Source organism: Afifella sp. YEN Y35, assembly GCF_047553465.1.
Lineage (GTDB): Bacteria > Pseudomonadota > Alphaproteobacteria > Rhizobiales > Afifellaceae > Afifella > Afifella aestuarii.
In genome coordinates this window covers 170109-625168 of the sequence record NZ_CP180203.1, presented here as the reverse complement: position 1 = coordinate 625168, position 455060 = coordinate 170109, and the positions used below count along the sequence as shown (strand labels likewise).

Genomic DNA, 455060 nt, shown 5'->3' with positions numbered 1-455060 from the left:
GGCCCGGTTCCTCGACCTGCGGCTTCGGCTTGCCGAACACCAATTCCTGGCCGAGCTCGTCCGGCTGCACCGTGTAGATGGCGTTGGTCAGCCAGATGGCGACCAGGATGATCGCGACGACCGCTGCGATCGCGAGATTGCCGCGGCCGCCATTCGGAAACATGCCGCGCAGCTTGTCCTGGCCGCGTCGAATGAGATCTTCAAGATCCGGCTGCTGTGGGCCGGACGGCTGCGGCCCGGACCCCCAAGGTCCGCCACGGTTGCCACCGCCGGGATTACCCCACGGGCCACCACCGTTATTGTTGTTACTCCAGGGCATTTAGCCTCCTCGTTTGACCCCATCCGCGCCTTGCGCGCGGTTATAGGCGAGCCCTGCCCGCCCATCAACGCCCGCCCGTCTGCGGATGCGAACCGCCAATCCGCTGGCCACCGTCATGCTGCTAGGGCGATCGCCGAAACCGATTTGCCATAAAGAGATGCGGGTGCCGCGGGCCACATGGGATAGCGGGAAAGCCAGCGCAAGCGTCGCCGAGGCGATTGCATCATCTGCGTTCCAACAGCCGGTAGATGGCTTCCGCCGTATCGCCCTCATGCGCAGGCAACCGATCACAGGAAATCTCCTGCCACTCGGTGCGCTCAAAAGGCGGAAACGCAACATCTCCCTCGGGTTCTGCCGCGATTTCCGTCCAGTGGAGCAGAGAGGCGTGCGGCAGCGCCTCGGCAAAGATCCCGGCCCCGCCGATCACGCAGATTTCATCGGCGTTGAGCCGTTCCGCCGCATCTCCGGCGAGGGCAAGCGCGTCCTCGAGGGAGCGCGCCGTCGTCGCGCCCGGCGCCTCATAACCTTCCTGGCGGGTGACGACGAGGTTGCTGCGGCCCGGCAGCGGGCCTTTCAGACTCTCCCAGGTCCGCCGCCCCATGATGATGGGCTTGCCCATGGTGACGGCGCGAAAACGCTTCATGTCGCCGCGCACCCGCCAGGGCAGCCCGCCATCTCGTCCGATGATGCCGTTGCGCGCCACCGCAACGACGAGAGAGATTTTGGGCGCCGTCACACTGCCACCTTCGCCGCGATATGCGGATGCGGATCATACCCCTCCAGGCGGAAATCGTCGTAAGTGAAATCGAAGATCGAGCCGACGGCGGGATTGAGGTCCATGCGCGGCAGCGACCGCGGCGTGCGCGACAGCTGCAGCTTCGCCTGCTCCACATGGTTGGCGTAGAGATGCGCGTCGCCAAAGGTGTGGATGAAATCGCCCGGCTCGAGCCCCGTCACCTGCGCCATCATCAAGGTGAGAAGCGCATAGGAGGCGATATTGAAGGGAACGCCCAGAAACACGTCCGCCGAGCGCTGATACAGCTGACAGGAGAGCTTCCCGTCCGCGACGTAGAACTGGAACAGGCAATGACAGGGCGGCAGCGCCATCTGATCGACATCGGCCGGGTTCCAGGCCGTGACGATCATCCGGCGTGAATCAGGATTCGAACGGATCGTCTCAACCACTTGAGATATCTGATCGATCTGGCGCCCATCGGGAGCTGCCCAGGAACGCCATTGCCGGCCGTAGACCGGTCCGAGATCGCCGTTCTCGTCGGCCCATTCGTTCCAGATCCGCACGCCGTTGTCGTTCAGATAGCGGATGTTGGTATCGCCAGCGAGGAACCAGAGAAGTTCGTGGATGATCGACTTCAGATGCAGCTTCTTCGTCGTCAGAAGCGGAAACCCCGCCGCGAGATCGAAGCGCATCTGGTGCCCGAAGACGGAGCGCGTGCCGGTTCCGGTGCGGTCGCCCTTGACGCTGCCCTCATCGAGCACGCGCCGGAGGAGATCGAGATATTGCTGCATCAAAAATACCTAGCGTGATTCTCAGGCCCCGTCCGAGCGTCGATCTTCTACGGGCCGTCACATTGGCTCAGTTCACAAGAGAATTCAGAACATCGGCAGCTGGTCGCCGTCCTTGCGCCGCTTCACCAGCTCTTCGAGCCCGGCAAGGTGGCATTGGACGAGATGCTCGATGGTCGGCCGCACGCTGTCGAGGCGGATGGCGCCGAGACGGCCGGCGGCGGAAAGGATGAGAAGCCCGTGGACGGCCGCCCACAGGCCCCGCGCCGACTGGCTGGCAAGCTTGTCGTCGATGCGCCGGTCATGTGCGCGGATCGCCCGCTCCAGCGTGGCAAAGAGACGGTCGACCGTCGGCTGATTCGGCGGCTCGGCTCCGTCGGCGGGCATTTCCGTCTCGAACACGGCGAGCCAGCGGCGCTCGTTTCGATGGACGAAGTCGGCGTAGCGATCGGCGAAATCGAGCAGCACTTCGCGCGTCGCGCGGCCTTCGACCTTCACCTCCGACATCGTCTCGGCAAGGGCCGCGAAGGTACGGGCATTCACGGCTGCGATGAGCGCGCCGAGATTGTCGAAGACATTGTAGGTGGTGCCGACGGCAACGCCGACTTCGGAGGCCACGCGCCGGGCCGTGACGGCCGACACGCCTTCTTCGCTGACGATGCGCTCCGCCGCGTCGATCATGGCGGACCTGATGTCGGCGCTCCGCCGCCGCGTGCCAGAAACCTCGGCCAAATCCGACCCTCCTACCCTTCCGCTTAGCGCAGTTCGCGAAACGCCGCCACACCGGGTTGAACAATGTTCACATATCAGCTAGAGATGAACAATGTTCATGAACGTTGTTCAAGGATGGAGACGAGGATGATCACACAGACCCTGAAACGGTTCACGCTCGCGGCCGGCCTGGCACTCGGCGTCGTCGCCACAGCCCCGGCCGCCAATGCGGCCGGTCTGATGACGCCGAAGGACGGGACGCCCGCCCTCGATCTGCGCGACCAGGCGGTCGATGTGGTGGTGGAAGGCGGCTATGCCGTCGTCACGGTCGAACAGACCTTTGCCAATCCGAACGCCGAAGACATGGAGGCGATCTATTCCTTCCCGGTTCCGGAACGCGCGGCCGTGTCGGAATTCACCTACTGGATCGACGGCAAGCCGGTGACGGCCGAAGTCCTGGAGAAGGAGGACGCCCGAAAGATCTACGAGGGCGAGAAGGCGGCCGGTCGTGAAACGGCAATCGCCGAGCAGGACGAATACAAAACCTTCGACATGACCGTCTGGCCCGTGCGGGCGGGAAATGACGTCAAGATCCGCCTCGCCTACATCCAGCCGGCGAAGCTCGACACCGGCATCGGCCGCTTCGTCTATCCGCTGGAAGAAGGCGGCGTTGACGACGACAAGCTCGCCTTCTGGACCGCGAACGAAACCGTCACGGGCCGCTTCAGCTTCGATCTCCACCTGCGCACCGACTATACGGTCGAGGCCCTGCGCCTCCCGGCCCATCCGGACGCCGCCATCTCGAAGGATCCGGATGGCAGCTGGCGCGTCCATATCGACAACGCGGCCGCCGCCCCCAAAGCCGGTTCCGAACCCGTCGACGACGACGCTCCAGCCGATGAGGACACGCCTGCCCAGGCGCCGGCACAATCCGGAAAAAGCTTCGAACTCGACACCGACATCGTCGTCTATTGGCGCCAGGCCGAGAACGAGCCGGCCCGCGTCGACATGCTCGCCTACAAGCCGGAGAGCGATGGCCGCGGCACCTTCATGCTGACGCTGACGCCCGGCATGGATTTGAAGCCGATCACCGAAGGCCGCGACTTCATCTTCGTGCTCGATCGCTCCGGCTCCATGGGCGGCAAGATGTCGAGCCTCACGGAAGGCGTCTCGCGCGCCCTCGGTCAGCTCAATCCCGACGACCGCTTCCGCATCCTCTATTTCAATGACAGCGCCCGCGAACTCACCCACGGCTTCATGAATGCCAATGAGGAGAGCATTTCGCAGGCTCTCGAATGGGTGCGGAACGTCGACGCTGAGGGTGGCACCAATCTCTACGACGGCCTCAAGCTCGGCCTCGACGCGGCCGACGCCGACCGCACGAGCGCCCTCGTCCTCGTCACCGACGGCGTCGCCAATGTCGGCCGCACGGAGGTGAAGGATTTTCTCGCTCTGGTGAAAGAGCAGGATGTGCGCCTCTTCACCGCCATCATGGGCAACAGCGCCAACCGCCCGCTGCTTGAGCCGATGACATTGGAATCGGGCGGCTTCGCGAGCGCGGTCTCCAATTCCGACGACATCATCGGCGTGCTCTTGCAGGCGACGGCAAAAGTGACCCACGAGGCGCTTCACGGCGTGAAGCTCGATCTCGACCCGTCCAAAAGCGGCCTCACCATCGACGATCTCCGCCGCAAAGGCATCCGCACCCTCTATCGCGGCGAACAGATGGTCCTCTTCGGCCATTACCGCGGCGCCGGCGAAGCGGAGCTGACGCTCTCCGGCGAGATTTCCGGCAAGCCGGTTTCTTATGAAGCCAGCTTCGCCTTTCCCGACACGGCGAACCTCAACCCGGAGCTGGAGCGGCTTTGGGCCTTTGCCGAAATCGAGCAGGAGCTTCGCAAGCTCGACCTCTTGGGCAGCGACGCCGACGCCAAGCAATCGGTCATCGACACCTCCAAGGAATACGGCATCCTCTCCCCCTTCACCTCCATGCTGGTGGTGCGCGACGAGCGGTTCGAGGAGCTGGCGATCGATCGCAGCAACCGCGACCGGATCGCTGTCGAGGAGACGGCACGCGAGAAGCGCATGAGCGCGCCGGCACCGTCGACCCGGGTCGATACCCAAGCCCCGATGTTCGACGCCCCGCGTCCCTCCCATTCGGGCGGCGGCTCGGGCGGCTCCGGCGCCATTGGCCTGCCGGGCCTCATCCTCGCAATCCTCGTTCTCTGCGGCACGCTCCGCCTGCGCCGGCGGAAGACCGCCTGATGCATGCGCCCGCAAACGCGTTCCACGGCAGGCCTCGCCTGCCGTGGTTCACCCTCGGCCTCGCAGCCCTGACCGCCGCTCTCTATGGCCTCGCCGGCGGCACGCCATCCGGCCTCGTCTATGATCGGGCTGCGATCGAAGCTGGCGAGGTCTGGCGGCTCGTCACCGGCCATCTCGTTCATCTCGACCTGCACCATCTCGGCTACAATCTGGGTGCCCTTCTGGCACTCGGCATCGCCTACGAGCTCGCACCTTTCGGCGGCCCGCGCCGGCTCGCCCTCCACATTTTCGGCGTCGGCGGTCTGGCGGTCACGGTGACCCTCCTCGCCGTCTTCCCCGACACGCTGCGCTATTGCGGCCTCTCGGCCGTCCTCAATACGCTCTATGCGGCGCTCACCCTCGGCCTGTGGAAAGAGACGCGCGAAAAAATCTGGCTTTTCGCACTGGCCGCAAACGTCGCGAAGATCGCGTGGGAGGCGGCCTTCGGCCCGATCTTCTCGGCAGGTCTCGCCTGGCCCCCGCATCTCGGCGCCCATGTGGCGGGACTTCTCGCGGGCTGTCTCGTCGCTCTTTCCGGACCGTCACGGATTTCGGATGAAGATCCTGAATCTCTTTCGCAGCCGGAACCCGCAAACGCCTGAGAAGACTCGACGATCCCAAGGCCGGGCTCAGGACAAATGCTGTCGCGTCTCAGAAGTCGGTGCAGGCAAGCCTTTGAAATTCGGCAGGGACCGCTTATATTGGCTCGCGTCGGCGCAAGCCGACTATGGCGATAAATGGTCTACGGAATAAGCCTATCGGACCCGGGGGCGGTACCCGGCGCCTCCACCATCAACGGCCCAGGGCAGAGTGCCTGGAAAAGCCGGATTCCCTGCAAGGGGCCGCTGTTGATGGGGGCGAAATAGGATCGACGAGGGTGTAAAGGTAGAACTTTCGCTCGGTATGGTACCACCGTTATCGGACCAAAACTTGTAGTTGCGAATGACAACTATGCTGAGGCTCGTCTCGCTGCGTAATGCAGCCTGACTGCTTCGATTCAAGCCCTGGCGGTTAGCCCCGTCAGGCGGGGTCCGGAGGCACCTGGCAACAGAAGCCTCCATTTCGTTTTCCATGCCGTTGCAAATCGGTGTCAGAGGGGCCGAAACGTCCTGGCGCATATTGCCCGTCGCGCGCGGCCAACCTAATTTTGCTCAATGGCAAGCGACCTCATTCGTTACGACATTCTCACTCAGGACGCGCTGAGGCAGGTCATCCGCAAGGTGATCGGCGAGGTGGCGCAAACCGGATTGCCCGGTGAGCACCATTTCTTCGTGACCTTCGAGACCCGTCATCCCGGCGTGCGCATCTCCTCGCGCCTCAGGGCGCAGTACCCCGAAGAGATGACCATCGTCCTCCAGCACCAGTTCTGGGACCTCAACGTCACGGAGACGACCTTCGAGGTCGGCCTCTCCTTCAACGGCGTACCGGAACGTCTTCTCGTCCCCTTCCGCGCGATCAAGGCTTTCGTCGATCCGCATGCGAGCTTCGGCCTGAAGTTCGACGTGCCGGAGACGGAGGGCGAAAATCTCGCCGCCGCGGAGGCTGAGGCGATGCCAGGGCTGCTCCCTGGCGAAGAGGAACAGCCCGGCCTGATGCCGAGCCCTCTTCCGCCGGCGGTCATGGAGCGCAAGGAAGGAAGCGCGGAGACCGCAGAGGCGTCTGCCGAAGGCGAGGATGGCAAAGAGGGCGCCGAAGTCGTCTCTCTCGACGCATTCCGCAAGAAAAACGGCTGAGCGTCCGCGTCTTTTTCTGTTCTCCGTCGGTTGAAAGCCTCTTTCCCGCCTCCGGCTCTTGCCTGCGGCGCCCGCCAATGGGAAAAGGCCGAAAAACTGGCGGACCCGACCATGACAGAGAGCACGCGTACCGAGACCGATTCCTTCGGCCCCCTGGAAGTTCCTTCCGACAAATATTGGGGCGCACAGACCGCGCGCTCGCTCAAGAATTTCGAAATCGGCCATGAGCGGATGCCCAAGCCGCTCATCCGCGCCCTCGGCCTGATCAAGAGCGCGGCCGCGCAGGTCAACAAGGACCTCGGCAACCTCGAGCCCCGCCTCGCCGACGCGATTTCCGCAGCCGGCCAGGAAGTCGCCTCCGGCAAGTTCGACGACAATTTCCCGCTCGTCATCTGGCAGACGGGCTCGGGCACCCAGACCAACATGAATGCCAACGAGGTCATCGCCAACCGCGCGGTCGAGATGCTCGGCGGCACGCTCGGCTCGAAAGATCCGGTCCACCCGAACGATCACGTCAACCGCAGCCAGTCCTCCAACGACACTTTCCCGACGGCGATGCATATCGCCGCGGCGGAAGAGATCGTGCACCACCTCATCCCGGCGGTCGAACATCTGCGCGAGGCTCTGCGCGACCGCAAGCGCGCCTTCGCCGACATCATCAAGATCGGCCGCACGCATACGCAGGACGCCACGCCCGTCACGCTCGGCCAGGAATTCTCCGGTTACGTCGCCCAGCTCGATTACGGTCTGCGCCGTGTGCGCGAAGGCGTCGACTATCTCTTCGAACTCGCCCAGGGCGGGACGGCGGTCGGCACCGGGCTCAACACCAAGCCGGAATTCGCCGAGAAATTCGCAGCCGCTGTCGCCGAATCGACCGGCCTGCCCTTCCGTACCGCGCCCAACAAATTCGAGGCGCTTGCGACCCACGACGCCTATGTTTCGGCCCATGGCGCGATCAACACGCTCGCCGTGTCGCTGTTCAAGATCGCCAACGACATTCGGTTTCTGGGTTCGGGGCCGCGCTCCGGTCTCGGCGAATTGATCCTGCCGGAAAATGAACCGGGCTCCTCGATCATGCCGGGCAAGGTCAATCCGACCCAGTGCGAAGCGATGACCATGGTCTGCGCTCAGGTGATGGGCAACAACACCACGATCGGCATTGCCGGCAGCCAGGGGCATTTCGAGCTCAACGTCTACAAGCCGGTCCTCGCCTACAACATGCTGCAGTCGATCGATCTCCTCGCCGGCGCCTGCCGGTCCTTCGCCGACAAATGCGTCGTGGGCATTCAGGCGAATGAAGAGCGCATTTCGGAATTGATGCAGCGCTCCTTGATGCTGGTGACGGCACTCGCGCCGAAGATCGGCTACGACAACGCCACCAAGGTCGCCAAGACGGCGCACAAGAACGGCACGACCTTGAAGGAAGAGGCCGTCGGCCTCGGCTTCGTCACGCCGGAGGAATTCGACCAGATCGTCCGCCCGGAAAACATGATCGGGCCGCGCTGAGCAGGAGCCTATGGCCGAGATCCTCAATCTGCGCACCGCCCGCAAACGGGCGGCGCGTCAGGCCAAGGAAAAAGACGCTGCGGAAAACCGCCGGCGGCACGGGCTAAGCACGGCCGAACGGCAGAGAGAGCGTGACGAGCTCGCCCAGGAGGCGCATCGTCTGGACGGCCATTTCCGCGGCAGACCGCCTGAGGGCGAGGAGAAACCATGAGGTTGCCATGCAGATGATGTCTCGCCTTCTCGCTTTGTCGCTTCTCGCCACACCGTCGATGGCGCTCGCGCAGGATCAGGCGCCCGGCACCATCCGGCAAATCCCCATGCAGGTGCCGCCTCAGACAGAGCCTTCACCCAGCCAGCAGACACAGCAGCAACCGCAAGCGCAGCCTCAGACCGGAACTCCGGATCAGAGCGGCACACAGGCGCCGACGGCATCAAAGTCCACTGAGCCGAGCGGCGATTCCTATTCCTGGCGCTCGTCTCTCACCGACAGTGGGGCCGCGGCCTTCATCGCCGGCTGCGATCAGTGCGATAACGTGCCGCTCGACATCAGCTGCACGCTTGCGGGCAGCGACATCACCGTTCGCCCGACCATCGCCGTCGAAAGCGCACTCGAAGGCGATCTCGTCGAAGTGGCGTTCGAGGTCGATCGGGATATCTTCCGCCGCGATGGGCGTCTGCATCAGAGCGAGCTCTATGGCGGCTTCGTCCCGGAAGTGACGATCAAGGAGAGCGACCCGCTGCTCTACGCGCTGTCCGTCGGCGACAGCCTCAACGTCGCCGTCGGTCAGCAGCGCCTCGATCTCACCTTGAAGGGATCGGCAGCGGCATTGCGTACGATGCGCTCGGCCTGCACGAAGCCGGCATCGACGCCCGTGCCGCCGTCCTCGGAAGAACCGGCACCCCTGCAACCCGACAGTTCGGTGGAGCCGAACCCGACGATCCGCATCACCCCGCCGCCCCCGCCTGAGGCGCTTCTGCCTCTGCCGGGCTCCGGGAACTGAACGGAGCACGGCCCTGCCCGTCGTCACGATGTGAAAAAGCGCTCCGTCGTCATCGCCGGACATCGCACGAGCGTCAGTCTGGAGGACCCCTTCTGGACCGAGCTCAAGGCGATGGCCACAACGCGCGACATGCCGCTTGCCGCTTTGATCGAGGAGATCGATGCGCGGCGGGAGACCGACAACCTCTCCTCCGCGCTGCGCATTGCCGTTCTCGAAAGTCTTCGCCACCGCCTGGCAGAGGGCGGCTGAAGCTCATTCCGACAGCGACGGCAGGAGATCGAGCGGCGCGCCGCTGCCGCTACGCTCCGGTGTGATCACCGTGGGGGCGTTCGGAACAGGCTCATCCAGAATGCGGCCGAGCCGACGCCCAAACGTTTCCTGATCTGTTTCTGACCCCTGCGGCTGCGGCGTCGAACCTCGCGCTTCGGGCTTTTCCGGGCGATCTTGGGTTCCATCCCCTTGCGTTCCATCCCCTGATGGGGCGTCGGGCCGGCCCGCGTCCGGCCCACCTTGCTGCACGCCGGGAGCCGTCTTCTCGGCCGCCTCTTCGGCTCGCTGAGCCGCCTCCTCCGCCGCCCTTTCTGCAGCCGCCTTCTCGGCGGCCTCCTTCTCTGCAGCAGCCTGGGCCGCCTTCTCGCGCTCCTGGCGCTGTTCCTCTTCGCGCTGGCGCTTCAGCTGCCGCCGCAGCCGCTCGCCTTCGAGGATTTCCGCCTGAAGCTTCTCGACCCGTTCCACCTCCTGTTCGAAGGCGCGCACCGTCAGAAAACCGAGGAAGGGCGTGATGTCGATATGACGGCCCGGATCGGCAAGAGGCCCGGAAAAGACAATCCCGACTTCGGGCTGCGCGCCCGTCACCGCATCCTGGCCGGGATCGACCTTCAAGGACCAGTCGGAGGCGAGCTGCATCCGGTTCAAGTCGATCGAAGCGTTGCCGAGAACGGTCGCGCTTTCGCTCCCTTCCACCTGCAGCGTCGACAACCGCGCCGTCCCGGAGGTGATGGAGAACGAGCCCGTCGCCTCATCGAAGGAAAGCGTCCCGGCATCGAGATGGCCGGAAAACGCGGCCGCAACCGGCTCGCTTTCAAGCTTCAGTCCGGCATCGGCGGCGCGAATGACCGAGCCGAAAGCCTGCGGGTTCAGATACCGCAGAAGACCGTCGCGCAGGGTGAAGGACCCGCTCCCGTTCAAGGCGGAGACCATCCCCGAGAAGGACCGGCCACGCCCCATCACTTCGAGCGACGAGGAAAGCCGCCCCGCGGCAACCGGACGGCCGTCTTCGCGCCAGACGAGCTCGGCGAGAACCGCATCTTTGAGAGACAGCTGCAACGTCAGGGGCTGTGCGCCCTCGCCGCCACCCGCCGACAGAGCCCCGCTGAGCTCGCCGCCGGCAAACGCGCCGGTGAGTTGATCGAGGCGCAGACGTCCCCCATCGTAACTAAGCTTGAAGGCCGGATTGCGCAGAGGCATTGCGAGCCCCGTCGCCGCCTCCTGCGCCTTGACGGCGAGATCGAGAGAAATCCCGCCGGGCAGAGCCGGGGCGAAAGCCTGGGTCGGCCATGTCCCCTCCACATAGGCCGGCGTGATCCCGAATGGCGCGGCCAGGAGAAATGGCAAAGAGACGTTCTGCAGACGAAGATCGCCGCCGATCGCCAGACCACCCTCCGCTCGAGCGGTCAGGACACCGCCGACCGGCTGCCCATCGAAAGACGCATTCTCGAGATCGAGCTCAGCCGTACCGCCCGAGAGCTTGAACGGCCCGCTCGCCGCCAGAGCGTGGCCTTCGCCGATCCCGGGCAGCGCCACACCGGCAAGAAGGAGGGCAGGATCGACATCGTCGGCCGAGAGCGTCAGCGGACCGGCAAGAGAAAGCGTATCGCCACCAAACTCGCCGCGCCCGTCGAAGCCGAAATCGATGCCGGCGATACGTCCCTTCGCCTCGAGATCGCCACCCTCGCCGGCCGATCCATTCATTTTCAGGCTCAACCGGGCCGGGCCACTCCCGGGCAACGGCACGACGTCGAGGCCGAGCTGTGCAAGCAGAGATGCCGAATCCTGCGATTGCACGAGGAGATCGGCCTGCCCGGAAAGCTCATCCGGATCGTTGAAGCCGCCACGCCCATCGGCCGTCAGCGTCAGGCGCGTTCCGGCAAAGTTGCCGGAAAGCTCCAGCGTCTGCGCTCCATCGGTCTCCGCGGTCGCGACCAGACTGGCATCGACCGGCGACAGCGCGTCGGCGCGCGCGACCAGACGTTCCGCAAGCGGGCTCTGCGGCAAAAGCCCCTGCAGGAAAGCCGCCGCGCCTGAAAGGTTCTCAGCCACGATATCGGCCGAAAGCCGGCCCCGCGGCGCCGCGAAGAAGTTCTCGATCCGACCCGAGGCATTGATATCTGCGCCGGCGAGATCGGCGATCGACAAGGTGGCAATATCCAGACTGTCGCCGGTCAAAACCCCTTCCAGATTGACGGAGGCCGCCTCCGCCCCGCCCACAGAAAGATTCTGCGCCGCAAGCGACATCGCCACACGGGCAAAATTGCCCTTGCGCAGGTCGTCACCGGCGAGAAGGCCCGTGACCGCCTCCGCCTCTTCGAGTGCCACATTCTCAGCGCTCAGCGTCACGTCGGCAAACGTTTCTCCCGTGCGCGCGAAACGGCGCATGGAAATCGCCCCGTCGATCGTCCCGTCGTTGATCTCCGCGACCAGATTCTGCGCCGTCTGCCGGCGCTGCGACAGATCGAGATCCGCCTCCACCCGGAACCGGTCGAGGCGCACCGCCTCCCCCGCATCGCCGCGCCACCAGGCGGCAAAGGCCGCAGGACGCTCCGAAGCGATCCGGCCGTGGCCGTGGAAAGTCGGCGTCGCCGTATCGATGTCGCCGCTCACATCGATGCGGGTTGCCCCCGGCAGCACCGCGGACAGGATGTCCACTCTCCAGCCGCTCTCCGTCGGATTTACATCGGTCCCGACCGCCTGAATGACGCTGCCACCGACGACGACGCCCTGGGCATCGAGGGTCAATGTGCCGGGAACCGAGGGCCTCGGCAGATCCGCAAGCCCCGCGACGAGCCTTTCGGCCGCTTTCTCGATAGCGATCGGTTTGCCTGCACCGCCCCCGAGCGCACGATCGAGGTCGATCTGACGCGCATCGAGCGCAATGGCGAAGCGCGGTTCCGGCACGAATGCGAGTTCGCCATGACCGGCCGCCTGAACCGCGTTCGCTTCCGGCCCGTAGGCAAAGGTGAAGTCTTCCGAGACGAGCTTTTCGCTGGTGAGCTCGAACTCGCCCTTCGTCCGCAAAAGCGCGAGCGGCGATTGCGGTTGCTCGGGCGCAGTTTCCGTGTCCGGCTTGAGGCCGGAAAGATCGAAGCTGCCCTTCAAGGCGAGCCCCTCCTCGCCCTCCGTGACGAGATCGCCGGCGACCATCAGCACCAGAGGTTTCGCTGCCGGTGTCAGGCTCGCTTTCAAAGGCATGCGGCCGTCGGCCAGCCGTCCGACCCCGACATCGATGCTATAGGCGTCGCCACCGAGCCGGAAGCCGCCCTGCAAATGCCCGGGCCCTTCGAGCGAGCGCGCCTGCATGAGCGCATTGATCTCGCCGATGCGCCAGGAGGCCCCGCGCCGGCTGTCCCTGAGGTCGACCTCGCCGTTGCGAATGTCCATCTCGTCGAGGGAGATCTGCTCGGGCCCGAAACGCCCGATCCGCATCCGTCCCCCCGTCTGAGCGAGATCGGCGACATCGAGCGACAGGTGTGGCCGATCGAGCTGAACCGAAATGATGTTGATCTCGCCCTTGAGGAGACCGGTGAGCTCCACCTTGGCGCGCAGGCGTCCCAGCGTCAGGATCGGCGCGTCGGAAGGTCCGATGCGCACGTCCGCGAGGCGCAAAGTCGGCGTGGGCAGGATTGAAAGGTCGGCATCGCCACGCACCTTGACCGGCACGCCCAGGCTCGCCGAGGCCTTTTCCTCGAACTCCTGCCGGTAGGCGCTCCAATCAACGAGATACGGCCCGATCAGTGCGGTGAAGAGCACCGCAATGATGGCGAGGCCTATCGCGACATAAAGCCTTCCCAGAACAACTCTCCCTCTCCGCCCGCCTCCGCGACGGTCTCGATCCGGCCTAGAGACGGATGATCTTACCCGGATTCATGATGTTCTGCGGATCGATCGCGCGTTTGACGGCACGCATGACATCGAGAGCGGGGCCGAGTTCCTGCTCCAGATAGGCGCGCTTGCCCTGACCGATCCCGTGCTCACCGGTGCATGTTCCGTCCATCCCGATGGCTCGGGCGCTGATGCGCGCCGAAAGCTGCTGCGCCTTGTCGAGTTCCGCCGGATCGTCCATGTCGATCAGCGCCGAAACATGGAAATTGCCGTCGCCGACATGGCCGACGATGGGCGCGATGAGGCCGAGTTCGGCGATGTCGTCCATCGTTCCACGCACGCAATCGGCAAGTCGTGAAATCGGCACGCAGGCATCCGTTGCGAAGGCCCTCGTCCCCGGACGCAGCGAGATCGCCGCCCAATAGGCGTCGTGTCGCGCCTGCCAGAGCCTGGCTCTGTCCTCCTGGCGCGTCGTCCAGGAAAAATTGCCGCCGCCGAATTCCTCCGCGATGTCGCCGAAGAGCTCCGCCTGCTCCTTCACGCCGGCCGTGGTGCCGTGGAATTCCAGGAAGAGCGTCGGCGCCTCGGGGTAATCGAGCTTGGAATAGGCGTTGCACGCGCGCATCTGCAGCGTATCGAGGAGCTCGATCCGCGCCATGGGGATACCGCTTTGGATGGTGGCGATGACGGTGTTGCAGGCCGATTCCACATCCGGGAAGCTGCACACGCCGGCCGAGATCGCCTCGGGGATTCCCTGCAGCCGCAACGTCAATTCGGTGATGACGCCGAGCGTGCCTTCCGCCCCCACCAGAAGCCGGGTCAGATCATAGCCAGCCGAGGTTTTCTTGGCCCGCTGCGCCGTGCGCACGATCGCGCCATCCGGCATGACCGCCGTGAGGTTGAGGACATTGTCCTTCATGGTACCGTAGCGGACCGCATTGGTGCCGGAAGCGCGCGTCGAGGCCATGCCGCCGAGGCTCGCATCCGCCCCCGGATCGATCGGGAAGAAAAGCCCGGTATCGCGCAGATGCTCGTTCAGCTGCTTGCGCGTGACGCCCGGCTCGACGACGCAGTCGAGATCTTCGGGATGCACGGCAAGGATTCGGTTCATCGCGGAGAGGTCGATCGAGACGCCGCCCGCCGGCGCGTTGAGATGGCCTTCGAGAGACGATCCGGTGCCGAACGGGATGATCGGCACATGATGCTCGGCGCAGACGCGCACCACTTCGGCGACTTCTTCGGCGGAATGCACGAAGACCACGCCGTCGGGGGGCTGATTGGTGATCCACGTCGTGGTGTGGCCGTGCTGCTCACGAACCGCGGCGGAGGTGGAAAAGCGCTCCCCGAAACGCTGTGCGAGAATACCAAGCGCGGTAGCAATACCGTCTTCGTTGCGAGAAAGCGCGTCTGCGATGGCCATATTCGGCTCCCGATGCCGGAGCAAATCCTCAAGCTTGTTGAAAGCATAACAAGTCGCCGCGCTGGCTCTCGGGCGGCGCGACTATCCCCTGCAATGCGAAAAAAGGTGGCTTATGTCCAGGACAATTGAGGCTCCGTTCCAGGCGACGACACAGACCGTCGAGAACGCCTGGATCGATTACAACGGCCATATGAATGTCGCGTATTACGTCCTGCTTTTCGATCGCGGCATCGACGAAGCCTTCGAAGCTCTCGGCCTCGGCCCCGATTACCGGCGGGCCCATGACGCTTCCTTCTTCGCGGTCGAAATGCATGTGCGCTATCTGCGCGAACTGAAAGCCGGCGCGAAAGTTGCCGCGACCTGGCAGCTCCTCTCCGCCGACGACAAGCGGGTGCGCAGTTACATGGAACTCCGTGATGCGGACGAGGGCTTTGTGGCCGCCAAGTCGGAGCACCTGCATCTGCATGTGGATATGACCGCACGGCGGGCGGCCGCTTTCCCGCCGGACATTCGGGCAAAGATCGACGCGACCTTCGAGGCCCACCGAAAACTCCCCTGGCCGGAAAGCGCGGGCGCCACGATCACTCTCGATAAACGCTGATGGATCAGCCCCCTGGGATCGAGGGCTGAATCAATTTGTCAGGCGATCAGGAATAGTGGTTGCGGATGACCGCCCCGGCGATCTCCGGAGAATCGATGATACCGACGACATCCTCCGGACGCGGCACCACCACGCCCGCCCGCACGACGATCGCGAAGGAGCGTGCCCGCCGGTTCATGCGCGTGATGATGGAATTGAGAATGTTGTTTTCCGGCGCGACGACGAAATCGTCGGAGATGATGTCGGCGAGCGTCTGATCGGCTCGGATCGACGGCGCATAGAGAACCGAGCCGAAGCGGGCATACCCGACGATCCGGCCATCTTCGCTCACGACGACATGCCTGCGCTGCCCCTCCTCGCCGACGAGCTTGATCGCATCCCGCACGCTGGTCGCCGCAGGCAGCACGACGAAATTGCGGTTCATCAGATCTCGCGCCTGCTGCACCAGATACATGTTCGTGTGGCGCACCGACGGGATCGGACGGCCGCGATTGCGCAGCTTGATGGTGTAAATGTCGGCCGCAATGAACCAGCGCCGCACGCCGACCGACAGCGCCACCGCCAGGACCAGCGGGACGATGACATTATAGTCGCGCGTCATTTCGAAGATCATGACAATCGCCGTCATCGAGGCCCCGGTCGCACCGCCCACGAGCGCGCCCATGCCGACGACGGCAAACTCCGCCATGTTGAAGCCCTCGCCCGGGAAGAGCCAAGCCCCGAGCGCGCCGACGGCGCCGCCGAGCGTCGCACCGATGAAGAGAGACGGAGAAAAGACGCCGCCGGAGGCGCCCGCGCCGAGGCTGACGCTCGTCGCCACCAGCTTGCCGATCAACAGGGCGACGAGAAGGAAGAGTGTGTAGCTGTAATTGCTCTCGCTCACGATCGACTGGATCGTGGCATAGCCGACGCCGGCCGTATGGTACTGCCCCGTCGTGACGAAAAAGCCGTAGGCGAGCAACCCGATCAGCGTCATGCCGATGATGTTGCGCGTGTAATCGTTGCCCGGCAGCTTCGGAAAGAAATCCTCGCAGAAGGCGAGGAAGCGGATGAACGCCCAGGAGGCGACGCCCGCAAGGAGACCGAGAACGGCAAAGCCGACGAGTTCGGCGAGATTGATCGCGTGCTGGGGATCGACGGCCGAAAGCGGCACGAAGAATGCCGGATCGAGGCCAAGCGCGATACGGCCGATATAGGTTGCCGTCGCCGTCGCCACGACGACCGGCAGAAAGGTGCGCCCGCTCACCTCCGGCAGCAGGAGTTCGACCGCAAACAGCACGCCGCCGAGAGGCGTGTTGAACGTGGCCGCGATGCCGGCACCGGCGCCGGCGGCAAGCATCGTGATCTTCTGCCAGCGCGGCAGCTTCAACGTCCGCGCAATCGTCGAGCCAAAGGACGCACCGATCTGGATGATCGGCCCTTCGCGGCCGACCGAAGCTCCACTGCCGATGGAGATGGCGGAAGCGATCGATTTCACGATCGCCACGACGCCGCGCACATTCCCGTTGTTGTGGTAGACGGCGTACATCACTTCCGGAACGCCGTGACCCTTGGCCTCCGGCGCAAACGTCTTCACCAGAAAGACGACGACGAGGCCGCCGATGACGGGCGCGAGAATAATGAACGGGCCCCAGACGCTCGCCGCCTCGAAATGGTTGGCGTCATAAAAGAAGCTAATACGCCCGTTGAAAGCCAGATTGTGGACGAAGGCGATCATGTAGCGAAAAAGCACTGCGCCAACGGCAGCCACCACACCGATTGAGAACGCGACCACACACAATGCGGGAGCGCTCAAGACGCGTTCCTGGCTCTCTTCTTCCGTACCGGACGCGGAAACTGGCGCTGAATTTGTCGGCTTCGCCTCGGCCGGAGTGTCGGTCACGATCTCGCTTCTTTCTATCTCGGGTGCCGCTTCCGAACGGAGCGTCACACTGAGAAGAACAAGAGGTTAATCTGTCGCGGGCACCGGGAAGCCCTCGTCTCCTGCACCCAAGCAAGCCGCAAGGTCAAGGTTGCGCGCCGGCTTTCTCCCATGCGCCCTCGTTCGCGCCCCCAAAAGCGATCAGCCAACCGAGCAGACCCAGACATCCCTCTCCCTCCCATGCCCGGCACGGCGGAGCGGAAGGGGAAGCGCCCGAAAAACGTTGACCATGTGCCGAAACGGTTCCGTCCGAAGCGATCACATTTTGCGAGCCTTTCGCAACGTTATTTGAACGAACCCTTCAGCCGCCAGGGCATTGCCCTCCCACTACACACACGGGGCGAGCCGCCACCCAGGCGAACCCCCAACAGGGAGAGTGAGAATGTTGAAGAAGCTTTTGGCAACGACGGCCATCTCGGCAATGATGGCGACCGGCGCGATGGCGCAGTCGAATGACACCGACACCACCAACCAGCCGATGGCGGAACAGCCGGCAAGCCAGGACAAGGCGCCTGCTGGCGAGATGGAAGCGCAGCCGAACGACAGCATGAGCGCCCCTGCCGGCGAGACCGCTGAAGCTCCTGCGAAGCCGATGGATTCCTCCGTCTTCCTGACCGAGCAGAGCGAAGACCAGATCCAGGCAAGCAGCTATATCGGCCAGACCGTCTACAATCAGAGCGACGAGGCGGTCGGCGACATCAACGACCTCCTCTTCACGAAGGACGGCGGAGTTGACGGCGCGATCATCGGCGTCGGCGGCTTCCTCGGCATCGGTGAGAAAGATGTCGCCGTCAAGTTCGGTGAAATCGACGTGCAGACCGATGAAGATGGCGACCTGCACCTCGTGATCGACGGCTCGAAGGAGGCGCTTGAAGCCGCTCCGGACTTCGTCGACCTCGACGACCAGAAGGCGCAGGCTGATGCCGCGGCCCAGCAGTCGCAGACTGAGAGCGGCGGCATGGGTACCAGCACCGGCGGTGCCCCGGCGACCGGCGAGCCGGCTCAGTCGAACTAAACCAAAACCCTCTTCGGGTTCGAAAGATGCCGTCCGCACTCTGCGGGCGGCATTTTTTTGGGAGCGCGGTGTTTTTGCGGAGCGTTGCGGCTGACGCTCAAGCTTCGTTCTATTTCTCGCCGGTCGCCTCGGACTTGTCGGTGGCCCTCGTCTCCTCATGCATTTCAGAGGGCTCACTCACCTCTTCGCCTTCAGCAGACTCTTCGTGCTCCGCAGGGGCGTCTTTGCCCATCTCCGCTGCACCGGCTTTCCAATACTGAAAGAGCGGACCTTCCCGCCCATAGATCGGATCGGTGTCGGGAAGCGGCACGCTTGCGGCCTTCTTCCTGGCGTCCTCAAAATCGATCTCTTCGGGCTTGCTGATGTCGCCCTCCTGACCCGGCGGATAAGCGCCGACGACCGAAAAATCCTCCGTTGCCGACAGTCTTTTGTGGCCGACGCCAGCGGGAATGACGACCACGTCGCCCGCATTGAGATCGGTTTCGATACCGTCATCGCCGCCAAGCCCGACGCGTGCCGAGCCGCACACGCACGCCAGCACTTCATGGCCCTTGGTGTGGAAATGCCAGAACGGATAGATCGACCAGACCCAAACGCCCTGCCACATATTCCGCTTCAGGATCGTGTCGGCCGCCCCGGCCATACGGACCGGCTCGTCGAGACCGCCACGATAGACGAGCGTCGGCAGCTTGCTGTTGGGAATGCCGCTCGAAGGTTCAAAATCATAGGATTCGACTGCGACGCTGAGATCGAGATCGTGCGTTGCCATGCGATGTCTCCGCTCTTGGGTTTCTCAACCCCAATGCAGAGGAAGGCAGATCAGTTCGCTAGGCTGTCTTGAGAAGCGCATCTCGGCGCGCCAGGCTGGCGGTCGGCCACACCTCCTCGAGATCGTAATATTCCTCAAACGCCGGGACATCCGCCGGCAATTCGAGCCACGGGACCTTCGAGCGCGTGTAGATGTGAACGTCCGGCACGAGCACATGCGGATTATCGAGCGTTCCGACCCGCAGGAAGCTCAAGATTCCGCGGCGTCCGTAATCGCTCCAGAGCGCAATCTGGCAGTTCGGGCAGCGATAGACGTCATGAGGAAGCCCGCTCGCCGTCGGCAGCGTCACGACGACCGGCTCTGCCTTGAAAAGCTCGATCCGATCGCGCTCGATGAGCGCGTTGAGGACGAAAGCGCTGCCCGTCTCCCGCTGGCAGTCCCGGCAATGACAGCAATGCACGAACATCGGCCGCGATGTCAGCCGGTAACGCACCTCCTTGCAGGAGCATCCCCCTTCAAGTTCCACAGGCATGTCTTTCCCCCCAAGCCCTCAACCTCGCAGGAGGTGGGCCGACGAAGAAGCCCGGAAGTTTCGTCGGCCCCATCCTCACGGTTCGATCATGAGCAAGAGTTGAGGCAAGCAACACGCATTTTTTTGCACAGCCCCCTTGCGACTTGGTCGGCAGACGCAGAGAACGAGACAAGAACAACAGTACAATCCCGCAGCCAGGCCATCGCCTCGCAAGACAGGGATCGTTGCCCTATCTTGGGCTTAAGCGAATCGAAACCTGATGACCCATTCAAACACCGACCGACACGACGATCCCTTGTTCGACCCGCAGACGCCCGCGCCGCGGCCGGGCGGAATCGCGGCCCGCGCCCAGGCGGCGCAGGTCTCCGCTCCGGCGCGCTACCTGCAAGGCCTCAATCCCGAGCAACGCGATGCGGTGGAGACGACGGAAGGCGCGCTTCTCGTGCTCGCCGGCGCCGGCACAGGCAAGACCCGGGTTCTGACGACGCGCATCGCGCACATCCTCGCCTCACGCCGCGCCTTTCCCTCGCAGATCCTCGCGGTCACCTTCACCAACAAGGCCGCGCGCGAGATGAAGGTGCGGATCGGCGCCTTGATCGGCGGCGAACAGACGGAAGGCATGCCGTGGCTCGGCACCTTTCACTCGATCGGCGTCAAGATCCTGCGCCGCCACGGCGAACTCGTCGGCCTGCGCTCCGATTTCACCATCCTCGATACCGACGATCAGATCCGGCTGATGAAGCAGGTGATCCAGGCCGCGGGTCTCGACGACAAGCGCTGGCCCGCGCGCCAGCTCGCCAACCTCATCGATGGCTGGAAGAACCGCGGCTTGTCGCCTGACAAGATTCCGGATTCCGACGCTTACGCTTTTGGCAACGGACGCGGGCGCGAACTCTACACCGCCTATCAGGAGCGTCTGAAGACGCTGAATGCAGTCGATTTCGGCGATCTTCTGACGGAGTGCGTGCGGCTCTTCCGCGAACATCCCGATGTGCTCGAAAGCTTCCAGCAGCGCTTTCGCTACATTCTCGTCGACGAGTATCAGGATACCAACGTCGCACAATATCTCTGGCTGCGCCTCCTCGCCCAGCGTCCGGAAGGCGAGCGCGCCAATATCTGCTGCGTGGGTGACGACGATCAGTCGATTTATGGCTGGCGCGGCGCCGAAGTCGCCAACATCCTGCGCTTCGATCACGATTTCCCCGGCGCCAAGGTGATCCGCCTGGAGCGCAATTACCGTTCGACGGGCCATATCCTCGCCGCCGCGTCATGCCTCATCGCCCAGAACGAGAGCCGTCTCGGCAAGACGCTGTTTCCAGCAACCGACGAGATGGGCGCGCCGGTCATGGTCGCCTCCGGCTGGGATTCCTCAGAAGAGGCCCGCTCGATCGGCGAAGACATCGAAAGGAAACAACGCCAGGGCATCTCTCTCAATGAGATCGCGATCCTGGTGCGGGCATCCTTCCAGATGCGCGAATTCGAAGACCGCTTCGTCACGCTCGGCCTGCCCTATCGTGTCATAGGCGGCCCGCGCTTCTTCGAGCGCATGGAGATCCGCGATGCGCTCGCCTATCTGCGCGTCACGCAAAATCCGGCCGACGGGCTCGCCTTCGAGCGCATCGTCAACACGCCGAAGCGCGGCCTGGGTGCGGCCACCATCCAGCTCATCCACTCTCATGCACGCAGCCGCGACATCCCTCTTCTCGCGGCGGCCGGAGAGCTCGCGGCGACCGAGGAGATCAAGCCGCGCCAGCGCCAGGCTCTCGGCGATCTCGTTCGAAATTTCGCGCGCTGGTCGGAAATGCTGGAGCACACGCCGCATCCGGAACTCGCCGAAATCATCCTGGAGGAATCCGGCTACATCGAAATGTGGCAGCGCGACCGTTCGCCGGAGGCTCCGGGCCGGCTCGAAAACCTCAAGGAACTCGTCAACAATCTCGGTGAATACGATTCCCTCGGCGGCTTCCTGGAACATGTCTCGCTCGTCATGGACACCGAGGGTGGCGAGACGGAAGAAGCCGTCTCCATCATGACGCTGCATTCGGCCAAAGGGCTCGAATTCGACGTCGTCTATCTGCCCGGCTGGGAGGAAGGCCTCTTCCCGCACCAGCGCGCCCTCGACGAGAGCGGCAAGGCCGGCCTCGAAGAGGAACGCCGCCTCGCCTATGTCGGCCTCACGCGCGCCCGCCGCCACGCCACCATCTGGTTCGTCGGCAATCGCCGCGTGCATGGCCTGTGGCAGTCCACCCTGCCCTCGCGCTTCATCGACGATCTGCCGGAAGACCACGTCGAAGTGGCCGAGCCCGCAAGCTACGGCGGCTATGGCGGCGCCGGTCATTATGGGTCGGGCGGCTATGGCGGCTCACGCTTCGAGCGGATGGAGCCTTTCGATTCCGCCTATCGGACGCCGGGATGGCAGCGCGCCAAGTCGAACCGCGATCGCGCCGATCCGAGAAACCGCACCGGCCGCGGCCCGACGACACTCGAAGGAGAGCTCGTTGCGAAGTCGGTGATCGGCGGCAAGAGCCGCTATTCGGTCGGCGAGCGCGTCTTCCACCAGAAATTCGGCTACGGCACCATCCACACGATCGACGGCAACAAGCTCACGATCGACTTCGAAAAATCCGGCCGCAAGCGCGTGGTCGACAGTTTTGTCGAGGCGACCTGAGTAGGCTGGCTCACGCTGCCCGGACACCCTCTGCGCGAGTGACTTTCGACGAAAGTTGCGCAAACGGCGCTTGAAAGCAGCCGCAGCTGCTCTTTAATCCCGCTCTTTCAGCGCAGAGCCGGGTCCATGCACGACATTATCACCGAGATTGCGCTGATCGGCGCCACCGGCATTGCCGCCCAATGGTTCTCCTGGCGTTTCAGCCTGCCGGCGATCGTCGTCCTGTCGCTCGCGGGCCTTCTGATCGGCCCGGGCCTCGGCCTCATCGATCCGGAATCGGATTTCGGCGATTTCCTGCGCCCGATCATCGCGGTCGCCGTCGCCATCATTCTTTTCGAAGGCGGCCTGACGCTGCATTTCCACGAAATCCGCGAAACCTCGATGGGGGTGCGGCGGCTCGTGCTGGTCGGCGGCCCGCTGGCGTTCCTGCTGGGCACACTCGCCGCCCATTTCGTAGGCGATCTCAGCTGGCCGACGGCAACGGTTCTGTCCGGCCTCTTCGTGGTCACGGGTCCGACCGTCATCATGCCGCTGCTGCGCCAGGCCCGGCTTGCCCAGCGGCCAGCATCCCTTCTGCGCTGGGAAGCCATCATCAACGATCCGATCGGCGCCCTGTTTGCGGTCCTGGCCTTCGAAGTCATTCTCATCAACCATCACGAGCAGGCTTTCGCCGAATTCGCCATGTCGATCGGCGCGGCGGCCGTCGTGGCGCTGGCCGGCGCTTATCTTCTCGGCCGCGTTCTCGTCACCGTCTTCTCCCGCGGCTGGGTGCCGGAATACCTGAAAGTCCCGCTCATCCTGGCGGCCGTTCTCGTCGCCTATGCCGCAACCGACCTTCTGGTGGCCGAAGCCGGCCTCGTCGCGGTGACGGTGCTCGGCATCACGCTCGGCAATTCCCGCATTGCAAGCCTCGACGAACTGAAGCGCTTCAAGGAGACGATGACCGTCCTCCTCGTCTCGGGCGTCTTCGTGCTGCTCACGGCAACGCTCACCTGGGCGGATCTCACCGCGCTCAACTGGCGCCTCGCCGCCTTCATCGTCGTTCTGCTTCTCGTCGTCCGGCCGCTCTCCGTGCTCGTGGCGACGATCGGCAGCGGGCTCAAGCTTTCCGAGCGGCTTCTCGTCGGCTGGATCGCCCCGCGCGGTATCGTGGCGGTGGCGGTCGCGGGTCTGTTCGGAACGGAGCTTGCGGCGATCGGCATCGACGATGGCCCGCTAATGGTGCCGATCACCTTCGCCCTCGTCTTCGTCACCGTCGTCGTCCACGGCTTCACACTCCCCTGGGTGGCGCGCCACCTGGGTCTTGCAGCAGACAGGCGCTCGGGAATCCTCGTCGTCGGCGCATCGAACTTCACCAAGGCGCTGACGGCCCGTCTCAAGGAGATGAAGATCCCGACGATGGTGGCCGATCGCAACTGGTCGCGCCTGCGCCTTCTGCGGCAGACGGAGACGCCGACCTATTACGGCGAGATCCTCTCAGAGCCCGCGGAATTCTCCGTCGAGTTCAACCGCTACGACTATCTCATCGCGGCGACCGACAACGATGCCTACAACGCCCTCGTCTGCACGGACTTCGGCCCGCATTTCGGCCGCACCGACGTCTTTCAGATCGGACGTCAGCGCGACGAAGACTCCGGCAGCAAGAAGAACATGGCCGTCACCGTCGGCGGCCGGCCCCTGCTTGCGTCCGGAGCGTCCTACTGGGAGCTCGAGCGGCGCCTGTCGAGCGGCTGGACGATCCAATCGACCCCGCTTACGAAGGAATACACCTTCGAGGATTATCGCAACGAGCGCGGCGACGATCTGGAGATTCTGTTGTATGTCGCAGCCGACGGCAGCCTCTTCTTCGCCGAACAGGCGCAGGAGCGTGCCGCCTCCAATGCCGGGCGCATCCTAGCGATGGTGCCGCCCGAGACAGAAAACCAGGACCGCACGACGGAAAAATCCGTGCGTCGCAAGGTCCAGCGAGAGACAGACAAAGCCAAGACATGACGGCACGTATCAGTTTCACCGGCAGCCGGGAGGAAGCGGAGCTTCTCTCGGATCGGCTCGACGCGGCGTTTGAAGAGGAAGGCGGCGTCGTCGCCTTGAGCGAGGCCGGTCCGAACTGGCAGGTCGAACTCTATCTGGAAGGAGACGAGCTCGGCCCCCTCCAAACGAGGTTGAGCGACGCGCTCGGCGCCGACGCGACGAAGTTCGACATCGAAATCCTGCCGGAGACCGACTGGGTCGCCCAATCCCTGAAAGGGCTCGCGCCCGTCCCTGCCGGGCGTTTCATCGTTCATGGCGCCCATGATCGCGGCGCCGTTCCGGCCGGGCGGACCGGCATCGAGATCGATGCCGGCCAGGCCTTCGGCACCGGTCATCATGCAACGACGCTCGGCTGCCTGGAGACGCTGGACGAACTGGTGAAAGTCCGCCGCTTCGACCGGCCTCTCGACGTCGGCACCGGCACGGGGCTCCTGGCGATCGCGCTCGCGAAACTCTTGCGTGAACCCGTTCTCGCCTCCGACATCGATCCGATCGCCGTCGAGATCGCAGCTGAAAACGCCCATCTCAACGGCGTCGGCCATCTCGTCGAGACGATGACCGCCACAGGGCTCGGCCATCCGAGGATCGCCGCCTGCGCGCCTTACGATCTGATCGTCGCCAATATTCTGGCCGCGCCTCTGATCGCGCTCGCGCCGGCAATGGGACGCGCCAGCGAAGCCGACGGTGTCATCGTGCTCTCCGGCATTCTCAACACACAGGCCTCACGCGTTATGGCGGCCTACCGCAATCAGGGCTTTGCTCTGGAGACACATCGACGCTTCGGCGAGTGGAGCGTGCTCGTCCTGTCTCACCGCATCTGATCGAGTCCGAAGGAATGGCTCGGAACGAAAATCAGAACCGCGACGCGCGGTCGCGCGTCGCCGCAAGGTCGCTTCGGCGATAACCGAGACGTGCAAGCTCGTCATCATCGAGCTTCGAAAGGCAGACGTTGACCGCATGCTGCGCTTCGGCAAGCCGTGCCGCCATCAGACGATCCAGAATACGCCGCCACAGCGCTGGTCTGGCCCGATGTGCGAGATGACCGCTCTGGTCGAAGGTGAGAGACATGATGCACAAGTCCCGGTTGCGCTTTCGGGTGTGAGATACGCCTCGATGCGGCAATCGAAAATGCCGTCAGCCGCATGTCAGCCCCTCGCCTGTCGCAGCTCTGCGGAGAGTGGCGCGTGACGGCGCCCGCTGGTAAGGAAAGCCATGTTTCAAACCTATGACGACAAGAGCGACGCCACCCATTCGGCTGAACGGTTGGCAGCGCTGCGCACCGCTCTCAAAGAGCAGAATCTCGCGGGCTTCATCGTTCCGCGGGCCGACGAGCACCAGAGCGAATATGTGCCGCCCTCCGCCGAGCGGCTGTCCTGGCTGACCGGCTTCACCGGATCGGCCGGCACCGCCATCGTGCTGGCTGACGAGGCGGCGCTCTTCGTCGACGGCCGCTACACCGTTCAGGCGGCCGCACAGGTCGACAAGGCAGCCTTCGAGGTCGTCTTCATCGGCGACAAGAGCCCGACCGACTGGCTCGTCGAAAAGATCAAGGAAGGCGACCGCATCGGCTTCGATCCCTGGCTCACGACGCGAAGCCAGCGCCGCTCGATGGCGGCGAAGCTCGAAAACGCCGGCGCCGAACTCGTCGCCCTCTCGGAGAATCCGATCGATCTCGCCTGGAGAGATCGTCCCGACACGCCGACGGGCGCCGTCCGTCTGCACCCCGACGAGCTCGCCGGACGCAGCGCCGCGGAAAAGATCGCCGAGCAGAAGGAAGCGCTTGCCAAGCGCCGAGCCCAGGCGGTCGTCCTGACCGATCCCTCATCGATCGCCTGGCTGTTCAACATTCGCGGCAGCGACGTTCCGCACACGCCGCTCGCGCTTTCCTTCGCGATCGTCCACCAGGACAAAGCGCCGGATCTCTTCATCGACGGGCGCAAGCTTTCCAATGCCGTGCGTGACGCGCTGGCAGATCTCGCCGGCCTGCACGAGCCGGGCGAATTCGCCGACGCCCTGCGCGCCCTCGGCAAGGGCACGAAGGTTCTTTACGACGCGGCCGGCTCGGCCGAAGCCGTCGCGCTGCTCGTCGAGGAAGGCGGCGCCGAGATCGTCGAAGCCTCCGACCCGATCGCGCTTCCCAAGGCCCGCAAGAACGCCGCCGAAATCGCCGGCAGCCGCGCCGCCCATATCCGCGACGGCGTCGCCGTCACCCGCTTCCTCGCCTGGCTCGATCTTCAGCCGGCCGGCAGCGTGAGCGAGATCGACGCGGCGAAGAAGCTCGAAGAGATCCGCACCGAAACGGCGGAGCTCGACGGCTCCAAGCTCGAAGACGTGTCGTTCGATTCCATCTCCTCGACTGGACCGAACGCGGCGATGAACCATTACCGCGTGACTGAAAAGAGCAACCGCACGCTTGAGGCGGGAGAGCTCTACCTCATCGATTCCGGCGCCCAGTATCGCGACGGCACGACCGACATCACCCGCACCGTGCTCGTGGGCGAAGCGTCATCCGATCGCCTGACACTCTATCGCGACCGCTTCACGCGCGTCCTCAAGGGCCATATCGCGCTTGCCATGGCGAACTTTCCGAAGGACACCTCAGGCGCCCAGCTCGACGTCCTGGCACGCACGCCTCTCTGGCAGGCTGGTCTCGACTTCGATCACGGCACCGGCCATGGCATCGGCTCCTTCCTCGCCGTCCATGAGGGCCCGCAGCGCATCGCCAAGAGCGGCCATGTGGCGCTGGAACCGGGCATGATCGTCTCCAACGAGCCGGGCTATTATCGCCCGGGCGATTTCGGCATCCGCATCGAAAACCTGATCGTGGTGCGCGAGCCAAAAGTTCCGGTCGGCGGCGACAGGCCGATGCTCTCTTTTGAGACGATTTCGTTCGCGCCGATCGACCGCCGCCTGATCTCGCCAGCACTTCTGACGGCCGCCGAGATCGCCTGGCTCGATCTCTATCACGCGCGGGTGCGGGCAAGCCTCTCCTTCTGGCCGCACTACACCGATGCGGAACGCAAGTTCCTGGAGAATTCCTGCCGGCCGATCGTCCGCTAAGCGGCGGCCGGCTTGAACATCGCCTCAGCGGCCTTCGCGCCCTTGCAGGCCGCAACGAACCAGCGTGCCACCTGGCGCGCTGGGACGCTGAGCTCGGTATCGTCGCGCCAGGCGAGATAATAGGCGTAGCCGCTTTCATCGGCCGTGCCGAAAGGCGCCTCCACTCGGCCGTCATCGATCCAGCGATCGATCATCGGCCGGCGTCCAATGCCGAGCCCGACGCCGCCCGCCACCGCCTCGATGATTTGTTCGGTGCCGTCGAAAACCATCGCATTGTCGAGTGAGGGCGGCTCGATCTGACGCGCCTGCGCCCATTCCACCCATTCTTCCTTGTGGAAGGCGTTGACGATGAGGCGGACCGATCGCAGCGCCTCCTGTGGATCGGCGTTCTTCGGCAAAAGGCCGGTCTTGCAGACCGGAAATGTCTGCTCGTTGAAAAGATGCACCGAGGCGATGCCGGGCCAGCTCCCCTTCCCGTGCCGCAGGGCGAGATCGATCTGTTCTCGTTTCAAATCGATGATGCGGTTGGACGGCGCAAGCTGCAGCTTGATCTCCGGCAGCGCCGCCTCGAGCTCCATCAGCCGTGGGATCAGCCACATCGTGACAAGCGAGGTCGGCAGGGTGAGCGTCACGCGCCCACCGGGCCCTGCAAGCCTCTCGGTCGCCCGGCGGATGGCGGCGAAGGCCGGATCGATGTCCTCAAAATAGCTTGCGCCGGCAGCCGTGAGCTGGACCGCATTGCCCCGCCTCTCGAACAGCCGCACCCCGAGATAATCCTCGAGCTTGCGCACCTGATGGCTGATCGCCGATTCCGTCAGCCCGAGAGCGCTCGCGGCGTCACGAAAGCGCCCGCACTGGGCCGCCGCATGGAAGCTTCTCAAAGCGTGCAGGGGCGGCAATGCCGTGAGCCTCGTCTCATCCATAGCGCCTCACATGAATCTCATTCAGGCTGTCATGCATTCTGCGCGTTCGAATAACCGCGCCAGTCCAACTACCTTAGCCTCAGTCGATCGGCACAGCCAGAAGGCAAGGCTGATCAATATTCATGGAGGCAATGAATGAGATTCATCCAGCACCTTCTCCGCGCCCGCCGCAAGAGAAATGCCGCGCACGAGCTTCGGGGCCTCTCGCCCGATCTTCTCAACGATATCGGCATCAATCCGGCCGACGTCGACAAGGTGGCCGCGAAAATGCTGTCGAGCGACCAGCCGGCGCCGTCGCAGCCTCACGCGCTTCTCTTCAAGACGGCCCTGTTCATGCCGATCGACTGGCCGGGTCAGGTGCCGGCGAGGCAGCCGACATGCCGGCCAGCCTGACACGACAAGACAGGCTTTGCGGGCGGCGCAGCACCTCTCCGGACGAAAATCCGGGCCGCGCCGTCCACTGACGCTTTTATCCGCTGGCGCTCCTACTCGCCGATGAGCTTGAACCAGCCATCCTCGTCGATGACTTCGACGCCGAGATCGGCGGCCTTTTTGAGCTTCGAGCCGGCGCCCGGGCCGGCGACCACGAGATCGGTCTTGCCGGAGACGGATCCCGACACCTTGGCACCAAGACGCTCCGCCATCGCTTTGGCCTCGTCGCGGGTCATCTTTTCGAGTGAGCCCGTAAAGACGACCGTCTTGCCGGCGACGGGCGAAGCCGAGGCGACCTTCTCCGCCTCTTCCGGCGTCACCTCGCGCAGGAGCCGCTCGATCTCCTCGAGATTGTGCTCTTCGCCGAAGAACTGCGCGATGGCCTCTGCCACCACCGGCCCGATGCCATCGATGTCGTTGAGCTCCTGCCAGGCCTGACCTTCCTGATCCGTTGCCGCGCGGGCTCCCTCCAGGAAAGCCTCGACGGTGCCGTAATGGCGCGCCAGGCGTTTGGCGTTGGTTTCGCCGACATGGCGAATGCCGAGCGCATAGATGAAGCGGTTGAGCGAAATCTGCCGCCGCTCGTCGATCGCCGCGAAGAGATTGCGCACGCTCGTCTCGCCCCACCCCTCGCGATCCTTGAGCTTCTTGAGTGAGCGCTCGTCACGCGCGGAAAGCGTGAAGATGTCGGAGGGATGCATGATGAGGCCGTCCCGCCAGAACGCCTCGACCTGTTTCGAGCCGAGCCCCTCGATGTCGAAGGCCTCGCGCGAGACGAAATGTTTGAGCCGCTCCACCGCCTGCGCCGGGCAGATGAGCCCGCCCGTACACCGGCGCACGGCATCGGTGCGCCCCGTCTTGGGATCGTGCTCACGCACCGCGTCCGAACCGCATTCCGGACATTGGGTCGGAAACTCGAAAGGCTTAGCGTCTTCCGGTCGCCTCGAAAGGTCGACGTCGAGCACCTGCGGAATGACGTCGCCGGCCCGCTGGATGGTCACCGTATCGCCGACACGGATATCCTTGCCATCACGGATCGTCTCGCCGTCGCGACCGATCCCCTTGATGTAATCTTCGTTGTGCAGCGTCGCGTTCTGAACGACGACCCCGCCGACGGTCACCGGCTTCAGCTTCGCGACGGGCGTCAGCGCCCCGGTGCGCCCGACCTGGATCTCGATGCCCTCCAGAACCGTCGTCGCCTTCTCGGCCGGGAATTTGTGCGCGATCGCCCAGCGTGGCGAGCGCGACACGAAACCGAGACGCTCCTGCAGATCGAGCCGGTTCACCTTGTAGACGACGCCGTCGATGTCGTAGCCGAGCAACGCCCGCTCCGCTTCGATATGACGGTAATGCGCAAGCGCCTCTTCGACATTGGCGCAGAGCTTCATGAACGGGTTGGTCGGCAGCCCCCAGTCGCGAAACACCTCCATCACGCCCCATTGCGTGTCCGCCGGCAGCGCCGTCACCTCGCCCCAGCTATAGGCGAAAAAACGCAAGGGCCGGCTTGCCGTCACCCTGGCATCGAGCTGGCGCAGGGAGCCTGCCGCGCCGTTCCTGGGATTGGCGAAGACGCGGTCGCCCGCCTCCTCCATGCGCTGGTTGAGGGCTTCGAAATCGGCGTGGCTCATATAAACCTCGCCGCGCACTTCCATCACCTCCGGCGCACCCTTCGGCAGCCGCTCGGGAATATCCTCGATGGTGCGGAGATTGGCGGTGACGTCCTCGCCTTCGGTGCCGTCGCCACGCGTTGCGCCGCGCACCAGAACGCCGTTTTCGTAACGCAGAGAAGCCGACAGCCCGTCGATCTTCGGCTCGGCCAGAACCTCGATCGCCTCTTCCGGCTTCATCCCGAGAAACCGCCGGATCCGCGCCGCGAAATCGTGCACGTCCTCATCGTAAAAGGCGTTGTCGAGCGACAGCATCGGCACGCTGTGGCGCACCTTGGCGAAGCGGCCGGAAGGTTTTGCGCCGACTTTTTCGGAAGGAGAATCGCTGCGCTTCAGTTCCGGGAAACGCGCCTCGAGCGCCGCATTGCGCTGCCGGAGGGCATCATAGGCCGCATCGGAAACCGAAGGCGCATCGTCTTCGTAATAGCGCCGGTCATGCTCGGCGATCTCCGCCGCCAGCCGGGCGAGTTCCGCCTGTGCCTCGTCGAGGGTGAGCTTGTCGACAGGCTCGGCGGCAAGCGCCTCTTCGCCTTCGGACGACTTTTTGGAGCGTGATGCCATGCCGTCCTGTCGCGCAAAGCCGCGCCAAGCTCAAGAGGCTTGCGTCTCGCCCACGATGAGCCGTTCGGCCGCCGCCCGCGCCTCGTCGGTAATCGTGGCGCCCGCGAGCATGCGCGCAATCTCCTCGCGCCGATCTTCAGCCTCGACGCGTGTCACGGCCGTCGCCGTCTTGCGCCCTTCGTCGGTCACGCGCTTGGAGATGACGAAATGGCCGTTGGCGCGGGCCGCAACCTGCGGCGCATGCGTGACCGACATCACCTGCACGCGCTCTGAAAGCCGTGCGAGCCGCCGTCCGATCGCCTCGGCCACTGCACCGCCGACGCCCGAATCGATCTCGTCGAAGACGAGCGTCGGAGCGGACCCGCGGTCGGCGAGCGCCACCTTGAGCGCCAGAAGAAAACGGGCAAGCTCGCCCCCGGACGCGACCTTCATCAAGGGCCCGCGCGCCGTACCCGGATTGGTCTGAACCTCGAAGGACACCGTGTCGAAGCCATCCGCACTCCGCCGCGCATCGTCCCGCTGCAAATGCACGTGGAATGACGCGGCCTCGAGTTTGAGAGCAGGCAGTTCGGCGGTCACCGCCTCTTCGAGACCTCGCGCGGCCTCTTCCCGTCGCTCCGACAGAATGCGCGCCGCCGCGACATAACTTTCCTCGGCCTCGCGCACCGCGTTCTGCAGCCGCGCCAGCCGGTCGTGACCGCTTTCGAAATCGTCGAGCTTCGCCGCAAAATCCGCCGCCACGCCCGGAAGCGCGTCGGCCTCGCAGCGATATTTGCGCGCCGCCGCACGAATGGCGAAAAGCCGCTCCTCGACGCGCTCGAGCTCGCCCGCATCATGGCCGAGCTCGGTGACCGCCGCAGCAAGGCCCGAACGCGCATCTTCAAGCCGGTCGAGCGCCTGACCGATCGCTTCCACGATCGCGTCCATCACCTCCGGCATCTCGGCGCTCTTGCGTTCCAGCCGGCGCATGAGAGCGGCCAGATCCGGCACGGGCGAGACGTTGCCGCCCAGGATATCCAGCGCCTCGTTGAGGTCGCCCGCAACCTTCTCCGCCTGCATGAGAAGCCGTCGGCGATCGGCAAGCCGTTCCTCTTCGCCGGGTTCGGCTGACAACGCTTCGAGCTCTTCAACGGCAGCGCGCAGAAAATCGGCTTCGCGCTCGGCCGCCTCGATGGAGGCCTGCAGCTCTTCGGCCTGCCGCTCCGCTTCCCGCAGAACCTGGGCGTGGCCGGCAACTTCCGCCCGATCCCGTTCCAGCCCGCCAAAAGCATCGAGGAGCCTGCGGTGCTCTTCGGGGGCGACCAGCGCGCGTTCGTCGTGCTGGCCGTGAATTTCCACGAGCTGATGGCCGATCTCGCGCAAGAGCGAAACCGACACCGGCTGATCGTTGATGAAGGCGCGGCTGCGCCCGTCGCCCGACTGCAGGCGGCGAAGAACGAGAGGACCGTCGACCTCGATGCCGTTCTCCTCGCACGTCCGGACGACGGCATGCGTCGGAACGAGATCGAAGACGGCCGTCACCTGCCCCTGGTTCGCGCCGGAGCGCACCAGCGCCGCATCGCCGCGCGCGCCGAGAGCGAGCGCCAGCGAATCGAGCAGAATCGATTTGCCCGCGCCGGTCTCCCCCGTCAGGACGCTGAGACCGGCGGCAAAGTCGATCGACAGGCGTTCAATGAGAACGATGTCGCGGATGGTCAGGTTGGCCAGCATGGCCGCCGGAAGCTATCAGGTGGCCTGCCCCGAGCGGAAGGCCCGCGAGATCCAAGATCCCTTGCTTTCCGACGGTTCGACACCCTTGTCCGCCAGAAGCCGGTAGGAATCCTTGTACCAGGGGCTGTCTGGGAAGTTATGCCCAAGCACCGCGGCCGCCGTCTGCGCCTGATCGACGAGACCGAGGGCGAGATAGCACTCGACCAGACGATGCAGCGCCTCTTCGACATGACGGGTGGTCTGATAGGCTTCCACGACCGACTTGAATCGGTTCACCGCAGCCAGATACTCGCCGCGCTCCTGATAGTAGCGCCCGGTCTGCATCTCCTTGCCGGCGAGCTGATCGCGACCGACCTCGATCTTCCGGCGCGCGTCATCGGCATATTCCGAATCGGGATATTTGCTGAGGATCTGCCCGTAAGCGAGGATCGCGCGCTGCGTCATTTCCTGATCGCGCGTCACGTCGGGGATCTGCCGGTAATATGATTCGGCGATGATGTACTGCGCATAGGCCGCATCATCGCTGGCAGGGAACAGCGTCACGAAGCGTTTCGCCTCGGTCACCGCATCCGTGTAATTGCCGCGCTTGTAGTTGAGGTAGGCCGACAGGATCATCGAACGGCGCGCATAATCCGAATAGGGATGCTGCTTGTCGATCTCGGCGAACTTCTCCTTCGCCTTGGTCGTCTCCCCTTCCTTCATTGCTGCGAGGCCCTCGTTGTAGAGGACGTCGGCAGGAATGGTCGGTTCCTCCTCGATGATCTTCGTACGATCGCCGAAATTCGAGCAGGCCCCGAGCGAAGCGCCGATCGAGGCAATGAGGAGACTGGCGGCGACGATGCGCAGCCCGGGCTTGGTAGCTTCAGAGAAAGTCATGCATCCACACGGAGCAAAAGGGCACGGGCTGCCTCCTTATCGAAGATCAGGCCGACTGCAAAGCCGCATGCACACCGCAATCGCAAATGTCGGCCGGCTGCGATGGGCACAGCACGCAAAAATGGCTGCCATATGGTGATGGCGCCATCATCTGGTGACGGCTACGAACGGTCGGGAGCGAAGGCGGGGGCGAAATAGCCGGGCAGGCCTTCCGCCTGCTCGCTGCGACGCGGCGCGGGATCGGAGGAAACAAGCCAGCTCCACGCGGAGCGATCTTCCAGAAGCGCCGCAAGCGCCATGGCGTTGACCTTGTGGCCGCCGCGATAGGAGCGATAATGGCCGATGATCGGCGCTCCGGCGAGAGCGAGATCGCCGACCGCGTCGAGCAGCTTATGGCGAACGAATTCGTCCGGGTAGCGCAGGCCTTCCGGATTGACGACCTTGTCGTCGGCGATCACCACGGCGTTGTCGAGGGAAGAGCCGAGAGCGAGCCCCTTGGCCCAAAAGGCCTCGACGTCCTTCATGTAGCCAAAGGTCCGCGCCCGCGAGATGTCGCGGCGGAAGCTGTTCGCGGTGATGTTGGCCGCATGCTTCTGCCGGCCGATGACCGGGCAGTCGAAATCGATCTCGACGGTGAAGCGACGCCCGCTATAGGGCAGAAACTCGGCCCAGGAGGAGCCGAGGTCGATGCGGACCGGCTTCAACACCTTGATCGCGCGCGCCCGTGCAGGCTGCACCACGATACCGGCCTCGTCGATCGCCTCCACGAAGGCCGCGGCACTTCCGTCCATCATCGGGATTTCGGCGCCATCGACCTCGATCACGAGATTGTCGATCGAAAGTGCGGAAGTCGCGGCCAGAAGATGCTCGACGGTGGCGACCGAAAGTCCGGCTCCGTCGCCCAGGATCGTGCACATCTGCGTGCCGACGACGGAGGAAGACCGCGCGGGAATGGAAACATCCTCGCCCGCCTCGTTGCGGCGAACGAAGACGATACCCGTGTCCGGGTCGGCAGGAGACAGCCGCAACGTGACCGGCTTGCCGCTATGCGTGCCGATGCCCGTAAGTGTCGCATCCCTGCGGAGCGTCTTTTGGGCGCCCTGAGCGGTCTGTGTCATCAAGCCATCTTTCATGTTGTCGTGCCGGTGGCATCGCGAATCGGAGCGGACCGGCCCTCACCCGACGCGCCGGAAGCTAGCAGCAGCGGTCACAGTTTCGCCAATCAAGCTTTCTTACCTTTTGTTACCGACTTGAGATCCGGCGTTACTCGGATTTCCCTCATGAAAACATAAGCTTACAAAAAAAGCGGCCCCGGCGAAAAACGCCGGGGCCGCAAGAGCGTTACAGGCTGTGAGCGCCCATCAGCTGGTCTGGCGCCGCAGGAATGCCGGAATCTCGAGCTGGTCGTCCTCGCTGTGCCCAGCCGCGGCCGGACGGCCATGCGGATCGAGACCACCGCGTGCCGCCTGCTCGACCGCACGCCGCTGCTGCGGCCGGCCGAAGGTTTCGGCGGCCGACGGACGGGCCGGCGCCCGCTCGGGGGCGGCAGCGATCCGCGGCTCGATTTCCATGTCGCGAGCCTGACGCGGAGCCTGGCCTTCCTCGCCCTCGCCGTGCTTGGCGAGACCATGCGTCAGACGCTGCAGGAGGGAACGCGGACGGCGCTCTTCTTCCTCATTGGCGGCACCCCGGCTGGCGTGGATCTGCCGCTGTGCGATGGCCGGAAAATCCTCCACCTTTGGCATCCGCGGCTGCACGCTCTCCGGCCGTTCCGCGGCCTGCGGAACGAAAGCCTCCTGACGGCGCACCGGGGCCTCGCGCGTCTCCATCTCGTCATGCGCATCACGCGGCGCGATCAGGGACGGTTCGGGGCGAAACGGGCCGATTTTGATGCCTTTCTCCTGGCGAACTTCGGCACGCGGCTGCTGGTTCGTGTGCGGCACGGCGGCGGCTGCGGCAGCGACCTGGCGCTCGACCTGCTGCTGGCGCGGAGCAGCGAGTTCACGCTCCAGATCCTCAGCCATCGCCTCCTCGAAAGAAGGGGCCTTCGCCGCCACCTGCTCGGGAGCCTGACGGGCATGACCTGCCGGACCACCGACGCTCTTCAGGCGCTGCTTTAACTCCTGCATGCGCTGCTCGGTGTTCTCCGACTGGCGCTGTTCCTGGTCGATGCCGGTGGCGACGACCGAAACGCGGATGACGCCTTCCAGGCTTTCGTCGAAGGTCGCGCCGAAGATGATGTTGGCATCACCGTCGACCTCTTCGCGAACGCGGCTCGCCGCCTCGTCGACCTCAAACAGCGTCATGTCCTTGCCGCCGGTGATCGAGATCAGAAGACCCTGCGCACCGCGCATGGAGACCTCGTCGAGGAGCGGGTTGGAAATCGCCTTCTCGGCGGCTTCCACGGCGCGCTTGTCGCCAGAGGCCTCGCCGGTGCCCATCATCGCCTTGCCCATCTCGCGCATGACGGAGCGGACGTCGGCGAAGTCGAGGTTGATGAGCCCGTCCTTGACCATCAGGTCGGTGATGCAGGCGACACCGGAATAGAGGACTTCGTCGGCCATGGCGAAGGCGTCCGCGAAGGTCGTCTTCTCGTTGGCGATGCGGAACAGATTCTGGTTCGGGATGACGATCAGCGTATCGACGTGCTGCGTCAGCTCGTTGATGCCGGCCTCGGCGAGGCGCATGCGGCGCTGGCCCTCGAACTGGAACGGCTTCGTGACAACACCGACGGTCAGTATACCGGCATCGCGTGCAGCGCGCGCCACCACCGGTGCGGCGCCGGTGCCGGTGCCACCGCCCATGCCGGCGGTGATGAAGACCATGTGCGCGCCGGTCAGATGGTCGTTGATCTCGTCGATCGTTTCTTCGGCAGCGGCCCGCCCGATCTCCGGCTGCGATCCGGCGCCGAGGCCTTCCGTCACCGCGACGCCCATCTGCACGACGCGGTCGGCGCGTGACATCGTCAGCGCCTGAGCGTCGGTGTTGGCGACGACGAAGTCGACGCCCTGCAGGCCTGCTTCGATCATGTTGTTGACCGCGTTGCAGCCCGCCCCGCCCACACCGAAGACGGTGATCCGGGGCTTCAGTTCGGTAAGATCCGGCATATGCAAATTGATGGCCATCTGTTGTCCTTTCGCCGCTGTCCTCGCGTCGGGCATCTGCCTTGCCCACGCCTATTCTCAATTCCCGCTCGGCCCCGCGCCGCGCGTCAGAAACTCTCCCTGATCCATCGCCCCATGCGGGCGAAGTATCCATCCGTCCCGGTCATCGCGAACTGGCTCGGACGTCTCGTCCGGAACTGCTCGATGCGGGCGACCTGGGGATAGGTGATAAGGCCGAGCGCCGCCGCGAAGGCCGGTCCTTTGACCGCTTCAGGCAACGCATTCGCACCCTGCTGCGGGCGGCCGAGACGCACATTGCGTCCAAGCACCCGCCGCGCCGTTTCCGTCAGTCCGGTGAGCTGGCTCGCCCCGCCGGTCAGAACGACGCGTTTGCCGACGATCTCGGCAAATCCCGATTCGTCGATCATCGTGCGCGCCATTTCGAGGGTTTCCTCGATGCGCGGCCGGATGATGCGCGTCAGCGTCGAGCGTGGCACCGCATTCGGTGCGTCTCGCTCGTCCTCGCCGACAGGCGGGATCGTCAAAATGTCTTTCTCGTCGGAGATCGAAGGCAGCGCCGAGCCGTGACGCGCCTTCAGGCGCTCCGCATCGGCAAGCCGGGTCGAGAGGCCGCGCGCGATATCCATGGTGACGTGGTTGCCGCCGATCGGAACGCTGGCCGCGTGAATGAATTGGCCTTCGTAGAAGATCGACAGGCTGGTGGTGCCGCCACCGAAATCGAGACAGGCGACGCCGAGCTGCGCCTCGTCCTCGACGAGGACCGAAAGCGCCGACGCATAAGGCGTCGCAACCACGGTCTCCACTTCGAGGTGGCAGCGGTTGACGGCGAGTTCGAGGTTCGTCAGCGGCGCTTCGTCGGCGGTGACGACATGCATGTCCACCCCGAGCTCGCTGCCGAGCATGCCGCGCGGATCGGCAATTCCCCTGTGCCCGTCGAGCGCATAGCCGATCGGCAGGGAATGGACGACGACGCGCCCGTCGGCGATGGAATTGGCGCAGCCCGCGCCCAGGACGCGCTGAATATCGATCTCCGACACGCCCGAACTGGACAACTCGACTGTGGCAGAAAACGTATCGCTCTTCAGACGTCCGCTCGACACGTTGACGATGACGGAGCCGATCGTCATGTCGGCCATCCGCTCGGCCTGATCGACGGCGATCCGGATCGACTTTTCCGCCTCTTCCAGATCGACGACGGCACCCGATTTGATGCCGCGCGAGCGCGTCAGCCCGAAGCCGATCACCTCGGCGTGATGCGTGCGGCCCGCCTGATGATCGCCCTCGAGCGGCTTCAGGCGTGCAATGAGGCAGGTGGTCTTCGATGAGCCGACGTCGAGCACGCTCACCACGGCGGTGCGGCGTGGCGACAGCGGCTTGATGCGGGAGCCGGCGTTTTCAGTGATGGCGTTCAAATCTCGCCTCCAGCTTTGGCGAGGCGACGGATCACCGATTCATTCTCCTTGATGACGGTTTCGGCCATATTGTCCGCAAGGCCGATGCGGATGCGGTCCTTGAGGCGCAGATCGATGGTGACGATCTCGCGCGACAGGACGTCGTCCTTGTCCTGCAGGGCCTTCAGGCGATCGATCGCCTCGTCGACCCCGCTCTCGGGCAGCTGAACGGTGATGCCGTTCTTCGTGACGAGATCCCAGCGGCGCTCCGAGACGAGTACGGCCGTGCGCATGCGCTCCGCCAGGAACGGGTGCCGCTGCACCATGGTCATGAACCCGTCGGCACGGCTGTCCGCGCCCTTGCCGACGACGAACGGGAGTGCGGCGAAGCGCACATCCTTGTACGGCCCGATGACCACACCAGCGCGGTCGATGATCGAGATCACCTCGTCGTTCTGCCAGAGCGCGAAGGGCGTGCGCTCGGTGAGCGTGATGTCGAGCCGGTTCGGATAGAATTTGCGGATGTCGGCGTCTTTGACCCAGGGCAGCGCGATGAGGCGCTCGCGCGCGTCGCTCGCGTCAAATCCGAGCAGCGACCCACCACGAATGTCGAGCTGATCGACAACCGCGGATTCGGGCGTCTCGATCTCGCCCCCGATGCGGATCTCCTGAATGCCGAAAAAGGCGGCGGCAACGGTGCGGTCGAGCAGCGTCAGCATGTGACCGCCGGCGATCAGACCGTAAAGAATGGTGGCGCCCAGGAAACCGATCGCGGCGACCTGACCGTAATGGTGCTGCCGGCCGGTCTGCATCTTTTCCACGATGCGACGCAGGCGCGGCGGCACGGCGCGATGCAGGGTATGGCCGAGACCGGCGCTCAACGCGTCGACCCGAGCCCCCTGATCTGCCAGCCACGTCCCTATCGTCGGCACGATGCATCCTCCACAAGCCACGTCACCAGATCCCCGAAACTGCGGCCTGCATGGGCCGCCATGTCCGGGACCAGGGAGGTCGGCGTCATGCCTGGCTGTGTGTTCACTTCCAGCCAGATGAGCTCATCGCTTTCCTCGCAGTACCTGAAGTCGCTGCGAGACACTCCGCGACACCCGATGGCACGATGCGCCTCCAAAGCGAACCTGCGGATATTTTGGTAAACAAATGGTTTAAGATTGGCCGGGAGAATGTGCTTAGAGCCCCCCTGAAGATATTTTGCATCAAAGTCATAGAAGCCGTGGCCCACGGGAACGATGTCGATGACGTCGAAGGCCTCCTCCTCGCCCGGCCGTCCCATAACGGCACAGGTGAGCTCCTTGCCGGCGACATAGTGCTCGACCAGCACCTCCTCGCCATAGGTCCAGGAATCGCCCAGAAGCGATTGCGGCGGATGCGCCTGATCCTCAGGTACGATCGTCACGCCGAAGGACGAGCCTTCGTTGATCGGCTTCACGACATAGGGGGGCGCCATGACGTGTTCGCGCGCCGTTTCCTCGCGAGTGACGACACGCTGTTCCGCGACCGGCACGCCGACATTCGCCACGACGGCCTTCGCCTTGACCTTGTGCATGGCGAGCGCGGAGGCGAGCACACCGGAATGCGTGTAGGGAATCTCGAGGATTTCCAGGAGGCCCTGGATCTTGCCGTCTTCGCCGAAAGGCCCGTGCAGAGCGTTGAAAGCAACGTCCGGACGCAGATCGCTGAGAACTTTTGCGATATCGCGCCCGACATCGACGCGCGTCACCCGATAGCCCCGCTCCTCCAGGGCATCGGCACAGGATTTGCCGGAGGAAAGGCTCACCGATCGCTCCGACGACCAGCCTCCCATCAAGACGGCGATATGGGTGTTGCGGGTCACGGCAGCGCCTCCCTCTGCTCCAACCGACGCGCCTGGCGCTCGGTCCGCATTCGAACGAAGCCGCAATCTCGACCCGAAAGGGTTAGAAATCGTTAACTAAGAGGTGGATCGGCGATTCTTTGAAAGGCGCCCACTCAGGCACCCAGGAACGGCTCGACCTTGCCCGTCTCGCCGAACCGGCCGAGGCGCCGGACCTCCCAGTCGAGCCGCACGCCGGAATGGGCGAGAACCCGCGCCCTCACCGTCTCGCCCAACAATTCAAGGTCATAGGCGCTGGCGTCATCCTCGTTGATGAGGAAGTTGCAATGCATCTCGGAAACGCGCGCCCCGCCGATCTTAAGCCCTCGGCAACCGGCGGCATCGATCAGCTCCCAGGCACGCTGGCCGGGCAAATTCTTGAAGGTCGAACCGCCGGTGCGGGTCTTGATCGGCTGCGCCTCTTCCCGGTGTTTCTGCACCGCATCCATCTCGGCTCGGATCTCGTCCTCGGGCCGTTTCTCGCCCCTGAAGAGCGCTTCGACGAAGATGAGATCCTTGGGCGCGTCGCTGTGGCGGTAGGAATAGCCCATCTCCGCCTGCGTCAGCACATGGCGGTTGCCCTGGCGGTCGAGCGCCACGACCTCGATCAGCCGATCGCAGGTTTCGCCAGCATTGGCGCCCGCATTCATCCTGAGCGCCCCGCCGAGCCCTCCCGGTATCCCATGATAGAACGCGAAGCCGCCGAGGCCCGCATCGAGCGCCGCCTTCGCAAAAAGCTTGTCGGGAAGCGCGGTGCCGACGCGAATGAGATCACCATCGACCTCGATCTTGCCGAGCCCTTTGCCTGAGAGGCGCACGACCACGCCTTCGATCCCGCCATCACGGATGAGGAGATTGGAGCCGAGACCGATCACGGTCACCGGCACCTCTTCGGGCAGAGCTTTCAGAAGAAAGGCGAGATCGTCGGCATCGGCCGGCATGGCGAGAAGATCGGCCGGCCCGCCGGCCCGCAGCCAGACGATCGGCGCGAGCGGCTCGTTCGCCTTCAGCCTGCCGCGGAAGCCTTCGAGCAGGCCCTCGAGTTCCTGAGCGCGCATCACAATCCCTGCCGATCGAGCTTGAGGCTCACGCAGCCTCGTCTCGCGCATTGAGCTCGCCCGGCAGAGCATTGGCCCATTTCGAGATCGAGCCCGCGCCGAGGCACAAGACCATGTCGTCCGGCTTCGCGACATCGGCGATCATGCGGGCAAGCTCGGCTTCGCTCGGAAGCGGTCGCACGTCGCGATGTCCGCCGGCCCGCAACCCGTCGACGAGACTGTCGCGATCGGCTCCTTCGATCGGGTCTTCGCCCGCCGAATAAACGTCCGCCACGATGACGGTATCGGCATCGTTGAAGCAGGCGCAGAACTGATCGAAGAGATTGTGGAGTCGGCTGTAGCGGTGCGGCTGCACGACGGCGATGACGCGGCCGCGGCAGCTCGCGCGGGCAGCCTTCAAGACGGCGGAAATCTCCACCGGATGGTGGCCGTAATCGTCATAGATGGCGACGCCGTTCCAGGTGCCCGTCAGCGTGAAGCGGCGTTTGACACCGCCGAACGAGGCGAGCCCCTTGCGCACATCCGCTTCCGAGACGCCGAGCGCCCGGGCGACTGCGATCGCAGCCGTCGCGTTCGAGACGTTGTGGATGCCCGGCATCGGCAGAACGAGGTCGGAAAGCGTCTCCGTTTCACCCGTCAGCCGGTCGCGCCGCTCGATCGAAAAATGCGATTCACCCGGCACGAAGCTCACCGAGTGGAATCGAACCTCAGCCTGGAGATTGGAGCCATAGGTGATGATGCGCCGGTCTTCGATGCGCTTCACCAGCGCCTGCACCTCGGGATGATCGAGGCACATCACGGCAAAGCCGTAGAAGGGCACGTTCTCCACGAAGGCCATGAAGGCTTCGCGCACCTTTTCGAAGGAGCCGTAATGGTCGAGATGTTCCGGATCGATATTCGTCACGACGGCGACGTCGGCCGGCAGCTTGACGAAGGTGCCGTCGCTCTCGTCCGCCTCCACCACCATCCATTCGCCGTCGCCCATGCGGGCATTGGTGCCGTAGGCGTTGATGATGCCGCCATTGATGACGGTCGGATCGAGACCTCCCGCGTCGAGCAGCGCCGCCACCATGGACGTGGTCGTGGTCTTGCCGTGCGTGCCGCCGATCGCAACCGCGGATTTGAGCCGCATGAGCTCGGCCAGCATCTCCGCCCGGCGGACCACCGGCAGACCCTTGGCGCGGGCTTCCTTCAGCTCGGGATTGTCGCGTTTGATCGCCGAAGACACGACGACGACGGCGGCCTCGCCGAGGTTTTCCGCCGCATGCCCGATCATCACCTTGGCCCCTTTGGCGCGCAGGCGGGCGACATTCGGGCTGTCGGAGACATCGGATCCCTGGACCTGACAACCCTGATTGATCAGCACCTCGGCGATGCCGCTCATGCCGATGCCGCCGATCCCCACGAAATGGATCGGGCCGATGTTGTAAGGCATTTTCATTGGCGATGTCCTCGCGTCAGGCTGACGAGCTCGTCGACCTGATCGGCGAGCCTTTCGGCCGCGTCCGGCCGGCCGGCCTTTTTCGCGGCGGCGGCCGCTGCGGCCAGTTCGTCGGGATGCGCTATCAGCTCCTTCAACCGCGAGGCAAGGCCTTCAGCGGTCAAAGAGCCTTCTTCCATCATCCAGCCGCCGCCGACATCGGCGAGAAGGCGGGCATTCTCCGCCTGGTCCTGGTCGATCGCATGCGGAAAAGGGATGAGGATGGCCGGACGGCCGATAACGGCGAGTTCCGACACCGTCGACGCCCCTGCCCGGCTGATGACGAGATGGCTTGCGCCGATCTTCGCCGGCAGATCCTGAAAGAAGGAGGCAAGTTCCGCCGAGACATCGAGACGGCCGTAGAGAAGCCGCACCGTGTCGAGATCCTCCGGCCGGCATTGCTGCACGATCTGAAGCCTTGCGCGCACCGCTCGCGGCAGAAGCGCGATCGCCTCCGGCACCAGTGACGACAGCGCGCGTGCACCTTGACTGCCGCCGAAGACGAGAAGGCGGAAGCTGTCGTCCTCGCCGGCTGGCTCATAAGCCAACTTGCCGGCGTCGATGACGCTTTCGCGAACGGGATTTCCGGTGAATGCAAGGCGCTTCGCAGAGGCAGCACCTTTCGGATCGGGAAACCCGGTGGCAAGTGCCGCGCCGGCCTTCACCAGCAGCCTGTTGGCACGGCCAAGAACCGCGTTCTGCTCGTGCACGAGGGCGGGCACACGTGCCATACGCGCGGCAAGGAGCGGCGGCACGGTCGGGTAGCCGCCGAAACCGACGCAGATGTCGGCACCAAGCTGCCGCAGCAGTTTTCGCGATTGCAGGACGCCGCGAGAGAGCTTCCACATGGAGGAGACGGCGCGAACCGGATTGCCGGCCGAAAGCGTCGCCGCATCGATGGCGTGGAGTTCGTCGGCCGGCAGGTCGGCCGCGTATTGGCCCGCCCGCTTGTCGGTGACGATCGCGACATCATAGCCGCGCTTTTTCAGCTCGGCCCGCAAAGAGATTGCCGGGAAGAGATGCCCGCCGGTTCCCCCGGCGGCCAGCAAGGCCAGCGGCCTGGTCTTATCGCTCATAATTGCTCAGCAAAGCTCGAATGCGGCATGACGGTCACCTTCCGCTCCGCGCGCTCGCGCGACAGGGCGAGGATGAAGCCCATGACGACGGCGCTCGAAAGCAACGCCGAGCCGCCATAGGAGATGAACGGCAAGGTCATGCCCTTGGCGGGCAGGAGCTGCAGGTTCACGCCCATATTGATGAAGGCCTGCAGGCCGATCTGGATAGAGAGGCCGGCGATCGCCATGCGCTCGAACGGCTGCTTGCGCCGCAGCGCATGCATGAGCCCCCGCATGACGATGAAGCCGAAGATGCAGATGAGGGCGAGGCACAGGATGATGCCGAACTCCTCGGCGATCACCGCGAAGACGAAGTCGGTATGCGAATCCGGCAGGATCCGCTTCATGACACCCTCGCCCGGTCCCGATCCGGACCAGCCGCCGCGCTCGAAGGAGCGCATGGCGATATCGACCTGATAGGTGTCGCCGCCTTCCGGATCGAGGAACCGGTCGATGCGCGAGGTGAAGTGCGGAAACATGAAATAGGCGGCGAAGAGACCAGCCACAGCCGTGCCCGCAAGCCCGCCGACAAGCGGCAGCGAGACACCGGCCAGGAAGAAGACGGCACCCCAGACGGAGAAGATCAGGATGGTCTGACCGAGATCCGGCTCGGCCACGAGCAGCGCCGCCGTGATGATGAGCAGGATGACGGCGAGAAGCTTGCCCGGCACTTCCGGATGTTTGGAGCCTTCCGCGAACAGCCACGCCACGATGACGATGAAGGCGGGCTTCAAGAACTCCGACGGCTGCAACGACATACCCGCGACATAGACCCAGCGCCGCGAGCCCTTCACCTCGTCGCCGATGAAGAGCACGGCGACCATCATCGACAGAGAGACGAGGAGGATGAGAAGCGCGAGCCGCCGCACCTGACGGGGCGTGAGCAGCGAGATGCTGAGAATAATCGCCGTCGCGGTCGGCGCGTACATCGCCTGCCTGAGCGCGAAATGATAGGTCGAGAGGCCGAGGCGTTCCGCAACCGGCGGGCTCGCCGCAAAGGACAGGACGACGCCGGCCGCGAGCAGAAGAAGCACCAGGAAGAGCGTCGTGCGATCGACGGTCCACCACCATTCGGCAATCAGGGAACGATCGCGACGACTGATCATGACGCGGTCTCCGAGAGCGCAGCCTGCTGCGCGGATGCATCGTCCAGGGCGTTGACGGCGGTGACGAAGGCTCGCCCGCGCGCCTCGAAATCGGGGAACTGATCGAAGGAAGCCGCCGCCGGCGACAGCAGGACGACAGGCTCGTCCTCGGGATCGAGCGCCGCATCTTCCGCCGCCATCCGGACGGCGCGTGCGAGCTCTCCGGCGATGACATGCGGGACCCGCGCGGCAAGCGTGGCGGAGAATTCATCCGCCGCCTCGCCGATCAGATAGGCTTTCGCAACGCGCGGGAAGAAACCGGACAAGCCGTGAATGCCGCCCGCCTTCGGGCGTCCGCCGACGATCCAGTAAACGGGCTGAAAGGTCGCCAGAGCGGGCGCGGCCGCATCGGCGTTGGTCGCTTTGGAATCGTCGACGAAAAGCACCTTGCCGCGCCGCCCGACGATCTGCATGCGGTGTTCGAGCCCCGGAAAGCTCGCCATCCCCGCGGTGATCTGAGAGACCGGCACGCCGAGCTCTCGCACCGCCGCATAGGCGCAGGCAGCGTTCTGCCAATTGTGACGTCCGCGCAACGATGGGAACGCCGAAAGATCGAGCCCCTCGCCGTTGCGCGCATCCGTCATCTGCCCGGCTTCGTCGACGCGAATGTCGGCCGCGTCCCGCTCGCGCACCGTGACGCGGGCAAGCCGGGGCGCCTGGGCTCGTTCGGAAAGCGCAACGGCAACCTCTTCCATATCGGTCTCGTCGATACCGAGGACCGCAAGATCGTCACCGCCCATCTTCGCAAAGATCCGCTCCTTGGCGAGACGATAGCCGGCCATATCGCCATGGCGGTCAAGGTGATCGGGCGTCAGATTGAGCCAGACCGCAACGTTGGGCCGAAGGCGGTGGCAGAGATCGAGCTGATAGGACGAGAGCTCCAGGACATAGACAAGCTCTGGGACATGGTCACGCGCTGAAGGCGCTGCGAGATCGAGCGCGGAGCGGCCGATATTGCCCCCCACCTCGACCGCAATTCCGGCCTCGCCGAGGAGATGGCCGATGAGCGCCGTCGTCGTCGACTTGCCGTTCGTGCCGGTGATGGCGACGAAGCGGGCCTGGCCTTCGAGCTCGCGAAACAGAAGCTCTGCGTCGCACAAGATTTCGACGCCTGCGCCCCGGGCCATGCCGACGATCGGATGCGGCTCGGGATGCGTGAGGGGCACGCCCGGGGCGAGCGCCAGAGCGGCAAGCTCTTCCCACGGCCATTCAGTCGGCTCTTGCAGCGTGACACCCTCGCCCGCCGCTTTTGCCCGCGCATCTTCCCGGTTGTCCCAGGCATAGACGCGCGCCCCACCGCTGACAGCGGCCTTGACCGTCGCAAGCCCGCTGCGGGCGAGCCCGAAAACCCCGAGACTTTTTCCTTTGAGATGAGAGAGAGGGATCGACATCGCCGGCCTAGCGGAGTTTCAGCGTGGAGAGGCCGATCAGGGCAAGAACCACGGCGACGATCCAAAACCGGATCACCACCTGCGGCTCGGTCCAGCCGATCTGCTCGAAATGATGGTGAATGGGCGCCATCTTGAAGACGCGCTTGCCCGTGAGCTTGTAAGACGTGACCTGGATGATCACCGACAGCGCTTCCATGACGAAGATGCCGCCGATGATGGCGAGCACGACCTCGTGCTTGGTGGCGACCGCGACCGCGCCGATCATGCCGCCGAGCGCCAGCGAGCCGGTATCGCCCATGAAGATTGCGGCAGGCGGGGCGTTGAACCAGAGAAAACCGAGCCCGGCGCCGATCATCGCGCCGCAGAGAACGGCAAGCTCGCCGGTGCCGGCGACGTAATGGATCTGGAGATAATCGGCAAAGCGGATATTGCCGGCGAGATAGGCGATCAGCCCGAAGGAGGCGGCGGCAATCATCACCGGGACGATGGCGAGCCCGTCGAGACCATCGGTCAGGTTCACGGCATTGCCCGCCCCCACGATCACGAAGGCGCCGAAGACGACGAAGAAGATGCCGAGCTGGATGACGGTCTCCTTCAAGAACGGCAACGTCAGCGCCGTCGCGCTCGCACCCTCGCCCGCACGCATCATCACGTAGACGGCGGCGCCGGCGATCAACGCCTCGAAGGCGAGCCGCGCCCGCCCCGAAAAGCCTTTCGAGGACGCGCCCTTCACCTTGAGATAATCGTCGTAGAAGCCGATCGAACCGAAACCGAGCGTCACCAGAAGCACGCACCAGACATACGGCGAGGAAAGATCCGACCACAGGAGCGCCGAGACGACGACGCCCGTCAGGATCATCAGCCCGCCCATCGTGGGTGTTCCGGCCTTCTTGAAATGCGTTTGCGGTCCGTCGGCCCGAATCGGCTGACCTTTGCCCTGCCGAAAGCGCAGAACCTCGATCATCATCGGACCGAACAGAAAAACGAAGAGCAGCGCCGTCATCGTCGCCGCCCCTGTTCGGAAGGTTATGTAACGGAAGATGTTGAAGACGGAGAAGTCATCCGCGAAGTTCTGCAGATAGGCCAGCATCCGTCTCAGCTCTCTTCTTTTTCGCTTGGATCTCTTGCGGGAAACCGCTCTTTCATTGCCGCAACCACTCTGCCGAGACCGGTGAGCAGGGAGGCTTTCACCATCACCACGTCGCCAGGTCGGATCGCATCGAGAAGAATCGGCTCAATTTCGCCCGCCGTTTCGGCATAGGCTCCCTGCACCCGTTCCGGCAAGTGATTCCAAAGATGATGCATGAGCGGTCCAACCAGAAAGATTTGATCGGCGCGGGCTGTTGCAAGATTATCAACAAGCTCGGCATGAAAAGCCGGCCCATGCTCGCCGAGTTCGCCCATATCGCCGAGAACGGCGATCCGGCGACCGTTCGGACCCGGCTCGGCCGCACCCAGGAGCGCGATCGCCGCACGCATCGACGCCGGATTGGCGTTGTAGCTTTCATCGATGAGGGTGAAGCTTCCCTCGCCGACGCGAAGCTGCGTGCGTGCCCCGCGTCCGACAGGGGCCGCAAACTGCGACAGGGCTTGGCCCGCAGCCGACGGGCTCTCTCCAAGGACCGCAGCCGTTGCAAGAACGGACAGGGAATTGGTCGCCAGATGGCGACCGGGCGCGCCCAGCCGATACTGCACGCTCTCCCCGAAGACATCCGCGGTCACCCGGCTGCCCGAGGCTTCTTCGATGAGACCGACGAGACTGACGTCACAATCGGGATGGCTGCCGAAGCTGACGATCCGCGCGCCCCGCGCCCGGGCCGCTCCGGCCAGACGGTCGAACTGGCCGTTGTCGCGATTGAGGATCGCCGTTCCGCCTTCTTCGAGCCCCTCGAAAATCTCCGCCTTGGCATCGGCGATCGCTTCGACAGTCCCGAAGAACTCGATATGCACGGGTTCGACGGTCGTGACGATCGCAACGTCGGGCCGCACCATCCGCGTCAGCGGCCGGATCTCGCCGGCATGGTTCATGCCGATCTCAAAAATCCCGAAAGCCGCCTTTTCCGGCAGGCGCGCGAGCGTCAGGGGCACGCCCCAATGATTGTTGAAGGATCCGACCGGCGCATGCGTCTCGCCGAGAAGAGAGAAGGCGAGCCGCAACATTTCCTTCGTGCCGGTCTTGCCGACAGAGCCCGTCACCGCGACGATCTTGGCATGCGAGCGCTCGCGTGCGGCGATGCCGAGGCGTTCGAGCGCCTTCAAGGGATCGTCGGGCACGACCACGAAAGGTCCGCCGGAGAGTTCCGCAAGACGATCTTCGGAGACGACCGCGAGCGCGGCACCTTGTTTCAGCGCCGCCTCGGCAAAATCGTGACCGTCGAAGCGATCGCCTTTGATGGCAAAGAAAGCCTCACCAGGACCGACCGAGCGGCTGTCGATGGAGATGCCGGTGATGGCCATGGGCGAGATCGCGCCAGCATCCTCGTCTCCGGCCAAAGCCGGTTGAGGCGCCCCACCTTCCAGCCGCCCTTCTGTGGCGGCCAGGAACTCGGCTATCCGCCACAAAGGGTTCATAAGGGCTGTTCCTTCGCCTCTTGCGGAGTTTCGCTGCCGAGTTCCGCCAGCGCCTTGCGCACCTCCTCCTGATCGGAAAAGGGCAGAACCTGATCGCCGACCGTCTGGCCCGTCTCGTGCCCCTTGCCGGCCACGAGCAGGATGTCGCCGGCTTCGAGACCGGCAATGCCCTGCCGAACGGCCTCGCGCCGGTCGCCGATTTCACGAGCCTTCGGCACCGCGGCCATGATGGCCCGGCGGATTGACGCCGGATCTTCACTGCGCGGATTGTCGTCGGTGACGATGACGCGGTCGGCGGCCTCCCGCGCGGCCTCGCCCATCAGCTCGCGCTTGCCGGGATCGCGATCACCGCCCGCCCCGAAGATGATGACGAGACGGTTCTGCGTATGCGGACGCAGCGCCTGAAGCGCTGCCGTGATCGCGCCCGGCTTGTGTGCGTAATCGACAAAAACCTGCGCCCCGTTCGGATGGCTCCCGACGAGCTCCAGCCGCCCCGGCGCGCCTTGAAGCTCCGGCAGGGCCGCAAGCGCCTGATCGACCGAAAGCCCTGCCCCGATAGCGAGGCATGCGGCCATCAAGGCGTTGGAGACCTGAAACTCCCCGATGAGCGGCAGCGGCACGTAACGTTTCTCGCCGTTCACTTCGAGGAGCAGACGAGCCCCGTCCGGCATGCGCGTGACCGAAAGAAGCCGGAGCGTCTCACCCGCTTTGCCGATCGACAGATAGGAGAGATTGCGACGCCGGGCGATCGCCCTCACCCGCATCGCTTCCTTCTGATCGGCATCGGCCACGGCGGCCGCACCTTCCGGCAGAAGCACCTCGAAGAGCCTGAGCTTGGCGAGAAGGTACTCTTCGAGCGTCTTGTGATAATCGAGATGATCGCGCGACAGATTGGTGAAACCGCCCGCCGCCAGTTGGACGCCGTCGAGCCGCCGCTGGTCGAGGCCATGGCTGGAGGCTTCAAGCGCCAGATGCGTGACGCCCGACTTGGCGAGATCGGCAAGCGTGCGATGCAGATAAACCGGATCCGGCGTCGTGAGGCCGGGCTTCGTCTGGCCGTCCGACGTCACGAGCCCGATCGTCCCGAGGCTCGCCGCCTTCAGCCCCGCATGGGCAAAAATCTGCCGTGTGAAGACGGCGACCGAGGTCTTGCCGCTCGTCCCGGTGATGGCGACCACACGCTCCGGCTGCCGTCCGAAGAAATTGGCGGCCGCGACGGCGAGCGCGCGACGCGGATCGGCGGCACGGATGACGGGCACGCCGGGGTCTTCCGGGAGCCGCTTCGTGCCGGTGAGGATCGCGGCGGCCCCCTTCTTCACCGCATCCGGGATGAAGGAAGCGCCATCGGATTTCGTACCGGGCAGCGCAGCGAAGAGCGTTCCCCGGACCACCTCGCGGCTGTCCGCGGTCAGTCCGGAGATCCACACCTCGGCGGCATCGTCGGCAACGGAAGCTTCGTCGCCGAAGAGCTTGCCGAGCCGGCGCGGTGGGTAGGCCTTGTCGGAAGCCATCGACCTGTCACCTACTCGATGGCTGCGATCGTCGTCGCCAGATCCTCTTCAGGATCGGTGAGGAGCGGCTTGATGCCGAGCATCGGGGCGATCCGGCGGATGATGGCGGCGGTCGTGGGGGCGGCATTCATGCCGGCCGTGGCGGGCAATCCAGGCTTCTCCGGGTTCGGTTCGTCGATGACCACCAGCACGAGATAGCGGGGATCGTCGATCGGAAAAGCCGACAGGAAGGCATTGCGGCGCTTGTCGTTCGCGTATTTGCCGTTCACCACCTTTTCGGCGGTCCCCGTCTTGCCGCCGACGCGGTAGCCCGGAACGGCGGCGCGGCGGCCGGACCCCTTGAGGACGTTGAGCCGCATCAGCTTGCGCATATCGGCGCTCGTCTCAGGCTTGACCACCCGGCGCGAAAGCTCGGCCGCGGTCCGCTCGTCGCGCGGCAGGAACGTCGGCGGAATATAATAGCCGCCGTTCATCAGCGCCGCACCAGCCGCAGCCGTCTGCAGCGGCGACACCGAAATGCCGTGACCGAAGGAAATCGTGACCGAGGAGAGCTTGGTCCACTCCCGCGGCTTCAGCGGCGCACCGGCTTCCGGCAATTCGGTGCGCAACTCGTCGAGGAGCCCGAGCTTGCCCAAAAATTCCTGCTGCATGGGGATGCCGCATGCGAGCGCCATCTTCGCCGTTCCGATGTTCGACGAATAGATGAAGATCTCCGGCACGCTCAAAGCCCGGTGCTTGCCGTGGAAATCGTGAATGGTGAAGCCCGAGATACGCAGCGGCTTGCTCGCGTCGAACGTGTCGTTCAGATGCACCAGCCCTGAATCGAGGGCCATGGCCGTCGTAAACGTCTTGAAGGTCGAGCCCATCTCGTAGACGCCGACGGTGGCGCGGTTGAGCCGGTCCTTGTCGAGAGCCTGGGCCGGGATATTCGGATCGAAGTCGGGCAGCGAGCTCATGCCGACGACTTCGCCGGTCTTCACGTCGAGCACGATGCCGATGGCGGCTTTGGCGGTGTACTTGTCCATCGCCGTCTCGAGCTCGCTGCGGACCGCATGCTGGACACGCAGATCGATGGAGAGCTTGACCGGTTCGAGGCCGTGTTCGGTCGCAAAGCCCGCCTGATGCAGATCGGCAAGGCCGCTGTCGTCGATATACTTTTCGATGCCAGCAATACCCTGATTGTCGACGTTGACCGCACCCAGAATGTGGGAAACGGTCGGGCCGCCAGGGTAGAAACGGCGATTTTCAGAAACGAAGCCGATGCCCGGCAGGCCGAGCTCGTGCACACGCCGGCGCTGATCCGGTGTGATCTCGCGCTTCAGCCAAAGAAAGCCCGCATTGGTGGCGAGATCGCGCCGCAGCCGCTCGCGATCGAAGTCCGGAAAAACCAGCGACAATTGCTCGGCCGCCTCGTCGGCATCGACGATGCGGCGCGGCTCCGCGTACAGCGACGCCGTCTTGATGTCGGTGGCGAGTATCTCGCCGTTCTCGTCGACGATGTCGGGCCGCGCGGCCGCAACCGCGCTTGCAGCACCGGCGGTGCGCATATCATCGCCGTTGGCGGCGAGACCCAGATGCACGAGCCGCCCGGCGAGTACCGCATAGAGCACACCGAACGCGGCCATCGCGAAAACGACGCGCCAGCGCAGACGCTCATTGTCGCCGGCTCGGGTGATCGACGGCTGGCGTGGGCGCGAAGCGAGATGCCTCCAGCTGCTCTCCCGCCATGAATTGTCCGGCTTGAAGGCTTCGGTCGTGACGCTCACTGGAGTTTCTCCACAAGGTCGCCGGCGAGGCCGGTCAGGAGGTCACGGTCCTGCTCGCTCGGAGCGATGCTTCGCATGGGTATCTGCCTTGGATCAGCAAGTTGCGCCGGCTCGACGGGTGCGAGGTCGAGAGCTTCGGCATGCCGCGAGACGAGTTCCTCGACACGTTCCGGCTGGTTGAGGACGCTCCATTCGGCGCGCAGGAGCGACAGGCTTTCCTTCTCCTGATCGACCCGCCGCTGCAGCTCCGCGACCTCTTTGGCGACGCCCTCAGCCTGGTACTTCAGATTGAAAACGGAAAAGGCCGCGATGAGCGCCGCGGCGATAGCGACGATGTTGAGAACACGCATCATGCGAAGGCCTCCGGCCCGGCGACACCGACAAGACGCGGCACGCCGAGGCGCGTGATATCGAGAGGGTGAGCGGGAGCCGCGGTGCGTTCGGCCGCACGCAGAACCGCGGAGCGAGCCCGGGGATTGCGCGCGGTCTCCGCATCATCGGCCTTGAGGCCGCGATTGAGCGCCTTGAAGCTCGGCGCCGGGCCGACATTCAGCGGCTGATGGCGCGAACCGCGCAGCTCCTCGCTGCGCAGACGCAGGAAGCGCTTGACGATGCGATCCTCGAGCGAATGGAAGGCGACGACGACCAGCCGCCCGCCCTCGCCCAGAACCTGCTCCGCTGCCGCAAGCGCTTCAACGAGCTCGTCGAGCTCACGGTTGACGAAGATGCGCAGCGCCTGAAAGGTGCGCGTCGCGGGATGGATATGGGCACCGGGAGCCCGGCCTCCGGCCGCCTTCTCGACGATGGCGGCGAGCGTCGCGGTGCGCGTAATCGGCTCGTCCTCGCGGGCCGCGGCGATCGCGCGGGCAATGCGCCCGGCGCGGCGCTCCTCACCGAGATGGCCGATGATGCGCTGAAGATCGCCGATCGAGGCACGGTTGACGACGTCGGCGGCAGACGCACCGTCCGCGCCCATGCGCATGTCGAGCGGGCCGTCGAAACGAAATGAAAAGCCGCGCTCGGCCTGATCGAGCTGCATGGAGGACACGCCGATATCGAGAACGACGCCATCGGCTGGCGTGAAATCGTTGTCTTCAGCGATCGCCTCGATCTCGGAGAAACGGCCTTCGATGAGACGCAGGCGCGCCCCGTATTCGTCCAGAAGAGCCGCACCGCCGGCGATCGCACTCGGATCGCGATCGATCGCCAGAACCGCGCCGCCCGCCTCGAGGATGGCGCGGCTGTAGCCGCCGGCGCCGAATGTTCCGTCGATGTAGCGCCCCTCGGCGCGCACATTGAGAGCCTCCATGACCGGCTCGAGCATCACCGGGACATGCGGGGAATTGTTCGGCAGGCTTTCCGACCCGCCCATCACGCGTCGCCCTCGGACGGCCGCTTGCCGTCGAGCGAACGGATGATGCTGCGCAGTCTGGAGCGGGCGACCTGACGGCGCGCCTGGAACTTCTCCTGCTCCCAGATCTGAAATTTGAGGCCGAGGCCGGCAAATACGGCCGCATCCTTGATGCCAGCGAACTCGATGAATTCCTCGGGAAGCATGATGCGACCGTCCTGATCGATCTTCAGGAGACGGCTGTCGGCATAGAAGGCCGTGGAAAGGGTCTCGTAATCCTCCGAGAACGTCTCGAAGGCTTGCAGGCGCTTGCTGATCTCGTCCTGAAGACGAGCGCCGCCGCAATCGATCGCGTCCTGGTCGAGTGAGGGATAACAAAACAGCCCTTCCGTCCCTTCCCGCGCAAGCACCGCACGGAACTGGGCAGGCACCGACACCCGGCCCTTCGCATCGAGCCGGTTGGTGAAGGTTGCCACGAACCCGTCCATACGCCTGCACACCCCATAGCGGTCATCGAGCCGCCCACCCCGGCAAGGTCACGGCATTCCGCAAACACGAAAGACGAAGCGCGCCGAGAACCCCACGCACATCATCCCTACCGATCCATTCCGGGTATCCATGGGATAGCATGGGATACCATGGTTTGCAATGGAATCTGGCGGGCCGGAGCACCGTTCTGATGGTCTGAAAGAGATGCGCTCACAAGGTAAACAGGCGGTAAGCGGAACCTTCCGCGATTGCCTAAACCCTTTGCCGGCAAGGATTTCCGGCAGCATGAAAGAGACGCACAGAGAGAGGCCGAGGCCGGAACGCAAAGCTCCCTGCGACCGTTACAGGACGAGTGGGCAAGGGATCGGCCGCCGGCCGATCGGGTGCCGGCCTGGCGGCCCGAGGCAGCGCGACGTTCGCGTCGCGCTGCCTTGCCCGCTCACTATCGGGCGCTCAGGCTCGCGGCGGGCGATCGAGGCTCGAGGCGCCACGCCAGGCCTGGAGAAGCGCTGAGGAATTCGCTTATTCTTGCCTGGACACTTTCGCCCCGCTAGGGACACAAAAGCGGTTCCGACGCCGCTGACAGTTCGCTTCACCACCTCAGCAGGACATCCATGAGCATCTGGTCGCGTCTGTCCGACTTCCTCGACCGCACGGGCGCGGCGATCGCCGGCCTGCGCGACGTGCTGCTGCAGCTCTCGGGAAGCGAAAGGCGCAAGGAGATCGCCTTCACGATCGCGATGATCGCCCTGTCTGCGAAAATGGCGAAGGCTGACGGCATCGTCTCCTTCGAGGAGATCGAGACCTTCGAAAGGCTCTTCACCGTCCCGCCCGCAGACGAGAAGAACGTCGCCCGCATCTATCGTCTGGCAAGCGCCGACATTGCGGGTTTCGAGGCCTACGCGCAGGACGCCGCCCGTCTCCTGCAGGACGATCCGGCGATGCTGGAAGACATTCTCGATGCCCTCTTCGCCATCGCCAAGGCGGACGGCGCCGTGCATCAGCGCGAGCTCTCTTATCTGGAGCGGGTCGCAGCCATCTTCGGTTTCGAAGGCCGTGATTTCGAGCGCATCCGGGCCCGCCATGTGCATATGGGCGAGGCCGATCCCTGGCTGGTTCTCGGCGCGGATCCCTCGTGGGACGAAAAACAGTTGCGAGATCGCTACCGCCAGCTCGTCCGAGAGAACCATCCCGATCGCTTGATCGCACGCAACGTACCCGAAGAATTCATCGCGATCGCCAATGACAGGCTGGCCGCGATCAACGCGGCCTGGGAGGAGATCGGCCGCGGACGCTCCTTCGCCTCGCGAGGCTCGGCCTCCGATCAATGAGCAACAGTCCCCTCGCCGAGTGGCAGCCATCGCCCAATTTCAACTCTCGGAACGGCGAGCCGATCGATCTCCTTCTCCTGCATTATACAGGTATGGAGCATGAGAACGCGGCACTCACTCGGCTGTGCGACCCCGCCGCGCAAGTCTCCTGCCACTATCTCGTTCGCACGGACGGCACGCGCCTCCAGCTCGTCGACGAGAAAGATCGCGCCTGGCACGCCGGCCGCGCCTCATGGAACGGCGCGTGCGATATCAATGCCCGCTCGATCGGCATCGAGATCGCCAATTGGGGCCATGCGGCACTCGAAGACGGCAAGCCCTTGCCGCCGTTCGGCGCTCGACAGATCGACAGCGTCATCGCCCTGTGCCGGGATATCCTGAAACGCCACAAAATCCCGGCCCGACGCGTTCTGGGCCATTCCGACGTCGCACCCGAGCGCAAGCTCGATCCGGGCGAACTCTTTCCCTGGCACCAGCTTGCGAAGGCGGGGATCGGCCATTTCGTGCCGCCGGAGCCCGCCTCCTCCGAACCGCTCTTCGCTCTCGGCGCTGAAGGCGAGCACGTCGCCGACCTCCAGAGCCTCCTCGCTCTCTATGGCTACGGGGTTACCGTCAGCGGCGTTTATGACGAGCACACCCAGACGATCGTGGCCGCCTTCCAGAGGCACTTCCGCCCCGAGCGCATCGACGGCATCGTCGATCGTTCGACGCTCCAGACACTGCGCAAGCTCCTCGCCACGATCGACGAAGCTTAGTCGGTTCAGGGACTTGCCCGCCGCTGCGTCACATGTCGTGTTCCATCAAATGACCTTGGAACCCGCACATTGTGGCCATCTGGGCTTTTTACCCGCCCCGCCCGGAAGAGACCGGCAAAGGGGTCAAAGTTGAAGAGAACGATTGCAGCGGTCCTGCTAGGCACCGCTTTCATCCAGCCTGCTTTCGCAGATGATGCCTCCAAAGATCTGATCATCGGCGCACAGCGGCAGGCCGCATCCGAAACCACAACCGAAAAGAGCGACACCGCCACGCAGAAGACCGCGCGTACGCCACGGGCCAGCTCAGGCGACAGCTCGAAAGCCTTCATCATCGCCCGTGCGCACGACGCGGCACCCAAAAGCACCGGCAGCACGGACGCCGTCGCGCGCACCGAGAAAACGGCCGAAGCGAAGAAGGACATGGCCGGCAAGACCGCAAAACCTGCGAACGATCTGCATGCGCTCGTCGCCAAGGCAGCCGCAAAGCATGGCGTGCCGGTGGAACTCGCAAGCGCCGTGGTGATGGTGGAAAGCCGCTTCAATCCGCGCGCCACCGGCAGCGCCGGCGAGATCGGCCTCATGCAGATCAAGCCGGCGACGGCCCGCGGCCTCGGCTATACCGGTTCGATCCAGGCGCTCTACGATCCGGAAACGAACCTCGAATGGGGCATGCGCTATCTCGCCCGCGCCTATGAACTCGGCGGCGGCACGACCTGCGGCACGCTTCTGCGCTACAACGCCGGCCATTACGCAACACGCATGACCTCCGGCGCAGCAGCCTATTGCGGTCGCGTCAAGACGGCCTTGGCCTCCGCCGGACCAACCGTCTGATTTTTTAGCGGGAAGTATGCCAGCCGGCCTGTAAGCCGGGTTCTGTACGGCCGCGGTCTCCCACGACGTGACGACCATTCATCTGGAGCGCCGGTTACCCGGCGCTTCTCGCGACCTACCCGAGCGGCTGGCCTGAAAACCGGCCTGGACGCAAGCGCCCGAAGACGTTCGTCCCTGCCGCCCCTTCTCGGTCTTGCTCCCGACGGGGCTTGCCGTGCCGTCCGCATCGCTGCGTCCGCGGTGGGCTCTTACCCCACCCTTTCACCCTCACCTCTCGGCCGAAGCGGAGAGGCAGACTGCTCTCTGTGGCGCTTTCCCTGAGGTTCGTCTGCGCTTTGCAGCGCAGCTTCCCTCGCCGGGCGTTACCCGGCGTCGTGTTTCCATGGAGCCCGGACTTTCCTCTCCGCCGCCCTTTCGAGACTTGGCGAAGCGGCCGTCCGGCCGGCTGGCGCGCGACAGGTGGCATTGGCGGAAGGCGGCGTCAATGCCGCCGGAGTGACTACAATGACACGGCTGACCGCGCCGCCTGATCGTAATGGCCGGAGAGCGCCCTGAGCAGCGCGGCGAGCCGGCTCATCTCCGCTTCGTCGAGGCCGAGCGATTTCACCGCCTCCACGAGCAGCGTCTCACGGATTTCGCGGTAGCGCAGGCACGCCGCCTCGCCTTCGCGCGTGACGGCGACCGCCTTCTCCTTGCCGCGCCGGCTGGAGGAGACGAGACCGAGCCGCTCGAGCTTCTTCAGCGTGTAGGTGACGGTGTGCGTGTCCTCGATGTTGAGAACGAGGCAGATGTCGGCGACCGTCTTCATCCGTGCGCGATGCGCGACCGTGTGAAGAACGAGAACGTCGAGCGCCGACAATCCGTCCACACCGGCGGCGGCCATGCCACGCACCATCCAGCGCGAAAAGGCGTTGTTCGCCATTTCCAGAGCGAACTCGACTTCCGACAGCGCGGGCATCTCCCCTTCCGCGAGATGCGCGGCCGAGACGATCGGGCCGATCTCCGTGGTTCGTTTAGGGGTCGCCGCCATGGATCACCTTGCGAGCATGGTGCGCGGCAGAAAGAGCGCGATATCCGGGAATGCCGCGATCAGCGCCACCGCCACCACCATGATGAGAAAGAACGGGAGCGCCATCACCGCCACCTTGAAGATGTTGTGCCCCGTAATGCCCTGCAGAACGAAGAGATTGAAACCGACCGGCGGCGTGATCTGGCTCATTTCCACGACAAGAACGAGATAGATGCCGAACCAGATGAGGTCGAAGCCCGCCGCTTCCACGATCGGCAGGATGACGGAGGTCGTCAGCACCACCACCGAAATGCCGTCGAGAAAACAGCCGAGCACGATAAAGAGGAGCGTCAGCGCCGCCAGAAGTGCGGCGGGCGACAAATCCATCGCGCCGATCGCCGAGGCGAGCTCCCGCGGGATGCCCGTAAATCCCATCGCGACCGTCAGCACCGCCGCCCCCACGAGAATGAAGGCGATCATGCAGGAGGTGCGCGTGGCGCTCATCAGCGCTTCGGCAAAGCTTGCCCTCGTCAATGTGCCCGTCACCCAGGAGAGCAGAAGCGCCAGCATGACGCCGATCGCAGCCGCCTCCGTCGGTGCGGCAAGCCCCGCATAGATCGAACCGATGACGCCGACGATGAGAAGAACGACCGGCAAAAGCCGGCGCGCCGCCGAAAACTTCTGCCGCATGCTCGTCGAGGGATCGGCCTCCGGCATGCCAGACCGGCGCACGAGCGACCAGACGACGACATAGCCCATGAAGAGACAGGCGAGCATCGCGCCGGGCAGGATGCCGGCGATGAAGAGGCGCGCGATCGATTGCTCCGTCGCCGCACCATAGACGATGAGGATGATCGAGGGCGGAATCAAAAGCCCGAGCGTGCCGGAGCCCGCCAGCGTCCCGATCGCCATCTTCTCGTCGTAGCCGCGCCCCCGCAGCTCCGGCAGCGACATGCGCCCGATCATGGCCGTGGTGGCGGCCGAGGAGCCCGAGACGGCGGCAAAGATGGCGCAGCCGACGATATTGACGTGCAGAAGCCGCCCCGGAATGCGCCGCATGAAGGGCGAGATGCCGGCGAACATGTCCTCCGACAGGCGCGTGCGGAACAAGATCTCACCCATCCAGATGAACATCGGCAGCGCCGTCAGATCCCAGGAATTCGACGCACCCCAGGCCGCCGTCGCCGTCACGGCGCCGGCCGGCACGTTGGTCATCAGAAGAATGGCGACGAGCGCCACGCCGAGAAGCGACAGCGCCACCCAGAGGCCGAGAGCGAGCGCCCCCAAAAGCCCGAAGGCAAGAAGCGCGGAGATTGTGCCGAGACCCATCACTCGCGTCCTTCCACCAGATCCTCGCCTTCATGCTGGGCGAAGACCGGAACCTGTCCGCGAACGAGCACGAGGAGATCGTCGAGGAGCGCGATCGTCAGGATGACGAGGCCTGCCGCCATCGTGGTCTGCGGGATCCACAGCGGGATCGGAATGATGCCGAAAGACACCTCCCCGAACCGATAGGATTCAAGCACGAGGTTCACCCCCTGAAAGGCGAGGAAGCCGGAGAGCGCCGTGCCCGCCAAGAGGACGAGAGCATTGAGCGGCCGCTGCGCCGCCTCCGGCACCGACTGCAGGAGAAGATTGACGCGGATATGCACGCCATGGCGCAGCGTCGAGGCGAGCGCCAGAAAGGATGCCGCCACCAACAGGAAGCCGCAGATTTCCGCCAGCGACGGGATGAGAAAGCCATAAACGGGATAGCCAAAAAGCTGCAGCGCCTTGTCGGCGACGCGCCCGAGCACCTGAACGGAAACAAGCACCGCAATGGCGACGATCGCGGCAGCCGCGGCAACCCCGGAGGCGGCATAGAGCATGTCGAGCGCCTTGCGCATCGTTGTCCTCCGCTCGAATGAAAACGGCCGGCTCAGATTTGGGCCGGCCGTGTTGCCTCACATGCTCTTGTAGTTATCGAGCACGGCCTTGCCGGACGCACCAGCTTCCTCGGCCCATTCCGAGGCCATCGTCTCGCCGATCTTCTTCAGGCCGCTCATCAGCTCGTCGGTCGGCTCTTCGACCGTCATGCCGTTGTCCTTGAGCTCCTGGGTCTTTTCCTCGGTCTCCGTCTTGGAGGCTTCCCAGCCGCGCGTCTCCGCGGCGGCAGCGGCTTCCATCACCGCCTTCTGATCTTCCTCCGAGAGGCTCTGGAAAGCCCGCTTGTTCACGAAGACCATGTTCTTCGGCAGCCAGGCCTGCGTGTTCGTATAGATTTTGACGTAATCCCAGGCCTTGGAATTGGCGCCCGTCGAGGGAGACGTGACCATGGCCTCCACGCGTCCGGTGGAGAAGGCGGTCGGCAGATCGGGCACTTCGACCTGCGTCGGCACTGCGCCTGCAAGCTGGGCGAGCCGCTCTGTTGCCGCGTTGTAGGCACGCATCTTCAGGCCGGCGAGATCTTCGACCTTCGTCACTTCCTTGGTGGTGTAAAGCCCCTGCGGCGGCCACGGCACGGAATAGAGAAGCGTCAGGCCCTGCTGATCGAGCACCTTTTCGAGCTCCGGCTTCTGCGCGTCGTAGAGCTTCTTGGCGTCGTCATAGCTCGTCGCCACAAAGGGCGCGGAATCGAGCCCGAAAATCGGATCTTCGTTGGACAGGCGCGAGACGAGCACCTCGCCGATCGGCACCAGCCCCTTGCGCACCGCATCCTTGATCTCCGGATGCTTGAACAGCGATCCGGCCGAATGGACGGTGATGGTGAGATCGCCGTCCGTCGCCTCTTTCACATCCTCGGCGAACTTGGCGATGTTCTGCGTGTGGAAATTGCTGTCGCCATAAGGCGTCGGCATGTCCCAGGCGGTCTGCGCCTGGGCACCCGTAACCGCTAAGCCATTGGCGACGAAGCCGGCGAGCGCGAGCGCCCCCAGAAATGTCTTGTACATCGATGCTCTCCCTCTTGGTTTTTCGCGAGAGCCCGAGCCGGCGTCCCGCAGCTGTGCCGAGACTGTTCGCACCCCGACGATTTGTCAACGTTGTGTTGACGTTTTCTTCCCGACATGCTTCCGATAGCCAATCGAGCGACGGGAGAGACGATCGTGGCACAATCGGAAGCCGGCGGGAAATGGGACTTCTGGATCGATAGGGGCGGCACCTTCACGGATGTCGTGGCCCGCAATCCCGCGGGCGCACTCTCCGCGATGAAGCTCCTGTCGGAAAATCCCGGCGCCTATGACGATGCGGCGATCGAGGCGATCCGCCGCTTTCTCGAGGTTCCGGCTGGCGAGAAAATGCCGTCGGAGAAGATCGGCGCGGTCAAGATGGGCACGACGGTCGCCACCAATGCGCTTCTGGAGCGCAAGGGCGAGCGCACGGCCCTTTTGATCACCCGAGGTTTCCGCGACGCGCTTCGCATCGGCTACCAGGCGCGCCCCGATATCTTTGCGAAGAAGATCGTCCTGCCGGACCTCCTCTATGATCGCGTCGAAGAAATCGACGAGCGCGTGCGCGCCGACGGCACGGTCGAGGCGGCGCCTGATGAAGCCGCGATCCGCAAAACGCTTCAGGCCTTGAAGGACGATCGCTTCGACGCACTCGCGATCGTCTTCATGCATGCCTGGAAATACCCCGAGCACGAGGCCGCCGTGGCGGAGATCGCCCGCGACATGGGCTTCACCCAGGTTTCCGTCAGCCACGAAACCTCACCGCTCGTCAAACTCGTCGGCCGTGGCGATACGACGGTGGTCGACGCCTATCTCTCGCCGATCCTCGCTCGCTACATCGCCCGCGTCGCCCGCGATCTCGGCATCAAGGAAACGGCGGACCCGGCCGAGCCACACGATCCCGATGCGCCCCGTCTCATGTTCATGATGTCCTCGGGTGGGTTGACGGCGGCGGAACTTTTCGCCGGCAAGGACGCGATCCTGTCAGGCCCCGCCGCCGGCGTCGTCGGCGCCACCGAAACCGCGAAGATGGCCGGGCTCGACAAGATCATCGGCTTCGACATGGGCGGCACCTCCACGGACGTCTCGCATTTTGCGGGCGACCTCGAACGCGCCTTCGAGACGGAGGTGGCGGGGGTCAGGATGCGCGCCCCGATGATGCGCATCCACACGGTGGCAGCTGGCGGTGGCTCGATCCTCTCTTACGCCTCGGGCCGCTTTCAGGTCGGCCCCGCCTCGGCCGGCGCCGATCCCGGACCGGCCGCCTACCGCCGCGGCGGTCCCCTCACCGTCACCGACGCCAACATCATGGCCGGCAAAATCCGGGCGGAGAATTTCCCGGCGATTTTTGGCCCGAACCAGGACGAGCCGCTCGACATTGAGGCGGTCGAAAAGGGCTTCGAAGCGCTTGCGGGTGAGATCGGACCAGACGAGAACGGCAGGCACCGCACACCTGAGGAGATTGCCGACGGATTTTTGAAAATCGCCGTCGAAAACATGGCGAACGCCATCAAAAAAATCTCCGTCGAGCGCGGCCACGACGTCACCCATTACGCGCTTTCCTGCTTCGGCGGGGCCGGTGGCCAGCACGCCTGCCAGATCGCCGACAGGCTCGGCATGCAGAAGGTGCATATTCACCCGCTTTCGGGCGTCCTCTCCGCCTACGGCATGGGGCTCGCCGATGTGCGCGCCAACAAGAGCCGCGCCACGGTCCTGCCGCTCGCAGCGGATTCTGAATCAGAACTTCAACGCGTTGAATCAGAACTTGAGGAAGAGGCCCGCCAAGAACTTCAAGACCAGGCGATAAGCGATTCAGAGATCACGATTATCGCCAAGGCGCATCTGCGCTACGAGGGCACCGATACGCCGATCCCGGTGCCTTTCGGCAAGGCAGCTGAAATGCGATCCGCCTTCGAAGACGCCCACCGCGCCCAGTTCGGCTTCATCTACGACGACAAGCCCTTGATCGCCGAACAGGTCGAGGTGGAAGCCGTCGGCGGCGGCGCCGACATCGACGAGCCGGAAACGGACACGATCTCCGAGGACGTGCGGCCGCAAGCCACCACCCGATTCTTTTCGGCCGGCGCCTGGCACGAGGCTGCGATCGCGCAGCGCGCCGAGCTCTCCCCCGGCGCCCGCCTCAAGGGCCCGGCGCTCATCATCGAGGACCATCAGACGATCGTCATCGAGCCCGGCTGGTCGGCGGAGATCACGGCGAAGAACCATGTCATCCTGACGCGCACGGAGGCGATGGCGCGCGACCACGCGATCGGCACCAGGGCCGATCCGGTGCTTCTCGAGATCTTCAACAACCTCTTCATGTCGATTGCCGAGCAGATGGGCGTGACGCTTCAGAACACCGCCTATTCGGTGAACATCAAGGAACGGCTCGATTTCTCCTGCGCCGTCTTCGGGCCGAACGGCACGCTCGTCGCCAACGCCCCGCACATGCCGGTGCATCTGGGCTCCATGGACCGCTCGGTGGAAACGGTGCGCGAGAAGAACCCGGACATTCGCCCCGGCGACGTCTACGCCCTCAACGCCCCCTACAACGGCGGCACGCATCTTCCCGACATCACCGTCGTCACGCCGGTCTTCGAGATCGACGACGAGACAGCGGGTCCGAGCACTCGGGATGCCGCAGACACCATTCCTCTCCCCGCCGGGGAGAGGGTGGCGCCTCCGACGAAGGAAGAGACGTCGGGTGAGGGGTCCGACTCAGCTCCCGTCACCCGGCCTGCCCTTCGCGCAGACGACGGCGAGTCCGAAAGAAAGCCGCGCATCCTCTTCTGGGTCGCCTCACGCGGCCACCATGCCGATGTCGGAGGCGTGGCGCCGGGCTCGATGACGCCGCGGGCGACCAACGTCGACGAGGAAGGCGTTCTGATCGACAATTTCAAACTCGTCGATCGGGGCCGGTTCCGCGAGGACGCACTCCGCGAGCTTTTGACCGACCATGCCTATCCCTGCCGCAACCCGGACCAGAACGTCGCCGACCTGAAGGCGCAGATCGCCGCCAACGAAAAGGGCGTCGCGGAGATGCGCAAGATGGTGGCGGAGTTTGGCCTCGATGTCGTGCAGGCCTATATGCGCCATGTCCGCGACAATGCGGCCGAAAGCGTCCGCCGCGTCATCGAGAGCCTGAAGGATTCGGAATTTTCCGTCGAAACCGACCAGGGCGCCGTGATCAAGGTGGCGATCACGGTCGACAAGGAGAACCGTTCCGCCAAGGTCGATTTCACCGGCACGTCGGCGGCGAAAGAGAACAACTTCAACGCCCCTGCCCCGGTGACGCGCGCCGCCGTGCTTTACGCCTTCCGCGTCATGGTGGAGGCCGACATCCCGATGAATGCCGGCTGCCTGGAGCCGATCGAAATCGTTCTCCCGAAAGGGTCGATGCTGTCGCCGGAATATCCGCGCGCCGTCGTCGCCGGCAATGTCGAGACGAGCCAGCAGGTGACGAACGCCCTCTTCGGCGCCCTCGGCGCCATGGCCGCCTCCGAAGGGACCATGAACAACCTCACCTTTGGCAACGCCACCTACCAGTATTACGAGACGATCTGTTCGGGCTCACCGGCCGGCACGATGAACGACGGCACCGGCTTCGACGGCACGGATGGCGTCCATGTGCACATGACCAATTCGCGCCTCACCGATCCGGAAGTTCTTGAGATGCGCTATCCGGTGCTGCTGGAGGATTTTCATATCCGCCGCGGATCGGGCGGCCACGGCGCGTTTTCGGCCGGATCAGGCACGCGCCGCACCATCCGCTTCCTGGAAGAAATGGACTGCGCCATCCTTTCCTCCCACCGAAAAGTTCCCCCACACGGGCTCAAAGGCGGCGCGGCCGGGCAAGTCGGTAAAACCGAAATCCGACGCCTCGATGGAAGCCTCGAAGAGCTCGAAGGCGCCGATCAGACGGTTCTGAAAGCCGGCGAAGCGGTGATCGTCACGACGCCGACCGGCGGGGGATTTGGGGCAGCCTGACGCTCATACACGGACGGCGCGGAACACCTCCGCGCCGTCTTGAGAGAAAACCTTGCGACCTGCTCAGCTGCCGCCGCCATCGCCACCACCCGGCGCAGGCGCCTGGATGTCGACGTTCACGTCTGGCCCACCGCCGCCGCCACCCGTGAAGAGGTTCACGCCGCCGAGTGCCAGGAAGAGGATGACGACAAGGACGAGAAGCGCCCCGACGATGAAGGCGAGAAAGGTGTTGCCGCCTGAGCTTTCAGCCATTTCGTTCTCCGTCTTATGTTCCGTGCCACAATGCGGGGCGCACAGGGTTCGTTCCCGCCGCCAGGCGCCTCCTCCCCACGCAGGATCGGCGTTGATCGACCCGCGCCTCGACCGTCCTCATGTCCAGAAGATGCAGCCGATCGCCGGGTACCGTCTTCGCAGCCGGCAATCGCTCCCTATATCCCTCTTCAAACAGGGAGATCTCTCATGACCGACACCGCCGCCCAGACCGATGGCCAGCATGTTTCGCAATCCGGCTATGATCTGACGCCGATCCGCGGCGCCGAACGCGACAAGCTCGCCGAAAAGCTGACGCCGGAAGAGCGTCACATCATGCTCGACCACGGCACGGAGACGCCCTTCTGCGGCGGTCTTCTCACCAACAAGGAAGACGGCGTCTACATCTGCAAGCTCTGCAGCCTGCCGCTCTTCCGCTCGGTGACGAAATTCGAATCCGGCACCGGCTGGCCGAGCTTCTACGAGCCCTTCGATCCGGAACATGTGCGCGAGATCGAGGACAATTCCCACGGCATGCGCCGCATCGAGACGCGCTGCGCCCGCTGCGACAGCCATCTCGGTCACGTCTTCCCCGACGGCCCGCGCCCGACGGGTCTGCGCTATTGCATGAATTCGGCCGCGCTCGAATTCGAGACGGAATGACCGGCGCGCCTGCGAGCTGACACGGCACGATGTCGAAGACGCTGATCCTCATCGGGCTCGCCCTCGTCGCGGCGGGCCTTCTCTGGCCGCTCCTTTCGAGGTTCGGCCTCTTCCGCCTGCCCGGCGACATCGCGGTGGAGCGGGAGAATGTCTCGTTCTATTTTCCGATCACCACGATGGTGATCGTGAGCCTCGTCCTCTCGCTCATCCTGTGGTTCTTCAACAGGTAGGCCGGCAAAGAGCGGAAAAGGCCGCGTTCAACGCGGCCGAAAACCTGCCTTGCGCTCAACCAAAAGCTGCCTCATCCTGCGCTTCGGTCGAGGCTGTGCCGGGGGAGGCAGATCTCATGCGAACCGCCATTCTTGGGCTGATGTTGGCTGTCATCGCGCCCGCAGCAGCCGAAGCGCAGGTCCCCGCCTTGGAGACGGATGGCACCGTCGTCTACACCACCACCAACCGACAGACGCGGCTCGGCGAGGGACGCCGTCTCACCGCCCTCGTCCAGAAGGGCATCATCAAGGACAAGAGAGAGGCGAGCCCGCTGCATCTGAGCGCGCAGGATTGTGTGGGAACGCTCTATACGGCCGAAGGCGAGACGCCGTTTGGCGCCGGGATCTGCACGACCATCGACCACGACCGCGATCTCTGGTGGCTCTCCTGGACCTCGGACGGAGAACGCGGCGGCGAATGGGTCGCCATCGACGGCACCGGCAAATATCGAGGCCTGAGCGGCGGCGGCACCATCCGTGTCATTCTCAACATGAAGGATCGGACGGCGCTCGAATATACCGGCTCGCTCACCCTGAAGCCGCGGCCGCGCCGGCCCTCTAGCGCTGCAGAGACGTCGTCTCCACCTCCCGATACGGATAATGACGAACGACAGCATTGAAATAGGCGCCCGCCGACTGCGCCTCCGTGAGCCCGGCGAAGACGGCTTTCGGGACATGGTCGTAGCGGTAAATGCGGCCCGTCTGGAAAGCGATGAAAAGCGCTTTCTCCGCCGGCACGTAGAGCGCCTGCTTCAAGGCCTCCGATTGAAAGACATGCTCCAGAACCTCCATGCGAGCACGTATCTAGGCTCGGCCCCGCGGCCGGCGAGACGGAGGAAGCGGCGAAGCGTCCGCTGAAGAATGCCGATCTGCGGTTTAACAGGCGCAAGGTGCCAAGAAACTCTTCGGAGGCCCTCATGTCCTCGTCCCTGCATCACTCGGCCTGCGCTCTCGCGATGCTCTTGTCTCTTGCCCCACCGGCCTTGGCGGCGGGAGATGCGCAGGAGGGACAGGCGATTGCCCAGAAATGGTGTGCCGCCTGCCACGTCGTCATGGAGACGCAGACGAGCGCCACGCCCGCCGCACCGAGCTTCGCCGCAATCGGAGAGAAATATCGCGGCAAGGGCCTCGCGGCGCTTGCCGCCTTCCTCGCCGACCCGCATCCGGTGATGCCGGATATGAGCCTGACGCGACAGGAGATCCGCGACCTCACCGCCTATATCGAAGCGCTTCGCGGCTGAGGCCTGGCCGAACGCGGCAGTCGGAATCGAAACGGGCCGCATGCGGCGGCCCGTCCATGGAAAAGTCTTCGATCCCCGAAACCGGGGCTCCGCCTCAATTGAGGGCGGTCAGATCCGTCGCCGTCGGCGCGCCATCGCGCATCTCGACGTCGAAGAAGACGATCTGGTCGGGCTGAAGCGTCGCCAGCCCGGCGCGCTCCAGCGCGGTGCGGTGAACAAAAATGTCGGCGCCCTCATCGGGGCGGATAAAGCCGAAGCCTCGGCGGGTGTCGAACCAGACAACGTTGCCTGTGTGCATAATTCGGGTGTCCTTTGACTCACTTTCGCGCCGCGCTCCGCGGCTGCGTTCAGCGATGTGATGGATTGATTGGGAATATGCGCCGCCCGGCTTTCGCGGGGCTTGTGGCGCGGGCGCCCATGAAGTCGCCCTGGATGACGCGGATATGGAGGCCGAAGAGGGCCGTTTCAAGGCCGTGTCCGACCAAAGAAATCGGCTTCCGCGGTCTTGGGCGTTGAAATCCGCCCTTGAACCAGTCTCAGCGCGCGGCTGGAATGTCGGCCGTCTGGGCCCACGGCTTCAAATCGATGATCGGCGTACCATCGAGACAATCGAGGGCGTCGACGACGATGATCCCCCTCTCCTGGTCCATCTCGACAATCGAGACGAGCGACAACCCGATCGGATTGGGCCTCACGGGCGAGCGCAAAGAGAAGACGCCGGCCGGCCTTTCGCGATGCTTCGGCGCCTGGACGATGAGATCACGTCGTGCCCCGTCCATCCACATGAGCACGAAAACCACCTGACCCGGTCGATAATCGGCAAGGCCTGGCCGGTAGGGCTCGTCGATCTGCAGCGAAAAGCCGAGACCCGCTTCGGCCTCCGCTCGCTCGCGCGCCTGACGGATGTTGCGCGGGCATTCGCCGGGTCCAACCCACGGCGTCTTGGCATGACCGATATAGACGAGACCCGCGTCAGGCGTTCGCTCGCCCGGATCGAAGGCGAGTGCGATCTCCCCCTCCCGCGTCGGGTTTTCCCACGAACGGGCCCTGGCATCCGATTTTTCCTGTTGCGAGCCGGAGCCCACCGTCCCGGGATCGTTCCTGTCGTCCGCCATGCGCCTCTCCTTTCGAAGGAGTTAGGCAAAGGTCGCGACGCGGTTCAAGCGTGAGAGCGTCGCAAGCACGAGGCTGCGAGACGGCGGCTGCGGGACGATCGGCCCCGGCAGGCAGACGAACGCCGACCGTTGCACGACGCTCCAAAAAGATATAATGCTATCTTTATATCTTTTTGAAAGAGGTCTCGATGGGCCTGACGAAACTTGCGCGCGCCGCCCAGGCGCTTGCCGATGAAACCCGGCTCCGCCTTGTGGCGCTGCTTGCCGAGGGCGAGCGCCCCGTCAAGGAGCTCGTGGAAATCCTCGGCCAGTCGCAGCCACGCATCTCCCGGCATCTGAAGATCTTGACGGAAGCCGACATCATTCGCCGGCTGCCGGAAGGCGCGCATGTCTATTACCGGCTGGCCTCCGACGGCGAAGCGGCGGCGTTGGCGCGGGCGGCCCTGACCGCCATGCAGGCCGATCCCTTGCGCAACGAGACGGATTTGCGCCGCGATCGCGACAGGCTGGAGCTCATCCGCCGCCGCAACCAGGAAACGGCAGAACTCTATTTCGCGCGCCATGCCGAGGAATGGGATCGGCTGCGTTCCCTGCACGTGCCCGAAAAGGAGGTCGAGGCGGCAATCCGCGCCGCGCTGAGCGGCCACCATCCCCGTTCTCTCCTCGACATCGGCACCGGCACCGGCCGCATGCTCGAACTCCTTGCCGATTGCGCCGAGCGGCTGACGGGCATCGATCGCTCGCCGCAGATGCTGGCGCTTGCACGGACGAGCCTGGAACGCGCGGGCCTCTCGCATGTGCGGCTGCGCAGCGGCGATGCGCTCAATCTTCCCCTGCCGCGCGCGTCCTTTGACGTCGTCGTCATCCATCAGGTTCTGCATTTTCTGGAAGATCCGCGGGCGGCACTTTCGGAGGCGGCTCGGGTTCTGGCCCCGGGCGGGATGCTGCTCGTCGTCGACTTCGCGCCCCATCATCTGGAGTTCCTGCGCCAGAACCACGCGCATCTGAGGCTCGGCTTCTCCGACGAGCAGCTCACGCAATGGCTGTCGGCCACCGCCCTCGAGCAATTCTCCATCCAGCACCTCGCCCCCAAGTCCCCGGCGAGGGAGGACGAGCATTTGACGGTCACCATCGCGACAGCCTTCAAGGCCGAAGCCGACGAAGACGCGGAACCCCTCCAGGAAGGAGCGCTCGCATGACGCCTGCAGCCCACCACACCGCCGGACCGAAGAGGCTCGAGCTCTCATTCGAGTTCTTTCCGCCCAAGAAGCCCGAGCAATTCGCCGCCTTCAAAGACACGGCAGAGCGGCTCAAAGCCTTTGCGCCGGATTTCGTCTCCGTCACCTATGGTGCCGGCGGCACGTCGAAGGACCGCTCTTTCGCGGCGGTGGAGATACTGACGCAGGAAGTCGGCCTGCCGACGGCCGCGCATCTCACCTGCGTCTCCGCCGCCTGCTCCGCTACGAACGAGGCGATCGCGACCTTTCAGACCTTCGGCGTCAGGCATTTCGTAGCCCTGCGCGGCGACCCGCCCGAGGGGCCCGGGACGCCCTATGCCCCGCATCCGGAGGGCTACACCGATACGGCCGACTTGATCCGCGGCCTTCGCCGCATCGACGATTTCGAGATCTCCGTCAGCGCCTATCCGGAGCGCCATCCAGAAAGCCCCGACTGGGACACCGAAATCGACATCCTGAAGCGCAAGGTCGATGCCGGCGCGACCCGTGCCCTGACGCAGTTCTTCTACGACAATGACGATTTTGAACGGTATGTGGAGAAGGTTGCGGCCGCCGGCATCACGATTCCGATCGTGCCGGGCATCCTGCCTGTGCACCGCTTCGCCGCCGTACATTCCTTTGCCGGCCGCTGCGGCGCGCGCATCCCGGCGCATCTTCTGCCGCTATCGGAGCTTTCAGGCGAGGCGCATTTCGAAGCCGCGGCCGACCTCGCCGCGCGCCAGATCGACGATCTCGCACAGCGCGGCGTCTCCGGCTTTCATATCTACACGATGAACCAGCACCGCCTCGTCTCGGCGGTCTTGAAAGCGGCAGGAGTTTTCGAAGGGGAAAGGACATGCTGCGCGGCATGAGCGCGCCGCGCAGCCGAAGAAGAGTTGAACGTCGCCGATATCACACCGCGCCCAGCACGATCGCGCAGATAAAGACAAAGGCAGATATCAAGGCGATCATGTTGATTGATTTCGCCAGGTTCATGGCATCCTCCCGCATCTTTTACGTCTAAAGTCTAACCCCAAACATTGCTGACAGGAATGTTTTTCGTCATTGCGACGCATTGTTCTCTTCATGCGGCAAGTCGCCGCAGTCAGATTCTCTCCGAAATACCAGCGGTTTAGGCATGCTGCGGCGCGACAATCCCGCTAAGCCGGCATAGATTTTTTTTGTTTCCGCGCTCCTCCGAGGGCCTAAACAGACGCTTTCCGACACTGTTTTCGCATCTGGATATGAACTTAGAAGTATTATAGAATACCGTTTTTGCGGAGGACGCGACCTTGCCCCATCTGTTTCGCTTCCTGTTCGTGCACGTCGCGCTTGGCGCTCTCGTCGGCTGGTTGTTCCTGGCGATTCTACTGGGCTTCGACACCGGCGGTTTGTGGACGCTGATCTCTCACTCATCCACGCCCCTTCTGCCGCTCGCCCTTCTGGCGGCTTTCTTTGCCCTCACCTTCGGCGGCGCGGTGACCGCAAGCGGCGTCCTTCTGTCGGCGGAGGAAGGTGACGAGCCGCCCATCGGCCCGAAACGGCGCCGGCGCCGGCGCCGGCGCCTGATGGCGCTCCCGTCTCTGTCTCCGCGCCCGGCCCCGCGTCCAGCCGTGGCCGTCGCCGGCGCACGGCGCAGACCCCGCATCCACGATATGGACGAGCTGCACCGGGGCTGATCGAAAAACCTGCGCCGAGACGGGAAAGACGACGCGGATAATATGCCGCCGGGTCTTCGCCCGGCCGCCCTGTCCTGCTAAACACCGCCAACGGCGATTCCTGAAGACGACGGGGCCAAAACGATCAAAACCTTCACCGACGCACGCGAGGCTGCGCTGGAGATGCGGCCGGATGTTCCGGTCTATTGTTTCCATCCACAGGTCCTCGCCGAGGACGTTGCGCATTTTGCGCAGGCGTTCCCTGGCAAGACGGCCTATGCCGTCAAAACCAACGGCGAGCCCTTCGTTCTCAAGGCCATCGCCGATGCCGGCGTGAAAACCTTCGACGTCGCCAGTCCCGCCGAATTTGCGGCCGCGCGCGAAGCCTCGCCCAACGCCGAACTCCTCTACATGCACCCGGTGAAGGCGCAGTCGGATATCCGCCTGGCGCTCGAAAGCTACGGCATCCGCACCCTTTCTCTCGACCACGAGGACGAGGTGGCCAAAATCCTGCGGATCGTGCGGGCGCTCGATTTCGATCCGGCAGATCTGACCTTGTTCGTGCGTCTGCAGACCAAGGGTTCGGCCACCTACGAATTGTCGAAAAAGTTCGGCGCCACCCCCGCCCATGCGGTGGAACTTTTGCAGCGCATCGCCGGCATCGGCTTCAAGCCGGCCCTTTGTTTCCATGTCGGCAGCCAGATCGAAGACCCGGAAATCTACGAGCGCGCGCTGGGCTCCGCAGATTGGGTGCGCGCCCGCTCCGGTGTCGAGCTGACGGCCCTCGATGTCGGCGGCGGATTTCCGGCACCCTACGGCTACGATCCGCGCCGCAAGAAGCGCATCATGCCGGACCGCGACGAGATCATGGCGCGGCTTCGAAAAGATCTGACGGAATGGGGTTTTGCCGACCTGCCGCTCATTGCCGAGCCGGGTCGCGTCATCGTCGCCCGCTCCATTTCGCTGATCGTCCGCGTGCTCCTGAAAAAGGGCAAACGCATCTACATCAACGACGGCATCTGGGCGTCGCTCTCAGATTCCTGGACGGGCAAGATCACCCTTCCCGCGCGCTTCATTCCCGATCCGGCCCGCAAGCGCCGCTCCGGCAATCCGCACGAAATCGTGCCGTTCAAGGTTTGCGGCGCCACTTGCGACAGCGTCGACATTCTCTCGCGCCCGTTCTGGCTGCCGGAGACGGTCGATACCGGCGACTGGATCGAGATCGGCCATATCGGCGCCTATTCCCTGTCGCTTCGAAGCCGCTTCAACGGCTTTTATCCCGACACGGTCGTCGAGGTGGAAACCCCCTTCGACGAAGGCGACAAGCCGGAAGGCTTTGCCGCGATCGAGACCATGGCCGACTGAGCTCCTCCGGCCTTTCAGACCGATTTCAGCTTTGGGGCGGATATCTTCATTGTCCGCGGTCCGGGCGATCGCGATGAGCATCTCGATGACCTCCAGCGTCAGCGAGCGCAACGAAAGGTGCGACAAAGGCATGGGTGGACAGGTCCATCCAGAGAGCATCCTCGGCCGCTGCCGGGTTTTCGGCCAAGGCCTGGCGCATGCGCCCGAGCGCTTCCACTGCCTCGACGAATTCCCCGCGCTCCTCGTTATCGTCGCGCTTCATGTCGACCCAGAAGAAACCTTCTGAGAACAAGAAAAGAGCGCCGGCGAGGTGGACGGCCGGCGAAAGACCTTCGATATCGCGGATCCGACGGTAGAAGCGCTTATCCAGACGTATCTCGTCAGTTCCATCCCACTGAGCGCGGACAAGGTCATCGGCGACCTGAAGCAACAATTGACGGTAGAGGTTCCTTGTTTCTTGGTCAGGCAAGCAGTTCTCCAGCGCCGCCCTGTCGGGAATGAAAAAACGATTGGTCAACGACCAGATCAAGCTCATAGCCCCATCATCGAAGGCTCGGGTGGCCAACGACTGCAATGCGACGAGTGGCAGGAAGGGGCGCCGCACCTGTTTGTTGGCCTCGCGAAAGGCTTTGAGGCGCTGGAACTCTTCCCTCGAAAAGAGCGGCGAAAGATCCTGATCCACCAGCATGTCGTCGATCCGGTCATAGCCGCAGGCCAGGGCCAGATAGACGGCCTTCAATGCCGACTGAAGGTCGCCCGCAGCGACATAGGCGCAGGCTGCATGATGGAAGACATAGGGGTTCCACCAGGCATCTGCCGCGACACGCTCATAAAGCTCCACGATGTCGTCGCCGCGGCCGAGGGTCCAGCAAGCGTAGAAATACTTCACCATCAGCCACCAGAAGCGATCGTCGAAAGGCCGTTCGGCGAGAAACGCTTCCGTGTTTCTGGCAAACCAGCCGGCCCCGAACTCGGCGATCAATTGAAGTTGAGCCGGATCGGGATCGTCCTTGGGACAGATCGCCTCGAATTCGTACAGCTCTCTTGTGAGAGGCGGCAGCAGCGCCTTTTCATCAGCCTCCTTCAACGCATCCCACAGCGCTTCCGGGTCATCCGTCCGCTGCCACTCCGGTTCTTTGAACGCGCTTATCACGTCATGAATGATGAGGGCGCCATCCCGGTCGACAAGCCATCCAAGGCTATGCTCGCGCATCCCTCTTTGCCGGACGCGTTCGAGCCGGACCACCTCGACGCTGCCTGGATCGACTGGTAGGGGCTTCCCGCCGAGATAGACCGCCCGTTCGCCGATCAGCAAAGCGTCGCGCGTATAGTAGAGCCGGGTGTCGACATGCCCTTCCTTGCCGACATCGTCCAGCACGGTTCCCTCGATCGTGTACCAGCGGCGCTTGTCGCGCGCGTAGCCGCCACCGACATATTCGAAGCTTTCAGGATCCGCGCCCGAAATCACCTCGCCCGTGGGCGTGTAGACCTGTCGATCATCGCGATAGAGGCATCGCTCCATTTCGGGCTCGGTCGGGATGGCCCGAAACGAAGCGGGATCGGTCTCGATCAGGCGACGGCCGACCACCGCATGGCGCGCATCCTTGGCACCCCACGACGTCTGTTCGGCCGTAAAGGCATCGAACCCCGGCAGCGGCCATAGCCTGCCGGTGTCGTAATGCGTCGTGAAGTGTCCGTTGTAATGGAAACCTTCAAACAGGCGCACCGGCCTCAAAAGCGTCGCCTGAGGCAGGCGCTCCCTGGCGATCTCACGACGCCGCGTCTCGATCAGCGTGCGAACTCTCCTGCGAATGCGCGCGTCGAGAACGGTACTTCGCCCAATCGCCTCTTGATAGGGCTGCTCGTAGGGCCTGGAGCCGAACATGTATTTGTTCAGCAGGGCGTCGAAGCGCTTTTTCTCGTCCTCGTCGAGCCCGTCGTCATCCCGACGCGCACCGCCCTTCTTTGTGAGCGTGAAGGCCGCATCGATCGGATCCGTCAGGAAGTTCATCGCTCCTGCCGAGATTAGCAGCCGGCCGCTTGCGCCTTCTGGCATGAAGTCCGCGATCTTCAAGAAGGCGTCGAAGTAAGGCCGTGCCATGATCTCTTCGCCCGTGTCGCCCCAATTGTAGATGAAGGCGAGGAAAGCCGCCGCCTCACTCTTCAGATAGCGCAGGATGAGCCAGTCTTCGCTCCGATCGACGATGATGCTGGCTGCAGGCTCGGCAAAGACTGGGGCTATGGTTTTCAGGAAGCGGTCGAAAGCATCCTTTTCGAGCGGGACATGAGCGGCGAGCAACGACGGTTCGGTCATGGGCGACAGCTTCCGATATACCCCTGAGTGAGCGCCTGGTTGTAACTTGCTCACCCATCCTTGCTGGTAATCCTATTAGCGTGACGTCGACTGCGCCGAGCGCTCCCAATAATCCCGGATCGCCTTTTCCAATTGATGCTTCACGTAATTCACGTGAAGGCGTGCGCCCCATAGGCTGAGATCCTCTGGATAGGCTGAAATGCTGGCAAATCCGACGATGCGATCCTTGTTCACGGTCACGAGGGCGCTCGCCGCGCTTGCGCGTGGGAAATCCTTGATCGTCACCTTAAACGTGTAATAGCCGGTGAACTCGGTGAGATCACCGAAATCGGCGTAGCGGCCGCCCGCAAGAGGCTTCAGACCGGGCTCGCGGCCGGGCAGCATATTGGTAAGCAGGACCTCCACGAGAACCGATGCGAGCCGTCCTCCGTCCTCGACCCCGTGCGGCACCCTCCCCTCAGCAAGACGAAACGAAAATGGCATGACCCCGGTATTTTCCAGCGGATCGGCATCATCGACGAGGAAACGGATATCGCCTTTGCCGTCCAGGGCGGGCGCGGAGAGATTGAGGTCGCGCCAATGCGCCGGAAAAACGATCTCCAGCGTATCGATCTCACCACTCTCTGCGGGGGCATCGAGGCGCACCGTCTTGGCATCTTGAAGGGCGGGATCTTCAGCCGCCGGCTCCACAAATGAAATGGAGCCGACAAAGGTGGCAATCTCCGTCTCAAAACTCGACCAGTCGTCTTCCTCCGCCTCTGCGCGAACAATCAGAAGCGCCTTTCCTCGCCGAAAGACGGAGATGCGCATTCTTAAGCCCGGTTCTGTCGCTTCGCTCGTTCCGAGCGCCTCGCCGAAGACAGCGCTATGCGAAACCGCATCACCGTTGGAAGGAGCCCAGACCGCGGCAAGCAACCGGGCGTAATCGATACCAAGCCCAACCCTTTTCAGGTCAATCTCTGCAGCATAGACGTGGATCTCAGCCCGCCTCTCGTCAGAATGCCGGCCAGCCAGCACCTCGCGGAAGGCGGGGAAGATTTCTGCGGCCTTGAAGTCGTCTCGTCCCACATTGAGACGCTCCCATTCGAAGCCCTCGGGAGATGCCGATCGGAAGGCAAGCGCGGGAAAGCCATCTGGCTCGAAGGTGAGTTCGTCCACTGGGCGTTCAAGCAAAGAAAAGCCCGGCTTTTCCCGAGCAGCGCCGGAAGAAGCTCCCACCAAGGCAAACGCCAAGGCGACAAGAAAGAGCCCGACAAAGCGGCGAAGCGGACAGAGTGATTTGCTCCATCCTGCCACTTTTTTCTCCGCCTTCCGCACCTGACGGCTGCTCTCTTTCAACAGGAAACCCACAACCGATTCACAGCTCTTATACAATCTGCCCACAACCCGCATGCGAACTCTTACGCGAGCATGAGCTTGTCGTCGTCGAGCTGCTTTCCGATCGCGCGTCCGAACAGGCTCGAGAGATCCTGAACGGTGAGTTTCGCCCGCTCCTCTTCGGTGAAGTCGAGGACGATGCGGCCGGAATCCATCATGATGGTGCGGTGGCCGACGGCCAGCGCATCGCGCATCGAATGCGTCACCATCAACGTCGTGAGCTTGCGCGTCTCGGCGATCTCTGTGGAAAGCGCCAGGACTTTCGCGGCAGCCCCCGGATCGAGCGCGGCCGTATGCTCGTCGAGAACGAGGATCTTCATCGGCAGAAGCGTTGCCATCAACAGGCTGATCGCCTGGCGTTGCCCACCCGACAAAGTGCCGACCGGCTGCGTCATGCGGTCTTCCAGCCCGATCTCGAGCTTCGCCACCTGGTCGGCGAGCCATTTGCGGTTCTGCCGCGTGCCGAGTGCGCCCTTGAGGCCCCGACTTTTGCCGCGCGCCGCCGCGAGAGCGAGGTTCTCCTCGATCGACAGGGACGAGCAGGTGCCGAGCCGCGGCTCCTGAAAGACCCGGCCGACATGCATCGCCCGCCGGTGCGGAGACCAGGCCGTTACGTCCTCGCCATCGAGATGCACGCTGCCGCGTTCGGGCTTCACCGTGCCGACGACGACCGACAGAAGCGTCGATTTGCCGGCGCCGTTCGAGCCGATGACGGTGACGAACTCGCCATCCGCGATCTTGAGGTTGATGTCGCTGAGCGCCCTCACCTCTGTCGGCGTGCCGGCGTTGAAGGTGACGTGGATGTTATTCAACGACAGCATCAGCCGGCCCTCTTGGCGGCGGCCGCACGGCGCGGCGTCATGCCGGCCCTGCGTCGGTTTCTTTGCGCGCGCCCCTTGGACAGGACGACCGCAATCGCAACGACGATCGCCGTCACGAGATTGAGGTCCTGCGGCTGAATGCCGATGAAGCCGGCACTGAGCGACAGGGCGATGAAGAGACGATAGACGAGCGCTCCGACGATGCAGCCGAGCGTGGCGACGAAGACCATGCGCCGGCCGAGGATCGCCTCGCCAATGATGAGGGCGGCAAGGCCGGTCACGATCGTGCCGATACCCATGGAGACATCCGCCACGCCCTGAAGCTGCGCGAACAAGGCGCCGGCGAGCGCGACGAGGCCGTTGCTGATCGCCATGCCGACGAGCGCCATGCGCCCGACCGCAATCCCCTGCGCCTCCGCCATGGCCGGATTCTCACCGGACGCGCGCAGGGCGAGCCCCAGCTCGGTCTTCAAGAACCAGTCGACGAGGAACTTCGCCGCAAAGGCCACGATCGCAATCAGGACCGTGTTCGTCCAAAGCCCGAAATCGAACCAGGATTGCGCCACGTCGAACACCGTATCGACGTTGTAGAGGGGCACGTTCGGCCCGCCCATGATCCTGAGATTGATGGAGAAAAGCGCCACCATCGTCAGAATGCCGGACAGAAGGTTCATGATGCCGAAGCGCACGTTGAGAAGCGCTGTGACGAGCCCTGCCCCCCAGCCCGCGACGATCGCAAGCCCGGTTGCAAGAAACGGATCGACACCGGAGGCGAGAGCGGCGGCCGCAACCGCCGCTCCGAGCGGAAAACTGCCGTCGACCGTCAAATCGGGAAAGTCGAGCACGCGGAACGAGAGAAACACCCCGAGCGCGACGAGCGAAAAAAGAAGTCCCGATTCAAGGGCGCCAGCGAAGGCGAAAAGGCTCATAATTAGCGAACGACCTTCTTCGCCTTGGCCAAAACGTCGTCCGGAATGGTGACGCCCATTTTCTCGGCCGAGGTGGCGTTGAGATAAAGATCCTGGCTGTCGGAAACGGCCACCGGGATATCGGCCGGCGACTTGCCGTCGAGGATATCGGCCGCCATGTCGCCGGACAGGACGCCCATCTTGTAATAGTCGAAGCCGAGGGCTGCGATGGCGCCGCGATTGACGGAATCGACGTCGGAGGCAAACACCGGCAGACCGGCGCGTTCGCCGACCGTGACGACACCTTCAAGCACCGAGACGACGGTGTTGTCGACCGGAAGAAGCACGACGTCCGCCCGCCCGACCAGGCTGCGTGCCGCATCGGCGACGAGCGTCGACTGCGCTGCAGGCGCCTCGACCAGCGTCATGCCGAAAGGCTCGACCGCGGTCTTCAGATCTTCCACCTGTTTGGCCGCATTGGCCTCGCCAGGATTGTAGATGACACCGAGTTTCGTGGCGTCGGGCATCAGCTCTTTGATGAGCTCGAGCATCGGCTCGTAGGGCTGCTGGTCGCTCGTGCCGGTGACGAGACCGCCCGGCTTCTCGCGGCTTTCCACAAGGCCAGCACCGACCGGATCGGTGACGGCGGCGAAGATCACCGGGGTGTTCTTGAGCGCGTGTTTGACGGCCTGTGCGGAAGGCGTGGAAATGCCGACGGCGAGATCGGGTTCAAGCCCGGCGAATTCGGAGGCGATCTGGGCCTGCGTCGCCATATTGCCCTGAGCCGAGCGCGAAACGATTTTGAGGTTTTCACCTTCCTTGTAGCCGCGTTCCGCGAGACCTTCGATCATCCCATTGCGGACGGCGTCGAGCGCCGGATGCTCGACGATATAGGTGATGGCGACGGTCTTCGTGTCCTGCGCCTTGGATTCCTCGAAGGTCGCGGCGCTGGCAATGCCGAGTGCGAGCGCGGCCAAAGCGAAAGCTTTGAGGGTCTGCATATGAACGCCTTTCGAGATTGAGAGAACGGAAATCTGCCTCATGGCCCCGTGGCAGATCCGATGCCGGCAGATAAGCCGCCGCCCCCCAAGGCGGGCACATCGAACGTCCTGCCAAAGAGTTCGATTTTCAAGATTTTACGCAATAGCACGGCAGAAGCTGCGATCAACGCCTTCCGCGACCAAAGCCTGCGGTTGTTCGTCCGATCGTGGATTATGCGGACGCGTCTGTCATTGAGCCGTGGCGGCCGCAGCATATCGGGCCGGCGGGCACAGAAAGCGCTTGGTCACCCGTATTGCTGTGACCTACGCCCATCAGAGAGTTCTCGGCGCATCAATGAGGCTTGGCAGCTCGCAAAAAAATCAAAGATACACGTCGTCGGACAGATAGCCGTTGCCGCCGATGACGGCCTTGATGTCGGCAAGGCTCCGGTCATCGGGACGCAGATCGACGGCGAGTGGCTACTCCGCGTTCTCCGCTGCCTGGCGGTAAACGTTGCCATCACGGAAGGGACGCGGCAAAGCCACGACCTTGTCGGCAAGAAGCGCGCCACCCACCATCCAGATGTGCTGCCCGTCATCGGGCGCCCGGTAAAAGAGCGCATCGCGACCGATGATCACGAGCTTTCCGGCCGTGCCGTAGCCATCCGGGCGCACGCTTTTAAAAGACCTCTCGGAATAATACGCCGCATCCCAGCGCGGATGCGGCTCATATTGTCCGGAGGATTGAGGCGTCTCTCGAACGACAGCGCATTTCGTCATCCGCATGAAGCCGAGAAGAAAGCGATCGAGATCCTCTTCGGTTGCAACGCCCTCTGGCCCGCTTCCGTAATCTTCGGCGCGCTCGGCCCGACACACGACGCTGTGCTTGCAGGCACCCTTCCAGTAATCGACCGAGACGACCTGCGCCTTCTGCAGGGGCGTAAACTTCCCCGTGAGCCGCACGATCACGAACTGACCGGGTTCCACGGCGTATTGGCAATTGACGGGATAGGCCTTGCCGCCCTCTGAAAAGCGCACCTGCGCGACCCGGTATTCTGGCAATTGGCGCCCCCCAAAATAACTCTCTCGGCCAAACGGCCTCGTTCGCGCATCGCTGCAGAGGTCGTTTAGCCGTGAGGTCGTGAAGGGTTTGTTTCGCCGCGACAGATCGCGGGCCGGCACCGCGACAGAAAAGCTCAGCGAATCTTGGCGAGCAGCTCTTCCGTCGGCCAGGCATCGGCCGGCAGGCCGAGACGCAGCTGTTCAGAGCGCACGGCGTCACGCGTCATCGCGCCCAGAATGCCATCGACCTTGCCGACCTGATAACCCTTGTCGAGAAGCGCCTGCTGCAACTGCTTCATCTGCGCACCCGACAAACCACTGGACGCATTGCCCATATCGGCACGCGGAGCTCCATCCAGGCGCGTGGCGAGATAGGCCGCCGTCGTGGCGTAGACGAGCGACTGATTCCATTCCAGGAAGACATGGAAGTTCGGATAGGCGAGGAAGGCCGGCCCGTTGCGTCCCATCGGCAGGACGAGAGAGGCGGGCAAAGAACCGCCCGGCAGATTGCCGGAGCGCGCCTTCACGCCCCAGGATTCCCACTTGCTCACCGGGATTTTGTTGTAGAGCCCGGCCTCCGCCCAGGGCAGATCGGCCGGAATCACGACCTCTTGCAGCCATGGCTCGTTCGCACGCCAGCCGAGGCGGTTCAGGAAATTGCCCGCGGTCGCGAGCACGTCGGGAACGCTCTTCTTCAGGTTCACATGCCCGTCGCCGTCGAAGTCGACGCCGGAAGCGAGATAATCGGAAGGAAGGATCTGTGTCTGGCCGAGCTCGCCCGCCCAGGCACCCTTCATCTCCGAGCGTGCGAGATCGCCGCGATCGAGGAGCTTCAAGGCGGCGATGAGCTGCGGCCTGAAAAGCTCCGGCCGCCGGCAATCATGCGCGAGGGTCGCGAGCGCGTTGAGCGTATCGAAATCGCCCTGATTGGCGCCGAAATCCGTCTCCAGCGCCCAGAACGCCGAGATCACCGGCCCCGGGACGCCATATTTCTGCTCGATGCGCGAGAAGGTCGAGGCATATTTGTTGAGAAGCGAGCGGCCGTTCTTCAGCCGGTAATCGTTGACCATACGGCCCGCGAACTCGGCAAACGTCTGTGTGAACACGCCCTGCGCGCGATCGCGCGAAATGACCCGCCGATCGAATTGCACACCGGAAAGGGCGGAGAGGCCCCGATCGGAGACGCCGGCTGCGGCCGCCTCCTGCTTCACTCCGTTGAGCCAGGTCGAAAAATCGCCGCCGCATTGCTGAGCGGCAGCCGGCGTCGCAAGGACGAGACCGAAAACGGCCGCCGTCCATACACATTTCGCGCGCATGAGATCTCCTAGTGATTCCCGCGCCCCGCATTCTGGCGCGGCCCCCAAACGATTCAAGAAGTGGGCCTTTTCAAGAAGCGGAGCGCGGATCGGTCAAAACTTTCGCTCAGGCAGATTCCGTCTCGGCGGAGAGGGTCGGATAGTCCGTATATCCGTGCTCGTCGCCGCCATAGAAGGTCGCCTGATCCGGCTCCGCGAGCGGGGCATTCCGCTTGAGCCGCTCCACGAGGTCGGGATTGGAGATGAACGGCCGTCCGAAAGCCACGAGGTCGGCCTTCCCCTCGTCGACGGCTGAGATCGCGAGTTCGCGCGTATAGCCGTTGTTGCCGATATAGAGGCCGGCAAAATCCCGCTTCAACGTGGTGACGTCGAACTGTCCGTCCGGCTGGCGGGCACCGCGCGTCTCGCCTTCGATGACGTGCAGATAGACGAGCCGCCTTTCGGAGAGTTCACGCACATAGGCGCGGAAGAGCATCTCCGGATCGGAATCGGCGATGTCGTTCGCGGGACTGACCGGCGAAATCCGGATGCCGACCCGCTCCGGCCCCCACACATCGACGACGGCATCGACCACCTGCAGCGGGAAACGCATGCGGTTGTCGAGCGAACCGCCATAGGTGTCATGGCGCTTGTTGGTCTTGTCGCGCAAGAACTGGTCGAGCAGATAGCCGTTGGCGGAATGGATCTCCACGCCGTCGAAACCGGCACGCTGAGCGTTCGCGGCCGCCTTGCGGTAATCCTCGACGATGCCCGGCAGCTCATCGGCGCTGAGCGCCCGCGGCTCCACGGCGTCCTTGAAACCCTCCTCCGTGAAAGCCTTAACGTTCGGCTTCACCGGAGACGGTGCGACCGGCAGCTGACCGTTCGGCTGCAGATCGGGATGCGAGATGCGCCCGACATGCCACAATTGCAGGACGATCTTGCCGCCCGCGTCGTGCACGGCGTCGGTGACCGCACGCCAGCGCTCCACCTGCAGGTCGGAATGGATGCCGGGCGTCCAGGCATAACCTTTGCCCTGCTGCGTGATCTGCGTCGCTTCCGCGATGATCAGGCCGGCCGAGGCACGCTGGCGGTAATATTCCACATGCCAGTCCCGCGGCGCATCGTTCTCGTCGGCGCGGCTGCGCGTCAACGGCGCCATGACGATGCGGTTGGCAAGCGGTACGGGACCGAGATCGATCGGCTGAAAGAGCTTCGACAATGTCTCAGACATAAACTTCCCTTCTCAAAACGGCGGGCGGGTGTCGTTGCGCATCTAACTAGGTGCGGTGCAAAATCTCGCCAGTCATGACGGCCGCGCAAAATCGCCTACTCGCCAGGCCGGCATCAACAAAGGCCGCAAGGTTTCGGTTCGGTCAAGTTGCCGTGTAGTGGCGCAGCCGGCGTTGCGGCACATGCAACTCCCGCTACACTCATTCAGATGAAGGCTTGATGGGAGAGAGGGCCATGCCGCCGCCTTCGCCACTCCGCCGGCTGCGGATGAGGGGACGCGCCTCCCCTGCCATCAGCCGCCCAGTCGCCCGCTCGATTGCCCACACAATCGGTGCCGCCATCATTGCCCTTGCAGCTTCGATCGGCCCCTTTGGCACAGCGGGAAACGCCGCGCCCTTGCCCGTTCAGGAGCGGACGGAACGTCAGACACCGAGCCGCTGCCTCGCGATCGCAGAAGCCGCCCCACCTACGCTCTATGCGAGCTATCGCCGCCTCGACGCGCCCGCACGGCACCTCATCCAGGGCAAGCCCTTCGCCTTAAGACCGCCCGAGCAGGGCGAGGTGACGATCCGCTTCGTCGGCCACGCCACCTTTCTCATCGAAAGCCCAGAGGGCGTGACGATCGCCACCGATTACGACGGCTGGGCCGGCGGCGTGACGCCGGACGTCGTCACCATGAACCACGCCCATTCCTCGCATTACACCGACCAGCCCGATCCGGCGATCGCCCATGTCCTGCGCGGCTGGAACCCGCAAGGCGGCGAAGCCCACCACAACCTCACCGTCGGCGATGTCCTCATCCGCAACGTGCCGACCGACATTCGCAGCTTCGGCGGGCGCGAGACGGCCGGCAATTCCATCTTCATCTTCGAGATTGCGGGCCTTTGCATCGGCCATCTCGGCCACCTCCACCATGTGCTGGCGCCCGAAGATCTCGGCGTCATCGGCCAGCTCGACGTTGTCATGGTGGCGGTCGACGGCTCCTACACGATGAGCCAGGACGCGGTCGTGGAAACGCTGAAAGTTCTGAAGTCGCGCCTCATCCTGCCCATGCATTATTTCGGCATGGGCACGCTGCAGCGCTTCCTCTCCCGCCTCGGCGAGGATTTTGCCGTCGAGATCAATCCGAGCGCAGAAACCACGGTCTCGGTCGCCACCCTGCCGCTCGACCCGAAAGTGCTGGTTCTGCCGGGCCACTGACACCGCCGCCGTCAAAACCGTCTCGGCCCTTGCCTCCCCCTCCTCCGGCGCGACCACTTGCCGAGGGACGCAGCAGCTGCAATTGCTGGCAAACGGACAAGATGGCGCAAAAATCGGAAAAACTCAGTCTCGTCGAGGTGACCGCTCTCGGCATCGGCGGCATGATCGGTGGCGGCATCTTCGCCGTTCTCGGCCTGGCGATGGCGACGGCCGGCCACGCGGTTGCGCTAACCCTCGCAGGTGGCGGCGCGATCGCGCTTCTGACCGGCCTCTCCTACGCCCGTCTCGGCCTCACCTTTCGCGATGACGGCGGCAGCTTCACCTATATCGAGAAGGCGTTCGCCGCGCCTGCGATCGCCGGCGTCGCGGGCTGGCTGCTGGTGGCTGGCTATGTCGGCACGCTCGCCCTCTATGCGAGCGCCTTCGGCGAATATGGCGCAAGCCTTCTGCCCAAGACCATCGATCCGGCCTGGGCGCCGGGTGCCTTGGGCGCCTTCGTCCTCGGGCTCTTCCTCGCCATCAATCTCGTCGGCGCCAAAATCTCCGGCGGCGTCGAGCTCGGCGTCGTCGCGATCAAGCTCGCCATTCTGGCGCTGTTTGCCGCCGTCGCCATGGGCGGCATCAAGGCCGACCATTTCGTGCCGGTCTTCAATCTCGGCGTGACCGCGCCGATCGCCGCGATCGCGCTCATTTTCGTCGCCTATGAAGGCTTCGAACTCATTCCGAACGCCGTCGATGAAATGGCAAACCCGGAGCGAAACCTGCCGCGGGCGATCGTGATCGCGATCCTCGTCACCGCCGCGATCTATGTCGTCGTCGCGATCGCGGCTCTCGGCAATCTGACGCCTCAGGAGATCCAGAAGGATCAGGAATACGTGCTCGCCGTCGCTGCCCGCCCGACACTCGGCGCGGCGGGCTTCACGCTGATCGGCATCGCCGCCCTCCTTTCCACCGCCTCGGCCATCAACGCCACACTCTTCGGTGCGGCGCGCCTCGCCATGGTGATGGCCCGCGAACATGCCCTGCCGAAAATCTTCTCCATGCGCGAGCGCACCCGCCCGGTGCCCTTCGTTTCCCTGATCGTCCTGACGGTGCTTGCGATCGCCTTCACGCTCGCCGCACCGCTGCAGGTCATCTCCACCTTTGCGAGTGCCACCTTCCTGGTGATCTTCACGGCGGTGAACCTCGCCGCGTTCCGCCTCGCACGGCGGATCAAGATATCCCTGCTCCTGCCGCTCACAGGCAGCGTGCTCGCCGCGGCGAGCTTCGCCGTCCTGATGTGGCACACCTGGCAGGAGGACAAGGTGAGCCTCGCCTGGCTCGCCGGGGCTTACGGGACCGCGATCCTCGTGGAAGCGGCCCTCATCTGGCGCCGCGGCCCTCGCCGGCACACGGGCTTGCCGGTCGAGACAAAAGCCTGACCGAAAGCCTCAAAAAGCAAGGGCGCCGAAGCGCCCCAAAAGCTAAGAGCCACAGTCATTCAGTGCTTTTGAGGAGGCCACAAATATACCCTGCAGCGCGGCCGTCTAAGAGCCGCCTCGACCGGCCGCAGCTTAAGAACATCTTGAACTGCTTCATGCAGCATCGAGCCCATGAAGATGGGTTTCGAAGAGCGACAGTCTGCCTATTCGAGCGGCTCGCAGAGCGCACGGGCATGGACCGAACAGTGGGTAGGAACCTGGTTGTTCTGCCCGAACTGCGGAAATCCAAAAATCAACCAACTTCCGCCGAACCTGCCTGTCGCGGACTTCTACTGCCCTCAATGCAGCGAGCAATACGAGCTTAAGAGCCAGAAGTCGGCCTTTGGCAGGAAAGTTGTTGACGGAGCCTTTCGGACTATGAAGGAGCGCCTCGCATCGCTCACCAATCCGAGTCTTATCCTACTAAATTATGATCCGAACGAGCGGGCAGTAAAGAATGTCTACGCTGTCCCCAAACATTTCTTCGTCATTGACGTGATCGAAGAACGCAAGCCCTTGGGATCGACTGCGCGGCGGGCAGGCTGGATCGGTTGCAACATCTTGCTAAACGAGATTCCCGAAGCGGGAAAGATATCCATCGTCCGCGACGGCGCAGCGGTATCCAAGGATGTAGTACTCCGCCAGTGGGAGCAGACACGCTTTCTCCGGAATTCGTCGGAAGAAACGCGAGGATGGCTTCTAGAAGTCATGAAGTGCGTTGAAAAATTAGGGAAAGAAGAATTCACGCTAGGTGAAATGTATTCGTTTGATGTTCACCTGAGTCGGATCTACCCTCATAATCAAAACATAAGGCCAAAAATTCGACAACAGTTACAAGTGCTGCGCGATAGCGGCTATCTGGAATTCCTCGGAGCTGGCCGATATCGTATCGTGACGGTCTGATGCTTCGTTTGAAGGCAAGCAGGAGGGCATCAAGCATGGCCTGGTTCCACAACTACTACAAGTGCCACCAGTGCGGAGAAAAATGGACGGATGACTGGTCCGCGATGTGCGATGACGATTGCCCAGCATGCGGAGCTCGACACATTTCCCCTTATATCAGTGATGACCTCACGGAGATCATAGCGCAAAGGAAAGGTGGATTTGTAGTACTTCAGTCAAATGATAAAGCTGAGAACCGGCCGGATTACCGGCCGGTCAAGGTATTTTCTACAATCGAAGAAGCGGCATTCAAAAAGTGACGGCCAGCAGACTGTGCGTACTCGCCCTCACCGCGTCAGCGGCTTGTATTTGATCCGCCGCGGGTTCTCGACGGCGTCGGTGCCGAGGCGCCGCTTCTTGTCCTCTTCGTAAGCCTCGAAGTTGCCTTCGAACCATTCGACATGGCTGTCGCCTTCGAAGGAGAGGATGTGCGTCGCGAGCCGGTCGAGGAACATGCGATCGTGGCTGATGACGACGGCGCAGCCGGCGAAATCTTCGAGCGCCTCTTCAAGCGCCGCGAGCGTCTCCGTATCGAGATCGTTGGTCGGTTCGTCGAGCAGCAGAATGTTGGCGCCCGATTTCAGCATCTTCGCGAGATGCACACGGTTGCGCTCACCGCCGGAGAGCTTGCCGACCGGCTTCTGCTGATCGCCGCCCTTGAAGTTGAAGGCGCCGACATAGGCGCGCGAATTCATCTCGCGCTTGCCGAGCTGGATCACCTCCGCCCCGCCGGAAATCTCCTGCCAGACGGTCGAATTCGGGTCCATGTCGTCCCGGCTCTGATCGACATAGCCGAGGATGGCCGTATCGCCGAGACGGATCTCGCCCGCATCCGGCGTCTCCTGCCCCGTCAGCATGCGGAAAAGCGTCGTCTTACCGGCACCGTTCGGGCCGATGACGCCGACGATGCCACCCGGCGGCAGCTTGAAGGAGAGGTCTTCCATCAACAGCTGATCGCCGAAGCCCTTCGTCAGGCCCTCCGCCTCGATGGCGACGTCGCCAAGCCGCGGGCCCGGCGGAATAACAATTTGCGCATCGCGGCTTGCCATGCGTTCCTGATTCGCTTTCAGAAGCTCGTCATAGGCCTTGATGCGGGCCTTGGACTTTGCCTGACGCGCCTGCGGCGAGCGGCCCATCCATTCGCGCTCGCGGGCGATGACCTTCTGACGCGCCTCGTCCTCGCGCTGCTCCTGCTGCATGCGCTTCGACTTGGAATCGAGATAGGCAGTGTAATTGCCCTCGTACGGAATGCCGCGGCCGCGATCGAGCTCGAGAATCCAGCCCGTGACATTGTCGAGGAAGTAGCGGTCGTGGGTGACGATCAGGACGGCGCCCGGATACTGCTCCAGATGCTTTTCGAGCCACGCCACCGTCTCCGCGTCGAGATGGTTCGTCGGCTCGTCGAGGAGGAGAAGGTCGGGTTCTTCCAGAAGCAGCTTGCACAGCGCCACACGGCGGCGTTCACCGCCGGACAGGACGTTCACGTCCGCGTCGCCCGGCGGGCAGCGCAGCGCCTCCATGGCCATGTCGACCTTTGAATCGAGATCCCAGAGATTGGCGCTATCGATCTGATCTTGCAGCTTTGCCGCCTCTTCCGCCGTCTCGTCGGTATAGTTCATCATGAGCTCGTTGTAGCGTTCGAGAATCGCCTGCTTGGCGGCGACCCCTTCCATCACGTTGCCCTTGACGTCTTTGGCCGGGTTGAGCTGCGGCTCCTGCGGCAGGTAGCCGACGCGTGCGCCGTCGGCCGCCCAGGCTTCGCCGGTGAACTCCTTGTCGAGCCCGGCCATGATGCGCAGGAGGCTCGATTTACCCGAGCCGTTCGGGCCGAGGACACCGATCTTGGCGTCCGGGTAGAAGGACAGATGGATGTTGTCCAAAACCTTCTTGCCGCCGGAATAGGCCTTGGACAGGCCGGACATATGATAAATGAACTGGCGCGCCATGGTCGCCGATCTCCGTTGTCTTCGAGATGCGAGGGAATTTCAGCCCACATAAGCGAGGCGGCGGCCGGGAGCAATGGCGTCGCAGTTGGCGCCCGCGCCCCATCTCTGCCACATCTTCTTCCTATCGACCCGCCAGAGACCTTGCTTCGAAGCCTTTCACCGCGCGCATAACCATGCTGCAACGCCAAAAAAAGCATGTTTCCGTGGCAACCGAGTGCTATGAGGCGCGTTAGGAACGCGGGCGCTCGGCCCGCGTCTTTTCCGACAATATGAGTTGAGTATGGACAGGCGGGCCTTCCTCGTTGCTTCTCTGGCAGCCGCGGCATCAAGTGCGAGCGGCAATGCATTCGCCCAGAGAGGCGCTTCATCAGACAACCCCGAGAATCCGGCACCCGATATCGCCGCACCTCCCCCAAGCAACAACGCATTTACCTGGGATGGTCTGAAGTCGCAGGCGCGCGCGCTCGCCGAGCGCCCGTTCAAAGAGGCTGACGACGATCTGCCGGCCCAATATGCCGATCTCAACTATGCGCAGTTCCGCGAGATCGAATACCGGCGCGAAGCCCGCCTTTGGCGCGACGAAGGCCTCGCCTTCCAGCTGGACTTTCTCCATCGCGGGGCGCTGTTCAAAGAGCGGGTCAACATCTTCATCGTCGAGAACGGCGAGGCGCACCAGGTGGCCTACGACCCGGCGATGTACAATTTCCGCCAGGCGCCACAGCCGCCCGAAGGTGTCGATATCGGCTTCTCCGGCTTTCGCGTCCACAACCCGATCAACAGCCCGAATGTGTGGGACGAATTCCTCGTCTTCCAGGGCGCGACCTACTTCCGCGCGGTCGGCCAGGGCCAGTATTACGGGCTGTCCGCGCGCGGCCTCGCGCTCAAGACCGGCGATCCGGAAGGCGAGGAGTTTCCCCGTTTCACCACCTTCTGGATCGAGAAGCCTGAGGCTGGCGAAGAAGTTCTGAACATCTATGCCCTCCTCGACAGCGTCTCGACGACGGGGGCCTATCGCTTTGTCGTGCGTCCGGGCCGCGACACGGTGATCGAGGTCACGGGCGAGCTCTTTCCGCGCCAGCCTCTGCACCATATCGGCCTGGCGCCGCTCACCTCGATGTTCCTCTTCGGCCCGCTCAACCGCACGGGCTTCAACGATTACCGCCCGCAGGTCCACGACAGCGACGGTCTGCAGATGCTGACCGGCAACAACGAGTGGATCTGGCGGCCGCTCGCGAACTATCCGACGCTGCAATCCTCGTCGTTCATGGATCCCGCCCCGCGCGGCTTCGGCCTCGTCCAGCGCGCCCGCGATTTCCAGGATTTTCAGGATCTGGAAGCCCGTTACGAGCGCCGCCCGAGCGTCTGGATCGAGCCGATCGGCACCTGGGCCAACGGCCAGGTGGAGCTTCTGGAGATCCCGACCGACAAGGAAATCCACGACAATATCGTCACTTTCTGGCGACCATCCTACGATGTGAGCCCCGGCGCGCCCTATTCCTTCGCCTACCGCATGCGCTGGACCGACCGGCCGAAAGCTCCCGCCGGTTCGCTTTATGCCGCCGACAGCCGCGCCGGGCGGAACTTTCACGATACGAGCAACCTTTACGTCATCGATTTCATTCCCGAAGAGGGCACTCTTCCGGCCTTTGACGGCCTGTCGTTGGAGGTCTCCGCCAATCACGGCGCCATCAAGGGGCAGGTTTTGCAGCCGAACCCGCTTGTTGGCGGTGTCAGAGCGACGTTCCTCTTTGAGCCGGAGGATCAGTTGACGGAATTCCGCGTGCGTCTCGTCGCCAATGGCGAGCCCGCCAGCGAAACCTGGCTCTACCGTTGGGTCCCCCAATGAGCGACCAGAAGCACGACCATCCTGACGAACGTGTCTTGAGGCCCTTCGGGCCGATGCCGCCGCAGCATCCGCTGGCGATGCCGCATCAAGACTTTTCGAAGGAGCCGGTCGATGCTCTGCCGCGCAACAATCCGGCCGCGGCGCGTTATGCGCGGCTGATCGCGATCCTGACGGCGGGCGGCCTCATCTATTACGGCGTGCACGAGATGATCGCCGTCGTCTCGGCAGGCGGCATCACGATCCTGGAAGGGATCATGACGATCCTCTTCGCGATTACCTATTCCTGGATCGCGATGTCGACGAGCTTTGCTGTCGCCGGCCTTCTCGCCCCGCGCCCGCTGCCGACGCCGCCCGTTCCGAAGCATCCGCTGAAGAGCCGAACGGCGATCGTCATGCCGGTCTATAACGAAGATGCCGACATGGTCGCCGCCAGCCTTCAGGCGATGGCCGAGGACATCGCGCGCGCCGGCCAGGCACACGCCTTCGAAATCGTCGTCTTGTCGGATTCCAATCGCGCCGAATCCCTGGTGCGTGAGACGCTGGCCATGCACCGCCTCACCGATGCGCTCGCCGGCACCCTGCCGGTCTGGTATCGCAGGCGGGCGATCAATTCGGCCAAGAAGGCCGGCAACATCGAGCAGTTCGTCGCCAATTGGGGTGGACGCTACGACTTCATGCTCGTCCTCGATGCCGACAGCCTGATGCGGGCGGACACCGTGCTGCGCATGGTGGCGCGCATGGAAGAGGATCCCAATCTCGCCCTCTTCCAGAGCGTGCCGCGGCTCTTCGACGGAAACTCGTTCTTCGCGCGGATGCAGCAGTTTGCCGGTGCGGTCTATGGCCCGGTCGTCGCCGGCGGAATGGCAGCCTGGCAGGGCTCCGACGGCAATTACTGGGGCCACAATGCGATCATCCGCACGCGCGCTTTCGCCAAGGCTTGCGGCCTCCCGCCCCTGCCGGGCGACCCGCCCTTCGGTGGCCATATCCTGAGCCACGATTTCGTCGAGGCGGCGCTTTTGCGCCGTGCCGGCTACAAGGTGGAGATGGCGACGGACCTCGTGGATTCGTGGGAGGAGAGCCCGCCGTCTCTGTTGGCGACGGCCGTGCGCGACCGGCGCTGGGCGCAGGGCAATCTGCAACACTCCAAGGTGATCGGCGCCAAGGGCCTTGCCGGTCCCTCGCGTCTGCACTTCTTCATCGGCATCATGAGCTACCTCTCCTCGCCCTTGTGGCTGCTCCTGATCCTCGTCGGTCTGGTTCTCGCCGTGCAGGCGAAGCTCGTCACGCCGGTCTATTTCGGCGACGACCATCAGCTCTTCCCGAACTGGCCGGTCTTCGATTCAGAGCGCATGTTGACGCTCTTCGTCTTCACGCTCGTGATTTTGTTCATTCCAAAAATCTTCGGCACGCTGCGCGTGATTTTCTCCAGGCGCCTGCGGCGCGCCCATGGCGGCGCTGTGGCCGTCACGCTCAGCATGCTCCTCGAAATCGTCGCCTCCACCCTTTACGCCCCGATCATGATGCTCCTGCAGAGCCGGCATGTCTGGGACATCCTGCGGCGCAAGGATTCCGGCTGGGCACCGCAAAGCCGCAAGGGCGGCAGCGCCGAGGCCTGGTCGGCACTCTGGGGGACACACCGCACCCACGTTCTCTTCGGCATTTTCCTCACCGCCGTCGCCATCTTCGTCTCGCCCGCCATCCTTGCCTGGCTGTCGCCGATCGTCATCGGTCTCGTCTTCTCGCCGCTTCTGTCGCGTTGGAGCGCCAGCGAGGAGATCGGCAACGCCCTGCGCGGCATGAAGCTTCTCCTCATTCCGGAAGAGGTCGAGCGGCCCGCGATCGCGTGCGCGCGCGATGAAATTCTCACCGAACGGCCCGAGCTCGGCGATGATCCGCTGGCGGCAGTCGCGCAATCGTCCGATCTGCGTCAGGCCTATTTCGCATGGCTGACGCCCCCGGCCCCCAAGGACCGCGGTCAGGTCGACCGCTTCCTCCTGAGCGCCGCCAAGAAGATCTCGGATGCCACAAATCTGTCCGAAGCGCTTGCCTGGCTCGACCCGCAAGAGCGTCTCGCCGTCGCCGCGCATCCGTCAGAGATGGAGCGGCTGGCAAAGCTCGCAGCGGCAAGCCGCTCCCGCGAAGAAGCAGCAGCCTGACCCCATCCTGATACCGGACTATGCCATGAAGGCGCCTTCCGTGCCGGGCCACACCGGCCCTGCCGATCTCCGCAATTGCAGATCGCGCGCGCGGTCGTGATGGAGTTTCTGCACGCCAACCAGGCCGTCGTCGCTCTGGCGATCCTGGCGCTGATGTTCGTCTTCTTCATGTGGGAGCGTTTCTCTCCGGAAGTCGTCGCAACGCTCGGTGCCGCCGCGTTTCTCGCGCTCGGCATTCTCGACACGAACACGGTGTTGAGCGTTTTCGCCAATCCGGCTCCGATCACCATCGGCGCGATGTTCGTCTTGTCCGGTGCGCTCGTTCGCACCGGCGCGCTCGATGCCATGTCCCGCTTCATTCTGAGCCGGGCGACGCGGCGACCCGTTTACGCGATCGTCGGCGTTCTGGGCGCGACGATCGCCGCCTCCGCCTTTCTGAACAACACGCCGGTGGTGATGGTGCTCATCCCGGTCGTGATGGGCCTCGCCCGCTCGGTCGGGTCGCTTCCCTCCAAGCTTCTCATCCCCCTGTCCTATGCCGCCATTCTCGGCGGCACATGCACGCTCATCGGCACCTCCACCAACATTCTGGTCGACGGTGTGGCGCGCGATCTGGGGCTCGAGCCTTTCACCATCTTTTCGCTCGCTCCGGTCGGGCTCGTCGTCGCCGCCGTCGGCAGCTTCTATCTCTTCGTGACGCAACGGTTTCTGCCGGAACGTCCAACCTTCGGCGACGTCATGGGCGCGCAGGAGGGTGCGGCCTTCATCAGCGATTTCAGCATCCCAGAAGATTCGGCACTGATCGGGCGGACGCTCGGCGACGTCGCAAGCCTCAACGAGCCTGGCGTGGCCTTGCTCGCGATCCGGCGCGGCGGCCGGGTCCTGCGCCGCAATTTGCAGAAGGAACCGTTGCAGGCGGGTGACCGGGTCGCCGTCAGCGCCTCCCTCAGCGAACTTCTCGGCATTCGCCAGACCTCCGGCATTCGCATGGGAACGAGCGAGCCGCCACAGCCGGACGAAGAAGGCAAGCCGCCGGAACTCGTCGAGGCGCTAATTTCACCCGATTCCCAATATGCCGGCCTGCGCATTCCCGATCTCGCCTTGCGCAGCCGCTATGGCGTATCGGCTCTCGCCGTCAGCCGTCACCGCCACTGGCTCGGCCACAATCTCAATGCGGTCGCCCTTCAGCCGGGCGATGCCCTGCTTCTGGAAGGCAATACGAAGGGTCTTGCGGAGCTCGTCAGGGAAGGCGGCATCTTCAACATCGATCAGCCGGAGGCCCGCCCCTATCGGCGCACCAAGGCGCCGGTGGCCGGGCTCGTCCTTGCCGTCGTGGTCGCGGCCGCGGCTTTCGATCTGATGCCGATCGCCGGCCTCGCCATCCTCGGCGTCGCGGCGGTCCTCCTCAGCCGCTGCATCGACCCCGATGAAGCCTTTGGCGCCATCGACGGGCGCATTCTCATCCTCATTTTCGGCATGCTCGCGGTCGGCGAAGGCATCGACAGATCGGGTGCCATCAAACTGATCATCGACACCACGCTGCCCTATCTTCAGGTGCTGCCGCCGATCGTCCTGTTGGCGGCAGTCTATGCGCTGACCTCCGTCCTGACCGAGATGGTGACGAACAACGCCGTGGCGGTCGTCATCACCCCCATCGCTGTGGGGCTCGCGGCGCAGCTCGGGCTCGATCCTCGCCCGTTTGCGGTGGCCGTCATGTTCGGCGCGAGTGCGAGTTTCGCCACGCCGATCGGCTATCAGACGAACACGCTCGTCTATGTGGCGGGTGGCTATCGCTTCACGGATTTCGTCAAGATCGGCCTGCCGATGAACATCATCGTCGGCCTGGCGAGCATCTTCACCATTCCGCTGATCTGGCCGCTCGAAGGCTGATCGGCGGGTCTGAAAGCACGTGAAGGCTCGGGAGGGGCCTCAGGCGACCCCCGCCCGCAGAAGATCGAGCATATGCACGATGCCGATCGGGCGGCCCTCGTCGACGACGAAGAGCACGTTGATCTTCTTGCCTTCCATCTCGCGCATGGCGGTGGCGAGAAGCGCATCCGCGGCAACCGTCTTCGGCGTGCGCGTCATCACGTCATCGACCTTCTTGTCGACGAGCCGGTCGGCCATGTGGCGGCGGATATCACCGTCGGTGATGATGCCCACGAGCTTGCCCGCCCCATCGACGACGCCCACCGTCCCGAACCCCTTTTCGGTGATGGTCAGGATCGCATCGCCCATGCCGGAGCCGAGGCCGCATAGGGGCAGGCTCGCCTCGCCATGCATGATCTCCGCGACCTGGCGCAATTGCGCCCCGATCTGCCCGCCCGGATGAAAGACCTTGAAATCCTGCGCTCCGAACGAGCGCGCCTCCAGGAGCGCCATGGCGATCGCATCGCCCACGGCAAGCTGAATGAGCGTGGACGTCGTCGGCGCGAGCCCGTGCGGACAGGCCTCCGTCACCTTCGGCAGGACGATCGGGATCGTGGCCGCCTTCGCAAGCGTCGAATGTCCGCCCGAGGTGAGCGCGATCAAAGGAACGGAGAAGCGTTCGGAATAGGCGAGAAGGCTCGCGAATTCCGTGGTCTCTCCCGACCAGGAGAGGCCCAGGATCGCATCTTCGCGCGTGATCATGCCGAGATCGCCGTGGCTTGCCTCGGTCGGATGCACGAAATAGGCCGGCGTTCCGGTCGAGGCGAGCGTCGCCGCGATCTTGCGACCGATATGGCCGCTCTTGCCGATGCCGGCCACCATGACACGGCCTTTGAGAGACAAGATCAAACGCACGGCGCTTTCGATCTGGTCGCCGAGCGGCCCCTCGGAAATCTGGTTCTGCACCTCGCCGAGACCTGCGGCAGCGATCTCGATCGTCTTCTTGATCGAGGCATCGAGCGCGTCGTGGGAGGTGGCTGCGAGCTTCAACATAGGTACTCCGCCGATCCTTTTCGTCGCTCTATTGCGCGGCATTGAGCGGGTCAATGGCAAGGGTGTGCAGAGCGGCCCTGCAGACCGCGGCAACCGCCGCGCACCGAGGCTACCTCAACTGCCATGCGATCAGCATCCCGGTTGAAAGGTTTCGCGTGATCCACCCTGTTGCGGGCCATCCCTTTCGTCCACGCAGCGACGTCCGGTACCGCTTGCGACATCAGCCCGGACGAAAACCCGTCTCCGACGAAAATTGGATTGCGGAGGCCGCCCAAGGGCGTATGCAGGGCCCTTTCACCAGCCGCGTTCCATGACCACACCCGCCGACAAGCGCATTCCCGTCGATTTCGCCGAGCCGAGTTTCGCCGAATTGTTCACGCCGAAGCTCATCACCGTTCTGCGTGAAGGTTACGGGCTGACGGCGTTCAAGAGCGACCTCGTCGCCGGCCTCACGGTTGCGATCGTCGCCCTGCCGCTCTCAATGGCGATTGCGATCGCCTGCGGCGTCACCCCGGACCGCGGACTCTATACGGCGATCGTCGGCGGCTTCCTCATTTCGATGCTCGGCGGCAGCCGCTTTCAGATCGGCGGCCCGGCCGGGGCCTTCATCGTTCTCGTCGCAACCACCGTGCAGCAGCACGGCATCGACGGGCTCCTGCTCGCCACGCTCATTTCCGGCATCTTTCTCGTCATCGCCGGTTTTCTGCGCCTTGGCACCTACATCAAATTCATTCCCTACCCGGTCACCGTCGGGTTCACGGCCGGCATCGGCATCATCATCTTCACGAGCCAGCTGAAGGATTTCCTGGGCCTCACCCTCTCCGGTCCGGAGCCCGGGCCGATCCTCGACAAGCTCGAAGTGCTCGCAGCCGCGGTACCGACGGCAAGCCCCGCAGCCCTCCTTCTCGCGGTCGTGACGGTGGCCATCATCGTTCTGGCGAAGCGCTGGCGGCCCGGCTGGCCCGGAATGCTCATGGCGGTGGTCATCGCATCGCTTCTGGCGCTCGCCATCGGCCTTCCCGTCGAGACGATCGGCAGCCGCTTCGGCGGCATTCCGCGCACGCTTCCGATGCCGTCCCTGCCATCGCTGTCTCTTGAGAAAATCCAGGCCGTGCTGCCGAGCGCGCTTGCCTTCGCGCTTCTCGGAGCGATCGAATCCCTTCTTTCCGCGGTCGTCGCCGATGGCATGACCGGGCGCCGCCACCGCTCCAATTGCGAGCTGGCCGCGCAGGGCACGGCCAATATCTTCGCAGCCCTCTTCGGCGGCGTGCCGGCGACCGGCACGATCGCCCGCACGGCCACCAATGTCCGCGCCGGCGCGCGCGGTCCGATCGCCGGCATGGCGCATTCGGTCTTTTTGCTTCTCTTCATGCTGCTGGCCGCCCCGCTCGCGGCCTATATTCCGCTGCCGGCCCTTGCCGGTGTGCTCGTCGTCGTCGCTTGGAACATGATCGAGAAGCACGCTTTCGCGGCCTTGATCAGATCCTCCCGGGGCGACGCCCTCGTTCTGCTGGCGACGTTTCTTCTCACCGTCTTCCGCGATCTCACCGAAGGCATCGTGGTCGGCTTCGCGCTCGGCGCCATGCTGTTCATCAACCGCATGGCCAAGACGATCACGGTGGAATATCAGACGCCGCTCATCGATCCGGATGTGGCGGACAGCTCTCGCGAACGCGTTCCCTACGATCCGAGCCTCGTCACCGATCCCGACATCGTCGTCTACCGCATCTCGGGCGCCTTCTTCTTCGGCGCGGCATCGACCGTCGGCGCCGTCCTCGACCGCATCGCCGATCAGCGCAAGGCGCTCATCCTCGATTTTTCGGCCGTGCCCGTGCTCGATTCGACGGCTGCCAACACCATTGCCGGCGCAGCACGCAAAGCGCATCAGGCGGGTGTCGAACTCTTCATCACGGGCACCTCTCCGGCAATCCGGCGCACACTTTTCACCCACGGCGTTCGACCGCCGCAGACACGCTTCGGACGCACACCGGAAAGCGCCGTTCGCCACCTGCAAGCACGAAGCGCCGACAGCAGCAAAGATGCCGGCGAGACAGCGGGAAGCGATCCCCGGCCATAGAGCGGCACAGCCGGCTTCACACTTCGTTTACCTTGAAGCGCACGAGTTTTGATCACTCCAGCTTCAGGCAACGTTCCCGCAAGAACACGTTGCCTGCAAAACTCCATCCTTCCGGATCGTGCCCTTCATGCCCGCCCTTTCACGATCAGACGACTATGCCGAGCGCAGCGACCGCGAAGACGCCGAACTGGCTTTGAGCGTCCTCGACAACATTCCCTGCGCGCTCGCGGTCTTCGACCGTGGCGGTCGACTGACGATGACCAATCACGCCTTCGACAGAAGCTTTCCGCACAATTGTGAAAGGATCCGCCTCGAAGCCTCTGCCCTCCTGGCGTCGGGCGAAAGCCGCTCCTTCGAGGCCGACGATGGCCGCACTTTTGTTTTGGAGCGCAAGCCGCTCCCCGATGGCTGGCTCGTCATCGCTCAGGATACGTCGGAACGCATGGCCGAGATCGCCAAGGCGGCCAAAGTCGCTCGGACCGACCCGATCACGGGCCTCGGAAACGGTCTTGCCATGCGCGAAGCTCTCACGGCCGAGCTGTCATCGAGCGCGGTAGCATCGGGTGAGCAGAACTTTGGCACGGCCGCCGTCATCGCCATCGACCTGGAACGCTTCAAGGCGATCAACGAATCCCTGGGCCAGTCTTTCGGCGATGCGCTTCTCAGCCTGTTGGCGGAGCGCCTCCAATCGGCGCTCGGCGAGGATGACCTTGCCGCCCGGCTCGGAGGTGACGAGTTCGTGGTGCTGCAGCGAAAGGTGGCGCAACCGGCCTCGGCCCACAGACTGGCCAAGCGTCTGGTCGATCTCCTCGGTCGCTCCTATCTCATCAACGGACATCTGATCGACATCGACGTCAGCATCGGCATTGCGCTTCTGCCGACCGACGGCAGCTCCGCCGACGACGTTCTGAAAAACGCCCATCTTGCCCTGCGCCGCAGTCGCAGCACGGGAAGCCGGAGCTATTGCTTCTTCGAGCCGGAGATGGATCGGCAGATGAAAGCCCGCCGCGAGCTTGAGACCGACCTGCGCCGCGCGCTCGGCCTGCGTCAGTTCTCGCTCGTTTATCAGCCGCAGCGCGATCTCGCCTCGGGCCGCACCAGCGGTTTCGAGGCTCTCTTGCGCTGGAACCACCCGACGCGTGGCCCCGTATCGCCATCGGAATTCATCCCGATTGCCGAGGAATTGCGGCTGATCGTCCCGATCGGAGAATGGGTCCTGCGCACAGCCTGCCACGAAGCCGCCGGCTGGCAGGAGCCGCTCACCGTCGCCGTCAATGTCTCGGCCATCCAGATCGGCATGCCCAATTTTGCCGATACCCTCAAACAAGCCCTTCATTCCTCGGGGCTTCCCGCCAGCCGCCTGGAGCTGGAAATCACCGAAAGCGCCCTCATCGCCGACCATTCGGCGGCTTTGGAAACCCTGCATCTCGCCCGCAAGATGGGCGTGCGCGTCTCCATGGATGATTTCGGCACGGGCTATTCGTCCCTGTCCTATCTGCGCAGTTTTCCGTTCGACAAGATCAAGATCGACCAGTCTTTCGTCCGCGCCGACCCACACGACTCGAACTGCACCGCAATCGTCAGCGCAATTGCAGCGCTCGGGCGAAGCCTCGGCATGATGACTCTTGCAGAAGGTGTGGAATCGCAGGAACAATGGCGGCGGATCATGGCCTCCGGTTGCACGGCGGCGCAGGGTTTCCTCGTCAGCTATCCGCTGCCTCCCGAGAGCATCGGAGATTTCCTGGCGGAGGAAGCAAGGCGAAACTGCACCATGCGGGCCGATCGACCTGAAGGAAGCGCCGGTTGAGCTGAATGCGAATGACCCCAGACACTCGGGACCTTTATCGTCTCGTCTATTACAGCCGCAATCGCATTGAAGGCCCCGACGATGTCGTGAGCCGAGAAATCGCGGCGATTCTGGAGATCTCGCAACTCAACAACACTGCAGACGAGATCACGGGAGCCCTGATCTTCAACTCCGGAATTTTTGCGCAGGTGCTGGAAGGGCGAAGAGACGTCCTGGAACAGGGGTTCGAACGCATCCAGCGCGATCCCCGCCATAGCGACGTGCACGTGCTCTTCTTCTTTCCCGTGCCCGAACGCGCCTTTCCGAACTGGTCGATGGCTTTTATCGGCCGGTCTCGCAGAGGTCAGAACCTCTTTGCACATCTCGGGGACAAGACCGGCTTTGAGGAAGCGCGTATGCAGGGCGAGCGACTCTTTTCCATCATGCGCGAAATCGCGATCGACGAAGAACTGATCGAGGCCTGACGCCGCCAGGCGTCTCGAAAAGACAAGCGAACCCGCCTTCCATGCATCTCACCGACCATCGCCTGAGAGATCGCCTCGGCCTCAAATGGCCGATCATTCAGGCGCCGATGGCCGGCGTCTCCACGCCCGCGATGGCGGCGGCCGTCTCGAATGCTGGAGGCCTCGGCTCGCTCGGCATCGGCGCGACCGACACGGCTACGGCACGGACGATGATCGCCGAAACCCGCGCCGCCACCCGCGCACCCTTCAACGTCAACGTCTTCTGCCACCGGCCTGCACGAGCCGATCCGGCGCGCGAAAGCGCCTGGCTCGACCGTCTGCGACCGGAATTCAGCCGCTTCGGCGCCGAACCGCCGCAGGCGCTGCGCGAGGTCTATCGGAGCTTTGCCGCAAATCCCGACCTTCTCGCCATGCTCGTGGAGGAGCGCCCCGCGGTCGTCAGTTTTCATTTCGGCCTGCCCCCGGCGGAATTCATCGCCGCGCTGAAAGACGCCGGCATCGTGCTCTTCGCCTCCGCCACCTCTCTGTCGGAGGCGCAATCCGCCGTGGACGCCGGCATCGACGTGATCGTGGCCCAGGGCTACGAGGCGGGCGGCCATCGCGGCATCTTCGATGCGGACGGTGCAGACGAATGCCTGCCGACATCCGTCCTCACACGCCTGCTTGCCGAGAGGCTCGATATTCCCGTCGTGGCGGCCGGCGGCATCATGGACGGGGCAGGCATCCGCGCGGTCCTGGATCTGGGCGCCGCGGCGGCTCAGCTCGGCACCGCCTTCATCGCCTGCCCGGAATCATCCGCCGACGCGGCCTATCGCGCAGCGCTTCTGAGCGACAAGGCCCATCACACCATCATGACACGCGCCATTTCGGGCCGCCCCGCGCGCTCCATGGCGAACGGCTTCACGACGCTTGGCGAGAGCGTCGCGCCCGGCGATATCCCCGATTATCCGATCGCCTACGACGCCGGAAAGGCGCTCAATGCCGCCGCCAAGAAAGCCGGAGAGACGGGCTTCGGCCCACATTGGGCCGGCCAGGGCGCGCCGCTTGCCCGCGCTCTCCCGGTCTCCGACTTGATGGCCGACCTCATCCGCGACCTGGACGGCTGAGCGCGAGAGCCTCGCCAAGGCGCCTCGCAGGCGCGATCGACGTCACGGATACGCGCGGGTCTTGAAATAGCCCGCAATGCCGCACTCTACTCAAAGACTTGTCACCCCGCCGATTCCCTTTCGCGTCCTCTCCTCAAGGCGCGGCCAAGGCCGAACCCATCATGCCGCAGCGCCCCCGCCCGTTCCGATTTCCCCGCCTGGCGGGGTGGCCGCCCTCGGCGCAATGGCTGACGCTCCTCGCCATCTCGCTTCTCCTTGCGGTCGGCCTGGAGAGCCTCGATCTTGCCGCCGGCGTTTTGATGGGGGCGATGGCCGGCGCCATTCTCCTGGCCGCCGCCGGGGCCGATCTCGCCGTGCCGCGCACGGCCTTCTACCTCGCGCAAGGCGCCATCGGATGCCTGATCGCCACCAGCATCACGCCCCCGCTTCTGCGCGAGATGCTCTTCAACTGGCCGGTCTTTCTGATAACCCTCATTGCCGTCGTTGGTGCGAGCGTCGCGCTCGGTGCGGCGCTGACATGGTTCCGGATCCTTCCCGGCACCACGGCGATCTGGGGCGCCTTTCCAGGAGCCGCGACAGCCATGGTGCTGATGGCCGATGCCTATGGCGCCGATTCCCGCCTCGTCGCCTTCATGCAATATCTGCGGGTCGTCTGCGTCGTGGTCGTGGCGTCTCTGGTGGCGGAAATCTGGGTGCCGCAGGCGGCTGAAGCTGCGCTTGCCGGAAAAGTCTGGTTCCCCACAATCCACTGGCTGACTTTTGGCGAAACCCTCGCCCTGGCTGTCGTCAGCGCGGGCCTCGCGCTCGCCTTCAACATTCCCGCGGGCGGCCTCATCCTGTCGATGCTCTTCGGCGTCCTCCTGCAGGATTTCGGCCTTCTTCAGATCGAGCTGCCGCCCTGGCTTCTTGCCATCAGCTATTTTCTCGTCGGCTGGGGGATCGGCCTGCGCTTTACGCGGCCTCTGCTGCTCTACGCGCTGCGCGCCCTTCCCTGGCTGATCGCGGCCATCGTGGCACTCATCACGTTGTGCGGGCTCTTCGCTCTTGTGCTGTCCTTGGCGACCGGCATCGATCCCCTGACGGCCTATCTCGCCACCAGCCCGGGCGGCGCCGATTCCGTCGCCATCATCGCGGCCTCGACCGACGTCGACATGCCCTTCGTCATGGCCATGCAGATCGCCCGCTTCATCGCGGTCTTGCTGGTCGGTCCAAGTCTCGCGCGGCTGATCGCCGAGCGCATCGACAAAAGGGGAAAGGCGGCACCGCCTGTGGCCTAAAAAGGAAGGCCGCGGAGATTGCTCTCCGCGGCCAAAGGGCTCTTCGGGGGGCGTGAAGAGCCTTATCGGGCTGAAATCTTCGGCCTGCTCCATCGATCGATCAGGCATTCGGGTCTTAGCCTGGCTCGCCTTCCTGAAGCTTGCACATTTTAACTGTTCTTATGAACCCAGATCGCCATAATGTCCAATGCTTAATCCAAGAACGCCGATTAGATTTCCCTATCGATGATCACCCTTCGCCAACTGCGCTATCTGCAAGCACTTTCAGAGACGGAACACTTCGGCCGGGCCGCCGGGCGCGTCGGCGTCACGCAGCCGGCGCTGTCGGCGCAGATCCGCGAGCTCGAAGAACAGCTCGGCCTCGACCTCGTCGAAAGATTGTCCTCCGGCGCGCGTCTGACGGGCTTCGGGAAGGAGGTCGTGGAGCGTGCCGCTTCCGTCCTCGCAGAGGTGCGCGCCATCGAGGGCCTGTCTGAGCGCTATCGCGGTCCGCTCTCGGGTGAGATGCGCCTCGGCATCATCCCGTCCGTCGGTCCTTATCTTCTGCCGCGCCTTCTCCCCTTCATGAAAGAGAACCTGCCGGAGCTGAAACTCCGCCTGCGCGAGACGATCACCGAAACCTTGATGCGCGAGCTTCTCGACGACCGCCTCGACTGCATCATCATCAGCCTTCCGACCGGCGAGCCGCGGCTCGAAGCAGCGCCCCTCTTCAACGATCCCTTCTATCTCGCCGTCGCCGCCGACAGCCCTCTCGGGAGAAAGCAGGCCGCCGATATGGCCGCGCTCGAAGATGTGGAGATGATCCTGCTCGAGGAAGGCCATTGCCTGCGCGATCAGATCCTCTCCTTCTGCCGCATTCCGCCGGATACGGAGCAGCTCAGCGTCACCAATCTTGCGACCATCATCGAACTCGTCGAAACGGGCGGCGGCGTGTCGCTGTTGCCCGCCCTCTTCACCTCGTCGAACGGGCTCGAAAGCCGCCGCGTTCGCCTGCTTCCCTTCGCCGAGCCGGCACCGAAGCGCCAGATCGGATTGGCCTGGCGGGCGAGCCATCCGGGCGCGGCACAGTTTCGCGAGCTTGCCGCACAGATCGCCGGATGGCATGCGGGCTTGAGCGCAAGCGCCGCTTCGGCCACCGGTTGAGCGGAACGCGCGGCAAGGCTATAGAGCCGCTTCCTTTCTCCTTTTTCGAACCCCGCAAGGACATGCACCGATGGCGCTAGAACGCACCTTTTCGATCATCAAACCCGATGCCACCGCCCGCAATCTCACTGGCGCGATCAACGCCATGATCGAGGCCGCCGGCCTCAGGATCGTCGCGCAGAAGCGCGTGAAGATGACCCGCGAGCAGGCCGAGACCTTCTACGCCGTGCACAAAGAGCGCCCGTTCTTCGGCGAGCTCGTCGATTTCATGATTTCGGGCCCGGTCGTCGTCCAGGTTCTCGAAGGCGAAGGCGCGATCGCCAAGTACCGTGAGGTCATGGGCGCCACCAATCCGGAGAACGCCGCCGAAGGCACCATCCGCAAGGCGCATGCGAAGTCCGTCGGCGAGAATTCGGTGCACGGCTCCGACGCGCCGGAGACGGCCGCTGTCGAGATCGCCCAGTTCTTCGCCGGCAACGAGATCGTCGGCTGACGCCAGACCGCTCTCCAGAACGGCAAAGGGCGAGGCCGCGGCCTCGCCCTTTTTGTTTGCGGCCGGAGCGCGCGAGGGCGCTCCCCTCTTCTCCCCGTTGGGGAGAAGGTGGCGCCGAAGGCGCCGGATGAGGGGTGGTCTGTCCATCAAGCGTACGGGACTTGGGCTCTCTCACCCCTCACCCGCCGCTTCGCGGCGACCTCTCCCCAGCGGGGAGAGGAATGGAGCCTGCCGACAGGAGCACCCATCAGATACGGTCGCCCTGCCCGTTGAGAGAGGCTCGGCAAGCCCCCGCGAACAGGCATAGCAACCCCGGAAATCGGCCTCAGCCGGTCGCCTAAGCGCCCTTCGCGAGCGCCTGCTCCAGATCGGCGATGATGTCCTCGACATCCTCGATGCCGACGGAGATCCGCACCGTATCGGAGCCCGCACCCGCCGCGCGAAGCTGCTCTTCGGTGAGCTGGCTGTGCGTGGTCGAGGCCGGATGGATGATGAGCGAGCGCGTGTCGCCGATATTGGCGAGATGCGAGAAGAGCTTCACGCTTTCCACGAGCTTCACGCCCGCATCGTAGCCGCCTTCGAGACCGAAGGTGAGGACCGCACCCGCCCCTTTCGGCGCGTATGTCTTCTGCAGATTGTGATAGCGGTCGCCCGGCAGGCCGGCATAGGAGACCCAGGACACCTCCGGCCGACCCGACAGCCATTCCGCCACCTTGAGCGCGTTGTCGCAATGGCGCTGCATCCGGAGCGGCAGCGTCTCGATGCCGGTCAAAATCAGGAAGGCGTTGAAGGGCGACAGCGCCGGTCCGAGATCGCGGAGGCCGAGCACGCGGCAGGCGATGGCGAAGGCGAAATTGCCGAACGTCTCGTGCAGCACGAGGCCGTGATATTCCGGCCGCGGTTCCGACAGCATCGGATAGCGGCCTTCGCGCGACCAGTTGAAGGACCCGGCATCGACGATCACGCCGCCCATGGAATTGCCGTGGCCGCCCATGAACTTCGTCAGCGAATGCACGACGATGTCGGCGCCATGCTCGATCGGCCGGCAGAGATACGGGCTCGCCAGCGTGTTGTCGACGACGAGCGGCACGCCGGCCCGCTTGGCGATCGCCGAGATCGCCGCGATGTCGGTGACGACGCCGCCCGGATTGGCGATCGATTCGATGAAGATCGCCTTCGTGCGCGGCGTGATCGCCTCTTCAAAACTCTGCAGATTGTCGGTGTCGGCCCATTTCACCTTCCAGCCGAAATTCTGAAAGGAGAAGCCGAACTGGTTGATGGAGCCGCCATAGAGCTTCTTGGCCGCGACGATCTCGTCGCCCGGCTGCATCAGCGTGTGCATGACGAGCATCTGCGCGGCATGGCCGGAGGCGACGGCAAGCGCGGCCGTGCCGCCCTCGAGCGCGGCGACGCGCTCCTCCAGCACCGCCGTCGTCGGATTCGTGATGCGGGTGTAGATGTTACCGAAAGCCTTCAACCCGAAGAGGTTGGCGGCCTGCTCGGCGTCATCGAAGACATAGGAGGTCGTCTGGTAGATCGGCGTCGTACGCGCATGCGTGGTGGGATCCGGCTGCGCTCCGGCGTGAATGGAGAGTGTGTGAAAGCCGGGCGTGCGGTCTTCGGACATGATCTTCCCCGTTTCGTTCTCGTTGATTGCGGTCGGCCGATTTAGCGGCAAGCGAGGCGCGGAGCAAAGGACGGATTTTCTGTGAGAGGCTGCCGCGAAGAGGAAATGTTGCTAAGTCTGCCGAAATTGGGGGCTTGGGAGCAAAAGATGACCGTCACGATCCGCCGTGCCGAGGAAACCGACACCGAGACGCTTCTCCCGCTCTTCATCGAAATGCAGCACCATTACGAGGGGGCAGCCGCCATCGACGCCGAGACGGCACGGCCACGCCTTCGTGCCGCGCTGAAGCCCCTGCCCGGCCGCGCCATCCTCGGCGCCTTCGAAGACGAAGCGCTCGGCCTTGCCTGCCTCTACGAGCTCTTTCCCGGCCCGGACATGCACCCGGCCTGGCTGTTGAAGGAACTCTACGTCGCGGCGTCAGCGCGCGGACGGCGCATCGGCGAGGCCTTGCTGCGCGAAGCCGCCCGCGTCGCTCTGGCGGAAGGCGGGGCCCGGCTCGACCTGACGACAGCGGGTGAGAACGAGGCGGCACAACGCTTCTATGCGCGCGTCGGCATGACGCCGATCGCGAAGGTGTATTATCGCTCGGAAGGCGCGGCCCTTCTCGACCTTGCCGAAGACCGCGGCTGATCGCGCCGCATAGAGAGGAAGCTCAGCCGAGGAGGCGCGGCCATTCGATCTTCGGGCACCGATCCATCACGACCTTGATGCCGGCAGCCTCCGCGCGCGCGGCTGCCGCGTCGTCGCGCACCCCGAGCTGCATCCAGATCACCTTCGGCAGCGGCTGAAGTTTCAGGATTTCGTCGACGACACCACCAACGGCCTCCGAGCGGCGGAAGACATCGACCATGTCGATCGCGACCGGCACCTCGGCGAGCGAGGGCAGAAACGCCCGCCCTTCGATCGTCTCGTCCGGCTCGCCGGGATTGATCGGATAGACCTCATAGCCCTGACGGATCAGGAATTGACTGACGCCGTAACTCGGCCGCACCGCCTTCGGCGAAGCGCCGACGACGGCGATCGTCTTCGTATCCGTGAGGATGGAGCGGATGAAATCGTCGGAATAGGAAAGCTGGCTCATGCGCCTTCATCTGTTCCGTCCGGACGCCACGACAAGCCCGACCTCGCCCCCAATGTGACTTTGCCTGTGGGACATGGCGCGCCGCATCGCGATTCGATCGCGCCTTCCGCCAGGATCGCCGCTGGCGCATCCCCGCTGTCGTGACCTACTCTTTGTCCGCAAAGAAAAACCCGAAGGGGAGGAAGAATGACGTTTGCGCCGGTGATGAATGAAGCGGAGGTGGAAGCCTTCCTGGAAAAGGAATTCCCGCAGATCCATCTGCATGGCCGCGCCTTCACGGTCGTCAAAGTCGCGCCGGGGGAAGCGGTCATGCGTCTCGACGCATCGGAAGCTCACCTCCGACCGGGCGGCACAGTGTCCGGTCCGACACTTTTTTCGCTCGCAGATCTCGCCGCCTATGCCGCGATTCTCGCGCATATCGGCCCGGTCGCGCTCGCCGTCACCACCAACCTCTCGATCAATTTCCTGCGCATGCCATCGCCCGGCGCACTCCTTGGCACTTGCCGGATTCTCAAGCTCGGCAAACGACTTGCCGTCACCGAGATCGCCATCGCCCCACCCGATGACGAGGCTCTTGTCGCACATGCCACCGCCACCTATTCGATTCCTCCCGACCGCACTTGAGGTATAATAATACCACTCCCGCAAGCTTCTGATTTTTGGGCTTTTTCTCCAGCAGCGCTTGACAATGACAGGCCTCTCCGCCTATCTGCCGCGCGATCGGGCGCCAGCCATCGGCTCACCGGCCGGCTGAGGTCGCCCTTACCTCATTGCTGAGGTTCCCCGAAAGAGGACGAAGATGAAAACCTATTCCGCAAAAGCGGCGGACATCGAGAAGAAGTGGATCGTCATTGACGGCGACGGACTGGTCGTCGGTCGTCTGGCGACCCTCGTCGCGATGCATCTCCGCGGCAAGCACAAGCCGAGCTACACGCCGCATATGGACGACGGCGACAATGTCGTGGTGATCAACGCCGACAAGGTCGTTTTCACCGGCAAGAAGCTCGACCAGAAGAAGTACTATTGGCACACGGGTTATCCGGGCGGCATCAAGGAGCGCACCGCGCGCAAGCTGATCGAAGGCCGTTTCCCGGAGCGCGTCGTGGAGAAGGCCGTGGAGCGCATGCTTCCGAGCGGCCCACTCGGGCGCCAGCAGCTGAAGAATCTGAGGGTCTATGCAGGGCCGGAGCATCCCCATGCCGCCCAGCAGCCGGAGACGCTCGACGTCGCCGCCCTCTCCAAGAAGAATGTGAGGGTTTTCTAAATGGCTGAAACGCTTCAAGACCTCTCGGAGCTCAGCGGCACCGAGGCTGCGGCCCAGCCGGAGGCTCCCGTCCATGTCCAGAAGCTGGACGAGTACGGCCGCGCCTATGCCACCGGCAAGCGCAAGGACGCCGTCGCCCGCGTCTGGGTGAAGCCGGGTTCCGGCCGCATCACCGTCAACGACAAGGACTACACGGATTACTTCGGTCGTCCGGTGCTGCAGATGATCATCGAGCAGCCGATCCTCGTCGCCGACCGCAATGGCCAGTACGACATCATGGCGACCGTCTCCGGCGGCGGCCTGTCGGGCCAGGCGGGCGCGCTGCGTCACGGCATCTCCAAGGCGCTCACGCATTATGAGCCGGAGCTGCGCGGCATCCTGAAGAAGGTCGGCTTCCTCACCCGCGATTCCCGCGTGGTCGAGCGCAAGAAGTACGGCCGTGCCAAGGCGCGTCGTTCGTTCCAGTTCTCCAAGCGCTAATCGGCGTTTCTCTTTTGGGTTCTCAAGGGGCGGGTCTTCGGACCCGCCCTTTTTGTTGTGAAGACTTCCCCTTCGCCTGCTATTCATCCACAACGAAGGCTCAAGGCGGAGGAAGGAAGTGTCTGATCTCCCGCTCTGGCCGCCGATTGCGGCCGTCATTTTTGGGTTTGTTGGCCTGTTCGTTTTCTGGGTCTGGGGCCGCCGGCTCGACCGGCGCGAGGCAGAGCTGCGCCATCGCCACGGCCTCGCGGAATAGCTGGACGGACATCCCACGTTGGCCCGAAACAAAGCCTCCGTTTCCGGTTTCCTCTCTCTTGGCGGCGCCGCCGCTGGTTTCCGGCGCCCACACCTGCTAGAGGCGAGCCATGTCTGAAAAGCCTGCAATCGACCACGCCTTCCGCGCCAAAGAGCTCAAAGGCGGCGCTGCCGACCCGACCTATGCCGGCGCCCTGTCCTTCATGCGGCGGAAGTATTCCCGCGACCTCACAGGCGTCGATGTCGCCATCCTCGGCATTCCGCTCGACATCACGGTGACGAACCGCCCGGGGGCCCGTTTCGGCCCGCAGGCGATCCGCCGCGCCTCGGCGATCTTCGACGGCGATCCGCAATATCCGTGGGGCATCGACATTTTCGAAAATCTCGCGGTCGTCGATTACGGCGATGTCGATCTGCCGCTGCATCATCCGGAGAAACTCACGGCCGCGATCGAGGCGGAAATCGAGACGATCCTGTCGGCCGGCGTGCATCTCTTCACCCTCGGTGGCGATCATTATTCCACCTGGCCGCTCCTGAAGGCGCATGCCAAACGCCACGGACCGCTCGCCCTCATCCAGTTCGACGCCCACCAGGACACCTGGGACGACGACGGCTCGAAGCTCTCGCATGGCTCCTTCGTGCTGCGCGCCGTGCGCGAAGGCATCATCGACCCCGAACGATCGATCCAGATCGGCATCCGCACGCACGCGCCGGAGACCTGCGGCATCGAGATCATCTCCGCCTATGACTGGCAGCGCATGCATGCCGACGAGACGGCGGATCGCATCGCCGAGCGCGTCGGCGACCAGCCGGCCTATCTCACCTTCGACATCGACTGCCTCGACCCGGCCTTTGCGCCGGGCACCGGCACCCCGGTCTCGGGCGGACCGAGCTCCGCGCAGGCGCTGATGACGCTTGCCGGCCTCAAAACCGTAAATTTTGTCGGCGGCGACGTCGTAGAGGTCTCACCGCCCTACGACCACGCCGACATCACGGCGATCGCCGCCTCCACGGTGGCCCAGCATTATCTCGGCCTGCTGGCATTGAAGCGTGCCGGGCGCTGAGCGCCCGGAACCTCAAAACCGGATCGACAGACAGGACAGCCCGCCATCGAGAAGCTGCGCCTGGCTCACCTTCGTGGTGCGCACATTGTAGCCCCAGCGGTCGAGGAGCTCCTCGGTGCGCGGATAACCGGCGGCGAGAAGCACGATATCGTTGACGCGGACGGCGTTGGCCGCCGCCTCCTCGCCTTCCGGCATCGTCAGAACGCGAAAATCTGAAAACGTCTCCTTGAGCGGCTCCACCGCCAGGATCGTCTCTTCGTCGAGAAGTGCGCAGCCGGTCTTCAAATGCAGAAGCCCCTCCGGCATGTCGACGCCGACGAGCTCATAGCCCCAGCCGGACACGATCGCGCCCATCGCATCGAGCCCTTCTTTGTCGGTGCGCTTCGACAGGCCAGCAAAGATCTTGGGCCCGGTGACGAGGATGTCGCCGCCGTCGACATGACCGTTTTCCAGCGGCGTCACCGGCACGAACGTCTCAAGCGCCTCGCGCACCGTGTTCGGCTCGCCGGCACGGCTCGGCGCCGCCATCCGGAAGAGAATGGCGCCTTCCGGCAGCACCATCGCCGGATCCTCGATGAAGACGGAATCGGGCCAGTCGGAAAGCGCCGGCAGGACATGCGTCTCAAGTCCCGCATTCTCGAGGATGGCCCGATAGGCGGCATGCTCGAGATGGAAAAGTTCAAGGCTCGGGTCGCCGCGGTCGACCGCACGCAGACCGCAGACGACGCTTGCCGCCGGCTCGCGCAGAAGCGCGCGAGAGAAACGGTAAGCAGGGAAAGGATCGTGTGACATGCAAGGGCGGTAGCCGCGGCTCATGCGCATTGCAAGCGCCAAGAGCGCGCGTGACGCGAACCGCTTGCCTTTCGCCCGGCGGAGCCTCTATGCCCTCGCCATGCTGCAGCTTTCAAACATCACGCTCCGCATCGCCGGGCGCACCCTCATCGACAAGGCGAGCCTCAACCTTCCCGCGGGCTCGAAGGTGGGCTTCGTCGGCAAGAACGGCGCCGGCAAGACCACGCTGTTTCGCGCCATCGCGGGCGACATCGCGCCCGATGAGGGCGAGATCATCCTGCCCAAGCGCGCCCGCATCGGCCGCGTGCTGCAGGAAGCCCCAGGCGGCCCGGAGACACTGATCGAAACCGTGCTTGCCGCCGACGAAGAGCGCAGCCGGCTTCTGGCCGAGACGGAGACGGCCAAGGAAGGCGCCCGCATCGGCGAGATCCACACCCGCCTTGCCGAAATCGGCGCCCATGAGGCGGAAGCGCGTGCCGCCCGCATTCTGAAAGGCCTCGGCTTCGACGAAGAGGCGCAGAACCGTCCCTGCTCGGAATTCTCCGGCGGCTGGCGCATGCGCGTCGCCCTCGCCGCCGTTCTCTTCACCGAGCCCGACCTTCTCCTCCTCGACGAGCCGACGAACTATCTCGATCTCGAAGGTTCGTTGTGGCTGGAGCGCTACATCGCTCGCTACCGGCATTCGGCGATCCTGATTTCCCACGACCGCGATCTCTTGAACAACGCGGTGCGCATGATCGTGCATCTGTCGGAGCACAAACTCACCACCTATTCCGGCGGTTACGACAGTTTTGAGCGCCAGCGCGCCGAGCGTCAGGCCCTGCAGGCCAAGCTCAAGGACAAGCAGGAAGCGCAGCGCAAGCACATGGAGGCTTTCGTCGACCGCTTCCGCGCCAAGGCGTCGAAAGCGCGTCAGGCGCAGTCGCGATTGAAGGCGCTCGCCAAGCTGCAGCCGGTCTCCACGATCGCCGACGAGACGGTCCTGCCCTTCCGCTTCCCGGATCCGGAAAAGCGCGCCGCCCCGCCGATCCTGCAGCTCGAAGGCGTTTCGGTCGGCTACGAGCCCGGCCACCCGATCCTGACGAACCTCAATCTCAGGATCGACGACGATGACCGCATCGCGCTCCTCGGCGCCAACGGCAACGGCAAATCGACCTTCGCCAAGCTGATTTCAGGCCAGCTCGAGGCCGAGGCCGGAACCTTCAAGCGCTCCAACAAGCTCAAGATCGGCTTTTTCGCGCAGCACCAGCTCGACGAGCTCATTCCGGGCCAGTCGGCGGTGGAGCACATCCGCGCGCGCCTCCCCGACCTTTCGGAGCCGCAGCTTCGCGCCCGCGTCGCGCAGATGGGGCTCGCCACGCAGAAGATGGACACCAAGGCGAAGGACCTCTCCGGCGGTGAAAAGGCGCGTCTGTTGATGGGCCTCGCCACGCTCGGCCGGCCGCATCTCCTCATCCTCGACGAGCCGACCAACCATCTCGACGTCGACAGCCGCGAGGCGCTCATCCATGCCCTCAACGATTATTCGGGCGCCGTCATCCTGATCAGCCATGATCGCCATTTGATCGAGGCCTCCGTCGACAGGCTCTGGCTGACCTCGAAAGGCACCGTCGCACCCTATGACGGCGACATCGAAGACTATCGCCGCGAAGTGCTCGAAGGCCCGGCGAAAAAGCCGGTGGCGGAAAAGGTCGTCGCAGCACCGGCAGCCGGCCGGCAGAAGCAGGCAGACAAGCGCCGTGCCTCGGCACCCCTGCGCCAAAAGCTCAAGGAATGCGAGCGGCTGATCGACGTCTTCACGAGCGAGATCGAAGCCCTGGACGAGGAACTCGCGTCACCCGCTCTGCATCGCGCCATGCCCGAAAAGGCCGCTGCGCTCGCCAAGAAGCGCGGCGAGAAAGCGGCCATGCTGGAACGGCTGGAAGAGCGCTGGATCGAGCTTGGGGCCATGCTGGAGGAACTCGGCCGCGAACCTGACGCGGCCTGAGCCACCATTGCCCACGCCAAATCCGGATCTTCGTCGCAGCGTGTTCGACGAAGGCAAGACACTTGGCGCGCCTCGGCAGGGACAGCGTTCGCGGCGGCGATAGCGGAAGACGTTGGGGTGGGGCGTGTTCAGCCCGATTCCGCCCCGCAAAACGAATACGATGATTCACGCCCTGTGCGGCAGCCAGCGTGCGCCGTTTCGCGGCTCGAAGCATCCCCATCATCCCGACATCCTCTGGGGCGACGGAGTTGTAATCGATGCTCCACCACGCGAGCTCGGCCGCCCTCACGCACCGCCAAGCCCTTGCAAAATCAACACATCATGCGCTCGGCATAAAATACGCCAAAATATTCCATATATAGTTCTTGTAATAATTCTAATTTACTTACGAGACTCACGTAAAACTCCATTTTGCACTTGCGAACATACAAAATTTTCTAATTTCATAATTGACAATTCCAAATTACGCCCCTTACCCTGCAATGAAATGGCAAACGTATCCAGGAACAACCGTGCCTGGACTATGCATTTTGCGTAGTTCTCCGCGGATACAATAAATCTGGGCGGAATTGCCCTAGCGCTTAAGCGCTAGATGAGGGGGGAAATCGATGATACTAGCCAGCGGTGTAGGCCGCGCGATCTCTATTGCCTTATCGGCAGGTCGGCGACCGACGATTGCTATTTTCCTGATTCCGATCGTCTTGCTGGCTGCCACGGTCTTCGTCCCTGATTCTGCCAAGACGCAGACGGCGGACACCGCCCAGATGGCCATGGATCTTCTGTCGCGGGAAGATACGCTGAAGGGCCTGCCGCGCCAGGACGTGCTGCAGGTCACGGCAAGCGGGGCCGCGGTCGGTGCCCATTACGTCGGCTCAGAGCCATGCCGCGTGTGTCATGCGGGCTCCTTCGACGAGTTCAAGCTGACGGTGATGGGCCGTCTCCTGGAGACCGGGCATCACACCGTCGGCGGCAAGATGGAATGCGAGAGCTGCCACGGACCCGGCTCCTCGCACGTCAACGCCGGCGGCGGTCGCAACGACATCGGCACCGGCGTCATTCGTTCCTTTCGTCCGAACGACCCGCGTTCCTCGGCGGCTGACATCAACGGCATCTGCCTGACCTGCCACGAAAAGGGCGACCGGACCTACTGGCGCGGCTCCGTCCATCAAACCCGCGGTGTCGCCTGCACCAGTTGCCATACGGTGATGCGCCGGACCTCGCCCCGCATGCAGATGGCCAAGGGCAACGTCATGGACACCTGCTTCCAGTGTCACAAGGACCGCCGCGCCCACTCGGTGCGCACCGCCCATATGCCGATGCGCGAGGGCAAGATGGATTGCGGCAGCTGCCACAACCCACACGGCGGCCCGCACGACAAGATGCTGAAGGAAGCGACCGTCAACGACGTCTGCTACACCTGCCATGCCGACAAGCGCGGGCCGTTCCTCTTCGAGCATCCGCCGGTGCGCGAGAACTGCCTCAACTGCCACGAACCGCACGGCTCCATGAACCGCAACCTTCTGACGGTGATGCGGCCGCGGCTGTGCCAGCGCTGCCATACGCCGGGTCGCCATCTCGGCAACCCCGCGCTCGGCATCAGCTCCAACCGCTACATGGTCAACAGCGCCTGCCAGAACTGCCACACGAACATCCACGGCTCCAACAGCCCGTCAGGGAGGCGCTGGCACCGCTAGCCATAGGGGGGAGGCGCGGGGCGCGTGCAGGTTTCGCAAGCACCGCCCCGCAGCCACCCAAAAAGCAACGACACGCAAGGAGCTTCGCTCACACGCCAAGGCCTGAAGACATTTCTCTGGGGGGAGGAAACGATGAAGGTTCAACGCCGATTGACGCTGGCCACGATGGCGCTCCTCGCCGGTGGCGCGGCGCTGCCGCAGGCAGCCAAGGCACAGGACGACAAAGACACCGAGGCGGTCACCTGGGGCGAGATCGAAATGGGCGCCCGCGTCTTCATCGACGAGCCGCCCGATCACGCGTCCGTCTGGGACACGCCGAGCATCCTGGCACCGCAGAAATACAGCTCCGCCAAGTTCGAGGAATATGGCGATGTGCCTTCGGGCCTGCTTCTCGAAAAACTGATGTTCGGCTGGCAATCGGGCGACGGCCTCTATTCCGGCGAGGTTCGCGCCGAGAACATCGGCCAGAACAACGGCCGCTACATCTTCGACTGGTCGCGGACCGGGCTCCTCGACGGCACCTTCATGTGGGACGAGATCCCGCACCTCTACTCGACGACCGCGCAGAGCATCTGGCAGGGCGTCGGCACCGACTTCCTGTCGACCGACGTGTCGTTTCCGGAAAGCCCGCCAACTCCCGCAGAATATGATGCGGCGATCTCAGGCGCCGTCCATCCGATCGACATCGGCATCGACCGCCGCCGCATCCAGTACGACCAGACCTACACGCCGAGCCCGAGCTGGGAGTTCGAGGCGAGCTACCTCAACGATCACCGCGAAGGAACGCAGCCCGCCGGCATCCTCATGAACGGCTTTGGCGCCGGCGAAGTGCATCGCGTCGACGTTCCCCGTCCGGTCGACGACGTGACGCAAAACCTCAAGGCAAGCGGCGAGTATTTCTCCAAGACACCTTGGGGCGGCCGCTTCAACGTTTCTGTGACGGGTCACGCTTCGACTTATGAGAACAAGTACGATTCCTACACATTCCAGAATCCGTACTATCAGGTGCCCGGCACCACCTTCCCGCAATTCGGCCGCGTCAGCCTTGCTCCGGACAACGAGGCCTATTCGCTCGGCGTCACGACCGGCGTCGATCTGCCCTGGAAGAGCCGCTACATGGGCACGGTCTCCTATACGACGATGGAGCAGAGCGACACGCTCATCCCGTATACGATCAATCCGAACGCCCCGGCGCTGTCGCTGCCGACCACGGATGCCAGAGCGAAGATCAACACGCTCCTCATCAACAACAAGATCAGCACGCAGATCGCCGAGGATGTCTCCACGACGCTGCGCTACCGCTATTACGACCTCGACAATCGCACGCCCGAATGGCTGATCGACCAGTACATCATGGGCGATTCGACGACGGCCACCCCGGCCACCGGCGGCCTGAGAGCCCTCGCCTATCAATACACCAAGCAAAACGCCTCAGCCGAGGTGAGCTGGCTCGCAACCAGCCGCATCACGCTCGGCAGCGAGCTCGGCTGGGAGCGGTGGGACCGCGACAGGCGCTCCGTCAACGTGACGGACGAATATCTGGGCAAGATCACGCTCGACGCCCGCATCACCGATCGTGCGCAGCTGCGCTCCAGCTACCAGTATTCGCAACGCCGCTACGACAGCTACGATCTCGGGCCGGTGCTCGATGCCATGGTGAGCGACCCGCTCGGCACCAATGTCGATCCCGGCGTGCGCAAATACGATATGGCCGATCGGGACCGTCACAAGGCGAAGGTCTCGCTGGAATACGAAGCGCTTGAAAATCTCGTCATCACGCCGTCCTTCGGCCTGCGCTTCGACGATTACCTGACCGATCCCGCCATCCCGGAATACGGGCTCTTGAAGGACAACAGCTGGGACGGTGGCCTCGAAGTGGCATTCTCGCCCGCTCCCGGCATCAGCCTGATGGCCGCCTACGTCTACGAGGACTTCGACCGTGACATGGTCGGCGCCAGCATCACCGGCGGCGGCACGGACGTCGTCACCGGCGGCTGGGATAGCAAGATGACCGAACAGGTGCACACGCTTGTCGCCGGCGCCAACATCGAGATCATCCCGGGCGTTCTCGATCTCGAAGTCTATGACAGCTTCGCCCGCGGCGTCTCCAAATGGACCGCGACCGCAAGCTCGCGCACGCCGATCGCCACGCCTCTTTGCCCGGGAGACACCAACTGCCTGCCCTTCCCGGACATGGTGACCAATTACAATCGCTTCGACGCAGCCCTGAACTACCACCCGGAAGCGGGCGGTATTCTTGGCCTCGACGGCGATTTGACTTTGACCCTCAAATATTCCTGGGAACGCAATTTCGTCGACAACTGGCAGGACGAGCTCGACACGCCCTATCAGCATTTGATCGAGGACGGCGTGACCACGAGCTACGCGATGGGCTTCTGGGACACCAACTACAACGTCCACGCCGTCATGGCCTCGCTGGTCTACCGCTGGTGAGGCAAGACCCCTGTGCCGTCGACGCGACGCATCCGGGGCACATTCAAAGAAAAACCAAGGAGGGAACCCAAAATGAGCGACAACTCGAAGACATCGAACACTGGCATGTCCCGGCGTGAGCTTCTCGGGGCCTGTGCGATCGCAGCCGGCTCTTTGGCTCTGGTCGGGACGGGGTCGGCGGATGCGCAAATTGCCAACAAGGCCAAGCAGAACATCGCCGGCTACCAGACGACGCCAAAGGGGCGGCAGGAATGCGACAACTGCCGGCACTTCCAGGCGCCGGACGCCTGTCAGGTCGTGCAGGGGCCGATTTCGCCGAAGGGCTGGTGCCGCCTCTACGCCAAGAAGTAGCGCGGGCCGCACCCGGAACAGGCGCGAAAACCTCTTCAGGGGTTTCCGCCTCACCATTCAATCCATGCGGGACTTTACGTCCCGCATTTTCATGTCCGCCGTCCGCGTTTCGCCGTCAGCCCCCCTCGCCGCTCATCCCCGCAGGAGGCTCACCGCGATCACGCCCATGATGATGCCGATCACCAGATCGAGCACCCGCCAGGCGCGCGGATCGGCAAAGACCGGCCGCAGGAGCCGCGCCCCATAGCCGAGCGCGAAGAAGAACGAGAACGACGCCGTCACTGCGCCCAAAGCGAAGGCCGGTCTTTCCCCTTCATATTGCGAGGACACCGAGCCGAGGAGCACCAGCGTATCGAGATAGACATGCGGATTGAGCCAGGTGAAGGCGAGACAGGTGGCAATCGCCGCGCCGAGGCTCCCTCCGTCGGCATCGAGCGGCTGCAAGCCGGGCCCCGGCTTAAGCGCAGCGTGAAAACTCTTCAGCGCATAGACAATGAGAAACAACGCGCCGCCGTAGCGCATCACCGTCTCGATCCACGGCAACGCCTTCATGAGACCTGATGCACCGGAAACCCCAGCCGAGATCAGAACCGCATCGGAGAGCGCGCAGACGAGGCAGACGGCGAAGACGTGGCGGGCGACCAGCCCCTGTCGCAAGACAAAGGCATTCTGCGCACCGATCGCCAAGATGAGACCGAGCCCGAGCGAGAAACCAGCAAGTGCTGCATTCATGGAGAGGGCTGAGCGGGTAAGCGCCCCTGCATTTCCGAGACGTAGAGTTTTTGCAGCTCGACCGGCCGCACCTCTCCCGGCTCCGAATAGGGATAGGCGAAGGCGATGACGAAAAACACGATCAGCCCGGTATAGGTGCCGAAGATGGACAGAAGCAGAAGGTTCGGCACCGTCGGCGGAAAAGCGAAATAGGCGGCAGCCGTCAACGCCACGCCGAGCAGCGCGGCCAGCATGAACAGCCCGTTCACACCATCCTCTGCGGCTTCCTCACGTTTCAGCCGAAGCTGCGAAATCTCGTGCACGTTCTTGATGAGCAACGGCTTCAACGCCACCTGGCGCACATTCTGCGGCTCGAGATCGAGAATGGCGTCATAGACATCGTCCCAGCTCTCCCAGGCTTTGCGAAGCAGAGGCTCACCGTCCGCCAGCGCCGGAAGCTCCTCGTTGAGAACGATCCCCGTATAGGTCGCAAGATCGTCCCGCGCCTTTTGGGTAATGTCCGCATCGAAGCGTTCGAGGTCGTAGAAGACATCGCCGATGAGCGCCGCCTCCGTCGAAAGCCCGTCTCCGATCTGGTCGAAATTCGCCAGCTCCTGGGCAAAGACCAGCGCCAGGATAAGGCCGTGAAGCGCAGAAACCCGGATCACCACGGAACCGGCGAGATCCTTCGATTCCTCCGGCCCGCGCGAAGACAGCAAAGTGCGCGCGAGAAAATAGCTCGCGAAAGCGATCGCCACCGTCCCGACAACAACAATCAGCCCCATGAGCGGGGCGGGAACGAAGCCGATCATCCCAATCCTTGTTCGGTCATGCACACTCACCTCATTCCATAACCAGCGCGTCGATGAATTTCCAACCGAATGGCGTATTCTCGCGTTCAGATCGGTTCGACGCGCATCCGGTCGTCCGCCAACATTTCGGCGCGACGAATCGTCAATTAAGGGAACCGGCAGGGCCCATTTGAGCTTGCAGAGGCATGGCACTCGAAATCGAACGCAAATTCCTTCTGGCCAGCGATGACTGGCGGAAGTCCGTCAACGAAACCCGGCATATCCGGCAGGGTTATCTGTGCAACGACGAGCGGGCGAGCCTGCGCGTGCGCATCGTCGACGACGAAAAGGCGTATCTCACCATCAAGAGCGGCAAGGCGGCGATCAGCCGCGACGAATACGAATACGCGATCCCTCTCGAAGACGGCGAAGAACTGATCGCCAAATGCGCCGGCCGCCTGATCGAAAAAACCCGCCACATCATCCGCCATGGCCATCTCGCCTGGGAAATCGACGTGTTCGAAGATCGCAATGCCGGCCTCGTCGTCGCCGAGATCGAGCTCGACCATCCGGATCAGGAGTTCGAGCATCCGGAATGGCTGGGCGAAGAGGTCTCTGGCGACGGCCGCTACACCAATGCCTCTCTGTCGCAGCACCCCTACCACGACTGGACATGACTTGAGGCGCACTGGGTGCGCACCCATATGGATGCCATGAGCTTTTCTCTCGATCCGTCCGCGTCCATTGCCGAAGAACTGAAGCGGGCCGCCGCCGAACAGATCGAGCGGGCGCGCGCCGAACTCGCTGACGAGGCCGAGGATCGCCACGAAGCGGTGCATCTGGCGCGCAAACGCTTCAAAAAGATCCGTGGCCTCTTGCGCCTCGCCCGGCCCGGCCTCGGCGAGGATTACGCGATCGAAAACGCCCGCTGGCGCGATATCGCACGCGAGCTCTCCGTCATCCGCGACGCGACGGCGCTCCTTGAGACCCATGACGCCCTCACCAGCCATTTCGGGGATCGCATCAAGGACGGCATTCTCTACAGCACCCGCCAGCGGCTCGACGAACGCCGAGCGGAAATGACCGACGAGGTCACCGATCTCGACGCGCGCATAGACGCCACGATGAAGGCGCTCGATGCCGGTGAGAAGCGGCTCGACGAGCTTTCCTTCCCCGATGATTTCGAGACGATCGCAGAGGGGTTTGCCAAGACCTACAAGCGCCTCGACAAGGGCTACCACAAGGCCAAGACCGCAGAAGATTCAGCGGTGTTCCACGACTGGCGCAAGCGCGCCAAATATCACTGGGTGCATCTCAAGCTCCTGCGCAAAATCTGGCCGGAGCCGATGAAGGCGCGGCGCGCCGAAGCCAAGGCGCTCGCCGATATTCTGGGAGACGAGCACGATCTCGCCGTCTATCGGGGCACGCTGATCGAAGAGCCGAAACTCTTCGGGAAAAAGAAGGTTCAGGAGCTTCTGCTTGCACTCCTCGACCGCCGGCAAAGCGAGCTGCGCTCCGCCGCGCTCGACATCGGGGCAAAGCTCTGTGCGGAATCCCCCGACGCTCTCTCAGCCCGCATGACCTCCTACTGGGAGGCCGCAGAAGAGGAAGCGCAGAAGCCGCGCGAACATCTGGCGACATCGGCCGTGCAGGACGAGCGCGCCGAGAGCAGCTGACGGACGAACACCGCCGGCCCCCGTTAGCTCAGCCCTGCTTGTTCCAGCGGCCGTCGGAATCCTGTTTCCAGTAGGTCATCTCGGCGCCTTCGGCCTTCAGGCGTTTCCAGGCCTGCCGCGCCCATTGCATGGTCGCTTCGTTCGCCGCCTCGAAAAGATAGACGACGCGCTGATAGGACGAAAAATCGCCCTCCTCCGCACAATCGAGGAGAAAGCGGATCGCAGCCCCGTTCGGGTTCTCCGGCTTCGTGGTGAGAAACACCGGCTGATCTTCCGGGCGCCCATCTTCGGCCATTCCGTGGGGCAGAAACGACGCGTCGTCGAAAGTCCACAGCGCCGCATCGAGCGAAGCCAGCCGCTCTTCGCTCCCGGCCTGCACGACTGCCCGCCAGCCGCGATCGAGCGAGCGCTGCAAAAGATCCGGAAGCGCCTTGTCGAGCGGCCTCGTCTCCAGATGGTAGAAGAGGATCTCAGGCAAGGCGCTCCCTCACATCATCAACCAGGGCCTCAGGCCTTTTCGTAGCTCGACTTCACCAGCTGATCGAGAAGCCGGACGCCGAAGCCCGAACTCCACGAATCGTTGGTGTCGCTCGAAGGCGATCCCATCGCCGTTCCGGCGACGTCGAGATGCGCCCAGGGCGTGTCGTTCTCCACGAAGCGCTTGAGGAATTGCGCGGCCGTGATCGAACCGCCCCAACGGCCGCCGACATTCTTCATATCCGCGTTCTTGGAATCGATGAGCTTGTCGTATTCCTCGCCGAGCGGCATGCGCCAGACCTTCTCGCCGGTCGTCTTCCCGGCATCGAGAAGAGCCGATGCGAGCTTATCGTCGTTGGAGAAGAGCCCGGCATAATGGTGGCCGAGCGCCACGATGATGGCACCGGTCAAGGTCGCCAGATCGATCATCGCCTTCGGCTTCGCGACATTCTGCACATGCGTCAGGATATCGGCGAGCACCAGCCGGCCTTCGGCGTCGGTGTTGATCACCTCGATCGTCTGGCCGGAGAGCGACGTCACGATATCGCCCGGGCGCTGCGCATTGCCGTCGGGCATGTTCTCCACGATCCCGACGATGCCGACGGCATTCACCTTGGCCTTGCGGCCGGCGAGCGCCAGCATGACGCCGGAGACGGCGGCCGCACCGCCCATATCGCCCTTCATGTCCTCCATGCCGGCTGCCGGCTTGATGGAGATACCGCCCGTATCGAAGACGACGCCCTTGCCGACGAAGGCGATCGGCGCCTCGTCGCCGGCCCCGTTCCAGCGCATGATGACGACCCGCGGCGGACGCACCGACCCCTGCGCCACCCCCAACAGCGCGTTGAGCTTCAAATCCGTCAGCGCCTTCTCGTCGAGAACGTCGATGTCGAGCCCCTTCGCCTTGAGCTCGCCGAGCCGCTCGGCGAATTCGACCGGGCCCAGAATGTTGGCCGGTTCGTTGACGAGATTGCGCGCAAGTTCGACGCCCTCGGCGACGGCAGCAGCCTCTTTCCAGGCCGCCTCGGCAGCCTCCGGATTGTCGACGCCGATCGTGACGGTGATCGGCCCGCGCGGCGCATCTTCATCGCTCTTCCGGCTCTTGTAGCGATCGAAGCGATAGCGGCGCATGACGAGGCCGAGAGCAAAGGCGGCCGCGTCTTCGCCGTTCGGGCCGCGCCCTTCCGGAGCCTGCAGAACGACGGTCACCTCGCCCTCGTCGGGCAAGGCCTTGGCCGTCGCGCCGCCGAGGCGCAGCCAGTCGATATCGGGATCGACGTCGCCGAGGCCCACAAAGATGATTCGCTCCACGTCGACGCCGGACGGCGCGACGAGTTCGAGCGTTTTGCGCAGGGCGCCTTTGTAGCCTTTGATTTTCGCCGCCACCGCGAATCGCGAGCCGGCGGCCTCGTCGAGCGAGGTCGCGATCGGCCCCAGAGCGAGCTCTTTGCCGGTCAGAAGGACGGCGGTTCCCTTTTTGGGAACGGCGGGTTTCTCAAAAGTGATGGTGGTGTTGGCGACCATGCTGTTGCCTCGATCCTCGGCTTTTGTCATGGAAAGTAGGGGTGCGACTGGATTAGCCGTGAGAGCTTGGCCGTCAAGGCCAATTGCCGTTAACCATGCTTGTTGGGTGAATTTTATCCATGCCTGCGTAAGGCTTGAGCTCGCAAGCCCGATCTTGCCGAACAAGGACCGGATGCAAATCTTCAGGCTGCCCCTTCTGGAACGCTACGTTTTTCGTCGCGCATTGATGCTGCTCCTGCTCGTTCTGGGGGCGCTGGTCGCCACCATGTGGATGACCCAGGTGCTGCGCGAGCTCGACGTGGTGACGGCCAAAGGCCAGGCGATCTGGATGTTCGTCTTCATGACGCTTCTGGCCCTGCCCGCCCTCATTCAGGTGATCGCGCCGATCGCCTACCTCATCGCGGCGACGGTCACCTTAAACAATCTCAATGCCGACAGCGAATTGCCGGTGATGGCGGCGGCGGGCGCATCGAGCCGGGTCGTCGCCCGGCCGATCATCGCCTTGGGCGCCGTCATTTTCGTCGCCGTCACCCTGCTCTATCACGTCGTCGCGCCGGCAAGTCTCGGCGCCTTGCGCGAAATCGTGGCGCATGTGCGCGCCGATCTTCTCGCCACTCTGGTCAAGGACGGCGGCTTCCGCACCGTCGACAACGGCCTCACCCTCCACATCCGCGCCAAGGCGCCGGACGGGAGCTTCAAAAACATCTTCGTCAGCGACGATCGTATCCCGAGCGATTCCACCCAGTACATCGCCAAAACCGGCGTGCTCGTGGAAAGCGGCGGCAACGCCTATCTCATCATGAAGGATGGCGAACTCGTCCGCGACAACCGCATGAAGGGCGAGACGAGCGTCGTCGAATTCGACACCTACGGTTTCGACCTCAGCCAGTTCAAGGCGGGCGAGGTCAACGCCACGCGCAAGCCGCGCGAGCTGACGACACGGGAACTCCTCAACCCGGCGCCGGACAATCCCTACCGCGAGGAATTCCCGACGCGCTGGAAGGCGGAGCTGCATGACCGCATCACCGCGCCGCTCTACACCATCGCCTTTGCGTTCATCGCGCTTTTGTTTTGCGGGCGCGCGCGCACCAACCGACAGGATCGCGGCTATGCGACGGTGCTTGCGGTGGTTTCGGGCTTCACGCTTCGCGGTCTCGGCTTCGGGGTCCTCGCCGCGGCAACCAACGACGCGACCCTCATTCCGCTTCTCTACGCGGTGCCCATCGCCGGCATCGTCGTGTCGGCACTCGCACTCAAGCGCGGCTATCGCTGGCGCACCCCGGTCTTCATCGCGCGCGTTCTCGACACTCTCGCCCGGCTGGGCCACAAGCTCATGAAGCTTTCCCCCCTTGCCTTGTTTCAACGCAAGAGCACCGGCCACGCATGATCCTTGCAACCTATATCGGCCGCCGTTTCCTCGTCTCCCTGGGCACGATTCTGATCGCGCTTCTCACCCTCGTCTTTCTGGTCGACTACGTCGAACTCTTGCGCCGCTTCTCCGATGCGGAGGCCTTCACCTCCCTGCTCGGGCTCAAGCTCGCTCTGATGCGTGCGCCGGCCTTGCTGGAAGATATCCTGCCTTTTCTTTTCCTTTTTTCGGCAACGATCTGTTTCCTCAATTTGTCTAGAAAGCTGGAACTCGTGGTGGCGCGCGGCGCCGGGGTCTCCGTCTGGGGCTTCCTGCGTGCGCCGTTCTTTCTTGCTCTGGTGATCGGTCTGGCATCGACGTTTCTCTTCAACCCGCTCGCCACGGAGCTCAAGGAGCGCTCGGATCGAATCGAGGCCTCGCTCTCCGACGGCATCGCGGCGAGTTCCGCCGACGCCATCTGGTTCCGCCAGGAGGGTCTGGACGGGCCGTCGATCATCCGTGCGGCGAACTACGACAGCTCAGCGAAGGAATTGCGGGGCGTCACCGCCTTCCTGTTCAATCCCGACGGCAGCTTCCAGGCGAAGCTCGTCAGCCTCTCCGCCAGCTATCGTCCGGGCCGCTGGATCTTTGCCAAGACCCGCTACATTTCCGGCGAAGGCGCCTCGGATCGATTCGACCGCTACATCCTGCCGACCTCGCTCACGCCCGATCAGGTCAATTTGACGCTTCTGCGCCCCGACCGGCTCTCCGTCTGGACTTTGCGCCGCTTCATCGACACGGCCGCACAGACCGGATTGAACACCGCTCGCTTCACCCTGGCATTCCATAGCCTTCTCGCCCGGCCTCTCTTCCTGATAGCCATGGTCACTGTCGCCGCCACCGTCAGCCTGAGGCTTTCGCGCTACGGTGGCGTAGGAAAGCTCGCCCTGACTGGCATCATCATCGGCTTTCTGCTTTATGTCGCGACCGAGATCGTCAGCGATATGGGCAGCAACGGGATCCTGGATCCTGTCCTCGCGGCCTGGAGTCCTGCGGTTCTCGCCATGTTGTTCGGAGCCACGGCGCTGCTTTATCAGGAGGACGGATGATTCCCGTCCACACACGAGAAAGAGTGACGCGCAGGCGCGCAGGCTGGGGGCTTGCGCGGCGGCTGGCGGCCGTCTCCGCTTTGGCTTTGGTCGCGTTTGCGGCAAATCCGTGGACACCCGCCGCCCTTGCTCAGGATTTGAATTTCGAAGAGCAGGTCACGCAAAATCCGAACGCCAAGATGCTCTTGGAGGCGGACGAGCTCGTCTACGATTTCGACCGGCACATCGTGACCGCCCGCGGCGGCGTCGAGATCTATTACGAAGGCTATACGCTGCGTGCGCCGCAGGTGACCTATCGTGAAAGCGACAGCCGGCTTATCGCCTCGGGCGGCGTCAGCATGACGGAGCCGGGCGGCAACATCATCACCGCCCGCGAAATGGACATCACGGACACGTTCAGCGACGGCTTCATCGAGAGCCTGAACGTTCTCACGGTGGACCGCGCGCGTTTCGCCGCCAACAGCGCCGAGCGGCGGGGCAACAACCTCTTGATCTTCCGCCAGGGCGTCTACACCGCCTGCGAGCAGTGCCGGGAAAATCCGGACCGGCCGCCGCTGTGGCAGATCAAAGCCTCGCGCATTGTCCACAACAAGGAAGAAAAGACCGTCTACTATCGCAATGCCCGTCTGGAGTTCTTCGGCATTCCGATGGTCTACATTCCCTATTTCTACCATCCGGACCCGACGGTGAAGCGCAAGAGCGGCTTCCTGCCGCCGCGCTTCCATCAAAGCTCGGCCCTCGGCTATGGCGTCGGCACGCCGTATTTCTGGAACCTTGCTCCCAACTACGACATCACCTTCGCCCCGACCGTCTATTCCAAGCAGGGCCTGCTTGCGGAGACGGAATGGCGCCACCGGCTGATGAACGGCTCCTACAGCATTCGCCTCGCCGGGATTTTGCAGCAGAACAAGGACGAGTTCGAGCTCGGCAATTTCGTCTCGTCGGGCGTCAGGGACTTCCGCGGCAGCGTCGCCACGAAGGGACGCTTCAACATCAATTCGCGCTGGAACTGGGGCTGGGATCTCGCCACGACCACGGATCGTACCTTCGGGCGCGATTACGACATTCGCGGCCTGACCGACACGGAAGTGGTCAACACCATCTTCCTGACCGGCCTCAGCGATCGCAACTTCTTCGACCTGCGCGGCTATGCGTTCCGCATCCAGCGCAACGACCCGGTGGATTCCACCCGGAATTATCAGGACGAGCAGGCTGTCGTGCACCCGGTGCTCGACCACAATTACATCTTCGACCAGCCGATATTGGGCGGCGAACTCAGCCTGACCTCGAATCTGACAAGCCTCACCCGCGGCGACACGGATGAGCGCGCCTACTTCCAGTATGACGATGCGGGCAATCGGACGCAGAAAGAATACTACGCCGGCGTCGCGGGCACCTTCACCCGGGCGAGCACCGACGTCACCTGGAAGAGCAAGATCGTCGGCCCTCTCGGGCAGGTCTTCACGCCCTTCGCGTATCTCAAGGGGGACGTCTACAACGTCCAGGCCGACGACACCGAGACGGGTCTCGCCGGTGACGAAACCTATCTGCGCGCCATGCCGGCGGTCGGTTTGGACTACCGCTATCCGTTCCTGGCGCAGATGGGGCCGATCTCGCAGACGTTCAGCCCGGTCGCCCAGATCATCGTTCGTCCCGACGAACAGCACATCAACGACCTGCCGAACGAAGACGCGCAAAGCCTCGTCTTCGACGACACCAACCTGTTCGAATGGGACAAATTCTCCGGCTATGACCGCCAGGAGGGCGGCACGCGCGCCAATGTGGGCTTCACGTATCATGCGATGCTGGGCAAGGCGAGCATCGACGCCCTCTTCGGCCAATCCTTCCAGCTCGCCGGAGCGAACTCCTTCTCCAAGAGCAACGTCACGCTCACAGGCATCGGCTCGGGGCTTTCCACCGACGATTCCGACTATGTCGGACGCGTCACGCTGGATTCCGGCGAAGGGCTGACGCTGACGGCCCGCGGCCGCTTCGACAACGACACCTTCGACGTCAACCGTGCGGAAGCGACGGCACGCTTTTCCAAGGGTCGGCGCAACAGCGCGGCCCTCACCTACTTCTATCGTCGCGAGATTCCCGAGCTCGGCATCGACGACGATCAATCGGAAATCTCCACGACCGGCCAGTTCGCCGTCAGCGATTTCTGGTCGGTGAAGGGTGGCGTCACCTTCGACATCGATCAGATGAGCCGCGTGAAGCACGCCGTCGGCCTTGCCTATGACGACGAATGCTTCAATCTATCGGTGGTCTACAGCGAGACGCGTGACCGCTACACGGACATCGTCTCCGGCCGCGAGGTGTTTGTGCGCTTCAATCTGCGCACCCTGGGCGACAGCGAGGTGAGCTTCGCGGCATCGGGCGACGATTACGACGACGATGACGAGGAAGACCTCTACTCTGGGCTCTTTTAAAAATTAGCGCCATAATTCGCGCTTAAGAGCGCCATCAAAAGCTGCAACGGAACGATGCGAATATCGATGTTTAAAACCCTCACGCAAACCGCTTGGCTTGTTGCGGCAAGCGCCTTGATGGCCATGGCCACATTGCCCGTCGCCGACAGCGCACAGGCTCAGAGCTCCATCAAGATCCTGGTCAACGACCAGCCGATCACGACCTACGACATCAACAACCGTGCCAAATTCCTTCGCCTGACCTCGCGCGGTCAGGCGGGTGCGAAGCAGGCGACGGACGAGTTGATCGAAGAAGCGCTGAAAATGCAGGAAGCCAAGCGCCGCAATGTCAGCGTTTCGCAGAACGAAGTCGAGCGCGCCTTCGCCAGCATTGCAAGCCGCGCCAAGCTGCCCCCATCGAAGCTCGAAGCGGCGCTGCGTCAGAACGGCGTCAATCCCGACACCCTCAAGGACCGCATTCGTGCCGAGCTCGCCTGGCGTGACGTCGTGCGTGCCCGCTTCCGTGCCACGGTGCGCATCACCGAGTCGGATGTCGCCCAGGCCATGCTCGGCCGCGACGAGGACGCCGAGGCGTCCGGAACCGTGACCGAATACGACGTTCAGCCGGTTCTTTTCATCGTCCCCAAGAAGGGCAAGGCCGGCATCGCTGCTCAGCGCAAGCGTGAAGCCGAAGCCTTCCGCAGCCGCTTCAGGAACTGCGACGCAACGCTGGAACAAACCCGCGGCATGGCAGGCGTCTTCGTGAAACCGACGGTGCGGCGGGAGAGCAGCGATTTTCCCGATTCCCTGCGTGACAGCCTCGGCAAAGCCAAGGTTGGTACGGCTCTTCCTCCGACGCAGGTAGATGAGGGGTTCCAGGTGCTCGGCATCTGCAACAAGAAGGCTGTCGCCGGCAAATCACAGGCGGCCGACGAGGTCCGCGATGAACTGACCAATGAACGGGGTCAGCTTCTTGCCCGACGCTATCTGCGCGACCTGAAATCCGACGCGATAATCGAGTACCGTTAGGAACCGATGCTTCCAATTGCACTGACCCTCGGAGAGGCGGCCGGCGTCGCCCTCGACATCACCATTGCAGCCTGGGCGCGGCGCGAGCGCGAACGCCTGCCGCCGTTTATTTTCCTCGGCTCGGCCGCGAACATTGCCGAGCGCGCCATTCTCCTCGGCATCGACTGCCCGACGCGCGAAGTGGAACCGGAAGAGGCAGCTTTCGTGTTTCCGATGGCGCTGCCGTGTCTGCCGGGTTTCCCGGAGGCGAAGGCGGAGCCAGGGCTTATCGCCCGCGAAGACGCAGCGCTGACGATCCAGTCGATCCGTCAGGCCGCGGAGTTCGTGGCCGAAGGTCGCTGCACTTCGATGGTGACCAATCCGATCGCCAAGCACGCACTCAACGAAGCGGGCTTCGCCTATCCGGGTCACACCGAATACCTCGCGGATCTCGGCGAGCAGCTCTTCGGGGAGAAGCGCCGGCCGGTCATGATGCTGGCAGGACCCGATCTCCGCACCGTGCCCGTCACCATTCACGTGCCTCTTTGCGAGGTGCCGCGTCTTCTGACGACCGAACTCATCGTGGAGACCGGCAAGATCGCCGCAGAGGAGCTGAAGCGTCGCTTTGCCATTCCCTCCCCCCGCATCGCCGTGTCGGGCCTGAACCCGCATGCCGGTGAGAAGGGCGTCATCGGCAAGGAAGACATCGAAATCATCCGTCCAGCCGTCGACCAGCTCTGCCAGGCCGGCATCGAAGCGGAGGGGCCGCTGCCCGCCGACACCATGTTCCATCCTGCGGCCCGCCGCCGCTACGACCTGGCGCTGTGCATGTACCACGACCAGGCGCTCATCCCGGTCAAGGCCCTCGCCTTCGATCATGCGGTCAACGTGACGCTCGGTCTGCCTTTCGTGCGCACGTCGCCGGATCACGGCACGGCGATGGAGATCGCCGGCACAGGCCGCGCGCGTCCGTCGAGCCTGATGGCGGCGCTGCAAATGGCCGCCGAGATGAGCCGTTCCGCCGTCCAGGCGTGAGCGACCCCATCGAACGCGTGGCGGCCCTGCCGCCGCTGCGCGACGTTCTCGCAAGACATGAGCTCTGGGCGCAGAAATCCCTCGGCCAGAATTTTCTGCTCGACCTCAATCTGACGCGCCGCATCGCCCGCGAGGGCAGCGCCAGGGGCGAGACGATCGTCGAGGTCGGGCCGGGACCTGGCGGCCTCACGAGGGCCCTGTTCCTCGAAGGGGCCACCCGCGTGATCGCCATTGAACGCGACCACAGGGCGCTTCCGGCTCTTGAGGAAATCGCGATCGCTGCGGAGGGTCGCCTCGAGGTGATCGAGGGCGATGCGCTTGAAACCGATTATCCGGATCTCGTCGGGCCGGATGGCGGCCGCATCGTCGCCAACCTTCCCTACAATGTGGCGACACCCCTTCTCACCGGCTGGCTGACGCCGCCGACCTGGCCCGCCTGGTGGCGCAGCCTGACGCTCATGTTCCAGAAGGAGGTGGCGGAGAGGATCGTCGCGGCGCCAGGCTCCAAGGCCTACGGACGCCTCGCCGTGCTCGCCCAGTGGCGCTGCCACGCCCATATTCTCTTCGAAGTGCCGCCGCGCGCCTTTCTGCCGCCCCCGAAGGTCACCTCCGCGGTCGTCCGGCTGGAGCCGCGGCCCGATGCCGTCGACGTCGCGCCCAAAGCCGTTGAGGCGGTCACCGCCTCGGCCTTCGGCCAGCGACGCAAGATGCTGCGCCAAAGCCTGAAACAGGCCTTTCAACAGCCGGAAGCGGTTCTGGAAGCATGCGGCATCGCACCGACGCGGCGTGCCGAAGAAATCCCGGTCGCGGGCTTTCTCGATCTTGCCCGGATTTATGAGGAGCTCGGGCGCTCTTCGTCCTGAGCCTGAAGGTGGTCGACGAGGTCGCGCCCCTCAGACAGAAGCTGGCTGACGAAGGCCCGCAGCCCCAGGACGCGCTCGCGCTTCAACCGCTCGGCCGTCAGAATCCCCTTCACCGCCTCGAAGGCCCGCTGCAGATCGTCGTTGACGATGACGTAGTCGTAACGGCTCCACTGCTCGATTTCCTCGAGCGAGCCGACGAGCCGGCGGCCGATCGTTTCGTGCGAATCCTCGGCTCGCCGCTCCAGCCTCGCCTTCAATTCGCGCATGGACGGCGGCAGCACGAACACGCGCACGAGGTCATCGGGAAGCTTCTCGGCGATCTGTGCGGTTCCCTGCCAGTCGATGTCGAAAAGCACGTCCCGCCCCGCGGACAGGGCATCTTCGACGGGCTCGATCGGCGTGCCGTAATGATTGCCGTGGACCGTCGCCCATTCCAGAAGATCGCCGCGCTCCACCATGCGGCTGAAATGCACGTCGTCGATGAAATGGTAGTGGACGCCTTCGCGCTCGCTGCGCCGGCGGGGGCGCGTGGTCACCGAAACCGACAATTCCAGGCCGCTGTCGGCTTCCAGGAGCTGCCGCGCGAGCGTCGATTTGCCTGCCCCCGAGGGCGAGGACAGAACGAACATGAGGCCACGACGGACAAGCTTGATCGGGTCGGCAGTCATTCGAGATTTTGCACCTGCTCGCGGAACTGATCGATCGCGGATTTGAGATCGAGGCCGATCGCCGTCGTTTCGTGGTCGCTCGACTTGGAGCACAACGTGTTGGCTTCGCGGTTGAATTCCTGCGACAGGAAATCGAGCCTGCGCCCGATGACGCCGCCTTCTGCAAGCCGCGTGCGCGCCTCCGCGATATGCGCCTTGAGACGGTCGATCTCCTCGCGGATATCGGCTTTCGTCGCGACCATCAGCGCTTCCTGATAAAGACGCCCCTCGTCGAGCTGCGTCTCGGAGGAAATGAACTCCACCTGCTCGCGAATCCGCGCACGCAGACGCTCCACCATGCCGCCGAGACGGGCCTCCGCTGCCTCGACCAGCGCTTCGATGCGGTCGATGATCTCCGTGAGATGCGCCCGCAGCCTCTCGCCTTCTTCGAGCCGCGTCGTCACCAGCGCCTTGAGCGCCTCGTGCAAAGCCGCAACCGCCGCCTCGGCGACCGGCCCCTCGGCAGCCCCTTCGCTGTTGCTGCCCTGGACGATCACGCCGCGCAGCGACAGAAGTCCATCAGCGCGCGCCGGTTGCACTTCGTCTTCCTGCGCCAGGCGCTTTGCCCGCTCCAGGACGAGACGCAGAGCCGCCTCGTTGATCGTGACCCCGGCTTCCGCACCGCCGCCGTCTTCCTGCAGGTTCAGATAGCACGAGCCGCGGGAAAGATGGCTGCGCACGGCTTCGCGCGCGGACGGTTCGAGACCGTCAAAGCCGGGCGGCAGACGGAAGCGCAGCTCCAGACCGCGTCCGTTGACGCTCTTCAGTTCCCAGACATAGCTCGATGAGCCGACGGTGAAGACCTGACGGGCAAAGCCCGTCATGCTTTGAATGCGCATGTGCCGTAATCAGCTGTAAGTGTGGAAGGGGCGTAGCGCGGGCGCGCCGCCCGGACAAGCCTTGCCCCTCATTCCGGCTCTGGTCGCGGACGCGGGACGAGGTTTTCCGCCCCCGGCATCGGCTCCTCTTGAAGAACCTCCGCCTCGGCCTCCGCCGCCTCGGCCGCCCGCTGCGTGCGCTCGATGCGCCGCCAGCGCGCGACGTTGCGATTGTGGTCGGCGAGCGTCGTGGAGAAGACATGGCCGCCGGTTCCGTCGGCGACGAAATAGAGATCGTCCGTGCGCGACGGATTGGCGACGGCTTCGAGCGCCGCGCGCCCCGGATTGGCGATCGGCCCGGGCGGCAGACCGCTGATCTGGTAGGTGTTGTACTCGGTTTCCTTCTCCAGATCGGAGGCAAGGATCGGCCGGTCGGACGGTTTTCCCGCACCGCCGAAGAGCCCGTAGATGATCGTCGGGTCGGACTGCAGGCGCATGCCGCGCTTCAGGCGGTTGATGAAGACGGCGGCAACGCGCGGCCGTTCGTCGGCCTTGCCGGTCTCCTTCTCCACGATCGAGGCCAGCGTCACGAGCTCTTCCGGCGTTTCGATGGGCAGATCCGGCGAGCGGCGTCCCCAGACCTCGTCCAGAAGCCGGTCCTGTGCCCGCTCCATCTGTTCAAGAATCTGCTGGCGCGTCGCCCCACGCGTGAATTTGTAAGTTTCCGGCAGCAGCGAACCCTCGGGCGGCACCGTCTCGATCTCGCCAACGAGCACATCGTCGGCCCGAAGCTTGTCGACGATCTGCTGGCTGGTGAGCCCTTCCGGGATCGTCACGGCATGCAGGATCGATTTGCCCGAGGTGAGGATCTCCATCACCTCGCGCATCGAGACGTGCGGCTGAAAGAGATATTCGCCGTATTGCAGGCGGCTCGCAGCCTCGTTGAGGCGCACTCCGACGTTGAAGATGAGCGGGCTGTCGATGACGTTGTTGCGCTTCAGCTGCGCGGCGATCGCGTCGACGCCCGAGCCGCGGGTGATCAGCACCGTCCGCGGCTCTTCCAGCGGCCCGTCCGCAACGAAGCGCTGCTTGCCGAAATAAAGCGCGCCGCCCACGAACAGGACAGCGAGCACCGCCGTCATCAGAAAGAAATTGAGGGTCACCACGACCGGGTGCTTCGCCTGCTTGGAGCGCGGCGGCGGTGGCGGTGCCGGCTCAGGCTGGATCGCCTGGCGCGGGCTCTTCGGATTGATTCGGCGGCCGGAGCGCGCACCGTTGTGCTCCGCAGGCCGCGCTTCGCCGTTGGCAGCGTCAGCCGCAGGAATCCCTGTTTGCTCGCTCGGCACTTTTTCGTTCATTGCCCGCTTTTCCCACGTCGCCGTCGATCCGACAACTAAGCTCGAATATGGCGAAAGAGGGCCGCTGCCGGCCGATCAGCTAATTGAAACGCCGGAAGACGAGCGAGGCGTTCGTGCCGCCGAATCCGAACGAGTTGGAAAGCGCGACATTGATCGGCTTTTCCTTCGGCTGATGCGGCACGAGATCGATCGGCGTGTTGACCGACGGATTGTCGAGATTGATCGTCGGCGGCGCGACGTTGTCGCGAATGGCGAGGATCGAGAAGATCGCTTCGACCGCGCCGGCAGCTCCGAGAAGATGACCGATCGCCGACTTCGTCGACGACATCGTCATCCCCGAGGCATGCTGCCCGGTCAGGCGCTCCACGGCGCGCAGTTCGATCTCGTCGCCGAGCGGCGTCGAGGTGCCATGCGCGTTGATATAGTCGATCTCGTCGGGGCCGACGCCGGCCCGCTTCAAAGCGGCGGTCATGCAGCGATAGGCGCCATCCCCATCTTCGGCCGGAGCCGTGATGTGATAGGCATCGCCCGACATGCCGTAGCCGACGATCTCGCCATAGATGTGCGCGCCGCGCGCCTTGGCGTGTTCAAGCTCTTCCAGAACGACGACACCCGCGCCCTCGCCCATGACGAAGCCGTCACGGTCGCGGTCATAGGGTCTCGACGCCTTCGTCGGCGCCTCGTTGAAATTCGTCGATAGCGCCCGGCAGGCGGCAAAGCCCGCCACCGAGACGCGATTGAGGGGTGATTCGGTACCGCCCGCCACCATCACCTCGGCATCGCCCAGCGCGATGAGGCGCGACGCGTCGCCGATGGCATGAGCGCCCGTGGAGCACGCCGTCACGACGGCATGATTCGGGCCCTTCAGATTGTGCTGGATGGAGACGTAACCGGCCGCAAGGTTGATGAGGCGGCCTGGGATGAAGAAGGGAGACACGCGACGCGGCCCCTTCTCCTCCAACAACAGCCCGCCTTCGACGATGCCGCGGATCCCGCCGATACCGGACCCGATCAGCACGCCCGTGCGGATCTGGTCTTCGTATTCGTCGGGCTCCCACTCGGCATCTTTCAGCGCCTGGGCAGCAGCGGCCATGGAAAAGGTGATGAATTCATCGACCTTGCGCTGCTCCTTCACCTCCATCCAATCGTTCGGATTGTAGGTGCCCTCGGAGCCGTCGCCACGCGGGATCTGGCAAGCGATCTGACACGCGAGATCGTCGACCTTGAAGGCCTCGATGCGTGCTGCACCACTCTCACCAGCAAGAAGTCTCGACCAGGTTTCCTCCACCCCGCAACCGAGGGGCGAAACCATGCCGAGACCCGTAACGACGACGCGCCTCATTCCACTGTACCGCAAATCACGAGAGAAGGTCAGCCGGCGTTCTTCTCGAGGAACGACACAGCATCGCCAACCGTCAGGATGGTCTCAGCGGCATCGTCCGGAATTTCCACGCCGAACTCTTCTTCGAACGCCATCACAAGCTCGACCGTGTCCAGGCTGTCGGCGCCGAGGTCATCAATGAAGCTGGCTTCCTTGGTGACCTTTTCTTCTTCAACGCCAAGGTGCTCCACGACGATCTTTTTGACGCGCTCCTCGATATTGCTCTCACTCATAGCCTCAGCTTCCTCGATTGCCTGGTCTGGTATGACCGTGAAAAACAGTCCTTATCCCCTGAAAAACCCGGATTGCCGCGCGGTCGAGGGGTCGAACGGGGATGGTCGCGCGGTCCGTTATCATGTTTCTATGGCCTTGACCAGCAGTCGAAAGACGGTGGTCGTGCGGTTCTTTGGCGTCAGATCATCGCCATGCCGCCATTGACGTGCAGCGTCTGCCCCGTGACGTAGCCGGCTTCCTGGCTCGCCAGGAAAACCGCAGCCGCAGCAATGTCTTCGCCGCTTCCAAGCCGGCCGGCCGGAATGCTCGACATGATTCCTTCGCGCTGCTTCTCATTGAGCTGGTCGGTCATGGCGCTGGAGATGAATCCGGGGGCGATGCAGTTCACGGTAATGCCGCGGCTCGCCACCTCCTGAGCCAGCGCTTTCGACATGCCGATGAGACCGGCTTTCGAGGCCGCGTAATTCGCCTGACCGGCATTGCCGGTCACCCCGACGACAGAGGTGATGTTGATGATCCGTCCGGCCCTCTGGCGCATCATGCCTTTGAGCGCGGCGCGCGACAGGCGGAAAGCCGCCTCCAGATTGACCTTGAGAACGATCTCCCAATCGGCGTCCTTCATGCGCATGGCGAGGCCGTCGCGCGTCAGGCCGGCATTGTTGACGAGAATGTCGAGCCCGCCCATCGCCTTCTCGGCCTCACCGATGAGCCCGTCGACGGCCGCCGTATCGGAGAGATTGGCAAGAAGCACATGCGCGCGGTCGCCAAGTTCGGCGGCGAGCGCATTCAGCGGCTCTTCACGGGTGCCCGACAGGGCCACCGTCGCGCCCTGGGCATGAAGCCCCCGCGCGATCGCGCCGCCGATTCCTCCGCTCGCGCCGGTGACGAGCGCGCGTTTTCCCTCAAGGCTGAACATGCCCTCTCCCCTCTTCTTTCTGACTATTCTTTCGCCGCTTTCAGCGCCGCCACGGCAGCCTCGATCTCCTCGGGCTTGCCCACGGTCAGCGCGCTCATTCCAGGCGCAATACGACGGACGAGACCGGAGAGGACACGCCCGGCCCCGATCTCGGCCAGGAGCGTCACACCGTTCTCACCCATCCAGGCGACTGATTCGCGCCAGCGGACGGCCCCCGTCACCTGCTCGACGAGCCGTTGACGAATTTCCGAAACCTCCGTCAGCGGCCGCGCCGTGACATTCGCCACGACTGGCACCGACGGCGGCGCAATCTCGGTCTGCGCGAGCGCATCGGCCATGCGTTCGGCCGCCGGCTGCATCAAGGCACAATGGAAGGGTGCGGACACCGGCAGAAGCATGGCGCGCTTGGCGCCTTTGGCCTTGGCGATCTCCGCGGCCCGTTCGACGGCCGCCTTGCTGCCGGAGACGACCACCTGTCCCGGCGCATTGTCGTTCGCCGCCTCGCAGACATCGCCCTGCGCGGCCTCGTTGGCGATCTCGCGCACCGCCTCGATATCGAGACCGAGGATCGCCGCCATGGCCCCCTCGCCGACCGGCACCGCCGCCTGCATGGCATCGCCGCGAATGCGCAGGAGCCTCGCCGCATCGGCGATCGAAAGGCTTCCGGCCGCCGCCAGCGCGGAATATTCGCCAAGCGAATGACCGGCGACGAAATCGGCATGTGCCGAAACCGAAATCCCCTGCGTTTCGAGCGCCTTCAGAGCCGCCATGGAAACCGCCATCAACGCTGGCTGGGCGTTGCGCGTCAAAGTGAGCGCGTCGTCCGGCCCCTCGAAAATCGTCTTCGAAAGAGCCTCGCCGAGCGCGTCGTCCACTTCCTGAAAAACCGCGCGCGCTTCCGGAAAAGCGTCTGCGAGCGCAGCTCCCATGCCGACGGCCTGGCTGCCCTGCCCCGGGAAAGCGAACACGGTGGCCATGGCTTCTCCTTTTTGTTCTTGCCGCGTTTGTTGTTGCCGCCCAAAGGGCCGCGACGTCAGTTGAGCGGGTGTGATCACGCTGCGCGTGGACTGTCAAGGCGCCATGACGCCCGTCGCGGCACCCCACAAGGACATCCTGCGCGCCTCTATTCGTCGTCTGAATCCTGCGTCGGTTCCGGCAGCTTCGGCTCGTCCTTGCGCCGGCGACGCGGTCTGCGGCTGCGATTTTGCGAACGCGACCCCTTCGTGCCCTGCCCGCTCGTGCGGCGGCTTGCTGGGGTCTTGTCGGACGCCTTCGCGTCGCGCCCCTCTCCGGCCGGCTTCTCCCCAGACGGCTTGTTCTTGGCCGCCTCATCCTCGGCCGGCTGATCGACGGAAGCGGCGGCTTTGCGCGAATCCTCTGGATCGGGCAGCTGATCCTCCGTGAACTGGTCCGCAAACGGTTCACCCTCCGCGACCTTTCCGCCGGAGAGCGCGGCAGCCTTGAGGGCTGCGGCCTTCGCCTGCCCCTCTTCCGCGGGCAGGTCCTGGGTCGGTGCCGTGTAGGGCTCGGAAGCGCTCGAGCCTTGAGCCGGTTCGGATTTTTCGTCCTTCTTGCCGCCGTCCTTCTTCTCGCCGTCCGCAGAAACCACCTTTTCTTCGATCTGAGGTTTCGCAGCCTCTTTCAGCGCTTTGCGGCGGGCCTGCTCTTCGATCGCGATCGGCAAGGTGTCGATATGCCCGTCCTTATGGACGCCCAGATAGAGCGTGCGATGCGGGAACGGGATCTCGATATCGCGCTCGTCGAAGACCTCTTTCATGATCTCCGTATAGGCGCGGCCGACCGCCCATTGGCTGCCCGGCAGCGTCTTGATGCGCCCGCGCACCATGACCGCCGAATCGGCGAGCCCGGTCACGCCATGCATCTCGAAATCGTCGATGATGTCGGTGCCGTATTCGCTCGCCTTGAGACGATCGAAGGCCTCGCGCATCGCCTCCTTCACCTCGCGGATATTCTCGCGGTAGGCGACGCCGACCTCGGCCAGGTGATAGGCGAATTTGCGCATCGAGTTGGAGACGGCATCGACCGACGAGAACGGCACGATGTGATAGACGCCCGCCAGATCGCGAATGCCGACGGAGCGCACCGTCAGCTTCTCCACGACGCCGGAAATACCGGCGACGGTGACGACATCACCCTCGTTGATGGCGTTCTCGAACTGGATGAAGGCGCCCGTGATGACGTCCTGGACGAGCTTCTGGGAGCCGAAACCGACCGCGAGGCCAAGGACACCGGCACCGGCGAGAAGTGGCCCGATATTCACACCCAGCTGCGACAAAGCGAGCATGCCGGCGATCACGAAGAGCGTGATGGAAAGCCCGTTGCGCATGAGGGAGAGGATCGTGCGCGCACGCGCGCTCGGCATCGCCCCCTGCTTGCCGTAGTTGAGCCTGTGCTCGATCCAGGACGAGATGCCGATCCACAGAAGATAGGTGACGACGACGATGATGAGGGCGCTGATGACCCGCGCGACGAGATCGGCCCCCCGCTCGGTCGAAATCCACCCGGAAATGTCGAGCACCTGCCAGGCGTCGATGATGGCGAGGATCACGGCGACGATCACGAGCGTGCGCACGATCTTCAGAATTGCCGGGATGAGCGTGTTCATCCGCCGTTCCAGAACCGGCACTTCGCGCGCCATCCATTGCGGCAGACGCACGCCGCGCTGCAGCGCGAGCTTCACCAGCGCCACGAGCGCCACGCCGATCCCGATCGCCACCGCCGTGCGCACGGAGGCGCCGACCACGAACGAGACGAGCAGGTAAGGCCGGGTGATGCCGATGGAGAGGACGGCGAGCACGTAGAGCGTGCCGATCCAGGGCCAGAGCTGCACGAACATGGTCACGACCTGGCCGCCCATGCCCTGCGTATCCGGGTCACGCCGTTCCTTGATGCGCGCGGCGAGCGTCCGCATCGAGGTGAGAGCCACGAAGGCCGCCACCAGCATGACGGTGACGCGCAGCCCGCGCCCGGCCACGAAGGAGAGGCTGGTGTTGACGACCGGCACCAGGAAGGCGATGCCGGTGATCAAGAGCGCCGCCACGACCATCAGCCGGGTATAGGCATAATCGGTGATGCCTTCCCGGTAGGGAATGAGAGAGGTCGTCTCCGTCGTCGAAGCCACGATCGCCCGCAGGAAGACGCGCACGCCGCCGACGATGAGGAAGGCGTTGAGATAAAGCGACTGCTCGATCTGCATCTGCCCTCCATCGCCGAAGACGCCGACGGCAAGCCCGCTGCCGACCGCATAGGCGATCGCCAGGGCCAAAATGTCGGCGAGCGTTTCGACGACGAAAGCAATGCTCCTCACGACCGCATGCGGCCCCGATATGCGCCGCGTCACGAGATGCGTGAGCTTTTGCAAGAGGTAACTGAAGACGACGAGGCCCACTCCGGTGACCGCGATCGTTCCGAAGAGCCGCAGAATCGCAACCTGAAGGGCGCCCCAATCGAGATCGCCGGCCTGCTTGGCGAGCGCGCCAAGACCTTTCAGGTCGCGGAAGAGACGCTCGACCACGCCATAGCTTGCCTCGGCCGCGCCCTTGGTGGCATCGGCGAGCTGCCGGGCAAGCGACTGGTCTTCCTCCTGCTGCGGCGCCGCGGCCTCCGCCGCCGGCGACTGCGGGTTCGCAAGCTGCTCGAGCTGGTCGATGAGCGCCTGACGCGCTCTCTCGTCCTTCAAAATGTCGGCGAGCAGCTTGGCACGGAGCGCGCTGTCGCCGCTCGTCTCGCCTTCGCCTTCATTCGCCGTATCCGAAGAGCCCGACGTGTCGGAGGTGCCAGACACGGTCGGCAGCGGCAGGGATTGCGCGCCGGCACCGCTCGGCGCCAGACCCGCGAGCGTGAACAGCACCAGCAGAACGGCGGAAAGGCGCAAAAGACGTGCGGGAAAGAGATCGGTCAAAAGCATCGGTGTCCGGTCGGAAAGAGCATCAGCGAGTGGCGGAACGCCGCCTCATGGGCGTTGGATGGGACTAGAATGAGGCAGCCCGGCGCAAGGACAAGAGCACGAATGGGCGAGATTGGGCGCTTTTCCCGGCATTCATCGGCGCGTGCTCCCCACAGGCTTGCACGGGAACGAAAAATCCCTATAACGCAGCGACGCGACCGGCTTCGGCCGGGGGCTGAATGGGAACGGCTGCCCAAAAGGTGGCCGAGACCGGCAAGACCGGTCGGTTTCCGGTGTCTCCGCTCCTGAAGACGCACTCTTGAGCCTTTCTCCGGCTTTTTCGAAAGATCCGGCTGAGGCTTCGGTGAGGCTCCGCGCCAGGCGGGTCGCTGAATGGAAAGGCCAGTTATGTCACTTTATGAGCACGTATTCCTGGTCCGACAGGATGTGTCGGGCCAGCGGGTCGATGAGCTCGTCGAACACTACAAGGGTGTTGTCGAGCAGGGTGGTGGCTCTGTCGGTAAGACGGAGAACTGGGGCATGAAGTCCCTCACCTACCGCATCGAAAAGAACCGCAAGGCGTATTTCGCGCTGATGAACATCGACGCCCCCTCCCCGGTGGTGGCGGAGATGGAGCGTCAGATGCGCTACAATGAAGACATCATCCGCTTCATGACGATCCGCGTCGACGAGCACGAGGAAGAGCCCTCCGTGCAGATGCAGAAGCGCGAGCGCGACGAGCGTCGTCGCCGCGAACGCGAACGCCGCCGCGAGGATGGAGAATAAGCACATGGTCGATATCGCACAGCTGCCGACCCGTCGGCCCTTTCACCGTCGCCGCAAATCCTGCCCGTTCTCGGGCGAAGATGCGCCGCGCATCGATTACAAGGACGTCAAGCTTCTGGAGCGCTATGTCTCCGAGCGTGGCAAGATCGTTCCCTCGCGCATCACGGCGGTTTCCGCCAAGAAGCAGCGCGAGCTCGCCAAGGCCATCAAGCGCGCCCGCTTCCTGGGCCTGCTGCCTTACGTCCTGAAGTAAGATCCAACCCGTTGGGGCGTCGGCCTGCCTGACGCCTCTAACCGCCGGCCACGGCCAGGCGGGACAGCAAGGAGATAGAAATGCAAGTCATTCTTCTGGAGCGCGTCGCTAAGCTCGGCCAGATGGGCGACGAAGTGCGCGTGCGTGACGGTTACGCCCGCAACTTCCTCCTGCCCAAAGGCAAGGCTCTGCGTGCCACCGAGGCCAACAAGGCTCGTTTCGAGCGTGAGAAGACGCATCTCGAAGCGCGCAACCTGGAAGCCAAGAAGGAAGCCGACGCGGTGGCCGAAAAGCTCGCCGGCAAGACCTTCAGCGTGATCCGCTCCGCCGGCGAAACGGGCCAGCTTTACGGCTCCGTCTCGACCCGCGACATCGCCGAGATTCTGGGCGAGGACGGCTTCACGGTCGGGCGCAGCCAGGTCTGGCTCGATCGTCCGATCAAGACGCTCGGTCTGCATCCGATTCTGATTTCGCTGCATCCCGAGGTCGAGGCTCCGATCACGCTCAACGTCGCCCGCAACGCCGATGAGGCCGAGCGTCAGGCACGTGGCGAGAACCTCTCCGGCCGCGATCGCTTCGATGACGAAGAGACCGAGGATGCAGAGGCCGCAGCGCTCGAAGAGGTCTTCGAAAATCCCGAGGATCTGCAGCTCGAGCCGACCGAGGTCGACGCGGAGGCCGAGGAGCGCGAATAATCGCCTTCTCCTGAGGATTATCGAAAGGGGCGCTTGCGGGCGCCCCTTTTTTGTTGCTCTTTTGTTCGGTATGAGTCGGCGTGCGACAACGAGATCGCGGTCAAGCCCGAACGGGTATTTTGTCGTTCCTGACAAGGAACAACTAGGAAAAGACTCATACCCTGCACCGTCTCGCCCCGACGCCCGGCAGGCTTGCTAGTAAGGGGCGATTAACCAACGACGGTCCCATGACAGCCGCAGCCCGTTTACGCGAAGCCGAGCCCATTTCGCCTCGCCAGGTGCCTCATAATATCGAAGTCGAGCAGGCGCTTCTCGGCGCCATCCTGATCAACAACGACGCGCTCGACCGGGTCTCCGATTTCCTCGAACCCGTTCATTTCTACGACCCCCTGCACCAGCGGATCTACGAGGTCGCGCGCCAGCTGATCCGTGTCGGCAAGATCGCGGATCCGCGAACCCTCAAGAGCTTCCTCAACGAGGAGCAGCGGGTCGGCGAGATCACCATTGCGGAATATCTCGCCCGCCTCGCCTATGAGGCGGCGACGATCATCAATGCCCAGGATTACGGCCGCACCATCTACGATCTGGCGCTCCGCCGCTCGCTGATCACCATCGGCGAGGACATGGTGAACGTCGCCTATGACGCGCCGGTCGACATGACGCCCCGCCACCAGATCGAGGAAGCCGAGAGATCGCTCTTCGAACTGGCCGAGAAGGGGCGCGGGGCCACTGGCTTTCAGGGTTTCGGCGACGCGCTGAAGACCGCGATCGACATGGCGGCCGCCGCCTACGAGCGAAACGGCCACCTGTCGGGCATCGCAACAGGCCTCGACGACATGGACCGCCTCATGGGCGGTCTGCAATCGTCGGACTTGATCATCCTCGCCGGTCGCCCGGGCATGGGCAAGACGGCGCTCGCCACCAACATCGCCTACAATGTTGCGCGCGCCTGGCGCGGCGAGCAGCAGGGCGACGGCACGATGAAGACCATCGATGGCGGCATCGTCGGCTTCTTCTCGCTGGAAATGTCGTCGGAACAGCTCGCCACCCGCATCATCGCCGAGCAGGCCGCCGTCCCCTCATCGAAGATCCGGCGCGGCGACATCCACGAGGAAGAGTTCGACAAGATCGTCGTCGCGGCGCAGGAAATGCAGAAAATGCCGCTCTACATCGACCAGACCGGCGGCATCTCCATCGGCCAGCTCATGGCCCGCGCGCGGCGTCTCAAACGCCAGCGCGGCCTCGATTTTCTGGTCATCGACTATCTGCAGCTCATCCAGGGTTCCTCGAAACGCTCCTCCGACAGCCGCGTGCAGGAGATCACCGAGATCACCACCAACCTGAAGGCCCTCGCCAAGGAGCTGAACGTTCCGGTGCTCGCCCTCTCCCAGCTCTCGCGTCAGGTCGAGGCGCGCGACGACAAGCGCCCGCAGCTCTCGGATCTGCGCGAATCGGGTTCGATCGAGCAGGACGCCGACGTCGTCATCTTCGTCTTCCGCGAGGAATATTACCTGAAGAACAAGAAGCCGAAGGAAGGCACCGAGGAGTTCTTCAAGTGGCAGGCGGAGATGGAGGGTGTCGCCGGCCGTGCCGAAGTCATCGTCGGCAAGCAGCGTCACGGCCCGACCGGGACGATCGATCTCGCCTTCGAGGCCGACGTGACGCGCTTCTCGTCCCTGGCCCACGAAGAGCGCCTTCCGGTACGTTACGATTGAGCCTTGATGATTCCAGTTTGCGCGAGGTTGGAGACGTGAGCCAAGAGGCGGCCGCCGGTCTTTGCCTGACCATTGATTTGAACGCCCTCGTCGGCAATTGGCGCCGGCTGAAAGACCTCGTCGCGCCGGCCGAATGCGCAGGCGTCGTCAAGGCGGACGCTTATGGAACGGGCATCGCGATGACCGGGCCGGCCCTGTTTGCCGCGGGCTGCCGGACGTTTTTCGTCGCTGTCCCGGAAGAAGGGGCCGCCCTGCGTGCCGCTTTGGCAGCCCACGAGCCCTCCGAAACGGCCGCGATCTATGTGCTCGCCGGCTTTTTCGCTGAAGCGGCGGAGCTCTACCGCGAGGCACGTCTTTCTCCGGTCCTCGGCCATTTCGGCGAGCTTCAGAGCTGGCGCAAATGGCCGGGCCGCGACAAGGCCGCGCTTCACGTCGATACCGGCATGAACCGCCTCGGCCTGTCGCTTGCGGACACCGAAGCCCTTGCCGAGGCTGGCGGCCCGGGACCCGGCATCGATCTCATGATCAGCCATCTCGCCTGCGCCGACGAGCCGGAAAAGCCCTTGAACGAGAGGCAGCGCGAGCGCTTCGCACATGCCAAGGCGCTGCTCGGGCTGCCGCGCGCCTCGCTCGCCAATTCGGCCGGCATCCATATGGGGCGCGCCTATCACCACGAGCTCTGCCGGCCGGGCATCGCCCTCTACGGCGGCGCCTCGCATCCGGAGGCGGTTTCCGACCCCGTGGTCACGGCAGAAGCGCGCATCCTGCAGGTGCGCACCGGCCATCCCGGCGAGACAGTGGGCTACGGCGCGCTCGAAACCTTGCGGCGGACGACGCGCATCGCCATCCTCTCCGCCGGTTACGCCGATGGCTATCTGCGCGCCGCCGGCTCCTCGGACATGGCGTCGGGCGCCCTCGTTTCGATCGCTGGGCATCTTGCGCCCTTGCTCGGGCGCATCTCCATGGATCTCATTTCGGTCGACGTCACCGACATTCCGGAAGGCCTCGCGCTTCCCGGCAAGACGGCCGAACTTTTTGGCCCGAACGTCGATATCGATGCCGTCGCGCGCCATGCCGGCACGATTTCCTACGAGCTTCTGACCAATCTCTCCCGCCGCGCCCATCGCCGCTACATCGGCGGCGTCGAAAGCGGCGGCCCGTCCTGATGGCGCGCCCGAAGACGCAATATGTCTGCGTGAATTGCGGGGCCGTCTGGCCGCGCTGGCAGGGGCGTTGCGACGCCTGCGGAGAATGGAACACGCTGCAGGAGGAAGGCCCGGCCGCCCCCGCCTCGACGGCCGCAGGACGCGGCAATGTCGTCGCGCTGCGTCCGCTCTCGGGCAAGACGGAGAGCCCGCCGCGCCTCACGAGCGGCATCGCCGAACTCGACCGCGTCACCGGCGGCGGCTTCGTGCCGGCCTCGGCCCTTCTCGTCGGCGGCGATCCGGGCATCGGCAAGTCGACCCTCCTCCTCCAGGCGGCGGCCTCGCTCGCCCGCGACGGAAGGCAAGTCGTCTATATCTCCGGTGAGGAGGCGATCGACCAGGTGCGTCTGCGCGCCGAGCGCCTCGGCGTCGTCGATGCGCCCGTGCAGCTCGCCGCCGAAACCCATATCGAAGACATTCTGGCGACGCTGAAGACCGGGCCGAAGGTCGATGTCGTCATCGTCGATTCCATCCAGACGATGTGGACGGATCTCGCCGAAAGCGCGCCCGGCACGGTCACGCAGGTGCGGCTTGCCTCGCAAAATCTCATCCGCCTCGCCAAATCGACGGGCGCCGTCGTCATTCTCGTCGGGCACGTCACCAAGGACGGCCAGATCGCGGGACCGCGCGTCGTCGAGCACATGGTCGACGCGGTGCTTTATTTCGAAGGCGATGCCGGCCACCGCTTCCGTCTTTTGCGGGCCGTCAAGAATCGCTTCGGCCCGGCCTCGGAAATCGGCGTCTTCGAGATGGCCGGCGACGGCCTGCGCGAGGTCGCCAACCCGTCCGATCTCTTCATCGGCGAACGCGATGCGAGAAGCCCGGGCACGGCGATTTTTGCCGGCATGGAAGGCACGCGGCCGCTCCTCGTCGAGGTGCAGGCGCTCGTCTCGCAATCGAGCCTCGCCACGCCGCGGCGCGCCGTCGTCGGCTGGGACCCCAATCGCCTCGCCATGCTTCTGGCCGTGCTCGAAGCGCGCTGCGGCCTTCGTTTCGGCCAGTTCGACGTCTATCTCAACGTCGCCGGCGGGCTTCGCATAGCCGAGCCGGCCGCCGATCTGGCGATTGCGGCGGCGCTCATCTCCTCGCGCACCGGGGTTGCGACGCCGCCCGACAGTATCTATTTCGGCGAGGTCAGCCTTTCAGGCACCATCCGTGCCGTCGCACAAAGCCAACAGCGGCTGAAGGAAGCGGAAAAACTTGGCTTTCGCACAGCATTTCTGCCCGAAGCGGGCAGCGAGGACACAGTGACCGGGCTGGCTCTGGACAAGATCGCGACCTTGGCCGATATGGTGGCCGCCTTTGCGGCACGCGCCCAGGAACAAAGCGGCCGGGACCGCAACCATCAGTGAGCTCGGCGATGCCACGACGCGCCGTCATCTATCGCGGACGAGGGAACCACCTGCAATGCCGATAACGCTACTCGACGGCGTTCTCCTGCTGATCATGTTCATTTCTGCGGTTCTTGCCATGATCCGCGGCTTCACCCGTGAGGTCTTCTCCATCGCCTCTTGGGTGGTGGCAGCGATCGTCACCTATATGTTCTGGCAGGATCTCCTGCCCTACACCCAGCAATATGTGGATGACCGCACGGTGGCGCTCGGCCTGACGGTGGCCGGCATCTTCTTCATCACCTTGATCGTCGTCTCACTGGTGACGATGCGCATCTCCGACTTCATTCTCGATTCCAAGGCCGGTCCTCTCGACCGCACCTTCGGCTTCGTTTTCGGAGCGGCGCGCGGCCTCCTCCTCGTCGTGATCGCGGTGCTTTTCCTCAACTTCTTCATCTCGCCCGAGCATCAGCCGACCTGGATCGCCGATGCGCGCTCCAAACCCTGGCTCGATTCCATGGGTCAGGATCTGATGAACGCGCTGCCGGAAGATCCGGAAGCGGAGATCATCGAACGCTTCCGTCAGGAAGACGCCGAGCGCCGTGCCCAACCGGCAGGCAACGCCAGCGACGCCACCGGTTCCGCCGGCTTCTATGATGCCGACGATCAGAACGCCCTCAACCGCCAGCTCTCGCAATAGGCCATGCAGATCCTTCCCGCACATCCCTTCCAGGCCACCGGCGACGACAAGTTCCACGAGGAATGCGGCGTCTTCGGCATTTTCGGTCATCCCGAGGCTGCAGCGCTGACCGCGCTCGGCCTGCATGCGCTCCAGCATCGCGGCCAGGAGGCGGCGGGCATCATCTCCTATGACGGGCGCCAGTTCCATGTGGAGCGCCACATCGGCCATGTCGGCGACAACTTCACCGCGCCGGAGGTGATCGCACGCCTGCAGGGCGACAAGGCGATCGGCCACAACCGCTATTCCACGACCGGTGCCCCGGTTCTGCGCAACGTCCAGCCGATGTTTGCGGAATTCGCCGGCGGCGGCTTCGCGGTCGCCCACAACGGCAACATCACCAATGCCCGCACCTTGCAGCGCGACCTGCAAAACCGCGGCTCGATTTTCCAATCGACCTCCGACACCGAGACGATCATCCATCTGATCGCCACGAGCCAGAAGGCGCCGCTGATCGACCGCCTCATCGATGCGCTCACCCAGATCGAGGGCGCCTATTCGCTGGTCGCCCTGTCGGAAAAGAAGATGATCGGTTGCCGCGATCCGCTCGGCGTGCGCCCGCTGGTTCTCGGCGATCTCGACGGCGCCCATGTGCTCGCTTCGGAGACCTGCGCGCTCGACATCATCGGCGCGCGGTTCGTGCGCGAGATCGAGCCGGGCGAGATGATCGTCATCACCGACCATTCGATCGATTCGCTGCGGCCCTTTAAGCGCGAGCGCCCGCGCTTCTGCATTTTCGAGCACGTCTATTTCGCCAGGCCCGATTCCGTCATCGCCGGCGCGTCGATTTATGAATCGCGCAAGAAGATCGGCATGGAGCTCGCCCGCGAAGCGCCGGCGGAGGCCGACCTCATCGTTCCGGTCCCGGATTCCGGCAATCCGGCCGCCATCGGCTTCGCGAAAGAGAGCGGCATCCCCTTCGAGCTCGGCATCATCCGCAACCATTACGTCGGCCGGACCTTCATCGAGCCCTCCGATTCGATCCGGCATATGGGCGTGAAGCTGAAGCACAACGCCAATTCGGCGATCCTCAAGGGCAAGCGCGTGGTGCTCGTCGACGATTCCATCGTCCGCGGCACGACCTCGCTCAAGATCGTGGAAATGGTGCGCGATGCCGGCGCCGCCGAAGTGCATATGCGCATCGCGAGCCCGCCTACGACCAATCCCTGCTTCTACGGTGTCGATACGCCGGAAAAGGCGAAGCTCCTCGCCTCGCGCATGTCGATCGAGGAAATGGCCGATTTCATCCGCGTCGACAGCCTCGCCTTCCTGACCATCGACGGGCTTTACCGGGCCGTCGGCGAAGAGGCCCGCAACGCGGCGCAGCCGCAATATTGCGACGCCTGCTTCACGGGCGAATACCCGACGCGCCTCACCGACCGCGAATCGGTCGGCACCGTCCGCCAGCTCAACCTGTTGTCTGAAGCCGGATAATCATGACTGACCAAAAACCGCTTGCCGGCCGCATCGCCGTCGTCACCGGCGCGACGCGTGGCATCGGCTATTTTGCCGCCAAAGCCATGGCCGAGGCCGGCGCCCATGTCGTCGCCGTCGCCCGCACGCAAGGCGCGCTTGAAGAGCTCGACGACGAGATTCGCTCCGCCGGCGGCGCTGCCACCCTCGTGCCGCTCGACCTGACCGACGGGCCGGGCATCGACCGTCTCGGCGGCGCCATCAACGAGCGCTGGGGACGCCTCGACATTCTCCTCGCCAATGCCGGCATTCTCGGCACCCTGTCGCCGCTTGGTCACGTGCAGGCGAAGGACTGGGACAAGGTGATGGCGATCAACGTCACCGCCAATTGGCGCCTCATCCGCTCGCTCGATCCGCTTCTGAAACGCTCCGAGTCCGGACGGGCGATCTTCATCTCGTCGGGCGTCGCGCACAGCCTGAAGCCGTTCTGGGGCCCCTACGCGGTCTCCAAGGCAGCGCTCGAAGCCCTGGCGCGCACCTATGCGCACGAGACGCAGAAATCCCCGATCAAGGTGGTGATGGTCGATCCGGGCGCCATGCGCACGGCGATGCGGGCGCAAGCGATGCCGGGTGAAGATCCCGAGACGCTGCCGCATCCCTCCGAGATCGCACCGGACCTCGTGAAGCTCGCAGCGCCCGATTTCGAGCGGAGCGATGTCCTCTTCGACTTCCGCTCCAAGGCGTTTCAGGACTTTCACGCCCCGGCCTGAGCCTCAGGCCTGAGATCGGCACCGGAGCTTGAATAAAGGCCGGAGGCGTTCAGCCTTTCCGGCCCCTTCCTTCGTACGGATTCTTGGCGCCGCGCGTCATCAGCCGGATCGGCACGCCTTTGAGGTCGAAATCCTCTCTGAGGCCGTTCACGACGTAGCGTTTATACGCCTCGGGCAGAGCCTCGGGCCGCGAACAGGCGAGAAAGAACGTCGGCGGCCGGGTCTTCGACTGCGTCAGATATTTGATCTTCAGACGGCGGCCGGCCACGGCAGGAGGCGGATGGCGCGCGATCAGATGATCGAGCCAGCGATTGAGCGCGGCCGTCGCCACACGCCGGTTCCACGTCTCGTAGATCCGGCTCACACCTTCCAGAAGCTGATCGATGCCGGAACCGGTAAGCGCCGAGATCGGGATGAGCGGCACGCCGCGCACCTGAACGAGCGTCTCGCTGAGATCGGCCTGCAATTCGCGGCGCAGCCCGTCTGGATCACGCACCTCGTCCCATTTGTTGAGGGCGAGAACCAGGGCGCGTCCTTCACGTGCCACGAGATCGGCGATCTGCAGATCCTGCTTTTCGAACGGCATCGTCGCGTCGATGACGATGATGACGACCTCGGCAAAGCGGATGGCGCGCAGCGCATCGCCGACGGAGAGCTTTTCGAGCTTGTCGATCACCTTCGCCTTGCGGCGCATGCCCGCCGTATCGATGAGCCGGAACGGCCGCCCGCGCCAGGTCCAGTCGACGGCGATCGAATCGCGCGTGATCCCGGCTTCCGGTCCGGTCAGAAGTCTCTCTTCGCCGATCATTCGATTGATCAGCGTCGACTTGCCGGCATTCGGCTGTCCGACGATCGCAACGCGGATGGGTTTGAGCGTGCGGGTTTCCCCGCCCGAGCCTTCGGCTGCCTCGTCCTCGCCCGTCTCTTCCTTGGGAAGATAAAGGGCGGCCTTCTCGCCGAGCGTCGCAACGACGGCCTCATAGAGATCCGGAAGCCCGACGCCATGCTCGGCAGAGACCGCGACGGCCTCGCCAAAGCCGAGCGAATAGGCTTCGAGAAGACCCGATTCCGCCGCGCGCCCTTCAGCCTTGTTGGCGACGAGAACGACCGGCTTGCCGCCCTGGCGGATCAGCCGGGCGAAATGCTCGTCGTCGGGCGTGATGCCGACGCGCGCATCGACCATGAAAACGGAGATATCGGCATCGATGATCGCCCGCTCCGTTTGCGCACGCATGCGCCCCTGGAGCGTCTCGTCGGCGGCGTCTTCGAGGCCGGCCGTATCGATCAGGATGAAATCGAGATCGCCGAGTTTGGCCGGAGCCTCGCGGCGATCGCGTGTGACGCCAGGCCGATCGTCGACGAGCGCGATCTTCTGCCCGACGAGGCGGTTGAAGAGCGTCGATTTGCCGACGTTCGGGCGCCCGACGAGGGCGACGGTCAAAGACATCGCAGAAGCCGCCCCGTCTCTCTTATTGCAGCGCGGACAAGGATCCGTCGCTGGTCACGATGTAGAGCCTGCCGCCGGCCGCGATCGGGCGCTGGAGACCCTTTGCCGGGATGGAGCGCTCGCCGACGATCTTGCCGCTCGCCGGATCGACCGCGATCAGCTTCTCGTCGTTCGAAACCGCCCACAGCGTCCCGCCCGCGAGCATCGGCCCGACCCAGGTGGAGAAGAAGCGCTTCTTGCGCACCACCGGCAGCTCGGTCTCCCAGAACAATTTGCCGGTGCGCCGGTCGAGCGCCACCATGTGATCCTGCAGATCGATCAGGAAGAGCGCGTTGCCGGAGACGACCGGTGTCGACGAACCGCCGAGATTCTGTTCCCAGAGCCGTTCGCCGTTGGAGAGCTTGACGGCGATCGTCCGCCCGGACACGCCGGTGGCGTAGACGACACCGTCGGAAACGACAGGGCTCGCGGCGACATCCGTCAGGCCGGAGACGGCGAGCGTGCGCGTCGAGCGAATGACCGCATCGGCCCATTTGAGATCGCCCTTATTGGCATCGAACGCGATCACCTCGCCCGACGAATAAGGCACGACGACCGTGTTGCCAACGACGGCCGGGCTCGCGCCCGAAAGCACACCGGCATTTTCCGGAATGCCCGGATAGGTCCAGGCTTCGGAACCGTCGACCAGATTGACGGCGTGAAGAACGTTGGTGGAAGTGACCACATAGGCCTTGCCGCCCGCCGCGCTCGGGGCCGAGCGTGCCGGCGCCTTGAGGTCATAAGACCAGGCGCGCCCGCCGGTCGCGGGATCGAGAGCCACCATCTCGCCATAACCGGTCGCGGCAATCACCATGCCATTGGAATAGGCGATACCGCCGCCCGGCGAACGGCTCTTTTCCTTCTCAGGAGCCAGCGAGACAGACCAGGCTTTGCCGCCGCCCGTCGAAAGGGCCGTCACGGTGCCCGCCGCGTCGTAGACGTAGATGTTGCCGCCGACGATAAGCGGCGCGGCCGAGGCACGCGCCGCGCGCTTGCCGGTGCCGAACACCCGCGCACGGAAGACCGTCTGTGAGGCATTGCCGGAAAGAGCCACATTGCCGGGCGCATTGGCGGCGTTGCCGCCGGGCTGCGTCCAGTCCTGCATCGCGCTCGCCCCGCCGACCGCTGGCGAGCCGGCGGCTCGGTCTGCGTCGTCGACACCGGCGATCGCGCGGCGTTCGCCCGGCAGAATCTCTTCCTTGCTGCTGAAGGGATTCGTGAAGTTGCTGCAGCCTGCAAGCAGCGCTGCCGTCAAAGCGATGCCCGCAAGTCGGACCGCGAATTTCGTTTGCGTGGTCATGATTCCCGCCCGCTTTCTCGCTCGCTCAAAACGGCTCTATTGCGTCGATTGTGTGTCGGATGCGCCGCTGTTCGCGTCGGCAGACCCGTTTTCGGTATTTTGCGCGCCCTCGTCCGCCGATGCGGGCCCGCTTGTGTCACCCGTTGCGTCCCCGGAGACAGGAGCCTCCGCCTCGGGTGCGTCGTCGCCGGACGCTGCGTCCGCCGAAGGAGAAGGCGCAAGCTGCCCGTCGATCACGCTGATCATCAGGCCGGCGCGATTGCGCACGCCCTGCGGGGCCTGCACATCCTGGTCGATCGCCACGAAATAATCGCGGGCCTTTTCGAGCGCGTCCCGCTGATAGGCGACCATGCCGAGGATTTCCCGCGCCGTGTGGCGCCAGGCATTGCCGGCTTCGTCGAGAGACGAGACGCGGCTTTCCGCGCCGTCGAGGTCGCCCGCATCGAGGGCGAGAAGCCCGGCCCGCACCCGCGCCAGATCGCGCATCACCGGTGCGACGCCACCGTCGTTCGCCACCTCGTCGTAGGCGGCGATCGCGGCCGTCTCGTCGGTCTTGGCCAGAATCTCGGCGTTGCGCAGACGGGCGAGCATGCCGTAGCCGCCGCCGTCCTTCGCCAGGGCCGCAAGCGTCTCGCGCCCCTCCGCCTCATTGCCGGCATCGATGGCTTCGAGCGCCGTCAGATACCGGTCGCCTTCCTCGGCCGCCTTCTTCGACTGCCACCACACATAGCCGCGATACCCCGCGGTGATGGCGACGATCAGAATGCAGACGCCAATGATGACGAAGCCAAAACGCTCCCAAAGCGTCTTCAGCTGCTCGCGGCGCAGCTCCTCATCCACTTCACGGATGAAGTGGTCAGATGTACGGTCGTCGTGGGTCATCTACCTCTTCGGGGAATCGTCCCGGCCTGCCGATTATTGTTCCGTGGATTGACGTTGAGCCTTGCGAAGCGCGCCGGAACCTAGCCACTTTGCGCACACCGCGCAACGGCCGTCCCGGATCGCCCTCAGGCCTCTTTCTTGGTCTCTTGGTAGACGTGCTCCGGCCCCGGGAAGCGCTCTTCACGCACGGCCTCGGCATAGGCCGTCACCGCTTCCTCGATATGCGTCCTGAGGGAACCGAATTTCTGCACGAATTTCGGCACCCATTCGTTGAGGCCCAGCATGTCTTCGAGCACGAGCACCTGCCCGTCGCAGGCCGGCGAGGCACCGATGCCGATCGTCACCGCCGGCACCTTTTCGGTGATGCGGCGCGCCACCGGCTCCACGATGCCTTCCATGACGATGGCGAAAGCACCGGCGTCGGAGATCGCCATCGCATCGTCCTCGAGCGCCTTCTGGCCCTCTTCGGAACGCCCCTGCACGCGGAAGCCGCCCATCGTGTTGACCGATTGCGGCGTCAGCCCGACATGGCCCATCACCGGCACGCCGCGCTTGGTCATGAAGGCGACCGTTTCGGCCATATGGACGCCGCCTTCGAGCTTCACGGCCCCGGCACCGGTTTCTTTCAGGATGCGCGCGGCGTTGTGAAACGCCTGCTGCGGGCTTTCCTCATAAGAGCCGAAAGGCATGTCGACGACGACCAGCGCCCGCTTCGAGCCGCGCATCACGGCGAGCCCCTGCAAGATCATCATGTCGAGGGTGACGGGAACCGTCGTCTCCAGCCCGTGCATGACGTTGCCGAGCGAATCACCGACGAGGATGAAGTCGACCAAAGGATCGACGATCCCGGCCGTATGAGCGTGATAGGCCGTGAGCGAGACGACCTTCTCGCCGCCCTTGCGGCGCGCGATGTCGACCGCCGTCAGACGGCGCGAAACCGTATGTTTGGACAAGCTGCCTCCTCAATCCGTCACTGTCTCTTCGGGCGCCCTATGAGAGCACCGGCATGGCCCGTGCTCATCCGAGCGGAGAGACGCCGAACAGCCATTGATGCAGGAAGAGCAGGAACACAAGCCAAAGCGCAAGCCCGATCGCCATACGAATGAGCTCCGGCTTCCACGGACCGGCCATGCGCACGATGCCTTCGCGCTTATCACGACGACGCGACCCGGCGTAATCGACGATCGCCCAGACCATGAAGGCGCCGAACAAGAGGATGTCGCCGAGACGCCCGTTGGCGAGGAGATGGGCGAACGCCCAGACCTTGACGCCGAGCACCATCGGATGCCCGACGGCCGCGCGGATCGGCCCCGGAGAGCCGTTGAGCGCCACCAGGGCAAAGGCGACCGCGTTGAGCAGAATGGCAAGGTGCCGCGTCCAGATCGGCGGATACCAGACATCGATCGGGTTGAGACGCGTCAGGCCGTATCCCCAGACGATGAGCACGAGCCCGACGATCGAAGCGAGCGAGTAGAGGCCCTTCCACATCCCATCGCCGCGCTCGGCGATCATGCGATCACGAAAATCCTCGCCCCAAAGGCGCACCGAATGGGCGCCGAGAAAGAGGATGAGGCCCAGGATCAGGACAAACATGTGACGAGGCTCCCCAACGCCCAAGGAAACGGACCGCCGGCGCGGCCCGCATGGAACGGTTCAAGAAAGGGCTAGCTTCTTTGGCCGCGACAAACAATGAGGCGGGGTGTCTCCCTGACGCATGCGCCCCACCCGCGCATCAGAAAACGCTTGCCTCCACCAAAACTACTTGCCGTGAGTGGAGCGCGTCGGCGCGTGCGTTCGCACGTATCTGCCGGCCCCTGAAATCGCCATTCCAGATCCCGCGGCGGAGCCGAAAACACCCGTCCTGCCAATCATTTGACACATTCCCTGGCGGAGTTCCGGCCTCTCACGACGGCTAAACGAAAAACGCCTCTGCGGCCGGAACGAGCCGCCACGCCACAAGGTTTTCCTGGTGACTTCTTCATAACGAAGACAGGGAGACACCAATGGCTATGCAGAATCTGCAAGAACTCTTCGTTCACACGCTGAAGGACATCTATTTCGCCGAGAAGCAAATTCTCGAAGCGCTGCCGAAAATGGCCGACAAGGCGACAAACAAGGACCTGAAGAATCTCTTCGAGACGCATCTCGAAGAAACCAAGGGCCACGTCGATCGCCTGGAGGCTGTCTTCGGCCTCGTCAGCGTCAAGCCGGAAGGCGAAACCTGCCAGGCGATCCAGGGCATCATCACCGAAGCCGAAGAGCTGATGAGCGAGATCTCGGACGGTGAAACGCGTGACGCAGCGATGGCCGCCGCGGCGCAGGCCGTCGAGCATTACGAGATCGCCCGCTACGGCACTCTGGAGGCCTGGGCCCATCGTCTCGGCCACAAGGAAGCCGCGAAGCGGCTCGGCGAAACCCTTGCGGAAGAAAAGAGCGCCGACGCCAAACTCAGCAAGGTTGGCGAGAGCGAACTCAACAAGAAGGCGGCGTAATCTGCCGAGGCTTCGTCCGGCATCTGCCGGACCCTGCAAAGCCCCGGCTCAGCCGGGGCTTTCTGCATCTGCCGTCCACCGCTGTCTTCTGGGTCTCAAGAGGCCTTCTGATAGAGAATATGCGGCGAGACGGGCGCCTCGGCCGGGCGCTCGAGTTCGGCGAAGCCTGGCAATTCGAGAGGCCTGTCGCTCAGCACATAGCCGCCATCCGCCGCCCAGGCGGCCACCAGCGGGGACAGCCATTCCCGCGTCGCAAGATCGGCCGTTGGATCCCCTGCCCCCATATCCGCATGGATGAGCACGGGCTTGGCCGGCACGCGCGGATGCACGAGCCGCAGCGTGTCGCGCATATCGCCCACCACCATATGCTCCGCATCGGGGATGCAGCCCGCATGCGCGCGGATCGCGCGATCGAAGGCAAAAATATCCCGCTGCGGAAAAATCTGGCGCAGATGATCGAACGTGCGGCCATTGCCGAGACCGAGCTCGAAGACCGGTCCTTCACGCGCACCGATCAACGTGGCGACATGATCGAGCAGCACCTTTTGCGCGATCAGGCGGTTGATGGTGCTTTCCAGGCGGCTCATCGACTTTGTCCTTCAGTTCGGCGTCCTTCAGTTCGGCGCAAGCCCGCTGTGGCATGAACGGGGCTCGACGCCAAGTCGGCAAAGCCGGCGACGACGCGCGGGTCTCCTCGGGAACCGGAGCGGCCCCGCCGCCATTGCCCATGAAGACCTGCAACCACAGGACCATCATGAGTGATTTTCAGATTCCGCAAGTCGGTCGTCTGCACCACCCGGAAGCCTTCGTCACCGGCATTTTGCGCAATTTCGACTTCGCCTCTCAGGCGCTTGGCGCGGCGACGGACACCTTGCAGCTTCGCCTGGTGAAGACCGAACACGGGCTCGATCCGAATTATCAGATCGGCACGACCGACGGCGTCGATGCGGCGGCCTTTTCCGGCACGACGCACGAGCTTCTCTTCGACGACATCACGGAACGCATCGACGAGAACGAGCTCAGCCGTGAGGCCTACACCCAAGAACATGTCCGCGCCTGGCTCGACCAGATCAACGGACAGACGGGTCAGGAGGAACCGCTCTTTCCGGGCATGGCAGGAGAAGGCTGAAACGAGGAAAAATTTTCCGCGCGAGAAGCCTCACGATCAGTGTTGGAAAGGGAACAGCATGAAGACGACGCAGACATTTCTCACGGAGCGATCCACCCGTTTTGACGGCAACAACGCCGACCGGCAGCTGGCAGCCAGCATCCCCCCGGTCGTGTCGCGGGCAAAAGGCCGGGCGCCGGCGGGTTCGGCAAAGGCTGCGCAAGGCCTGACGAGCGGCAAGCCGGGCCTCTGAGCCTTTTCCGACCGAGCACCCGCTCCAGATCGCGACGGCCCAAAGTGAGGTAAGCTGGACGTCCGGATCAGCCGGGCGGATGATCCGGCATCCGATGGTTCGGCCATAATTGTCTTTCTAGCATCTCTCGGCACAGTTCGACGAGAGTCGGCCAGCAGGCGCGGGTTCGCGCCGCCGGCCTCTCGGTTTCGCGCCGCAATCCCTCCTCTAGAGAAGCTCGCGCAACCGTCCGGGCTCCGGCAGCCCGCTGACGACGATCTCCGGCTCATCGCCGGCGGAATAGATCGTCACCTTGGCGGCGCCGACGATCCGGTCCACGAACGACTGGTCGACGCTCACAGAGCGCACGGAGCTGCGCTTCATCTCTTTGATCTGCTTGGAAAAGAGCCCAACCTCGTACTGCACCTCATCGGCGGTGATCGTGAACAGCTCCGAGCGGGTCTTGATGTACCAGCCGATGATCACGATCAGGCCCACGAGGACCGGAATCGTGACGACGCAGATGATGAAGAGAAGCGGGCTCGACTTGAACATCGAGGGATGGGCGGAATAGAGCGGCTCGGCTTGGCTTGGCATTCTGGTCTCCGGGGCAGGATGTCGCAAAAAGCGGTGGGTCCCAGGAAAAACGGCCCGATTTGCGGCATGTTCCGCGATCGCTGCTTATGCCGCAGCTTTCTTCCTTACCAAAGCTTCATTGGCTGACATTCGCGTTCGGATATATGAGAGCCGCATCGCCATTCCTTAGGGGAAGCACGCGTATGCAGGTTGAAGATACTCGAAGCGGTTATGGCGCGCTCTCGCTCGCCATCCATTGGCTTGCAGCCGCGGGCATCATCGCCCTCTGGCTCCTTGGAAATCAGATGGAAGACCTGCCCCGCGGACCGGAAAGGACCGCGGCGCTCGATCTGCACGTATCGGTCGGTGTCGCCCTCTTCGTCATTCTGGCGGGGCGGGTTCTCTGGCGGCTCTTCAGCACCCTGCCCGACAGTCCGGACGAAGCGCCCGCCTTGCGTATTTTCGCACGGGTCGTGCAGGTCGGCCTTCTCCTCTGCCTGACCATCCTCATCATCTCCGGCCCGATGACCATCTGGACCGCGGGCCGGCCGCTGCCGGTCTTCGGCCTGTTCACGATCCCGAGCCCGCTCACCGAGAACCACTCCCTGCACGAGGTGTTCGAGACGGTGCACGTCGTCACGAGCAAGGTGATCCTCGTTCTCTTCCTGGTGCATGTCCTGGGGGCTCTGAAGCTCTGGGTCACGCGCCCGTCTCTTTTGCGCATGGTGGCGCCCGGCCGCTGAGGGCGCCCCTCTTTCCGATATCCCTTTTCATTGGACCAACTTGAGCCGGATGACCGCCCGTCATCCGGCTTTCTTTTTGATATTATTCCATTCGAACGCGTGAATAAGACGCAGAACGCCTTGCCTTCCGTCAAGGCAATGCCACGCAGAAGGTGTATGTAGGCCTGAGGGGGCACGTGTCGGAAGGAGAGCGAAAATGAGAAACGATCGCACCGCACCGAGACGGGCATTTGTGCAGATTGCGGCGCCCGCTGTGCTGGCTGCTGCAATGGCATTGTCGCCCGCATGGGCACAACAGGGTCCCGGCGCAGGCATGGGTCAAGGCATGGGCCAGGGTATGGGCCAGGGCCAAGGCATGGGACGCGGCATGGGCCAGGGTATGGGCCGCGGCATGGGTCAAGGCATGGGACAGGGCATGGCCGCCCGCGTCGACGCCATGGATACCAATGGCGACGGCGTGATTTCGCTGGACGAAGCGACCGCCTGGCACCAGTCCGTCTTCGATACGATGGACAGCAACGGCGATGGCCAGCTGACGAAGGACGAATACATGTCCGTCCGCTTCGCCTTCGGTCCGGGCGGCGGCCAGGGCCCGCGTGCGGCCCAGATGACGCAGCGCAAGGAAGCGCGCTTCACCCAGGCCGACACCAACAAGGATGGTCGCCTGTCGCGGGACGAATTCATGGCCTCGGGCAAGAGCCGTTTTGCCGCGGCGGACTACAACAAAGACGGCCGCGTGACGCCGGCGGAGTTTGCGGCATCACGCAATTTCTGAGCGTCGAAACGGCTCCATCTGACGCCGATCCTGCCGCCCACGCGGCAGGATCCAAATCTCGACGGACACTTCATCGCCCTCCCCGCGGAGCATGGCGCCATTTGAAGTGTTGACCCCGGGTCAATACTGCGTCCAAGGCATCCCATGTTTCGTTTCGCCCTCACCTCTGCTCGTGCCGTTGCGCTTCTCCTCGCCTTCGCCGGCGTCTTCGATACGGCTGCGGCCCAGACACCGGCCCAGACACCGGTCAGGACACCGGCCGCGAGACCGAACGAGATGGATGCTCTGCGGCAGGAAAGCCTGCGCCTCGTCAACGAGGCCCGCAGCGAGGCCCACCTCCCGCCACTCACGCTGAGCGAGACGTTGGACCAGGCGGCGCAGGCGCATGCCCGCGACATGCTGGAGCGCAAGTACTACAGCCACACCACGCCCGAGGGGCGCACCGTCATGGATCGCTATCAGGCGGCCGGCGGCAATCCCGGGCGGCTCGTCGCCGAAAACATTGCAAGCTGCCGCGGCTGCCCGGTTCCGGCCGATCGGGCCGCGGTTGAAAAGCTGCACGAAGGCTGGATGCAAAGCCGCGAACACCGCGCCAACATCCTGCGCAGAGGCCTCACGGAATACGGCTTCGGCCTTGCGGAGAATCCGGACGGGCGCCGCTACGCGGTGCAGGATTTCGCCGGTCCGGGCACACCGCAAACGGCTGAGGGCAACGGGGAGACGACGGAAACGACGCCGCTCGCCCCAGAAGCCCAATCGGAACTGGCCGCAGACCTCATCAACGCGGCCCGCTCCGACGAAAAGAGCGTCTTTGCCGACAAATCTCTGGTTGCGACCGCCTCCGAGATGATGCCCGAGACACTGAAGGGCGCATCGCTCGACGATCTCCGCAACCTCCAGACCGCCTTACCGGACGAAACGACCTTCCGGCGTTTCCGGGTGGTGGCCGGGAGTTGCAGCGGATGCGGGACGGAGGCGACGGACGCGGACGTCCGCTTCTTCCTCGGACAATGGCTCAAGAACGACGACTACCGGACCATGCTTCTCAACAATGATTTGACGGGGATTGGCCTCGTCATCGCGGCCGATGGCGAAGGCAAGAAGATGGCCGTTGCGGTTCTTGCTGGAAAATAGGCTTTTTGCGCAACAGAAAGACAATTCGGAAGATCGTTGCCTTAGCGTCAAGCCCCGCACCAGCTTTCGCGGGCAAATCCGGTGGGTAGACACCAACCGAATGGCAACCCATGGCTTTCCTTCGCAACATGAACGCTTTGAGCGACCAGCTCGCCGCCCTCAGCCGCTCGCAGGCGATCATCGAATTTGAGCTCGATGGCACGATTATTCGCGCCAACGACAATTTCTTGAAGACGATGGGTTATACCCTCGACGAAATTAGGGGCCGCAAACACGCGATCTTCGTCGACGAGAAAGAGCGCGACAGCAAAGCCTATCGGGAATTCTGGGATCGCCTGCGGGCTGGAGAGTTCTTCTCCGCCGAGTACAAACGCAAAGCCAAGAGCGGCAACGACGTCTGGATCCAGGCTTCCTACAACCCGGTCATGGGTCGCGATGGCAAGCCCTATCGGGTGATGAAGCTCGCGAGCGATATTACGGCATCGAAGCTCAAAAGCTTCGATCATGAAGGTCAGCTCGCCGCCATTCACAAAGCCCAGGCGGTCATCGAGTTCGAAACCGATGGCACCATCATCACAGCCAATCAGAATTTTCTCAAAGCTCTTGGCTACGAGCTCTCGGAGATCGAGGGAAAGCACCACAAGATTTTCATGGAGGCCTCCGCGCTCGCCTCTCCGAGCTACCAGGCCTTCTGGGAAGCGCTGCGCCGCGGCGAGTTCCAGGCCGGCGAATTCAAGCGCATCGGCAAGGGCGGCAAGGAAGTCTGGATCCAGGCTTCCTACAATCCGATTTTCGACAGCGAAGGCCGCGTCATCAAAGTGGTGAAATTCGCCACCGACCGCACGGCACAGGTCAAAGACCGCATGCGCCGAGCCAAGGCGCAGGAAGTCATCGACGTCGACCTCAGTGAAATCCTGAAGGCGGTCGAGCACGCCAATCGTCAGGCGTCGACGGCGGCGTCCGCCTCGGAAGAAACCTCGACGACCGTTCAGGCCGTTGCCTCCGGCGCCGAAGAGATGGCCGCCTCGGTCGCGGAGATCAGCCGCCGCGTCACCGATGCGCTCGCCATTTCGATCGAAGCGGTCAAGCAGGCGGACGAAACCAACCGGATCGTGTCCGGCCTTGCCACCTCCGCGCAGAAGATCGACCACATCGTCGACCTCATCAACAACATTGCTGGCCAGACGAACCTTCTCGCCCTCAACGCCACGATCGAAGCGGCGCGCGCCGGTGAGGCGGGCAAGGGCTTTGCCGTCGTCGCGGCCGAAGTGAAGGATCTCGCCGGCCAGACCGCCAAGGCGACGGGCGAGATCAGCACGCAGATCAGCGAAGTGCAGGGATCGACCTCGAGCGCCGTCAGCGCCATCGAAGCGATCTCCCAGATCATCAATCAGGTGAAGGAAATCTCGTCCGGCATCTCGGCCGCCGTCGAACAGCAGGCATCCGTGACGCGCGAAATCTCCTCCAACATGCACACCGCAGCTCAGGGCGTCTCGGAGATCACGCAGTCCATGTCGCAGATCGCCTCGAGCGCCGCGCAGATCGATCAGGCCACCCGCCAGGTCAAGGAAATCTCGCAGTCGATCGCCGCCTGATCGCCGCAAGCCGCCAAGAATCGTCTGAAAGCCGCCTCGTTCGCGAGGCGGCTTTCATATTTCAGCGCCGAGGAACCAGCAAAAATCATCTCATGCCGGACGCGGCAGGCGTTCGCGCGCAACGAGAAGACCGTCACGAAGGCTGAGCCCGATCAGAGCGAGGTTGAGCCCACCCGCCAAAAGCTCGATCCCCTGGACGGCGATGAACGAGCCGGAGAACTCGCCGGCCGCCGCCTTCGCCTGCAGAAAGAAGGCGCACGGCACGAGCACGAAAAGGCCGTTTGCGGCGATCACCGGCATGCGTCGGCGTTTGGCCGCAATCCTTGGATGGCGCAACGTTCCCCCGAGCCGGAAACCCGACATCCCGACCGCCGCCATCGCCGGGATCAGGGCAAGCATGCCCCACAGGATGGCCGTCTTGACGGCGAGGATCGCGGCCGCGCTGCCAAAGAGCTCGGCGAGGACCGTCGACGTCCAGAACGTCAGAATGATGAGGAAGGCGGCCCCTCCCGCCACGGGGTGCAGTTTGCGGATCATCGTCCCTCTCCAGAAAGCGGCCCCTCTTCCAGCCGGGCCCTGAGTTGCGCCAGAAGTTCCGTCAGCCGCGCAAGTTCGCCGGGGGCGAGAACGGCGGCGAGGTCGTCGGCATGCGGCCGCCAGCGCGCAGTCGCCTCCTCGAACAACGCTTCCCCCTTTTCAGTCAGGTGCACGAGCTTCGCCCGTTTGTGATGCGGGTTGTCGGCAAGCTCGAAAATGCCGTCGCCGACCAGCTCGTCGACGATGCGCTGCACCGATTGGCGCGTGAGGCCCATGTTTCGGGCAAGCTGCGCCACGGAAAAACCGCCCCTCCCCTGCGCCACAGATCCCATCACCTGCCAGCGGGCACTCGTCAGACCGAGCGGCCGGACGAGCGCATCGCCTGAGGCGATGAGCGCCCCGTTCAGCCGGAAGACTTCCAGCACCAGGGCGTTGAGCGGATGTTCGAAGGGATAAGGAGCTTTTTCAATCATGACAGCATACATACATTATAGCAGCATGCTGTCAATATGCGATTTCCCCCTCGTGCCGCTTGCATCATGGGGTTCATGGCCTATATGCATCGCGCACGATTTAATCTACCACGAGTAATATCATGAAAATCATGTACGAAACCGAAGCCCGTGCCGTTGGCGGCCGCCAGGGCCACGCCGAGACGCCGGATGGCCTCCTCAGCGTCGATCTCGCAACGCCGAAAGAGATGGGCGGACAAGGCGGGGCGACGAATCCGGAGCAGCTCTTTGCCGCCGGCTATGCCGCCTGTTTCGAAAGCGCCATGCGCTTCCTCGCCGGCAAAAAGAAGCTTCCCTTGAAAGGCGCATCGGTCACCGTCAAAGTGCGCCTGGGTGCGGCGTCGGAGACCGCTTTCGGGCTCGACGTCGATCTCATCGCCGAGACGGAAGGCCTGGACCGGAAAACGGCCGAGGATCTCGTCGCGGCGGCGCATGAGGGATGCCCTTATTCGCGGGCCATCAAAGGCAATGTGAACGTAGCGATCACCGTCGAGGCGAAGTGAGCGGCAAGCACAAAACCTCTGAGAACGGATTGTCGCCCGACGCGCTTCGGGCGACGACCCTCGATGCGCAGATATGCTTTGCGCTCTATTCGGCATCGAGCCGGATGACGAAGCTCTACCGGCCGCTCCTGGAGCCTCTCGGCCTCACCTACCCGCAATACATCGCCATGCTCGCATTGTGGGAAAAGGCGCCTCGTTCCGTCGGCAGCCTCAAAGAGGCGCTCGGTCTCGATTTCGGCACCCTGAGCCCGCTCCTGAAGCGGCTGGAGGCGCAGGGCCTCGTCGACCGCCGCCGCGATCCGGAAGACGAACGCCGTGTCATCGTCGACCTTACCGAAGCCGGGCGGGCTCTGCGCGTGCCGGCCTCCAAAGTGCCGGAAGAAATCGTCTGCCGCGTCGGCCTTCCGCGCGAGACCATGGTGTCGCTGCGCGCCGCTCTGAGGCAGCTCAACGCAGCGCTCGACGAAAACGACGCGCCAAAAGCCTGACCGGACTCACCTCCGCCAGGGGCAAAGTCGCGAGCCCATCGCGCAACCCTGACCGCCTCATTCAGCATATCAACTTTCGGACAAGGCGTCTTGTCGCCGCATTGGTGACGCATTAGATAGCGGTAACACAATTAGCTTGCTATCTATTATGCCGCCTTCCCAGAACTCTCCCACGCATGACGCGTTCATCGAGGCCGTCACCAACGTCACGCGCAAGCTGCGCACCCGCTTCGACGCCATGGCCAAGAGCCGAGGCCTCACCTTTTCCCGCGCCCGGCTCTTCGTGCTTCTCGCCCGTCACGAAGGGGCAAGCCAGGCGGAGCTTGCCGACCTCCTCGAAGTCGAACAGCCGAGCATGGTCCGCCTCGTCGACGGTCTGGAGAAATGCGGTCTCATCGAACGACAGGCGGCCGAAGAGGATCGTCGTTCCAAGCACATCTATCTGACCGAGGCCGGCCGCGAAAAAGCCGGTGAGATCCTCCCCTTCGCGCGCGAATTGAAGGCCACGGTCCTGGAAGGCATCGACGCGGAAGAGCTGCGGCAGGCGACGCTCACGCTGCAGAAGGTCGCCGCCAACATCGCGGCGCAATCGTGAGCCCCCATGCCTGAAAGACGTGCGAGCGACCAAGGCCCGGACCCCCTCGTACGAGGCGCGGCCCGCACGCCGGCACCGCGGGCCGAACAGCTCGACCGCCGGCGGCCTTTCGGCAAAAGCAGCGGGATGGATGCCGCGTGCAGCGAGCCGCAGGCCGCACCGCCTCCGCCGGCGGAGCCCGAGCGCCCGCCCGTGGTCCAGCCCATGCCCTATGTGCCGAAACATCCGGCACGGGCGGCCGCCTATATCGCGACCTCCGCACTTCTCGGCATCACCCAGGGCCTCGGCACGCAAATGGTCGGGGCCAATCTTTTCCAGATCCAGGGCTCGATCGGCGCGACGCAATCGGAGACGATGTGGCTGATGGCCGCCTATATGGCGCCCTACGCCTCCCTGTCGCTTGCTCTCGTGAAACTGCGCCGCCAGTTCGGCCTGCGCCGCTTCGCCGAACTCTCGATCCTCGTCTTCGTCGTCGTGGCGCTTCTCAATTCCTTTGCCCGCGATCTTCAGAGCGCCGTCATCCTGCGCTTCATCGCCGGCATCTCGGCCGCACCCCTCTCCGCCCTGAGCTTCCTCTACATGATGGAGGTGCTGCCGCGCGAAAAGAAGCTGACGATCGGCGTCTCCTTCGCGATGACCAACCTCACTCTGGCGATGCCGATCGCCCGGCTGATTTCGCCGACGCTCTTCGACATCGATCAATGGCACGGCCTGACAACGTTTGAGCTCGGCCTGTCGATGCTCTGTTTTTGCGGCGTCTACATGCTGCCGCTCACCTCGCCGCCCCAGGCAAAGGTCGTCGATCCTCTCGATTTCATCAGCTATCCGCTGATTGCCGTCGGCTTCGGCTGTATGGCGGTCTTCCTGACGCTTGGCCGCGTCTATTGGTGGTTCGAGCGCGACTGGCTCGGCTGGCTCCTGGTCATTTCGCTCGCCTCCCTCACCCTGGCGACCGTCATCGAGCTCAATCGCAAATACCCGCTCGTCGATATCCGCTGGATCTGCAGCCCGCCGATCCTGCATTTCGCCGCCGCGCTCATCATCTTCCGCACCATCCTCGCCGAGCAATCGGCCGGCATTCGCGGCCTCTTCAATCAGCTCGACATCACCAACGATCAGGCGATGCCGCTTTATTGGATGGTCTTCGCCTGCGTGCTCGCCGGCGGCTGGGTCTCCGCCATGGTTCTGAAACCGGGGCGCGAGCCGGCCATTCATGCCGTTGCCCTGACCGCCCTGTGTGTAGGCGCCTATCTCGACGGCCAATCGAGCAATCTCACCCGGCCCGAGCAATTGATGGTGAGCCAGGGGCTCATCGCCTTCGGCGGCGCTCTGTTCCTGCCGGCCGCGATGGCCCGGGGCATTATCGCCGCGTTCACCAAGGGCCCGAACTACATCTTGAGCTTCGTCGTCGTCTTCCTGTCGACGCAGAGCCTCGGAAGCCTCTTCGGATCGGCGCTCTTCGGAACCTTCGTGCAGATCCGCGAGAAGTTTCACTCCGAAGCGCTGATCGAAGGTCTGAAATCGACCGATCCGCTCGTTGCCGATCGCATCTCGCAGCTCGCCGGAAGCTATGCCGGTGTCCTCGGCGATCAGACTCTTCTCAAGGCCGAAGGTGCCGCCCTTCTCTCCAGAGCGACGTCCCGAGAGGCCTACATCCTCGCCTACAACGATGCCTTTTTGGCCGTGTCCGCGCTCGCCGCGACGGCTCTTCTGGCGCTCACGATCCACGTCGCCGTGGCCTGGCTGATGAAACAGCGGCAGCCCGCCCCGGCACTTCAAACCCAGACTTCATAATCCCGATGTTCAATTTCCTGCGCTCCTTTTCGACAATCCTCGCCGTCACCATCGGCCTCCTCGGCATCTGCGTCGTGCTCTACGCCTGGCGGCTGCCGCCTTTCACCAGCGCCGTGGAGGTGACCGAGAACGCCTATGTGCGGGGGCCGGTGACGATGATCGCCCCGCAAGTGGCGGGTTATGTCACCGAGGTCCCGGTGCAGGATTTCGAGACCGTCGAAAAAGGCGATCTCCTCGTCCAGCTCGACGATCGCATCTACCGGCAGAAACTCGAGCAGGCGCGCGCGGAACTCGATGCGCAGAAGGCGGCACTCGCCAATTCCGAGCAGAGCCGGCATTCGGCGGAAGCGAAGCTCCGCTCTACGCAGGCGCAGCTCGCCGGCAAGAAGGCGGCTCTCGAACAGGCGAAGGCGGATTGGCAGCGGGTCGGGCCCCTCGTTGATCGCGGCGTCGTCAACAAGGCGACGGGCGATGAAACCCGCTCGAAGCGCGATCAGGCGCAGGCCGCCTACGATCAGGTCACGGCCGAGATCGAAGTGGCGCGACAGGAGCTGCAATCGACCATCGTCAACCGCGCGTCTCTGAAGGCCGCGGTGGAAGGCGCGGAAGCCGCCGTACATCTTGCCGAGATCGACCTCGACAACACCCACATCACCGCCCCGGCAAGTGGTCGTCTCGGCCAGGTCGGCACGCGCATCGGCCAATATGTCTCTGCCGGCACGCAGCTCGTGGCGCTCGTGCCGGAGAGCATCTGGGTCGTGGCGAATTTCAAAGAGACCCAGGTCGCCAAGATGCGCATCGGCCAGCCTGTCACCTTCACTGTCGACGCACTCGAAGGCGCAAGTCTCGCAGGCCATATCGAGCGCTTTTCGCCGGCCACGGGATCGGAATTCAGCGTCATCAAATCCGACAACGCCTCCGGAAACTTCACCAAGGTGGCGCAGCGCCTGCCCGTGCGCATCGCGATCGACCCGGACCAGCCCCTGTCTGAACGCCTTGCGCCCGGAATGTCGGTGGTGGCGACGGTCGACACCGCGGCCGAGAGCACACCCGAAATCGCCGACGAAGGAGATCGACCAACCTCGGGAAACACCTCCGGCAAAAAGCCCGTCCGGCTCGGCCGCACGGAATCCAGAGCCGGAGGGGCGCACCTGGAAACCAATTGAGCTCGGCACGCTGAAGGCCAGCCGCAGCCCTCGGCGTGCCTGGTCTCGACCTGGAGCGGACCTCCCTTCGCGTCGAGGCCTGGATCGGCCGGCTCGCCATGGGCCGGCCGATCTCATTTTTTTGTCCTATGCGCCCCGCCCAAAATGCGACCGCAACCGCAAACGGGTTTCGTCAGGCCGCGCGCCGAGAGGCGGTCTCGCTTTCCCCGTAAAGCCGGAATTCGCGCGGGCGGAAAATCACCTCGCTTCCCGTCTCCACGCCATGGCTCGTCTCCGCGAGCGAAGGCACGTCGATCTCGACAGGATGGTTGCCGCCGACCGCAATCTCGAGCCGCCTGCGATCGGTGAGGCGGCGGCTTCCCGTCACCACGCCCGCAATGCCGCGCTCGCCCGGCCGGAGCATCTCCACATGGCCAGGCCGGAAGAAGAGCCGTGCGGCGCCCGCCCCTGCGCCGACAAGCCCGCTCGGGCGACCTGCAACGAGGATGGCCCCGCCCGACAGAGTCACCGGGAGGCTTGAGGATTCGCCGATGAAGCCGTGCACGAAGGGCGAAGCCGGCGCGTCGTAGATTTCGTCGGCCGTGCCGACCTGCTCGACATGACCGGCATTCATCACCACGACGCGGTCGGCAAGCTCCAGCGCCTCTTCCTGATCATGCGTGACGAAGACCGTGGTATGGCCGGTCTGCTCATGCAGATCGCGCAGCCAGCGGCGCAGCTCCTTGCGCACCTTGGCATCGAGCGCACCGAAAGGTTCATCCAGCAGGAGAACGGCCGGCTCGATCGCGAGCGCCCGCGCCAGCGCCACTCTCTGCCGCTGCCCGCCGGAAAGCTGCATCGGAAAGCGCTTTTCGAGCCCCGAAAGCTGCACGAGATCGAGAAGCTCCAAAGCGCGACGCCGGATTTCCGTTCGGCTCGGCCGGCTTCCACGCGGGCGCACCCGGAGGCCGAAGCCGACATTGTCGGCGACATTCATCTGTTTGAAGAGCGCGTAATGCTGAAAGACGAAGCCGACATTGCGCTCCTGCACGCTCTTGGCCGAGGCATCCTCTTCGCCGAAGAGGATGCGGCCGCGATCGAGAAATTCGAGCCCGGCGATGAGGCGCAGAAGCGTCGTCTTGCCGGAGCCCGAGGGCCCGAGCAACGCGATGAGTTCGCCCGAGCGAATGGCGAGCGAAATATCGTGCACCGCCGGATAATCGTCGAACGCCTTGGAGATGTTTTGGAGAACGATGTCCATCTGGTCCTCAATGCGCGCGTTCAGCGGCGATCGCACCGGCGAAACGCCATTCCAGGAAGGTCTTCAGGGCAAGGGTGAAAAGCGCCAGGAGGGCGAGCAGCGAGGCGACGGCGAATGCGGCCGCAAAACTGTACTCGTTGTAGAGGATCTCCACATGCAGCGGCATCGTATTGGTGAGGCCGCGAATATGTCCGGAGACGACGGAGACGGCGCCGAACTCACCCATGGCGCGGGCGTTGCAAAGGAGCACGCCGTAGAGAAGCGCCCATTTCACATTCGGCAGCGTGACGAGCAGAAAGGTCGTAAAGCCTGAAGCGCCGAGCGAAAGCGCAGCTTCTTCGTCGCCGCTCCCCTGCTCCTGCATGAGCGGAATGAGCTCCCGCGCCACGAAGGGAAAGGTGACGAAGATCGTCGCGAGAACGATCCCCGGCACCGCAAAGATGATTTCCACGCCATGCGCGTCGAGAAAGGGGCCCAAGACCCCCTGCGCCCCGAAGAGAAGCACGTAGACAAGGCCGGAGATCACCGGCGAGACGGAAAACGGCAGATCGATCAGCGTGACGAGCAGGCTCTTGCCCTTGAAGTCGAACTTGGCGACGGCCCAGGCGGCCGCGACCCCGAAGACCATGTTGGCGGGCACCGCGATCGCCGCCACGATCAGCGTCAGCCGGATGGCCGCGAGCGCATCCGGCTCGACGATCGCCGCAAGATAGGTGGAGATTCCCGCGCGCAGCGCTTCCACGAAGACGGCGACAAGCGGCATCACGAGAAAGAAGCCGAGAAAGACGAAGACGAGGCCGATCAGAGCCGCGCGCACGGCGGGCGCCTCCGTCGTGGCCGATCGGCCCCGCCGCACCGGCCCCGAGACCCTCAACGACGCGCCCGACAATTCAGCTGCCATAGCCGAACCTCCTGCGGCTCCACGCCTGAAGCAGATTGATGACGAAGAGCATGACAAAAGCAATCGCAAGCATCACCGCGGCGACCGCCGTCGCGCCGGCGTAATCGAATTCCTCCAGTCGGATGACGATCAGAAGCGGCGCGATCTCAGATACATAGGGAATATTTCCGGCGATGAAGATGACCGAGCCGTATTCGCCGACAGCCCGGGCGAGCGCGAGTGCGAACCCGGTCAGGAGCGCCGGCAGCAGGGCCGGCACGATCACCTTGAAGATCGTCTGCCGCCGCGTGGCTCCGAGCGTTGCGGCAACCTCTTCGAGCTCGCGGTCGATCTCTCCGAGGACCGGTTCGACGGTGCGCACGACGAAGGGCAGGCTGACGAAGGTGAGCGCCACCACGATACCGGCCGGCGCATAGGCGATTTTGAGCCCGAGCGGCTCGAGAAACTGCCCGACCCAGCCATTGGGTGCGTAGAGCGAGGTGAGCGCAATACCGGCCACCGCCGTCGGCAGGGCGAAAGGCAGGTCGATGACGGCATCGAGAAACCGGCGTCCGAAAAAGCGGTAGCGCACCAGGACCCAGGCAATCAGGGCGCCGAAGACCGCGTTGATCGAGGCGGCGACGAGCGCCGCGCCAAAACTCAAGCGCAAGGCCGCGAGCGTGCGTGGATCGGTGGCGAGGCGCCAGAATTCGGCCGCGCCCAGACCCGCGCTTTTGATGACGAGAGCCGCGAGCGGCACCAAAACGACGAGCCCCAGATAGGCGATCGTGAAGCCGAGTGAGAGACCGAAACCCGGCAGAACGCTCCGCTTCCGCCAGGTTCGAGCGCGCCCGCGCATCCGCAGCCGTCCCTATCGCGCAGGCTGATAGATCTGGTCGAAGACGCCGCCATTGCCGAAATGAGCCGGCTGCGCCTTCTCCCATCCGCCGAAGAGCGGGTCATCGATGGTGACGAGCTTGAGATCGGGAAACCGCGCCATGTCCGCGGTATCGGCGAAGGCCGGCTCCGCCGGGCGATAGAAGTTCTTCGCCACCAATCTCTGCCCCTCGGGCGAATAGAGATAGGCGAGATAGGCTTCCGCCGCCTGGCGTGTCCCGTCCTTGTCGACATTGCCGTCGACCAGCGCGACCGGCGGTTCGGCCTTGATGGAAATCGACGGCGCCACGATCTCGAATTTGTCGGGACCGAGCTCCTTGAGCGCCAGAAACGCCTCGTTCTCCCAGGTGATCAGGACGTCGCCGATGCCCCGCTGCACGAAGGTGGTGGTGGCGCCGCGCGCGCCCGTGTCGAGCACCGGCACATGCCGGAAAAGCTCACCCATGAAGTCGCGGGTCGCCTTCTCGTCGCCATGAAAAGCCTCATTGGCGTAGGCCCAGGCCGCGAGATAGCTCCAGCGCGCGCCGCCAGAGGTTTTCGGATTGGGCGTGATGACCTCCACGCCCTCCTTCACCAGGTCCGGCCAGTCTTGGATCCCCTTCGGATTGCCCTTGCGGACGAGGAAAACGATGGTCGAGGTGTAGGGCGCGCTGTGATTGGGAAGCCGATCGCGCCAGTTCGCGGGGATCTTTCCGGTCGTCTTGGCGATCGCGTCGATATCGGCTTCGAGCGCCAGCGTGACGACATCGGCTTTGAGCCCGTCGATCACCGCCCGCGCCTGCTTGCCGGAGCCGCCATGCGACATCCGCACCGAGACGGTTTCACCGGTTTCGGCTTTGAAATGCGCGGCAAAGGCGGCGTTGAACGCCTCGTAGAGCTCGCGCGTCGGATCATAGGAAACGTTGAGAAGCGTGGTGTCGGCGACGGCCGGTGCCGCCATCGCCCAGAGAGCGGCAAAGCCCGCCGCAAGAGATCGTCGCATCCTTCGCATGCCAACCTCCATCACCTACCGATCTGGTAGAGATCAATAGCCTACCTGTTTGGTAGGCTATGTCAACGGAGGCGAAACGACCGCGACAACGACGCTGCGACAGGGGGCGCCACGACAGAACGCACGATGACAGAGAGGACCGCGAAACGGCTCAGGCGGCGTCGACCGAGAGCCCGGCAATCCGATCCACACCATCCGGATCGGCAATCGCGTCGGCGAGCGTGGTCTGGTCGAGAACGGCGCGCGCGGAATTGGCCACATGCGCGAAGACGCGGCGCACACGGCACGCGCCTTCGTCTTTGCAATCGGCACAGCGGCGGTAGGCGACCCGGCTGAGACAGGGAAGCGGGGCGATCGGCCCATCGAAAAGCCGCAGAACATGCCCAAACGTGATCGTATCGGCCGGCCGCTGCAGGAAATAGCCGCCGTTCACCCCGCGTCGGCTCTGGATCAGGCCGTCGCGCTTCAATTCCATCAGAATCTGCTCCAGGAACTTGCGCGGGATGCGCTCCCCCTTGGCAAGCTCGCCGGCGGAAATGGAATCGCTCTCCATCTCTGCGAGCGCAAGCAGCGCCCGCAGGGCGTATTTGGCCTTCTGGGAAATCATCCGCGCGGGCACCTCTGGGCTGGGCTATTTCCTATTAATTCGATAGTATATTGAAGCCGTTGCGGCAAGCTTGCAGGCGGCATCGGCACGGTCGTTCCAGTCAGCTCTGCGGCGGCTCGGCGCGCCCTTGGTCGGGGTGCATTTCCTCGACGAGGGCAAGCCAGGCCCGCGCCGCATGGGACAGATAGGCGCCGCGCCGCCAGATCATGGCGATATGCCAGGCAGTCTCCGGCTCGTCGAGAAGCACCGAGGCAGCATGGCCCGCCTCCGAGCGTGGCGCAATGATCTGCGGCAGGAAGGCGATGCCGAGGCCCGCCGCCGCAAGGCCGACGATGAACTCGATCTGGCTGCTGCGCGCGGCGACCACGGGCGAAAACCCATGTCGGCGGCAGGCATCCCCGATGATCCGGTTCAAGCCGAAACCAGCCTCGAAAAGGATGAACGGCTCCTCGCGCACATCCTCGATCTTTATCGTCTGGCGCCCGGCAAGCGCATGGGCCCGTGGCATGACCGCCATCAGCGGCTCGCGCCGCACGCCCTGCCATTCGAAATCCTCCCCGAAAGGAAGAAGCGAGGCGGCCATTTCGATTTCGCCCGTCCGCAGCATCTCCTCCAGCCGGTCGCTGCCATGCTCGACGAGGCGCACATCGATGCCCGGAAAGCGCTGGCGATAGATCGCGAAGAGCGGCGCAAACAACGCGCTGCTCGCCACCGGCGGCAGGCCGAGAGACAAAGACCCCTGCTTCAGGCCGCGGATCTCGTCGAGCTCGCGCGCGAGATCTTCGCGTTCCGCCAGAAGCTTCACGGCTCTTCGATAGACCACCTCGCCCGGCGCGGTCAGGTGGCTGCGATGGCCGATGCGGTCGAGAAGCGGCAGGCCGATCTCGTCTTCGAGCTGCCGCACGGCCTTTGAGATCGTCGATTGCGTGGCGAAAAGCGCCTTCGCGGCGGGCGTGAAACCGCCTTGGCGGACCACTTCGACGAAAGCCCGCAGATTGCGAAATTCCATATTATTCCGATACGGAATGAAGCCTATTCAGTCAATTCATTTTGTCGATTGATCAGGTGCAACTATATGCCGCTCCTTCCAGGAGAGATCGATGACCCCCCGCAGCCTCGCGCTTCGCTTCCGTCGCAGCCTTCACAACAGCCGCCTCGCCCAGATCGCGGCGATCTTCGTGTTCTGGGGCATCGGGGAGACGATCGTGCGCCTTTCGGGGCTTCCGGTGCCCGGCGGCATCATCGGCATGGCGCTCGTCCTCGCCCTTTTGATCTCCGGCCGCCTCAGCCTTTTCAGCATGCGCCGCGGCGCCCAGTGGTTTCTGGCGGAGATGATCCTGTTCTTCGTGCCGGCCGTCCTCGCCGTCGTCGATCACCGCGAGTTCGTCGGCCTACTCGGCCTCAAGATCCTGTTCGTCATCCTGGCCGGAACCGCCTCCGTCATGGCGGTCACGGCGCTGACGGCGGACCTCTATTATCGCCGTCGCCTGGCCGCGGAGGACCGCAATGCTCTCTTCGAGTGAAATCCTCCTCCACGGCCTCTTCTGGTCGGCTCTGACGATCGGCACCTATTTTCTGGCAAAGCGCATCTATCTGCGCTGGCGGCAGCCTTTTTTGATGCCACTCGCGATCACCCCGGCGCTTCTCATCCTGATCGTCGTCACCGCCGACGAGACCTACCGCGATTATATCCGCTCCACCGGCTGGCTCGTCAGCCTGCTCGGCCCGGCCATGGTCGCCTTCGCCGTGCCGATCTACGAGCAGCGCGCCCTGATCGCCCGCCACTGGCCGGTCCTCGTCGTCGGCATGCTGGCGGGCACGACCACGGCCATTCTCTCCGGCTGGACCTTTGCGAGCCTCGTCGGTCTCGACGACGCCCTGCGCCTCAGCCTTCTGCCGCGCTCCGTTTCGACCCCCTTCGCCATGGTCGTCTCCTCCGACATCGGCGGCGCCCCCGACCTCACCGCCGTCTTCGTCGTTTTGACCGGCGTCTTCGGCGCCATCCTCGGCGAGTTGATGCTGACGATCCTGCCGGTCAAATCGGCACTTGCCCGCGGCGCCCTCTTCGGTGTCGCGGCCCATGCGAGCGGCACCGCCAAGGCCCACGAAATCGGTCACGAGGAAGGCTCCGTCGCCGGCCTCGTCATGGTGCTCGTCGGCCTTTTGAACGTCCTCGTCGCACCGCTGATCGCCCACGGCCTGCCCTATCTCTGAGCCCCTTCCACGGGCAGCCGCCTCAGGCCGGCTCCTCAAATCGGCTCTTCAGGCCGCCTTCCGTCTCTCACCCGCAATCTCCCGCACCTGCCGAAGATCGTCGATGAAGGCACGGTAGGCACTCGCCTTGGCCTCCGCATCCGGCAGTCGCAGAAGATAGGACGGATGCACGGTGAGGAAGCCGGCAAAAGGCGGAAACTCCTGCCGGCCGCGCATCTTCGTCACGGAAACCTGTCGTCCCGAAAGCGCCAGCGCCGCCGTCCCTCCGAGCGCCACGACGAGGCGCGGCGACAGAAATTCGAGCTCCGCCATCAGCCACCAGCGATAATGCTTCACCTCCGACACGGTGGGCTTCTGGTGGATGCGCCGCTTGCCGCGCATCTCGAACTTGAAGTGCTTCACGGCATTGGTGAGATAAACCGAGCCGCGCTCGATCCCCGCTTCCGCCAGGGCCCGATCGAGAAGCTGGCCGGCCGGCCCGACAAATGGCCTTCCCTAACGATCCTCCTGATCGCCCGGCTGCTCGCCGACAAAGACGATGTCGGCATCTAGAGGGCCCTCGCCGAGCACCGCACGCGTCGCTCCCGGCACCGCCCCCGACACCAATGGCTCCGAGGCAGCGATCAGCGCGTTGAGGTCTTGCAGCCTCTTCGGACGATCCTCACGCATTTTCTGGAGCGCCTTCTCCGGCGCACGCCTGGGCGATGCCGCGGCCTCGCGCGCGATCATCTCGCGCACCCGCGTCGGCGCGGAGCTGACGAGTTCCGGGATCGCCGCCACCTCCGGCATATCGGCCCAGTAGCGCCGTGGCATATGCTGCGCCATCAATTTGGGATTGGCCCGCGCCGGGTTGAACGTCGCCGCATAATACGTGCGCCATCCCTCTTCGAAACCGTCGCCGGCAGCGGCCGGGTCGCGGCGCGCCGGCGGCCCTTCGACGAGCTTTTTGCCGTCCCAGTGGAGCGAACCGTCGGGCGTCAGGATCGACCAGGCCATATTGGCGAAGCGCTCGGCGAAAAAAGGCGCGGCCGCAGCCAAGGTGAAATGCGCCGGCTCGAAATAGGCGACGAAGCGTTCGTTTTCCTCGATGCCAGAGCACTCAGTCTCACCCGCCGCGACACCCCCCTCCGTCACCACACGGCGAAAGCGCAGAAAGCCATGCATATGATGGATGTCGCGCCGCACCTCCTGCTGCATGCGCGCAAGACGGTAGACGAGCGGATCGCTCGCCACCTCGAGAAGCCCGCGCTCGCTGCGCAAAATTCTCCACACGAGCCGATAGAGAAGCCCATAGCGCTCGTGGTCGCGGTGACAGACGACATCGGCGATGAGCCGTGTCACGGCGCGCGGCAACACGACCGGCGGCGCCTCTCCCGCAAGCGGCGCGCCGAAGAGATCCTGCGCACCCTCCGCCGCGAAGACGACATCGTCCGGCGCGACCCGGTCGCGCACGAGGATGCGCAGCGCCCGGCGAAAACCGTCGAGATCCGCCCCCGCCTTCATATCGATGCGCACGCGGGTCATCAGAACAGGCTCATTTGCTGGGCCGGCTCGGCGAGCCTTTGCCGCAGATCGAGCCGGTCGATGAGGGAGACGGGCCGGTGGTCCGGCGTGACGAGAAACGGCAGCGCCCGTTTCAGGCCCGCCGTCAGCCGCGCGAGATCTGGAAGTCGCAGCTTCTGGTGCCGGCGCGAGGTGAGAATGCGCTCCACGGCCCTCTGCCCGAGCCCCGGCACCCGCAAAAGCATCTCCCGCTCCGCCCGATTGACGTCGACGGGAAAGCGCTCGCGATTTTTCAGCGCCCAGGCAAGCTTCGGATCGACATCGAGCGCCAGCATGCCGTCCTCACCGCTGTCGGCGACCTCGTCGGCCGAAAACCCGTAAAACCGCATCAGCCAGTCCGCCTGATAAAGCCGGTTTTCCCGGCGAAGCGGCGGCGCCTTCGCCGGCAGAAGCAGGCTCGCCTCGGGGATCGGGCTGAAGGCGGAATAATAGACCCGCTTCAACGCGTAATCGTCATAGAGCCTGGCGCTCGCGCGAATGATCGCGGCATCCTTCACATCGTCTGCCCCGACGATCACCTGCGTGCTCTGCCCGGCCGGCGAGAAACGCCGTCGCTCGTCGCGCGCCTCCAGGATGCGCTCATGCATCTGTCCCATCGCGTGCGTGATCGTCCGGTCGTTCTTTTCCGGCGCGAGCGCTTTCAGGCTCGCCCCGCTCGCAAGCTCCAGATTGATCGACAACCGGTCAGCGTACCGCCCCGCCTCCTCGATCAGCCACGGGCTCGCCTCAGGGATCGCCTTGAGATGGATATAGCCCTGAAAGCCGTGGACGCGCCGGAGCGTCTTCGCCACCCGCATCATCTCCTCCATCGTCCGGTCGGGCGAGCGCGCGATGCCGGAGGATAAAAACAGGCCTTCGATATAGTTGCGTTTGTAGAATTCGAGCGTAAGCCGCACCACCTCCTCGACCGAAAAACGCGCCCGCGGCACGTTCGAGGAGCGCCGGTTGATGCAATAGGCGCAGTCGAACAGGCAGTAATTCGTCAGAAGGATTTTCAGAAGCGAGACGCAGCGCCCGTCCGGCGTGAAGGCGTGGCAGATGCCGGACGGCGCCGTCGCGCCGAGCCCGTTCTTGCCGGCCTTGCGCTTCGGCGCGCCCGAGGAGGCGCAGGACACGTCATATTTGGCCGCGTCCGCCAGAATGCCGAGCTTGGTTGCGAGCTTCTCATCCATGCTTGGATGATGCCATGTTCTTCTTTTGTTCGCAACAGGCTTATGTGGCGCCCGGTCTGAATCAGCCCGTCTGAATCACAATCTCCGAAGTTCAGCCCATCCGCTTCAATCGACTCGGGAATTTTCCGCGCGCGCCTCCGTCTCCGCATCCAGCACCGCGCGGATCTCTTGAAGCAAAGGATGAGCGTCGGTCGCGCGCCTCCCATAAGCGAGATTGAATCGATAATCGAAGTCGGGTGGGTTAAGCCCCTGATTGTGTTGAAGGATCGTCTCGAGCTTATCGAGCCCCTTGGCGAGCCGCGCCTCCGGCGTCGCCCCCGCCTCGTACTCCTCCCAGAGATCGAGGATCGCCTGCCGCCGTGCCGGGTCGAGCGGCGCGGTCAGTTGCAGAAGATCGGCGCGCTCCTGCGCCGCCTTCTCCTCGCCCGGCATCTGCGCAACCGCCGGCACGTCGCCCGACAGGGCTTCGCCGAGATCGTGCACGATGAGGATCTTGAGAAGACGGCTGAAGTCGATTTCGCCGAGATCCTTTTCGAAAACGATCGCCATCAGGGCGAGCCGCCAGGTGTGCGCAGCGGTGCTCTCCGGCCGGCCCTCCGCCGTAAAGCCGGAGCGGAACGTGTCCTTGAGCCGCTCCGCCGCGCGCAGAAAATCGAGCGCGCCGGAAAGATCCTCCTGCCTCATCATTCCCTCACAGCATGCCCGGACGGAAGAGCGCGCTCTTGTCGATGATCTCGCCGGAGACCATGAAGATGCCGCCGCCCTTGTAATGCAGCGTCTCGGGATGCTCCGGCTCCGGCGCCACATGCGCCTTCACCACCTCGAAGACGAAGAAATTGTAGTGCCCGACGAGCGCATCCTCGAACAGCCGGCATTCGAAATTGGCGTGGCATTCGCCGATCATCGGCGCGCCCACCATCTCGGCCGCCTCGGCCGTCAGACCGAACTCCTCGAACTTGTCGATCCGTTCCCCGGAGGTGTTGCCGATCTTGACGACGGTATCGGTGAGCGCCGTCGTCGGCAGATTGATGACGCATTCGCCACTCGCACGGATGAGCTCGAAGGAATGGTTGCCGGCGGAGATCATGCAGCCGACGAGCGAGGGCGAGAATTCCATGATCGTGTGCCAGCCCATCGTCATGATGTCGTGCTCGCCTTGATGGGCGGACGAGACGAGCACGACCGGCCCGGGCTCCAGATAGCGCCGCACATCCGACACGTCGAAATCGATTTTCCTCACCGCCGTCATCCTCCGCCTCCCTGGAATGGCATGGCCCCGTCCCGCCGCCGAATGTCGTCTGAGACCCAGTGAGGCCTCGCCAAGGCACGCATGCGGCATAGATGGAGCAACAGATCCACTCACATCTCAATCAGGTTCATCCCATGATAGAAAGCACGCAGATCCTCCTCGCGTCACGCCCCGAGGGCCGGCCGACGCCAGAGAATTTCCGCACGGAGACCGCACCCGTGCCGGCGCCGAAGGAGGGCGAAGTCCTCCTCAAGGTCCGCTACCTCTCGCTCGATCCCTATATGCGCGGGCGGATGAGCGCGGCGAAATCCTACGCCGCCCCGGTCGAGGTCGGCGCCGTGATGGAAGGCGGCACCGTGGCGGAGGTCGTGGAAAGCCGCGACCCGAATTTCGCAGCCGGCGACATGGTCCTCTCGTATTCCGGCTGGCAGACGCATGCGGTCGCAAAGGCCGCTCATCTGCGCAAACTCGATCCCGAAAAAGTGCCCGTCACCACCGCCGTCGGCGTGCTCGGCATGCCGGGCTTCACCGCCTATGCGGGGCTTCTGACGCTCGGAAAGCCGAAAGAAGGCGAGACGGTCGTCGTTGCCGCGGCGACCGGGCCCGTCGGCTCCGCCGTCGGCCAGATCGCCAAGATCAAGGGCGCGCGTGCCGTCGGCATCGCCGGCGGACCGGAAAAATGCCGGGCGCTCACGGAAGACTTCGGCTTCGACGCGGCGATCGACCATCGCTCCGAAAGCTTCGCGGAGGATCTGAAAGCCGCCTGCCCGGACGGCATCGACGTCTATTTCGAAAACGTCGGCGGTGCCGTCTTCGAGGCGGTGCGCCCGCTTCTCAACTTTTATGCGCGCATGCCCGTCTGCGGCCTCGTCTCGCAATACAACGCCACCGGCCCGTTCGAGGGACCGGACAAGCTGCCGGGTTTGATGCGTGACGTTCTGACGAAGAGCCTCACCATCCGCGGCTTCATCCAGACGGAATTCAAGGATCAGATGCCGGACTTCCTCAAAGAGATGGGCAGCTGGGTCGCGGACGGACGCATCCGCTACAAGGAAGATATCGTCGAAGGACTGGACAAGGCGCCGGAGGCCTTCATCGGCCTTCTGGAAGGCAAGAATTTCGGCAAGCTGATCGTCAAAGTCGCCTGAGCCGACGAAAACACGCCATCACGAAAAAAGCCCCCGCCGCGGCGGGGGCTTTGTCATCACGGAAAGACGCTGCGACCGAGACCGCAACGCCTGAAAAAAATCACACGGCGGGCGTGCGCGCCGCCGCGGCATAGGTGGACACGACGCGGTCGATATTGGCGAGGATCAGGGCCTCGGGCGTCGCCGCAAGCCGTCCCTCCGCCACCGCCGGATAGAGCGCGCCGAGATACTGGCTGATGAGCGGCAGCGGCAATTGCCGGCCCTTGAGACGCGTCAGAAGCGTCGTCACCGCGGCAACGGCCTTCGGCTGCGGCCAGTAATAGCGGATGCGGTCGGAATAGCTGAAATGCCGGTTGATGCGCTTCTCCGCCTCGCTGCCGTGATAATATTTCGCCCATTCGCGCGGATCGCCGACGAGCACCTCTTCCATCGCGTGCTTCAGCGTCTCTTCAGGCGAAAGCCCGTCGAGCTCGACCGCAATCTGATCGAGCCCGTAAAGCGCCTCGCGATAGGCGAAGGTGAGCGCCGGCCCGACCTTCAGGATCGGAAAGCCATCGTCGACTAGGCCCGCCAGAAGCTCCACCGGCTGATAATCGGTCGAATGCGCCTCGAAGACGAATTGCGGCATCTTCGACAGGACCGCACTCAACGAGGCCGCCTTCGCCCGGTCGTAGAAAACGATGTTCTCGTTGCCGTATTCGACACCGGGCTGCACGACGACGCCGATGGCGCGCGCGAACGCGTCTTCGAGCCCACGCGCCGCAAAAGCCGCACGATGCACCTCGACGGTGGCAAGTGCCGCTTCCGGATCGGTGACGGCCAGCTCTTCGATCTCTTCCATCGCCCCGCCCGGGATCGGCACTTCCGTGCCGATGACATAGACCGGAAGATCGAAGCCCGATGCCTTCGCCGTCGTCTCCGAGACGGCAGCAAGCCGCGCCGCGCGTTCCGCCGTCACCTCGTCGGCGAGCGCCACACTCTCCCCGGCACATCCCATTGAGGTGTCGAGATGGATCTTGGTGAAACCGGCCTTCACGAAGGCCTCCACCATGGCCTCGGCCTTGCCCATCGCCTCTTCGGCCGGAAGGCTCTTCCAGGGATTGGGACCGAGATGATCGCCGCCCAGGATCAGCCGGCTCGTGTCGAAGCCGACCTTTGCGGCGATCTCTTCGACGAAGCGGCGGAAATCCGCCGGCGTCATGCCGGTATAGCCACCCTCGTGATTGACCTGGTTGCAGGTCGCCTCGATCAGAACCGGCCCGCCGGCCTTCAGGCCATGGCGAAGCGTCGCCTCGATGACCATCGGATGCGCCGAGCAGATGGAGGAAATGCCGACATTCTCATGTGCCTGATGCCGCCTTGGCAGGCTCGCCAGATAGGCCGTGCTCATGCCCTTGTGCCTTTGTGTCGTTCGATGAAGTCTTCAAGCTCGGCGCCCGTCGACGTGCCCGACATCGGCCCTTTGACGCCGACGGCGCGCGCCCCGCTCGCATTCGCCATCAACAGCGCGTCTCCGGGCGAGACGCCGCGCAGCCAAAAGGTCACGAACGTGGCGCCAAAGCTGTCGCCGGCCCCGGTCGGATCGATCTCCTCGACGGAAAACGCCGGCACCCGCGTCTCGCCGGAGGCATCGAAATAGCTCGCTCCCTCGGCGCCGCGTTTGATGACCACGGCCTTGGTGCCGCGCGTCAGGATTTCGGCGATCGCCGCTTCCTCCTCCTTCGCCTCGGTGAAGAGGAAGAGCTCCTCGCCGCTCGGCAGAAAGATGTCGGCATTCTCGAAGATATGGACGAGCGCCTCCCGCATGCCCGGAAAATCCAGCATCTCCTTGCGGATATTGGGATCGAAGGAGACGCTGCCGCCTTTCGCCTTCACCCGCTCGACCGCGATGCGGATCAAGGAAATGATCTCGTCGGAGAAGAGCGACGAGCCCATCACATGCAGATGGTCCGCCTCGCCCAGCATCTTTTCGACGCCCCGATCGAGGCTCACCTGTCCGCAGGCCGAGTGCCGGATATTGAAGATGAAATTGCGGTTGCCGTCCTCGCGGTAGCGCACGAAGGCGGAGCCGGTGACGGCATCGGGAATGACGGCGATGGCGGAGACATCGACCCCGTCCGCCTTCAGCCGCTCGACATTGACGGTGCCGAAATCGTCCGGGCCGACGGCGCTGATGAGGCCGCAAGGCTGGCCGAGTTTTGCGACCTGATCGATGAAGATGGCGGGCGCGCCGGAGGGAAAAGGCCCGACGAGCGTGATCGGCTCCAGAAAGCCGTTGCCGCGCTCCTCGGCCATGATCTCGACGAGCACTTCGCCGATGGTGACGATCTTTTTCATGAGACGAGCGGACTTCAGCCGCGGTTGGTTTTGGAGCGCACGTCGATCCACACCGCCAGCAGAATGACGAGGCCCTTGACGATGAGCTGGTAGAAATACGGCACCGACAGAAGGCTCATGCCGTTGTTGATGATGCCGATGATGAGCGCGCCGAGAAGCGTGCCGACCATGGTGCCGACGCCGCCGGCGAGGCTGGTCCCGCCGAGCACGGCGGCCGCGATCGCATCGAGCTCGTAGCCGAGACCGGCATTGGTCTGCGCCGAGCCGAGACGCGACGACAGAAGGATGCCGCCGACGGCCGCCATCACGCCGGAAATGGTGAAGATGATCACCTTGATGCGCTTCACCCGGATGCCGGAATAGACCGCCGCTTCCTTGTTGCCGCCGGCGAGATAGGCGCGCCGGCCGAACACGGTCTTGGCGAGAAGCACGAAATTGAAGGCGAAGAGCGCGAGCACGATCCAGATGATGATCGGCAGGCCGAGCCAGTTCTCAGCCCCGATCGCGAGCCAGGCATCGTTGTTGATCGGCGCCGGTAGGCCACCCGTCGGCAGCGACACGAGTCCGCGAAAAATGCCCATCGTCGCCACCGTCACGATGAAGGACGGCAGCAACAGATAGGCCGCGAGCACGCCGTTGAAGGCACCCATGATCGCGCCCGAAAGAAGCGTCAGCCCGAGCGTCGGCCAGAAGCCCAAACCGATGGCGAAACATTGCGCGGCCACCATGCCGGCGACCGCCAGGATCGAGCCGACGGACAGATCGATCTCGCCGAGCAGGATGACATAGGTCATGCCGAAGGCGAGCACCGCCACCACCGACACCTGCTGCACGATGTTGAGCAGGTTGTAGAAGACGAGAAAGCGCGGGCTCAGCATCGAAAAGACGACACAGAGGACGATCAGCGACGCGACGATCCCGCCATATTCGCGAACGGCCGGCGCCGAGGTGAATTTCGAGACGAAGCTCTTCATGATTGCATTCCTGCGGCGTAGGTCATGACGGTCTCAGGCGTGAGCCCCTCCCCGTCGAGGATGTTGGCGACCTTCTTGTCGTGCATGATGACGAGCCGGTCGGAGAGGCCGAGCACTTCCGGCAGATCGGAAGACACCATCAGGATGGCGGCGCCGTCGGCGGCCAATTGCCGGATGATGCGGTAGATCTCGAATTTCGCCCCGACATCGACGCCGCGCGTCGGCTCGTCGAGGATCAGGATGCGCGGCTTGATGCGCAGCCATTTGGCGAGCACGATCTTTTGCTGGTTGCCGCCGGAAAGGTTCGCGGCCGGCGTATCGATCGTGTCGGTCTTGATCGTCAGCCGCGCGACCTCGTCTTCGGCCGCACGGCGCTCGGCGGAGCGCCTGGCAAACCCGAAGGCGTTCGAGATATCGCCGAGCGACACCATGTTGATGTTGCGCTCCACCGTATGAGCGAGAACGAGCCCCTCTTCCTTGCGGTTTTCGGTGAGGAAGGCGATGCCGTGCCGGATCGCATCGTCGGGCGAGCGCGGCCGGATCTTCCTGCCATCGAGAAAAATCTCGCCGCCTTCCGGCCGCTTCACGCCGAAAAGCGCATTCATGACGTCGGACCGACCCGAGCCGACCAGCCCGAAGAAGCCGAGCACCTCGCCGGGCCGGGCATCGAACGTCACGTCGTGGAAGAGATGGCCGCCGTTCAGCCCATCGACGCGCAGGATCGGCTCGACCTCTGGTCCCGGCTTCGGCGCCACGCGCGGCGGGTAGATGTCGTGCATCTCGCGTCCCACCATCATCGCGATCAGCCTGTCGATGCTCGTCTCTTCGCGCGCCATCGTGCCGACGAGTTCGCCGTCGCGGATGACGGTGATGTCGTCGGAAAGCCGCATGATCTCTTCCATGCGGTGCGAGATATAGATGACCGTGACGCCCTTCTCCTTGAGGCGCCCGATCAGCGAGAACAGGATTTCCGCTTCGCTTTCCGACAGCGACGAGGTCGGCTCGTCGAGGATGACGAGATCAGCGGGATAGCTCAGCCCCTTGGCGATCTCGACGAGCTGGCGGCGAGCGATCGAAAGCTGGCTCACTTTGGCGCGGGCCTTGATCGGCAGGCCGAGCTCTTCGATCAGCTCTTCGGCCTTGCGCACCAGTTCCGCGTCATCGATGAAGCCGAAGCGGTTTGGCTCGTGCGTCGCGAAAATGTTCTCCGCCACCGTCATGTGGCGGCACAGGCTCAGCTCCTGGAAGACGATCGTCAGGCCCGAAAGCCGCGCCTCGCGCGGGCTCTTCGGGCGATAAGGCTCGCCCTTGAAGGTAATCTCGCCCGAGGTCTGCGGATGCACCCCGGCAAGAATCTTCATCAAGGTGCTCTTGCCGGCGCCGTTTTCGCCGATGAGCGTGTGGACGCGCCCCTTCTTCACCGAGAGCGTCATGTCTTTGAGCGCCGTGACCGGCCCGAAGGTCTTGGTCACGTTGCGGATGTCGAGAACCGTCTCGTCTTGGGGGGCGGTCATGGCGAAAGCTCCGCCGAAGCTGGCAGGAAGGCTGACAGGAACGCTGACAGGGGGCGAGGAAGTGCCCGCGCCCACCAGATGAGAGGGTGGGCGCGGGGCACAGGAGGAGAGAGTGGGGGGCGGCTCTCTCCTGACCTCTTCTCGCTACTTGGTCTCGCCGTCCTTGGTGACGACGCCCGGCTCGATCGGCTGCTCGGCCGCAACCTCTTCGCCGTTCATGACCTTGACGGCCGTCTCGACCGCGACCTTGCCCATCTCGTCGGGATACTGGGCGATCACGCCCACCATGACGGGATTGCTGGCGACCGCGTCGCGGGCCTCTTTCATGCCGTCGAAGCCGATGACCTTCACCTGGTCCTGAAGCCCGGCGGAAGCGACAGCCGAAGCCGCAGCCAGAGCCGCGTCATCGCCAAAGCCGAAAATGCCGTCGAGATCGGGATGCGCCTGCAAAATGTTCTGCGCGGTCGTCAGAGCTTCCGAGCGGGTGATGCCGGCCTGCTGCGCCACGATCTCGATGTCGGGATGCGATTCCATCGCCTTCTTGAAGCCATCGGTGCGGGCGACGACCGAGGCGACCATCGGATAGTCGATGATGGCGACCTTGCCCTTGTCGCCGATCATCTTGGCCATGAGCTCGCCGGCCTTCACGCCGCCGGCATAATTGTCGGTGCCGACATAGGAGGTGACCTCGACGTTCTTCGCCGGCACGTCGACGGTGATGACCTTGATGCCGGCCTTCTGGGCCCGCCCGATGACGGTGCGCACGCCGGTGGAATCGACCGGGGAAATGATGAGGACGTCGACGCCCTTGGTGATGAAATCCTCGACGTCGGCGAACTGCTTGTTGAGATCCTGGTTGGCGATCTTGATCTCGAGCGGCACGCCTTCGGCCTGCGCCTCGGCGCGCATGGCATCGGCGAGCGCGATGTAGAACGGATGCTGCTGGGTCAGGAGCGAAGCCCCGATCCCCTCGGCAGATGCCGGACCGGCGAACCCGGCGAGCGCGATCCCGGCGGCGAGCAGGGACTTCGAAACGAAACTTCTGAACATAGGCTTCCTCCTGATTATCGGGCGGTGCGCTCCGCCTTTCCTGATGGCGAGCATGAACGGCGCCCGATCACTGGCTTTGTCGCGAACGGCTTTTCTCGTCACGCCGAGGCGCCAGCTTCCGATCTTCGGGTCATCTCAGCGCGCGTCACCGGCAGCGGCGAAAGCCGTGCCTAGAGAGGCGAAAACGGGACCGCGAGAAATCTGAACCGGCACATGCGCGGGCACGGGCCGCGCCTCCTTTCATCAAATTGTTATTGACGCCAGATGACACTTCATGGGACAAAATGTCAATTTAAATTTGTCGCGCGTAAAGAATTGAAATGTCGCGTGCCAGATAACTTGTCCGTGACCGCCCTCCTCTCGTCACGGCAAAAAGGAGCGTGGCCGATTGTCTTCGTTTTGGATTGAGCCGGAAATCGGTTCAATCATGCCGAATTCCTTCGCCGTCCGAATCTCCTGGCCGGCCAAAAGCAACGCCAACCTCGACAAAGACAGCTGCGGAACCTCCCGATGAGCGGCAAGAAAATCAGGAACATGGAGGATTTCGCGGTCGCCGCCGGCATCTCCCGTCCGACCATCTCCAAGTACTTTCAGGACCCGAGTTCCGTGCGCGCCTCCACCCGGCAGCGCATCGAGGAGGCGCTGGCGCGCCACAATTATCAGCCGAACATTTTCGCGGTGAACCTGAACCGCCGCAATCCGCGCAACATCGGCGTCATCGTCCCCCACATCTCCGACCCGTTCTATGCGGAGATCGTCAGGCAGATCGAGATCTCGAGCCTTCGCCAGGGCTATTGGGCGATCGTGTTGAGCTCGCACGGCGAGCCGGATCTGGAGGCGAAAGCCATCCAGATGCTGCAATCGCTGAAACTCTCCGGAGCCATCGTCGCGCCGCTCGGCTACGAATCCGACGCCGGCCTCATCCGCGAGCTGCGCCAGGCGATGCCGCTCGTCTTCCTCGATTCGCGCGCTGCCGAAGACCAGCCCTTCGTCGGCACCGACAATGCGCAGAGCATCTCCTTGATGGTGGAATATCTCTGCCGCACCGGCGAGCGCCCCTGCTTTCTCGAAATGCCGCGCGTCAACCGCAACGCCACGGAACGCCGCGCCGCCTATGAACGGGCGATGGCCAATCTCGGCTTCGAGGCGCATGTGCTGTCCGTGGAATCCGCCGACTGGGATTTTGAGACCGTCGGCTTTGAGGAAACCAACAAGATCCTCGCCCGCGGCGGCTTTCCGACGCGCTCGGTTCTCTGCGCCAACGACCGCCTCGCCTTCGGCGTCATGGCGGCCGCCTATCAGAGCGGTCTCAAGATCGGCCGCAGCGCCGACGCCGATCTCCGGGTCGCGGGCCACGACGATCATCCCTTGAGCCGCTACACCTGCCCCGCTCTCACCACGGTTGCCCAGGATTATTCGGGTCTTGCGACCACAAGCCTGAAACGTCTCCTCGATATGATCGGCAAATCCGACGAAACGCCGCCGAAAACGGAACCGGCCGGACCGACGCTTCTTGAAGCAAAACTGATCATGCGCGATTCCGCCTGAGGCACGCGCTCACGGTCCCGAGCACCGGGGCCCACGCACATCTCAACCTCTCACCCAGACGAGGCCATCCTGTCCCCTTCCCGCTCGCACAAAGGCGCTCTCCTCATCGACCTCGACGGCACGGTGATGGACAGCGACCCCTATCACTACGAGGCCTTTCAGAAGATCGGTGAGAAATACGGCGCCGAGATCGACGAGGAGATCTTTCGCACCCGCATCTCCGGGCACACCAACGACGAGATCTGCGCCGAGCTCTTCCCCCATATCGACACCTCGCGGCACGCCGACATCGCCGATGAGAAGGAAGCGCTGTTCCGCGAACTTCTGGAGCGGGGTGCGGAGCCGATCGCCGGCCTGCCCGAGCTTTTCTCCTGGGCCCGCGAGAAGAGCTGGGGGCTCGCTCTCGTCACCAATGCGCCGATCGCCAACCAGCAGGCGATCCTCGCCGGTGTCGGGCTTTCCGACGCCTTCGACCTCCTGATCTCCGCCGACGAGCTTCCCCGCGGAAAGCCGGATCCGCTGCCCTATCAGACGGCGATGCAGCGGCTCGGCCTCGATGCGCGACACGCGGTCGCTTTCGAAGATGCGATTCCGGGTCTGACGGCGGCCGTGCGCGCCGGCGTTCCGACCATCGGCCTCCGCTCGAGCCTTGAGGAAAAATCCTTGCTGGAGGCCGGGGCGGCACTTGCGATCCGCGACTACCACGATCCGCGCCTGCGGCCCTTCCTGCTCTCCCACATCGAAGGATGAAGCACAGCACCGCGGGCATCTCGCGAGGCGTCCTCAGTCAAGATCTCTTCAACCTTTACTAAGCCGGCAAATCTTTAGTTATTTACGAGACTTACCCGTCTTTTTTTAACCGCAACTGCGTATGCCTGTCGTGGTGGCCCTGCAGTTTGGGCGATGGTATCCAAAGAGAGACATTCTGGCAGGCAGCGTCTCCGCCAGCCAGCGCCATAGACCCAACCGGCGAGACACCGTCTCCAGGAGCGCAGATGTCGGGCCCCACTTCCGGATCGATCCACAACCGCTTTCGCAAGCGCTGCCGGCGCGAGCACGACTGGATCGACGAACTCATCAATCGCATTGAGCCGCTCTCCTCTGACGAAGAGGCGGAGCTGATCCTGCGCGTGCATTCGCTCGCCGGGGCGGGCGGAACTTTCGGCTATCCCGAAATCAGCGAGCGCGCCTTGCGTGCAGAGCAGACCATGCGGGAAACCTCCTGCACCTGCGCAGAAAGCCGCGAAGCCCTCAAAACCCTGCTTCAGGCCCTCGAGGCTGCCGCGGAAGAATAGACGGCAGCGCCGGACGCCGTCTCGTTCAGCTCAAGAAATCCCGGGCCTGCTCGGCGAGCGTCATCGGATCGAAGGGTTTCCGGATGACGCCGGCCGCACCGATCGCCAGAAAGCGAGCGATCTCGGTCGTCTGCGTCTTCGCGGTGACGAAGACGATCGGCACATCGGAGGTCCGCGGATCGGCTTTCAGCTGCTTCAAGGTTTCCGGCCCGTCCATACCCGGCATCATCACATCGAGCAGAATGAGATGCGGCTCGAACTTCGGAGCTTCGACGAGCGCTTCGGTTCCCGACGAACAGGTGCGCACCGTGAATGCCTCGTCGAGTTCGAGCGACAGCGCTGCCACCTCGCGGATATCCGGTTCGTCGTCGACATAAAGCACACGAAAATTCATTTGACGGCTCCCATTTCGCGGCGTTGCGCGGCCGCATCCTTCTCGCGGTGCTCGAAGGCCAGCTTACGCACCATATTGGCGATTGCCTTCTCCGACGTCCGGGTCTTCGTCATCGCTGCCTGCACCCGTTTTGCGACATCCTTTTCCGCATCGGCGGCGGAAAAGATGATCACCGCCGTCCCGCTCGGGATCGTACCGAGAAGGCAGGCGCCCTGCCCGTCCGGCAGGCCGAGATCGAGGATGACGAGGTCAAACGTCGTGCGCGACAGAGCGGCTTTCGCTTCCGCAATCGTACGCGCCTTGACGACCTGCATCTCCTCGCCGAGTTCGGCCGCCATCACCTCGAGAAGGCTGTCGTCGTCTTCGACATGCAGGATGGAGGGGCGCCGCTGCGACAGACGTGCCGCGATCACCGACGCCGCCCGCCGCAACTCTTCCATGTTCCTCGGCCGCTCCAGCCATGCGACCACCCCGACGGCGGAACCGTTGAGCACCCGCTGTGCGTCATCGATGCTGGCCGAGATCATGATGACCGGCACGCCCCTGTTGGCGGTCGCATCGCAGAGTTCGCGGATGAGCGACAACCCTGCCTCGTTCTCCAGATCGAGATCGACGATCACGGCGAGATAATCCTTGGCGGCGATGTCGCGGCGCGCAGCTGCCACATTGCGGGCGATCGTGCTCTGAAAACCTTCCTGTTGCAGGTTCTCGGCAATCAGTTCCGCGACGTCTTCGGCATCTTCGCAGATCAGAACCGTCCGCGACGCGTCGGCCGGCACCGGCATCTTGCCGGCCTCGCCCCCTTCGCTGGCGACGTGCCATTCGGGAAGATCGACATGAAAAACGGTGCGGATGCCTGGTTCGCTTTCGAAGGTGATGTCGCCGCCGGAGCGCTCCACGATGGCTTTCGCAATATTGAGGCCCAGACCGGTGCCGCCCTTCTGACGTGTCGCCGAGGAATCGGCCTGCTCGAATCGCCGGAAAATGCGGCTTCTGAACGCTTCGGGAATCCCCGGCCCGTTGTCGATGACGGAGATGCGCAGATTGCCGCCATGGCGGCAGAGATTGACGACGACCGTCCCGTCTTCCGGCGAATATTTGATCGCATTCGACAGGAGGTTGGTGAGCACCTGATGCAGCCTGTCGGGATCGACGTAGACATTTGCGTCCGGCGCATCGTCGACGACGCTGATCTCGACATTGCGTTCCAGAAGATAGTCGCGGCTCGCCTCCACCGCCTGTTCGACGGCGGGATGAAGTCCGACAGGTATCGGCTCGAAGGGCATGCGCCCCGATTCGATTTTCTCGATGTCGAGGATATCGTTGATGAGGCGCACGAGCCGTTCCGAATTGGAATGCGCGATGTTGATCAGGCTCGCCGCCTTCTGCGGCAACTCTCCGGCCGCACCGCCCGCGACAAGGCCGAGAGAGCCGCGGATCGAGGTGAGCGGGGTGCGCAATTCGTGGCTGACCGTTGAGATGAAATCGTTCTTCATCTGCTCCATGCGCTTGCGGTCGGTGATATCGAAGAGCGAGCCGTCCCAGATCACCTTGCCGCTCGGATCCGTCCGGGGTTTGGCGGCAATGCGCACCCACACCTTGCCACCGCCACGAACGGCGAGCTCGGCTTCCATCACCCAGGACTGCATGCTGCTCGCCGAAGTCTGGAGCTTTTCCCTCACCCGGGCGAGATCGTTGGACGAAAACAGGCGTTCGATATGCGTGGGATCCCCCAACAATTCGTCCACGCCAATCCCGAGGAACCGCTTCACGCCCGCCGACACATAGGTGAAGGAGGCAGATCCCAGTCGTGCCTCCTTGAGCTGGAAGAGAACACCCGGCGCGTTGTTGACCATCGCCTGCAGCAACAGTCGGCTTTCGCCATAGGCGGCGATTGCCCAGCGTCTCTGCAGATCGCCCAGGAACAAAAGCCCGAGCACGATGACAGCGACGAAGTTGGTCGGCACCAGCAGCGACAGAAGGGAGAAAGCCATCTTCCCCGACAGATTCGGGATGAAGACGAGCAGGAGCGCCGGCGTCGCCGCTGCGATCGCGGCAAGCGCAAAGAGCCCGCCGATGTTGAGCCGCCCCTGATATCGCCGGTTGATGACGAACCAGACGACCGTCGAGCCAGCGCCCACGACAAGGATCGCGAAAATGCCGGCGACCATCCCGGCTCCGCCGAACCAGACGCGCATGGCAACGAGCATCGCGCCCGTGACGACCGTGCTGATCGGGCCGCCGAGACCAGCAGAGAGCGCCATCACGACATTGCGCGCATCCACCACGATGCCCGGCGCAAGCACGATCGGCGCGGCCATGCTCAACAATCCCGTCAATCCGAAAATCAGACCGGTGACGCCGCCCTTCAGCCAATGCGACCGGTCGAGCCGCGGCCCGAGAAACGACAGCGCCAGGATGGCGAGCGTCACAAGAGCCGCACTCTCGATCATATGGATAAGCTGGAGCATTCTGAACGCCTTCGCCGCGTGGGCATCTTCACCCGTCAAGGTTGATGGAAAGCGTTAAGAATACAAGGCCGGCTTCGCTCTATCCGCCAATCTCATAAACTGCGTGCGAACAAGGCTCTGGCCGGCGGCGTTCTCTCAGCGGCACAGACACGCGAAAATCTCGACGCGGCGTGCCGCGACGCATGAAAAACAACGACAGGGTGTAGAACGAGCGCGACAGGCGCAAAGCCACACACACGGGCTTCGGCGCGCAGTTCCTAGCGGGACGCCGGAACCTTGCCGAAGGCGCTCTCGACATGCACGAAAACGCGGTCGAAGGAGGCTTCCGCCCCCGCCACGGCCCGGGCCTCCTCTGCCGGCGAAAGCTCGACAGCGTCGAGCGCATTCGTGAAGGCCCGCCAGGACCGGGCCCGGCCCTCTTCCGCACCGGCGAGATGGCGCGCCCCGAAACTCTCCGACAGACCGATCTTCTTGGCTTCCTTGATGAGGAAAGCGGCGCCAAGATTGGAGCCTTCGGTGACGTAGAGATAGCCAAGCGCCGTCGGCACATCGATCGCGCCCTCGCCGAAGACGGGCTCCAGTTCCGGCGGCGGCAGGACGAGCCCGAGATCGGCGAAATCCTGCTCGACGAGATGCAGCTGCCGCCGTTCGGGAAGGTCGGGCACGAGAGCGATGAGCTCGGGATGAAAACACAGCGCGTCGACGTCGAAGAAGACGCGGTGCTGCATCTTCAAGAACAGCCGATAGCGTTCAAGGCTCGAAAACGGGTCGCAGGCCATGACCGTCTGGTCGAGCCGCTGATGCGTTTCGTCCGTCGCGGCCTTGAGCCGTTTCGCCCGGCTCGGTTCCACACATTGCGCGAAATCGGTAGCACTCATGAGATCGGCCATAACATGTGCGTGCCGTCGCGTCCCCCTTCAACTCGTCCGACCCGGGAGGACCGGCTGACGCAGCGTCGGCAGCTCACTGCGCCCGCCCCGCCTCATGGGACATCCCAGAACCCCTTGGCCGCGCTGAGCTTCGGCGCATTCGAAAGCGCCGCGAGGTCGGGGCCTTTCGGCGCCAACGCCGACAGGCCGGCAATCAAAGCTTCGAGTTCGGCCGCGACGGCAAGAAGCCGCAGATCGTCATGCCGTCGCCCGATGATCTGCAGGCCGAACGGCATACCGTTCTCGTCCCGCCCGCACGGGATCGTGATCGAGGGACATCCGGCGATCGTCGAGGCATAAGCGCAAGCCAGCCAGTGATAATAGCTCGCCGTCGGCCGGCCATCGATCTCCCTCGGATAGGCCTCGTGCCAGTCCCGAGGCTGCGCCGTGACCGCCGGCGAGAGGATGAAATCGCACTCTGCGAAAAAACGCTGCCAGCGCCGGTCGTAATTGCCCTGCATGACCAGCGCCTGCGCCACGTCTTCGGCGCTGTAGGACCGTCCCTCGCGGACATTCTCCGTCACGTTCTCGCCGACGAGCTCGGGGCTCTTGTCGACGAAGGCCGCATGCGTGGAGAGAAAGATGACCGACCGCAGCACGGCAAAGATGCGATCGGCATCCGTGCAATCGGGGCTCGTCTCCTCGCACGAGCCTAGAAACGGCAAAAGGGCGTTGACCCCTTTGCGGAACACGCGCCGGCTCGCCGCCTCGACCGGAGCGAAACCGAAATCCTCCGTCACCGCAAAGCGGAGCGCGGCGAGATCGCAGCGCGGCAGACGGGCGAAATCATCTGGCTTCCACGCCGTCTTGCCGCCCACAACGGCCGTAAACGGATCGCGCGGATCGGGACGCGCCATGACTGACAGCATCAAGCCGCAATCGGCGACGTTGCGCGCCATCGGTCCGGAGGTCGCAAGCGGCAACAGGCTCGTGCGGCGCGCGTCTCCCGGCACCACGCCGAAACTCGGGCGAAACCCGACGACCCCACAGAAAGCGGCCGGCGTGCGCAGCGAACCGCCGAGATCCGACCCAGAAGCGAGAGATGCGTAGCCGCAGGCGAGCGCGACGGCGGACCCGCCCGACGATCCGCCGCAATTGCGGGTGAGGTCATGCGGATTGGCCGTCGTGCCGTAGACGCGGTTGCGCGTATTGGCGCCGGCACTCCATTCGGGATTGTTGGTCTTGCCGAGCGGCAGCGCACCCGCGTGTCTGAGCCCCGCGACGAGCGCATCGTCGCGCTTCGGCACATTGTCGCGAAAAATCTCGGAGCCGAACGTCGTCGCAAGACCCGCGACGTCGTTCATATCCTTGATGGCGACAGGCAGGCCGTGCAGAGGACCGAGAGCGTTCCCGGCCGCCCTGTCCCGGTCCGCCTTTCGCGCACCTTCGATCACGGCGTCGAAATCGCGCGCCACCAGCGCGTTCACCTCCGGATCGATCGCTTCGACGCGGGCGATGCAGGCCCGCGCAAGTTCTTCGGCGGAAAGCTCTCCCCGCCCGATCAATCGCCGCGCCTCGATGGCGCTGAGATCGGCCGGATCTGACGCATCAGGTCTGGAATTCGCGACCATGGCCACGGCTCACTCCCTTTCCACGACGGCGTCGCCCCAGGCGCTCATCGTCTCCGTCATGCCGAAGCGCCTGTCGCCCTCATCCATCACCGCCGACGGACAGGCGAAAGGATAAGGCAGCATCGACCGGCGCACGGCTTTGACCGGCGCGATAGCCTCCAGAGCCGCAACGATTTCAGCCGGCAGCGCCGCATCGGCGACGATCTGCTCCCCGCTCGACGCATCGATGCGCGGCTGCCGAAACGCCGCGCCGAGATCCATGCCGAAATCGGCCATGAAAGACGCAAGCTGCGTCACCGCCGAAACGATCTTGCGCCCGCCAGAGGCTCCGAGCGCAAAGCGCCGCCCATTCGCCTCGCCCAGCACCGGACAGACATTCATCAGACATGTCTTGCCGGGTCCGAGCGAGTTCGGCCGCCCCGCGACCGGATCGAACCACATGATGCCGTTGTTCATCAGAAAGCCGGTCGACGGCGACACCACGCGCGAGCCGAAGAGCGACAGCAAAGTCTGGGTGTGGGCCACCATATTGCCGTCGCGGTCGACGACCGAGAAATGCGTGGTCGAGCCGGCGCATTCGGGGATTTCTCCGTCATGCCCCATGCGCTCCAGCCGATCGCGATAGGCCGCAAAGAGGGCGCGTGCATAGGCGGGATAGGCCTGATCCGGCGACGGCAGCTCCGTCTTGGCGAGCCCGGCGAGCGCACCAGCAAAGGTCGCCCCGCCGGTGAGCCCGGGCACGGCGTGAAAGAGCGCATCGCGATAGGCGACCGACAGCGGCGCCTTGAACGCGGCACGGTTGCCGGCGAGATCATCGCGCGTGAGATACCCGCCCTTGTCGCGGATATCCTGCGCCATCGCGGCGCCGAGATCGCCGCCATGCATCGCCGCCGCGCCCTCTCGCGCGAGAATGTCGAGACTGTCCGCCATGCGGCTCTGGTCGATCCGGTCTTCCCCGATCCCCGTCCAGGAGAACGGCCGCGGCCACTGCCCGTCGGCGAGAAACATCGCCGCCGCATCCGGATCGCGCGCCAGATCGCGGGTGGCCGTTGCGATGATGAGCGCCGCATACCAGTCGACCCTCATCCCCTCGCGGGCATGGGCAATGGCGGGCGCCAGCAATTCCGCCCAGGGCATGCGCCCCCAGCGCCGATGCGCCGCTTCCAGCCCGTCGACGAGCGCCGGCACCGCCACGGCTTTCGCACCGATGACGTTGCGATCATCGACGACGCGCTCCCACGGGAACAGGTCGGCGGCCGCCCCCTCGCCCGACAGAGGAAAATCCTCGATCTTCAGCCCCACCGGCGCACGCATGCCGAAATCGAGCGCATGCGCATCGCCGCTGTCGACACGCCAGTGCATGGCCGCACCGCCGCCGGTCGGGCCGCTCATCCACGGTTCGAGCACGCCGCAGACGAAGCTGCAGGCCACCGCCGCATCGACGGCATCGCCGCCGGCCCGCAGCACTTCGGCGCCCGCCTCCGACGCCAGACGATGCTGCGAGGCGACGACGCCGCGTTCCGTCTCAACGACATGTTTGCGGATCTCCATCGTCCGCGACAGAGCTTCCGACATCACGCACCCAGCCTGCAGTAGAGCGCCGCGGCGAGCCTTGCCCGCTCGACGAGGCTGTCGACATAGATATGTTCGTTGAGCGTGTGCAGGTCCTTGCCGCGCACGCCGATCGAATCGAGCGTCGGCAGGCCGAGAAAGCCCGTGAAATTGCCGTCCGAGCCACCGCCGGCGGAAGCGGCGCTCAGCTCGAAACCGATCTCGCCGGCGATCTCCTTGGCGAGCCCGAACATCTCCATCGTGCCCGCTTGATCCGGCTCCCAGACCGGCCGGGTGACGCCGCGTGTGACGTCCAGCGTCACATCGCCGTCGGAGGAGTTGAAGGCCATCATCTTGGCGATGCCTTCGTCGAGAAGCTCCTGCGTCTTCGCCATGCTCAGAACCTCGGCATCGCAGACGGAGGAGACGCAATTCACCCATCGCCCGGAATTGAAGACGCCGACGGAAAACGTGCAGTCTTCCGTCGTCATGCCTTCGATCTCCGCGACCTTCTTCGCCATCGCGGCGATCGCCGAACGCCCTTCGGCGAGCTGCCAGCCCGCATGGCTCGGCTTGCCGCGCGCCGTCAGGTTGAAGCGTGCGATGGCATAGCGCCCGATCACCGCGCCGCCGTCGGGGCGCGCCGGTTCCGGAACCAGGATATATTTGTGGCGCTTCGCCTCGGCCTCGATCAGCTCGCGCGTCGAGGGCGTGCCGATCTCCTCGTCGGGCGTGAACAGGACGGTGACCGGCAGGGGCGTCTCGATCCCGGCGGCAAAGAGCTTCCGAAGCGCATCGAGATAGACGTAATTGCCACCCTTCATGTCCATCAGGCCCGGGCCGTAGCAGATCTCGCCCTCCCGCTTGAACGGCAGGACATCGATCGTGCCGAGCGGATGCACCGTGTCGAGATGGCCGAGAAGCAGGATGCCCCCCTCACCCGCCCGCGCATGCGGCATCGTCGCGCGCACGCTGTCGCCGAGCCCCATGCGGCCTGGAATGCGTTCGACCTTGCCCCCGAGCGCTGCCAGTTCGTGCTGCACGAGGTCCATCATGCGATTGACCGCCGCCGCATCGAAGGTCGGGCTTTCGGTCTCGATCCAGGGCTTCAGGCCCGCGAGCATCTCCTCCGCATGGAAGGGCAGATCGAGCGGATTCATCATCAGACAGCTCCTCTACCGGCCGCCGCTTCGGGCGGGCCGGGCTGGTTGAATATCGGAGAAGGAAAGTGCGTCGGCTGTGTCAGGCGCCGCGCTTCAGAGGCCGCGCTTCAGGCGGTTTTCGACGATGCGCGCATAGATCGAGGCACCGACGGGAAGGATCGCGTCGTCGAGCACGAACGCCGGGTTGTGCAGCCCGATCGACCCCGCATGCCCCACCCGGCAATAGGCCCCCGGCACCACCTTCAGCATGTCGGCGAAATCTTCCGAACCGGTCATCTGATCGCTGGTTTCGAAGGCCATGTCGGCACCCACCACCTCTTTCGCCGCATCGACATAGGCGGTGGAGAGTTCCGGGTCGTTCATCAAAACGTCGAAGACGTTGCGCAGATCGGCCGTGATCTCGATGCCATAGGCCTGGCTCAGCCCGGCGCAGAGATCCTTGATCCGCTGATGCGCCATCTCCGCCACGTCGTCGTGGAAATAGCGGATCGTGCCGGAAATCGTCGCCGTGTCCGGCACGACGTTGTAAGCGGCGCCGGCATGGAACGTCGTCACCGAGATCACCACCGGCTTCGTCGGCGGCGCGTTGCGGCTGACGACGCTCTGCAATTGCTGCACCAGCGCCGTGCCGATGACGATCGGATCCTTCGACTGATGCGGCATGGCGGCATGGCTGCCGGTGCCCTTCACGGTGATGTCGAAGAAGCTCGCCCCCGCCATCGCCGGCCCCGGCGCGACGGTGACGATCCCGGGCTCGGCATTCGGATCGTTGTGCATGCCGTAGATCTCGTCGCAGGGGAATTTCTCGAAGAGACCTTCGGCGATCATCCGTCGTGCCCCGCCGAGCCCTTCTTCCGCCGGCTGGAAGATCAACACCACGGTGCCGTCGAAATCGCGCGTTTCGGCGAGATATCGCGCCGCGCCGAGAAGCATCGTCGTATGCCCGTCATGGCCGCAGGCATGCATCCGCCCCGGGTTTTGCGAGGCATAGGGGACACCCGACGCCTCCTCGATCGGCAGAGCGTCCATGTCGGCGCGCAGCCCGACCCTGCGGTTGCCGCCGCCCTCTCCCTTGATCAGCGCCACGACACCGGTGCCGCCGATGCCCTCGTGCACCTCGTCGACGCCATAGGCGCGTAGCTTTTCCGCAACGATACCGGCGGTGCGCGTCTCCTCGAAGCCGAGCTCGGGATGCGCATGAAAGTCGTGCCGAATCGCAGTCAGCTCGGCAGCGAATTCTTCGATCTTCGGGATGACGCTCATGCGGAGGCTCCTTCGTTGAACGGCGGCGTGCCGAGCGCACGGAAATTGGCGAAGTCCCATTCCCGGCCGGGCGCGGCCTCGATCAGATTGCGTGTGTAGGGATCATGCGGGTTCTGCAGGACGGCGCCGGCGGCGCCATGCTCCACCACCCGGCCTTTCTGCATGACGAGCACCTCGTCGCAGATCTGTGCGGCGACCCGCAGATCGTGGGTGATGAAGAGCATCGCGATCCCGAACCTCTCCTGCACATCGTCCAGGAGGTCGAGCACCTGCGCCTGCACGCTCACATCGAGCGCGGAGACCGCCTCGTCGGCGATCAACAAATCGGGCTTCATGGCGACGGCGCGGGCGATCGCAATGCGCTGCCGCTGTCCTCCCGAAAACTGGTGCGGATAGCGTTTCAGGGCATCGCGCGGCAGGTCGACGAGCTCCATCAGCTCCGCGGCATGCTCCATCGCCGCAGCCTTCGACGTGCCGAAATTGATCGGCCCCTCGCAAAGGCTGCGCGCCACGGTCCAGCGCGGATTGAGCGAGCGGTAGGGATCCTGGAAGACGATCTGCAGATGCTTGCGATGCGGCCGAAGCTGCCGGCGCGACAGCGTCGAGATATCCGTGCCGGCGACCTTCACCTGGCCGCCCGTCGGATCGATCAGGCGGATGATGCAGCGCGCCACCGTGGACTTGCCGGAGCCGCTTTCGCCGACGATGCCGAGGGTGCGGCCCGGCGCAATGGTAAAGCTCACCTCCTGCGCCGCCTTCACGCCGCCCTGGCGCTTGAGAAGGCCGCCGCCGCCATAGACCATTTCGAGATCCTGGACGTCGAGCACGTCCTTGGCCGAGGCAGCCGGCCGCGCCGGCCGCGGCGCCAGGTTCGGAACGGCGGTCAGGAGTTTTTTGGTGTACGCCTCTTTCGGGTTCGTCAGCAGCTCGCGGATCGGGGCCTTCTCCACGATCCGGCCATTCTGCATCACGCTCACCGTGTCGGCGATTTCCGCCACCACGCCCATATCGTGCGTGATGAAGAGAAGCGCCGTTCCCTTGCGCTCCTGCAATTCCGCGATGAGCTTCAGAATCTGCAGCTGCGTCGTGACATCGAGCGCCGTCGTCGGCTCGTCCGCGATCAGCAGATGCGGATCGAGCACGAGCGCCATGGCGATCATGATGCGTTGACGCTGACCGCCGGACAGCTGGTGCGGATAGGATTGATAGATCCGCTCAACGTCCGGAAGATGCACCTGCTCCATGATGTCGAGCGTGCGTTTCTTGGCTTCCGCCTGCGACAGATCGGTGTGCATGTTGAGCACCTCTTCGATCTGCTCGCCGACCCGCAGCACGGGATTGAGCGCCGTCATCGGCTCCTGAAAGATCATGGCGATCCGCCGGGCCCGCAATTCGCGCAGCTGCGCATGCGTCGCGGTGGTGATCTCGAAGCCTTCGACGTCGATCTCGCCGCCCTGCACCTCGAGCGCCCCTTTCGGCAGAAGCCCCATGACGGCGAGCGAGGTGACCGATTTCCCCGAGCCGCTCTCGCCGACCAGACAATGGGTTTCCCCCGCCCGGATATCGAGATCGATGCCGTTCAAGACCGGCGCCGCATTGGGGCGTCCCGTCAGGGCGACCTTCAGCCCGCGGATTTTGAGGACGCGGTTCGCGTTCGAAAAGTCTCGCGATGAAAGCTGCATCTCAGCCCTCCCGCTTCTTCATCCGCGGATCGAGGAGATCGCGCGCGGTGTCGCCGAGGAGGTTGATCGCCAGAATGCACAGCGACAGAAGAAGTCCCGGCCAGAAGATGAGCCCGGGCTTCACCTGAAAATAGCTTCGGCCCTCGGCCATGATGTTCCCCCAGGTCGGGATCTCGGTCGAGACGCCAGCGCCGAGAAAGCTCAGGATCGCTTCGATCAGGATCGCCGAGGCGCAGACATACGTCCCCTGCACGATGAGCGGCGCGAGCGTGTTCGGCATCAGATGCTGGACCAGGATCTTCGGCATCGACGAGCCGAGCGCGATGGCGGCCTCCACATAGGGCTCCTCGCGCGCCGACAGCACGACGGACCGCACCAGGCGGACGACGCGCGGCACTTCGGGAATGGTGATGGCGATGATCACCGAGCCGAGGCTCGGACCGTTGAGGGCGACGAGCGCGATGGCGAGAAGGATCGCCGGGATCGCCATCAGGCTATCCATGATGCGCATGATGATGCCGTCCGCGGCGCGGAAGAAGCCGGCGACCAGGCCGATGATGAGGCCGATGACGACGCTGACGAGAGCCGCGCCGACGCCGATGAGGAGCGAGACGCGCCCGCCGGTCATCACCCGGCTGAAGGTGTCGCGGCCATACTGGTCCGTGCCGAGAAGGTGCGCCTCCGAAGGGGGCTTCAGGCGGGACATCGAATCCATCGCCAGCGGATCGTAGGGCACGTAAAGCGGTGCCAGCAGCGAAGCGAGCACGATCGCGACAAGGATGACAGCCGCGATCATCGGGCCCGCGCCCAGACGCGCTCCGGCCGGGAGCGAAAACACCCCGGTCAAGACCTGGAAGGCGCTATGGCGGGATGGGGAAATCTCAGCCATGTCAGTAGCGGATCCTCGGGTCGAAGAAGGAATAGGAGACGTCGACGATGAGATTGACGAAGACGTAGATGCCGGCGGTGAACAGGATCATCGCCTGGATCACCGGATAGTCGCGCGCCAGGATCGCATCGACGGTGAGCCGGCCGATCCCGGGAATGTTGAAGACGCTTTCCGTCACCACGACGCCGGAGATGAGGAGCGCAAAGCCCGTGCCGATGATCGTCAGGATCGGCACCGCGGCGTTGCGCAGCGCATGGCGGAAAAGCACGACGTTTTCCCGCACGCCTTTGGCGCGGGCGGTGCGCACGTAATCCTCGCCCAAGACTTCCAGCATGGAGGCGCGCGTCATGCGTGCGATCAGCGCCACATAGATCGTGGCGAGCGTCAGCGACGGCAGGATCGCCCGCGTCAGGAATGGACCGATGCCCGAGGAAAGCGGCGCATAGCCCTGCACCGGCACCCAGCGCAGCTCGATCGCGAAAATCTGGATCAGGATGTAGCCGATCACGAAGACGGGGACGGAAAAGCCCAGCACCGAGAAGGACATCACCAGGAAATCGACCCAGGTGCGATGACGCCACGCCGCGATCACGCCCATCGGCACAGCCAGCAGCACCGAGATGATGATGGTCATGATGGCGATGCTGATCGTGGGCCCGAGCCGATCTCCGATCATGCCCGCAACCGGCGTGCTGGAAATGAGGGAGGTGCCGAGATCGCCGTGCAGCATCTGCCCGATCCAGGTGAAGAACTGGATATGCAGAGGATCGTTGAGGCCGAGCCGGTCACGGATGCGCTCGAGCTGCGCAGGCGTGGCGGCATCGCCGGCGAGAATCGCCGCCGGATCGCCGGGGGTCAGGCGAAGCAGAAGGAAGACGAAGACCGCGACGATCGCCATCACGGGGATCGTGGCGAGGATCCGCTTCAGGATATAGCCGAACATGATCGGTCTCCTTGCCGCGAGGCCTGTTCGAACCTCAGCGCAAATTGCGAGACAGGACGGCCGGAGACGCGCGCAAAGGCGCGTCTCCGAAGGTGGATCACTCCGCCTCTTTCGTCATGTTCCAGAAGACCGGAACCGGCGACGGGATCATGTTCTGGATCGAATTCCGCCGCGCCTGAGGCATGTTGTATTCGCCGAGATGGATGTAGTTCACATTGTCCATCACATGCTTCTGGATCGCGACGGCGGCCGCTTTGCGGGCCTCCTGATCCTCAGCGAGCGCGAAGTCGTCACGCAGCTTTTCGATCGCGGGATCGTCCGGCCAGCCGAACCAGGCATCGTCGCCACGCCCGTTCACCATCACGTTGATGAGCGGATCGGAAATCTCCGGCACCATCCAGTTCGTGAAGAAGATGTTCCAGCCGCCCTCGGCAGGAGGGTTCTGCTGCGCCCGCCGTTGCACGACCGACTGCCAGTCCATGGCCTGCATATCGACGTTGAAGCCCGCCTGGCGAAGGGCCTGTGCGGCGACGACCGGCTGATTGGTCAGGCTGACGACGTCCGTCGGCTGCATGAGCACCACGGGCGTGCCGTCGTAACCCGCCTCTTCCAGAAGCTTCTTGGCCTCTTCCGGATGCGCGCCGGAGGTGATCGGCTCGGAGCCCGATTCATCGCCGAGCGGCGTTCCGCAGCCGAAGATCGCACCGCAGACTTTGTAATACTTGTCGGAGCCCATCATGGTGGCGAGCACGTCTTCCTGGCTTAGAGCCAGAAGCGCCGCCTGGCGCACCTTCTTGTTGTCGAAGGGCGGATGCAGGAAGTTCGGCCGCCCGATCGTGACGAAGCCGAGCGGGTCACGCATCTCGACCGTCACGTCCGGCGCGTTCTCGATCACCGGCAACAGGTCGACCTGCACCTGTTCCAGATAATCAATCTCTCCGGCCGCGAGCGCGTTCATCGCGGTCAGATTGTCGGGCATCGTCGTCCAGACGACATGATCGACATTGACCTTTTTGCCGCCGGCCATCCAGGAGGGCGGCTCGTCGCGCGGCACGTAATCTTCGAACTTGTCGTAGGTGACCGAAGCGCCCGGCTCGTATTTGTCGCTGTTGAAGACGAACGGGCCGGAGCCGGTGTAATCGGTGATCGGCTCGTCCGGCGAGGTTTCCGCCACCCGCTCCGGCATGATGAAGGGCGGCACGGCCGATTGCTTGGAAATGACGTTGAGGAGCGGCGGAAAAGGCTCCGAGAGCTTCCACACGATGGTCTTGTCGTCCGGCGCCTCGAGGCTTTCCGTGACGTCGAAGATCATCTGACCGCCGGAATCGCGCTTGCCCCAGCGGGTGAGCGAGGCGACGACGTCCTTGCCGGTCACCGGCGCTCCGTCATGAAACTTCAGCCCGTCGCGCAGGGTGAAGGTGTAGGTCAGCTTGTCGTCGGAGACGTCCCAATCCGCCATCTGCGGCTGAGGCTCGAAATTCTCGTCCACGGCCGTCAGGACGTCATAGATCATATAGCCGTGGTCGCGGGTGATGTGCGCGGTGGTGATCACGGGGTCGAGCACGCGCAGACCCGAATGCATCACCGCCGTGATGGTCTTGCCATCATCCTGCGCGTTGGCGACAGCGGGTGCGGACAGCACGCCGCCTGCAAGAAGCGCGGCGGCGAGGCTACGCTTCATGCAAGAAAGTGGTTTCAAGCTCTGCATACATCCCTCTCTCGGATTCGATCTGTTGGTGCTTTGTCGTTATTGGACCGCGGCGATGTTCTCCCCGCCTGGGTCGGAATGCGCCTTTGCGGCGCTCGCTTCTCCGAACAGAGGTCCGTTCGGGAAGAGTTTCATGTCGGCCGGAAGCCGCGTGAACGGCAGATCGGCAGGATTGAAAGGCATCGGGCCGGGCGACAGGGCGACCAGAATCTCTGAGGCGATGGGCGCGAAATCGGCGCGGAAATGCGTGGAGCTTTTCACCACCAGGATCGCCTGCTCCTCCGGGACAACGCCGACGAAACGGAACATTTCGCGGTCCGCCATCTGCGCGATGCCGCTCGTCACGACGACGCGCACACCGCCGATGCGCAGGCACGCCGATCGCCCGAGGTCGAGCCGTCCGCCGCCGTAATAGGGACCCGTCGCGTGAAGCCGCCCGTCGGACAGACGCTCCACCACCGCCTCCGTCTCGACCGGATGGTCGCCCGGCACCCCGGGATGACTGCCGATCGCAAAATGCGCCGTCGCCCCCTCGCCCAGCTGATGCGCCTTTTCCGCGCTCGCCGGATCGACGATGAGGCCGATCGCGGCATTTTGGGCATCGGCCGCGATGAGCGCGCGCAACATCCCGGTCGTTGCCGAAACGCCGCCCGCCCCGGGATTGTCCTGCGTATCCGCGATGACGACCGGACCCGTTTTGACAGCGGCGATGCGCGCCGCCTCCGCCACGGCTTCCCCGGCCGTAAACGTGCGGTTGTCGAAGAGCGGCTCGGCCGCCTCATAGGCGGCGGCGATACGGTCGGCGGCACGCTCGGCCTCCGCCTGCGTCGCCGCGAAGGCCATCGCCGTCGGGCCGCAATCTGGAATATCCGCCGCCGGAAACCCCATGAAGAGTGAGGCGGAGAGCACCCCCTCCCGCTCCAGCGCATCGATCTCGGCGTAGAGCGCGTCCCCCGGCGCCATCTCCGTCGCCTGAAACGGGATCGGCACGAGATAGGACATGCGCCGGAAGGCTTTCGCGGGCCGCCTGCCCGTTGCCATCATCCGATGGAGAAGCCGGGCCGCCCGCGCGCCGGTCGCGGCCATATCGACATGGGGATAGGTGCGGAAGGCGACGAGCGCGTCGACCGTGTCGACAAAGGCCGCCGAGATATTGCCGTGCAGGTCGAGCGCCGATGTGATCGGGACGGCGTCGCCGACCACCGCGCGGACGCGGCGTGCGATCTCGCCTTCCCCGTCGTCGAGATGCTCAGCCACCATCGCGCCATGGAGATCGAGAAAGACGCCGTCGAGCGGCCCGGCCTCGGAAATCCGCTGCACGATCTCGCCGGCGATCGTCTCGAAAGCCTCGCGCGTCACATAGCCGGAGGGGATCGCCCCGGCCCAGAGCGTCGGCACCACGTCCCAGCCCTGCTCCCGGGCAACATCGAGCGCGCCGGCAATGCCGAGATTGACCTTCTGCGCCGCATCGAGAAGCGCGGCCCCCCGCGTCATCCCGATATAGCCTCCGCCGACCCGGAAAGCTTCGAGATCCGCCCGAACCGGAGCGAACGTATTGGTTTCGTGGAGGAAGCCCGCCACCGCGACCCTGAACGTCATCTCCGCCTGCCCCCACCCATCGGCACACACCGTTAAAAGAGGTTGTGTATCGCTATGCAATACAACTATATTGCACAACGATCATAGTAACCCCCTCGAACGAGCCGTCAAGCTATCCATGAATAAGCGTCTACGGGCTGACCCCTCCCAACCGATCGATTCCCTTCCCTATGAGGACGACAGCCTCTTCGTCCGCGCGGCCGGCCGGGCCATGCAGGTTTTGAGCGCCTTTCATCACGCGCCCGGCCCTCTCAGCCTTTCGGAAATCGCCCTTCGCGCCGGCATCGACAGATCGGCCGCCCAGCGGCTCGTCCACACCCTCTCGAAACTGGGATATCTTCGGCGCGGCCCGGGCGATCGCGGCTATCTCCCCGGCATCCGCCTTCTCGACCACACGCTCGACGTGCTCCGGCTCGATCCCGTCATACAGAAAGCGACGCCCGTGCTCCTGGAGCTGCGCAAGACGATCCGCGAGCGCGTCGATTTCAGCCTCTATGACGAGACCCGCATCGTCTACGCGCTGCGCATGCAGAGCAAACGCGAGACCTTCCACGCCACCCTCGTCGGCCACAGCGTGCCGACCTATTGCACGGCAGGCGGCCGGGCCCTCCTCTCGCTTCTTCCGGACGAGGCAGCGCGCGAGATCGTCCTGCTCACGTCTTTGCACAAATACACGGCCAAGACGGTCGTCGAGCCGGACGCGATCATGGAGCGGATCAAGCAGGCCCGCACCGACGGCTATGCTGTCGTCGTGGAAGAGTTTCTGCAGGGCGAAGTGGCGCTCGGCGTGGCGATCTCGCGTGGCGACGGCATCCCCCTCGGCGCGATCCATGTGGCGGGATCGCTGTCGGAATGGACGCCCGAGGATTTCGTCAAACGGGCCTCTCCGCTCGCCATGGAAGCGGCCCGGGCGATCATGGGGAGTCTCTGAGGGGCCTCAGAAAACTCAGAAGCGGACCCAGACGGCGGAGAAGACGGCCCGCTCGCGGAGCACGTTCTCTCCCCGAACGGTCGCAAAGCTGCCGGCCTGCACGGAGAGACGCGCGTTGATGTCGTAGACGGCGCTCACCTGCAGCTTGTGCTCCCGTGTCGGCCGAAAGACGCCCTCGGCCGCGCCGACACTCACCGTATTGAAGGACTGCGCCAGCAGAAGAACGTCCGGCCATACCCGGTAGCCGAACGTGAGATCGCCCCGCACTTCGTCCGCCGGTCCGGCCGTCCGGAACCGGTAGCCGGCCTGAATGTCGACGAACGCATCGTTCGCGCCGAGCTTGAAGCCGTAGCCGAAGAGCCCGCGCAGATCATATTCCGCGTTGGTGTAGCCGAGATTGGCCGACACCGTCGGATCGGAGGCGCCCGGAATGCGCGCGATCCCCTGAACCGATGCGACCGCCGCGCCTTTCCTGAAGACCTGATAGCGCGCCCCGAGATCGAAATATCCCGGCCCACTGCTCGTCGAAGCGCCGACCGAAGCACGTCGAAAACCAGGTGCCGCAATCAAAGTCAGGTCGCGCGTCACGCCATATTCGGCAAAGAGCGTGACTTCCGTTTTCGTGGTGTCGTGGAGCTGGCTGCCGAAACCGCCAGAAAGATCGGCGGGGCTCTTCGAAAACATGACGGACCAGATCACCTGACCCGCCCCCTCCTCGAGCGTCCACGCGCCGGCCAGAACCTCGCAATCGGGGATGAGGCAAGACAAGACGAGCGAGACGGCGAAGAAGCTTCCAACACATGGGCCACCCGCCCGCGACGTCCCCGCGCCTCCTCGGCCGCCTGTCAGGCGACACATGCGCGGGAATTCGTGGGCAGACGTCCGCCCTTCACCTCCGCCAGATTTGAAACGGCGACCCACGAGACGCGATGAACTCAAAGAACTACGAATTCCGACATCACCACCCGCCACATCAAGGGAGGGATTGAGGTAGAGCTCGGACACAATTCCAATAATATTTGCAAAATTCAATTATTATTTAATGTGAACTATAGTACAAATCCACCTTCACGTCAGATCACACAGACATCTTCATCGAGGTCAATCCGCACCCGGAGGAGAGCCTGATCGGGGTGGCGCTTCCCGCCGTCATGCCGGAGGAGCTGGCAACCTATGTCGGCAGAAAGACATGACGGCAGGCAGACATGACGGCAGGCAGACATGGCGTCAGGTCGAGCGGCACGCGCCCGGCGGATATGCGCCATGTCCCGGCCGACCTTGGCCGGACGCAGCTGCAATCCGATTAGATCGTTTTGGCGTCGATGAGAACTCGCAAGCGCTCGGCGTCCGCAGGCGATGCAGGGTTGTAGACGATCATGCCGAGCTCGGGCCGCCCCTCGACAGCGAAGGAGGAGAATTCCAGATCGAGCAGTCCGGCCTCCGGGTGGTGAATGCATTTCACGCCCTCGCCGTGCGCCACCACATCGTTGTCCCGCCACAGCGCCTCGAACTCCGAGCTCATCTCGCACAGCTCGGCAACGAGCCGCATCACCTCGGCGCTGCCGCTCGCCCCCGCTCGCGCCACATCCGCCCGGAACGCGCCGACGACGAAGCGAGCGACGCTCTCCCAATCCTCCTGTTTGGCGCGCACGCGGCAGCTGCTGAACATGAGGCGGAGGATGTTGCGTCGCTCGCGCGGCAGCTTGGAATAGTCGGTCAAAAGCGCCGCCGCGGCCCTGTTCCAGCCGACAACATCCCACAGCGCCGTCTTGATGATGGCGGGGCTGAGCGGCATGGCGTCGAGCACGCGCTGGAGCCGCGGGGTGACGCCTTCGACCGGCTGGTACCGCACTTCCGGCGGATGGCCGAGGGCCAGCATATAGAGATGCTCACGCTCGGGCTCCGTCAGCATCAGACCCTTGGCGATGCGGTCGAGCACGTCGGCCGAGGGCGCGCCGCCGCGGCCCTGCTCGAGCCAGGTGTACCAGGTCGGGCTGATGTTCGCGCGAGCGGCGACCTCCTCACGGCGCAGCCCAGGCGTGCGGCGCCGGCCTCCGACGAAGCCGAACGACGTCGGATCGAGCCGGGTACGGCGATCGCGCAGATACATGCCGAGCTGATTGGGCGTCTCGTCGGGCACGGTCGAACCTGTTGTGACTTATACCATGATAAGCTCACTACTTTAACAGGTAGCGGCAGCTCGCGAAATACGCATCCTCTCAAAGAGGAAGAACCTGATGCGTGTATTTCTGACTGGCGCAACCGGCTTTATCGGCTCGCGAATCCTGCCCAATCTGCTTGCGGAAGGGCACCACGTGCTTGGCAACGCCCGCTCCGAAGCGGGCGCTCGCCGGCTGCAGGAGGCTGGCGCCGCAGTCCACCGCGGCGATCTCGACGACCCGGCAACGCTTGCAAAGGGCGCCGAGAGCGTCGACGCCGTGATCCACACGGCATTCGACCACGATTTCTCGCGCTTTGTGGAGAATTGCGACAAGGACCGGCGGGTGATCGAGGCGATCGGCGACGTGCTTGCCGGTTCGGATCGTCCGTTCCTCATCACCTCGGCCGTCGCGATGGGCAGTCCCGGGCCGGGACAGTTCGCCCGCGAGGATATTTTTGATCGCGAGCATCCCCTGCCCCGGATCAAGAGCGAGCTCGCGGGCCTCGCCGTCGGGGAACGCGGCGTCTCCGTCGGCGTCGTGCGGCTGCCTCAGGTCCATGACCCCGTCAAACAGGGCCTGATTTCGCCACTGATCGACATCGCCCGCGAAAAGGGTGTCTCGGCCTATGTCGACGAGGGCAGCAACCGCTGGTGCGCCGCCGCCGTCGAAGACGTCGCCCGCCTCTATGTCCTGGCGCTCGATCACCACGAGCCGGGCATCCGCTGGCACGCCGTCACCGAGGAAGCCATTCCGATGCGCGCCATCGCGGAAGCGATCGGTGCCGGTCTGGGTGTGCCAGTCCAATCCGTAACGAAGAACGAAGCCGAGACCCATTTTGGATGGCTGGCAGGCATCGCTTGTCTCGATATGCCGGCCTCCAGCGCCCTCACCCGCGAACGGCTCGGCTGGAAGCCGACGGGACCGACGCTTTTTGAAGACCTCGCTCGGATGGATTACGCGGCCAGCGCCGGTTGATCCACGAACGATCGCGCCGTCTCGCAGCATGATACTGATCGATCCCGCCGGCCTTCATGTCGGCGGGATTGAGGCCAGACGGAATTCAGGAAAAGCTGACCATCGCGCCGACCTCCCCGCCGGACTCAAAACCTTCGGCGTCGCGCTCCGCGACGCCGAGAAGCCGAAGGTCACGAGGCGCGAGATTTGGGAGAGACGGCAGCCGAAGCTTCGATCATGGATGCAGCTTCGCTCCCTTTGTCGCCTTGTCGACGTCCTTCTTCGGGCCGCGGATCGCGATCCCGACGAGATCGGGGGCATCGGCGGGTTCGGCCTTGAACACCTCGCGGTTTGCCGCGTCGTGGCCCGTCGAGAACATCGCCCTGACATAGGCGGCCGTGAGAAGCCCTTTCTCTCCCGAAATGCGGTGGGCGCGCTTGAGCGCGCTTTCTCCCGCCGCGAAGATCAGCATCGGCTGTCCGAGGAGACTGGCGAAGCGTCGTCCCGCCGCATCCTCGTAGGGCTCGCCCATCGCCTCCGGAGCCATGGCGGCCACGCCGGTGGCGAGGAACGCGGTGACGTTCAGCTTCTGCCAGGTCGCGAGATCGTCCAGCACCAGAATGGCGACCTTCGTGTCGAACATGCCTTATTTTCCTTCAGACTAAGCGGGTATTTATTGCATTTCGTAAGATCCAAACATCATAATGCCGAATGATATTCCGCACCAAAGGCATTCCGGGCGATGACCAAAGATACGAACCACGTTCGGCAGCGGCTCGCACCGCCGGCCCGTTTGGACGACAAGGACCGAACCCTGTTAGGTCTTTTGGCTGAGGATTCCACGCGGAGCTATGCGGAGCTGGGCAAGCTGCTCCACCTCTCGCCCCCGGCCGTGCACGAGCGCGTCAAGCGCCTGCGGCAGGATGGCGTGATCAAGGCCAATATCGCGGTTCTCGACGGCGCAAGGCTCGGAAGACCCCTCGTGGCCTTCGTGCATATCGACACGACGAGCTGGGCGGTGACGCGCCAGCTGCTGGCGCTCAAGGAGCTTCCCGAGGTGGAAGAGATCCACACCGTCACGGGCGAAAGCGCCATGCTCCTCAAGGTGAGGACGCGCGACACGCAGGCCTTGGAGGAGCTTCTGGAGCGGATCCATTCCATCGAGGGCTTCAAGGGCACCCGCAGCTACATCGCCTTGTCGACCTATCTCGAACGTGGACCGAGCCCGGTCGCGGACGACCAGTAATCGTCGATCACGCGGACCGGCCGCCGGCCGACACCCGTTCCATCCGCAAGGGGGCGCGCCTCTCGCACGTCCCCTCGCCTCTCATCCCGGCAAAGCCGGATGTCCCTACATCAGGCCGTTGATGAGGATCGCCAGGATCGCGACCGGGGCGACGAAGCGCAGGATGAAGATCCACAGCGTCAAGAAGACGCCGGGATGCTCGCCATCCACGGTCACCTCGTTGGCAGCCCGCGGCCCCAGCACCCAGCCGACGAAGATCGCCACCATCAGGCCGGAGATCGGCAGCATGATGTTGGCAGTCAGGAAGTCGAGGAGATCGAGGAACCCCATGCCGAACAGCTTGTAGTCGGCCCAGATGCCTTGCGACAGCGAGGACGGAACGCCGAGCAGGAAGGTGACGGCGCCGATGGCGATGGTCGTCGGCACCCGCCCGAAACCCCGGTCGCAGAACAGGGCGACGAGCGGTTCCAAAAGCGAGACCGAGGAGGTCAGCGCCGCAATCAGCAACAGGACGAAGAAGGCGGGTCCGAAGATCGCGCCGCCGGGCATGGCCTGGAACACCGTCGGCAGGGTGATGAAGGTGAGCGCCGGACCGGCTTCCGGATCGAGACCGAAGGCAAAGACCGCCGGCAGAATGGCGAGGCCGGCCAGCACCGCCACCGTCGTGTCGAGAGAGACGATGTACCAGGCCGAGCGGCCGATGCGGGTGTCGCGGTCGAGATAGGAGCCGTAGGTCAGCATCGCCGCCATGCCGATGGAGAGCGAGAAGAAGGCCTGGCCGAGGGCGGCCATGAAGACCGTGCCGTTGATCTTGGAAAAGTCCGGCGACAGGAAGAATTTCAGGCCTGCTTCCGCGCCCGGCAACGTCATCGAGCGGGCGACGAGGGCGAGCAGGATCAGGAACAGGACGGGCATCAGGATCTTGCTGACCCGTTCGATGCCGGAGGCGACGCCCTTCAACACCACGAAGACGGTGAGCACGACGAACACCGCCTGATAGATCAACGGCTGCCAGGGGTCGGAGATGAAGCCGACGAAAGAGTTTCCGATCCCGCCGATGTCGAGACCGCTGAAGGCGCCGTCGGCGGACTTGATCACATAGGCGATCGTCCAGCCGGCGATGACCGAGTAAAACGACAGGATCAGGAAGGCGACGGTCAGGCCGATCGCGCCGACCACGGTCCAGCCCTTGTGGCCGAGCACCTTGAAGGCCGACAGCGCATCGCTCTGGCTGGCGCGCCCGACGGCGACTTCAGCCAGCAGCACGGACAGGCCGATCGTGAAGACGATCGCGAGATAAAGCAGAAGGAAAGCAGCACCGCCGTTCTCGCCGGTGATGTAGGGAAACTTCCAGATATTGCCGAGGCCGACGGCGGAACCGGCAGCGGCGACGACAAAGCCGATGCGGGAATGCCACTTTTCTCGCGGAGCGTTCATGAACCGATCCTGTGGGGCTCTTGGCATGCCGACCGGCCGTCTTGGGGCCGAAACGGATGCGCTGGTGTGAGTTGATGCCGGCACAGGGAAGGATCATCGCGTGACCGGCTCAGGCTGGCGGACTAAAAACCCGGTCCGGAGCTGAAAGTCGATGACCGAAAGCAAAAAAGTTCGGCGATCCCCGCTTTCGAGGGGCATTTTTGCCGGGTCGCGACGATTAGGCACATCGTCCCATGTCGGCTGTCAAAGGGCCGCCAGTGGGCCGGCAGCCGGCGCATCCAGCGGACACCTGACCCGCAGTTCACTCGGCTCGCTGCCCGCAGCCCTGAAGCCAGACATCCGAAAAGCCCGAAGGCGCGCACGCCCCCGCCACCAAACGCTGGATCCGGGCCACCCGTTCGTCGAGCTTGGCGTCTCTGCCAGCGAGATCATAGGAAGCCGGCGCGATCAGCACCGCCACGAGCCTGATGAACTCGGCGTCGGTCAGTTCGGCTGGGGGCCGCCCATAAATCGCTGAGCTTGCCGAATGAAAGCCGACCATCCAGCCATCGGGACCGTTGCCCATTTCCAGCGTCTCCAGCCACAGGGCAAGGATCTGCTCCTTGGAAAGACGGCTCTCCATCCCGAGCGCATAGCCGGTCTGGCGTATCTTTCCGAGGCCGGGGTGAAATTCCTCGAAGGCGAGCCGCTTGGCCGCCGATTGGGTGATGGTGGTCAAGCCGGCGCCCGGGGTCGAGAAATCCACGCCGGGATGCGTTGAAAAATTCGGGTCTTCGACAGCGAGGAGGATAGCCCGGCGGGTCGGCCCCAGAGAGCCCCCGCCTCGCCCTTGAGCAATCGCCGCGTCAGCCTGAGCACGCAAGCCCTCGGCATCCGAGACCGCATCCCAGTATCCCTTGGCGCCATAGCCCACGAAACCGACAAGCAGGAGAGCAAATACAATTCCAAAATATTTCAGAATGCGCATCATTCGATATGCTTGCCCCAAACGCGACTTCGATGATTTCGACCCGAATGAATTCCTGAGGTAATTTACAACAAGCTTTTTCGACTTCTTATTCGGTATTCAGAGATTGACGCCAAAACACCAGGGAGCCGGCGCCCATCGCAGCCAAGAGCCATGCGAGCAGCGTGCCAAACCCTGTGAGGCCATATGCCCCCTCGGCGCCGGCAAAAAGCCACGCCCGCGCAGCGTCGGCGGCAAAAGAGGGCATAGGAACGGTGGCTATGGCCGCGCCAAAATAGGCCTGCACCATCGCGCACGCGACCCCGACGAGAAACACGGGAACGACTGCCGCGATCATACTCCGGAATATGATCGTGAGCGTCGCAACGATCGCTGCGACACTCGCCAGTTCGAGAAAGGCGATCACAAACGCTCCACTGAGCACGAAAACGCCGCTCGCATGAATCGACGTCCTATTGCCGGTGCCGAGAAGGCCAAGTGCCGTGTTGAGGATCATATCTCCGGCGACTGTCAGAATAAGACCGATGACCATGCACAGGAGGCAGACGACGAACTTCGCGGCGAGGAGAGGAATACGCCCTGCGCGGGGCACGAGGTTGCGCCAGGTCGAGAACCGGTATTCGACATAGAATACGGAGGAAACACCGATCGCATAGAGAAGCTGCGCAATCGGGTTCCCTGCGATGCTCAGTGATTGCGCGGCCGACAGAAGCGCATCGGCCCGTGCCGGCGGGAGGTGTCCTGATCGAAGGAAGAAAAAGCTCTCCAGCGTGATCTTGAAGGCGAGAGCGGCTGCAGGAACTGACAGAAATCCCCAAAACAGCATTCCTGGCTGGCGCAGGAGCTTCAGAACCTCCGCCGAAATGAGAGCGTTCATGGGAGCTCCCGTCGCGTTTCAGACAGGAACACCGATTCCAGATCGGGTTTCACCCATTTGGCCTCGAAAATCCGTATGTTGGCGTTTGCCAGCATACGGATGAGGTCAGGAGCCTCATCACGCCCAACGCGGACATAAACCCCACCGTCACCGGCATCCGCTTGCGACGGCAAGCGTTCGACGACGGCTTCCGGTAAATCGACGTTGAGCCAGAAGCGGGCTTGGCTGTCCAGCAACTCGGCGACCCGCCCCTGCGCCGCCATTCGACCATTCCGCAGGATCGCGACACGGTCGCAAACGCGTTCGACTTCATCGAGGAGATGGCTGGAAAGCAGCACGGTGATGCCATCCCGCCGGGCGAGATCGGCAATCAGCGAACGCATTTCGAGAATGCCGTCCGGATCGAGACCATTGGTTGGCTCATCGAGAACGATCGCGTCTGGGTGCGCGACGAGAGCACATCCGATCCCCAGCCGTTGCTTCATGCCGAGCGAGAATGCCGCCACCCTCTTATCGGCGGCGTATTCAATGCCGACGCGCCGCAGAACAGGCTCGACCATCGTGACGGTGTCGCTCAATCGAGCGAACATTTCCAAATGCTCACGTGCCGTCAGGAACGGGTAGAAGGCCGGGGCCTCGATCAACATGCCGAGGCGCCGGCGCGACCGCCGGCAGGCATCCTCTCCGAAAATGGCGATCGAGCCGCGATCAGGACGCACGAGGCCGGCGATGATCCGCAGCAATGTGCTCTTGCCGGCTCCGTTCGGACCCAGCAGGCCATATACGCAGCCTTGCGGAACACCGAGAGAAAGCCCATCGAGTGCTTTGAAAGCACGGCCTCCCCATCCGAATGTTTTTTCGACGCCCGAGACTGTAATGGCGTCTTCCCGATCTCCGTCGCTCACAAAACGATCCCATCTCGAGCCTCGCTTCCGAAGCGGCGTTGCGACGCGGACTCACGTTCCAGCTAGGCTATAGGCGATTGTCGGCCATCTCTGGCACCAGAATATGTCGAGGGCGAGAGCCGCAGGAGACGTTCGAGACGGCTTTCCCGGCATCGCCGCGCCCCCTTCGTCACGGGCGGAATCGCAATACACAACGATGCGCACGAGATTCCGCCAATCCGCACCACGCCGGCTTCCGCCTGAAAGGCGCAAATCGGGGACGAAATGTAGCTCGTCACAAAGGGTGACACCGCGCCCCCAAGGTGCTTCGCCGGCGACCTCAGGATCGCGATCGACCACTGGGTTGCAGCTGCTGATTTCGTCTCAGCTACGGATGCAGAGCTCTGGAGAAATCTCTGGCGCTCGGGCTGGCCGAACTCACTCCCACTCGATCGTTCCCGGCGGCTTCGAGGTCACGTCGTAGACGACGCGGTTGATGCCCTTCACTTCGTTGATGATGCGGGTCGCGGCCGCGCCCAGGAAGTCCATGTCGAAGTGGAAGAAGTCGGCCGTCATGCCGTCGACCGAGGTGACGGCGCGGAGCGCACAGACGAAATCATAGGTGCGGGCATCGCCCATCACACCGACGGTCTGCACCGGCAGAAGCACGGCAAAGGCCTGCCAGATCGCGTCATAGAGCCCCGCCTTGCGGATCTCGTCGAGGTAGATCGCATCGGCCTTGCGCAAAATGTCGAGCTTGTCGCGCGTCACACCGCCCGGGCAGCGGATGGCAAGGCCCGGCCCCGGGAAGGGATGGCGTCCGACGAAGCTCTCGGGCAGTCCGAGCTCGCGCCCGAGCGCCCTCACCTCGTCCTTGAAGAGCATGCGCAGCGGCTCGACGAGCTTCAGATTCATCCGCTCCGGCAGCCCGCCGACATTGTGGTGCGATTTGATCGTCACCGAAGGCCCGCCGGTGAAGGACACGGATTCGATCACGTCCGGATAGAGCGTGCCCTGCGCCAGAAATTCCGGCGCCTTGCGCCCGTCGGCCGCAAGCTTCTCCGCCTCGGCTTCAAAAGTCTCGATGAAGAGGCGGCCGATCGTCTTGCGCTTCGTCTCCGGGTCCGCCTCGCCTTCGAGCGCCGAGAGGAAGATGTCCTCGGCGCGCACATGCACGAGCGGGATATTGTAATGGTCGCGGAAGAGCGAGACGACCTCCTCGCCCTCGCCGAGCCGCATCAGCCCGTGATCGACGAAGATGCAGGTGAGCTGATCGCCGATCGCCTCATGCAGGAGAACCGCGGCAACGGAGGAATCGACGCCGCCGGAAAGCCCGCAGATGACGCGGCCGGAGCCCACATCCTCGCGAATGCGCGAGATCGCCTCCTCACGGAAGGCCGCCATCGACCAGTCGCCTTTGAGGCCCACGACCTTGTGCGCGAAGTTCGCGATGAGCCGCGCCCCGTCCGGCGTGTGCACCACTTCGGGATGGAACTGCACGCCGTAGATCTTGCGGCTCTCATCGGCGATCGCGGCAAAGGGCGCCCCGCTCGAGGCGGCGATGACGCGAAAGCCTTCGGGAATGGCCGTCACCTTGTCGCCGTGGCTCATCCACACCTGGTAGCGCGAGCCTTTGTCCCACACGCCTTCGAACAGCGGCGAGGCCTCTTTCACCTCGACGAAGGCGCGGCCGAATTCGCGATGGTCGGAAAGCTCCACCTCGCCGCCGAGCTGCCGGCAGATCGTCTGTTCGCCGTAACAGATGCCGAGCACCGGCAGGCCGGCCTCGAAGATCGCCTGCGGCGCGCGCGGCGTGTCGATTTCCGTCGTGCTGGCCGGACTGCCCGACAGGATGATGCCGCGGGGATTGAGCCGCTCGAGCGCCTCTTCGGCCTTCTGAAAAGGCACGACTTCGGAATAGACGCCGGCTTCGCGCACCCGCCGCGCAATGAGCTGGGTGACCTGCGAACCGAAATCGATGATGAGCAGCGTATCGTGCTGTTCGGAGGGATGCTCTTTCATGGCACACCTTTAGGCGCATGTGCGCGTGAGCTCAATAACCCAATCGCCGGAGAAGGCCTCAGTCCAGAAAAAGCTTGTAGCCGCGATGCGTGTTCTGAAACCCGAGGCGCTCGTAGAAGCGGTGCGCGTCGCGGCGGGCATTGTTCGACGTGAGGGAGAGCGAATGCGCGCCCTTGCGCCGCGCCTCGGCGATGGCAAAGCGGACGAGCTTGCCGCCGATTCCCTGCCCCCGCTCGGCGGGGCGCACCTGGACGGCTTCGAGCGTGGCTTTCAGAGCGCCGCGATCGGGCAGCGAATAGCGAAATCCGAGCTGGAACGTGCCGATCACTTCGCCGTCCTGTTCGGCGACGTAAAGACATTCATCGGAGCTGCCCGCCAGCTCCTCGAACGCCTTCTGGTAGGACGGCAAGGCCGCAGGATGCAGCGTGTCACCATGGCCGCCGATATCGTCGGCCGCAAAGATGGCGATCAACGCCGCAAGGTCACCCCGTTTGGCTCGGCGGATAGAAAGTCCAGACATTCCCGTCGCTCAACCTCGTTTTCGAATGCCGGCGCAGTCTGCGCACGACAGCTTGAGCGGGACATGCGTTCCCCCGCGCCCGCACCGGCCAACGACCGCGCCGTCTCGTTCAGACCGCGCAGCCCGTCGGATCCCGGGCGTGCTTAAGGCCGATTCCGGCCGAAGCCAACATCCCCGATTGCACAAGATGAGAGCGTTCGCACGCGCCGTGAGGGCGCCCGTTCGGCCGCTCACGAGGGCCGCTCACAAGGGCCGCTCACGAGGGCCGGCCGCCGCGCCGCCTTGCAGCGATGGAGCAGCGGCAGAGAGCGGCTCTGCCGGCATCCGCGCCTCAGCGCGGCGTCTGGCCGCAACAGCAAACATATGCACGAAAATAAGAACGATGATATATTTTCAGGCAATTCGAACGGTGCGCAAAGTCGTCTTTGCGGGCGAGATGGGATTTTACTCTTTCAAGAGAGATGAATTTCGCCCTGGACGATAAGAACACTCCGAGGGAGGAGCGAGATGACGGCTCCCCAGACGCTCTTTCGGGATACCTGCAAGATATTTCTTGCGATGAAAGACACATACCCGAAAATCGTCACCGGCACAGCGACGCAAAGTGAAATCAACAACTTCGTCGCTCAGAGCAGTGTCGCCGCCGACAAGACAGACGAGCTGATGAATGCCCTCGGCCGGCAGGATGACGCCGGAAAAGCCGCCGCTCTCACACAGTTCTACGACGAGATCGCCGCCCTCCTTCGGGGCGATCTGAAGCATGCAAAGCCCCTCTGCCGCGATCTGGTGCGCCAGTTCACAGAGATCGCCACCTTCCATGTCCTCCACGAGGAGGGCGACCTCGCAGCCTGGAGAGCGCTGGCGGACCGCTATCGCCGGATGCTCGACGCCCTGCCTAAAAAGTGAGTGAGGCGCAGAAGATGCTCGATCATTCCCACATCCCGGAAACCGGCCACCTCCTCTGGATCGACAAGCCGGGCGCCAGCTTCGCAATCGATGTGCATGTCGGCAAGGGCGGCATCGCCTCGGCCGCGGCCCTCGCGCATCGCAAGGCGAAAACCGGCAAGAGCTTCGCCATCAACGGCACCTTCTTCTACGCCGGACGGCTTCTCGGAGACGCCCTGACGCTCGCCGGCAATCTCCATCTCACCTCGGAACCGAAGGCGAGAAAACGCTTCGGCTTCGCCATCACCCTCTTCGACCAGCCGACGATCTATGAGCGCGCCCTGCTCCCGGAGGCTCCGAGAGAGCTCGAAGCCAGCTATCGCGCCACCTACCACGCAGCTTTGGGTGGTCTCGGGCGCCTGCTCGCCGGCGGCAAGAATGTCGCCGACGCCGCGACGCTGAAAGACAATTCCGGGCAGTTCTTCCTCGACGACGCGATCCGGAAAACCTCCCGACCGGCGCTCGGCATCGACAAATCCGGCCGCCTTCTCGTCTTCGTCGCGACCGAAAAGGAAACACCCGCCCATAAGGGCCTGCGGCCCGCCGAAATGGCCGACGTCATGCAGGCGAGAGGCGTCACCGATGCGGTCTTCCTCGACGGCGGCGGCTCCACCTCTCTTGCCGTCAACGGCAAGGTCCTCGTGAAGGGGGGCAACGACAGCTCCATCCCCTGCTGGGTGATCGGCTATGGATAAAGCGCCTGTCGTCTCGCGCGGCACCGCCTCCCCGGCTGCCGTCTCCCCAGTTGCCGCCTCCCCAGTTGCCGTCTCCCCAGTTGCCGCCAACCCGCGCCGGCTCGTCTTCGCGCCTGGCGTCAAAGCCATCCGGGATTTTCGCACGGGCCGCTTCGCGCTGTTCAACGATTGCGAGGTGCCGGTTTCCCGGTATCTGGTCTTCGACGCCGACGAGAGCGACGTGCTCGCGCTCAGGCGGGGCCTCGACGAAGAGGCGTTCCGCGCCGCGCTCCCACGACAGGCGGAGGACTATCTCGCGGCGTTCGACGAGGAAGGCTTCTTCGCCCCGCCCGAGCCGGCCGCAGACCGCATCCGCCACGTGCGCCGAGGCTACGACGCCGCGATGCGGGCGCGCGAGAAGGCTTTGCACCAGGACCTGGAAGAAAAGCTGGAGAGCTTCCGGCGCGATGGCACCAGGCCCTGGTCGACCTTCGCTCCGCCCGATTCCGCTCCCTTCGTGGAAGTGTCGCTCCTCATCACCGATGCCTGCAATCTGCGCTGCCGCTACTGCCATGTGATGGACAATGCGCCCGACCTCCCGTCCGACAAAGCCGTCGGCGTCATGTCGGAGGCGACGCTTGCGGCCTTCGCCCGCACATTCGTCGATTACATCCGCCAGCGCTGGGGCATGGGCTGCCTCAACGTCGTGTTCTTCGGGGGCCAGCCATCGCTGAAGGGCAAGGTGCGCGCCTTTCTTTGTCACGCGGCCGCATATCTGAGCGCCTATGCCGCCCGCGAAAAGATCTTCATCCGCTTTGCGATCGACGACAACGGCACGCAGATCGACGACGACCTCATCGCCTTCTTCAAGGCGTACGATGTTCGCGTCGCGCTCTCCTTCGATCCGCCCGTGGAGGTGAACGACTGGCAGCGCCCCTTCCCCGGCCACGCGTCAAAGAGCGGCAGGACGGTCGAGAACGGGCTGCGACGGCTCCTCGATGCGGGCGTGCGCGTCGGCCTGCGCGCCACGGTGAGCGATCAGAACCAGAGCGCCGTACGCCGATCGATCGAGACATATGCCGCCTGGGGCCTCACCGCCGCCTCCTTCATCCCGATGCAGGACGTCGCCCATGGCCGGCGGGTCACAGGCGTCGCAGCGCCCGATCCCGCCATCCTGAAGCGGGAATATCTCGACGCCTTCGAGGCGGTGCTGAAACTCTATGACAGCACCGGCCGCGTCTTCGATTTCGGCCCGATCACCTCGATCCTCCACCGTGTGGCCCGCGGCGGCGAACGCCAGACCTGTGGCATGGGCGACATCTATTTCGCCGTCGATCCGACCGGTCGCGCCTTTGCCTGTCACCGCGACCTCATCGACCGCTATCTCATCGGCGATGTCGCCGCACCCGACTGCGCCCGGCGCCTGCTCGACGCACCGCTGCGGCAAACCTGTCCGCAGGTGACGAGCTTTTATGATCCGGAGCTTTTCTGCGAGCATCCGAACGCCTGTGCCGCGGAGGCAAAAAACGAGATCTCCTGCGCCGCCTGCCCCATCCTCGCTTTCTGTGGCGGCTCCTGCCCGGCCGCAAGCCTTGCCCATTACGGCTGCACCAACATCGGCGTCTCCGTCCTCGTCGATTCCGATCCCGCCCGCGGAACGGAAAGATGCCGCTTCAGCCGCGAATTGGTGGAAGAGCTCTTCTGGCACTTCATCGACGAACCGCCGGCATCGCCTTTCAGGCGCTATTGCACGGCCCTCTTCGGCGAGGTGCCGGCATGAACCTCCTCCTCATCGAACGCTGCAACCTCACCTGCGCCTATTGCTTCTTCGCCGGCAGCCTGAATGCCCGCCCGGCAGAGCGCGGCGGTCACGACATCATCACTGAGGAGAATTTCCGCGTGGCCCTGCGTTACGGGCGAGACTTCGTCGTCACGGGGCTTCGCGACAGCGTCAATCTGCTCGGCGGCGAGCCGACGCTGCATCCGCGCTTCCGCGAGCTCGTTGCGATCGCCCGCTCGCGCGAATTCGCCCTGCCGAACGGTGCGCCGCTGCCCGTCAGCGTCTTCTCCAACGGCATCTTCGAGCCTCAGATCGCGGAATTCCTCGGCGAGACCCCGTGTGGGCTGATGCTGAACATCAACCATCCGTCGAGCTACAGCGGCCGCCTTTGGCAAAGGCTCACCGCCAATCTCGACATCATCGCGAGCGCCCGCGGGAGCGAGCCGTTCAGTCTCAGCCTCAACCTCTTTGCGCCGGATCAGGAGGTCGACTTCGTCTTCGATCTCCTAAAACGCCATGGCGCGCGGCATCTGCGTGTCGACGTCGCCAAGCCCAATTCCGCGGCGACCAACACGCATGTCGGCTTCGAGGACCTGCCCGCCATGGTGCCGCTCTTCGAAAGGATCGCCGAACGCTGCCGACACGATGGCATCGCCCTCAACACGGATTGCTGCCTGCCCGTCTGCGCGGTCGACAACGACCGTCTGGCGCGCCTGAAAGAGGCCGGCATATTCCTGTCGTTTGCCTGCCCTGGCGCCATCGACGTCACGCCCGCGCTTCAGCTCTTTTATTGCGGGCCTTTGAAGCATCTGAGCTTCGGCCGCATCGACGGCTATGCCGGCGCCAAGGAGATTGTCGAGACGATCGAAGAGACGGTCCGACCGCTGCGCTGGGAGGTCGCGACCCGGAAGGCGTGCGAGACCTGCAAATGGCGCACCCTCGACATCTGCCAGGGCGGCTGTCTCGCCTTCAAGCCGCCGGCCACAGCCGAACGGAGGAGCCACGATGAAGAACAAATACACGCTGAGCGCCTATGGCCAGAGCCGCAGGCGGGACGATTTCGCCGAGCCGGCGCCGTCGCAAACGGCCACGGAGGCGGATGATCGTCATGTGCGCGCGAGCTGCTACGTCAAGGATCCCTGTTATGTAAAGGACACCTGCTACGTGAAGGATAGCTGCTACGTCAAAAACACCTGCTACGTGAAAGACACGTGTTACGTGAAGGGCTGAAGATCGCCCTGTCGCCCGCCCCCAGCGGCGTGGCTCGCGACACCCGTCAGCCCGCGGTCCAGCCCATTCATTCGCCGGCGCAAAGCCGCGGCATTACCTTCACGATGCCTGATTTGCGCCGCATTTTCGCCTCAACGCGGACACAAGTCAAAAACAAGATTTCATCTATCGACGGTGAGCTCTAAAGGCCAATTCCGGCCCAGCCAACACCGCCGATGCTTTCAGGATAGAGACGATGGCAAATACTCCGAAGCCGGGCCCGAAGGATCCGAAGGGCGGTAAGGGCGGCAAGAAGTAATCTCTTCCAGTCCAGGTATTGTCGAGGCGGCTGCACGCAAGTGCAGTCGCCTTTTTGTTCTTAAAACCTTAGAATAACGGGAGCATCCGCGCAGAGATCGCGAGATGCCCGCACATCGACTTTTTCCTACTCCCCGCCGTCACGCATTTGCCACGAGCTTGGCGCGCTTTGCTGCCGCTTCGGCGATGCCGATGGCGGCAAGGGCAACCGCCACATGCACGAGCTTCAGGAGCCAGGGCGCGCTCGCGATCGGCATGTGGAGCTGCGCCAGCCCGACGACGGGCAGAACAAGGCCGAGCACAAAAGCTCCTGCAGCCACCCCCTTCGAGACTGGCATCACCTTGAAGGCGAGCGCCCACAGGGTCAGCACGAAAAGCCCGCCGAAGGTCATGTGCAGGTGGATGGGCAGTTCGTAATAGCCGAACCACCACGCCGCGCCGAGGGCGAGCGCAACGAGGGCCAACACCCGTGCGGCCATGATCAGCATTTTCGTCATCGTTCGCTCTCCAATTCAGAATGGGATGTCTGTCGAACCGGCATGTGAGCCGGCGCTCATCGCTCGCCAGCCGCGCAGGAAGATCTGATCCGCGTGAGGCATGGGACGGGAAAGAAGGTTGCGGCGGACCTGCAGACGGTCCGGAATCTCGCGCTCAAGCCGCAAGCTTCAACCGTTTGGCGGTCATCTCAGCGACACCGATCGCGGCGACGGCGAGCAGGAGATGCAAGGCGCCCGCCACCCGCCCGTCGATCAAAAGAAGGATCGGCGCAATGCCGGCAAGCACGACGAGGGGGATGAGAATGAAGCCCGCTGCCGAAATCCAGGGCCTCGCCGTCAGCAGGCGGCGGCTCAGGATCCACAAGGCGGCGAGAAAAATGCCCCCGGCGATCATGTGAAAGTTGAGGACGAGGTCGGAAGCGCCCTCCGCCCAGATCAGCACGCCGAGAAGGAACGCGATGACAGAACAAAAGCGCGCGGTCATCGCGAGAGCCTGCGAGTTCATGCGAAATGCGCCCCCGGGACAGGCGGACGGCGGGCGCCGCCGCCGCTCCGCTCTCGTTTCGAGCTCAACCTATTCGATGCCGAGCTTCTCCTTCAACAGGGCGTTGACGGCCTGCGGATTGGCCTTGCCCTGGCTCGCCTTCATCACCTGCCCGACGAACCAGCCGATCATCGTCGGCTTGGCCTTCGCCTGCTCGACCTTGTCCGGGTTGGCCGCGATCACCTCGTCCACCACCTTCTCGATGGCGCCGGTGTCGGTCACCTGCTTCATGCCCCGCGCCTCGACGATGTCGCGCGGATCCCCGCCCTCGCTGTAGACGATCTCGAAGAGGTCCTTGGCGATCTTGCCGGAGATCACCTCCTCCTTGAGCATGTCGAGAATTTCGCCGAGCTGCGCCGGAGAGACGGGCGATTCCTCGATCGTCCGGCCGTCCTTGTTGAGCGCACCCAGAAGATCGTTGATCACCCAGTTCGCCGCCTGCTTGCCGTCACGGCCCTCGGCGACATGCTCGAAGTAATCGGCGATGGCGCGCTCGGAGACGAGGATCGACGCATCATAGGCGGACAGGCCGAAAGCCTGGATCAGCCGCACGCGCTTGTCGTCGGGAAGCTCCGGCAGATCCGCGGCCAGCGCCTCGACATAGGCGGCGTCGATCTCGAGCGGCAGAAGGTCGGGATCGGGGAAATAGCGATAATCATGCGCCTCTTCCTTGGAGCGCATGGACCGCGTCTCGCCCTTGTTCGGGTCGAAGAGCCGCGTCTCCTGATCGATCGTGCCGCCGTCCTCGATGACGCCGATCTGGCGGCGCGCCTCGTATTCGATCGCCTGACCGGCGAAGCGGATGGAATTGACGTTCTTGATCTCGCAGCGCGTTCCGAAAGGCTCGCCAGGCCGCCGCACCGAGACGTTGATGTCGGCGCGGAGATTGCCCTTGTCCATGTCCGCATCCGACGTCCTCAGATAGCGCAGGATCGAACGCAATTTGGCGAGATAGGCCTTGGCCTCGTCGGAGGAGCGGAGATCGGGCTTGGAGACGATCTCCATCAGGGCCACGCCCGAGCGGTTGAGATCGACGAAGCTCATCGTCTCGTGCTGGTCGTGCAGCGACTTGCCGGCATCCTGTTCCAGATGCAGCCGCTCGATGCCGACCGTGATCTCTTCGAACTCGCCCTTCTTGTCCGGACCGACCTCGACGATCATCTCGCCCTCGCCGACGATCGGCTGGTCGTACTGCGAGATCTGATAGCCCTGCGGCAGATCGGGATAGAAGTAGTTCTTGCGGGCGAAAACCGAGCGGTGGTTGATCTCAGCCTTGAGGCCGAGCCCCGTGCGCACCGCCTGCGCCACGCATTCCTCGTTGATCACCGGCAGCATGCCGGGCATCGCCGCGTCGACGAGGCTCACATGATCGTTCGGCTCGCCCCCGAACGCCGTGGCGGCGCCGGAAAAGAGCTTCGAGTTCGAAGCGACCTGGGCATGGACTTCCATGCCGATGACGATTTCCCAGTCACCGGTCGCACCGGCAATGAGGTTTTTCGGATTGGTATTGCGGTTTTCGGCGATCATTCGCAAAGGCTCCAGCGTTGCGCCCGCTATAGACCACCGTTTCGCCGAAAGGAAAGAGGCCAGTCGCCCGCCGCCGGCCGCGCATCGGATCGCAAAGCCGCACCCGGCATGCCGCTAAGGCGCAGCCCCCCAAGATGGGACGTCAGAGCCCGAACCTCAGTAGCAGCAATATTCCGGCGGAGGCGGGATCTCGCCCGGCAGGAGCGTCTCGCCGGTGGCGCAATAGAAATACGGCGTGCGCGCCGGAACGGTCGGCCGCCCTTCTTTGTCGAAGAGCTTCACCGTCTCCCCGCCGATCGGACACACCACGACCTGCGGCTGCGGATTGACCGGGGGATAATAGCCGACATCGAGATCGGCGGCCCTGGCCGCGGAAACGCTCGCCGCCAGCATTCCGATGGCCGCCGCTGACAATGCAGCCACAGCGAGCATCTGCCGCGCCGTACGCCAGTGTTCTCGTCTCATGCTACTCCCCAGCGCTCGATCAACCTTGCCCAAATTGAGGCAAATCGAGCTGGAAATGGTTAACAAGACGAAGTGTTCCCGGCCGAGTTGCTGCCATCGTAAATTTTCAGTTAACACGCGCAGGACCCGCCAATTGATCCTGATCAATGTTGGGCTGCCGCCATGGCCATAATTTCGCCATACGCGGGCAGCCCGCAGCACGGCGGAGGCGAGTATGGCACTCAAGAAGCGCTACCTCGAACACCTGAACCGGATGCGCCGAATGATGGCGATCTACGGTTTGGGCCCGAGCGATGTCACGAACATGCTCGGCGACAACGAGACGCGCAACGCCCTCGGCCGCTGTATCACCTGCGACTCTGTATGCCCTTGCGAAGCATACCTTGCAGACGGTGAGAATGCGGACGCGCCTGTTTTTTGCCCGAACCTGCAACTTATCGAGGCACTCGCCGCCCAGTTGGACGGCGATCCGAGACAGGCCCGGTCCGAAAGCGCCGATGTGAGTGCCTGGCACTCGATTGATCGGCGCGGCGTCCGCTTCGGCGCCTCTGCCTGAACCTCGGAGGGCAGCCAAAGCGAATACGCCCACCGGATGGGGGCCGGGGTAGGCGGCGACGTGAGCGGCTTGGGGGGAGCTCGGGACTTCGGTCTCGTGCCAAGGATCCGCTCCGTCTCCGCCTGCCCCATTTAGCTTGGGGCGCATTTCGCCTGAGCTCCATTCTGCTGGAGTCTTGAGACGGGAGACGACCCGCCGGTCGTCCGAGAAAACCGCCACACCGCGCCTCACTGACGAGCCTCGCGCACAACCTCCGCGAGATTTCCTCTGCGCCAGACTGATTCTCGCCGCACGCGCCGCACCCTCCCGGTGATGGCATAACCCTCGCCGTCAGCTCCCGCAGGTCAGGCATTCCGCCTCCCCTCCTGCATTGAAAAGATTGCGCCCTGCGACAAAACGCGGGAATAAGACCTCCGTCCCAGCCTTTCTTTTTCAATGCCCGCCCACCGTCTTATCCCGCTCATCGTCGCGGTCGCGCTCTTCATGGAAAACATGGACGCGACCATGATTTCCACATCGCTCCCGCAGATTGCGGCCGACATCGGCACCACGCCGATCGCGCTCAAGCTCGCCTTGACCGTCTATCTTCTGTCGCTCGCGATCTTCATCCCGGTCTCCGGCTGGGCGGCCGACCGTTTCGGCGCGCGGCGGGTTTTCACCTCGGCGATCGTCGTCTTCATGATCGGCTCGCTCGCCTGCGCTGCGTCCAATTCGCTCATGAACTTCGTCGGCGCGCGTTTCCTGCAGGGGCTGGGCGGCGCCATGATGACGCCCGTCGGCCGCCTCGTGATCATGCGCACGGTGGAAAAGCGCGATTTCGTCAATGCCATGGCGTGGTTTTCGATCCCCGCTCTGCTGGGGCCGATCTCGGGTCCGCCGCTCGGCGGCTTCATCACCACCTATTTCTCCTGGCACTGGATCTTTCTGATCAACATTCCGATCGGCATTCTGGGCATCTTCTTCGCCCTCCGCTTCGTGCCGGAATTGAAATCGGAGGAGACGCGCCCGCTCGATTCGCTCGGCGTCGTGCTGATGGGCCTTGCGAGTTCAGGCCTCGTCTTCGGCTTTTCGGTCGCAAGCCTCGGCGTGCTGCCGGCGATCGCCTGGCAGGCGATGATCGTCATCGGCGGCGTGTCCGCTCTCGCCTATCTCCGCCACGCGCGGCGCGTCGCCTATCCGGTGGTCGACCTCTCCCTCATCCGCGTGCCGTCTTTCGGCTTGAGCCTCGGCGGCGCCACGCTCTTCCGCATCGGCGTCGGCGCCATGCCCTTTCTCCTGCCCCTGATGCTGCAGATGGGCTTTGGCCTCAGCCCGTTTCAGAGCGGCCTCATCACCTTCACCGGCGCGGCCGGCGCCCTTTTCATGAAGTTTCTGGCGCAGCCCATTTTGCGCCGCCTCGGCTTTCGCGCCGTCCTCGTGGCCAACACGCTGATCGGCGCGGCCTTCCTCGGTGTGATCGGCTTCTTCACCGAGGAAACCCCGGCGCTCGTCATGATGGGGCTGCTGCTTGCCGGCGGCTTCGCCCGCTCGCTGCAATTCACCTCGCTCAACGCGCTCGCCTTCGCCGATATCGACCACGAGCGCATGAGCCATGCGACGAGCCTCTGGGCGACGGCGCAGCAGATTTCGCTCGCAACCGGCGTCGCCGTCGGCGGCACGCTTCTGGAAGTCTCGATGCTCAGCCACGGCGGGGGGATCGAGATCGGCGATTTCCACTTCGCCTTTTACGGCGTGGCGATCGTCTCGGCGCTCTCGATGCTCTTCTTCCTGCGCCTGCCGGACGATGCGGGCTCGGAGATGAGCGGCCATATCGCCGGCCCCGCCTCCGGCAGCGGCGGCGGCCTCAGCAAGCTCTGAGCACGTCGTTTATTCGGAGATTACCGCCTCGAACTCGATCTCGACGAGCCAGTCGGGATCGATGAGCCCCGCGGTTACCACCATCGTCGAAGCCGGGCGGATCTCGCCGAACGCCTCGCCATGGGCGCGTCCGACCGCCTCCCAATCCATGCGGCGGGTCAGAAAGATGCGCGTGCGCACCACATCGGCAAGGCTCGCACCCGCTTCTTCGAGCGCGATCCTCGCAATCTCGATCACGCGCCGCGTCTGCGCCCCCGCCTCGCCGACGGCGAACGCCTTGCCGTCCTCGCCGATCGGCGCCGTGCCGCCGACGAGAACGCGGTTGCCGACCCTGACCGCCCGCGAAAAGCCGATGATCGGCTCGAACGGGCTCGCCGAGGAGACGTTCTTGCGGCTCACCACCAGCGTTCCGGCTTGAACGCGCCAGCGGCGTCTTCGATCACCTGCCCGGCCTTGAACAAGGTCGCCTCGTCGAAGGGACGGCCGATGAGCTGCAGGCCGAGCGGCAGGCCCTTGGCATCGAGGCCGGCCGGCACCGAAATGCCCGGCAGCCCGGCCATGTTCACCGTCACCGTGAAGACGTCGTTGAGATACATCTTCACCGGATCGGAGTTCATCTCCTGATCGGCGATGCCGAAGGCGGCCGACGGTGTCGCCGGCGTCAGAATGGCGTCGACACCCGCGGCAAAAACATCCTCGAAATCGCGCTTGATCAGCGTGCGCACCTTCTGGGCGCGCAGATAATAGGCGTCGTAATAGCCGGCGGAGAGCACATAGGTGCCGATCATGATGCGCCGCTTCACCTCGCGGCCGAAGCCCGCCGCGCGCGTCTTCTCGTACATGTCGATGATGTCGTCACCGTCGACGCGCAGGCCATAGCGCACGCCGTCATAGCGCGCGAGGTTCGAAGAGGCCTCGGCCGGCGCCACGATGTAATAGGCCGGCAGCGCGTATTTGGTGTGCGGCAGCGACACTTCGACGATCTCGGCGCCTGCGTCGCGGTACCAGTCGATGCCCTGCTGCCAGAGCTTTTCGATCTCCTCCGGCATTCCCTCGACGCGGTATTCCTTCGGCACGCCGATTTTGAGCCCCTTGACGCTTTCGCCGAGCGCGGCCGGATAATCCGGCACGGCGATGTCGACGGAGGTGGAATCCTTCGCATCGACCGAGGCCATGGATTTCAGCATGATCGCCGCATCCTTGACGGTGCGCGCGATCGGCCCCGCCTGGTCGAGCGAGGAGGCGAAGGCGACGATGCCCCAGCGCGAGCAGCGCCCGTAGGTCGGCTTGATGCCGACCGTGCCGGTGAAGGCCGCCGGCTGCCGGATCGAACCACCCGTATCCGTCGCCGTCGCGCCGGCGCAGAGATTGGCGGCGACCGCGGCGGCCGAGCCGCCCGAGGAACCGCCCGGCACGAGATCGGTGTTCGACCCCTTCGCCCGCCACGGGCTGACCACCGGGCCGTAATACGAAGTCTCGTTGGAGGAGCCCATGGCGAACTCGTCCATGTTGAGCTTGCCGAGCATGACCGCGCCGTCGGCCCACAGATTGGCGGTCACCGTCGATTCGTAGCGCGGTTCGAAGCCGTCGAGGATGTGCGAGCCCGCCTGCGAATGCACGCCTTCGGTGGCGAAGAGATCCTTGATGCCGAGCGGCACGCCTTCGAGCGTTCCACCCTCGCCCCTGGCGAGGCGCTCATCGGAAGCTTTCGCCATCTCGCGCGCCTTGTCGGGCGTCACGGCCACATAGGCGTTGAGCGCATCGTTCGCCGCGTCGATGGCGGACAGATACGCCTCCGTCAGCTCCACGGCGGAGAACGACTTGGCGGCGAGGCCATCGCCGATCTCGGCGATGGTAAGAGAAGTAAGATCGGTCATCGAAATCGGCTCAGTTGGAAAGGCGTTTTTCCATGAAGATGGAGACGCCGTCATCGGGATAATCGAGATAGGGACCGCGGACGGCAAAGCCGGCCGAACGGTAGAGGTTGAGGGCGGCCGGTTGCTGGTCGCCGGTTTCCAGAAGAAGCGTGGCAAGCGCCATATCGCGGGCACGCGCTTCGATCGCCGTGAGGATCAGCCGGCCGAGGCCCCGCCCCTGCTGGCCCGGCGCCACATACATCCGCTTCACCTCGCCCTCGTCCTCAGACAGAACCCGCAGCGCGCCGCAGCCGACCGCCTTTCCCCGCTCACGGGCGACGAAGAAGACGATATTGGGCTCCGACAGTTCCGCCACCGTCATGTGGTGGCAGGCTTCGGGAAGGTAGAAAGACAGAAGATAGGCGTTGAGGTCGGCGATGAGCGCATGCACCTCCGGCTGATCGGGAGGCTCCGCAGCAATAGAAACCGATTGTTCCAGAACCGCCGTCACGGCTCATTCCACGACTTTGGGAACCAGGAAGAAATTGTCCTCGCTCAAAGGCGCGTTGGCGACGATGTCGATGGCCTTGGCGCCGTCGGTGATCTCGTCGGCCCGCATCTTGAGCGTCATCGCGGCGACGGAGGTCATCGGCTCGACGCCCTCGACATCGACTTCCTGCAATTGCTCGACGAAGCCGAGAATGGTGTTGAGCTCGCCGCGCAGGCCCTCGGCCTCTTCCTCGGTGACCTTGATGCGGGCGAGATGCGCGACGCGTTTGACGGTGGAAAGATCGACGGACATAAAAAACCCCTCTTCTCCGGCCCGCTATAGACCGCAGAAACCGGCGCGGCAACGCCCCGCGCCCCGGCATTCCAACCATCCGATGCCGGCAGGAGATTGCAGGGGCGGACAAAAACGCCGCCCCGCCCTCTCAACCGTTCATAACCGGCAGGCCTCAGACCTCCATCGTCTCTCCGACCTGGGGCACCAGCACCTTGCCGGCATCGTCGCCGAGCGCCGCCAGGAACTTGTCCGGTGCCTGATCGACCAGCGGGAACGTCCGATAGTGGCAGGGAAAGATCTTCGAGAAATCGAAATAGCGCTGGCAGGCGAGCGCCGCCGTTTCGCCACCCATCGTAAAACGATCGCCGATCGGCACGATGCCTATTTCCGGCTTGTGCCGCTCATGAACGAGCGCCATGTCGCCGAAGATGTCGGTGTCGCCCATATGGTAGAGCACCTTCTCGCCCGGCGCCTTGACGACGAGACCCATCGGATTGCCGAGATAGACCGGGGTGCCGTCGACCATCGTCGAAGAGGAATGCAGCGCGTTGACGAAGGAGACGGTGAAGCCGCCGCAATCGACGGTGCCGCCGTGGTTGCCGGGATTGACGTTGTCGCCGTCGACGCCGTTCTGCGCCAGATACATGCACACTTCGAAGGAAGAGACGAGCTGCGCACCCGTCGCTTTGCAGATGTCGACCGTGTCGCCGATATGGTCGTCATGGCCATGCGTCAGCAAGACATGCGTCGCGCCCTTGGCGGCCTCCAGCGGATCGCCCTCGAAGACCGGCGAGCCCGACAGGAACGGGTCGATCATCACCACTTTGTCGGCGAAGTCGAGACGGAATGCGGAATGTCCGAGCCAGGTTACTTTCATGAGATAAGCCTCCCTTGTTCGGCGATAACTCTAGCGGGCTTTCACGACATGACGAGGGCGCCGGATAACGCGCGTGGCATGATGAGGCCCGGCACGGCAACGTTCACGGTCGCGCCAGCGCCGTGCGGATAAAGGCCTGGCGCATGTCGGGCAGGCCGAGGCCCCTGGGCGCCAGTACATGCCGCTCGAGAAACAGCCCGGTAATGGCAAAGCCCGCCGCCAGATCTTCCTCGTTGGGCGGCGACTCGCCGCCGCCTGCGCGCAAAAAGGCCGGCAAAGGCAGCAATCGGTCCCGGTAGGGCGCCCCCGCCCCTTCGCTCACCGCACGGCCGGATTTCGGCGACACATAGACGAGCCGCTCCGTCGTGCCGGTCGCGGCACAGGCGGTGAGGTCGAGCCCGACGCCGAGCTCCTCCAGCAGCATGATCTCGAAATGCACCATGCCCGCGGCAAAGCCTTCGCGCGCGGCATCGGCACTGAGCGCCCCGTCGAGGAGCGTCCTGAGCGCCGCATGCAGGGCTGGATGCGGGTCCCGCTCCGGCAGGAGCCTGAAATGCGCGGAGAGAAGCTGCATGCCGTAGGACGCGGTCCGGTCGGCCATAATGGCAGCGGCACGTTCGGTGATCGGTTCGGCGCGAAAATTGCCGAGATGCGCGTCGAGCCGCGCCCGCCAGGTGAGCGACAGGGTATTGCCCGGCTGCAGGATCGGCCGCTGGCGGCGCGAGCGCCCGCCCTTGACGAGGCCGAGATGACGGCCGCGCGCTTCCGTCATCACCTCCAGGATGATGTCCGCCTCGCCATGCCGGCGCGTGGACAGGACGATACCGTGCTCCGACCATTCCATGGCGCAGGCTTAGAGCGTTTCATCCGGCGACGGAAACACTTCTCGTTTGCCTGCGATGGGGCGATCCGGCGGAAACGCAGGCAAATGCGACACGGGCATGGAGCAAGCGACGCGACGCACCGGGCGTCGCGCCGCGTCTCGGTAATGCTTACTTTTCGGCGGCCTTGGCCTTGGCGCGCTCGATGCCTTCCAGGACGAGCTGTTCGGCCCCTTCGGTGTCGACCCAGCGGCCGACATCGACCCACTTGCCCTTCTCCAGATCCTTATAATGCTGGAAGAAGTGGGCGATCTGCTCGCACATGATCTGCGGCAGATCGAGATAGCTGCGCACGCCGGTATAGAACGGATGCAGCGCGTCGACCGGCACGGCGATGATCTTCTCGTCGCCGCCCGATTCGTCTTCCATGATCAGCGCCCCGACGGGACGGCAGCGGATGACCGCGCCCGGTACCACCGGCACCTGGCTCACCACCATGATGTCGCAAGGATCGCCGTCCGGCGACAGCGTGTGCGGGATGAAGCCGTAATTGCCCGGATAGAACATCGCGGTGTGCAGAAAGCGATCGACGAAGATCGCGCCCGACTTCTTCTCGAGCTCGTATTTCACCGGAATGCCGCCGAGCGGAATTTCGACGATGGCATGAAGATCCCGGGGCGGGTTCTTGCCGACAGAGATATGACGTAGGTCCATGAAGATCCTCGCAGCGGGCTGCTCGTGCTGCCCTTCTTAAAGTAGATTCATAAGTTTGAAATCGCCCGCCAGCCCTTTGAGACGATTCAGGAAGATTCCGGAGCGCAGCGTCTCTTGGCGAAAGCTGCGCCGGCAAAGCCAAACGCGAGATGGCCTTACCGCTGAAAGAAATGCGCTCTGCCATGCCGGCAGATCGGGCTCAATGCACCTTTCGGCTGGGATCGGCATCATCGACTGGAAGCGCTTATAGGCTGAGGAAAGTGAATTTCGCTTTACGACAAGCGCCGCAACGCCCCTATTTCGGAAATTCCAGCCCCATCTCCCGGTAGCGTTCCGGATCGTTGGTCCAGCCCTCGCGCACCTTCACGAACAGGAAGAGATGCACCTTGCGCTCCAGCATGTGGTGCAGCTCGCGGCGTGCGGCGATCGAAATCTGCTTGATCGTCTCGCCACCCTTGCCGAGGAGGATCTTGCGATGGCTTTCGCGCTCCACGAAGATCACCTGGCTGATCCGCACCGATCCATCGCGCTTCTCTTCCCAGCTTTCCGTCTCGACCGTCGCCGAATACGGCACCTCCTGATGCAGGCGCAGCATCAGCTTCTCGCGCGTCACCTCGGCCGCGATCGCGCGCATCGGCAGGTCCGACACCTGATCTTCGGGATAGAGATACGGCCCCTCCGGCATCGCCCCGGAGAAAAACTCCAGAAGGTCGCTGACGCCGTCGCCGTTCGCCGCCGACACCATGAAGGTGCGCGAGAACGGCAGCCGCGCATTCACCTCCGCCGTGATGGCGAGAAGCGCGTCGCGGCGCACGAGGTCGATCTTGTTCAAGATCAGGACGCGCTTGTCCTCGCGCGCCCCGGATTCGCCCAGGCGGTCGATGATGCCGAGCGCGGCTTCGTCGAGCCCGACACGTGCATCGATGAGAACGGCGGTGATGTCGGCATCCGCCACCTGCGCCCAGGCGGTGCTCACCATCGCCTTTTCCAGACGCTTCTTCGGCGCGAAGATGCCAGGCGTATCGACGAAGACGATCTGCGCACCCTCATGCATGGCGATGCCGCGGATGACGGAGCGTGTCGTCTGCACCTTGTGCGTGACGATCGCCACCTTGGTGCCGACGAGCTGGTTCAACAGCGTCGACTTGCCCGCATTCGGCGCGCCGATCAGGGCCACGAAGCCCGCCCGCGTTCGCTCTTCGCTTTCAGATGATGCCGGGCTCTCAAGCTCGGTTGTCACAGCCATACCCCCTCGCGACGCAGAATGGCGGAAGCGGCCGCATGTTCGGCCTCTCGCTTCGACGGGCCTCGGCCCTCTGCCCCTTCGGCGCCTTCGATCAACACTTTGACGGAGAATTCCGGCGCATGGTCCGGTCCTCTGCGTCCACTCTCTTGATAACGCGGCGTGCCGTGCCCGTTGCGATGCGCCCATTCCTGCAATTCGGTCTTGGCGTCGCGCAGCGGGCCCTGCATCGTCCGCAGCCGCTTGATCCAGAAACGGTGAATGATGACTTTGGCCGCATCCAGGCCGGCATCGCGGAAGACCGCGCCGATCACCGATTCACATGTATCGGCGAGGATCGACCGCGCCGTGCGCTCCGTCGCCCGCGCCAGGCTCTCGCCGACGCGGTAATGCTCGGCGAGATGCATCTCCTCCGCCACTTCCGCACAGGCGTCGCGATTGACGAGCCGTGCGAGCCGGCGGGACAACTCGCCCTCCGGCGCCTGCGGATATTCCTCGATCAACAGATCGGCGATCACGAGGCCGAGCACCCGGTCACCCAGGAACTCCAGCCGTTCATAGGTATTCAGCGGATCGCCGCGCCGCTCGTCGCCGATGGCGCTCGCATGCGTGAGCGCGCGCTTCAGCAGGTCCGGGCGGGCGAAATGATGGCCGATCCGCTCTTCAAGATCGCCGAGCGAAGCCTTGCCGCTCATAATGCTTCAAGCAGCCGGTTGTAGCGCAGCGACCACGGCCACCGCCAGAATTCCCAGACATGGCTGTCCTCTTCGACCGAGAAGAAGATGACCTCGGCGCGTCCGACGAGATTTTCTTCCGGCACGAAGCCGACGAAATTCAGAAAGCGGCTGTCGGAGGAATTGTCGCGATTGTCGCCCATCATGAAATAATGGCCGGCCGGCACTTCGTAGACGCCGGTATTGTCCTTCTCGCCGTTCGGCGTGAGGTCGAGCGTCATATAGCTGACGCCGTCCGGCAGCGTCTCGCGGTACTGCGCGACCTTGATCTCCTGACCGAAGGCGTTCTCGCCGGTGTAATCCTCGACGCGTTCGCGCTCCACCGGCGTGCCGTTGATGTAGAGAAGGCCGTTCTTCATCTGGATCTTGTCGCCCGGCAGGCCGATGACGCGCTTGATGTAATCGGTCTTGGGATCGCGCGGCAGCCGGAAGACGGCGACATCGCCGCGCTTCGGCCCGTCGCCTTCCCAGATGCGGCCATGGATGAAGGACAGATCGATCGGGAAAGAGTAGCGCGAATAACCGTAGCTGAACTTCGAGACGAAGAGATAATCGCCGACGAGAAGCGTCGGCATCATCGATCCGGAAGGAATGTTGAAAGGGTGATAGAGAAAGGTGCGGAAGACGAGCGCGATCAAGAGCGCCTGGATGACGACCTTGAGCGTTTCGCCCAGGCCTCCGCTCGATTTGGCTTTCTCGGATTCGGCGCTGCGTTCGGCCACGTTCATGGCTCCGTCCTTGGGAAATTGCTCGCGGGTTTAACGGCAGCGTCCCCCGCCTGCAACGCCGGGCCGTCTCCGCTGCGCATTAATTCTGTTTTTGAGGCCTGAATGCGGCAGCGCCGTCAGTCTGCGCGCACCGCCTCGATCACGACGAAAGCCTGCGCCAGCGGGCCGTCGTCGGTGATGGTGAGATGGATGAGCGCTTCGTAGCCTTCGGGCGTCATGCGGGCAAGCACTTCCGCCGCCCCGCCGGTCAGCCGCATGGTCGGCTTGCCGGATGGGAGATTGACCACGCCCATATCGCGCCAGAAGACGCCCTGCCGAAGCCCCGTCCCGAGTGCCTTCGAACAGGCCTCCTTGGCGGCGAAGCGCTTGGCGTAAGACGCCGCCCGCATTCGCCGGCGTTCCGATTTCGCGCGCTCCACCTCGGTGAAGACGCGTTCGACGAAGCGTGTGCCGAAGCGGTCGAGCGTCTGTTCCACGCGGCGAATGTCGATGAGATCGGAGCCGAGGCCGATGATCATGCCGCCTCTCCCGCCTCCGCGCGGGCGGCATCCATCAGCCGGCGCATCTCGCGGATGCTCTCGCCGAGCCCGACGAAGATCGCCTCGCCGATGAGATAATGGCCGATATTGAGCTCGCGGACTTCGGCAAGCGCGGCGATCGGCGCCACATTGTCGTAGCCGAGTCCGTGGCCGGCATGCACTTCGAGCCCGATCGAAGCGCCGTAGCGCGCCATCTCCGCAATGCGCTGGCGCTCTTCCTCGGCGCCGGCCTCGTCGCCCTCGCGCCAGAGATCGCAGAAGCGCCCGGTGTGCAATTCGACGACGGGCGCGTGAAGCGTGCGCGCCGCATCGAGCTGCGCCTTCGCCGGCTCGATGAACAGCGAAACGCGTACGCCCCGTTCGTTGAGCGCGCTCACGATCGGCCCGAGCCGCGTGATGCCGCCGGCCGCGTCGAGCCCGCCTTCCGTGGTGCGTTCCTCGCGCCTTTCCGGAACGAGGCAGGCCGCATGCGGGCCGTGCTTCAGCGCGATTTCGAGCATCTCGTCGGTCGCCGCCATCTCCAGATTGAGCGGCAGCGAGATCTCGCTCATCAGCCGGTCGATATCGCCGTCGCGGATATGGCGGCGATCTTCGCGCAGATGCGCGGTGATGCCGTCGGCGCCAGCCTCCTCGGCGATTTTCGCCGCTCTCAGGGGGTCTGGATGGTCGCCGCCGCGCGCATTGCGTACCGTTGCCACGTGATCGATGTTGATGCCGAGCCGAAGCGAAGAGGTCATTGAATTCCGTTGAAGCTTGCACCGTTCTGCGGGGCATCGCTCGCCGCCGGCTTGCGCCGCGCCACGAAACGTTCCCGCCGGGCCGCCTGATAGGCCGCAACGAGCCTGTAGACAATCGTGTAGGTGATGATCCCGGCGACGAGCCCGAGCGGCACCGCCCCGATCGTCATCGGCTTCAGGATCGGCAGGAGCTGGTCGAAGGATTTCTCCACCAGATCGTGACCGAGACGGGCGGGCGGCATTTCGTGCTGCCCCCGCCACAGGAGATGGCCGAGCTTGTAGGTCGCGGCCCAGATGAAGGGGAAAGTGAGCGGATTTCCGATCGAGGTGCCGAGCGCCGCGGCGATGAGGTTGCCGCCGATGAGCCAGGCGATGGCGAAGGAAATCACGAAATGCAGACCGAGAAACGGCGTGAACGAGGTGAAGACGCCGGCCGCGCAGCCCGCGGCGATCGCATGCGGCGTCGCGGAGAGCCTTAAAATCCGCTTCATGAAATAGAGAAACGACCGCCGCCAGCTCGAACGCGGCCAGAGCCAGACGCGCAAGCGCTGAAAACGACCTTCCTCTATACGTCTGCGAAACAGCATCTTTCGCCTTCTGATCTCTCCGCCCGCATGACGCAGCGGCCCGAAATCCACTCTATCCGTTGACGCGCACCACGCCGCTCACCACCGATTTCGCCCTCAAGTTGCGCATGATGTGGTTCAAATGCTTGAGGTTCCAGACTTCTAGATCGATTTCAAGCTCGGTAAAGTCACGACGGCGCTGCAGCATCCGAAGATTGTCAATATTTCCGTCACTGCGACCGATCGAATCTGCAATCTCGGCAAGAGACCCGGGCTCGTTGAGCGTCGACACGCGAATCCGCGCCGGAAACCGCTCCGCAGAGCCCTCAGGGATATCCCAGCGCACATCGACCCACCGATCCGGCTCGTTCTCGAATTCCGTCAAAGCCGGAGAATGGATCGGATAGATGGTAATCCCCTCGCCTGGTGTGAGGATGCCCACGATGCGGTCGCCCGGCACGGCGCCGCCCTCCGGGTCGAACCGGATCGGCATGTCACCGCTCGCGCCGCGGATCGGCAGAGCGTTGTCGTCATGCGCGCCGCGCCGGCCTTCTTCGTCGAGGTTGAAGCCGAGGCTCGCCCGCGCCGTATCGTGCCAGGTATTGGTGCGCGTGCCCGCCTGCGCCGCGGTCATGCGCTCGGGGAAGACGGAGTTCATCACCGCATCGGCGTTGACCTGGCCGCGCCCGACGGCGGCGAGGAGATCCTCGACGTCTTCGAAGCCGAAATGGCCGACATGCTCCTTGAGGCGCGCCTCCGACCACGGCTCCTCCAGCCGCTCGAAAGCGCGGTGCAGCGTATGGCGGCCAAGCCCCGCATATTGCTTGCGCACATGCGCACGCGTGGCGCGCCGGATGGCGGCGCGTGCCTTGCCGGTGACGACGACGGATTCCCAGGCGGGCGGCGGCCGCTGCGCTTCGGAGCGCACGATCTCCACCTCGTCGCCGTTTTCCAGAGGCGTCACGAGGGGCGTCAGCTTGCCGTTGACCTTCGCCCCGACGCAGGTGTCGCCGATATCGGTGTGCACCGCATAGGCGAAGTCGATCGGCGTCGCGCCGCGTGGCAGCGCGATGAGGCGGCCCTTCGGCGTGAAGCAGAAGACCTGGTCCTGGAAGAGCTCGAGCTTGGTGTTTTCCAGAAATTCTTCCGGCGCGTCGCCATGGGCGATGTGTTCGACCGTCTGCCGCAGCCAGGCATAGGCGGAGGATTCGCGCGCCAGCCGGTCCCGGTCGGCGGCGATGCCGTCCTTGTAGAGCGGATGCGCGGCGATGCCGTATTCGGCGATCCGGTCCATCGCATAGGTGCGAAGCTGCAGCTCGACGCGCTGCTTGCCCGGCCCGACCACCGTCGTATGCAGCGATTGATAGCCGTTCTGCTTGGGCGTGGAGATGTAATCCTTGAAGCGCCCCGGCACCATCCGCCATTCCGTATGCACCGCACCGAGCGCCCGGTAGCAGTCGCTCACGTCGTGAAAGAAGATGCGGAAGCCGAAAATATCCGACAATTGTTCAAAGCCGACGGCCTTGCGCTGCATCTTGGCGAAGATGGAATAAGGCCGCTTCTGCCGGCCCCGGATCTCGCCCTTGATGCCGCTGTCCTGCAATCTCTTTTCAAGCGCCACCTGGATCGTCTCGATGTCGCCGCCGGTGCGCTCGCGAAGATCGACGAGCTTCGCCGCGATCGTCGCATAGGCTTCCGGATTGAGCGTACGAAAGGACAGCTCTTCCAGCTCCTCGCGCACGGCCTGCATGCCCATGCGCCCGGCGAGCGGCGCATAGATTTCCATCGTTTCTTCGGCGATGCGGCCGCGCTTCGCCTCCGGCACGTATTGGATCGTGCGCATATTGTGCAGACGGTCGGCGAGCTTGACGAGAAGCACGCGCACATCGTCGGCGACGGCGAGAAGCAGCTTTCTGAGGCTCTCAGCCTGCCGCGCCTCGCGCGACATGAGATCGAGCCGGTCGATCTTCGTCAGCCCGTCGACGAGGCGGCCGATCTCGGTGCCGAAAAGCTTGTCGATCTCGTCGCGCGTGGCACTCGTATCTTCGATCGTGTCGTGGAGAAGCGCGACGGCGACCGAGGCGTCGTCCATCCTGAGTTCGGTGATGATGGCCGCGACTTCGAGGGGATGGGAAAAGTAGGGATCGCCGGAGGCGCGCTTCTGCGTGCCATGCTTCTTCATGGCATAGACATACGCGCGATTGAGCAGATCTTCATTGACGGCTGGATTGTAGGCGGCAACCCGCTCGACCAGCTCGTATTGGCGCATCATCCCCAGACGTCCTCGCGGCCTTGTAGCCCTGCGCGGCTAGTGAACCGCTTTCAATGCATTTTGCCGGATATAGGCTTTACAAAGGCTGAGCGCATCCGTGCGACAAAAAAAGCCCCGCATCGGCGGGGCTTTATCGTCGCGACGGGGAAGACCCCGCCGCCGATGTCGCTGAAGCCGTTCTCAGTCGTCGCGCCGCTCGGGCGGATCGAGGCTCTCCAGACCGCGCAGGAGCTCTTCTTCGCTCATGCGGTCGAAGGTCACTTCGTCTTCCGCACCGCTCTGGGATTCGATCTCTTCCGGCGCCGGCTCCGGCTCGTCGACCTCGACGAACTTCTGCAAGGAATGAATGAGATCTTCCTTCATATCCTCGGGCTGAATCGTCTCGTCGGCAATCTCCCGCAAGGCAACGACGGGGTTCTTGTCGTTGTCCCGGTCCACCGTCAGCGGCGAACCGTTCGAGATCGTGCGCGAGCGGTGCGCCGCAAGAAGCACGAGATCGAACCGGTTATCGACCTTGTCGACGCAATCTTCCACGGTGACGCGCGCCATGGATGCACCTCCTCAAAAATCATTCGAAAAAGGGAATTGGGCTTCCCATAGGCCTTTTTCAACAGTCCCGCAAGGTTTACGAACAGCCTGCCTTGAAAGCGCCGAATCCCTCGCATAGGCGTTGGCAACTTTCTTGGTGCGGCAAAAATTTCCAAGAAAACACATTGTCTTAGAGGAGGTTCACGATGTTCGATGCGCGTGAAAAAGTCGCCTTATTTCTGGATGGAGCCAATCTTTACGCGACATCCCGCTCGCTTGGTTTCGACATCGACTATCGTCGTCTTCTCGATAGTTTTCGCAAGAAAGCCTATGTCTTGCGCGCGGTTTATTATACTGCGCTCGCCGAAGATCAGGAATATTCTTCAATCCGCCCCTTGATCGATTGGCTCGATTACAATGGTTACCGCATCGTCACCAAGCCGCTGAAGGAATTCACCGATGCGCAGGGCCGGCGGAAGGTCAAGGGCAATATGGACATCGAGCTCGCGGTCGATGCCATGGAAATCGCCGAGCACATCGACCATCTCATCCTCTTCTCCGGCGACGGAGACTTCCGCTATCTGGTCGACGCCTTGCAGCGCAAGGGCAAGAAGGTGACCGTTGCCTCCACCTTGAAATCGCAGCCGCCGATGATCTCCGACGAACTGCGCCGCCAGGCCGATCATTTTCTGGAGCTTGCCGACATGTCGGCCGAATTCGGCCGTGCCGGCCCCGCCCGCACGCGTCCCGCCTCCGATGACGAGAGCGAAGGCAGCCCCGGCTCCTATGAGGACGACGAGTTCGATTATTACGACGACGATGATGAAGTCGACACGAGCGCCCGGTGAAATACGCTGAAAACCCGGCCGCGGGGGAATTGCCGTCTTCGTCAAAAACCTCCCGCGGCGCCTGTCCGCCCGCGAACCCGCCCCGCGATTGCCCGCCCCCCGATTGCCCCCTTTGCCCGCGCCTCGTCGAATTCCGCAACGAGTGGCGGGCCAAAGAGCCGTCCTGGCACAACGCGCCCGTGCCGACCTTCGGCCCCTCTTCGGCCAGGCTCTTGATCATCGGTCTGGCGCCGGGCCTGCGCGGCGCCAATCGCACGGGGCGTCCCTTCACCGGCGATTATGCCGGTGATCTCCTCTACGACACGCTGATCGAATATGGCTTCGCGCGCGGCGAATACCGCGCCGATCCCAACGACACGCTCGAACTGGTCGATGCGGCGATCGTCAACGCGGTGCGCTGCGTGCCGCCGCAGAACAAGCCGGTCGGCGCGGAGATCAACAATTGCCGGCCATTCCTCGCCGCGACCATCGCCCGCCACACCGAGCTTGCGGCCATCCTGGCGCTCGGGCGCATCGCCCATGACAGCGTCGTGCGCACCCTCGGCCTGCGCCTCAAGGACGCGCCCTTCGGCCATGGAGCGGTGCACGAAATCACAGGCGAGACGTCAGGCGGCCTCCGCCTTTTCGACAGCTACCATTGCTCGCGTTACAACACGAACACCGGTGTTCTGACGGAAAAAATGTTCAAGGGCGTGTTCGCAGAGATCCGCAATCTCTTGGGCAAGCCGCGTTAATCGTTCGCTAACCAAGAAATTCCAGCCGGCATTCAGACATCGGCGCAACCTTGCCGCGACATTGATTGAAAGGCTACGCCGTCATCGGAATGGGGGGGGGGGAAGCATGGCCGAGCCGACACAAGATCTGACGACGATCGCGTATGTCTATGGTCCGAGCCAGACATCGCTCGCCATCTCCATGCTCAAGGCCCACGGCATCGTCGTGGTGCCGGTGGGACCGCAGCACATCTCCGTTGCCTGGCATTACAGCGTTGCACTCGGCGGCGTCGCCTTGCGCGTGCCATCGAGCCAGGCCGAGGAAGCTTTGGAAATTCTGAACGATTTCGGCGCGCCGGTGCGGCGCTTCAATCTGATGGCAGCAGCTTTTATGGTGTTCGCATTCCTGCTCGCCGGCGTCGCCGTTCCGCCCCGGGCGCTTTATCTCGCGGAAAGACGCGCAAGCTCAGGCGAGCTCCTCTCCTGAGCCGCCCCTGAGCCTCAGCAGGAGCCCGGCTAGCCGAGCTCCTTCAACAACCGGTTCTTCTCGCGCTGCCAGTCGCGCTTCTTCTCGGTCTCGCGCTTGTCGTGGGTCTTCTTGCCCTTGGCGAGCGCGATCGCGAGCTTGGCGATGCCGCGATCGTTGAAATAAAGCCGCAGCGGCACGATGGTCATGCCTTCGCGGTCGACGCTCTGCGACAGCCGGTCGATCTCGCGTTGATGCAAGAGCAGCCGGCGTTTGCGTCGCGGATCATGGTTGAACTGGTTCGCCTGGACATATTCCGGGATGTTGCCGTTGATCAGCCACACCTCACCGCGTTCCGGGCTCACATAGGATTCCGCGATATTGGCTTTGTTCTGCCGGAGGCTCTTCACCTCCGTTCCGACGAGCTGCAGGCCAGCCTCGATCGTCTCGCCGATTTCGTAATCGAAACGGGCGCGCCGATTGTCGGCCACAACCTTGTTGTTCGTCGTCGTCTTCTTCGCCATCGAAATCCAACTGCAACCTTGCGTTAATTGAGGAGCCCGGCATGGCGAAGCGCGTCCTGCACCTCGCCCTTGGTCTCCTCTCCGATCGTGGTGATCGGCGAGCGAACTTCCTCGCTCATCTTTCCGAGCACCGAGAGTGCATATTTGGTGGGTCCCGGGCTCGGCTCAAGGAACAATGCGCGATGGAGCGGCATCAGCCGGTCCTGATAGTCGAGCGCGGTTGAGAAATCGCCCGCCATGCAGGCCTTCTGGAATTCCGAACAGAGCTTCGGCGCGACGTTCGCCGTCACCGAAATGCAGCCATGCCCGCCATGCGCCATGAAGCCGAGCGCCGTCGGGTCTTCGCCGGAGAGCTGATTGAACTCCGTGCCGATCTCCTGGCGCTGCAGGCTGGCGCGCACGAGATTGGCCGTCGCGTCCTTGACGCCGGTGATGTTCGGGCAATCCTCGAAGAGCTGCTTCATCGTCTCCACGCTCATGTCGATCACCGAGCGCGGCGGGATGTTGTAGATGATGATCGGGATGGAGATCGCGTCCGCCACCGCCTTGAAATGCGCGTAGAGGCCCTTCTGGCTCGGCTTGTTGTAATAGGGCGTCACCACCAGCACGGCATCGGCACCCGCCTTCTCCGCATGTTCGGCAAGCTCGATCGCCTCGCGCGTATTGTTGGAGCCGGCCCCGGCGATCACCGGCACCCTTTTGGCCGTGACCTCGACGCACAATTCCACCACCCGCTTGTGCTCGGCATGCGACAGCGTCGGTGATTCGCCGGTCGTGCCGACGGGCACGAAGCCGTGGCTGCCCTCACCGATCTGCCATTCCAGGAAGTTGCGGAACGCCTCTTCATCGACATTACCGTTGCGCATGGGCGTCACCAGCGCCGGAATTGACCCCTTGAACATAACTTGGCCCAAAAATTCTGTCCTTTTGACTGTGGCGGCGGACGATAGTGGCGCATCCTGGCAAGAGCAAGCGCACCGCCTCCGCTCTGGGGCCGCAAGGAAGCAGAACCGAACACGTGATCTTGCCGAGCAGGAAACTCGCGGCGATCGCCGCAGCGTTCGCCCTGGCCATCGCGGCTGGGGAGTTTCTGCTCGTGCTTTCAGCCCCCGTGGCGACCGCCGCGCCCGCAACGCCGATGCTGCCGAAGCCGCGCCCGGTGGAAAAGGCCCCAGCGAGCGTTGAAGCCATGCCCGCGCCCCGCCCTGCCGCAGACGCCACCGCAACCGCAACCGCGACCTCAGACGCAAAGCCGGACGACATCGCGGAAGCGAAGGCGACACCCGCCTCTGCATCCGAAGATTCGACCGCCGAGAATGCGGCCCCCGAGAATGCGGCCCCCGAAAACGCTGCGCCTGAAGAAACCGCCGCTGCCGACACCGCATCCGCCGGCGCCGATGAAAACCCGCCCCAGGAGGCGGATGGGGACGCCTCGGCCAGCGTCGAGCCCGAAACGACCACCGGCTCGATCGGAACCGGCGAGACGCTCTCGGCGCAAACGGAGAAGCCGGCCCCGTCACCGGAGAACGCTGCAGAGAAGACCGGATCGCAGGAGCTTGCCTTTCTGGCGCCGCGCCCGCGTCCGATTCCGATGGGTGTCGCGGCTGAGCGGCTGAACCGGATGAAGAACGATCGCCCGCCTTACGGCTTTTCGCAGGCCGACCTCCTGAAGCGCGGCCTCGATCTCGTGACGGCCGATGCCTATACGAGCGCGCTCGCCTTCTCCGAGACCCTGCCGAACGCGTTCGACCGCGAACTCATTCGCTTCTTCGTCGCCCGCGCGCCCTTCTCCGGCCTCGCCCCGGCTACGATCGAGGAAGTCGCGCGCGACCACCCGGACTGGCCCGATCCCGACCTCCTGCGGCTGCGCGCCGAACAGGCGCTCCTGCGCACGCATCCGACGGGCGAAGCCCTTCTCGCCTTCTATGCCGAAGGCGCGCCGATGACGGATGATGGCTGGCTGCGGCTCGCCGATATCTATTCGGAGCGCGGCTGGCACAAGCGCAGCCGAAAAATCGTTCGCCGGATCTGGCGCGAGGAATCGCTGTCGAGCGCGCAGATGGCGCATATTCTGGCCGAGCATGCCGACGCGCTGTCAAAAGAAGACCACCTCTACCGCTTCCGCAGACTTCTCCTGCACAAGCGCACCGGCGAGGCGATCCGTGTCGGCCAGGCGATCGGTCCGGGCTATGACCAGCTGGCGCGTGCGGTCGCCGCCGCCGTCGACCGCGGCGGCTCGACCGCGAGCCTGATGGCCATCAAGACGCGGTTCCGGGGCGAACCCGCCTGGGAATACGCGCGCATCCTCATGCTCATTCGCAAAGACCAGCTTGTCGAAGCCGCTCTGCGCATGAGCCTGGTGGAGCGCGACGGCACCAGGCTGGGTGATGCCGACCGGTGGTGGGAGCTGCGCAAGGATCTGGCGCGCATGCTTCTGGAAGAAGGCTATCCCGCCCTCGCTTATTCCGTCGCCGCCACCCATGCCGCGCAATCGCCGGAAGCGATCGTCGAAGCGGAATTCCATGCCGGCTGGCTGGCACTCCGCTATCTCGATTCCCCGCGTGCCGCGCGGGCGCATTTTGCGAGGATCGCCGCCGTCGCCACGCAGCCGCGCTCCATCGCGCGCGGCTATTACTGGCTCGGTCGCGCCCATGCCGCGAGCGGCCACGCCGATCAGGCGGCCAAGGCCTATTCCGTCGCCGCCCGCCATGGCGCCACATATTATGGTCAGCTATCGCGCGAAGCTCTGGGCCTCACCCATACGGGGCTCGAACTCCGGCCGCGCCCGACCGCCCTCGACAGGCTGCGCTTTGCCGCAAGGCCGGAAGTGCACGCCATCAAGCGCCTCGCGGCGGCACAGCACAATTTCCGCACCCGCGCCTTTTTCATGGCGCTCGGCGACAAGCTCGAGAGTCCGGGCGAGCTCTCGCTTCTCGATACGCTGTCCCGGCGCATCAACGAACCGCATTACGGCATGCTCGCCGCCGCCCGCGCCGATGCCCGCGGCGTCGAGGTCGGGGCCCTGCGCGCGCCGCTCATCGTCGTCCCGCCGGACATTCCGCAGCCGGCGATCGTCGATCGCGCACTTCTCTATGCGGTCTCCAAACAGGAGAGCGCCTTCAATCCGTCGGCCACCAGCCATGTCGGAGCGCGCGGGCTGATGCAGTTCATGCCCGCGACCGCGCGCTCTACGGCGCGGCAGATCGGCCTTCCCTTCTCTCTCGTGCGCCTGTCGAGCGACCCCGCCTACAACGCCACTTTGGGCGCCGCCCATCTCGGCGAACTCCTGACCAATCTGCGCGGCTCATATATAATGACTTTTGCGGGCTATAATGCCGGGCCCGGCCGCGCCATCGATTGGGTGAAACGCTACGGCGACCCCCGCGGTGCGGAGACCGATCCCGTCGACTGGGTGGAGCGCATCCCCTTCGACGAGACGCGCAACTACGTCCAGAAGGTGATGGAAAACCTCCAGGCCTATCGCAGCCGCCTCGGCCACACGCTCTCCATCTCCAAGGATCTGGCGCACGGCGATCCGGTCCGTTAGCCCTTTCACGCGCCGCCCCTCACGCGCGCCCCCGCACCTGCACCCTCACTGCGCCCTCTGCCGCCAGCAACCGGCCTTCCGAGACGGGCAGCACCGCCCTAAAACGGGCTCGCACGCTGTGCTTGCGATACGACGCTCCCCGACCGGCATCGGCCCGCGTGCCGCCGGGTCTCAAAATTATCGAGCGACGCGATAATCGTACAAAAGAACAATTGATAGGCGAGTAGAACCTGTTTTACATTTGCAGGTGGAGACAATACAAATACTCGGTCAGAATTAACATTATATTCACCCACTAACCAAACAGGTTCAGGTCGCGCCATTCCTCTAGGGAATTGGTCATAAGCCTGGGGGAATCTGCGCTGGTGGTTGGAGAGGACGAGCCGATGGGGGAACAAGCGGCGAGTGCGAGGGCTGTCGGGGAATCTGAGCCGCCTCCGCGTTCCGCCGCGCGCCCGCAGGCGAGTGGGCCGCAAACGAGCGCGCCTCAGTCGAATGCGCTTCAGACGAGCGCACCGGCCTCTCTGTTCGATCAGAACGTCGTCGCCGCGGCTCAGATCCGCTTCACCGACGGCGGCTTCACCCGCATCAACCACCGCTGCGCCGCCCTGCTCGGCTTCGAGCCGGAGGGGCTCGCCGGCCGCTCGCTGATCTCTCTCGCCGTTCCAGAGGAGCGCAATATCTGGGGCGAGCGCCTGACGAGCCTCAGCTGCGGGGCTCTTTCGGAATGCAGCGGCGAAATGCACTGCATCGGCGGCAATGGCTGTCCCGTGCGGGTCAATCTCACCCTGAGCGCCTTCACGAGCGGCGGCACGCGTGCCGATGAATGCGTCGCCATCCTTCACGGCATCTCGCCCGAGGCCGCGCAGGCCCCGGCTCCCCGGATCGAGCAAGAGCCGGAGGCGACGTTCCGCGCCATCTACGAGAACATACAGGAGGGCGTGTACCGCTCCTCCATCGACGGCCGCCAGCTCGCGGCAAATCCCGCCCTCGTGCGCCTCAACGGCTACGACAGCGAGGCCGAGATGCTGGCGAATGTCCACGACATCGCCACCGAATGGTACGTCGACCCGACGCGGCGGGCCGAATTCCAGGCCGCCCTGCGCGAACACGGGCGGGTGGAGAGGTTCATCTCCGAGGTCTACCGCCACAAGACGCGCGAGCGCATTTGGGTGGAGGAGAACGCCCATCTCGTACGCGATCCGGTGACCGGCGAGACACTCTATTATGAGGGCACCGTCCGCGAGGTGACCGGAACGGTCGAACAGCTGATGCTGCATGAGCGCCTGCAACGGATCGGCGCCGTCATTTCGGCCTGTCTTTTTCAATTGCGGCGCCGCCCGAACGCGACCAGTGCCGTCCCCTATGCCGGTCTCGGCCTTGAGCCGCTTTTCGGGGTCGCTCCGGAGGACGTGCGCAACGATGCCTCCGCGCTCCTCGCCGCCGTCCATCGCGACGACCGCCCGCGCCTGTCGGCGAGCCTGTTGCGCTCAGCGACGCGCATGACGCCGTGGGCGTTGGAGTTTCGCGTCAATCATCCCCAGCGCGGCACGATCTGGCTGTCCGGTCGCGCCGTGCCCGACCGCGAGCCCGACGGCTCCGTCCTCTGGCATGGCCTCGTTTCGGATGTCACCGCCCTCAAGACCAATGAGCGGCAGATCTACGAGCTCGCCTATTTCGATTCCCTGACCGGCCTGCCGAACCGGCAGATGCTGCGCGACAGGCTGGCGATGGCGCTCGCCGCGAGCCGGCGCCGCAAGAGCTTCGGCGCCCTCCTCTTCATCGATCTCGATAATTTCAAGGTCATCAACGACAGCTACGGCCACGATGTCGGCGACCTGCTTCTCGCCAGCACCGCCCAGCGTCTGCGCCTGTGCCTGCGCGAGCTCGATACCGTCGCCCGGCTCGGGGGCGACGAGTTCGTCGTGCTCTTGCAGGATCTGGGGGATACGGAAGCGCAGGCGATGCGCCACGCCGACAGGGTGGCGCGCAAAGTGCTGCAGGCGGTCGACCAGCCCTGCCTCCTCAACGAGCAGCGCTTTCAGACCACCTGTTCGATTGGCCTCACCTTGCTGGACGGACGCGAGAGCGATCCGGAAGAACTCCTCAAACGCGCCGATCTCGCGATGTACGAAGCCAAGGCCGCCGGCCGCAACGGCCTCAGCGTCTTCAGCGCCGCAAAGCGGAACCCCGTCCGCGAGCATGTCGGTGCAATCGCCGACTTTCGCCGCGCGATCGACACCGGCGACATCGAGTTTCTGCTCGAGGCTCAATATGATGTCGACGGCAACTGCCGTGGCGCCGAGCTCCTGCCCTGCTGGCACCATGAAAGATGGGGGGCTTTCCGCCGTCAGGAGCTGGCAAGCTTCGCCGAAGAGGCCGGACAGGCGGAAGTTCTGACGCGCCAGGCGATCGCCCAGGCCTGCGCGCTCCTCGGCAGCTGGGGCACGAGGCCGGAACTCTGCCGGCTGTCGCTTTCCGTCGGTGTCAGTGCGCGCATGCTGCACGAGCGCGGCGCCGTGAGACGGATCAACCGCTTTCTTCTGGATGCCGGCGCCGACCCCAGGCGCCTCACGCTCGAATTGCCGGAGATCATTGTCGGCAGGAACGATGTGGCGCTCGCCGACAAGATGCATCGGCTGCGCCGTTCCGGCGTGCGCTTCACGCTCAAGAGTCTCGGCGGCCGCCTCACGCGCCTCGCCCAGCTCAAAGCGCTGCCCTTCGACGAGATCAAGATCGATCCGGCCGACATGCGCGATATCGCAGCCGAGCCGCCTCCCCTCATCCGCAAGGTCATGCGCATCGCCGACAGCCTCAACCTCATGGTCATCGCGGAAGGTGTCGAGACGGAGGCGCAGCGGCGGGCTCTGGCAGCCGCCGGTTGTGACCGCATCCAGGGGCCTTTGTCCGGACCACCGATGCCGCCCCAGGTGTTTGCAGAGAGATTCGCCTCCGCGGTGATTCCCCTCCACGCGGCGCAGCTGACGCAACAGAGATTCGCCTGATCCGAATCCCGGCCCATCCGAAATGTGTGGCTTCGGCGCACGATTCTCTCCGTCACCACCCCCGAACGGGATGCGCGCAAGGCCCCCAGAGGCGGGAAAGAGCCGCGAAACGGCGTCCACGTTAAGGCTTTCTTAGGGTTTGGGGCCTGCTTCGTGGCAATTGTGCAACATCGACTACCAAAGCCGGTAGCGCGGGCATTCTGATGTTGCCTGTGCAAGGCGGATGAATAGTGTGGCCTCAGGCAGCCACGAGGCAGCCCACTTCTTCGAAACGGAGAAGGTTGAGGGGCGGGGGACGCCACTCAGAACCGACGCCAACAAGGCGCGGACTGGAACGCAACTCCCCCGGCTCGTGCAACTTGGACTGGAGGTCTACAAATGAAACTCAAGAGCCTTCTTTTCGGCTCGGCGGCTGCTGTGATGGCCGTCACCGGAGCACAGGCCGCCGATCTGCCGGTCGCGGAGCCGGTCGAATACGTGCGGATTTGCGATGCGTTTGGCGCTGGATTCTACTACATCCCGGGCACCGACACCTGCTTGAAGGTCGGCGGTCGGGTGCGCGTTGAAGCGCACTACGTCAATGGCGACGACCAGGGCGACACGTTCAACGAGTTCACCTCGCGTGCTCGTGGCTATGTCCGCCTCGACGCTCGTACGCAGACCGACTTCGGTCTTCTGCGCGCCTATGTGAGCTCTTCGCTCCAGATCGGCCCGTCGAGCTTCGCCGACAACTACACTGAGGGTCAGTACCTCGAGAACGCTTTCATCCAGCTCTCGAATGACATGGGCACCCTCACCGTCGGTCATGCCTCGTCGTTCTTCGACTTCTTCGGCACCTACGGCTACGGCACGCGTATCGGCATCGACGATAACACGACCGAGCAGACGCTCTTCGCGTACACCTTCAACGTCGGCAATGGCGTTTCCGCCACGCTGTCGTTCGAAGACGCCGCTTCCGGCGGCCGTCGTGCGCACTTCGATGGTGTCACCATCGACGGTCAGGAATTCCCGGACGTCGTCGCCAACGTGCGCGTCGATCAGGGCTGGGGTTCTGCTCAGATCATGGGTGTCATTCACGACACCGGTGTTGAGAACGTCGACGACGCCCTCTTCAATGGCGATGACGACAGCGATCTCGGCTGGGCCATCGGCGCTGGCGTGACCGCCGGCATCCCGGGCACGGGCTTCGAGGCTTCGGTTCAGGCCAACTACACGCAGGGTGCTGTTTCTTACATCACCGCCGGCGTGAACAGCCTCATCCTCGAGAACACGCTCTCTGACGTGACCCTGGACGACGACGGCTCCATCGAGCTGACGAAGGCCTGGAACATCCGCGGCGGCATTTCGGCTGACTTCGCCACGCAGTGGACCGCGTCTCTGAATGCGTCCTACACGGACATCGACTACAAGGCCCTTGGTGACCTCGACTTCTACGGCATCACGGGTAACGTCGCTTGGACGCCGGTTTCTGGCTTCCTGATGGGCGTCGAAGTTGCTTACAACAACGTCGATTGGGAGTTTGCGGACTCCGACTCTCCGGACGACATCTGGGGCGTGATGTTCCGCGCACAGCGCACGTTCTAATCGCTTCAAGCGATCGGAATTGGGAAGGCCCGGCGGCAACGCCGGGCCTTTTCTTTTGGCCAGCGGCTCGGCTTTCCTCGACTCTGCGGGTTTTCAGAGCGGCAAAGAGCCTCAAAGTGCGGCACCCTTTGCGTGAAATCCTATCAGGCCCGCGCGACAAGCCTCAGCTCCCCGCTTTCGGACGAACACGCAGGCTCGGCCAAGGCCCGATCGGCCCGGCTGATCGGAACTGCGCAGAGCGAATGGGGCAGGCCGAACGGGGCCGAGCGAACAGGGCCGATTGAACGGGGCAGAGCTCGGCGGGCTCCTCAGCGTGCCCGGTGAAACCGCAAGCACCAAGATTCCCCTTCCCCGAAGCCAGGACGTGAGCCACCCCGACCTTTGTCGCGGCGGCACAGGTGGTTCACGAAAGTCTCAGGGGGAATTCGGCGACGCCTCTATGGCTTCGCAGGCTGATGGAGATCGCAGCGGCGCGCGAAGGCCGCGATCCGATCGAGCGTCGGCTGATCGCGCAGCAGAGGCGCATGTCCCTGCCCTTCGACCGTCAGCCGCTCCATGCCGGGATGGCGCCAGGCCATCTCCTCCACGGTCGCAGCGGTCAACAGATCGGAATTCTCGCCACGGATCGACAACAGCGGCACGTGCCGCAGGCTGTCGAATTGCGGCCAGAGCGTCGGCACCGCCTCTTCGAGATCGAGCGTGGCGACGCTCTTCAGAAGCTTCGGATCGTAATCCGGCTTGATCGCCCCATCCCGCTCCACGAACAGCGCCTGCGCATAGGCGCGCCAATCGTCATCGCTGAGGCTGGTGAAGGAATGGCCGGCAATCTGGCGAACGATCTTCTCGGCGTCCGCCATCGATTGCGGCATACGCATATTCGAAAGGTAGTTCTTGATGCGCGCGAGGCCGGTCCCTTCGATCTTGGGGCCGATATCGTTGAGGACGACACCTGCGATCAGGCCGGGGCGCATGGCGCCCAGGATCATCGTGATGATGCCGCCGCGCGAGGTTCCGACGAGGATCGCCCTCTCGATGCCGAGCGCCGTCGTGACGGCGAGAACGTCGTCGGCCTCCACCATCGGCGTGTAATGCGTCCAGTCGGGATCGTAGCCGGACAATCCGCGTCCGCGGTAATCGAGCGTTGCGACCAGCCGCGGCGTGTCGGCATGGGCCGAAAAGAACCGCGCCAACCTGTCGAAATCGCGCCCGTTGCGCGACAGACCCGGCAGGCAGACGAGCGGCAGCGCCGGGCTCTGCCAGTCGCCATAAAGGCGCAGGGCGAGCTTCAGCCCGTCCTGCGCCTTCACGTATAAGACGCGTCCTTCGCGCTCGCCTGTCCCGGCCATCGCTTCGTCGTTCATAGGGACAGGCAATAGCGCCTTTCATCCCATCCGTCCAAGGATTGGGGCGTCGTCAGCCCAGGCACTCCTGAAGCGCCGCGGCGTTGCGCTCGAGCAGCTCGAAATAGAGGTCGGGTCCCGCCTTGAGGTCGGCGCCGAGCGGATCGAGCACGCCGCTCTTGGCGTCCGTGCCTTCGGTGACGACCGCAATCAGCTTCGGCGTGAACTGCGGCTCGGCAAAGACGCAGACGACGCCGAGATTGCGGATCTTCGCGGCGATCTCCGAAACCCGCTGCGCGCCGGGAGAGACTTCCGGGCTCACGGTGACGGAACCGGCCGCTTCGAGCCCGAACCGCTTCTCGAAATACTGATAGGCGTCGTGGAAGACGATGAAGGGCTTGCCCTTCAGTCCGGCGAGTTCGTCGGAAAGCTCCGATGTGAGGCTGTCGAGCCGCTCGCGCGTCTTGTCGGCGTTCCTGGCATAGGTCGCGGCATTGTCGGGATCGATGTCGGCAAGCTCCGTCTCGATCTCGTTCACCATCGCCTTCGCGTTCTCCGGATCGAGCCACAAATGCGGGTCGATCTCGCCTTCATGCTCATGCCCGGCATGGTCATGGTCGCCATGATCATGATCGGCATGATCATTGTCCGCATGCTCGTCGCTGGCATGCGCGTCGGCCTCATGGTCGTGCCCGGCCTCCTCATGAGCGCCATCCGCCTCATGCTCATGGTCGTGGTCGTGGTCGTGGGGCTCGAAAGCGCCATCTTCGCGCGGCGGCAGAAGCGTGACGCCGGGCGCCCGCGACAGCGCAATCTTCTTCGCATCGGGCGCGATCGTCTCAAGCGGCTCCGTCAGAAACGCCTCGATTTCCGGTCCGACCCAGAAAACGATGTCCGCCCCCTCCAAGGCCCGTGCATCCGACGGCTTCAGGGCATAATCGTGCGGCGAACCGTTCGCGACGATGAGATGCGGACTTCCGACCCCCTCCATGACGGCCGCGACCAGCGAATGCACGGGCTTGATGGAGACGGCGACATCGGGAGCCGCGGCCATCGCCTGCGTGCCCCAGGATAGAACGAGCCCTGCCGCAAGCCCCTGAGCGAGGGATGCAAGAGGATGCCTTTTGCGCATGAAATCGACCTCTGAATTGCACAAGTTAGATATGTTATTACATTACATATCTTGCGTAACCCTATAACATGGGCCATAGAGCGCGGCAACCGGAGACGATGATGCGCAGCGAAAAAAACGGAAAGGACGCCGACCTTCTCGTCGAGATCGAAGGTCTCGGCGTGCGCAGGGGCCGCAAATGGTTGGTGCGCGGCGTCGATCTCTCCATCCGTCGCGGCGAAATCGTCACGCTCATCGGCCCGAACGGCAGCGGCAAGAGCACCACGGCAAAATCGCTCCTCGGCGTCATCGCGCCTGACGAAGGCGAGATCCGCCGCGCCCCGAAGCTGACGGTCGGCTATGTGCCGCAGCAATTGACGATCGACCGCACCATGCCCTTGTCGGTCAGCCGGTTCATGGCTTTGACCGCCCGTTTTCCGGCCGATGCGATCACCGCAGCCCTCGCCGAAACCGGCGTGGCGCATCTCGCTGGCGCCGCCCTGCAGCAGCTCTCCGGCGGGGAATTCCAGCGTGTCCTGATCGCCCGCGCGCTCATTCGCAAGCCCGACCTCCTCGTCTTCGACGAGCCGGTTCAGGGCGTCGATTTCACCGGCGAGATCGCGATTTACGATCTGATCGGCCAGATCCGCGACCGGCTCGATTGCGGAATCCTGCTGATTTCCCACGACCTCCACATCGTCATGGCGCAGACGGACAGGGTTCTGTGCCTGAACGGCCATGTCTGCTGCTCGGGTCCGCCGGAACAGGTGGCCGCGAGCGAAGCCTATCAGCGTCTTTTCGGGCCGCGCGCCTCCGAAACGCTCGCGATCTACCGCCACCATCACGCCCACACTCACGACGCTGCCGCCCCCCTGTCGGCCAACAGCGACGATGTGGAAGAAAACACTCTCTCTCGGCCGGTCCGCACCGGCACGGAGGGAGGCCACCGCCATGCTTGATGATTTCTTCGTCCGCGCCCTTCTCGCCGGCATCGGCGTTGCGCTCGTCGCCGGACCGCTCGGCTGCTTCGTCGTCTGGCGGCGCATGGCCTATTTCGGCGACACCATGGCCCATTCGGCGCTTCTCGGCGTCGCCATCGCCTTTCTCTTCGACATCAACCTGACCTTCGGCGTCTTCGCCGTCGCGACCTCCGCCTCGCTCGGCCTCGTGGCCCTGTCGCGCAACCGCTCGCTCCCCGCCGATGCGCTTCTCGGCATCCTCGCCCATTCGACGCTCGCTTTGGGTCTCGTGCTGATCGCCTTCATGACCTGGATCCGCATCGATCTGATGAGCTACCTTTTTGGCGACATCCTTGCCGTTTCGCGCACCGACGTGATGCTCATCTACGGCGTCGGCGCCGTGGTCCTCGCCATTCTCGTCGCCATCTGGCGCCCGCTTCTCGCCGGCACGATCTCCCCGGAAATCGCCGTCGCCGAAGGCCTGGCGACCGAGCGGGCCCGCCTCGTCTTCATGCTCTTGATGGCGGCCGTCATCGCCGGCGCCATGAAGATCGTCGGCGTCCTCCTCATCACCTCGCTCCTCATCATTCCGGCGGCAACGGCGCGCCGCTTTGCCTCGACGCCGGAGCGGATGGCGGTGATTGCGGCGATCGTCGGCGCGCTCGCAGCCTCGGGCGGCCTCTTCGGGTCCCTCGAATTCGACACCCCCTCCGGCCCCTCGATCGTCGTCGCCGCATTGATCCTGTTCCTGGCAAGCCTCACATGGAAGATGGTCGAGCCGGAGCGCAGCCAGGCCGAAGAAGTCACGGGAACGGAGTGAGACAATGCATGAAACGCCCGCCCTGACCAAAAACCAGTCGCTGGTGATGTCGGTTCTGACCCACGCCAAGAGCCCGCTCAGCGCCTATCAGATCCTCGACGAATTGCGTCCCGAGGGCCTGCGGGCCCCGCTCCAGGTCTATCGCGCCCTCGACAAGCTGACCGAGCACAAGCTCGTCCACCGCATCGAATCGCTGAACGCCTTCGTCGCCTGTTCGCATGCGGCCGAGCATGGCGGCGAAACCGTCGCCTTCGCCATCTGCGAAGCCTGCGGCCGGGTGGAGGAATTCTGCGACCCGGTCCTGCAGAGCCGGCTCGCCGCCTGGAGCCGCGAGCACGATTTCATTCCGACCCGCACCACTTTGGAAATCAAGGGGCGCTGCGCCGCCTGCCACTGAGACGTTTCGCGGCGGCGCCCCCTCGCCCCGCTCCCCGGCGGCGCTCTCCTCAGGCCGCCGGCTGCCGCGCCCGCGCTTCTTTCGCAAGCCGCACCAGCATCGGCTGCAAATCCTGTGGGGACGCAAGTCTCTCCGGAAAGACGAGCCGCTCCACGAGATCGCCGGAGACGAGATCGGCCCCTTCCGGATCGAGAGAAGCCATCCACCATTCATCGGCCGGGGCTTTGCCTTTGCACAGAACCGTCGCGTAAAGCCCGATCGCCTCGCGGTGATCCTCGTTCATATGCTTGACGGCCCCATACTCGACCGGCTCCAGCTCCTGAACGAGGTCCGCCGGCAGCACGAAATCCGCGCGGTCGAGCAGAAACGCCTTGCCGAAGCCGCCGTTGAGGCTCGCCCGCTCCGGCTCGATGCGGAAGAAGGCGAAATCGGCGAAATCCACGTAAAGCTGCGCCTTCGGCTGGCGCGCGAGATAGCGGCGCTTAAGCCGCGGATGCGCCGGATCGTCCGCATCGACCCGCCGCGCCTTGCCCATCATGGTCAGCCTGGGATGCGCCAAAGGGTCGCCCCGCCCGGCTTCGCCCACCATCAGCGAGCAGCGCGGATCTGACATGAGCGCCTGGCGATGCGCGGAGAGTTCCGAGATCAGAATGATCGGTGTACCATCCATATCGGTAGCAAGCGCCGTGCGGGTGGCAAGAGGGTGACCGCTTTCCGCCTCGAGCGTCGCCAACGCGCCGAAACGGGCCATACGGATGAGCCGCTTGGCGAGGCTCCGTGCCTCGTCGTCCGTCGGCCGGATCACTTTGTTCTTGTCGTTCATAGGCCTGCGGCCCTCCGCTGTCTCCCACCATCGCGACGTCTTGCGCGACGGACATTTGGTCGCTGCAAATCAATGTTGACTCTAAAAGTCAAGAAGAGCTAACCCCAAACTGTTCTTTGGACGAGGTCTTAAATGCTGTCGGAAACGCAACCCCTGCCGCTTGCGGCTGTCGCACCCGATCGCAGTGCGTTTCCCGACGCCGGCAGGCGAAAGATGAAGGCACGCCCCCCGCTTTCGTCTTTTGCCTGGCCGGCGCTCCTGGTTGTGCTTCTGCTCGCGGCCTTCTTTGCCGCGCCGTCTTATGCCGCCGAACCCGACTATCGCGGCCTGGTGAGCAAGATTGAAGAGCGCCTGGCGAAAGCTGCCGACAGCTATGACGCCGGCGATGCGGACACCGCCAAAGATCTCGTCCAGGGTTCTTACTTCGAAATCTTCGAAAATCTTGAAGGCCCCATCCGCATCAACATCTCGGCCAGGCGCAGCTACGAGCTGGAGGCGGAATTCGGCGACATTCGCAAGGCGATCATCGACGGCGTCCCGGCAGCCACGGTGCGCGAGCGCATCGAAGCCCAGATCGCGGCTCTCGAAGAGCTCGTGCCGCAGCTCGAAGAGGGCGTGCACATCAAGGCGGAGACGGGCCATGCCGCAACCACGGCCGACGCCTCCGCAAATCCCCCGGCAGACGCCGCACCCAAGACGGTCGAACCCTACTGGCAGCAGGCGGTCGATCATGTCGGCAAGCTGATGTCGGACGCGGCCGGCGCCTATGAAAACGGCAATGCCGACAAGGCCAAGGCGCTGATCACCCAGGCGCAGTTCGAAGGCTACAAGAATTCCCTCCTCGAAACCGTCATCCGCCGTCACGTCTCGCAGCGCCAGGACGCCGAGTTCAACGCCGAATTCACCCGCATCCTCGGCCTCGTCGAAGACGGTAAGCCGGCGCGCATGGTGCGCGCCTCGGGCGACATTCTCGTCGCCGACATCGAAGACGACCTTCCGGGCCTGCCTCTCCTGCCCGGCATGGAAAACCGCGCGACGGCCGCCTCGTCCGCAAATTCCAAGGACTGGCAGAGCGTCATCGGCACCATCGACGAGCGGCTCGCGGCAGCGATCGAAACCTACCGCGCCGGCGACACCCGCAAGGCGATCGGCGAGGTTCAGGACACCTATTTCGACGTCTTCGAAGGCAGCGGCATGGAAGCTGCGATCGGCGCCCGCGACACGGCGTTCAAGACGAAGCTCGAAGGCCATTTCACCAAGCTCGTCGGCGCCATGCGCGGCGGCCTCGAACCGGCAGCGCTCGAAGAAGACCTCGCCACGGCAAACACCGATTTCGCGACTGCCGCGGAACAGCTCGGCGGCGGCACCGCCGATTCCCCGTGGACGCTCTTCGTCTATTCGCTCACCATCATCCTGCGCGAAGGCTTCGAGGCGATGCTCGTGGTCACGGCCATGCTCACCTATCTGGAAAAGATCGGCCACCGCGAGAAGAAGCGCGTCGTCTACAATTCCGTCGTCGTCGCCCTCGTCCTCAGCGTCGCGACCGCCATCCTCGTGCAATGGGTCTTCGACATCGCCGCCTCGCAGCAGGAGATCCTCGAAGGCGCGACGATGCTGATTGCGACCGTCGTCCTCTTCACCATGAGCTACTGGCTCATCTCCAAGGCCGAAGCGCAGAAGTGGACCGCCTATCTCAAGGGCAAGATCGGCGATTCCCTGTCGACCGGTTCCCTGACGGCGCTCTGGCTCGCGGGCTTCCTCGCGGTCTACCGCGAGGGTGCGGAAACCGTCCTCTTCTACAAGGCACTCGCCGTCGGCGCCGATGCGAGCGGCGGCTCGTCGATCCTCGCCGGCTTCATCATCGGCCTCGGCCTGCTCGCGATCATCTATTTCGCCATGAGCTACGGCGCCCTGAAGCTGCCGATCCGGCCCTTCTTCATCTTCACCAGCGCGCTCCTCTACTACCTCGCCTTCGTCTTCGCCGGCAAAGGCGTCATGGAGCTGATCGAAGGCAAGGTTCTGGAGCCGACGCTCATCGCCTGGGTGCCGCAAGTCCCGCTCCTCGGCATCTTCCCCTACGTCCAGACGCTCGCGCCCCAGCTTTTGCTGATTGCGCTTGCGCTTCTGGCCATCCCCCTCGTCCGCCGCTCCGGGAGGCCCGCCCATGCCGGCTGACCTCCGCCGCGGCGCCGAGCGCGGACATTCGTCCGCCTGACGACGACCAAGCTTCTCACCCGCCAGACAGGAGAATTGGCGATGATTGCAAGATGTACCAAGTTATTGACTGCGGTGGTTTTCGCCGCCGGCATGGCCAGCGCCGCCCATGCCGAATTCAAGGAATATCCGGCCGGCGAGGCCAAAGAGATGGCCAACATGGAGATCGCGGCCGTCTATCTCTCGCCGATCGACATGGAGCCGCGCGGCATCGACCTTCCGGCCGATCAGGCGGACATTCATATCGAGGCCGACATCCACGCCACGCAGGGCAACCCGAACGGTTTCGGTGCCGGCGAGTGGATTCCCTACCTCACCATCGGCTATACGCTTGAGAACCTCGACACCGGCAAGGTGACGAGCGGCAACCTGATGCCGATGGTGGCCATCGACGGGCCGCATTACGGCTCCAACATCAAGATGTCGGGCCCCGGCAATTACCGTCTCAGCTATCACATCGATCCGCCGTCGCGGCAGGGCTTCGGCCGGCACACCGACGAGGATACGGGCGTCGGCCGCTGGTTCGAGCCGCTCGACGTCGAATACGAATTCAGCTTCGTCCCGCTCAAGGACTAAGCAAACAACGACATGACACGTGTCAGGCTCCGCTTTTCGAAGCGGAGCCTGGGGCGTGAGTGAGGGATGACGTGAGTTTTTATCTCGCCGATATGTTTCGCGCCTTCGGGCCCGCCACGTTCATAGCGGCGCTTTATGCGGGCCTTCTTCTGAAAGCGGCACGAACGACACTCGCCGCAGAAGAAAGGCTGCGTCGTCACCTCACCTTCATCGCCGTGCCGGCGCTGATCGCAGGAATTGCGATCGGCGCTTTCGCCTTTTTCTGGGCGGACGGCGCGGCGGCGTTGACGGAAGCGAAGATGGTCATGGAGGGCGCGTGTCTGGCCGCCGCCCTCCTGGCTCTTCTTTCCGCCCCCTTCGCCCTGCGCTTTTCGGCGGCGCGCTTCGTCGCGCTGCCGATCTTCGCGCTTCTCGTCGCGATCCTGACGGCACAGGCGGCGCTCGTCTTCGCCGACGACACCACCACCCATGCCTTGACCGCGACGAGCGTCCTCAACACCGAGCTCATCCTCAACGTCCTTGCGGTGACCATCGCGGCGGCCGCCCTCGGCGCCCTCGCCGCCGCCGTCAGCCATGCCGCGAGCCGCACGCCGCTCATCGGCCTCGGCCTCCTCGTTCTCGCCGTCCTCATCGAGGCGGCGGTCTGGGGCGGCGATGTCATGCTGGGGCTTCTGCAGGTCGGTTGGCTGCAGGTCACGTCGGCCCGCGTCTCGCTCGTCGCCAAGGCCGATTATTACGCTGAAGCCGCCGTTTACGCCGAACTCGTCCTGGCCCTCGTCCTCGGAGCCGTCTTCCTCCTGCGCGCGCCGCGCCCCGCCACGCTGAGCGACGATCTCGCTGGCCAGGCGCGCACCGAGCGGCGCAAGCTGAAGGCGTTTGCGCTCGGCGAGCGGCGCTGGTTCCGCGGACTGGCCGCGGCGATGACCTTCATCGTCGCCTCGATGCTCTATTACGACCTTTACGCCTCGCAGCCGCCCCGCCTTTCGGAGGCGACGCCCGTCACCGTCGACGATGAGGGCTCTGTCCGCATCCCGGTCGATCAGGTGAAGGACGGCACGCTGCACCGTTTCGCCTACGTCTCCAGCGACGGCCACCGCGTGCGGTTCTTCCTCATCAACCGCTTTGACGCAGAGCATGTCGCCATCGGCGTGGTCTACGATGCCTGCATGATCTGTGGCGACAAAGGCTATATCCAGCGCGGCAACGAAATCATCTGCATCGCCTGCAACGTGCGCATCTTCGTGCCCTCGATCGGCAAGGCCGGCGGCTGCAATCCGATCCCGCTGAAGCATGAGGAAGCGAACGGCGACATCGTCATCGCACAGCTGGAGCTCGAAAAAGGCGCGCGCTTCTTCTCCGAGGTCGTCTCCACCGATGTGACCGATCCCGTCACCGGCGAGACCCTCGTCAACACCGACGCCCCCTTCAGCTTCGAATTCGAAGGCCGGACCTATTATTTCACCGGCGAGGAATCCTACGACGCTTTCCGCGACGCGCCCGAGAAATACAGCCACGAACCGCTCGCACCTGCCCGCGTCAGCTGGCAGCCGGAGGACTGATCATGTTCACACGCCTCCTCCAGCAATCCTTCCGCCGCGACTGGCGCCGCAAGCTTCTGGCGATCTTCACCATCGTTCTCGCCACCACGCTGATGACGGCGCTGGCGAGCCTGTCGATCGACGTCGGCGACAAGATGGCCCGCGAGATGAAGGCCTATGGCTCCAACATCAAGGTCGTGCCGAAGAGCGATTCCATCCCGCTCACGATCGGCGGCGTCAATTACAACCCCCTGAGCGGCCGTGATTATCTGAACGAGGCCGACCTGCCGAAGATCAAGGACATCTTCTGGCGCAACAACATCACCGGCCTCACTCCCTTCCTCACTTTGCCCGTCACGCTCAGCAGCGCCGAAGACGACCATGTCCCCCTGATCGGCACCTATTTTCACAAGCTGATGCCGGTCGAAGGCTTCGACAATTTCTTCACCGGCGTCACCGTCACCCATCCGTTCTGGCAGGTGACGGGCACCTGGCCAGAAGAGGATTCGCTCAATCAGGTTCTCGTCGGCGAAACGCTCGCGGACAGGCGAGGTCTGAAGCCCGGCGCGACGCTCACGCTCACCTCCGCCGAGGGCAAAAGCCGCAACGTCACGGTGAGCGGCATCGTCGCGGCGAGCGAGGAAGAAGCCGGCGGCATCGTCGCCCCGCTCGCTCTCGCCCAGGATCTAGCCGGCCTTGCCGGCAAGGTCGGCTCGGTCAGCGTCAGCGCGCTGACGATCCCGGAGAACTCGCTCTCCCGTCAGGCGCGGAGCGATCCCTCCTCGCTCGACGCGCAGCAATACGACACCTGGTATTGCAGCGCCTATGTGAGCGCCATCGTCCACCAGATCGAAGAGGCCCTGCCCGACGCCTCGGCCCGTCCCATCTGGCAGGTCGCCGACAGCGAAGGCGTGGTGATCGGCAAAATCCAGCTCCTGATGGCGGTCGTGGCGCTCGCCGCCTTCGCCTCCTCGGCGATGGCCATCTCCTCGCTCCTCAACACCTCCGTCATGGAGCGCAGCCGCGAGATCGGCCTGATGAAGGCGCTCGGCGCATCGGAGACGGCGATCCTGTCGCTCTTTCTCGGCGAGGCCGTCATCATCGGCATCATCGGCGGGCTGATCGGCGCCGCCCTCGGTGCCGGCCTCTCGCAGATCATCGGCCTCACCGTCTTCGGTGCCACCATCACCTTCCCCGGTGTCGTCGTCCTCGTCGTCGTCATCGCTTCGATCCTGATCGCGCTCGCAGGCTCCGTCCTGCCCTCGCGGACCATTGCCGCTCTGGCTCCCGTGGAGACGCTTTATGGCCGCCGCTGACCGTCCAACCACCACCGTCCGCCGTGGCGGCATGGGCGCGCGCCTTCTCTGGCGGGCGCTTCTGGTGCGCCGCAGCCGCGTTCTCGCCGCCGTCACGGCGATTGCCGTCGGCGCGGCCGTCATCGCGGCGCTCGCGAGCCTTTATTTCGATATCTCCGCCAAGATGAGCCGCGAGCTCAGAGCCTATGGCGCGAACTTCATCGTCGCGCCGGACACTGCGGAGGGCGACAAGACGTTCAGCGAAGCGACCTACCGCAAGCTCATCGCCGAACTCCCGGCCGACCGGCTCGTCGGCGCCTCGCCCTTCCTTTACGGCGTCGCCCGGGTCGAGGACCGCGAAGCCGTCATCGCCGGCCTCGATTTTGCCGGCGCGCAGAAGATTTCGCCCTACTGGCAGGTCGAAGGCAATTGGATCGGCGTCGATTTCGACGAGCGCCGCTGCATGCTGGGCGAACGTCTCGCCGCAAGTCTCGGCCTTCACCCGGGCGATACCATCGAGGTCTCCAACGACGACGGCTCCTTTAAGACCGAGCTCACCGTGCGCGGCATCGTGGAGACCGGCGAAGCGGAGGACGATCAGATCCTCGTCAACCGTTCGCTCGCCCAGAAACTCCTCGGCATGCCGAACGTCATCAACCTCGCCATGCTGAGCATCCAGGCGGAGGGCGAGGAGGCCGATAGGCTGGCGAGCACGGTCGAAGCCGATTTCCCCGGCCTCGACATCCGCCCCATCCGCCAGGTGTCGCAATCCGACGGCGAGCTTCTCGACAAGATCAAGGTGCTGATGGCCTTCGTCGCCGGCATCATTCTCGTCATCACCGCCGTCTGCGTGAATTCCACCCTGACCGCGATGATCGTGGAACGGCGGCGCGAGATCGGTCTGCAGAAGGCGCTCGGCGCCGATGATTCCGCCATCATGCGCCAGTTCCTGATCGAAACCGTCACCCTGTCCCTGATCGGCGTCGCGGCCGGCCTCGTCATCGGCTTCGGCCTCGCCCAGCTTCTCGGTCAGGCGGTCTTTTCGACGGCGATCTCGTTCCGCGCCATCGTGGTGCCGGCAACGCTCGCCATTTCGCTTGTTGCGGCGCTTGCCGCCGCCATCGTCCCGATCCGCAGAGCGATCCGCATCGTTCCTGCGCAAGTGCTGAAGGGAGAGTAGACCATGCTCCAGGCTTCGAGCGACGAGCTGGAGGAGTTCGAGACGAACTCCGAAAGCCATGCCCGTCCCGTAATCGAGACGCGCGGCCTGACCAAACGCTTCGGCACGGTCACCGCGCTCGATCACATCGACCTCACCATTCGCGCCGGCGAGTTCGTCTCCGTCATGGGCCCGTCGGGTTCGGGCAAGACGACCTTCCTCAATCTCATCTCCTGCCTCGACACGCCGACGGAGGGCTCCTACCTCCTCGACGGCATCGACGTGTCCACCTTCACGGAGAAGGAGCGCGCGGTGATGCGGCGCGAGCGCATCGGCCTCGTCTTCCAGCAGTTTCACCTGATCCCGTATCTCAACGCTCAGGAAAACGTCATGCTGGCGCAGCACTACCATTCGGTCGTGGATCCAGAGGGGGCGACGCGGGCACTCGAACGTGTCGGCCTCGCCGACCGCGCCCACCACCTGCCCTCGCAGCTGTCCGGCGGCGAACAGCAGCGCGTCTGCATCGCGCGCGCGCTCATCAACGAGCCGTCCCTGATCCTCGCCGACGAGCCGACCGGCAATCTCGACGCCAAGAACGAGCACCTCGTCATGGAGCTCTTCTCCGAGCTTCACCGTGAAGGCCGCGTCATCGTCCTCATCACCCACAATCCGGAACTCGGCCGCCGCACCGATCGCACCATCTGGTTCGAACACGGCCGCCGCGTCCGCCGTGCCTCCGAGGTGGCGTGATGATCCGGCTCCTCTCCGCCCTCGCCTTGTCGACGACCGTCGCCCTTTGCGGCTGCAACAAGAAGGACGAGACGGCGGAAGTCGGCCAGGAAGCCCCGGCGATCGCCGCGCTCAACGACGACAGCCAGCCGGTCGATCTCGCCGATTACCGCGGCAAGGTCGTGCTGGTGAACTTCTGGCGCGCCGAATGCGGCCCCTGCCTGCGCGAAATGCCGGAGCACGACAAGGTCTATCAGCGCCTGAAGAAGGACGGCTTTGAAATCCTCGCCGTCAATGTCGGCCAGAGCCAGAAGGTCATCCACGACGCGCAAAGGCGCATCGGCGTGAGCTTCCCGCTCCTCTCCGACGAGCTCGAAATCACCTCGCGCCGCTACCGCGTCATCGCCGTTCCAACCTCCGTCATCCTCGACCGCGAGGGCATCGTCCGCGCCTGGAAACCCGGCCCGATGACCGAGGACGAGCTCGAAGAAAAGGTCGAAGCGCTGCTCTGATCCGCAATCTGTGCGGGAGCGTCGCACGCTCCTCCCATTGCCCTTGCCTCGCGCCGCGACACTTTCAAAGGCTGACGCGGCGTCGGCGAGCCGCATAACAGGGAGACCGCATGGAAATCGGATCGACGCGAGGCCAGCATGCAAGGCGCACGGCCTGGATCACGGGTGCGAGCACCGGCATCGGCCGGGCCCTGGCGCTGCGGCTGGCGCGCGAAGGCTGGAAGGTGGCCGTCAGCGCCCGCAGCGCCGACAAGCTGGAGGCGCTCGCCGCCGAGGCGGAGAGCCTGAAGGGCGACATCCTCGCCTTCCCCCTCGACGTCACCGACAAGGAGAAGACCGCCGAGGCCGTCGCCGCGATCGAAGAAGCGCTCGGCCCCCTCGATCTCGCCGTTCTGAACGCCGGCACCTACAAGCAGCGCAAGGCGGAGAATTTCTCAGCCGACGAATTCCGCCAGACCGTCGACGTCAATCTGATGGGCGCAGTCCATGGGCTCGCGCCGCTTCTGCCGCGCTTCATGGAACGCGGCCGCGGCCATGTCGCGATCGTCGCCTCTGTCGCCGGCTATGTCGGCCTGCCGACCGCGGCCGCCTATAGCGCCACCAAAGCGGGGCTGATCGCCCTGGCGGAATCGCTCCAGCCGGAACTGAAGCACAAGGGCGTCGCGATCACCGTCATCAATCCGGGCTTCGTCGACACGCCGCTCACCGAAAAGAACAGCTTCCCGATGCCGTTCCTGATCCCGGTCGACCGCGCCGTCGATGCCATCGTCACAGGACTCGAGAAGAAGCGCTTCGAGATCGTCTTCCCCTGGCAGATGGCGCTGTCGATGAAATTCCTGCGCGCGCTCCCCTACCCGCTTCTCTTCCTCTTGACGCGTTTCATGATCCCCAAATGAGGCTCATCCGCGCGCCAAGAGGAACTGGCCGACATCGACGCGCCCGCCTTTGAAGCCGACCGCGCAATAGGTCAGATAATAGCGCCACAGCCGGCGGAAGCGCTCGTCGAAGCCGAGCTCGGAAATCGCCGGCCAGTGCGCGAGAAACGCCTTCTCCCAGCGCCGCAGCGTCTCGGCATAATCGCGCCCGAAGAAGAAGGCATCGCCGATCTCGAACCCCGCCTCGCGCGCATGGCGTTCGAAAGCGGAGCGCGGCGGCAGCATCCCGCCCGGAAAGACGTAGCGCTGAATGAAATCGACGTTCTTGCGGTAATGCTGGAAGCGTCCTTCGTCCATGGTGATCACCTGGATGAGCGCACGCCCGTTCTCCTTCAGCCTTCGATGGACGACGTTGAAGAAGGTCGCCCAGTTCGCCTCGCCCACCGCCTCGAACATCTCGATGGAAACGATCTTGTCGTAGGAGCCGGCCGTATCGCGGTAATCCTCCAGACGGATCTCAGTCTTCCCGTCGAGCCCCGCACCGGCGAGCCGCTCGCGCGCAAAGGCCGCCTGCTCGCGCGACAAGGTGAGGCCGGTCACATGACAATCGGCCTCCTTCGCGGCGATCTCGGCAAAGCCGCCCCAGCCGCAGCCGATCTCGAGCACCCGCTCGCCGGGTTTCAGCTTCAGAATATCGATGATGCGGCGGTATTTCGCCCGCTGCGCCTCGGCGAGATCCACGTCGGAGCGCGCGAATAACGCCGCCGAATAGGTCATCGTCTCGTCGAGCCAGCGTCGGTAAAATTCGTTGCCGAGATCGTAATGCGCAGCGATGTTGCGCCGGCTGCCGCGCCGGGTGTTCGCCCGGCCGAGATGGCGCAGGCGCTCCCACGCCCCCTGCAGGCGGTTGAGCGCCACGGCATCGCCGACGGCCGGCTCGTTGAGAAGCGCGAGCTCCAGCACCGCTTCAAGGTCGGGCGACGACCAATCCTCGGCGAGATAGCCCTCGGCGAGCCCGATCGCACCTGAGTTGAGAAGGCGCAGAAAGAACCGGCCGCGATGGATATGCATGACGGCGTGCGGGCCCGCGGTGGCGCCGGCGGCCGTCATCTGGCTGCCGTCCGGAAAATGCAGTGTCAGCTCGCCGACCGCAATCCGGTCGACGATCTCGCGGGCAAGGCGCGACCAAAGAGCGGCGGGGAGCGCCGGCCATGCGGAGGACCGGCGTTCGGCGTGGCTCATTGCGGATTGTCTCCCTTTTGGGCTTGCGGCAGAACGATCGTGGACGCGTAGCGCTGCGGCGCCTTCTCGTGGCGGAAGAGCGGCATGCCTTTCCACCACAGGCGCAGCGCCTCGTAATGGATGCCGACCGTCACTTTCCACGTCATCAGCGGATAGGACAGAAAGGCGCGCAACAGCGCCTTGTCGGAGATGGCGCGCCGTTCCCCCGCGAACGAGGCGATGAGAAGCGGCCCCTCGCGATCTTCCTCGGCGATGCGCACGAGAACGCGGTCCTCGGGCGGCGCGATGCGGAAGTGATAGCGGCAGTCCATCGGAATGAACGGCGACACATACATGAGCTTGTCGCAGGCCTGCTCGATCGTCTCCTGCGCCTCCCCCGTCACCGGGATCACATAAGTGTGCTTTTCGGAAAACGTGTTCGACACTTCGTGCAGGATCGCAACGAGCCGATCCTTCGCGTCATAGCAGAAATAGACGCTGAGCGGGTTGAAGACATAACCCAGAACCCGCGGATAGGTGAGCAGCGCGACCCGCCCGCCTTCGGCCTCGATGCCCGCCTCCGTGAGCCGTTCCGACACCCAACGGCGCAAGTCGCCGGCCTCTCCACGGCCATGGTCGGCATCGTAAAAGCTGAACAAAGAGAAGCGGTTATAGCCGAAAAAGCGCAAGCGCCGGCTGAGGCTCTCGAGCTCGTCGAGATCGACGAGCAGCGAGAACACGCGATAATGCAGGCGGTGGCGGCGGGGCCGCATCCGGCTGTGCACCACATCGCCGGCGTAGATGGCGGATCGAAAGGTCATTGCGCCATCTCAAGATGGGGTGAAAGTGTGATCCGACCAGATTGTGCGGCCACGTTCCACGGCCGGCGCGCCCCGGAAAGCGCCTCTGCGGCGGCAAGCCCGGCCTGCAGCCCGTCCTCATGGAAGCCGTAACCGAAATACGAGCCGCAGAAGAAGGTGTTGCGGCGCCCCTGCAGACGCCACAGCTCGCGCTGCGCCTGCAAGGCGGCCGCATTGAACAGCGGATGCTGATAAGAAAACTCTTCGATCACGCTCTCGGCCGCCGGCTCGCGCACCGGATTGAGCGTCACGAACAGCGGACAGGCCGGATCGAGGTTCTGCAGCCGGTTCATCCAATAGGTGACGCAGAGTTTCGGGTCAGCTCCCTCCGCCGTCTCCGCAACCGTCTCGCCGACATAGTTCCAGCTCGACCACACGCGCTGGCGGCGCGGCATCAGGCGCGCATCCTGATGCAGAACGGCGCGGTTCTGCGTGTAGGAGAAGGCCGACAGCGTGTCGCGCTCCTCCGCATCGGCATCGCCCAGCATGTTGAGCGCCTGGTCGCCGTGACTTGCGATCACGACGGCCGCAAAGCGGTCCCGGTTGCCCGTGTCGTCGACGACGGTGACACCGTCCGCCTGCCGCGTCACCTCGGCGACCGGCGTGCCGAGCCGGAGATCGGCGCCGAAGCCGTCCAGCATGCGCGCCACATATTCGCGGCTGCCACCGCTCACCGTGCGCCAGGCCGGCCGGTCCTTCAGCTGCAACAGGCCGTGACTCACGAAGAAGCGGACGAAGGCGAGAACCGGATAGGCGCGCATTTCCTCCGCCGTCGTCGACCAGATCGCCGCCGCCATCGGCAGAAGATGGTCTTTGACGAAAGGCTCGCCGTAACGCTGTTCGGACAGGTAATCCCCGAGCGTCAGAGAAAGCGCCCTCTCCTGCCCGATCAGCGCCGGCGCCTCGCGGTAGAAGCGCAAGAGATCGCGCAGCATCGACCAGAAGCGCGGCTTCACGAGATTGCTGCGCTGGCCGAAGAGCCCGTTGAGACCCGTGCCGGAATATTCGAGCCGCCCGCCGTCGAGCGAGGCGGCAAACGACATGTCGGACGCCTCCGTCGCCACGCCGAGATATTCGAACATGGCGACGAGATTGGGATAATTGGCGGCGTTGTAGACGATGAAACCGGTATCGACCGCGATCCCGCCCTTCTCCGGCGGCAGCACCACGGTGTTGGAATGCCCGCCCGGCCGACCCTCGGCCTCATAAAGCACGACCTGCCGCCCGCTCCGGCGCAAGAGCCAGGCGGCCGAGAGGCCCGAAATCCCACTGCCGATCACCGCGACCTTGCCGCCCTCGGCCTCCCCGGTCGCCGTTTCCGGCCCGTCATCCACGAATCGCTGCATGTCCGCCCCTTCCGTGCGGCCACGATAACGGCTTCAGGTAAAAATCCTGCGTCCGACTTTCGTGGCGCAGGCAAAAGCCGGTCAATTTTCCAGGAACGCCCGAACTGGAACGGACCCCGGCGCCTATGTATTCTGAAGACCGCACATCAAATCATGTCGCCCCACCTGCCAGGCCGTCCCGAAAGGATCGTTTCATGCCCACATCTCTCACCGCCTACATTGCGACGGCAATCGTCTTCTTCGGCCTCGATTTCGTGTGGCTGAGCCAGATGGGCGGCACCTTCTACAAGGACCGGCTGGGCGACCTGATGGCGGCAAAGCCCGATCTCGCCGTCGCCGGGCTCTTCTATCTCGTCTACGTCTTCGGCATCATCTATTTCGCCGTCTGGCCCGCCATCAACGGCGGCGGCTGGACGACGGCCCTCGTCGCCGGCGCCATCCTCGGCTTCATCGCCTACGGCACCTACGACATGACCAACCTCGCCACCCTGCGCGACTGGCCGGCCTCCGTCAGCATCGTCGACATCTGCTGGGGCACCTTCCTCACCGGCTTCTCGGCGCTGATCGGCTATCTTCTGACCCGCTGGATCAGCTGAGCCACCCACAGCCATGTCTGCGGTCGCCGGCGGAGCTTTTGGGAGTGCCCCGCCGCGGCTCGGACGCGACAGCTTTCCTCCCGCGTCATGAGAAAGACACGAATCTCGAAGCCGGAAGAGTGGCTTCGAAATTTCAACTGTGACGAATTGACAGCTCCCTGAGCCGCGATGCTACACAGCCGGCCCTTCCATAGTGCCGGCGCGCCGGTGCGTTCATCTTTCCATTCGACCGATGTCGTTCCGTGTCTGCGGAGGCGTCGGCATGACCGGGAGAGCCCATGACCTGCGCCAGGCTTCGCGCCTCCGTTCTCGCTGCGGCCGCCCTCGCCGCATCCCCCGCTTTCGCGCTCGACAATTGGCCGCTGAGTTGTGACTGGCAGAAGGACGTGGCGGGCTGCTTCCACAGCTTCCACGAGGGGCTGGCGCTCGTTCCCACCGGCCCGCTCGATGGCGCGCCCGTCTACGGCTATCTCGACCACGACGGCAACATGGCGATCGCCCCGCGCTTTACGGAAGCGGCGCCCTTCGCCAACGGCCTCGCCGCGGTGAAGCTCGACGGCAAATGGGGCTATGTCGACAAATCCGGCGCCTTTGCGATCGAGCCGCAATATGACGCCGCCCATTCCTTCAACGCCGCCGGTGTCGCCATCGTCGAAAAGGAAGAAGCGGTCAGCCTGATCGACAAGGCCGGCACGGTGGTGAAGCGCTTTCCGCTCGGCGCACGCTATGTCGAGCCGGCGAACCAGGCGGAAGTGCAGCTCACCCCCATCGAGGCGCCGCTTGCGCCCGTCGTGTGGGACGCAGCGACCACGAAATCCCTCTCCCTGCCCGACGGCACCATGCGGGTGGAGCCGGCCCCGTTCATCGAGGACGGCGTCTTCGTCCAGATCCGCGAAAGCCGCTATCTCGGCTCCTGGGGCCTTCTCGGCATGGACGGCGCGTGGATCGTCGCGCCGGAGGTGCTCGGCACGCAAAAACTGCCGATCACCGACGGAAAATCCTTCGCCGTCGACCGCGAAGACGGCTGGCAGATGGTGGATGCCGCCGGCAAGCCCCTGAACGACATCTTCTTCCGCGGCCTCAGGCTGATCGCGCCCGGCACCTGGCGCGCCAGGACCGAGGGCCGCACCGAGCTGCTGCTCGACGCGGCGGGCAACACGCTTGCCGAACTCGGCAAGGGCGCGCGGGAGATCAAGTCCGACGAGACCTCCACCTATTTCCAGACCGAAGACGGCGTGATCATCGCCCGTGCCGGCGGCGAGGTCGTCGAAAGAGACTTTCCCGACATCGGCTATGCGCGCGAGCAGGGCGACACGCTGTGGATCTACGACAACGACAACAGCGAGGTCCAGGCGCTCGGCCCGGAGGGCACACCGCTTCTCGACGACGAGACGCTGGCAAAGCTCGACGCCTATTCCATCTCGCCGGTGTCCGCCGCCGACGGCAAGGCGGAAAGCCTGCCGCTTGCGACCTTGCGCCCGAACGATCGCAACACGCCGCCCGCGATCCTCACCCGCAAGGGCGAGATCGTCACCCGCGCGGACTGGTCCGACATCGACGCCTATTATGCGGACGAAGGTCCGCTCGTCGTGCGCGCCGACAACGATCTTTACGGCGCCATCGCGGCCGATGGCGACTGGGTCGTTGAGCCGGCCTACCGGCAGCTTGCCTCCTTCCACGACGGCTATGCGCTCGCCCAGGAACCGTCCGAGGACGACGGCCTGATCGTCGCCGCCGATGGCAGCGAGCATCCGGTGCGGCGCGCCGTCTTCCGCGGCCGCGACAAGATGGCGGATGGCATCCTGACCTATCGCGAGCGCGATCCCGACACCCGGAGCACGCGTGCGGGCCTCTGGGATATCGCGGCGGGCAAAACGGTGGGCGAGCCGAAATTCGTGGAGATCGGCGAATTCGCAGACGGCTTCGCCCCGGCGAAGAAGGCCGCGCCAACCTACGGAGGGCGTCATTGGGGCATCATCGACCGCAATGGCGGATGGGTGATCGATCCGGACGAGACCATCTCGCGCGAGCCCAAACGCCTCGCCTCCGGCCTCTATCTTCTCGAGCACCGGGTCGACCGCGAGCAAACCTATGCCCTCGCCTCCCCCCGCGAAAAGCGGGTGATCGTCGAAGGCCTCGGCGAGAGACCGACCGAGATGCCGGGCGGAGGCTTCCTGGTTCGCCCGGCGGACGGCGGCGCCCTTCTCCTCGACGAGGCCGGCGACACGCGCATGCAGGCGGAAGGCAATCCGGAAGACGTCACGACCGCAGGAAATTTGGCGATCCTGACCTTCCGCTCCGGCCAGGGCGCCGTCGATGCGAGCGGCGCATGGCGGGTTCCCCCGCGTTTCAGTGAGCGGCTGGACTTCGTCCTGCCGCAGCGTGTGGCGCGCGCCTATGACCGCAGCGAAACACTGCTCGTCGGTGCCGATGGCGAGGTCCTTTCGCTCGATGCCGACGCGACCGTGCCGATCCCGGGCATGAACCGCTATGCCCGCACCTTAGACAAGGAGGGCGAGACCGCGCTCATCGACCGCGAGGGCAAGGAATTCGCGCGCATCGAGGGGCGCTACGCCCTGCGCGAGGAAACGGGCGGCGAGGGTCTGGTCGCCTATCGCGACGAAGAGGCCCGGAAGGCCGGCTTCATGGATGCCGACGGCAACAAGGTCATCGGTCCGTTCTTCGAAACGCTTGGGCCGATGAGCGAGGGGCTCGCCTATTTCCGGCGCCTCGACATTTCGGGCAACCGGCTCGGCTACCTCCGCCGCGACGGCACGCGCGCCATGCCCGCCATCTACCTGGACGCAAAATCCTTCAGCGAAGGAAAGGCCCTGGTGGTCGATCGCGACGGCGATCTCTTCTTCATCGACAAGGAGGGCGAGCCGACGATCCGCTTCGCCGCCCAATGCGGCAGCATCATCGTCCAGGATGCGGACGGCAACCGCACCTGGCCGGACGAAGTGACCTGCGAAACCGACGCGAGCGGCGATGCGCCCGACGACAGGGCATCCGAAAACGATGCGTCCGAGCAACGTGCAGACGACCAAGGCAGCAAGCAGTGAGGCGGCCCATCATGAGCAAGACGGCATCCTTGACGACACTCGGCGCCGCCCTCCTCGCGAGCGCCCTCGCCGCACCGATGGCGCATGCGCAGACGCGAACCTGCGACGTCATGGGACGATCGATCCTCTTCTCCGCGCTGGATCCGAACTCCGGACAGACGCCGAGCCGCAGCAACGACTGCCTGTCGGCGCTCGGCGAAGGCATGGCCGCGGTGCAGCTTCCGAGAGCCGACAGAAACATTGATGACATCGCGGCCGGCCAGAGCCAGGGCTACGGCCTGAGCGATCACAAATGGGGCTTCGTCGATCGCGACGGCAGGCTTGCCATCCCGCCGAAATTCGACGCCGTGCAGCCCTTCGCGCATGGTCTCGCCGCCGCCAGGGACGGAAGCCATTGGGGCTTCATCGACCCATCGGGAGACTGGGTGATCGAGCCCGGCTTCGGCGAAGCCCAGGCTTTTGCCGAAATCGGCGTGGCGCCGGTCTGGAAACTCTATGAATGGGTGCTGATCGGGCGCGACGGAAAGCGGCTCGACGTCGATCTCGGGGGGCATCTCGCCTCCCTCACGGTCGGGTCCGGCGAGCCCGCTCCGGTCCGGACCACCTACGCCCCGGTCTACAAAAGCCCGGACGGCAAAGAGATCGGCTCGATGCCGGATCTGGAGATCGTCGGCGGGTTCGGCGCTCCGGAGGCGAACCTCTTCCTCGTCCGCGCCCATGGCGCGCTCGGGATCGTCGATAGCGACTTGAACGTTCTGGTGCCGCCGCTCTTCGACTACATCGACCCACCGCGGAAGGATGGCGGATTGTGGACGGCGGCTGGCGGCGCGACCTATCAGGCGCTCCTCAAGCCCGACGGCACCGTCGTCGGCTCCGAATACCGGGAGATCCGGCAAATCAGCGACGATCTCTGGTGGGCGTCCGGTGATGACGGAGAGGTCTTCATCATCAACCGCGCAGGCAAGACGCTCGCCGAGATCGACCGGCCGGGCCGCACCTCGATCGGCCAATTCGGCCCCTTCGTCACCTATCGCGCGGAGGATGGCACACAGGTCTTCGCGCCTCAGGCGGATGCGCCGGTGATCCTCGAAAAGGGTTTCCTCGCCGAGCGGACGATCCAGGACGAACTCCTGCTCGTTCAGGACGAGAACGGCGCCGTCGCCGGGCTCATCTCGCGCGACGGACATTATCTCTCGCGCAAGGATCATGACTGGGTCGGCCAGATCGATTCCGTCGAGATCAGAGGCGGCTGGTACTGGCCGAACGACATCGACGGGCGGCTCAACATCCTCGGGCCCGACCTTGAACCCCTGCTCACACCCGAAGCGGTCGAGGAGCTCGACGGCTTCGGCGTCGAGATCATCCCGCGCGTCGACAAGGCCGAGGGACCGGTGCCGGTCGCGATCCTCGGCCAGACCTGGTGTCAGTGCAACGAGGAGGGCACCGGCCTCCTCCTCTCCGACGGCAGCATGGTGGTCGACAAATCGTGGGGCAACGTGAGCCTCCTGGAGGACGAGCCGCTCACGACCGACGAACCCCGCTTCGCCATCGCCACGGCCGAAGGCGTCGGCATGATCGACGAGACGGGCAAAGTGCTGCTGGAACCGTCGCAGGATCACATCAGCCGCTTCCACAACGGCTACGCGCTCACCTCCCGCAACGGCGACATCCAGGCGCTCGGCCGCGACGGCACACTCCACGACATCCCGTCCGGCTTCGGCCTGAAGATCGTCTCCCCCGGCCTCGTCACCTATCAGGAGACGGCCGCGGCCGATGATCTCCTCAGGCTTTACGACATCGCGGCCGGCGAGCCGGTGGGCGAAGCCCGTTTCCGCACGGTGCAGGACTTCGTCGAGGGACAGGCGATAGCCAGGACCGCCGAGGGCCGGCTCGGTGTCATCGACCAGAGCGGTGCCTGGATCCTCGATCCCGATTACGCCGAGATCGAACGCATCAACGGCAAGCTCTGGGCGGTGCGCGACGAACCCTCCGACGAAATCTTCAGCACAAAGCCCAAGGCGATCGTGAATGCCGCGGGCGAGACGGTCGTGGCGTTCACGCCCTCCCTCAAAGCCACGACCTGGCCCGACGGGCGTGTCGAAGTCCTGTCCCACGAGACCGGCCTGCATCTCCTCCTGTCGGAGAACGGCGACATTGAAATCGATGGCCGCGAGACGCAATTCGCCCGCGTCGGGCATTGGCTGCGCACCGTCCGCCGGCCCGCCACGGGCTATCTGACTGCGGACGGCGAATGGGCGCTGCCGCTCCGCCGCGGCGTCGGCTCGCCCTTCCACGGCGATCGCGCCCTCTTCGCCACGGCCGAGGGCGCCCATCTGATCGATCGCGACGGCGAGACGACGGCCGACCTCCCCGCCGCGCAATGGGCCTGGCCCGCGGGCGCCGACTGGCTCGTCGGATGGAACGAGGACGAGGACAGGACGGTCTATGCCGACGCGCAAGGCGATGAGACGCTCAGCGTCGACGGCCGCGGCGGCTCCTTCCGCAACGGCGTCGCGCTCAATCGTCCGAACCGGAACGCAAAGCCCGGCTGGATGGACCGTTCCGGCGAGCGCCTCGAGATCGGCCGGTACCGCGATCTTTCACGCCCTGACGATGAGGGCCTCGCCTATGCGGCCGCGCAGGAAGGCCTTTACGGCTATATCGACAGCGAGGGCCGCTATCTCATCCCGCCCGTCTACCGCGATGCCTCGCGCTTCTCCGACGACCGGGCGATCGTCACGACCGGCGCCAACGCCATGATGATCGACAGAGACGGCCGCCCCCTCGCCCGCGTCAACGAAACCTGCGGCGTGCGCGTCCTCTACGGCCCGGACAACCGCCGTCTCTGGCCCGAAAGCCTCCCCAAACGCTGCCGCTGATATAAGCAGTGCCGCCGGACCATCCCGGCGGCGCAGAAGCGCTCGGCCTTGAATGTGGCGTCCTAGACGGCTCCCAGACGCGACGTATTCCCGGCCGTGCGCGCTCTCATCCCGTCGATGTCGCGCTTCGGCGGAGCCCCGAAGAGGCGGCCATATTCGCGGCTGAACTGCGACGGGCTCTCATAACCGACCGTAAAGGCGGCCCCCGCCGCATCGAGATATTCGTTCAGCATCAGCCGCCGCGCTTCGTTCAAGCGCAGCCATTTCTGATACTGGAGCGGGCTCATCGCGGTGAGCTGCCGGAAATGGTGGTGCAGGCTCGACGGGCTCATCTGCACATGCCCCGCCAGTTCGTCGATGCGCAACGGCTCGGCGTAGTGTGTCTTCAGCCAGTCGATCGCCCTGGCGATGCGGTGGCTCTGACTGCCCACTGACGCGATCTGCAACAGCCGCACTGCCTGATCGCTCATCAACAGCCGGTAATGGATCTCCCGCTCGATCAGCGGCGCGAGCACGGGCACGACATCGGGCTCGTCGAGAAGCGCGAGCAACCGGCCGAACGGTTCCAGCAGCGCCGGGGTGATCGTGCCGAGCGCCGCACTGCCCTCGCGCATGCGCTCCCGCGATGCCGGCAGCCGTACCTGCGCGATGAGCTCTGCGATGACGCGGAGATCGAGCCGAAGCGCCAGCCCGAGGCACGGCGTCTCCCGGCTCGCCTGAAGAACCTGCGAATTGGCGGGAAGATCGAGCGAGGCGAGCAGGAAACGCTCCGTATCGTAGGGATAGGCGCGCTCGCCGATCAGCAATTGCTTGGCGCCCTGCGCGACCAGAATGACGCTCGCCTCCACCAGACACGCGCAGGGCTCGGTCAGGCTCTCGCGCCGGAAAAAGGTGAGGTTCGCGATCGGGGTCGCGCAATCCTCCTGTCCAACGGTCCATCGTCCGATGATCTCGGCGAGTGTCGCGTGGATGGAGAGAGGCGCCTGGGGCTGGTCTTGCACGGACATGGGCGTTTTCCGGAACATCATGTACCGACCCTAACCCGGCGCCACGGCCAGTGTCGCGGAAAAATCCGCACTCCTGGAGGATCAGGCAAGAAAACCGCCGGATATTTCTACCGGTCGACGAGCCTGACGTGGAATGTTGCATTCCACCATCAACGAACTCAGGGTACCGACATGATCAAGGACAAGGTTGTCATCATCACCGGCGCGTCTTCGGGCATCGGCGAGGCGACTGCCAGGCTGCTCGCCGAGAAGGGCGCCAAGGTCGTCCTCGGCGCGCGCCGTGAAGCAAAGCTGAAACAGATCGTCGACGAGATTGAGACGGCTGGCGGGCAGGCCGCCTACCAGGTGCTGGACGTCACCAGGCCGGCCGAGAACGAGGCCATCGTGAAGCTCGCCAAGGAGAGCTTCGGCGGCGTCGACGCCATCCTCCTCAACGCCGGCCTGATGCCGGTGAGCCCTGTCTCCGCCGTGAAGACGGATGAGTGGAAGCAGATGGTCGACGTCAACATCAACGGCGTGTTGAACGGCGTCGCGGCCGTCATGCCGACCTTCACCGAGCAGAAATCCGGCCATATTCTCGCGGTTTCCTCGGTCGCCGGCCTCAAGGCCTATCCGGGCACGGCCGTCTATGGCGGCACCAAATGGTTCGTGCGCGATTTCATGGAAGTCCTGCGCATGGAATCGGCGTCCGAAGGCACGAACATCCGCACCGCGACGCTCTATCCGGCCGCGATCAACACCGAGCTTCTCGACACGATCACCCATAAGGGTGCGGCCGAAGGCATGCAGAGCACCTACGAGTCCTACGGCATTTCGCCGGACCGCATCGCCGACGTCGTGGCCTATGCGCTCGGCCTGCCGGACGACGTCACCGTCAACGAGTTCACCGTCGGGCCGGCCAACCAGCCCTGGTAACAACCACCCGGCTGGGACGGGGCGGTGTTGCACCGCCCCGCGAATTCCCGATCGATCGGACGCGTGGCGGAGGGAGACCTCCGCCACTTTTTCATGCGCGTGAGGACCGAGAACCGGCCGGCTTCCGTCGGAGAATGAAGCGCCTTAGGGAAGGCCGGATGCGGAGCGAGCGCACCACCTCTCTGGCCGCCGCCATCGTCTTTGCGACGGGCGTCCTGTGGAGATTTTATTCTCTTGATGGCGGAGGGTCTCGTCGGCGCGGCCTCGGCCGCTGTGCTCGCCGGCGAGGCTCTGCAGCGGCTCGAAATCATCGGCGGCGCCCTCGTCCTCGTCGCCGGCATTTTGGAGATCCGGCCGGTGCGCGGATTACGCCAGGAAACCGAAAGCCAAAGACGGTGAGCGGTGCCCGCGCCGGAACTAGGCCATCACCCGTTTTTCCGGGCCGAATATCCAGGAGATGGTCTCACCCGACATGAAAATTGAGATCGCGCATCCCCTCATGCCTACGGAACAGAGCCTGGCCGGCGGCTACCGACGCATAAATCGGGAGCCCCGACGGTAAGGGGTGGAACCGGGCCGTAGTTGTCGTTGCGCATATGGCGGATAATCTAGATCACCTCAGCTTTTTGCGTTTAACCACGCTTTCGCTTCGTCCAAGCTCGAAGGCTCGAAATCGGATTCTCTGTGCCGTCTCTTATCGTCCAAAAGTTCATACGGTATGTAGCGAGTAACTAGGGAACCGTCCGGCATCTCTTGCTCGACTATATCGACTTCTCGTATTTGAGGATGATTAGCGCCTGGATAGATAGTTTTGATAATCCTCATACTTCACCTATTCTGCTATATTGAAGCGACGGGTGGATAGCTAACTGCGAAAGATGCGGCTTTGGGTCGCGCACACCATGCGACATGGATTATTCAGGCGTAATATCACGTCGACACTAGAATCGATCGATTCCACGCTGTTGCGAGGAACTGTTCCAAACTATGGGAGAGGTTGTTCCAAGCTATACATCGCGTCAGAAAATGGTGACCCCGACAGGATTCGAACCTGTGACCCTCGGATTAGGAATCCGATGCTCTATCCTGCTGAGCTACGGGGCCTGATCGATCGCACCCGAGCCCCGGCACGCGGCCGACGGGCACAGGCGCCAAGCTCCTGCTATCTACCGTCTCGAGGAAGAGCGAACAAGCCCCGCTTCCTTCGTCTTCTGTCGCGCCCCCTCTGTCGCCCCGGCAAGTTCTGCAGGCGCCTCTCATCGGTCGACATCGCCCCACAGCACTCGGGCGCCGCCGCACCTGACACCCCAAGTCAATCAGTTTACGATTTAAAGAAACCGTCAGTTATCTTAGAAATCAGATCCGCAAAATTTGCCCTTCAAAGTCTCTCTTCACCGCCCTGTGACGCCGTCTTTCTACATCCATTCAAGACTTCTACTTGAACTCAGACGTTTTCCAGGCTCAGATATGCCGGCAAGCAAAAGACCGGCGACAAAAGCCGGAAACGACATCCGGGAGGAAACATGTCTGAGAACAAAACGCCCGTATCGCGCCGATCTTTCTTGAAAGCCGGAACCCTCGCCGCGGGGAGCGCGGCAGGCGCGCTTGCCGCTCCGGCCATCGTCTCCGCCCAGGGCACGCAGACCTTGAAGATGCAGTCGTCCTGGCCCGCCTCGGACGTTTTTCAGGACATGGCGAAGCAATATGCCGACCGCGTCGAGGCAATGTCCGGAGGTCGGCTCAAGATCGATCTTCTGCCGGCGGGTGCCGTGGTCCAGGCCTTCCAGGTCCAGGACGCGGTCGCCGACGGCGTCATCGACGCCACCCACACCGTGACCGCCTATTGGTACGGCAAGAACAAGGCCGCCTCGCTCTTCGGCACCGGCCCGGTCTTCGGCGCCGACGCGTCGCAGATTCTGGCCTGGATCCATTTCGGCGGCGGCAAGGATCTTTACCGCGAGCTCGTCCAGGACGTTCTCGGCCTCAACATCGTCGGCTTCTTCGCCTTGCCAATGCCGACCCAGCCGCTCGGCTGGTTCAAGGAGGAAATCACCTCCGCCGATCAGATGAAGGGCCTCAAATACCGCACCGTGGGCCTCGCCACGGACATCATGCAGGGCATGGGCCTGTCGGTGACGCAGCTTCCAGGCGGCGAAATCGTGCCGGCGCTCGAGCGCGGCGTCATCGAAGCCTTCGAGTTCAACAACCCGACCTCCGACCGCCGCTTCGGCGCCCAGGACGTGTCGAAGAATTATATGCTCGGCTCCTATCACCAGGCGGCGGAGTTCTTCGAAATCGCCTTCAACAAGGATCTCTTCGATTCTCTCGATCCCGATCTCCAGGCGATTCTGGAATACGGGGCGGAGGCGGCGAACACCGCCAATTACGGCCTCGCCATGGATCAGTATTCGAAGGATCTGCAGGGCCTCATCAACGAAGACGGCGTCACCGTTTCGCGCACGCCGGACTCCATCATGGCGGCCCAGCTTGAATCCTGGGACACCGTCCTCGAAGGCCTGATGCAGGACGAGTTTTTCGCCAAGGTGGTCGACAGCCAGAAAGAATGGTCGGAGCGCGTCGCCTTCTACAGCCTGATGAACCAGGCGAATTACAAGCTCGCCTACGAGCATTACTTCCCCGGCAAGCTCGGCTTCTGAGACCTCTCGGCGGGGGTTTTGGGCCCCCGCCCCTTCCCCGTTTCCCAGCCCGATCCCGAGCGGTTTTCCGATGGAAGCCTATATCCGTTTCGCCGACAGGGTCTCCGCGTGGTTCGGCAAGGCCTTTGCCTGGTCGATCCTCGTCATGACGTTCGGCGTCGGCTACGAAGTCTTCGTGCGCTATGTGCTCGGCGCCCCGACGAGCTGGGCCTTCGACATTTCCTACATGATGTACGGCGCGCTCTTCATGATGGGCGGCGCCTACACCCTGTCGCGCGACGGCCATGTGCGCGGCGACGTCGTCTACAGGCTCTGGCGGCCGCGCACCCAGGCGATCGTCGAGCTCGTTCTCTATTTCCTGTTCTTCTTCCCGGGCATTCTCGCCCTCATCTTCGCCGGCTGGAAATACGCCTCGCGCTCGCTCCGCTACATGGAGGTGAGCGTCATGAGCCCGGCCAACGTGCCGATCTTCCAGTTCAAGCTCATCATCGTCGCCGCCGGCATCCTGCTCTTCCAGCAGGGCATCGCCCAGGTCTTCCGCTGCATTCTGTGCATCCGCCGGGGCGCCTGGCCGCAGCACGAAAGCGATGTGGAAGAGCTCGAAGAGCAGCTCATCAAGGAGCATGAGCGCGACATCCTCCACCATGGCGGCGAGGCGATCGACATCGTTCTGCCGGCCGGCCAGACCCGCAAGACCTTCCACCGCGACGACCCTGGCCGCCGCGATCCGCACGACGATGGCGGGCCGCCAGATCGGTCGCGACACAGCCCCGGCACGAAGGGCGAAAGATGACCGACCCGCAAATCGCCGTGGCGATGCTCGGCATCTTCATCTTCACCATCATGCTGGGCTTTCCGATCGCCTTCACCTTGATGGCGCTCGGTGTGGGCTTCGGCTACTACGCCTATTTCGACGCCGACCGGCAATGGCGCCTCTACGAGCGCGCCCTCACCGACGGTGCGGATCTGTGGACGCGCATCGAAACCTGGCTCGGCGGCTTCTTCAACAACCGCATCTTCGATCTCTTCGTCAATCAGACCTATTCGGTCATGTCGAACGACGTTCTGACCGCCGTGCCGCTCTTCCTCTTCATGGGCTACGTGGTGGAGCGCGCCAACATCGTCGACCGTCTCTTCTCCACGCTTCAGATCGCGGCCAAACGCATCCCGGGCTCGATGGCGGTCGCCGCCCTCATCACCTGCGCCCTCTTTGCGACTGCCACCGGCATCGTCGGTGCCGTCGTCACGCTGATGGGGCTGCTGGCCTTCCCGGCCATGCTCAACGCCCGTTACAACACGAGCTTCGCCTCGGGCGTCATCTGCGCCGGCGGCACGCTCGGCATCCTCATCCCGCCCTCGATCATGCTGATCGTCTATGCGGCGACTTCGGGCGTCTCGATCGTCCGGCTCTATGCCGGCGCGCTCCTGCCGGGGCTGCTGCTCGCCGGCCTCTACGTCCTCTATGTCGTCGGCCGGGCCTGGCTCAATCCCAAGATCGCGCCACGCCCGCCCGAGACCGAGGAAACGCAGATCTCGGGTCTCGCTCTTCTCTGGCTGCTCGTCACCTCGTTCTTTCCGCTGGCGATCCTCATCCTCTCCGTGCTCGGCGCCATTCTCTTCGGCCTTGCGACACCGTCGGAGGCTGCAGCGGTCGGCGCCCTCGGCGGCCTCATTCTCGCTCTCGCCTACCGCGCCCTCACCTGGCAGCGGCTGCAGGAATCCGTCTATCTGACGGTCAGAACCTCGGCGATGGTGTGCTGGCTCTTCGTCGGCTCGTGGACGTTTTCCTCCGTCTTTTCCTATCTCGGCGGCGAACAGGTCATCTCCGATTTCGTCACCGGCCTCGACATCTCGCCGATCGTCTTCCTGATCCTCGCCCAGATCATCATCTTCCTGCTCGGCTGGCCGCTCGAATGGTCGGAGATCATCATCATCTTCGTGCCGATCTTCCTGCCGCTCCTGCCGCATTTCGGCATCGATCCCCTGTTCTTCGGCATTCTCGTCGCGCTCAACCTGCAGACATCCTTCCTCACCCCGCCGATGGCGATGTCGGCCTATTACCTCAAGGGCATCGCCCCGCCGCAGGTGCAGCTCGTCGAGATCTTCAAGGGTTGCATGCCCTTTCTCGGCATGGTCATCCTCGCCATGGCGCTCATCTACGTCTTCCCGGGGGTGGTCTACTGGCTGCCGAATCTCGTTTACGGACGGTGAGCGAATGGGGAGAACGAGATGACGGCCGAACGAACCTTGGATGCCTGCGAGTTGCGCGACCACCTCGCCCGCGGCGAGATCAGCGCACTTGCCGTGGCGGAGGCCTGTCTCGCCCGCGTCGCGGAGAAGGAAGGCGAGATCGAAGCCTTCGCCTTTCTCCATGCCGACCATGTCCTCGCCCAGGCGCAGCGTCTCGACGATTGGCGCAAGGCCGGCAAGCCGATCGGCCGCCTGCACGGCCTGCCGGTGGCCTTGAAAGACATCATCGACACCGCCGATATGCCGACGGAAAACGGCACCGTGCTCGATGCCGGCCGTCGCCCGCGCCAGGACGCTTTTGTCGCCGCGAAACTGCGGGCGGAAGGCGCCATCCTCTTCGGCAAGACGACGACGACCGAGCTCGCCTATTTCGCCCCGACCAAGACCCGCAATCCGCATGACACGACGCGCACGCCGGGCGGCTCGTCGGCCGGCTCCGCCGCGTCCGTCGCCGCCGGCATGGTGCCGCTCTCGGTCGGCACCCAGACCAACGGCTCGATGCTGCGGCCGGCATCCTATTGCGGCGTCGTCGGCTTCAAGCCGGGCCACGGCGTCATCCCGCGCACCGGCCTCATCGTACAGTCCGAGCCGCTCGACACGATCGGCGTCTTCGGCCGCTCGGTGGAAGATGCGGCCCTCCTCGCCGAGGTGCTGCAGGGCTACGACGCCGGCGACCGCGACACGCATCCGATCGCCCGCGACCGGCTTCTCGAGGTGGCGCGGAGCGCGCCTCCGGTCAAACCGCAATTCGCCTTCATCAAGACGCCCGTCTGGGACCAGGCCGATGCCGACATGCAGGGCGCCATGCAGGAGCTCGCAGGCCTCCTCGGCGATCAATGCGACGAGGTCGAGCTTCCCGCCGCCTTCGCCAACGCCCATCCCGCCCATCGCCGCCTGATGATGGCGGGCTTTGCACGCAATCTCCGCCCCTGGGCCGAGCGCGGCTGGGATCAGCTCAGCCGGCACATGCAGGACGCCATCGAAGAAGGCCGCGAGATCAAGGCCGTCGACTATCTGGCCGCCCTCGACTGGCGCAACATCCTCAATGCCGGGCTCGACCGCGTCTTTGCCCGCTACGACGCCATTCTGACGCCGGCCGCGCCCGGCGAGGCGCCCGATGATCTGTCCACGACCGGCGATCCCGTCTTCAACACCATCTGGTCTCTCTGCGGCGTACCGGCACTCAGCCTGCCGCTGGCGAACGGGGCGAACGGCATGCCGCTCGGCATCCAGATCGTCGGCGCCCGCGGCCAGGAAGGGCGCCTCCTGCGCACCGCGCGCTGGCTGATGGATCACGTCGCCGCATCGCCGGAGCCGGAGGACCGCCCATGAGCGATTGGAGCAACCGCATCCTGGCCTTCGTGGCACTTGCGGGTTTCGCTCTCTTCCTCTTCATCATCGCCTGGTGGGTGCGCGAGCCGGACCTCATCATCGTCCTCGCCGTTGTGGTGGCGATGGCGGCCTATGATTTCTGGGGGCATCCATGGCGGCAGCGGCGGGCAGAAGCGCGCGCGCAAGGCGAGAGCGACACCTGAAGCTTCGGGCGCGCCGCGCCCAATTTTGCGGCGCCCTCCTCTGCCTGTCGCTCATCATCTCGCCCCTGCCGGCGCGGGCGGACACCTGCGAGCTCTCGGGCGGCGAACGTCTTTTGGCCGCGCACGCCGAAGAGCCGCGCACCATCGTCACGCGAGCCAAGAGTTTCGCGCTCGCCGGCATCGCTCCGCCCTCTCTTCTCGATGAGCGCCTGCCGGACGAACCGTTGCTCGCCGCAATCAACGATTTTCTGGTCGCTCAAACCGCCCGGGCGGTCCCGCTCTCCCAAAAGCCCGACCGCTGGAGCCGCATCCCCGCCTGGATCATGACCGACAGCGTCCTCCTGCAGGAGGAGATTCTCCGGCAAGGCCTTGCCGTCGCAGTTCCTTTTGCGGGCGACGCTCTCGGCGAGACCTGCGCCGCACGCCTCTTTGCGGCGGAAGAAGAGGCGCGAAAAGCCGGCCGTGGCATCTGGAAAATGCCGGGCCTTGTCCACAAGGCCAAGGACGCAGCGGCGCTTTCGTCACAATATGGCCGTTACGGCATAGTGGAAGGGACCATCATTTCTGTTGGGAACCGGCCCTATCGCACCTATCTGAATTTCGGACGCGACTGGTCGCACGATTTCACGGCGGAGATTGACGGCCGGGACGTCCCGGTCTTCGGCGGGGAACAGCAACTTCTGGGCCTTGTCGGAAAGACCGTCCGTCTGCGTGGCTTCCTTGAGGAGAAAGGTGGCCCGATGCTTCTTCTGCGAAGGTCCTCGCAGCTTGAAATGATGGACGCGCTGCAACACCCCTGAGGTTTCGCAACAGAGGTCCCCAAGGCTGATGTTCAAGAGCTTGATTTGCGACCGAAAGACGCGCATGGGCGTTGGTATGCGCAGGTCGTTGCTCTCTCTGTTCGTCGTCGCCTTGCTCGGCGGTTGCCAATTGGGACCGTCTCCGAGCCAGCTCGGCCGTGTCGAGCCGGTCGCAGCTCTGCCTCAGCCGGGTCCGACGGTGTCGCCGGCCGAAAGCGCCATCGGCGCGCGTGAGCATCAGCGCGTCCTCGCCCAGTATGGCGGCGTCTACAGCGATCCCGACGTGCAGCGCGAGACCGAGCAGATCGTCAAACGCCTCGTCGAAGCCTCCGACGAGCCCGGCCGCAGCTATCGCGTCACCATTCTGAACTCGCCCGTCGCCAATGCCTTCGCGCTGCCCGGCGGCTATGTCTACGTCACCCGCGGCCTGCTCGCGCTTGCCGACGACCGCGCAGAGGTCGCCGCCGTCCTGTCGCACGAAATGGCGCATGTGATCCTGAAGCACGCCATTGCGCGCGCCCAGAAGGCCCAGACGAGCGAGCTCGTGGAACGCGTCGCAACCGACGTCCTCTCCGATTCCAAGGCCGGGCAGTCCGCGCGTCTCAATTCGCGCATGACGCTTGCGAGCTTCTCCCGCGATCAGGAGGCCGAGGCCGACAGAGCCGGCGTGCAGATCGCCGGCCGCGCCGGTTACGACCCCTTCGCGGCCTCCCGCTTCCTCGACAAATTGCAGCGCTATGCGGCCTTCCGCTCGGCGAGCGGCGAGAAGGACGATGCGCAGAACTTCCTGTCGTCGCATCCGGCGGCGCTTGAGCGGCGCGCGCTCGTCGTCAAGGCGGCCCGCCAGTTCGGTGCGCCGGGCGTCGGCGAACAGGGCCGCATTCCCTATCTCAAGGCGATCGACGGCCTCGTCTACGGCGACGATCCCTCGGAAGGCTTCGTGCGCGGCCGCGAATTCCTGCATCCGCGCCTCGCGATCGGCTTCAAGGTGCCCCCGCAATACCGCCTGGAAAACACCCGCGAGGCGGTTCTCGCCGCCGCAGGCCGCGATACGGCGATGCGCTTCGACGGCGTGAAGGCCACTGAAAACCAGAGCCCTGAATCCTATCTCGCCTCCGGCTGGATCAACGGTCTGGAAGAAGGATCGATCGAGCCGCGCACCGTCAACGGCCTTCCCGCCGCCGTCGCCACGGCCGTCGCGGGCGACTGGCAGTTCCGCATCGGCGCGATCCGGCTCGGCAGGTCCATCTATCGCTTCATCTTTGCCCAGCGCGGCGGTTCCGGCGACATCGACGCGGCCTTGTCGCAGACGCTCGCAAGCTTCCACCGGCTCGACCCGGCGGAGGTCGCGCGCCTGCGCCCGCTCAGGATCGACCTCGTCATCACCAATCCGGGCGACACGGTGCAGAGCCTCGCCACCCGCATGAAGGGCGTTGAAAGAAGCGAAGAGCTGTTCCGCATCCTGAACGGCCTCTCCGATGACGAGCCCCTCGGCGCTGGCCGCATGGTCAAGGTCATCTCGGACTGAGGCACCGGATTGCGGCACGGGCGCCGCTCCCGGTCTCCCGGCAGCTTCGTCCCTTGCTTCACGCCAGCAATCGTTCGGGGAACGCCGTCCAGCCCGGACGGCTGCGGGGATCAGGCCGCGGCGAAAGCAGCAAAGGCTGAGGCGACCCGCTCATAGACGTCGCGCTTGAACGGCACGATCAATTCCGGCGTCCGCTGCAGACGCTCCCAGCGCCATTTCAGGAATTCGGCCTTGTGGCCGTCGCGCGGACCGACGTCGATCTCGCTTTCGTCCCCCTCGAAGCGGAAGGCGAACCATTTCTGCGTCTGACCGCGATAGCGCCCCTTCCAGGCGGAGCGACAGAGTTCTTCCGGCAGATCGTAGTGCCACCAGACCGGAGATTCGGCGAGAAGCGACACGGAGCGCATCGCCGTCTCCTCGTAGAGCTCGCGCTTGGCCGCCTCCAGCGGCGTCTCTCCAGGGTCCATGCCCCCTTGCGGCATCTGCCAGGCATAGCCGGACGAAACGCTCTCCTCGCCGCCGGTCCTGCGTCCGACGAAAACGAGCCCGTCGGCATTGAAGACGGCCAGGCCCACGCACGGACGATAACCCTCGAGCGGCTCCGCAAAGCCGGTTTCATGCAACATTTTTTCGTTCATTCCTCTTGCTGCGCCAGAGCGCTCACCGGCACGAACGCGATCCCGCGCGCCTCCGCCTCGGGGATCCATTCCGCCAGCGCGGACACCGTCGACGGGAAGGCCGAGGCAACGCCGACGGCCCGCCCTTTCTGCCGCGCGATCGCCTCCAGATCGTCGAGCGCCTTTGCAATCAGGGCCGGCTGCCTTTGCTCGTCGATGATCCGGTCGGCCACCACGACGGGCGTGCCGAGCGACGGGCCGAGCCGCGCCGCAACGCTCAGATCCGAACTGCCGTCGTCGACATAAAGAAGGCCGCGCTCGCCGAGATTGGCGAGAAGCGGCCGCATCGCATCCGCCTCGGCCGTGAACCGGCCGCCGAGATAGTTCATGATGCCGGTATAGCCACCGGCCCGGCTCAAAATCCACGCCAGACTGTCGGCATTCGCCCCGCTTTTCGCACTGACGAGGAGCGTATGCTCGCCCGGATCGGTGCTCGGATAGCCGAAAGGCTCCATCGGCGCCTGCAGCAGGATTTCATGGCCGTCGGCGCGCGCATCGCCGGCCCAGCGATTGAGGCTCGATCCGGTCGCGGCGAAGGCGAAGGTGACGTCGCTCGGCAGGGCCCGGATGGCGCGCTGCGTGCCCGTCTGGCTGATGCCGAGCCCGCCGACGACGATGGCGATATGCGGCTGGTCGGGCGCCAGATAGGCCGGGCGCGCATAGGCTTCGCGCGGCAGCGTGCCATCGTCGCCGATGCGCGGCAGCGGCCCGTAGGCGGAGCTTTCCTGCAATTCCGGAAGCGGCGCGCCGGCGAAGAAGGCGGTGCTCGACGGCGCCTGCTGCAAGGCCGCCTGCATGCGCTCGAAATCCGTTTGCGGCTCGGAAGAAGGCGCTGCCTCCGGTTCCGCGGAGGCGGGAAAGAGCGAGCCCATATCGGACGGGGCGTTCACGCCCGCCTCCATCTCCCAGCCGGGCGCCGCAAGCGCCTGACGGCGCGCATTCGCGACGGAAGTCTTGTCGATGCTGCCCGTCGTCTCGGGTCCTGCGCCCTTCACTTCGGCGACCGCGACGGCGCGTCCCCCATCGGGATCATCGACGAGCGCCGTCCACATCAAGGCGGTGACGAACACCACCCCGGCGAGAACGAGCGGAACATAGAAAAGCCAGCGCAGCCGTCCTTTTCGGACCGGCCGCGCCGGGCGTTTCAAAGGTGCATTGAGCTCATCGGCCGCCATCGATTCCCGTCGGCTGGCTCATGCAGCGGGGCGAAATGCCCCGCTGATTCGTCAGTTAGGTATACCCTGTGACGGGTCTGCCGGAAACCGGTTGTTGACCTGGATGCCGCGCAGAAGATCGAGCGCATATTGCAGCTGCTTGTCGTCCTTGGCGTCCGCCGGGACATAGGCCGACGCCGCGGAGACCTTCTCCTCCTCGCCGTCCTCGCTCGACAGATGGCCGCGCAGATTGGCCTCGCCCGTCGCTTCCTCGCTGCCCTTCAGCTCTTCCGGCAGCTCCTGCACGACCTCGATGTCCGGCTCGATGCCCTTCGCCTGGATCGAGCGGCCCGAAGGCGTGTAGTAGCGCGCCGTCGTCAGCCGGATAGCACCGTTGCGGCCAAGCGGAATGATCGTCTGCACCGAGCCTTTGCCGAAGGAGCGCGTGCCGACGATCGTCGCGCGGCGGTGGTCCTGCAGCGCACCGGCCACGATCTCCGAAGCCGAAGCGGAAGCGCCGTTGACGAGAACGATGACCGGCTTGCCGTCGGCCTTGTCGCCGGCCCGCGCCGTCGCGCGCTGCACGTCGTCTTCCTTGCGGCCGCGCGTGGAGACGATCTCGCCCTTGTCGAGGAAATCGTCGGAGACGGCGATCGCCTGGTCGAGAAGCCCGCCCGGATTGTTGCGCAGATCGAGGATATAGCCCTTGAGCTTGTCCTTGCCGATTTCCTTCTTCAGCTCGCTGAAGGCGTCGTTGAGGCCGTCGGCGGTCTGCTCGTTGAACTGCGTGATACGGATATAGCCGACATCGTCCTCGGCGCGGTCGCGGACCGACCGCACCTGGATGATGTCGCGGATGATCTTGATTTCGAGCGGCTTGTCGACGCCCTCGCGGCGGACCGTGAGCGTGATCGGGGAATTCACCGGACCGCGCATCTGATCGACGGCCTCACGCAGCGACAGACCGGCGATCGGCTCGCCGTCGAGATGCGTGATCACGTCGCCGGCGCGCACGCCCGCTTTGTCGGCCGGCGTATCTTCGATCGGCGTCACGACCTTGATGAGGTCGTTCTCCTGCGTCACCTCGATGCCGAGCCCGCCGAATTCGCCGCGCGTCTGCACCTGCATGTCGCGGAAGCTCTTCGGATCGAGATAGCTCGAATGCGGATCGAGCGAGGTCAGCATGCCGTCGATCGCCGATTCGATCAGATCCTTCTCCGAAGGCTCTTCGACATAATCGCTGCGCACCCGTTCGAAGACGTCACCGAAAAGGTTGAGTTGGCGGTAGGTTTCAGAGGAAGCGGCCGTCGCCGAACCGGTCTGCCCGACTTGCACGACAGCGCCCATGGCCACCGCGCCAACGACCGCTCCTGCGGCCAGCAGGCCCATCTTACGCATCATCCTCGAACCTCTTTTTGCTCGCGCCGGTCCCACCACGGATCCGGGTCGATCGACCGTCCATCCTTGCGAAACTCGACATATAGAACGGGCTGGGCGGAAGTGTGGTCAATATCACTTAGGCTTGCAAGCCGCTCCGCGCCCATAACCGCGACCGGCTCCCCAGCCAGCACGAACTGGCCAAGTGCCACATCTATGTGCTCAAGCCCAGCCAGAACAACATGATATCCGCTCCCGACGTTCAGGATCAAGACCTGCCCGTAGCTGCGAAAGGGGCCCGCATAGACGACCCAGCCATCGGCGGGTGAGACAACACGCGCATCCGGGCGTGTGGCGATCGAAATCCCGCCGGCATGCGCCCCGAATTCGTCCCTTTCGCCGAAATGCGTCAGGATCGGTCCCGCCGCCGGCAGCGGCAAAATCCCGCGCGCCTTGTCGAACTCCACGGCCGGCGCCATGCGCGCCGTATCCTGGAGATCGCGCGCCGCCTCTTCGGGCGTCTTGTTGCGGGCGGCTTCCTCCGCCCGTCGCGCCTCTTCGGCGGCCCGGGCCGCGGCCTCCACCTCTTTCTCCAGCGAGCCGATCAGGTCTTCGAGCCCGCTCGCATCTTCGGCGAGCGCGGCCGCTTTCTTCTGTTCGTCGGTGAGTGCCGCCTCGGTTCTTTGGCGCTGCTCTTTCTTCGATTCGATCAACAGATTGATGCGCGTCTGCTCCTCGCCGAGCGTGGCGTACTGCTTCTTCAGATCCTCGTGCTCTTCTTCGATGCGCGCCTTGAGCTGTGTGAGCTCGGCGAGATCGGCGGCGAGCGCCTCCGCCTCCACGCGAATATCCGGCAGAACGGCACCGGCGAGGATCGATCCGCGGATCGCCTTCAAGGCATCCTCCGGCCGCGACAGGATCGGCGGCGGCGGCGTGCCGCCCATGCGCTGCAAGGCCGCAAGCACTTCGCCCAGAACTTCGCGCCGCGCTTCCAGCGACTGCCGCACCCCGTCCTCGTTGGCCTGCAGCCGGTCGAGCCGGATCTCGGTTTCCTGGATGCTGTTTTCCGCCCGGCGCAGCCGTTGCGCCGTCGCAATCAGCTCGCTGCTGAGCTTCGCCCGATCGGCTTCCACCGTCTCGATCTCGCGGCGGAGCGCTTCCTGGCGTTTTTTGGAGACTTCGATCGAGCGCCGCACCGCTTCGAGCTCGGCCGCCCGCGCCCGGCGTCTGGCTTCCGCGGACAGGGACATGCCCCCCTCCGTCACACCTTCGTCCGCGACCGCCGCCTCGTCCGGCAGCTCCGTCTCGGTGGCGAAACTCGGCCCGAACGCGAGCGGCAGCCCGGCGCAGACGAGCACCGCCGCCCGAATGCCGTTCCTCAGGATCCGCGCCCGATATGTCGGAGAGTGATTCGTCACCGTCTCACGATGCCAGTCGATCAAGGCCTTGCGCCACGCCTTTTGGAGAGACACCCACGCACGCCCGTCCGGTCAAGTGCGTTCTCGCAGGCGTCTTTCACACGCCCCGGCCACTCATGCCCGGTGGCCCCTCACGCCCGGTGGCCTCTCATGCCCGGTGACCTCTCATGCCCGGTGATAAGGATGCCCGCTCAAGATGGTGACGGCCCGGTAGACCTGCTCGGCGAGCATGGCACGGGCGAGCTTGTGCGGCCATGTCGTCCGCCCGAAGGCGATGGCCGCGATCGCCTCCTGGCGCAGGCCCGGATCGAGCCCGTCCGGCCCGCCGATCACGAGACAAAGGCCGGAAACGCCCTTCTCCGCCTCGCCGCCGATGAGCCCGGCAAAATCTTCCGATGAGAGATTGCGGCCCGTCTCGTCGAGCGCGACGATCGGGTATCCGGCCGCAAGCTTTTTGAGGCCCGCGGCCTCCTCCGCCTTGCGGTCGTCTGCCCTCGAGGCGGAGGATTCGGCAATTTCGCGCACGCTGATCCCGCTGATGCCGACCGACCGGCCGGCTTTGCCGACCCGCTCGAGATAGCGGGCCGCAAGCTCGGCTTCCGGTCCGGCCTTCATCCGGCCGACCGCGAGAACAAGGATCTGCAACGCGTGTAACCCGGCCTACTCAGCCCTGGACGCGGCGCTCCGCATAGGGCTCCGCCGACCACATCTTTTCCAGATTGTAGAACTCGCGCACTTCCGGACGGAAGACATGGACGATCACGTCCCCGGTATCGATCAGCACCCAGTCGCAATGGGGCAGCCCTTCGACGCGGGGAATGTTATGGCCGAGGCCCTTGAGCTCGCTGATCACCCTTTCGGCGATGGCGCCGACATGGCGATGCGAGCGCCCCGAGGCGACCACCATGTGATCCCCCAGCGCGGATTTCCCGGCGATGTCGATGGTCACAACATCCTCGGCCTTCGCATCATCCAGGCTCGAGAGGACGGTTTTCAGCTCATCCGCCGCTATAAGGTTGGCGCCGGCATGAGACGCGTGAGGCGCAAACATCGGAATGCTCGCCTCGCTCTGGCTAGTAGTCAGGAGTAAGATCCTCTTTCCTTCCTGCCGTGAATAGGCGGGGCCAAAGTAAGCCACATGCCTACGGTGACGTTGTGTCACCCCTTAAAGATAGAAACGACACCATGACGGTTTCAAGTCCAATCTCTCCGGAAGAGGCCTGTCATGGACGATGTGACGCGAAAAATCGCGCTTTCTGGCATAGCCTTAGTGCAAGTCAGCCGCTCGCGGCCCGCAGCGCCGTCGACGAAACCGGTGTGCGCGGACCAGGCAGGACGACGAAGGCGGGCGCTCTCAGGTCGGCGAGGCAGGCCGCCGATTCGTTGCCCTGGCGATAAGGCGCAAGCGCCCGCGCCGCCGGCGCGGCCAGCGGCGCACTCAAAGACCCCGGTCGCGGCACGATGGCGATCGGCACGCTCGCAGCGATCTCCTGCCAGCTTTCCCACAGGTGAAAGTTCTGGAGATTGTCGCCGCCCATGATCCAGACGAAACGCGTCGCCGGCTCGCGCACCGCAAGTCGCGTCACGAGGTCGGCCGTGAAGCGGATGCGCCAGCGGTTTTCGATCGCCGTCACCTTGAAGCGCGGATGGCTCGCAATCCGCGCCGTCGCTTCCAGGCGCTCCCGCAGCGGCTTTAAGCCATGCGGCGCCTTCAACGGATTGCCCGGCGTCACCAGCCACCACACCTGATCGAGCTGCAAAAGCCGCAGCGCGCGGAGCGCCACCTGCCGGTGCCCGATATGCGGCGGATTGAACGAGCCGCCGTAAAGCCCGATCCGCTGCCCCCGCCCATGCGGCGGGAGGCCCTCGTAAATCCGGCTGTCGCGGGCGATATGGATCGAACGGGAGATCGTTGCGCCTCGCGCCTAGGGCCGTGTCTGGCCGCTGCCATAAACGCAGTATTTGAAGCTCGTCAGCTGCTCCACGCCGACGGGCCCGCGCGCATGCATCCGCCCCGTCGCGATGCCGATCTCCGCCCCCATGCCGAATTCGCCGCCATCGGCGAATTGGGTGGAGGCGTTGTGCAGCACGATGGCGGAATCGACGAGCGCCATGAAACGGCGGGCAGCCGCCTCATCCTGCGTGATGATCGTCTCCGTATGCCCGGACCCGTAGCGGGCGATGTGCTCGCTCGCCGCTTCGACGCCGTCCACCACCTTCACGGCGATGATCTTGTCGAGATATTCCTTCGGCCAGTCCTCCTCGCTCGCCGCATGGGCCTGCGGGAAGAGCGCCCGCACGCTCTCGTCGCCGCGGATCTCGCAGCCGCCCATGGAGAGCGCCGACAGGATCGGCTCGAGATGCGTCTTGGCAACGGCCTGGTCGACGAGCAGCGTCTCCGCCGCCCCGCAAATGCCCGTGCGCCGGAGCTTGGAATTGACGGTCACGTCCACCGCCATCTGCAGGTCTGCCGCTTCATGCACATAGACGTGGCAGACGCCTTCCAGATGCGCGAAGACCGGCACGCGCGCCTCCTTCTGCACCCGCTCCACCAGGCTGCGCCCGCCGCGCGGCACGATGACGTCGAGATTGCCGGCAAGGCCTGCAAGCATTTCGCCGACGGCCGCACGGTCGCGCAGCGGCACGAGCTGGATCGCATCCTCCGGCAGCCCGGCGACGCGCAGCCCCTCGCTGAGGCAGGCATGGATCGCCGAAGAACTCTCGAGCGAATCCGAGCCCCCGCGCAAGATGACGGCATTGCCCGCCTTGAGGCAGAGTGCGCCCGCATCGGCGGTCACGTTCGGGCGGCTTTCATAGATCACGCCGATGACGCCGAGCGGCGTGCGCACGCGCGAAATCTTGAGCCCGTTCGGCCGCTCCCAGGAGGCGATCACGTCGCCGATCGGATCGGGCAGCGCCGCCACCTCTTCAAGGCTTTTCGCGATCGCCTCGATGCGCGCCGCATCGAGCTTCAGCCGGTCCAGCATCGCCGGCGCGAGCCCGTCCGCCTCGCCGCGCTGCATGTCGCGCGCATTCGCCTCGAGAATCTCATCGGCCCGTCCGCGTACGGCATCCGCCATCGCACGAAGCGCCGTATTCTTCTCCTCCGTCGTCGCAAGCCCCAGCGGTCGCGAAGCCGCACGGGCACGAATGCCCATCTCAGCCATCAAGGCAGCGGCGTCGTTGTTCTGTCGCAGGGCTGCGAAAACCATCTTCGTCTCCACGTTTTCGGAGGGGAACAAGTGCTGTTAGCGCGGCAGGCGCAAGAGGAGCAAGGCGCAACAGGGGCAAGGTGCAGAGCCTTATCGCTGATAGGGCAGGCCCTCGTCCTCCAGCTGCGCCTGCACCAGCGCAGCCAGATAATCTTCCATCTCGGTGAAATCGAGATGGCCGTTTTCCCAAGCTTGATCGGCTGCGGCTAAAGCGTCTTCATACCCGCGTCGGTCCTCGCGGATGCGTTCTGGGAGGATCTTCCGGCCTGGCAGCAAAGCCCCCGCGCGGACGCAAAGAAGATAGTAGCTGGCCGCGCGCGCGGTTCTGCCGTTGCCCTCGACGAAGGGGTGTATCCAGTTCAAACGCCATAACCCGTATGCGGCGAGTTCGGTCGGGCTCCAAATGTACCAGTTTTCATGCACGTTGGAGATGAAACGGTCCATCCAATCGCCGACATCTTTGAAATGCGGGGGCTTGTGGTCGCCAACGTAGATGGGCTCCTCCCGATAGCGCCCGCCGAATGCCGAGATGTTGGCAACCGCGATATGGTTGAGCACCCACAACATGTACTTGTCGAAGGCACGTCCCTGCTGCAGCCCGATCTCCACGCAGTTTGTCATGTAGTCGTACTGACGCAGAAGATTTTGCTCCTGCATCCGCACGTACAGATCGCCGTTCTCTTCTTCCAGGACCAGCATATCATCGACCTCGACTGGAAGCCGAACCACTTCGTCAGGCGGGGTTTCGGATCCGAATATGTCCGGCCGCCTCCTTGGCGGATTCCTTGGTTATTCGAGATCCTCGTGGCGCATTCCCGTAGGCGAAACTGGCCCTCTGCTCGAGAATTTGTTCATCCGTCATCACGACATTCTTCGCTTGCTCCAAGCGCGCGCGCAATTCGGGTCGATCGGGCGCACGCTTCAGGGCTGCCTTTCGTTCGGCCATTCGTCCCTCCAACAAGTCCTACAGAACCATATCCCAACAACCCTTGCCCGCAAGTGACACACGTCGGCCCCCGTATCCCCTTCGCTCGTCGGCCGCTCACGTCTCTCGGAGCACGAGATCGTCGTGATGGACGATCGCCGAGCGCCGCACATAGCCGAGAATCTCTGAAATTTCCTTGGATTGGTGCCCGATGATCTGTGCCGCCTCGTCGGCATCGTAACCGACGATGCCGCGGCCGATCTCGATCCCCTCAGGATCGACGAGAAGCACCGTATCGCCACGGGCGAAATGACCGGAAAAGCCGCTGACGCCCGGCGGCAGCAGCGACCGCCCCGCCCTGAGAGCCTTCACCGCGCCCGCATCCAGGCTGAGCGAGCCCTTTGGCTCCAGATGCCCGGCAATCCAGGCTTTTCGCGCCGTGGCGGGCGTCGTCTGCGGCCGGAACCAGGTGACGGGCGCCCCGCTGTCGATGCGCGTCAGCGGATTGAGGTGATGGCCGGAGCCGATCACCATGGCGGCGCCGGCCGCGACCGCGATCTTCGCCGCCTCGACCTTGGTGCGCATACCGCCGCGCGACAATTCCGAGCCGGCGTCGCCTGCCATCGCCTCGATCTCGGGCGTGATCGCCGTCACCTCGGGAATGAGACGGGCATTGGCGTCCTGCGCCGGAGGGGCCGAGTAAAGCCCGTCGACATCCGACAAGAGCACCAGAAGATCGGCTCCGACCATGGCCGCGACACGCGCCGCCAGCCGGTCGTTGTCGCCGTAGCGGATTTCGGTCGTCGCGACCGTGTCGTTCTCGTTGACGACCGGCACGACGCCCATGCCGAGAAGCGTCGTCAAAGTGGCGCGCGCATTGAGATAGCGCCGCCGCTCTTCGGTGTCGCCCAACGTCAGGAGCACCTGCGCGGCATGGATCTCGCGCGTCTGCAGCTCCTCCGCCCAGGCCTTTGCAAGCGCGATCTGGCCGACGGCCGCCGCGGCTTGCGCCTCTTCCAGCTTGAAACGCCGGCCGTTGAGGGAAAGCCGCCCCCGCCCGAGCGCGATCGCCCCGGACGAGACGACGAGGCATTCCGCCCCCTCCTGGCGCAAAGCGGCGAGATCGGCGACCAGCGAACCGAGCCAGTCGCGGCGCACACCGCCGCCGCGCTCCACCAGAAGGGCGGAGCCCACTTTGACGACGATGCGCCTGTAACCCGATAGTTTTCTCATTGCCCCCTCGCCCGGCTCCCGGCACCGCAGCTGGACCCGCCGACGCTTGCCCACGCTCCCGCGCCGGGCAAAACCCGTGTCATCAAAGAACGCGCCTCATGAGAGCGGCGTCCATTCGCCGTCCTCTTCCGCCTCCTTCTTGCCGCCGCGCGGCAGCGCCGCAAGGCAGGCGTCGAGAACCTCCGAGACGCCTTCGCCCGTCCCGGCAGACACCAGGAACGGCTCTTTACCCGACGCGTCGACAATCTCCGAAATCGCCACCTCCCGCGCATCGTCGTCGAGAAGGTCGACGCGCGACAGCGCGACAATGACCGGCTTTTCGGCAAGACCGTGGCCGTAGGCGTTGAGTTCTTCGCGCACCGTGCGATAAGCGGCCGCGGGATCGCCCGAGGCATCGACGAGATGCAGAAGCGCCCGGCAGCGTTCGATATGGCCTAAGAACCGGTCGCCGATCCCCGCCCCGTCATGCGCGCCTTCGATCAGGCCCGGAATGTCTGCGAGCACGAATTCGCCGCCCTTGTGGCGCACGACGCCGAGATTGGGGTGCAGCGTCGTGAAGGGATAATCGGCGATCTTCGGCTTTGCCGCCGAAACGCGGGCGAGAAACGTCGATTTGCCGGCGTTCGGCAGACCGACGAGCCCGATATCGGCAATCAGCTTCAGGCGCAGCCACACCCACATCTCCTGGCCTTCCTGGCCGGGATTGGCGCGCCGCGGCGCCTGGTTGATAGAGCTCTTGAAATGGATGTTGCCGAAGCCGCCATTGCCGCCATGGAGAAGCTTCACCCGCTCGCCGACATGGTCGAGGTCGGCGAGAATCGTCTCGTTGTCTTCGGCAAAGACCTGCGTGCCGACCGGCACTTTCAAGACCACGTCCTTGCCGCCGGCGCCGGTGCGGTTGCGCCCCATGCCGTGGCCGCCGCGCTCCGCCTTGAAATGCTGCTGGTAGCGATAGTCGATGAGCGTGTTGAGCCCGTCGACCGCCTCCAGCCAGACATCGCCACCGCGTCCGCCGTCGCCGCCGTCCGGCCCGCCGAATTCGATGAACTTTTCGCGCCGGAACGAGACGGATCCCGAACCGCCGTCGCCGGAGCGCAGATAGACCTTCGCCTGGTCGAGAAACTTCATGGCGTTCTGCCTCCAACGGCCGCAAATTCGGACCGGGTCACCTGCATGTCGTCGACATCGACGTCACTGTCGCGGGCCCGGCAATAGAGCGAATAGCCGCCCGCCTTCGTAAAGCCGAGCTTTTCCAGAACCCGGCGCGAGGCGGGATTGTCGACGAAGACACCCGCCCCCACACGCTCGGCCGGCGCATCGCCGCCGAAACCGGGTCGATCGAAGATCGCCGCCACCGTCGCGGCGAGTGCTTCCGTCGCATAGCCGCGCCCCCAGAACGGGCGGCCGACGAAATAGCCGAGCCGCGGCATCTTGCGCGGCGGCGTGCCCGATCCGGCGCGCTTCACCGTCACCTCGCCGACGATCTGTTTGCCGCAGAGCATCGTGAGATGATGAAAACCCTCGTCCAGTTCCACCTGATCCGAGCGCTGCACGAACGGCCAGGCCGGCATCGCCAGCATGCGCACCACCTCCCAATCGTTCTTGAGGTGATCGAGTGTGGCGAGATGACGGGTGCGTTTCGGCGTCAGAACGAGCCGGTCGGTGGTCAAATCGCTGAGCGGTGAATGCATCGTCTCGTCAACCTTGCGGGCCAAAAACCTTGCGGCCTCTTCTGAGATTTCGGCAAAGGCCGGCGGGCGCCCCCTGCCCGGCAGCGCCAGGCACGGACGATCCGCGACAACAGGACCCCGAATCGAAAACGGGCCCGAATCGAAAAGGGGAAGCGGTCGCCCGCTTCCCCTTCATCACTTGCGCTGGATCGGCGGGAGGCCGCGTCGCAACGCAGCTATTCGGCAGCCTCCACCGGCGGCAGCACCGAAATATAGGTGCGCCCCTTGAGGCCCTTGTGGAATTCCACGCGTCCGTCGGTCAGCGCGAAGATCGTGTGGTCCTTGCCAAGCCCGACATTCTGGCCCGGATGCCACTGCGTGCCGCGCTGGCGAACGATGATGTTGCCGGAGACGACCGCTTCGCCGCCGAACTTCTTGACGCCGAGGCGCCGGCCAGCGGTATCGCGGCCGTTTCTCGAAGAGCCGCCTGCTTTTTTGTGCGCCATGGTTACTTCTCCTTCGATTCGTCAGCGAGGGTCTTGGCCTGCGCGACCCAATCCTCGTTTTCGGCCTTGCCCTTGAGCTTCAGAGCCTCGTCCAGCTTCTGAAGGTCGTCCTTCGAAAAGCCGGCGATCTGGTCGTAGCGCGTGACGCCGGCCGCATTCAGCTTCTTTTCCATGGCCGGGCCGACGCCGCTCAGCTTCTTCAGGTCGTCCGGCTCGCCCGCCGGCGCCTCGAAGACGGCTCCGTCCGTCTCGGCGTCCTTGGCAGGCTTCTTGGCTTCCGCCTTTTCGGCCGCTTTCGCCTCGGCCTTCGTCTCCGCCGGGGCGTCCGCCTTCGTCTCGGCCGGCTTCGCCTCGTCCTTCGGCGCCGCCTTCTTCGCCTTCGAAGGCTTCTTGCCGTCGGTCAGGATGTCGGTCACGCGGATGAGCGTGTAATCCTGGCGATGGCCGTTCTTGCGGCGCGAATTCTGCCGCCGGCGCTTCTTGAAGATGATGACCTTGCGGCCGCGCGTATGCTCCACGATTTCCGCGGTGACGGCGGCGCCGCCGACAAACGGCGAACCGATCTTCGGATCGCCCTCGCCGCCGACCATGAGCACCTCTTCGAAGGTGACCGTGTCGCCGGCTTCGCCTGCGAGCTTTTCGACTTCCAGAAGCGTATCGGCGGCAACGCGATATTGCTTGCCGCCGGTTTTGATGACTGCGAACATTTCGTCCTCAATTCCCGTCCTGGCGGTGGCCCGCCGGATCGGCTTTTTGTTCAGTCTGAACCGGTTGATATGGGGCCGCTTGCGGCCAAAGCAAAACGGCGCCGGGCAGAGCCCACGCCGATTTCAGCCGCATAAAGATCAGCGAGCCCCGAAAGTCAAGGCCGCCGGCACCTGAAGACAGCCCTCGCTGCGCCGTTGCGTATCCCCTCCGAGCGGCCCCGCGAGGCTCCTCCTTCGGAGCCCCCGCGAAACATCCTCGCTCGACGCTCCCTGTGATCCCACCTTTCGGCAAGCCTTCCGACCTCCCCCCACTGCAGGACGCGCCGGACGCTCCCCATTGAGCGCCTAAGCGTCTCTTCGCGAGCGCCGCTCTGGGCGCCCAATCAAACACCGCTTAGGAACGCCCCCGAAGCCGCCCAATCGGCCCGAAACGCTGTCACGAAAACGGCCGATCTTGCGACAGGCTTGCACTTTTCCAGGAAATCTTTCCGACACCCTTGTCAGACGCATCATGCATGCGTAGATACGCGGCGCCTCGAATTTCAGCGCCCGCGGAGGGGTGCCGGAGCGGTCGAACGGGGCGGTCTCGAAAACCGTTGTGCGCGTGAGCGTACCCAGGGTTCGAATCCCTGCCCCTCCGCCATTTCCCGCTGATTGCCGCCGAAAACAGCCTATGTGCCGCCGATCGTCGCCGATGACCGGCCAACCCCTGTGTCTCACCTTCGGCGTGTGCTGTAGGGCGCAGCCGTTTCAGCGCAGTTCGTCTGGTGCGAGATGCCCGAAGTTCTGCCGCAGACCCTCCGATAGCCTGCCGTTCCTCCGCCGAGACAGGCGGAAAGAAGTGACAGCAAATGGGAATGCGGCGGTCAGCCAGAATCGCGCGCGCTCCCTTGGTTCTGCGGTCTCGGGTTCTGCGGTCTTGCAATCTCGTTCAGCGAAGAGCCGAGCGCCTTTTCTATCAGTCCAATGCTCAGGGTCCGAAGCCGCCGGCGGGCGTCGGTGTCATAAGCCTGCGGGTTGGCTCGCGCGTCCTGCTGTCCGTCGAAGTAGAGGCCGGACGTTCCCGCCAGATCCGGCCGCATCAGGAGGGCCAGGATCGCATCGGCACCGGTCTCGACCGAATTCACGGGCCTGATTCCCGTCGCGCGCACCATGCCTGTGTCCATGAATGTGGCCGGATGCAGGGCGTTGGCGGTGACCCTGGCCGGATCGAGTTCCCGTGCCAGATCGAAGGCATGCATGATGTTGGCGAGCTTACTCTGAGCGCAGGCTCTGCGTCCGTCATAGTTGCGCTCCAGCATGACGTTGTCGAAGTCGATCGGCATCTGTCCCGCAGCGGCAACGTTGATGATCCGGGACGGTCGCTCGACGCCAAGGATCGGTTTCAGCAGATGTGTCAGCAGGAATGGCGCGAGGTAGTTGACGGCGAAGTTCAGTTCGATTCCGTCGCGGCTTTCCCTGCGGGGACCGTGAAAGTCGGCGATGCCTGCATTATTGACCAGCGCATCCAGATGCGCATGCGTCCGCGTGACGGCGTCGGCGAGCGCAACCACATCGGAAAGCGACGCGTAATCGGCACGATGGAAACTGGCGCTGCCGCCGCCCTTCGCGATCGATGCGGCCACGGCCTGCCCGCGATCGACGTCGCGACCGTGCAGGACAATATGGACGCCCGACGTCGTCAGCCGCTCGGCAACCCGGCGGCCCAGGCCATCGGTCGATCCAGTAATGAAGATGATCCGTTGTTTGGGCATGACCGATTCCTTCACGTCAGGCCTTCGCGTCTCGGCAATGCGTTGGACGCATGATGCTCTGGTCGCGCCGTGGAACGCATCAGTCGCGCTCGCTGGCGAGGCGTTCCAGCATCTCCCAATAGGCAAGCGCGTGGTCGGGATCGAGCGCATAGCGCCGCACCCCGCCTTCGAGAAGATCTGCCTCTTCGTCGTCGCTAAGCGTATCAGCTACGCCGCAATCCTCGCAGTAGCGACCGCCGATGACATCCGGGTCGGCAACGACCCCGGCCCAGACGGTCGTTGCCGCACCCTGCGCGATGGTCTTGCCTTCGAATGGCGGCTTGCCGGCCTTCTCGCGCTCTTCCGTGACAGTCCTCATCGTTGCCTGGGTCTCTGCCGGATCGAGATGTCGACCGATGCCGGTTTGGATGAGTCCGGGATGGACACTTGCAGCGCGAATGCCGCGATCGCGGTTCTTCAGATCGAATGCAAGCGCGAGCAGCGCGTTCCCGGTCTTGGCGCGGCTGTAGGAGAACCACGGTTCGTATTCTGTGTGCTCGAAGTTCGGGTCGTCCAAATCGGCATCGGCGAACCGATGGCTGTTCGAGGACAAGACGATCAGACGGGCACCCTCGCGCATCAGGGGGGTGAGGCGCTGAATCAAAACGAAATGGCCAACGACGTTGACGCCGAACTGAAGCTCAAAACCGTCTTTTGTGCGCCCGAACGGGGTCGCCATGACACCGGCGTTGGCGACGACAAGGTCGAAACGCTCGCCCCGCTCCACGAGCGCATCAGCCGCCTTGCGCACAGATGCGAGATCATCGAGTTCGAGCGCCACGACTTGGAAGCTCCCACCGAAAGCCGCTGCTTCCCGGATTTCAGCGACGGTTTCCGCGTGGACCCTTGCCTCCCGTGCCGTGCCGATAACCGACGCACCGCGCGCGACGAGCGCGCGTGCCGTCTCGGCTCCAAGACCTGAGACCGCGCCGGTCACGAACACATGCTTGCCCCTGAGATCCACGCCTTCCAGAACGCCGTCCGCTGTAGAGTGCTCGTTAAGATCCTTGGCCATCTCATTCTCCTGCGGGTTGCTTCATCGCTCACCAATGAATGACGCACGGAGGAATGAGATTGAATGCGCGAGAAGCCATAGTATCGTATTGATCGTCCATGACCGATCCGCTGACCCAAATTGTGACACTGCTTCAGCCGCAGGCCGTGCTGATGACGGAAATTCATGGCGCCGGGCGGTGGGGCATTCGCTTTCCCGGCTTCGGCGTCACCAACTTCGTTGTGGTGGCCGAAGGCGCCTGCTGGCTGAAGCTCGGCGATGAGACGCCGATGCCATTTCGGGAGGGTGACTTTCTCCTGCAGCCGGCTGCCGGGACATTCGCGTTTTCCAGCGCACCCGATTCCGAGACGGTGCTGGGCGATGCCGCCTACAAGCAGGCCGCCGGGCCCATCATTCGGTTGGGGACGAAGGACGGCACGGCGACGCGTCTCGTCGGCGGCTATTGCACGGTCGACCGGGTCAATGCCGATCTGTTCACCGCTCTCCTGCCGCGTGCGATCCATATCCAGTCCGACCAGACGGGTGCGGATCGCTTCGGCCGTCTGATGCAGGACATCGCGGACGAGGCACGGGGCGATCGCCCGGGTCGGACGCTCATCCTTCAGCGGCTCGTCGAGGTTTTGGTGCTGGAAGCGCTGCGCAGACCCACCCTCATCGACCATATCCCATCCGCTTCGGGGCTTCTTGCGGCCTTGCGCGACCGCTCGCTCTCGGCCGCTTTGCGCGCCTTACACGATGATGTCCGCGCGCCCTGGACGGTCTCGAAGCTGGCTGGCGTCGCTGGCATGTCGCGTTCGGCCTTCTCGCCCGCGTTCCACAACCGGATGGGAATGACGCCGATGACCTATCTGACGAGCTGGCGCATGGCTCTGGCGAAAGCGGCGCTCATCCACGAGAGGCTGACGCTCGAAGAGGTTGCCGACCGGACCGGCTACGGGTCAGCCGGGGCGTTTAGCCACGCTTTCCTTCGTAGCGTCGGCCAGACCCCCAGCGCTTTTCGGCGCAAATGGGCGTGATGCCTCAAACCGCGCCTCATCCTCTTCTGCCTGTTTTGGAATACGGATAGAGGGCTATGGAGTAGACATGGTTCTCATCGCTATCCCGCATGTCCCGCCATGTCCCTCTGATTGCGTGCATTTCGATGACCGCACTTAGCTGCCCGCGAGTGTTCAGAGGTGATCTTGAATTTACGACCGACCTGCCACTGGACGACGCTAGTGCATTGGTTTCATTGCACGCATTGACCGGGATCGACGCCCCGGATTGCTCCCGTTTGGCCGGGCGGGCCCTGCCGCAAAACGGCCGCTGACACCCCTGTGTCAGGGATTGAAGTCGCACGGCGGCAACGCGCCATGATCTGATGCCGGTTTCAAGATTGGCGCGATACGTTTTTCGTTTTCAGCCACGTCCGCAACCGCCCGCGTGCATTGGCGTAAGGCGATGCCGTGTTGAATTGAATCATGCGCCCCATCGTCCATTTCTCGTACCACGGGTGACCGTATAGATCGTCGTTATTACGGGCTTCGATCAACGCTACGATCCGGGCCTTGGCCTCTGCCAAACGCTCGATAAGCTGGGGATAGGGGACGCCCTCATAATCACGATAGAACTTCTGAGCGAGACGGCCCAGCTCGTTCCACTTGAAGCCCGTTTCTGGGAAATCGACCGGCTCGCCGGCCGCGTCCCGGTCAAGCCATTTCAAGACCAGCTCATTCCATCCGACCAGATAGGCAACGAGGTCGGCAACACTCATCTGCGTTCCTCGCGCATGGCCTTCCAAACTGCATTCATCGACCAGCGATCGCGGAACGCCGCGAAGGTCTTTGATAAGCTTATCAAAGTTTAAATCTATCGCCTTGAGCAATTCGTCTTTGTTCGTGGGAACAGCCATACGTTTCTGCCTTGTTGCCAGATCCCGAAAGCTGCGACGGTCTGCTTTCGGCTTCGGCCTTTCTCAGCGCCGGGCCGTCCAGGGGTCGATCACCGGAACGCCTGCCGCATCGAAGGCGCTGGCGTCGCGTGTCGCGACCGTGAAACCATGGGCGGTTGCAATCGCAGCGATATAGCCGTCCGGCGTTGGAAAGCCCTTGCCGGCCTTGCGGGCAGCAACGGCGAGATCGGCATAATGACGGGCGGCATCGGTGTCGAAGGCGAGGATTCGGCCTTCAAACAGCGGCAGCATCGCGTCGACCATCGCTGCGAGCGTCTGCTTGCGCCGTCCCTCCGGCAGCGCGCCGATGCCGAACAGGAGTTCCGCCACGCTCACGCTGGAGATGTAGAGGGTTTCGGCCACCTGTTCGTCCAGCCAGTCGAGCACGGCAGGGTCCGGCTCCGGCTTCATCGCCTCGGAGACGACGTTCGTATCCAGAACGATCATTCAAAGCTCATAGGAGTGGCGGCCGTCTTGTCGCGGGCCTGTTCCAGCGCCTCGAAATCGGCATTGGTGAGCCCGGCCTCGCGGCTCAACGCCGACAGGGCAGAGCCGAGGCGCAGGCGCTCGGCGGGACGCACGGCCGCTTCCAGAATGTCACGCATTTCGGCTTCGGTGCTGCGGCCATGCTGCGCCGCGCGCACCTTGAGAGCGCGATGGGTCTCGTCCGAAAGATTGCGAATGGTCACCGCAGGCATCTGATGGCATCTCCGACCCAGTGATGGCAATGATATCAAAATAGATTAGATGACATCATCCGACAAGGCGTGACCGTTATCGGGCGGCGGGGCGTGAGCGGACCCACGACATCGGCAAAGGCATTCTCACCTCTTCGATTTGCCCCTAAAGCTCTCGGCGAAACGGAGAGACCCCTGCGATGAAAGCCGTCCTGTTCGAGAAATTTCAAGAAGCACCCCGGCTGGTCACGGTGGATGACCCGAGCCCGGAGACCCATGGGGTCGTGCTGAAGGTCGCGGCGACCGGCGTCTGCCGAAGCGACTGGCATGGCTGGATGGGGCACGACAGCGACATCGAACTGCCGCATGTTCCGGGCCACGAGCTCGCCGGCGTCGTTGCGGCCGTCGGCCGGGATGTCACCCGCTGGAAGGTGGGCGACAAGGTCACCGTGCCCTTCATCTGCGGCTGCGGCAGCTGTCCGGAATGCGCCGCGGGCCATCAGCAGGTCTGCCTCGACCAGGAGCAGCCGGGCTTCACCCATTGGGGCTCGTTTGCGGAATATGTCGCCATCCATCAGGCCGATCTGAACCTCGTCGCGCTGCCCGAAGGCATGGCGTTTGCGACCGCAGCGAGCCTCGGCTGCCGCTTTGCCACCTCCTTCCGGGCGGTGATCGACCAGGGCAAGGTGCGCGCCGGCCAATGGGTGGCCGTGCATGGCTGCGGCGGGGTCGGTCTCTCGGCCGTCATGATCGCCTCGGCGGCCGGGGCGAACGTCATCGGCGTCGATCTCGATGCGGCAAAACTCGATCTCGCCAAAGACCTCGGTGCCGTCGCCGTCATCAACGGCCAGGAGGCGGATGTCCCCGCCGCGATCCAAGAGATCACCAGGGGCGGCGCGCATGTCTCCCTCGATGCGCTCGGCCATCCAGTGACCATGACGAACTCCATCCTCGGCCTCAGGCCCCGGGGCAGACACATTCAGGTCGGGCTCATGCTCGGCGAGCACGCCGCCCCTGCCATCCCCATGCCCAAGATCGTCGGCCAGGAGATCGAGCTCCTCGGCTCTCACGGCATGCAGGCGCACCGCTATGGCGCCATGCTCGACATGGTGGCGAGCGGCAAGCTCGATCCCGCCCGCCTGGTGGGCGATCAGATCAGCCTTGCCGAGGCGCCCGAGGCCCTCATGGCCATGGACAAATTCCAGTCCGTCGGCGCCACCGTCATCACCCGCTTCTGAGACGGGCCGAACGTCGTTCGTCGGTCCGGCCTGGCGACGAGGTTCCGCGGCGCCTGCCCGTGCGGATCTCCTTGCGCGTCGGTCCCGCGGATTGGGGGCAAGCGCAGAACCCTGGCGGCCGCGCCAAAATGCGCATCTTCCCAGCTGCGGACGGATCGGCGACACCAGAGGCATGAAACTCTACGACGAGCTTGCCGATTGGTGGCCGTTGATGTCGCCGCCGGAGGACTACGCGGCCGAGGCCGGCCCCGTCGCACGCCTGCTCGCCCCGAACGCCGGCACGCACCGGCCCCGCCTTCTCGAACTCGGCGCAGGCGGCGGCCATCTGGCGTCGCATCTGAAAGCCTGGTTCGACATGACGCTGGTCGATCTCTCGCCGCGCATGCTGGAAGAGAGCCGCCGCCTCAACCCGGAATGCCGTCATCTCCTGGGCGACATGCGCGATCTGCGCCTTGATGAGCGCTTCGACGCCGTGCTCGTCTTCGACGCGATCAGCCATATGACGCGCGAGAGCGATCTCATGGCGACGCTGCGCACGGCCCGCGCCCATCTGAATGACGGCGGCAGAGCTCTTTTCTGCCCGGACTGGACCGTCGAATGCTTCGCGCCCTCCACCTCCATGGGCGGCACGGACGGGCCAAAGTGCGGCATGCGGTATCTGGAATGGACGCAGCCCGCGATCGTCGGAACCACCTACGAAAGCGACCTCGTCTATCTTCTGCGCGAGGCCGATGGCAGCCGCCGGGTGGTCGAGGATCGGATCGTTATGGGCATTTTTCCGCGCGACACCTGGCTGCGGCTTCTCGCCGAAGCGGGCTTCGGAGAAATGGCGATCGTCCCCCAATCCGGGCGCGACGTCTTTCAAGCGGTCGCCGCCTGAGGCCGAGCAAAGCCCACCGGCGCCACGAAAGCCCGCAGCGGCCGAACCGCTTGTGCCGGCACGCCATCGAGGGACGACATGACGTCCGATGACGGCACCTCGATGGCTCAGGCGCTTCGATCCACGCCCCTACGCGAGGGGCGACGATCAAGGGGCAGTTCCGCGACACGATCGACGTCATGTTTCGATCCACGCCCCTGCGCGAGGGGCGACCCGAGCGGTTGATCTGACCTTCCTTGTCGACCGAGTTTCAATCCACGCCCCTGCGCGAGGGACGACCCAAAGCCGCCGCGGCTATTTTCGCGCATTACGGCGTTTCGATCCACGCCCCTGCGCGAGCGGCGACTCCCGGACTGGCAAAAGTTTCCAGAATTGTTTCCGAGTTTCGATCCACGCCCCTGCGCGAGGGGCGACTAGGCGCGACGTACGCGCCGATCCAGCCGCCAAGTTTCGATCCACGCCCCTGCGCGAGGGGCGACCTAACTCACAGGCTGCCCCCCTATGAGTAATCAAGGTTTCGATCCACGCCCCTGCGCGAGGGGCGACCACATGGTCTGTGCCGCTCGAGGCGACGTTTGATGTTTCGATCCACGCCCCTGCGCGAGGGGCGACCCGGCAAGAGCGACGCCGAGGTGCGTGCCTGGATGTTTCGATCCACGCCCCTGCGCGAGGGGCGACGCGCCATTCGGCGCGCTTCCGGCCATCGCTCGAGTTTCGATCCACGCCCCTGCGCGAGGGGCGACCATTGCGACGCAGGTTGCCCTAGTCTACCTGCACGTTTCGATCCACGCCCCTGCGTGAGGGGCGACTTGGCGCACTCCTCCATGGCGTCCTGCCCTGGGTAGTTTCGATCCACGCCCCTGCGTGAGGGGCGACTCGTTGGCCTTGATCTGTGTGAAGGTCTTATCGGAGTTTCGATCCACGCCCCTGCGTGAGGGGCGACCGTGTTCCAATGGTGTTGGATCGATTTGAAACAAGTTTCGATCCACGCCCCTGCGTGAGGGGCGACTACGAGGTTACAAATAACTCAGGAGACGTCTATTGGTTTCGATCCACGCCCCTGCGTGAGGGGCGACCGCCCGCCGCAGCAGTGCGTTCATCGCGCTCATGTTTCGATCCACGCCCCTGCGTGAGGGGCGACCGCCCATCCCGTCCCGAGTGGTGAGGCTGACGGCGTTTCGATCCACGCCCCTGCGTGAGGGGCGACAGGCGCGCAGCTGCACGTTGCGGCCGCGATGGGTGTTTCGATCCACGCCCCTGCGTGAGGGGCGACCCGATCGTGTTACTCGGCATAAGCGTGTTTTCCCAGTTTCGATCCACGCCCCTGCGTGAGGGGCGACTTGGCTTTAGCCCCTGATACGTTAACTTGTCGCAGTTTCGATCCACGCCCCTGCGTGAGGGGCGACGCCTGACGCTTACGCGTATAGTCCGCGTGCAGCATGTTTCGATCCACGCCCCTGCGTGAGGGGCGACTCTTGTTGATGGCAGCCGTCAGAGACTCCATCGTGTTTCGATCCACGCCCCTGCGTGAGGGGCGACAACATCCAGCGCTCCGCCTCCGCAAACGCAGAGTTTCGATCCACGCCCCTGCGTGAGGGGCGACGCTTGCCGTTGGGTGCATCATAGGTCCGCACATAGTTTCGATCCACGCCCCTGCGTGAGGGGCGACGCAACCCGCGCCCGCACCGAGGCGGGCGCATCGAGTTTCGATCCACGCCCCTGCGTGAGGGGCGACGCAACCCGCGCCCGCACCGAGGCGGGCGCATCGAGTTTCGATCCACGCCCCTGCGTGAGGGGCGACGTAAGGCTTGCCCCCATAGCGGGGCAAGCTCTAGGTTTCGATCCACGCCCCTGCGTGAGGGGCGACGGCCTGATCCGTGTACCCGCCAGGGCTGTTGAGATGTTTCGATCCACGCCCCTGCGTGAGGGGCGACCCCTGCGGCCCGCCAGAGCCGCCCTGTTTGCGCCCGTTTCGATCCACGCCCCTGCGTGAGGGGCGACTTGCCGACGAGCGCGCATTCGTCGTCATAAGTAGGTTTCGATCCACGCCCCTGCGTGAGGGGCGACAGGCCGTCAGGTCGCCGACAGCGTGCTCCTTGGCGGTAGGTTTCGATCCACGCCCCTGCGTGAGGGGCGACAGCACAGCCATGGCCGGCTCAAGAATGCGAGACGAGTTTCGATCCACGCCCCTGCGTGAGGGGCGACGAGGCCATCCTCTCTCTGATGAACGACATGAGAAGGTTTCGATCCACGCCCCTGCGTGAGGGGCGACGGTCCCCAGGATAAGCCAGCGAAACGGCAGAGGAAATGGCGCCGTCTGCGCGAAACGGCGTGGCCGGCTTCCGGCACGGCGGGCATTTGCGGCCCCCTCCGCCCATCAGAGCTTGTTTTTCAACGCCTTGGCCATCGCGCGAACCGCCCGGGAAAACCCGGCACGCTTCAGGTTCGCGCCGCGCAGGCCGGCGCGTCGGGCCAGAGAGCTCCGGCACAAAGCCCGCCCAGAGGAGGCCCGGCAAGGCGCACGCGCCTTGCCGCATCTCAAATACCAGACATGATCCCGTTACGCGGCGTTGCGGAAATTCATGAGATCGACGGCATGGCGGGCGATCATGAATTCCTCGTTCGTCGGGATGATCGCGACGGGAAGCGTCGCCGGTGCGGAGATGAGCGTCTCTCCGCTTTCGTTCGCCGCCGCGTCGATCGAGATCCCGAGGAAGGCGAGGTAGTCGCAGACCCGCGCCCGAACCGGCGCGGAATGCTCGCCGATGCCGGCGGTGAAGACGAGCGCGTCGAGCCCGCCCAGCGCACAGCAGAGCGCCCCGATCTCCTTCGCCACGCGGTAGCAGAAGAGATCGACGGCCTCTTTCGCCTCCGGCCGGTCACTCTCCAGAAGCACGCGCATGTCGTTGGAAATGCCCGAAACGCCGAGAAGCCCGGATTCCTGATAGAGGAGATGTTCCAGCGCATCGGCATCCATGCCCATCTCGCGCATGAGATAGATCAGAATGCCGGGATCGAGGCTGCCCGACCGCGTCCCCATCGGCACGCCTTCGAGCGCCGAAAAACCCATCGTCGTATCGATGCTGCGTCCGTCTTTGAGGCCGCAGAGGCTCGACCGGTTGCCGAGATGGGCGACCACCACCCGGCCCTCCGCCACCTCCGGCAGCGTTTCGCGCAGCTTGCCGGCGATATATTCATAAGAGAGGCCATGAAAGCCGTAGCGCTGCACGCCCTTCTCGCTCAGCCGCCGCGGCAGACCATAGGTCTTCGCCATAAACGGCTGCGAATGGTGAAACGCCGTGTCGAAGCAGGCGATCTGCGGCAGCCCATCGAAGCTTTCGGCGAGCACCCGGATCGCCGACACGTTCTGCGGCTGGTGCAGAGGGGCGAGCGGAACCAGAGTTTCCAGCTCGTCGAGAACGTGGTTCGTCACCCGCACGGGGTGATGGAAGCCGGCCCCGCCATGCACCACGCGGTGCCCGGCGGCGAGAAGCGGCAGATCCGGCAGGCGCGCGCGGATCCAGGCGATGAGATCGCGCAGCAGAGGCGCAACACCGCCCGTATCCCGCTCCGCCCAGGATTCGCGGGCAAGCGAAACGCCATCGACGTCTTTGACGGAGAATTCCGCCGCCGTGCCGATACCGGTCACCTGGCCGGAAAACAGAGGGGAAATGTCTTTCCCCGCGTCTGCGACCTGAAAGACGGTGAACTTGATGCTGGAGGAGCCGCTGTTGAGAACCAAGAGGGCGCCTTCGCGCGACATTTCTGAGGGCATGGCAGTCTCCATTTCACGCCACTGCGGCATGGTTGGCGACGAGAGAGGCGAGCGCACAGGAGGACAGGCGGGAATCGAGGCTGTCGGCGCGGCTCGTCAGCATCACCGGAACGGCGGTGCCGAGAACGATGCCGGCGACCTCCGCCCGCCCGAGGAAGGTGAGTTCCTTGACGAGCATGTTGCCGGCCGCGAGATCCGGCACGAGCAGGATGTCGGGACGACCGGCGACTTCCGAGACGATGCCCTTGGTTTGCGCCGCTTCGGCCGAGATCGCATTGTCGAAGGCGAGCGGGCCGTCGATGATGCCGCCGCGGATCTGGCCGCGATCGGCCATCTTGCAGAGCGCCGCCGCATCGACCGTCGACGGGATCTTCGGATTGACCGTTTCGACCGCGGAAAGAACCGCGACCCGCGGCGCCTCCACACCCAGCGCCCGCGCCAGGTCGATGGCGTTTTGCGCAATATGCGCCTTGTCTTCGAGCGTCGGCGCGATGTTGACGACGCCGTCGGTGATCATCAGCGATTTCGGATAGGTCGGAACGCGCATCATGAAGACGTGGCTGATGCGCTTCGACGTGCGCAGGCCGCGGTCGCGCTTGACGACGGCGCCCATCAATTCGTCGGAATGCAGCGCCCCCTTCATCACCGCGCCGGTCTCCCCTTCCCGGGCGAGATCGATGCCGCGCGCCGCAGCGGCGGCCGCATTCGGCGCATCGACGATGCGCAGGCCCGAAATGTCGATCTCATGGGCGAGCGCGAGCTTCTCGATCACCGCGCTCGGACCGACGAGCACGGGATCGATCAACGCCTCGCGGGCGCCATCCGCGGCGCTGCGCAGAGAGGTCTCGTCGCACGGATAGATGACGGAGGTTGGCAGCGGCGGCACATGCGCGCACAGCTCTTTGAGGCGGGCGAGCTGCGAGCGCGTTTCGGGGATCTGAGAGAAGGCAGTCATGGGAAAAGTCCTAGGATAAGCGGGGGGCATGAACGGGGACGAACGGGCGGAGGAAGCGGCTCCCTGCCGCCTCCCGCCCGGAAGTGTGGACGGGCGGGAGGCGCGACCGCCGGACCGATCTGGAATGGGAGGGAGCTGTCGGGCCGGAGGTCGGGGGGAGCGAGGGAGGAGGATGACGGGTGGTTCAGCGCCTCAATCGCGAGCGACGCAGAGCGCCATGCCCATGCCGCCGCCGATGCACAACGTGGCGAGGCCCTTCTTGGCGTCGCGGCGCTGCATTTCGTTGAGAAGCGTCACCAGGATGCGCGCACCGGAGGCACCGATCGGATGGCCGAGCGCGATCGCCCCGCCATTCACGTTGACCTTGTCGGTGTCGAAGTCGAGCTCGGTGTTGACGGCGATCGCCTGGGCGGCAAAGGCCTCGTTCGCCTCGATCAGATCGAGATCCGTGGCCGACCATCCGGCCCTGTCGAGCGCCTTGCGCGAGGCCGCGATCGGGCCCGTGCCCATGATCTTCGGATCGACGCCGGCGGTCGCCCAGGAGACGATGCGGGCCATCGGCGCCGCGCCGCGCTTTTCGGCCGTCTCGGCCGACATCAACACCACGCCGGCCGCGCCATCGTTGATGCCCGACGCATTGCCGGCCGTGACGCTGCCCGATTTGCTGAAGGCGGGACGCAGCTTCGCAAGGCCTTCCGGCGTCGTGTCGGGGCGAATGAATTCGTCGGCATCGACGATCGTCTCGCCCTTGCGCGAATGCACGCTCACGGGAACGATCTCGGCGGCGAAACGACCCTCCTCGCGGGCCGCTGCGGCCTTGCGCTGCGAGGCGGCGGCAAAAGCGTCCTGCATCTCGCGGGTGATGCCGTAGCCGTCGGCGACGTTCTCCGCCGTCATGCCCATGTGATAATCGTTGAAGGCGTCCCACAGGCCGTCCTTGATCATCGTATCGACCATCTCGGCCGGCCCCATCTTCACGCCCTTGCGCAGATAGGTGGCATGCGGGGCGAGGCTCATATTCTCCTGCCCGCCGGCAATGATGACATTGGCGTCGCCGCAGGTGAGAGATTGCAGGCCGAGCGCGACGGCGCGCAGCCCCGAGCCGCAGACCTGGTTGACGGTCAACGCCGTCGTGGTCACCGGCAGCCCGGCCTGGATCGCCGCCTGCCGCGCCGGGTTCTGCCCGAGCCCCGCCGTCAGCACATGGCCGAGGATCACATCGTCGACCTCTTGCGGGGCGAGCCCCGCGCGGCTCAGAAGCGCGCGGATGACGACGGCGCCGAGCTCTGCTGCCGGAACCGTGGAAAGCCCGCCTGCGAACGATCCGATGGCGGTGCGTGCGGCTGCGGTGATTACGATGTCAGTCATGATGGGATGTCCCATGAGAAGAGGTTGCTGCGACCCCCTCCCCGCCCCGTTGAAGGCGCCCGCGCGTTCTGCCGGGCGGCCACGGTGCCGGGAGAGGATTGTTGTCGGCGGTCGCTCAGGCGGCCACCTTCATCTCGCCCACGGCGTCGGGAACGATGAGGCTCGCTTCGGTTGCCGCAAGGACGTCCTCGACGCTCGTTCCGGGTGCGACCTCGCTGAGGACGAGGCCGTCCGCGGTCGGCGTGATGACCGCCATTTCCGTCACGATCAGATCGACGCGGCGTTCCGCCGTCAGCGGCAGGCTGCATTCCTTGACGATCTTCGGCGCGCCCTTGGCGGTGTGCGTCATGGCGACGATCACCTTCTTCGCCCCGGCGACGAGGTCCATCGCCCCGCCCATGCCCGGCACCATCTTTCCGGGCACCATCCAGTTGGCGAGATAGCCGCGCTCGTCGACCTGCAGGCCGCCGAGCACCGTCACGTCGAGATGCCCGCCGCGGATGAGGCCGAAGGAGAAGCCGGAATCGAAGCCCGCCGCTCCCGGAACCGCGCCGATCGGATTGCCGCCGGCATCCGTCAGATCGAGATCTTCCAGACCCGGATGCGGCAGCATGCTCATGCCGATGATGCCGTTCTCGGACTGAAAGAAAACCTCCAGATCTTTCGGCAGATAGGAGGCGACGAGCGTCGGCATGCCGATGCCGAGATTGACGAGATCGCCGGATTTCAGCTCCTGCGCGATCCGCTTGGCGATCAGAACCTTGTTATCCATGGCAGGCTTCCTTCGAGACCAGATAGTCGACCAGGACGTGCGGCGTGGCGATCACATCGGGCGCCAGCGTTCCGACCGGGACGATCGCTTCGGCTTCGGCGAACACCTTGTCGGCCGCCATCGCCATCAGCGGATTGAAGTTCCTCGCCGTCAGCGAATAGGTGAGATTGCCGAGATAATCGGTGAGCTTGGCGTTGATGAGCGCCACATCGGCGCGCAACGGCTTGGCGAGCACATACGTCTCGCCGTCGACCTCGAGCGTCGTCTCGCCTTCGGCCGCCAGCGTGCCGACGCCGGTGCGGGTGAGAACCCCGCCGAGGCCGAAGCCGCCCGCCCGGATGCGCTCGGCGAGCGTGCCCTGCGGCACCAGCTCCACGTCGAGCTCCTCGGCGATCATCAGCTTCTGAGTGACCGGATTGGTGCCGATATGGCTGGTGACGACCTTGCGCACGAGGCCGGCGTCGATGAGCTTGCCGATGCCGATGCCGGGTTTCGCCGTATCGTTTGAGATGATCGTGAGATCGGACTTCTTCTGCCGCACCAGGGCATCGATCAGCCGTGGCGGCGTGCCGGAGCCCATGAAACCGCCGATCATCACCACCGCGCCGTCTTCGATCCGTTCAACGGCATCGTCGACGCAGATGACTTCGCACATGATATTTTCCTTGCCTGCGAGAGGGTTTCTTCGGGGGAGGACCGGTCTGCGCCGAAGGCCTGCCGGAAGGGGGGAGTTCCTCCCCCGAAGAGGGGCTCAGACGTCGCTGTCGGGGATTTCCAGCGCCAGAAGCGCGGAGCCGAGACATTTGCCGTGCGGGTCGAGAGCGAGCGACCGGGTCACGCCGCCGCCGAGCGCTTCGTACATGACGAAGTTCAGGGCGCCGATGCTGGGCAGTTCGTAGCGGACGACATCGCCGTGGACGATGCCCTTGAAATGCTCCTTCACCCGTTCGGCCGTCACATGAGTGGCAAGCCGCGCATAGTCTTTCTCGTCATAGGCAATGACCGAGATGTTGGAGATGTCGCCTTTGTCGCCGGTACGCGAATGGGCAATGTCGAAGAGTTTCATGATTGCACCTCAATGATCTGGATCCGCGGGGTCACGGCTGCCCGTGGCACGAGGGCGGAAAGCATCGCCACGACCTGGCGGGCCGATTTGGTCGCACCGCCGCCGCCGGCCGGGCCGTTCGTGTAGAGGGTCTCCACCTCGTTGCCGATGCGCACGGCCTCCTTCATGCTCTCGCAACGGCCGGTGACGCGGGCGCGCACTTCGGTCGGCTCGGGCTGAGGCGCGAGGACGTCGCGGTGGATGGCGTTGACGCCGATGAGGTCGTAGCGCAGCTCGCTGCTCTGCAGACCGATGATGTCGAGCCGCTCCTGGACGATCTCGAGAGCGAGCTTCGCCCGGGCCAAGGCACCCGGCCCCGCATAGGAGATCTGACCCTCGCCGATATACCCGTCGACATAGCCGACGGAGACCTTCAGCGTCGCCGGCCTCTCGCGGCCCGTCACGCCATCGACCCGGACCCGGTCCGGGCCTTCCTGAGTGAAGGTGATCTGCGAGAAATCGGCCGTCACGTCGGGCGTCAGATAGCTCTTCGGATCATGCACCTCGTAGAGGATCTGCTCTTTGCAGGTGTCGGTCGTGACGTGACCGCCCGCGCTCTCGACCTTGGTGATGACGAAGCTGCCGTCCTCGCTGACTTCCGCGATCGGGAAGCCGAGATGGCCGAGACCCTGCACGTCCTTGCGGCCCGGCTCTGCGAAATAGCCGCCGGTGACCTGGCCGCCGCATTCCAGGAGATGGCCGACGGCCGTCCCCTTGGCGAGATGCGCCCAGTCGTCGAAGGCCCAGCCGAACTCCTTGATCTGCGGAGCGAGGAACAGGGCCGGATCCGCGACACGGCCGGTGATGACGACATCGGCCCCCTGCTCCAGCGCTTCCACGATCGGCGCGGCGCCGAGATAGGCATTGCCGGAGACGAGCACGTTCGACATCGACGCCGCCGGCTGCCCGGTCTCGGTGATCTTGATGTCGCCGGACTTCAGCGTCTCCAGAACGTCGTCGCCGGAAACGGCAGCGATCTTCAGGGAAAGTCCCTGCGCGGCCGCGATTTCCCGGGTCTTTTCGGCCCCGGCTTCAGGGTTCGCTGCGCCCATATTGGTGATGATCTTGATGCCCTTTTCGGCACAGACCTTGAGAACGGCCTCCATGCGATCGGACAGAAGCGCGTCATAGCCCTTGGTGGGATCGGCGAGCTTCGCCTTCTGGGCGATGGCGATCGTGCGCTCGGCCAGGCACTCGAAGACGAGGTAGTCGATCTTGCCTTTTTGGGCGAGCTCGAGCGCCGGCTCGATGCGGTCTCCGGAATACCCGGCACCGGCACCGATACGAATGGTTTTCATGATGAAATACTCCTGGAATGAAACGTCAGGCTCGGAGCGGGCCGGGCGTTAGAAGGGGAAGACACCGATCAGGGCGGCGACGAACGTCATCAGGACGGAGGCGCCGAACAGGAAGGGGATCGCGAATTTCTGGTGTTCGCCGAGCGAGATGCCGGTCAGACCGACCACCAGGAAGGTGGCGGGGGTGAGCGGGCTCACCGGGAAGCCGGTGGTCATCTGGCCGAGGACGGACGCCTGGGCGATTTCGATCGGAGCACCACCGAAGTTCTCGTAGACATGGGCCACGACCGGCATGACGCCGAAGTAGTAGGAGTCCGGATCGAACAGGAGGCTGAGCGGCATGGCGATGAGACCGATGCCGAACGGGATGTGCTGGGCCATCGCCTCCGGCACGAAGCCGGCAGCGCTCTGCGCCATCGCGGTCAGCATGCCCGTCCCGCGCATGATGCCGGTGAAGGAGCCCGCGGCGAAGAGGATGGTCGCCATCATCAAGGCCGCCTTGGCATGGGCATCGACCCGCGCCTTCTGATCGTCGACCTTCGGATAGTTGATGACGAGGGCGATGACGGTGCCGATCATGAACATGATGGCGGCAGGAACCACACCCGACATCATCGTCCCGAGCACGCCGAGGGTGAGCAGGATGTTGACCCAGAAGAGCTTCGGACGGCGGGTTTTCTGTTCCGCTTCGGTGAGCACGCGGCCGGTGACGACGGCTTCGCCAGCGGCATCGGCCCCACCGGTCAGACCGAGACGCTTCTCTTCGCGCCGACCCAGCAGATAGGCGGTCGTGAAGGTGAAGAGGAGGCCGACGACCTGCACCAGAATGAGCGGGTTGAAGATGTCAGTGACGGGAACGCTGAGCGCGGCGGAGGCGCGCAGCACCGGACCGGTCCATGGCAGGAAGTTGACGCCGGCGGCGAGAGACGCGACCAGGGCCAGAATGCGACGATCCATGCCGAGCCGGTCATAGAGCGGCAGCATGGCAGGGATGGTGATGAGGAACGTGACCGCACCCGACCCGTCCAGATGGATGATCAGCGCAAGCAGCGCCGTCCCCATGACGATGCGTGTCGGACGCAGGCCGACGGCCTTCAGGATCCGGTCGATGATCGGGTCCATCATGCCGGCGTCGGTGACGATGCCGAAGAAGACGATCGCGAAGACGAACATCGCCGCGACCGGAGCAATTCCTTTGAGCCCATCGACGATGAACTTTGCGGTCTCAAGACCGAAACCGCCGAGGAGGGCGGCAATCAGAGGCACGAGGATCAGAGCGACCAGCGGCGACAGCCGGTTGGTCATGATCGACGTGAGCAGAACGAGGATTGTTATGAGTCCGAGTAGAGCCAACATGGCTTGACCTCAACTGGCTTGCCCCAAGTAACGTATATTTTGGTTCAAGGGGCCCGTTTTTGGGATCTACTGATTTAACAGAAAATACAGGCGCCACTTTCTCCGCGGATTTACCGTCCGCATGACAAAGATATACGTCGCTTAACTGCTTTTGATCTGAGGCGACCTCATCTCGGGAAGAGAATGTGTCAGAAGAGCGACATTTAAGGAATTGAATTTATTGGAACGGACTAATAGGAAAAAATTATAAATGGACACCTTGGCCTCGCTCTGAGCTGGCGAAGAATGCCCGAAAAATGAGCGCCTTACGCCGACGGCACGCTGTTCCGAGCCTTCGCCCGGCGAACACCCCGAAGGCCGGCATGTTCTCGCAGCAGAATTGAGTACACTCGACGGCAGCCGTGCCACCAGCGGCGGAATCGGGATGGAGCCTTGCAGCTCTTCGCATGTCCGCTCGGGCCCGCGGAACGACGGTCGAAGTGGAAAGCCGACGCGGCTGCACAGGAAATGCTCTTTGCTGAAAAAACGCGCGGATGGCAGCGCATGGCCCCCGCCTGGCAGACCGCGTGCCCGGCAAGTAAAACGATTTCCGTCACGCCGACATCGTCGGACGGCCATCGGTTCGCCGCCTTTTCGCCCCAATGTCTGATGTGGACGACGCCCCTTCGAGGTCGTCGAAGACGCTGAAGAACGTCGAGGGTGATCCCCCTCTCCGTCCCCTCTCTTCGTCTTGTCAGGACGCCTTGCGTTCCACCGATGCGATCGGCTCGGAGCGGCGCACGGAGCGGAAATTCGCGCTCGGCAGATTGCCCGCCGTGTCCTGCACGGCCTGGATGAAATGCTCCACGACCGGGCTCAGATAGCGCCCCGATTTGCGGATGATGCCGACGCGGCGGTTGAGCCAGGGCGCGTCGATGCGCTTGAAGCCGAGGCCCATCGTATGGCCGGAATCGACCGCCGATGTCGGCAGGATGCCGATGCCGTAGCCCGCCCGCACCATGCCGAGCGCGGTCGACATGTAGTTCACGTCGCCGGCGATATGGACTTCCACGCCCTCGCGCGCCAGCGCCCGTTCGAACAGCACCCGCACGCTGCTGGTGCGGCTCGTCAGGATGAGCGGATAGGGCGCGCAATCCTTGATGGTGAGAACGGGCGGTGCATCCTCGATCGGGTGCCCCCGCCGGAAGAAGGCGCAGATATGGTCGGTGATGAAATTCTCGACCTTGATGTCGCGGTCGGGCGTCAGGCGGATGCCGATGCCGAAATCGACCTGTTCGGCCTTCACCAGATTGATGATGTCGTCCGCGACCACGTCGCGGATGCGCACGCTGATATTGGGATGCGTGCGCCGAAACGAAACGAGCGCCTTCGGCAGAAGGCTGGCGGAGACGGAGGGAAGTGCCGCCACACGCACCGCCCCGCGCCGCGCATAGGCGAGATCGGTGCTGGCGATCACCACGTCTTCGAGATCGGTGACGATGCGCTCGAACATCGGCAAAAGGTTGCGCCCCGCCGGCGTCAGCGACACCTGTCTTTTGTTGCGATCGAAGAGCTTGATGGAGAGCACCTCTTCAAGCTGATTGATCTGCACCGTCAACGCCGGCTGCGAGATGTTGAGATCTTCCGCCGCCCGGGTGAAGCGCAGATGCTTCGCGACGGCGAGAAAGGCCCGAATCTGGCGGACATTGGGTGTCCGTACCGGAGAAACTCTCGCCATATCAGCCTCGCTGAACCCAAGGGGACGCCGATTGGCGCCGATGCCGCCCGCCGTCGACGGCAGGCGCTCGCAGCCGCATCGACCGGACATTTCGGTCCCGAACGCTGGCACCAGAGTTGCGTGAAGAGCACCAGAAAGAACCGTGCTGCCCTTCTAACTCATTCTTTCCACGTAAGAAACGTTCTGCAACGATCGCGCCGATGCAGAAGGTCGCAGGCCGGCTCGGAAGCGATTGATCTGGCCCGTTTTTTCGCGCTGCGCCCCAACCGCGGCTGCATCCGAGAGCCGGCAGCTCCGCGCCCTGGCAGAACGAAAACCTCAGGCGCTCGCGACCCGCATCAGCACGAGCCCCGAAACGATCAGGAGCGCAGCCAAAATCCTCGCCGCATTCAGCGGCTCCCCGAGAAAGACGATCCCGACGACGAACGCCCCCATCGCGCCGATGCCGGTCCAGATCGTGTAGGCCGTGCCGAGCGGGATGCTGCGCATGGCGAGCGCGAGAAGCCACAGGCTCACCGCCATGGCGGCCACTGTAATGAGGGTCGGGACAAGCCGGCTGAAGCCATCGGACTGCTTCATCGCAAAAGCCCACACGACCTCGAGAATACCGGCGACGACGAGATAGATCCAAGGCACGAGCCCCTCCACATCTGATGGGCCAGGCCGTCCTGGACATTGCAGCCCGAAATGGGCGACCCGAGCTTGGGCAACCCGAAACGGGAGAGGTCGTCCTCCTGTGTGCGGGCAAGCCTATCTCCCGCCACCACCTCCGCCAAGACCCCGTGCGAAAATCCCCCCGAACTTACCGGCGACCGGGCCCGGCCCCCGCGCTCTCGATCAGCCCCCGCGCCACCGCCACGCCGTCCTCTTTGGAAATCAGCGCCCCGATCTCCGCCGCCCTCGCCTGCATCTCTTGCGAGCGCGTCATCTCGCGCATGGCCGCAGCGAGCCGGCCTGCGCTGAGCTTTCCTCTCGGGATCGGTTTCGGCCCTGCGCCGATCGCATGCACCCGCGCACCCCAGAACGGCTGATCGCCGAAGAACGGCACGACGAGCGAGGGTTTTCCGGCCCTGAGCGCGGCGGCCGTCGTGCCGGCGCCGCCGTGATGCACGATAGCCGCCATGCGCGGAAACAGCCAATGATGCGGCGCCTCTTTGATCAGAAGCACGTTCTCCGGCAAGTCGTCCGCCCTCAGCCCGCCCCAGCCGCTTGCCAGGATGCCGCGCACGCCGGCGGCCGCCAAAGCCTCCACCGAGAGCCGCGTGAGCGTCTCCGGCTGGCGCACCGACATCGAGCCGAAGCCGACATAGACGGGCGGAGGGCCGGCCGCCAGAAACGTGGCAAGCGCCTCGGGCGGCGCCCAATCGCCATCCTCGGGCAGAAACCAATAGCCGGTGACATGGGCGCTCTCGGGCCACTCTTCGGGGCGCGGCAGCACCACCTCGCTGAAGCCGTGCAGCACCGGAATATCGCTCCCGTCGCCCCGCTTCAGCGGATCGTAACTCTGGATCGCAGGCAGATCGATCGAGCCCCTGAAATCCTGGAGGAGCGGCCCGAAAACCCTTTTCACGACGGCATTGATGAGCCCGTAGCTCGCTGTGTTGAACCACCCCCCCAGGGGCAGTCGCGGTACTCGCGGCAGGATCGCAAAGCGGAAGGCGCGCGTCGGCACCTGCATCGGCACCGGCGTCGCGAGCACGCAGGCGCAGCCGAGCTTGTCGGCGATCGAGGGCGCCGCGGCCGCTTTCGAATGATAGACGATGATCTCGGGATCAAACGCCCGGGCAACCTCCCAGCATTCCCATATCAGCGCCTGCTGCAAGGGCTTCAGCTGCCGCCACATCTCGAGGCTGCTTTTGACGACCTGAAAGAGGCCGCCGCCCTTCTCCAACAGCGCCTTGCCCTGATCGGTGTCGATGATGGCAAGAAGCGCGTCGCTGAGCGGCCCGAAGCGCAATCCATGCGCCTCGACGAAGCCCTGGAACCGCCGGCTCGTCGCCAGCACGACGTCATGGCCATGCGCCTCAAGCCCGAGGCCCAGCGCCACATAGGGCTCGACATCGCCGCGCGATCCATAGGTGAGGATGAGCACTTTCATGTGCGTCTCCTATGGGCTTTCCGCAAACGGATCGGTCTCGTGCGCGCGTCTCATCGCGACGATCGTTCCGTCATCGCCGAGCGCCTGTAAAGCGTGGCGGCAAAGCCCGCCCTGCCGGGGAAGCGGAAAACGGCCGGACTGGCCGTCAAAACACCGCGTGGTCGCCGCGTTCCACGCGCGCCTCGCCTGTGACGAGCCGCGCATAGAAATCGAACAGCGTCTCGGTGCCGTAGGACGGCGTCGCCGCCGCGTCGTAGCGCCCGGTCTCGGGGTTGAGGAGCAGCATCGATTCCGTCGCGTAATAGCGGCCGATCCGGGCGAGCTCCGCCTTGGCGCGCAGCTTCGGCGAGAACCTGCCAAGCCCGCTCAGCCCGGCGATGATCGCATCCATCAGCGCCACCGGCACATGCTTGAATTTCGGCTCCTTGCCCAGAAGCTGAAACAGCCTTTCCCCCTGCTCGATCGGCGTCACCGCATCGCCCGGCCCGCCGATCGGCAGGATCTTGTCGTGGCGGTTGTCGTCATCCACGCATTCGGCGAGATAGCGCCCGAGATCGTCGTCGCTGATCGGCTTGCACGCCGTCAGCCGCCCGTCGCCGAAGAGAAGATAGGGCTTTCCGGCGCGCAGCCGGTCGATCTGGCCGGCAAGCGATTTGAAGAAGGCCGTCGGCCGCACGATCGAATAGGTGAGCCCCGACGCGATCAATTCCTTCTCGAAGGCGAGTTTTGCCTGCTGGAAGGCGAGAAGCGGTTTCTGCACGCAGATCGCCGACAAGAGCACCATCTGGCTCACGCCGGCCTCCCGCGCGGCGGCAAGCGCGTCTGAATGCGCCTGATAATCGATCGCCCAGGCGTCTTTTTCTCCGCCGGTGCGCGAGGCCAGGCAGGAGACGAGAACGTCGAACGGCTCGCCCGAAAACCCGTCGCGTCTGAACGAGGCCGGGTCCGTCACCTCGCCGAAGCGCAGTTTTGCCCCCTCCAGAAGCTTCGCCGTCCCCTCCGGCGTCAGCGCCCCGCCGACACCGGCTTTCGGCCGCACGAAACAGACGACCTCATGGCCGCGGGCGATGAGCGCCTTCACCGTGGCCCGGCCGATCGTCCCGGTCGCGCCCAGAACGAGGATTCGTTTGGGCTTCAGATCGCTCGCATTCTGTGGATCCGTCATCGCTTCGCCCGCAGGACTGGCATGGCGCAAAGAAAGTCGTGCATCGCGTCAGCTAGCGGACCGAACCGACTGAACGCAATGGGACAAGACCTCGCTGCGGCCCCACCGCAGCGGTGGACGCGACCGCCTGCGCACCCTCACCCGCGTTCGATCGTGACCTTCACGTCGCTCGGCCGGCCGAAATAGGGCGCCGATGTCACCAGCACGTCGCAGCCCGTCGCCGCATAACGCGCCGCATTCGCCTCGTTGACGCCGCCGGCCATCGCCACCACCGGCCGCGGCGTCAGCCCGGCCACCCGCCGCACCACCTCCGCAACTTCCTCGGGTTCCAGCTTTTCCAGCTGGATGACATCGGCCCCGGCCTTCGCGAGCGCCTCGGCCTCGTCGAGGTCATCGCTCTCCACCACGATCTTCTTCTCCGGCGCGTGTCGCTTCAGCGCCGTCATCCACGCCGCCATGTCGCCGTCCAGAAACACGCGGTGCTCCGGAAAGACGAGGATCGTTTCCGACAATCCGAGGCGGTGGATGCCGGCCCCGCCGGCCATCACCGCCTTGATGGAAATCTCCTTGGTGCCGGGAAAATTCTTGCGCGTGCAGGCAACCACGATCTCCGGTGCCTCCGCCCGCGCCGCCGCGACGATCCGGTTGGCGCGCGTCGCAATGCCGGAGGCATATTCGACGAGCGTCTGCGACACCTTCCAGGCCTTGTGCAGCGCCCCGGCCGGCCCGACCGCACTCAAAAACACCGTCCCCGCCTCGATCGTCGATCCGCTCGGCAACACCGAAGCGATCTCCCCGCCCGCGCGCCGGATCATCCGCGCCGCCTCTTCGGACGCACACAGCACCATCGCATCGCGGGCGGAAAAGCTCATGCGCCCGGCCTTCCCGCCGATCTGCAGCGCCTGCGTGGTGAGGTCCCCATAAGGCGCATCCTGCGCGAGAAGCCGGTTGAGATCGGCATCGGAAAGATCAGGCATGTGGGATTCCTTCTGGCTGGGGAGAGGGAGTGCGGGCGAAATCGTCGGGCGCATCGTTCCCGGAGGCGCAAGCCCGCACCCGCCATGATCGCCACGAACATCTCCGAGGGAAGCCGGGCGCGCTGCGGCCTTCAGCCTCCCCTCGCGCATCGAGAACACCTCGTCGCCGAGCGCGAAGGCCTCATCGAGGTCGTGCGTGACCATGAGCGTCGTCAGGCCGAACGCGTCGTGCAGCCGCTTCACCTCGCCTTGCAGATGCCGGCGCGTCTGATCGTCGAGGCTGCTGAACGGCTCGTCGAGAAGGAGAAGCGCCGGCGCGCCGATGAGCGCACGGGCCAGCGCGACGCGCTGCTTCTCGCCGCCGCTGATCTCTTTCGGGCGCCGCTCGGCGAGATGGCCGATCCGCAACTGCTCCAGGAGTTGCGCCACCCGCGCCTGCCGCGCCGCAGGATCGAGCCGCTGCCGCTCCAGCGCGAGCAGAAGATTGCCGGCGACACTGCGATGCGGAAAGAGGCAGAGATCCTGCGGCACATAGCCGATCTCCCGTTGATGCGGCGCCGCGCTCTCGATCGCCGCCCCACCCCACAGGATCTGGCCGGCATGGCGCACGAGCCCGGCGATCGCCTTCAAAAGCGTGGATTTCCCGGCCCCCGACGGCCCGATCAGCGTGACGAAGGCGCCGCGTGCGATCCGGCAATCGACGTCGTGCAGAATGCCGTTGCGCACACCTTCGAGGGTAAGCCCGCCCGTCATGCCCGTTTCAGCCCGCGCATCATGAGAAGCAGCGCGAAAGCGGTCACCAGCAGCACGAGCGCGCAGGCGACCGCCACCTCGACCTCGCCCGTCGCCATGTTGAGATAGATCGCCATCGGCAGGGTTTCGGTGCGAAAGCGCGTCGCGCCGGCGACCATCAGCGTCGCGCCGAATTCGCCGAGCGCCCGCGCCCAGGCGAGAATGGCGCCGGAGACGATGCCGCCGGCGGCCAGCGGCAGATCGATGGCGAAGAAGACGCGCGCGGGGCGGAGGCCGAGCGTGCCGGCGACGTCGCGGTAACCGGGGTCCACCGCCTCGAACGCCGCTTTCGCACTCCGGACGATGATGGTCGTCGCAATAAAGGTCTGGGCGAGCACGATGCCCGCCGGCGAGAACAGAAACACGGCCCCGATTTCCGCAAGCGGCGGCAGCGGCGAGGCGCGCCCGATGACGAAAAGAAGCCCGAGCCCGGCGACGAGCGGCGGCATCACGAGCGGCAGATCGAGAAGCGTGTCGACCAGCGCCATGCCGCGAAAGCGCCGCCGCGCCAGGAGATAGGCGGCCGGCACGCCGAGAAGCAGCGAAAGAGCAAGCGAGATCAGCGACGTCGAAAACGACAGGCGCAGCGCAAACAGCGTCTCCGGTTCGCTCAGCGCCCGAGCCAGCTCATGCGGCGTGAGCCTGGCCCCGAGCCCGAGAATGACGAGCCCGATCGCGGCGGCAATGATGAGAAGCGGAACCGCGAGCAGCACATCGAGCGGAATGGGCAGCCGTGGCGCCCGCCCGTTCATTCGCCGTCGCGTGCGACCGGCGTGAAGCCGAAGCGCTCCCACACCGCGCGCCCTTCGTCGGAGGCGAGTTTTTCCGCGAACGCCTCGGCTGCCTCGGGCTCCTTGGCGGTCGTCAGAACCACCACCGGCACGATCTCGGCCGTGTACCACTCCTTCGGGATCGCAACGACCGCGACCTTGTCCGGGTTCATCGCCGCATCGCTCGCCGCAATGATCGCCGCATCGACATCGCCGTCGAACACGTAGAGAGCGAGCTGCTTCACCGTCGCCGCCCGCACCGCCACGTTCGGCAGAATCTGGTCCGCCATGCCGGATGCTTTGAGGATGTCTTCCGCCGTGCGCCCGAGCGCCATCGCCTCGGGATCGCCGAGCCCAAGGCGCACGCCCGCCTTGGCAAGATCGGCAAACGTTGTGATCTCGCCGGCTTTCGCCTTCGTCACCGCCAGCACCGGCCCATGCTCGACGAGAAGCCGCGTCGACCGCACGAGCCCCTTCTCCGCGAGCTTGTCGCTGTAGAACGTCGAACCCGGAACGAAGACGTCGCCTTCGCCCGCCTCCGCATAGCGCGCCATGATCTGGCCGGAGCCACCGAATTCGATGACGACGTCCGTGCCGGTCTCCGCCGTGAACAGATCGGCGATCGCACTCACCGGCTGGCGCAGCCCCGCACCGGCATAGACGTGAAGCTCGTCGGCCATGGCCCGCGGCGCCACGAGCGCCAGAACCAGCGCCAGGACCATCGCCAGCACCACTCCCGGCAGAAAACCTCTCTTCGCCATTTCTCAGCTGCCCCCCGCTTGATGAGAAATTCCACGATATATAGTTCAACTATATAGCGACGACGCAAGACCGCCGTTCGTCGTATCCGGCAAAGACCTGTCTTCGCGCGCGTCCCCACCGCGCCGTCTTATCTCCGCATCCAAATCCCCGCCTGCGTGGTTGCCTCTCCGAAAAGCCGGTGCCAATCATCTGAGGAGGCACGCTGGAGAGATTGGACGTGAACGAAACCCGCACCCGCGCACTTCTTGCGCTTCTCGTCGTCCTTCTCGCCCTTCTCTTGCTGCAGCCCTATGTCGACCGCTTTCTCTTCTCGGCGACCGCGCCGCGCCCGATCGCCCCGCGTGCCGAACTTTCCGATTTCGAGCGCTCCAGCGTTTCCGTCTTCGAGGAGATCGCCCCCTCCGTCGTCCAGGTCGTGGCGCGCCCGCGGGGAAGCGGCTTCGGTCAGAGCAACGGCCTGCAATCGGGCACCGGCTTCGTCTGGGACGAGGCCGGCCACATCGTCACCAACAACCATGTGGTGGAGAACGCCGCATCCATCTCCGTGCGCCTCGCCGATGACGAGGTGGTGGCTGCGAGCCTCGTCGGCCGCGCCCCCAATTACGATCTCGCCGTCCTCCGCCTTTCTCCGCGCACGCGCCTGCCGCCGCCGGTGCCGCTCGGCACCACGGACGATCTAAAAGTCGGCCAGACCGCCTATGCGATCGGCAATCCCTTCGGCCTCGACCAGTCCTTGACGATGGGCATCATCTCCGCGCTGAAGCGGCGCCTGCCGACGAGCGGCGGCCGCGAGATCGCCGACGTCATCCAGACCGACGCGGCGATCAATCCCGGCAATTCCGGCGGCCCCCTGCTCGATTCGGCCGGCCGTCTCATCGGCATCAACACGGCGATCTTCTCGCCTTCGGGCGCCAATGCCGGCATCGGCTTCGCCATTCCCGTCGATGTCGCAAACCGCGTCGTCCCCTCCCTCATCTCCTCGGGGCGCGTGCCGACACCCGGCATCGGCATTCTCGCGGCGGATGAATCGATCGCCGCCCATCTCGGCATATCGGGCGTCGTCATCGCCGGAATCGTGCCGGGCTCGCCCGCCGACCGGGCCGGCATCGAAGGCCTCAACCAGTACCGCGGCACCATCGGCGACATCATCGTCGGCATCGACGGCGAGGAAGTCCGCGGCCTCACCGGCCTCACCAAAAAGCTCGAAGCGGCGGGCGTCGGCGGCACCGTCGAGCTCACGCTCGAACGCGACGGCCGCACCCGCGACGTCACCGTCGACGTCGTCGATATCGGCCAGCAATAGAGCGCTGCCCCCCAAGCCCATCTCAGCGTCCATCTCGGCGTCGCTGCGCAGCGCCCCCTCACGGCACCTCGTCACGCCCAAAAGACATCGCACAATGTGCGTATACGTGAACGCTCAGGCCGCGCCGTCAGCTTTCCGTCACCGTCTTCCGTCGCGTCATCTTCCAGCATTTCCGGAGTTTTTCGGTCGTTTTCCGCATTGTTGAGGAAACGGTTGCACAGCGCCGGAAGAGCCGCCACTATAGCCATAACGAATACATTAATAATCCAAGGCGAGGAAACGTATGGCATCGGTGACGTTCCGCGACGTCCGCAAGGCGTTCGGATCGGTGGAAGTGTTGCACGGCGTCTCGATCGATATCGAGGAAGGCCAGTTCGTCGTGCTCGTCGGCCCTTCGGGCTGCGGAAAGTCCACGCTCCTGCGCATGCTGGCAGGTCTGGAACACATCACCGCCGGCGAGATTTTGATCGGGGATCGCGTCGTGAACGCGCTGCCGCCCAAAGAGCGCGACATCGCCATGGTGTTCCAGAACTACGCGCTCTACCCCCACATCACGGTGGCGGAGAACATGGGCTTCTCCCTGAAGCTCAAGGGTGTCTCCAAGAAGGAGATCGAAAGCCTCGTCTCGCCCGCCGCCGAAATGCTCGGCCTCTCCCATCTCCTCGACCGCTATCCGCGCCAGCTCTCCGGCGGCCAGCGCCAGCGCGTCGCCATGGGCCGCGCCATTGTGCGCAAGCCGCAGGTCTTCCTCTTCGACGAGCCCTTGTCGAACCTCGACGCCAAATTGCGCGTCTCCATGCGCACGGAGATCAAGAACCTCCATCAGCGCCTGAAGACCACCACCGTCTACGTCACCCACGACCAGATCGAGGCGATGACCATGGCCGACAAGATCGTCGTCATGCATGACGGCATCGTCGCGCAGGTCGGCGCCCCCCTCGATCTCTACGACCGGCCGGAAAACCTCTTCGTCGCGGGCTTCATCGGCTCGCCGGCGATGAACATGGTGACCGGCACCCTCGACGCGAACGACCGCAATATCTTCGTCACCGGCGACGGCGAGCGTCTGCCGATCGCCGAGCCCGGCGATGCCGAACCCGGGCGCGAGATGATCTACGGCGTGCGCCCCGAACACTTTCAGCTCGGCGGCGACACCACGCTCCGCGTGGAGGTGGTCGAGCCGACGGGATCCGAGACCCATGTCGTCGCCTTCCTCGGCGAGACGGAAGTCGTCTGCGTCTTCCGCGAACGCATCTCCGCCGGCCCCGGCGACGAGCTCAAAGTCACCATCGACGCGGGTTCCGTCCATCTCTTCGATGCCAGGGAGGGCGACCGGCTCTCCGTGTGAGCGCCTTGACGATCTGAATGGGTGAAATCTCCGGCCAAAGGCCGGCCAGAAGGGCAGAAAGCCCTCATCGCTGCGGTCGCGGGAGCCGCAAGAAGCGCATCAAAAAACATCCCGCAACGTGGAGGAAACCGACAATGCCAATCGATCGCAGAACCTTTCTGAGCGGCACGGCGAGCCTTGCCGCCGGCGCCGCCTTTTCCGGCGTCCCGGGCGCCCGCCGGGCGTTCGCCCAATCCGCCGGCATGACGTTTCAGCCGGAAGAAGGCGCTTCGCTTCGCCTCCTGCGCTGGGTGCCCTTCGTCACCGGCGAAGAAGAGGCCTGGAACGCCAACACCAAGGCCTTCACCGAGGCGACGGGCGTCGAGGTGCGCATCGACCAGGAAAGCTGGGAGGATGTCCGCCCGAAGGCTGCGGTCGCCGCCAATGTCGGCTCGGGTCCCGATATGGTGATGAGCTGGTTCGACGATCCCTTCCAGTATCCCGACAAGCTCGTCGACGTGACCGATCTCGCCACCAAGCTCGGCGAGGCGCATGGCGGCTGGTACGAAGGCCTCGAAGGCTATGCCCGCCAGGACGAGAATTTCATCGCCGTCCCGCTCTGCGCCATCGGCAACGCCGTCTGCTACCGCCAGAGCCATATGGAGAAAGCCGGTTTCTCCGAATTTCCGAAGGATACGGACGGCTTCCTGGAACTCTGCAAGGCGCTGAAGGCGAACGGCACGCCCGCCGGCTTCCCGCACGGCAAGGCCGTCGGCGACGGCAACAATTACGCCCATTGGCTCCTGTGGAGCCATGGCGGCATGATGGTCGATGAAAACAGCAAGGTGACGATCAACAGCCCCGAGACCAAGGCCGCGATCGAATACGCCAAGGCGCTCTACGAGACCTTCATTCCGGGCACGGAAAGCTGGCTCGACATCAACAACAACCGCGCCTTCCTCGCCGAGCAGATCTCACTGACGGCAAACGGCGTCTCGCTTTATTACGCCGCCGCCAAGGACCCGGCGATGAAGGAGATCGCCGAGGATATCCGCACGGTGAACCTGCCGATCGGCCCGGTCGGAAAATCGGTTGAGCTGCACCAGACCTCGACGCTCTCGATCTTCAAGCACTGCAAATACCCGCAGGCGGCGAAAGCCTATCTGGAATTCATGTACCAGTCGGACAAGATGAATGCCTGGATCGAAGGTGCGAGCGCCTATTGCTGTCAGGCGCTCAAAGAATTCGCCGACAATCCGGTGTGGACGTCGAATCCGGTGCACGAGCCTTATTCGCGCGCCTCGGAAAGCCTGCGGCCGAACGGCTATGCCGGCCCGCTCGGACCGGCCTCCGCCGGCGTCATGGCCGATTACGTCCTCGTCGACATGTTCGCCGAGGCCGTCACCGGCCAGCGCTCGCCAGAAGACGCCATGGCGAACGCGGAACGCCGCGCCAAGCGCTACTACAGCTGAGGCACCGGGGGGAGCCGGGCGCCGGTTTCGGCCGGCGCCCGTTATCTCAAAGCCCCCCTCAGACCAGCCAGGCCCGCGCCGCCAAGGCGCTGTGCCGACCAAAAGATGAGACAGGCTCACAATGACGGATGTGCCGCTGACACCACGCCGCTCGCTGCTTTCGAGGTTCCTGGAGAGCCGCAACGGCCTCGGACTTCTTTTCATGCTGCCGGCGGCGGTCTTTCTCCTGTGCTTCCTGACCTATCCGCTCGGTCTCGGCGTCTGGCTCGGCTTCACCGACACGCGCATCGGCCGCACCGGCGAATTCATCGGCCTTGAGAATTACATCTGGCTCTTCGACGACCCGATCTTCTGGCTCTCGGTCTACAACACCATCCTCTACACCGTCGTCGCCTCGGTCCTGAAATTCGGCCTCGGCCTCTGGCTTGCCCTCATCTTGAACGAGCATCTGCCTTTCAAGACCTTCTTCCGGGCGATCATCCTTCTCCCCTGGGTCGTGCCGACGGTTTTGTCCGCGCTGGCCTTCTGGTGGATCTACGACAGCCAGTTCTCGATTATTTCCTGGGTCTTGATGCAATGGGGGCTGATCGATGCGCCGATCAACTTCCTGGGCCAGCCGAACCATGCCCGCGCCTCGGTGATCGCCGCCAATGTCTGGCGCGGCATTCCCTTCGTGGCGATCTCGCTTCTCGCCGGCCTGCAGACGATCCCGCAATCCCTGAACGAGGCGGCAGCGCTCGACGGCGCCACCTCCTGGCAGCGCTTCACCAAGGTGACGCTGCCGCTTCTCACCCCGATCATCGCCGTCGTCATGACCTTCTCGGTGCTTTTCACCTTCACCGACTTCCAGCTCATCTACGTTCTGACGCGCGGCGGACCGGTCAACGCCACGCATCTGATGGCCACCCTCTCCTTCCAGCGCGCCATTCCCGGCGGCCAGCTCGGCGAAGGTGCGGCGATCGCGGTCGCCATGATCCCCTTCCTGCTCGCCGCCATTCTGTTCTCGTTCTTCGGGCTGCAGCGCCGCCGCTGGCAGCAGGGCAACGACTGAGGAAACGCACCCATGGCCAAGAAAAGCCTCAGCCCCGCAGCCTCCACCCGCGACGACACGGAGGGCATGGATCAGTTCAACACGGTGACGCGGCGCATCCTCGTCGTCTATCTGCCGCTCGCCGTCTTCATCTTCGTGCTGCTCTTCCCGTTCTATTGGATGGCGATCACGGCGATCAAACCGGACCATCAGCTCACCAATTACGACCGCTACAGCCCCTTCTGGGTGGTCGAGCCGACGCTCGACCATATCCGCTACCTGCTCTTCGAGACGTCCTATCCGGGCTGGCTGTGGAACACGATGCTGGTCGCCTTCGCCTCCACCTTCCTGTCTCTGTTTGCCTCCGTCCTCGCCGCCTATGCGATCGAGCGCATCCGCTTCACCGGCGCGCGCACGACCGGGCTCCTCATCTTCCTCGCCTATCTGGTGCCGCCGTCGATCCTCTTCATTCCGCTCGCCTTCATCGTCTTCCAGGTCGGCATCTTCGATTCCCGCCTGGCGCTCATCCTCACCTATCCGACCTTCCTCATCCCGTTCTGCACCTGGCTGCTGATGGGCTATTTCCGCACCATCCCCTTCGAGCTTGAGGAAAGCGCCCTCGTCGACGGCGCCTCGCGTTTTCAGATCCTGACGAAGGTGGTCCTGCCGCTCGCCGTCCCCGGCCTCATCTCCGCCGGCATTTTCGCCTTCACCCTGTCGTGGAACGAGTTCATCTACGCCCTCACCTTCATCTCCTCCTCGGAGAACAAGACGGTGCCCGTCGGCGTCCTAACCGAGCTCGTGCGCGGCGACATCTACGAATGGGGAGCCCTGATGTCCGGCGCCCTCCTGGGCTCGCTGCCGGTCGTCATTCTCTATTCCTTCTTCGTCGACTACTACGTCTCGTCGATGACGGGTGCGGTGAAGGAATAGGCGTGCCGGGCGGGGGACCCGTCGCCCTCAGATCCAAGCTGGAACTACGAAAATCGGCACCAAAAAAAATAAACGATACAAAGAATTCAAATATTACTGGAATATCACGTGATTACCGCCACGCCTTTGAGCAACTACAAAAGACATTTCTTGAATAAGTTAGACGATAATCGTATAATTCATGCGTTGGCTTCGGAAGAAAGCCCTCTGAAGCCCGAAAGCAAAGGAGAGAGCCATGGCTGACAAACCCGTATGCAGCAGCTGCGCTTTCTTTGAAGATCACCACGCCAACAACGACCGCGAGATCAGAGATGCTGGTCTCTGCCGGTTCAACCCGCCCGTCACGCAGCCCGTGGCGGATGCCGTTGGATACTGGCCGGTCGTGAAAGAGAGCGATTGGTGCGGCCATTTCGCAAAGGAGGGCCTGGCGGCCTGATTTTCCGAAACGCGCATGGCGCGGCTTGGACCGCGCAACGGGGCGCAGCATGGCGCTGCGCCTCCTTCAAAGGGCCGGACGACATAGCCTGATGACAGTCTGAGGACGACGGGGCGGCATGCATGCCGCCCTTCTGCGTTATGGCTCGAAGTCCTGACCGACAGCAGACAGCCAGCCTTCCCGGCCGCCATCAGGCGACGGGGCTCAGAAGCGGCTCGCCCTTGAGATGCGCCCGCAGATTGTCGACCACCATCTGCCCCATCGCCGCGCGCGTCTTGTGTGTGGCGCTGCCCTGATGCGGCGACAAGACGACATTGTCGAGCGCCTTCAGTTCGTCCGGCACGTTGGGCTCGTCGGCAAAAACGTCGAGCGCCGCGCCGCCGAGCCCGCCGGATTGCAGAAGCTCGATCATCGCTGGCTCGTCGACGAGCGAGCCGCGCGCCATGTTGACGAGCATCCCCTCCGGCCCGAGCGCCTCCATCACGCCGCGGCTGACGATGCCTTGCGTCTCTTTCGAGCCCGGCGCGATCACCACCAGCCAGTCGCAGGCCTTCGCCATCTCGGTGAGGTCGGCGAAATAGGGATAGGGCTCGTGCGCCTGCTTGTGGCGGCCGTGATAGACGACCTCCATCTTGAAAACCTGCAGCCGCCTCGCGATCTCCTTGCCGATGCGCCCGAGCCCGAGAATGCCGGCCCGCGCCCCGCGGAGTTCGTCGGTCAGCGGAAAATCGCCCCCCGGCCAGCGCCCCTCGCGCACATAACGGTCGGTCTGCGGCAGCCGATGGGCGAGCGCAATCATCAGCCCCACCGTCATCTCCGCCACGCAATCGTTGAGGACGTCGGGCGTGTTGGTCACATGCACCCCCGCCCGCTTCGCCGCCTCCACATCGACGGCGTCATAGCCGACGCCGAAGGAGGAAATGATTTCGAGCTTCGGCAGCGCCTCGATGATCTTCGCCGAACAGCCATGGTGCCCGCCGGTCGCGACGAAGCGCACCCGCTCGCCGATCTCGGAGAGAAGCGCCTCCTTGTCGTCCGCCGCAAAATAGCGGTGGACGATAAAATCCTTCTCGATCTCGGCAGTCACGGCGTCGGCGAGAGGGCCGACCATCAAAAGCTCGGGTCGCGTCATGACATCTTCCATTCGTTTTCAGGGGCCCCCTCATCCTTGCGGGAGATCCTCCTTGGGAGAGGCCGCGGAGCCCGCCCATCGCCGTCGCAGATAGAGGATGATCGGGATCGACCAGACCACGATCGTAAAGATGCCGAGCCCCGCCGCGATCGGCCGCTCGAAGAAGGCGAGGAAACTGCCGTCGGCCTTGATCATCGAGGTGATGAAATTCTGTTCCAGCATCGGCCCGAGCACGAGGCCGAGGATCGCCGGTGCGATCGGAATGTCGTTCTCCTCCATGATGAAGCCGAGCACGCCGAAGATCAGCATCAGGAGAACGCCGAAAACCGAATTGTTGATGGCGAACGAGCCGACGATGCAGAAGAGCAGAATGACCGGCATCAACACCCGGTTCGGGATCGACAACAGCGTCGAGGCGCCTTTGATCGCCACCCAGCCGAGCGGCAGCATGATGATGTTCGCCAGAAAGAACACCATGAACACCGCATAGATCAGCTGCGGATCGTTGATGAACACAGTCGGGCCCGGATTCATGCCTTTGACGTAGAGGACGCCGATCACGATCGCGGTGATGGAATCGCCCGGAATGCCGAAGACGAGCGCCGGGATCCAGGCCCCGGAAACGGCCCCGTTGTTGGACGCCCCGGCCTCCACCAGCCCCTCCACATGCCCGCGCCCGAACTTCTCCTTCTGCCGCGAAAACTGCTTGGAGACGGCATAGGAAATCCAGGCGGCGATATCCGCACCCGCCCCCGGCAACGCGCCGATCGCCGTCCCCGTCGCGCTGCCGCGCAGCATCTGGATCGGATAGCGGCGGATATTCGTCCATTGCCGCTTGAAGACCGTGTGCTTGCCGGAGCGATCGATTCTCGGCCGCTCCTTCGAATAGACGATCGAGCGCAGCACCTCCGACACGGCGAAGAGCCCGATCATCGCCGGGATGAACTGCACGCCGGCCAAAAGCTCGACATTGCCAAAAGTGTAGCGCGGCTGCCCGGCCGGATTGTCGATGCCGATCGTCGCCGCAAAAAGCCCGATCAGAAGCGCAATCATGCCGCGCGTGACGGAACTCGGCGACACGAAGATGGCGCAGGAGAGCCCCAAAAGCACCAGCCAGAAATACTCGAACGAGGAGAATTTGAGCGCGATTTCGGCAAGTGTGGGCGCCGTCGTCACGAGCACGATGGTGCCGAAGATGCCGCCGATCGAGGAAAACACGAGAACCGCGCCGAGCGCCTCGTCGCCGCGCCCGTCCTGCGTCATCCGATAGGCGTCTTCGACGTAAGCGGCACTCGCCGGCGTCCCCGGCATGCGCAGGAGCGCACCCGGAATGTCGCCGGCGAAGATCGCCATCGCGGTCGCCGTCACGATCGCCGCGATCGCCGGCACCGGATCCATGAAGAAGGTGATCGGCACCAGAAGCGCCGTCGCCATCGTCGCCGTCAGACCCGGGATCGCACCGACGAAGAGCCCGAAACAGGCGGAGGCAAAGATGACGAGAAGCACATAGGGCTGAAAGACGAGGCCCGCGGCCTGCGCGAGAATATCCATCGTCGTCACCACAAAAAGGAAAGAAAGTCGTTGCGCGGCAGCGGCACCAGAAGAAGCCGCCCGAAGGTCTGCTGCACGAGGATCGTGGCGAAGATCGCCACCGGCACGGCGACGATGATGCGCGTGCGCAAGGTCAGCATGAAGACGAGGAGAATGAGGAAGGCGATCGGCACGAAGCCGACGCGCTCGGAAAAGACGATATAGACGCCGATCAGCGCCAAAGCCGTCGCCACCCCGACCACCGCCGTCGGCGATCTCGTCCAGTCGGCGAGCGCCACCGCCCGCCCCTGAAAGCCCGCCAGCGCGCTTTTCGCCATCATGAAGATGCCGAGCCCGGCCGCCACGATGCCGATCGCATTCGGCATGGTTTCGGCGCCATAGGCCTGGCCTGGGATCGGCGTGAAGTTCCGCGCCGAAACGAGGATCGCGGCGGCGCCGATCAGCACCAGCACGCCGAGCACGAAATCATTGAATTTCATCGCAGGTTCCCGGCAGATGGCGGCGTCCGAAGACGCCGCCGATCGCCCTTATTCGGCCGCGAGTCCGGCCTCTTTCATGACGCGCCCAAGGCTCTCATCGTCGGACCCGACGATCTTCGTCGCCTCGTCCGGCCCCGCCCAGCGCATGCCGAACCCGCGATCGGCCATGAACTTCTTGTATTCTTCGCTGTTGTAGGCCTTCTCGACGGCCCCCGCGAGTTTCGCCTTCACGTCGTCCGGCAGACCCTTCGGGGCCGCAACCGTGCGCCACACCGCAAGCGTCCAGTCGGACCCCACGGCCTCCTTCAGCGTCGGCACGTCCGGGAACATCTCCTGGCGCTCCTCCGACATCGACGCGAGCGGACGCACCTTGCCGGCCTCGATCATCGAGCGGCCTTCCGCCAGCGACGAGGGAACGAGGTCGACACCGCCCGCCACCATATCGGTGATACCGGCGGCCGAACCCTGGCTCGGCACCCAGGTGATCTGATCGGGCGGCAGATCTTCCGACAACATCCAGCCGAGAAGGCCGAGATGCCAGATGCCGCCCTGCCCGGTGCCCGACGCCTTCAAAGACCCCTTCGGCTCGGACTTGATCGCGTCGAGAAGATCCTGCGCCGTCTCGTAATCGGAATCGGCCGACACCATGACGCCGCCCGGATCGGCATTCACCATCGCCAGGAAATCGAAGTCCTTGTAGGTGAGATCCGTCAGCCCCTGCCAATGCATCATGTCGATCTCGATCGTCACGATGCCGATCGTGTAGCCGTCCGGCTTGGCCGTCGCGATGGCGCTGTGGCCGACGACACCCGACCCGCCTGTGCGGTTGACGACATTGACCGGCACGCCGAGCTCTTCCTGCAGGATCGAAGCGAAGATGCGCCCGACGGCATCCGTGCCGCCGCCCGCACCCCACGGCACGATCATCTGGATCGGACGGTCCGGATAGCTGGACTGCGCCATCGCGGCCGGCGCGCCGAACACGGCTGTGGCAAGAAGCGCCGCGGCCGCGGCGAGAAAGGTTCTTTTGCGCATGTTTCCTCCCGGTGCGCGATGTCTGTTCGCGGCAGGCCTCTTCTTTGGAAGGCTCTGCCCGGCTGCGTCATGCGCAGCTCTTTTTGTTCACGGAGAGACTATCTCCTGCGTCGACCGAAAATGTCAACGTATACATTGTGGCGCCGGCAAGGGCCGAACCGCTTTTTGAGGCGCCGGCGCAGCACAGGGCTGCACCGGCCACCGGATCTCAACCTCAGGCGGCGACGACTGTCTGTCGCTGGGTGCCGAGCCCTTCGATCGCCAGTTCCATCACGTCGCCGACTTTGAGATAGACGGGCGGCTTCATGCCCATACCCACGCCCGGCGGTGTGCCGGTGGAAATGACGTCGCCCGGCATCAGCGTCATGAACTGCGACAGATACGAGACGACATGCGGCACGTTGAAGATGAGCGTGTTGGTGTTGCCGCTCTGGCGCCGCTCGCCGTTGACGTCGAGATGCATGTCGAGATTGTGCGGATCGGCGACCGCATCGCGCGTCACGAGCCACGGTCCGAGCGGGCCGAACGTGTCGTGGCTCTTGCCCTTCGTCCACTGGCCGGAGCGCTTCGTCTGGAAGTCGCGTTCGGAGACGTCGTTCATGATGGCGAAGCCCGCCACATGCTGCATCGCCTCGTCCTCGGAGACGTATTTGGCGCGCTTGCCGATGATGACGGCAAGCTCCACCTCCCAGTCGAGCGCCTTGGAGCCGCGCGGCATCTCCACGTCGTCATTGGGCCCGCAGAGCGCCGACAACGCCTTGGCGAAGATGATCGGCTCGCTCGGCGGCTCGGCGCCCGTCTCCGCCGCATGGTCGGAATAATTGAGGCCGATGCACAGGATCTTCGAGACATGGCCGACACAGGGGCCAAAGCGGGGCGTGCCCTCGACCTTCGGCAGCGACGCGGGATCGAGCGCGCGCAGTCTCTCGAGCCCGGCATCGGAGATCACCTCCCCGGCGATGTCGTCGACCTCGCCGGACAGATCGCGCAGCGCGCCCTCGTCGTCGATGAGGCCGGGCTTTTCCTGGCCGGCAGGGCCGTAGCGAACGAGCTTCATGGCATCCTTTCTCGGATTGTCTTGGGGGATTTCAAAAATCAGTAGACGGCGCGGCCGCCGGAAATGTCAAAGACGGCGCCCGTCGAAAACGAGCAATCCTCCGAGGCGAGCCAGCAGATCATCGCCGCCACCTCGGCCGGCTCCACGAACCGGTTCATGGGGATCTTCGACAGCATGTAATCGATATGCTCCTGCGTCATCTGATCGAAGATCGCCGTGCGGGCCGCCGCCGGCGTGATGCAATTGACGAGGATGTTGTGGCCGGCGAGCTCCTTGCCGAGCGATTTCGTCAGCCCGATCAGACCCGCCTTCGAGGCCGAGTAATGCGAGGCGTTGGGATTGCCCTCCTTGCCGGCGATCGAGGCGACATTGACGATCCGCCCATAGCCCTTTTCGAGCATCAGGGGCACGACGGCATGGCTCGTCAGAAACGGCGCCACGAGATTGACCTCGATCACCTTGCGCCAGGTGTCCGGATCGAGCTCCCAGGTCTTCGCATTGCCGCCGGTGATGCCGGCATTGTTGACGAGAATGTCGATACCGCCGGCCTTCTGGGCCGCTTCTTTCGCGGCCTCCGCCACCGCCCCCGCATCGGTCAGCTCGACGACGGCGCCGCTCGCCTTCTCACCGAGTTCGCCGAGCGCCGTCTCGATCGCCGCTCCGTCGATGTCCCAGATGACGGCCCGCCCGCCGCTGTCGAGCACGCGTTTTGCGGTCGCAAAGCCGATGCCGCGGGCGCCGCCGGTGATGACGGCCGTGCGGTTTTCAAGGTCGATCCTGTTCATGGGGCGTGTTCCTCGTAGCGTTTATCGCTGCCGCTTTCTCGCGGCTTGAATGTTGTGGGGAAAGATGACGGGCGCAGGCAGCCTCAAGCCGGCCCCCGCCGCAGAAGTTCGAGCGCCAGCCGGTCGGCGCGGTCGCGGTGCTGCTGATGCAGATGCGCCGCGCGGCGGATATCGCGCTCCACTACCGCCTGGAGAATCGCCCGATGCTCGCGGTCCGACTGCGCCGTGCTCGGCCGCATATGCACGATCGCCATGCGCGCCCGGTATTGCTGATCCCAGTATTGCCGCAGCGTGGCGCACAGCCGGTTGTTGCCGCTGAGGCTGACGAGCTCGGAATGGAATTGATCGTCGAGATGCGACCAGCGCACCGGGTCTTCGCGCTGCGTCGCCCGCTCCAGCTGGTCGAGAATCCCGGAAAGCCGCCGCCCGTCGTTCGTCTCGATGCCGCGCCTTGCGGCAAGCTCCACGGCCTTCACTTCGAGCGTCGAAAAGACGTCGTAGATGTCGGAGAGATCGTCGATAGACTGTGCCCGCACACTGATGCCGTGACGCGGGCGCACATCGACGAGCCCTTCCTCTTCGAGCTTGATCAGAGCCTCCCGCACCGGTGTGCGCGACAGGCCGAGAAGGTTCGCCACCTCCGCTTCGAGAAGCGTCGTTCCGGGCGGCAGCCGGCCTTCCATGATGCGGAATTTGAGCTCGTGATAGGCCCGCTCGCGCGCCGGCATGTCGGCGACGCCTTCGAGGCTCGGCCGCCCGCGCGCACCTTTCACCGCCGGCGGCACGGGCCGCCGCCGGGCATTGTCCGCCGGCGCTCTCACGCCCGCCGCATCCAGGGGCTCACCGCCCGCAGCGTTGTCACGATCCTGTCTCATGTTTGATGCCGTTGAGCTCCGCCACGATGTCGGCGATGCGCGGCAGATATTCCTCGCCATGCCCGGTCGCATCGGCGGTGGCGAAATTGTTCTTCACCGCCGAGGAGACATGCGAGGCGATGCCGCTTTCGTTCGCCAGGGACACGACATAGCGCATATCCTTATGCGCATTCTTGAGCGCGAATTTGTGCGCCTCCGGATCGCGCTCCACCACCCATTTCATGAAAGTCTGGTAGAAGCCGCAATCCATGCGCCCGCCGCCGATGATGGAATGAAACGTCGCCGCATCGAGGCCGTTCTTCGCCCCGATCGCCAGCGCCTCCGAATAGATCGCGGCATAGCCGAGCGACAGGAAATTGTTGAGAAGCTTCATCGTGTGGCCGGCTCCCGGCTCGCCGACCCGCACGATCTTGCCGGCCCAGGTGGCGATGATCGGCTGAACGCGGTCGAAATCCGCCTCGCTCGCCCCGACCATCGCATCGAGAAGCCCTTCCCAGGCCTCCTTCGGCGTGCGCGACAAGGGCGCATCGATGAGCGTCGCGCCCTCCGCCCGGCACTTTTCGACGAGGGCGCGCGTCGACACCGGATTGCTGGTCGAGGTGTCGATGATCGTCTTGCCCGACGCCCCCGCCGCCAGGATTTCGCCGATGACGGCCTCGACCTGCGGGCTTCCCGGCAGGCACAGAAAGATGACGTCGGAGGCCTCCGTCAGCGCCGCGACATCCTCCGCCTCCTTGGCGCCCCGGCCCTTCAGATCCTCCACCGGCGCGCGGTTGCGGTGGCCGAGAATCGTCAGGGGATAGCCCTTTTCGACGAGATTCTTCGCCATGCCCTGGCCCATCAGCCCGACGCCGATGAAGCCGATCTGCGGTTTCTCGCTCATCATCCCGTCTCCTTTTCGCGTCGCGCCTCTTCGTCGGCGATATGCGCGTGGATGATGGAGGCGAAATCGGCATCGGCGGAAAAGCCCGCCTCGCGCGCCCGCTGTGTCTCGAAGTCGGGCGGCCAGCCATGGACCATGCCGCGGATCGCCTCGTCCGGCTCGCGCCGGATGCGTCCCGCGACCTCGTCGCCCGCCACCTCCTGCAGGGTCGCGATCATCTCGCCCACCGTCACCGAAAGCCCCGGCATGTTGAGCGAGCGCCGCGGCCCGAGCGTCGACGTATCCATTGTCGCCGCATGCACCAGGAAGCCAACGGCCGCCGCCGGGCTCGCGATCCAGTGGCGCACATCGTCTTCGACCGGCAGCACGGCCTCGATCCCCGCCAGCGGCTCGCGGATGATGCCGGAGAAGAAGCCGGACGCCGCCTTGTTCGGCTTGCCCGGCCGCACCACGATCGTCGGCAGGCGGATGCCCACCCCATCGACGAAACCCTTGCGCGTGTAATCGGCGAGAAGCAGCTCCGAGATCGCCTTTTGCGTGCCGTAGCTCGTCAAAGGCGCCGACAAAAACGTGTCGGAAATTCTCTCCTCGAACGGCGCGCCGAAGACGGCGATCGAGGAGGTGAAGACGAGCCGCGGCCGATAGGCCTCGCCCGCCTGCCGGATCGCCTCCAGGAGATGGCGGGTGCCGTCGAGATTGATGCGGTAGCCCTTGTCGAAATCCGCTTCCGCCTCGCCCGAGACGATGGCCGCGAGATGGAAGATCACGTCCGGCTGACGCGTGATCAGCCCTTCGACCGTCTCTGCGGACGCGATATCGCCCGCCTCGCAGGTCACCGTGATCGTCTCCGGCACATCCGGAAAGTCCGGCGCCACCACGTCGAAGGCATCGATCGCCGCAATCGCCCGCCCGCCGAGCTCCTTGTCGGCAAGAAGCCTTTCGACCAGGCGCCGCCCGACCATGCCGGCCGCGCCGAGCACCAATATCCGCATCAAATCCTCCCTGACCCTTCGGGCCTTGTATCGTTCAAAGCGACCAGCCGCCGTCGATCACCTGCGTCGTGCCGGTCGTGAAGCGGCTCTCGTCGGAGCCGAGATAGACAGCGAGATCGGCGATCTCGTCGGGCGTGCCGATCCGGCCGATCGGTTGACGCTCCACGAACATCGCCCGCGCTTTTTCCACGCCGCCCACCTCTTCGCCGAGCGCGGAAATCCGCGCCTCCAGCGACGGGCTCTCGATGGTGCCCGGGCAGATGGCGTTGCAGCGGATGCCTTTGCGGATGAAGTCGATGGCGATCGAACGCGTCAGCCCGATCACCGCCGCCTTCGTCGCCATATAGACGTAGCGGTTGGGCGCGGCTTTGATCGAGGAGGCCGCCGACGACATGTTGATGATCGAGCCGCCGCCCTTCTCCAGCATCCGCGGCAACAAGGCCGAGATCGTGCGGTGCATGGAAGTGACGTTGAGATCGAAGGAAAAATCCCAGTCCTTGTCGTCGCAATCGAGCACCGTCCCGTGGTGCACGAAGCCCGCGCAATTGAACAGGATGTCGGGCGTGTCGACGGTTTTCATATAGGCGCCGACGGCGCGCCCGTCGGTCACGTCGAGAACGGCCGTATCGACCTCGCCCAGAGTATTAAGCCCCTTCAGCTTCTCGGCGTCGAGATCGGTCGCGTAAACGCGCGCCCCCTCTTCCAGAAACCGTTCCGCCACGCGGCGGCCGATCCCCTGCCCCGCCGCCGTGCACACTGCGATCTTTCCCTCAAGTCGCCGCCCCATCAGGCTTCCTCCGTTCCTCGTTTATTGGTTTTTGCGGGAGGGTTAGTCCCTCCACACATTCTTGAGATGCTTTGCTTTTCACGCCGCCCCGCCGCCCGTCTGGCGCCGGCCGCGAAGCCCTCGAAGCCGTGACCTCTAGTGATTGTCGCGCGGGATGCCGCTCGTCTGGGCGATGCGGTGGTATTTGACCGCCGGCTCCAGAACCATGCCGGTTTCGAGCTGCGAGACCATGGCGCGCTGGATCTCCTGCCAGGGCGTCTGGCTCTCCGGGAAAGGATAGCCCCCCGCCTCTTTCAGCGCCTCGCGCCGCTGTTCAAGCTCCTCGTCGCTGATGAGGATATTCGCCTCCCCGCGCCCGAGATCGATGCGCACGCGGTCGCCCGTCTTCAACAGTCCGAGACCGCCACCGGCCGCCGCCTCCGGCGAGGCGTTGAGGATCGAGGGCGACCCCGACGTGCCCGATTGCCGCCCGTCGCCGATGCACGGCAGCGAATGCACGCCGCGCTTCAGGAGATAATCGGGCGCGCGCATGTTCACGACCTCCGCCGCCCCCGGATAGCCGATCGGCCCCGCCCCGCGCATGAACAGGATGGTGTTCTCGTCGATCTGAAGTTCCGGATCGTCGATGCGGTGATGATAATCCTCCGGCCCGTCGAAGACGGCCGCCTTGCCCTCGAACGCCATCGGATCGTCGGGATTGGAGAGATAGCGCTCCCGGAACTCGGTCGAGATCACCGAAAGCTTCATGATCGCCGAGGAGAAGAGATTGCCCTTGAGGACGCGGAACCCCGCCCCTTTCAGAAGCGGCTGGTCGAACGGGCGGATGACGTTGAGATCGGCAATCTCGGCGCCGCGGCAATTGTCGCCCATCGTCTGCCCGTTCACCGTGACCGCCCCTTCGTTGATGAGCCCCGCCCCCATCAGCTGGTTGACGACCGCCGGCACGCCGCCCGCGTGATAATAATCCTCGCCGAGATATTCGCCCGCCGGCTGCAGATTGACGAGAAGCGGAATGTCCTCGCCATAGGTCTGCCAGTCGTCGATCGAAAGCTCCACGCCCACATGCCGCGCGAGCGCGTTGAGATGGATCGGTGCGTTGGTCGAGCCGCCGATCGCCGAATTCACCCGGATCGCATTGATGAAGGCATCGCGCGTCAGGATATCCGACGGCTTCAGGTCGTCGCGCACCATGTCGACGATGCGAAGCCCCGTCAGATACGAGACCTCCTGCCGGTCGCGGTACGGTGCCGGGATCGCGGCGGACCCCGGCAATTGCATGCCGAGCGCTTCGGCGAGCGAATTCATCGTCGAGGCGGTGCCCATCGTGTTGCAATAGCCGGTCGAAGGCGCCGAGGAGGCGACGAGCTTGACGAAGCCCGGATAGTCGATCTCGCCCGCGGCCAGCAATTCGCGTGCCTTCCACACGATCGTGCCCGAGCCCGTCCTCTCGCCGCGAAACCAGCCGTTCAGCATCGGCCCGACGGAGAGCGCGATCGCCGGAATGTTGACCGTCGCCGCCGCCATCAGGCACGCCGGCGTGGTCTTGTCGCAACCGATCGTCAAAACCACGCCGTCGAGCGGATAGCCGTAGAGCACCTCGACGAGCCCGAGATAGGCGAGATTGCGGTCGAGCGCCGCCGTCGGCCTCTTGCCCGTCTCCTGGATCGGATGCACCGGAAATTCGATGGCGATGCCGCCCGCCTCGCGAATACCGTCGCGCACGCGCTTGGCGAGCTCCAGATGATGCCGGTTGCACGGCGACAGGTCGGACCCCGTCTGCGCGATGCCGATGATCGGCTTGCCGGATTGCAGCTCTTCCTGGGACAGGCCGAAATTCAGGTAGCGCTCCAGATAAAGCGCCGTCATATCGGGGTTGTCGGGATTGTCGAACCAGGCACGCGAGCGCAGTTGCGGCAGATTGGCAGCGTCGGTCATCTCATCTCCAAAGGGTTTGACCCGCCGGAAAGGCTCGTTGCGGGTCGCCCGATTGCCAACAACGTATACCTCATTGTCGGGGCCTTTCAACGGCCTTTAGGTAGAGAACTGGCCGGGCGGAAATCCTACTGCATACGCAAAATGCGGGCGAAAGCCCGCTCCACCTGCCGCGCCCGCCGCGCAAATCCCCCAAAAACTGAGAAAGAAAAAGGCCCACCCGCAACCGGTGCGGGCAGGCCTCTGCAGAAAGCGAAATGTCGATGCGCGGTTAGCGCGTGCCGTCGAGATAGCGCTGCAGCGTCTTCTCGGTCCCCTCGTCCCACAGCGTGCGCAGCCAATGCGCGAAAAGCTCGCGGAAATCGTCGGAGCGCCCGACCTCGCCATAGACATCGTCCATGCCGAGCCATTCGCCGGGATCGGCGCGCGCCGCCTGCGCCTTCGGCACGAGCAGATCCCAGTTCGGGTCGTTCGGCTCGATGACGGCGCCGCTTTCCGTCTCGCCGAAGCAATAGCGGCACCACAGCGCCGATTCGAGCGCGAGGCCGGTCACGTCGCGGCCCTCCTTCAGCCGGTCGGCGATCGTCGGCACGATGAATTTCGGCTGCCGGTTGGACCCGTCGAGGCAGAGACGGCGCACCGTGTCGCCGATCTTCGGATTGGCGAAGCGGCGCTTGATCTCGCCGAAATAGACCTGCAGATCCGTATCCGGCACAGGCGGAACGGCCGGTACGATCTCATCCTGCTCGATCTTCTCCAGGAACGCCGCCACGAGCGGATGCTCCATCGCCTCATGCACGAAATGGATGTCGAGAAGCCCCGCCGGATAGGCGATCACCGCATGCCCACCGTTCAGAATCCGGATCTTCATGATCTCGAACGGCGTCACGTCCGGCACGAACTGCACGCCGACATTTTGAAGCGCCGGCCGCCCGGCCGGGAAATTGTCCTCGAGCACCCATTGCTTGAAATCCTCGCAGAACACCGGCCAGGCATCTTCGACGCCGAATTCCTCCTCGAGCAGCCGGCGCTCCCGATCCCCCGTCGCCGGCGTAATCCGGTCGACCATGCCGTTCGGAAAGGCGACGTTCTCGGTGATCCAGTCGGCGAAGGCGGGGTCCGAAAGCCGCGCCGTCCCCGCGACGGCATTCTTCGCCACCACGCCATTGTGGGGGATGTTGTCGCACGACATCACGGTGAAAGCCTGAAGTCCGCGGCCCCGCCGCTCCTTGAGCCCCGCCGCGATCAGCCCGAAGACGGTCTTCGGATCGTCGGGCGTCTTGCCGTCGGCGGCGATTGCCGGATGCTGCGGATTGAAGCGCCCGGTGGAATCGATGAAGTAGCCGCCCTCCGTCACCGTCAGCGAGACGATGCGGATTGAGGGATCGGCGAGTTTTTCGATGATCGCCTGCGCATCGCCCACGGGCAGCATCCCGACCATGGCGCCGGTGACGCGCGCATTGGAAGCTGCGGCCGACTGATCGACGACCGTCGTCAGAAAGTCCTGACCCCCGAGCGCCTGGCGCATCTTTTCATCGCCCGCCATGACGCCGGCGCCAAGGATCGCGAAATCGTGGTCGCGCCCGGTTTCAAACAGCTCGTCGAGATAGACGGCCTGATGCGCGCGGTGAAAATTGCCGATGCCGAAATGCAAAATCCCGGCCGACAGCCCGGCCCGGTCATAGCCGGGGACATGCACCCTCGGCGCCATTTCGCTCAGGTTCTCGGCTGCAAGCTTCGTCGTCATGTCACTCCTTCCGGGGCAGAGGAACGTCCTCTCCGAACCCCTCCGGGGCCGCGCCCCATTCGATAGGTCCGCACTTTCCGGCCCTGCGAGACCGGGCGAAGAGCGGATCGTCATGCGTCCCCCTCCCCCTTGTGGGGAGGGGACAGGGGTGGGGGTCGTCGGTCAGAGGAAGGGCCTGTGTGAATTCGCAAGCACAGCCCCCCACCCGCGAGCTTTCGGTTGGGATGCCCCCCTCAACTCATCCAATTGCCGCCGTCGACATTGTAGGTCTGGGCGACGATGTAATCGGCCTCCGCACTTGCCAGAAACACGGCCATGCCGGTCAGATCCTCCGCCCGGCCCATGCGCCCGTAAGGCACCGCCTCGCCGACGAGCCGCTTCTTCTCCCCGAGCGGCCGATTCTCGTACTTCGCAAACAGCGCATCGACGCCGTCCCAGTGCTCGCCGTCAACCACACCCGGCGCGATCGCATTGACGTTGATCTTGTGCTGGATGAGGTCGAGGCCCGCCGACTGCGTGAGGCTGATCACGGCGGCCTTCGTCGCGCAGTAGACCGCGACGAGCGCTTCCCCGCGCCGCCCGGCCTGGCTCGCCATATTGATGATCTTGCCGCCCTCGCCCTTGGCGATCATCGCTTTCGCCACCGCCTGCAGCATGAAGAGCGTGCCGGACACGTTGATCGCAAAGAGCCGGTCGAAACTCTCCCGGCGGATTTCGACGATCGGCGAAAGATCGAAGAGGGCGGCGTTGTTGATCAGAATGTCGATGCGCCCGGTGCGGTCCAGAACCTCCGCCACCGCCGCGTCGATCGAGGCCTGATCGGTGACGTCGAGCGGCACCGCATAGGCCGCCTCGCCGATCTCGGCGGCCGTCTCTTCGGCGCGGACGAGGTTGATGTCGGCGATCGCCACCCTCGCCCCTTCGCGCACATAGGCCTCGGCGAAGGCGCGCCCGATGCCGCGCGCCGAGCCGGTGATGATGGCGGATTTGCCTTCCAGCCGCCTCATGACAGCGCCATGCCATCGGCGTCGAAGCGATGGATCTTGTCGTCCTGCGGCGTCAGAAACACCCGGTCGCCGTGGCGCACGGGAAACTCGCCGTCCGCGCGTGCCGTCAGCATGCCGGCACGCTCCGTCTCCACATGCAGAAACGTGTCGGAGCCGAGATGTTCGGAGACGCTGACCCGGCCTTCCCAGCGGCCTTCTTCCAGCGACAATTCCATATGCTCCGGCCGGATGCCGACCTTGGCCGCGTCGCGCCGTTCCGCCACCGCACCCTCGATGAAGTTCATCTTCGGCGAACCGATGAAGCCCGCGACGAAGAGATTGCGCGGCTTGGAATAGAGTTCGAGCGGCGTGCCCACCTGCTCGATGATGCCGGCGCGCAGGACGACGATGCGGTCGGCCATGGTCATGGCCTCGACCTGATCATGCGTGACGTAGATCATCGTCGTCTCGAGCTTGTTGTGCAGCTCGGAGATTTCGAGGCGCATATTCACCCGAAGCGCCGCATCGAGGTTCGACAAAGGCTCGTCGAACAGGAACGCCGCCGGCTCGCGCACGATCGCCCGCCCGATGGCGACACGCTGGCGCTGCCCGCCCGAAAGCTGCCCCGGCCGCCGGTCGAGATAATCGGTGAGGTTCAGAACGCGCGCCGCATCGTCGATCTTGCGGTCGATCTCGGCCTTGTCGAACCCCGCCATCTTCAAAGGAAAGGCGATGTTCTTCCGCACACTCATATGCGGGTAGAGCGCGTAGGACTGGAACACCATGGCGAGGCCCCGCTTGGCCGGCGGCGTTTCCGTGGCGTCCCGCCCGTCGATCTTGATCTCGCCGGAGGTCACGTCTTCGAGCCCCGCGATCAGCCGCAGAAGCGTCGACTTTCCGCAGCCGGACGGGCCGACGAAGACGATGAATTCGCCATCCTCGATTTCGAGATCGAGCGGCGGGATCACCTGGACATTGCCGAAAGTCTTGGTGATCTGGTTGAGCGAGATGTGTCCCATATCCGTCCCTTTTCGCCGCGTTTGTCGCCGCGCCGTTTATTGTCGGGTGCCGCCGGGGCGGCAGCCGCGTCTTGGCCGCGCCCCTATTTGACCGCCCCAAAGGTGAGGCCGCGCACGAGCTGCTTCTGGCTGAACCAGCCGAGGATCAGGATCGGCGCGATCGCCATGGTCGAGGCGGCGGAAAGCTTGGCGTAGAAGAGCCCCTCCGGGCTCGAATAAGATGCGATGAACGCCGTCAGCGGCGCCGATTTCGCGGCCGTCAGGTTCAAGGTCCAAAACGCCTCGTTCCAGGCGAGAATGATGTTGAGGAGAAGCGTCGAGGCGATCCCCGGCACCGCCATCGGCGTCAGCACGTAAAGGATCTCCGAGCGCAGCCCCGCCCCGTCCATCCGCGCCGCCTCCAGGATCTCGCCCGGAATCTCGCGGAAATACGTGAACAGCATCCAGATGATGATCGGCAGGTTGATCAGCATCACCACGATGACCAGGCCCAAAAGCGTGTCGAGCAGGCCGGTATCGCGGAAGATGAGATAGATCGGGATCAAGACGCCGACGGGCGGCAGCATCTTGGTCGACAGCATCCACATCAACACGTTCTTGGTCTGCTTGCCGGGCACGAAGGCCATCGACCACGCCGCCGGGATGGCGACGAGGAGGCCCAGAACCGTCGAGCCGAGCGAGATCACCACCGAATTCCAGAAATGCCGGAAATAGGCGGAGCGCTCCTGCACCTCGGTGTAATTGTCGAGCGTCCAGTCGAAGAACACGAAAGAGGGCGGCGAAGCGATCGCCTCCGCCTCCGTCTTGAAGCTCGTCAGGATCGTCCACAGGATCGGAAAGAAGATCAGGAAGCCGATCGTCCAGGCGATCAGCGTGAAGAGGAGCTTTCGACCTTTTGTCGGAGTGTGGGCCATGGCTCAGACGTCCAGGTTCTTGCCGATCATCCGCATCAGGAAGATCGCGACGATATTGGCGAGAATGACGGCGACGATGCCGCCGGCCGACCCGCCGCCCACGTCGAACTGCAGGAGCGACTGGGCGTAGACGAGATAGGTGATGTTGGTCGTGGCATAGCCCGGCCCGCCATTGGTCGTGACGAGGATCTCCGCGAACACCGAGAGCAGGAAGATCGTCTGAATGAGCACGACGACCGTGATGGCGCGCGCCAGATGCGGCAGCATGATGTGGAAGAAGCGGCTCAAAGGCCCCGCCCCGTCCATTTCCGCCGCTTCGAGCTGATCACGGTCGAGCGATTGCAGCGCCGTCAGCAGGATGAGCGTCGCAAAGGGCAGCCATTGCCACGACACGATCCAGATGATCGAGGCGAGCGGCGCCTGACCGAGAAAGTCGAAGGGCTGCATCCCGAGCGCCCGAAAAATGTTCGAGAAGAGCCCGTTCACGGGATTCATGAACATGTTCTTCCACACGAGCGCGGAGACCGTCGGCATGACGAAGAACGGCGCGATCACCAGAACCCGCACGATCCCCTGCCCCCACATCGGCTGATCGAGCAGGATCGCCAGAAGCACCCCGCCGAAGATGGTGATGACGAGAACGCCACCGACGAGGAGAAGCGTGTTGATGAGCGCGGAGAAGAACGCCGGATCGGTCAGGAAGAACCGATAGTTCATGAAGCCGATGAAATCGTGCGTTCCCGGCATCAGAAGATTGTAGCGCAGGAACGAGAAGTAGAGCGTCATCGACAAGGGGATCAGCATCCAGCCGAGCAGAAGAAGCACGGCGGGAGAGATCATCAGTCGCGCGGCGGAACGCGAATGCGCAGTGGCCATGAGCGAACCCTTTCGGGCGATGAGGAACGAGCCGGTGAAGAGGGCCCGGGCGGACGCCGCAACGACATCCGTCCGCGCCGATCATGTCGAGGCGGTCACGGCGTCGGCGACCGCCCCAGGCAGGTGCGTGAAGCCGGCGATATGCGGCCGGTCACGCGCGGCGCATCACTTCGGATAGCCGGCCTTCGTCATTTCGCGGTTCGTCAGCTGCTGGGCGTTCTGGATCGCCTGATCCGCACTCATCTGCCCGGCAAGCGCGGCGGAGAACATCTGCCCGACGGCCGTGCCGATGCCCTGGAATTCCGGAATGGCGACGAACTGTCCGCCCGTATACGGCACGTCCTGAACGGACGGCTTGTCGGGCGTCGCCGCCTGCATCGAATTCAAGGTCATCTCGGCGAAGGGCGCTTCCTTCTGATACTCCTCGTTCTCATAGAGCGAGGTGCGGGTTCCCGGAGGTGCGGCGCGCCAGCCTTCGTTCTCGGCGACGAGCTTCGTGTAATCCTTCGACGTCGCCCAGGCGATGAACTGCTTGGCGGCATCCTCTGAATCCGTCGAGGTCGGAATGGCGAGATTCCACGACCACAGCCAATTGCCGTGGTTGTCGACGCCTTCCTTGTTCGGGAATTGCGCGAAGGCGACCTTGTCGGCGACCGTCGATTCATCGGGGTCGGTCACGAACGAGGCAGCCACCGTCGCATCGATCCAGATGCCGCATTTGCCCTGCTGGAAGAGCGACAGGTTTTCGTTGAAGCCGTTCGAGGAGGCTCCTGGAGGCCCGTAATCGTTCATCATGGTCAGATAGTCGTTGACCGCTGCTTTCCATTCCGGGCTGTCGAGCTGGGCCTTCCAGTCCTTGTCGAACCAGGCCGCGCCGTAGGAATTCGCCATGGCCGTCAAGAACGCCATGTTCTCGCCCCAGCCCGGCTTGCCGCGCAGACAGATGCCGTAGACGTCGTTCGATTTGTCCGTCATCGCCTCGGCGGCTTTTTGGATATCCGACCAGGTCGGCTGATCGGGGATCTCCACGCCGGCCTTCTCGGCAAGGTCGGTGCGGTACATGACCATCGCCGATTCCCCGTAGAACGGCGCCGCGTAGAGCTTGTCCTCATAGGTCAGCGCACTGCGGATCGCCGGCAGGATATCGTCGGCATCATAGCCGTCCGGCATGTCGTCGAGAGCGACGAGCCAATTCTGCTTCGCCCAGATCGGCACCTCGTAATTGCCGATGGTCATGACGTCGTACTGACCGCCCTTGGTGGCGATATCCGTCGTCACGCGCTGGCGCAGCACGTTTTCTTCCAAAGTCACCCATTCCAACTGGATATCGGGATGATTTTTGGTGAAATCCTCGGCGAGCTTCTGCATGCGGATCATGTCGCCATTGTTGACGGTGGCGATCGTGATCGTTTCGGCATGAGCGGCGGCAGTGAAGGCGACGGCGGATACAGCGCCGACCGCCCAAATGGAGCGTCTCATCAGGTTTCCTCCGTTCCGCGTCTTCGGCCCAAAGGCCGCGCGGCTTATCAATACAGGAAAGACGCGACATCGGATGTCGAGATCGCATCCCTCTGCCCGCGCCGAAAGGCACGGACATTCAGGACGAAGTTGCGCGAAACCGCGGCCTCCGCCTCATCTTCGGATATCTAAATTGTCGTCAGAAGCGCGAAGGGAAAGACCCGACGGCAACTTGCGTAAGACTAGATCACGCGGGTTTGCCGCTGTCAAATAAATAAATCACTTTGATTTTGCAATTAACGCAAGCGCAGAATAAATCCTGTCCTTCCGGTAACTTAGCCGCATTGTCGCACAGCCTTACGAAATTGAAACTCTCAAGTTTCCTGATGCGGCAAGGCGCATCTATTCTTCGCGCTCCCAGGGCGGCACGCTGCCGAAATGTGCACTCAGATAATCGATGAACGCGCGCACCCGCGGCGACAGATTCCGCTTCTCCGAATAGAGCGCCAGAATGTCCGACCCGTCGTCGGCATAATCCGGCAGGAGCCTGACGAGCCGCCCGGCCTTGATATCCTCGCCGACGAGATAGGTCGAAAGCCGGGCGATCCCGAGGCCTGAAAGCGTCGCGTGATAGATCGCATCGGCGCTGTTGGCCTCGAAATTGCCGGTGAGCGGAACGGGATCGGTCCCCTCCGCCCCTTCCAGATGCCAGTCGTTCCAGCGCGTCACCGTCGACAGGCGCAGGCAATTGTGATGCGCGAGATCCTGGCGCGTCGTCGGCGTGCCGGCGCGCTTGAGATAGGCCGGCGCGGCACAGATCACCCGCCGGTTGCGGGCAAGCTTGCGCGCCACCGCAAAACTGTCCTCCACCTGCTCGGTGAAGCGGATGGCGACGTCGATCCCCTCCGCCGCGAGGTCGATCGGGCGGTCCGTCACCTCGAGCGAGACTTTGAGCTCCGGATAGCGCGCCATGAACTCCGGCATGATCGGCAGAAGCTGCGCCTTGGCGAAGGCGACGGTGGCCGCGACCCGCAACACCCCGACCGGCTGACCGCTGATCGCGGTGGCAAGGTTTTCCGCCTCCGACACCCTGACCGCGAGATCGGCGCAGCGCTCGTAGAAGGCGCGCCCCTCCTCTGTCAGCGACAGGCCGTGCTTGCTGCGGTTGAGAAGCCTTACCTTGAGGCGATCCTCCAGAAAGCCGATCTGCCGGCTGACGGCCGATGGCGTCAGGCCGAGCGAGCGGGCGGCCGCCGAAAAGCTCTCGCTCTCGACCACGGTCGCAAACAGGATCATCTGGCTCGGAAGTTCCATCACACCTCGGCTTTGCAGCTGGGTCACAGCCCCTTTGACCCAAGGACGCCTTCGCAAGCGCCTCCGCCGTCATTATTTGTGCAACACAGCACGATTATGATGCGCCGCAATACCGGCGTAGGGCCCGACACCATCAAGATAAAAACGGGTTCGTGGAAGCGCACCAAAGAACGGCTGCAAGCAACCACCGCACTGCAACACAGGCCGGCAAAAGCCACCGAAGGCATGCTGCCGGCACACGAACCGGAATTTCAGACGGCAATTCCCCCTGCCGTCCCATGATGGAGAAGCCACATGAAGACCCTCACTCTCGCACGCCCCGCCTCCGGGCCCCTCAGCGCACCGGCCTCGACCGTATCGATGGGCGAAGGCGCCCGCACCCTCCTGTCGCGCGCCTGGACATCCGTGAAGCAGCGCTACCAGTACGGCGAACTCGTTCGCGAGCTGGAAGGCTATCGTGACCGCGACCTCGCCGATATGGGCTTCGACCGCAGCGAGATCCGCCGCGTGGCCTATGAAGGCGCCTACGGCCGCTCCCGCGCCTGATCTGTCGTTCTCCGGGCGGCCGTCCGTTCGCAAGACCGCTCGAAAAAACCTCCATCACCCGTCCTGGCTGGCGGCAGCACCAAGCTCCGCCCGCCGGGGCGGATCGGCGCCGCGGCGTCCGCAGGTGATGCCGGCGGCCTCCGTGGCAAAGGTGATGAGCGCCTCCACCTCGTCCCGGCGCAGCCTGGAAAGCGCCTCGCGCGATTTCGTCGAGCGCTCCGCCAGGCCGGCAATCAAGGCGGCCATGAAGCTGTCGCCAGCGCCGACCGTATCGACCACGTCGACCTCGGTGCCTTTGACGGACACGCGTCCGAACGAGCCGAAGGCTTCCGCCCCTTCCCGGCCATAGGTGACGACGACCAGGGTCGCGCCCGCAGCGCGCCAGCGCTCGGCGGTCTCGGCCGGCGGCGCGCTCGGATAAAGAAGCCCCAGATCCTCCTCGCTCACCTTGACGAGATCCGTCGTCGGCAGGAAGGCGTCCAGGCGTTCGCGCCAGAGCGCGAGATCCGGCTCCACGTTGAGCCGCACATTGGGATCGAGCGTCACCAGCCGCTCGCCCGCCTCTCGCCCCAGAAGCGACAGGAGGCTCGTGCCGATCGGCTCGGTGACGAGCGAAAACGAGCCGGCATGCACGCCCCAGATGTCGCGACTGAAGACCGGCAGATCGGAAAGGTTGACGGCCCGGTCCGCCGCCCCGTCTCCATAAAACGCGTAAGAGGGCGAGCCGTCTTTGCCGAGCGTCACCAGGCTCAAGGTCGTGCGTCGGCTGGAGCGCAGAAGAAATCCGGTCTCCACACCTTCCGTCTTGAGCGCCGCAAAGAGCTTCTCGCCCAAAAGATCCGTCGAAAGTCCGGTGAAAAGCGCCGCCTCCTGGTCGAGGCGGGCGAGCCCCACGGCGACGTTGAAAGGCGATCCGCCGATGCGCGCGTCGAAGGAGAGCCCTTCGCCCTTGTCCGAACCGTAAAGATCCCAGAGCGCCTCGCCGCAGACGACGAACATCAGGCCGCTCCCGCCGGGGTTTGAACGAAGCCTCGCTGCATCTTCTCCTCCCCTCCGGCGGCCTCTTTGTAGGCCTTATCACCCCGCCTTGTCATTTCCGCCGGGTCGCGCGTCCTAGGCCATAGAACATGGCCCCAAGCCGCACTCGACAGGCCGGGCGAGCGGGCGGCGCCGCGCTCGGGCCGGCGGCTTCCACACGAGCCGGCCCCCAGAGATAGGCAGCGCAGCGCCGCCTGACCGGCAGCCATGGCTCACGCACCCATCCACATCGGACCTTCAAAGTCAATAACTAAATCACATTGGTTTTTTAATTTTCTTTCGGCTAGCCTGCGCTGCCGCAAGAGGACGAACCGCAAGGACTGCGAAGGCACGGCGAGATGCGAGGCGGAGACACAACCGGGCTGCGCGCCTACAACGAGCGGCTGATCATCCACGCGCTCTTGCGCGCCGGCGCCCTCTCGAAGGCGGAGATCGCGCGCGAGACCGGCCTCTCCGGCCAGGCCGCCTCCGTCATCGTCAACCGTCTCCTGGCCGAAGGCCTCCTCATCAAGCGCGACAAGGTCCGCGGCCAGGTCGGCCAGCCGTCCACCCCGATCGCACCCAATCCGCAGGGCGCCTTCTCGCTCGGCGTCAAGATCGGCCGCCGCAGCGTCGAGGCGATCCTCGTCAATCTTCTGGGCGAGGTGATCGGCTCCGCCCAGGAAAGCTATTACGCGCCCTTGCCGGAGGAGACGGTCCGTCTCGCCATCGCCCAGGCGAGCGATCTTCTCGCCTCCCTCGACGCCGCCTCCAGAAAGCGCGTCGTCGGCCTCGGCATCGCCATGCCGAGCGAGCTTGAGGCCTGGGCGACGGAACTCGATTTGGCGCCGGGCGCCCTCGACGCCTGGCGCGACATCGATGTCGCCGCCGCCTTGCAGGAGGCGACCGGCCTCCCCGCCTCCCTCCACAACGACGCGACGGCCGCCTGTGCCGCGGAAGTGATCCTGGGCGATGCCGTCACCCGCCGCAGCGCGCTTTACCTTTATCTCGGCACCTTCATCGGCGGCGGCATCGTCATCGACGGCAAGCTCTATCGCGGCGAGCAGTTCAACGCCGGCGCCATCGGCTCAATGCCGACCGCCCATCAAGGCGCCACGGGCGCGCCGCAGCAGCTCATCCACACCGCCTCCATCATCCAGCTGCAACAGGCCTTCACCGAGGAAGGGATCGACCCAGGCGAGGCGCTTCTGCGCGGCGACGACATTCCAGGTGCCACAAAGATCTTCGACGCCTGGGCGACACAGGCGGCGGAGGAAATGGCGCGCGCCGTCATATCGGCCATGAGCGTCATCGACTTTGAGACGATCGTGGTCGACGGCCTGCTGCCGCCGGCCTGGCGCACCCGCATCACCCAGCGCCTCGCCGAAGCGGTGCAGCATTTCAACCGTCTCGGCCTCACCCCCGCCGAGATCGTCTCCGGCTCCGTCGGGCCGATGGCCCGCGTTCTGGGCGCCGCTATGCTGCCGCTCCAGGCGCGCTTCTCGCCCAACACCGACCTCCTCGTGCGCCAGACGATCGCGCGCCAGAGCGACGCCGAAGCCGCGTCTTCGCTCGCGGACTAGCCGCCTCCCACACGCACTGTCCGCCCGCTCTTTGCATTCCGACCGGCTTGTGCCCATCATGGCTGCAAACAAGAAAACGATTTCTCTCGGGGGTCTCCTCGGGAGAAACCGAGGAAACCCGCTTGAGGACCGTCCATGAGCCTCGCCCCATGAGTCTCGCCCCATGAGCCTCGCCCCATGAGCGTCACGGCCGCGCGCAGCGTTGAGCCTGCGCCGCGCGTTCCCGAATTCGGGCCCTGGCTCGCTCAGGCCTCGATCCTCGTCGTCGACGACGAGCCGGGCATGCGCAATTTTCTCGTCCGCACGCTGAAACCCCGCTGCAAGCGCCTGGAAGAGGCGGCCGACACCACCGAAGCCTCCAGAAGGCTCGACGAGCACCATTTCGACGTTGTCATTCTCGACAACATCATGCCCGGCAAGAGCGGCGTCGAATGGCTGACAGAACAGCGCGAGATCGGCCTTTTCGCCGATGCGATCCTGATCACCGCCTATGCCGATCTCGAAACGGCGATCCAGGCGCTGCGCGCCGGCGCCGTCGATTTCGTCCTGAAACCCTTTCGCTCCAACCAGATCCTCAACGCCGTCGCGCGCTGCCTCGACCGCATCCGTCTGCAGCGCGAAATCCATGTCCTGCGCCACGAACTGCGCTCCACCGCCGATCACATGCTTCTGCGCGACAAGCTGATCGGCCATTCCCCCGGCATCGGCGAGGTGCGCGACACCATCGCCCGCGTCGCGCCCCTGCCGACCTCCGTTCTGATCACCGGCCAGTCCGGTACGGGCAAGGAGGTGGCGGCGCGCTCCATCCACGCCCTCTCCGAGCGCGCCGACAAGCCCTTCGTCGCCGTCAATTGCGCCGCCGTGCCGACCGACATGCTGGAGGCGGAGCTTTTTGGCCATCTGAAAGGCGCCTTCACCGGCGCCGATGCGGGCCGCGAGGGCCTCTTCATCCATGCCCATGGCGGTACGCTCTTTCTCGACGAGATCGCCGAACTGCCGCTGGCCATGCAGAGCAAGCTCCTGCGCACAATCGAAGACCGGCGTGTGCGCCCGGTCGGCTCGGAGCGCGAGGTGCCGGTCGATGTGCGCTTCATCTTTGCCACCAATGCCGACCTCGAAGCCGCTGTCGAAGAGGGCCGTTTCCGCACCGATCTCTTCTACCGCATCAACGTCATGCAGATCGCCATGCCGCCGCTCGCCGCCCGCGGTGAGGACGTGATAGAGCTCGCCACCCTCTTCATGCAGCGCCTGTCGAAGCAGCTCGGCATGCCCCCGGTCGAAATCGATGCCGCCGTGCGCGCGGGCCTCGCCGCCTATGACTGGCCCGGCAATGTCCGCGAGCTCAGAAACCTCATCGAGCGCTCGCTCATCCTCGGCCGCTTCCCGCCGGAATTTCGCGGCGATCCCGCCACGGGCACAGAACGCGCGCACGCCCCCGAAGTCGCCGGCGAGCCCGGAGAAGCACTCGAAGAGGTGGAGCGCCGCCATATCCTGCGCGTTCTGGAAGCGACCGGAGGCAACCGCGCCGAGGCCGCCCGCCGCCTCGGCATCTCGCGCAAGACCATCGACCGCAAATGCTCAGCCTGGAACCTCTGAGCTGGGGCCGCTGAGATGAGTTTGGAGCCGGCGCGGCCCGGCCTTGCGCAGCCCGGACTTGCGCGGCCCGGCCCCGAAAAGATCGGCCGGCACCGCTCGGTTCGCTTCCGCCTCCTGGCGATCGCGCTCCTGCCGACCTTCGTCATCCTGCCGCTTCTTCTCGGCGTCACCATCGTCCGCTGGAACGCGAAATTCGACCAGCTTCTGAAGTCGAAGGTGCATGGCGACCTCACCATCGCCGACCAGTATTTCAACCGCATCCTGGAGACGACCGGCGACGAGATCGACGCGCTCGGCCGCTCCGCCGAATTCCGGGACGTGATCGAGGCGGATGCCCCCGCCCCGCTCGCCGCCTATCTGGAGAAGAGCCGCAAGGCGCTCGGCCTCGATTTTCTCTACCTCGTCAGCACCGGCGACGGCGTGCACGCCACCTCCCCCGCAGGCGCAGCCCCGAACCTTTCGGGCGACCGGCCGGTCGTCCAAAGCGCCCTTGCCGGCAAGCCCACGACGGCAGTCGACATCTTCTCCGGCGACGACCTCGCCGCCATTTCGCCGGCGCTTGCCGCGCAGGCGCGCCTTCCCCTCGTCGACACGCCCAACGCCGTGCCGACCGACAAGACGGCCGAAACCCGCGGCATGGTCGTGCATTCGGCAAGCCCCGTGCGCCTGCCCGGCCAGGGCCCCGCCGCCCTCGTCGGCGGCCTCCTCCTCAACCAGAACCTCGTCTTCATCGATACGATCAACGACCTCGTCTACCGCGAGGAGAGCCTCCCCGCCGGCAGCCAGGGCACGGCGACCCTTTTTCTCGACGATGTGCGCGTCTCCACCAATGTCCGGCTTTTCGAGGACAAGCGCGCCCTCGGCACCCGCGTCTCCGCCGCCGTGCGTTCCGCCGTTCTCGGCGAAGGCCGCGTCTGGCTCGACAGCGCCTTCGTCGTCAACGACTGGTACATCTCCGCCTACGAGCCGATCACCGACAGTTTCGGGCGCCGCGTCGGCATGCTCTATGTCGGCTTCCTGGAAGCACCGTTTCAGCGCACCAAGCTCGTCTCGCTTCTCACCCTCATCGCCGCCTTCGCCGCCGTCACCGCCTTGAGCGTGCCGCTCTTCCTGCGCTGGGCGGGCTCCGTCTTCCGCCCCTTGGAGCGCATGACGGAGACGATCTCCAAGGTGGAGGCCGGCGATATGAGCGCCCGCACCGCCCTTCCCGACAATGAAGACGAGATCGCCCGCGTCGCCGCCCATCTCGACGGGCTTCTCGATCAGGTGCAGGAGCGCGACCGGCAACTCCGCTCCTGGAACGAGGAGCTCAACGCCCGCGTCGCGGACCGCACGCGCGAGCTGAGCGAAGCGAACCGCCAGCTCGAGGCGACGACGAAACAGCTCATCATGTCGGAAAAGCTCGCGGCCATCGGCGAGATCACGGCGGGCGTCGCCCACGAGATCAACAATCCCGTCGCCGTCATGCAGGGCAATCTCGAAGTCATGCGCTCGATCCTCGGCGAGACCGCCGCCCCGGCCGAAACGGAGATCCGCCTCATCGACGAACAGATCGACCGCATCGGCCAGATCGTGACGAAACTCCTGCAATTCGCCCGGCCGGAGGAATATGCGGGCTTCGTCGAGAGCCACGCCCCCGCCGATGTCGTCGCCGACTGCCTGCCTCTCGTCCAGCATCTCCTCAACAAGGCGGAGATCGAGGTGGCGCGCCGCGACACCGCCACCCGCCTCGTTCTCATGAACCGCACCGAGCTGCAGCAGGTGCTGGTCAACCTCATCGTCAACGCCATCCACGCCATGCCGGACGGCGGCCGGCTGACGATTACGACCTCCGATACGGATCGCGACGGCACGCCGGGCATTCAGATCGCGGTCGAAGACACCGGCACCGGCATCCCCCCGGAGGTGCTGTCGAAAATCTTCGATCCCTTCTTCACCACCAAGCGCCAGGAGGGCACCGGCCTCGGCCTCTCGATCAGCCAGACGCTGATCGTTCAGCAGGGTGGCTCCCTGACGGTCACGAGCACGCCGGGCGAAGGCACGATCTTCGTGATCTGGCTCCCCGAAGCGCGCTGACGGCACCAGATCACGCCCGCCGCAAACTCGGCGTCACAGAGACAATTTGTCCTATTTTGGCTGGCGTCTCTTCCCGCCCGAGGGACGTTTTGTCCCTCTGCCCCTCGACAGGACTCCCGGAAATCCGCCACTTCCGCGTCTCTCCCGTTCTGGCATCCCGCTTGCGTAGCGTCCTCACGCCACGCCGAAAAAACGCGCGGGCGCTGCGCGGCCATGCTCCGCGCAGGGAGGAAAACGACAAGGGGCGCTCACTTGCCGAAAGACCGCGGTCGCGCGGCGCGGCGGGGCGAGCCCGGGAGGGAAAATCGCGACATGTTCGACAGCCTCAAGAAGGAACACATCGTCGCCGGCGAGAACTTCAACCGTTGGAAGGTTCCGCCGGCCTCGATCGCCATCCATCTGTGCATCGGCTCCGTCTATGCCTGGAGTATCTTCAACCCGCCGCTGACGCGTGAATTCGGCGTCGTCGCCGCCTCCGCCGGTGACTGGAGCCTGCAATCCGTCGTCTGGATCTTCTCCGTCGCCATCGTCTTTCTGGGCCTTGCCGCGGCCTTCGCCGGCAAGTGGCTCGAAGAGGTCGGCCCGCGCATGGTCGGCGTCGTCGCGGCACTCTGCTGGGGCGGCGGCTTCATCGTCGGCGGCCTCGGCATCGTCACCCACCAGCTCTGGCTCGTCTATCTCGGCTACGGCGTCATCGGCGGCTGCGGCCTCGGCCTCGGCTATGTCTCGCCCGTCTCGACCCTGATCCGCTGGTTCCCGGACCGGCGCGGCATGGCGACCGGCATGGCCATCATGGGCTTTGGCGGCGGCGCCATGATCGCCACGCCGATCAAGGAATTTCTGCTGCGCACCTTCTATGAGGTTCCGACCTATCTCGGGCCGGAAAGCGCCGTCTCCCTCGTCACCGAAGGCGGCCGCCGCATGGCCGAGGTCAACGGCCAGATGGTCGAGGTCGTCGTCGCCGGCGCCAAGCAGGTCGCCGCAGCCCCCGTCGCCATCGAGCCCGGTATCTACGTCGCCGGCACCGGCAACACCGGCGCCGCGATGACCTTCTTCACCCTCGGCGGCATCTACTTCGTCGTCATGGTCATCGCCTCCTTCTCCTACCGCGTACCGCGGGAGGGCTGGAAGCCGGCCGGTTGGGAGCCGGCCGCCGCGCATGTCGCCCAGCGCAAGATGATCTCCGACAACGACGTCCACATCGACCAGGCGCTGAAGACGCCGCAATTCTATCTTCTGTGGATCGTGCTCTGCTTCAACGTCACGGCGGGCATCGGCGTCATCGGCGTCGCCAAGACCATGATGACGGAGATTTTTGGCACCACCCTGCCCTTGATCGTGAACTCCGCCTTCGCGGCGACCTACGTCTTCATGATCTCGGTCTTCAACATGGTCGGCCGCTTCCTGTGGGCCTCGGCATCGGACTATATCGGCCGCAAGAACACCTATTATTGCTTCTTCGTTCTCGGCACGATCCTCTATCTGTCGATCCCGTTTGCGGCCCAGCAGGTGAGCGTCGATCCGGCGGTGACATGGCTCGTCATGTTCTACGCCGCGACGATGATCATCTTCACCATGTATGGCGGCGGCTTTGCCACCATCCCCGCCTATCTCGCCGACATTTTCGGCACCAAATATGTGGGCGGCATCCACGGCCGGCTTCTGACGGCGTGGAGCACGGCGGGCGTTCTCGGCCCCCTCGCCATCACGCAGCTGCGGGAAATGTCCCTGTCGAACGCGATCCACGATCTTGCGGCCCGCATCGATCCTTCCGTCTTCCGGGAGAAATTCGGCGCCGGCATCGATCAGCTCGACCAGATGATCGCCGCCAATACGGTGACAATCGGCCGGCTGATGGAGATCGCCCCCGCCGGCACCGTCGATCCGACACCGAGCCTCTACAACACCACCATGTACTGCATGGCGGGGCTCCTGGTGCTCGCGCTCATCGCCAATTCCCTCGTCCGTCCGGTGCACGAGAAGCACCATATCGACGAGACGACGGAGGAGATCGAAGGGCGCGTCGTCGCCGCCGCCGAATGATGGGACTTGCGGCCGGGCATCATGCCCGGCCGTCTTTTTCCCCTGCGGCAGGGCGCGTCACCCGGCCGCCGTTTAGCTCCCAGGCCGAGCGTCCCGCCCGGCCCTCTCTCATCGCCATGACCGGGCCCTTGCCCCGTCCGGCTTTTCTCAACGCCCGCATCCTGTATCGTGGGCACGTCGCAGGCGGGCCGAAGATCCGCAAGGCGGCGGGAGACGCTCATGATCGACAAGCTGGAAATGTTCATCGCGCTTGCCCGCGAAAAACATTTCGGCCGTGCCGCAGAGGATTGCCGCGTCACCCAGCCGACGCTCTCCTCGGCGATCAAGCAGCTCGAAGACCAGTTCGGCGTCATGCTGGTGCGCCGCGGCTCGCGCTATCAGGGGCTGACGCCGGAAGGCCAGCGCGTCCTGGAATGGGCGCGCCGCATCGTCGCCGACGTTCGCTCCATGCAGGAGGATCTGCGGACCGCGCGCCACGGCCTCTCCGGGCATCTGCGCATCGCCGCCATCCCGACGGCGCTCTCCGCCGTCGCCGAGCTGACGGCGCCCTTTGCGGAGGCCCATCCCGGCATCACCTTCACCGTCCTGTCGCGCAATTCGGTCGAGATCCTGTCGCTTCTGGAAAATCTCGAGATCGATGTCGGCATCACCTATCTCGACAACGAGCCGCTCGGCCGCGTCACCACCGTGCCGCTCTACGAGGAGCGCTACGCCTTCGTCACCCAGGCGGACGGACCGCATGCCGGCAAGTCGAGCATCACCTGGAAAGAGGTGGCGGCCGCACCGCTCTGTCTGTTGACGCCCGACATGCAGAACCGCCGCATCGTCAACCAGAAGATGGGCGAAGCCGGCGCCAGCGCCGATCCGACGCTCGAATCCAACTCCGTCATCACCCTCTTCGCCCATGTGCGCACCGGCCGCTGGTCGAGCGTCATGCCCTGGCGGCTGGTGGACGCCTTCGGCCGCCTGGACAATCTGACGGCGATCCCGATCGTGGAGCCGGAGGCCGTGGAAAGCATCGGCCTCGTCGCCGCCTACCGCGAACCGCACACGCCGGTTCTTGCCGCCCTTCTCGCCGAAGCCCGCAAGGTTTCGCAGCTTCTGCCCCGATAGAAACGGCCCTCGGCCTAGCGCTCGATAGGTTTTCCCGATCACTCGACGGGATAAAGCTATTGATAAGACATGACGTCGCGCGTCAAAATTACCGCAATAAGAAATCCGGCAAAAACAATCGCCGGCCATGGGAGGAAGAATGACTGCCCAGACAGGCGCAGCGGACATTGCCGTCCGCGCCACAGCGATCGTCGATGCCAACGCCGCCCTCGAAGGCCCGCTCCTGCCGATCCTGCACGATCTCCAGGAAGAGTTCGGCTGCGTGCCGGAAGAGGCCGTGCCGGTCATCGCCAACCGCCTCAATCTGAGCCGCGCCGAAGTCCATGGCGTCGTCAGCTTCTATCCCGACTTCCACCACACCCCCTCCGGCCGCCATGTCCTGAAGGTCTGCCGCGCCGAGGCCTGCCAGTCGATGGGCGGCGAAAAAATCGCCGACCGCGTGCGCTCGGCCCTCGGCATCGACTGGCACGAGACGACGCCCGACGGCGCCGTCACGCTCGAACCCGTCTACTGCCTCGGCCTCTGCTCCTGCGCCCCGGCCGCGATGCTCGACGGCGAGGTGACCGGCCGCCTCGACGAAACCCGCCTCGCCCCGCTTCTCGACGAGGCCCGGCGATGACCGATCCCGTAAAGGTCTACGTCCCGCGCGATGCCGGCGCCCTGGCGCTCGGTGCCGACAAGGTCGCGGCCGAAATCGCCCGCGAGGCGGAGGCCCGCGGTCTCGATATCCGCCTCATCCGCAACGGCTCCCGCGGCCTCTTCTTCCTGGAGCCGATGGTCGAGGTCGCGACCGAAGACGGCCGCCTCGCCTATGGCCCGGTCGCGCCTGGCGACGTCGCCTCCCTCTTCGATGCGGGTTTTCTGTCCGGCGGCGACCACCCCCTCGCCCAGGGCGAAACGGAAGAAATCCCCTTCCTCGCCCGCCAGACCCGCCTCACCTTCGCGCGCTGCGGCATCATCGATCCGCTCGATCCGGCCGATTACGAGGCGCATGGCGGTCTGAAGGGGCTGCGCAATGCCGTCATGATGACGCCCGAAGAGATCGTCGAGACGATGGTCACGTCGGGGCTCCGCGGTCGCGGCGGCGCCGGCTTTCCGACCGGCATCAAGTGGAAGACCGTCGCCGAAGCAAAAGGCGAGCAGAAATACATCGTCTGCAACGCCGACGAGGGCGACAGCGGCACCTATTCCGATCGCATGATCATGGAGGGCGACCCCTTCATGCTGATCGAGGGCATGGTGATCGCGGGCCTCGCCACCGGCGCGACCCGCGGCTACGTCTACACCCGCTCCGAATACCCGCATGCCATCGTGACCATGCGCGACGCGATCGCCATCGCCCGCAGCCACGGCTTTCTCGGCCCCGACATTCTGGGCTCGGGCCACGCCTTCGACATGGAAATCCGCATGGGCGCCGGCGCCTATGTCTGTGGCGAGGAGACCTCGCTCCTGAACAGCCTGGAAGGCAAGCGCGGCGTCGTGCGCGCCAAGCCGCCGCTTCCCGCCCATGAGGGCTTTCTCGGCCGCCCGACCGTCGTCAACAACGTCATCTCACTTGCGACCGTACCGGCGATCCTCGACCACGGGCCGGAATTCTTCCGCGATTTCGGCGTCGGCCATTCGCACGGCACGATCCCCATTCAGATCGCGGGCAACGTCAAGAACGGCGGCCTCTTCGAGATCGCCTTCGGCCTCACTCTGCACGAGCTCGTCGACGAGATCGGCGGCGGCACCAGAAGCGGCCGCCCGGTCAAGGCGGTGCAGGTCGGCGGCCCGCTCGGCGCCTATTTCCCACGCGCCCTCTTCGACACGATCTTCGATTACGAAGCCTATACCGCGAAGAACGGCCTGATCGGCCATGCCGGCATCGTCGTCTTCGACGACAGTGTCGACATGCTGAAGCAGGCCCGCTTCGCCATGGAATTCTGCGCCATTGAATCCTGCGGCAAGTGCACCCCCTGCCGCATCGGCTCCGTGCGCGGTGTCGAGGTCGTCGACAGGATCGCGGCGGGCGAGGACCCTGACGCGCAGATCGCCCTCATGACCGACCTCTGCCAGACCATGCGCTTCGGTTCGCTCTGCGCCCTCGGGGGCTTCACGCCCTTCCCGGTCCTGAGCGCGATCGAACATTTCCCCGACGATTTCCGCCCCACCCCCTTCGCCGAAGCCGCCGAGTAAAGCTGAGGAAGAATAAAGCTGAGGAGCAGCCTGATGAGCCTCATTCACGAAATCGACTACGGCACACCCGCCTCCACCTCCGAAGAGACGGTGTCGCTGACGATCGACGGCTTTGAGATCAGCGTCCCGGCCGGCACTTCGGTCATGCGCGCGGCCGCCGAAGCCGGCATTCAGGTGCCGAAACTCTGCGCCACCGACATGGTGAAATCCTTCGGCTCCTGCCGCCTCTGCCTCGTCGAGATCGAGGGCCGGCGCGGCACCCCCGCCTCCTGCACCACGCCGGTCACCCCCGACATGGTCGTGCACACGCAGACGCCGCGCCTCAAGGACATCCGCCGCGGCGTCATGGAGCTCTATATCTCCGACCACCCGCTCGACTGCCTCACCTGCGCGGCGAACGGCGATTGCGAACTCCAGGACATGGCGGGCGAAGTCGGCCTGCGCGACGTGCGCTACGGCTATGACGGCGCCAACCACGTCAAGGCGAGGAACAACGGCGAGGCGAACCCGCGCTACCGGCCGAAGGACGAGAGCAACCCCTATTTCACCTTCGATCCCACGAAATGCATCGTCTGCTCGCGCTGCGTGCGCGCCTGTGAGGAGGTGCAGGGCACCTTCGCGCTGACGATCGAAGGCCGCGGCTTCGGCTCCGTCGTCGCCGCCGGACAGGACGAAGAGTTCCTGGCATCGGAATGCGTCTCCTGCGGCGCCTGCGTCCAGGCCTGCCCGACGGCGACGCTCCAGGAAAAGTCGGTGATCGACAACGGCCTGCCGGAGCATGCGCGCGTCACCACCTGCGCCTATTGCGGCGTCGGCTGCTCCTTCAAGGCGGAGATGCGCGGCGAAGAGCTGATCCGCATGGTCCCCTACAAGGACGGCAAGGCGAACCGCGGCCATTCCTGCGTCAAGGGCCGCTTCGCCTATGGCTATGCCAATCACAAGGACCGCATCCTCAACCCGATGATCCGCGAAAAGATCACCGATCCCTGGCGCGAGGTCTCCTGGGAGGAGGCGCTCGCCCACACGGCCTCGGAATTCCGCCGCGTCCAGCATCAATACGGCCGCGGCGCGCTCGGCGGCATCACCTCCTCGCGCTGTACCAACGAGGAGACCTTCATCGTCCAGAAGCTGGTGCGCGCCGGCTTCGGCAACAACAATGTCGACACCTGCGCCCGCGTCTGCCATTCGCCGACCGGCTACGGCCTCAAGACCACGTTTGGCACCTCCGCCGGCACGCAGGATTTCGACAGCGTCGAGAAGACCGACGTCGTCATCCTGATCGGCGCCAATCCGACCGACGGCCATCCCGTCTTCGCCTCCCGCCTCAAGAAGCGGTTGCGCGAAGGGGCAAAACTCATCGTCATCGATCCGCGCCGCATTGATCTCGTGCGCTCGCCGCATATCGAGGCGTCCTATCACCTCCCCCTGAAGCCGGGCTCCAACGTCGCCATCCTGACCGCACTCGCCCATGTCGTCGTCACCGAAGGCCTCTTCGACGAGGCTTTCATCCGCGAGCGCTGCGACTGGGACGAGTTCCAGGATTGGGCGGCCTTCGTCTCCGAGCCGCGCAACTCACCGGAGGAAGTGGAAAAAATCTCCGGCGTTCCGGCCGCCGCCATCCGCGGCGCGGCACGTCTCTATGCGACCGGCGGCAACGGCGCGGTCTATTACGGCCTCGGCGTCACCGAACACAGCCAGGGCTCGACCACCGTCATGGCGATCGCCAACCTCGCCATGGCGACCGGCAATCTCGGCCGCCCGGGCGTCGGCGTGAACCCGCTCCGCGGCCAGAACAACGTTCAGGGCTCGTGCGATATGGGCTCCTTCCCGCATGAGCTGCCGGGCTACCGCCACATCTCCGACGAGGCGACGCGCGACATCTTCGAAAAGCTCTGGAACGTCACCCTCGACGACGAGCCGGGGCTTCGGATCCCCAACATGCTCGATGCCGCCGTCGACGGGTCCTTCCGCGGCATCTACATCCAGGGCGAGGACATCCTGCAATCCGACCCCGACACCAAGCATGTCGCCGCCGGTCTCGCCGCCATGGAATGCGTCGTCGTCCACGACCTCTTCCTGAATGAGACGGCGAATTACGCCCACGTCTTCCTGCCGGGCTCCACCTTCCTGGAGAAGGACGGCACCTTCACGAACGCCGAGCGGCGCATCAACCGCGTCCGCCGCGTCATGGCGCCGAAGAACGGCTATGCCGACTGGGAGGTGACGCAGCTTCTGGCGAACGCGCTCGGCTGCGACTGGAACTACACCCATCCGCGCGAGATCATGGCCGAGATCGCCGCCACCACGCCGAGCTTTGCCGGCGTCACCTACGACCTCCTGGAAAAGGAAGGCTCGGTGCAATGGCCGTGCAACGACAAAGCTCCGCAGGGCACGCCGGTCATGCATGTCGGCGGCTTCCAGCGCGGCAAGGGCAAGTTCGTCGTCACCGAATATGTGGCGACGGATGAAAAGACCGGCCCGCGCTTCCCGCTCCTTCTGACGACCGGCCGCATCCTCACCCAGTACAATGTCGGCGCACAGACCAGACGCACGGCGAACACCGTCTGGCACGAAGAGGATCGCCTCGAAATCCATCCGCACGACGCCGAACAGCGCGGCATCAAGGACGGCGACTGGGTGCGGCTCGCGAGCCGCTCCGGTGAGACCTCGCTGAAAGCCCGCATCACCGACCGCGTCGCGCCGGGCGTCGTCTACACGACCTTCCACCATCCCGGCACGCAGGCGAACGTCATCACCACGGATTTCTCCGACTGGGCAACCAACTGCCCGGAATACAAGGTGACCGCCGTCCAGGTCGCGCTGTCGAACGGGCCGAGCGACTGGCAGCAGGAATATGAGGAGCAGACCCGTCAGGCCCGCCGCATCGCCCCGGCAATGGAAGCGGCCGAGTGAGAGAGGCGCCGAATGAGGGAGCGAGGATGACGCAAAAGACCCATCACCCGGTCGCCCGCATCGCCCATCGCCTCGGCACGGCGCGGCCGGGCGAACGCGACCTGCCGGAAGAGACGGCCGTCGCCCTCACCTATGGCGGCACCACCCAGGCGGTGATGATGGCGACCCCTGCCGATCTCGTCGATTTCGCCGTCGGCTTCACCCTGACGGAGGGCATCGTCGACACGGCCGAGGCGATCGACGCCGTCGATATCGTCGAGCTCGAAGACGGCATCGACGTGCAGATCATGCTGGCCGAAGAGGCGGACGAAAAGCTCGCCGAACGCCGCCGCCACCTCGCCGGTCCCGTCGGCTGCGGGCTGTGCGGCATCGAGAGCCTGGAAGGCGCCGTGCGCCAGCCGCCGGTCGTCCCCGCCTCCGATCTCACGTTGTCGCCGGCCGACATCGCCCGTGCCATGGGCGCGCTCTCCCGGGCCCAGCCGCTGCATGCCGCAACGCGCGCCGTGCATGCCGCGGGCCTCTACGCTCCGGGCGAAGGCCTCGTCGCCGTGCGCGAGGACGTCGGCCGCCACAATGCGCTCGACAAGCTCGTGGGCGCGCTCGCCCGCCGCGCCATCCCGGCCACTGAGGGCGCCATCGTGCTGACGAGCCGCGTCTCTGTCGAAATGGTGCAGAAGGCGGCGGCCGCCGGCAGCCCGATCCTGCTTGCCGTCTCGGCCCCCACGGCACTTGCCGTCCGCATGGCGGAGGCCGCCGGCATCACCCTCGTCGCCGTCGTCCGCGACCGCGACTTTGAAGTCTTCACCCATCCCGAGCGAATTACCGACGGCACTGTCGACACCGGAAAGGTCTCCCATGTCGCCTGACAAACTCGCCTATATGGCGAACCAGATCGCCACCTTCTTCAAGAGCCGCCCGGAACACGAGGCCGCCGCCGGCGTCGCCGACCACATCAACTCCTTCTGGGAACCGCGCATGCGCGCAAAACTCTTCGAGATCCTGGATGCGGGCGGCACGGACCTCGACCCCCTCGTCGTCGAAGCCGCGCCGATGATCCGCCAGCCGAAGCCCGAGCGCGCCTGAACAGGCGCGCACCCGCCCCTTTCGAACACCATCCGGAAAGCCGGCGCCCGGCCCGCGCCGGACGCCCCCGTCAAAATCCCTCGTCTCAGATCTCGCCGCGGCCCATCCGCCCGGCGATATGATCCGCCTGCCGCAAGGCGAGCGCCACGATCGTCAGGGTCGGATTCTCCGCCGCCCCGGTCGTGAATTGCGAGCCGTCGGAAACGAAGAGATTGTCGATATCGTGCGTCTGGCCGTAGCGGTTGACGACGCCGTCGCGCGCCTTCTCGCTCATCCGGTTGGTGCCGAGATTGTGCGTCGAGGGGTAAGGCGGCGTATGGATCGTGCGCACCGCGCCCACCGCATCATAGATCGCCGACCCTTGAGTATAGGCATGCTGGCGCATGGCGTTGTCGTTCGGATGATCGTCGAAATGCACGTCCGGGATGGGCATGCCGAAATCGTCGGTCTCGTCTGACAGCGTGACGCGGTTTTCCGCCCGCGGCATGTCCTCGCCGACGATCCAGATGCCGGCCATGTTGCTGTAGCCGTCCATCGCGGAGGCGAAATCCCGCCCCCATTTGCCGGGATCGAGAAACGCCGCCATGAACGGCAGGCCGAGCGACAGGGTCTCGAACTCGTAGCCGCCGGCAAAGCCGCGCGAGGTGTCGTGCTTTGCCTCGTCGCGCACGATCCCCGCCATGGTCGTGCCGCGATACATGTGCACCGGCTTGTCGAAGACCGCATAGACCGAGCCGGTCGTGTGGCGCATGTAATTGCGGCCCACCTCGCCGGAGGAGTTCGCGAGCCCGTCCGGGAATTTCGCCGAATGCGAATTGAGGAGAAGCCGCGGGCTCTCGATCGAATTGCCGGCAACGCAGACGATGCGCGCCTTCTGCCGCTGCTCGCGCCCCTCTTTGTCGGCATAGACGACGCCGGTCACGCGGCCCTCGTCATTGTGCTCGATGCGCAGAACCTGACAGTCCGGCCGCACTTCGAGCTTCCCGGTCGCCTCGCCTTTCGGGATTTCCGCCACCAGCGTCGACCATTTGGCGCCGGATTTGCAGCCCTGGAAACAGAAGCCGATCTGCAGGCAGGAGGCCCGTCCGTCGCGCGGCTCGGAATTGATCGCCATCCGCCCGGTATGCACCTCCTTGTAGCCGATCTTGCGGGCACCCGCCTCCAGCACCTTAAAGTTGTTGTTGCCGGGCAGGCCCGGAATGCCGTTGGTGCGCGTCACGCCCATCCGGTCTTCGGCCATGGCGTACCACGGCTCCATCTCGTCGAGGTCGATCGGCCAGTCGAGGAGCGTCGCGCCTTCGATCTCGCCGTAATGCGTCTTCGTCTTGAACTCGTGCTCCTGGAAGCGCAGCGAGGCGCCCGCCCAGTGGACGGAAGAGCCGCCGACCGCCTTCACGATCCAGGCCGGCAGGTTCGGAAAATCCTTGGCGACGCGCCAGTCGCCGGAGGTGAGGCGCTTGTCCTTCCAGGCGAGCTGCGTGAAGGAATCCCACTCGTCGTTGATGAAATCCCAGGTTTCGTGGCGCGATCCCGCCTCCAGGATCACCGTATCGATGCCCTTGAGGGCGAGCTGCGTGCCGAGCGTGCCGCCACCGGCACCCGAGCCGATGATGACGACGACGCTGTCGTCGTTCTTGTCGTAAGGAGCAGACATGTCGTTTCCTCCCGGACTCCGATGGCTGGCCGCGCATGCGCAAGCGCAGCCGAACGAGCCCGTCTGTTCTGGTGCGTTTCGTCGCTGAGACTGCCGGCCTAGAGCCAGGCGATGTCGTCGAAGCCGCGGTCGATATAGCCGCCCTTGTCCGCCGACGCCCCTTCGTAGCCGAAGATCGGCCACAGCTCCTTCTGGTTGTAGAGGCCGACGACGAGGTTCGAACGCACCTTCTGCATGAAGGGCTCGTCTGCGATCGCTTCCAGAAGCGCGACCCGGTCCGCCTCGTTCTCGATCGCCACGTAATTGGCGCCATGGGCGTCATGCGCGGACTTGTCGAGCGCGGCGACCCCTTCTTCGAGCAGGTTGAGCTCGTCCTCCGAGGCGCGTGCCGCCTCGTCGAGGATATCGACTGCCTTGGCGTAGTAGCGGTCTTCGAGCTGGTCGTGCGGATAGCAGTCGCGCGACATCTGCACGAGGGTCGCGAAAGTCTCCGGCTTCGTGGAACGGGGCATCTGCGCCCAGGCGCGCCCGACCACCGTCCCCGCCGGCGTAATCGTCATGGCGAGAAGCCCGCTTCCCACTTTCAGGAAGCCGCGTCTCGTCGGTCGTGTGAGGCTCGTCATCTTGCATTTCCTCCTAGGGATTTTTTCTTGATTGGGAGCGCCGCTTATTGCGCGGTCGTCTCCGCGGTTTGGGGCCGACGCCAGGCGCCGGCCCGCAAACTCACTTGTAGCGGCCCTGCCGCTCCAGAACTTCGATCTTGTAGCCGTCCGGATCCTCGATGAAGAAAAACCGCGCGAGCGCTTCGCCCTCATGCGTCATCGCCTTGATATCCTTGGGCGAAAGCCCGGCGGCCACGAGGCGCTGATGCTCGCCTTCGAGATCGGCGACGGAGACCGCCATATGGCCGTAGCCGTTGCCGAGCTGATACGGCGCGCTCTGATCCTTATTGATCGTCAGCTCCAGCTCGAACTCGCTCTCGTCATTGGCGAGATAGACGAGCGTGAAATCGTCGAAGTCGAAGCGTCCGGCGACCTTCAGGCCGAAGGCCGTGTCGTAGAACTCGACCGAGCGCGCCTCTTCGGCGACGCGGATCATCATGTGAATTATCTTCGCCACAATCGTCCTTTCATGTCTCACGCCATCGGGCGACTCGGCGGACGAAGCGGACGGCTCTGGCGCGGCGCGGACATCGAGCCGCCCCGTCGGTGCCAGCAATCTTTGCGCCCGGTTGGTGCGCATCGGCGGCGCGCCCGGTCGGCCCAAATTGCCGGTGCGGCACGCCTCTTCCTCATCCGCCAGCTCATCCCGGCTGACGGTTGAAGTCTACTGCCCCGCCCGCAAGGCAGGTAGTATCATGATAATACAATTGCGCTTTTGCCCGCGCGCCTCGGCCTCTTGCGGCCGAAACGGCCCTCATCGGCGACCGCGCGCGCCTCTCGCGCTTCGTCGCGTCGCCGGGTCCGGCCTCAGCCGAGCGCCACGGCCTCGCCGGAAACGCCCGTCGGGCGCTGCGTCTTGCCGCCGGCAAGCCCCGCCTTCTCCTCGGGCTGCGCGGCGGCGCCGCGCCGCTCCAGATGCACGAGGCAGGTGCAGCGCAGGAGCGAGGAGAAGTTCCGCGCCTCGCCATGCAGTGCGAGCACCTCGTCGTGCAGCGTCGTCAGAAACTTGGCGAGCGAAAAACCCTGCTCGGCGGCGAGCTCTTCGAGCACCTGCCAGAAGGCCGTCTCCAGCCGGATCGAGGTGGCATGGCCGGAGAGCCGGATGGAGCGGGTCTCGCTGTCGTAGAGTTCGCGGGGCATGCCCGCAAAGAGATGGCACATCGTCGACCTCGTTCCGCTGTTCCCGCCTCCCGGACATCAGTAAACGGCGGAAGCGGCGGCGAAGACAAGCATCTTCTGTTCCGCCCGCGGGGTCGCGCATCCGCCCAACCCGCTCCGCGTCACAAGGGGCCACGCGCTGGACACATCCCCCGACACGCCAGCCGGCCACCTTGCGCCGCTCGGAAATGACGGCGCCGCCCCATCCGCCACAAAAGCTCCCGCAAGAAAAACCCGTTCCCGCCCCTGCGTCAGCCGGCGTTTCTCAGAAAATCTCTGCATTGTCGTCCCGATCTGACTTGAAGTTTCAGGCAAACCGGTGCGACAACATGCACCGAGCGGAATAAAACAAAGAACCGCTCCGCGGCTGCTGTGAACAAAAGACGGCGGGGCCGCAGGGAGGATGACAATGCTTCCCCGCAAACCCGCTGCGCATTGGGCAACTGTGATCAGGCGGGGAAATGTCGGAATTCATTCTCGAGACCGAGAATCTCACGAAGTATTTTGCCGGCTTCGCGGCGGTCAGTGGCGTCAATCTCGGGGTCCGTGAGGGCACGATCCATGCTCTCATCGGCCCGAACGGCGCCGGCAAGACGACCTGCTTCAACCTCATCACCAAATTTCTGCAGCCAAGCTCGGGCACGATCCGCTACGCCGGCCACGACATCACCCGGTCGACGCCGCATCACGTGGCGCGTGACGGGCTCGTGCGCTCGTTTCAGATCTCCGCGGTCTTTCCGCATCTGACGGCGCTCGAAAACGTCCGCCTGGCGCTGCAGCGCCCGACCGGCCTCTCCTTCCATTTCTGGAAGTCGAGCCGGGTTCTGGAGCGGCTCCACGAGCGCGCCTACGAGCTTCTCGCAGCCGTCGGCCTGTCGGAATTCACCGACACGTTGGCGGTCGAGATGCCCTATGGCCGCAAGCGCGCGCTCGAGATCGCCACGACGCTGGCCCTCGAACCCAAGGTCATGCTCCTCGACGAGCCGATGGCCGGCATGGGCCATGAGGACATCGCCCGCGTCTCCGATCTCATCCGCCAGGTGGCGCAGAACCGCACCGTCCTGATGGTGGAACACAATCTCGAAGTCGTCGCCGATCTCTCCGACACGATCACGGTCCTGCAGCGCGGCCAGATCCTGGCGGAGGGCAGCTACGACGAGGTCTCAAAGAACCCCGAGGTCCGGGAGGCCTATATGGGCACGGGCGACGAGGCGGAGGCATGAGCGTGCGCAAGACCATCCTCGAAGTCTCCGATCTCAACGCCTGGTACGGCGAATCCCACGTTCTCCACGGCGTCGATTTCGAAGTCCGCGAAGGCGAGGTCGTCAGCCTTCTGGGGCGCAACGGCGCCGGCAAGACGACGACTTTGCGCTCCATCATGGGCCTCGTCGGGCGCCGCTCCGGCTCGATCCGCTTCGACGACCAGGAGCTCATCGACCTGAAGCCCGACAAGGTCGCCCGCCGCGGCATCGCCTATTGCCCGGAAGAGCGCGGCATCTTTGCGAGCCTCACCGTGGAGGAAAACCTTCTCCTGCCCCCCGTCGTGCAGAAGGGCGGCCTGCCCATCCCCGAAATCTACGAGCTCTTTCCGAACCTGAAGGAACGGCTTCTCGGCGCCTCCGGCACCCGCCTGTCCGGCGGCGAGCAGCAGATGCTGGCGATCGGCCGGATTCTGCGCACCGGAGCGAAGCTCCTCCTGCTCGACGAGCCGACGGAAGGCCTCGCCCCCGTCATCGTCCAGCAGATCGGCGCCAGCGTGCGCCGCCTGCAGGAGCTCGGCTTCACCGTTCTGCTGGTTGAACAGAACTTCCATTTCGCCGCCCGGCTCGCCGACCGTCACTACGTCATCGAGCATGGCCGCGTCGTCGACCGCTACCAGCGCGACGACATCAAGACGCGCATGAGCGAACTCAACGAACTTCTGGGCGTGTAACGGACGGCGCCCGGAACACCACAAAAAGTCCAAACGAGAGGAGAACCCCAATGAGCATCAAATCGGTCGCCCTGGCCTCAACTGCGCTTGCCGCACTCGCCGCGATGGTGGGTGCCGCCCAGGCGGAGATTTCCGACAACGTCGTCAAGATCGGCGTCCTCAACGACCGCTCCGGCCTTTATGCCGATCTCTCCGGCGAAGGCTCCGTCGTCGCCGCCCGCATGGCGGTGGAAGATTTCGGCGGCAAGGTCGGCGACGCCAACATCGAAGTCGTCTCCGCCGACCATCAGAACAAGCCCGATGTCGGCTCTTCCATTGCGCGCGAATGGATCGACCAGGACGGCGTAGACGTCATCGTCGACGTGCCGACCTCCTCCGTGGCGCTCGCCGTCCAGCAGGTGACCTCGGAAAAGGACACGGCGTTTCTCGATTCCGGCGCCGGCTCGACCGCGCTCACCAACGACCAGTGCGCCCCGACCTTCGTGCACTGGACCTACGACACCTACGCCATGTCGGTCGGCACCGGTAAGGCGGTCGTCGAGCAGGGCGGCAAGAGCTGGTTCTTCCTGACCGCCGATTACGCCTTCGGCCATCAGCTCGAAAAGGACACCTCGGCGGTCGTGAAGGAGAATGGCGGCGAGGTTCTGGGCTCCGTCAATCACCCGCTCTCCACCTCCGACTTTTCCTCCTTCCTGCTGCAGGCGCAGGCCTCCGGCGCCGATGTCATCGGCCTCGCCAACGCCGGCGGCGACACCACCAACGCGATCAAGCAGGCGAACTCCTTCGGCATCGTCCAGGGCGGCCAGAAGCTCGCGGCCCTTTTGGGCTTCATCACCGATGTCGACGCCCTTGGCCTCGATGTCGCGAAGGGCCTGACGCTGACGACGGGCTTCTACTGGGACCGCACCGACGAGACGCGCAAATTCGCCGATCGCTTCGCCGAGAAGATGAACGGCCAGAAGCCGACCATGGTGCAGGCCGGCGTCTATTCCGCCGTCACGCATTATCTGAAAGCCGTGGACGAGATCGACGATGACGGCGGCGAAGCGGTCGTCACCCAGATGAAGAAGATGCCGATCAACGACTTCTTCGCCGAGAACGGCAAGATCCGCGAGGACGGCCGCATGGTCCACGACATGTATCTCGTCGAGGTGAAGGGCCCGGACGAGTCCAAAGGCAAGTGGGACTACTACAACATCGTCAAGACGATCCCGGGCGATGAGGCCTTCCAGCCGCTCGACAAGGGCAGCTGCAAGCTCGTCAGCAACTGATCGTCCCTGAAACGGCCCGGCGCGGCCTCGCCGCCCGGGCTTCCCGCCAACGCCAGGTTCCCCCAACCAAGGAAAGGCTCGTATGCAGGAAATCCTGGGTGTGCCGGCGCCCCTGTTGTTCGGGCAGCTTCTGATCGGGCTCATCAACGGCTCGTTCTACGCGCTGTTGAGCCTCGGCCTGGCCGTCATCTTCGGCGTTTTGAACGTCATCAATTTCGCCCACGGGGCGCTCTATATGATGGGCGCCTTCGTGGCCTGGCTCTTGTTGCACCATCTCGGCATCGGCTACTGGCCGAGCCTCATCGTCGCCCCGTTGATCGTCGGCGTCTTCGGCATCGTCATCGAGCGCACCATGCTGTCGCGCCTCTATGACCTCGACCATCTCTATGGCCTGCTTCTGACCTTCGGCCTCGCCCTCATCATCGAGGGCACCTTCATCAATTTCTACGGCGTCTCCGGCCAGCCCTACGCGCCGCCGGAAATCCTGACCGGCGGTCACAATCTCGGCTTCATGTTCCTGCCGACCTACCGCGCCTGGGTGATCGTCGCCTCGCTTCTCGTCTGCGTCGGCACCTGGCTTCTGGTGGAGCGCACGCGTCTCGGCGCCTATCTGCGCGCCGCGGTCGAAAACCGCGAGCTCGTGCGCGCCTTCGGCATCAACGTGCCCTTGATGATGACCCTCACCTACGGTTTCGCCGTGGCGCTGGCGGCCTTTGCGGGCGTTCTCGCCGCGCCCGTCTATACGGTGAGCCCGATCATGGGCCAGCATCTCATCATCGTCGTCTTCGCCATCGTCGTCATCGGCGGCCTCGGCTCCATCTTCGGCTCCATCGTCACCGGGCTCGGCATCGGCATCGTCGAAGGCCTGACGAAGACCTTCTACCCGGAGGCCTCCTCCACCGTCGTCTTCGTCATCATGGCGATCGTTCTCATCTTGCGGCCGAACGGCCTTTTCGGGAGGCCCCGCGAATGACCGACACGACCTCCAATGTCGAACTCAGCGACGACACGTTTCGCAGGCATCGCCTCGCCGGCTATCTGATCGCTGCCGTCGGCATCGCCGCGCTTGCCGTCGCGCCGTTCCTCGGCATCTATCCGATCTTCCTGATGAAGCTTTTGTGCTTCGCCCTCTTCGCCTGCGCCTTCAATCTGATGCTGGGTTATGTCGGGCTTCTCTCCTTCGGCCACGCCGCCTTCTTCGGCATGGCGGCCTATGTGGCGGGCCATGCCGTCAAGGTCTGGGGCATCGGCACGGTCTTCGGCATCGCCGCCGGCACCCTCACAGCAGGCGTGATGGGCCTCGTCTTCGGCGCGATCGCCATCCGCCAGAAGGGCATCTATTTCGCCATGATCACGCTGGCGCTCGCCCAGATGGTCTTCTTCTTCTGCCTGCAGGCGCCCTTCACCCATGGCGAGGACGGCATCCAGGGCATTCCGCGCGGCACCGTCTTCGGGCTCATCGATCTCCGCGACACGCTGACGATGTATTATTTCGTGGCCGTGATCTTCGCCGCCGGCTTCTTCGTCCTCTACCGCACCGTCCACTCGCCCTTCGGCCAGGCCTTGAAGGGCATCCGCGAAAACGAGCCGCGCATGATCTCGCTCGGCTATCCGGTCGCGCTCCTGAAGGTGCTCGCCTTCACCATGTCGGCGACGATCACCGGCCTTGCCGGCGCGACGAAGGCGATCGTCTTCCAGAGCGCCACCCTGACGGACGTCAACTGGCACATGTCGGGTGAGGTCGTGCTGATGACCCTGATCGGCGGCATGGGCACCATTCTCGGGCCCGTCGTCGGCGCCGGCATCGTCATCGCGCTGCAGAACTATCTGTCGACGATCGGCTCCTGGGTCACGGTCGTCATGGGCGCCATCTTCGTCATCTGCGTCCTGACCTTCCGAAGAGGCATCGTCGGCGAAATTTTGGCCTGGATGCGCCGATAGAGCGGCTCGGATGAACCGCTCTATCGCGGGGCTCGGGTGAGAACCCCAGCCCGATGAGACTTCGCGTCGGCGGCGATCCGCTGCCTCGAGCCGCCTGCGCGATGTCCGCATCGCGCTTTGCGTCTCTCTAGCCGGACCGCCCTGCCGACGCGAAAAAGAATCGCTTCCCTCAAAATGAGCGAGGCTCCGGAGCGGGCCAACGCCCGCGCCACTGTCGCTCCGACCTTAACCGAGTCGGGCCTTATGCGGCACGAACGTTCTCCAGGAACTGGTTCATCGCACTGCGCAGGGAGCCGAGCCGCGTGTCGAGATCGCCCACCGATTGGCGCAGTTCGTTGCTCGCATTCCCGGTCTGCATTGCCGATTGCGACACTTTGCCGATCGACGCGCTGACATCCTGAGTGCCGGTCGCGGCCTCGGTGATGTTGCGGGCGATCTCGCTCGTGGCGGCGTTCTGCTGCTCGGTGGAGGCCGCGATCTCGTCGGAGCGCTGGGCGATGTCGCGCACCATCTCGGCGATGGAATGCGTCGCCTCGATGGAGACGTCCGCCGCCGAGCGGATGTCGGCGATCTGGCGGTTGATTTCCTCCGTCGCCTTGGCCGTCTGCTCGGCGAGCGCCTTCACCTCGGCGGCGACGACGGCAAAGCCCTTGCCCGCCTCGCCGGCCCGCGCCGCCTCGATCGTCGCGTTGAGCGCCAGGAGATTGGTCTGCGAGGCGATGTCGGTGATGAGCTGCGTCACGTCGCCGATCCGCCGCACGACCGCATTGAGCCCGTCGACCGCCTGGCTCGACCGCTCCACCTCGTCGGCCGCCGTGCGGGCGACCTTCGAGGAGGCCTCGATCTGGGCACTGATGTCGCGCGTGGAGGCGGACAATTCCTCCGTCGCGCTCGCCACCGTCTGCACGTTGTTGGTCGCCTGTTCGGCCGCCGACGAAACCGACAGAGACTGCTGGCTCGTGGAGCTTGAGACCTCCTGCAGAAGACCCGCCGTCTCCTCCAGATGCTGCGAGGCGGAGCTGATCTCGCCGGAGAGGCTGAGAACGGACGCCTCGAACTCGTCGGCGAGGCGCAGCATCGCTTCGCGGCGCTGCCGGTTCGCGGTCTCGCGCTCTTCCGCCGAGGCGATCTCCAATTCCCGCGCCCGCACCAGGCTCGCACGGAAGACGGAGAGCGCATTGTGCATCCGCCCGATCTCGTCGGCGCGCTTCACTTCCGTGATCGTCATGTCCGTGTGGCCCTCGGACAGGTCCTGGGTGACCTTGGCGAGACTGCCGAGCGGGCGCACGACGCTCAGATGGTTGAAGATGCCGAAGAGCACGGCGCAGAGCGCGCTGATCACGGCGCTGACGATCGCCACCGTCTCCACCATCGACAGAGCGCCGTTCTGGGCGGTCGCAAGCACGCCCTGCTGCTCGGCAAGCTCCGTGAGGCTCATCTTGATATCTTCGCGCACCGCCCGGAAGGCCGCCTGGCCGTTGCCGGCCGCTTCGATCGCCTTGGCGAGATCGACGGTCATCGGATCGCGCATCAGCGTGATCTGGCGCACGACGAAATCCTCATACCATTGGCGCCACTTCGTCATGGCGTCTTGGATGTGGTCGGCAATTTCGAGATGCGCGAGCATCGGCGCGATCTCGGCCGCGAGCGCTTCGGTGTCCGCCCGTTTCGCCTCGATCCTGGCGACCCAGTCGCGGTCGCCGGTCAGAAGGAAGTTCTTGAGGCCGACGGACTGGTCTTCGATGACGCCTTCGAGCTTGGAGATTTCGATGATCGAATTCTGAAGCTCGCCGTAATTGGCCACGGCGCGTTCGGCGTCGACCGCCTGGAGATAGATGACGGAATTGAGCACGAGACCGATCACGGTCAAAACCGTGAAGGCCAGGATCGCTTTCAGTGTCACGGACATGTTGTTGAGCACGGTCAGGTCTCCGATCACTTGGCCATGGCGAGCTTGCGGCGCGCCAGCTCGGTCAGATTGATTTCGACGGTGACCGCGCCGATCGGCGTGTTGCTGGCTTCTTCGGCGAGCGTCATGTTCACCTGCGCCCGCCAGATGTGCAGACTGTCGTCGAATTCCGGCGCGTCGATGAAGACGGCGCCCGCGCCCTTCGGATAGGTCTCCTGGAACTTCGCCTCGTCACCCTGCCAGAAATCGCCGGTGATCGAGGACTGCCCGACATTCAGCCCCTTGTCGTCCATCACGAAGATCTCGACGAAGAGACCGGCCGACTGGCCTTGCATGCGCGTGAGATAGACCGACAGCGGGTTCGACAGCGTCGCCGCGATCAACGGCTTGTCGACCGCCTCGCGCTCGGTCTTCCATTGCGTGTCGAGCTCGTCGATCTTGGCCTGCTCGAGCGCGCCATAGCGCGCGTTCTGCGTCCTGACGGAGAGGCGCACGACTTCTGAATCCATCCAGGTGCGGATATCGTCCATGACCTGGGCATCGATGAGCCGCTTGGGATCGGGCGCCACGGGATCGGACGGCACAGGTTCGGCCTTCGCGGCGAAGGCTGGAACCGCCACGAGGGCGGCCATGGCAAGTCGGAGCATGGGCGTTTCGTTCCAAACAGAAAATACGGTCTTCGCACCCATAAAATTTCAGGCTGTCGCGAAGCTTGAAAGCTCCTCCAAGGGTTGCGGAGGCGCTGTCGGGCCGCCTGGCACCCTTGAGCGAGAGGCATGCAGGCCTCTCTGCCCGTGGGCTGCCCGCGGCCGAATCCGGCCGCCCGGCGCCTAACACAGGTGAGTGACGGCCGGCCGGCACGGGTGCAGCGTGATCTGCGCGAACGGTCGGTATGGAGCAGGCGCATCGCTTGATGAAGGAAGCGCCGTGCCTCGCTATTTCTTCAACGTCTACCCGGACAGCGCGGAGCTCGACCGCGAGGGCACCGAAATCGCCGACTCCTACGAAGCCCAGGCCGAAGCCGTCCGCATGGCCGGAGAGATCATGCGCGATCTCGGTCGCCGCTTCTGGACGGGCGACGAATGGCGTCTCGAAGTGATCGACGCCGAGGGCAACAGGATCTTCGTCGTCCGCTTCTCGGCCAGAGAGGTCGCCGACGGCGAGCTCTGAGCCCTCAGGCGTGCGGGCGGGGCGCGAGCTTCTGTTGGTCCAGATGCAGATAGTTCGGCGTGAAGCCGGCGAACTCTTCCAACCGTTCGATGTCGTGAATGACGAGACGGGACCCCGCAAACGAGATCAGCCCGTCGCCGCGCAGCCGCTGCAAGACGCGGTTCATGTGCACGTTCGACAGGCCGAGCGTGTCGGCGAGATCGATCTGCGTCAGCGGAAGCTCGTAGCTGTCGCCGTTGGCGAGCCCGACCGCTCTCAGCCGATAGAGCAGCTCGCAGAGGAGATGCGCGGCCCGCTCCGTCGCCTCGCGGCCGCCGAGATTGACGAGCCATTCGCGCAACGTGGCTTCGTCCACGAGAGCCGATGCCCACATCGCCTGGGCGAGCTTCGGCCTTTCCATGAGCTTGAGGATCCGCTCCCTTGGAATATCCACGACCTTGCAGGGCGACAGCGCCGACAGCGAATGGTCCATCTCCTTCAGGATGAAGATGTGCAGATCGCAGAAATCGCCGGGGATGAGATAGGCCATGATATGCCGGCTGCCCTCCGGCAGGATCTTGTAGCGGCAGGCGAAGCCTTCGAGGATCAGATGCACATGGTCGGGCTCGTCGCCCTCCTGAATGAGATCGGTCCGCGCCCGCACCGAACGGGTCTTCTCGATGAGCTCGCCCAGAAGCCGGCAATCCTCCTGATCGAGAGCAACGAACCCTTTGAGCTTTCTAATCAGCGGATTATCGCATTCCTGTCCGTCCTGCATTCCGACGTCCCTTTGTCGATCTCCGTCGTTGAAAACGAAGCTCAGCACGAATGATGTTCGATTTCTATGCCTGTTCTTTGCGCTCAGCGGCGGTGATAACCTCCGAACTGCACCGAACTACCTCCCCTCCACGAAAAACTCCGGGCTGCCGCGCCAGACGAGCCGCCAGGAGGCGCCCGGCCGCACATTCTGGATGATGCCCGGATCGAAGGCGACGAAGCAGCGCCCGCCCGGCCGGCGCACCGAGGGATAGAGCAGCCCGCGACAGCCCTCGCGGCGGAGTTCGGCGGCAAGGGCCTGCCCCGCCGGATAGCCGAGAGAGGGATCGGGATCGAGCGCCGCCGCCTCCCTCTCCGGCACGGCTCTGCCCGCCTCGATCTCGGGAAAATCGCCGATGAAATCGGCGAGAAGCTCCACATAATGCGCTTCGTCGTCGAAAATGCCGATGAAGGCGAGCTCTCGCGTGCGGTGGAAGCCGACCTCCGCCGTCGCCGTCACCACGTCGTCGGCCGCGTACCAGGCGCCGCGCTCGCCGGAATTGAAGCGGTTGCCCGTCGGGCGCGTATAGGTGAAGGCCGCGTTGATATGGCTCTCGCCATAGACTTTGAGGTCGTGCGCGCGGCGGGCGAAAACCAGTTCGCGGCGATCGAGCGCCGGGCTCCCCTCGCGTTCGGCGATCAGCCGGGCGCTGGTCTCGCCTTCGAGCTCCGCCAGAATCGCCGCCTCCTCGTCGCTGTCGACGAGGCCGCGCAGCACCGGCGGCTTGTGATGCGTTTGCGAAATGAGACGAACGAGCCCCCGTGCCTCGAGCGGGGTGATCTTCACGCCCCGCCCCGCAGGGCATCGACGTAACTGCGCACGCGCAGAATTTTCGGCAAGCCCCCTTCGATCATCGCATCGATCGGGCGGCGCCCGTCGAATTCCGGACCCTTGTTGGGAAGCCGGACCCATCGGCGCGCGATCGGCGGATTGAAATAGAGTTCGAGCGATTTGTAGAGGCCGACGATGGCGCTGAGCCTGAGCATCTGATCGCGCGTGAGATCGCCGGCAAAGCCCGGCCTGCGCGCCCGCTTCCAGGTCGATTCCGACATGTCGGCGAGCAGGGCCGCCTCGCGCCCCGTCAGCGACCATGAATCGGCGATGCGGCCCACCGCCTTCAAGGCGACCGCCCGCACATCTTCCGCCGAAGGCTCTTTGAGCGCGTCTTCCATCAGCATCTCCCGATGCGGAGATTAGGTCATATGATCCTTTTTGCAAGATCATATGAGCGGGACACGTCCCTCAACCGCCCTTGCGCGCTCGGATGTCGCTCAAAACCTCGGTGTCGATCAAATCGTCGTCGCGGATGCGGTTGTCGTAGTTCTCGACACCCATGAAGCGCGCCATCGCGGCGATCTTCTCGGGCCCCCAGATACCCGCCGAATTGGAACTATCCGGATCGAGATAGCCCTCCCGCATCAGCAATCGAATTAAATATGTAGCGATTTTGCTGTCAATTTGAACGAGATTGTCGGGATCCGATCCGAAATAGGAAAGACGGTGGAGCCGGTAGCAGCGCGATAGCTCCGAAATGGGATCGTTATGATCGTAAATGGAGATATCGACGGCCCTGCCCTGCCGCCCGCCATAGCCGGCCCCGGCCAGAAACACCTGCAGCCCCGCCGATTGCACGCCCCGCAATTCGCCGCCCGCCTCCTGGCCTGCAACGAGCGCCGCGATCAGCCGCTCCTGAAAATCGCCCTTGGCGCTCTCGAAACGCGCCACCATCGCCGCCGGCACGTCGTCGGAGGTGAGCGAATTGCCATGCGCGAGCGCATTGTCTCCGAAGGCGACGGAGGCCGCGCCGTCCCAGCTCTCCACCGCCGCGCCGGTGTGCTGCGCCGCCCGCCCATCGGCCGTGAGGATGGCGATCTGGCGTTCGCCCGCGGCCGCATCCTCGGCCAAAAGCAGATCGAGCACCGTCTCCGGCGGCACGCCGAGCGCCAGAAGGTCGAGCCCCTTCGTGCCGTGATCGGGATTGGAAAAAGCCTGCGTCGCGATCACCCCGACACCCGCCCGTCCGTGGCAGATGAGGTTGGCGACGCCCGGAAATTTCGACTGCACGGCGATGCCGAGCGCTCCGGTCTCGGGCTCTCGGGCGAGAATGGAATAGGTCATGGCCCATCATAGTCGACGACAGGCGGCCTCAAAAAGGCCCGCGCCCCGTCTGCGAGGAGGACTGGGGCATTCTCCTGCGGGCGCGCCGGTTCGCGGAGAGCCGTCTCACCTCTCATCCGTGGACGATGGATCGCCGAGCCCGGCCTGGGCGAGAGCGAGAGCCGTCACGACAAAGCGGGCATAGGCCAGGGCCGGCCCACCCCCCATCTCGATGGCCACATCGATCGTCTCGTAGATTTCCTCTTCGCTCGCCCCATGCGTCAGCGCCTGATGCAGATGCCATTCCATACACGGCTCGCATTTCGTGACGATCGAAACGGCAAGCGCCATCAATTCCTTCGCCTTCACATCTATGGCGCCGGGCGCGAAGGCGGCCGTCTCGACGTCCAGAAATTTCTCATAGCTCTTCGCATGACGAAGAAGGTTCGTATGCGCCCGCCGCCTCTCGGAAATGCTGTTCTCTATCTTCTCTTTCGTCAGATCCATGATGGCTTACCTCCTTCGCAAAGTCCTGCCGGCGAATGGACAATGACGCGCTGCCTGGCTGGATGGCAGCGTGCCGATCACAAACCTGCGGCCTCCGGGAAGCGAGGATGAGCCTCGCCATGGATGACGTCCACAGCAAGCCCCCACGGGCCACGCAGCATCGCCCGCGGAGCCGCATGCCCCTCCCCGTGCGCTTACCCCTCGACGATGAATTCCTCCGGCAGGTTCTTGTGCGTCTCGCCGAGCCTGTCGCGGCGAATGACGACCGAGCGGTGCACCCGCGCACCCGGCGCGATCTTGCGCCCCGAGAAGAAGGCGGGCCAGGCGAGACCGAGAACGCTCCGCCCGCCCGAACCCGGCGCACAGAGCCGCGGCAGATATTCGAAGATCGCCCAGAACCAGTTCATCGATCGATGCCGTTTGCCGAGCGGATCGGGCTCTTCGTATTTCGTCGCCCCCTCACCGCAAACGATACGCCGCACCACTTCTTCGGAATAGACGAGCCCCATATCCGCCGTCTCGCCGATCATCCAGGCGAGCGGCACCTTGGCGAGCCCGCTCTCCGCCTCCGGATAGCCGCCGCCGACATCGCCGTGCACGCCGGCAAACCACACCTCGCGGACATCCTGGTTTTCCGCCTCCGGCCAGAGCTGCGCGCGGAACATGACGCGAAGTTCGTCGATCGCCACGGCGTGGCGCACGCATTCGACGCTCGGATTGGCATTGGTGAAGGCATGCGAGCGCAGCCGGATGCGATAGCCGCCATGCTCGATGACGGAGGCGACGGTATCGAAGAGCCCGAGAAGCCGGATCGGCGGATGCTCGGTCTGCAAAACCCGGTCGTAGAGCCGGATCTCGTCGAGCTTCGTCTCGCGCTCGGCACCGACGCTGCGATAGGCGCGGTAGGCGTAGTCGAGGAGGTTGAAATTGCGCGTCTCGAGAATGCCGATCGCGTGGATGAAGCCGGCGAGCACCGTGGCCGAATAGGCACCCCGGCTGAAGCCGAAGAGATAGATCCGGTCGCCGCTCACCCAGGTCTCGGCGAGAAAGCGGTAGGCTTCCTTGACGTTCTCATCGAGGCCCCAGCCCGTCATCATGCCCCAGAATTCGACGACGCGTGGCCACCACCTCACCCAGGAATTGTCGGCGGCCAGCGTCCCGACGCCCGGATCGTACCAGACGAGCTGGTCCTCGCTTTTCTCCAGCGTGCCGTAAAGGCGCAGGATATTGGTACGGTCTTCGGAGATTTCGTTCGACGTGCCGTCGAAGAGAATGACGATATTCTTGGGCATTGCCCCCTCCGGCCTCTCCCGGAGGGAATTTATCACAAGATTGCAGGCGTCAGGCGCAGAAAGACCGGCCTGCGCCGCGCCCGAAACTCAGCGCATCAAGCCGGCCTTGCGCAGCGCGTCCTCGATCACCTTGCCAACACCGGAGATCGAGGGCCCGGAGGCCGAGCGTCCGGAGCCTTTGGACCGGCTGCCGCTCTCCCCGCCCGTCTTCGCGCCCGCCGTCTTCGCGCCAGCCGTCTTCGCGCCAGCCGTCTTTTCCTTGGCGGTCGCGCCGGCGCCGTTGCGGAGCGGCTGCGCCGCCGCCCGCAGAGGCGTGTCCGCCATGCGCATGATCGCCTTGCGTGTGCGCCCGCCGGCGGGTTCTGAGGCAATCCCGAAGAAGCGCGCGATATGCAGCGTCGACGAAATGTCGACGTCGAGCATGAAGGGCGCCGGCGTGCCATAGCCGTTCGGCCCGTCCGCCTCGATCGGCGTTCCGTGGCCCATACCGGTGATGGAAAACTCCTCGATCACCGCGCGCCCGTTGCGGTCGTGCCAGACCCGGTGCGGATAGCCGTCGACCTCGTCCGTCCGGTCGGGTTCGGCGGCGACGTGATGCAGCGCCCGCCATTGCGCCAATGTCGCCTCGACATTGATCGGATCGACGGTGCGGTCACCCGTCCCGTGCCACAGCGAAATGATCGGCCAGGGCCCGTTGTGGTCGGAGGCGCCGCGCACGGCCGCCTGCAGCTCGTCTTCGCCGGGCAGGCCATGGCCGCGCATCCGGTCGAAGGCGGCGGGCATCGAGGTGGCGCTGCCATAGGGAATGCCGGCAATGAGCGCGCCGCCGGCAAAGACCTCCGGATAGGTCGCAAGCATGACGCCCGCCATCGCGCCCCCCGCCGACAGGCCGGTGACGAAGACGCGGCTGCGGTCGAGCCGGTACGTCACCACCATATGCTCCACCATCTGGCGGATCGACAGCGCCTCGCCGGAGCCGCGGCGGATATCGTCCTCCTGGAACCAGTTGAAGCAGAGATTGGGGTTGTTGCCGCGCTGCTGCTCGGGAAACAGAAGCGCGAATTTCGCCTCGTCGGCGAGCCGCGACCAGCCGGAGCCGTGGTCGTAGCCGGCCGCGCTTTGCGTGCATCCGTGCAGCACGACGACGAGCGGAGCCCCCTCCGGCAGGTCGTCGGGAACATAGGCTCGCGCGCGCAGCGCCCCCGGATTGGAGCCGAAGCGGGAGATCTCGAAAAGGCGATCGACCACCGGTCCGCGCGGGAGATGAAATCCCTTCAAGGCGGAAAGCCGGGCAATGGTGTCGGACAGGTTTCTCAACGTGGTTCCTCTAGAGCCGCTTCCCCGAAGCGGCAGGGGGAAAACGGCCGCGCATCGATATGGTTGCTGCAGTGCACAATAGCGCTCCGCAACCACAGGTGAAACTCTTTCCAGATGAATGATTGGAGAGAATCTTATCCGTCGGCGCTGGTGCCAGCCTGCCGACCCGGCCCGCCGATCTGCCGGCCGGTCTGCCTGCCGGTCTGCCGGCCGGTCTGCCCGTCCTCGACTTCCCGGCCTTTCCGCCCCTCGATGAAATCGCGATCGCGCGCGATTTCCGCGGCCAGAAAGTCGAGAAGCGCGCGGATGCGCGCGGCATGGCGGAGATCGGGATGCGTCAAAAGCCAGAGATCGGTGGCAAAGGCCGGTTCGGCGGAGGCAAGCCGCGTCAAACCGGGCTCGGCATTGCCGATGAAGCATGGCAGATGCCCGATGCCGATCCCCTCCGCGATCGCCTCGGCAAGGCCGAGAACGCTGCTGATGCGGTAGACGATCTTCTCCGCCGGCACGTGCTCGTGGACGAAACGCACCGCCTTGAGCCCCGCCATCCGGTCGCCGAGCGCCACCCAGGGCCGATCGAACAGATCCGAGACCTCGACACCCCTGGCCTCGGGGCCCGCATCCGGAAAATCGGCCGGCCGCCCGTAAAGTCCCCAGTTGATGCGGGCCACACGGCGCCCAACGAGGTTCTCGGGCGGCGTGTCGGTCGCCCGGATCGCCACGTCGGCGTCCCGCTTGGAAAGGTTGAGCGCCTGGTTGGAAACGACGATGTCGAGGCGCACGCGCGGTTCCTTCTCGCGAAAGCGCGCAAACAGCGGCGTGAAGAGATGCGTCAGAAGCGTGTCGCTCGTCGTCACGCGCACCTCGCCCTCCGGCACCACCTCGGCCCCGGCGACCTTGCGTCCAAAACCCGTGATGCGCTCGTCGATGTCGCTGGCGAGCTCCACCATCTCCTCGCCCACCGCCGTCGGCACATAGCCGGTGCGATGGCGCTCGAAGAGGCTCACCCCGAGCGTCGCCTCGATCTGCCCGAGCCGGCGAAACACCGTCGAATGGTTGATGCCGAGAAGCTCGGCCGCGGCCGGAAGCCGGCCGGCGTCAGCAATCGCCTTGATCAGGCGGAAATCGTCCCAGGCGAGATTCTTGAACGGCTCGACCAATCTTTCCCTCAAACGGAATGGCGGCCGCGCTCCCGGGAAGGAGAACGCGGCCGGTCTTTTCGAAATCTGTCGTGAAGCCTCATGCGGCTTCCGCGACCCGGCCCGCATGGGCAGACGCCGGCAGCACCGTGCGGCGCAGCGCAAAGGCCCCGTCGCCGATCAGCGCCTGAACGAGAGCCGCCACCGACAGGAACGCCGGATATTCCCAGCCGCCATTGGCCGCGGAGAAGCTCCAGCCGTTCGGCGCATGCACCCAGATGGCGCCCAGGAGGATCGGCAGAACCAGGATGGAGATGAGGCGGCTGTAGACGCCGGCGATCAGCGCCAGCCCGCCGAAAAGTTCGCCGAGAATGATCGGCCAGGCGAAGAGGGTCGGCAGGCCGAGCTGGGCGAGAAAGCCTTCGAAGCCCGGAACGGTGAAGGTCACGATCTTCATATAAGCGTGGGCGATGAGCATCACGCCGAGCGAGATGCGCAGGAGGAAGGCGCCATAGGGGGCAAGGCGAGTATCGATCATCTGTCGCTCCAATTTCGGTTGGTCTTCCCCGAAATTGAACATTCCCCACATGCAATTCAAACGGCTTCTTTGCACATATATCATTGCATCGGCGCAATGTCTTCCCCGTCGCAATCGGCCGTTCCCAGCCTATCTGTGGGAGGAACGAAAGAGCGCGTTCGTCACGAACGCATCTGATGGGAGCTTCCACCATGCGCCACAACGGCATCCACCACGTGACCGCGATCGCGGCTTCGGCGCGACGCAATCTCGATTTCTTCACCCGCATCCTCGGCATGCGCCTCGTCAAGAAGACGGTGAATTTCGACGATCCCGGCGGCTACCACTTCTATTATGGCGACGAGGCCGGCCATCCGGGCACCATCCTCACCTTCTTCCCGCTGGAGCATGCCGCCCCCGGCCGCGCCGGCATCGGCGAGACGCAGGAGACGCGGTTTCTCGTGCCCGAGGCCTCGCTCAGCTTCTGGACGCACCGCCTCGTCGACAAGGGCGTCGCCCATGAGGCGCCCACGAAACTCTTCGGCGAGACGACGATCCCCTTCACCGATCCCGACGGCACGCATCTCGCGCTCGTCGGCGTCGCGGGTGCTGAGGCCGAACCCGGCTGGTCGGATGGCGAGATTCCGCCAGAGCACGCGATCCGCGGCATCCACAGCGTCAAGCTCCTTCTCGAGGACGCGGAGCCGACGGCGGAGATCCTGACGGATGTGCTGGGCTTTGAAGCCGCCGGCAAAGACGGTTCGCTTGCGCGCTTTCAGGCAAAGGGCAGCAGCCCGACGACGCCTGGAACCTTCGTCGATCTGCATGCCGCCGGCGAGTTCCTGCGCGGCCGCATGGGCGCGGGCTCCGTCCACCACATCGCCTTCCGGGCCGACGAGGCCGGCCAGGCGGAGATGGCGCGGCGCTTGCGCGAGGTGCATCGCATCGCCACGACCGAGCAGAAGGACCGCAAGTATTTCCGCTCGGTCTATTTCCGCGAGCCGGGCGGCGTCCTCTTCGAGATCGCCACCGACGATCCGGGCTTTGCCATCGACGAGACCGAGACGGATCTCGGCCAGGCCTTGAAACTGCCCGACCAATACGAGGCCCGGCGGAAGGAGATCGAAGCCGTCCTGCCTGAGCTCGCCTGAAAAACCCCGGCGCGCCCTCCCCGGCGCGCCGACCCTGAAGAATGCGGGCGCAGCCGGATCGCCGCCGGGGCAAATCTTACTTGTGACATCCGGGAGCAGGCGTTTCGTCGTCGGTTCCCCAGCTCTCCAGCCACCGGTCGACCTCGTCGGCGGTCGCATGCATCCCCGTCTCGCGGAACTCTTCCCACGCCTGCAGCGTGTCGCGCCGAAGCGCCTCACGCCTCTCCTCGCGCTCGACATACTGCGCGATGGCTTCCCGCATGATCCAATGCGACGTGCGTTGCCGCGCCTCGGCGAGATGCCGGACGCGTGCCTTCATCTCGTCATCGAGCTTGATGGATGTTGCAGATGCCATGCGCGCCTCGACGCCAAAAGGTAATACCTTTTGGCACCATATCGCATCTGCGCCGGGATGGTCCACTGTCGGCATGCATGCGCAGCCCTGCGCGTGTCACCCCCTCAGGCCATCGCGGCGACGCGCGGCTCGGTCCGGGCGGGCGTCTCGCCGGCATGGCGGGCAAGCCGTGCCGCACTCTCTTCGGTGATCGCCGCGATCATGCGCAGCGCCTCCGGGGTGAAATCGGGCTGGTAGTAAGAGGGCTCGCTGATCCGCTCGGCCGCAAGCGTCGGCAGATTGCCGCCTTGAAGCCCGCAATGGCCGGCGATCGCCGCCATCTCGCGCGCCGGATCGGCACAAAGCCGCTCATAGGGCACGATGCGGGTGGCCGCCGCCAGCGTCGGATCGGCGTCGAGCTTGTCGGCGACATGCCCATAGAGCGCCGCCCAGTAACGCGCCCACCCTTCGACGTCCTGGCCCTCGGCCCACAGCCGCATGATCTCCGGCGCCTGGCTGTCGCCGAGCCCGATCGCCCGCCGCTCCAGGCCGAATTCGAAATGCCCGGTGCGGCTCAGATGCCGCGTGATGCGCGGATCGGCCTTGCCGGCTTCGACGAAGAGCCGGTGCTGCTTCATCAGGGAGGCGATATGCCAGACCGGGTCGCGCACCGGCACCAGGAAGCGCGCACCGGGAAAGAGTTTTTGCAGGTAGGAGAGCCGCGTGACGTTGTAATTGCCCTTGGCGAGATAGCGCCGCCCCCCGCGCAGCACGAGAAGCTTGGCGATATGCTCGCGGTAGAAGCGCTCGAACTCCGGATGCGCGGTCGCCCGGTCGAGCACGGCGGAGGCTGCCGGATCGTGCAGACCGGCAAAGAACGCCATCCAGATCACCTCTTCGAAGGCTTCCGGGCTTTCCGGCGTCACCAGAATGCGGTCCTTGTGCGCCCGCTCCTCAGCCGGCGCCTCGCCGCTCGCCGCATGGTCGGTGAACCAGTTCCAGGCGAACGGCGTCATCACGGCCGGAAAATCGCGGTAGCGGTGCGTCGCGACGTCGGGATGGGTCGCAAGAAGCTCGAGAAGCATCGTGCTGCCGGAGCGCGCGAGCCCCGTCACATAGATCGGCCGCTCCACGCGGATCTCCGCAATGCGCTCGCGCGCCATCCGCGTTTCGAAATCGCCGAGCCGGATGAACGCTCTCGGATGCCGCTCCACGAGGCCGCTCAGAAAATCCATCCAGCCGCTGACCTTCGGGCCGCTCGTCTCAGACTTTGCCATCTATTCGATCCTGCGCCATCTATTCGATCCTCCGGATGGATTTTGCGGCGAACGACATCAGGATCAGCGCCGGAAAGAAGATGATCTCCCAGCCGCGCGCCCAGGACGGCCCGGCCGTGACGATCTCCCGCTTCGGCAAATCGATCTCGATCTCGTCGACCGGCGCCTCGTCGGCGAGATAGCCGATCGGATTGCCGATGATGTAGTTCCACCATTGCTTCTTGTGCACGACCGGCACCGGCGCCTTCACCGGCACGTCGGCGATCGTCGCCCCGCTCGCGTCCTTCACGATCGCCCGCGGCGCCGGCCGGTCTTCCACCCATTCGCCGCCGAAATTGCCCGAGGCCCGCACGGTGACGCTCTGGCCCTCCGGCGGCAGCGTGCGCGCATAGGAGGAATCGAGCCACAGAATGAGGGTGAGAAGCGGCAGCGAGGCGATCAGCGTCGACGGCAGCACGAGAAACACCCGTTTGAGGGCAAGTCCCAGCATGTTGCGGATGAGCCCGCCCGCCTCGTCGAAAGGCCCGTCGAACTCCGAAAGCCTCTCCTGCGCGCCCTTCAGCGCGACCCGCAATTCCGCAATCCGCGCCTGCGGCGACAACAGCCGGTAGAGCTCCATGGAGGCGATCGAGGCGACCGACGCCCAGATCAGGACCACCAGGAAGGAGGGCAGAATGTGCGACAGCTGTCCGTCGATCCAGCCGAACAGCGGCGCCGGCAGATCAAGAAGCCCCATTCGCCGTCCGTTCGCTGACGCCGGCCGGCTCTGCGGTCGCGGCCTCGGAAGAAAGCGGGGCGGCACCGGCGGCATTCTCCTGCCGCGCAGCACCCGCCTTGCGGCGATTGCGCATCATTTTACGCACAGGCCAGGCGACGACGAAGCTGATCGCAAGGCCGATCGCGGCGACGAGCGCCCACAGAGCGCCGAGAAGACTGAGCCCCGCGCCCGGGCCCACATAGGCGAAGGCGGCCGAAGGCAGAAGTGCTGCAGTCACAGCAAAAAACACAAACCGTCTCATATCGTTTTCTTCCCTGTCTGGCTCGTCGCCTGCAACGAGCTGGTGAAGGAGGCGTCGAAATAATCGGGGGGCAGCCGCTGGCCCCAGCACAGGATGGAGAGGCGGGGCACCGTCTCACCGGCAAGCGTCTCCGCCCGCACGGGATTGATGTACTCCCAGACGATGTCGCCCTCGCGCGTCACCTCCAGAAGCCGCCCGCCGGAGGATTCGGTGATGAGCGTATTGCCATTCTTCAGACGCTGCTGCGCCGAGCGGATCATGCTGTCGAGCGGCGCTTCGGGCGTGCCGCCATATTCCCAGACGATCTCCGACGTGCGCGGATTGACCTCGATGACGCGCGAGCGGGCATTGGCGCGCTCGTAATTGCCGAAATTGTCGAAGAGGATGAGATCGCCGTTCGGCAGAATGTCCGGATCGTGCTGGCCGAGCCAGTCGGAGCGCTTCGCCCAGGTGATCGTCTCCTCATCGGGATCGAGCACCGCGACGGCGCCGAGCTCACGGAAGGACAGAAGCACCTGCCCCTCTTCCGCATAGGGGAAATTCGCCGCCTCTTCCGCCGTGATGTAATCGACATTGTTGGTGTGCAGCGGGTCCGACACGGCGAAGGCCGACACCGTGTAGAGCATCTGCCGGAATTCCGACCGCGCCACCGCCTGAATGAGCGCGATCTTCTTCAGCTCTTGTCCGTCCGGCGACAGGATGACGAGAAAATCGTCGAGCCGCGGCTGCTTGAAATTGTCGAATCCGTCGAGCTTTTCGTTCACGAACTCATGCGTGATGACGTAGATCCGCCCGTCCGGCCCGACATCGATGTCGTGATGGGCGTTGGCGAGATAGCTCCAGATGACGTTGGAATCCTTGTCGAGCTTGGCGACGCCGTAGCCGTAGGGCGTGTCGCCCGCCCCCTCGTAGACGACGAGAAGATCGCCGTTCGGATAGGCGATCGCCTTGCGGAAATAGACGAAGGCGTCGGGCTGCGGCCGCTTCACGGCGGCGCCCTCGTGCCAGACGGAGCTGTAGGGCCGGCGCCATTCGTGCACGACGGTGCCGTCCATGGCGATGAGCCGCGCCACCGCCTCCTCGCCAGAGGTATAGAGCGTCAGCCCCTGCTCGGTCCGCGTCGCATCGTTCACCGTCACGCCCTTGTCGGGCCGGCGCTCGGGATACCAGAGATCCGTCAGATAGAGATTTTGCGTCGTGGTGGCGCGGTCGTAGAGCGCCTTGCCGCCGAGATAGGCATCGCTGATCTGCGGCCCGGGCGTCACCCCGGCCGTCGTCATGATCGCCCCCGCAACGAAGGCGATGAACACGAGCGAAATGAAAAACCCCGCCTTGAAAATCCGGTCCGCGGACGATCCGTCCTCGCCTTCCCCCATCCCCCTTTCGGGGGGCAAACTGCCCATTCCTGTCCCGCTCCTTTTGTCCGCTGACCTCGCGGAAGAAGAACGGCCTCCTCGGGCAACAATATGGTCACAAAACGGCTAACACCGCCCTTTTTGCGGGCCTTCTCGGCGCTGCGGCAATCGGCACAGACGGCGGGCCGCGCGCATCATCGGAAGACCTCTGTCCCTCTCTGGCCCTCTCTGGCCCCCTCCTGGCCGCGCCCTGCCCACTCCCCGGCCTCTCCGAGCCGCCTCCCGGACAAAGACCCACCTCCGGCTCTCGCTCCGCAAGACGACGAACCAGGCGTCAGGCGTGGGAAACATTCACCCGAGCGGCAGAAAGAGAGGCAGAAAGGGATGACACCGCCCCTCCATTGACAGATGATCATCTTGTCGTACCATGAAATCAATAGGATATCTCTTGCGGCGAGAGGTTTGTTCTATGGATTCCTTTGGTCTTTCGGTACAGAAAAACAAATCACCGGAAAAACGACTACTTTCTGATGATGCCATCCTGCGGCGCAATGCACGAGCGCAAGCCGAAGGGGCAGCGCTCATCCAGGCCACCGCCAACGAGACACTTGAGGCGGGCGAAGTCAGCCAATTCATCGGAACGATCAATGGCGTGCCCATTCCGCCCGGAGAAATGCAGGACCCCGCCTGGACCGTCCTCGGCAACACCTATCTTTTTGACGCCATCGCCTATGCGGTCGCCGCCGGGACGACGAACCCGGCCAATATGAACGCCTATCCTCTCAATATGATTCCGGAGATGGCGCTCCCCTTGCACGCCCTCATTCCAATCACGGTCCAATTGAGAGGAACATATACGGGAGATCCGCCAGGACCGTTCTTCGCCTCTTCGGATTTTCAGGTGGGAAAGGCCGGCTACGCATACCCGACGACCTTCGAATATTTTGGCGCCCACGCGACAATCCAGGACGAAGACGGAGAGCTTTGGGTGAAATTCGCCGGAGATCACGACGATTCCGGCATCACGCTGTTCACGAAATTTCACAGCTTTACGAGCAGCGGCAGAATTTATGCGATAAATCTCGTTAATGTAAATTACTATTTTTTCTATAATGGCCGCGCCACACAAATTCTGACGACGAATGGAAATTATTACTTTGACGGAAACACCTATCCCTACCCCGACACGCAGGTCGATGTCACGCAAGACGACGTCGAATATACCGTCGAATTCGACGACGATCCCGGTTTTCTCCTCGCCGACTCCTTGAAGAAGTGCGATTACCTCGATTGGAGATTTTCCGCCCAGACGTACTTCTTCTACGACAACGCAGCCTATGGCGTTCGACCCGTCCTTCTCGGGTTCCCGACATCTTGGGGATACTATGCGCGGGCGGCATACGATGACGGCTGGGCGATCACCGCCCAGGCCGCAACGCCCCCGGCGGTCATTCAATCGATGGTGCTGCCGCAATGGCCGCACAACATCGTCGGGCAGGAGTCGATCGGAAGGCCTGCCGCGAACCGGAAAGGCAGGCGCAAATGACGGCCGCTCGAAGCACGCTCGTCCAGTTCCAGAATGGCACGAATGCCTTTCTGACAAGGCAATCCTGGAATCTGGCCCACGGCATCTGGACCGAAGACATGTTGCCGCCGGAACAAATCGGGGCGGGCAGCGCAGCCCAGCCCCTAACGGTGAGCTGGGAGAGTGAATCCGATGGTTTCATGACGGGGACCGAGGGGTCCGTGACCTATCGTTTGCAGGATGGGCAGACGACCCTCTATATCTATTGGGACAATCCCTTCGTCGGCTCCAACAGCTACGACATCAAACTGGATGGCCCGCTGTCTTCGGATTACAGCGTGGATCATTCCGGGGGGTCCGGCGACAACGCCACCGTGACCTTCTCGTTGAAAGCCGCCTCCTAGGCCATATCGGCTCCTGGAGCTAAAAGCGGAGACACATGAGGTTCGAGGCGGCCTTGGAAGCCTCGGCACCGGCGCACCGTGGAACGACCTGCCAGAGGCGGGCTTCTCCAAGGCCGACCAGTCCCCAGGCCTCCGAGACCGCCCCGAAAAGACCGCCAGCAACAGCCGCGCGACCATCTCGCTTGCTGCGCTTGTTCTATGGCTGAGGGAAGCGTTCGCGCCGCCTGGCGGCGATCGACGTCTGGTCGCCCGGCCGCACCCCACCTAATTTCCGGGCATGACTTCGATGCTTTGCCGGGGCAGGATGCATCCTGTCACACCTCACAGGCCCGCCGGCCGCACCCACTGACAAGATGCTGAGTGCTTGAACGCTCAGACACGCCACCCCGGACATGCCCGTTCGAAAATCCCGCCCAGTTCGAAAATTCTTCAATGGAGAGACACCGTGAAAACACGCAAGCTTGCCGACAACCTTGAGGTCTCGGCCCTCGGCTTCGGCTGCATGGGCCTCAATTTCGGCTTCACAGATTTCCCGGAAGAGAACGACGCCGTGGCGCTCATCCGTGCCGCCGTGGAACGGGGCGTCACCTTCTTCGACACGGCCGAGGTCTATGGCCCCTTCACCAACGAGAAGATCGTCGGCGAGGCCTTGCGGCCCGTGCGCGACAAGGTCGTGATCGCCACCAAGTTCGGCTTCCACATCGTGGACGGCAAGCAGGCGGGTATGAACAGCCGGCCGCAACACATCAAGGAGGTCGCCGACGCATCCCTGAAGCGGCTCGGCATCGACGAGATCGACCTCTTCTATCAGCACCGCGTCGACCCGGACGTGCCGATCGAGGAGGTTGCCGGCACCGTCAAGGAGCTGATCGCCGAAGGCAAGGTGAAGCATTTCGGCATGTCGGAACCGGGCGCGGAGACGCTGCGCCGGGCGCATGCGGTGCAGCCGGTGGCCGCCGTGCAGAACGAATATTCGCTGTGGACGCGGGGCGTCGAAACCAACGGCATCCTCAAGGCCTGCGAGGAGCTCGGCATCGGCCTCGTCCCCTATTCTCCGCTCGGCAAGGGTTTCCTGACCGGCTCCATGAGCAAGGACACCAAGATCAGCGAGACGGATTTCCGCGCCCTCCTGCCGCGCTTCACGCCGGACGCGATGGAGAAGAACCAGGCGCTGATCGATCTTCTGAAACAGGTCGCCGCGGAGAAGGAGGCGACGCCGGCGCAGATCGCGCTCGCCTGGCTCCTGGTGCAAAAGCCCTGGATCGTGCCGATCCCCGGCACCACCAAGCTCCACCGCCTTGAGGAAAATCTCGCCTCGGCCGAAATCGAGCTCAGCGAGAACGATCTCGGCCGCATCAGTGCCGCTCTCGCCGAGATCGACGTCGAAGGCGAGCGCTATCCCGAACATCTGCTGGCGGCCACCGGCCGCTGAGGCCCGCAAACGCAAAAAGGCCGGATCGCAAGGCACCGCCTCCCGATCCGGCCTCCGCGGAATTTTGAGCTGAAGCCTGAGCCCCAGCGGCTCAGGCGAATTCGAAGCGGATCGGCTGCGCGCCTTCCCACAACGTCATCGGGCCGAGCTTCGCGAGATCCTCGAGCCCCGAGGTCAGCGTGATGAAATGGTTGCCGGCGAGCTGGCCGACCTTGGAGGCGAAATGCACGCCGCCATAGGCGAGCAGGATCTCCGTCTCGCTGATGCCGCCCGGATAGAGCACGATCTGGCCGGGCGCCGGATAGCTCGTATGGTTCTCGTAACCGACGCCGAACTGCATATCGCCGAGCGGGATCCACACGCCCTCGCCGCTCCAGCGCACATGCACGATCTTGCTTTCGAACGGCATCACCTTGCGGAACGCCGCGCAGGTCTGAGGCGCCGCCTCTTCCTCGAGCCTCGCATCGAACCGGTATGGCCCCGCATGCACCACGAGCTTCGACATCGTGTCCTCCCATTCCTCGCAACCGGCCGCTTTTCCCGCACTTTCGCGAGAGCCACAAGCACCCGGCGCCACACCCTGCCCCGGCGGCTCGCGGCGCCTTCGCCGGGAAACGCGTCGCGCGCATCGTTTGACCAATGGAGGAAGTGCTTCTTCTGTGGCAAAGAGAACAGATTGGGGGAGAAGAGCCGAAAGGCTCGGGTTGTGATCAGGATGGATGCGCAGGAGGAGGAGGTTGGTCCGACCTCTGTGGAACAGGCGACGGCGCTCATCCGGCGCGCCATCGTCACCGCCGAATATCGGCCGGGCGAGCGCCTGAAGGTCGCCGATGCGGCGCGCCGCTTCGGCTTCAGCGCCATGCCGGTGCGCGAGGCTTTGCGCAAATTGGAGGGCGAAGGGCTCGTCGCCATCCTGCCCAATCGCGGCGCCGTCATCCGCCCGATCGACGAGAAATTCCTGAAGGACGTCTACGAGGTCCGCACCGCGCTCGAAACGCTCGCGGTGCAGCGGCTCATGCCGCGCATCACCCTCGCCATGCTCGACGAGCTCGCAGCCCTCCAGGCGGCCCATGCCGCGGCGGTGGAGAGAGCCGATCTCGAAGAGATCATCATGGCCAACCGCGCCTTGCACACCAGACTCTTCGAACTGGCCGGCAATGCGGAGGCGACGCGCCTCTTCGAGCTCGGCTGGGAGCTCATCTATGCACTCCGCCGGCGCCTCGGCTACCGGCCCAACCGGCTCGCCTCCGTGATCGAAGAGCACCGGCTTCTCGTCGATGCGCTCCGCCGGCACGATTTCGCCGCCTGCGCCGCCATCCTGCGCATGCACAACACCGCCGGCATGGAAGACATGATCGCCTCGCTCGCGGGCGAGTGAGCCACCCGCCGATTTCAGATTGGAGGGCGATTTCGGAACGATGCCTCCGTCCTGCCGTTCGTCTCCACTCGCACAGTGGAAAGGACGCCATGATGAGGGCTTTCGCCGCCACCCTGCGCGCCGCTTTGAGCGCGACCGCAATCGCCGGGCTCACCGCCGCAGCGGCTCTTGCCGCAGCGCCCGTTCTCGTGCCGACAACCGCGGCCGCCGCCCCCAAGGGCTGGACGACGTATGCCGATCCCCGCTCCGGCGCCCGCCTCGCCTATCCCGAAAAGCTTTTCCCGCAAGAGGCGCCCCTCGCCTATGGCACCGCCTTCGTCGGCGATGAGGCGCGGCTCGAACTCTCCGCCCGCGCGGTCGAAGGCGTCGACGACGCCGCCGATCTGCGCGCCCTCATGCGCGGCACCGGCGGCTACGAAAACGTCACCTACTCGCCGCAGGGGCAGAACTGGCTGGTCGTCTCCGGCTATCGCGGTTCGGACATTTTTTACGAAAAGTTCTTCGTGCGCGGCGACACGGTGCAGGGTTTCAGCCTGCAATATCCCGCCGCAAAGCGCGGCATTTTCGATTCTGTCGTCGAAGGCGTGGAGGATTCCTTCCGTGCCGGCCGCCCCGAGACGAGATGAGATGAGCCGCTAAGCCCCCGCCCGATCTGCGCAATCCCGGCCCCGTCCGGCTCCCTTGCGGCCTTCACGCCGTTCGGTTCCATCGCCGCGACGCCACGCCGCAGCGCCGCCTTCCGCCGGGCTCGCGGAGCCGATTGAACTTTCAGAGGCCACTCCGACAGGCGGTTTTCCGCCTTCTGCCAGGCCCGCCCATTCGCCCTCGCGCCGCAGCCGAGTTTGCAAACCCGTCGGTTTTTAATCTCTTCGACTCAAGCTCCTTAACTGCAAAATCAAGTGTTTCTGTTCTGCTGCGTCAGCTTCGGAAAACTGCAACATAACGCAGGCAAGCAGGACACGAAGGCCCACAGCCTCCCGATCATCCACGATAACCACAACACAGCTGCCATTTTAGAGACGATGTAGTTTTGATTACGACGGCGAGATTCGGGATCTCTCGGCAAGATCTATCCCGACAAAACAGCATCCCGAATAAACCTAATTTTGAAGATTGCACGACAATGAGATCAAAATACAAATTGCAGGCCCCTTAATGTTCCGCCTTTCACTGTTCTTAGCCGCCTTACTTTCAACCATTGTCGGCAGCCCCGTCGCCGCACAGGACCTGACGCTGCGTTGGCTGGGCGCAAGCGGCGCCGTTCTCGCGGAAAAGCTGATGAGCGTGGAAGACATCGAGGCGCTCGAGCAGCAGGTGATCGTCACCCACACGCCCTGGGAGGCGGGAAACCAGACCTTCAGCGGCCCGCTCCTCGCCACCCTCGCCGATCTTGCGGGTCTCCCCGTCGTCGAAGCGGCTCTCGTCGCGCTCAACGATTATTCCGCCGAAATCCCGCAATCGGACTGGGCGCTCTACGACGTCATCATGGCGGTGCGCCACGACGGTGAGGAAATGCGCATCCGCGACAAGGGCCCCTTCCGCATCGTCTATCCCGTCGACGCGTATCCCGAGCTTGCGAGCCATCTCTACCACAGCCGGATGATCTGGCAGATCCGGAGCATCGACTTCCGTGTTGAGTAAGAAGGCAAAAATCGCGCGCAAGCTGCTTGCCGGCGCTCTCGTCGTCACGACGCTCGGCCTCTTCATCGCCACCGGCATGCTCTATCTCCGCCAGTCCGAGCAGCGCCAGCTCCTGGCGACCTCCATCCGCAGCTCCGGCTGGGTCGCCTATCAGGCGCAGCTCGAATACGTCAAAACCACCGCCACTCTGGATATCGCCCGCGACGATCCCTCCCCCCGCATCATCGACCAGCTCAGGCTGCGTCTGGAACTTCTCGATTCGCGCCTGCCGCTCCTCTATGCCTCGGAAGAAGGCCGCCTGATTGCGGGCATCGATGCGTTCGCCCCGGCCCTCAAGGCCTATCGGACGCGCATCGACGCCTATCTCGCCCGCCTCGAAGCCCCGCTTCCGCCACCTCCGAAGAGCGGGCGCCTCATCTCGCAATGGCGCAGCGAACTCGTCCCTCTCGGGCGCAATCTGCAAACCATCCTGGAGGCGGCCGTCGTCGACAACGACGAGATCAACCGCCGCGAAGCCGCGCTTTCGAAAGAAACGGCAGCGCTTCCCCTCACCTTGATGTTCATCAGCGGCAGCGGCCTCGTTTTGCTCCTGGTCGTCCAGGCGCGACGCGATCGCCGGCGTCTGCACGACGTCCTGGAGGCACGGCGCGCCCAGATCGAGGTCGAAACCAGCTTCGAAAAGACCATGCAGGCGATGCCCTTCGTCGCCTTGATCTTCGATCCGGACACCCACGAAGTGAAATTCGCCAATGACGAAGCGCTTGAGCTCGTCGGCGCCCCGCTCACCCACCCGGATTGGACCCGGCTCATCCGCTCCGCCATCGACGTGTCCAAGGCAACGGATCAGGGCGAAACCCGCTCCACGATTTTGAGCTTCGGTCGCCGCGACGGCGAGATCAGCTCCCTGCGCGGCACCATTTCGCCCGCGCGCTGGCGCGGCCGGCGGCTGCGCATGCTGGCCCTCGCCGACGTCACCAAATTGCGCGATGCCGAACTCAAGGTGATGCAGGCGGCGAAGCTCGCGACGCTCGGCGAAATGGCGACCGCCATCGCCCATGAGACCAACCAGCCTCTCGCCGTCATCCGGCTCGCCATCGCCAATGCCCGCCGCCTGTTGGAGAATGGCGAGACCGGCGAGGCGCTCGCCGCCAAACTCACCCGCATCAGCGACCAGGTGGAACGGGTGAAGCGCATCACCGACCAGGTCCGCCGCTATGGCCGCCTCACCTCACAGCAATGCGAGCCCTTCGCCCTTCACGACGCCGTTCAGCTCGCCATCGGCTTCGTCGCCGAGCAATATCGCGCCGCCGGCATCCGCCTCGATATCGACCTCGATTTCTCCACCGATCTCGCCGTCGCCGGCGAACAGACGATGTTCGAGCAGGTCATCGTCAACATTCTGGTGAATGCCCGCGATGCCCTCGATGCGCTTCACGATCGCGACATCGATCGAATTCCGGTTCTCCAGGTGCGCGGCTGGGCGCAGGCCGGCTCGGTCGTCCTGGAACTCGAAGACAATGGCGGCGGCATTCCCGAGGAGATCATCGCGCATCTCTTCGATCCCTTCGTGACGACGAAACCCGTCGGCAAAGGCACCGGTCTCGGTCTTTCCATGGCACGCAACATCGTACGCGACATGAGCGGCGACATCGTCGCCCGCAACGTCAGAGCCGGGGCATGCTTCACCATCCGCCTGCCCATCGCCTCTGAGGCCCTCTCGCTTGAAGAAGCCGCCTGATGTCACCTCGCTCAATTTTGATCTGTGAGGACGAGCGCGAGCTTGCGGCCGAAATCGCCGAATTTCTGGAGGCCGAGCACTGGCGACCGACCTTGTGCGCAAGCGTTTCGCAGGCACACGCTCTGCTTGTGCAAGGACTTGCGCCCGATTGCCTTTTGACCGATCTGCGCCTTGGCGAAATGAGCGGCCTCGACCTCATTGCCCGGACCCGGCGGCTCCCGAAACCGCTGCGTCCGCGGGTTCTCGCTCTCATCACCGGCGAGGCGACGGACGTCGCGCTCGGCGAACCCTTCGGCCCCGACGTCCTCTTCTTCAAGCCCGTCGATCCGTTCGAAATGCTGGCGGATCTGGAGGCGCGCTTCGTGGATTGCAAAATCATCCGCTGGCCGCTCGCCACGGTCCGCCGGAATGCAGCTTCGCGTTGAAGCCCCTTGCCCCTGTCGCCCAAAGCTGAGAGACTTGGCCCAATGCAACAAAAGGACGCAGAGCGCTCTTTTGTTGCTGCAGCCTCTGTCTCCGATCTCTCGGGGCAGAATGCCTTCGGGCAAGAATGATGCGGACCTTCAGGCTGTTTACACGATGCGGACCAACGGATTAAGTCGCCCTTGGGGGCGGTCGGGCTATGGGCGGCCGTTTGCGGCCGGACAACTCGATGGGTGTATCGTCAATGAAAGCTTAGCAAGCTTCGCGCGTTTCGGATCAATTGACTAAACCCCGTCTTAGGAAGTGCCTCTCAATCTCCGCCGTGAAACGGAAGGAGGCATCGTGAGGTATCAGCACGATATGGATACCAAGGAACCTGGTGCCAGAACCAAATCCCAGCCGCAGATTCTCCTCGTCGACGACGATATCGACATTCTCGACGAGCTGGCCGAAGGCTTGGCCGCGCTTGATCTGCCGCCGCTGAAGGCGAGCACCGCCGTCGAAGCTCTAGCGATCGTACAGCGCAACCCAGGTTTGCGCGTCATCGTCACCGATCTGCAGATGCCGCAGATCGATGGAATCGAGCTTTTGCAGAAGCTGACGGCAAGGCGGAACAGCCGGCCGCTCACGGCCGTGGTCATGACGGGCAACGCCTCGCTCGATCGCGCGGTCGCGGCGCTGCGTCTCAATGCCGTCGATTTTCTCCAAAAGCCGGTGTCCGCGGAAGAGGTGGCGATCGCCATCCGCCGTGCCCTCGACCTCACCGGCCGTACGAGCCCCGAGCCGTCCAAGTCTGCAACGGAATCCGATTATCTTCGCGCTCTGGTCGCAGCACGCACCGATCGCGACGCGATCTTCAAGGCGAAGCTCTTCTCCGATCCGGCCTGGGATATGATGCTGGATCTCGCCGTCGCGGAAGCCACCGGTCGCTTCGTCTCCGTCACGAGCCTGTGTCTCGCCTCTGGCGTCGCCACGACCACGGCTTTGCGCCGCATCGATGAATTGCAGGAGGCGGATCTCATCATGCGCTTCCCCGACGAGACCGACCGTCGTCGCACCCTCGTCCGCCTGACCGAAACCGGTCTTGAGCGCATGCATGCTTTTGTCGAGCGTCAGGCCGCTCGTCTGGGCCTCAAGGTCGGCTGAGCCGCCTCAGGCCCCCAGTCTCTTTTGGGGGCGTCTCGCGGGGCCACCGTCTGGGGCGTCTCTCGGGGCCTCTCTCAGGGGGCCACTCTCAGAGCCGCTCCCGGGTCCCGGCCCGGGTTTCTTGACGGTCTGTCTACGGCTCTCTTGTCCGCGTCTCTTCGCGGCTCTCCCAGGGTCGTTGCCCGGGTCTCTGCCTTCTTCGGGAAAAGTCCGCCGCCGCTCAGGCGACGAACTGGTAGCCGAGATAGCGCTTCGCATCGATCACCTCGAAGCCGAGGCGCAGGCGGAGCTTCTTGCGCAGCTTGCTGATGTGGCCTTCCACCACCGTCTCGTCGACGTCGTCGTTGAAGACGCCGTAGATGGCGTTGAAGATCTGCGTCTTGGTCACGCGGCGCATGCGGTTCTTCGCCAGATATTCGAGGATGTGGCGCTCGCGGCGCGGCAGGGCGAGCGGCTCGCCGTCGACTTCCGGGTCGCGGCCGTCGAAGAAGATCTTCAGCCGGTCGCTGGAGACCTCCTGCTTCGGGCCGTTCATGCGCCGCCACACGGCGTCGGAGCGCGCCACGATCTCTTTCACATGGATCGGCTTGCGCACCACGTCGTCGATGCCCGCCGTGAAGAGCTCCAGCGTCTGCTCGAGAGAGCGCACGTCGCTCAGGGCGATGATCGGGGCCCGCGAATGGCTGCGGATGAGGTTCGGATAGTTGGGCCGCTCGGCGAAGTCGCCGAGGAGGAAGCCCTGCACCGCCGACAGATCCCGCTCAGCGGCCGTCGTCAGCCATTCCTGGAACTCATCGGAGTCGAAACCGACAGCGGAAAGGCCTTCGCGGCTGAACATGGACGTGAAACCGGCAGCGACCTCTGCCCGGGGATCAACAACGACGTACATCTCGCACCCTCGGTATTTAAATTAAAATTTTTCGTATTCCGCAGTATTTGTTGCAGGAGAACTGCGGCTCCGATGGATTTCGAAGTACCGATCACTTTCATTCCACTCAATCACAACTGAATCCGTTGCCGGAGACGTTTCACTCCAAAATGCTGGATAATAAAATGTTACCGTTCTCAGGCCGAAAAAAGCCCGGATTTCTGCGGTTTTCGGAGGGGCTCGGGCGGCGCGCAGCGCGCGTCTGGCGCGCGAGAACGGCGATTGAGAGGATCGGCGGGCCGAATTGTTGCCGATGCGCCACGGTTTTTCAGCCGAAAAGACGCCCGATCGCGCTCGATCGCCCCGGAAGCGGGGCAATTAGATTGTCTTTTGGACTCAAAAAGGAACGATCTCGCCAGGCGCGAGGCACACGACGGCGTGAAGGCGGGAAAAGCGACCCGAAAAAAGGGCACGAAGAGGAAGGGACGGGGTGAGGCGCGCGGCTGCCGAAGCAGCCGCGCGGACGACCGCGAGAGTGAGAGGAGCGGCGGTCGTGGAGACGGTTGCGCCGAAAGCGTCCCGAAAGACAATCCGGAAGCTCAACGGGCGCGTCGGCCCACACCTTGAAGGTCGGGCCTGCGGAAGGTGATCAGTTCTCGAAGACGGCTTCGATCTTGCCCTTCAGCGTCTGCGCGTTGAACGGCTTCACGATGTAATTGCTCACGCCTTCTTTCTTGGCGGCGATGACGTTTTCCGACTTCGCCTCGGCCGTGACCATGATGAACGGCGTGGCGTTCAGCTTGTCGTCGGCACGCACCTGCTTCAGAAGCTCGTAACCGGTCATCGGCTCCATGTTCCAGTCAGAGATGACGAGGCCGTAGTCGCGCTCCTTCATCTTGTTGAGCGCCTCGCTGCCATCGGCCGCTTCGTCGATATCTTCGAAGCCGAGCTGCTTTAACAGGTTCTTAATGATCCGGATCATCGTCTTGTAATCGTCGACGACAAGGATCGGCATGGAAAGGTTCAACGACATTCGCCGCGCTCCGTATAGAATCTAGACTGCACCGCTATCTCCGGCGGGATCGAGGTGTGTTTAAATTGAACTGACTTGCGCCAGGCTTGCGCCGCAAACCCCCGCCATCTTTTCTCTTTTCGGACCTTCGAATATACAGTCGCCACTTTCTTTGATGGGATAGGGTTCACGTATGTCCGCAAAGCGCGCCACCGCGAAAAAGGATGTGACCGAGCAGGAGGCTTGGGCACAGCACGCCACCGAGCAGCTCAGCCTGGCACTTCGCCTCGACAAGATTTTCACCGAGCTTTCCGAGCTCCGGCAGATCGCCGGCAAGCAGGATGAGGTCGTCGCCGACCAGCAAAAGCTGTGGCTTGGCGTCGAGGCCATTCAGCACGCCATCCGCGACACGCGCGGCGAAATCGCCTCGATCCACGCCAAGGCCGTCGATTCCAAGCAGTTCAACCGCGCAGCCGACGAGCTTGATGCCGTCGTCGCCGACACGGAGGGCGCCACCGAGACGATCCTCACCTCCGCCGAAGAGATCGACGACATCGCCAGAAAGCTCGGCAAGACGCTCGGTGATGACGAGCGCGCCCAGCTGCAGGGGATCAACGACCGTTGCATCGCCATCTTCGAGGCGTGCAACTTTCAGGACATCACCGGCCAGCGCATCTCCAAGGTCGTCAACCTCCTGCAATTCATCGAAGGCCGCATCGACAAGATGCTGAAGATCTGGTCCGGCGAGACCAATGCGTTCGAGGAACATGCCGAAGACGAGCGCGAGGGCGACGAGGCGCTCCTCAACGGTCCGGCCCTCAAGAGCGACGACAACGTCGTCTCGCAGGACGACATCGATTCCCTCTTCAACTGACATCTTCCCCGGGCCGAAAGCGTCGCAAGCGTCCGGGGCAGCCGCCAGAAAAGCCGCCTGAAAGATCTTCGGGCAGCCACCTTCGAGCCTTCGCACACGCCCGCCTCGCGCGGGCGTTTTCTTGTGGTGCATCGCGGATTCCGCACAACTTCGTGAGCGTCGGCGGCGACTTCCGCAGAGAACCGCCGTTTCCGGCCCTACGCCTTTCGTGGGGTGTCCCGGTGTCGCATTCCGGTCCCGATATGTATTGGCAAAACCGGCTCGGCGGGGACGGGGCACCTCCGCGGAGTTCGCAGCTTTGCGAACTCGCACCTGAACGAAGATTGATCCGAAGGATATTATGATGCGTAGACTTCTCCTTTCCCTTGCCGTCCTTGCCGCTCCGAGCCTGGCCCTCGCCCAGTCGCCGCAGGATGTGGCCGATGCCCGGATCGGCTATTTCCGCCTGCTCGGTCTTGAGATGCACGACCTCGCCGCCATGGCGAAGGGCGAAAAAGATTATGACGCCGAGGCCGCGAAAACCCATGCCGCGAACCTCGAGGCGCTGACGCATTATTCGATGGCCGGCCTCCTCGCCCCCGGCACCTCCAACGAGGACCTGCCCGGCAAGACCCGCGCTCTGCCGGCGATCTGGGACGACATGGATGGCATGCATGCGAAGGCCGAGGCCTATGTCGCCGCCGTCCAGAACCTCAACACCGTCGCCGGCGAAGGCCTCGATCAGCTGCGTCCGGCCGTCGGCAAGCTCGGCGGCGCCTGCAAATCCTGCCACGACGATTTCCGCGCCAAGGATTTCTGAGCCGGAATTTGAAGCCTGGAACGTCTGGTTCGGAGCCTCTCCGGGCCAGGCGCTCCTCGAACCCGAGGAACGATTAACCCAAGGGATCTGAGACATGTCGACAATGAGCGAACCGGGCCGGGGTCCAGTCCCCCGCCCCTCCGGCGATATCCCGCACCGCACCGGACACGCCGAGCACGCACCCTTGCAGGCCGGTGAGGAGATCCGCGTCTGGGATCCGGTGGTGCGCATCTTTCACTGGGCCCTGGTCGTGGCCTTCGCGGCCGCCTGGGGGCTCGGCAAGTTCGGCCCGGACGAGATGACCCTGCATTTTTATGCGGGTTACACGGTGGCGGCTCTCGTCGTCATCCGCATCGTCTGGGGTTTTGTCGGGTCCGCCAATGCGCGCTTCGTGAACTTCGTCAAAGGCCCGCGCAGGATCCTGCATTACGCCCGCCACTTCGCCTCGCGCGAACCGTCGAACTGCCCCGGGCACAACCCTCTCGGCGCCCTCTTCATCGTCGGCGTCCTGATCGTGCTCGCCATGCAGATCGGCACCGGCCTCCTGGCCGATCCGGAGGATTACATCAACGCCGGACCGCTCGCCAAATACGTCTCCATCGAGACGGCGCGGCAGGCGCTCTCATGGCACGAACCCCTCTCGACGCTGCTCCTGATCATGGTGGGCGTCCACATCGCCTCGATCGTCTTCTACAAGCTCTACAAGCACGAAGACCTGATCACGCCGATGTTCACCGGCCGCAAGAAAGGCCTGTGAGAAACCCGGTCCGCGGGCTCCCCCCGCGGGCCGTCTCACGCAGATCGCATCTCGCACCTCCCGTGACGGGGCCTCACGCACAGGCCTCGACATAGGCGAGATAAGGCATCACGCCGATATGAAACAGTTTCACCTTGCCGTCCCGGCCGATCTCGAAGCGCAGCGCCGAACTGCCGCTTTCGGCATTGGGTGCCGTCAGATATTTGGCCGGCGCCTCTTCATATTTGTGCGGCTCCTCGCGGAAGCCGCCGAACCAGCTCCGCACCTCTGTCTCGCTGGAGCCGATGCCCACGCCCTCGGCCAGCTTGACGTCTGAGCGCTGCCCGACGGTGATGCGCTGCACCTTGCCGTCGGCGACGATCGCATAGACGCCGGGATAATCGGGCGAACTCACCGTGCGGCAGGCCTCGCTCGTCTGCGCGCCCCGCTCCGCAAAACTTCCCCCCTCAGGCACCGCCTCGCCGATTCTGAGATCGCCGAGCCCCTCGAGCCCGATCACGTGTCCGGACGCGGGGGCAGATCCGACCTCGGGCGAGGCCACAGGCGCCGATGCGGACGACGGCGCAGGCGCGTCCGTCTCCGAAGCCCCCTCAGACCCCGTATCCGGCGCCGTCTCAGATCCGGTCACAGCACCTGCCGGGCTTTCCGAGGTTTGCGAAGAAGCCCCGTTCGCCTCCTGCTGATCTCCGTCCGGAGAGCAGGCTGCAAGGGCGACGAGGAGGGCGAGAGGAAGAAGGGGAAGAGAAGGAAAGCGTGTCATCGCACCAGAACGCCCGTGGCGCCACGAGGTTTCCTCGCGACGGCGCGTCGTCGCGCGCACGCCCGCGAAACCGCCGAAGCTCGCCGGGATGTCCAATTGATTTCAATCAATTACACCTTGCCCCGGGTTTTGCATGACTATATGACAGTCACGAAGGTCTATTACGCTAGGTGCATACGCATGACATCTCAATCTCCGCGGGAAAATTGATGTCGTCGTAGAGAATAGGCGTATGGTGTCGGGATCTATACTTGAAAAAGTAAGTTCAGAGGGCGCAAAGCCCCCGATATCGACGCTGTTTTTTGAAAAATCCGGCGCCAGACCCGCCATTCTCATTTCCTCCGCTGGTCTCATCTCCCGGATTGCCAGTCCCGCGCCGATCCGCTCATCCCGTCGCCCGGGCGCAGCTTCCCCTTCCGCGGCCCACCTTCCGCCGCATGTGAAGGCCAGACGCTGCGCGGGGCTTCGAAACGCCCTCTCCTCCCCTATCTTCATCTCGGACCCGACGACCGGCCGCGGCGCACCTGCCGCGCGTCATGAAGGCCGTTCCATGCCGAGAGGCAGATGCTGCGCCATGGCCCGAGGCCCGGCGCAGAGGCGCGATATCTCAGCGCCACCCAAGCTCCCCACTCCTGAAAAGGAAGACAAGCCGTGAAGAAGTTGATCAACAACGCCGAAGACGTGACGCTGGAACAGCTCAAGGGGTTCGGCCTCGCGCATCCTGAGATCGAGGTCCATTTCGACCCGAATTACGTCGCCGTCGCCGGCGGCGTCCAGAACCGGGTGGCCGTCGTCTCCGGCGGCGGTGCCGGTCACGAGCCGCTTCACGGCGGTTATGTCGGCATGGGCATGCTCGATGCGGCCTGCCCCGGCCAGACCTTCACCTCGCCGACCCCCGATCAGATGTATGAAGCCGGCAAGGCCGTGAACGGCGGCAAGGGCATCCTGCAGATCATCAAGAACTACACCGGCGACGTGCTGAACTTCCGCATGGCCGCCGATCTCCTGCGCGACGAGGGCATCGAAGTCCGCAACGTCGTCATCGACGACGACGTCGCCTTGAAGGATTCGCTCTACACCGCCGGCCGCCGCGGCCTCGGCACCACCGTCATCGCCGAAAAGGTCTGCGGCGCCGCCTCCCAGGAAGGCTACGACCTCGACCAGCTCGCCGCCCTCTGCAAGAAGGTCAACATCCACGGCAAGAGCATGGGCATGGCCCTCACCCCCTGCACCACGCCGCAGAACGGCACGCCGAGCTTCGAACTCGCCGACAACGAGATGGAAATCGGCATCGGCATTCACGGCGAGCCCGGAACCGAGCGCATGCCGATCAAGAGCGCCGACGAGATCACCGAAATCCTCGCCACCCGCATTCTGGAAGACGGCGCCTACACCCGCGAGCTCACCGAATGGGATTCTGAGAAGGGCGATTGGGTCGATGTCGAAGTGAAGGACATCACCTTCCAGTCCGGCGACGAGGCGATCGCCATCGTCAACAGCATGGGCGCAACGCCGATTTCGGAGCTCTACACGGTCTACGCCAAGCTCGCCGAAGTCGCCGAAAAGCACGGCGTGAAGATCGTCCGCAAGCTCATCGGCCATTACATCACCTCGCTCGAAATGGCGGGCGTCTCCATCACGCTGGTGAAGGCCGACGAGGAGATCCTGCGCCTTTACGATGCGCCGGTGAACACACCGGCCCTGCGTTGGGGTGTGTGACCATGAGCGAGACCACGAACAGCGAGGCGGCCGTTTCGGCCGCCGCCATCCGCCTCTGGCTCCAGAAGAGCGCCGAGGTGCTCGCCGAAAAGCGCGCCTACCTCACCGAGCTCGATTCCCCCATCGGCGATGCCGATCACGGCAACAACATGGACCGCGGCTTCAAGGCCGTCGTTGCGACGCTCTCCGACAAGGAAGATGTCGGCGCCGTCCTGAAGGCCGTCGCCATGACGCTGATCTCCAAGGTCGGCGGCGCTTCGGGCCCGCTCTACGGCACCTTCTTTCTCGACGCCGGCAAACCCTTTGCGGGCAAGGCCGCACTTGAGCCGGCCGATCTCGTGACGATGTTCGAAGACGGCATCGCCGGGGTGAAAAAACGCGGCCGCGCCGAACCCGGCATGAAGACCATGCTCGATGCGCAGATCCCGGCCGCCGAAGCGCTGAAAGCCGCGGTCGCCGAGGGCAAGAGCGCCGCCGAAGCGCTCAAAGCCGCCGCCGACGCCGCCGAAGAAGGCATGAAGGCGACGATCCCGATGCAGGCCCAGCGCGGCCGGGCGAGCTATCTCGGCGAGCGCAGCATCGACCATCAGGATCCGGGGGCGACCTCGAGCTACCTGATCATCCGTGCGCTCGCCGATGCGGTCGCCGAGACGTCGCAATGATCGGCATCGTCGTCGTCTCGCACAGCGCCAGACTTGCCGAGGGCGTGAAGGAACTCGCCGATGGGATGACCCAGGTCGAGATCCCGATCGCCGCGGCCGGCGGCGTCGATGATCCGGAAAACCCTCTGGGCACGGATGGCATCCGTGTCCTGGAGGCGATCCACGAGGTCATGTCGGATGAAGGCGTCCTGATCTTTGCCGATCTCGGCTCGGCAAAGCTCAGCGCCGACATGGCGATCGACCTCCTGGAGCCCGAAGAACAGGAAAAGGTCAAATTCTGCGACGCGCCGCTGGTAGAAGGCGTTCTCGCCGCCGCCGTGCAGATCGCCTCCGGCGGCAAGCTCGCCGACGTCATGCGCGAGGCCCAGGAAGCCGGTGCCGTCGCCGCTCCCGAAGCGGGTTCAGAAGACACCGACGCGGCTGCGCCAAAAGACGACAGCGACACCAAGGCCGAGGAATTCGTCATCCGCAACCGGCATGGCCTCCATGCCCGCCCGGCCTCGCTGCTGGTGCAGACGATGAACGGCTTTGACGGCGACATCCGTCTGGAAAACCTCACCAAGGGCAAGAAGCCGGTCAACGCCAAGAGCATCAACGGCATCATGCTCTCGGCCGTCACCGGCAATGACCGCATCCGCCTCACCGCCTCGCCGGAAGAGGCAGACGCGGTCTTTGCCGCCATGCGCCGCCTCGTCGAGGACAATTTCGGCGAAGACGACGAGATGCCGGCCGAGGCGCCCGCACCTTCAAAGCCGACCCCGTCCAAGCCCCAGGCCGCCTCTCCCGCGACGTCAGAGGCGCCGGAAGCAACCGACACTTTGACCGGCATCACCATCGCGCCCGGCTTCGCCCTCGGTCCGCTCCATCATGTCCGCCAGGAAATGCCGAAGATCGAGGCGGCCGCAATCGATGATCCCGACGCCGAAATCGCGCGTTTCGACAAGGCGCTGAAAGATGCGGAAGCGGAGATCAAGGCCGCCATGCAGGCGATGGGCGAAGGCCTGAGCGACTACGATCGCCAGATCTTTTCCGCCCACATCACCTATCTTCACGACCCGGAAATCACCGGCGGCGTGCGCGAGCGCATCCGCTCCGAAAAGCTCGCCGCGGCCGCGATCTGGCAGGAGACGATGTCGGAGCTCGCCGACACCTATTCCGGGCTCGAAGACAAGCTCCTGCAGGGCCGGGCCGCCGATATCGTCGATGTCGGCCAGCGCGTCCTGCGCTTTCTCGTCGGAGACGAGGCGGCCTCCCTCCTCCCCGACGAGCCGGCCATTCTGGCGTTTCACGAACTGCGCCCTTCCGACGTCCTTCGCCTCGCCGACACGTCGGTTCTCGGCATCTGTTCCGCCGTCGGCGGCGAAACCTCCCATGCCGGCATTTTGGCGAGTAATCTGTCGGTCCCTGTCGTCTTCTCCCTCGGCGAGGGGCTGAACGGCGTGAAAGACGGCCGGAAAGTCCTGCTCGACGGCGGCAAGGCCCGTCTCGATCTTGCGCCCGATCCGGATGATATCGCCAGGATGGAGCGCGACCGCGCCGCCCTCGAAGCCCTTCGCGCCGAAGCGGAAGCGGCCAAAGACCTCGCGGCCGAGACCAAAGACGGCCACCGCGTGCGCGCCGCCGCCAACATGGCCTCGCTCGAAGAGCTCGCCGCCGTCGCCGACAGCGGCGCGGAAGAAATCGGCCTCATGCGCACCGAATTCCTCTTCATGGGCCGCGACGCGGCACCCGACGAGGACGAGCAGACGGAGATCTACAAGCGCATCATCGCCGGCCTGAAGGGCAAACCCCTCACCGTGCGCACCATGGATATCGGCGGCGACAAGCCGGTCGCCTATATGGACCGGCCGGCGGAGGAAAACCCCAATCTCGGCTGGCGTGGCCTGCGCTACAGCCTCGACGAGACGGCGCTCTTCGACACCCAGCTCGCGGCGATCCTCAGGGCGAGCACCGAGGGTCCCGTGCGCATCATGTTCCCGATGGTTTCAACCCTTGAGGAGCTGCGCGCCGCCAAGGATCGGCTTCAGGCGGTGAAGGACAGGCTCGGCAAGGCCGGCCAGCCCTTCGACGACAAGCTCGAAATCGGCATCATGATCGAGGTGCCGGCCGCCGCCGAAATGGCCGACCGCCTCGCCCCGGAAGTCGATTTCTTCAGCATCGGCACCAACGACCTCACGCAATATGTGATGGCGGCCGACCGGGCGAACCCGAAGGTGCAAAAGCTCTCCGATCCGCTCCAGCCGGCGGTCCTGCGCATGATCGCGCGCGCGATCGCAGCCGCCCACGAGGCCGGCATCTGGATCGGCATGTGCGGGGCGATGGCCGGCAACCGCCTCGCCGCCCCGGTCCTTCTCGGTCTCGGGCTCGACGAGTTCAGCATGAAGCCCGTCGATATCGGCACCTTCAAGCTCACCGTCCGCCGCCTCGCAAAGCCCGCCTGCGAAGATCTCGCAGCCGAAGTCCTGAAACTCGACGGCGCGGAAGCCGTCCGCAAACGCGTCGCGGCCTTCCTCGACGAGATCGAGACGGACTGAAAACCTGGCCAGGCCTGGGCCGGGCTTCGGCCAGGCCCAGAGCCGCCTGAGCCCGCCCCGAAGACAAACCCGCCGGCGCCTCACCCCTTCGTCAGGATGGCGCCGGCGATCACGTCGAAAAGATGATCGGCCCGCATCCGAAGCGCCGGCTGATCCCGCAGCCAGGCGAGCGCACTCAACAGCGCAAAGAAGTCCGTGCCGTCGAGATCGGCCCGCGCCGCGCCCTCCGCCTGCGCCTGGGCAAGAAGCCGCCCGCCCGCCGCGTGCATCTCCTGGCAGGAGGCATGAAGCGCCGAGGCCTCGTCGGCGATCGCCGCCACCATCGCCTCGATCGCCCCCCTGAAATTGTGCGCGACGGCGACGGCCTCGCGCAGCCACGCCACCAGCGCATCCCCCGATGAATGTGTGGCTTCAAGCTCCGCGGCCCGCGCCGTCAGCGCATCGAAGCTTTCGCGCAGCAGCGCATCGAGCAGCGCCTCGCGGCTCGGAAAGTGGCGATAGAGCGTCCCCAGGCCGACGCCGGCCCGGCGCGCGATATCGCGCAGCGAGGCATCGGCGCCCTCTTCGGCGACCACCTCGCGCGCCACGGCCAGAAGCTGCGCGTAATTCTTCCTCGCGTCGGCTCGCATTCTCTCCCCTTGACAAACGGAACGCTGCTCCGAATATATGGAGCACCGTTCCGGATATTTCTATCCCATCCACCGCAAGGGTGAAAGCCATGTCGCCAGAGACGATGCCAGCGACCTTCAGCGAGACCATGAAAGCCGTTCGCTTCCACGCCTTCGGCGGGCCGGACGTGCTCCGCTACGAGGACGCGCCGAAGCCCTCGCCGGCACCGGGCGAAGTCCTCGTGCGCGTCCATGCGATCGGCCTCAACCCGCCCGACTGGTATCTGCGCGACGGCTACAGCATGCTGCCGCTCGAATGGCAGCCGAAGGTCGACTTCCCGGCCATTCCGGGAACCGACATATCCGGCACCGTCGAAGCGCTCGGCCCCGGCACCGAAGGTTTCGCAGCGGGCGACGACGTCTATGCGATGGTGCGCTTTCCCGAAGGTCTCGCCGGGCAAAGCCGGGCCTACGCGGAATATGTCACCGTGCCGGCGTCCGAGCTTGCTCGAAAACCCGCCGGCATCGATCACGCCCATGCGGCCGCCGCCCCGATGTCGCTTTTGACCGCCTGGCAGTTTCTGATCGACCTCGGCCACGATGAGCCGAACCCGTTGCAGCCGGCGCAGCATCGCCCGGTCCCCTTTGCCGGCAAGACCGTGCTCGTCAACGGCGCGGCGGGCGGCGTCGGGCATTTCGCGGTGCAGATCGCAAAGTGGCAGGGCGCGCGCGTCATCGCCGTCGCTTCCGGCCGCAACGAGGCTTTTCTGCGCGGTCTCGGCGCCGATGATGTCATCGACTACACCAGGACTCCGCCCGAGGAGGTCGTCCACGATCTCGATCTCGTCGTCGATGCCGTCGGCGGCCCCCGAACCGGCCGCTTCCTCGCCAGCCTGAAACCCGGCGGGGCCCTCTTTCCGATCTTCCCGCTCGGTTTTGCCGGCACTGAGGAAGCCGAAAAGCGCGGCATCACGGTCTCCGCGACGCAGGTGCGCTCGAGCGGCACGCAGCTTGCCGAACTCGCCCGCCGCCTCGACGACGGCACCTTTCGCGCAATGATCGACAGCACCTTCCCGCTCGCCGAAGCGCGTCAGGCCCACGAACGCGCTGCGCAAGGCCACATCCAGGGCAAGATCGTCCTCACCGTCGCCTGAGACGGCGCTTCAAACCGGCCAGGGCCTGCGTCATCTGTCGAGATGGCGCAGCACCGGCTGACCCTTGAGGACGAGCCGGATCTGCCCGCGGCCCTGGCGCAGAAGGCGCACCGGCAGCGCCCGCTCGTCGAGCCGCCGTTGCAGAAGGAGAAGCCGCGTCTCCAGATTGTCCTTGTAGTCCGGCAGCCGGAGATCGCGCGCCAGACGGATCTCGCGATTGCTGAAATCCGTGCGCGTCTCGCGCAGATACGCGTCCAGGAGATGCACGAGCACCCGGCCCGCCACGCCCTTGATGACATAGCGGCCGTCGATGAAGACGCTGTCGTCGAACGCGTGATGATCGACCTGAAACGTCGCTTCGGGCGGCTTCTCGGCGGCGCCCTCCCCCTCGTCCGAAGCGCTCTCGCGCGCCAGCATTTCGGCAAGCGCGACGGCCTGCGCCGCCTGATGCGCGACGATCGCAAGCCCCGTCTCCGCGCTCGTCCCGAAAGCGAGGCGCTCGCGGCTTTCCACGAAGATCACGCCCTGCACGCTGCCATGCGCCATCATCGGCACGGCGATCTGGCTCATCGCATCGGCAAGCCCCGGGAGCGCGATCATGCGCGACCGGTCCTCGTCCGCGCCCGCCTGGCGCACGGCCGCGCCATAGCGGCGGACGCGGCTCATATCGCTCACTTTCACGGTATGCCCCCGGGCGGCGGCCATGCCGATCACGCCCTCCCCGACCGCCACTTCCGAGCCGATGCCGGAGCGCTCGTAGCCGAGACTGCCGATCGTCGTCAGCGTCCCGCCGCTCCCTTCTGCGCCCGCGCCCTCACTCGCCGCGGGGCTCGCGCCCCCGCCCGGTCCCCCATTCGGGCCAACCAGAACCATGACATGCCGATAGCCGAAATGCCGGTTGAGCCCCTGCAGGATCTCGTCGACCACCCCGATGAGCTCGCTCTCCCCCGCAATCCGCTCGACGACGGCTGCGACCTCGGCAAGGCTCGGCTCGCGGGCAACCGGCGCCGGCGTGCCGCCTTCGGGCGAGGGGCATTCGACGATATCCTCGACGCGAAACACATCGACGCTGCGCAGGCGCATCACGCCGGCCATGCCGACCTGTGCGCTCGTCGCCGCAAGCAGCGCTGCGACCCGCACGAAGAGCGGCCCCTCCTCCATCCGGCGCTGAAAGCTGAGGCCGAGGCGAAACTGCCGTCCGTCGCGCCCGTCGACCAGAAGAAGCGTCGCCACCGGATTGGCGCGCAGATTGGCGGCGGTCTTGGTGAAGAACTGGTTCGACAGCGCCACATGCGCCTCGTCCACCCGCACCACATGCGAGAGATAGGAGACGTTGGGCGTGCCGTCCTCGGCAACGGTCGCAACGACCGAGGGAATGACGCCTTCGAAACAGCCCGAAAGATCTGCAAGGCTGAGGCTCACCTCTCCGCCTCCACTTCCTTGCCGGCGCGCGGCCCCGGCGTCTGGTGGAAGACCGCCTCGATCGCCAGGCGCACGAGAACCGGCTCGCGCCCGGAAAGCCAGAGAGAGCTCATCGCCGGCGTCACGCCGAGCGCGGCGAGCGCCTCCGTCATCGCCGCGATATAGCGGGCCGAGCGGTCGCGCGCGGCGGGCGGCGCCTCGCCCACCAGCGCCCGGCCCTTCACCTGGTAGGAGACGTAATCGACCGGCCGCGTGAAGGTGATCGCCGCAGCGCCGGTGTCGCGGAGATTGGCGACCGTCGCCCCCCATTGCCAGGCGGAGACGACGATCTCGACCGCGCTTGCGTCCGGCACCGACCACGCCCCGACGCCCCGGCCGATCTCCGCCCGGTTCGCCCGGTCGCGCGTTCCAACGATCATCATCACGGGGCTCGCGATGAAATCGGCAAGCTCCTGGTCGATCCGCATGGCCATGACGCCCGAACCCCGGCCCACGCCGGCACCGCCCGAGCTTAGGCGAATTTTAGGATCGCGTCGCCGCCCTTAAGAGGCATTTAGGAAGCGCCGGCCCGCCCCTCTTTCTAAAAGCCGTCCGACCGCGCCACGCCACGTCCAAGGCGCGCCACCGGGAGAAGCAACCCATGTCTTTCAATTTAGAGACCTATCTCGCCCGCATCGGGCTCAGCCAAGGCCCGGCGACCCTGGAAGGCCTGACCGCGCTCCAGCGCGCCCAGATGGCGACGATCGCTTTTGAGGATATCGAGCCCTATCTCGGCATCGTCCCCGACCTTTCGCCGAACGCGATCTGGCAGAAACTCGTCATCCGGCGGCGCGGCGGCTATTGCTTCGAATTGAACGGCCTCTTCGGCGCGGCGCTGAAGGCGCTCGGCTTCACCGCAAGGCCGGTTCTCGCCCGCGTGCGCATGGGCGCTGCGACGGGCGGCATCCGTGCCCATCTCGCCTGGATCGCGACGCTTGAAGGGCGCGATTATCTCGTCGATGCCGGCTTCGGCGGTCCCGGCCCCTTCGGCCCGCTCGAACTCGTTATGAACGAGGAGCAGACGGTCGCCGGCGCCACCTTCCGCTTTACCCATGACGCGGCAACCGGCGAAACGCTCCTCCAGCGGCGCGAGGGGGAGCAATTTCTCCAGCTCTTCGGCTTCGACGACGGCCCCTTCACCGCCATCGACATCGAAAGCGCCAATTATCTCTGCACCCATTGGCGGGCCGGCGCCCCCTTTCCGGACAATCTGATGCTGAGCCTGACGCGCCCCGAAGCCCAGCTCACCCTGATGAACCGGACGGCGAAGCGCGTCAGCGCCGACGGCGTCACGAAAGACTGGCAGATCGCCTCCCCGGCCGAGCTCGAACGCCTCGTCGTGGAAGGTTTCGGCCTGAATTACGAGCGCCGCGTGATCGGCGCTCTGTGGGAGAAACTCTATGCGGAGCGCCTCGAACTCGCCGCCTGACCCGCCCCCGTCATCCCGAAATCCCCTTTCGGGGTGACGGCGCTTTTTCGGAAGGACGACGCGCCTTCGCGATGAAGACATTCCTGCCGGATGAAAACGCGGCCGCGTCCGGCGCACCGCGCCCGCCGGCCACTGCCGCACCACCGCCGCGCCACCTCCGCGCCCTGAGGCGAAGAAATCCTCAACGCGCCAGATCTTCAATGAGAACGAACCGCTCCCAAAGGATCGGCAGATCCGGCGAAAACCCGCCATTGCGTTCAAAATAGCCGCGATGGCCCGCGCGCCAGCCCTCCAGGCTGTCGTCCTCGCCCTCGGCGAGCGCCATCGCTTCCGTCACCTCGTCGAAGCGGCATTCCACCAATTCGACGGTCTCGATGACGAGCGCCGGCGTGTCGTCCCAGTTGAGCGCGATGTCCCGCCGCCCGATGGCGGGCATCGGCTCGCCAGCCTCGAAGTCCCGCAGCGCGCCGCAGGTCGCCACCTTCTTGCCGGCCCGCACCAGCGCAAGAAGCGTGTCGCACAACGCGGCGCTGTCGCCGAACTTGAACGTCTCCGCCCCCGGATACCGCCGCTTCAGCGCCGCCAATTCTTCAGACATCAGCGCATTCCCTCCTGCCTCCCAAGGCCCCGCCGCATACGGCCCATCCGACCCCATGCGTATCGCTTCGCCATATAACCGAGTCGCGACCTTGACGTTTTATGACGGAAAACCGAGACCCCTCGCCGGCACCCCCTCTTCGGACAGCAGGAAGGAAACCATGGGACAGCCCAAGCAGCCGTTTGTTTCGTGGGGAGCCGCTTTGTTTGTGGCGATACCCGCGGCCCTCTTCGCGATCCAGGCACAAGCCGCCGAGGCGAAGCCGTTCGATGCGACGAAGGCGTTCTGCGAGCGGCAGACTTTCGTCCTGGAACGCATCGAGGAGGTCGGCCCGTGGCTCGACTATTTCAGCGGCCTGCGCAATGGACGCTCGCCCGTGCCGGATGCGAATTGCCCGAGCTCCACGGTCCGCGCCATCCTCAACATCGCCACCAGCAGCACCCTTGAGATCGCTGAAGCGCAACGATCCGCCCTTCACGGCTTCTACGTCGCAAGATCCATGGAGCCGGAACTGGGCGATCGAATTGTCGATCCCGACGGCTCCTTTCGCTATCGCGGCGACGTCGTGCTGATGAGCTTCGTCTGGCTGCTTTGCCCCGGGCATGGAGAGGAAAGGCTTTCCTGCGTGACGGGCATCATCGAAGACTTTCCCACCCAGTTCGTAGAAACGAGCCCGGTCTTTTGCGACTTCGCGGCGCTCGACAAGGCGAAGGTCGAATGGCCTCCCAATCGAGAGGTACGTCCCCTGGTCTGCGCAGCCGGCGGAACCTCGCAATCCGCCGCCCCCGAAGCATGGCTGAGGCGGGCCGGAATCATCCTCGGAGACTAGGCGGACGCATCGATCGTGCCGCCGCCTCCGATGGCCGCCATATATGCGCCGCCCCCTTGCGCATTCTCACGTCTGACGACCGAACCCGGAAAACCCATGCGGATACGACACATCTTCGCCGCCGCCTTCCTCGCTGGCCTTCTGCCGACGCACGCCCTCGCGGACACGCTCGCGCTGTCGCTGGCAGAGGCCCAGACCGTGTTCGACGAGGCGAGCCGGCAATGGGAGGTCGTCATCCGTCTCGACGATGACAGCGCGAAAGCCTTCGCCCGGTTCACGCAGGCCCATCAGCAGGAAAAGATCGCCGTCATGGTCGACGGCGAGGTGCTCGTCACGCCGATGATCCACTCACCGATCTACGGCGGCCCTCTCCCGATCGGCGGCTCGGACAGCCAGGCCAAAAGCCAGGATCTGGCCGAGCGATTGCAGAGCGGCCGCGCCATCCTCACCGTCGCCCCGGCAAAATAGCCACCGCCCACGGGCCGCATCCACGATCATTCCACGGCGCCCAGAACCTCTCCGGGTCAAACTCTCGGCACCACCTCTCCGGGCAGCAGAAAGCCGGGCCTCGCCCGCAGCTCACGCCCTACTTGCCAGCGACCGCCGCGAGAATGGCGAGCGACATGAACGAAAAGACACAACCGCCCATGGAAAGAAACATGATATTTCTATATCGGCGAAATTCCTTCTTCGTAAACAAATATCCGAACCGCTCTGAACTCTGAGCCGCGCGCCGCCCCAGAGTCGAAGGCTTCATATAGATCAAGTTAAGTTTTCCGATAACTATAAACGTATTAATAAAACCAACAAAAAGGCTGATAGTGAAAAGCACCCCCAGAGCGTTTCTGACAAATGCAATATCAATCAGATCCATCTGATCTCCCCTCACCGGAATCGACATCTGAGGCCCATCCTGCGCCCCGCCCAAGAGACCGATCGCCCGGCGCGGCTCTGTCAAAACCAACGGCCGGCCGATCTTGGATGCCATCGGAGACGATTGCGCGCTCCGAAAGCTGCGTTGGAAATCCGCCGCCCGTGAATCGCGTCAGCAATGCGCCCATCGAACCGTTCCCGTATCCAAGCTTTCTGCCCAAAAGCGGATATTCGCGTGAGCAAGAGCAGCAGCGCATTCGCGGACGAGACTGCCATTCGTCTCGGAGTGTTATCTCGCGTCCTTCCGCACGTCCGACCTGATCTTGTCGATGACAGCGCGCGTCGCGGCGGGCATATGACGCTGGCGGGGGTAGGTCAGATGAAAGCCCGCGAACGGCGCGCTCCAGCGTTCCAGCAAGGGGGTCAGAGCCCCTGCCGCAATATGATCACGAACCGTATCCTCGATAGCGAAGGCGATGCCAAGCCCGTCCAGAGCCGCCCTTTGCGCCACCGTCTTATCATTCACGACCAGTCCCCCCGACGGCGTGATGGAGAACCAGCGGCCGTCCTCGAAGAACTCCCACGGAAAGGGATGCAACTGGCCGGGCCAGCGCCAGCAGATACAATCGTGGGCCAATAGATCGCGCGGATGACCGGGGGCGCCGTGCTGCGACAGATAGGCAGGGGACGCGACCGCGATCTGGCGCAGATCCGCGCCCAAGGGCACGGCGATCATATCCTGAGCGATGACCTCGCCGATACGGATGGCGATGTCGAAGCCATCGGCGACGGGATCTCTGACGGCATCGTCCAGAGTGATGTCGAGCGTCACCTCGGGCAGGTCCCGACGCAAGTCGGGGAGGACCGGCAGCAGGAATCTCTCCGCGGCCGACCGGAACGTGACGATGCGGACCGTCCCCCGTGGGCCGCCCTTGCTGTGCGCCTGTGCCAGCGCCGCGGACATTTCCGCCACTGCAGGTTCCATGCGGCCCCTCAGATGCGCGCCCGCCTCGGTCAGCACCACGCTTCGGGTCGTCCGCTGGAACATCTGCTGCCCCACCTCGGCCTCAAAGGCGCGGATGGTCTGGCTGAGAGCCGAGGGCGTGACGCCCAGCTTCTCGGCCGCGCGCGAGAAATTGAGCGTCTCGGCGACGGCAAGGAAAGCACGAATTTGCGCGAAATCGGTGGGCGTCATGGATGGAATTGCGAAGCTGACCTAACAAGCCTAATAAATCTTTCGTAGATTATAAAGCCCTGCAGCCACGCGTATCTCCGTCGCAAAGGAGATACGTATGACTGAAGATCTTGCCGGCCGAACAGCCCTCGTGACCGGTGCCGCCCGCGGGATCGGGCGCGCCACGGCCCTGACACTGCGTGCACGCGGCGCGCAGATCCTCGCCACAGACATGTCGGAAGCCGTGCATGATCTTGCAGCCGACGGCATTGCGACCCTGACCGGAAATATCGCGGATGAAGAAACCGCCATTCGCAGCGTCGCCCTGGCCGTGGAACGCTTTGGCAGGCTCGACATCCTCGTCAACAACGCCGGCCGGACGATGAACAAGCCGCTCGTCGACATGAGCCTGGCGGATTGGGATGACGTGATGTCCGTCAACGCGCGCGGCACCTTCCTGCATGCGCGCGAGGCGGTACGGGCCATGCTGTCCAGCGGAGGGGTCATCGTCAACATGGCCTCGATCGTGGCGCAGGTGGCGATGAAGGATACCGCCGTCTACGCGGCGTCCAAAGGCGCGATTGCACAACTGACCAAGGTCATTGCGGTCGAATATGGCGATCGCGGCATTCGCGCCAATGCGGTCCTGCCCGGCGTGATCGAAACCGACATCCTGGAGGATATCGTGCCCGACAGCCGCGCCACTCTGGCCAGCTATGGCGCCGCCCATCCCCTGGGTCGCGTCGGCCAGCCGCAGGACATTGCCGAGGTCGTGGCCTTCCTCGCCTCGCCCGCCTCCGCCTTCATGACGGGCACGCTTGTGACCGCCGATGGCGGCTTCACCGCACTTTGAAAGGATAGACGATGCCCTCCATTCTTATAATCGGGGCCGAACGCGGTCTTGGTCTTGGCCTGGCGCAGACCCTTCACGCACAGGGCTGGCAGGTCACCGGCACCGCCCGTTACGGCGCAGACACGAGCAGTCTGGGCAAGGTCGCAAAGGTCGCCCATGTCGATGTCACGCGGGCCGACGAGATCGCGCCGCTGCGCGCTGCGATCGGCACCTTCGACGTCATTTTCCTGGTCGCCGGTGTTTACGGTCCGCTGCACAACTCGGTTGTTGAGGCGACCGAGGACGAACTGTCGGATATCATGATGACCAATTGCTTCGGTCCCATCCGCCTGGCCCGTCACTTGCTGGACCGGCTGAACGAGGGCGGAACGCTCGCCGTGATGTCGTCGCACCGCGCAAGCATCGCGATGAACACGGAGCCGGGCCTGAAGCTGGACCTTTATCGGGCCAGCAAGGTGGCCCTCAACATGCTCGCCCGCACGATCCATGCCGACACCGGGCTGACCGTCCTGTCGATCCATCCCGGCTGGGCCGCCACCGCCATGGGCACGCTGGACGGCACGGTCGCGGCGGAGATCAGCGTCGAGGAAAGCGTGGCAGGAATGGCCGAGGTGCTGAAAGCCAATATGGGATGCCGGGAACACCGTTATCTGGATTGGCGAGGCAATACGCTGCCCTGGTGATTTCAAAGATGGCCGGCCGCACGGCGTTCCCCGCGCGAGCCTTCATTCGGAGGTCGCCGTCCCCGCCTGCTCCACACCCGAGGTGACGCTCGGTGCGGATGGCACTAGGGGATAGGAAGCCGAAGGGCAGCTTTTCGCCATACCGTCCATAGAGCTGCCGGTCCGCCCTCCATCCCCTCGGCAAACTCCCGCCCGGCGATCTCGACCCGCACACGACAGCTCCCCAGTCTGACCTCCACCGCATCTAAGCCACCGGCGTTTGGCCCGAAAGAATCTGCCGGAAGACGGGCATGTCGATATTGCCCCCGGTCAGGATGAGGGCGACGCGTTTGCCGCGAAAACGTTCGCGCGCGCCCATCAGCGCGGCCAGAGGCGCGGCACCGGCCCCTTCCGCCATGTTGTGCGTGTCGGTGTAGAGAATGCGGATTGCCTCGGCGATTTCGTCCTCGCCGACCAGCAAGGCGGCGTCGGACATTCGGCCTGCCAAGACGGCCGGCCCGGCTGTGCGGACAGTAGGCCGACAAGGCTGGATGCTGGCATCTCACAAGGTTTGAACGCCAATACCCCGCCGTCGCACATCCCGCCTAAGACACCGGGCGAAGCCCGTAACGGTCGGCGGATCGGAGAGCGCAGCAAAAAGCCAGGATCTGGCCGAGCGATTGCAGAGCGGCCGCGCCATCCTCACCGTCGCCCCTGCGGAGTAGCCACCGCCCACGGGCTGCATCCACGACCATTCCGCGGCGCCGACAACCCGTCCGGGGCCATTCTCTCAACACCACACTCTCGGGACAGCAGAAAGCCGGGCCACGCCCGCAGCTCACGCCCTACTTGCCAGCGACCGCCGTGAGAATGGCAAGCGACATGAACGAAAAGAAACAACCGCCCATGGAAAGAAACATGATATTTCTATCTCGGCGAAATTCCTTCTTCGTAAACAAATATCCGAGCCGCTCAGAACTCTGAGCCGCGCGCCGCCCCAGAGTCAAAGTCTTCATATCGATCAAGTTAAGTTTTCCGATAACTATAAACGTATTAATAAACCCAGCAAAAAAGCCGATAGTGAAAAGCACCCCCAGAGCGTTTCTGACAAGTGCTATATCAATCAGATCCATCTAATCTCCCCTCACCGGAATCGACATCTGAGGCCCATCCTGCGCCCCGCCCAAGGGACTGATCGCCCGGCAAGGCTCTGTTAAAACCAACGGCCGCTCCGATAACCAGCGAGGTCGAGCGCGTGCTGCGAGAAGGCCATAGGCGGTTTGTCTGTTAAGAAATCGAGAAACCGTGTTTCCACCGACCAACCAGCGTTGTATGGATACCCTACGTGAACAAAAAGCGAATCACGTGTGAGGCCGCCAAACGCGGGATCGGGAAGTTTGCAAGTCGCAGGACTCTTTGCTGGCATCGGCGGTCTGGAGATCGGTCTCGCAGCAACTGGTCACCATCCAGTGCTTCTCAGCGAGATATCCGAACCGGCGCGAGCCGTCCTGGCTGCCAAGTTTCCTGATATCGAGTGTGCCGGCGATGTGCGCGCGATCCAAAATCTCCCCAGCAGCGTAGATTTGATCACTGCGGGATTCCCTTGTCAGGACCTCAGTCAGGCAGGCACAACAAAGGGTATCACGGGTGAGCGTTCCGGCCTTGTCGGACAGATCTTCCGTCTATTGGATGACCATCCAACGCCGTGGGTCGTCCTGGAGAACGTCTCATTTATGCTGCAGCTCGACGCCGGGCGCGGCATGCGCATGATCGTTGAGGCGTTTGAGGAGAGGGGCTACAGGTGGGCCTATCGCGTGGTGAATACGCTAGCTTTTCTGCCGCAGCGACGCGAACGGGTAATTTTCATCGCAACCACCAGCGATATCGATCCGGCCAGTGTAGTGCTGGCGGATGAAGCCGAAGCCCCGACGCCAGAAACGCGTCTCGAGACCCACGCTCATGGTTTCTATTGGACCGAAGGTGTGCGTGGTCTGGGATGGGCACCAGATGCCATCCCCACGCTGAAGAATGGATCCACGATCGGGATACCTTCACCACCGGCGATTCTGCTGCCCAACGGCGACATCGTTACCCCGGACATTCGTGATGCCGAACGGCTTCAGGGGTTCTCCAGAGACTGGACTCTTGAAGCCGAGAAAGTCGCTCGGCCCTCGAGCCGTTGGTCTCTGGTAGGCAACGCCGTATCCGTGCCTGTCGCGGAGTGGATCGGGCAGAGACTGTCAATGCCAGGTGGATACGACTGCGCCAGAGACCGCGCATTGCCGGCCAATGGCCGCTGGCCGCGTGCCGCTCGCTACGATGGAACCAACCGCCTCGCAGTAGAGATAAGTGGCTTCCCCGACTATCGGCCGCGCGCGCCATTGGCCGAGTTCCTGCAGCATCCGGGGAAGCCGCTATCGGTAAGAGCGAGTCAGGGTTTCCTGTCCCGCACAGAGCGCAGCAGCTTGCGGTTTGTGCCCGGGTTTCGAGCCCGGGTGCGCCAGCACCTTCACCGTATGATGGTTTCTGCCAACAACATCGCTGCGGAATGAGCTGATGGGACAACCGGTCCCCACGACGGCGGAACGCAGCGCCCTTATGGGCCGGGTGCGCCAGAAGGAGACCTCACCGGAGCTGAGGATCGCATCACTGCTACGCGAACTGGGCGTCGGATACCGCAAGAATGTACGCGCGCTGCCCGGCTCCCCCGACTTCGCCAACCGGAAACGGCGCTGGGCAATCTTCGTCAACGGCTGCTACTGGCATCACCACACAAACTGTCGAAAAGCCACAGTACCTAAAGCGAACCGAGACTTCTGGTGGGCGAAGTTTGAACGAAACCGTCAGCGCGATGCCCGTGCTATTCGTGAGCTTAGACGGGCCGGCTACCGCGTCGCCGTTATCTGGGAGTGTCAGGGCGAAGAGGCCCGCAAGCGCGTCCTAAAGCTGACTGAACCGAGTCGCATAGATGTGGGTCAGACGGTCGATAAGTGAGTTGTAGTGGTCGACGTCGCCTGACTGCGGTGCCGGCGGATCGGTGACCAGAGAAACCGGAGAACCGTCATTACGGCATTCTACGACTGCGATTGCCAGCGCGTCATAACCCACATCGCCGAGACGCGACCGACGAGGAAGCTCACGCACCTTCTCGATCGCGGTGGTCGTCGCATGGGGCTGGCGGTGCCGGTTCCATACGGGCCCTACCCGCTGGATATCTTGATTGCGGCCGGGACTAAGAAACTCGTCGGCAAAATTGACCATCACGAAGCCAGCTGCGATCGCCTGATCAGTCGCGCCGTGAACAGTAGCGTGCGAAGAATTCAGTTCGTCGTACAGCCTCGGCCGAGCCTTCGAATGCTCGGTCATGCAGGCCTTCGCTTCAAGCGCCATGAGAACCGCACCCACTGGCGCCATTGTAAGCGCCGGGAGGCCTCGCAGAATCTGCTGTTCGGTGGCGGTCAGCTGTACATCGTACCGTAGAGCGAGAGCCGAAAGGGTCATTTCCTCAGAGACGACGGAGCCGGTTGCCGCCGTGCAGAGTACAAGATCGAGATCCTTCTTCCGATTGTTGGTGAAGTCACGCATTTCGTGATTGATGCCGAAATGTACGAGACCCGATTCGACGTGCTCCCTCAAAAGCGTGCTACGCTGCATGAGGTCGAAAATTATCGCCCAGCAAGCCACCTTCGAGTGATGATCGCTTCGAGAGTTGTACTGCCAGTGATTGCCTCGTTTATCCGGCCGAGTAACTGCGCTCAGCGTACGTGCAAGAATTTCCAATCCAGCCATCTACAACCCGCGACCTACTAACCGTGCATAGGTAGCGGTGCCGATGATCTGTGTCGACTCCGTGCGATTATAAGTGAACAGAAGACCTCCGCCGACCGGGGCAGTCGAGGCACAGAGCATGTGGACGGTGATGTCGATGCCGCCCAGGCCTATCCTGCGCCCCCTTTAGAGAAACTGCATTCCATCCCCCCGCAAACTCCCGCCCGGCGATCTCGACCCGCACGCCACCCTCCCGGCTCAACCTCCACCGCCTCTAAGCCGCTGGCGTGTGGCCCGAAAGAATCTGCCGGAAGACGGGCATGTCGATATTGCCCCCGGTCAGGATGAGGGCGACGCGTTTGCCGCGAAAGCGTTCGCGCGCGCCCATCAGCGCGGCCAGAGGTGCAGCGCCGGCACCTTCCGCCATGTTGTGCGTGTCGGTGTAGAGAATGCGGATTGCCTCGGCGATTTCGTCTTCGCCGACCTGCAAGATGCCCGCCGCGCCGTTCAGGATGATCTCCAGCGCCTCCGGCTGAGGCTCGCGGCAGGCCACGCCGTCGGCAAATGTGCGCGCGGTCGGGGTGGGTCGGGGCCGGCCGGCTTCGAAGGATCGCGCAAAGGCCGGCGCGTTTCGGGCGACCACACCCCAGATCTCCGTCTTCAGGCCCAACAGATCGCGCAGCGTGATCAGGCTGCAGATCCCCGATCCCATGCCGACCGGAACGAGGACGGCATCGATGTCGGCGTGGTCGGTGAACAATTCGCGGGCGTAGGTGGCGACGCCCGCAACGATATCGCGGTGGAAGGAGGGGACGAACGTAAAGCCGTGCGAGGCCTGATAGCCCGCCGCAATCTCCCGGCTTTCGTCGAAATCCTTGCCCGCGACGATGACTTCGCCGCCGAAAGCCGCCATCGCCGCATTCTTTTCGCGCGAATTGCCTTCCGGAACGATGATTTTCACCGGAATGCCGGCTCGGGCGGCGCCGATGGCGATGGATTGGCCATGGTTGCCGCGCGTCGCCGTCACCAGGCCGGGCGGCAACGCGCCGGCGCGGCGCAGGTTTTCGACATAAAACAGCCCGCCCCGCGCTTTGAACGAGCCGGTGGGCGTGTGGTTTTCGTGCTTGACGATGACCTCCGCCCCGGTCCGGCTCGCCAGAAGAGGCCAGGCATAGGCGGGTGTCGGTTTGACGGTCGTGCCGACGACGGCAACGGCGGCGTCCAGGTCGTTCAGGGAAAAGAGCATTGCAAAATCCTTGCGTGGCAATGGCTCTCGGATCATGCCTCCCGCGCGCCCCGGCGGGCTTTCATGAATCCGATGCGAAATCGCCTGCGCCCATGAACTGCGGGTGAGGATGCCTCTGCAAAATGCTACGCTGCGGCATGACGACGACGCACAGCATGGGCGCTTACCCCACCGAGCCGGTCAGGACGTACGAAGACGCGACATGGCGCGTGGAGCTCCTCCCCCGGCAGGCCTACGAAACGCGCTACACGCCCGATCGACCCGTGATCGGCTTTGCGTTTGATCGCCAGAATGGCGTCCATGCCTTTGCGGGCGACAGGAACCGTGATTTTGCGGCGCGGGCGAACGGCTTCGCCTATCTGCCCGCCGGCTGCGAAATCTACTCGCGCTCTGAAGGTGGCGGCGAATACCTCAGAATTCTGCGCAAGAACGGCCAATATGCGAGGCCGCACGAGCGGCACTTCAGCAATTTTGCCCATCGGGCGGCGACCAATTCAGCCCACCGTTTGCGCCGGCAAATCCTGCTTCAAGACACACGTGATCCCCTTACGATCGAAGCGCTCGCTCTCGACCTCGAGCGTGCGGCAACGGCGATCATCGATGGGGCGGAACCTCGCGATTTGGCGGCGCAATGGATGACGCAGAGACGCATGAGCCGTGTCGAGGCGATCATCGAAGCCCGCTTTGCCCAGGCGTTGACTGTCGCCGAATTGGCCGAGGCTCTCGACTTGTCGGCCGATTTCTTCACCCGCGCCTTTCGCGCGGCTTTCGGCCGGACCCCGCGCGACGCCATCATCGACCGCCGCATTCGCCATGCACGCGATCTGCTGTTGAAGAGCGATGCGCCGTTGGCCGCGATCGCCCTGGCGAGCGGCTTCTCCTCTCACGCCCATATGACGGCACAGTTCAGCCAACGTTTGGGCATGTGCCCCAGCCAATTTCGGCGGACATGATGTCGGTTGCTAGAGGCTCTGCGGCCCCACAGCAAAACACGCATCCCGTCACCGCGCGTTCTCTTTCGGCAAAATCCCGCCCGGCGATCCCGACATGCAGGCGACAGAGTCCGGGCTGGGCTCGACCGTGCGGGAGTTGACCGGATTATTTCTATGCCGTAGATATTCTACACCGTAGAAAAACCCCATCCGGGCTCGACCGCGTCGCCCGTGCCGCCAGCGCCAGGCGCAGATGGTCGGATGATTGACACAGACATGAGCGCCAAGCCCGGCCTTTTCGACCTGAGTGACGAACGTGGTGTGCTGAGAACATCCATCGCGATGACGCTGATGGTCTCGGCGCTCGGCATCGGCTTTGGCCTCATCGCCGGTTCGTTCTCGATCCTCTTCGACGGCGTGTATTCGCTGGTCGATGCCAGCATGAGCCTCCTATCCCTGCTCGTGGTCAATCTCATCACATCTTATGCCGCCTCGAAGAAACTGCCCCGCAGGTTGCACGAGCGCTTCTCCGTCGGGTTCTGGCATCTGGAGCCGATGGTGCTGGGGCTGAACGGCACGCTTCTGATCGGCGTCGCGATTTATGCGCTTTTCAACGCGATCAGCAGCCTGCTCGAAGGAGGCCGCGATCTCGAATTCGATTGGGCCATCGTCTACGCCGTCATCACGCTGATCGTCTGCGCGGTCACCGCCGTCGTCGAGACGCGCGCCAACCGCGGGATCGATTCCGATTTCGTCCGGCTCGACGTCAAGGGCTGGGTCATGTCCGCGGGCATCACGGGAGCTCTCCTGATCGCCTTCTGCATGGGCTATGGGATCCAGGATACGAAATGGCAGTGGGTTTCGCCCTATATCGACCCGTCGGTTCTGACACTCGTCTGTCTGCTTCTCATCCCGCTGCCAGTCGCGACCGTGCGGCAGGCGATGGCCGACATCTTCCTCGTCACGCCCGCCGACCTGAAGTCACATATCGAGGAGGTGGCGAGGGCTTTCGTCGACAAGCACGGCTTCGTTTCGCACCGCGCCTATGTGGCGCGGGTCGGCCGCTCGAAGGATATCGAGCTCTATTTCATAGTCCCGGCCGATGCACCGGCACGCCACATCCGCGAATGGGACGCGCTGCGTGAAGAGGTCGGCGCGGCCATCGGCGGCGAAGGGCCGGATCGCTGGCTCACGATCGTCTTCACAGGAGACCCCGCATGGGCGGACTGATGCGCCCGACGCGATGAAGAGAGGATGGCACAGCCATGGCGAGAAAGACGCGCCACCTTGCCGCTGGCCCGCGAAACCTGTCGAAGAACACCATCCTCGAGACCGCCATAGACTTGATGGAAGAAGCCCGCGAGAGCGGCTTCAGCCTTCGCAAGCTCGGCGAGCGCGTCGGTTGCGATCCGATGGCGATCCTCTACCACTTCGGCAATAAGAACGGCCTGTTTCGCGCGATGGCCGATGAACTGATGGCAAGGCTCGAGACTGTCGACGAGTCGAAGCCGTGGAATGAGCGGCTGCGCGACCATGCCCGTCAGTATCGCACACTGGCGCTCGGCCATCCGAACACCTTCGGCCTGACGCAGCGGTTTCTCAACACCGGCATCTCGGATTTCGCGCATATCGAGATGGTGCATCGCGCGCTGGCCGATGCCGGAATCCCCGACACGGAGGCCCCGGCTGTCTGCCTTGCCTGGTATGCCTCCGTGATCGGCCTGTGCATGGGTGAAATCGGAGGGCTGATCCGGCCTGCGACCGAGGCCGAGACGCAGGAGATCCTGGAAACGCCCGAAAGACGATATCCGCATCTGCATGCGCTCGCCCCCGCCTATCGGTCGCTCGATCCCGATGTGGCGTTCGAAACCGCCAGCGATATCCTGATCCAGGGAATTGCGCGTCTGCCTTGAGCAAGATGCGCAAAGGCTCGGAACGGAACCGTCTTGCTGAAAGGTCTCACGATCCGCGCCTTCGACCCGGCGACGGACACCGAAAAACTCTCAAAGATCTGGCTGGACGCATCCCTCCTGGCGCCTCCCTCCTGGCGCATCCCGTCATCGGCCGAGCCCGGCGCTTCAATCACCCGAATTCCGGCGCGATGGCGCGCCGGATCACACGGTCGGAACGGTGCCGCCGTCGATCATGTACTCGGCGCCGGTGATCGCACCGGCGCGCTCGCAGGCGGAAGGCGATCAGGCTTGCCACCTCCTCCGGCCTGGAGACCCGGCCGATCGGAACCCCGCCGAGCGTGTTCATGAGGACCCGCTTGCCATGCGCGATGCCGGTACCCGCCTCGGCCGCCCGGGGCCGGCAGATCTGAATGGCGGCGGGTCAGCGAGTTTCTGGGCCAAGACCCGCCGTCGCGCGTCCCGCCCGAGACACTGGGCAAAGCCCGTAACGGTCGGCGGATCGGAGAGCGCAGCAAAAAGCCAGGATCTGGCCGAGCGATTGCAGACCGGCCGCTCCATCCTCACCGTCGCCCCTGCAAAATAGCCACCGCCCACGCACTACTTGCCAGCGACCGCCATGCGTGTATGCGCCACCAAACCAAGGGCGAATTGGCGTGTCATCCGGCAGCCCAAATCTATATCGATCGACTGCATCCACGCCTCATTCTAAGCACGGACCGTTGCGATGCCAGCCTCCGCACTTCAAGCGACAAGAGCACGTCACCGATGACGATTGTGCGCACTCCAAAAGAGGTGTTGGAAATCCGCCGCCCGTGAATCGCGGCAGCTATGCGCCCAACATGGCCATTCTTATGGACGTGTCTGCCGCTCGAAAGCGGACATTTGATATGAAGGATGCGCAGGGCCATTATGGAATTCAGCAGCTGCTTAAATCAGCGCCTTACTGATATAAATGGAACCTATGCGATATCTTAGTATTCGTCGTGAGATTGAAGGCGCCTTGCCAACTGTCGCAGAGCTACTGCGCCAGAAAGATGAAAACGAAGCCCTTCGTGTTGTTACGCAGGCGGAAATTGAAATTGCAGAAACAGGCTATGATAACTGGAATGGTGGAACTGAAATTTGGACAATTTTCCTCAGGATTCCAGTTGGCATATTTGTTCCTATTGAGGAGCGTCGCGGCGATATTGCGAACACCATCACAAATAATCTTAAGCTCGTCGTTGGGGACGATAACGGTTTCTGGGTAGGTGTCGAAATCTCACCCATGCGGGCATCCGCGCCTGGGCGAAGTGTTCCAGATGGTAAAATCAGTGAGCGAACTCGCGCAGCAGTCCTTGATGAGATGCGAGCACGCGAGACTCTATGGTTCGGAGCTCTGAATGAGATTGGTTTTTTGAGCCGCATCTTCGACCTCTCCTCGATGCCATCGTTTGACAGTAGGTACGACAACGCTGAGGGCGATATCTGGCAGCACTGCGTCAACAATAACGACTGGCCTATGGAATGGATCTATAGCGATAGTCGGTTCCGACTTTATGCAGCCGATCAAGACGTCTTTCTGAAATTTATCTGCGAAGTGCTCCATCCTATCGTGCGCAAAGATGATAGTGAGCAGGACACGCTCGCCCAGGCTTTTAATGGACATCTTCGTAATGATGGGTGGGAGCTTGTCGAAGACGCGCTAATTGAGGGGCGCCCTGTCTATGTCCCCCAACGCAAAGTTCATGCACTTGGCGGGTCAGTGAGACGCATCAAGGCCGTTGCCGCGACGTTGAACTCAGATACCCTTTACGAAGATTTACGCCGCCTTGAGCGCATTGGCGACAGCGAACCCGGAGAAGCTATCGCTCTGGCTAAGGAAATCGTCGAGAGCTGCTGTAAGCTCATCCTCGATGACCGTGCGGTGGCCTATCCTGAGAAGGCAGAAATCCCTGAGTTACTGAAGCTTATTCGAGCCGAAATCAAAATAATGCCAGATGGGATTGACGAGAATGCCAAAGGTGCAAAAGAGATCAAAGGTATCCTGACAAGCCTCGGAAACATTGCTCATATGCTAGCGCCCCTGAGAAATGCCTACGGTAAAGGCCACGGTCGCGGCAGGGATTTCAAGGGTCTTCAGCCACGTCATGCTCGCCTCGCGATTGGCGCAGCCAGCACCTTTGTCGATTTTGTCCTGGATCGTCATCTATCTCAGTCAGAGCGCTCATCGGATGAAGCCAACTGAGCTGAAACAGAATTGTGAATTCTGTTTCGGGATCACGTTAAAGATCAGTAATACCAAAATTTATTTCGGATCAATAAACCCCTCTTCGCTGAGGCGAAGAGGGGCCGTGTCAGTAGCCAAGATATTGGATGATGGTGACCAATGCCGCAGCAACTATCACAAGCTCTGAAACGAGCTTAAGTGCCTTCAACATAGGAATCTCCCGTGCTGAATAGGGTATATTCAGCCGGGCTAGAGGCATTCCCCAGTATCCAAGCAATCCCGCTGTGAGTGTGAATTAGCACCCATCTTGCTTACAGCGGTCGTGGTGTACCAGCGAATCCTAGATGTCACACCCACAGTTATATGGTGGAGAAGATCGTAAGGCGCAAGCGAATCAGGCTGAATTTAATTTTGAAACAGAATTATAGTATTCTGTTTCAACGGTTGCGCTTCCGGCCAAGAGTGAAAACGACCGACAAGAGCCATTTTCGGATCGGCAGCTTTCCGTGAGCTACCGCTCTGAAGCTGACGGTCTCCTTTCGACCCATTTCCACCAAGCCCCGACCGACGAGGTTGGGTGGTTTTGCGACTGTCGGCTTTTGGGGCGGACTTGCGGTAAGCTGCCGTCCCGAAAACGATTGTAGTATGAGACATGCAGGACCAATGAAAGATCATCGAGAGACCAGCTCAATCCAGCAGACCGTTCACTCTTCTGTCTCTACAGAGGGATGTGACACCCGACGTGCGCGCCAGAGAATCCCGGCTCAACCTCCACCGCATCTAATCCACCGGCGTTTTGCCCGAGAGAATCTGCCGGAGGACGGGCATGTCGATATTGCCCTCGGTCAGGATGAGGGCGACGCGTTGGCCGCGAAAACGTTCGCGCTCGCCCATCAGCGCGGCCAGAGGTGCGGCACCCGCCCCTTCCGCCATATTGTGCGTGTCGGTGTAGAGAATGCGGATTGCTTCGGCGACTTCGTCCTCGCCGACCTGCAAGATGCCCGCCGCGCCGTTCAGAATAATCTCCAGCGCCTCCGCCTGAGGCTCGCGGCAGGCCACGCCGTCGGCAAATGTGCGCGCGGTCGAGGTGGGGCGGGGCCGGCCGGCTTCGAAGGATTGCGCAATGGATGACGCAAAGACGCATGAAACGTGTCGAGGCGAACATTGAAGCCCGCTTTGCCTCTTCTGGTGAAGAGCGATGCGCCGTTGGCCGCGATCGCCTTGGCGAGAGGTTTCTCCTCTCACGCCCATATGAGCGCACAGTTCAGCCAAAGACTGGGCATGTGCCCAAGCCAATTTCGGCGGACATGATGTCGATGGCTGCATCTCTGCGCCCCACACAGCGGAACGAGCATTCCGCGTCTTGACGCGCATCTCCCAGCCCCACGAACCGCAGCTCGTTCATCGCAGTCCGGCGCCGGATTACACGGTCGGAACGGTGCCGCCGTCGATCACGTACTCGGCGCCGGTGATCGCACCGGCGCGCTCGGAGGCGAGGAAGGCGATCAGGCTTGCCACCTCCTCCGGCCTGGAGAACCGGCCGATCGGAACCCCGCCGAGCGCGTTCATGAGGATGCGCTTGCCATGCGCGATGTCGGTGCCCGCCTCGGCCGCCAGGCGCCCGGCAAGCCGTACCGCAGCCTCCGTTTCGATCCCGCCCGGCGAGACCCGCAGCACGCGGATCCCTTTCGGTGAGATCTCCTTTGAAAGGCTCTTGCTGTAAGTCGAAAGCGCCGCCTTCGCGGCCGCATAGGCCGTCGTCGCCTCCGGCAGTGGCAGCTGGCGCTGGATCGAAGTCACGTGGATGACGACGCCGTGTCCCTCAGCCACCATGCCGGGGACGAGCGCACGGTCGAGCCTCACCGCCGGCATCAAGTTGAGGTCGATCTCTTTCGCCCATTCCGCATCGCTCAACGCCGCGAAACCGCCAGCGGGGGCTGACGAGCCGCCGAGCATGTGGACGACGATGTCGAGACCGCCCAGGCGCTTGCGAACCTCGCCGGCGAGCCTGGCACAATCGGCGGCAACGGTCAGGTCCGCCTCGACGAACATCGCCGCGTCGACGTTCTCCGGCCTCGATCGCGCCGTCGTCAGAACGTTTGCACCGAGCTCGCGAAACAGGGAGACTGTAGCCGCACCCGCGCCGCGGGTGCCGGAGGTGATGAGCACACGCTTGCCCTCGAATGTGAGGAAGGCGCTCATACGCCGATCTCCAAGGCGGCGATCCGATCGCCCTTGAGACGGAACCCGAAGGTCAGCACAGCCGGGCTGCCCGGAAAGTCACCGCGCACCTCTGCCCGGACGCGATATGTGTCATGCGCCTCAGACCCTTCGAGCGGCTGCGCGCAGTGCCGATATTTTTCCTTCGTCTCGCGCCACCAGGCCGCAATCGCCTCCAGCCCACAATGCTCCTGGCCCTCGTCGCGCACGACGGCATCGGGCGCAAGGGTCTGAAGCAAGGTCTCAAGATCGTGGCGCCTGTCGGCAGCGAAGTAGGTTTCGATCGGGGAAGGCAGGTTCATGCCGCCGCTCCATCTGGTCGTTGCGTTCACCTCAAATCTATGTGTGGACGCAGGTCCGGATAACCGAGATGATGAGGGATGAAGCATCACGAAAATCGGGACAATGGATCGGCTCGGGTTGAATGATCTGCAGGCGGTGCTCGCCATTGCGCGCAAAGGCTCCTTCCGCGCCGCCGCTCTTGATCTCGGCATGTCGACGACGGCGCTCAGCAACGCCATCGGCAAGCTGGAGAGGGAGCTCGGGATCCGCCTCTTCAATCGCACGACGCGCAGCGTCTCGCTGACCGGTGCGGGGCGCATCTTCGTGGACCAGGTCGCCCCGCCGCTTCAGGACATCCGCGATGCGATCGACGTCGTGCGGTCGCAGCAGGCGACACCTTCCGGGACGATCCGCATCAACACCTTCGCCACGGCAGCGCGCGAGATCCTCTCGCCCCTCGTGCTGGCGTTCCTCCACCGCTATCCGGAGGTCCATGTCGATCTCGTCAGCGAGGGGCGCCTGGTCGACATCGTCGCCGAAGGTTTCGATCTCGGCCTGCGGTCGGCCGATCTCGTGCCGAGCGACATGATCGCGGTGCCGCTGGGCCCGCCCCAGCGGCACGCGGTGGTCGCTTCGACGGGTTATTTCGAACGGCATGAGAGGCCGCGCGTCCCACCCGACCTCCTCGGCCATAGATGCATCCGCGTCCGCCTGCCGAACGGGGCGCTCTACCGGTGGCAATTCCGAAAAGGAGATCAGACCGCGCAGATCGACGTCGACGGGCCGATCACCCTGGACGAGGCGAGCCTCGCACGAACCGCCGCCCTCGAAGGCATCGGTCTCGGCTTCTTCATTGAATCGAACGTGCGGGAAGACATCGCGGCGGGTCGCCTGATCCGCGTGCTCGAGGACTGGACTCCGCCGCTCGCGCCGCTCTGCCTGTACTATCCGGGCCGCCGCAACCCACCTGCCGCCATGAAAGCCTTCATCCGCCTCGCGCGCGAATGCAGCCCAAAGATCGGGCGGTGACGCCCCCTCGGCTTCCGAAGATCGGCCGCTCGACGAGGATGTTGCCCCCTCACGCCACCGCCTGCATCTCCCCCGCCTCTCCCGGCTCCTTCTCCCCCGCCCTCATCTCGCCGGCTTTCGCCAGGCGTTCGAACGGCTGCGTGCCGCAGGCGAGAAGCAGCGCCAGTTCGCTTGCCGGCCGCGGTTCGCTGAAGAGATAGCCCTGCACCTCGGTGCACCCCTCGCGCGACAGGCGTTCCAGCTGCTCGGGCGTCTCCACCCCCTCCGCCGTCGTCAGCATCTGCAGGCTCCGCCCGAGCCCGGTGACGGCGCGGATGATCGCCATCGCCTCCGGCCGGTCGGAGAGTTCGCGCACGAAGGACTGGTCGATCTTGAGCTTGTCGAAGGGGAATTTCTGCAGGTAGCTCAGCGACGAATAGCCGGTGCCGAAATCGTCCATGGAAATGCGGATGCCGAGATCCTTGAGCTCCTGCAGCACCGCCACATTCCCCGCGCTGCCGTGCAAAAGCACCGATTCCGTAATCTCCAGCTCGAGCCGCGCCGGATCGAGCCCGGATTCGTGCAAAGCCTCGACAACCGTCTCCACGAGCCGCTTCGTCTTGAACTGCACCGGCGACAGATTGACGGCGATCTTGATCATCTCCGGCCAGCCCGCCGCCTCGGCGCAGGCCTGCCGCAGCACCCATTCGCCGATCGGCACGATGAGGCCGATCTCTTCGGCAACGGGAATGAAGGCATCGGGCGAGATCATGCCGCGTTCGGGATGCGGCCAGCGCAACAGCGCCTCGAACCCCGTCACCCGCCGCGTCGCAACATTGAGGAGCGGCTGGTAATAGAGCTCGAATTCGTGGTTCACCAGCGCCTTGCGCAGATCGAGTTCGAGCGCGTGCTGCGCCCGTCGGCCTTGGCGCGGTAGAGCGCCATATCGGCGTTCTTCAAAAGCGTATCCGCCTCGCACCCGTCGAGCGGCGAGAACGCGATGCCGATGCTGGTGCCGACGGCGACCTGATGGCCGTCGATATCGAAAGGCTTTTCGATCGCCTCGATGAGCCGGCCGGCAAGCCCGCTCGCATCTGAAGGATCGTCGAGATCGGCCTGGATGATGGCGAATTCGTCGCCGCCGAGCCGCGCAACAAAGTCCGTCTCGCGCAGCGTGCGGTTGAAGCGCTCCGCCACCGCCTGCAACAGCTTGTCGCCGATCGGATGGCCGAGCGTGTCGTTGACGCCCTTGAAATGGTCGAGGTCGAGGCAGAGGACGGCGAGCGCCCCCTCCGTCCGCCTGGCGCGCAGAAGATCGGCTTCGAGCCGCGTGCGGAAAAGAAGCCGGTTCGGCAGATCGGTCAGCGCGTCGTGATGGGCCATATGCTCCACCCGCGCCTCCGCCTTGCGCCGTTCGGTGACGTCGATCACCGACAGGAGAATGACCGGACGCCGCTCCACAAAAAGCTCGCGCGCATAGGGAAACACCTCGATCCGGCGCCCGTCCGCCGTCACATGGATCCAGGATTGCTCCACCGGCCGCGCCGCCTGGCCCGCCCCCGAGCGCGTCTCCGACAGCGCCTCCAGAAACTCGCGCATGCGCGTGCGGTCGCCGGGGGCGGCGACATCGAGCACATCCATCGCCAGAAAGTCCTCAGGCCCATAGCCGTAATGCACGCTCGCCGCCCGATTGACGCGGATGATCTGGCGGCTTTCCTTGTCGACGAGCCACATCGGCACGGGATTGTCGTCGAAGAGCGTGCGCAGCGCCTCCTCGCGCGCGCGAATGTCGGCGATGTCGCTCACCGTCACCGAGACGAGATCGCCCGTCGGCGCCACGCCGAAGCGCAGATGCCGCGCCCCCGCCTCCCCCTCGAACGTCGCCCCCTCAAACCTCGCCCCCTCGAACGTCGCCCCCTGGAACGTCGCTTCAAAATGCGTCCGCCCCCCGTCGCAGACGCAGGCGAGCAGCGCCGAAACGAGATCCTGCCCCGGAAACAGCCCCGCAAGATCGGACATTCTTTGCCAGGAGAGCGCCCCCGCCTCCCGGTCGAGGAGCCTTGCTGCCGCCTGGTTCAAGGCGATGATCTCGAAATCGACCGCCTTCCCCGCCCGGTCGCGGATCGCCTGCAGCGCCAGCATCCCCTCCATCGTAGCGCCGAACATCGTCTCCAGAAGATCCTGCCGCACCGCGTGCTCGTCGAGAAGCAGGATGAAGCTCACCGGCCCCCACCTGTTCGACAGGGGGAGCGCCCAGAGATCGTAGGTGGCGATCGCCCCGTTGACGATCATATGCGTCTCGACGCGCTCCGGCCGGCAGCTTTCCTCGGCGCGCGCGATGACCTCGCAAATGGCGCGGGCGCGGTCGCGGCGAAGCGCAGAGACCACCGCCGCGCCGGTCTCCCCGCCATCGGCATCGAAAGCGGTGTCGGCCCAGGCGGCGAAGGCGGGGCCGATGCGCAGAAGCCGCAGATCCTCCGCCTCGCCGGCATCGCGAAACGCCAGCGCCTTCATCTCGATGAGCCGCCCGAGATGCCCGAGCGCCACGCTCTCATAAGACGGCAGCGTCTCGCCCGGCCGAATTTCCGAAGCCCAACGCCGCAAAAAATGCTGCACCGGATTGTCGAGACGCAAACCCGCCTTCGCCGCCCCAGTCTCTCTCTCGTGTCCGGTCATCTCACCGCTTCGATCATCTTGACGTCAGTATCGATATCACTTGGGCCACCCCAACACCCCAAGGATATCGTCAGACGTAACGGTGAGTTCTGACCAAACCGTAAGAATTTACTGCAATAAAACCGTCACAATACACGCAACACGAGCAACACCGCGCCGCCCCCCGCCAAAACGGCGAGCCAGTTTGCGACTTTTCTCAAGAACGGCGCCCCCACCACACGACATTCCGGCACAACACCAACCAATGGCACGGGCTCCCCCCTCTCCCCTTGAGGGAGAGGGGGGCCGGCGAAGCCGGTCGGGTGAGGGGTGAAGTTTGCCAAGGTACGATAGCTTGCAGCACCCCTCGGATATCTGTGATGTCACGCGCGGTGCTATATTCGAGACGCGATAGGGCTAATGCGCGCTTTGCGCCAATTGCCGGCGTTTAGCCTTCAACCGTGTGATCCCGAAAGCACTGAGCGCTACGCAGCCGTGCTCATTACGGCGCAAACAGCTTGCCGCATGTTTCCTATTTGTTCTACAAGGGCGTCACGCAACAACAGTGATTCGAAATGCAAGCCAGATTTCATTATTTCCGGCTTGCAGCGTTGCCAGAGAGTCGGAAATCTGTATTGCTGGCAGCGTCCATGCGGCCGGACAGGAGCGGTCGCGGTGCAAGAGAATGCCCAATGGCAAGCCGGCAGACCGACGCGACCGATCAGAAATCAACCTCAGAGAGCGGGCGAGAAAAGACACTCAATTTTAGAGTGAGCGATAAATTTAAACGAGAATTCAAAGGATTTGCAGCGTCGCAAGGGCTCAGCATGACCGAGCTTCTCAAGGAGGGATACGCCCTCGCGAAGAACAAGCGGAAGAAATGATCGTGGCTTCTTCGCAGCCATCGAGCGCCGACGCGCACGCAAGAAGACGCTCGGTCGGGCTTCGGCCCGCCCATTGTTTTCGCAAGCCGGCGCGGCGGGGGCGGCAATGACCTCGCTTGAGGACTGGCTCTCTGAACTCGCTTATACCGACTTTTCGGACGAGCTTTTTCGTGCCGGCGCAAGCGCCGGCACGCGGCCCTATGCGTCCGAGATCGAGGAAATGCTGGCGTCGGATCGTGGCATAGGAGCCTCTGCGGTTTTCTGCGTCGGCGAGTTGCCGACCGTTTGCTTCATCGATGCCGCAAGCCTCTCAGGCGATACCGAAAGCCGGATCGAACAAATCCGGCAAAAGGTGTGGAACCAGAATCTGGCTTCCGTGGTGCTGGTCGTCGATCCGACCGCGCTGACAGCCTATTCCGTCGTCGACCGTGAGGCAGAGCCGGACACGCTGCCCCGCAGCGACGTCGCACGCCGGGGCTCTTGGTCGGCCTATGAAGTCCAGTCGGGCTTCATCAAGGACCGGCTGTCCGACTGGTTCTCGCCCGATGCGCGCGTCGACCAGCGGCTGCTGGCAAACCTTCGCCAAGTTGTGAAGTCTCTTGTCCGGGATGGCTTGAGCGAGACCCAGGCCGAGGCGCTCATGGCCCAGGTGATCTTCCTTTGCTACCTTGAGCAGCGCGGAATCGTCGGCCAGGCCTATCGCGAGACCCACGGCCTCGAGGTGCTCGAAGCCTATGTGTCGAAGCAGGACGGCACCGGTATCGACAATCTGCTGAAGCGCCTTGGTGCTGACTTCAATGGCGATTTCTTGAGCTCGAAGGATGGCGGAGCGCCGCAATGGTCAAACCTCGGCAATGCCGGGTTCCGTTCGGTCAAGCTCTTCCTCGAAGCCGTCGATTTCGAGACCGGCCAGGGCTCGTTCTGGCGCTACGATTTCAGCCATATACCGGTCGAGCTGATCTCGGGAATTTACGAGACGCTGCTGAAGGACCGGCAAGGTAAGCTTGGCGCCTATTACACCCCGCGCCATCTCGCCAACCTTGTCTCCGAACAGGCATTCGAGCATTTCGACGATCCGACGCAGTGCACCGTCTATGACGGCGCCTGCGGCTCGGGCATTCTGCTAACCACGGCGTTCCGAAAGATGCTGCGGCACGCTGAGGTGACGCGCGGCCGTCGACTGCGGTTCGCCGAACGCGTCAACCTGATGGAACGCAATCTCTTCGGCAACGATCTCGATGAGACGGCGTGCTGGATCACGGCGTTCAGCCTGTATCTGTCGCTGCTCGAGGGGCTCGATCCGGCCGATATTTCCCTGCTCCAGTCGGACGAAGATCTGAAGCTCCCCACCGTCGTCGGCGTGGGTCGAAACATTCAGAAGGGTGAGCGGCACGGCGACTTCTTCTCGGCGAGCAATCCGTTCGCAGGAAAGAAGCGGTTCGACATATTTCTGTGCAATCCGCCCTGGCGGGAGTCCGATGACGACGAGACGCCGACTTGGGAAGCGTGGTGCCGCGAGCAGGACCCACCTTACCCGATCGGGCGCCGCCAGATCGCTGCAGGCTTTGCATATCGCGCTATGCAGAGCGTCAAGCCCAGCGGCGTTGTCACTTTGATCATGCCGCTCAACCTCGTGATTGGTGCAACCTCGCAGTCCAGTGATTTCAGGCAGCGCTGGCTCGAAGACGCACGCATCGAGCGCATCATCAATTTCGGCGACGTCCGTCGCCTGCTGTTTCCTGCCGCCAAGCATCCGTGCGCAGTTGTGCGCGCCCGCCCGCGTCCGCGAGTCGAAGGCGTCATCGCGCTCGGTGACGAAGAAATCGAATATTGGGCACCCAAGACCGATGTAAGCTTGGCGCTCGGGCGGCTGGCATTGCACGCCGTCGACCACAAGCTCCTGTCCGCGCGCGACATCTACACCAAGCCCTATCTGCTGATCTCGGCCTATTGGGGGGAACAGCGCGATCTCGAATTGCTGCGCCGCCTGCAGAAGCTGGGATCGCTTGACCGCACGATGACGACACGCACTCCGCAGTGGGTGTCGGGCAAGGGGTTTCACGCCCCCAATCTCAGCAACCCGCGCCGGTCGCTGGGCCCGCTCGAGAATCTCGCTTTTCTGTCGGCCAACCGAATGCCGCACGCTTATCCGGTGATCGCCACTGACGCGCAGCTCGATCGCGTACGCGACCATTTCACGGAAGTCGCAAGCCCCGGCGGCAAGAATGCGCGGCTCTACGGCGGACCCCGCGTCATCCTGCCAGACGGCCTAACCGACGATTATACCATTCGCGCAGTCTATACCGACCTCAGCTTCGCGTTCACTTCGTCGATTGGAGCGATCGGCGGAGATACGGCCGATGCGGCTTTGCTCAAGTTTCTGGCGGCCTATCTTCGGTCGCCGATTGCCACCTATCTGCTGATTTTGACCGGCTATTCGGTGATCGGTGAGCGGCCGCGGATCGCGATCGAGGACATGAAGGCTTTCCCCTTCTGCGCTCCCGAGAAGCATCCAGACCCGGACGCGGCGGAGAGGATCGTTGCCGAGGTCGCGGCAACGATCGACACACTTGCCGCTATACCGGAATGGCAACGCGACCACGGCTATACCGCCGCGCGTCATGCGATCGACGAGTTGGTCTTCGACTATTTTCAGCTGTCCGCTTCTGATCGGCTGCTGGTTCGCGACATGGTGGGCGTTGTAGCCAATTCAATCCAGCCGGCGGACTATGCGAAGCTCGCGACGCCTTTACTCCATCGGCCGTCAGCGCATGAGGTTTCCGCATATGTCGATACGCTGGCGCGCGAGCTGGAAACGTGGCGGAATCGAAGTGGTGGTCAAGGCGGACTCAGCGTCGAGGGCGTCGTCGATGGAGCCAACGGCTTTTTTGGCGCAGTCCGGATCAGCCTGCGCGGCCGCAAGCGCGACACCAATAGTTTGGTCCGCACGGAAAACGCATTTCAGAATCTTCTGGCCGATATCGAAACAGGTCTCGGCAGCCAACTCAACGGGAGCGGACGCGACGATCTGTTCAAGGTCCCCAATGCCATGGTCGTCGTCGGCGACGCCTTCTACTTCGTCAAGCCGATGCGCCGCCGCTTCTGGCTTTCCCGGAGCGCGCTAGCGGATGCGGATCATGTCGTGCGGACGGTGCAGGCCGCCGCCTGGGAAAAAGTCCATTCATGACAGCGGCCCCTTCCGACGCCTGGTTGGTCGTCTTTCCTACCCCGCGCATACCTGATGTCCTCACTTATCTAGGCACGACCTGGGACTGGCTCCGTGCGAGCTACGGCGATGCTGTGGCGTTTCAACATGACGAGCCGACCCTTACCGACAACCTCTGTGAAGCGCTCGCTGACCGAGACCGACGACTGGCACACCGGATGGATTGCGACTTCCAGGCAGAGACGTGGGAGCTACGCCGCGCGGCTGACGGCACCATCAGCAGGCTGGCGCGAGCCGACATCCGCGTGATCTTGGGCGCGCCGGGCACGCCCCATCTCGTGATTGAGTTCAAGAAACTCGACGGCACGACCGGCGCGAGACGGCAATATTGCTTCGATGGCATGAGTCGCTTCGTCGAGGGCAAATATGCCGTCGGTCACGCGTTCGGCGTCATGTGCGGATTTCACCCCGGCCCGCTCGCAGACGAAGCGGCGGCGCTGGCAGACTATATCCGCCAGCCGGAACGCGCAGCCAGACTCTTGTGCGTTGCTAATGGCGCGGGCGACGTAGTCACAATGCCCTCGTTAGTGGCGCCGGCGCATGCAAGGTTCGATACGGTTCACAACCGGCCGACGCTGATGCCCGCAGATCCGATCGGCTTGATGCACATACTGATTCCTTGCAGCACCAGCCCAAATCCTGTTGCTCCAGCGAGTCGGCCTCGAAAAACGATCGCGCAGCAGAGACGCGCGCGAAAGGTCAAGCGGTAAGCGGTCAGCAGCAACATGCTTGCCGTGCGCCTGGCCGAGCAAACGTCTGCTCTTTGCGTCTAAGCAATCTGGAGCAGCCATTCAGCTTTCAGCTCCATCTCCGCCGCCCTCCGACATCACCCCCTACCCGCAAAACTCCTTCGATTCCTTCGTCCACGCCCCAAACCCCGTCGCCACCATGTTGGTGATGACGGCGCAGACATAGCGCTTCTGCGCCGGGTTGTTGTTGGGCCCGGCATGGTAGCGGGCAACCGCGAGCGTCCAGCTGCCCTCGCGCTTGCGAAGATTGGTCAAAAACCGCGCCGCGTAATCGACGTTCTTCTTCGGATTGAACATTTCGGCCGGTGAGGCAAAATGTTCGGAATGGAAATGGTGGTTGATCTGCATGCAGCCCATGTCGATCAACTTGGAGCCGGCGGCGCGCGAGCGTTTGAATTCTTCCAGCGCATCGGCCACGCTCTTGCCGAAGAACGGGCGGCCGTGAATGTTCATGGCATAGGGCTGCAGCGAGCCTTTGCGGCCCGTCTCCGTCAGCCCGACGGCATAGAGAACGCCGAGCGGCACGCCATATTTCTTCGCCGCGATCGCCATTTCGCGCTCGCAGATATTGCCGCCCGCAGCCTTCCCCGCCGCCTTGCCGGCCGCGCCGGCCCCGTCGCCGAGCGTGGCGGCCGCGCCCGCCGCCCCGCAGGTCGCCGCGATCAGGCTAAACGAACAGGCCGCCGCGAGAGCGGTTTTCCTCAGAAGCCTGGCCATGTCTCTGCTCCTCTGGGGTTTGGGTCTGCTGTCCGCCGCCATTCTGGCCGCCGGTTCCGTTCTCGCCGGCCCCGCCCTGTTGCGTGCCGGCCTGCGGCCCGCCATTCGCGGACCCGTTGCCCATCGCAAACGCGATGCCGGAGCGTGCCGCATTCGACGATGTATCGATCTGCGGCAGCGCGCGTTCAGACTGAATGGTCACGCTGTCGGGCTCCTGCCCGGCCGCCTTCAAAATCTCCGACAGCTTGTGGCTGTCCTCTTCCAGCATGCGGGCGGTCTCCGGCCGGCTCGCCTTCAACGTCACCGAAAGTTCGCCCTGGCGCATGCGGAGTTCCACCTGAACGGTGCCGAGCGATTCCGGCTGCAACTGGATGCGCAACAGCCGCGCCGGGCTGTTGAACGCCTGCTGCGCCGGCGAATTGGCAGACGCCGCGGAATTCGCCGAGCGCCCCGTCTCCGAGGTCTGCGATCCGCCGCCACCGCGGTTTTCTGCGACGATCGCATCCGCGATCCGCTTCAACTCGCCGCCCGGAAGCCCGGCATTGTCCCCGTCGGCCCCGGCCTCGGCCAGGTCCGCGGTCTGAGCGGTCGCAGCGCGAGTCTCGGCCAACTTCGCCGAGAGTGCGGCTTCTCCCCGCTCCTGCGCGCCCGCCCGGCCCTGACCGCGCGCCTCGCGCCCAAGCACCAGTTCAGGCCCCGCCGCTTGCGTGCTAAGCCCTTCCGCAGACACGGTTTTCTGCGACAGCTCGGCAGTCGAAAGCGCCTGTGCGAAGCGCGATCCGGGCGTCAGCACCGGCGCGAAGTTGGTTTCCTGCTGGATCACGTCGACCCGGTGCATGACGTAGGGAGTTGTCCCCGCTTCGCCAGAAAGTTTATATCCTTCAAAGGCTTGCGTGACGGCACGGGCGCCGGGGAAGAGCCCTGAGGCGCCAGTCTGCGTCTTCGCGCCGCCTGTCTCGTTGGTTTTTCCCGCATCAGCGACTTGCGCGAGGGCATCCGCCGCAAAATTGATGGTTTGCGCGGGTTTTTCGCCCGATTTCGCCTCTTCGGGGCGCGATTTATCCTGCGGCTTCGCGCTCTCCTCGGCGGGGGCAGACGCCTGCAGGTCCGACGAAATCTCTTTATCCGTCAGCGTGTTAGTGCCATCTTCTGCGGTCTCGGCGGTCTTTTCCGCGCCCGCCTCGCCGGCCACCTTCGCCGCCGCGTCCTTGTCGCGTTTTTGCGCCTCGGCCCGGCGCATGGCAATCCGCGGATCCTCGTCTGAAGTCTTTGTTTTCGTTTGGTTTTCCTGGTTCTCCGCACCGGAGATACGGCGCCTCAGCCGCGCCGCCGCATCCTCCGCGCCGCCGGTCTCGTCGGCCGCTTCACCGCTTGTGCCGCCGCGGCCTTTCGCGTCGGCATTTTTCTCTTTTATGTCAGTGTCTTGGGCTCTCGACGTGACATCTGCAGCGGGCTTTTTCTCCGCCTCCGCAGCGCCGTTCTGCATGAGCTTCGCGAAGCCGTCCCCCGCCTCCGCCGCGCCCTTCCCGCCCGCACTCGCCTTGCCATCCGGCCGCGCCGGCCCTGTGAGAAAAGGTAGATCAGCCACGTTCATTGGGCTCCCCCGAGCAGTTCATCGGCCGCCTCAACCGCCTGTTGGGCGCGCGCGATGGTGGGATTTGTCTGTGAAAATTCATCTTTCAATTCAGCAGCTTGCGACGATGCGGCGGCGCTCGCCGGGATCGCGTCCGCAGCGGTTTCGTCAGCGGGGCGATCGGCGGCCACATCCGCCAGTGTGACCTGAGGTGCCCTACGGATGCTGTCGGCAATCCCCAAAACCACGTCGAGAAGATCCCGGTCCGCCTCCTCCAAAAGGTTGCGATCGATCTTCTTGAGAGCCGCGCTCGCGCCGTCGAACGTCTCCACCCCAACGACAGACACAGCCGCCCGATAGAGATGCGCCTGCTCCTTGGCGGTGTCGCTGAGATCCGCCATCGCCAGAACCCTGTCCGCCGCAAAACGCGCAATCGGCGCCTTCGCCTGCACGACGGCCGCACGCGCGATGATCAGATAGAGTTCCTGACGCGCCGCCGGCTCCATGTCGCTCAAGATGTCGTCAAGCCTCGGTAATTCCTCAGGATTATCGACGAACTTCATACGCGTGAGCGCGGTCGCGAAACGTTGCCGGAAGTTGCCCGCATAGACCGAGTGGCGGAAGCGCTGCAGATACTGGCGCGACAGGAGCGCGAATTTCTCCACCTGCTGAAGCTCCGCCACAACGAGGATCTCGCGCCGCAAAGCCGCTTCTTCGGCCAGCGTGCCCGGCGCCAGCAAGCGCGCCTCGTCAAGGAGCGCGGAGGCCCGAACGGGGTCTTCCGACACGACGAGAGCGGCCTGAGCGATGGCGACCTGGCTCCCCGTCGAAGTGAAGCTCCGCGCCTTCACGTCCGCCAGAGCTTCCTTTGCAGCCTGCGCCCGCCCCTCTGCATAGGCAAGCGCGCCTCGCATCAATTGCTCATCGATGGCCGGCAGAGGTTCAGAGCGCAGAATGTCCCGCAGCACGGCCGGCCTGCCGCCGCTCAGCACGTAGCCGACAAGAGACACCGCATTGCGGGGGTCCTGCCAGGTCTCCTGGGGTGCCTTGCGAAATTCCACTTCAATGCGATCCAGAACCTGGCGCTGTTCAGCCAGCGCCTCCGTCGATCCTTGAGCGATCCGATCCTGCACGCTCTGCAGGTCGCGGAACAGGGCGGCAGCATCGAGGCCGGGACGTGGGGTGACCGGCAAGGGCTCGACCTTCGCCACCGCCTCACCATGGCCATCACCAGCGGACGCAGATTCTCCTTCGCCTGCGGGATGCTCCGTTCCGCTGCCTGCATGCGCATCGTCCGCAGCATGTTCATCGGCACCACTTTCAGGCTTATCCCTGGCGTGGTCACCGCTCTGCCTCTGATCAACACCGCCAGAACTCCGACTGGCCTCCGTCGTGGCGCCGTCCTCGACATGTATGTCCCCAGATGCATGGTCGCCGCCGCCCACCGCCGCCTGCTGAAGAGCCTTATCACCATCGCCGCCCTCGGATCCGTCATCGTGCGAAGCGGGAACCGTATGATTCCCTTCATTCGTCGCAGGAGCATGTGAGGTTTCTGCGGCAGGCATCATCTCATTCGGCTGCGTTCCGTTCTGGATCTTCCCGGCGTCGCCCGCGACGTGAGGATCACCGTTGGGTGTGACCTCCTCAGGATGGAAGCCTGCATTGTGGCTTTCGTCCGCTCCAGCAACAGGCCCAGATGGGCTGTCGTTTTTAGGGGTGGTTTCCTGCGCCAGTTCAGAAGCGGTTTGATCAGCCAAATTCTCAGAGGACATGCCGCCGCTTGCAGCGTGAGCGCCTTCGGCAGTTCCGCGCTCCCCCGCGGCCTCGCCACTGCCATCGTCTGGCCTCCGAGAGGCCGGGGCCGCAGCACGATCCTCTGAAGCCGAATGGGACACGCGATCGACGTTTTCACCTGCATCGGCAGGCTCGGTCGCGACGTCTTCTCCTGAACCACCGGAAACACCCTGACCTTCCGGACCGACGGAGCTGTCCGCAACGCCCGAAGGCACGGGGCCCTCCGATCCGTCGCCATCAGCGCTGGCGGCCGAGAGCCTCTCGGTGTCGATCGCGACGTCCGGAGCATTCGGCGCTGGCTCTTCGCTCGAGGTTGCCGCCCGCTCAGCAGCTGCAATCTCAGCAGCGACAGGCGCGGGGTTCTGCTCGACAACCTCTTTAGCAGCCGCATCGTCCTCCACGGACGCCGGTTGCACGCCCTCGTGGACTGCCGCGTCAGCATGATTGGTCGCGACGTCTGTCGGAGTGTCCTTTGCCAAGCTCTCAAAAGGCGCAGCATCTCCCGGAACCTCCGAGACAGGGTGTACAGCGTCTTGATTCCGACCGCTTTCTGTCGTCCCGGAGGCCGTTGGCCGCGCACGCGGCAGCCGGGGAGCTGCTACGGAAGCGCGTCGGCTCGCCTGCGCTGGCCGATCCGTCGCATCAGTCCCGACTCCGGGATCAAAGTTCGGTATCGGAGCAGGCGGCACTTGCTCACGCCCGAAGAGCCTAAGGCCCCGCGAGAAGAAAGAAGGGCGGTTGCCCCGATCCGTGGATGACGGAAGATCAAGGACGCGCGCCGGACGCAAACGGTCCGAGCCTGTCTGCGCGAGCACGGCGTTTGGTACGGCCACAAAAAGAAGCGACAGCGCAGCCACGATGATCCTGAGCTTCATGCCGCGCATCATGCCGGCTCCTTGAGCAGAATCTCGATACGACGGTTTTCTGCCGCATTGGGGTCTTCAGGATTCTTGAGGTTGCGGTCGGCAAAACCTTCGATCGCGCGGATGCGCGTTTCTGCAAGACGCCCTCTCGTCAGCATATAATACGCCATGTGGGCACGGGCCGTGGACAGGCGCCAATTGTCATAGGTCGGAGAACGAAAGGGCCGTCCGTCCGTATAGCCCCGAACGACGATGTCTCCCGGACGATCAACCAGGAGCTCCGAAACGCTTTCCATCGCAACAACGACGACAGGTTTCGGAATGGCCGAGCCGATTTCGAACATGGAGAAGTCCATTTCGTCCGTAAGGCTGATCAGAATCCCCTCGGGGGTCGCCTGCACGCTGATGTTTGGTGCATCGAGTTCGCCGAGCTTTTTCTTAAGCTCTGCTTGAAGCTGCGCTTCCATCTGGGCCGCCTCGACTCTCTCTGCCTGGCTCACACCCTTGGCAGAACCCGGCCCGACCTGAGGAAAGAGCGCAGGCTGATTATAGGAAGCGTCTGCGATATCTTTATCGCTCGCCGCAGCGGCATCCAGCTGCCGATCGCTCGGTCTTTCGGCAATTTTTTTGACATCTCCAGGCTTCTTAGTCTTCGACTGAGAAGCTGGCTGCATCTGCCAGTATACGGGATCGAAGGGATCACGATAGACTTCGCCACCCGTCACACCGACGATACCCGTCTCGCCGACGGGTGCTTCCATAGTTGCGGGATCGGCCGGCGGAACTTCATCGGCCAGCTCAGCCAGGACGAGATAGGGATCGCTGAAGGCCGCCTGTTCAGCCGTCATTGTCGCGTCGGTCGCAGGACGGTCGAGCGGGGGAGAGTTGCCGTCGGCACCTCCAGCGCTTTCTCCTCGAGCTTCCTCGTGAGCAGCGGCGTCACGTTTAGCTTCTTCATCCTGACCGTGACCGCCGTCGAGTGGGCCTGGGGTACCCCGCTCATCGCCATCACCGGTGCGTCTGCTCTCACTATCGCCTTCTCCAATCTCCTCCGGGTTGTTAAGTCCTTTCCGGTCGGTGATGCTGGCCGAGAGCTTGACGGGATTAAAATAGTTAGCGATCGACTTCTTCACTTCCTCATCAGTGACGTTGATCAGCCACATAATCAAAAAGAAAGCCATCATCGCCGTCATGAAGTCGGCATGCGCAACCTTCCACGCGCTCGAATGAGACTCATGCTCTTCGTCCTCGTAGCGCTTGATGATGATGAGTTCTTGATGTTCCTTGGCGTCGTCAGACATTTTCGGCTCCGCTGATCGCCAACGACACGCGCTCGCGCCAAGCTTGCAACTGCGTCTCGATGATGGTGGGGCCCGCAGTCACCCGCACATCCGGCCCTTTGCCCATCCTGAAATCGATCCCGTTCGCCATCTCGCCGAGGCGACTCTTCACAGCATCAAGAAGATCCTGCGGACCCACCACTTCGAGGACAGGCTCGTCCTCCCGGCTTCTCATATCGATGATCATGTCGGACAGATCGGCAACGGCCTGCTGGGCGATTGCAGAACCGACCAGAGGGATCAGGATGGCGGCCACTGCTTCACTGAGGCTTGCATTGAGTTCGCTGAACGCATTGCCGATGCTTTCGGCGACCTTTTCTGCTTCCTCAGCCACCCAATCGGCGCGCTTTTGTTCAAGCTCTGCTACGAAACTGGCGCGCACCTCCTCCAAGGCTGACTCTTTTTCGCGTCGGCCGGCCGCAAGCCCTCCCGCGAACCCAGCGTCTCTCGCTGCCGCCAAGGCCTTCTCAGGATCCTCTTTGGGTGGTTTGACAGCGAAAATACTAGCCAGGGTCGGTTCGACACGCGGCGTTTCAGCTGGAAACTCTGGGAGAACCTTGCGCAAGTTGCGGCCTGCCTCGGGCTCATCAAAGTCGGGTAGAAGGCGGACAAGAGCGTGCATCATCATGCCCCTTCCACACGCATCCATTGCCGCAGGATCGTCGCCGCCTGCTCTTCGTCAAAGTCGATGATCTGCTCGAGACGCTTCTGCGGTGTGCGGTTCTTCTTGCTCGTCAGATCTTCGATCAGATTGACCTGTTCCGGAGGCGCCAGCCCTGCGAGACGACCATCGGCCATATCCGCGTCATCCGGGCCAGGCAGCATTCCGGCAGCCGCCTCACCTTCAAGGGCGACCGCACCGGCTTCCAGCGGCTGGCTGCGACCGAGGACAGTCTTCAGCGTGGGACGAAGGCCGAACCAGATCAGCAAGATGGCCATGATCAGGATAGTGCCGGCATTGATAAGCGTGCCGCTCTGACGCATCAGCACTTCGCCCATCGAAGGGCCAGGCACTGGCTCAAGGTCGTTGCCGCCATCGGCAAACACGACCGATGAGACCTTAAGCTGATCGCCGCGCTCTTTGTTGAAGCCTGTGGCCGACTGGACGAGCTGCTCGATCTCCATGAGCCGCGTTTCGATCGGCATCACGTCGGGCTGGCCCTCATCGGCCTGAAGTCGCGCCTGATTGACGAGAACCGCGATGGACAAGTTCTCCACCTCGTAGCCGTCATGAACGGTGTCGACTTTCTTGGAAGAAATCTCGAAATTGGTCAGTTCTTCGCGCCGCGAGTTTTCTTCGTTGGAGCTATTGCCGCCGCCGGCCGCCATCTGCGCGACTGGGATGTTCTGCTGAACGGTCGCAGCGGAATCGGTCGTGCTGTTTTGGCTGGTGCCGGCTTCCTTCACGACGCGCACGGAGCGCTCCACCCGGGATTCCGGATCGAAGATGACTTCGCTAACCTGCTTGCGGTCGGTGTTGAGACGAGTGGAAACGCTGATCTGAAAGTTGTCGTAGCCGAGGTAAGGCGTCAGCGTGCGCCGGATCTTCTCTTCCAACTCGCGGTCGACGCGCCGCTTGAGATCGTCCATGAGGCCGCCACCCGAGGCGGAAGGATCCTCGCCCGAGACAAGAACCACTCCCTCGGTGTTGAGGACGGTGACTGCGTTCGTGTCCATGCCCGGCAGGGATGCGGCGACGAGATGGCGGATAGCGTTGGCAGCCGTCGCATCATCGGGAAGGCGCGTGCGGATAACGACCGAGGCGGATGCCTTTTGCTGGTCGCGCCGAAACGAGGCGCGATCGGGCAGCACGATGTGGACGCGCGCCGCCTTGATTCCGTCCATGGTCTGGATGGTGCGCGCAAGCTCGCCTTCGAGGGCGCGTACACGCGTGACATCCTGCATGAAAGAGGTGAGGCCGAAGGAGCCGAGCTCGTTAAACAGCTCGTAGCCGGAATGGGTGCTCTGCGGGAGGCCTTTTTCTGCGAGAAGCATCCGGGCACGTGCCGTATCGGCATGACCGACGAGAACCGACGTGCCATCGGGAGCTACGTCGAAGCCAATCCCGTTGTCTTTCAGGACCGATCCAATTTGGCCGACATCTTCGCGGCTGAGACCACTATAGAGGATCTCTCGCTCCGGCTTGCTCAGGTAGAAGGCACCGAGACCGATCGCCAGGAGCACGGTCGCGCCCACAATTCCCAGGGCAGCAAGCCGCCGGCCGCCGAGCCCAGCGAGATTGGCCCACAGCTTATCCATCTGCTCGCGCGCGTTCATCAAGTCTCCCCACGCCATACAGTCTTGCATTGCGTCTCATGGGGATTTGACGTGATAAGCTTGCCTCAGCGTTGCATACGAAAAAAGCCACGCTCCTTTCGGAGCGTGGCTCTCTTGGTCCGCCTGCACGGGGGAGGAGCGTGAGGCGAAACCTTGGAAGGTTCTTACCTCGCTATCTTCACCTCGCTTAACGGAAGAGCGACAGGATGTTCTGGCTCGAGGAGTTGGCGATGCTGAGCGACTGCACAGCCAGCTGCTGCTGGGTCTGGAGAGCCTTCAGCTTCGTGGATTCCTCTTCCATGTCCGCGTCGACCAGGGCGCCAACGCCCGTGTCGATCGTGCTCATCAGGGTCTTCACGAACTCCGTCTGCATGTCGATGCGGGTCTGAACCGTACCGAGAGAAGACGCAGCCGAGGTCACCTGACCAAGCGCCTCATCGACGACCTTCATGAAGTTCTGCACTTCGGTGCCGGAGGCCGACGAGATGTCGATCGTGGCAACGGAGGCAGCACCGGCCGAAGCCGCCGAAGTCGTCACGTCGGTGGCCGACAGGCCGAGTGAAGCGACAGTGATACCGGTCGTGCCGGCAGTCGTAGCACCAGAGATGCTGAAGTTGTCAGTAGACGAGAACTCAACCTGGTCGGAGCCGTCCAGAACCACGTTGATGCCCTCAATACCGGCGTCCTTCAGGGCCTGAGTGTAGACCGCCGCAAGATCGGCATTCGAACGGATCGAGGTATCAGACAGTCCGGCATCCGCCAGGGTCTGCTGAGTGATCTCGACCGTCTTGGCCGGAGCGCCGTTCTGCGACACGCTGAAGCTGATCTTGTCGTCAGCCGCAGCAAAGTCCACTGCAGTCGTCTCGACCGTCGCCGCAACCAACGAATTGGAGGTGTAGGTATTCAGGTCGATCGTCTTGTCGAGGATACCGAACTGAGAGGTACCATCGCCATAGAGACGGGTGTCCGTGATATCGACGTCGATGGTGCCAATCGCAAGCTTGTTGTTGGCATCACGCGACAGAGACGACACGATCTCCTTGTTGAAGGCCGTGCTGGAGCCCGTGCTCAGCCAGTTCTGGCCGGAGAACGACGCGGATTCCGCGATCGTCTTCAGCTGGTCCTGGTAAGCCGAAATCTGCTCCTGAACCTTCGCCCGGTCGACACCTTCGCCCGTCGCAGCACCAAGGCTCGCCTTGATTTTGGTCAGGACTTCTTCAGCCTTGGAGAGGCCGGTATAAGCCGCATCGACGGTGGCCGAGCCCATGCCAAGAGCGTCCTTCACGGCCGACATGGCCTGATTGTCGGAGCGCATGGTCGTGGCGATGGACCAGTAGGCGGCGTTGTCGGAAGCGGTGTTCACCCGCAGGCCGGTGGAAACCCGGTTGTTCGTCTCGTCCAGGTTGGAGTTGATCGAACGCAGGGTCTGCAGGGCGACCATTGCGGAGGTGTTGGTGATAAGGCTAGACATAATTGATGTCCCTTCAGACTAAGTGTCAGAGATATTGATGGGGACATGCCGGGCTTTCACCGGCATGGCAGGGCGGCATCATGCCTTTGGTGGGACGGAGCACTCGGCTTCCGTAACTGCTGCCCGTGTCGAGCAACCAACCTGCCATGCATGAAGGGATAGCAGCGCAAGCTTGCGTGAAGCTTGCAGACACGCCGGTTTTTCGAACGGCTGCGCGAAAAAGTCTCTGGTCGGGCCGGCTCTAAAAACAAAAACGGCGGGGAAGCCCCCGCCGTAGAGCGTCAAAAGAAGGGTTGTCGCGCCCTCAGGCGGCACGCACCGTTGCCAGGAAGCTCTGCACTTCCTGCTTGAGGCGATGGCTTTCCTGAGACAGAGAGCGCGCCGAAGCCAGAACCTGCGAAGAGGCAGCACCCGTGGCGCCTGCACCCTCCTGCACATCGAGGATATTGGTGGCGACCTGCGCCGTGCCATGCGCCGCTTCTTGGATGTTCTCGGCGATCTCGCGGGTCGCCTCATACTGCTGCTCCGCGGCATCGGCGACCGCCGCAGATATCTCAGACATGCGTGCAATGGTCTCCGTGATGGAACGGATCGAACTCTCCGCCTCATCGGTCGCCTGCTGCATAGAGGTGATCTGGCCGACAATTTCTTCCGTCGCCTTCGCCGTCTGGGCAGCGAGCGTTTTCACTTCCATCGCCACAACTGCAAAGCCCTTGCCGGCATCGCCGGCGCGGGCTGCCTCTATGGTCGCATTGAGCGCAAGCAAATTGGTCTGCTCGGCAATCGCCGTGATCAGGTTCACGACCGCCCCCACACGACGGGCCGCATCAGCGAGATCGACCACTCGGCGATTGGCGCTGCCAGCCTGTTCGACCGCTTCGCCAGCAATCTTGGCGCTCTCCTGAACGCGACGGCTGATCTCTCCGACCGACGCACCCAATTCTTCTGAGGCAGAGGCCACGGACTGGACGTTGGACGAAGTCTGACCGGAGATGCTGACGACCGTGCTCGACAGGTTTTCAGTGCGTTCCGCCGTTTCTGTCATCGAGCCAGCAGCCGCTTCAAGTTCCGTTGCCGCAGACGACACGCCCTCGGTGACCTCGCCGACCGCATTTTCGAACATATCCGCAAGACGCTGCATTTCCTGGCGTCTCTCCGCCTCCGCCTGGCGCGATTTGTTTTCGCGCTCTTCGGCTTCAAGCCGCGCCTTCTCGATGGCCTTCTGCTTGAAAACCTCGACGGCGCGAGCGATCTCGCCGACTTCGTCACCGCGATCGAGCCCGGGCAGGACAATCTCGAAATTACCACCGGCGAGTTCGTTCATGGCCGCGGTCGTGGCGTGCATTGCCTGTGAGATACGTCTGGCAACGAAACCGCAGATTGCCGCCACGACGAGCAGCACGAGGCCACCAATCATGAGAACGGTCTTTGCCGTTGCCCATGTCTGCGCGCGCAGATCATCAATGTAGACGCCGGTTCCGATCACCCAGCCCCAGGGAGCGAACTCGTCGACATAGGAGAGCTTTGGCTGCGGCTCAGCTGAGCCGGGTTTTGGCCATTCATAGCGAACGAACCCCCGGCCCTGTTTGGCCACCAGATCGAGCATCTCAACGAAGAGATGCTTGCCGGACGGATCCGTGATCGAGGTCAGATCCGTGCCATTGAGCTCCGGCTTGATCGGATGCATCACCATGCGGGCGTTGCGATCCTTGATCCAGAAATACTCATTGTCACCATAACGTAGCGCCCCGATACGGCGAGCCGCATCCGCCTGAGCATCTTGAAGCGAGCGAGCGCCACGCGCGACCGATGCCTCTTCTTCTTTGGCGATGTCGAGCGCGAGTTCAGTTAGGTGCGAAAGCTCACGCCCCTTCTGATCTTCGAGCGCGTGACCCAGCTCAAGCAGCTGGAAACCAGAGATGGCAGAAAAACCTATAAAGCCGACAGCAAGGACCGCATAAATCTTATGTCCAAGCTTAAGACGAAGCCCTCTTTTCATTGAGTGTGCCCCCTATTGACGTTGCGTGAGCACACAAGGCTTTAGTCAGCTTGCACCGGGCTTGCGTCAGACTTCCGCTGACGTTCACGGAAATGTCAGACTGGATTGTTCAAGGTTGCGGTTAATTTTCTGGGAGGTTGGACAAGTCTGACGCTCGCGAGGTCAGAAGAAAGAACGCACCAATCCTCCGACCAAAAGATTCCATCCGTCGATCAGGACGAAAAACAGGATCTTAAAGGGCAAGGCGATGACCGCCGGCGGCATCATCATCATACCCATGGACATGACGAGCGTGGCGACGATCATGTCGATCACCAGAAATGGAAGAACAATCAAGAAACCGATTTCAAAACCACGTCGTAGCTCAGAGATCATGAAAGCGGGAATGAGAACACGCAACGGCACGGATTCCGCTTGTGTCGCCTGGGCTCCCGTCTCCGGAAGCGCGGGCTCCGTTCCCTCTTCCGCCCCAGGCTTGCTGGCGGAAAGATCGGCGAAAAGTTGGAGATCCTTCGGTCGGACCTGCGTCAGCATGAAATCGTGGAATGGATCGGTGATCCGTTCGAACGCTTCTTGTTCGGTGATTTCATTGTTTGTGAGCGGCTGAAGGCCCTCGGTCCAGGCCCGATCGAGAGTCGGCCCCATCACATAGAAGGTCATGAACAGCGACAGGCTGATCAAGACGAGATTGCCTGGCGTGCCCTGCAGGCCTAGGCCGGAGCGTAGAAACGACAGAGCGATGATGAAGCGCGTAAAGCTCGTCACCATGATGAGAAGGCCCGGCGCGATCGACAGAACCGTCAAGATAGCGACCAGCTGCACGATGCGGCCGGTCGCGGCCGCATCACCAGAAGGGATGAGGCTCTCCAGGTCGGGCACTTGTGCGTGGGCTGCAACCCCCAGGAAGGGCACCAGCAAAAGGGCGAAGAACAAGCGCTTCATCGAAACTGTCTCACAAGGCGGGAAGCCGCCATTGGTGTTTATTGAACGACCATCGTCTCGATGATCAGCTCGCTCACCTTGCCGTTGGTCCTCACGACGGCACGATCGTTGAGATCGTCGCGCAAGTGCTGCAATGCACTCGGGCCCTGGAATTGCGACAGCGGCATGGTCCGCACGAAGGCCATGATGTCCTCGCGGATCTCCCCGGCGGTCACCTCCGGGTTTTCAAGGGCGCCGTTGGGAAACACGATAGAGGTTTCGAGGCGAACCCAGACATCCGACGGATCGGCCACATTCACAACGACCGGACCGACGGGCTGCAACACCATGTCTCCGGAATAGAGCAGCTGCGGCTCATCTTCCGGCTTCTCCTTGAGCTTCTCGGTGACCGTCGCTTCGATGGCGCCGGCCAGATAGATCCCTATGCCCGCGCCAGCTCCGCCGGCAAACAGCGTGACAGCAAGCACGCCAAGAAGACCCATCAGGAAGGAGCCCTTTTTCTTGGGCGCCTCCTCACCGACATCGTCGGCCAAAGCCGCGGATGCGTCGCTCATCAGAAAGGCACCACTTTGTCGTAAATCCGCTGGCCCCAGGCCGGCTGCTGCATGTCGGAAATTCGGCCGCGGCCGCCATACGAGATGCGCGCCTCCGCGATCTTGTCATAGGAGACAGAATTATCCGTGGAGATGTCGGAAAGTCTGACGATGCCGGCGATGTTGAGCACGCGGACCTCGTTGTTGACCTTCACCTCCTGTGAACCGCTGATCATCAGATTGCCGTTGGGCAATTCCTCGGTGACCAGCGCAGCAATCGACAAACGCAGTTTTTCCGAGCGATCGATCGAGCCCTCGCCCTTGGTCGACGTCTTTGACGCAACATTGAGACCGCCGGAGCCCTCACCCGATTCCTTCTCGACGTTGAAGCCGCCGAAGCCGAGGAACCCGCCAAAGCTGAGATCGGACTTCGAATCTCGCGATCGGTCGCTTTGGTTGTCGAATTGGGCCTTGTCGTTAATCTGAATATTGACCGTGATGACGTCACCGACTTGCCTTGCCTTACGATCGGTGAAGAGGACTTGCTTGTTCCCGCTCCAGAGAGACTGGAACGTCTTCGGCTCCGGCTCGACAAAGCTGACAGGCAGAGGCTGGCGGTTCACAACGATCCCCTCGCCCACCGGGCTTAGCTCCGGTCCGGTGATGATGTTGTCGTGCGAGCAGCCGCCCATGACGAGCAGCACCGCGATTGTGCAGATCTTTTTCATCCCGGATTTTTCGCCTCATCACTCGCTCTTGCGAGCCCTGCCATTGTAGTCGTGAGCTGCGCCGCCTTGATTGGCTCCATCTCGTTCAGGATCGCGCTCGCGCTGCGAGGCTTGAGCTTGACCAGTATCGCGGCCGCAGCGGCCGGCGCCATCACAGCCATCTGCTGAGACGCTGCATCGGGGCGCATTTGCGTGAATATCGCGACGACGCTTTCCTCAGCCTTGCGCAGGAAGTCCTCGCGACGTTTCAGCCATTCTTCATATTCCGCGCGCTTCTTTTCGAGAGCTTCGATACGTCCGTTGACGTCTTCCTCGAGCTTCTTCAGAGCAGCGACCTGGCGCGCATAGCGCGCATCCGTGGCCTCGTCGGTGATGTTGCTGCAATACTGCCGCGCATTTTCCGACTGCACGGCTGCCGTGGTCTGCGCAGGCGTAGGTTTCGGCTCAGTCTGCAGAACGGAAGCCGCATTGGCATCCCCCGCGACCGCGCCGGTCGCAAGCGGTTCCGCATCCAACGGAATGGGCAGGACATTCGCTATATCCTGCGCCTGCTGTGCAGCATTCGACATCTGCGCCTTGGCGAAAGCAGGCACCAAAACCAAGGCGCTCGTTGCCAGCAGACAGGCAAGCGACTTACGAAATTCTCGGACAGGCGTGCTCATCTTCGGCTGCCTTTCTCCAGATTTTTCTCAAGGGCCGGGGCCGGTTGGGTGCCCGACAGTCCGTGCTACTGAACGACGAGTTCGCCCTGAAGCGCACCGGAAGTCTTGATAGCTTGAAGGATCGCGATGATATCGCTCGGTTTCAGCCCGATCTGGTTGAGCCCATGCACGAGGGTCTTCAAATCGGTCCCGCCGATGATGGCGAGATGACCGTCTTCCTCGGTGGCGTCGACCTGGGTCAGCGGCGTCACAACGGTCTGTCCGTCGCTGAACGGCTCCGGCTGCGACACCTGCGGCATCTCGGTCACCCGCACAGTGAGATTGCCATGGGTCAGGGCAACCTGTGAGATCTGAACATTGGAGCCGATGACGACCGTGCCGGTGCGCTGATCGACGACGACGCGCGCCGGGGTGTCCGGTGCCACTCTTAGCTGCCCGATCGCGGCCATGAAGCGAGCGGACGTGATCCCGGCGGGCCTGCGCACGGCGACACTCCTCAGATCGCGTTCGACAGCCAGCGAGCGCCCGAACTGACGGCTCGTATAGGCATTGACCGCATCAGCCATCATCGCCGCGGTTTTGAAGTCCGGGTTGTTGAGCACGAGGACAAGCTCGCCCAGGTCTTCCATCGAGCCCGGAACCTCACGTTCCACGATCGCTCCGTTCGGAATCCGGCCGACCGTCGGAACGCCCTGCGTCACAGTCTCAGCCTGCCCGCCCACGCTGAGACCAGAGACCGCAACCGGCCCCTGTGCGACGGCGTAAACCTCACCATCGCCGGCTGAGAGTGGGGTCATCAACAAGGTACCGCCCTTAAGTGAGGTTGCATCACCAATGGACGCGACATTCACGTCGATCTCACCACCGCGCCCAGCGAAGGCCGGCAGATTGGCGGTCACGGTCACACCGGCGACATTGCGG

At 64.2% G+C, this 455060-nt stretch carries 427 protein-coding genes, 2 tRNA genes, 2 other RNA genes, 1 pseudogene and 1 CRISPR repeat array (2 of these 433 cut by a window edge); of the genes and pseudogenes, 186 read left to right on the top strand and 246 right to left on the bottom strand.

Annotation, left to right across the window (positions count from 1 at the left end):
- From hflK to ACK8CP_RS02955, 4 genes are all read right to left on the bottom strand, one after another.
- Window positions 1-319, bottom strand: the 5' portion of a protein-coding gene (hflK, locus tag ACK8CP_RS02970) for an FtsH protease activity modulator HflK (RefSeq protein WP_234628421.1). The gene continues 824 nt to the left of window position 1, outside the view; 319 of the gene's 1143 nt are visible here — the first part of the coding sequence; it begins with the start codon at window positions 317-319; its stop codon lies off the left edge, out of view.
- Between the two features lie 223 nt (window positions 320-542).
- Window positions 543-1055: a dihydrofolate reductase gene (locus ACK8CP_RS02965; protein WP_414833306.1), complete on the bottom strand. Its 513-nt coding sequence runs from the start codon at window positions 1053-1055 to the stop codon at window positions 543-545.
- Window positions 1052-1846, bottom strand: coding sequence for a thymidylate synthase (locus ACK8CP_RS02960; protein WP_234628423.1), 795 nt, complete (start codon window positions 1844-1846; stop codon window positions 1052-1054). The genes ACK8CP_RS02965 and ACK8CP_RS02960 overlap by 4 nt, the downstream gene beginning before the upstream one ends.
- Window positions 1847-1930: 84 nt before the next feature.
- Window positions 1931-2575, bottom strand: coding sequence for a TetR/AcrR family transcriptional regulator (locus tag ACK8CP_RS02955; RefSeq protein WP_414833305.1), 645 nt, complete (start codon window positions 2573-2575; stop codon window positions 1931-1933).
- Between the two features lie 126 nt (window positions 2576-2701).
- Here ACK8CP_RS02955 and ACK8CP_RS02950 point away from each other — a divergent pair, with 126 nt between their 5' ends.
- The 8 genes from ACK8CP_RS02950 to ACK8CP_RS02915 all read left to right on the top strand — a co-directional run bounded on the left by ACK8CP_RS02950 (window position 2702) and on the right by ACK8CP_RS02915 (window position 9347).
- Window positions 2702-4819 carry a VIT and vWA domain-containing protein gene (locus ACK8CP_RS02950; RefSeq protein WP_414833304.1) on the top strand — a complete coding sequence of 706 codons (2118 nt, stop codon included), beginning with the start codon at window positions 2702-2704 and terminating at the stop codon, window positions 4817-4819.
- On the top strand, window positions 4819-5460 hold the full coding sequence (rrtA, locus tag ACK8CP_RS02945) for a rhombosortase (protein ID WP_414833303.1): 642 nt from the start codon (window positions 4819-4821) through the stop codon (window positions 5458-5460). The genes ACK8CP_RS02950 and rrtA overlap by 1 nt, the downstream gene beginning before the upstream one ends.
- A gap of 68 nt (window positions 5461-5528) precedes the next feature.
- Window positions 5529-5920: a transfer-messenger RNA gene (ssrA, locus tag ACK8CP_RS02940) on the top strand.
- Between the two features lie 92 nt (window positions 5921-6012).
- On the top strand, window positions 6013-6591 hold the full coding sequence (locus ACK8CP_RS02935; protein WP_261214280.1) for an SspB family protein: 579 nt from the start codon (window positions 6013-6015) through the stop codon (window positions 6589-6591).
- A gap of 111 nt (window positions 6592-6702) precedes the next feature.
- The gene (gene fumC / locus ACK8CP_RS02930) at window positions 6703-8097 is read left to right on the top strand and encodes a class II fumarate hydratase (protein WP_414833302.1); all 1395 of its coding nucleotides are present in this window, start codon (window positions 6703-6705) and stop codon (window positions 8095-8097) included.
- A gap of 10 nt (window positions 8098-8107) precedes the next feature.
- Window positions 8108-8308 carry a DUF4169 family protein gene (locus ACK8CP_RS02925; RefSeq protein ID WP_414833301.1) on the top strand — a complete coding sequence of 67 codons (201 nt, stop codon included), beginning with the start codon at window positions 8108-8110 and terminating at the stop codon, window positions 8306-8308.
- A 7-nt stretch (window positions 8309-8315) separates the two neighbouring features.
- A complete protein-coding gene (locus ACK8CP_RS02920) occupies window positions 8316-9098 on the top strand; it encodes a hypothetical protein (RefSeq protein WP_414833300.1) in 783 nt (260 codons plus the stop codon).
- Between the two features lie 30 nt (window positions 9099-9128).
- Window positions 9129-9347 (top strand): ribbon-helix-helix domain-containing protein, encoded by a 219-nt coding sequence (locus ACK8CP_RS02915; RefSeq protein ID WP_414833299.1) that lies wholly within the window; start codon window positions 9129-9131, stop codon window positions 9345-9347.
- A 3-nt stretch (window positions 9348-9350) separates the two neighbouring features.
- On the opposite strand, the gene ACK8CP_RS02910 is transcribed toward ACK8CP_RS02915, so the two are convergent.
- Both ACK8CP_RS02910 and ACK8CP_RS02905 read right to left on the bottom strand, forming a co-directional pair.
- Window positions 9351-13124 carry an AsmA family protein gene (locus tag ACK8CP_RS02910; RefSeq protein WP_414833298.1) on the bottom strand — a complete coding sequence of 1258 codons (3774 nt, stop codon included), beginning with the start codon at window positions 13122-13124 and terminating at the stop codon, window positions 9351-9353.
- A gap of 88 nt (window positions 13125-13212) precedes the next feature.
- Window positions 13213-14616 (bottom strand): FAD-binding oxidoreductase, encoded by a 1404-nt coding sequence (locus tag ACK8CP_RS02905; protein WP_414833297.1) that lies wholly within the window; start codon window positions 14614-14616, stop codon window positions 13213-13215.
- A gap of 112 nt (window positions 14617-14728) precedes the next feature.
- Here ACK8CP_RS02905 and ACK8CP_RS02900 point away from each other — a divergent pair, with 112 nt between their 5' ends.
- Entirely contained in the window at window positions 14729-15217 is a 489-nt protein-coding gene (locus ACK8CP_RS02900; RefSeq protein ID WP_414833296.1) for a thioesterase family protein, read from the top strand.
- 46 nt (window positions 15218-15263) lie between these two features.
- Here the strand turns inward: ACK8CP_RS02900 and ACK8CP_RS02895 are convergent, their stop codons facing one another.
- Window positions 15264-17099, bottom strand: coding sequence for a chloride channel protein (locus ACK8CP_RS02895; RefSeq protein WP_414833295.1), 1836 nt, complete (start codon window positions 17097-17099; stop codon window positions 15264-15266).
- 421 nt (window positions 17100-17520) lie between these two features.
- Between ACK8CP_RS02895 and ACK8CP_RS02890 the strand changes: the two genes are divergently transcribed.
- Window positions 17521-18153, top strand: a complete 633-nt coding sequence (locus ACK8CP_RS02890; RefSeq protein WP_414833294.1) for a PRC-barrel domain-containing protein — start codon at window positions 17521-17523, stop codon at window positions 18151-18153.
- 109 nt (window positions 18154-18262) lie between these two features.
- Here ACK8CP_RS02890 and ACK8CP_RS02885 read toward each other — a convergent pair whose 3' ends face one another.
- The gene (locus tag ACK8CP_RS02885; protein WP_414833293.1) at window positions 18263-18922 is read right to left on the bottom strand and encodes a cupin domain-containing protein; all 660 of its coding nucleotides are present in this window, start codon (window positions 18920-18922) and stop codon (window positions 18263-18265) included.
- Window positions 18923-18980: 58 nt separating this feature from the next.
- Window positions 18981-19454 carry a GFA family protein gene (locus ACK8CP_RS02880; protein WP_414833292.1) on the bottom strand — a complete coding sequence of 158 codons (474 nt, stop codon included), beginning with the start codon at window positions 19452-19454 and terminating at the stop codon, window positions 18981-18983.
- A 259-nt stretch (window positions 19455-19713) separates the two neighbouring features.
- On the opposite strand from ACK8CP_RS02880, the gene ACK8CP_RS02875 reads away from it, so the two are divergent.
- The 3 genes from ACK8CP_RS02875 (at window position 19714) to ACK8CP_RS02865 (ending at window position 24974) form a co-directional block, all read left to right on the top strand.
- Complete coding sequence (locus tag ACK8CP_RS02875) at window positions 19714-22122, top strand: ATP-dependent helicase (RefSeq protein WP_414833291.1); 2409 nt, start codon at window positions 19714-19716, stop codon at window positions 22120-22122.
- 126 nt (window positions 22123-22248) lie between these two features.
- Window positions 22249-24114, top strand: coding sequence for a cation:proton antiporter (locus tag ACK8CP_RS02870; RefSeq protein ID WP_234628440.1), 1866 nt, complete (start codon window positions 22249-22251; stop codon window positions 24112-24114).
- Window positions 24111-24974 carry a 50S ribosomal protein L11 methyltransferase gene (locus ACK8CP_RS02865; RefSeq protein WP_234628441.1) on the top strand — a complete coding sequence of 288 codons (864 nt, stop codon included), beginning with the start codon at window positions 24111-24113 and terminating at the stop codon, window positions 24972-24974. The genes ACK8CP_RS02870 and ACK8CP_RS02865 overlap by 4 nt, the downstream gene beginning before the upstream one ends.
- Before the next feature lie 31 nt (window positions 24975-25005).
- On the opposite strand, the gene ACK8CP_RS02860 is transcribed toward ACK8CP_RS02865, so the two are convergent.
- Window positions 25006-25221, bottom strand: coding sequence for a hypothetical protein (locus ACK8CP_RS02860; RefSeq protein WP_234628442.1), 216 nt, complete (start codon window positions 25219-25221; stop codon window positions 25006-25008).
- Between the two features lie 144 nt (window positions 25222-25365).
- Here ACK8CP_RS02860 and ACK8CP_RS02855 point away from each other — a divergent pair, with 144 nt between their 5' ends.
- Window positions 25366-27213: an aminopeptidase P family protein gene (locus ACK8CP_RS02855; protein ID WP_414833290.1), complete on the top strand. Its 1848-nt coding sequence runs from the start codon at window positions 25366-25368 to the stop codon at window positions 27211-27213.
- Here the strand turns inward: ACK8CP_RS02855 and ACK8CP_RS02850 are convergent.
- Window positions 27210-28136 (bottom strand): LysR substrate-binding domain-containing protein, encoded by a 927-nt coding sequence (locus ACK8CP_RS02850; protein ID WP_414833289.1) that lies wholly within the window; start codon window positions 28134-28136, stop codon window positions 27210-27212. The two genes, ACK8CP_RS02855 and ACK8CP_RS02850, sit on opposite strands and share 4 nt — an antisense overlap.
- A 135-nt stretch (window positions 28137-28271) precedes the next feature.
- Between ACK8CP_RS02850 and ACK8CP_RS02845 the strand changes: the two genes are divergently transcribed.
- Window positions 28272-28529, top strand: a complete 258-nt coding sequence (locus ACK8CP_RS02845; RefSeq protein ID WP_414833288.1) for a DUF1127 domain-containing protein — start codon at window positions 28272-28274, stop codon at window positions 28527-28529.
- Between the two features lie 92 nt (window positions 28530-28621).
- On the opposite strand, the gene ligA is transcribed toward ACK8CP_RS02845, so the two are convergent.
- From ligA to ACK8CP_RS02745, 20 genes are all read right to left on the bottom strand, one after another.
- Window positions 28622-30796 carry an NAD-dependent DNA ligase LigA gene (gene ligA, locus ACK8CP_RS02840; RefSeq protein ID WP_414833287.1) on the bottom strand — a complete coding sequence of 725 codons (2175 nt, stop codon included), beginning with the start codon at window positions 30794-30796 and terminating at the stop codon, window positions 28622-28624.
- 30 nt (window positions 30797-30826) lie between these two features.
- Window positions 30827-32506, bottom strand: a complete 1680-nt coding sequence (recN, locus tag ACK8CP_RS02835) for a DNA repair protein RecN (protein WP_414833286.1) — start codon at window positions 32504-32506, stop codon at window positions 30827-30829.
- A gap of 15 nt (window positions 32507-32521) precedes the next feature.
- The gene (locus ACK8CP_RS02830; RefSeq protein WP_234628448.1) at window positions 32522-33382 is read right to left on the bottom strand and encodes an outer membrane protein assembly factor BamD; all 861 of its coding nucleotides are present in this window, start codon (window positions 33380-33382) and stop codon (window positions 32522-32524) included.
- Between the two features lie 161 nt (window positions 33383-33543).
- Complete coding sequence (gene lpxC / locus ACK8CP_RS02825) at window positions 33544-34500, bottom strand: UDP-3-O-acyl-N-acetylglucosamine deacetylase (protein ID WP_414833285.1); 957 nt, start codon at window positions 34498-34500, stop codon at window positions 33544-33546.
- Window positions 34501-34743: 243 nt separating this feature from the next.
- A complete protein-coding gene (gene ftsZ / locus ACK8CP_RS02820; protein ID WP_234628450.1) occupies window positions 34744-36507 on the bottom strand; it encodes a cell division protein FtsZ in 1764 nt (587 codons plus the stop codon).
- 86 nt (window positions 36508-36593) lie between these two features.
- Window positions 36594-37919, bottom strand: coding sequence for a cell division protein FtsA (ftsA, locus tag ACK8CP_RS02815; RefSeq protein WP_255701285.1), 1326 nt, complete (start codon window positions 37917-37919; stop codon window positions 36594-36596).
- Window positions 37916-38830, bottom strand: a complete 915-nt coding sequence (locus ACK8CP_RS02810) for a cell division protein FtsQ/DivIB (protein WP_414833284.1) — start codon at window positions 38828-38830, stop codon at window positions 37916-37918. Before ACK8CP_RS02810 ends, ftsA begins: the two co-directional genes overlap by 4 nt.
- Window positions 38818-39720, bottom strand: a complete 903-nt coding sequence (locus ACK8CP_RS02805) for a D-alanine--D-alanine ligase (RefSeq protein WP_414834177.1) — start codon at window positions 39718-39720, stop codon at window positions 38818-38820. The genes ACK8CP_RS02810 and ACK8CP_RS02805 overlap by 13 nt, the downstream gene beginning before the upstream one ends.
- A gap of 164 nt (window positions 39721-39884) precedes the next feature.
- Window positions 39885-40826, bottom strand: a complete 942-nt coding sequence (gene murB, locus ACK8CP_RS02800; protein WP_414833283.1) for a UDP-N-acetylmuramate dehydrogenase — start codon at window positions 40824-40826, stop codon at window positions 39885-39887.
- 28 nt (window positions 40827-40854) lie between these two features.
- Window positions 40855-42267: a UDP-N-acetylmuramate--L-alanine ligase gene (gene murC, locus ACK8CP_RS02795; protein ID WP_414833282.1), complete on the bottom strand. Its 1413-nt coding sequence runs from the start codon at window positions 42265-42267 to the stop codon at window positions 40855-40857.
- Window positions 42264-43382 carry an undecaprenyldiphospho-muramoylpentapeptide beta-N-acetylglucosaminyltransferase gene (murG, locus tag ACK8CP_RS02790; RefSeq protein ID WP_414833281.1) on the bottom strand — a complete coding sequence of 373 codons (1119 nt, stop codon included), beginning with the start codon at window positions 43380-43382 and terminating at the stop codon, window positions 42264-42266. Before murG ends, murC begins: the two co-directional genes overlap by 4 nt.
- Window positions 43379-44527 carry a putative lipid II flippase FtsW gene (ftsW, locus tag ACK8CP_RS02785; protein ID WP_234628455.1) on the bottom strand — a complete coding sequence of 383 codons (1149 nt, stop codon included), beginning with the start codon at window positions 44525-44527 and terminating at the stop codon, window positions 43379-43381. Before ftsW ends, murG begins: the two co-directional genes overlap by 4 nt.
- Complete coding sequence (murD, locus tag ACK8CP_RS02780; RefSeq protein WP_414833280.1) at window positions 44524-45957, bottom strand: UDP-N-acetylmuramoyl-L-alanine--D-glutamate ligase; 1434 nt, start codon at window positions 45955-45957, stop codon at window positions 44524-44526. The genes ftsW and murD overlap by 4 nt, the downstream gene beginning before the upstream one ends.
- Window positions 45958-45964: 7 nt before the next feature.
- Window positions 45965-47047 (bottom strand): phospho-N-acetylmuramoyl-pentapeptide-transferase, encoded by a 1083-nt coding sequence (mraY, locus tag ACK8CP_RS02775; protein ID WP_234628457.1) that lies wholly within the window; start codon window positions 47045-47047, stop codon window positions 45965-45967.
- A 5-nt stretch (window positions 47048-47052) separates the two neighbouring features.
- Window positions 47053-48528 (bottom strand): UDP-N-acetylmuramoylalanyl-D-glutamyl-2,6-diaminopimelate--D-alanyl-D-alanine ligase, encoded by a 1476-nt coding sequence (locus ACK8CP_RS02770; protein ID WP_234628458.1) that lies wholly within the window; start codon window positions 48526-48528, stop codon window positions 47053-47055.
- Window positions 48525-50039 carry a UDP-N-acetylmuramoyl-L-alanyl-D-glutamate--2,6-diaminopimelate ligase gene (locus ACK8CP_RS02765; RefSeq protein ID WP_414833279.1) on the bottom strand — a complete coding sequence of 505 codons (1515 nt, stop codon included), beginning with the start codon at window positions 50037-50039 and terminating at the stop codon, window positions 48525-48527. The genes ACK8CP_RS02770 and ACK8CP_RS02765 overlap by 4 nt, the downstream gene beginning before the upstream one ends.
- An 11-nt stretch (window positions 50040-50050) precedes the next feature.
- Window positions 50051-51664 carry a peptidoglycan D,D-transpeptidase FtsI family protein gene (locus ACK8CP_RS02760; RefSeq protein ID WP_234629363.1) on the bottom strand — a complete coding sequence of 538 codons (1614 nt, stop codon included), beginning with the start codon at window positions 51662-51664 and terminating at the stop codon, window positions 50051-50053.
- A 137-nt stretch (window positions 51665-51801) separates the two neighbouring features.
- On the bottom strand, window positions 51802-52158 hold the full coding sequence (locus tag ACK8CP_RS02755; protein WP_234628460.1) for a hypothetical protein: 357 nt from the start codon (window positions 52156-52158) through the stop codon (window positions 51802-51804).
- Entirely contained in the window at window positions 52155-53177 is a 1023-nt protein-coding gene (gene rsmH / locus ACK8CP_RS02750; RefSeq protein ID WP_414833278.1) for a 16S rRNA (cytosine(1402)-N(4))-methyltransferase RsmH, read from the bottom strand. The genes ACK8CP_RS02755 and rsmH overlap by 4 nt, the downstream gene beginning before the upstream one ends.
- The gene (locus tag ACK8CP_RS02745; protein ID WP_234628462.1) at window positions 53177-53632 is read right to left on the bottom strand and encodes a division/cell wall cluster transcriptional repressor MraZ; all 456 of its coding nucleotides are present in this window, start codon (window positions 53630-53632) and stop codon (window positions 53177-53179) included. Before ACK8CP_RS02745 ends, rsmH begins: the two co-directional genes overlap by 1 nt.
- Before the next feature lie 627 nt (window positions 53633-54259).
- Here ACK8CP_RS02745 and ACK8CP_RS02740 point away from each other — a divergent pair.
- The 3 genes from ACK8CP_RS02740 to ACK8CP_RS02730 all read left to right on the top strand — a co-directional run bounded on the left by ACK8CP_RS02740 (window position 54260) and on the right by ACK8CP_RS02730 (window position 56562).
- Window positions 54260-54976, top strand: a complete 717-nt coding sequence (locus tag ACK8CP_RS02740; protein ID WP_414833277.1) for a TerB family tellurite resistance protein — start codon at window positions 54260-54262, stop codon at window positions 54974-54976.
- Window positions 54973-55731, top strand: a complete 759-nt coding sequence (locus tag ACK8CP_RS02735) for an N-acetylmuramoyl-L-alanine amidase (RefSeq protein ID WP_414833276.1) — start codon at window positions 54973-54975, stop codon at window positions 55729-55731. The genes ACK8CP_RS02740 and ACK8CP_RS02735 overlap by 4 nt, the downstream gene beginning before the upstream one ends.
- Window positions 55732-55860: 129 nt before the next feature.
- A complete protein-coding gene (locus ACK8CP_RS02730; RefSeq protein ID WP_414833275.1) occupies window positions 55861-56562 on the top strand; it encodes a lytic transglycosylase domain-containing protein in 702 nt (233 codons plus the stop codon).
- 15 nt (window positions 56563-56577) lie between these two features.
- On the opposite strand, the gene rnpB is transcribed toward ACK8CP_RS02730, so the two are convergent.
- From rnpB to ACK8CP_RS02705, 5 genes are all read right to left on the bottom strand, one after another.
- An RNA gene (gene rnpB, locus ACK8CP_RS02725) (RNase P RNA component class A) lies at window positions 56578-57011 on the bottom strand.
- A gap of 50 nt (window positions 57012-57061) precedes the next feature.
- Window positions 57062-57592, bottom strand: coding sequence for a winged helix DNA-binding protein (locus ACK8CP_RS02720; protein ID WP_414833274.1), 531 nt, complete (start codon window positions 57590-57592; stop codon window positions 57062-57064).
- Window positions 57593-57595: 3 nt separating this feature from the next.
- A complete protein-coding gene (locus tag ACK8CP_RS02715; protein ID WP_414833273.1) occupies window positions 57596-58900 on the bottom strand; it encodes a TRAP transporter large permease in 1305 nt (434 codons plus the stop codon).
- Window positions 58900-59457: a TRAP transporter small permease gene (locus ACK8CP_RS02710; RefSeq protein ID WP_414833272.1), complete on the bottom strand. Its 558-nt coding sequence runs from the start codon at window positions 59455-59457 to the stop codon at window positions 58900-58902. Before ACK8CP_RS02710 ends, ACK8CP_RS02715 begins: the two co-directional genes overlap by 1 nt.
- Before the next feature lie 57 nt (window positions 59458-59514).
- Window positions 59515-60501 (bottom strand): TRAP transporter substrate-binding protein, encoded by a 987-nt coding sequence (locus ACK8CP_RS02705; protein WP_414833271.1) that lies wholly within the window; start codon window positions 60499-60501, stop codon window positions 59515-59517.
- 114 nt (window positions 60502-60615) lie between these two features.
- Here ACK8CP_RS02705 and ACK8CP_RS02700 point away from each other — a divergent pair, with 114 nt between their 5' ends.
- Window positions 60616-64485: a hydantoinase B/oxoprolinase family protein gene (locus ACK8CP_RS02700; RefSeq protein ID WP_414833270.1), complete on the top strand. Its 3870-nt coding sequence runs from the start codon at window positions 60616-60618 to the stop codon at window positions 64483-64485.
- A 63-nt stretch (window positions 64486-64548) separates the two neighbouring features.
- Here ACK8CP_RS02700 and ACK8CP_RS02695 read toward each other — a convergent pair whose 3' ends face one another.
- A complete protein-coding gene (locus ACK8CP_RS02695) occupies window positions 64549-64737 on the bottom strand; it encodes a hypothetical protein (RefSeq protein ID WP_234628471.1) in 189 nt (62 codons plus the stop codon).
- Window positions 64738-64944: 207 nt separating this feature from the next.
- Between ACK8CP_RS02695 and msrB the strand changes: the two genes are divergently transcribed.
- From msrB to ACK8CP_RS02680, 3 genes are all read left to right on the top strand, one after another.
- On the top strand, window positions 64945-65397 hold the full coding sequence (gene msrB / locus ACK8CP_RS02690; protein ID WP_414833269.1) for a peptide-methionine (R)-S-oxide reductase MsrB: 453 nt from the start codon (window positions 64945-64947) through the stop codon (window positions 65395-65397).
- A 29-nt stretch (window positions 65398-65426) separates the two neighbouring features.
- Window positions 65427-65627, top strand: coding sequence for a DUF2905 domain-containing protein (locus tag ACK8CP_RS02685; protein ID WP_234628473.1), 201 nt, complete (start codon window positions 65427-65429; stop codon window positions 65625-65627).
- 116 nt (window positions 65628-65743) lie between these two features.
- The gene (locus ACK8CP_RS02680; protein ID WP_414833268.1) at window positions 65744-66286 is read left to right on the top strand and encodes a hypothetical protein; all 543 of its coding nucleotides are present in this window, start codon (window positions 65744-65746) and stop codon (window positions 66284-66286) included.
- Here ACK8CP_RS02680 and ACK8CP_RS02675 read toward each other — a convergent pair.
- The gene (locus tag ACK8CP_RS02675; RefSeq protein WP_414833267.1) at window positions 66225-66458 is read right to left on the bottom strand and encodes a KTSC domain-containing protein; all 234 of its coding nucleotides are present in this window, start codon (window positions 66456-66458) and stop codon (window positions 66225-66227) included. The genes ACK8CP_RS02680 and ACK8CP_RS02675 overlap by 62 nt on opposite strands.
- Before the next feature lie 125 nt (window positions 66459-66583).
- On the opposite strand from ACK8CP_RS02675, the gene ACK8CP_RS02670 reads away from it, so the two are divergent.
- Window positions 66584-66907, top strand: a complete 324-nt coding sequence (locus tag ACK8CP_RS02670) for a c-type cytochrome (RefSeq protein WP_414833266.1) — start codon at window positions 66584-66586, stop codon at window positions 66905-66907.
- Between the two features lie 94 nt (window positions 66908-67001).
- On the opposite strand, the gene ACK8CP_RS02665 is transcribed toward ACK8CP_RS02670, so the two are convergent.
- Window positions 67002-67205, bottom strand: coding sequence for a cold-shock protein (locus ACK8CP_RS02665; RefSeq protein WP_092810980.1), 204 nt, complete (start codon window positions 67203-67205; stop codon window positions 67002-67004).
- A 238-nt stretch (window positions 67206-67443) separates the two neighbouring features.
- The gene (locus tag ACK8CP_RS02660; RefSeq protein WP_414833265.1) at window positions 67444-68022 is read right to left on the bottom strand and encodes a TrmO family methyltransferase; all 579 of its coding nucleotides are present in this window, start codon (window positions 68020-68022) and stop codon (window positions 67444-67446) included.
- 188 nt (window positions 68023-68210) lie between these two features.
- Here ACK8CP_RS02660 and ACK8CP_RS02655 point away from each other — a divergent pair, with 188 nt between their 5' ends.
- The 5 genes from ACK8CP_RS02655 (at window position 68211) to ACK8CP_RS02635 (ending at window position 72262) form a co-directional block, all read left to right on the top strand.
- Window positions 68211-69221, top strand: coding sequence for an ArsR/SmtB family transcription factor (locus ACK8CP_RS02655; RefSeq protein ID WP_414833264.1), 1011 nt, complete (start codon window positions 68211-68213; stop codon window positions 69219-69221).
- The gene (metF, locus tag ACK8CP_RS02650) at window positions 69218-70111 is read left to right on the top strand and encodes a methylenetetrahydrofolate reductase [NAD(P)H] (protein ID WP_414833263.1); all 894 of its coding nucleotides are present in this window, start codon (window positions 69218-69220) and stop codon (window positions 70109-70111) included. The genes ACK8CP_RS02655 and metF overlap by 4 nt, the downstream gene beginning before the upstream one ends.
- The gene (locus tag ACK8CP_RS02645; protein WP_164879577.1) at window positions 70096-70263 is read left to right on the top strand and encodes a hypothetical protein; all 168 of its coding nucleotides are present in this window, start codon (window positions 70096-70098) and stop codon (window positions 70261-70263) included. Before metF ends, ACK8CP_RS02645 begins: the two co-directional genes overlap by 16 nt.
- Window positions 70264-70531: 268 nt before the next feature.
- Window positions 70532-70918 carry a hypothetical protein gene (locus ACK8CP_RS02640; protein WP_414833262.1) on the top strand — a complete coding sequence of 129 codons (387 nt, stop codon included), beginning with the start codon at window positions 70532-70534 and terminating at the stop codon, window positions 70916-70918.
- A 162-nt stretch (window positions 70919-71080) separates the two neighbouring features.
- Window positions 71081-72262 (top strand): alanine racemase, encoded by a 1182-nt coding sequence (locus ACK8CP_RS02635; protein ID WP_207145344.1) that lies wholly within the window; start codon window positions 71081-71083, stop codon window positions 72260-72262.
- Window positions 72263-72308: 46 nt separating this feature from the next.
- Here ACK8CP_RS02635 and ACK8CP_RS02630 read toward each other — a convergent pair whose 3' ends face one another.
- The 8 genes from ACK8CP_RS02630 to ACK8CP_RS02595 all read right to left on the bottom strand — a co-directional run bounded on the left by ACK8CP_RS02630 (window position 72309) and on the right by ACK8CP_RS02595 (window position 82253).
- Complete coding sequence (locus ACK8CP_RS02630; protein WP_414833261.1) at window positions 72309-74576, bottom strand: hypothetical protein; 2268 nt, start codon at window positions 74574-74576, stop codon at window positions 72309-72311.
- A 75-nt stretch (window positions 74577-74651) separates the two neighbouring features.
- On the bottom strand, window positions 74652-75734 hold the full coding sequence (locus ACK8CP_RS02625; RefSeq protein ID WP_414833260.1) for a hypothetical protein: 1083 nt from the start codon (window positions 75732-75734) through the stop codon (window positions 74652-74654).
- Between the two features lie 242 nt (window positions 75735-75976).
- The gene (locus ACK8CP_RS02620) at window positions 75977-76774 is read right to left on the bottom strand and encodes an ABC transporter ATP-binding protein (protein ID WP_234628483.1); all 798 of its coding nucleotides are present in this window, start codon (window positions 76772-76774) and stop codon (window positions 75977-75979) included.
- Complete coding sequence (locus ACK8CP_RS02615; protein WP_234628484.1) at window positions 76774-77703, bottom strand: ABC transporter permease; 930 nt, start codon at window positions 77701-77703, stop codon at window positions 76774-76776. The genes ACK8CP_RS02620 and ACK8CP_RS02615 overlap by 1 nt, the downstream gene beginning before the upstream one ends.
- A 2-nt stretch (window positions 77704-77705) precedes the next feature.
- Window positions 77706-78659: an ABC transporter substrate-binding protein gene (locus ACK8CP_RS02610; protein ID WP_414834176.1), complete on the bottom strand. Its 954-nt coding sequence runs from the start codon at window positions 78657-78659 to the stop codon at window positions 77706-77708.
- 483 nt (window positions 78660-79142) lie between these two features.
- Window positions 79143-79724: a hypothetical protein gene (locus ACK8CP_RS02605; RefSeq protein WP_414833259.1), complete on the bottom strand. Its 582-nt coding sequence runs from the start codon at window positions 79722-79724 to the stop codon at window positions 79143-79145.
- A 134-nt stretch (window positions 79725-79858) separates the two neighbouring features.
- On the bottom strand, window positions 79859-81040 hold the full coding sequence (locus ACK8CP_RS02600; RefSeq protein ID WP_414833258.1) for a lytic murein transglycosylase: 1182 nt from the start codon (window positions 81038-81040) through the stop codon (window positions 79859-79861).
- 106 nt (window positions 81041-81146) lie between these two features.
- Window positions 81147-82253 (bottom strand): alkene reductase, encoded by a 1107-nt coding sequence (locus ACK8CP_RS02595; RefSeq protein WP_261214356.1) that lies wholly within the window; start codon window positions 82251-82253, stop codon window positions 81147-81149.
- Between the two features lie 233 nt (window positions 82254-82486).
- Here ACK8CP_RS02595 and ACK8CP_RS02590 point away from each other — a divergent pair, with 233 nt between their 5' ends.
- From ACK8CP_RS02590 to ACK8CP_RS02575, 4 genes are all read left to right on the top strand, one after another.
- On the top strand, window positions 82487-83452 hold the full coding sequence (locus ACK8CP_RS02590; protein ID WP_414833257.1) for an MBL fold metallo-hydrolase: 966 nt from the start codon (window positions 82487-82489) through the stop codon (window positions 83450-83452).
- A 101-nt stretch (window positions 83453-83553) separates the two neighbouring features.
- Window positions 83554-84873: an APC family permease gene (locus ACK8CP_RS02585; RefSeq protein ID WP_414833256.1), complete on the top strand. Its 1320-nt coding sequence runs from the start codon at window positions 83554-83556 to the stop codon at window positions 84871-84873.
- Window positions 84874-85050: 177 nt separating this feature from the next.
- Window positions 85051-85815, top strand: coding sequence for a DpnI domain-containing protein (locus ACK8CP_RS02580; protein WP_414833255.1), 765 nt, complete (start codon window positions 85051-85053; stop codon window positions 85813-85815).
- A gap of 35 nt (window positions 85816-85850) precedes the next feature.
- Window positions 85851-86114, top strand: coding sequence for a hypothetical protein (locus tag ACK8CP_RS02575; RefSeq protein WP_414833254.1), 264 nt, complete (start codon window positions 85851-85853; stop codon window positions 86112-86114).
- 27 nt (window positions 86115-86141) lie between these two features.
- On the opposite strand, the gene ettA is transcribed toward ACK8CP_RS02575, so the two are convergent.
- Entirely contained in the window at window positions 86142-87800 is a 1659-nt protein-coding gene (gene ettA, locus ACK8CP_RS02570; RefSeq protein ID WP_414833253.1) for an energy-dependent translational throttle protein EttA, read from the bottom strand.
- Window positions 87801-88080: 280 nt separating this feature from the next.
- Between ettA and ACK8CP_RS02565 the strand changes: the two genes are divergently transcribed.
- From ACK8CP_RS02565 to ACK8CP_RS02555, 3 genes are all read left to right on the top strand, one after another.
- Complete coding sequence (locus ACK8CP_RS02565) at window positions 88081-89646, top strand: glucan biosynthesis protein (RefSeq protein WP_234628492.1); 1566 nt, start codon at window positions 88081-88083, stop codon at window positions 89644-89646.
- Window positions 89643-91802 (top strand): glucans biosynthesis glucosyltransferase MdoH, encoded by a 2160-nt coding sequence (gene mdoH, locus ACK8CP_RS02560; protein WP_414833252.1) that lies wholly within the window; start codon window positions 89643-89645, stop codon window positions 91800-91802. The genes ACK8CP_RS02565 and mdoH overlap by 4 nt, the downstream gene beginning before the upstream one ends.
- Before the next feature lie 75 nt (window positions 91803-91877).
- Window positions 91878-93692, top strand: coding sequence for an SLC13 family permease (locus ACK8CP_RS02555; RefSeq protein ID WP_414833251.1), 1815 nt, complete (start codon window positions 91878-91880; stop codon window positions 93690-93692).
- 39 nt (window positions 93693-93731) lie between these two features.
- Here ACK8CP_RS02555 and ACK8CP_RS02550 read toward each other — a convergent pair whose 3' ends face one another.
- A complete protein-coding gene (locus ACK8CP_RS02550) occupies window positions 93732-94724 on the bottom strand; it encodes a KpsF/GutQ family sugar-phosphate isomerase (RefSeq protein ID WP_414833250.1) in 993 nt (330 codons plus the stop codon).
- A 310-nt stretch (window positions 94725-95034) separates the two neighbouring features.
- On the opposite strand from ACK8CP_RS02550, the gene ACK8CP_RS02545 reads away from it, so the two are divergent.
- From ACK8CP_RS02545 to ndk, 7 genes are all read left to right on the top strand, one after another.
- Window positions 95035-96801 (top strand): SulP family inorganic anion transporter, encoded by a 1767-nt coding sequence (locus tag ACK8CP_RS02545; RefSeq protein ID WP_414833249.1) that lies wholly within the window; start codon window positions 95035-95037, stop codon window positions 96799-96801.
- A gap of 127 nt (window positions 96802-96928) precedes the next feature.
- Complete coding sequence (locus ACK8CP_RS02540; protein WP_414833248.1) at window positions 96929-98608, top strand: putative bifunctional diguanylate cyclase/phosphodiesterase; 1680 nt, start codon at window positions 96929-96931, stop codon at window positions 98606-98608.
- A gap of 11 nt (window positions 98609-98619) precedes the next feature.
- Window positions 98620-99072: a BLUF domain-containing protein gene (locus ACK8CP_RS02535; RefSeq protein WP_234628498.1), complete on the top strand. Its 453-nt coding sequence runs from the start codon at window positions 98620-98622 to the stop codon at window positions 99070-99072.
- A 41-nt stretch (window positions 99073-99113) separates the two neighbouring features.
- Window positions 99114-100178, top strand: a complete 1065-nt coding sequence (locus ACK8CP_RS02530) for an NAD(P)H-dependent flavin oxidoreductase (protein ID WP_414833247.1) — start codon at window positions 99114-99116, stop codon at window positions 100176-100178.
- A gap of 161 nt (window positions 100179-100339) precedes the next feature.
- On the top strand, window positions 100340-101455 hold the full coding sequence (locus tag ACK8CP_RS02525; RefSeq protein ID WP_414833246.1) for an AbrB family transcriptional regulator: 1116 nt from the start codon (window positions 100340-100342) through the stop codon (window positions 101453-101455).
- A 225-nt stretch (window positions 101456-101680) separates the two neighbouring features.
- Complete coding sequence (locus ACK8CP_RS02520; protein ID WP_234628501.1) at window positions 101681-102598, top strand: hydrogen peroxide-inducible genes activator; 918 nt, start codon at window positions 101681-101683, stop codon at window positions 102596-102598.
- A gap of 70 nt (window positions 102599-102668) precedes the next feature.
- A complete protein-coding gene (gene ndk, locus ACK8CP_RS02515; protein WP_128291487.1) occupies window positions 102669-103091 on the top strand; it encodes a nucleoside-diphosphate kinase in 423 nt (140 codons plus the stop codon).
- Window positions 103092-103428: 337 nt separating this feature from the next.
- On the opposite strand, the gene ACK8CP_RS02510 is transcribed toward ndk, so the two are convergent.
- Window positions 103429-104718: an O-acetylhomoserine aminocarboxypropyltransferase gene (locus tag ACK8CP_RS02510; RefSeq protein WP_414833245.1), complete on the bottom strand. Its 1290-nt coding sequence runs from the start codon at window positions 104716-104718 to the stop codon at window positions 103429-103431.
- Between the two features lie 147 nt (window positions 104719-104865).
- On the opposite strand from ACK8CP_RS02510, the gene ACK8CP_RS02505 reads away from it, so the two are divergent.
- Window positions 104866-105348, top strand: coding sequence for a GNAT family N-acetyltransferase (locus ACK8CP_RS02505; RefSeq protein WP_234628503.1), 483 nt, complete (start codon window positions 104866-104868; stop codon window positions 105346-105348).
- Window positions 105349-105370: 22 nt separating this feature from the next.
- Here the strand turns inward: ACK8CP_RS02505 and ACK8CP_RS02500 are convergent, their stop codons facing one another.
- A complete protein-coding gene (locus ACK8CP_RS02500) occupies window positions 105371-105799 on the bottom strand; it encodes a CoA-binding protein (RefSeq protein ID WP_414833244.1) in 429 nt (142 codons plus the stop codon).
- A gap of 186 nt (window positions 105800-105985) precedes the next feature.
- Here ACK8CP_RS02500 and ACK8CP_RS02495 point away from each other — a divergent pair, with 186 nt between their 5' ends.
- The 5 genes from ACK8CP_RS02495 (at window position 105986) to speB (ending at window position 108862) form a co-directional block, all read left to right on the top strand.
- Entirely contained in the window at window positions 105986-106423 is a 438-nt protein-coding gene (locus ACK8CP_RS02495) for a PaaI family thioesterase (RefSeq protein ID WP_414833243.1), read from the top strand.
- Between the two features lie 175 nt (window positions 106424-106598).
- Window positions 106599-107063, top strand: a complete 465-nt coding sequence (gene rplM / locus ACK8CP_RS02490) for a 50S ribosomal protein L13 (RefSeq protein WP_234628506.1) — start codon at window positions 106599-106601, stop codon at window positions 107061-107063.
- Window positions 107064-107543 carry a 30S ribosomal protein S9 gene (gene rpsI, locus ACK8CP_RS02485; RefSeq protein ID WP_234628507.1) on the top strand — a complete coding sequence of 160 codons (480 nt, stop codon included), beginning with the start codon at window positions 107064-107066 and terminating at the stop codon, window positions 107541-107543.
- A 118-nt stretch (window positions 107544-107661) separates the two neighbouring features.
- Window positions 107662-107799 (top strand): hypothetical protein, encoded by a 138-nt coding sequence (locus ACK8CP_RS02480; RefSeq protein ID WP_414833242.1) that lies wholly within the window; start codon window positions 107662-107664, stop codon window positions 107797-107799.
- A 109-nt stretch (window positions 107800-107908) separates the two neighbouring features.
- A complete protein-coding gene (speB, locus tag ACK8CP_RS02475; protein ID WP_414833241.1) occupies window positions 107909-108862 on the top strand; it encodes an agmatinase in 954 nt (317 codons plus the stop codon).
- 12 nt (window positions 108863-108874) lie between these two features.
- On the opposite strand, the gene ACK8CP_RS02470 is transcribed toward speB, so the two are convergent.
- Entirely contained in the window at window positions 108875-109654 is a 780-nt protein-coding gene (locus ACK8CP_RS02470; protein WP_414833240.1) for a dimethylarginine dimethylaminohydrolase family protein, read from the bottom strand.
- A 100-nt stretch (window positions 109655-109754) separates the two neighbouring features.
- Here ACK8CP_RS02470 and ACK8CP_RS02465 point away from each other — a divergent pair, with 100 nt between their 5' ends.
- The 4 genes from ACK8CP_RS02465 (at window position 109755) to ACK8CP_RS02450 (ending at window position 116140) form a co-directional block, all read left to right on the top strand.
- Window positions 109755-111641 (top strand): ABC-F family ATP-binding cassette domain-containing protein, encoded by a 1887-nt coding sequence (locus ACK8CP_RS02465; RefSeq protein ID WP_234629364.1) that lies wholly within the window; start codon window positions 109755-109757, stop codon window positions 111639-111641.
- A 701-nt stretch (window positions 111642-112342) separates the two neighbouring features.
- A complete protein-coding gene (locus tag ACK8CP_RS02460; RefSeq protein ID WP_414833239.1) occupies window positions 112343-113335 on the top strand; it encodes a DmsE family decaheme c-type cytochrome in 993 nt (330 codons plus the stop codon).
- Window positions 113336-113467: 132 nt separating this feature from the next.
- A complete protein-coding gene (locus ACK8CP_RS02455) occupies window positions 113468-115789 on the top strand; it encodes an MtrB/PioB family decaheme-associated outer membrane protein (protein ID WP_414833238.1) in 2322 nt (773 codons plus the stop codon).
- A 72-nt stretch (window positions 115790-115861) separates the two neighbouring features.
- Window positions 115862-116140: a twin-arginine translocation signal domain-containing protein gene (locus tag ACK8CP_RS02450; protein ID WP_414833237.1), complete on the top strand. Its 279-nt coding sequence runs from the start codon at window positions 115862-115864 to the stop codon at window positions 116138-116140.
- 132 nt (window positions 116141-116272) lie between these two features.
- Here ACK8CP_RS02450 and ACK8CP_RS02445 read toward each other — a convergent pair whose 3' ends face one another.
- Together ACK8CP_RS02445 and ACK8CP_RS02440 are read right to left on the bottom strand one after the other, a co-directional pair.
- The gene (locus tag ACK8CP_RS02445; protein ID WP_414833236.1) at window positions 116273-116872 is read right to left on the bottom strand and encodes a LysE/ArgO family amino acid transporter; all 600 of its coding nucleotides are present in this window, start codon (window positions 116870-116872) and stop codon (window positions 116273-116275) included.
- On the bottom strand, window positions 116869-117663 hold the full coding sequence (locus ACK8CP_RS02440; protein ID WP_414833235.1) for a hypothetical protein: 795 nt from the start codon (window positions 117661-117663) through the stop codon (window positions 116869-116871). The genes ACK8CP_RS02445 and ACK8CP_RS02440 overlap by 4 nt, the downstream gene beginning before the upstream one ends.
- A gap of 185 nt (window positions 117664-117848) precedes the next feature.
- Here ACK8CP_RS02440 and ACK8CP_RS02435 point away from each other — a divergent pair, with 185 nt between their 5' ends.
- Both ACK8CP_RS02435 and ACK8CP_RS02430 read left to right on the top strand, forming a co-directional pair.
- On the top strand, window positions 117849-118319 hold the full coding sequence (locus tag ACK8CP_RS02435; protein ID WP_128291473.1) for a CYTH domain-containing protein: 471 nt from the start codon (window positions 117849-117851) through the stop codon (window positions 118317-118319).
- A gap of 36 nt (window positions 118320-118355) precedes the next feature.
- Complete coding sequence (locus ACK8CP_RS02430) at window positions 118356-119318, top strand: CHAD domain-containing protein (RefSeq protein WP_414833234.1); 963 nt, start codon at window positions 118356-118358, stop codon at window positions 119316-119318.
- A gap of 28 nt (window positions 119319-119346) precedes the next feature.
- Here ACK8CP_RS02430 and ACK8CP_RS02425 read toward each other — a convergent pair whose 3' ends face one another.
- Together ACK8CP_RS02425 and ACK8CP_RS02420 are read right to left on the bottom strand one after the other, a co-directional pair.
- Window positions 119347-119796: a DNA polymerase III subunit chi gene (locus tag ACK8CP_RS02425; RefSeq protein WP_414833233.1), complete on the bottom strand. Its 450-nt coding sequence runs from the start codon at window positions 119794-119796 to the stop codon at window positions 119347-119349.
- Window positions 119797-119825: 29 nt separating this feature from the next.
- Window positions 119826-121319 carry a leucyl aminopeptidase gene (locus tag ACK8CP_RS02420; RefSeq protein WP_414833232.1) on the bottom strand — a complete coding sequence of 498 codons (1494 nt, stop codon included), beginning with the start codon at window positions 121317-121319 and terminating at the stop codon, window positions 119826-119828.
- A 172-nt stretch (window positions 121320-121491) separates the two neighbouring features.
- Here ACK8CP_RS02420 and lptF point away from each other — a divergent pair, with 172 nt between their 5' ends.
- The 6 genes from lptF to rsmA all read left to right on the top strand — a co-directional run bounded on the left by lptF (window position 121492) and on the right by rsmA (window position 129093).
- Entirely contained in the window at window positions 121492-122706 is a 1215-nt protein-coding gene (gene lptF / locus ACK8CP_RS02415) for an LPS export ABC transporter permease LptF (RefSeq protein ID WP_234628519.1), read from the top strand.
- Entirely contained in the window at window positions 122703-123776 is a 1074-nt protein-coding gene (lptG, locus tag ACK8CP_RS02410; protein ID WP_234628520.1) for an LPS export ABC transporter permease LptG, read from the top strand. Before lptF ends, lptG begins: the two co-directional genes overlap by 4 nt.
- A 23-nt stretch (window positions 123777-123799) precedes the next feature.
- Window positions 123800-126208 (top strand): LPS-assembly protein LptD, encoded by a 2409-nt coding sequence (locus ACK8CP_RS02405; protein ID WP_234628521.1) that lies wholly within the window; start codon window positions 123800-123802, stop codon window positions 126206-126208.
- Between the two features lie 117 nt (window positions 126209-126325).
- Window positions 126326-127216: a SurA N-terminal domain-containing protein gene (locus ACK8CP_RS02400; RefSeq protein WP_414833231.1), complete on the top strand. Its 891-nt coding sequence runs from the start codon at window positions 126326-126328 to the stop codon at window positions 127214-127216.
- A 6-nt stretch (window positions 127217-127222) separates the two neighbouring features.
- The gene (pdxA, locus tag ACK8CP_RS02395) at window positions 127223-128230 is read left to right on the top strand and encodes a 4-hydroxythreonine-4-phosphate dehydrogenase PdxA (RefSeq protein ID WP_414833230.1); all 1008 of its coding nucleotides are present in this window, start codon (window positions 127223-127225) and stop codon (window positions 128228-128230) included.
- 8 nt (window positions 128231-128238) lie between these two features.
- The gene (gene rsmA / locus ACK8CP_RS02390) at window positions 128239-129093 is read left to right on the top strand and encodes a 16S rRNA (adenine(1518)-N(6)/adenine(1519)-N(6))-dimethyltransferase RsmA (RefSeq protein WP_414834175.1); all 855 of its coding nucleotides are present in this window, start codon (window positions 128239-128241) and stop codon (window positions 129091-129093) included.
- Here rsmA and gmk read toward each other — a convergent pair.
- The 8 genes from gmk to ACK8CP_RS02350 form a co-directional block, all read right to left on the bottom strand.
- Window positions 129063-129761 carry a guanylate kinase gene (gene gmk, locus ACK8CP_RS02385; protein ID WP_414833229.1) on the bottom strand — a complete coding sequence of 233 codons (699 nt, stop codon included), beginning with the start codon at window positions 129759-129761 and terminating at the stop codon, window positions 129063-129065. The two genes, rsmA and gmk, sit on opposite strands and share 31 nt — an antisense overlap.
- Window positions 129758-130639 (bottom strand): YicC/YloC family endoribonuclease, encoded by an 882-nt coding sequence (locus tag ACK8CP_RS02380; protein WP_414833228.1) that lies wholly within the window; start codon window positions 130637-130639, stop codon window positions 129758-129760. Before ACK8CP_RS02380 ends, gmk begins: the two co-directional genes overlap by 4 nt.
- A 68-nt stretch (window positions 130640-130707) precedes the next feature.
- The gene (gene mltG, locus ACK8CP_RS02375; RefSeq protein WP_234628524.1) at window positions 130708-131976 is read right to left on the bottom strand and encodes an endolytic transglycosylase MltG; all 1269 of its coding nucleotides are present in this window, start codon (window positions 131974-131976) and stop codon (window positions 130708-130710) included.
- Between the two features lie 79 nt (window positions 131977-132055).
- Window positions 132056-133318 (bottom strand): beta-ketoacyl-ACP synthase II, encoded by a 1263-nt coding sequence (gene fabF / locus ACK8CP_RS02370; protein ID WP_414833227.1) that lies wholly within the window; start codon window positions 133316-133318, stop codon window positions 132056-132058.
- A 29-nt stretch (window positions 133319-133347) separates the two neighbouring features.
- Window positions 133348-133590, bottom strand: a complete 243-nt coding sequence (locus ACK8CP_RS02365) for an acyl carrier protein (protein WP_092810884.1) — start codon at window positions 133588-133590, stop codon at window positions 133348-133350.
- A 179-nt stretch (window positions 133591-133769) separates the two neighbouring features.
- Window positions 133770-134507: a 3-oxoacyl-[acyl-carrier-protein] reductase gene (gene fabG, locus ACK8CP_RS02360; protein ID WP_128291460.1), complete on the bottom strand. Its 738-nt coding sequence runs from the start codon at window positions 134505-134507 to the stop codon at window positions 133770-133772.
- Between the two features lie 23 nt (window positions 134508-134530).
- Window positions 134531-135484 (bottom strand): ACP S-malonyltransferase, encoded by a 954-nt coding sequence (fabD, locus tag ACK8CP_RS02355; RefSeq protein ID WP_414833226.1) that lies wholly within the window; start codon window positions 135482-135484, stop codon window positions 134531-134533.
- A 146-nt stretch (window positions 135485-135630) separates the two neighbouring features.
- Window positions 135631-138435 carry a mechanosensitive ion channel domain-containing protein gene (locus ACK8CP_RS02350; protein WP_414833225.1) on the bottom strand — a complete coding sequence of 935 codons (2805 nt, stop codon included), beginning with the start codon at window positions 138433-138435 and terminating at the stop codon, window positions 135631-135633.
- Window positions 138436-138822: 387 nt separating this feature from the next.
- Between ACK8CP_RS02350 and rpsF the strand changes: the two genes are divergently transcribed.
- The 9 genes from rpsF (at window position 138823) to ACK8CP_RS02305 (ending at window position 147321) form a co-directional block, all read left to right on the top strand.
- Window positions 138823-139200: a 30S ribosomal protein S6 gene (gene rpsF / locus ACK8CP_RS02345; protein WP_092810875.1), complete on the top strand. Its 378-nt coding sequence runs from the start codon at window positions 138823-138825 to the stop codon at window positions 139198-139200.
- A 4-nt stretch (window positions 139201-139204) separates the two neighbouring features.
- Window positions 139205-139453, top strand: a complete 249-nt coding sequence (gene rpsR / locus ACK8CP_RS02340; protein ID WP_026379016.1) for a 30S ribosomal protein S18 — start codon at window positions 139205-139207, stop codon at window positions 139451-139453.
- A gap of 80 nt (window positions 139454-139533) precedes the next feature.
- Window positions 139534-140148 carry a 50S ribosomal protein L9 gene (rplI, locus tag ACK8CP_RS02335; RefSeq protein ID WP_234628529.1) on the top strand — a complete coding sequence of 205 codons (615 nt, stop codon included), beginning with the start codon at window positions 139534-139536 and terminating at the stop codon, window positions 140146-140148.
- A gap of 227 nt (window positions 140149-140375) precedes the next feature.
- Window positions 140376-141863: a replicative DNA helicase gene (locus ACK8CP_RS02330; RefSeq protein ID WP_234628530.1), complete on the top strand. Its 1488-nt coding sequence runs from the start codon at window positions 140376-140378 to the stop codon at window positions 141861-141863.
- 35 nt (window positions 141864-141898) lie between these two features.
- Window positions 141899-143029, top strand: coding sequence for an alanine racemase (alr, locus tag ACK8CP_RS02325; protein WP_414833224.1), 1131 nt, complete (start codon window positions 141899-141901; stop codon window positions 143027-143029).
- Window positions 143029-144420, top strand: coding sequence for a DNA repair protein RadA (radA, locus tag ACK8CP_RS02320; RefSeq protein ID WP_414833223.1), 1392 nt, complete (start codon window positions 143029-143031; stop codon window positions 144418-144420). The genes alr and radA overlap by 1 nt, the downstream gene beginning before the upstream one ends.
- Before the next feature lie 55 nt (window positions 144421-144475).
- A complete protein-coding gene (locus ACK8CP_RS02315) occupies window positions 144476-145099 on the top strand; it encodes a CvpA family protein (RefSeq protein WP_414833222.1) in 624 nt (207 codons plus the stop codon).
- Window positions 145100-145102: 3 nt separating this feature from the next.
- The gene (purF, locus tag ACK8CP_RS02310) at window positions 145103-146572 is read left to right on the top strand and encodes an amidophosphoribosyltransferase (RefSeq protein WP_261214422.1); all 1470 of its coding nucleotides are present in this window, start codon (window positions 145103-145105) and stop codon (window positions 146570-146572) included.
- Between the two features lie 2 nt (window positions 146573-146574).
- Entirely contained in the window at window positions 146575-147321 is a 747-nt protein-coding gene (locus ACK8CP_RS02305; RefSeq protein ID WP_414833221.1) for an SDR family NAD(P)-dependent oxidoreductase, read from the top strand.
- A 49-nt stretch (window positions 147322-147370) separates the two neighbouring features.
- Here ACK8CP_RS02305 and der read toward each other — a convergent pair whose 3' ends face one another.
- The 5 genes from der to ACK8CP_RS02280 all read right to left on the bottom strand — a co-directional run bounded on the left by der (window position 147371) and on the right by ACK8CP_RS02280 (window position 152582).
- Window positions 147371-148768 carry a ribosome biogenesis GTPase Der gene (gene der, locus ACK8CP_RS02300; RefSeq protein WP_414833220.1) on the bottom strand — a complete coding sequence of 466 codons (1398 nt, stop codon included), beginning with the start codon at window positions 148766-148768 and terminating at the stop codon, window positions 147371-147373.
- Window positions 148769-148790: 22 nt separating this feature from the next.
- On the bottom strand, window positions 148791-150107 hold the full coding sequence (locus ACK8CP_RS02295) for a PQQ-binding-like beta-propeller repeat protein (protein WP_414833219.1): 1317 nt from the start codon (window positions 150105-150107) through the stop codon (window positions 148791-148793).
- A gap of 36 nt (window positions 150108-150143) precedes the next feature.
- Window positions 150144-150989 (bottom strand): tetratricopeptide repeat protein, encoded by an 846-nt coding sequence (locus ACK8CP_RS02290; RefSeq protein ID WP_414833218.1) that lies wholly within the window; start codon window positions 150987-150989, stop codon window positions 150144-150146.
- Window positions 150990-151114: 125 nt separating this feature from the next.
- Entirely contained in the window at window positions 151115-151942 is an 828-nt protein-coding gene (gene panB, locus ACK8CP_RS02285) for a 3-methyl-2-oxobutanoate hydroxymethyltransferase (RefSeq protein ID WP_234628536.1), read from the bottom strand.
- A 64-nt stretch (window positions 151943-152006) separates the two neighbouring features.
- On the bottom strand, window positions 152007-152582 hold the full coding sequence (locus tag ACK8CP_RS02280) for an NnrU family protein (RefSeq protein ID WP_414833217.1): 576 nt from the start codon (window positions 152580-152582) through the stop codon (window positions 152007-152009).
- A gap of 410 nt (window positions 152583-152992) precedes the next feature.
- Here ACK8CP_RS02280 and ACK8CP_RS02275 point away from each other — a divergent pair, with 410 nt between their 5' ends.
- The gene (locus ACK8CP_RS02275; RefSeq protein ID WP_414833216.1) at window positions 152993-153481 is read left to right on the top strand and encodes a ferritin-like domain-containing protein; all 489 of its coding nucleotides are present in this window, start codon (window positions 152993-152995) and stop codon (window positions 153479-153481) included.
- Between the two features lie 95 nt (window positions 153482-153576).
- Here the strand turns inward: ACK8CP_RS02275 and ACK8CP_RS02270 are convergent, their stop codons facing one another.
- On the bottom strand, window positions 153577-154068 hold the full coding sequence (locus ACK8CP_RS02270; protein WP_414833215.1) for a class I SAM-dependent methyltransferase: 492 nt from the start codon (window positions 154066-154068) through the stop codon (window positions 153577-153579).
- Between the two features lie 167 nt (window positions 154069-154235).
- On the opposite strand from ACK8CP_RS02270, the gene ACK8CP_RS02265 reads away from it, so the two are divergent.
- Both ACK8CP_RS02265 and ACK8CP_RS02260 read left to right on the top strand, forming a co-directional pair.
- Complete coding sequence (locus ACK8CP_RS02265; protein WP_128291443.1) at window positions 154236-154610, top strand: hypothetical protein; 375 nt, start codon at window positions 154236-154238, stop codon at window positions 154608-154610.
- 58 nt (window positions 154611-154668) lie between these two features.
- Window positions 154669-154842 (top strand): hypothetical protein, encoded by a 174-nt coding sequence (locus tag ACK8CP_RS02260; RefSeq protein WP_234628541.1) that lies wholly within the window; start codon window positions 154669-154671, stop codon window positions 154840-154842.
- A 207-nt stretch (window positions 154843-155049) separates the two neighbouring features.
- On the opposite strand, the gene ACK8CP_RS02255 is transcribed toward ACK8CP_RS02260, so the two are convergent.
- Complete coding sequence (locus tag ACK8CP_RS02255) at window positions 155050-155418, bottom strand: PH domain-containing protein (protein ID WP_414833214.1); 369 nt, start codon at window positions 155416-155418, stop codon at window positions 155050-155052.
- Between the two features lie 182 nt (window positions 155419-155600).
- Between ACK8CP_RS02255 and ACK8CP_RS02250 the strand changes: the two genes are divergently transcribed.
- The 4 genes from ACK8CP_RS02250 to ACK8CP_RS02235 all read left to right on the top strand — a co-directional run bounded on the left by ACK8CP_RS02250 (window position 155601) and on the right by ACK8CP_RS02235 (window position 159644).
- The gene (locus ACK8CP_RS02250) at window positions 155601-156140 is read left to right on the top strand and encodes a cytochrome b (RefSeq protein ID WP_414833213.1); all 540 of its coding nucleotides are present in this window, start codon (window positions 155601-155603) and stop codon (window positions 156138-156140) included.
- Between the two features lie 313 nt (window positions 156141-156453).
- The gene (locus tag ACK8CP_RS02245; protein WP_414833212.1) at window positions 156454-156915 is read left to right on the top strand and encodes an EF-hand domain-containing protein; all 462 of its coding nucleotides are present in this window, start codon (window positions 156454-156456) and stop codon (window positions 156913-156915) included.
- 144 nt (window positions 156916-157059) lie between these two features.
- Window positions 157060-158049: a CAP domain-containing protein gene (locus ACK8CP_RS02240; protein WP_414833211.1), complete on the top strand. Its 990-nt coding sequence runs from the start codon at window positions 157060-157062 to the stop codon at window positions 158047-158049.
- Between the two features lie 110 nt (window positions 158050-158159).
- A complete protein-coding gene (locus ACK8CP_RS02235) occupies window positions 158160-159644 on the top strand; it encodes a methyl-accepting chemotaxis protein (RefSeq protein WP_414833210.1) in 1485 nt (494 codons plus the stop codon).
- A gap of 90 nt (window positions 159645-159734) precedes the next feature.
- On the opposite strand, the gene ACK8CP_RS02230 is transcribed toward ACK8CP_RS02235, so the two are convergent.
- Both ACK8CP_RS02230 and ACK8CP_RS02225 read right to left on the bottom strand, forming a co-directional pair.
- Window positions 159735-160181, bottom strand: coding sequence for a hypothetical protein (locus ACK8CP_RS02230; protein ID WP_414833209.1), 447 nt, complete (start codon window positions 160179-160181; stop codon window positions 159735-159737).
- Window positions 160178-160654: a MarR family winged helix-turn-helix transcriptional regulator gene (locus ACK8CP_RS02225; protein WP_414833208.1), complete on the bottom strand. Its 477-nt coding sequence runs from the start codon at window positions 160652-160654 to the stop codon at window positions 160178-160180. Before ACK8CP_RS02225 ends, ACK8CP_RS02230 begins: the two co-directional genes overlap by 4 nt.
- Window positions 160655-160776: 122 nt before the next feature.
- On the opposite strand from ACK8CP_RS02225, the gene ACK8CP_RS02220 reads away from it, so the two are divergent.
- The 5 genes from ACK8CP_RS02220 (at window position 160777) to ACK8CP_RS02200 (ending at window position 165239) form a co-directional block, all read left to right on the top strand.
- On the top strand, window positions 160777-161196 hold the full coding sequence (locus ACK8CP_RS02220; RefSeq protein ID WP_414833207.1) for an organic hydroperoxide resistance protein: 420 nt from the start codon (window positions 160777-160779) through the stop codon (window positions 161194-161196).
- A 29-nt stretch (window positions 161197-161225) separates the two neighbouring features.
- Window positions 161226-161684, top strand: coding sequence for a MarR family winged helix-turn-helix transcriptional regulator (locus ACK8CP_RS02215; protein WP_414834174.1), 459 nt, complete (start codon window positions 161226-161228; stop codon window positions 161682-161684).
- A gap of 148 nt (window positions 161685-161832) precedes the next feature.
- On the top strand, window positions 161833-162279 hold the full coding sequence (locus ACK8CP_RS02210; protein WP_234628550.1) for a MarR family winged helix-turn-helix transcriptional regulator: 447 nt from the start codon (window positions 161833-161835) through the stop codon (window positions 162277-162279).
- A gap of 204 nt (window positions 162280-162483) precedes the next feature.
- On the top strand, window positions 162484-164073 hold the full coding sequence (locus ACK8CP_RS02205; RefSeq protein ID WP_414834173.1) for an MFS transporter: 1590 nt from the start codon (window positions 162484-162486) through the stop codon (window positions 164071-164073).
- Between the two features lie 5 nt (window positions 164074-164078).
- Window positions 164079-165239 carry an HlyD family secretion protein gene (locus ACK8CP_RS02200; protein ID WP_414833206.1) on the top strand — a complete coding sequence of 387 codons (1161 nt, stop codon included), beginning with the start codon at window positions 164079-164081 and terminating at the stop codon, window positions 165237-165239.
- 172 nt (window positions 165240-165411) lie between these two features.
- Here ACK8CP_RS02200 and ACK8CP_RS02195 read toward each other — a convergent pair whose 3' ends face one another.
- From ACK8CP_RS02195 to ACK8CP_RS02170, 6 genes are all read right to left on the bottom strand, one after another.
- Window positions 165412-166479 (bottom strand): sulfate/molybdate ABC transporter ATP-binding protein, encoded by a 1068-nt coding sequence (locus ACK8CP_RS02195; protein WP_414833205.1) that lies wholly within the window; start codon window positions 166477-166479, stop codon window positions 165412-165414.
- Window positions 166480-166486: 7 nt separating this feature from the next.
- Window positions 166487-167380, bottom strand: coding sequence for a sulfate ABC transporter permease subunit CysW (gene cysW, locus ACK8CP_RS02190; protein ID WP_414833204.1), 894 nt, complete (start codon window positions 167378-167380; stop codon window positions 166487-166489).
- Window positions 167370-168218 carry a sulfate ABC transporter permease subunit CysT gene (gene cysT, locus ACK8CP_RS02185; RefSeq protein ID WP_414833203.1) on the bottom strand — a complete coding sequence of 283 codons (849 nt, stop codon included), beginning with the start codon at window positions 168216-168218 and terminating at the stop codon, window positions 167370-167372. Before cysT ends, cysW begins: the two co-directional genes overlap by 11 nt.
- A gap of 12 nt (window positions 168219-168230) precedes the next feature.
- A complete protein-coding gene (locus ACK8CP_RS02180) occupies window positions 168231-169238 on the bottom strand; it encodes a sulfate ABC transporter substrate-binding protein (RefSeq protein WP_414834172.1) in 1008 nt (335 codons plus the stop codon).
- Between the two features lie 160 nt (window positions 169239-169398).
- A complete protein-coding gene (locus ACK8CP_RS02175) occupies window positions 169399-169854 on the bottom strand; it encodes an RrF2 family transcriptional regulator (protein ID WP_414833202.1) in 456 nt (151 codons plus the stop codon).
- Window positions 169855-169954: 100 nt separating this feature from the next.
- A complete protein-coding gene (locus tag ACK8CP_RS02170) occupies window positions 169955-170863 on the bottom strand; it encodes a LysR family transcriptional regulator (protein ID WP_414833201.1) in 909 nt (302 codons plus the stop codon).
- A 91-nt stretch (window positions 170864-170954) separates the two neighbouring features.
- Between ACK8CP_RS02170 and ACK8CP_RS02165 the strand changes: the two genes are divergently transcribed.
- A complete protein-coding gene (locus ACK8CP_RS02165; RefSeq protein ID WP_234628558.1) occupies window positions 170955-171377 on the top strand; it encodes a CidA/LrgA family protein in 423 nt (140 codons plus the stop codon).
- Window positions 171361-172068 (top strand): LrgB family protein, encoded by a 708-nt coding sequence (locus ACK8CP_RS02160; protein ID WP_234628559.1) that lies wholly within the window; start codon window positions 171361-171363, stop codon window positions 172066-172068. Before ACK8CP_RS02165 ends, ACK8CP_RS02160 begins: the two co-directional genes overlap by 17 nt.
- A 48-nt stretch (window positions 172069-172116) precedes the next feature.
- On the opposite strand, the pseudogene ACK8CP_RS02155 reads toward ACK8CP_RS02160, so the two are convergent.
- The 4 genes and pseudogenes from ACK8CP_RS02155 to ACK8CP_RS02140 all read right to left on the bottom strand — a co-directional run bounded on the left by ACK8CP_RS02155 (window position 172117) and on the right by ACK8CP_RS02140 (window position 176052).
- Window positions 172117-173592: pseudogene (locus ACK8CP_RS02155) on the bottom strand (UdgX family uracil-DNA binding protein).
- Window positions 173592-174803 carry a putative DNA modification/repair radical SAM protein gene (locus ACK8CP_RS02150; RefSeq protein WP_414833200.1) on the bottom strand — a complete coding sequence of 404 codons (1212 nt, stop codon included), beginning with the start codon at window positions 174801-174803 and terminating at the stop codon, window positions 173592-173594. Before ACK8CP_RS02150 ends, ACK8CP_RS02155 begins: the two are co-directional and overlap by 1 nt.
- 105 nt (window positions 174804-174908) lie before the next feature.
- Window positions 174909-175487: an HD domain-containing protein gene (locus tag ACK8CP_RS02145; RefSeq protein WP_414834171.1), complete on the bottom strand. Its 579-nt coding sequence runs from the start codon at window positions 175485-175487 to the stop codon at window positions 174909-174911.
- 7 nt (window positions 175488-175494) lie between these two features.
- Window positions 175495-176052, bottom strand: coding sequence for a flavin reductase family protein (locus ACK8CP_RS02140; protein ID WP_414833199.1), 558 nt, complete (start codon window positions 176050-176052; stop codon window positions 175495-175497).
- A gap of 134 nt (window positions 176053-176186) precedes the next feature.
- Between ACK8CP_RS02140 and ACK8CP_RS02135 the strand changes: the two genes are divergently transcribed.
- Window positions 176187-177200 (top strand): NADP-dependent oxidoreductase, encoded by a 1014-nt coding sequence (locus ACK8CP_RS02135; protein WP_414833198.1) that lies wholly within the window; start codon window positions 176187-176189, stop codon window positions 177198-177200.
- A 100-nt stretch (window positions 177201-177300) separates the two neighbouring features.
- On the opposite strand, the gene ACK8CP_RS02130 is transcribed toward ACK8CP_RS02135, so the two are convergent.
- From ACK8CP_RS02130 to ACK8CP_RS02110, 5 genes are all read right to left on the bottom strand, one after another.
- Window positions 177301-178590: a D-tagatose-bisphosphate aldolase, class II, non-catalytic subunit gene (locus tag ACK8CP_RS02130; protein ID WP_414833197.1), complete on the bottom strand. Its 1290-nt coding sequence runs from the start codon at window positions 178588-178590 to the stop codon at window positions 177301-177303.
- The gene (locus ACK8CP_RS02125) at window positions 178587-179537 is read right to left on the bottom strand and encodes a sugar kinase (RefSeq protein ID WP_414833196.1); all 951 of its coding nucleotides are present in this window, start codon (window positions 179535-179537) and stop codon (window positions 178587-178589) included. The genes ACK8CP_RS02130 and ACK8CP_RS02125 overlap by 4 nt, the downstream gene beginning before the upstream one ends.
- Before the next feature lie 14 nt (window positions 179538-179551).
- A complete protein-coding gene (locus tag ACK8CP_RS02120; protein ID WP_414833195.1) occupies window positions 179552-180511 on the bottom strand; it encodes an ABC transporter permease in 960 nt (319 codons plus the stop codon).
- Window positions 180508-182025 (bottom strand): sugar ABC transporter ATP-binding protein, encoded by a 1518-nt coding sequence (locus ACK8CP_RS02115; protein WP_414833194.1) that lies wholly within the window; start codon window positions 182023-182025, stop codon window positions 180508-180510. Before ACK8CP_RS02115 ends, ACK8CP_RS02120 begins: the two co-directional genes overlap by 4 nt.
- Window positions 182026-182169: 144 nt before the next feature.
- Complete coding sequence (locus ACK8CP_RS02110; RefSeq protein WP_414833193.1) at window positions 182170-183075, bottom strand: substrate-binding domain-containing protein; 906 nt, start codon at window positions 183073-183075, stop codon at window positions 182170-182172.
- Between the two features lie 510 nt (window positions 183076-183585).
- Here ACK8CP_RS02110 and ACK8CP_RS02105 point away from each other — a divergent pair.
- The 3 genes from ACK8CP_RS02105 (at window position 183586) to ACK8CP_RS02095 (ending at window position 185918) form a co-directional block, all read left to right on the top strand.
- Window positions 183586-184623, top strand: a complete 1038-nt coding sequence (locus ACK8CP_RS02105) for a LacI family DNA-binding transcriptional regulator (protein ID WP_414833192.1) — start codon at window positions 183586-183588, stop codon at window positions 184621-184623.
- A gap of 126 nt (window positions 184624-184749) precedes the next feature.
- Window positions 184750-185373, top strand: a complete 624-nt coding sequence (locus ACK8CP_RS02100; RefSeq protein ID WP_414834170.1) for an HAD family hydrolase — start codon at window positions 184750-184752, stop codon at window positions 185371-185373.
- 245 nt (window positions 185374-185618) lie between these two features.
- Entirely contained in the window at window positions 185619-185918 is a 300-nt protein-coding gene (locus ACK8CP_RS02095) for an Hpt domain-containing protein (RefSeq protein WP_234628571.1), read from the top strand.
- Window positions 185919-185943: 25 nt separating this feature from the next.
- Here the strand turns inward: ACK8CP_RS02095 and ACK8CP_RS02090 are convergent, their stop codons facing one another.
- From ACK8CP_RS02090 to ACK8CP_RS02035, 12 genes are all read right to left on the bottom strand, one after another.
- The gene (locus ACK8CP_RS02090; RefSeq protein WP_234628572.1) at window positions 185944-186312 is read right to left on the bottom strand and encodes a response regulator; all 369 of its coding nucleotides are present in this window, start codon (window positions 186310-186312) and stop codon (window positions 185944-185946) included.
- The gene (locus tag ACK8CP_RS02085; protein WP_414833191.1) at window positions 186309-188783 is read right to left on the bottom strand and encodes an ATP-binding protein; all 2475 of its coding nucleotides are present in this window, start codon (window positions 188781-188783) and stop codon (window positions 186309-186311) included. The genes ACK8CP_RS02090 and ACK8CP_RS02085 overlap by 4 nt, the downstream gene beginning before the upstream one ends.
- A 257-nt stretch (window positions 188784-189040) precedes the next feature.
- A complete protein-coding gene (locus ACK8CP_RS02080) occupies window positions 189041-189661 on the bottom strand; it encodes a biliverdin-producing heme oxygenase (protein ID WP_234628574.1) in 621 nt (206 codons plus the stop codon).
- 104 nt (window positions 189662-189765) lie between these two features.
- Window positions 189766-191283 (bottom strand): amidase, encoded by a 1518-nt coding sequence (locus tag ACK8CP_RS02075; protein ID WP_414834169.1) that lies wholly within the window; start codon window positions 191281-191283, stop codon window positions 189766-189768.
- A gap of 9 nt (window positions 191284-191292) precedes the next feature.
- Window positions 191293-192858, bottom strand: coding sequence for a gamma-glutamyltransferase (locus tag ACK8CP_RS02070; protein ID WP_414833190.1), 1566 nt, complete (start codon window positions 192856-192858; stop codon window positions 191293-191295).
- Complete coding sequence (locus ACK8CP_RS02065) at window positions 192858-193994, bottom strand: M20/M25/M40 family metallo-hydrolase (protein ID WP_414834168.1); 1137 nt, start codon at window positions 193992-193994, stop codon at window positions 192858-192860. Before ACK8CP_RS02065 ends, ACK8CP_RS02070 begins: the two co-directional genes overlap by 1 nt.
- 96 nt (window positions 193995-194090) lie before the next feature.
- Entirely contained in the window at window positions 194091-195260 is a 1170-nt protein-coding gene (locus ACK8CP_RS02060; RefSeq protein WP_234628576.1) for a M20 aminoacylase family protein, read from the bottom strand.
- On the bottom strand, window positions 195257-196942 hold the full coding sequence (locus ACK8CP_RS02055) for an ABC transporter ATP-binding protein (protein ID WP_414833189.1): 1686 nt from the start codon (window positions 196940-196942) through the stop codon (window positions 195257-195259). Before ACK8CP_RS02055 ends, ACK8CP_RS02060 begins: the two co-directional genes overlap by 4 nt.
- A 1-nt stretch (window position 196943) precedes the next feature.
- A complete protein-coding gene (locus ACK8CP_RS02050) occupies window positions 196944-197738 on the bottom strand; it encodes an ABC transporter permease (protein ID WP_234629372.1) in 795 nt (264 codons plus the stop codon).
- A 94-nt stretch (window positions 197739-197832) separates the two neighbouring features.
- Window positions 197833-198774 (bottom strand): ABC transporter permease, encoded by a 942-nt coding sequence (locus ACK8CP_RS02045; protein WP_414833188.1) that lies wholly within the window; start codon window positions 198772-198774, stop codon window positions 197833-197835.
- 97 nt (window positions 198775-198871) lie between these two features.
- The gene (locus ACK8CP_RS02040; protein WP_414833187.1) at window positions 198872-200455 is read right to left on the bottom strand and encodes an ABC transporter substrate-binding protein; all 1584 of its coding nucleotides are present in this window, start codon (window positions 200453-200455) and stop codon (window positions 198872-198874) included.
- Between the two features lie 66 nt (window positions 200456-200521).
- Window positions 200522-202081 carry a M81 family metallopeptidase gene (locus ACK8CP_RS02035; RefSeq protein ID WP_414833186.1) on the bottom strand — a complete coding sequence of 520 codons (1560 nt, stop codon included), beginning with the start codon at window positions 202079-202081 and terminating at the stop codon, window positions 200522-200524.
- Window positions 202082-202199: 118 nt separating this feature from the next.
- Between ACK8CP_RS02035 and ACK8CP_RS02030 the strand changes: the two genes are divergently transcribed.
- Window positions 202200-203012: an IclR family transcriptional regulator gene (locus tag ACK8CP_RS02030; RefSeq protein WP_414833185.1), complete on the top strand. Its 813-nt coding sequence runs from the start codon at window positions 202200-202202 to the stop codon at window positions 203010-203012.
- Window positions 203013-203027: 15 nt separating this feature from the next.
- Here the strand turns inward: ACK8CP_RS02030 and ACK8CP_RS02025 are convergent, their stop codons facing one another.
- Complete coding sequence (locus tag ACK8CP_RS02025) at window positions 203028-203780, bottom strand: hypothetical protein (protein ID WP_414833184.1); 753 nt, start codon at window positions 203778-203780, stop codon at window positions 203028-203030.
- A gap of 535 nt (window positions 203781-204315) precedes the next feature.
- A complete protein-coding gene (locus ACK8CP_RS02020; protein ID WP_234629373.1) occupies window positions 204316-205122 on the bottom strand; it encodes a helix-turn-helix transcriptional regulator in 807 nt (268 codons plus the stop codon).
- A 127-nt stretch (window positions 205123-205249) separates the two neighbouring features.
- Here ACK8CP_RS02020 and ACK8CP_RS02015 point away from each other — a divergent pair, with 127 nt between their 5' ends.
- Window positions 205250-206149: an SDR family oxidoreductase gene (locus ACK8CP_RS02015; protein ID WP_414833183.1), complete on the top strand. Its 900-nt coding sequence runs from the start codon at window positions 205250-205252 to the stop codon at window positions 206147-206149.
- A 214-nt stretch (window positions 206150-206363) separates the two neighbouring features.
- On the opposite strand, the gene ACK8CP_RS02010 is transcribed toward ACK8CP_RS02015, so the two are convergent.
- The gene (locus ACK8CP_RS02010; protein ID WP_414833182.1) at window positions 206364-206771 is read right to left on the bottom strand and encodes a DUF2000 family protein; all 408 of its coding nucleotides are present in this window, start codon (window positions 206769-206771) and stop codon (window positions 206364-206366) included.
- Window positions 206772-206870: 99 nt separating this feature from the next.
- Between ACK8CP_RS02010 and ACK8CP_RS02005 the strand changes: the two genes are divergently transcribed.
- Window positions 206871-207374 carry an Lrp/AsnC family transcriptional regulator gene (locus tag ACK8CP_RS02005; protein WP_414833181.1) on the top strand — a complete coding sequence of 168 codons (504 nt, stop codon included), beginning with the start codon at window positions 206871-206873 and terminating at the stop codon, window positions 207372-207374.
- A gap of 105 nt (window positions 207375-207479) precedes the next feature.
- Here the strand turns inward: ACK8CP_RS02005 and ACK8CP_RS02000 are convergent, their stop codons facing one another.
- From ACK8CP_RS02000 to ACK8CP_RS01975, 6 genes are all read right to left on the bottom strand, one after another.
- Window positions 207480-208811, bottom strand: coding sequence for a sodium-dependent transporter (locus ACK8CP_RS02000; RefSeq protein WP_414833180.1), 1332 nt, complete (start codon window positions 208809-208811; stop codon window positions 207480-207482).
- A gap of 301 nt (window positions 208812-209112) precedes the next feature.
- Window positions 209113-209781 (bottom strand): transglycosylase domain-containing protein, encoded by a 669-nt coding sequence (locus ACK8CP_RS01995; RefSeq protein ID WP_414833179.1) that lies wholly within the window; start codon window positions 209779-209781, stop codon window positions 209113-209115.
- Between the two features lie 85 nt (window positions 209782-209866).
- Complete coding sequence (locus ACK8CP_RS01990; RefSeq protein WP_414833178.1) at window positions 209867-210655, bottom strand: hypothetical protein; 789 nt, start codon at window positions 210653-210655, stop codon at window positions 209867-209869.
- Complete coding sequence (locus ACK8CP_RS01985) at window positions 210652-211560, bottom strand: ABC transporter ATP-binding protein (protein WP_414833177.1); 909 nt, start codon at window positions 211558-211560, stop codon at window positions 210652-210654. The genes ACK8CP_RS01990 and ACK8CP_RS01985 overlap by 4 nt, the downstream gene beginning before the upstream one ends.
- Window positions 211561-211977: 417 nt before the next feature.
- Window positions 211978-213561, bottom strand: a complete 1584-nt coding sequence (guaA, locus tag ACK8CP_RS01980; protein ID WP_414833176.1) for a glutamine-hydrolyzing GMP synthase — start codon at window positions 213559-213561, stop codon at window positions 211978-211980.
- 58 nt (window positions 213562-213619) lie between these two features.
- Entirely contained in the window at window positions 213620-214081 is a 462-nt protein-coding gene (locus ACK8CP_RS01975; RefSeq protein ID WP_234628591.1) for a GNAT family N-acetyltransferase, read from the bottom strand.
- 558 nt (window positions 214082-214639) lie between these two features.
- On the opposite strand from ACK8CP_RS01975, the gene ACK8CP_RS01970 reads away from it, so the two are divergent.
- Genes ACK8CP_RS01970 through ACK8CP_RS01955 form a run of 4 tightly spaced genes read left to right on the top strand, consistent with a single transcriptional unit; the run spans window position 214640 to window position 218583 of the window.
- Window positions 214640-214987 (top strand): hypothetical protein, encoded by a 348-nt coding sequence (locus ACK8CP_RS01970; protein WP_414833175.1) that lies wholly within the window; start codon window positions 214640-214642, stop codon window positions 214985-214987.
- A gap of 14 nt (window positions 214988-215001) precedes the next feature.
- A complete protein-coding gene (locus tag ACK8CP_RS01965; RefSeq protein WP_414833174.1) occupies window positions 215002-215721 on the top strand; it encodes a phosphodiester glycosidase family protein in 720 nt (239 codons plus the stop codon).
- On the top strand, window positions 215714-217480 hold the full coding sequence (locus tag ACK8CP_RS01960; protein WP_414833173.1) for a radical SAM protein: 1767 nt from the start codon (window positions 215714-215716) through the stop codon (window positions 217478-217480). The genes ACK8CP_RS01965 and ACK8CP_RS01960 overlap by 8 nt, the downstream gene beginning before the upstream one ends.
- Entirely contained in the window at window positions 217477-218583 is a 1107-nt protein-coding gene (locus ACK8CP_RS01955; RefSeq protein ID WP_414833172.1) for a radical SAM protein, read from the top strand. The genes ACK8CP_RS01960 and ACK8CP_RS01955 overlap by 4 nt, the downstream gene beginning before the upstream one ends.
- 564 nt (window positions 218584-219147) lie before the next feature.
- Here the strand turns inward: ACK8CP_RS01955 and ACK8CP_RS01950 are convergent.
- From ACK8CP_RS01950 to ACK8CP_RS01935, 4 genes are all read right to left on the bottom strand, one after another.
- On the bottom strand, window positions 219148-219504 hold the full coding sequence (locus tag ACK8CP_RS01950) for a hypothetical protein (protein ID WP_414833171.1): 357 nt from the start codon (window positions 219502-219504) through the stop codon (window positions 219148-219150).
- Between the two features lie 154 nt (window positions 219505-219658).
- A complete protein-coding gene (locus ACK8CP_RS01945) occupies window positions 219659-219988 on the bottom strand; it encodes a hypothetical protein (protein WP_414833170.1) in 330 nt (109 codons plus the stop codon).
- A gap of 90 nt (window positions 219989-220078) precedes the next feature.
- Window positions 220079-221575, bottom strand: a complete 1497-nt coding sequence (gene gatB / locus ACK8CP_RS01940; RefSeq protein ID WP_234628599.1) for an Asp-tRNA(Asn)/Glu-tRNA(Gln) amidotransferase subunit GatB — start codon at window positions 221573-221575, stop codon at window positions 220079-220081.
- A 156-nt stretch (window positions 221576-221731) separates the two neighbouring features.
- Complete coding sequence (locus tag ACK8CP_RS01935; RefSeq protein WP_234628600.1) at window positions 221732-222040, bottom strand: hypothetical protein; 309 nt, start codon at window positions 222038-222040, stop codon at window positions 221732-221734.
- 214 nt (window positions 222041-222254) lie between these two features.
- On the opposite strand from ACK8CP_RS01935, the gene ACK8CP_RS01930 reads away from it, so the two are divergent.
- Both ACK8CP_RS01930 and ACK8CP_RS01925 read left to right on the top strand, forming a co-directional pair.
- A complete protein-coding gene (locus tag ACK8CP_RS01930) occupies window positions 222255-222596 on the top strand; it encodes a DUF6455 family protein (protein WP_414833169.1) in 342 nt (113 codons plus the stop codon).
- A 435-nt stretch (window positions 222597-223031) separates the two neighbouring features.
- Window positions 223032-224453 (top strand): MFS transporter, encoded by a 1422-nt coding sequence (locus tag ACK8CP_RS01925; RefSeq protein WP_414833168.1) that lies wholly within the window; start codon window positions 223032-223034, stop codon window positions 224451-224453.
- Between the two features lie 9 nt (window positions 224454-224462).
- Here the strand turns inward: ACK8CP_RS01925 and ACK8CP_RS01920 are convergent, their stop codons facing one another.
- The 15 genes from ACK8CP_RS01920 to rpoZ form a co-directional block, all read right to left on the bottom strand.
- Window positions 224463-224852, bottom strand: a complete 390-nt coding sequence (locus ACK8CP_RS01920; RefSeq protein ID WP_414833167.1) for a RidA family protein — start codon at window positions 224850-224852, stop codon at window positions 224463-224465.
- On the bottom strand, window positions 224849-226330 hold the full coding sequence (gene gatA, locus ACK8CP_RS01915; protein ID WP_234628604.1) for an Asp-tRNA(Asn)/Glu-tRNA(Gln) amidotransferase subunit GatA: 1482 nt from the start codon (window positions 226328-226330) through the stop codon (window positions 224849-224851). Before gatA ends, ACK8CP_RS01920 begins: the two co-directional genes overlap by 4 nt.
- Window positions 226331-226340: 10 nt before the next feature.
- Entirely contained in the window at window positions 226341-226820 is a 480-nt protein-coding gene (locus ACK8CP_RS01910; protein ID WP_205649834.1) for a GNAT family N-acetyltransferase, read from the bottom strand.
- Between the two features lie 3 nt (window positions 226821-226823).
- Window positions 226824-227111: an Asp-tRNA(Asn)/Glu-tRNA(Gln) amidotransferase subunit GatC gene (gatC, locus tag ACK8CP_RS01905; RefSeq protein ID WP_234628605.1), complete on the bottom strand. Its 288-nt coding sequence runs from the start codon at window positions 227109-227111 to the stop codon at window positions 226824-226826.
- A 154-nt stretch (window positions 227112-227265) separates the two neighbouring features.
- The gene (locus tag ACK8CP_RS01900) at window positions 227266-227970 is read right to left on the bottom strand and encodes a metal-dependent hydrolase (protein WP_414833166.1); all 705 of its coding nucleotides are present in this window, start codon (window positions 227968-227970) and stop codon (window positions 227266-227268) included.
- Between the two features lie 103 nt (window positions 227971-228073).
- Window positions 228074-228814, bottom strand: a complete 741-nt coding sequence (gene recO / locus ACK8CP_RS01895) for a DNA repair protein RecO (RefSeq protein WP_414833165.1) — start codon at window positions 228812-228814, stop codon at window positions 228074-228076.
- Window positions 228815-228962: 148 nt separating this feature from the next.
- On the bottom strand, window positions 228963-229505 hold the full coding sequence (gene ppa, locus ACK8CP_RS01890) for an inorganic diphosphatase (RefSeq protein WP_128291383.1): 543 nt from the start codon (window positions 229503-229505) through the stop codon (window positions 228963-228965).
- 295 nt (window positions 229506-229800) lie between these two features.
- Window positions 229801-230751, bottom strand: a complete 951-nt coding sequence (gene era, locus ACK8CP_RS01885; protein ID WP_414833164.1) for a GTPase Era — start codon at window positions 230749-230751, stop codon at window positions 229801-229803.
- Complete coding sequence (rnc, locus tag ACK8CP_RS01880) at window positions 230742-231443, bottom strand: ribonuclease III (RefSeq protein ID WP_234628609.1); 702 nt, start codon at window positions 231441-231443, stop codon at window positions 230742-230744. The genes era and rnc overlap by 10 nt, the downstream gene beginning before the upstream one ends.
- Window positions 231440-232210 carry a signal peptidase I gene (gene lepB, locus ACK8CP_RS01875; protein WP_092810699.1) on the bottom strand — a complete coding sequence of 257 codons (771 nt, stop codon included), beginning with the start codon at window positions 232208-232210 and terminating at the stop codon, window positions 231440-231442. The genes rnc and lepB overlap by 4 nt, the downstream gene beginning before the upstream one ends.
- Before the next feature lie 116 nt (window positions 232211-232326).
- Window positions 232327-232728 carry a holo-ACP synthase gene (gene acpS / locus ACK8CP_RS01870; RefSeq protein WP_128291379.1) on the bottom strand — a complete coding sequence of 134 codons (402 nt, stop codon included), beginning with the start codon at window positions 232726-232728 and terminating at the stop codon, window positions 232327-232329.
- Complete coding sequence (locus ACK8CP_RS01865) at window positions 232725-233486, bottom strand: pyridoxine 5'-phosphate synthase (protein WP_414833163.1); 762 nt, start codon at window positions 233484-233486, stop codon at window positions 232725-232727. Before ACK8CP_RS01865 ends, acpS begins: the two co-directional genes overlap by 4 nt.
- On the bottom strand, window positions 233483-234031 hold the full coding sequence (locus tag ACK8CP_RS01860; protein ID WP_414833162.1) for a DUF2062 domain-containing protein: 549 nt from the start codon (window positions 234029-234031) through the stop codon (window positions 233483-233485). Before ACK8CP_RS01860 ends, ACK8CP_RS01865 begins: the two co-directional genes overlap by 4 nt.
- 94 nt (window positions 234032-234125) lie before the next feature.
- Window positions 234126-236324, bottom strand: a complete 2199-nt coding sequence (locus ACK8CP_RS01855) for a RelA/SpoT family protein (RefSeq protein WP_414833161.1) — start codon at window positions 236322-236324, stop codon at window positions 234126-234128.
- Window positions 236325-236504: 180 nt separating this feature from the next.
- Window positions 236505-236873: a DNA-directed RNA polymerase subunit omega gene (rpoZ, locus tag ACK8CP_RS01850; protein ID WP_234628613.1), complete on the bottom strand. Its 369-nt coding sequence runs from the start codon at window positions 236871-236873 to the stop codon at window positions 236505-236507.
- A 185-nt stretch (window positions 236874-237058) separates the two neighbouring features.
- Here rpoZ and ACK8CP_RS01845 point away from each other — a divergent pair, with 185 nt between their 5' ends.
- The 3 genes from ACK8CP_RS01845 (at window position 237059) to ACK8CP_RS01835 (ending at window position 238900) form a co-directional block, all read left to right on the top strand.
- Window positions 237059-237700 (top strand): NYN domain-containing protein, encoded by a 642-nt coding sequence (locus tag ACK8CP_RS01845; protein WP_234628614.1) that lies wholly within the window; start codon window positions 237059-237061, stop codon window positions 237698-237700.
- Window positions 237697-238434 carry a uracil-DNA glycosylase gene (locus tag ACK8CP_RS01840; protein WP_414833160.1) on the top strand — a complete coding sequence of 246 codons (738 nt, stop codon included), beginning with the start codon at window positions 237697-237699 and terminating at the stop codon, window positions 238432-238434. Before ACK8CP_RS01845 ends, ACK8CP_RS01840 begins: the two co-directional genes overlap by 4 nt.
- Before the next feature lie 106 nt (window positions 238435-238540).
- Window positions 238541-238900 (top strand): hypothetical protein, encoded by a 360-nt coding sequence (locus ACK8CP_RS01835; protein WP_414833159.1) that lies wholly within the window; start codon window positions 238541-238543, stop codon window positions 238898-238900.
- 29 nt (window positions 238901-238929) lie between these two features.
- On the opposite strand, the gene smpB is transcribed toward ACK8CP_RS01835, so the two are convergent.
- Entirely contained in the window at window positions 238930-239403 is a 474-nt protein-coding gene (gene smpB, locus ACK8CP_RS01830) for an SsrA-binding protein SmpB (protein WP_128291372.1), read from the bottom strand.
- Window positions 239404-239426: 23 nt separating this feature from the next.
- The gene (dapA, locus tag ACK8CP_RS01825) at window positions 239427-240305 is read right to left on the bottom strand and encodes a 4-hydroxy-tetrahydrodipicolinate synthase (RefSeq protein WP_414834167.1); all 879 of its coding nucleotides are present in this window, start codon (window positions 240303-240305) and stop codon (window positions 239427-239429) included.
- Between the two features lie 116 nt (window positions 240306-240421).
- On the opposite strand from dapA, the gene ACK8CP_RS01820 reads away from it, so the two are divergent.
- The 3 genes from ACK8CP_RS01820 (at window position 240422) to ACK8CP_RS01810 (ending at window position 247539) form a co-directional block, all read left to right on the top strand.
- Window positions 240422-242950, top strand: a complete 2529-nt coding sequence (locus ACK8CP_RS01820) for a transglycosylase SLT domain-containing protein (protein WP_414833158.1) — start codon at window positions 240422-240424, stop codon at window positions 242948-242950.
- A 386-nt stretch (window positions 242951-243336) separates the two neighbouring features.
- Window positions 243337-245955 (top strand): diguanylate cyclase domain-containing protein, encoded by a 2619-nt coding sequence (locus ACK8CP_RS01815; RefSeq protein ID WP_414833157.1) that lies wholly within the window; start codon window positions 243337-243339, stop codon window positions 245953-245955.
- Window positions 245956-246333: 378 nt separating this feature from the next.
- Window positions 246334-247539 (top strand): porin, encoded by a 1206-nt coding sequence (locus tag ACK8CP_RS01810; RefSeq protein ID WP_414833156.1) that lies wholly within the window; start codon window positions 246334-246336, stop codon window positions 247537-247539.
- A gap of 437 nt (window positions 247540-247976) precedes the next feature.
- Here ACK8CP_RS01810 and ACK8CP_RS01805 read toward each other — a convergent pair whose 3' ends face one another.
- Together ACK8CP_RS01805 and ACK8CP_RS01800 are read right to left on the bottom strand one after the other, a co-directional pair.
- Window positions 247977-248900: an alpha/beta fold hydrolase gene (locus ACK8CP_RS01805; RefSeq protein WP_414833155.1), complete on the bottom strand. Its 924-nt coding sequence runs from the start codon at window positions 248898-248900 to the stop codon at window positions 247977-247979.
- A 52-nt stretch (window positions 248901-248952) separates the two neighbouring features.
- Window positions 248953-249933: a zinc ABC transporter substrate-binding protein gene (locus ACK8CP_RS01800; RefSeq protein WP_414834166.1), complete on the bottom strand. Its 981-nt coding sequence runs from the start codon at window positions 249931-249933 to the stop codon at window positions 248953-248955.
- Window positions 249934-250109: 176 nt separating this feature from the next.
- Between ACK8CP_RS01800 and ACK8CP_RS01795 the strand changes: the two genes are divergently transcribed.
- From ACK8CP_RS01795 to ACK8CP_RS01785, 3 genes are read left to right on the top strand one after another with little or no spacing between them, the layout of a single operon-like run.
- Window positions 250110-250949 (top strand): ATP-binding cassette domain-containing protein, encoded by an 840-nt coding sequence (locus ACK8CP_RS01795; protein ID WP_414833154.1) that lies wholly within the window; start codon window positions 250110-250112, stop codon window positions 250947-250949.
- Window positions 250942-251769 carry a zinc ABC transporter permease subunit ZnuB gene (gene znuB / locus ACK8CP_RS01790; protein ID WP_234628619.1) on the top strand — a complete coding sequence of 276 codons (828 nt, stop codon included), beginning with the start codon at window positions 250942-250944 and terminating at the stop codon, window positions 251767-251769. The genes ACK8CP_RS01795 and znuB overlap by 8 nt, the downstream gene beginning before the upstream one ends.
- 4 nt (window positions 251770-251773) lie before the next feature.
- On the top strand, window positions 251774-252166 hold the full coding sequence (locus ACK8CP_RS01785; RefSeq protein ID WP_414833153.1) for a Fur family transcriptional regulator: 393 nt from the start codon (window positions 251774-251776) through the stop codon (window positions 252164-252166).
- A 49-nt stretch (window positions 252167-252215) separates the two neighbouring features.
- Here the strand turns inward: ACK8CP_RS01785 and ACK8CP_RS01780 are convergent, their stop codons facing one another.
- Complete coding sequence (locus ACK8CP_RS01780) at window positions 252216-252989, bottom strand: HugZ family protein (protein WP_414833152.1); 774 nt, start codon at window positions 252987-252989, stop codon at window positions 252216-252218.
- A 213-nt stretch (window positions 252990-253202) separates the two neighbouring features.
- On the opposite strand from ACK8CP_RS01780, the gene ACK8CP_RS01775 reads away from it, so the two are divergent.
- The 8 genes from ACK8CP_RS01775 to ACK8CP_RS01740 all read left to right on the top strand — a co-directional run bounded on the left by ACK8CP_RS01775 (window position 253203) and on the right by ACK8CP_RS01740 (window position 261908).
- Complete coding sequence (locus ACK8CP_RS01775) at window positions 253203-255164, top strand: FTR1 family iron permease (protein ID WP_414833151.1); 1962 nt, start codon at window positions 253203-253205, stop codon at window positions 255162-255164.
- 81 nt (window positions 255165-255245) lie between these two features.
- Window positions 255246-255779 carry an iron transporter gene (locus tag ACK8CP_RS01770; RefSeq protein WP_234628623.1) on the top strand — a complete coding sequence of 178 codons (534 nt, stop codon included), beginning with the start codon at window positions 255246-255248 and terminating at the stop codon, window positions 255777-255779.
- Window positions 255780-255850: 71 nt separating this feature from the next.
- Entirely contained in the window at window positions 255851-257338 is a 1488-nt protein-coding gene (locus tag ACK8CP_RS01765) for a Fe-S-containing protein (RefSeq protein WP_414833150.1), read from the top strand.
- A 2-nt stretch (window positions 257339-257340) separates the two neighbouring features.
- Window positions 257341-258633, top strand: coding sequence for an ABC transporter permease (locus ACK8CP_RS01760; RefSeq protein ID WP_414833149.1), 1293 nt, complete (start codon window positions 257341-257343; stop codon window positions 258631-258633).
- The gene (locus tag ACK8CP_RS01755) at window positions 258620-259792 is read left to right on the top strand and encodes an ABC transporter permease (RefSeq protein ID WP_234628626.1); all 1173 of its coding nucleotides are present in this window, start codon (window positions 258620-258622) and stop codon (window positions 259790-259792) included. Before ACK8CP_RS01760 ends, ACK8CP_RS01755 begins: the two co-directional genes overlap by 14 nt.
- Window positions 259793-259795: 3 nt before the next feature.
- Window positions 259796-260521 carry an ABC transporter ATP-binding protein gene (locus ACK8CP_RS01750; protein WP_234628627.1) on the top strand — a complete coding sequence of 242 codons (726 nt, stop codon included), beginning with the start codon at window positions 259796-259798 and terminating at the stop codon, window positions 260519-260521.
- On the top strand, window positions 260521-261012 hold the full coding sequence (locus tag ACK8CP_RS01745) for a TlpA family protein disulfide reductase (RefSeq protein WP_414833148.1): 492 nt from the start codon (window positions 260521-260523) through the stop codon (window positions 261010-261012). Before ACK8CP_RS01750 ends, ACK8CP_RS01745 begins: the two co-directional genes overlap by 1 nt.
- 110 nt (window positions 261013-261122) lie before the next feature.
- A complete protein-coding gene (locus ACK8CP_RS01740; protein WP_414833147.1) occupies window positions 261123-261908 on the top strand; it encodes an SDR family NAD(P)-dependent oxidoreductase in 786 nt (261 codons plus the stop codon).
- A 3-nt stretch (window positions 261909-261911) separates the two neighbouring features.
- Here ACK8CP_RS01740 and ACK8CP_RS01735 read toward each other — a convergent pair whose 3' ends face one another.
- Genes ACK8CP_RS01735 through ACK8CP_RS01725 form a run of 3 tightly spaced genes read right to left on the bottom strand, consistent with a single transcriptional unit; the run spans window position 261912 to window position 265314 of the window.
- Window positions 261912-263129: a class I SAM-dependent methyltransferase gene (locus ACK8CP_RS01735; protein WP_414833146.1), complete on the bottom strand. Its 1218-nt coding sequence runs from the start codon at window positions 263127-263129 to the stop codon at window positions 261912-261914.
- On the bottom strand, window positions 263126-263929 hold the full coding sequence (locus tag ACK8CP_RS01730; protein WP_414833145.1) for a DUF1365 domain-containing protein: 804 nt from the start codon (window positions 263927-263929) through the stop codon (window positions 263126-263128). Before ACK8CP_RS01730 ends, ACK8CP_RS01735 begins: the two co-directional genes overlap by 4 nt.
- Window positions 263926-265314 (bottom strand): NAD(P)/FAD-dependent oxidoreductase, encoded by a 1389-nt coding sequence (locus ACK8CP_RS01725; RefSeq protein ID WP_414833144.1) that lies wholly within the window; start codon window positions 265312-265314, stop codon window positions 263926-263928. Before ACK8CP_RS01725 ends, ACK8CP_RS01730 begins: the two co-directional genes overlap by 4 nt.
- Window positions 265315-265508: 194 nt before the next feature.
- On the opposite strand from ACK8CP_RS01725, the gene ACK8CP_RS01720 reads away from it, so the two are divergent.
- The 3 genes from ACK8CP_RS01720 (at window position 265509) to ACK8CP_RS01710 (ending at window position 271851) form a co-directional block, all read left to right on the top strand.
- Window positions 265509-265910 (top strand): DUF2177 family protein, encoded by a 402-nt coding sequence (locus ACK8CP_RS01720; RefSeq protein ID WP_128291353.1) that lies wholly within the window; start codon window positions 265509-265511, stop codon window positions 265908-265910.
- 278 nt (window positions 265911-266188) lie between these two features.
- A complete protein-coding gene (locus ACK8CP_RS01715) occupies window positions 266189-268972 on the top strand; it encodes a WG repeat-containing protein (RefSeq protein ID WP_414833143.1) in 2784 nt (927 codons plus the stop codon).
- 11 nt (window positions 268973-268983) lie between these two features.
- On the top strand, window positions 268984-271851 hold the full coding sequence (locus ACK8CP_RS01710; protein WP_414833142.1) for a WG repeat-containing protein: 2868 nt from the start codon (window positions 268984-268986) through the stop codon (window positions 271849-271851).
- A gap of 62 nt (window positions 271852-271913) precedes the next feature.
- On the opposite strand, the gene ACK8CP_RS01705 is transcribed toward ACK8CP_RS01710, so the two are convergent.
- Complete coding sequence (locus ACK8CP_RS01705; RefSeq protein ID WP_414833141.1) at window positions 271914-272858, bottom strand: AraC family transcriptional regulator N-terminal domain-containing protein; 945 nt, start codon at window positions 272856-272858, stop codon at window positions 271914-271916.
- Between the two features lie 171 nt (window positions 272859-273029).
- Here ACK8CP_RS01705 and ACK8CP_RS01700 point away from each other — a divergent pair, with 171 nt between their 5' ends.
- Window positions 273030-273773, top strand: coding sequence for an SDR family oxidoreductase (locus tag ACK8CP_RS01700; protein WP_414833140.1), 744 nt, complete (start codon window positions 273030-273032; stop codon window positions 273771-273773).
- Between the two features lie 237 nt (window positions 273774-274010).
- Window positions 274011-274172 carry a hypothetical protein gene (locus tag ACK8CP_RS01695; protein ID WP_414833139.1) on the top strand — a complete coding sequence of 54 codons (162 nt, stop codon included), beginning with the start codon at window positions 274011-274013 and terminating at the stop codon, window positions 274170-274172.
- 628 nt (window positions 274173-274800) lie between these two features.
- Here the strand turns inward: ACK8CP_RS01695 and ACK8CP_RS01690 are convergent.
- A tRNA-Arg gene (locus tag ACK8CP_RS01690) sits at window positions 274801-274877 on the bottom strand.
- Between the two features lie 419 nt (window positions 274878-275296).
- On the opposite strand from ACK8CP_RS01690, the gene ACK8CP_RS01685 reads away from it, so the two are divergent.
- The 7 genes from ACK8CP_RS01685 (at window position 275297) to ACK8CP_RS01655 (ending at window position 282543) form a co-directional block, all read left to right on the top strand.
- On the top strand, window positions 275297-276430 hold the full coding sequence (locus tag ACK8CP_RS01685; RefSeq protein WP_234628637.1) for a TRAP transporter substrate-binding protein: 1134 nt from the start codon (window positions 275297-275299) through the stop codon (window positions 276428-276430).
- A 70-nt stretch (window positions 276431-276500) separates the two neighbouring features.
- Window positions 276501-277223: a TRAP transporter small permease subunit gene (locus ACK8CP_RS01680; RefSeq protein WP_414833138.1), complete on the top strand. Its 723-nt coding sequence runs from the start codon at window positions 276501-276503 to the stop codon at window positions 277221-277223.
- Window positions 277220-278641 carry a TRAP transporter large permease gene (locus ACK8CP_RS01675; protein ID WP_234628639.1) on the top strand — a complete coding sequence of 474 codons (1422 nt, stop codon included), beginning with the start codon at window positions 277220-277222 and terminating at the stop codon, window positions 278639-278641. Before ACK8CP_RS01680 ends, ACK8CP_RS01675 begins: the two co-directional genes overlap by 4 nt.
- 18 nt (window positions 278642-278659) lie before the next feature.
- Entirely contained in the window at window positions 278660-280012 is a 1353-nt protein-coding gene (locus ACK8CP_RS01670) for an amidase (protein ID WP_414833137.1), read from the top strand.
- On the top strand, window positions 280009-280215 hold the full coding sequence (locus ACK8CP_RS01665; RefSeq protein ID WP_414833136.1) for a hypothetical protein: 207 nt from the start codon (window positions 280009-280011) through the stop codon (window positions 280213-280215). The genes ACK8CP_RS01670 and ACK8CP_RS01665 overlap by 4 nt, the downstream gene beginning before the upstream one ends.
- Complete coding sequence (locus ACK8CP_RS01660) at window positions 280164-281015, top strand: thermonuclease family protein (RefSeq protein ID WP_414833135.1); 852 nt, start codon at window positions 280164-280166, stop codon at window positions 281013-281015. Before ACK8CP_RS01665 ends, ACK8CP_RS01660 begins: the two co-directional genes overlap by 52 nt.
- Before the next feature lie 76 nt (window positions 281016-281091).
- Window positions 281092-282543, top strand: a complete 1452-nt coding sequence (locus tag ACK8CP_RS01655) for a M48 family metalloprotease (protein WP_234628642.1) — start codon at window positions 281092-281094, stop codon at window positions 282541-282543.
- 110 nt (window positions 282544-282653) lie between these two features.
- On the opposite strand, the gene ACK8CP_RS01650 is transcribed toward ACK8CP_RS01655, so the two are convergent.
- The 15 genes from ACK8CP_RS01650 to ACK8CP_RS01580 all read right to left on the bottom strand — a co-directional run bounded on the left by ACK8CP_RS01650 (window position 282654) and on the right by ACK8CP_RS01580 (window position 295422).
- Window positions 282654-283169 carry an RNA pyrophosphohydrolase gene (locus ACK8CP_RS01650; RefSeq protein WP_414833134.1) on the bottom strand — a complete coding sequence of 172 codons (516 nt, stop codon included), beginning with the start codon at window positions 283167-283169 and terminating at the stop codon, window positions 282654-282656.
- A gap of 8 nt (window positions 283170-283177) precedes the next feature.
- Window positions 283178-284395, bottom strand: a complete 1218-nt coding sequence (locus tag ACK8CP_RS01645; protein ID WP_414833133.1) for a divergent polysaccharide deacetylase family protein — start codon at window positions 284393-284395, stop codon at window positions 283178-283180.
- A gap of 51 nt (window positions 284396-284446) precedes the next feature.
- The gene (locus tag ACK8CP_RS01640; RefSeq protein ID WP_234628645.1) at window positions 284447-285775 is read right to left on the bottom strand and encodes a S41 family peptidase; all 1329 of its coding nucleotides are present in this window, start codon (window positions 285773-285775) and stop codon (window positions 284447-284449) included.
- Complete coding sequence (locus ACK8CP_RS01635; protein WP_414833132.1) at window positions 285772-287223, bottom strand: murein hydrolase activator EnvC family protein; 1452 nt, start codon at window positions 287221-287223, stop codon at window positions 285772-285774. The genes ACK8CP_RS01640 and ACK8CP_RS01635 overlap by 4 nt, the downstream gene beginning before the upstream one ends.
- A gap of 111 nt (window positions 287224-287334) precedes the next feature.
- Window positions 287335-287814 (bottom strand): 23S rRNA (pseudouridine(1915)-N(3))-methyltransferase RlmH, encoded by a 480-nt coding sequence (rlmH, locus tag ACK8CP_RS01630; RefSeq protein ID WP_414833131.1) that lies wholly within the window; start codon window positions 287812-287814, stop codon window positions 287335-287337.
- 19 nt (window positions 287815-287833) lie between these two features.
- Window positions 287834-288220: a ribosome silencing factor gene (gene rsfS, locus ACK8CP_RS01625; RefSeq protein WP_092810605.1), complete on the bottom strand. Its 387-nt coding sequence runs from the start codon at window positions 288218-288220 to the stop codon at window positions 287834-287836.
- Between the two features lie 226 nt (window positions 288221-288446).
- Window positions 288447-289004 carry a nicotinate-nucleotide adenylyltransferase gene (locus tag ACK8CP_RS01620; RefSeq protein WP_414834165.1) on the bottom strand — a complete coding sequence of 186 codons (558 nt, stop codon included), beginning with the start codon at window positions 289002-289004 and terminating at the stop codon, window positions 288447-288449.
- A gap of 90 nt (window positions 289005-289094) precedes the next feature.
- The gene (locus tag ACK8CP_RS01615) at window positions 289095-290381 is read right to left on the bottom strand and encodes a glutamate-5-semialdehyde dehydrogenase (RefSeq protein WP_414833130.1); all 1287 of its coding nucleotides are present in this window, start codon (window positions 290379-290381) and stop codon (window positions 289095-289097) included.
- Window positions 290382-290471: 90 nt separating this feature from the next.
- Entirely contained in the window at window positions 290472-291080 is a 609-nt protein-coding gene (locus ACK8CP_RS01610) for a Fic family protein (protein ID WP_261214561.1), read from the bottom strand.
- Between the two features lie 34 nt (window positions 291081-291114).
- Window positions 291115-291327 (bottom strand): hypothetical protein, encoded by a 213-nt coding sequence (locus tag ACK8CP_RS01605; RefSeq protein WP_307154612.1) that lies wholly within the window; start codon window positions 291325-291327, stop codon window positions 291115-291117.
- 96 nt (window positions 291328-291423) lie between these two features.
- On the bottom strand, window positions 291424-292539 hold the full coding sequence (proB, locus tag ACK8CP_RS01600; RefSeq protein ID WP_414833129.1) for a glutamate 5-kinase: 1116 nt from the start codon (window positions 292537-292539) through the stop codon (window positions 291424-291426).
- A gap of 96 nt (window positions 292540-292635) precedes the next feature.
- A complete protein-coding gene (obgE, locus tag ACK8CP_RS01595; protein ID WP_414833128.1) occupies window positions 292636-293667 on the bottom strand; it encodes a GTPase ObgE in 1032 nt (343 codons plus the stop codon).
- Window positions 293664-294230 (bottom strand): GNAT family N-acetyltransferase, encoded by a 567-nt coding sequence (locus tag ACK8CP_RS01590; RefSeq protein WP_414833127.1) that lies wholly within the window; start codon window positions 294228-294230, stop codon window positions 293664-293666. Before ACK8CP_RS01590 ends, obgE begins: the two co-directional genes overlap by 4 nt.
- A 215-nt stretch (window positions 294231-294445) precedes the next feature.
- Window positions 294446-294715: a 50S ribosomal protein L27 gene (gene rpmA, locus ACK8CP_RS01585; protein WP_092810591.1), complete on the bottom strand. Its 270-nt coding sequence runs from the start codon at window positions 294713-294715 to the stop codon at window positions 294446-294448.
- A gap of 2 nt (window positions 294716-294717) precedes the next feature.
- Window positions 294718-295422 carry a 50S ribosomal protein L21 gene (locus ACK8CP_RS01580; protein WP_414833126.1) on the bottom strand — a complete coding sequence of 235 codons (705 nt, stop codon included), beginning with the start codon at window positions 295420-295422 and terminating at the stop codon, window positions 294718-294720.
- Between the two features lie 553 nt (window positions 295423-295975).
- On the opposite strand from ACK8CP_RS01580, the gene ACK8CP_RS01575 reads away from it, so the two are divergent.
- Window positions 295976-296065, top strand: a tRNA-Ser gene (locus ACK8CP_RS01575).
- Between the two features lie 223 nt (window positions 296066-296288).
- Here the strand turns inward: ACK8CP_RS01575 and ACK8CP_RS01570 are convergent.
- Both ACK8CP_RS01570 and ACK8CP_RS01565 read right to left on the bottom strand, forming a co-directional pair.
- The gene (locus ACK8CP_RS01570; RefSeq protein ID WP_414833125.1) at window positions 296289-297176 is read right to left on the bottom strand and encodes an SDR family NAD(P)-dependent oxidoreductase; all 888 of its coding nucleotides are present in this window, start codon (window positions 297174-297176) and stop codon (window positions 296289-296291) included.
- A gap of 79 nt (window positions 297177-297255) precedes the next feature.
- The gene (locus tag ACK8CP_RS01565) at window positions 297256-298230 is read right to left on the bottom strand and encodes an SDR family NAD(P)-dependent oxidoreductase (protein ID WP_414833124.1); all 975 of its coding nucleotides are present in this window, start codon (window positions 298228-298230) and stop codon (window positions 297256-297258) included.
- Between the two features lie 98 nt (window positions 298231-298328).
- Here ACK8CP_RS01565 and ACK8CP_RS01560 point away from each other — a divergent pair, with 98 nt between their 5' ends.
- Window positions 298329-299246 (top strand): AraC family transcriptional regulator, encoded by a 918-nt coding sequence (locus ACK8CP_RS01560; protein ID WP_414833123.1) that lies wholly within the window; start codon window positions 298329-298331, stop codon window positions 299244-299246.
- A 353-nt stretch (window positions 299247-299599) separates the two neighbouring features.
- On the opposite strand, the gene ACK8CP_RS01555 is transcribed toward ACK8CP_RS01560, so the two are convergent.
- The 3 genes from ACK8CP_RS01555 to ACK8CP_RS01545 all read right to left on the bottom strand — a co-directional run bounded on the left by ACK8CP_RS01555 (window position 299600) and on the right by ACK8CP_RS01545 (window position 300858).
- Window positions 299600-300121 carry a ClbS/DfsB family four-helix bundle protein gene (locus ACK8CP_RS01555; protein WP_414833122.1) on the bottom strand — a complete coding sequence of 174 codons (522 nt, stop codon included), beginning with the start codon at window positions 300119-300121 and terminating at the stop codon, window positions 299600-299602.
- Between the two features lie 63 nt (window positions 300122-300184).
- A complete protein-coding gene (locus ACK8CP_RS01550) occupies window positions 300185-300607 on the bottom strand; it encodes a type II toxin-antitoxin system VapC family toxin (protein WP_414833121.1) in 423 nt (140 codons plus the stop codon).
- Window positions 300604-300858, bottom strand: a complete 255-nt coding sequence (locus ACK8CP_RS01545; protein ID WP_234628659.1) for a FitA-like ribbon-helix-helix domain-containing protein — start codon at window positions 300856-300858, stop codon at window positions 300604-300606. Before ACK8CP_RS01545 ends, ACK8CP_RS01550 begins: the two co-directional genes overlap by 4 nt.
- Before the next feature lie 179 nt (window positions 300859-301037).
- Between ACK8CP_RS01545 and ACK8CP_RS01540 the strand changes: the two genes are divergently transcribed.
- Entirely contained in the window at window positions 301038-302075 is a 1038-nt protein-coding gene (locus ACK8CP_RS01540) for a zinc-dependent alcohol dehydrogenase family protein (protein ID WP_414833120.1), read from the top strand.
- A gap of 172 nt (window positions 302076-302247) precedes the next feature.
- Entirely contained in the window at window positions 302248-302955 is a 708-nt protein-coding gene (locus ACK8CP_RS01535) for a class I SAM-dependent methyltransferase (RefSeq protein WP_414833119.1), read from the top strand.
- A gap of 113 nt (window positions 302956-303068) precedes the next feature.
- Window positions 303069-305227: a CRISPR direct-repeat array (repeat unit 32 nt; unit sequence GTTTCGATCCACGCCCCTGCGTGAGGGGCGAC).
- A gap of 288 nt (window positions 305228-305515) precedes the next feature.
- Here ACK8CP_RS01535 and ACK8CP_RS01530 read toward each other — a convergent pair.
- The 15 genes from ACK8CP_RS01530 to modA form a co-directional block, all read right to left on the bottom strand.
- Entirely contained in the window at window positions 305516-306730 is a 1215-nt protein-coding gene (locus tag ACK8CP_RS01530) for an acetate/propionate family kinase (protein WP_414833118.1), read from the bottom strand.
- Between the two features lie 13 nt (window positions 306731-306743).
- Window positions 306744-307685, bottom strand: coding sequence for a bifunctional enoyl-CoA hydratase/phosphate acetyltransferase (locus tag ACK8CP_RS01525; RefSeq protein WP_414833117.1), 942 nt, complete (start codon window positions 307683-307685; stop codon window positions 306744-306746).
- 192 nt (window positions 307686-307877) lie between these two features.
- On the bottom strand, window positions 307878-309053 hold the full coding sequence (locus ACK8CP_RS01520; protein WP_414833116.1) for an acetyl-CoA C-acetyltransferase: 1176 nt from the start codon (window positions 309051-309053) through the stop codon (window positions 307878-307880).
- A gap of 115 nt (window positions 309054-309168) precedes the next feature.
- Window positions 309169-309825: a 3-oxoacid CoA-transferase subunit B gene (locus ACK8CP_RS01515; RefSeq protein WP_128291325.1), complete on the bottom strand. Its 657-nt coding sequence runs from the start codon at window positions 309823-309825 to the stop codon at window positions 309169-309171.
- Window positions 309818-310480, bottom strand: a complete 663-nt coding sequence (locus ACK8CP_RS01510) for a CoA transferase subunit A (protein ID WP_414833115.1) — start codon at window positions 310478-310480, stop codon at window positions 309818-309820. Before ACK8CP_RS01510 ends, ACK8CP_RS01515 begins: the two co-directional genes overlap by 8 nt.
- 96 nt (window positions 310481-310576) lie before the next feature.
- Window positions 310577-310891 (bottom strand): hypothetical protein, encoded by a 315-nt coding sequence (locus ACK8CP_RS01505; protein WP_261214577.1) that lies wholly within the window; start codon window positions 310889-310891, stop codon window positions 310577-310579.
- Window positions 310888-312228: an acyclic terpene utilization AtuA family protein gene (locus tag ACK8CP_RS01500; RefSeq protein WP_234628666.1), complete on the bottom strand. Its 1341-nt coding sequence runs from the start codon at window positions 312226-312228 to the stop codon at window positions 310888-310890. The genes ACK8CP_RS01505 and ACK8CP_RS01500 overlap by 4 nt, the downstream gene beginning before the upstream one ends.
- A 48-nt stretch (window positions 312229-312276) precedes the next feature.
- Window positions 312277-313584: a CitMHS family transporter gene (locus ACK8CP_RS01495; RefSeq protein WP_414833114.1), complete on the bottom strand. Its 1308-nt coding sequence runs from the start codon at window positions 313582-313584 to the stop codon at window positions 312277-312279.
- A gap of 733 nt (window positions 313585-314317) precedes the next feature.
- Complete coding sequence (locus ACK8CP_RS01490) at window positions 314318-315301, bottom strand: LysR family transcriptional regulator (RefSeq protein WP_234628668.1); 984 nt, start codon at window positions 315299-315301, stop codon at window positions 314318-314320.
- Between the two features lie 318 nt (window positions 315302-315619).
- Window positions 315620-315937, bottom strand: coding sequence for a DMT family transporter (locus ACK8CP_RS01485; RefSeq protein ID WP_414833113.1), 318 nt, complete (start codon window positions 315935-315937; stop codon window positions 315620-315622).
- A 166-nt stretch (window positions 315938-316103) separates the two neighbouring features.
- Window positions 316104-317399 (bottom strand): glycosyltransferase, encoded by a 1296-nt coding sequence (locus tag ACK8CP_RS01480; protein ID WP_414833112.1) that lies wholly within the window; start codon window positions 317397-317399, stop codon window positions 316104-316106.
- Window positions 317400-317544: 145 nt separating this feature from the next.
- Window positions 317545-318564, bottom strand: coding sequence for an NAD(P)H-binding protein (locus ACK8CP_RS01475; protein ID WP_414833111.1), 1020 nt, complete (start codon window positions 318562-318564; stop codon window positions 317545-317547).
- Between the two features lie 137 nt (window positions 318565-318701).
- On the bottom strand, window positions 318702-320294 hold the full coding sequence (gene modD / locus ACK8CP_RS01470) for a ModD protein (RefSeq protein WP_414833110.1): 1593 nt from the start codon (window positions 320292-320294) through the stop codon (window positions 318702-318704).
- The gene (locus ACK8CP_RS01465; RefSeq protein WP_234628672.1) at window positions 320291-321085 is read right to left on the bottom strand and encodes an ABC transporter permease; all 795 of its coding nucleotides are present in this window, start codon (window positions 321083-321085) and stop codon (window positions 320291-320293) included. Before ACK8CP_RS01465 ends, modD begins: the two co-directional genes overlap by 4 nt.
- Window positions 321082-321864, bottom strand: coding sequence for a molybdate ABC transporter substrate-binding protein (gene modA / locus ACK8CP_RS01460; RefSeq protein ID WP_414833109.1), 783 nt, complete (start codon window positions 321862-321864; stop codon window positions 321082-321084). Before modA ends, ACK8CP_RS01465 begins: the two co-directional genes overlap by 4 nt.
- A gap of 218 nt (window positions 321865-322082) precedes the next feature.
- On the opposite strand from modA, the gene ACK8CP_RS01455 reads away from it, so the two are divergent.
- Window positions 322083-323168 carry a S1C family serine protease gene (locus tag ACK8CP_RS01455; RefSeq protein ID WP_414833108.1) on the top strand — a complete coding sequence of 362 codons (1086 nt, stop codon included), beginning with the start codon at window positions 322083-322085 and terminating at the stop codon, window positions 323166-323168.
- Between the two features lie 71 nt (window positions 323169-323239).
- On the opposite strand, the gene ACK8CP_RS01450 is transcribed toward ACK8CP_RS01455, so the two are convergent.
- Window positions 323240-323416 (bottom strand): hypothetical protein, encoded by a 177-nt coding sequence (locus tag ACK8CP_RS01450; protein ID WP_414833107.1) that lies wholly within the window; start codon window positions 323414-323416, stop codon window positions 323240-323242.
- A 35-nt stretch (window positions 323417-323451) separates the two neighbouring features.
- On the opposite strand from ACK8CP_RS01450, the gene ACK8CP_RS01445 reads away from it, so the two are divergent.
- The 5 genes from ACK8CP_RS01445 (at window position 323452) to ACK8CP_RS01425 (ending at window position 328366) form a co-directional block, all read left to right on the top strand.
- Entirely contained in the window at window positions 323452-324516 is a 1065-nt protein-coding gene (locus ACK8CP_RS01445; protein ID WP_414833106.1) for an ABC transporter ATP-binding protein, read from the top strand.
- Between the two features lie 134 nt (window positions 324517-324650).
- Entirely contained in the window at window positions 324651-325967 is a 1317-nt protein-coding gene (locus ACK8CP_RS01440) for an ABC transporter substrate-binding protein (protein WP_414833105.1), read from the top strand.
- A gap of 121 nt (window positions 325968-326088) precedes the next feature.
- On the top strand, window positions 326089-327018 hold the full coding sequence (locus tag ACK8CP_RS01435) for a carbohydrate ABC transporter permease (RefSeq protein WP_128291311.1): 930 nt from the start codon (window positions 326089-326091) through the stop codon (window positions 327016-327018).
- A 12-nt stretch (window positions 327019-327030) separates the two neighbouring features.
- Window positions 327031-327930, top strand: a complete 900-nt coding sequence (locus tag ACK8CP_RS01430; protein ID WP_370642334.1) for a carbohydrate ABC transporter permease — start codon at window positions 327031-327033, stop codon at window positions 327928-327930.
- Window positions 327931-328165: 235 nt separating this feature from the next.
- Complete coding sequence (locus ACK8CP_RS01425; RefSeq protein ID WP_234628678.1) at window positions 328166-328366, top strand: hypothetical protein; 201 nt, start codon at window positions 328166-328168, stop codon at window positions 328364-328366.
- 190 nt (window positions 328367-328556) lie between these two features.
- Here ACK8CP_RS01425 and ACK8CP_RS01420 read toward each other — a convergent pair whose 3' ends face one another.
- From ACK8CP_RS01420 to ACK8CP_RS01335, 18 genes are all read right to left on the bottom strand, one after another.
- Window positions 328557-329498 (bottom strand): 2-hydroxyacid dehydrogenase, encoded by a 942-nt coding sequence (locus ACK8CP_RS01420; RefSeq protein ID WP_414833104.1) that lies wholly within the window; start codon window positions 329496-329498, stop codon window positions 328557-328559.
- A 30-nt stretch (window positions 329499-329528) separates the two neighbouring features.
- Entirely contained in the window at window positions 329529-331049 is a 1521-nt protein-coding gene (locus ACK8CP_RS01415; protein ID WP_414833103.1) for a tripartite tricarboxylate transporter permease, read from the bottom strand.
- A gap of 5 nt (window positions 331050-331054) precedes the next feature.
- Window positions 331055-331528: a tripartite tricarboxylate transporter TctB family protein gene (locus ACK8CP_RS01410; RefSeq protein WP_234628681.1), complete on the bottom strand. Its 474-nt coding sequence runs from the start codon at window positions 331526-331528 to the stop codon at window positions 331055-331057.
- Between the two features lie 48 nt (window positions 331529-331576).
- Window positions 331577-332563 carry a tripartite tricarboxylate transporter substrate binding protein gene (locus tag ACK8CP_RS01405; protein ID WP_414833102.1) on the bottom strand — a complete coding sequence of 329 codons (987 nt, stop codon included), beginning with the start codon at window positions 332561-332563 and terminating at the stop codon, window positions 331577-331579.
- 214 nt (window positions 332564-332777) lie between these two features.
- Complete coding sequence (locus tag ACK8CP_RS01400) at window positions 332778-333620, bottom strand: fumarylacetoacetate hydrolase family protein (RefSeq protein WP_414833101.1); 843 nt, start codon at window positions 333618-333620, stop codon at window positions 332778-332780.
- A gap of 38 nt (window positions 333621-333658) precedes the next feature.
- Window positions 333659-334405 carry an SDR family oxidoreductase gene (locus ACK8CP_RS01395; RefSeq protein WP_414833100.1) on the bottom strand — a complete coding sequence of 249 codons (747 nt, stop codon included), beginning with the start codon at window positions 334403-334405 and terminating at the stop codon, window positions 333659-333661.
- Between the two features lie 83 nt (window positions 334406-334488).
- On the bottom strand, window positions 334489-335280 hold the full coding sequence (locus tag ACK8CP_RS01390) for a GntR family transcriptional regulator (RefSeq protein WP_234628685.1): 792 nt from the start codon (window positions 335278-335280) through the stop codon (window positions 334489-334491).
- Window positions 335264-336163 (bottom strand): NAD(P)-dependent oxidoreductase, encoded by a 900-nt coding sequence (locus tag ACK8CP_RS01385; RefSeq protein WP_414834313.1) that lies wholly within the window; start codon window positions 336161-336163, stop codon window positions 335264-335266. The genes ACK8CP_RS01390 and ACK8CP_RS01385 overlap by 17 nt, the downstream gene beginning before the upstream one ends.
- Window positions 336163-337155: a D-erythronate dehydrogenase gene (gene denD, locus ACK8CP_RS01380; protein ID WP_414833099.1), complete on the bottom strand. Its 993-nt coding sequence runs from the start codon at window positions 337153-337155 to the stop codon at window positions 336163-336165. Before denD ends, ACK8CP_RS01385 begins: the two co-directional genes overlap by 1 nt.
- Window positions 337156-337189: 34 nt before the next feature.
- Window positions 337190-337942: an SDR family oxidoreductase gene (locus ACK8CP_RS01375; protein WP_414833098.1), complete on the bottom strand. Its 753-nt coding sequence runs from the start codon at window positions 337940-337942 to the stop codon at window positions 337190-337192.
- A gap of 135 nt (window positions 337943-338077) precedes the next feature.
- On the bottom strand, window positions 338078-339877 hold the full coding sequence (locus ACK8CP_RS01370) for an IlvD/Edd family dehydratase (RefSeq protein WP_414833097.1): 1800 nt from the start codon (window positions 339875-339877) through the stop codon (window positions 338078-338080).
- A 268-nt stretch (window positions 339878-340145) separates the two neighbouring features.
- Complete coding sequence (locus tag ACK8CP_RS01365; RefSeq protein ID WP_414833096.1) at window positions 340146-341621, bottom strand: mannitol dehydrogenase family protein; 1476 nt, start codon at window positions 341619-341621, stop codon at window positions 340146-340148.
- Window positions 341622-341854: 233 nt separating this feature from the next.
- Window positions 341855-342628 (bottom strand): L-iditol 2-dehydrogenase, encoded by a 774-nt coding sequence (locus ACK8CP_RS01360; protein WP_414833095.1) that lies wholly within the window; start codon window positions 342626-342628, stop codon window positions 341855-341857.
- A complete protein-coding gene (locus ACK8CP_RS01355; RefSeq protein ID WP_307154572.1) occupies window positions 342625-343626 on the bottom strand; it encodes an ABC transporter ATP-binding protein in 1002 nt (333 codons plus the stop codon). Before ACK8CP_RS01355 ends, ACK8CP_RS01360 begins: the two co-directional genes overlap by 4 nt.
- A gap of 83 nt (window positions 343627-343709) precedes the next feature.
- Window positions 343710-344540: a carbohydrate ABC transporter permease gene (locus ACK8CP_RS01350; protein WP_414833094.1), complete on the bottom strand. Its 831-nt coding sequence runs from the start codon at window positions 344538-344540 to the stop codon at window positions 343710-343712.
- Between the two features lie 3 nt (window positions 344541-344543).
- Window positions 344544-345416 carry a carbohydrate ABC transporter permease gene (locus ACK8CP_RS01345; RefSeq protein ID WP_234628693.1) on the bottom strand — a complete coding sequence of 291 codons (873 nt, stop codon included), beginning with the start codon at window positions 345414-345416 and terminating at the stop codon, window positions 344544-344546.
- 165 nt (window positions 345417-345581) lie between these two features.
- Window positions 345582-346895, bottom strand: a complete 1314-nt coding sequence (locus ACK8CP_RS01340) for an ABC transporter substrate-binding protein (protein WP_414833093.1) — start codon at window positions 346893-346895, stop codon at window positions 345582-345584.
- 381 nt (window positions 346896-347276) lie between these two features.
- Entirely contained in the window at window positions 347277-348188 is a 912-nt protein-coding gene (locus ACK8CP_RS01335) for a LysR family transcriptional regulator (protein WP_414833092.1), read from the bottom strand.
- A gap of 96 nt (window positions 348189-348284) precedes the next feature.
- On the opposite strand from ACK8CP_RS01335, the gene ACK8CP_RS01330 reads away from it, so the two are divergent.
- A complete protein-coding gene (locus tag ACK8CP_RS01330) occupies window positions 348285-348470 on the top strand; it encodes a hypothetical protein (protein ID WP_414833091.1) in 186 nt (61 codons plus the stop codon).
- A gap of 12 nt (window positions 348471-348482) precedes the next feature.
- Window positions 348483-348734: a hypothetical protein gene (locus ACK8CP_RS01325; protein WP_414833090.1), complete on the top strand. Its 252-nt coding sequence runs from the start codon at window positions 348483-348485 to the stop codon at window positions 348732-348734.
- A 54-nt stretch (window positions 348735-348788) separates the two neighbouring features.
- On the opposite strand, the gene ACK8CP_RS01320 is transcribed toward ACK8CP_RS01325, so the two are convergent.
- Complete coding sequence (locus ACK8CP_RS01320) at window positions 348789-349733, bottom strand: carbohydrate kinase family protein (RefSeq protein WP_414833089.1); 945 nt, start codon at window positions 349731-349733, stop codon at window positions 348789-348791.
- Between the two features lie 377 nt (window positions 349734-350110).
- Between ACK8CP_RS01320 and ACK8CP_RS01315 the strand changes: the two genes are divergently transcribed.
- From ACK8CP_RS01315 to ACK8CP_RS01270, 10 genes are all read left to right on the top strand, one after another.
- The gene (locus tag ACK8CP_RS01315; protein WP_414833088.1) at window positions 350111-351334 is read left to right on the top strand and encodes an ROK family transcriptional regulator; all 1224 of its coding nucleotides are present in this window, start codon (window positions 350111-350113) and stop codon (window positions 351332-351334) included.
- Window positions 351335-351511: 177 nt separating this feature from the next.
- The gene (locus ACK8CP_RS01310; RefSeq protein ID WP_414833087.1) at window positions 351512-352930 is read left to right on the top strand and encodes a sigma-54-dependent transcriptional regulator; all 1419 of its coding nucleotides are present in this window, start codon (window positions 351512-351514) and stop codon (window positions 352928-352930) included.
- A gap of 15 nt (window positions 352931-352945) precedes the next feature.
- Window positions 352946-355006 carry an ATP-binding protein gene (locus ACK8CP_RS01305; RefSeq protein WP_414833086.1) on the top strand — a complete coding sequence of 687 codons (2061 nt, stop codon included), beginning with the start codon at window positions 352946-352948 and terminating at the stop codon, window positions 355004-355006.
- Between the two features lie 312 nt (window positions 355007-355318).
- Window positions 355319-357049, top strand: a complete 1731-nt coding sequence (locus ACK8CP_RS01300; protein ID WP_414833085.1) for an OFA family MFS transporter — start codon at window positions 355319-355321, stop codon at window positions 357047-357049.
- Window positions 357050-357268: 219 nt separating this feature from the next.
- Window positions 357269-358162, top strand: a complete 894-nt coding sequence (locus tag ACK8CP_RS01295; RefSeq protein ID WP_414833084.1) for a LysR family transcriptional regulator — start codon at window positions 357269-357271, stop codon at window positions 358160-358162.
- A gap of 139 nt (window positions 358163-358301) precedes the next feature.
- A complete protein-coding gene (locus ACK8CP_RS01290; protein ID WP_128291285.1) occupies window positions 358302-358781 on the top strand; it encodes a formate dehydrogenase subunit gamma in 480 nt (159 codons plus the stop codon).
- The gene (locus ACK8CP_RS01285) at window positions 358778-360340 is read left to right on the top strand and encodes a formate dehydrogenase beta subunit (RefSeq protein ID WP_414833083.1); all 1563 of its coding nucleotides are present in this window, start codon (window positions 358778-358780) and stop codon (window positions 360338-360340) included. Before ACK8CP_RS01290 ends, ACK8CP_RS01285 begins: the two co-directional genes overlap by 4 nt.
- Window positions 360341-360373: 33 nt before the next feature.
- Window positions 360374-363253, top strand: a complete 2880-nt coding sequence (gene fdhF, locus ACK8CP_RS01280) for a formate dehydrogenase subunit alpha (RefSeq protein ID WP_414833082.1) — start codon at window positions 360374-360376, stop codon at window positions 363251-363253.
- A gap of 26 nt (window positions 363254-363279) precedes the next feature.
- Window positions 363280-364119, top strand: coding sequence for a formate dehydrogenase accessory sulfurtransferase FdhD (gene fdhD / locus ACK8CP_RS01275; protein ID WP_414833081.1), 840 nt, complete (start codon window positions 363280-363282; stop codon window positions 364117-364119).
- A complete protein-coding gene (locus ACK8CP_RS01270) occupies window positions 364109-364336 on the top strand; it encodes a formate dehydrogenase subunit delta (RefSeq protein WP_414833080.1) in 228 nt (75 codons plus the stop codon). The genes fdhD and ACK8CP_RS01270 overlap by 11 nt, the downstream gene beginning before the upstream one ends.
- An 85-nt stretch (window positions 364337-364421) precedes the next feature.
- Here the strand turns inward: ACK8CP_RS01270 and ACK8CP_RS01265 are convergent, their stop codons facing one another.
- The 4 genes from ACK8CP_RS01265 to ACK8CP_RS01250 all read right to left on the bottom strand — a co-directional run bounded on the left by ACK8CP_RS01265 (window position 364422) and on the right by ACK8CP_RS01250 (window position 367813).
- Window positions 364422-365990: a GMC family oxidoreductase gene (locus tag ACK8CP_RS01265; protein WP_414833079.1), complete on the bottom strand. Its 1569-nt coding sequence runs from the start codon at window positions 365988-365990 to the stop codon at window positions 364422-364424.
- A 98-nt stretch (window positions 365991-366088) separates the two neighbouring features.
- A complete protein-coding gene (locus tag ACK8CP_RS01260; protein WP_414833078.1) occupies window positions 366089-366613 on the bottom strand; it encodes a gluconate 2-dehydrogenase subunit 3 family protein in 525 nt (174 codons plus the stop codon).
- Window positions 366614-366713: 100 nt separating this feature from the next.
- On the bottom strand, window positions 366714-367109 hold the full coding sequence (locus ACK8CP_RS01255; protein ID WP_414833077.1) for a VOC family protein: 396 nt from the start codon (window positions 367107-367109) through the stop codon (window positions 366714-366716).
- Window positions 367110-367459: 350 nt separating this feature from the next.
- Window positions 367460-367813, bottom strand: coding sequence for a ribbon-helix-helix domain-containing protein (locus ACK8CP_RS01250; protein WP_414833076.1), 354 nt, complete (start codon window positions 367811-367813; stop codon window positions 367460-367462).
- Window positions 367814-368271: 458 nt separating this feature from the next.
- Between ACK8CP_RS01250 and ACK8CP_RS01245 the strand changes: the two genes are divergently transcribed.
- From ACK8CP_RS01245 to ACK8CP_RS01225, 5 genes are all read left to right on the top strand, one after another.
- Window positions 368272-369033 carry an ABC transporter ATP-binding protein gene (locus ACK8CP_RS01245; RefSeq protein WP_414833075.1) on the top strand — a complete coding sequence of 254 codons (762 nt, stop codon included), beginning with the start codon at window positions 368272-368274 and terminating at the stop codon, window positions 369031-369033.
- Complete coding sequence (locus ACK8CP_RS01240; RefSeq protein ID WP_414833074.1) at window positions 369030-369743, top strand: ABC transporter ATP-binding protein; 714 nt, start codon at window positions 369030-369032, stop codon at window positions 369741-369743. The genes ACK8CP_RS01245 and ACK8CP_RS01240 overlap by 4 nt, the downstream gene beginning before the upstream one ends.
- A 56-nt stretch (window positions 369744-369799) precedes the next feature.
- On the top strand, window positions 369800-371014 hold the full coding sequence (locus ACK8CP_RS01235) for an ABC transporter substrate-binding protein (protein ID WP_414834312.1): 1215 nt from the start codon (window positions 369800-369802) through the stop codon (window positions 371012-371014).
- Window positions 371015-371096: 82 nt separating this feature from the next.
- Window positions 371097-371987 carry a branched-chain amino acid ABC transporter permease gene (locus ACK8CP_RS01230; protein ID WP_234628713.1) on the top strand — a complete coding sequence of 297 codons (891 nt, stop codon included), beginning with the start codon at window positions 371097-371099 and terminating at the stop codon, window positions 371985-371987.
- A complete protein-coding gene (locus ACK8CP_RS01225) occupies window positions 371984-372955 on the top strand; it encodes a branched-chain amino acid ABC transporter permease (RefSeq protein ID WP_234628714.1) in 972 nt (323 codons plus the stop codon). Before ACK8CP_RS01230 ends, ACK8CP_RS01225 begins: the two co-directional genes overlap by 4 nt.
- A gap of 241 nt (window positions 372956-373196) precedes the next feature.
- Here ACK8CP_RS01225 and ACK8CP_RS01220 read toward each other — a convergent pair whose 3' ends face one another.
- Together ACK8CP_RS01220 and ACK8CP_RS01215 are read right to left on the bottom strand one after the other, a co-directional pair.
- Window positions 373197-374876, bottom strand: a complete 1680-nt coding sequence (locus ACK8CP_RS01220) for a methyl-accepting chemotaxis protein (protein WP_414833073.1) — start codon at window positions 374874-374876, stop codon at window positions 373197-373199.
- 14 nt (window positions 374877-374890) lie between these two features.
- Window positions 374891-375511, bottom strand: a complete 621-nt coding sequence (locus tag ACK8CP_RS01215) for a hypothetical protein (RefSeq protein WP_414833072.1) — start codon at window positions 375509-375511, stop codon at window positions 374891-374893.
- 280 nt (window positions 375512-375791) lie between these two features.
- Here ACK8CP_RS01215 and ACK8CP_RS01210 point away from each other — a divergent pair, with 280 nt between their 5' ends.
- Window positions 375792-376034: a DUF6894 family protein gene (locus ACK8CP_RS01210; RefSeq protein ID WP_414833071.1), complete on the top strand. Its 243-nt coding sequence runs from the start codon at window positions 375792-375794 to the stop codon at window positions 376032-376034.
- Window positions 376035-376038: 4 nt separating this feature from the next.
- Here ACK8CP_RS01210 and ACK8CP_RS01205 read toward each other — a convergent pair whose 3' ends face one another.
- From ACK8CP_RS01205 to ACK8CP_RS01165, 9 genes are all read right to left on the bottom strand, one after another.
- Window positions 376039-376791, bottom strand: coding sequence for a Crp/Fnr family transcriptional regulator (locus tag ACK8CP_RS01205; RefSeq protein WP_234628718.1), 753 nt, complete (start codon window positions 376789-376791; stop codon window positions 376039-376041).
- A 117-nt stretch (window positions 376792-376908) separates the two neighbouring features.
- On the bottom strand, window positions 376909-377616 hold the full coding sequence (locus ACK8CP_RS01200) for an RES family NAD+ phosphorylase (protein WP_414833070.1): 708 nt from the start codon (window positions 377614-377616) through the stop codon (window positions 376909-376911).
- Window positions 377613-378002: an MbcA/ParS/Xre antitoxin family protein gene (locus tag ACK8CP_RS01195; protein ID WP_234628720.1), complete on the bottom strand. Its 390-nt coding sequence runs from the start codon at window positions 378000-378002 to the stop codon at window positions 377613-377615. The genes ACK8CP_RS01200 and ACK8CP_RS01195 overlap by 4 nt, the downstream gene beginning before the upstream one ends.
- A gap of 70 nt (window positions 378003-378072) precedes the next feature.
- Window positions 378073-378948: a DUF1028 domain-containing protein gene (locus ACK8CP_RS01190; RefSeq protein ID WP_414833069.1), complete on the bottom strand. Its 876-nt coding sequence runs from the start codon at window positions 378946-378948 to the stop codon at window positions 378073-378075.
- A 105-nt stretch (window positions 378949-379053) separates the two neighbouring features.
- Entirely contained in the window at window positions 379054-379434 is a 381-nt protein-coding gene (locus tag ACK8CP_RS01185) for a carboxymuconolactone decarboxylase family protein (protein WP_414833068.1), read from the bottom strand.
- A gap of 194 nt (window positions 379435-379628) precedes the next feature.
- Window positions 379629-380726 carry a DUF2235 domain-containing protein gene (locus ACK8CP_RS01180; RefSeq protein WP_414833067.1) on the bottom strand — a complete coding sequence of 366 codons (1098 nt, stop codon included), beginning with the start codon at window positions 380724-380726 and terminating at the stop codon, window positions 379629-379631.
- Between the two features lie 87 nt (window positions 380727-380813).
- Complete coding sequence (locus tag ACK8CP_RS01175; RefSeq protein WP_414833066.1) at window positions 380814-382043, bottom strand: alpha/beta hydrolase family esterase; 1230 nt, start codon at window positions 382041-382043, stop codon at window positions 380814-380816.
- A 134-nt stretch (window positions 382044-382177) separates the two neighbouring features.
- Window positions 382178-383203 carry a LysR family transcriptional regulator gene (locus ACK8CP_RS01170; RefSeq protein WP_414833065.1) on the bottom strand — a complete coding sequence of 342 codons (1026 nt, stop codon included), beginning with the start codon at window positions 383201-383203 and terminating at the stop codon, window positions 382178-382180.
- 79 nt (window positions 383204-383282) lie between these two features.
- Window positions 383283-383720 (bottom strand): DoxX family protein, encoded by a 438-nt coding sequence (locus tag ACK8CP_RS01165; RefSeq protein ID WP_414833064.1) that lies wholly within the window; start codon window positions 383718-383720, stop codon window positions 383283-383285.
- A 191-nt stretch (window positions 383721-383911) separates the two neighbouring features.
- Here ACK8CP_RS01165 and ACK8CP_RS01160 point away from each other — a divergent pair, with 191 nt between their 5' ends.
- Complete coding sequence (locus tag ACK8CP_RS01160) at window positions 383912-384850, top strand: ring-cleaving dioxygenase (protein ID WP_414834311.1); 939 nt, start codon at window positions 383912-383914, stop codon at window positions 384848-384850.
- 76 nt (window positions 384851-384926) lie between these two features.
- On the opposite strand, the gene ACK8CP_RS01155 is transcribed toward ACK8CP_RS01160, so the two are convergent.
- The 5 genes from ACK8CP_RS01155 to ACK8CP_RS01135 form a co-directional block, all read right to left on the bottom strand.
- Entirely contained in the window at window positions 384927-385205 is a 279-nt protein-coding gene (locus tag ACK8CP_RS01155) for a CopG family ribbon-helix-helix protein (RefSeq protein ID WP_234628727.1), read from the bottom strand.
- 104 nt (window positions 385206-385309) lie between these two features.
- Window positions 385310-386461, bottom strand: coding sequence for a sulfotransferase (locus tag ACK8CP_RS01150; protein ID WP_414833063.1), 1152 nt, complete (start codon window positions 386459-386461; stop codon window positions 385310-385312).
- Between the two features lie 19 nt (window positions 386462-386480).
- Window positions 386481-387197 (bottom strand): hypothetical protein, encoded by a 717-nt coding sequence (locus ACK8CP_RS01145; RefSeq protein ID WP_414833062.1) that lies wholly within the window; start codon window positions 387195-387197, stop codon window positions 386481-386483.
- On the bottom strand, window positions 387184-387480 hold the full coding sequence (locus ACK8CP_RS01140; RefSeq protein WP_414833061.1) for a hypothetical protein: 297 nt from the start codon (window positions 387478-387480) through the stop codon (window positions 387184-387186). Before ACK8CP_RS01140 ends, ACK8CP_RS01145 begins: the two co-directional genes overlap by 14 nt.
- Window positions 387477-388883, bottom strand: a complete 1407-nt coding sequence (locus tag ACK8CP_RS01135) for an arylsulfotransferase family protein (protein WP_414833060.1) — start codon at window positions 388881-388883, stop codon at window positions 387477-387479. Before ACK8CP_RS01135 ends, ACK8CP_RS01140 begins: the two co-directional genes overlap by 4 nt.
- Window positions 388884-389304: 421 nt before the next feature.
- Here ACK8CP_RS01135 and ACK8CP_RS01130 point away from each other — a divergent pair, with 421 nt between their 5' ends.
- The 3 genes from ACK8CP_RS01130 (at window position 389305) to ACK8CP_RS01120 (ending at window position 392196) form a co-directional block, all read left to right on the top strand.
- Window positions 389305-390381, top strand: coding sequence for a hypothetical protein (locus ACK8CP_RS01130; RefSeq protein ID WP_414833059.1), 1077 nt, complete (start codon window positions 389305-389307; stop codon window positions 390379-390381).
- Complete coding sequence (locus tag ACK8CP_RS01125) at window positions 390378-390764, top strand: aegerolysin family protein (protein WP_414833058.1); 387 nt, start codon at window positions 390378-390380, stop codon at window positions 390762-390764. Before ACK8CP_RS01130 ends, ACK8CP_RS01125 begins: the two co-directional genes overlap by 4 nt.
- A gap of 445 nt (window positions 390765-391209) precedes the next feature.
- Window positions 391210-392196, top strand: coding sequence for an aldo/keto reductase (locus tag ACK8CP_RS01120; protein ID WP_414833057.1), 987 nt, complete (start codon window positions 391210-391212; stop codon window positions 392194-392196).
- Window positions 392197-392287: 91 nt separating this feature from the next.
- Here ACK8CP_RS01120 and ACK8CP_RS01115 read toward each other — a convergent pair whose 3' ends face one another.
- The gene (locus ACK8CP_RS01115; protein ID WP_234628735.1) at window positions 392288-392701 is read right to left on the bottom strand and encodes a DUF3830 family protein; all 414 of its coding nucleotides are present in this window, start codon (window positions 392699-392701) and stop codon (window positions 392288-392290) included.
- 210 nt (window positions 392702-392911) lie between these two features.
- On the opposite strand from ACK8CP_RS01115, the gene ACK8CP_RS01110 reads away from it, so the two are divergent.
- The 6 genes from ACK8CP_RS01110 to ACK8CP_RS01085 all read left to right on the top strand — a co-directional run bounded on the left by ACK8CP_RS01110 (window position 392912) and on the right by ACK8CP_RS01085 (window position 398522).
- A complete protein-coding gene (locus ACK8CP_RS01110; protein WP_234629382.1) occupies window positions 392912-393574 on the top strand; it encodes a GntR family transcriptional regulator in 663 nt (220 codons plus the stop codon).
- Between the two features lie 89 nt (window positions 393575-393663).
- Window positions 393664-394200, top strand: coding sequence for a hypothetical protein (locus tag ACK8CP_RS01105; protein WP_414833056.1), 537 nt, complete (start codon window positions 393664-393666; stop codon window positions 394198-394200).
- A 652-nt stretch (window positions 394201-394852) separates the two neighbouring features.
- Window positions 394853-395215 (top strand): molybdopterin-dependent oxidoreductase, encoded by a 363-nt coding sequence (locus ACK8CP_RS01100; RefSeq protein WP_414833055.1) that lies wholly within the window; start codon window positions 394853-394855, stop codon window positions 395213-395215.
- A complete protein-coding gene (locus ACK8CP_RS01095; protein ID WP_414833054.1) occupies window positions 395205-396953 on the top strand; it encodes a sensor histidine kinase in 1749 nt (582 codons plus the stop codon). Before ACK8CP_RS01100 ends, ACK8CP_RS01095 begins: the two co-directional genes overlap by 11 nt.
- Window positions 396953-397378, top strand: a complete 426-nt coding sequence (locus ACK8CP_RS01090) for a response regulator (RefSeq protein WP_234628739.1) — start codon at window positions 396953-396955, stop codon at window positions 397376-397378. The genes ACK8CP_RS01095 and ACK8CP_RS01090 overlap by 1 nt, the downstream gene beginning before the upstream one ends.
- 340 nt (window positions 397379-397718) lie before the next feature.
- Complete coding sequence (locus ACK8CP_RS01085) at window positions 397719-398522, top strand: response regulator (protein ID WP_234628740.1); 804 nt, start codon at window positions 397719-397721, stop codon at window positions 398520-398522.
- A 220-nt stretch (window positions 398523-398742) separates the two neighbouring features.
- On the opposite strand, the gene ACK8CP_RS01080 is transcribed toward ACK8CP_RS01085, so the two are convergent.
- Window positions 398743-399411: a response regulator transcription factor gene (locus ACK8CP_RS01080; protein WP_234628741.1), complete on the bottom strand. Its 669-nt coding sequence runs from the start codon at window positions 399409-399411 to the stop codon at window positions 398743-398745.
- A 628-nt stretch (window positions 399412-400039) separates the two neighbouring features.
- Window positions 400040-400423: a response regulator gene (locus ACK8CP_RS01075; protein WP_234628742.1), complete on the bottom strand. Its 384-nt coding sequence runs from the start codon at window positions 400421-400423 to the stop codon at window positions 400040-400042.
- 172 nt (window positions 400424-400595) lie between these two features.
- Here ACK8CP_RS01075 and ACK8CP_RS01070 point away from each other — a divergent pair, with 172 nt between their 5' ends.
- The 3 genes from ACK8CP_RS01070 to ACK8CP_RS01060 all read left to right on the top strand — a co-directional run bounded on the left by ACK8CP_RS01070 (window position 400596) and on the right by ACK8CP_RS01060 (window position 402832).
- Window positions 400596-401276, top strand: coding sequence for a protein phosphatase CheZ (locus ACK8CP_RS01070; RefSeq protein ID WP_234628743.1), 681 nt, complete (start codon window positions 400596-400598; stop codon window positions 401274-401276).
- Window positions 401277-401616: 340 nt separating this feature from the next.
- Window positions 401617-402075 carry a c-type cytochrome gene (locus tag ACK8CP_RS01065; protein ID WP_414833053.1) on the top strand — a complete coding sequence of 153 codons (459 nt, stop codon included), beginning with the start codon at window positions 401617-401619 and terminating at the stop codon, window positions 402073-402075.
- Window positions 402076-402169: 94 nt separating this feature from the next.
- On the top strand, window positions 402170-402832 hold the full coding sequence (locus ACK8CP_RS01060) for a cytochrome b/b6 domain-containing protein (RefSeq protein ID WP_234628745.1): 663 nt from the start codon (window positions 402170-402172) through the stop codon (window positions 402830-402832).
- Between the two features lie 73 nt (window positions 402833-402905).
- Here ACK8CP_RS01060 and ACK8CP_RS01055 read toward each other — a convergent pair whose 3' ends face one another.
- Window positions 402906-403592: a hypothetical protein gene (locus ACK8CP_RS01055; RefSeq protein WP_414833052.1), complete on the bottom strand. Its 687-nt coding sequence runs from the start codon at window positions 403590-403592 to the stop codon at window positions 402906-402908.
- Window positions 403593-404243: 651 nt separating this feature from the next.
- On the opposite strand from ACK8CP_RS01055, the gene dhaK reads away from it, so the two are divergent.
- The 3 genes from dhaK to ptsP are packed head-to-tail and all read left to right on the top strand — an operon-like array spanning window position 404244 to window position 408507.
- A complete protein-coding gene (gene dhaK / locus ACK8CP_RS01050) occupies window positions 404244-405311 on the top strand; it encodes a dihydroxyacetone kinase subunit DhaK (protein ID WP_414833051.1) in 1068 nt (355 codons plus the stop codon).
- Window positions 405312-405313: 2 nt separating this feature from the next.
- Window positions 405314-405973, top strand: a complete 660-nt coding sequence (dhaL, locus tag ACK8CP_RS01045; protein WP_414833050.1) for a dihydroxyacetone kinase subunit DhaL — start codon at window positions 405314-405316, stop codon at window positions 405971-405973.
- Window positions 405970-408507, top strand: coding sequence for a phosphoenolpyruvate--protein phosphotransferase (gene ptsP, locus ACK8CP_RS01040; RefSeq protein WP_414833049.1), 2538 nt, complete (start codon window positions 405970-405972; stop codon window positions 408505-408507). The genes dhaL and ptsP overlap by 4 nt, the downstream gene beginning before the upstream one ends.
- 80 nt (window positions 408508-408587) lie before the next feature.
- Here ptsP and ACK8CP_RS01035 read toward each other — a convergent pair whose 3' ends face one another.
- Complete coding sequence (locus ACK8CP_RS01035) at window positions 408588-409136, bottom strand: TetR/AcrR family transcriptional regulator (protein ID WP_414833048.1); 549 nt, start codon at window positions 409134-409136, stop codon at window positions 408588-408590.
- A gap of 89 nt (window positions 409137-409225) precedes the next feature.
- On the opposite strand from ACK8CP_RS01035, the gene ACK8CP_RS01030 reads away from it, so the two are divergent.
- Window positions 409226-410269: an NADP-dependent oxidoreductase gene (locus ACK8CP_RS01030; protein WP_414833047.1), complete on the top strand. Its 1044-nt coding sequence runs from the start codon at window positions 409226-409228 to the stop codon at window positions 410267-410269.
- 30 nt (window positions 410270-410299) lie between these two features.
- Here the strand turns inward: ACK8CP_RS01030 and ACK8CP_RS01025 are convergent, their stop codons facing one another.
- Window positions 410300-411691: a pyridoxamine 5'-phosphate oxidase family protein gene (locus ACK8CP_RS01025; protein WP_414833046.1), complete on the bottom strand. Its 1392-nt coding sequence runs from the start codon at window positions 411689-411691 to the stop codon at window positions 410300-410302.
- Window positions 411688-412164 carry a hypothetical protein gene (locus ACK8CP_RS01020; RefSeq protein ID WP_234628753.1) on the bottom strand — a complete coding sequence of 159 codons (477 nt, stop codon included), beginning with the start codon at window positions 412162-412164 and terminating at the stop codon, window positions 411688-411690. Before ACK8CP_RS01020 ends, ACK8CP_RS01025 begins: the two co-directional genes overlap by 4 nt.
- A gap of 167 nt (window positions 412165-412331) precedes the next feature.
- Here ACK8CP_RS01020 and ACK8CP_RS01015 point away from each other — a divergent pair, with 167 nt between their 5' ends.
- Window positions 412332-413159: an arylamine N-acetyltransferase family protein gene (locus ACK8CP_RS01015; RefSeq protein ID WP_414833045.1), complete on the top strand. Its 828-nt coding sequence runs from the start codon at window positions 412332-412334 to the stop codon at window positions 413157-413159.
- Window positions 413160-413340: 181 nt separating this feature from the next.
- On the opposite strand, the gene ACK8CP_RS01010 is transcribed toward ACK8CP_RS01015, so the two are convergent.
- On the bottom strand, window positions 413341-413757 hold the full coding sequence (locus ACK8CP_RS01010) for an ASCH domain-containing protein (RefSeq protein ID WP_414833044.1): 417 nt from the start codon (window positions 413755-413757) through the stop codon (window positions 413341-413343).
- A 208-nt stretch (window positions 413758-413965) separates the two neighbouring features.
- Here ACK8CP_RS01010 and ACK8CP_RS01005 point away from each other — a divergent pair, with 208 nt between their 5' ends.
- Complete coding sequence (locus ACK8CP_RS01005) at window positions 413966-414586, top strand: hypothetical protein (RefSeq protein WP_414833043.1); 621 nt, start codon at window positions 413966-413968, stop codon at window positions 414584-414586.
- 96 nt (window positions 414587-414682) lie between these two features.
- On the top strand, window positions 414683-415054 hold the full coding sequence (locus tag ACK8CP_RS01000) for a SecDF P1 head subdomain-containing protein (protein WP_414833042.1): 372 nt from the start codon (window positions 414683-414685) through the stop codon (window positions 415052-415054).
- Window positions 415055-415172: 118 nt separating this feature from the next.
- Here the strand turns inward: ACK8CP_RS01000 and ACK8CP_RS00995 are convergent, their stop codons facing one another.
- Entirely contained in the window at window positions 415173-415574 is a 402-nt protein-coding gene (locus ACK8CP_RS00995) for a hypothetical protein (RefSeq protein ID WP_414833041.1), read from the bottom strand.
- Between the two features lie 174 nt (window positions 415575-415748).
- Window positions 415749-416654, bottom strand: coding sequence for a LysR family transcriptional regulator (locus tag ACK8CP_RS00990; protein WP_414833040.1), 906 nt, complete (start codon window positions 416652-416654; stop codon window positions 415749-415751).
- A 97-nt stretch (window positions 416655-416751) separates the two neighbouring features.
- Between ACK8CP_RS00990 and ACK8CP_RS00985 the strand changes: the two genes are divergently transcribed.
- Window positions 416752-417486, top strand: coding sequence for an SDR family NAD(P)-dependent oxidoreductase (locus tag ACK8CP_RS00985; RefSeq protein ID WP_234628760.1), 735 nt, complete (start codon window positions 416752-416754; stop codon window positions 417484-417486).
- 11 nt (window positions 417487-417497) lie between these two features.
- Window positions 417498-418169, top strand: a complete 672-nt coding sequence (locus tag ACK8CP_RS00980; RefSeq protein WP_414833039.1) for an SDR family oxidoreductase — start codon at window positions 417498-417500, stop codon at window positions 418167-418169.
- Window positions 418170-418413: 244 nt separating this feature from the next.
- Here ACK8CP_RS00980 and ACK8CP_RS00975 read toward each other — a convergent pair whose 3' ends face one another.
- Complete coding sequence (locus ACK8CP_RS00975) at window positions 418414-418644, bottom strand: pyridoxal-phosphate dependent enzyme (protein ID WP_414833038.1); 231 nt, start codon at window positions 418642-418644, stop codon at window positions 418414-418416.
- Between the two features lie 349 nt (window positions 418645-418993).
- On the bottom strand, window positions 418994-419281 hold the full coding sequence (locus ACK8CP_RS00970) for a hypothetical protein (protein WP_414833037.1): 288 nt from the start codon (window positions 419279-419281) through the stop codon (window positions 418994-418996).
- 264 nt (window positions 419282-419545) lie between these two features.
- Here ACK8CP_RS00970 and ACK8CP_RS00965 point away from each other — a divergent pair, with 264 nt between their 5' ends.
- Together ACK8CP_RS00965 and ACK8CP_RS00960 are read left to right on the top strand one after the other, a co-directional pair.
- Window positions 419546-420700 carry a DNA cytosine methyltransferase gene (locus tag ACK8CP_RS00965; protein ID WP_414833036.1) on the top strand — a complete coding sequence of 385 codons (1155 nt, stop codon included), beginning with the start codon at window positions 419546-419548 and terminating at the stop codon, window positions 420698-420700.
- Window positions 420701-420704: 4 nt separating this feature from the next.
- A complete protein-coding gene (locus tag ACK8CP_RS00960) occupies window positions 420705-421142 on the top strand; it encodes a very short patch repair endonuclease (RefSeq protein WP_414833035.1) in 438 nt (145 codons plus the stop codon).
- Here ACK8CP_RS00960 and ACK8CP_RS00955 read toward each other — a convergent pair.
- Both ACK8CP_RS00955 and ACK8CP_RS00950 read right to left on the bottom strand, forming a co-directional pair.
- A complete protein-coding gene (locus tag ACK8CP_RS00955) occupies window positions 421089-421937 on the bottom strand; it encodes a hypothetical protein (RefSeq protein ID WP_414833034.1) in 849 nt (282 codons plus the stop codon). The genes ACK8CP_RS00960 and ACK8CP_RS00955 overlap by 54 nt on opposite strands.
- A 253-nt stretch (window positions 421938-422190) precedes the next feature.
- Window positions 422191-423162, bottom strand: a complete 972-nt coding sequence (locus ACK8CP_RS00950; RefSeq protein WP_414833033.1) for a threonine dehydratase — start codon at window positions 423160-423162, stop codon at window positions 422191-422193.
- Window positions 423163-423317: 155 nt separating this feature from the next.
- On the opposite strand from ACK8CP_RS00950, the gene ACK8CP_RS00945 reads away from it, so the two are divergent.
- The 4 genes from ACK8CP_RS00945 (at window position 423318) to ACK8CP_RS00930 (ending at window position 428234) form a co-directional block, all read left to right on the top strand.
- Window positions 423318-424115 (top strand): helix-turn-helix domain-containing protein, encoded by a 798-nt coding sequence (locus ACK8CP_RS00945; RefSeq protein WP_414833032.1) that lies wholly within the window; start codon window positions 423318-423320, stop codon window positions 424113-424115.
- A gap of 240 nt (window positions 424116-424355) precedes the next feature.
- Window positions 424356-425324, top strand: coding sequence for a cation diffusion facilitator family transporter (locus ACK8CP_RS00940; protein WP_414833031.1), 969 nt, complete (start codon window positions 424356-424358; stop codon window positions 425322-425324).
- 35 nt (window positions 425325-425359) lie between these two features.
- Window positions 425360-426007, top strand: a complete 648-nt coding sequence (locus tag ACK8CP_RS00935) for a TetR/AcrR family transcriptional regulator (protein ID WP_414833030.1) — start codon at window positions 425360-425362, stop codon at window positions 426005-426007.
- Window positions 426008-426968: 961 nt separating this feature from the next.
- Window positions 426969-428234 carry an abortive infection family protein gene (locus ACK8CP_RS00930; protein WP_414833029.1) on the top strand — a complete coding sequence of 422 codons (1266 nt, stop codon included), beginning with the start codon at window positions 426969-426971 and terminating at the stop codon, window positions 428232-428234.
- Window positions 428235-428996: 762 nt separating this feature from the next.
- Here ACK8CP_RS00930 and ACK8CP_RS00925 read toward each other — a convergent pair.
- Window positions 428997-429467 carry a pyridoxal-phosphate dependent enzyme gene (locus tag ACK8CP_RS00925; protein WP_414833028.1) on the bottom strand — a complete coding sequence of 157 codons (471 nt, stop codon included), beginning with the start codon at window positions 429465-429467 and terminating at the stop codon, window positions 428997-428999.
- Between ACK8CP_RS00925 and ACK8CP_RS00920 the strand changes: the two genes are divergently transcribed.
- Window positions 429423-429527, top strand: coding sequence for a hypothetical protein (locus ACK8CP_RS00920; protein ID WP_414833027.1), 105 nt, complete (start codon window positions 429423-429425; stop codon window positions 429525-429527). The two genes, ACK8CP_RS00925 and ACK8CP_RS00920, sit on opposite strands and share 45 nt — an antisense overlap.
- 111 nt (window positions 429528-429638) lie before the next feature.
- Here ACK8CP_RS00920 and ACK8CP_RS00915 read toward each other — a convergent pair whose 3' ends face one another.
- Window positions 429639-430418 (bottom strand): SDR family oxidoreductase, encoded by a 780-nt coding sequence (locus ACK8CP_RS00915; protein ID WP_414833026.1) that lies wholly within the window; start codon window positions 430416-430418, stop codon window positions 429639-429641.
- Window positions 430415-430738 carry a nuclear transport factor 2 family protein gene (locus ACK8CP_RS00910; RefSeq protein ID WP_414833025.1) on the bottom strand — a complete coding sequence of 108 codons (324 nt, stop codon included), beginning with the start codon at window positions 430736-430738 and terminating at the stop codon, window positions 430415-430417. Before ACK8CP_RS00910 ends, ACK8CP_RS00915 begins: the two co-directional genes overlap by 4 nt.
- A 103-nt stretch (window positions 430739-430841) precedes the next feature.
- Between ACK8CP_RS00910 and ACK8CP_RS00905 the strand changes: the two genes are divergently transcribed.
- Entirely contained in the window at window positions 430842-431747 is a 906-nt protein-coding gene (locus ACK8CP_RS00905; protein WP_414833024.1) for a LysR substrate-binding domain-containing protein, read from the top strand.
- A 49-nt stretch (window positions 431748-431796) separates the two neighbouring features.
- Here ACK8CP_RS00905 and ACK8CP_RS00900 read toward each other — a convergent pair whose 3' ends face one another.
- A complete protein-coding gene (locus tag ACK8CP_RS00900; protein WP_414833023.1) occupies window positions 431797-432603 on the bottom strand; it encodes a putative bifunctional diguanylate cyclase/phosphodiesterase in 807 nt (268 codons plus the stop codon).
- Entirely contained in the window at window positions 432600-434402 is a 1803-nt protein-coding gene (locus ACK8CP_RS00895; RefSeq protein ID WP_414833022.1) for a diguanylate cyclase domain-containing protein, read from the bottom strand. Before ACK8CP_RS00895 ends, ACK8CP_RS00900 begins: the two co-directional genes overlap by 4 nt.
- A 554-nt stretch (window positions 434403-434956) precedes the next feature.
- Here ACK8CP_RS00895 and ACK8CP_RS00890 point away from each other — a divergent pair.
- From ACK8CP_RS00890 to ACK8CP_RS00880, 3 genes are all read left to right on the top strand, one after another.
- Window positions 434957-435265 carry a hypothetical protein gene (locus ACK8CP_RS00890; protein WP_414833021.1) on the top strand — a complete coding sequence of 103 codons (309 nt, stop codon included), beginning with the start codon at window positions 434957-434959 and terminating at the stop codon, window positions 435263-435265.
- A 106-nt stretch (window positions 435266-435371) separates the two neighbouring features.
- Window positions 435372-438452: an HsdM family class I SAM-dependent methyltransferase gene (locus tag ACK8CP_RS00885; protein ID WP_414833020.1), complete on the top strand. Its 3081-nt coding sequence runs from the start codon at window positions 435372-435374 to the stop codon at window positions 438450-438452.
- Complete coding sequence (locus ACK8CP_RS00880; protein ID WP_414833019.1) at window positions 438449-439201, top strand: hypothetical protein; 753 nt, start codon at window positions 438449-438451, stop codon at window positions 439199-439201. The genes ACK8CP_RS00885 and ACK8CP_RS00880 overlap by 4 nt, the downstream gene beginning before the upstream one ends.
- Before the next feature lie 123 nt (window positions 439202-439324).
- Here the strand turns inward: ACK8CP_RS00880 and ACK8CP_RS00875 are convergent, their stop codons facing one another.
- From ACK8CP_RS00875 to flgI, 13 genes are all read right to left on the bottom strand, one after another.
- Window positions 439325-439957 (bottom strand): transglycosylase SLT domain-containing protein, encoded by a 633-nt coding sequence (locus ACK8CP_RS00875; RefSeq protein ID WP_414833018.1) that lies wholly within the window; start codon window positions 439955-439957, stop codon window positions 439325-439327.
- Window positions 439908-441545 carry a flagellar hook-length control protein FliK gene (locus ACK8CP_RS00870; protein WP_414833017.1) on the bottom strand — a complete coding sequence of 546 codons (1638 nt, stop codon included), beginning with the start codon at window positions 441543-441545 and terminating at the stop codon, window positions 439908-439910. Before ACK8CP_RS00870 ends, ACK8CP_RS00875 begins: the two co-directional genes overlap by 50 nt.
- 2 nt (window positions 441546-441547) lie before the next feature.
- Window positions 441548-444211, bottom strand: coding sequence for a hypothetical protein (locus ACK8CP_RS00865; RefSeq protein WP_414833016.1), 2664 nt, complete (start codon window positions 444209-444211; stop codon window positions 441548-441550).
- Window positions 444208-445488 (bottom strand): MotB family protein, encoded by a 1281-nt coding sequence (locus ACK8CP_RS00860; RefSeq protein ID WP_414833015.1) that lies wholly within the window; start codon window positions 445486-445488, stop codon window positions 444208-444210. The genes ACK8CP_RS00865 and ACK8CP_RS00860 overlap by 4 nt, the downstream gene beginning before the upstream one ends.
- Window positions 445481-446155, bottom strand: a complete 675-nt coding sequence (locus tag ACK8CP_RS00855) for a hypothetical protein (RefSeq protein ID WP_414833014.1) — start codon at window positions 446153-446155, stop codon at window positions 445481-445483. The genes ACK8CP_RS00860 and ACK8CP_RS00855 overlap by 8 nt, the downstream gene beginning before the upstream one ends.
- Entirely contained in the window at window positions 446152-447804 is a 1653-nt protein-coding gene (fliF, locus tag ACK8CP_RS00850; protein WP_414833013.1) for a flagellar basal-body MS-ring/collar protein FliF, read from the bottom strand. The genes ACK8CP_RS00855 and fliF overlap by 4 nt, the downstream gene beginning before the upstream one ends.
- A 187-nt stretch (window positions 447805-447991) precedes the next feature.
- On the bottom strand, window positions 447992-449245 hold the full coding sequence (locus ACK8CP_RS00845) for a flagellin (RefSeq protein ID WP_234628782.1): 1254 nt from the start codon (window positions 449243-449245) through the stop codon (window positions 447992-447994).
- Between the two features lie 334 nt (window positions 449246-449579).
- Window positions 449580-451274: a methyl-accepting chemotaxis protein gene (locus ACK8CP_RS00840; RefSeq protein WP_414833012.1), complete on the bottom strand. Its 1695-nt coding sequence runs from the start codon at window positions 451272-451274 to the stop codon at window positions 449580-449582.
- Between the two features lie 162 nt (window positions 451275-451436).
- Complete coding sequence (fliP, locus tag ACK8CP_RS00835) at window positions 451437-452216, bottom strand: flagellar type III secretion system pore protein FliP (protein ID WP_414833011.1); 780 nt, start codon at window positions 452214-452216, stop codon at window positions 451437-451439.
- 38 nt (window positions 452217-452254) lie between these two features.
- A complete protein-coding gene (locus ACK8CP_RS00830) occupies window positions 452255-452770 on the bottom strand; it encodes a flagellar basal body-associated FliL family protein (protein WP_414833010.1) in 516 nt (171 codons plus the stop codon).
- Window positions 452770-453477 carry a flagellar basal body L-ring protein FlgH gene (gene flgH / locus ACK8CP_RS00825; protein ID WP_092810359.1) on the bottom strand — a complete coding sequence of 236 codons (708 nt, stop codon included), beginning with the start codon at window positions 453475-453477 and terminating at the stop codon, window positions 452770-452772. Before flgH ends, ACK8CP_RS00830 begins: the two co-directional genes overlap by 1 nt.
- The gene (locus ACK8CP_RS00820; RefSeq protein WP_414833009.1) at window positions 453474-454139 is read right to left on the bottom strand and encodes a MotE family protein; all 666 of its coding nucleotides are present in this window, start codon (window positions 454137-454139) and stop codon (window positions 453474-453476) included. Before ACK8CP_RS00820 ends, flgH begins: the two co-directional genes overlap by 4 nt.
- A gap of 65 nt (window positions 454140-454204) precedes the next feature.
- Window positions 454205-455060, bottom strand: the 3' portion of a protein-coding gene (gene flgI, locus ACK8CP_RS00815) for a flagellar basal body P-ring protein FlgI (protein WP_414833008.1). Its footprint extends 314 nt past the window's final position; 856 of the gene's 1170 nt are visible here — the last part of the coding sequence; its start codon lies beyond the right edge, outside the window — the gene reads right to left on this strand; it ends in the stop codon at window positions 454205-454207.

Coding starts and splice junctions, on each gene's coding strand:
- ACK8CP_RS01100 (WP_414833055.1), top strand. CDS start 394,853: ATGAGCGTGGAAGACATCGAGGCGCTCGAGCAGCAGGTGATCGTCACC.
- fdhF (WP_414833082.1), top strand. CDS start 360,374: ATGAGCCTCATTCACGAAATCGACTACGGCACACCCGCCTCCACCTCC.
- ACK8CP_RS02590 (WP_414833257.1), top strand. CDS start 82,487: ATGCCGCCGCCTTCGCCACTCCGCCGGCTGCGGATGAGGGGACGCGCC.
- ACK8CP_RS01530 (WP_414833118.1), bottom strand. CDS start 306,730: ATGCCCTCAGAAATGTCGCGCGAAGGCGCCCTCTTGGTTCTCAACAGC.
- ACK8CP_RS00990 (WP_414833040.1), bottom strand. CDS start 416,654: ATGACGCCCACCGATTTCGCGCAAATTCGTGCTTTCCTTGCCGTCGCC.
- ACK8CP_RS01900 (WP_414833166.1), bottom strand. CDS start 227,970: ATGAAAGTAACCTGGCTCGGACATTCCGCATTCCGTCTCGACTTCGCC.
- modD (WP_414833110.1), bottom strand. CDS start 320,294: ATGACGGGCGGGCTTACCCTCGAAGGTGTGCGCAACGGCATTCTGCAC.
- ACK8CP_RS00855 (WP_414833014.1), bottom strand. CDS start 446,155: ATGATGATGCACGCTCTTGTCCGCCTTCTACCCGACTTTGATGAGCCC.
- ACK8CP_RS02020 (WP_234629373.1), bottom strand. CDS start 205,122: ATGTATCTGCGCGATCGCCGTACCCGGCTCGATCCGACGTCGTTCGGC.
- ACK8CP_RS02430 (WP_414833234.1), top strand. CDS start 118,356: ATGAGCTTTTCTCTCGATCCGTCCGCGTCCATTGCCGAAGAACTGAAG.
- ACK8CP_RS01815 (WP_414833157.1), top strand. CDS start 243,337: ATGGGGGAACAAGCGGCGAGTGCGAGGGCTGTCGGGGAATCTGAGCCG.
- gmk (WP_414833229.1), bottom strand. CDS start 129,761: ATGACTGCCGACCCGATCAAGCTTGTCCGTCGTGGCCTCATGTTCGTT.
- smpB (WP_128291372.1), bottom strand. CDS start 239,403: ATGGCGAAGAAGACGACGACGAACAACAAGGTTGTGGCCGACAATCGG.
- ACK8CP_RS00980 (WP_414833039.1), top strand. CDS start 417,498: ATGCCCTCCATTCTTATAATCGGGGCCGAACGCGGTCTTGGTCTTGGC.
- ACK8CP_RS00905 (WP_414833024.1), top strand. CDS start 430,842: ATGGATCGGCTCGGGTTGAATGATCTGCAGGCGGTGCTCGCCATTGCG.
- ACK8CP_RS01500 (WP_234628666.1), bottom strand. CDS start 312,228: ATGAAAACCATTCGTATCGGTGCCGGTGCCGGGTATTCCGGAGACCGC.
- ACK8CP_RS01270 (WP_414833080.1), top strand. CDS start 364,109: ATGTCGCCTGACAAACTCGCCTATATGGCGAACCAGATCGCCACCTTC.
- ACK8CP_RS02235 (WP_414833210.1), top strand. CDS start 158,160: ATGGCTTTCCTTCGCAACATGAACGCTTTGAGCGACCAGCTCGCCGCC.
- ACK8CP_RS01185 (WP_414833068.1), bottom strand. CDS start 379,434: ATGGATCTGACGAAAGAGAAGATAGAGAACAGCATTTCCGAGAGGCGG.
- ACK8CP_RS01645 (WP_414833133.1), bottom strand. CDS start 284,395: ATGGCGGCCGATGAGCTCAATGCACCTTTGAAACGCCCGGCGCGGCCG.
- ACK8CP_RS02330 (WP_234628530.1), top strand. CDS start 140,376: ATGACAGCCGCAGCCCGTTTACGCGAAGCCGAGCCCATTTCGCCTCGC.
- ACK8CP_RS01735 (WP_414833146.1), bottom strand. CDS start 263,129: ATGAGCCACGCCGAACGCCGGTCCTCCGCATGGCCGGCGCTCCCCGCC.
- ACK8CP_RS01520 (WP_414833116.1), bottom strand. CDS start 309,053: ATGACTGACATCGTAATCACCGCAGCCGCACGCACCGCCATCGGATCG.
- purF (WP_261214422.1), top strand. CDS start 145,103: ATGCAGATCCTTCCCGCACATCCCTTCCAGGCCACCGGCGACGACAAG.
- ACK8CP_RS01750 (WP_234628627.1), top strand. CDS start 259,796: ATGCTCCAGGCTTCGAGCGACGAGCTGGAGGAGTTCGAGACGAACTCC.
- ACK8CP_RS02100 (WP_414834170.1), top strand. CDS start 184,750: ATGGACAGCGACCCCTATCACTACGAGGCCTTTCAGAAGATCGGTGAG.
- ACK8CP_RS02465 (WP_234629364.1), top strand. CDS start 109,755: ATGCTGCAGCTTTCAAACATCACGCTCCGCATCGCCGGGCGCACCCTC.
- ACK8CP_RS02110 (WP_414833193.1), bottom strand. CDS start 183,075: ATGTTCAGAAGTTTCGTTTCGAAGTCCCTGCTCGCCGCCGGGATCGCG.
- ACK8CP_RS00885 (WP_414833020.1), top strand. CDS start 435,372: ATGACCTCGCTTGAGGACTGGCTCTCTGAACTCGCTTATACCGACTTT.
- ACK8CP_RS01515 (WP_128291325.1), bottom strand. CDS start 309,825: ATGGATAACAAGGTTCTGATCGCCAAGCGGATCGCGCAGGAGCTGAAA.
- ACK8CP_RS01285 (WP_414833083.1), top strand. CDS start 358,778: ATGACCGATCCCGTAAAGGTCTACGTCCCGCGCGATGCCGGCGCCCTG.
- rnc (WP_234628609.1), bottom strand. CDS start 231,443: ATGAGCGGCAAGGCTTCGCTCGGCGATCTTGAAGAGCGGATCGGCCAT.
- ACK8CP_RS01155 (WP_234628727.1), bottom strand. CDS start 385,205: ATGGCATCTGCAACATCCATCAAGCTCGATGACGAGATGAAGGCACGC.
- ACK8CP_RS01425 (WP_234628678.1), top strand. CDS start 328,166: ATGGCTGACAAACCCGTATGCAGCAGCTGCGCTTTCTTTGAAGATCAC.
- ndk (WP_128291487.1), top strand. CDS start 102,669: ATGGCGCTAGAACGCACCTTTTCGATCATCAAACCCGATGCCACCGCC.
- ACK8CP_RS01195 (WP_234628720.1), bottom strand. CDS start 378,002: ATGGAAGACGCGCTCAAAGAGCCTTCGGCGGAAGATGTGCGGGCGGTC.
- ACK8CP_RS01420 (WP_414833104.1), bottom strand. CDS start 329,498: ATGACGCGACCCGAGCTTTTGATGGTCGGCCCTCTCGCCGACGCCGTG.
- ACK8CP_RS01010 (WP_414833044.1), bottom strand. CDS start 413,757: ATGTCTGAAGAATTGGCGGCGCTGAAGCGGCGGTATCCGGGGGCGGAG.
- ACK8CP_RS01670 (WP_414833137.1), top strand. CDS start 278,660: ATGACGGCCGAACGAACCTTGGATGCCTGCGAGTTGCGCGACCACCTC.
- ACK8CP_RS02665 (WP_092810980.1), bottom strand. CDS start 67,205: ATGCACACAGGCAACGTTGTCTGGTTCGACACCCGCCGAGGCTTCGGC.
- ACK8CP_RS00890 (WP_414833021.1), top strand. CDS start 434,957: ATGCAAGCCAGATTTCATTATTTCCGGCTTGCAGCGTTGCCAGAGAGT.
- ACK8CP_RS01330 (WP_414833091.1), top strand. CDS start 348,285: ATGATGCGCCGCAATACCGGCGTAGGGCCCGACACCATCAAGATAAAA.
- ACK8CP_RS02010 (WP_414833182.1), bottom strand. CDS start 206,771: ATGTTCGACACGAAGGTCGCCATTCTGGTGCTGGACGATCTCGCGACC.
- ACK8CP_RS01110 (WP_234629382.1), top strand. CDS start 392,912: ATGGATGCGCAGGAGGAGGAGGTTGGTCCGACCTCTGTGGAACAGGCG.
- ACK8CP_RS01835 (WP_414833159.1), top strand. CDS start 238,541: ATGGCCGAGCCGACACAAGATCTGACGACGATCGCGTATGTCTATGGT.
- ACK8CP_RS01785 (WP_414833153.1), top strand. CDS start 251,774: ATGCATGAAACGCCCGCCCTGACCAAAAACCAGTCGCTGGTGATGTCG.
- ACK8CP_RS02365 (WP_092810884.1), bottom strand. CDS start 133,590: ATGAGTGAGAGCAATATCGAGGAGCGCGTCAAAAAGATCGTCGTGGAG.
- ACK8CP_RS02135 (WP_414833198.1), top strand. CDS start 176,187: ATGATAGAAAGCACGCAGATCCTCCTCGCGTCACGCCCCGAGGGCCGG.
- ACK8CP_RS02950 (WP_414833304.1), top strand. CDS start 2,702: ATGATCACACAGACCCTGAAACGGTTCACGCTCGCGGCCGGCCTGGCA.
- ACK8CP_RS01360 (WP_414833095.1), bottom strand. CDS start 342,628: ATGAGGCGGCTGGAAGGCAAATCCGCCATCATCACCGGCTCGGCGCGC.
- ACK8CP_RS02510 (WP_414833245.1), bottom strand. CDS start 104,718: ATGTCCGAAGACCGCACGCCCGGCTTTCACACACTCTCCATTCACGCC.
- ACK8CP_RS01770 (WP_234628623.1), top strand. CDS start 255,246: ATGATTGCAAGATGTACCAAGTTATTGACTGCGGTGGTTTTCGCCGCC.
- ftsZ (WP_234628450.1), bottom strand. CDS start 36,507: ATGGCCATCAATTTGCATATGCCGGATCTTACCGAACTGAAGCCCCGG.
- ACK8CP_RS01715 (WP_414833143.1), top strand. CDS start 266,189: ATGACCTGCGCCAGGCTTCGCGCCTCCGTTCTCGCTGCGGCCGCCCTC.
- ACK8CP_RS02085 (WP_414833191.1), bottom strand. CDS start 188,783: ATGCTCCAGCTTATCCATATGATCGAGAGTGCGGCTCTTGTGACGCTC.
- murD (WP_414833280.1), bottom strand. CDS start 45,957: ATGTCGATCCCTCTCTCTCATCTCAAAGGAAAAAGTCTCGGGGTTTTC.
- ACK8CP_RS02015 (WP_414833183.1), top strand. CDS start 205,250: ATGCGTGTATTTCTGACTGGCGCAACCGGCTTTATCGGCTCGCGAATC.
- fdhD (WP_414833081.1), top strand. CDS start 363,280: ATGACGCAAAAGACCCATCACCCGGTCGCCCGCATCGCCCATCGCCTC.
- ACK8CP_RS02005 (WP_414833181.1), top strand. CDS start 206,871: ATGACCAAAGATACGAACCACGTTCGGCAGCGGCTCGCACCGCCGGCC.
- ACK8CP_RS02645 (WP_164879577.1), top strand. CDS start 70,096: ATGCTGCGCGGCATGAGCGCGCCGCGCAGCCGAAGAAGAGTTGAACGT.
- ACK8CP_RS01345 (WP_234628693.1), bottom strand. CDS start 345,416: ATGGCCACTGCGCATTCGCGTTCCGCCGCGCGACTGATGATCTCTCCC.
- rsmH (WP_414833278.1), bottom strand. CDS start 53,177: ATGGGCGGGTCGGAAAGCCTGCCGAACAATTCCCCGCATGTCCCGGTG.
- ACK8CP_RS01795 (WP_414833154.1), top strand. CDS start 250,110: ATGATGCGCAGCGAAAAAAACGGAAAGGACGCCGACCTTCTCGTCGAG.
- ACK8CP_RS02180 (WP_414834172.1), bottom strand. CDS start 169,238: ATGCGACGATCTCTTGCGGCGGGCTTTGCCGCTCTCTGGGCGATGGCG.
- ACK8CP_RS02700 (WP_414833270.1), top strand. CDS start 60,616: ATGCTTCCGATAGCCAATCGAGCGACGGGAGAGACGATCGTGGCACAA.
- ACK8CP_RS02760 (WP_234629363.1), bottom strand. CDS start 51,664: ATGGCCGCGTTCGGTGTGCTCTATGCGGTACTCGCCGGGCGGCTCGTG.
- ACK8CP_RS01605 (WP_307154612.1), bottom strand. CDS start 291,327: ATGGCCGAACGAAAGGCAGCCCTGAAGCGTGCGCCCGATCGACCCGAA.
- ACK8CP_RS02305 (WP_414833221.1), top strand. CDS start 146,575: ATGACTGACCAAAAACCGCTTGCCGGCCGCATCGCCGTCGTCACCGGC.
- murG (WP_414833281.1), bottom strand. CDS start 43,382: ATGAGCGATAAGACCAGGCCGCTGGCCTTGCTGGCCGCCGGGGGAACC.
- rpsI (WP_234628507.1), top strand. CDS start 107,064: ATGGCTGAAACGCTTCAAGACCTCTCGGAGCTCAGCGGCACCGAGGCT.
- ACK8CP_RS02060 (WP_234628576.1), bottom strand. CDS start 195,260: ATGAGCGTCATCCCGAAGATCGAAGAATTCGCTGCCGAGCTGACTGCG.
- ACK8CP_RS02875 (WP_414833291.1), top strand. CDS start 19,714: ATGACCCATTCAAACACCGACCGACACGACGATCCCTTGTTCGACCCG.
- ACK8CP_RS01395 (WP_414833100.1), bottom strand. CDS start 334,405: ATGAACAGGATCGACCTTGAAAACCGCACGGCCGTCATCACCGGCGGC.
- ACK8CP_RS02030 (WP_414833185.1), top strand. CDS start 202,200: ATGAATAAGCGTCTACGGGCTGACCCCTCCCAACCGATCGATTCCCTT.
- ACK8CP_RS02695 (WP_234628471.1), bottom strand. CDS start 64,737: ATGGCTGAAAGCTCAGGCGGCAACACCTTTCTCGCCTTCATCGTCGGG.
- rpoZ (WP_234628613.1), bottom strand. CDS start 236,873: ATGGCGCGCGTCACCGTGGAAGATTGCGTCGACAAGGTCGATAACCGG.
- ACK8CP_RS02225 (WP_414833208.1), bottom strand. CDS start 160,654: ATGATTGAAAAAGCTCCTTATCCCTTCGAACATCCGCTCAACGCCCTG.
- murC (WP_414833282.1), bottom strand. CDS start 42,267: ATGAAAATGCCTTACAACATCGGCCCGATCCATTTCGTGGGGATCGGC.
- fabF (WP_414833227.1), bottom strand. CDS start 133,318: ATGAGGCGCGTCGTCGTTACGGGTCTCGGCATGGTTTCGCCCCTCGGT.
- mltG (WP_234628524.1), bottom strand. CDS start 131,976: ATGAACGAAAAAGTGCCGAGCGAGCAAACAGGGATTCCTGCGGCTGAC.
- fabD (WP_414833226.1), bottom strand. CDS start 135,484: ATGGCCACCGTGTTCGCTTTCCCGGGGCAGGGCAGCCAGGCCGTCGGC.
- ACK8CP_RS02105 (WP_414833192.1), top strand. CDS start 183,586: ATGAGCGGCAAGAAAATCAGGAACATGGAGGATTTCGCGGTCGCCGCC.
- ACK8CP_RS01845 (WP_234628614.1), top strand. CDS start 237,059: ATGTTCGATGCGCGTGAAAAAGTCGCCTTATTTCTGGATGGAGCCAAT.
- fliF (WP_414833013.1), bottom strand. CDS start 447,804: ATGAACGCGCGCGAGCAGATGGATAAGCTGTGGGCCAATCTCGCTGGG.
- ACK8CP_RS01960 (WP_414833173.1), top strand. CDS start 215,714: ATGGATAAAGCGCCTGTCGTCTCGCGCGGCACCGCCTCCCCGGCTGCC.
- mdoH (WP_414833252.1), top strand. CDS start 89,643: ATGAGCGACCAGAAGCACGACCATCCTGACGAACGTGTCTTGAGGCCC.
- ACK8CP_RS00950 (WP_414833033.1), bottom strand. CDS start 423,162: ATGCTCTTTTCCCTGAACGACCTGGACGCCGCCGTTGCCGTCGTCGGC.
- ACK8CP_RS02095 (WP_234628571.1), top strand. CDS start 185,619: ATGTCGGGCCCCACTTCCGGATCGATCCACAACCGCTTTCGCAAGCGC.
- obgE (WP_414833128.1), bottom strand. CDS start 293,667: ATGAAGTTTCTCGACCAGGCGAAGGTCTATCTGCGCTCCGGCGACGGC.
- ACK8CP_RS01865 (WP_414833163.1), bottom strand. CDS start 233,486: ATGACCTCTTCGCTTCGGCTCGGCATCAACATCGATCACGTGGCAACG.
- ACK8CP_RS02050 (WP_234629372.1), bottom strand. CDS start 197,738: ATGATCGCGGCTGTCATCCTTGTCGCGATCGTGCTCGCTTCGCTGCTG.
- ACK8CP_RS02755 (WP_234628460.1), bottom strand. CDS start 52,158: ATGATGCGTGTTCTCAACATCGTCGCTATCGCCGCGGCGCTCATCGCG.
- guaA (WP_414833176.1), bottom strand. CDS start 213,561: ATGAAAGAGCATCCCTCCGAACAGCACGATACGCTGCTCATCATCGAT.
- ACK8CP_RS02470 (WP_414833240.1), bottom strand. CDS start 109,654: ATGTCACACGATCCTTTCCCTGCTTACCGTTTCTCTCGCGCGCTTCTG.
- ACK8CP_RS01570 (WP_414833125.1), bottom strand. CDS start 297,176: ATGCCCAAACAACGGATCATCTTCATTACTGGATCGACCGATGGCCTG.
- murB (WP_414833283.1), bottom strand. CDS start 40,826: ATGCGCGCTCAGGAACTCGAGGGCCTGCTCGAAGGCTTCCGCGGCAGG.
- ACK8CP_RS02220 (WP_414833207.1), top strand. CDS start 160,777: ATGAAAATCATGTACGAAACCGAAGCCCGTGCCGTTGGCGGCCGCCAG.
- ppa (WP_128291383.1), bottom strand. CDS start 229,505: ATGGACCTACGTCATATCTCTGTCGGCAAGAACCCGCCCCGGGATCTT.
- ACK8CP_RS01310 (WP_414833087.1), top strand. CDS start 351,512: ATGAGCGTCACGGCCGCGCGCAGCGTTGAGCCTGCGCCGCGCGTTCCC.
- ACK8CP_RS02090 (WP_234628572.1), bottom strand. CDS start 186,312: ATGAATTTTCGTGTGCTTTATGTCGACGACGAACCGGATATCCGCGAG.
- ACK8CP_RS01300 (WP_414833085.1), top strand. CDS start 355,319: ATGTTCGACAGCCTCAAGAAGGAACACATCGTCGCCGGCGAGAACTTC.
- ACK8CP_RS00840 (WP_414833012.1), bottom strand. CDS start 451,274: ATGAAAAGAGGGCTTCGTCTTAAGCTTGGACATAAGATTTATGCGGTC.
- ACK8CP_RS02670 (WP_414833266.1), top strand. CDS start 66,584: ATGTCCTCGTCCCTGCATCACTCGGCCTGCGCTCTCGCGATGCTCTTG.
- ACK8CP_RS02530 (WP_414833247.1), top strand. CDS start 99,114: ATGCATCTCACCGACCATCGCCTGAGAGATCGCCTCGGCCTCAAATGG.
- ACK8CP_RS01290 (WP_128291285.1), top strand. CDS start 358,302: ATGACTGCCCAGACAGGCGCAGCGGACATTGCCGTCCGCGCCACAGCG.
- ACK8CP_RS02245 (WP_414833212.1), top strand. CDS start 156,454: ATGGGTCAAGGCATGGGCCAGGGTATGGGCCAGGGCCAAGGCATGGGA.
- ACK8CP_RS02615 (WP_234628484.1), bottom strand. CDS start 77,703: ATGAGCCTTTTCGCCTTCGCTGGCGCCCTTGAATCGGGACTTCTTTTT.
- ACK8CP_RS00915 (WP_414833026.1), bottom strand. CDS start 430,418: ATGAGCGCCTTCCTCACATTCGAGGGCAAGCGTGTGCTCATCACCTCC.
- ACK8CP_RS02565 (WP_234628492.1), top strand. CDS start 88,081: ATGGACAGGCGGGCCTTCCTCGTTGCTTCTCTGGCAGCCGCGGCATCA.
- modA (WP_414833109.1), bottom strand. CDS start 321,864: ATGGCGAAGAGAGGTTTTCTGCCGGGAGTGGTGCTGGCGATGGTCCTG.
- ACK8CP_RS01150 (WP_414833063.1), bottom strand. CDS start 386,461: ATGGCAAAGTCTGAGACGAGCGGCCCGAAGGTCAGCGGCTGGATGGAT.
- ACK8CP_RS01250 (WP_414833076.1), bottom strand. CDS start 367,813: ATGTGCCATCTCTTTGCGGGCATGCCCCGCGAACTCTACGACAGCGAG.
- fabG (WP_128291460.1), bottom strand. CDS start 134,507: ATGTTCAGCCTTGAGGGAAAACGCGCGCTCGTCACCGGCGCGAGCGGA.
- ACK8CP_RS00845 (WP_234628782.1), bottom strand. CDS start 449,245: ATGGTCGCCCTGCAGACCCTGCGTTCGATCAACTCCAACCTGGACGAG.
- ACK8CP_RS02210 (WP_234628550.1), top strand. CDS start 161,833: ATGCCGCCTTCCCAGAACTCTCCCACGCATGACGCGTTCATCGAGGCC.
- ACK8CP_RS02545 (WP_414833249.1), top strand. CDS start 95,035: ATGACCACACCCGCCGACAAGCGCATTCCCGTCGATTTCGCCGAGCCG.
- ACK8CP_RS02130 (WP_414833197.1), bottom strand. CDS start 178,590: ATGAGCACGGCCTATCTGGCGAGCCTGCCAAGGCGGCATCAGGCACAT.
- ACK8CP_RS01315 (WP_414833088.1), top strand. CDS start 350,111: ATGCGAGGCGGAGACACAACCGGGCTGCGCGCCTACAACGAGCGGCTG.
- ACK8CP_RS02855 (WP_414833290.1), top strand. CDS start 25,366: ATGTTTCAAACCTATGACGACAAGAGCGACGCCACCCATTCGGCTGAA.
- ACK8CP_RS01335 (WP_414833092.1), bottom strand. CDS start 348,188: ATGGAACTTCCGAGCCAGATGATCCTGTTTGCGACCGTGGTCGAGAGC.
- ACK8CP_RS02720 (WP_414833274.1), bottom strand. CDS start 57,592: ATGGCGGCGACCCCTAAACGAACCACGGAGATCGGCCCGATCGTCTCG.
- radA (WP_414833223.1), top strand. CDS start 143,029: ATGGCGCGCCCGAAGACGCAATATGTCTGCGTGAATTGCGGGGCCGTC.
- ACK8CP_RS01020 (WP_234628753.1), bottom strand. CDS start 412,164: ATGGCCATGCGGATCGACCAGGAGCTTGCCGATTTCATCGCGAGCCCC.
- ACK8CP_RS02260 (WP_234628541.1), top strand. CDS start 154,669: ATGAAGACGACGCAGACATTTCTCACGGAGCGATCCACCCGTTTTGAC.
- ACK8CP_RS02580 (WP_414833255.1), top strand. CDS start 85,051: ATGGGTTTCGAAGAGCGACAGTCTGCCTATTCGAGCGGCTCGCAGAGC.
- ACK8CP_RS00895 (WP_414833022.1), bottom strand. CDS start 434,402: ATGACCGGACACGAGAGAGAGACTGGGGCGGCGAAGGCGGGTTTGCGT.
- ACK8CP_RS02770 (WP_234628458.1), bottom strand. CDS start 48,528: ATGAACCCTTTGTGGCGGATAGCCGAGTTCCTGGCCGCCACAGAAGGG.
- ACK8CP_RS02765 (WP_414833279.1), bottom strand. CDS start 50,039: ATGGCTTCCGACAAGGCCTACCCACCGCGCCGGCTCGGCAAGCTCTTC.
- ACK8CP_RS01685 (WP_234628637.1), top strand. CDS start 275,297: ATGTCTGAGAACAAAACGCCCGTATCGCGCCGATCTTTCTTGAAAGCC.
- ACK8CP_RS01615 (WP_414833130.1), bottom strand. CDS start 290,381: ATGGTTTTCGCAGCCCTGCGACAGAACAACGACGCCGCTGCCTTGATG.
- ACK8CP_RS01725 (WP_414833144.1), bottom strand. CDS start 265,314: ATGCAGCGATTCGTGGATGACGGGCCGGAAACGGCGACCGGGGAGGCC.
- speB (WP_414833241.1), top strand. CDS start 107,909: ATGTCTGAAAAGCCTGCAATCGACCACGCCTTCCGCGCCAAAGAGCTC.
- ACK8CP_RS02635 (WP_207145344.1), top strand. CDS start 71,081: ATGCGGCCGGATGTTCCGGTCTATTGTTTCCATCCACAGGTCCTCGCC.
- ACK8CP_RS02035 (WP_414833186.1), bottom strand. CDS start 202,081: ATGACGTTCAGGGTCGCGGTGGCGGGCTTCCTCCACGAAACCAATACG.
- ACK8CP_RS02350 (WP_414833225.1), bottom strand. CDS start 138,435: ATGCTTTTGACCGATCTCTTTCCCGCACGTCTTTTGCGCCTTTCCGCC.
- flgH (WP_092810359.1), bottom strand. CDS start 453,477: ATGAAAAAGATCTGCACAATCGCGGTGCTGCTCGTCATGGGCGGCTGC.
- ACK8CP_RS01805 (WP_414833155.1), bottom strand. CDS start 248,900: ATGAACGACGAAGCGATGGCCGGGACAGGCGAGCGCGAAGGACGCGTC.
- ettA (WP_414833253.1), bottom strand. CDS start 87,800: ATGGCGCGCCAGTTCATTTATCATATGTCCGGCCTGTCCAAGGCCTAT.
- ACK8CP_RS01265 (WP_414833079.1), bottom strand. CDS start 365,990: ATGTCTGCTCCTTACGACAAGAACGACGACAGCGTCGTCGTCATCATC.
- dapA (WP_414834167.1), bottom strand. CDS start 240,305: ATGTTCAAGGGGTCAATTCCGGCGCTGGTGACGCCCATGCGCAACGGT.
- ACK8CP_RS02935 (WP_261214280.1), top strand. CDS start 6,013: ATGGCAAGCGACCTCATTCGTTACGACATTCTCACTCAGGACGCGCTG.
- ACK8CP_RS01930 (WP_414833169.1), top strand. CDS start 222,255: ATGGCACTCAAGAAGCGCTACCTCGAACACCTGAACCGGATGCGCCGA.
- ACK8CP_RS01410 (WP_234628681.1), bottom strand. CDS start 331,528: ATGAAATTCAATGATTTCGTGCTCGGCGTGCTGGTGCTGATCGGCGCC.
- lptF (WP_234628519.1), top strand. CDS start 121,492: ATGCAAATCTTCAGGCTGCCCCTTCTGGAACGCTACGTTTTTCGTCGC.
- acpS (WP_128291379.1), bottom strand. CDS start 232,728: ATGATCATCGGCCTCGGCTCCGATCTCATCGACATTCGCCGCGTGGAA.
- ACK8CP_RS02685 (WP_234628473.1), top strand. CDS start 65,427: ATGTCGAAGACGCTGATCCTCATCGGGCTCGCCCTCGTCGCGGCGGGC.
- ACK8CP_RS01295 (WP_414833084.1), top strand. CDS start 357,269: ATGATCGACAAGCTGGAAATGTTCATCGCGCTTGCCCGCGAAAAACAT.
- ACK8CP_RS00880 (WP_414833019.1), top strand. CDS start 438,449: ATGACAGCGGCCCCTTCCGACGCCTGGTTGGTCGTCTTTCCTACCCCG.
- recO (WP_414833165.1), bottom strand. CDS start 228,814: ATGGAATGGTCGGAGCACGGTATCGTCCTGTCCACGCGCCGGCATGGC.
- ACK8CP_RS01075 (WP_234628742.1), bottom strand. CDS start 400,423: ATGTCGTTGAACCTTTCCATGCCGATCCTTGTCGTCGACGATTACAAG.
- ftsW (WP_234628455.1), bottom strand. CDS start 44,527: ATGATCAGTCGTCGCGATCGTTCCCTGATTGCCGAATGGTGGTGGACC.
- ACK8CP_RS02595 (WP_261214356.1), bottom strand. CDS start 82,253: ATGTCTGAGACATTGTCGAAGCTCTTTCAGCCGATCGATCTCGGTCCC.
- ACK8CP_RS01260 (WP_414833078.1), bottom strand. CDS start 366,613: ATGACGAGCCTCACACGACCGACGAGACGCGGCTTCCTGAAAGTGGGA.
- lptG (WP_234628520.1), top strand. CDS start 122,703: ATGATCCTTGCAACCTATATCGGCCGCCGTTTCCTCGTCTCCCTGGGC.
- ACK8CP_RS01435 (WP_128291311.1), top strand. CDS start 326,089: ATGACGGATGTGCCGCTGACACCACGCCGCTCGCTGCTTTCGAGGTTC.
- ACK8CP_RS02845 (WP_414833288.1), top strand. CDS start 28,272: ATGAGATTCATCCAGCACCTTCTCCGCGCCCGCCGCAAGAGAAATGCC.
- ACK8CP_RS01400 (WP_414833101.1), bottom strand. CDS start 333,620: ATGAAGCTCGTTCGCTACGGCCCTGCCGGCCAGGAAAAGCCCGGCCTC.
- ACK8CP_RS02420 (WP_414833232.1), bottom strand. CDS start 121,319: ATGGTCGCCAACACCACCATCACTTTTGAGAAACCCGCCGTTCCCAAA.
- ACK8CP_RS02920 (WP_414833300.1), top strand. CDS start 8,316: ATGCAGATGATGTCTCGCCTTCTCGCTTTGTCGCTTCTCGCCACACCG.
- ACK8CP_RS00930 (WP_414833029.1), top strand. CDS start 426,969: ATGCGATATCTTAGTATTCGTCGTGAGATTGAAGGCGCCTTGCCAACT.
- ACK8CP_RS01405 (WP_414833102.1), bottom strand. CDS start 332,563: ATGCGCAAAAGAACCTTTCTCGCCGCGGCCGCGGCGCTTCTTGCCACA.
- lepB (WP_092810699.1), bottom strand. CDS start 232,210: ATGAACGTGGCCGAACGCAGCGCCGAATCCGAGAAAGCCAAATCGAGC.
- ACK8CP_RS02200 (WP_414833206.1), top strand. CDS start 164,079: ATGTTCAATTTCCTGCGCTCCTTTTCGACAATCCTCGCCGTCACCATC.
- ACK8CP_RS01610 (WP_261214561.1), bottom strand. CDS start 291,080: ATGCTGGTCCTGGAAGAAGAGAACGGCGATCTGTACGTGCGGATGCAG.
- ACK8CP_RS01070 (WP_234628743.1), top strand. CDS start 400,596: ATGTCCGCAAAGCGCGCCACCGCGAAAAAGGATGTGACCGAGCAGGAG.
- ACK8CP_RS02540 (WP_414833248.1), top strand. CDS start 96,929: ATGCCCGCCCTTTCACGATCAGACGACTATGCCGAGCGCAGCGACCGC.
- ACK8CP_RS01240 (WP_414833074.1), top strand. CDS start 369,030: ATGAGCGTGCGCAAGACCATCCTCGAAGTCTCCGATCTCAACGCCTGG.
- ACK8CP_RS01160 (WP_414834311.1), top strand. CDS start 383,912: ATGCGCCACAACGGCATCCACCACGTGACCGCGATCGCGGCTTCGGCG.
- ACK8CP_RS02575 (WP_414833254.1), top strand. CDS start 85,851: ATGGCCTGGTTCCACAACTACTACAAGTGCCACCAGTGCGGAGAAAAA.
- ACK8CP_RS01995 (WP_414833179.1), bottom strand. CDS start 209,781: ATGATGCGCATTCTGAAATATTTTGGAATTGTATTTGCTCTCCTGCTT.
- ACK8CP_RS02655 (WP_414833264.1), top strand. CDS start 68,211: ATGGGCCTGACGAAACTTGCGCGCGCCGCCCAGGCGCTTGCCGATGAA.
- der (WP_414833220.1), bottom strand. CDS start 148,768: ATGTCTTTGACCGTCGCCCTCGTCGGGCGCCCGAACGTCGGCAAATCG.
- ACK8CP_RS02240 (WP_414833211.1), top strand. CDS start 157,060: ATGTTTCGTTTCGCCCTCACCTCTGCTCGTGCCGTTGCGCTTCTCCTC.
- ACK8CP_RS02290 (WP_414833218.1), bottom strand. CDS start 150,989: ATGACCCACGACGACCGTACATCTGACCACTTCATCCGTGAAGTGGAT.
- ACK8CP_RS00940 (WP_414833031.1), top strand. CDS start 424,356: ATGATTGACACAGACATGAGCGCCAAGCCCGGCCTTTTCGACCTGAGT.
- ACK8CP_RS01540 (WP_414833120.1), top strand. CDS start 301,038: ATGAAAGCCGTCCTGTTCGAGAAATTTCAAGAAGCACCCCGGCTGGTC.
- mraY (WP_234628457.1), bottom strand. CDS start 47,047: ATGCTGGCCTATCTGCAGAACTTCGCGGATGACTTCTCCGTCTTCAAC.
- ACK8CP_RS02270 (WP_414833215.1), bottom strand. CDS start 154,068: ATGAGCCGCCTGGAAAGCACCATCAACCGCCTGATCGCGCAAAAGGTG.
- ACK8CP_RS01350 (WP_414833094.1), bottom strand. CDS start 344,540: ATGGCCCACACTCCGACAAAAGGTCGAAAGCTCCTCTTCACGCTGATC.
- ACK8CP_RS01745 (WP_414833148.1), top strand. CDS start 260,521: ATGATCCGGCTCCTCTCCGCCCTCGCCTTGTCGACGACCGTCGCCCTT.
- ACK8CP_RS01365 (WP_414833096.1), bottom strand. CDS start 341,621: ATGACGACGAAGCTTGCAGCCGAGAACCTGAGCGAAATGGCGCCGAGG.
- ACK8CP_RS01035 (WP_414833048.1), bottom strand. CDS start 409,136: ATGCGAGCCGACGCGAGGAAGAATTACGCGCAGCTTCTGGCCGTGGCG.
- ACK8CP_RS01305 (WP_414833086.1), top strand. CDS start 352,946: ATGAGTTTGGAGCCGGCGCGGCCCGGCCTTGCGCAGCCCGGACTTGCG.
- ACK8CP_RS02500 (WP_414833244.1), bottom strand. CDS start 105,799: ATGAGCCAGCTTTCCTATTCCGACGATTTCATCCGCTCCATCCTCACG.
- ACK8CP_RS02535 (WP_234628498.1), top strand. CDS start 98,620: ATGACCCCAGACACTCGGGACCTTTATCGTCTCGTCTATTACAGCCGC.
- ACK8CP_RS00865 (WP_414833016.1), bottom strand. CDS start 444,211: ATGATGCGCGGCATGAAGCTCAGGATCATCGTGGCTGCGCTGTCGCTT.
- rpsR (WP_026379016.1), top strand. CDS start 139,205: ATGGTCGATATCGCACAGCTGCCGACCCGTCGGCCCTTTCACCGTCGC.
- ACK8CP_RS02680 (WP_414833268.1), top strand. CDS start 65,744: ATGCGAACCGCCATTCTTGGGCTGATGTTGGCTGTCATCGCGCCCGCA.
- ACK8CP_RS02715 (WP_414833273.1), bottom strand. CDS start 58,900: ATGGGTCTCGGCACAATCTCCGCGCTTCTTGCCTTCGGGCTTTTGGGG.
- ACK8CP_RS02495 (WP_414833243.1), top strand. CDS start 105,986: ATGACGTTTGCGCCGGTGATGAATGAAGCGGAGGTGGAAGCCTTCCTG.
- recN (WP_414833286.1), bottom strand. CDS start 32,506: ATGCTGGCCAACCTGACCATCCGCGACATCGTTCTCATTGAACGCCTG.
- ACK8CP_RS01415 (WP_414833103.1), bottom strand. CDS start 331,049: ATGGATATTCTCGCGCAGGCCGCGGGCCTCGTCTTTCAGCCCTATGTG.
- ACK8CP_RS02170 (WP_414833201.1), bottom strand. CDS start 170,863: ATGGAATTTCGCAATCTGCGGGCTTTCGTCGAAGTGGTCCGCCAAGGC.
- ACK8CP_RS01505 (WP_261214577.1), bottom strand. CDS start 310,891: ATGAAACTCTTCGACATTGCCCATTCGCGTACCGGCGACAAAGGCGAC.
- ACK8CP_RS01390 (WP_234628685.1), bottom strand. CDS start 335,280: ATGAGACAGGATCGTGACAACGCTGCGGGCGGTGAGCCCCTGGATGCG.
- msrB (WP_414833269.1), top strand. CDS start 64,945: ATGACCGACACCGCCGCCCAGACCGATGGCCAGCATGTTTCGCAATCC.
- ACK8CP_RS02150 (WP_414833200.1), bottom strand. CDS start 174,803: ATGGATGAGAAGCTCGCAACCAAGCTCGGCATTCTGGCGGACGCGGCC.
- ACK8CP_RS01655 (WP_234628642.1), top strand. CDS start 281,092: ATGCGCAGGTCGTTGCTCTCTCTGTTCGTCGTCGCCTTGCTCGGCGGT.
- ACK8CP_RS01760 (WP_414833149.1), top strand. CDS start 257,341: ATGTTCACACGCCTCCTCCAGCAATCCTTCCGCCGCGACTGGCGCCGC.
- ACK8CP_RS02525 (WP_414833246.1), top strand. CDS start 100,340: ATGCCGCAGCGCCCCCGCCCGTTCCGATTTCCCCGCCTGGCGGGGTGG.
- ACK8CP_RS01080 (WP_234628741.1), bottom strand. CDS start 399,411: ATGTACGTCGTTGTTGATCCCCGGGCAGAGGTCGCTGCCGGTTTCACG.
- ACK8CP_RS01710 (WP_414833142.1), top strand. CDS start 268,984: ATGAGCAAGACGGCATCCTTGACGACACTCGGCGCCGCCCTCCTCGCG.
- ACK8CP_RS01590 (WP_414833127.1), bottom strand. CDS start 294,230: ATGCATTCACCGCTCAGCGATTTGACCACCGACCGGCTCGTTCTGACG.
- ACK8CP_RS01450 (WP_414833107.1), bottom strand. CDS start 323,416: ATGGCTATAGTGGCGGCTCTTCCGGCGCTGTGCAACCGTTTCCTCAAC.
- rsfS (WP_092810605.1), bottom strand. CDS start 288,220: ATGTTTGCGCCTCACGCGTCTCATGCCGGCGCCAACCTTATAGCGGCG.
- ACK8CP_RS01955 (WP_414833172.1), top strand. CDS start 217,477: ATGAACCTCCTCCTCATCGAACGCTGCAACCTCACCTGCGCCTATTGC.
- ACK8CP_RS02885 (WP_414833293.1), bottom strand. CDS start 18,922: ATGGCAACGCACGATCTCGATCTCAGCGTCGCAGTCGAATCCTATGAT.
- ACK8CP_RS01780 (WP_414833152.1), bottom strand. CDS start 252,989: ATGAACGACAAGAACAAAGTGATCCGGCCGACGGACGACGAGGCACGG.
- ACK8CP_RS02450 (WP_414833237.1), top strand. CDS start 115,862: ATGAGCGACAACTCGAAGACATCGAACACTGGCATGTCCCGGCGTGAG.
- ACK8CP_RS02600 (WP_414833258.1), bottom strand. CDS start 81,040: ATGCGCGCGAAATGTGTATGGACGGCGGCCGTTTTCGGTCTCGTCCTT.
- ACK8CP_RS02125 (WP_414833196.1), bottom strand. CDS start 179,537: ATGAAAAAGATCGTCACCATCGGCGAAGTGCTCGTCGAGATCATGGCC.
- ACK8CP_RS02880 (WP_414833292.1), bottom strand. CDS start 19,454: ATGCCTGTGGAACTTGAAGGGGGATGCTCCTGCAAGGAGGTGCGTTAC.
- ACK8CP_RS01695 (WP_414833139.1), top strand. CDS start 274,011: ATGGCGGAGGGTCTCGTCGGCGCGGCCTCGGCCGCTGTGCTCGCCGGC.
- ACK8CP_RS02550 (WP_414833250.1), bottom strand. CDS start 94,724: ATGTTGAAGCTCGCAGCCACCTCCCACGACGCGCTCGATGCCTCGATC.
- ACK8CP_RS02250 (WP_414833213.1), top strand. CDS start 155,601: ATGCAGGTTGAAGATACTCGAAGCGGTTATGGCGCGCTCTCGCTCGCC.
- ACK8CP_RS00820 (WP_414833009.1), bottom strand. CDS start 454,139: ATGAGCACGCCTGTCCGAGAATTTCGTAAGTCGCTTGCCTGTCTGCTG.
- ACK8CP_RS02435 (WP_128291473.1), top strand. CDS start 117,849: ATGGCACTCGAAATCGAACGCAAATTCCTTCTGGCCAGCGATGACTGG.
- ACK8CP_RS01550 (WP_414833121.1), bottom strand. CDS start 300,607: ATGATCGTTCTGGATACGAACGTCGTCTCCGAGGCGATGAAGCCGGAG.
- ptsP (WP_414833049.1), top strand. CDS start 405,970: ATGATCGGCATCGTCGTCGTCTCGCACAGCGCCAGACTTGCCGAGGGC.
- ACK8CP_RS02735 (WP_414833276.1), top strand. CDS start 54,973: ATGAGCAACAGTCCCCTCGCCGAGTGGCAGCCATCGCCCAATTTCAAC.
- ACK8CP_RS01555 (WP_414833122.1), bottom strand. CDS start 300,121: ATGGCTGTTCCCACGAACAAAGACGAATTGCTCAAGGCGATAGATTTA.
- ACK8CP_RS02265 (WP_128291443.1), top strand. CDS start 154,236: ATGAGTGATTTTCAGATTCCGCAAGTCGGTCGTCTGCACCACCCGGAA.
- ACK8CP_RS01665 (WP_414833136.1), top strand. CDS start 280,009: ATGAGCGATTGGAGCAACCGCATCCTGGCCTTCGTGGCACTTGCGGGT.
- ACK8CP_RS01580 (WP_414833126.1), bottom strand. CDS start 295,422: ATGTTCGCAGTCATCAAAACCGGCGGCAAGCAATATCGCGTTGCCGCC.
- ACK8CP_RS01510 (WP_414833115.1), bottom strand. CDS start 310,480: ATGTGCGAAGTCATCTGCGTCGACGATGCCGTTGAACGGATCGAAGAC.
- ACK8CP_RS00995 (WP_414833041.1), bottom strand. CDS start 415,574: ATGGCATCCAAGATCGGCCGGCCGTTGGTTTTGACAGAGCCGCGCCGG.
- ACK8CP_RS02620 (WP_234628483.1), bottom strand. CDS start 76,774: ATGCTGTCGTTGAATAACATCCACGTCACCTTCAACGCCGGCACGCCG.
- fumC (WP_414833302.1), top strand. CDS start 6,703: ATGACAGAGAGCACGCGTACCGAGACCGATTCCTTCGGCCCCCTGGAA.
- ACK8CP_RS01060 (WP_234628745.1), top strand. CDS start 402,170: ATGTCGACAATGAGCGAACCGGGCCGGGGTCCAGTCCCCCGCCCCTCC.
- ACK8CP_RS01130 (WP_414833059.1), top strand. CDS start 389,305: ATGGATTCCTTTGGTCTTTCGGTACAGAAAAACAAATCACCGGAAAAA.
- ACK8CP_RS02960 (WP_234628423.1), bottom strand. CDS start 1,846: ATGCAGCAATATCTCGATCTCCTCCGGCGCGTGCTCGATGAGGGCAGC.
- ACK8CP_RS01135 (WP_414833060.1), bottom strand. CDS start 388,883: ATGGGCAGTTTGCCCCCCGAAAGGGGGATGGGGGAAGGCGAGGACGGA.
- ACK8CP_RS01055 (WP_414833052.1), bottom strand. CDS start 403,592: ATGACACGCTTTCCTTCTCTTCCCCTTCTTCCTCTCGCCCTCCTCGTC.
- ACK8CP_RS01495 (WP_414833114.1), bottom strand. CDS start 313,584: ATGTTGGCTCTACTCGGACTCATAACAATCCTCGTTCTGCTCACGTCG.
- ACK8CP_RS01560 (WP_414833123.1), top strand. CDS start 298,329: ATGACCGATCCGCTGACCCAAATTGTGACACTGCTTCAGCCGCAGGCC.
- ACK8CP_RS02055 (WP_414833189.1), bottom strand. CDS start 196,942: ATGCAGCTTTCATCGCGAGACTTTTCGAACGCGAACCGCGTCCTCAAA.
- ACK8CP_RS01965 (WP_414833174.1), top strand. CDS start 215,002: ATGCTCGATCATTCCCACATCCCGGAAACCGGCCACCTCCTCTGGATC.
- ACK8CP_RS02255 (WP_414833214.1), bottom strand. CDS start 155,418: ATGCCAAGCCAAGCCGAGCCGCTCTATTCCGCCCATCCCTCGATGTTC.
- ACK8CP_RS02000 (WP_414833180.1), bottom strand. CDS start 208,811: ATGAACGCTCCGCGAGAAAAGTGGCATTCCCGCATCGGCTTTGTCGTC.
- ACK8CP_RS01855 (WP_414833161.1), bottom strand. CDS start 236,324: ATGATGCGCCAATACGAGCTGGTCGAGCGGGTTGCCGCCTACAATCCA.
- ACK8CP_RS02585 (WP_414833256.1), top strand. CDS start 83,554: ATGGCGCAAAAATCGGAAAAACTCAGTCTCGTCGAGGTGACCGCTCTC.
- ACK8CP_RS01325 (WP_414833090.1), top strand. CDS start 348,483: ATGAAGACCCTCACTCTCGCACGCCCCGCCTCCGGGCCCCTCAGCGCA.
- lpxC (WP_414833285.1), bottom strand. CDS start 34,500: ATGACACAGACCGCTCAGGGCGCCCAAAAGACGCTCCGCAGGGATGCG.
- ACK8CP_RS02040 (WP_414833187.1), bottom strand. CDS start 200,455: ATGAAGCGTAGCCTCGCCGCCGCGCTTCTTGCAGGCGGCGTGCTGTCC.
- ACK8CP_RS01375 (WP_414833098.1), bottom strand. CDS start 337,942: ATGGGGCGGCGACTTGAGGGAAAGATCGCAGTGTGCACGGCGGCGGGG.
- ACK8CP_RS01925 (WP_414833168.1), top strand. CDS start 223,032: ATGCCCGCCCACCGTCTTATCCCGCTCATCGTCGCGGTCGCGCTCTTC.
- cysT (WP_414833203.1), bottom strand. CDS start 168,218: ATGCGCGGGCGCGCTCGAACCTGGCGGAAGCGGAGCGTTCTGCCGGGT.
- ACK8CP_RS00925 (WP_414833028.1), bottom strand. CDS start 429,467: ATGGGCGTGAGAGGAGAAACCTCTCGCCAAGGCGATCGCGGCCAACGG.
- era (WP_414833164.1), bottom strand. CDS start 230,751: ATGGCTGTGACAACCGAGCTTGAGAGCCCGGCATCATCTGAAAGCGAA.
- ACK8CP_RS01775 (WP_414833151.1), top strand. CDS start 253,203: ATGAAGGCACGCCCCCCGCTTTCGTCTTTTGCCTGGCCGGCGCTCCTG.
- ACK8CP_RS02165 (WP_234628558.1), top strand. CDS start 170,955: ATGACCCCCCGCAGCCTCGCGCTTCGCTTCCGTCGCAGCCTTCACAAC.
- gatA (WP_234628604.1), bottom strand. CDS start 226,330: ATGACCGATCTTACTTCTCTTACCATCGCCGAGATCGGCGATGGCCTC.
- ACK8CP_RS02830 (WP_234628448.1), bottom strand. CDS start 33,382: ATGACTTTCTCTGAAGCTACCAAGCCCGGGCTGCGCATCGTCGCCGCC.
- ACK8CP_RS02705 (WP_414833271.1), bottom strand. CDS start 60,501: ATGTACAAGACATTTCTGGGGGCGCTCGCGCTCGCCGGCTTCGTCGCC.
- ACK8CP_RS01720 (WP_128291353.1), top strand. CDS start 265,509: ATGCCCACATCTCTCACCGCCTACATTGCGACGGCAATCGTCTTCTTC.
- ACK8CP_RS02630 (WP_414833261.1), bottom strand. CDS start 74,576: ATGACCGAACCGTCGTTGCTCGCCGCTCATGTCCCGCTCGAAAAGGAT.
- ACK8CP_RS02115 (WP_414833194.1), bottom strand. CDS start 182,025: ATGACCGCCCCCCAAGACGAGACGGTTCTCGACATCCGCAACGTGACC.
- ACK8CP_RS02160 (WP_234628559.1), top strand. CDS start 171,361: ATGCTCTCTTCGAGTGAAATCCTCCTCCACGGCCTCTTCTGGTCGGCT.
- ACK8CP_RS02140 (WP_414833199.1), bottom strand. CDS start 176,052: ATGACGGCGGTGAGGAAAATCGATTTCGACGTGTCGGATGTGCGGCGC.
- ACK8CP_RS01370 (WP_414833097.1), bottom strand. CDS start 339,877: ATGACCGACGCTGCCAATCTGCCGCAACTGCGCTCGCGTGCCTGGTTC.
- ACK8CP_RS00960 (WP_414833035.1), top strand. CDS start 420,705: ATGGGACAACCGGTCCCCACGACGGCGGAACGCAGCGCCCTTATGGGC.
- ACK8CP_RS01755 (WP_234628626.1), top strand. CDS start 258,620: ATGGCCGCCGCTGACCGTCCAACCACCACCGTCCGCCGTGGCGGCATG.
- ACK8CP_RS01475 (WP_414833111.1), bottom strand. CDS start 318,564: ATGACGGATCCACAGAATGCGAGCGATCTGAAGCCCAAACGAATCCTC.
- ACK8CP_RS01675 (WP_234628639.1), top strand. CDS start 277,220: ATGACCGACCCGCAAATCGCCGTGGCGATGCTCGGCATCTTCATCTTC.
- ACK8CP_RS01650 (WP_414833134.1), bottom strand. CDS start 283,169: ATGTTGCATGAAACCGGCTTTGCGGAGCCGCTCGAGGGTTATCGTCCG.
- ACK8CP_RS01215 (WP_414833072.1), bottom strand. CDS start 375,511: ATGCTCCGACTTGCCATGGCCGCCCTCGTGGCGGTTCCAGCCTTCGCC.
- ACK8CP_RS01090 (WP_234628739.1), top strand. CDS start 396,953: ATGTCACCTCGCTCAATTTTGATCTGTGAGGACGAGCGCGAGCTTGCG.
- ACK8CP_RS01545 (WP_234628659.1), bottom strand. CDS start 300,858: ATGCCTGCGGTGACCATTCGCAATCTTTCGGACGAGACCCATCGCGCT.
- ACK8CP_RS00975 (WP_414833038.1), bottom strand. CDS start 418,644: ATGTCCGACGCCGCCTTGCTGGTCGGCGAGGACGAAATCGCCGAGGCA.
- ACK8CP_RS01700 (WP_414833140.1), top strand. CDS start 273,030: ATGATCAAGGACAAGGTTGTCATCATCACCGGCGCGTCTTCGGGCATC.
- ACK8CP_RS01430 (WP_370642334.1), top strand. CDS start 327,031: ATGGCCAAGAAAAGCCTCAGCCCCGCAGCCTCCACCCGCGACGACACG.
- ACK8CP_RS02380 (WP_414833228.1), bottom strand. CDS start 130,639: ATGCGCATTCAAAGCATGACGGGCTTTGCCCGTCAGGTCTTCACCGTC.
- ACK8CP_RS01810 (WP_414833156.1), top strand. CDS start 246,334: ATGAAACTCAAGAGCCTTCTTTTCGGCTCGGCGGCTGCTGTGATGGCC.
- ACK8CP_RS00830 (WP_414833010.1), bottom strand. CDS start 452,770: ATGAGCGACGCATCCGCGGCTTTGGCCGACGATGTCGGTGAGGAGGCG.
- ACK8CP_RS01125 (WP_414833058.1), top strand. CDS start 390,378: ATGACGGCCGCTCGAAGCACGCTCGTCCAGTTCCAGAATGGCACGAAT.
- ACK8CP_RS01190 (WP_414833069.1), bottom strand. CDS start 378,948: ATGACCTATTCCATTCTCGCCCGAGAGCCCGAGACCGGAGCGCTCGGC.
- ACK8CP_RS01000 (WP_414833042.1), top strand. CDS start 414,683: ATGCGGATACGACACATCTTCGCCGCCGCCTTCCTCGCTGGCCTTCTG.
- ACK8CP_RS02520 (WP_234628501.1), top strand. CDS start 101,681: ATGATCACCCTTCGCCAACTGCGCTATCTGCAAGCACTTTCAGAGACG.
- ACK8CP_RS01945 (WP_414833170.1), bottom strand. CDS start 219,988: ATGACCGCGCGCTTTTGTTCTGTCATCGCGTTCCTTCTCGGCGTGCTG.
- rrtA (WP_414833303.1), top strand. CDS start 4,819: ATGCATGCGCCCGCAAACGCGTTCCACGGCAGGCCTCGCCTGCCGTGG.
- ACK8CP_RS01230 (WP_234628713.1), top strand. CDS start 371,097: ATGCAGGAAATCCTGGGTGTGCCGGCGCCCCTGTTGTTCGGGCAGCTT.
- ACK8CP_RS00955 (WP_414833034.1), bottom strand. CDS start 421,937: ATGGCTGGATTGGAAATTCTTGCACGTACGCTGAGCGCAGTTACTCGG.
- ACK8CP_RS02900 (WP_414833296.1), top strand. CDS start 14,729: ATGTCCAGGACAATTGAGGCTCCGTTCCAGGCGACGACACAGACCGTC.
- ACK8CP_RS02805 (WP_414834177.1), bottom strand. CDS start 39,720: ATGGGAGGCTGGTCGTCGGAGCGATCGGTGAGCCTTTCCTCCGGCAAA.
- ACK8CP_RS00985 (WP_234628760.1), top strand. CDS start 416,752: ATGACTGAAGATCTTGCCGGCCGAACAGCCCTCGTGACCGGTGCCGCC.
- ACK8CP_RS01245 (WP_414833075.1), top strand. CDS start 368,272: ATGTCGGAATTCATTCTCGAGACCGAGAATCTCACGAAGTATTTTGCC.
- ACK8CP_RS01535 (WP_414833119.1), top strand. CDS start 302,248: ATGAAACTCTACGACGAGCTTGCCGATTGGTGGCCGTTGATGTCGCCG.
- ACK8CP_RS02890 (WP_414833294.1), top strand. CDS start 17,521: ATGTTGAAGAAGCTTTTGGCAACGACGGCCATCTCGGCAATGATGGCG.
- denD (WP_414833099.1), bottom strand. CDS start 337,155: ATGCGGATATTGGTGCTCGGCGCGGCCGGCATGGTCGGGCGGCGCCTG.
- ACK8CP_RS02280 (WP_414833217.1), bottom strand. CDS start 152,582: ATGTTTGTCCTGATCCTGGGCCTCATCCTCTTTCTCGGCGCCCATTCG.
- rpsF (WP_092810875.1), top strand. CDS start 138,823: ATGTCACTTTATGAGCACGTATTCCTGGTCCGACAGGATGTGTCGGGC.
- ACK8CP_RS00935 (WP_414833030.1), top strand. CDS start 425,360: ATGGCGAGAAAGACGCGCCACCTTGCCGCTGGCCCGCGAAACCTGTCG.
- proB (WP_414833129.1), bottom strand. CDS start 292,539: ATGAGAAAACTATCGGGTTACAGGCGCATCGTCGTCAAAGTGGGCTCC.
- ACK8CP_RS01740 (WP_414833147.1), top strand. CDS start 261,123: ATGGAAATCGGATCGACGCGAGGCCAGCATGCAAGGCGCACGGCCTGG.
- ACK8CP_RS01145 (WP_414833062.1), bottom strand. CDS start 387,197: ATGGGGCTTCTTGATCTGCCGGCGCCGCTGTTCGGCTGGATCGACGGA.
- ACK8CP_RS02230 (WP_414833209.1), bottom strand. CDS start 160,181: ATGATCCGCAAACTGCACCCCGTGGCGGGAGGGGCCGCCTTCCTCATC.
- ACK8CP_RS02205 (WP_414834173.1), top strand. CDS start 162,484: ATGCCCTATGTGCCGAAACATCCGGCACGGGCGGCCGCCTATATCGCG.
- ACK8CP_RS01465 (WP_234628672.1), bottom strand. CDS start 321,085: ATGAACGGGCGGGCGCCACGGCTGCCCATTCCGCTCGATGTGCTGCTC.
- ACK8CP_RS01950 (WP_414833171.1), bottom strand. CDS start 219,504: ATGACGAAAATGCTGATCATGGCCGCACGGGTGTTGGCCCTCGTTGCG.
- ACK8CP_RS01355 (WP_307154572.1), bottom strand. CDS start 343,626: ATGGGACACATCTCGCTCAACCAGATCACCAAGACTTTCGGCAATGTC.
- rplM (WP_234628506.1), top strand. CDS start 106,599: ATGAAAACCTATTCCGCAAAAGCGGCGGACATCGAGAAGAAGTGGATC.
- metF (WP_414833263.1), top strand. CDS start 69,218: ATGACGCCTGCAGCCCACCACACCGCCGGACCGAAGAGGCTCGAGCTC.
- ACK8CP_RS01990 (WP_414833178.1), bottom strand. CDS start 210,655: ATGAACGCTCTCATTTCGGCGGAGGTTCTGAAGCTCCTGCGCCAGCCA.
- ACK8CP_RS02505 (WP_234628503.1), top strand. CDS start 104,866: ATGACCGTCACGATCCGCCGTGCCGAGGAAACCGACACCGAGACGCTT.
- rpmA (WP_092810591.1), bottom strand. CDS start 294,715: ATGGCGCACAAAAAAGCAGGCGGCTCTTCGAGAAACGGCCGCGATACC.
- ACK8CP_RS01030 (WP_414833047.1), top strand. CDS start 409,226: ATGTCGCCAGAGACGATGCCAGCGACCTTCAGCGAGACCATGAAAGCC.
- ACK8CP_RS02660 (WP_414833265.1), bottom strand. CDS start 68,022: ATGGCGGACGACAGGAACGATCCCGGGACGGTGGGCTCCGGCTCGCAA.
- ACK8CP_RS02905 (WP_414833297.1), bottom strand. CDS start 14,616: ATGGCCATCGCAGACGCGCTTTCTCGCAACGAAGACGGTATTGCTACC.
- ACK8CP_RS02175 (WP_414833202.1), bottom strand. CDS start 169,854: ATGATTTCCCAGAAGGCCAAATACGCCCTGCGGGCGCTGCTTGCGCTC.
- ACK8CP_RS02075 (WP_414834169.1), bottom strand. CDS start 191,283: ATGGTCGCGAATTCCAGACCTGATGCGTCAGATCCGGCCGATCTCAGC.
- ACK8CP_RS00970 (WP_414833037.1), bottom strand. CDS start 419,281: ATGGATCTGATTGATATAGCACTTGTCAGAAACGCTCTGGGGGTGCTT.
- ACK8CP_RS01970 (WP_414833175.1), top strand. CDS start 214,640: ATGAAAGACACATACCCGAAAATCGTCACCGGCACAGCGACGCAAAGT.
- ACK8CP_RS01730 (WP_414833145.1), bottom strand. CDS start 263,929: ATGACCTTTCGATCCGCCATCTACGCCGGCGATGTGGTGCACAGCCGG.
- ACK8CP_RS01975 (WP_234628591.1), bottom strand. CDS start 214,081: ATGTCTGGACTTTCTATCCGCCGAGCCAAACGGGGTGACCTTGCGGCG.
- rplI (WP_234628529.1), top strand. CDS start 139,534: ATGCAAGTCATTCTTCTGGAGCGCGTCGCTAAGCTCGGCCAGATGGGC.
- ACK8CP_RS02850 (WP_414833289.1), bottom strand. CDS start 28,136: ATGGATGAGACGAGGCTCACGGCATTGCCGCCCCTGCACGCTTTGAGA.
- ACK8CP_RS01800 (WP_414834166.1), bottom strand. CDS start 249,933: ATGGCCGCGGCTCCCGATGTCGCCGTCTCCATCAAGCCCGTGCATTCG.
- ACK8CP_RS01680 (WP_414833138.1), top strand. CDS start 276,501: ATGGAAGCCTATATCCGTTTCGCCGACAGGGTCTCCGCGTGGTTCGGC.
- ACK8CP_RS00860 (WP_414833015.1), bottom strand. CDS start 445,488: ATGTCTGACGACGCCAAGGAACATCAAGAACTCATCATCATCAAGCGC.
- ACK8CP_RS01640 (WP_234628645.1), bottom strand. CDS start 285,775: ATGATGCGTAAGATGGGCCTGCTGGCCGCAGGAGCGGTCGTTGGCGCG.
- ACK8CP_RS01180 (WP_414833067.1), bottom strand. CDS start 380,726: ATGCCCAAGAATATCGTCATTCTCTTCGACGGCACGTCGAACGAAATC.
- ACK8CP_RS01480 (WP_414833112.1), bottom strand. CDS start 317,399: ATGAAAGTGCTCATCCTCACCTATGGATCGCGCGGCGATGTCGAGCCC.
- ACK8CP_RS01525 (WP_414833117.1), bottom strand. CDS start 307,685: ATGACTGCCTTCTCTCAGATCCCCGAAACGCGCTCGCAGCTCGCCCGC.
- ACK8CP_RS01105 (WP_414833056.1), top strand. CDS start 393,664: ATGATGAGGGCTTTCGCCGCCACCCTGCGCGCCGCTTTGAGCGCGACC.
- ligA (WP_414833287.1), bottom strand. CDS start 30,796: ATGGCATCACGCTCCAAAAAGTCGTCCGAAGGCGAAGAGGCGCTTGCC.
- ACK8CP_RS02710 (WP_414833272.1), bottom strand. CDS start 59,457: ATGCGCAAGGCGCTCGACATGCTCTATGCCGCCTCCGGGGTTGCCGCG.
- ACK8CP_RS02195 (WP_414833205.1), bottom strand. CDS start 166,479: ATGGACATCGTTCTCCAAAACATCTCCAAGGCGTTCGACGATTATCCG.
- ACK8CP_RS02145 (WP_414834171.1), bottom strand. CDS start 175,487: ATGAGGCAGGAGGATCTTTCCGGCGCGCTCGATTTTCTGCGCGCGGCG.
- ACK8CP_RS01165 (WP_414833064.1), bottom strand. CDS start 383,720: ATGATCGATACTCGCCTTGCCCCCTATGGCGCCTTCCTCCTGCGCATC.
- ACK8CP_RS02440 (WP_414833235.1), bottom strand. CDS start 117,663: ATGATCGGCTTCGTTCCCGCCCCGCTCATGGGGCTGATTGTTGTTGTC.
- ACK8CP_RS02865 (WP_234628441.1), top strand. CDS start 24,111: ATGACGGCACGTATCAGTTTCACCGGCAGCCGGGAGGAAGCGGAGCTT.
- ACK8CP_RS01115 (WP_234628735.1), bottom strand. CDS start 392,701: ATGTCGAAGCTCGTGGTGCATGCGGGGCCATACCGGTTCGATGCGAGG.
- ACK8CP_RS02860 (WP_234628442.1), bottom strand. CDS start 25,221: ATGTCTCTCACCTTCGACCAGAGCGGTCATCTCGCACATCGGGCCAGA.
- ACK8CP_RS02740 (WP_414833277.1), top strand. CDS start 54,260: ATGAGCATCTGGTCGCGTCTGTCCGACTTCCTCGACCGCACGGGCGCG.
- ACK8CP_RS02675 (WP_414833267.1), bottom strand. CDS start 66,458: ATGGAGGTTCTGGAGCATGTCTTTCAATCGGAGGCCTTGAAGCAGGCG.
- ACK8CP_RS00945 (WP_414833032.1), top strand. CDS start 423,318: ATGGGCGCTTACCCCACCGAGCCGGTCAGGACGTACGAAGACGCGACA.
- ACK8CP_RS00875 (WP_414833018.1), bottom strand. CDS start 439,957: ATGGCCAGGCTTCTGAGGAAAACCGCTCTCGCGGCGGCCTGTTCGTTT.
- ACK8CP_RS01320 (WP_414833089.1), bottom strand. CDS start 349,733: ATGTTCGTCGTCTGCGGCGAGGCGCTCTGGGATCTTTACGGTTCGGAC.
- cysW (WP_414833204.1), bottom strand. CDS start 167,380: ATGGCAGCTGAATTGTCGGGCGCGTCGTTGAGGGTCTCGGGGCCGGTG.
- ACK8CP_RS01445 (WP_414833106.1), top strand. CDS start 323,452: ATGGCATCGGTGACGTTCCGCGACGTCCGCAAGGCGTTCGGATCGGTG.
- ACK8CP_RS01565 (WP_414833124.1), bottom strand. CDS start 298,230: ATGGCCAAGGATCTTAACGAGCACTCTACAGCGGACGGCGTTCTGGAA.
- ACK8CP_RS01205 (WP_234628718.1), bottom strand. CDS start 376,791: ATGCAGGACGGACAGGAATGCGATAATCCGCTGATTAGAAAGCTCAAA.
- ACK8CP_RS01490 (WP_234628668.1), bottom strand. CDS start 315,301: ATGGCGAGAGTTTCTCCGGTACGGACACCCAATGTCCGCCAGATTCGG.
- ACK8CP_RS02295 (WP_414833219.1), bottom strand. CDS start 150,107: ATGACCACGCAAACGAAATTCGCGGTCCGACTTGCGGGCATCGCTTTG.
- ACK8CP_RS01705 (WP_414833141.1), bottom strand. CDS start 272,858: ATGTCCGTGCAAGACCAGCCCCAGGCGCCTCTCTCCATCCACGCGACA.
- ACK8CP_RS02445 (WP_414833236.1), bottom strand. CDS start 116,872: ATGAATGCAGCACTTGCTGGTTTCTCGCTCGGGCTCGGTCTCATCTTG.
- ACK8CP_RS01140 (WP_414833061.1), bottom strand. CDS start 387,480: ATGAGACGGTTTGTGTTTTTTGCTGTGACTGCAGCACTTCTGCCTTCG.
- fliP (WP_414833011.1), bottom strand. CDS start 452,216: ATGAAGCGCTTGTTCTTCGCCCTTTTGCTGGTGCCCTTCCTGGGGGTT.
- gatC (WP_234628605.1), bottom strand. CDS start 227,111: ATGTCCGTCGATCTTTCCACCGTCAAACGCGTCGCGCATCTCGCCCGC.
- ACK8CP_RS02080 (WP_234628574.1), bottom strand. CDS start 189,661: ATGAGTGCTACCGATTTCGCGCAATGTGTGGAACCGAGCCGGGCGAAA.
- pdxA (WP_414833230.1), top strand. CDS start 127,223: ATGCTTCCAATTGCACTGACCCTCGGAGAGGCGGCCGGCGTCGCCCTC.
- ACK8CP_RS01015 (WP_414833045.1), top strand. CDS start 412,332: ATGTCTTTCAATTTAGAGACCTATCTCGCCCGCATCGGGCTCAGCCAA.
- ACK8CP_RS02455 (WP_414833238.1), top strand. CDS start 113,468: ATGAAGGTTCAACGCCGATTGACGCTGGCCACGATGGCGCTCCTCGCC.
- ACK8CP_RS01935 (WP_234628600.1), bottom strand. CDS start 222,040: ATGAGACGAGAACACTGGCGTACGGCGCGGCAGATGCTCGCTGTGGCT.
- ACK8CP_RS01440 (WP_414833105.1), top strand. CDS start 324,651: ATGCCAATCGATCGCAGAACCTTTCTGAGCGGCACGGCGAGCCTTGCC.
- ACK8CP_RS01660 (WP_414833135.1), top strand. CDS start 280,164: ATGGCGGCAGCGGCGGGCAGAAGCGCGCGCGCAAGGCGAGAGCGACAC.
- ACK8CP_RS01385 (WP_414834313.1), bottom strand. CDS start 336,163: ATGAGCGAGAAACCGCAGATCGGCTTCATCGGCGTCGGGCTGATGGGC.
- ACK8CP_RS02275 (WP_414833216.1), top strand. CDS start 152,993: ATGGCTATGCAGAATCTGCAAGAACTCTTCGTTCACACGCTGAAGGAC.
- ACK8CP_RS01065 (WP_414833053.1), top strand. CDS start 401,617: ATGATGCGTAGACTTCTCCTTTCCCTTGCCGTCCTTGCCGCTCCGAGC.
- ACK8CP_RS00910 (WP_414833025.1), bottom strand. CDS start 430,738: ATGAACCTGCCTTCCCCGATCGAAACCTACTTCGCTGCCGACAGGCGC.
- gatB (WP_234628599.1), bottom strand. CDS start 221,575: ATGATCGCCGAAAACCGCAATACCAATCCGAAAAACCTCATTGCCGGT.
- ACK8CP_RS02120 (WP_414833195.1), bottom strand. CDS start 180,511: ATGAAGAGCTTCGTCTCGAAATTCACCTCGGCGCCGGCCGTTCGCGAA.
- dhaL (WP_414833050.1), top strand. CDS start 405,314: ATGAGCGAGACCACGAACAGCGAGGCGGCCGTTTCGGCCGCCGCCATC.
- ACK8CP_RS02065 (WP_414834168.1), bottom strand. CDS start 193,994: ATGAATCCGCTCGATCTGCCCTTCCATGCGGAGGAGATGCTCGCGGGC.
- ACK8CP_RS02925 (WP_414833301.1), top strand. CDS start 8,108: ATGGCCGAGATCCTCAATCTGCGCACCGCCCGCAAACGGGCGGCGCGT.
- ACK8CP_RS01340 (WP_414833093.1), bottom strand. CDS start 346,895: ATGAGACGCTCCATTTGGGCGGTCGGCGCTGTATCCGCCGTCGCCTTC.
- ACK8CP_RS02870 (WP_234628440.1), top strand. CDS start 22,249: ATGCACGACATTATCACCGAGATTGCGCTGATCGGCGCCACCGGCATT.
- ACK8CP_RS02400 (WP_414833231.1), top strand. CDS start 126,326: ATGGCCATGGCCACATTGCCCGTCGCCGACAGCGCACAGGCTCAGAGC.
- ACK8CP_RS02070 (WP_414833190.1), bottom strand. CDS start 192,858: ATGTCGGAAGCTCTGTCGCGGACGATGGAGATCCGCAAACATGTCGTT.
- znuB (WP_234628619.1), top strand. CDS start 250,942: ATGCTTGATGATTTCTTCGTCCGCGCCCTTCTCGCCGGCATCGGCGTT.
- ACK8CP_RS01225 (WP_234628714.1), top strand. CDS start 371,984: ATGACCGACACGACCTCCAATGTCGAACTCAGCGACGACACGTTTCGC.
- ACK8CP_RS02315 (WP_414833222.1), top strand. CDS start 144,476: ATGCCGATAACGCTACTCGACGGCGTTCTCCTGCTGATCATGTTCATT.
- ACK8CP_RS02045 (WP_414833188.1), bottom strand. CDS start 198,774: ATGTTCGGCTATATCCTGAAGCGGATCCTCGCCACGATCCCCGTGATG.